Consider the following 461,373-nt stretch of genomic DNA (forward strand, 5'->3'; position numbering starts at 1 on the left):
CGAGGGCGGCCGAGACCCGGGCGGTCAGCGCCTCGCGCAGCATGTCCGCGGCGTGCTCCGAGGTCGTCGCCGACCGCACCAGCGCGAGCAGCACCGGGCGCGTCGCCGGGTCCTCCCACAGCCCCAGGTAGGTGGCGGCCACCCGGGCGCCCGTCGTCGCCGGGTCCCCCGGGACCGCCGCGGCGAGCTGCTCGACGAGCGTCGTGCGGCTCGCGACCGCCGTGGCGAACAGCGCCTCCTTGTCGCCGTAGAAGTGCCGGACGAGCGCGGGGTCGACGCCCGCCGCACCGGCGATCGCGCGCACCGACGCGCCGTCGTACCCGCGCTCCGCGAACAGCCGCAGCGCCGCGTCCAGGATCGCATCCCGCGTGCCGCTGTCCCCCGCCCGGCGTCCGGTCGGCCGCGCCCGCCTCGTCGTCTCGTCCACGGGTGCAGCGTATTCCACACTTGCGGATTTCCTCATACGAGGAGTTGACTCGTGCCATGAGCGACGACGCCGTGGTGGAGATCCAGGGGCTCACCAAGTCCTTCGGCCGGTTCCGCGCGCTGCGCGGCCTCGACCTGACCGTCGACCGCGGCCAGGTGCACGGGTTCCTCGGTCCGAACGGCGCCGGCAAGTCCACGACGATCCGCGTCCTGCTGGGACTGCTCCGGGCGGACGGCGGGACGGTCCGCCTGCTCGGCGGGGACCCGTGGCGCGACGTCGTCGCGCTGCACCGGCGGCTCGCCTACGTGCCGGGTGACGTGTCGCTCTGGCCCGGCATGACGGGCGGCGAGGCCATCGACCTGCTGGGTGCGCTGCGCGGCGGGCTCGACGAGCGGCGCCGCGCGGAGCTGGTCGAGCGGTTCGACCTGGACCCGACCAAGCGCGGCCGGCAGTACTCCACGGGCAACCGGCAGAAGGTCGCCCTCGTCGCCGCGCTCGCCTCCGACGCCGAGCTGCTGGTGCTCGACGAGCCGACCAGCGGGCTGGACCCCGTGATGGAGAACGTGTTCCAGGAGGTGGTCGGCGACGCCCGGGCGCGCGGGGCGAGCGTGCTGCTGTCGAGCCACGTCATGGCCGAGGTCGAGACGCTGGCCGACCGGGTCAGCATCATCCGGGACGGCGCGGTCGTGCGGAGCGGGACCCTGGCGGACCTGCGGGGGCGGACCCGGACGACGGTCCGCGCCACGCTCGGGCGGGCGCCCGACCGCCGCGAGCTCGCCCTGTTCCACGACGCCCGCGTCGACGGCACCGCGTTCGCCGCCTCGGTCGACCCCGCGCGGGTCGGTGAGGCGGTCGCCGCGCTGGCCCCGTGCGGCATCGCGTCGCTGACGGTGGCGCCGCCGTCGCTCGAGACCCTCTTCCTGCGCCTGTACGACGGCGAGCCGTCGCCCGCGGGCGAGGTGACCCGGTGAGCGCGGTGAGCGCAGTGACCCTCGCCCTCACGGGCACCCGTCCCCTGCTGCGCGCGTCCCTGCACCACGACGGACGCCGCTTCGCCCCCTGGGTGGCGATCGCCACCCTGCTGTCGGCGTCGTCGGTCGTGGTCTACCCCTGGGTCTTCCCCGGCCAGGCGGAGCGGCAGGCGCTGGCGGCGGCGATCGGGGCGAACCCGGCGCTCGGGCTGGTCTTCGGTCCGGCGCACGACCTGACCACCGTCGACGGGTTCACCGCCTGGCGGAGCCTGGCGCTCGGCGGCTTCTTCGTGGCTCTCGGAGCGGTCGTGACCGTCGTCCGCACCACCCGCGGCCAGGAGGACTCGGGTCAGGCCGAGCTGCTCGCCTCCGGGGTCGTGGGACGGGCGGCCCGGCTCGCGTCCGGGACCGCGCTGGCGCTGGTCGGTTCGCTCGCCGCCGGCGTCGTCGCCGGCCTGGTCACGGTGCTGTGCGGCGGCGACCCCGGGTCCTCGGTGCTGCTCGGCGCCACGTTCACCGCCTCGGGGTGGATGTTCGCCGGCGTCGCGGCGGTCACCGCGCAGCTGGGCTCGGACGCCCGGACCGCGAGCTCGATGGCCGTGGGTGCGCTCGGGGCGCTCTTCCTGCTGCGCGGGTTCTGCACCTCGGTGGGCGCCCCGGCCTGGACGACCTGGGCGAACCCGCTCGGCTGGACGCTCGAGGCCCGGCCGGCCTCCGGTGACCGCTGGGCACCCCTGCTGCCAGCGCTCGCGCTGACGGCCGGCACCGTGCTGCTCGCGTTCGCCCTGCAGAGCCGGCGCGACTTCGGCCAGGGGTCGGTCGCCCCGCGCCCGGGGCCGGCACGCGGGTCCGTCCGCTCCACGTGGCGGCTCGCGGTGCGGCTGAACACCGGGTCGGTCGTGACCTGGACGATCGCCTTCGCCCTGCTCGGCGTCGTCTTCGGGTCGTTCGCGACCTCCGTCTCCGACCTGCTGGGCGGCGACTCCGGGGTGCAGCAGCTGCTCGCCGCGGGCGCCACCGGCGCGGACGCCCTCACGGGGGCCTTCGTCCGGACGATCCTCGCCCTGATCGGCATCGTCGCCGCGATCCCGGGCGTGCACGTCGTACTGCGCCTGCGGGCGGAGGAGCGGGACGACCGCGTCGAGCCGGTGGTCGCCGGCGCGGTCGCCCGCCCCCGCCTGCTCGGCAGCACGGTGCTGCTCGCCCTGACCACCACGACCGGCTACGTCCTCCTCGCCGGGACGCTCGTCGCGCTGCTCGCCTCCCGCGCGGACATCGGCACCGGCTTCGGCGAGGTGCTCGCCCAGGCCGTCGCGACGCTCCCCGCCGTGTGGACCGTCGTCGCGGTGTCCGTGGCCGTGGTCGGCGCCCGGCCGGCGCTCGGCCTGCTCGCGTGGGCGGGCGTGCTGGTGTCCTTCGTGCTGACCTTGCTGGGGCCGACGTTCGGGCTGGACGACCGGGTGCTGGCCGTCAGCCCGTTCTGGCACGTGCCCGCCGTGACCGCCGACCCGGACGGGACCGGGCTGCTGGGGATCACGGCGGTCACGCTGCTGCTCTCCGCCATCGGGTTCGCGGGGTTCCGCCGTCGGGACCTCGCGCGCTGACGCAGATCCCGACGGGCCGTGTCACGCCCGGTCGTGCACCGTCACGGCGGACCCGTCGGGGTCCGTGACGGACCGCGGTCGCGCACCTGTCCCCCGCCGCCCGCCCGCGTCACGCCGGCGTGCCGAGCTCCCCGCGCAGGATGCTGTCCCCGGAGTGCGCCGGGTCGCCGTCGAACGGCTCGGCCGAGACGTCCACCACGGCGAAGTCGTCCAGGTCCAGGCCCACCGGGATGGTGAACCGCCCCTCGTCGCCGTCCAGCACGCCGAGCCCGACCAGCCGCGTCGCGTCCCGGTCCAGCAGCCACACCTCGCGGAACCCGTCGGCCTCGGCGTCGGAGAGCCGCACGACCAGCGTGCGCCGGCCGTCCGCCGCCTCCTCCACGACGGCGTCGCCCGTCGCGGACCAGCCCGGCAGGGCCTCGAGCTGCGCCTCGGCCAGCACCACGTCGTCGCCGTCCCCGAGCGCGGCGGCCGCGACCAGGCCTCCCCCGACCCCGCCGACCACCAGGCCGGCGGCGGCGGCGAGCCACCACCGGGACCGCTGCCGCCCGGACGAGGAGTCGGGCAGGCGGGTCACAGCAGGCGCGGCCGGCACGACGGGCGCAGCAGGCGCAGCAGGTGCCGCCGCAGGTCCGGGCGCGACGGCCGGGTCCGGGGCGGGGGCGGCCGGCACGAGGTCGGGCGCGAGGCCCAGCTCGCCCCGCACGCGCTCCCAGACGGCGTCCGGGGGCGCGACGAGCTGCTCCCCCGCACCCGCGCGGCCGACCGCCACCGTGGCCGCGAGCGAGGCGACCTCGCGCGCGCAGTCCGCGCACGCGGTCAGGTGCGCGCGGTCGGTCGCGTCGAGCGGCTCGCCGAGCGCGGCCAGCGCGACGGCGTCAGGGTCGATGTGCCGCACCGTCCACCTCCAACCGGTCGCGCAGCCGCAGCAGGCTACGCCGGATGTGGCTCTTCACGGTGCCCAGCGGCAGCTCGAGCCTGCGTGCGATCTCGTCGTGCGTCAGGTCGCCGTAGAACGCCAGCGCCAGGATGGTCCGCTGCGGCTCGCCGAGCCGGTCGAGCTCGTCGGCCACCAGGACCCGGTCCGCGACCCGGGCCACGTCCGGCTCGGGCTCGCGGTCCACCCGCGAGGCGACCGCCTGCAGGCCCCGCACGTCGCGACTGCGCCGGCCCAGGGCGTCCGCGACGGCGTTCCGGGTGATCCCCGTCAGCCACGCCGTCAGCGGCCCGCGCTCGGCCCGGTACCCGGTCCGGCCCCGCCACGCGGAGACGAACACCTGCTGGGTCACGTCCTCGGCGTCCGCGGCCGAGCCCAGCGCCCGCAGCGCGAGGGTGTGCACGAACGGCGCCCAGCGGCGGTACGCCTCGGCAAGCGCGGGCTCGTCGCCGCCCGCGAACGCGCGCGCGAGGGCGTCGTCGTCCCACTCGGGCGGCGGTCGCAGGTGCGCGACGGGACTGGGCAGGGCGCGCCTCCTCGCGTGCCGGACCTCGCCGCGGGATGCGGGGGTGCGGTTCATCATGCGCCGACCGGGGTCGCGATGACCAGCACGTTGTCGCGGTAGTGCCGTGTCCCGGTGTCGAAGGTGCCGCCGCACGTCACCAGCGCGAGCCGCGCGGGGCCATCCCGGGTGAACACGTCGGGCCAGCGGGCCTGCGACTTCGGGAACTCCTCCACCCGCTCGACCGCGTACGTCCGCGTGCTCCCGTCTGCCAGGGCGACCTCGACGGTGTCCCCGGGGCGCACGTCCGCCAGCCGCACGAACGGGCCGGTGCCGCCCGACGCCACCGAGTCGACGTGCGCCGCGACCACCGTCGTCCCCGCCGCGTCGCCCGGGTCCGCGCCGAACCGGTACCAGCCCCCGCGCTCGGCCAGCGGCGGGATCTCCATCTGCCCGTCCGCCGCCACGCCGACCGGGTCGACGGGGACGTCGATGCCCTGCGCCGGGACCACGACCCGCACCGGCGCGGTGGGCGACGCCGCGGGCGGCGGAGGGGGCGTCGCCGGCGCGACCGGCACGGCGGGAGCGGCTTCCGCGGGCGACGAGGCGGGCGCCGGGGCTGCCGGGGTCGTGACCGGCGGCGGCGTCGACGCGGCGGTCGACGCCCCGACACGCACCGACCCGTCCTCCATCCCGACGAGGGCGCCGACCACGCCGACGACCCCGACGCCGAGCAGCGTCAGGGCGACGGCGAGCCCGGCCACGGCGCGGGGGCTGCGACGTGGCCGGGGGTCGGTGGGGGGCACGGGGACTCCAGGCACGAGGGGGGACGGGCTGGGGACACGGGCACGGGGCGCGGGCGGGCGGGACGACCCGGCCCGCGCCCCGGCCCCCTCAGCGGCGCTGCGTCGCCGCCGACCGGCGGGTGGTCAGCAGCACGGCGCCGAGCGCGGCGACCAGAGCAGCACCGCCGAGCCACAGGGCCCCGGACGGGCCGTCGGCCGCGAGGCCGAGCTCGCCGGACGGCACGCCGCCGGGGGCCGAGTGCAGGCCGTCGATGGTCTGCACCGCGAGCTGGAGGTTGCCTGCCTCCAGCGAGCCCCACGCGTAGACGATCGTGCTGACGCCCTCGGCGACGTCCAGGTCGGCCGGGCCGATCACCGGGTCGGTGGTCCCGGTCGCGGCGACGACCGCCGACACCGTGCCCGCCGGGACGGTGAGCGACTGCTCGTCCGGGTTGGACAGGTTGGTGACCACGGGCGCGCCGCCCGCCAGCACGTCGACCGCCGGGGCGGCCGCGGTGTGCCGGACCGTGAGGCGGCCCTGCCCCGCGGGGACGGCGGCCAGGTCGTTGGTGAACAGCGTGGCCGTCGGCTCGCCCGCGGGGTCCAGGTGGGCCACGGCGGTGTAGCTCGCCCCGGCGTCCAGGGTCACGTCGACGGGGCCGATGGCCGGTGCGCTCGCGTCGGCGGCGTCGGCGGCGGTGATCGCGATCGAGTGCGCGCCGGCCGGCAGGTCCAGCGGGCCCGCCAGCGTGCCGGGCGTGAAGTCGTCGAGCGCGCGGGTGCCGTCGACGTAGACGTCGACCGTCAGGTCGGGCACGCCGTGCAGGACGGCGATCGATGCGGTGCCGCCGGCGGCAGCGGACGCGGGCAGCGCGCTCGCGGCGACGACGAGGGCGGCGGCGAGACCAGCGGTCCCGGTGACGAACGGACGATGACGCATGGGGTGCTCCTCGGTCCGTGCCCCCGGTTCCCGGGGGCGTGGTTGTGCTGACACCCCCTCTACGGCGCGGGACCCGTCCGTGGATGCACCCGAGGTCACATTCGGGACACCGCCCAGTCCGCGACCGCCCGGTAGGCCGGGTCGACCGGCCCGCCCCGCAGCAGGTCCGCCGTCATCCGGAACACCACCGCGCGCGCCACCGGCTCCGGGAGCCCCGGCACGTCGTCCACCGCGTCGAGCACGGGGACCGGCACGCCATCGAACGCGACGACGTCCACGGCCAGGACGGCGACCGACCACCCGACGGGCCGGGCGTACAGGCTGAGGTCCAGCACGGCGGGCGGCGCGGACGGGTGCTCCAGGACGTTCCCGGCCAGGTCGCCGTGCACCACGCCGGGCCGGGACCGGGCCGCCGGGTCGGGCGGACCGAGCCGCGCCGGCGCCGCGCCCACCGGGTGCGGGAGGGCGGGACCCGGCTCCTCGCCCCAGGCGACGCGGTCCGCCACCGCCCACGGGTCGGTGCGGTGCGGCAGCGTCCGGGCGTCGACCCGGGCGAACGCGGCGGCGAACCGGTGGGCCACCTCCGCCCGTGCGCGCCAGTCCCCCGTCGCGTGCGTACCGGCGCACCACGGCGTCGCGGTCCACCCGTCGACGACGACGCGGCCGCCCGGCGTCGCCCGCGGGAGCGCGATCCGCAGCGGGCCGGGGTCGACGTCGGGCGCGACGTCGTGCAGCCACCGCACCGTGCGCTCGTCCTCGGCGGACGCGACCGGCTTGAGCACGACGTCGCCCGCGCGCCACGACGTGCCCTGCCCGCCCGGCAGCGGGACGGCGGGGCCGCGCCCCCCGAACGCCCGGACGACAGCCGCCGCGGGACCCTGCTCGCGCTGCCGCTCCGTCGCCACCCGCCGATCATCGCGCAGGTCCGCACGACGACGCCCCCGCTGCCGGGCGCGGTGCGCGTCGGCGACGGGGGCGTCGGTGCGCGACGTCAGGCCAGCGTCGCGGTGTCGATGACGAACCGGTAGCGCACGTCGGAGGCGAGCACCCGCTCCCAGGCCTCGTTGACCCGGTCGGCGGAGATGACCTCGATCTCCGCGCCGAACCCGTGCTCGGCGCAGAAGTCCAGCATCTCCTGGGTCTCGGCGATGGAGCCGATCGAGGACCCGGCGAACGACCGGCGCGCCGGGATCAGCGAGAAGACCTGCACCGGCAGCGGCTGCGGCGGGGCGCCGACGTTGACCATCGTGCCGTCGACGGCGAGCAGCGAGAGGTAGGCGTTCAGGTCCAGCTCGGCGCTGACCGTGTTGATGATCAGGTCGAAGCTCGAGGCGAGCTCGGTGAACGTGTCCGGGTCGCTGGTCGCGAAGTACCGGTCGGCGCCGAGGCGCAGGCCGTCCTCCTGCTTCTTGAGCGACTGGGACAGGACGGTCACGTCCGCGCCCATCGCGTGCGCGAGCTTGACGGCCATGTGGCCGAGCCCGCCCATGCCGACGACCGCGACCTTCGTGCCGGGCCCGGCGCCCCAGTGCCGCAGCGGCGAGTACGTCGTGATGCCGGCGCAGAGCAGCGGCGCGGCGACGTCGAGCTCCAGGCCGTCGGGGATCCGCACGACGAAGCTCTCCACGACCACGACCTGCTGGGAGTACCCGCCCTGGGTCACGGACCCGTCCCGGTCGACGGCGGCGTAGGTGCCGGTGTTGCCGCGCAGGCAGTACTGCTCCAGGCCCTTCGCACACTGGGCGCACTCGCCGCAGGAGTTGACCATGCAGCCGACGCCGACGCGGTCGCCCACGGCGAACTTCGTGACCTCGGAGCCGACCTCGGCGACGACGCCGGCGATCTCGTGCCCGACGACCAGCGGGTAGGGCACCGGGCCCCACTCGCCGCGGGCCGTGTGGATGTCGGAGTGGCAGATGCCGGCGAACTTGATGTCGATGCGGACGTCGTGCGGGCCGACGTCGCGGCGCTCGATGGTGGTGCGCTCGAGCGGCTGGTCGGCGGCGGTCGCGGCGTACGCGTTCACGGTGGTGGGCATCCGCCTATGGTGCGGCTGCGCGGCCGCGGCCGCCACCTCGCTGCGGGGGTCCTGACGCACCCCTGCCTGCCGCCGTGGGTCGTGCCTACGCTCGACCCATGGACCCCCGGGACGAGCTGCGCGACTTCCTGCGGACCCGGCGCGCCCGGATCACGCCCGAGCACGCGGGCATCGCGTCGTCCGGTGCCCGCCGGGTCCCCGGTCTGCGCCGCGAGGAGGTCGCCGTGCTCGCCGGCGTGTCGACCGACTACTACACCCGGCTGGAGAAGGGGAAGGTCGCCAACCCCTCGGACTCCGTGCTGGAGGCGGTGTCCCGGGTGCTCGAGCTGGACCAGGCCGAGCACACCCACCTGCTCGACCTGGTGCGCGCCGGCGCCCGTCCCTCCGGGCCGATGTCCCGCCCGCGCCCCGGCGGGCCGGCCCCGCGGCCGAGCCTGCAGTGGATGGTCGACGCGATGTCCGACGCCGCGGCGATGGTCGTCGGCCCGTTCCTCGACGTCGTCGTCATGAACCACCTGGCGCGGGCGCTCTACGCGCCGATGCTCGACGGGGCGGGGTCCGGGGCCGGCGACGGCCGACGCAACTTCGCGCGGTTCGCGTTCCTCGACCCCGCGGCGGGAGACCTGTACCCCGACCGGGACGGCGCCAGGCGGGTGGCCGTCGCGCAGCTGCGGCTCGCCGCCGGCAGGCACCCGCGCAGCCGCGCCCTGGCGGCGCTGGTGGGCGAGCTGTCGACGCAGAGCGCGGAGTTCCGCACCCTCTGGGCCGCGCACGAGGTGCGGCTGCACTTCGCGGGGACCAAGCACTTCCGGCACCCGGCCGTCGGCCTCCTGGAGCTGAGCTACCACTCCGTCGAGCTGCCGAGCGACCCTGGGCACACCCTGACCATCTACAACGCCGTCCCGGCCACGCCGTCGGCCGACGCGCTGCGGCTGCTGTCGGCCTGGGGCGCGACGCGCGAGCCCCGCGCACCCGAGGTCGCGCGGCAGCAGACCACCTGACGTCAGGGCGTGCCCGACGCCGCCTGCCACAGGTGCATCGCCGCGTAGGACCGCCACGGCGCCCACGTCGAGGCCCGGTCGGCCAGCACGCGGTGCGCCGCCGCGGTCGGGAGGTCCTGGTCGAGCGCGCCGGTGGCCCGCGCGCCCGCGACCAGCGCGACGTCCCCGCTGAGCCAGGCGTCCGGGTCCCCCAGCACCCGCATGGCGACGTACGCCGCGGTCCAGGGCCCGATCCGCGGCCGGGCGACGAGGTCCGCCCGCAGCTGCTCCGGGTCCGCGCCGACGTGCACCGCGAGCGTCCCGTCGGCCAGCGCCCGGCAGGTGTCCAGCACCGCGCGGACGGCCTGCCGCGGCAGCCGCAGCGGCCGGTCCGGGTCGAGCGGCCCGTCGGTGACAGGCTCCCGGACGCCCGCGACCACCTGGGCCGGCGTGGGGAACAGCCGGTCGAGCCCATCGATCCCGGAGGCGTACGGCGAGCCGGTCCGTGCCGCGAGCCGCCCGAGGTGGGTCCGGGCCGCGGCCACGGAGATCTGCTGCCCCACGAGCGCCCGGACCACGAGCTCGTGCGGGTCGACCGCGCCCGGTACCCGGATCCCCGGGGTGGCCGCGACCAGCGGGGCCAGCACCGGGTCGGCCGCCAGCGCGGCGTCGACCGCCACCGGGTCGGCGTCCAGGTCCAGCATCCGGCGCACCCGGGCCACCGCCGGCGGGACGTCGGCGAGCGACGCGAGCTCCAGCCGCACCCGGACGCGCCAGCCCCCGGGCGGCGTCGCGGTGGCCACGACGTCGACCGCCGCCGGGCCGTGCGGCAGGGCGAGCGTCCGGGCGTAGCGCAGGCGGTCCGGCGCCAGGTCGGCGACCTCGACCCCGGCGACGGCGCGCACGGCCAGGAACCGGAAGACCCCGGGTGCGTCGAACGGCTGCCGGACCGGCAGGTCCACGTCGAGGCGCGCGGCGGCGGGACCAGCACCCGCGGGGTGGCCGGCCACCGGCGGCGCACCCGCGCGGCGGCTCCGTGCCCGCAGGTCCCGCGGCGGCGCGTCGAACACCTCCTGGACCGTGTCGTTGAACTGCCGGACCGACCCGAACCCCGCCGCGAACGCGACGTCCGCCAGCGGCAGGTCGCTGCCCACGATCAGGGCGCGGGCCGTCTGCGCCCGGCGCGCGCGGGCGAGCGCCAGCGGTCCGGCGCCCAGCTCCGCGACAAGCAGCCGGTGCACGTGCCGGGCCGTGTACCCGAGCCGCTCGGCGAGCCCGTCGACGCCGTCCCGGTCCACCACGCCGTCGGTGATCAGCCGCATCGCCCGGCCGGCCAGGTCGCGCCGCAGGTCCCACTCCGGGGTCCCCGGCGCCGCCTCCGGCAGGCAGCGCTTGCAGGCGCGGAACCCGGCCTCGTGCGCGGCCGCCGACGTCAGGTAGAACGTGACGTTCTGCGGCTTCGGGGTCCGCGCGGGGCACGACGGCCGGCAGTAGATGCCCGTCGACGACACGGCGGTGAAGAACTGCCCGTCGAACCGGGTGTCCCGGGCGTCGATGGCCCGGTAGCGCTCGGCGAACAGGTCGTCCCCCTCGGCGCAGCGCGCGCCGCCGCGGGGTCGCGTCCCGGTCGTGGCGGGGGTGGTGGTGGCGGTCACCCTCCCAGTCAAGCCACCCCGGGGCCGGAGGTCTAGCGGGTTCCGGACATCAGACCAGACCGGCGGCGCGGGCCCACGCGACCGCGTCCGCCCGGGTGGAGACGCCGGTCTTGCGGTAGATCGACCGCACCTGCGTCTTGATGGTGTTCCGGGAGACCCACAGCCGCTGCGCGATCTGCTCCAGCGAGAGGTCGCGCTGGAGCTCGGCGAGCACCACCCGCTCGCGCTCGGAGAGCGGCTCCCCCGGGGCGGGGAGGGCGGGGGTCGGCGCGGTGTCCGGCAAGAGCGTGGTCATGGGGGCGTCCTTCGGGCTCGGCGGGGTGGTGCACGCCGCTGGGTCCGCGGCACGCACCTGGTTCGTCGCGGCGGCGCGCACGGATGGGACGGGTCCCGTTTTTCACCCGGTTGCTTGACCGTGCCCCGGGGGCATGGTCTCGACTGGTACCCGCGGTCCCCCGGATCCGCCCGAGCCGCCCGGACGAGACGCAGGAGGACGCCGATGGCCTGGAGCACCCGACAGCTCGCCGACCTGGCCGGCACGACCGTGAAGGCCGTCCGGCACTACCACGCGACGGGTCTGCTGGAGGACCCCGTGCGGACCGCCAACGGGTACAAGCAGTACGAGGTCGCCCACCTGGTCCGGCTGCTGCAGATCCGCCGCCTGATCGACCTCGGTCTGCCCCTGGCGCAGATCGCGACGATGGGCCGTGCGGACGAGGACCCCGACGAGGCGATCCGGGTGCTGGACACGGAGCTGGAGGTCACGATCGAGCGGCTGCAGCGGGTCCGTGCCGAGCTGGCGATCATCCTGCGGCACCGCGCGTCCGTCGGCCTGCCCGAGGGGTTCGGGCCCGTGGCCGGCGAGGTCAGCGCGGCCGACCGCGGGATGCTGCTCATCTACTCGCGCATCCTCGACGACGAGGCGATGGCCGAGCTCCGGGCCGTGATGCAGGTGCGGGACCCCGTCGACGACGCCTTCGACGCGCTCGACGCGGACGCCGACGAGCGGACGATCCAGCAGCTCGCCGAGCAGATGGCGCCGGGCATCCGCCGGCTGCAGGCCGAGTACCCCGCGATGCGGGACATCGGCGCGTACACCACCGGCAGCGAGCAGCGCGCCCGCGACATCGTCCTGCAGGCCGTCACCGAGCTCTACAACGCCGCCCAGATCGAGGCGCTGCGCCGCGCGACCCTGATCCTGCGGTCCGACGAGGAGGACGCGTGATCCCCCGCACCCTGGCCGAGGACCTGCTGCTCGTGCTGGTCGACCCGCGGCACGGCAGCGTCACCGGCGAGGGGACGCCCCTGTTCCACGTGCTCGCCGGGGCCGTCCTGGTCGACCTCGCGCTGCAGGGGCGGGTGACGGTCGACGACCGCGGCACCTGGCGCGGCCGGCAGGTGCGCACGGCCGGGAGCGCGCCGCCCGCCGACCCGCTGCTCCGGGACACCTGGGACCGCGCCGCCCACCGCCCCGTGGACGTGCACCAGCTGATCGCGGTGACCGGGCCCCGGCTCCGCGGACCGGTGCTGGACCGCCTGGTCGAGCGCGGCGACCTCGTGCGCGAGCGGCGCCGGCTGCTGGGCCTGCTGCCCACCAGCACGCTCCGCCCCGGCCCGACCGGCCGGCGCGACGCGGTGCTGGCGCCGGTGCGAGCCGCCCTCGTGGACGGCACCGTCCCGGACACCCGCACGGCGGCGCTCGCGGGACTGCTGTCGGCGAGCGGCACCCTGCCGCAGCTGCACGGGGAGATCCCCTGGTCGGGAGCCGTGCACGACCGCGGCCGGCTGCTCGAGCGCGGCGAGTGGGGCGCCGAGGCCGCGGCCGAGGCGGTGCGGCGGACGGTGGCCGCGCTCGTGGCGAGCACGGTCGTCACCGGGACCGTGGTGGCGACCCTGCCCTGAGGCCCGGGGCTAGGACGACAGGCGACGCAGCGCCGACCCCTTGTGGGCCGCGCGGGCGTCGGTCTTCTCCGACTCGACGAGGTACGCCGGCTCGTCGTCCGACGCGCGGAACTGCTGGCCGTCGTGCTGGAAGTCGGCGGTCCTGCGCTCGACGACCGTGCCCTGCGTGCGGCCCTGGGACGTGTTCCAGGACACGCGGTCCCCGGTGCTGAAGTCGGACATCGGACGCGCTCCTCCTCGTGCGGGTGCGGCGGACGAGGACCAGTCGACCACGGACCCGCGGCAGCCGCGCGGCGGCTCGGCACGCGCGGAGCGGCACCTCGGGCCAGCATGGGGGCATGCACCCTGACCTGCAGCCCGACTCGCAGCCCGACCTGCGGACCCGTGGCCGGTGGCTCGTCGCCGCGACGGAGTACGCCGGCCTGACGGAGTACACCGGCGGCATCGGCAGCCACTACGCCTCCCTCCTGCCGGCGCTGGTCCGGCACGGCGCCGAGGTCGACCTGCTCCTGCTCGCCGACGGACCGGTCCGGCCCGACGCGGACCTCGGCGGCGTGCACCTGCTCGACGTCGTCCGCATGCCGCCCGGCACGTCGCGCCCGGCCGCGCTGCTGCGCCGGGCCGCCGCCGTGCGCCGGACGTACCTGGCCGGCCACCACGACCGGGTCTTCACCCCGGAGTGGGGTGCCCTCGGTGTCGCGCTGCCGGCGGGTGCGCCGCTGCTGACCAACCTCGCGACGAGCACCCGGCTGACCAACGCGGTCTCGGGCTTCTCCGCGCGCTCCTACGGCCTGCGGGGCGGCGCGGTGAACGCCCTGCAGAGCCGGCTCGAGGACCGGCAGGTGCGCCGCTCCGCCGGGCTGGTCGCGATCTCCGAGGCGATGCTGCGCTGGAACCGCGCGACCTTCCCGCGGCTGCCCGCCGCGCGGGTGGTGCGCAACTGCATCGACGTCGAGCGCGTCCGAGCGGCGGCCGAGACCGGTGCGCTGCCCGCCGGGTGGCCCGCACCCGACGGTCCGGTGGTGCTGTTCCTCGGCCGGCTCGAGCGGCGCAAGGGCGTGACCGACGCGTTCGCCGCCTTCGCCGAGGTCGCACGGCGGCACCCGGCCGCCCGGCTGGTGCTGGCCGGGTCCAGCGGCGACCGCCGGTTCGAGCCCGACCGCACGGAGCTGCTCGGTCTGCTCCCCGAGTCGGTCCGGGACCGGGTGACCTGGCTCGGGCACGTCGCGGGCGACGACCTCCACCGCGGCGTGCGGGCGGCGGCGGTGACGATCTGCCCCTCCCGCTGGGAGGGGTTCGGCAACGCCGCGCTCGAGGTCAAGGCGATCGGCGGGGCGCTGGTGGTGACGACCGGGAGCGGCTACGACGACTTCTGCACCGACGGCGAGGACAGCCTGATGGTGCCGCCCGGCGACCCCGCCGCCCTGGCGGCCGCCGTCGACCGGCTGCTCGGCGACCCGGCGCTCGCGGCGCGGCTGGGACGGCGCGCCCGCGCGGGTGCCGACCGGTACGCGCCGGACGCCGTGGCGGTCGACGTGCTGGCGGCGGCCGACGACCTGCTCGGGACGGTCCCCGCCGACCGCGTGCTCGCCTGACCTCTCAGGTGCGGCGCCAGCCCGCACCGTCGCGCCGCACCGCGCCGGCCTCCTCGAAGGCGCGCAGCCAGCCCTCCATCGGCCACCGGCCCCACCGGTCGGCGAACAGCGCCCCGTTGCGCAGGACGTCGTCCAGGTGCTGCCACGGCGGCGAGCTCGTCGGGTGGTGCTGGTGGTACGCGTGCGCACCCCCGACCCAGGCCATCGACACCCCGGCGGCGCGGAGCGCGAACGCGTAGTCCGTGTCCTCCCCGCCGTACCCGGCGTACCGCTCGTCGAACCGGGGTCCGCCCGCCCACCGCGCGGCCGTCAGCGCGAAGGACAGCGACCAGAACAGCGGGTACTCGTCATCGGTGGCGCGCACGACGTCCCCGTCCGGCGGTGCGGGACGCCCGGGGTGCGGGGCGGTGAACGCCACCAGCGCGGCCGGGTCGTCCGCCGGCGCGCCCGGGGGCAGGTACGTCACCGGACCGCACAGCACCGCGTCCGGGTGCGCCCGCGCCGCCGCCGCGTACCGGTCCAGGGTGCCCGGGCCGGGGACGCAGTCGGCGTCCAGGAGCACGAGCAGCTCGGCACCCAGCGCGACCGCGTGGTCCGCCCCCGCGTTGCGGGCCGCGGCCAGCCGCAGCCCGTCCGGTCCGGGCGGGACCCGCAGGACGGCGTCGGCGTCCAGGTCGGGCGGGTCGTCCGCACCGATCCACACCACCACGGCGGTGGTGCGCGGCTCGGGTCGCAGGGCGGCCAGCTGGCGCCGGAGGTGGTCCACCCGCGGCGCCGAGCACAGCGACACCACGGCACGCGTGCCGGTCACGAGGCCCTCGCACCGCGGGCGACGTCCTCGATCGCCTCCGCCGCCCGGGCGGCCGCGCCCGCCGTGCGCCAGCGCGACCAGTCCGGGTCGAGCGCGTCCACCCGCTCCAGCACCTCCGGCCAGCGCTCCGCCGACGGCCACACCGGCTCCACGACCGCCAGACCGGCCCGGGCCAGGGCCCGTCCGGTCACCACCTGCTCGTCGAACGGCCGCGGCTGCGGCACCACCACCGCGCGCGCTCCGGCGACGGCCAGGTCCGCGACCGAGTTCTGGCCGGCCCACGCGACGACCGTCTCCGCGCGGGTGAGCTCCGCCCACGGGTCGTCGGTCCACGCGGCCTCGCCCCCGCCTGGGGCGCCCAGCAGCGTCCACCGCCGGTCCCCGGTGGCGCGGGCCGCCGCCTCCACCTGCGCCGGGTCGACGTGCGTGCCACCCCGGCCGCTGAGCAGCAGCACGCCGGACCGCGGGGCGCCCGCGGGCTCGCGGCCCTCGAACCGGCTGATGCCGCCGGTGAACACCGTCCGGTCCCGCACGGGGTCCAGGTGCGGCGCCGGGACCAGGTCGGCCGGCCAGGGCGCGATCACCCGCTCCGCGGCCCGCAGCCCGAGCGCGTGCGGCGCGTCGTCGCGCTCGCCGGGCTGCGCGACCAGCACCGTCGGGATGCCGAGCAGCCGCGCCAGCAGCGTCACCTCGACCGACACGTCCACCACGAACGCCGTCACGCCGCGGGCGTGCGCCTCGGCCGCGATCCGGACCAGCCGGTCGCGGTGCCCGCCGTGCCGCAGCGGCGCCCAGTGCAGCAGCCCGTGCGCCGTCGGCTCGCTCGCGGAGGGCTCGGGCCGTCCGGGCTCGGCCGCGTCGTCGCGCTCCAGCCGCACCCACGTGCAGTGCACCGGCAGGTCGGGCGGCTCCGGCAGCGAGCTGAAGCAGACCACGTCCGCGTCCAGCTGCGGCGCGATCGCGCGCAGCCGGCCCAGGTGCCCCTGGCCGTGGTGGTGCACGTACCAGGCGATCGACGGTCGGCTCACGCGGTCAGCCCCACCGGCGCGCGCCGCTCGGCGACCATCGCGGCGAACAGCCGCTCGAGCGCGTCGACCCGCGCGGCCAGCGAGAAGCGCTGCTGCGCCGTCGCCCGCACCCGCGCCCGCAGGTCCGGCTCGGCGGTGGTGCGCGCCACCAGCGCCTCGGCCGCCGCGGCCAGCGCGTCGACGTCGCCCGCCGGCACCGTGCTCATCCCGGTGGCGACCCGGGCGATCTCGGTGACGCCGCCGACCGCGAACGCCGCGACCGGCGTGCCGCACATGAGCGCCTCCGGCCCGACCAGACCGAACGGCTCGTCCCACGCCGGCGTGACCAGCGCGCAGGCGCTGCTCCCGAGCAGCTCCGCCAGCTCCGGCTGCGCCAGCAGGCCCACGTGCCGCACGCCGTCGCCGAGGTGCGGCCGCACGAACCGGTCCGCGTAGTCCTGGTCGCCGATCCGGCCCGCGAGCGTCAGCGGGCGGCCGAGCGCCCGGGCCGCGGCGATCGCCAGGTGCGGCGCCTTCTCGGGCACCAGCCGCCCGAACCAGACCAGGCCGTCGCCGCCCGCCCCGCGCGGCCAGGCGTCCGCGTCGATGCCGTTGGCCAGCACCGTCGACGTGATGCCGGCGCGCGCCCACTCCGCGCGGGTGTGCTCGCTGACCGCGACGAACCGGCTGCGCTCCCCCGGGCACGCGGCGTCCGCGGCCACCAGGTCGTCGTCCACCGGCGTGTGCAGCGTCGACAGCATCGGGATGCCGAGCTCCCCCGCCCGCTGCAACGGCAGGCCGTGGAGGCAGTGGTTCGACACGACGTCCCACCGGTGCGGGGTGCGGGCCACCACGTCCAGCGCCCGGTCCAGCGCCGGCACCGACCGGTCCAGGTAGTCCGGCGGGTAGTGCGAGTCGGTCGAGCGGGCACCCGCCGGCCAGGCGAGCGTCGGCATCGCGAACTCGGCGGGACCGCCGTCCAGGAAGTCCGAGCCCTCGACCGCGATCAGCGTCACCTCGTGCCCGCGGGCGCGCAGCGTGTGCACCTCGTTCCACACCGCCGACTCCAGGCCGCCGGCGTGCGGCTGCCGGATCGGGAACCGCAACGGGGCGACGACCAGGACGCGCAGGCGCCCGCTCACCGAACCCGCTCCGCGAGCAGGCGGCGGTACAGGTCCGCGTGCGCCGCGCGCACCGCGGCGTCGGTCCGCTCCCGGTCCGCGCGCCGGGCGCGGACCTGCGCCGCGCGCCCCGGCGACCCGGAACGCGTGGTCGTGGGCGCCGCGGCCAGATCGCGCAGGGCGGCGGCCAGGCCGTCGTCCCCGAACCCGGCGACCGAGCCGTCCCGGTGCTGGTCGGCGTAGTGGCCGACCGCCGGCGCCGCCACCGGCACCCCGAGGTCCCAGCACAGCTCCAGCCAGCCCGAGTGCGTCCCGTGCGCGTACGGCAGCACGCAGACGTCCAACCGGGACAGGGCGAGCGCGAGCGCCTCGTCGTCGAGCCGGTCGTGCTCGACCAGCACCACGTCCGCGGCCCCCGCGCACAGGGCACGGACCGCGTCGCGGGCACCGGCGTCCCGGACCTGCCGGTGCACGCGCACCTCGGCGCGGACCCGCCATCCCGTCGCGTTCAGGGCCTCGACGGCCTCGACCAGCCGCCGGGTGGCGCCGACCGCGTCGACGTTGGGGCGGATGTCCTTCAGGTGCAGGCCGGCCAGCAGCTCGTCCGTCCCGCGCTCGCGCGGGACGTCGGCCGGCACGTGCGCGCCGAGCAGGCGCGGGTGCGGCAGGACCAGCGCCTCGCGACCCCAGCGCCGCCGGACCTCGTCCGCCGCACCCGCCGTCAGCGTGACGAGGGCGTCGACGCGGGGCACCAGCGTGTCCAGCTGCGCGGCGTACGGCGCCTGGTCCACCAGCTGCGGGTGCTCCAGGTCGTGCACCGTGAGCACCACGGGCCACCCGGCCGCGTGCGCCGCGTCCAGCGTTTCCGCGAGGTGCTGCGGCGAGAACGACTCCGTGCCGAAGTGCACGTGCAGCAGGTCCGCCTCCGCCGCGTGCTCCCGGACCCACCGCGGGTCCAGCACCACCGGCGGCCACCACCGGCCCGGTGCCGCACCCGCCGGCGTCGGGTCGGGCAGCACCTCGACGCCGGGGCCCGCCACGGCGGCGGCGACGTAGGGGTGGCCCGCGGGGACGGAGGCGACACGGACGGCTGCGGGCGGCGTGGACGACCCGGTACCGGGCCCCTCGCCCCGAGCCGGTGCAAGCAGGTGCGTCATCCTCCTCCTTCGTGTCTGTCGCCTCGGCGCCCCCCGGCTCGCGAGCCGCGACCGGGCATCGCGGCGGTGCGGTGGTCGCAGTGTCGCGCGGTTGCCGACCCTCCGCGACTCCACGACGATGCGGCGGTGACCTGGACCGATGTACCCGCGCTCCTCCTGACGGGCCCGCCGCGGCACGGCGTCGTCCGCTACGGGCGCGACGTGGCGGCGCACGTGGCGCGGCTCGCCCCGGGTGCTGCGGTGGTCGACGTCGCGGATCCGCGCGACCTCGTCGCCGCGGCCGCGACGCACGGGCGCGTGCACCTGCACGTGACCGACCGCGTCCTCGGGCGGGGTCCGGAGGAGGCCGCCGACCTCGTCGAGCGGGTCGCCGCCGTGACGCACCTCACCGTCACGCTGCACGACGTGCCGCAGCCCTCCGACGGCGTCGTCAACCTGCCGCGGCGCGTCTCCGGGTACGCCCGGATCGCCGCCGCCGCGGCGGGCGTCGTCGTCAACAGCAGGCACGAGGCGCTGCTGCTGGCCGAGCACGACGTCGTCCCGTCCGGCCGCGTACCGGCCGTGGTGCCGCTGGGATCCGCGCCCGACCCGCAGGGGGCCCCGGCGCCGGCTCCCGGTCCCCGCGGCACGTCGCTCGTCGCGCTGGTCGCGGGCTACGTCTACCCCGGCAAGGGCCACGACGACGTCGTCCGCGGCGTCGCCACCGCCGCCGCCCGGCTGCGCGCGGCCGGACTCGACCTGACCGAGGTGGCCGTGGTCGCGATCGGCGGGCCGTCGGCGGGCCACGAGGACGAGGTCGACCGGCTGCGGGCGACGGCCGACGCCCTCGGCGTGGAGCTGCGCGTCACCGGCAGCCTGGCCGACGACGCGTTCCGCGCCGGACTGCGGGGTCCCGGGATCCCGGTCGCCGCGCACCAGCACCTGTCCGCCTCGCGCACGCTGCTCGACTGGGGCGAGCAGGGGCGCCGGCCGCTGGTCGTCGACTCGCGGTACGCCCGTGAGATGGCTGCGCTCCGGCCCGGCACCCTCGCGCTGTACGAGCCCGCCGCGCTCGGCGCCGAGCTCGAGCGCGCGTGGCTCGACCCGGCGTCGACCGCGCTGCCGCCGGGCACCGGCCTCGCGCCGACCCTCGCCGACGTCGCCGCCGCGTACCTCGCGTGGTGGTCCGCGTGACCGGCTCGGTCGCGTCGTCCGGGTGGGCAGGGTCGTCCGGGTGGGCAGGGTCGGTCGGGGGCACCGCGCTGCCCGGCAACCGGTGGGACCTGCTGGACGGCCGGGAGCCCGCGACCCCGCCGTCGGTGTCGGTCGTCGTCGTGCACTACGACCAGCAGGCCGAGCTCGACCGCACCCTGCGCGGCCTGGCCCGGCAGGACCACCCCGCCGACCGGACCGAGGTGATCGTCGTCGACGACGGCTCGCCCGAGCCGCCGCGCGTGCCCGACGGCGTGCGGCTGGTCCGGCAGGAGGACCGCGGGTTCCGCGCGGCCGCGGCCCGCAACCTCGGGGCGTCGCTCGCGACCGGCGACGTGCTGGTCTTCCTCGACGCCGACACCACCCCCGAGCCGGGGTACCTGCGTGCGATCAGCCGGCTGCCCGCCCTCGCGCCCGACTGCGTCGTCGCCGGCCGGCGGCGGCACGCCGACCTCGCGGGCGTCCCCGTCGACACCCCCGTCGAGCAGGCCGGCCCCGCGCACGAGCTGACCGAGCCCGCCTGGCTGGTGGAGGCCTACCGCCGCACCCACGACCTGCTCGACGTCGACGACCGGAGCTACCGGTACCTGATCGGTGCCGTGATGGCCTGCAGCCGCGCGTTCTTCGCCGCGACCGGCGGGTTCGACGAGGGCTTCGACGCCTACGGCGGCGAGGACTGGGAGTGGACCTACCGGGCGTGGCTCGCCGGTGCCGTCCTCGCCCACGTCCGGTCCGCCGTCGCGTGGCACGACGGCCCGGACTGGTCCGGGCGGGACGCGGCGTCGCAGGAGAAGAAGAACGCCGAGGCCCTGCGGCTCGCCGACCTGGTCCCCGTCCCCGGCTCGCGCGGGCACGGCCTGCCGACCGCGCACGCCGACGTGGTCGTGCGGGGGCCCGAGGGAGCGTCGCCCGCCCAGAGGTTCGTCAGCGTCGACTCCGTGCTCGCCGGGCTGCGCGGGGCTGTCGCCCTGCCGCCCGACGCGACCGACGCACCGCCGTTCGACCGCGTCCGCGTCGAGGTCCTGGTCGAGCACCCGGTCCGGGCCGACGGCGACGCGGTCGCCACGGCCGTCGACCGCGTCGCCGCCGAGGCGCTCGGCGAGCTCGCCCTGCGCGACCCCGACGGCCGGCTGCTGCTGCGCGTGCGGTCCTGGCGCGCGCTGGCGCGGGAGGGACGCTGGGGCGGCACCCCGCTGTTCCCGCGCGCCGAGGTCGTGACGCGCGACGTCGTCGCCCTGACCGGCGAGCCGGACGTCGAGCGGTACGTCGGGGGCTGGTGAGGTCTGTCCCGTGCCGGTCCGCCGGAGCATGATCGGGCCATGACGCGCATCGCGATCGACGCCCGCACCGCCGTCCGGCTCGTCGAGGAGCAGGTCGCCGTGCCGGCCCGCCACCAGCTGGTCGCGCCGACCCTGCTCCGCTCGCAGGTCCTGCAGCTGCTCTACCGCGACGCGCGCACCGGCGCCCGCACCGAGGCCGACGCGCGGGCGCTGCTCGACGGGGTCACGGGGCTGCGGATCCGCCTGCTCGGCGACCGCGTCTCGCGGGCCGTCGCCTGGCGCATCGCGACGCAGCTCGGCTGGGCGGACACCGCCGACGCCGAGTACGTCGCCGTCGCCCAGCTGCAGGCGGACGTCCTCGTCACCGCCGACCCCGAGCTCGCCCGGCAGGTCGCCGGCCTCGTCGAGACGGCGCCCTTCAGCCTGCTGACCGGGGGCGAGGGCGCGTGACGCGCCGGCTGCACGTCGACGGCGAGGTGTTCGAGGTGGTGGAGCAGCAGGACGAGCCCGGCGCGTACCACCTGCGGTGGATCTCGGGTCCGGTGCCGGGCTACGGGTTCCACACCGCCCGCAACGACCGGGCGCGGCAGGGCGACGCGGAGCTGTCCGCAGCGATCCGGGGCTTCCTCCGGCAGGTCGACCCCGACACCGGTCGGATCGCCTGAGACGGCCCCTCGCCTCTTCCAAGGTATAGAGCACGGGGGGTCTTGCGGCAAGGCCCCCGTGCGGGCCCAGACTTCCCGGGCACCAGCCCGTGCCCGACCCGGGAGACCACCCACGTGACCCCTCGCACCACCTCGGCGTTCGCCCTGCCCGACCGGCTCGCCGCCAAGGCCGACCCCGCCCTGATCGGCGACGACGAGGAGCACCTCGCCGCGATCGCCACGACCCTCGAGCAGACCGTCGCCGACCTCACGGCGCGCCTCGACGCCGCCCGCCGCGCGCCGGGCCGGTCGGGGCAGGCCGCGCTCGACCGCGACCAGGAGGTGCACCGGCTCACCGCGCGCCTGCGCGTCCTGCGCCGGTTCACGCTCGACCTCTGCCTCGGCCGGATGGTCCCCGCCGACGGGTCCTCGCCCGTGTACGTCGGACGGCTGGGCCTCACCGACGCCGCCGACCGCCGGCTGCTCGTCGACTGGCGCTCCCCCGCCGCCGAGCCGTTCTTCGGCGCGACCCGCGCCGACCCGAAGGGCCTCGTCAGCCGACGCCGCTACCGCTGGGCCGCGGGCCGGGTCAGCGACTACTGGGACGAGGTCCTCACCGCGGACGGCGCGACCGCGAGCCCCGCCCTCGACGCCGACTCCGCGTTCGTCGCGAGCCTCGGCAGCAGCAGGTCCGACCGGATGCGTGACGTGCTCGGCACCCTGCAGGCCGACCAGGACGCCATCATCCGTGCCGGGTCCCGCGGGCCGCTCGTGGTCGACGGCGGCCCGGGCACCGGCAAGACCGTGGTGGCGCTGCACCGGGCCGCGTACCTGCTGTACGCCGATCCTGCCGTCGGACGCCGGCACGGCGGGGTCCTCGTCGTCGGCCCGCACGAGCCCTACCTCGCGTACGTCGGCGACGTGCTCCCGCGGCTGGGTGAGGAGGGCGTGCGGACGTGCACCCTGCGCGACCTCGTCCCCGAGGGTGCCGCGGCCCTGCCGGAGCCGGACCCGGAGGTCGCGCGGTTGAAGTCGTCCGCCGCGATGGTGGCCGCGATCGAGCCCGCCGTGCGGTTCTCCGAGCGTCCCCCGTCCGAGGGCCTGCTCGTCGAGACGGCGTGGGCCGACCTGTGGCTGAGTGCCACCGACTGGGCCGAGGCCTTCGACGCCCCCGACCCGGGCACCCCGCACAACGAGGCACGCGACGTCGTCCGGGAGGCGCTGCTCGACGTCCTGGTGGACCAGGTCGACGAGGACGACGTGCCCGCGGACCAGCTGCGACGTTCCCTGGAGCGGCACCCCGGGCTCGCCCGCGCCCTCGACCGGTCCTGGCCCGTGATCGAGGCCGCCGACCTGGTCGCCGACCTGTGGTCCGTGCCCGCCTACCTGCGGCTGTGCGCGCCGTGGCTCGCGCCGGACGAGGTGCGCCTGCTGCAGCGGCGCGAGCCCCGCGCGTGGACCGTGCCCGACCTGCCGCTGCTCGACGCCGCCCGCCACCGGCTCGGCGACCCGGGCGCCTCCGCCCGACGGCGCCGCACCGAGGCCGCCGGCGCGGCGCAGCGGGTCACCATGGACCGGGTCGTCGAGGAGCTCGTCGCGGCCGACGACTCGGAGATGGGCGTGATGTCCATGCTGCGCGTCGGCGACCTGCAGGCGGCGCTCGTCGACGACGCCGCTTCGCCGACCTCGGACCCGGACGTGCTCGCCGGCCCCTTCGCGCACGTCGTCGTCGACGAGGCCCAGGAGCTCACCGACGCCGAGTGGCAGATGCTGCTGCGGCGGTGCCCGTCCCGCGGTCTCACCGTCGTCGGCGATCGCGCCCAGGCCCGGCACGGCTTCGCCGGGTCCTGGCAGGAGCGGCTGGCACGGGTCGGGGCCGCCGACGCGCGCGTGGCCCACCTGAGCATCAACTACCGCACGCCGTCCGAGGTCATGGCCGAGGCCGAACCCGTGATCCGCGCCGCGCTGCCCGACGCCAACGTGCCGACGTCCGTGCGCACCAGCGGCGTCCCCGTCGCCCGCGGCGCGGCGGCCGACCTCGATGCGGTCGTGGCCGGCTGGCTCGCGGCGCACCCCGAGGGCACCGCGTGCGTGGTCGGGGCACGCCCGGCCGTGGAGCACCCGCGGGTCCGGGCCCTGACCCCGGTCGAGGCGAAGGGGCTCGAGTTCGACCTCGTCGTCCTGGTCGACCCCGAGTCCCTCGGACCCGACGTCACGGGCGCCGTCGACCGGTACGTGGCGATGACCCGCGCCACCCGGCAGCTGGTGGTGCTGACCGCGCCGGGGACCCGCGTCGGTCCCGTCGATCCGCTCCCCGGCACGGGATACTGACGCCGTGACCCGCTCCCAGGACCACCCGCGCGCCGACGCCGCTGCCGGGCGTGCGTGGATCGACCCGGCGCAGCCCGCCGTGCTGCACCTCGCCGGCGAGGCCGACGTGGCCACCGTGGCGGGCTTCTGCGAGCAGCTCGGCGTCACGCAGCTCGCGCTCGGCCGCGCGCTGGCCGCGGCCGGCGTGCGGGAGATCGACCTGTCCCGGGCCTCGTTCATCGACTCGGCCGTCGTCGCGCTGATCGTGGGCATCGTCCCGCCGCTGCGGCCGGAGCGGCTGCGCGTGCGCGGGGCGAGCGGGTCCCCGCTCGCGACGCTCCAGCTCACCGGCGTGGCGGGCATGCTCGACCTCGTGTGACGTCGCGGTCGGCGCCCGCGGAGGTCGGGCCGTCACCAGGTGATGGTGAACCAGACGACCTTCCCGCCGGACCGCTGCGGTCGCCAGCCCCAGGCCGACGTCGACGCCTGGACGATGTGCAGGCCGTGACCGCCCGGCAACCCGGCACGGTCGCTCTGCGGCACCGGCGGACGGGGGTCGCCGTCGGCCACCTCCACCGTGAGGTCGCCGGCCCGCAGCCGGATCCGGATCTCGACCGTGCCCGTGCCGTCCGCGTGCCGGACCGCGTTCGTCACGACCTCGCTCGTCACCAGCTCCGTCGCGGCGAGCGCATCACGCGTCGCGCCGCCGCCCCGTGCCTGGTCCAGCACCCAGCGTCGTGATCGGGCGACCGATCCCGCGGTGGCGGGGACGACGACGCTGCGGTCGTCCGATCCTGTGCGCGCCACGCCCCCCACCGTAGGTGGCAGAGGGCTCCCGGGCACAACCGGGGCACCCCCGGCGGCGGGCGAAGTCGGTCGCCGGAGGCGGCGGCGGTCCGGTCACCGGGCGGGCACCGGGTGGGCGCCGGGTGGGCGCCGGGTGGTCCACAGGCGGCGACGCGCGCACCGTCCCCAGGGTGCGGCCCGACCGGGGCCCGGCTGGTGGTGCCGCTCCGTACGGTCGGGCCATGGCTGACGAGGCGCACGACCCCGCTGGAGGACCGTCCGACGACGGGCCCCACGACGCGCCCGGCGTCCTGCACGCGGAGCGGGTCGCGCGCGCCTGGGACCGGCTCCGCTCACCCGGTGTCCCCGAGCAGGTCGACGCACCGACCGCGCTCTCACGACGGCTGCACGACACCCCGTCCGGGCCGGACCTCGCGCGGCTCCTGCTCACCCTCGAGCTCGACGAGCTGGACGCGTACGACCGGGTGGAGGTCGTGGCAGCCGCCCGTCGCCTCGAGTCCTGGGCGCACGCCGTCACCGCGCAGGCCGCGGCAGCCGTCGACCGGCACCCGCGCATGCGCGCTCCCGTGCTGCCACCGCGAACCGGGCGCGCGCTCACGCACCAGCACATCTCCACCGCGACCCTCGCGATGCGGCTGCACGCGTCCCCGCGCGAGGTCGCCGGTCTCATCCAGACCGGGCTGGCCATCACGGGTGACCTCGCCGACACCGGCACGGCGCTCGCCGCGGGAGTCGTCGACGTCCCGCGCACCCGCGCCATCGTGCGCCGGCTGCACGACCAGGTGCCCGAGGTCGCGCTCGCCGTCGAGGCCGCCGTCCTGCCGCGGGCCGAGACCCGTACCGCCTACCAGGTCCGCAAGGACGTCGAGGCCGAGCTGCAGCGCGTCGACGGCGAGCACGCCGTCGAGCGCCACGCCCACGCCCGCGGTACGCGCTCCGTCTCCCGCCCCCGCGTGCTCGACGACGGCATGGCGGGCGTGTGGGCCGTGCTCCCCGCCGAGGACGCCGTCCGGATCGACGCAGCCCTCGAGGCCGCGGCCCGCACGGCCCGCGCTGCCGGGGACCCCCGCACGCTGGCGCAGCTGCGGGCCGACGGTCTGCGGGACCTCGTGCTGCACAGCGCCTGCGAGCCGCGCACGCCGCTGGGCCTGGCCGCCGACGGCGACGCGGTCGCGGCGGCGGATCCGGACGCGGGCAGCACACCGCCGGGACCGCCGGTCCCACCGCACCCCCGGACCCGCGTCCACGTCACGATCCCGCTCAGCACGCTCATGGGGATCGACGACGGACCGGCCGACCTGGCGGGGTACGGGCCGATCGACGCCGTCCAGGCGCGGGCCCTCGCGTGGGGCGGTACCTGGCGCCGGCTGGTCACCGACCCGGTCGAGCACACCGTGCTGAACCTGGGCCGCACCCGCTACCGGCCGACCGCCGCCCTCGCCGAGCACGTCCGCGCCCGGGACCGCGTGTGCGCGTGGCCCGGCTGCACCCTGTCTGCCGAGCTCGCTGACCTCGACCACTCGACCAGCGCGCACGCGCCGCCCGGCACCGTCGTCGCCCCCGCGGGGCTCGGGGAGACCAGCGACGCCAACCTCGAGCCGCTCTGCCGGCACCACCACCGACTGAAGACCGAGGCGGGCTTCGTCCTGCGCCACGTGCGCCCGGGCGTCTTCGAGTGGACCGCCCCCAGCGGGCACCGGTACCGCGTCCGGCCGGGGGTCGCGGACGAGACCATCCGGCTCCCGGCGACGGAGCCGCCGTTCTAGTGCGGCACCGTGCACCTGCCGTCGACGGGCCGGCGAGGGAAGATGGGCGCGAACCCGTCCGCCCGAACCCGCAGGAGACCACGCATGCCCACGCCCCCGCTGCCCGCCGACGCCGTCGAGATGCTCCAGCGCCCCAACCCCGCCGTCATGGCGACGCTCCGCAAGGACGGCTCCCCGGTCTCCGCGGCGACCTGGTACCTGTGGCTGGACGACGGCCGGGTGCTGCTGAACCTCGACGGCACCCGCGTGCGCCTCAAGCACCTGCAGCGCGACCCCCGGGTCACGCTGACCGCGATCGACTCCGAGGACTGGTACACCCACGTCACGCTGCTCGGCCGCGTCGTCGACCTGCGGCCCGACGAGGACCTCGCGGACATCGACCGGCTGTCGCGGCACTACACCGGCGGGAACTACCCCGACCGCACGAGCCCGCGCTGGTCCGCGATCGTCGAGGTCGAGCGCTGGCACGGCTGGGGCGCGCACAAGGACTGACCGGCTGGGCCGAACGAGTGGGCACCGGGCGTTGCGCCGAACGGGTGCGGTTCAGGTCACAGCGGACAGCGTTTGCCGGACGCTGACCAGCGCGGGAGTGGAGTTTCAGCGCGCCGTCAGCCTGCCGGTCGTATCCGTTCCCCGAGATAGATGACGGTTCAACTACCAAGGTGGACCCGCCCCGCCGATCCGGATGGGGACGGCCACCGCGTCCCGCGGTCGCCGGAACTCGATCTCGCCGAGCGGAGACCCGTCATGTCCACCCTGGAGCTCGCCCCCACCCCGTCCGCCGGCGTCCTCGGTGTGCCGCTGAGCGTGCGGGAGCGCGTCGTCCTCGCCGAGCTCGCCGAGGACGTCACCCTCGAGGACATCGCCCGCCGCCTGTTCGTCTCGCGCAACACCGTCAAGACCCAGGTCCGCTCCGTGTACCGCAAGATCGGCGTGTCCACCCGCGCCGAGGCAGTCGCCTGGGCCGAGGCCGCCGGCATCCGCTGACCGGCGCGCGCTCCCGCTCCACGACCGGCCGCAGCGCCTCTGCTCGACACGTCCCGTCGCAGCGTGCCTACCGTGGGCGCATGACGGACGACCTCATCGACGCGACGCGCCTCGACGAGGACCTCGTCCGCGGCCTGCTGGCCGAGCAGCACCCGCAGTGGCAGCACCTCCCGCTCCGGCCGGTGGCGCCGGGCGGCAACGACCACCGCATGTTCCGGCTCGGCGACGACCTCGCCGTGCGGCTGCCGAGCGCACCCGGGTACGTGCCGCAGGTCGCCAAGGAGCAGACGTGGCTCCCCCGCATCGCGCCGCACGTCCCGCTCCCCGTCCCCACGGTGCGCCGCGTCGGGCGGCCGTCCGCGCTCTTCCCGGCCCCGTGGTCGGTGTACGACTGGCTGCCCGGCACGCCCGCCGCCTCCGCGCGGGTCGACGACCCCGTCCGGTTCGCCTCCGACCTCGCCGGCTTCCTGGTCGCCCTGCGGGCCGTCGACACGAACGGCGGCCCGGGACCGGGACAGCACAGCGCGTTCCGCGGCGGACCCCTCCAGCACTGGGACGACGAGGTCGGCGACATCCTGCACCGGGTGCACGGGCGCGAGCGGGACCGAGCCGCGGGGATCTGGCGCGACGCGCTCGACGCCACGTTCACCGGGCCGCCGATCTGGTTCCACGGCGACGTGTCGACCCACAACCTCCTGGTCCGCGACGGCGTGCTGTCCGCGGTGCTCGACTTCGGCTGCGCGGGCGTCGGCGACCCCGCGTGCGACACGGTGATCGTCTGGACGCGGCTGTCCGGCCGGGCGCGCGAGGTGTTCCGTGCGGAGCTCGACGTCGACGACGCCACCTGGGCGCGGGGCCGGGGGTGGGCGGTGTGGAAGGCGCTGATCATGATCACCAACACCCCTCCCGGTCAGGCCGAGCTCGCGCGGCACGTGCTCGACGAGCTGGTCGCGGGGGTGTGATCGACCGCCGCGGCATCCGGTCCCAGGAAGACGGGTCCGACGACGAACAGGGCCGCGCACAGGCCGTGGCCAGCGGGGCGACGGCGACCTTCCTCACACCGTGCACATCCTGGAGGCGCGTACCGGGGCCGGGCCACCGCTCCGTGGACGGTGCGACGCCCGCGGTGACCTATGTTCTCCCCTGTGAGCAGCGCGCCCCCGGTTCCGGTCGACACCCAGGACGACGTCCCGGTGGTGCACCCCACGGCGCCCGACGGGGCGGTCCGCCTCGCCACGCTGCTCGCCCGCGTGGCCTCGGAGCTGGCGTCGACGATGAGCGCGGACGTCGCCGCGGCCCGGCTGGCGGAGCTGCTGGTGCCGGCGCTGGCGGACTGGTGCGTCGTGACGCTGGTCGACGACGACGAGTCCCGGGCGTCGCACCGGCACCTGCGCGACCTCGCGTCCTGGCACGCGGATCCCGAGCTGCGGCCCGTGGTCCGCGCGTACGCCGCGGCCCGCATCGCCGCCCTGTCCGAGAGCTCGTTCCTCGCGCGCTCGCTCACCAGCGGCGAGCTCGTCGAGATCCGCGCCCGCGCGACGGACGAGCTCAAGCAGGTCCTCGCAACGGGCGGCACGCACGAGATGCTGGACCGGCTGGCGCCCGAGTCCCTGGCCGTCATCCCGCTGCGCCGGGAGAACCGCACGATCGGCGCGCTGAGCCTGTTCGGCGACGCCGGCCGGCCGCCCCTGTCGCCGGCCGAGATCGACGCGCTGCGCCAGGTGACGGACGCCGCCGCGCTCGCCCTGGACAACGCACGCCGGTTCCGGCGGCAGCGCGACGTCGCGGAGACGCTGCAGCGGGTCCTGCTCACCGCGCCGGTGGAGCCGGACCACGTCCAGGTCGTGGTCCGCTACCGGCCCGCGGGCGAGGCGGCCCGCGTCGGCGGGGACTGGTACGACGCGTTCATGCAGCCCGACGGCGGCACGGTCCTGGTGATCGGCGACGTCGCCGGGCACGACATCGAGGCCGCCGCCGTGATGTCGCAGCTGCGCTCGATGCTGCGGGCGATCGCCGTCGTGACGGAGGAGGGCCCGGCGGCGATCCTGTCCCGCCTCGACGCCGCCATGCGCACGCTGCGCATCTCCACGATGGCGACGGTGGTCGTCGCCCGGCTCGAGCAGACGCCGGAGGAGCTCGATCGCGGTGTGACCCGGGTCCGCTGGTCGAACGCGGGTCACCTGCCGCCGGTGGTGGTGCACCCCGACGGCACGGTGGAGCCGCTCCGGTCCCCCGGTCCGGGCGCCCTGCTCGGCGTGCGGCCCGACAGCGAGCGGGTCGACCACGTGGTGACCCTGGAGCGCGGGTCCACGGTCGTGCTCTACACCGACGGCCTGGTCGAGAGCCGGACCCGCCCGCTGCGCGAGGGCCTCGCCGCGCTGCAGGAGATGCTCGGCCGCCGCGGGCTCGACGACCTGGACGCGCTGGCCGACGCGCTCGTGACCGACCTGCCGGCGGGACCGGGCGAGGACGACGTCGCGGTGCTGGCCGCACGCCTGCACCCGCAGGACCGGCCTCGGCCCGACGTCGCCGGCCCCCGACGCGAGGCGCCGGACGTCCCGGCGGACCCGGCCGCGCCGTGACCGCGCGGGCCGCCGGTGCGTCGGCCGGCCCGGGGGCCCTGCTGCTCACGGGCACGGTCGGCGTCGGCAAGTCCACGACGGCGGCGGCGGTCGGTGCCGTGCTGGCGACCTGGGGCGTCCCGCACGCGGTCGTCGACCTGGACGAGCTCCACCGCAGCTGGCCCGCACCGGCGGACGACCCGTTCCAGCAGGACCTGGAGCTGGCGAACCTGCGGGCCGTCTCGGCGGTCTACCGGCGCTGGGGCGCCGAGCGGCTGGTGCTGGCCGGCGTGCTGGAACGGGCGGAGGACCGCGCGCGCTACGCCGACGCCGTCGGTATGCCGCTGACGGTGTGCCGGCTCCGGCTCGACCTGCCGACGGTGCGCGCACGCCTCGCGCACCGGCACCGGGAGCACGAGGGCCAGCGCCGCTGGCACCTGGAGCGCGCCGCGGAGCTCGAGGCGGTGCTCGCGGCGGCCGGGGTCGAGGACCACCTCGTCGACGCCGGTGGCCTGGACGCCCCCGCCGTCGCCCGCGCGGTGCTGCGGGCGACGGGCTGGGACGTCACGTCCAGGTGACGGGTCACTGGAGGACACAGCCGCGTGCCGCGCTCCCCCAGGTCAGCGCCGCGGTCGGTCCTGCAGCGGGTCGTGGCCCCAGTTCATGAGCGAGTACCGCCACGGCGTGTCCGTCACGTCGCCGGACGGCCGCTGCGCCAGGTGCCGGTGGACGTACCCGACGACCTTCGTCATGTGCGCGTAGTCGTCGTCGGACAGGTCGGCCTTCTTCGTCCGCGCGATCTCGACGATCCGCCGGCCGGAGTGGTGCCCGACCGACTCGCCGCCGCCGTCCTTCTGCCCGACGGACCGCGACTCGTCCGTCTCGAGCCAGCGCTCGAGCTCCGCGGGGGTCATGTTCACCGCCTCGTCGTAGTCCTGGGACACCTGGCGGCGCTCGTCGTCGTCCATGCCGCGATGCTGCCATCGGTCCGCGGACGGCGCGCGGGGATCAAGCGGAGGTCGTCCAGTCCCGCACCGCTACCGTGCGCGGGTGACCGACGACCTGACGGCGCTGACCCGCGCGGGCTACGACGCCGTGGCCGAGGACTACGCCGCGCTGCTGCCCGACCTCGGCGCCGAGACGGCGCTCGACATCGCGATGATCGACGACTTCGCCGACCGCTGCCTGCGAGCCGGGTCCGACCCTGTGGCCGACGTCGGCTGCGGCACCGGGCGGGTCACCACGCACCTCGCGTCCCGGGGCCTGGCCGTCGCCGGGTACGACCTCTCGCCCGGCATGGTCGCCGTCGCCCGGCGCACGCACCCGGCGCTGCGGTTCGAGGTCGCAGCGATGCAGGAGCTCCCGCTGGCCGATGCCGCGCTCGGGGGCGTGCTCGCGTGGTACGCGCTGATCCACACGGCTCCGGCGGACCTCCTGCCGGTGGCCGCGGAGCTCCGGCGCGTCCTGCGCCCCGGCGGTCACCTCCTCACCGCGTTCCAGGCTGGCGACGGCGAGGTCGTGCACCGGCCCACGGCGTACGGGCGCGACGTGCCGCTGACCAGCGTCCGGCACGACCCGGACCACGTCGCCGGTGTGCTCGTGACCGCCGGCCTGGACGTGGTGGCGCGGCTGGACCGCGCCGCCGAGGGCCGGGAGCAGACGCCGCAGACGGTGCTGCTCGCCCGTACCGCCACGACCGCGTGACCCTTCCGGCAGTACACGTTTCGCTGTACCGTCGGCGCATGGAGACCGTCACCCTCACGCACACGGCTGCGCTGTCCCGGCTGGGTCACGCGCTGTCGGACGAGACGCGGACCCGCATCCTGCTGGCCCTCCGCGAGGCGCCCGCGTACCCGTCGGACCTCGCGGACGCCCTCGGCGTCTCCCGGCAGGTGATGTCGAACCAGCTCGCCTGCCTGCGCGGCTGCGGGCTCGTCGAGACGGTGCCGGACGGCCGTCGCACCTGGTACCGCCTCGCGGACACCCGCCTCGCGCCCGCCCTGGCCGACCTCCTCGCCCTCGTGCTCGCGGTCGACCCGGCGTGCTGCGGCCCGGGCTGCACCTGCGGGCGGGCAGCCGCGTGAGCACCGTGCCCGCGGACGCGCAGCCGCTCGGCGCCGAACGGCGCGTGGTGCTGCAGCGCCGAGTCCGGCTCGTCGTGCTCGGCACGATCGCCTACAACGTCGTCGAGGCGGTCGTGGCCATCACCGCCGGGCGCGCGGCGTCGTCGAGCGCCCTCGTCGGGTTCGGGCTGGACTCCGTCGTCGAGGTGCTGTCCGCCGCGGCGGTCGCCTGGCAGTTCGCCGCCCCGGACCCCGAGACCCGCGAGCGGGCCGCCATGCGGGCGATCGCGCTGTCCTTCTTCGCCCTGGCGGCGTTCGTGACCGTCGACGCGGCCCGCACCCTGCTCGGCGGCGCGGAGCCGGACCGCTCCACGGTCGGCATCGTGCTCGCGGCGGTCAGCCTCGCGGTGATGCCGGCGCTGTCGTGGTTCGAACGGCGCACCGGGCGCGAGCTGGGCTCGGCCTCGGCGGTCGCGGACTCCCGGCAGACGCTGCTGTGCTCGTACCTGTCCGCGGTGCTGCTGGCCGGGCTCCTGCTCAACGGCGCGCTCGGCTGGTGGTGGGCCGACCCGCTCGCCGCCGTGGTGATCGCCGGGTTCGCCGTGCGCGAGGGGGTCGAGGCGTGGCACGGCGACGCGTGCGGGACGCCCGTCGCCGAGATGGTCCGCGGCGACCGGTGACGGGCGCCGACGGCGAGGAGGTGCTGCCCGGCGGCAACCTCGGGGGTGCGGTCCGCGTCGGCGACACGGTCCGGCGCCCGGCCGGGCCCTGGACACCGACGGTGCAGCGCCTGCTCGGACACCTGCGCGACCACGGGCTGACGTGGGTACCCGAGCCCCTCGGCGTGGACGAGCAGGGGCGGGACGCCGTCGGCTTCCTGCCCGGGGTCGTGCCGCAGTACCCGATGCCCGACTGGGTCTGGACCGACCAGGTGCTCCGCGACGCGGGGCGGCTGCTCGCCGAGCTGCACGACGCCACGGCCGGGTTCGACACCGCGGGGGCCGTGTGGCGGCTGCCCCCGCGCGCCCCGGCGGAGGTGGTCGGCCACGGCGACTTCGCGCCGTACAACATGGTGTTCCGCGACGGCCGCCTGACCGGTGTCGTCGACTGGGACACCGCCGTGCCGGGGCCGCGGGTGTGGGACCTCGCGTACCTGGCGTACCGCCTGGTGCCGTTGACCGGTGCCGACGACGTGCTCGTCCCGGGCGACGGGGCGGTCCGCCGACGGACGCGGCTGCGGCTGCTGTGCGAGGCGTACGGTGCCGGCCCCGGGCCGGCCGACGTGCTCGCCGCCGTGGTCGGCCGGCTGCATGCGCTCGCCGACTTCACCGCCGCGCGCGCCGACGGGGACGAGGCCCTCCGCGGCCACGCGCAGCTGTACCGGTCGGACGCGGCCTGGGTCGCGGCGCACGCCGACCGGCTCGGGGGCGCCCGAGGACGCGCCTGATCGCGGTGCTGGCCGGCGGGGCACGGGGCGTGAGACGGTGGGGAGGTCGTCGGCTCCGAGCCCGCCGCCCGCCGGTGGGGCGTCGGAGCCGCGCAGCCCGCCACCCCCGACGTCCGGAGCGTCTCCTGCGCCCCACTCCCCGCACCTCCCCGACGACCGTGGCCGAGGCCCGGTCGACCTGCGGCACCGTGCAGGTGCGCGCGGCCGACGGCCCGCTCGACGTCCGGTTCACCGGCGAGCTCGACGCCGGCATGCGCGCGGCGTTCACCGACGTCGTCGACGCCGTGGCGGCCGGGCAGCGCCCGGCCGAGCTCGACTGCCGCGAGGTCACGTTCTGCGGGGCCGAGGGCGTGCGCATGCTGGTCCGGCTCCGCGACGCGGCCGGTCCGCACGGCGTCCGGGTCCGGGCCTCCCGGTGGGTCCGGCAGGCGCTTGCGCTGTGCGACGACCCGCTGCCCGTCCGAGCCGCGCGGCGAGCGGTCCCCGTGCGGACCCACGACCTGCTCGACGTGCCGGACCACCGCGGCTGACCGAGGACGCCGGTGCGTGTCGGAGGCTGGCGGGAGACTGGCGGGGACCCCGACGGAGGGAACCGCCATGACCACGCACCCGATCCCCGTGGACCCGGCGACGCTGCCGGCCAGCCCCGCGTTCGCGTGGGGGATGATCGCGCCGGCCGGCCCGACGCTCTACGTGGGCGGCCAGAACGGCACCGTCGCGGACGGCACCCTGCTCGAGGGCCTCGGCCCGCAGACGGAGCAGGCGCTGCGGAACGTCCTCGCGGTGCTCGACGCCGCTGGCACGGACGCCGACCACGTCGTGAAGCTGACCATCTACCTCGCCACGGGCGTCGACCCGACGGAGGCGTACGCCGCGACCGGCGCCGTGTGGGGACAGCGCCGCACGGCCGTCACGGTGCTGGCCGTCACCCCGGCCCGGGCGGGCGCCCTGGTCGAGGTCGAGGCCGTCGCGGCGGTGCCGCCGCGCTGAACCGGCGCTGAACCGGCGGCGACCCCACGCCGACACCTCACCGACCCCGCGCGCCGGGCACGGGGTCGGCGAGGCGGTCACCCGGGCGGTGCGTCGTCCGCCGCGTCGCGCTGCGCCTGGACGGCCTCGGCGAGCCGCCTGATCCGCCGCAGCCGGGCGTCCCAGGTCCGTCCGACGTCCTCGAGCTGGCCGACGGCCCGCGCGAGCTGGTCGTCGTCCACGCGGTAGCGCTTCTCGCGGCCCTCGGTGACGCCGTGCACGAGCCCCGCGCGGTCGAGCACGCCGAGGTGCTTGGCCACGGCCTGCCGCGTGACGGGCAGGTGCTCGCTGAGCGAGGTCGCGGTGCCGCCGCCCTCGGCGAGCAGCAGGTCGAGCAGGCGCCGCCGCGTCGGGTCGCCGACCGCCGACCACAGGGCGTCGTCGACGGCGACCACGGTCATCGGCGAGCCGCCGGGGAGCCGGCGTACGCCGCGAGCCGCGGCAGGAACCAGTCCCAGCCCTCGACGTGCTCGGCGTACCGCTGCTCCAGGAGGGCCACCTCCCAGCCCTGCTCGCGGAAGCCGGTCTCGGTCATCCGCACCCGCGTCCCGGTGCCGGCGGGCTCCAGCCGGAAGGTGACGAGCAGCGAGTTGCCCTCGTCCGGCGCGGAGCCGGCGGGGTGCGTCCAGCGGAACGCGAAGGTGCGGGGCGGCACCGCCTCGACGACGGTCAGCTGCTCGACGACGGCGTCGGGCCGCCCGCGGACCCCGAAGACGATCTCGCCGGTGGTCCCGGGCACCGCCGGCCCGAGCTCGGCGTCGTCCGGCCACCACTCCCGGAGGTGCTCGGGCCTGCTGAGCACCTCGTAGACCACGTCCGGCGTTGCGTCCACGTGCATCTCCCGCTCGATGCTGCCGACCTCGAGCACCGGGTTCTCCTGCGACATCGCGTCCTCCTCGTTGAGTGCAACCATCGGTTGCCCGTCACGCTATGCCCGCGCCGGGCCTGAGCGCAACCATCAGTTGCGCTACGTCCGCGGAAATGCCTCGCGTCCGGTCGGTGGCGATCCCTAGGTTGGCCCCATGCCCGTCGACGATGCCGCCGCCCACGCCGCCGCCCTGCACGAGCGCGCGCTCGCGACCGGGTTCAGCGGGGTCGTCCGCGTCGACGCCGGCGACGAGGTCGTGCTGGACCGGGCCTACGGCCTCGCGGACCGCGCGCACGGGGTTCCCGCCACGACGGACCACCGGTTCGGGGTCGCGAGCCTGTCCAAGGGGTTCACCGCGCTGGCGGTCGCCTCGCTGGTCGAGGAGGGCTCGCTCGGGTGGACGGACCCGGTCCGTCCGGTGCTGGGCGACGACCTGCCGCTGGTCGACGACGGGGTGACGGTCGAGCACCTGCTCACCCACACGTCGGGCATCGGCGACTACCTCGACGAGGGCGCCGGCGGCGCGATCACCGACTACGTGCTCACCCTCCCGACGCACCTGCTGGACGACACCGAGGCCTTCCTCCCGATGCTCGGCGGGCACCCGCAGGTGAGCCCGCCCGGCGCGGCGTTCGCCTACAACAACCAGGGCTACGTGCTCCTGGCGCTGGTCGCGCAGCGCGTGTCGGGCACGCCGTACCCGGACCTGGTGCGCGAGCGGGTGCTCGAGCCGGCGGGCATGACGCGGACGGCGTTCCTGCGGATGGACGAGCTGCCGGGCGACGTCGCCCGCGGGTACCTGCACGCGACCGGTCTGCGCACCAACGTGCTGCACCTGCCGGTGCGCGCGACGGGTGATGGCGGGGTGTTCACCACCACCGCCGACCTCGCCGCGTTCTGGCGCGCGCTGCTGGCGCACCGGATCGTCTCGGCGGCGACGCTCGCCACGATGACGACGCCGCGGCACGTCGTCGAGGACGAGGGGATGCGGTACGGCGCGGGCTTCTGGCTCGGCCTGGACTCGGCCGACCTGGTCCTCGAGGGCTACGACGCGGGCGTCTCCGCCCGCACCCGGCACGACCCGCGGTCGGGGGTCACCGAGTCGGTGCTGGCGAACTGGTCGGACGGGGCCTGGCCGGTGCTCCGGGAGTCCGGCCCGGTCGGCTGAGCCGCCGCCTCAGGCCCCCACGTAGGCCGCGAGGTGCTCGCCGGTCAGGGTCGACCGCGCGGCGACCAGGTCCGCCGGCGTGCCCTCGAACACCACCCGTCCGCCGTCGTGCCCGGCTCCGGGACCCAGGTCGATGATCCAGTCGGCGTGCGCCATCACCGCCTGGTGGTGCTCGATGACGATGACGGACTTGCCGGAGTCGACCAGCCGGTCCAGCAGACCGAGCAGCTGCTCGACGTCGGCCAGGTGCAGGCCGGTCGTGGGCTCGTCGAGGACGAGCACGCCGCCCTTCTCCCCCATGTGCGTCGCGAGCTTGAGCCGCTGCCGCTCGCCGCCGGACAGGGTGGTCAGCGGCTGCCCCAGGCTGAGGTACCCGAGGCCGACGTCGGCGAGCCGGTCGAGCACCGCGTGCGCGGCAGGCGTGCGCGCCTCCCCGGCCCCGAAGAACGCCTCGGCCTCGGTCACGGACATCGCGAGCACCTCCGCGATGTTCTTCCCGCCCAGCCGGTACTCCAGGACGGAGGCGAGGAACCGCCGGCCCTCGCACTCCTCGCAGGTGGTCGCGACGGACGCCATCGGGCCGAGGTCGGTGTAGATGACGCCGGCGCCGTTGCACGTCGGGCACGCGCCCGCGGAGTTGGCGCTGAACAGCGCCGGCTTGACGCCGTTGGCCTTGGCGAAGGCCTTGCGCACCGGCTCGAGCAGCCCGGTGTAGGTGGCGGGGTTGCTGCGCCGCGAGCCGCGGATCCCGCCCTGGTCGATCGAGACGACACCGTCCCGCTGCGCCACGGACCCGTGGATCAGCGAGCTCTTGCCCGACCCGGCGACGCCGGTGACGACGACCAGGACCCCGAGCGGCACGTCGACGTCGACGCCCTGCAGGTTGTGGGTGGCGGCGCCGCGCACCTCCAGCGCGCCGGTGGCGGAGCGCACCGACGGCTTGACGGCGGCGCGGTCGTCCAGGTGCCGGCCGGTCAGGGTGCCGCTGGCACGGAGGCCCTCGACGGTCCCCTCGAACACGATCTCGCCGCCGGCGGTCCCGGCGCGGGGTCCGAGGTCGACGACGTGGTCGGCGATCGCGATCGCCTCGGGCTTGTGCTCGACGACCAGCACGGTGTTGCCCTTGTCCCGCAGGCGCAGCAGCAGCTCGTTCATCCGCTGGATGTCGTGCGGGTGCAGCCCGATGGTCGGCTCGTCGAACACGTAGGTGACGTCGGTCAGCGACGACCCCAGGTGGCGGATCATCTTGGTGCGCTGCGCCTCGCCGCCGGACAGCGTGCCGGACGGGCGGTCGAGCGACAGGTAGCCCAGCCCGATCTCGACGAACGAGTCGAGGGTCTCCCCGAGCGACTCCAGGAGCGGTCCGACGGACGGCTCGTCCAGCCCCCGCACCCAGGCCGCCAGGTCGCTGATCTGCATGGCGCAGGCGTCGGCGATGCTGATGCCGGCGACCTTGGACGACCGCGCGCCCTCGTTGAGGCGCGTCCCGTCGCAGTCAGGGCAGGTGGTGAACGTGATCGCCCGCTCGACGAACGCGCGGATGTGCGGCTGCATCGCGTCGACGTCCTTGGCGAGCATCGACTTGGAGATCTTGGGGATCAGGCCCTCGTAGGTGAGGTTGATGCCCTCGACCTTGATCTTGGTCGGCTCCTTGTGCAGCAGGTCGTGCAGCTCGGCCTCGGTGAACTCCCGCACGGGCTTGTCCATGTCGAAGAAGCCGCTGCCGCCGAAGATCCGGCCGGACCAGCCGTCCATCGAGTAGCCGGGGACGGTGATCGCGCCCTCGGCCAGCGACCTGTCGGCGTCGTACAGCTGCGTGAGGTCGAAGTCCTGCACCGTGCCGCGGCCCTCGCACCGGGGGCACATGCCGCCGGTGATGCTGAACTCGCGCCGCTCCTTGGTGGTGGTGCCGCCCTTCTCGAACGTCACGGCGCCCGCGCCGCTGATGGACGCGACGTTGAACGAGAAGGCCTGCGGGGAGCCGACGTGCGGCTGCCCGAGCCGGCTGAACACGATCCGCAGCATCGCGTTGGCGTCGGTCACCGTGCCGACGGTGGACCGCGGGTTCGCGCCCATCCGCTCCTGGTCGACGATGATCGCCGTGGTGAGGCCGTCCAGGACGTCGACGTCGGGTCGCGCCAGGGTCGGCATGAACCCCTGCACGAACGCGCTGTACGTCTCGTTGATCATCCGCTGCGACTCGGCGGCGATGGTCGCGAACACCAGCGAGCTCTTGCCCGAGCCGGACACCCCGGTGAACACCGTCAGCCGGCGCTTCGGGATGTCCAGGCTGACGTCCTTGAGGTTGTTCTCGCGGGCGCCGCGGACCCGGATCAGGTCGTGGCTGTCGGCGACGTGCGTGGCACGTCCGTCGGTGCTCGTGGCCGTGGTCATGGGTGTCCCCTCGGTCGGGCGGCGAGCCGCTCCCCTGGTCGCGCGCGGGCTCCGGCGTCCGGCGCAGGACCACCGTAGTGGCGCTGTGCGACACCGCGGGACCCCCTTCCGGCCGCGTAGGTGCCCGCCCGCAGGACCGGGCCGTGCGGCGCGTCGTGCGCGGACCGGTCCGGGTCGGCCGTCGTCCGCACCTACTCTCGTGCCGCCGCGGACTGCACAGATCCGCGTCGAGCCGCGTCTCTAGGGGGCACGCCCCACCGACTCCCTGGAGGAACCCCGTGAACGCGACCCCCACCACCGGCTCCCGCCGGACGCCGCTCCGCCTCGTCGCCGTCGGCCTCGCGGCCACCACGCTCTGCGTCGCCGGCGCCGGACTCGCCGCCGCGGCCAACCCCGGGACGGGGTTCGCCCGTGCCGTGGAGGGCGCCGTGCAGGCGGTCGGCATCGACTGGTCGGCGATGCCGGAGAACTACTCGCAGGCGCAGTACGAGGCCTTCTGGGGCGCGGGCTACGGCGCGCAGGACGTCGCCGAGCTCAGCGCGCTGTGGGGCACCGCCGACACCGAGACCAAGGCGCGGGCGGGCCAGCTGCTGCTGGACGGCCAGCCCGTCCCGGTCGCGCCGAGCGGCACCGAGGAGCCGCCGGCGGTCGTGTCGCCCGAGCAGTCCGACGCGTTCTTCGGCGCCGGGTACGGCCCGGACGACGTCGACGAGCTGAGCGCGCTGTGGGGCACGGAGTTCCTCGAGACCAAGGCACGGGCGGGGCAGCTGCTCCTCGACGGCGAGCCGCTGCCGGTCGAGCCGGTCGGGACGCCGGCCGAGGTCGCGGGCTCCTGACACCACCGCCACCGCCGACGACCCGCCCGAGGAGGAGACGACCATCGACGCGCCCGTCCTGACCCTGCGCACCGGCTTCGAGATCGAGCTGCTGGCGCCCGCCGGATCCGACCGGCAGGTGCTGGCCGACGCGCTCGCGGCCCGGTGCGGCGGCCGGGTGCGCCGGTCGTTCCACACCGACAGCGAGCCGTCGGCGGTGGCCGGCGTGGGTGTGTTCCGGCACCTGTCCCCCGCCTTCGACGTCACCGACGCCGCCGGGCGCCCCGTCGCCCGCCTGGTGGACGACATCACGCTGGAGGCCGACCTCGCGGGCACCGGCACGGCGCCCGGCCACCGCGGCTGGTACCGCGTGCTGTGCGACGACGCGCGCCTGCTGCGGCTGGTGGACCGGCACGCGGACCCGGACGCGCCGCTGGCCGACGTGCTGCGCCCGGTGGCGCCGCTGTTCGGCGCGGAGGTCGAGCTGGTGGGCCGCGCTGCCCGGGTGAACGACCCGGCCGGGGCGACGATCGCCGTGGCGCTGCCGCTGCCGGCCGGACGGGAGCGGCCGTGCGAGGTCGTGACGCCGCCCCTGGTCGCGGACCACGCGCGCGAGCTGGAGCGGCTGCTGCTGCCCGCCCGCGAGCTCGGCTTCACCGTCCCCCGCGAGGCGGCGGTGCACCTGCACGTGGACGGCGCGCCGTTCCGCACGCCCGCCGCGTTCGCCAACCTGGTCCGGCTGTTCGGGCACTGGCGCGCGGAGCTCTGGGCGGTGCTCGGCACCAACCCCGCGTGCCGCCGCCTGGCACCGCTGCCGGACGCGCTGCTGGAGCTGGTCGAGCAGCCGTGGGCGGACGACGCGGCGGCCTGGCCGCGGCTGCGGGACGCGGCCCGCGCCGCCGGGCTCACCAAGTACGCGGACGTGAACCTCACGCAGCTGGTCGCCGAGCGGCCCGTCCGGGACACCGTCGAGGTGCGGATCCTCCCCGGCGAGGTCGACGCGCGGGCGGTCGTCCGGCGGGCCGCGCTGGTCGAGGCGCTGCTGCTGCGCTGCCTGGAGCCCCGGCCGCTGCCCCGCCCGGCGGAGGTCGCCGCCGGTGACCCGCTCGCGGCGCTCCGGGCGCTCGCGGGTCGCGCCGCCGTCGAGGGGGCACGTCGATGACCACGTGGCTCCCCGCCCCGGACAGCGTCCCGACCCCGGCGGTCGCGCCGCGGCGGGACGCCGTCGCACCGCCCGCCCGGGACCTCGACGACGTCGTGCGCGCGCACCTGCCGGGCCTGCTCCGCTACGCGAGCGTGCTCGTCGGGGACGAGCACACGGCCGCCGACCTGGTCCAGGAGGTCCTGCTCCGCGCGCACGTGCGGTGGCACCGGATCGCGCTGATGGACCGGCCGGACCTGTACCTGCGGCGGATGGTCACCAACGAGCACCTGTCCTGGCGCCGGCGGTGGCACGTGCGGACGATCCGGCCCGCGGCCGACGAGGTCCTCGCCGCGCACGCCGGGTCCCGCGCGGACCACGCGCACGGCGTCGTCGAGGAGGACGCCATGTGGCGGCACCTCGCGGCGCTGCCGCCGCGGCAGCGCACCGTGCTGGTGCTGCGGTACTACGAGGGCCTGCCCGACGTCGAGATCGCGAGCGTCCTGGGCACCTCCGCCGCCACCGTCCGCTCCCACGCATCCCGCGCGCTGGCCACGCTGCGCGCCGCCGACCTGCCGACCTCCGAGGAGCAGCCATGACCGAGCACCACCGTCCCGCCGGCGGCACCGGCGACCCGCTCGAGGACCTGGTCGCGCGGGCCCTGCGGTCCCGTGAGCCCGCGGCCGCGGACACCGCCGCGACGTCCGCGCGCGTCGCGGCTCGGCTCGCCGAGGCCGCCGCCGCACCCGCCGTCCCAGTACCGCTGCCCGTCCGCCGGGTGGCCAAGGTCGCCGCCGCGTCCGTCGCCGCCTCCGCGCTGGTCGTGGTCGGCGCCGGGGCCGCGGCGGCGAGCAACCCGTACACCGGGTTCGCGGTGGCCGTCGAGGACGTCGCCCGCGCGGTCGGCATCGACTGGTCGGCCCTGCCGGGCGACTACACCCGCGAGCAGTACCAGGCGTTCTGGGCCTCGGACCACGCCGACGACGTCGACCGGCTCGCCGAGCTGTGGGGCACGGACCCGACGGAGACGAAGGCGCGCGCGGGCCAGATGCTGCTGGACGGCGAGCCGATCCCCGCCCTGCCGCCGCTGGATCCCGCGGCGGCGACGGACGCGCAGCGGCAGGCCGCGTTCTGGGACGCCGGCTACACGTTCGAGGACGCGCAGCAGCTCGCGGACCTGTGGGACGTCGCGACCTCCGAGGCCAAGGCGCTGGCGGGCGCGGACCTGCTGGCCGGCCGGACGCTGCCCGTGCCGCCCTCCGACGAGCCGGACGCCGCGGGGGCGCTGGGCTAGCCGCCCTGCGGGGTCGGGCGGAACGGCCGGAAGAACTCCCGCAGCTCCGCCGCGTACAGCTCGGGCTCCTCGAACGCCGCGAAGTGCCCGCCGCGCGCCGGCTCGGTCAGGTGCACCAGGTTCGTGGTGCGCTCGAGCCACGCCCGCGGCGGGCGCAGGATGTCGCCCGGGAACAGCGCGAACCCCGACGGCACCTCGACCCGCCGGGCCAGCTGCTCGGGCGGGGTCGCGGCGTTGGCCGCGTACATCCGCATCGAGGAGCCGATGGTCCCGGTCAGCCAGTACTCGGTGACCAGGGTGAGGATCTCGTCCCGGGTGAAGCTGCGCTCGACGTCGCCGTCGCCGTCGCTCCACGCGCGGAGCTTCTCGACGATCCACGCGGCCAGCCCGGCCGGCGAGTCGGTCAGGCCGACCGCCAGGGTCTGCGGCTTCGTCCGGTGGACGGCCCCGTAGGCGCCCTCCGCCGCCAGCCAGGCCGCGCCGCGCGCGAGCCAGTCGCGCTCCTCCGGGGTGAGCTCGGCGGGGTCGCCCGCGTACCGCGGCATGCCGCCGTCCGTGCGGTGCACGGCCACGACCCGGTCCGGGTGGTCGAGCGCCAGGTACCGGCTGACGTGGCTGCCGATGTCCCCGCCCGCGGCGCCGAACCGCTCGTACCCGAGGACGCCCATCAGGTCGGCCCACAGGCCGGCGACGGCGACCGAGTCCAGCGGGGCGCCGTGCGGGGCGTCGGAGTACCCGTACCCGGGCATGTCCGGGACCACGACGTCGAAGGCGTCGGCCGGGTCCGCGCCGTGCGCGCCCGGGTCGGTCAGCAGGTCGACCACCTTCCGGTACCGCCAGGCCGAGTCCGGCCAGCCGTGGCAGAGCACGAGCGGCAGCACCGGCCCGGCCGGGGCGACGGCGCGGGCGTGCACGAAGTGGATGCCGAGGCCGCCCAGGGCGACCCGGAACTGCGGCAGCCGCGCCGCGGCCTCCTCCTGCGCCGCCCAGTCGAACCCGTCCGCCCAGTACGCCACGAGCTCCCGCAGGTAGCCGACGTCGGCACCGAGGTCCCAGCCCCCGCCCTGAGGCGCGTCGGGCCACCGGGTGGCACGCAGGCGTGCGCGCAGGTCGGCGAGGGCCGCGGGGTCGGCGCGCGGGGTGAACGGCTCGGGGCGGGGCACGGCGTCCGGCATGGGGCCACCCTAGGACCGGCACTCAGCGCAGCAGCACCCGGTCGGGCCAGATGCCGTACAGCGCGCCGTCCCAGACGCCGGCGTGCCCACCGGCCTCCTCCGGCAGCGGCGCGGTCCACAGCAGGGCACCGGAGGCGAGGGACCACGCCCGCAGCACCGCCCGGCTGCCGTCCCCCGGCGTCTCCGGCTCGACGAGCAGCAGCTGCCGCCCGTCGGTGACCGGCGCGGACCACGCCCCCGCGGAGGCGTCGCCCGCCACGTCCCCCGCCTCCGGGTCGCGCGGGGTGCGCCAGATCGAGGTGCCGTCCCGCGCGTCGAGCGCCCAGACGGCCGCCCCGTCGGCGCCGTAGAGCACGTCGTCGAGCAGGATCAGGGATCCCTCGGACGGCCCGACCAGGGTGTGCTCCCAGATCTGCTCGCCCGTGCGGGCGTCCACCGCGCGCAGCCGCCGGTTCCCGCCGTCGGTGTCCGCGAGCACGTCCCACCCCGGGACGCTGCCGTCGTCGACGTCGAACCAGACCGGGAAGCCGACCGCCGGCGCGTCACCGGACCCGTCGACCCCCCGCAGCCGGGTCATGCCGTCGTCGATGCTGTGGCTGATCAAGCGCTCGCCGCGGCCCACCCACACCTGGGCCGCGGCGACCTCGACCCGCCCGTCCCCGCGGTCGACCGCCCACGACCGCTGGCCGACCTGGACCACGACGTGCCGTTCGGTCAGCTGCACCATCGGCGACTGGTCCGGCACACCCGCGAGGACGCGCGCGTCCGCCGGCAGCGCTGCCGACCACCCCTGCTCGCCGGTCACGGCGTGCTGCACCGCGACCCGCACGCCGTTCCCGACCACCTCGGCGACGACGAGCTCGTCTCCCCTGACCGTCACCGAGGACCGCGGGGCGAGCTCGCGGTCCTCGGTCAGGGCACCCGTGCGGGGATCGATCCGCACCAGCCGCGCCCGGACCGGCGGCTCCAGCTCGTAGCCGCCGCCGTCGACCGCTGTCGTCGGCGTGTCCTGGACGAAGCAGACCGCCTGCTCGGCCGGGCTGCCCGCCGCCCAGCAGCCCGGCGGGTCGAGGGAACCGAGCTCCGCGGCGCGTGCCGCGTCCTCGAGCTCGGCTCGCCACACCTCGTCGCCCGACGCGACGTCCACGCCGCGCACCGCCCGCGGCGTGCCGGGCACCACCTCGGCCGGCTCGACCCGCAGGTCCCCCACCACGACGTCGAGCGAGGGCAGCGCGGCGGGGTCCGAACGGTGCGCGCGCACGCCGGGTCCGACGTCGTAGCCCACCACGCTTGGGTGCTCTCGCGCCGCGGCGACCCGCGCACGCTCGCGCGCGTCGAGCACGACCTCGCTGCCGACCACCGCCGCCACCGCGAGCAGACCGAGCGGCCACCACCGGAGCACCGCGCGGCGGCGGCGCCGGCGCCGGTCCGTGGCGTCGTCGGCGTCGGCGGTGGCGCCGGCGGTGGCCGGGCGGCGGGCCGGATCCGGCGAGCGGCTGCCCGCGCCGGGCTCCGCGAGCTCGGCGAGCTCGACCTCCTGCATCCCGTCCGCGCGGTCCATCCCCGCAACCTAGGGCGTGCGGTGCCACGCGCGTGCGGGTTTCGGGAGCGTCCGGTGCGTGCGCGCTCGGAAGCGGCCGGACCGATTGACTTTCGATAGATTCCGCGCGATTCTCGACCGCATGAGCATCGATCGTGGGGCGACAGCCCTCCTCCGCGTCTTCCTCGTCGTCCTGTTCGCCGTCCTCGTCCTGTTCCAGACCATGTCGCTGCCCGGCCAGTTCCGGTACATGGCCGAGCAGAACCCCGAGGAGGCCTACCTGCGCTGGCCGGCCACGATCATCACGATCTTCTGGGTGCTGTGCGTCCAGGTGGTCGTCGTCGCGACCTGGCGCCTGCTGACGCTGGTGAGCCGGGACCGCATCTTCACCGAGGCCTCGCTCGGCTGGGTGGACGCGATCGTGTGGTCGGTCGCCGCCGCGTGGGTGGTGCTGCTGGGCGTGCTCGGCTGGGTCGGGTTCCGCGCGGACGACCCCGGGATGCCGCTGCTGCTGTTCCTGGCCTCCGTCGTGGTCGCGGTGATCGGCCTGGTGCTCCTGGTGATGCGCGCGCTGCTGCGGCAGGCGACGACGCTGCGCACCGACCTGGACGCGGTGATCTGATGCCGATCGTCGTCCGGATCGACGTCGAGCTGGCCCGCCGCAAGATGAGCGTCGGCGAGTTCGCGGAGCGGGTCGGGCTCACCCCGGCCAACGTGGCGGTGCTGAAGAACGGCCGGGCCAAGGCGGTCCGGTTCAGCACCCTGGACGCGATGTGCCGCGTCCTCGGCTGCCAGCCGGGCGACCTGCTGGAGTGGGTCGAGGACGGCACCGGTGGCGAGGACGGCGACGCCGCGTTCTGATGGCGCCATGAGCACCGCCGAGCCGTTCATGCCGCACCCCGACCACGACGAGACGATCGCCGCCGCCGACCCCGGCCAGGGCGCCCCCGACACCGCGCCGGGCTTCGGCGTCGGCGGCGAGGACCCGGACGCCGCCGAGGACGCCGACGCGGCGGACCCGACGACGGCCGACGGCGACGCGACCCCGTTCCGCACGCCGGACGGGTCCTCGGTCGGCACCGAGCACCTGCGGGACGAGATCCGCTGACCGCCCTCAGCCCTCGGGACGGACCAGCCGGGCCACGCGCTCGGCGGTCCGCCCCGGCGGCTCGTCCCCGGTGACCACGACGTGCGTGGCGAGCGTGCGCACGGCCGGGTCCGCGACCCACCCCGCCAGGAAGTCGTGGCCGTCGCGGACCCAGTCCGTCCCCTTGTCCGCGAGCGACCGCGCCCGCAGGACCGCGAGGGCCTCCTCGGGCGCCTCGGCGGGGAGCAGCAGGACCACCGCACGCACCGGCGCGAGCGCCGCCCGCACCGCGGCGGCGTGCACCGCCGACGTGAAGTTGGTGTGCCCGGCGCCGAGCGCGACGACCGCGCCCGGGTGCTCGGCCACGACACGGGCCACCGCGTGCGCGCGCGCCGGCTCCCACTCGACCTCGGCCGCGAGCCGCCCCACCGCCGCGATCCGCGTGGTCAGCCGGGTCACCGACCAGCCGACCTCCGCGTACGCCGGCGCCGCGACGGCGTCGAGGTCGACGAACGGCACGCCGAGCCGGTCGGCCACCAGCGCCCCGACGGTGGACTTCCCCGCGGCGGCGGGGCCGATCAACACGAGCAGCGGGGCGGCGGTCACCGGGCCATCCTGCCGGTCACCAGGTGGTCAGGGGCTGGCCGGCCGCCTCGCCGCTCTGCCAGGGTGGCGGACGCCGCTCCACGCGCGACACCGGTCTCGTCCGGACGCCGGGCACGCCGCGAGCGATCGACAGGGGGGTCGATCGAGATGGACGCCTGGAACTACCTGCTCATCCTGGCTCTGGTCGTGTACGCGATCATCCGGCAGACGCAGCAGCACGAGGTGGTCGGGAGCACGCGGTTCAAGCTCGCCCTGATCTACGCCGGGGTCGGCGTCCTCATCGGCGGGTTCAACCTGCCGCGCACGTTCTGGCCGATCGTGTTCCTCGCGATCAGCCTGCTGCTGTCGGTGGTCGTCGGGATCGTCCGGGGACGGCACACCCGCGTCTGGCGCGACGCGGCGACCGGGACCGTCCGGGCGCAGGGGACGCCGCTGACGATCGGGTTGTTCGTCGGGCTGATCGTCGCGAAGGTCGCGCTGGGCACGATCGCCTACCTGCGGGACATCAGCGACGACGGCGGCGTCGGCGAGATCCTCGTGATGATCGCGCTGATGGTCGGCCTGCAGGCCGAGATCGTCTGGCGCCGGGCCCGGCCGCTCGGCGCGCGCGCGTCCTCGAAGGAACCCCGGGAGCCGGTCGCACCCTGAAGCGCGAGGCGGTCCGCTACCGTCGGCCCATGTCGTTCCAGGCGTACCTCGACGCGATCGAGGACAGGACCGGGCTCACCCCGCGCGCGCTCGTCGACCAGGCCGTGGCGAAAGGCTACGACGACCCCGCCGTCAAGGCGGGGACGATCGTCGCCTGGCTGGCCGAGGACTACGGCCTGGGCCGCGGGCACGCCATGGCGCTGGTGCACGTCATCAAGAAGGGCCCGACGATCAGCGAGAAGCACGTCGGGTCGGACGGGGTGCACCGCGACCAGTCGACGACGCTGTGGCTGGACGGGAAGGCGTCGAAGCCCGCATCGTGACCGCGCCGGCCGGGTGACGGGCCTGCTCAGCAGGACAGACGCGGGATCGGCCGCCAGACTGCCTCCGTGCGGACGATCGGTGTGGAAGAAGAGTTCCTGCTCGTGTCGGAGGACGGCTCGCCCCGCGCGGTGGCCGCAGCGGCGCTGCAGTACGCCTCCGCCCAGGACGGCGACGACGACCCGGACGAGCCGGGCGGCTCCCTGGAGAAGGAGTTCACCCAGGAGCAGATCGAGACCTCGACGCACCCGTGCGCCGACCTGCCGACGCTGCTGGAGGAGGTGCGCGCGGGCCGGTGGCGCGCCGACTCCTCGGCGCAGCACGCCGGCGCGCGGATCGCCGCGCTGGGCACGTCCCCGAAGGACGTCGAGCCGACGGTGGTGGTGAACCGCCGCGCGCAGGACATCGCGGAGACGTTCGCGCAGACCGCGCGCGACCAGCTGACGTGCGGCTGCCACGTGCACGTCGAGGTGGCGGACGACGACGAGGGCGTGCGCGTGGTGGACCACCTGCGGCGGTGGAACCCGGTGCTGCTCGCGCTGAGCGCCAACAGCCCGTACTGGCGCGACGACGACTCCGGCTACCAGAGCTTCCGGTCGCAGGTGTGGGGCCGCTGGCCCACCGCCGGCCCGACCGCGCCGTTCGGGGACGCCGAGACCTACCGGCGCACCGTCCGGTCGCTGGTCGAGAGCGGCACGATCCTCGACTCCGGGATGATCTACTTCGACGCCCGGCTGTCGGCGGTGTACCCGACGGTCGAGGTCCGGGTCGCCGACGTGTGCCTGGACCCGGAGGACGCCGTGCTGCTCGGTGCGCTGGTCCGCGGGCTCGCCGACACCGCGCTCACCGGGCCGGCCGACGCCCGGCCGCAGCCCCGCGCGGAGGAGATCCGCGTGGCCGGGTGGCGCGCCGCGCGCTCGGGCCTGACGGGCGAGCTGGTCAGCCCGGAGTCCGGACGGCCGGTCCCGGCCCGCACGGCCGTCGACGAGCTGGTGCGGCACGTCGCCCCGGCGCTGACCGCGGCGGGCGACCTGGACTGGGTCACCCAGCACCTCGCCCGGGTGCTGGAGCGCGGCAACGGCGCGCAGCAGCAGCGGGCGTGGCGGCACGAGGGCGCCGACGACGCCGAGCTGGTCCGCCGGGCGGTGCGCAGCACGCTGGGCTGAGCCGCGCTCGGCGCGCGTTCACCGGACCTTCACGAGACACTGGAACACAGCACCATCCCCGGACGTTGTGCCCACCGGTAAGCAACACGTTTGTACGTCAAGGCACGGAGGTCCCGCATGTCGAACCGGTCCCTGCGCGGTATGCGCATCGGGTCCCACAGCATGGAGACGGACGAGGGCGTCGACTTCGCCCCCCGTCTCCAGGCCTACTACGACTGCCCCAACGGGCACACGATCATCCTGCCGTTCTCGGTCGAGGCCGACGTGCCGGTGGTGTGGGAGTGCCGGTGCGGCGAGGAGGCGCTGCTGCGCGACGCGTCCAAGCCGGAGCCGAAGGCCACCAAGCCGCCCCGCACGCACTGGGACATGCTGCTCGAGCGCCGCACCATCAAGGAGCTCGAGGACCTGCTCGACGAGCGCCTGGACCTGCTGCGCGCCGGGAAGCTCCGCCGCAGCGCCTGACGGCTGATCCGCACGCACGGGCCCCGCACCGCACGGTGCGGGGCCCGTCGTCGTCCCGGGCGGCGTCAGCGGTGCAGGAGCGTGTCAGCGCCGCACGAGGGCGCGCAGCTGGCGCAGCCGCTCGTGCGCGCCCCACACGGTCACCCGGACCAGCGCCTCGACCACGATGCCGCGGCTCATCTTGGACCGGCCCTCGGCGCGCTCGACGAAGGTGATCGGCACCTCGACGACCCGGCCGCCCGCCTGGACCACCCGCCAGGCCATGTCGATCTGGAAGCAGTACCCCTGGGACGCGACGGTGCCGAGGGGCAGCTGCGCCAGCGCGCCGGCGCGGTAGGCGCGGAACCCGGCCGTGGCGTCCCGCACGTCCAGGCCCATGGCGAGCCAGGCGTACACGTTGGCGCCGCGGGACAGCAGCTGCCGGTGCCACGGCCAGTTGACCACCCGGCCGCCCCGCACCCACCGGGAGCCGATGACGAGCTCGGCGTCGGGCACGCGGGCCAGCAGCGCGGGCAGGTCCTCGGCGCGGTGCGAGCCGTCGGCGTCCATCTCCACGACCGTGTCGTAGCCGCGCTCGAGCGCCCAGCGGAAGCCCGCCACGTACGCGGTGCCGAGCCCCTGCTTGCCGGAGCGGTGCAGGACGTGGATGGCGGTCCGGCCCCGGCCGGCCGCGTCCGAGGTCGCGATCGCCTCGGCGATGTCGCCGGTGCCGTCGGGCGACGCGTCGTCGACGACCAGGACGTCGGCGTCCGGGACGTGCTGCCGCACGGCGGCGAGGGCGCGCGGCAGGCTCTCGCGCTCGTCGTAGGTGGGCACGACGACGAGGACGCGCCCCGCGGCGCGGAGGCTCGTCGTCACGCCGCCGGCTCCGGCCGGTCCGCGCGCCGGGTCCGCCGGGCGCCCGCGACGCCCGCCACGGTCATGACGACCGCCAGGGCCCCGACCACGCCGCTCGGCCAGGCGCCGAGCGCCGCCGCCGGGGTCAGCGACTGCCGCAGCGGGAGCCGGGCCACGAGCTGCTCGGCCGTGAACAGCGCGGTGTCCTGCGCCACCGTCCCGTTGGGCGAGATGACGGCGCTGACGCCGACCGTGCTCACCTGGACCGTGGCGCGGCCGAGCTCGACCGCCCGCAGCCGCGACATCGCGAGCTGCTGGGTGGACTCGGGCGAGAACCCGAACGAGGCGTTGTTGGTCTGCACGACCAGCACCTCGGCGCCCTCGCGGACGCTCTCCCGGACGATGCCGTCGTAGGCGACCTCGAAGCAGATGACGTCGCCGATCTGCACGGTGCGCCCCAGCCGCTCGGACTCCAGGGGGATCACGCCCGGCTCGGTGCCGGCGATCATGTCGTGCTGCACCAGGTCGACCGCCGAGGAGAACGGCCGCACGAGGTCGCGCAGCGGGATGTACTCCGCGAACGGCGCGGGACGCTGCTTCGAGTAGCTCGCCACCGGGCCCTCGCCGGGCTCCCAGAGCAGCGCGGTGTTGTACCGGCCGCCCGACTTCGGGTACTCGATCGTCCCGATCAGCAGCGGCGCGCCGACGGCCTGCGCCGCGGCCTCGATGTCCGCCGCGGCGTCGGTGTCGACCTGCGGGTCGATGTCCGTGCCGTTCTCGGGCCAGAGCACGACGTCGAGCTCGCCGGGCTGCACCTGGTCGAGCAGCAGGTGCGTGCCCTCCAGGTGGTTGTCCAGGACCTCGCGCCGCTGGTCGAAGGCGTGCAGGCCGGGCTCGGACACGTTGCCCTGCACCGCGCCGACCAGCAGCGTGCCGTCCTCGGCGCGGGTGTCCATCGGCACCAGCAGGCCGACGACGACCAGCCCGACCGCGACCGAGACCCGGCCGATCACCGGCAGCAGCGCGAACCGGCGGGCGGCGAGCCACGCGAGGGCCAGCGCCACGCCGGCGGCGGCCACGGCGGCGGACACCAGCGGCGCGCCGCCGAGCCTCGCGAGCGCCAGCACCGGGGAGTCGGCCTGCGAGAACGCGAGCCGGCCCCAGGGGAACCCGCCGAACGGCCACATCGACCGCAGCTCCTCGACCGCCACCCAGAGCACCACGAACACGACCAGCTGCAGCGACCCGCGCCGCCAGACCGCCTCGCCGCGACGGGCCCAGGACCAGGCGGCGCCGAACAGGGCGACGAACCCCGCCTCGGCGACCGACAGCGCGAGCCACGGGACCACGCCCACGGCGTCGTCGGCCCAGGTGAGCAGCGGCACGAAGAACGCCAGGCCCCAGAGCAGGCCGAGCAGGGCGTTCCACCGGGCGCTGTCGCGGCGCATCGCCAGGAACAGCAGGGCGATCCCGGGCGCGGCGGCGTACCACCAGCCGAGGTCGGGGAACGCGGACCAGGTCAGCAGCCCGCCGAGCACCGCCAGCAGCGCGCTCCACCAGCGGGAGGGGTCACGGGGCAGCACCGCGCCAGGGTACGGCACCCGGCTGACCGCCCGGTGCCGGCTCGTCGAGGTCCCGACCGGGTGAGGGGCCGACCGACCGGCCCGCGTGTCCTTCGTACCGCACGACACCACCGAGGGCGGTGCCCGTTCTCTACTGAACACGCGGGCCGAGTCGGAGCCCGACGTGGTCCGCGGCGACCGTCGTTCCCGCCGGCCCGCCGTCCGGCGTCTCCGCCCGACCACTGCGGAGAACCTACCGAAACGCCAGGGGGTGTCAAGGGTGCTCACGGGGCTCGGGCGGGCGTCGCCGCAGGTCGTGCACCGCACGGGCCCGTGCCGGAATCGTCCCGTTGGCGGGACCGCCCCGGCGTGTCGTACGGCGTGTCGATCGGGTGACGCCCAGGCGACCGGCGGGTGACGCGGCCGCGTGCCCGGACCAGCGGGTTCACCCGTCCGGGCGACCGCCGTCAGCCCAGGGCGTCATGCAGCACGACACCGGCGCGGACGGTGCGCAGGCACTCCGGCGCGGGCTCGTCCGGCCGCAGCGCGGGCACGCCCCGGCCGGCGGTGCGCCACACCGCCAGGTGTGCGGGTGCGCCCACCTCCAGCACCCCCGCGGTCCGGTCGTCCGCGGCGGCCCACCCCCCGCGGGTGTGCGCGGCGAGCGCGTCGGCGACGGGCACCCGCTGGTCCGGCGTGCGGTGCCGCACGGCCGCGGCGATCGCGCCCCAGGGGTCGAACGCGGTGACCGGGCTGTCCGAGCCGAACGCGAGCGGCACCCCCGCGGCCCGCAGGTCGGCCAGCGGGTGCAGGGACGCCGCGCGCCCGCGGCCGAGCCGCGCCGCGTACATCCCGGCGTCCCCGCCCCACGCCGCGTCGAACGCCGGCTGCACGGACGCCGTGATGCCCAGCAGGACCAGCGAGGCCAGCGCGGGCGCGTCGAGCATCGACGCGTGCTCCAGCCGGTGGCCGGCCCCGCGCACCGCCTCGACCCCCTCGACCTCCGCCGCGACCCGGAACCCGAGCAGCGCCTCGTCCATCGCGCGGTCGCCGATGACGTGGAACGCCGCCTGCAGACCGGCCCGCGTCACCGCCGCGACGTGGTTGCTCACCTGCTCGGCGGTCAGCGCGAGGGTCCCGGTGAGCGTCGTCGCACCGGCGGGCAGGTCGGCGTAGGGGGCGCGCAGGGCCGCGGTGCGGCTGCCGAGCGATCCGTCGACGTCGAGGTCGCCCCCGACCCCCACCAGGCCGGGCAGCGCCGCCGCGACCGCGCGGGCGTCGTCGGCGGTCTCGCACAGCTCGGCGCGGTAGCCGACCACCAGCGGCAGGGCGGACGCCGGGTCCGCGGTCAGCGCGAGGAGCCCCGCCAGCCCGGCCCGGGAGTCGGTCTGCGGGCTGCTCTGCTCGTGCACCGCCACGATCCCGGCCCGCGCGGCGGCCGCCAGCGCGGTGCGGTCCAGCTCCGCGCGCCGGGCGTCGCCGACGTCCCGCACCGCGGCGCGCGCGGCGGCGTGCGCCTCCCCCGTCACCCGCCCGTCCTCGTGCCAGCCCGGCAGCGTGGTGAGGCCGAGCACCTGGGCGAACGACGTGGACACCACCGCGGAGTGCAGGTCGACCCGGCCCAGGTAGACCGGCGCACCGCCCGCGGCGGCGTCCAGGTCCGCACGGCTCGGCGCGCCGCCGTCCGGCCAGCCGTGCTCGTCCCAGCCCCAGCCGGTGAGCGGACCGCCCTCGGCCGCGAGCCGGCGGCCGACCGGGCCGGCGACCGCCGCGCGGACCGCGGCCAGCACCTCGTCGCGGCTGGTGCAGGACGCCAGGTCCAGGCCGTCGAGCCGCAGCGCGGTGTCGAGCACGTGCGCGTGCGCGTCGACGAAGCCCGGCGTCACCATGGCGCCCTCCAGCCGCACCACCGCGTCCGCGGCGTCGGCGAGCCCGTCGGCCTCGTCCTCGCCGCCGAGCCAGGCGATCACGCCGTCGACGACGAGCAGGGCGGTGGGGCCGGGGACCGGCGCCGAGGTGCCGGCAGCGCGCAGGACGGCGGGGGTCAGGACCGCGCCGTCCCGGTACAGGGTGGTGCTCACGTGACGCACCCTAGCCAGGGACGGCGCGACCGGCCCGCGCGCGGGCGCGCCTCAGGTGCCGGCGTAGGCGACGACGCCGCGCCGCACCGCGCCGACGGCCTTGCGCGCCGTCTCGCGGACCTTCGCGTCCGGCGCGGCCTTGGCCACCTGGTCGAGCACGTCGACGACCTGCTTGCACCACCGGACGAAGTCGCCCGCCGCCAGGTCCGCGTCGCGCAGCACCGCGTCCAGCCCGCGACCGGCGGCCCACCGGTGCACCGGGCCGACCAGCCCGAGGTCCAGCGGCTGCGTCGACTCCAGGCGGTGCGCCACCTCCAGGTCGTCCAGCTCGGACCAGATCCGGGTGGTCGCCTCCAGGGCGACGCCGAGCCGGCCGGCCGGGCCGCCGGGCACGGTGGGGTTCCGGTCCCGGTCGTCCCGGCGCGCCGAGTAGACGACCGCCGACACCGCCGCCGCGAGCCCGGGCACGTCCAGGTCGTCCCACGCCCCGCGGCGCAGGCACTCGGCCAGCAGCAGGTCGTTCTCCGCGTAGATCCGGCGCAGCCAGCGGCCGTCCTCGGTCACCCGCAGGTCGCCGTCGTCGTCCTGCTCGAGGTACCCGAGCCGGCTCAGCACGTCGCAGATCCGGTCGAACACCACGGCGATGGAGCCGGTGCGGCCCTCGATGCGGCGCACCAGCGACCGGTGCTCCCCCTCCAGCCGCTGCCAGCGCTCCGCCCACCGGGCGTGCTCCTCGCGGTCCGGGCACTGGTGGCACGGGTGCGCGCGCAGCTCGCGTCGCAGCCGGGCGATCGCCTCGTCCTCGTCGGCCGCCACCACCGCACGTCCGCGGCGCCCGGGAGGCGTCGCGCCGTCGATCCGGCCGGACGAGATCTCGGTGCGCAGCGCCGCGGCGAGGTCGCGCCGCGAGGACGCGGCGCGCGCGGAGAACTCCTTGGGCACCCGCAGGTGGCCGAGCGTCTTGACGCCGTCGCCGACCTCCTGCACGGACAGGCGGCGGACCTCGCGCTCGGTGGTGAGCACCAGCGGCCGCGCGCCCTCGAACCCGCCGGCCGTGCCGGCGTCCACGACGACCGCGTGCGTCGCGCGCCGGCCGCTGGGCACCGCCACGACGTCACCGACCTGCAGACCCTGCAGGCTCCGCGCCGCGGCCTCCCGCCGGGCGGCCGTGCTCGCGCGGTGCACACCCCGCTCCCGGTCGCCGAGCTCCTTGCGCAGCGACCAGTACTCCCGGAAGTCGCCCAGGTGGCAGCTCATCGCCTCGGCGTAGCCCTCCAGCGCCTCGGCGTGGCCCTGGGCCTGCCGCGCCAGCCCGACGACGCCGCGGTCCGCCTGGAACTGGGCGAACGACGTCTCCAGCACCTCGCGCGCCCGCACCCGGCCGACCTGCGCCGTCAGGTTGACCGCCATGTTGTACGTCGGGCGGAACGCCGAGCGCAGCGGGTACAGCCGCTTGGACGCCAGCCCCGCCAGCGCCATCGGGTCCAGGTCGCCGCGGCCGACCACGACGGCGTGCCCCTCGGTGTCGATGCCGCGCCGGCCCGCGCGCCCGGTCAGCTGGGTGTACTCCCCCGGCGTCATGTCGACGTGCTGGGAGCCGTCCCACTTGACCAGCTTCTCCAGCACGACCGACCGGGCGGGCATGTTGATGCCCAGCGCCAGCGTCTCGGTCGCGAACACCACCTTGACCAGGCCGCGGGCGAAGGCCTCCTCGACCGTCTCCTTGAACGCGGGCAGCATCCCGGCGTGGTGCGCGGCGACGCCCCGCACCAGCGCCTCGACGAAGCCCCAGTACCCGACGACGTCCAGGTCCTCCTGCGGGATCGACGCGCAGCGGGTCTCCGCGATGTGCCGGATCTCCGCCTGCTCCGCGGGCGTGGTGAGCCGCAGACCGCCTGCCAGGCACTGCGACACGGCCGCGTCGCAGGCCGCGCGGCTGAAGATGAACACGATCGCCGGCAGCAGCCCGGCCTCGTCCAGCACGTCGACCATCACCGGGCGCGGGACCGGCCGCGGGCCACCGGCACCGGGCCCGCCCGGTCCGCCCGTGCCGCCCTGGCCGCCGCCGTCGCGGCGGCGCCCGCCGGGGCCCCGGAACCCGCGGTCGCCCGCGCCGCGCCGCCCCCGGTGCGGGCCGTCGGACCGGTCCGCGCGGCGCAGCAGGTGCGCGAGCTCGGGGTTGATCGGCGGGTTCTTGCCCGGCGCCGTCGGGTCGACGTGCCCGGCGTAGAGGTCCAGCAGGTCGTCGCGGACCAGCACGTGCTGCCCCAGCGGCACCGGGCGGTGCTCGCTCACCACGACGGCCGTGTCGCCGCGGACCGTGCGCAGCCAGTCGCCGAACTCCTCGGCGTTCGACACCGTGGCGGACAGCGACACCAGCTGCACGTCGTCGGGCAGGTGGATGATCACCTCCTCCCACACCGGGCCGCGGAACCGGTCGGCCAGGTAGTGCACCTCGTCCATCACCACGTAGCCGAGCCCGTCCAGCGTGCTGGACCCGGCGTACAGCATGTTGCGCAGCACCTCGGTGGTCATCACGACCACCGGCGCCTCGCCGTTCTGGGTGGTGTCGCCGGTGAGCAGCCCCACCTGGCCCGCGCCGTACCGGCGCACCAGGTCGGTGTACTTCTGGTTGGAGAGCGCCTTGATCGGCGTCGTGTAGAAGGCCTTGCGGCCCGTCGCGAGCGCGAGGTGCACCGCGAACTCGCCGACGACGGTCTTGCCCGCGCCGGTCGGTGCCGCGACCAGCACGCCGCTGCCCTGCTCCACCGCCTCGCAGGCCTCGACCTGGAAGTCGTCCAGCGGGAAGTCCATCAGCTTGCGGAACTGCGCGAGCTCGGTGCGTTCCGCCTGCGCCCGCTTCCGGGCCGCGGCGTACCGCTCGGCCGGGGAGAGCTCGGTGTCGTCGCCGGGACGGGAGGTGCGTGCCACGTCTCCCACCCTAGGTCGCGGGCGGCGCCAGCACCTGCAGAGCGCGGGGGTGCACCTCGGCGACCAGCGGCAGCGGGCCGATCCGCTCCCCGTCCGCGTGCGCCTCGGGCGGCGTGCCGCCCAGGTGCGGCGCCGGCTCCACCAGCACCGTCCTGCTGCGCAGCACCTGCACCTGCGGGTGCCGGACGTGCCGGCCGCGGTACATCCCGGGGAAGATCCGCACGACGCCGGACCGCGTGAACGGCCCCGCGACGACCACCTCGAGCAGGCCGTCGTCCAACCGGGCGCCCGGGGCGACGTGGATGCCGCCGCCGATCCACGGGCCGTTCGCCACCACGACCACGGTGCCCGCCGACTCCCAGACGCCGTCGTCCGTGGTCACCCGGTAGCCGTACGGCCGGAACGCCCGCAGCTCCGGGACCAGCGCCCGCACGTAGCGTGCGGAGCCCCGCGGCCAGGACAGCGCGTTGGCCCGGGCGTTCACCGCCGCGTCGATGCCGCAGGACAGCGCCCCGAGGTACCACTCGCGCGCCGCGTGCGCCGGCGAGCCGACCCGCACCGCGTCGACGGCCCGCGGCCCGGCCAGCAGCGCCCGCTCGACGGCGTCGACGGCCGCCCCGACGTCACCGCGCGGCAGGCCGAGCGCGCGCGCCACGTCGTTGCCGGTGCCCGCCGCGACGATGCCGAGCGGCAGGTCGGTGTCGGCCACCACGTTGGCCCCCAGGTGCACCAGCCCGTCGCCGCCCACCACGACCAGCGCGTCGAGGCCCGAGACGGCCGCGCGGCGGGCGTGCGCCGTCGCCTCCACCAGGTCGTGCGCGGTGAGGTCCTCGACGTGGTGCCCGCGCCGGCGCAGCGCGGCCAGGGCGGCGGCACCCGCGCCGCTGCCACGTCCGCTGCCGGCCACGGGGTTGACGAGCACCCCGAGCCGGCTCACCGGGCGAGCGTCCCGTCCGCCGGCTCCCCCGCCGCGCCGAGCCGCTTGTCCGCGCGCCGGTCGTGCAGCACGCAGACGCCCAGCGCCGCGAAGTACAGGGCGCAGATGGGCAGCGCCATCACGATCATCGTGATCGCGTCCGGGGTCGGCGTCATCACCGCCGCGAACACGAACGCCAGCAGCACGGCCCACCGCCAGCCCCGCGCCCAGGTGCTCGCGCGCACCAGGCCGACCAGGTTGATGCAGACCATGATCACCGGCAGCACGAACGCCAGGCCGAACGCCAGCACGAAGCGCATCACGAAGCTCAGGTACGACTGCGCGTCGATGAAGTTCGACGCCCCCTCCGGGGTGAAGTCCGTGAGGACCTTCACCGCCGTCGGCAGCGTCCACGCGGCCAGCGCCGACCCCGCCAGGAACAGCGGGACGGCGGCCACCAGGAAGCCGACCGCGGAGCGCTTCTCGCGCCGGGTCAGGCCCGGCGTGATGAACGCCCACAGCTGGTACAGCCACCACGGGCTCGTGACGAACACCGCGAGGAACAGCGACACCTTGATCTGCATGTCGAACGCGCTGGCCAGGCCGGCGAAGTTCACCGACACGCGGCCGTCGCGGCCGGCCGCCGAGTCCAGCAGCGGCTGCTGCAGCAGCTCGAACACGGGTTGGTAGAGGAACCAGCCGGCCACGGCGCCGACCGCCAGCCCCACCGCCGCGAGGAACAACCGCTTGCGGAGCTCGAGCAGGTGCTCCCGCAGCGGCATCCGACCGTCGGGGTCGGTCCGCCTGGTGCGTGCCACGGATCAGGCGGTGGGGGTGGAGCTGCCGCTCGCCGGGGGCTGCTGGCTGGTGCCGGGCGCGTCCAGCGGCGGTGCGGGAGACGCCGACGGCGTGGGGTTCACCACGGGGCCGGTCGCGAGCGGGGGTGCCGGCTGCGCCGTCGGCGGCGGGACCGGCGTGGTGCGGGGCTCGTCGTCGGCGAGGTCCTTGACCTCGCGCTTGAAGATGCGCAGGGACTCGCCGACGCTGCGGGCGAGGTCGGGGAGCCGGCGCGCCCCGAACAGCAGCAGGATCACGACAAGCAGGACGACGATGTGCCAGGGCTTGAGGGCGTTCATGACGATCCTGTCGAACGGAGAAGGATGACCTGGCCGATCCTATCCGGACGGCGGCGTCACCCGGTGGCACCCGGCGGTACGCACGTCAGCGCGTGTACGCCCGCCACTGCTCGCGGGTCCTGCGGTCGCGCTCGCGCCGGGCCTCGCGGCGCACGCGCGCCTCGGCGCGCAGGGCGGACCAGCGGTCGCGCGCCTCCTCCGGCTCCGGGAGCAGCACGGCCTCGCGCGCGGCGCGGGCGGCCCGCTCGGCCTCCTGCGCCTGCTCGGCGAGCGTCGACGCGTGCTCGGCCAGCCGGCCCAGCACCTCCGAGGCCTCGTGCAGCTCCGCGACCAGGGCCCGGAACCCGCGCCACAGGGAGCGGCCGAGCAGGAACGCGCCCACCAGGGTGCCGACGACCAGCACCGACCACACGACCCACCAGACCATCGCGCCAACCTATCCCGTCGCGAGCGCGCCGTACGCGGCGAGGGCGCCGCGGGCGCGCTCCGCCACGTCGCGCGCCGTCTCGGGCGGGCGCACGTCCAGCACGTCCTGCGCCGCCTGCAGCAGCAGGCTGCGCAGGAACGCCGGCTGGCCGACCCGGACGTCGACCTCGAACGAGCCGTCCGGGAGGTTGCGCACCTCCTCGACGGGCACGGTCTCCGCGACCCAGCGGCCGGTGCTGCGCAGGTGCAGCGTCGCGACCGCGCCGGTCGGGTCCGGGCGGAACTCGGCCGTCGCGCCGCGGCCCGCACCCGGGTGCGCGTCCGCCGGGACGTCGAGCACCTCGGCGGTCAGCACGCGGTCCAGCCGGAACAGGCGCTCGTCCCCCGCCCGCAGGCACCACGCCTGCAGGTAGGACCGCTCGTCGCTCGTGGTGAGCCGCAGCGGGTCCACGTCGCGCTCGCTCGTCACGTCGGAGGCGTTGACGTACCGGATCCGCAGCCGGCGCCCGCCGGCCAGCGCCGTGCGGACCGCCGCCACGACGTCCGGGCGGCCGTCGACCGCGAGCCGCACGTCGACCGCGTTCGCGGCCTCCCCCGTCGCCGCCGTCAGCTTGCCGAGCGTCGAGCGCAGCACCGCGGCGTGCTCCGGGTCCAGCGTCGGGCCCAGGTCCGCCACCATCGCGGTCAGCGCGGCCAGCAGCGTGACGGCCTCCCGGGTGCCGAGGCGCAGCGGCCGGGTCATCCCGCGCGCCTCGGTCAGCCGGATCTCGCCGCGGTCGTAGGAGTCGGCGTCGAAGTCGATCAGGTCGTGCGGGTAGTACCCCGGCGTGCCGCTCATCCAGAGCGTGTCGACGTCCGCCATCACCTGCGCGGGGGTGACCCCGAAGTGCGCCGCGAGCTGCTCGACGGACACGCCGTCGTTGCGGTCCAGGTAGCCGATCATCCCGAGCAGGCGCAGCAGCCGCTCGCTCGCGCGCTCAGCCATGGTGGTCCGTCCCCTCCGCGGTCGTGCCCGGGGTCGCGGTCGCGCCCGGGGCCGAGGTCGTGTCCAGCGCCGCGGCCACGCGCAGCAGGCCGAGGACGGCCTCCCGCAGCTGCGGCGGCTCCGCGACGAGCACGGCGTCGCCGTAGCCGGCGACCTCCTCCGCGAGCTCCCAGGTCGCGCGGTACGGCACCCGCACCAGGTCCCGGTCGGCGACCGCGGCCCGCAGCGCGGGGCTCGCGTCGTCCGGGAGCTCCGCGGGGACCCCGCGGGCGCGCAGGGCCTCGGCACGCTCCGCCCGCAGCGCCAGCACGGCGGTCCGCTCCTGGCCGGCGTCCCACGACCGCAGCGCCGCCTGCGTCTGCTCGGGCGTCGGCGCGTCGAAGGCCCCGTCGGGACCGACCGCCTTCACCCGGCCCTCGATCCGGCTGAGCCGGAACGACCGGGTGCCGCCGCGGTCGGTGTCGAAGCCCACCAGGAACCAGCCGCCCCGGCGCGCGACCAGGCGCCACGGCTCGACCTGGCGCTCGCGCACCTCGCCGGTGCTCGCCGCCCGGTACGTGAACCGGACCCGCCGCCGGGCCTGCACCGCGTCCAGCAGCGGCGGGAACGCGTCGCCGCCCGCCCGCACCCGCGGGGCCAGGCCGGCGGCCAGGTCGCTCGACCCGGCGCCCGCGCCCACCGCGCGCAGCTTGGTCAGCGCCCGCGAGGTGTCCGCGCGCACCGAGCGGTCCTGCCAGAACTCCGCCGCCAGCGACAGCGCGCCCAGCTCGGCGGACGTCAGCTCCAGCGGCGGCAGGGCGTACGCGTCCTGGTCGATCCGGTAGCCGATGTCGTCGCCGTGGCCGGCCGACGTGACCGTCGCCACCGGGATCCCGAGGTCCCGCAGGGTGTCCTTGTCGCGCTCGAACATCCGCTCGAAGGACTCGTCCGACGGGGCGTCGCCGTAGCCCGCGACGGTACGGCGGATCTGCTCCTTGGTCATGCGCCCGGGCGTGTGCACCAGGGCGATGACGAGGTTGAGCAGCCGCTCGGCGGGATGGATCTGTTCAGGCATCGGGACAACCGTAGTGGCCGGTAGCGTGGTCCGGTGATCACGTGGCGCTCGGGTGTGGTGGAGAAGGTCGGTCGGGGGTGGACCGGGGCGCTCGAGCTGACGGTCGCCGTCGCGGACGGCGTGCAGGGTCCGGGCCCGGTGAGCGTCCGGGCGCTGGCGTACCCGGAGCTGGTCGGGCGGCCCGCGGTGGGCGACACGGTGCTGCTCAACGTGTCCGCCCTCGCCCGCGGGCTCGGCACCGGCGGCTACGCCCTGGTCGTCGCGCCCGGCACGCTCCCCGCCGACCCCCCGCCCGGGCCGGGGCACCTCGTCAAGGCGCGCTACACCCCGCTGCAGGCGATGGTGCTCGGCGTCGACGACCAGGAGTCCCCGCACCACGAGGTGCTGCGCGACGCCGACGACCTGGCCGGGCTGCCCGTGGTCGTCGCCGACCTGCACTCCGCCCTGCCCGCCGTCGTCGCCGGCATCCGGTACGCCGACGCGCGGGCGTCGGCCGCCGGGTCCGGCGTCCCGCCGCTGCGGGTCGCCTACGTCATGACGGACGGCGGCGCGCTGCCCGCGTGGTTCTCCATGGCCGTCGCCGGGCTGCGCGAGGCCGGCTGGCTCGCGTCGTGCCTCACCGCCGGCCAGGCGTTCGGGGGCGACCACGAGGCCGTCACCGTGCACACCGCCCTGCTCGCCGCCCGGCACGTCGTCGGTGCGGACGTCGTCGTCGTCGCGCAGGGCCCCGGCAACCTCGGGACCGGCACCCGCTGGGGCTTCTCCGGCGTCGCGGCGGGCGAGGCAGTCAACGCCGCGGCGGTGCTCGGCGGGCGGCCCGTCGCGTCGCTGCGCGTCTCCGGCGCCGACCCGCGCGAGCGGCACCTGGGCATCTCGCACCACTCGCTGACGGCCTACGGCCGGGTGGCGCTCGCGCCCGCGGACGTGGTGGTGCCGGTGTTCGACCCCGCGGCGGCACCCGCGGTGGACGCCGCGCCGAGCACCGCCGGCCTCGGCGTGGCCGTGCCCGACGCCGAGGAGCACCCGGAGGCGCACCTCGCGGCCGTCGGCCGGCGCGTCGGGCAGCAGGTGCGGGCACTCGGCGCGCCGGTCGGGCGGCACCGCCTGGTCGACGTGCCCGCCGGGGCGGACCTGCTGGCGGCGCTCGGCGGCTCGCCCGTCCGGCTGTCCACGATGGGGCGCGGGCTGGCGCAGGACCCGGCGGCGTTCCTCGCCGCGGCCGCCGCCGGCGCGCACGCGGCGCGGCTGGCACGCGGGGTCTGAGGTACGCGGAGACCGAGGGCGGTCCGGGCCGCCTCGGTCCCTCCGTCGTCCTCCGTCGTCCCTCAGTCGTCGCGGGACGTGCGCTGGCGCACCGACACCAGCGTCGACAGCCGCCGGGCCTCGCGGCGCGCACGCTCGCCGTCCGAGCGCTGCACGCCCATCACGGCCAGCGTGTCGCCGTCGTCCAGGTCCAGCTGGACCCACGGCCGGCCCTCGCCGAAGCGCACCCAGACGATCTCCGCCCACGCCACGGTGCGGGTGGTGGCCAGGTTGCGCACCCGGAGGCCCTCGGGGGTGGGCGTCGCGGAGACCGTGGCCTGCCGCCAGCAGAACCAGACGATGGCGAGCCCCACCAGGGCGATCCCGGTGCGGTCGGCGATCGAGTACCCGACCAGGCCGACGCCCGGCAGCAGGACCAGCAGCAGCACGGTGGCCACCGCGACGACCACCGCGAGCACGCCCGTCACCAGGCGCGCCGCGCGCGGCCGGAACACCGCGTCGAGCGCGGGTCGCCGGCCGCCGTCGTCGCCCGTGCCCCGGGCCGGTCCGTCCGCCACGCCGCGTCCCGTCAGAGCCGGCACGCGTGGATCGAGGTGACCAGGATCGCGCGGGCGCCCACGTCGTACAGGGCGTCCATCACCCGGTTGGTCTCGGAGCGCCGCACCATGACGCGCACGGCGGCCCACTCGGAGTTGTGCAGCGGCGAGATGGTCGGCGACTCCAGGCCGGGCGTCACGGCGACGGCCCGGTCCACGAGCGCCAGCGGCACGTCGTAGTCCATCAGCACGTACTCCCGCGCGGTGAGCACGCCCTGGATGCGGCGGGTCAGCACGTCGAGCCCGGTGGGCTCCTCGACGTCGACGCGGCGCACGAGCACGGCCTCGGAGCGCAGGATCGGCTCCCCGAACACGTCGAGGCCCGCGGCGCGCAGGGTGGTGCCGGTCTCCACGACGTCCGCGATGACGTCCGCGACGCCCAGGCGGATCGCGGTCTCGACGGCGCCGTCCAGGCGGACGATCTCGGCGGCCTCGACGCCCTGCGCGCGCAGGTACTCGCCGACCAGCACCGGGTACGACGTGGCGACGCGGCGGCCGCCGACCTCGCGCACGTCGTTCATCTGGCCGGCCTGGGTGGCGAACCGGAAGGTCGACCGGGCGAAGCCGAGCTGCAGGTGCTCGGTCGCGGGCGACCCGGAGTCGAGCAGCAGGTCGCGGCCGGTGATGCCGACGTCGACGGTGCCGGTGCCGACGTACACGGCGATGTCGCGCGGACGCAGGAAGAAGAACTCGACCCCGTTGTCGGGGTCGGGCAGGACGAGCTCACGGGAGTCGCGGCGCTGGCGGTAGCCCGCCTCGCGCAGCATCTCGGCGGCGGGCTCGGCGAGCGAGCCCTTGTTCGGGACGGCGATCCTCAGCACGGGGGTGTCCTCAGGGGTTCAGATGTGACGGACGGCGGGGGCGGGTCAGAGGTGGGCGTACACGTCCTCGAGCGTGAGGCCCTTCGCCACCATGAGCACCTGCAGGTGGTAGAGCAGCTGGGAGATCTCCTCCGCGGTGCGCTCGTCGCCCTCGTGCTCGGCGGCCATCCAGACCTCGGCGGCCTCCTCGACGATCTTCTTGCCGATCGCATGGACCCCGGCGTCCAGCTCCTTGACCGTCCCGGACCCGGCGGGCCGGGTCGTCGCCTTGTCGGTGAGCTCTGCGAACAGCGAGTCGAACGTCTTCACGCCCGTCAGGGTAGACGCTCGCGCGGGTGAAGCCGGCACCGCGCTCAGCCCTCGACGCCGGCGGCCGCGGTGACCTGCTGGGGTTCGGCCGCGCGGCGGGCCCGCCACCACACGACGAACCCGGACACCACGACGCCCGCGTAGACCAGGTAGAGGAACGCGGACGGGTAGTACCCGGCGCTCAGCAGCAGCGGCACGCCGACCGCGTCGACGGCGATCCAGATCAGCCAGAACTCGATCCAGCCGCGCGCCATCCCGTACGTCGCCAGCAGCGAGCCGACGAAGATCCACGCGTCGGCCCACGGCCCGTAGGACCCGAGCTCGCGGAACACCAGCGCGCAGACGACGGTGCCGACCACGGCGACGACGCCGATCTGCACCCAGCCGGACGGCCCGGCCCACCGGGGCACCACGGCGGGTGCGTCGGGCTCGCCGTGCTCCCGGCCCGCGCGGCGGGTCTGCGACCACCGGACCCAGCCGTACACGGCGACGGCCACGAAGAACACCTGCCTGCCGGCTTGGCCGTACAGGTCGGTGGCCTGCGGGGTGTGGAACACGCCGCCGAGGAACACCGTGAACAGCAGGACGTTGCCGACGATGCCGACCGGCCACGCCCAGATCTGCCGCCGCAGCCCGCCGAGCGCGGACGCGAGCCCGAACAGGTTGCCGACGACCTCGCGCCACAGGACGGGGTGGCCGGCGACGACCAGCTGGGCGTCGAACAGCCAGGTCAGCAGGTTCACAGCCCGCGCAGCGCGACGACGGTCGCCACGGCGGCCTCCGCGGCCTCCGCCCCCTTGTCCTCGTGCGACCCGGGCAGCCCGGCGCGGTCGAGCGCCTGGGCCTCGTCGTCGCACGTGAGCACGCCGAAGCCGACGGGCACGCCGGTGCTGACCGCGACGTCGGTGAGCCCGAGGGTGGCGGCCTGGCAGACGTAGTCGAAGTGCGGGGTGCCGCCGCGGATGACGACCCCGAGCGCCACGACGGCGTCCACCTCGCCGCCGCGGGCCAGCCGGGCGGCGGCGACGGGCAGCTCGAAGGTGCCCGGGACGCGGATCTCGCGGACGTCCGTGACGCCGGCGGCGGCGAGCGCGCGCCGGGACCCGGCCAGCAGGCCGTCCATGACCTCGGTGTGCCAGCTCGCCGCGACGACGACGACCCGCAGGCCGCTGCCGTCCGTGGTGATGCTGGGTGCGCCGCTGCCGCTCATCGTGCGTCCTCCGTGGGGTGGGTGGTGTCGTGGTCCAGGCCGGGCAGCAGGTGCCCCATCGCCCGCGCCTTGGTGCGCAGGTAGGCCTCGTTGTGCGGGGTGCGCCCGACCTCGAGGCCCCGCACCGCGGTCACCTCGATGCCGTGGGCCGTCAGGCCGGCGACCTTCGCGGGGTTGTTGGTCAGCAGGGTGACCCGGCGGGCGCCGAGGTCCTCGAGGATCGCCGCCGCGGCGCCGTACTCGCGCCGGTCGGCGGGCCAGCCCAGGTCGAGGTTGGCCTCGACCGTGTCCCGACCCTGGTCCTGCAGCGCGTACGCGCCGATCTTGGCGAGCAGCCCGATCCCCCGGCCCTCGTGCCCGCGCAGGTAGACGACGGCACCGCCGTCGCGGGCGGCCAGCTCCAGCGCGGCGTCCAGCTGGGGGCCGCAGTCGCACCGGGCGGATCCGAAGGCGTCGCCCGTGAGGCACTCGGAGTGCACCCGCACCACGGGCACGTCGGCGAGCCCCCGGGCGGCGACCAGCGCCACGTGGTCGGCCCCGGTGCGCAGGTCTCGGTAGGCGTGCACCCGGAACTCGCCGTGCCGGGTCGGCAGCACGGCGGAGCTCGCGCGGTGCACGCGGCGCTCCGGTGCGGTGGCCGCGGCGTCGCCGGCCGTGGCGGGCTCCGTCGGCAGGTCGCCGTGCTCGGTGCGCCAGGCGATCAGGTCGGCGATGGTCAGCACGACCAGGCCGTGCTCGCGGGCGAGCGCCGCGGTGCCGTCGAGCCGCATCATCGTGCCGTCGTCGTTCACCAGCTCGGCGATGGCCGCGACGGGCGCGACCCCGGCCAGCCGGCACAGGTCGACGGCGGCCTCGGTGTGCCCGGCGCGGTGCAGGACGCCGCCGGGGACGGCCCGCAGCGGCAGCACGTGCCCCGGCCGGATCAGGTCCTCCACGCCGGAGGCGGGGTCGGCGAGCACGCGCAGGGTCCGGGTGCGGTCGGCGGCGGAGATGCCCGTCGTGACGCCCGTGGCCGCGTCGACGGTCACGGTGTAGGCGGTCCGGCGCGGGTCCTGGCTGGAGGGGACCATGAGCGGCAGGTCGAGGGCGTCGGCGCGCGCCCCGGTCATCGGGGCGCAGAGGTAGCCGGACGAGTGCCGGATGGTCCAGGCCACCCACTCGGCCGTGGCGAGCTCGGCGGCCAGGATGACGTCGGCCTCGTTCTCGCGGTCGGGCGAGTCGGCGACCAGCACCGGCCGCCCCGCGCGGAGCTCGGCGAGCGCCTGCTCGACGGTGCCGAGCGCGATCTCGGTGGTCACCGGGTCACCGCCAGCAGCCGCTCGACGTACTTGGCCAGGACGTCGACCTCGAGGTTCACCCGCGAGCCGACGGCGGCGCCGCCCAGCGTGGTCTCGGCGAGCGTCGTGGGGATCAGCGAGACGCCGAACCAGTCGTCGCCGACGGCCGTGACGGTCAGCGACACGCCGGCGACCGCGACCGACCCCTTCTCGGCCACGTACCGGGCCAGCGCGGGGTCCAGCGCGACCTCGACCTCGTCCCACCGGGGGCCGGGGTCCCGCCGCCGCACCGTGCCGACGCCGTCGACGTGGCCCTGGACGACGTGCCCGCCGAGCCGGGCGTCGGCCCGCACGGCGCGCTCCAGGTTGACCGGCGCGCCGGGTGCCAGGTCGCCGAGCGCGGTGCGCCGCAGGCTCTCGGGCATGACGTCGACGACGAACGTGCCGTCCCCGGGCAGCTCCGCCACGGTCAGGCAGACGCCGGACACGGCGATGGAGTCGCCGTGCCGGGCGTCCGAGGTGACCAGCGGGCCGCGCACGGTCATGCGTGCGTCCCCGTCGGGGCTGCCGTCCGGAGCCAGGTCGAGCGCCACGACGGTGCCGACCTCCTCCACGATGCCGGTGAACATCAGCGGTCCTCCTCCTGTGCGTCGGCGACGTCGGCCACGACGAGCACGTCGGGCCCCAGCTGCCGCACCTCGCGGGTCCGCAGCCGCAGCGCGTCCCCGATGGTCTCGATCCCCAGGTCCCCCACGGCGGCCCGGCCCGCGCCGAGCAGCACCGGGGCGACGTAGGCGTGCACCTCGTCGACGACGCCGGCGCGCACGAACGCGGCGGCGAGCGTCGGGCCGCCCTCCACGAGCACGCGGCGGGCCTCCCGGGCGTGCAGCGCGGCGAGCACCTCGCGCGGGTCGCGGGTGCGCAGGTGCAGCACCTCCCCGCCGGGGCCGGCCAGCCGCCCGCCGCCCGGCAGGTCCCGCTCGCCGACGACCACGCGCAGGGGCTGGTGCGCGGCGAGGTCGCCGTCGGCCGTCCGGGCCGTGAGCGCCGGGTCGTCGGCGAGCGCCGTCCCCGTCCCGACGACCAGGGCGTCGACCTCCGAGCGCAGGGCGTGCGCGTGGGCCCGCGCCTCAGGCGACGTGATCCACCGGCTCGAGCCGTCAGCCGCGGCGACGCGGCCGTCCAGGGTCGCGGCGGTCTTCAGCGTGACGAACGGGCGACCGCGGCCGACGGCGGTCAGCCAGGGCCGCAGCAGCAGCCGGCCGGCGGTCTCCTCGACGCCCACGACGACGTCCACGCCCGCGGCCCGGAGCCGGGCCGCTCCCCCGCCCGCGACGGGGTTCGGGTCGGGCACGGCCACGACGACCCGCGCGACGCCCGCCTCGAGGAGCGCGACCGAGCACGGGCCGGTGCGGCCGGTGTGGTCGCACGGCTCGAGGGTGACCACCGCGGTCGCGCCGCGGACGTCGTGGCCGCGGTCCCGGGCGTCGGCCAGCGCGGCGACCTCGGCGTGCGGGGTGCCGGCACCGCGGTGCCAGCCCTCGCCCAGGACGGTCCCGCTGGGACCCGCACCGGGGGCCGCGAGCAGCACGCAGCCGACGCGGGGGTTCGGTCCGTGCGCGGGGCCGCGTGCGGCCAGGTCGAGGGCGCGCGCCATCGCGTCCCGCTCGACCGCTGCCCGCCCGTCCATCCGCTCCCGCTCCTCGCCCGTCGGGCTCCGGGGTGCGGGCGGCGCGCAGGTGCACGACGACCACGGCGCACCTGGCTCACGCCGGGCGCACCGCCACGTCTCCTCCCATCCGGACTTTCACCGTCGGTCCTGGAGTTCCACCAGGTCAACCGCTCGCGCCGAGGCGCTTGCGGGTCGCGGACTGTCACCGCCGGCTCGGAATTGCACCGACCCCGGAGCACGTGTGTGTGTTCTGACCAACGATGATGCCACACGCGGCATTCCCGCCCGCGCCGGGCGCCGCGGACCGGACGTCCGGGCCGGGCGCGGGTCGGCGCCGGGTCGGCGTGGGTCAGCGGCGCTCAGCGCGCCGTGGTCGCCGCGTCCGCGAGCTCGCGCAGCGTGTCGATCTCGGCGCCGACGTCCGGCGCCCCGTACACGGCGGACCCGGCCACGAACACGTTCGCCCCGGCCTCGGCGACCCGGCCGATCGTCTCCCGGGACACCCCGCCGTCGACCTGGATCCAGGTGGCCGCGCCCTGCTCGGTGATCGCGGCCCGCAGCCGGCGGATCTTCGGCAGGGTGCCCTCGATGAACGACTGGCCGCCGAACCCGGGCTCGACCGTCATGACCAGCACCATGTCGAACTCGGGCAGCAGGTCCAGCAGCGGCTCGACGGGCGTCGCGGGGCGCAGCGCGATGCTGGCCCGCGCCCCGGCACCCCGGATCTCCCGGGCGAGCCGCACCGCGGCCTGCGCGGCCTCGGCGTGGAACGTGACGGAGGCGGCCCCGGCGCGGGCGTACTCGACGGCCCAGCGGTCCGCGTCCTCGATCATCAGGTGCACGTCCACCGGCACCGGCGACACCTCGATGATCCGCTTGACCACCGGCAGGCCCAGCGTGAGGTTGGGCACGAAGTGGTTGTCCATGACGTCGACGTGCGCGTAGTCGGCCCGGCCGATCGCGTGCAGGTCGCGCTCGAGGTTCGCGAAGTCGGCGGACAGGATGCTGGGGCTGATCAGAGCGGGCACCCGACCAGGGTATCCGCGGGCCCGCGACCTCGCGGGCCAGGCGGTGCGGGTGGTGCCGTGCGGGCCGTGCCTCCTGGGTCAGGCCGTGCGGCGCAGCAGCGTCAGGTGCATCGCGTCCGTGCCGTGGGCGTGCGGCCAGAGCTGGGCGTCCTCCCGCGCGGGCAGGTCCAGCCCCGGCGCGATGCCGTGCAGCACCGCCGGGGCGTCGAGCACCTCGACGGCCAGCCCGGCCTTCGTGGCGGCCCGGGTGGCGTCGAGCACGACCAGCCGCGTCTCGGCGAGGACCGGCGAGCACGTCACGTACGCGACGACGCCGCCGGGCCGGACGGCGCGCAGCGCCGAGCCGAGCAGCTCGCGCTGCAGCTGCGTGAGCTGCGCCAGGTCGGACGGCGTGCGGCGCCACCGGGACTCGGGCCGGCGGCGCAGAGCCCCCAGGCCGGTGCACGGGGCGTCGAGCAGGACCCGGTCGTACCCGCCGGGCTCGAGCTCGCCGACCTCGCGGCCGTCGCCGACGCGCACGTCCTCGACGGCACCGTCGGGCACCGCCGCGACGGCCTGGCGCACGAGCCGCGCGCGGTGCGGCTGGACCTCGTTCGCGACGAGCCGGGCGCCGCGCTCCCCCGCCAGCGCGGCGAGCAGGGCCGCCTTGCCGCCGGGTCCGGCGCACAGGTCCAGCCAGCGGGTGTCGGGTCCGTCGAGCGGCGCCTCGGCGAGCGCGAGCGCGACCAGCTGGCTGCCCTCGTCCTGGACACCGGCCCGGCCGGCGCGCACGTCGGCGAGACCCGCAGGGTCGCCACCGCCCGCGAGCGTGACGGCGGTCGGCGACCAGCGGCCCGGGGTGGCGTCCGGGCCGGCGGCGGCGAGCAACGCGTCGCGCTCCGTGAGGCCGGGACGCGCGACGAGCGACACCCGCGGCGCCTCGTTGTCCGCGGCGAGCAGGTCGCCGAGCTCGCCGGCGGTGCGGCCGTGGCCGACCAGCGCCTCGCGCAGCGCCCGGGTGACCCACGCCGGGTGGCTGTCGACCACGGAGCGGCGCGCGACCTCGTCGGACTCCGCGGGGTCGGCGGCGTCCCCGATCCGTGCCAGCCACACGTCGAGCGGCTCCCGCGACACGGCGCGCAGCACCGCGTTCGCGAACTGCGCGGGACCGGCACCGATCTGCTCGCGGACCAGGCCGACGGTCTCGGACACGGCGGCGTGCGGGGGCACGCGCATCCCGAGCAGCTGGTGCGCGCCGAGCCGCAACGCGTCGAGCACGGGCGGGTCGATCTGGTCGAGCGGCCGGCCGGCGCACTGCTCGACGATCGCGTCGTACCGGCCGCGCAGCCGCAGCGTGCCGTAGGCGAGCTCGGTGGCGAAGCCCGCGTCGCGGCCGCGGATGCCCCGCTCGCGCAGCAGGGGCGGCAGGACCAGGTTGGCGTAGGCGTCGGACTCGTCGACCGTGCGCAGCACCTCGAACGCCGCCGTGCGGGCGGGGTCGCCGCCACGGCGACGCTGGGCCGGCGCCGCGGCGGTGCGCTGCCGGGGACCGCGCCGGGCGCCGCCGCCCTGCGGCTGCTGCCCGCCCTGGCCGCCCTGCCCGCGCTGACCGCCCTGGCTCCCCCGACCGCCCTGGCCGCGCTGCTGCTCGCCGCTCACGCCGTCGCCCCCTCGGCCCCGACAACGGTGCCCTCGTCGAGGCGCGCGCCGCGCGCCCAGTCCGCGGCGGCCATGCCGCGCTTGCCGGCGGGCCGGACCTCGCCGAGCCGGACCGCGTGCGTGCCGGTGCCGACCAGCACCTCGCCGCGGCCGACGCGCACCTGGCCGGGCCGCAGGTCGGTGACCTCGGGCGCGAGCCGCACGGGGCCGAGCCCCAGGCGGGTGCCGTCGGGCAGGGTGGTCCACGCGCCGGGGGCCGGCGTGCAGCCGCGCACCCGCCGGTCGACGGCCATCGCGGGGTGCTGCCAGCGGACGCGGGCGTCCTCGGTGGTCAGCCGCGGCGCGAGGCTGACGCCGTCGGCGGGCTGCGGGACCGGCGTGAGGATGCCGTCCTCCAGCGCGTCGAGGGTCTTCACGAGCAGGTCGGACCCGGCTGCCGCGAGCCGGTCGAGCAGGTCGCCGGAGGTGTCGAGCGGCCGGATGGTCTCGGTCAGCATGCCGAGCACCGGGCCGGTGTCCAGCCCGGCCTCGAGGCGGAACGTGCTGGCACCGGTGACCTCGTCGCCGGCGATGATCGCGTGCTGCACGGGGGCGGCGCCGCGCCAGGCGGGCAGCACCGAGAAGTGCAGGTTCACCCAGCCGTGCCGCGGCAGGTCGAGCACCGCGGGCGGGACGAGGTTGCCGTACGCCACGACGGGTGCGGCGTCGGGTGCGATCTCGGCGAGCCGCGCCTGGACCTCGGGGTCCTTGAGCGTGGCCGGCGTCAGCACCTCCAGCCCCTCGTCCAGGGCGCGCTGCTTGACCGGGCTGGGCGTCAGCGTCCGGCCGCGGCCGGCGCGGGCGTCGGGCCGGGTGAGGACGGCGACGACCTCGTGACGGGAGGCGAGCAGGGCATCCAGCGAGGGCAGCGCCACCGCGGGCGTCCCGGCGAAGAGCAGGCGCATGGGCACCGATCCTAGTGCCGCTGCGTGCTCGGCCGGCCCTCAGCCCCCGAGGCCGCCGAACAGCAGCGAGACCATCATCGCCACGACCACCGAGTTGAACGTGAACGCGAGCAGCACGTGCGCCCGCACCACGCCCCACGCCTCGCGGGACCGGATCTGCGCGGACACGGTCGCCGCCATGGCGGACAGGAGGATCGCGAGGGTGAGGTAGTCGGTGAACCGCGGGTCGCCCTCGAGCTCCATCACGACGTGCCGGGTGCCGTCGGCGCGCCGGCCGCTGTCGAGCCGCAGGTACTGCAGCGCGAACGCGTACGCCATGAGGGCCCACGAGCACGCGACGCACAGCAGGCCGGCCCCGACGTACAGCCAGTCGCCGCGGAACGCCGGGTCCTGGGCGACGAGGACCGTCACGACGACCGCGACGACGGCCGCGGACAGGGTCCAGCTGGACGCGCCGCCGTAGTCGAGCAGCCGGGACCACCAGCGCCGCCCCCGCTCCGACTCGCGCCGGCTGGTCTGCACCAGGGCGCGGGGGCCGCGGCGCGCGTAGGTGAGGTGCGTCCACACCAGGTAGACCACGACGAACACCGGCCAGAACGCGAGGTAGGTCACCACGGCGACCGACGCGGCGTCCTCCGTCCCGCGGAGCAGGACGGCGCCGATGCCGGCGGCCAGGGCGACCAGGGAGCTCCAGTTGGCGCGGGCGGTGTCGCTGACGTAGCGCGTGCTGGCCATGGCGACGATCCAACCACGCACGTCCCGGCACGGGCCGGCAGGGGCGCGGGCCCGGGCGTGCAGGTCAGGCGGGCAGCGCGCCGCGCGCGACCAGCTCCGCCCGCAGCGCGGCGGCCGACGTGAACAGCACGGCCTGGTACCCCAGCGCGGCCGCGCCCTCGACGTTGGCGGGGCTGTCGTCGGTGAAGACGGTGCGCGCCGGGTCGAGGTGGTGCCGCTCGGCCAGCACCCGGAAGATCCGCGGGTCGGGCTTCACGACGCCCTCGTGGCCGGAGACGACGACGGCCTCGAGGCGGCCGATCACCGGGGCGGCGGGGACGGCGTGGTGGTAGGTCTCGGCGGACCAGTTGGTCAGGCCGAGCACCCGCACGCCCGCGGCCCGCAGGTCGTCGACGACCTCCGCGCTGCCCGGCACGGGGCCCGGCAGGGCGTGCGCGAACCGCTCGACGTACAGGTCGAGCAGCGGCGCGTGCTGGGGGTGGGTGCGCGCCACCTCGGCGCGCGCCTCGCGCCACGGCCGGCCGGCGTCCTGCCGGAGGTTGAGCGCCGGGAAGTCGACGTCGGCGAAGAACTGCTCGACCTCGGCGTCGGTGAGCCGGCCGTCGAACGCGCGGGCGGCCTCCCAGCGGACCAGGACGTTGCCCAGGTCGAACACGACGGCGTCGACGGGTGCGCGGGTCACAGCATCTCCTCGGGGTCGAGCCGGACGCGGACGGACCCGCCCTCGCGGCGCGCGCTGCGCACGGCGAGCGACGCCGCCAGCGACCGGGCCAGGGCCCGGCCGTGCGCGACCGGTACCCGCACCAGCGTGCGGACGGGCGGGTCGAGCGACTCCTGCACGGCGGTGGCGCCGTGCGCGAGCGGTTCGGGCAGCGGGACCGGGCCGAGCACGTCGGAGCCGGGCGGGAGCTCGACGCGCGCGAGCACCGCGGCGACGACCTCGCGGGTGCCGGTGAGCTCGGCGACCCGGACGACGGGCGGCAGCCGGACCTCGGCCCGCTCGGCCAGCTCGCGCTCGGCCAGGCCCACGGGGTCCCAGCGCACCAGCGCCTGCGTGGGCCGCTCGGCGCCGTCGCCGACCAGCAGCACGACGCCGCCGTCCCGCGCGGGCCGGACGAGCGCCGCGGCGGCGAGCCACGTGCGCAGGGCGTCCTCGGTCGCGCGCAGGGAGGTCGACCCGGTGGTCACGGCGGCGTCGAGCAGCACGGCGGCGGCGTACCCGCCCACGGCGACCGGCTCGGCACCGATCGTCGACACCACCAGCGCCGGCCGGTCGGGCACCTCCGCGAGGACGCCGCCCGCCGACCGGGCCCCGGACGTCCGCACGGTCGCGCCCGGGAACGCGCGGCCGAGCTCCTCGGCGGTGCGGTCGGACCCCACGGCCACGGAGCGGAAGGTGCCGTTGCCGCACGCCTCGCACCGCCACCCGATCGCGAGGCGGCCGCACCAGCGGCACTGCGCGGCACCGTCGCCCGACCCGATCTGCAGGGGGCCGTGGCAGTGCGCGCAGCGGGCGATCTCCCGGCACCGGGCGCAGGCCACGGCGGGCAGGTAGCCGGCGCGCGGGACCTGGACCAGCACGGGCCCGTCGGCCAGCCGCTCCCGGATGGTGCGCCACGCCTCGCCGGGCAGCCGTGCCGCGGCGGCGGCGCCCTCGCGGGCCAGCTCCAGGCTGGTCAGCGCGCGCACCCGCGGGGTGCGCGCCCGCACCACGTCGCGGTCGGCGGCGACCGGGCGGACCCAGCCGGACTCGACGAGGGCCTGCACCTCCGTGGACCGGGCGTGCGCGGCGAGCAGCAGCCCGCAGCCCTCCAGCTCGGCGCGCAGGCCCAGCACCTCGCGCACGTGCGGGTACGGGGCGCGCGGCTCGGCGTGCAGGTCGTCCCCGTCGTCCCAGCAGACCGCCAGGCCGAGGTCCCGCACCGGCGCGAACGCGGCGGCGCGGGTGCCGACGACCACCCGGGCGTGCCCGCGCAGCGCGGCGAGGTAGGCCCGGTACCGGCGGGACGGGCCGTCGTCGGCCATCAGCCGGACGTGGGAGGCGTCGGTGCCGTCCGGCGACCACGCGGGCACGCCGGCCGCCACGAGCGCGGCGCAGACGCGGTCGACGTCCCGGGCGTCGGGCACGACGACGAGCGCGCCGCGGCCGCTCGCGAGCGTGGCGGCGGCGGCCTGCGCCACGGCGTCGGGCCAGCGCTCCCCCGCGTCCCCGGGCAGCGCCGACCACGCGGCGCGCGGCGCGCCGCCGGCGGTGAGGTGCGCGAGGAACGCCGGGCCGCCGCGGTAGGGCGTCCACGCAGGCCCTGCGGGCACGGGCGTGGCGCCGGCGGCCGGGGTCGGGCGCGGGCGCGGGCCGTCTGCGGGCGGGTCGTCGGACGGCGGGGTGTCGGACGGGGTGGCGCCCGGCGGCACCTCCGCCTCGGTCCGGGCGTGCCGCGGCGGCACGGCGAGCCGGAGCACGTCGGCGAGCGTCCCGGCGTACCGGTCGGCGACGGCCCGTGCGAGCCGCGCGACGGCGGGCGTCAGCACGGGCTCGGCGGAGACCACCCGGCGCAGCGGCACGAGAGCCCCGTCGTGCTCGGGCTCGGCCGTGCGGTCGAGCACGAAGCCGTCGACGTCCTGGGCGCCGAACCGCACCTTGACCCGGGTGCCGGCCACGGCCGCGTCGGCGAGCGTGGCCGGCACCAGGTACTCGAACGGCCGGTCGAGGTGCGCGGGCGACAGCTCGACCGCGACCCGGGCGACGGGCAGGTCGGCGGCGGGCTCGACGTCGACGTCCCGCGCCCGCGCACGACGGCGCGGGCGCGGGGACGCCGGCGCGTCGAGCCCGCTGAGCGTGGGCTGCTCCGGGGTTCCGGTCGCCCCCGTCGTCATCGACCCACCGGCACCGGGGGCGCTCAGGCGAGCGCGGAGCGCAGCGCGTCCACGCGGTCCGTGCGCTCCCAGGTGAAGTCGGGCAGCTCGCGGCCGAAGTGCCCGTAGGCCGCGGTCTGCCGGTAGATGGGCCGCAGCAGGTCCAGGTCGCGGATGATCGCGGCCGGGCGCAGGTCGAACACCTCGCGGATGGCGGCGGTCAGGCGGTCCAGCGGCACGGTCTCGGTGCCGAAGGTCTCCACGTACAGGCCGACGGGGTGCGCCTTGCCGATGGCGTAGGCGACCTGCACCTCGCAGCGGCGGGCCAGGCCCGCGGCCACGACGTTCTTGGCGACCCACCGCATGGCGTAGGCGGCGGAGCGGTCGACCTTCGACGGGTCCTTGCCGGAGAACGCGCCGCCGCCGTGGCGCGCCATGCCGCCGTAGGTGTCGACGATGATCTTGCGACCGGTCAGGCCGGCGTCGCCCTGCGGACCGCCGACGACGAACTGCCCGGTCGGGTTGACCAGCAGCCGGTAGTCGCTCGTGTCCAGGTCCAGGCCCGCGGCCTCGAGCACCGGGTTGACGACGTGCTCGGCGATGGCCGGCGCGAGCTCGGCCTCGAGCTGCACCGACGGGCCGTGCTGGGTGGAGAGCACGACGGTGTCGAGGCGGACCGCCCGGTCGCCGTCGTAGCCGACGGTCACCTGGGTCTTGCCGTCGGGGCGCAGCTCGGGGACGACGCCCTCCTTGCGGACCAGCGCGAGGCGCTCGGCCAGCCGGTGCGACAGGTAGATCGGCAGCGGCAGCAGGCTGGCGGTGTCGTCGGAGGCGTAGCCGAACATGAGGCCCTGGTCGCCGGCACCCTGCAGGTCGAGCGGGTCGTGGTCCTCGGCGTCCTGGCGGGACTCCCACGCCTTGTCGACGCCCTGGGCGATGTCGGGCGACTGCTGGCCGATCGACACGGACACGCCGCACGAGTCGCCGTCGAAGCCGATGTCCGAGGAGGTGTAGCCGATGCCGCGCACGACCTGGCGGACGATCTGCGGGATCTCGACGTACGCGGACGTGGTGACCTCGCCGGCCACGTGCACGAGGCCCGTGGTCACCATGGTCTCGACGGCCACGCGCGCCGTCGGGTCCTGCTCCAGGATCGCGTCCAGGATCGCGTCCGAGATCTGGTCGCAGACCTTGTCCGGGTGCCCCTCGGTCACGGACTCGGACGTGAACAGGCGCGTGTCAGCTGTCGTCATGCCGGACAGGTTACTGGTCCGCGCCCGCTGCTTCCGGCAACGTCCCCAGCACCGCGTCCCAGATGCCGTCGGCGACCTCGTCCTTGCTGCCCTCGACGGACGCCACGCGCTCGCCCGCGGCGTCGAGCAGCGTCACCGCGTTGTGCTCGGTGCCGAAGCCGCGGCCCTCGCCGACGGCGTTCACCGCGAGCAGGTCGGCGCCCTTGCGGCGGGCCTTGGCCCGGCCGTGCTCCAGCACGTCGCCCTCGGCGTCGCCGGTCTCTGCCGCGAACCCGACGACGACCTGCCGGCCGGACGTGCGGGGCGGGTCGGTGACCAGCTCGGCCAGCACGTCGGGGTTCTGCACGAGCGCCAGCGGCGGGGCGGAGCCGTCCGCCTGCTTCTTGATCTTGTGCGCCGACCCGGACGCGGGCCGGAAGTCGGCGACGGCCGCGGCCATCACCACCACGTCGGCGCGCTCCGCGGCCGAGCGGACGGCGGTGCGCAGCTCGGCGGTGGTCTCGACCGGCACGACGTGCACGCCGGCGGGCGGGCGCACGGTGAGGTTGGCGGCGACGAGGGTGACCTCGGCGCCGCGGGCCAGCGCGGTCCGGGCCAGGGCCACGCCCTGACGGCCCGACGACCGGTTGCCGAGGAACCGCACGGGGTCCAGCGGCTCGCGGGTGCCCCCGGCGGACACGACGACCGTGCGGCCCAGCAGGTCGCGGGTGCGCGGCTTGCCCTCGGCGTCGACCAGCGCGAGCGCGGCCGCGGCGATGGCCTCGGGCTCCGGCAGGCGCCCGGGCCCGCTGTCGGCGCCGGTCAGCCGGCCGGAGTCCGGGTCGAGCACCTGGACGCCGCGCTCGCGCAGCGTCGCGACGTTGGCGCGCGTGGCCGGGTGCTGCCACATCTCCGTGTGCATGGCCGGGGCCATCAGCACGGGGCAGGTCGCCGTGAGCAGCGTCGCGGCGAGCAGGTCGTCCGCGCGTCCCGACGCGGCGCGGGCCAGCAGGTCCGCGGTGGCGGGGGCGACGACGACCAGGTCGGCCTGCCGGCCGAGCCGGACGTGGGCGACCTCGGGCACGTCGTCGAACACCTCGGACGTGACCGGGTGGCCCGACAGGGCCTCCCAGGTGGCACGACCGACGAACTCCAGGGCCGCCCGGGTGGGCACGACGCGCACGTCGTGCCCCGCCTCGGTCAGCAGCCGCAGGACGTGGGCGGCCTTGTAGGCGGCGATGCCGCCGGCCACGCCGAGGACGACGCGCACGTCAGGCCCGGTCTCAGGCCTCGTTCGCGGTGACCGTCAGCAGGCCCGCGTCGATCTCGCGCATCGCGATGGACAGCGGCTTCTCCTGCGGGCGGGTCTCCACCAGCGGGCCGACGTACTCGAGCAGGCCCTCGTTGAGCTGCGAGTAGTAGGCGTTGATCTGGCGGGCGCGCTTGGCGGAGTAGATGACCAGCGCGTACTTCGAGTCCGCGCGCTCCAGCAGGCGGTCGATCGGCGGGTCGGTGATGCCGATGGGCTCGGCGACGGTTCCGGACACGGTGGCTCCCGGTGCTCTGAGGGGGTGGCGGACGAAAGTCTGCCGGTCAGTCTACCGCGACCGGCAGCCCCATCAGGGCGACCAGCTCGTCGGTGGCGCGCCGCACCTCGTCGTTGACGATCACGTGGTCGAACTCGGGCTCGGCGGCCATCTCCACCTCCGCGGTGGCGAGGCGGCGCGCGCGCTCCTCCTCGTCCTCGGTGCCGCGCCCGACGAGCCGGCGCACCAGCTCGTCCATCGACGGCGGCGCCAGGAACACGAACTGCGCCTCGGGCATCGTGGTCCGCACCTGCCGCGCGCCCTGGAGGTCGATCTCCAGCAGCGCCGGCTCACCGGCGGCCAGCCGCTCCTCGACCGGCCGCCGCGGCGTGCCGTAGCGGTTCCTGCCGTGCACCACGGCCCACTCCAGCAGCTCGCCGTCCGCCGCCATCGCGTCGAACTGCTCGGGCGTGACGAAGTGGTAGTGCACCCCGTCCACCTCGCCCGGCCGGGGGGACCGGGTGGTGGCGGACACGGACAGCCAGACCTGGGGGTACCGGGCACGCAGGTCGGCGGACACGGTGCCCTTGCCGACGGCGGTCGGTCCGGCGAGAACGGTCAGCCGGGCGCGCGACGTCGTCATGCTTCTCGGGTGCTCCTGGAGTTGTGCGGCCCCTCGCGGGGCCGCAGGACGGGGGGTGCCGGCTCAGCCGAACCGGTCGACCAGCGCCTTCACCTGGTGCGGGCCGAGGCCACGCACGCGGCGCGTCTCCGAGATGCCGATCTCGGAGATGATCTGGCGTGCCTTGACCTTACCCACTCCCGGGAGGGACTCGAGCAGGGCGAGGACCTTGAGCTTGCCGATGGTCTCGTCCTTCTGGCCCTGGGCGATGACCTCGGAGAGCGTGCCCTGCGAGTACTTCAGCCGGTTCTTGACCTCCGCACGGGCCTGGCGGGCGGCGGCGGCCTTCTCCAGAGCCGCTGCACGCTGCTCGGGGGTGAGAGTCGGAAGTGCCACGTGAGTCACCTTCTCATCACAGTTCGGAGGCAGGGACATGGAACCACGGTGATCCGCTGCCCCCGGTGCTGCGTCGCGCCGGAGCCCGTGGACCCCATCTCCCGAGGATGGCACGCAATGGGCGAAGGGGCACGTTTGCACAGCGTGTCGGCGTCACCGGCTCGCCGGGCCCGTCCGCCACGGGGGCGCCACGGGACGCCACGGCTGCCGAGGTCGTCCCACACCGGCGAGGTCGTCACACGTACCTGACGACCTCGCCGCGTAGTGACGACCTCGGCGGGCGGCGGACCTCCGCGGGCCGGCGCAGGGCCGGCGCCGGGTCAGCGCAGGGCGGAGCCGGGTCAGCGCAGGGCGGCGCCCGCCGCGTCGGCGGCGGCCCGGGCGGCGTCGCGCAGGGCGCGCACGTCCGGGCCCGCGGCCAGCACGCCGCGCGAGGACGACGCCAGCACCGACGAGCGCGCCGCGCCGAACACCGCGGCCAGCTCGGCCGGGCCCGCGCCCTGCGCGCCGACGCCCGGGGCCAGCAGCGGCCCGCGCACGGCGGCGAGGTCCACGCCGAGCCGCGCGGCGGCGTCGCCGATGGTGGCGCCGACGACCAGCCCGATCGAGCCGAGGTCTCCCCCGGCACGCTCGAGCTCGGCCGCGTTCGCCGCCCCCGCCGCCCGGGCCACGCGGTCCGCCACGGCGACGCCCTCGGCGTCCCGGGCGTGCTGCACGGCGGCGCCCTCCGGGTTGGAGGTCAGCGCGAGCACGAACAGCCCGCGCCCGGTGGCCAGGGCGGCGTCGACGGCCGGGGCCAGCGAGCCGAACCCGAGGTACGGCGAGACGGTGAGCGCGTCGGCGGCCAGCGGCGAGCCGTCCCGCAGGTAGGCGTCGGCGTAGGCGCCCATCGTCGAGCCGATGTCGCCGCGCTTGGCGTCCATCACCACGAGCGTGCCGGTGTCGCGGCCCGCGGCCACGACCTCCTCCAGCACCGCGACGCCGGCGGAGCCGTGCCGCTCGAAGAACGCGGCCTGCGGCTTGACCGCCGCGACGGACCCGCCGACGGCCTCCAGCACCGTCAGCGCGAACCGGCGCAGCCCCTCGGCGCTGTCGGGCAGCCCCCAGGCGTCCAGCAGCGCGACGTGCGGGTCGATGCCGACGCACAGCGGGCCGTGCGCCGACATCGCCGCCGCGAGCCGCGCGCCGAACGGCCTCACGCGGTCACCCGGGCGGCCGCGGTCGCGGCGCGCCGCGCGGCGGTGGCCGCGTCGTGCTCCTGGAGGCTCGCCACGCCGAACGGCCCGGCCAGCGCCGCCTCGATGCCCTGCACCGCGGCGCCGAGCTGCTGCACGGTCGTGACGATGGCCTTGTCGGCCGCCGTCGTCGCCGCGCGGATCTCGTAGCCGTCGGCGCGGGCGCCCTGGCCCGAGGGGGTGTTCACGACGATGTCGACCTCGCCGGCGGAGATCAGGTCGACGATCGTCGGCTCGCCGTCCGGGCCCCGGCCGGTGGAGAACTTCCGCACCACCCGGGAGTCGATGCCGTTGCGCTTGAGCACCACGGCGGTGCCCTCGGTGGCGAGGATCTCGAAGCCGAGCTCCGCGAGCCGCTTCACCGGGAACACGATCGAGCGCTTGTCCCGGTCCGCGACCGAGATGAACGCCCGGCCCGACGTCGGCAGGCCGCCGAACGCCGCCGACTGCGACTTGGCGAACGCCGTCGGGAAGTCGGTGTCGAAGCCCATGACCTCACCGGTCGAGCGCATCTCCGGGCCGAGCACGGTGTCGACCACGGTGCCGTCGGCGGTGCGGAACCGCTTGAACGGCAGCACGGCCTCCTTGACGGCGATCGGCGCGTCCAGGTCGATGACGCTCGCGTCCTCGGCCGGCAGCACGCCGGACGCCCGCAGGTCGGCGATCGACCGGCCGGTCATCACCAGCGCCGCCGCCTTGGCCAGCGGCACGCCGGTGGCCTTGGACACGAACGGCACCGTGCGGGACGCCCGGGGGTTCGCCTCGAGGACGTAGAGCACGTCGGACACCAGCGCGAACTGGATGTTCAGCAGGCCGCGCACGCCGACCCCGGCCGCGATGGCCTCGGTCGACACCCGGATCCGCTGCAGCTCGGACTCGGACAGGCTGACGGGAGGCAGCACGCACGCCGAGTCGCCGGAGTGGATGCCGGCCTCCTCGATGTGCTCCATGACGCCGCCGAGGAACAGCTCGGTGCCGTCGTAGAGCGCGTCCACGTCGATCTCGATGGCGTCGTCCAGGAACCGGTCGATCAGCAGGGGCGGCAGGCTGCCGCCGCGCGCGGTCGCGTCGACCAGCGCCCGCTCCACGTACTCGGTCAGCTGCTCGTCGGAGTAGACGATCTCCATGCCGCGGCCGCCGAGCACGTAGGACGGGCGGACCAGCACGGGGTACCCGATCCGCGCGGCGGTCTCGCGGGCGACCGCGAGGGTCGTCGCGGTGCCGAAGGCCGGCGCGGGCAGCCCGGCGGCGGCGAGCACGGCGCCGAACGCCCCGCGGTCCTCGGCGGCGTCGATGGCGGCCGGCGGGGTGCCGAGGATCGGCAGACCGGCGTCCTGGAGCCGCTGCGCGAGCGACAGCGGGGTCTGCCCGCCGAGCTGCACGATGATGCCGGCGACCGGGCCGGCGGCCTTCTCGGCCTCGTACACCTCGAGCACGTCCTCGAACGTCAGCGGCTCGAAGTACAGGCGGTCGGCGGTGTCGTAGTCGGTCGACACGGTCTCGGGGTTGCAGTTGACCATGACGGTCTCGAACTCGCCCTTGAGCGCCAGCGTGGCGTGCACGCAGGAGTAGTCGAACTCGATGCCCTGGCCGATCCGGTTCGGGCCGGAGCCGAGGATCAGCACCGCCGGCCGGGTGCGCGGGGCGACCTCGGTCTCCTCGTCGTAGGACGAGTAGTGGTACGGCGTGCGGGCCGCGAACTCGGCCGCGCAGGTGTCGACCGTCTTGTAGACCGGGCGCACGCCGAGCGCGTGCCGGACGCCGCGCACGACGTCCTCGCTGTCCCCGCGCAGGGACGCGATCTGCACGTCCGACAGGCCGTGCCGCTTGGCCCGCGCCAGCACGGCCCGGCTCAGCTCGGGCGCGGCGGAGGTCGCCGCGGCGACCTCGTTGATCAGCTGCAGCTGGTCGAGGAACCACGGGTCGATGCCGGTGCGCGCGTAGACCTCGTCGACGGACACGCCGGCGCGCAGCACCTGCTGCACGTCGACCAGGCGGTGCTCGGTCGGCCGCGAGATGGTCGCCGTCAGGGCGTCGAGTGCCTCGCCGGTCAGCGGCTCGTCGTCCCAGTGGAACGTCGTGCCCTTGCGGTCGATCGAGCGCATCGCCTTGCCGAGCGCCTCGGTGAAGTTGCGGCCCATGGCCATGGCCTCGCCGACGGACTTCATCGTGGTGGTGAGCGTCGGGTCGGCGGCCGGGAACTTCTCGAACGCGAACCGCGGCACCTTGACCACGACGTAGTCGAGCGTGGGCTCGAACGACGCCGGGGTGGAGCCGGTGATGTCGTTGGGGATCTCGTCCAGCGTGTAGCCGACGGCCAGCCGCGCCGCGATCTTCGCGATCGGGAAGCCGGTGGCCTTCGACGCCAGCGCGGAGGACCGGGACACGCGCGGGTTCATCTCGATGACGATGATCCGGCCGGTGTCGGGGTGCACCGCGAACTGGATGTTGCAGCCGCCGGTGTCGACGCCGACCTCGCGGATGACCGCGATGCCGATGTCGCGCAGCCGCTGGTACTCCCGGTCCGTCAGCGTGAGGGCCGGGGCGACGGTGACGGAGTCACCGGTGTGCACGCCGACCGGGTCGACGTTCTCGATGGAGCAGACGACCACGACGTTGTCGTGCTTGTCGCGCATCAGCTCGAGCTCGTACTCCTTCCAGCCGAGGATGGACTCCTCGAGGAGCACCTCGGTGGTCGGCGAGTAGTGCAGGCCCTGCCCGACGATCCGGCGCAGGTCCGTCTCGTCGTAGGCGATGCCGGAGCCGAGGCCGCCCATGGTGAACGACGGCCGCACGACCACCGGGTAGCCGAGGTCCTGCACGGCCCCGAGCGCGTCGTCGAGCGTGTGCACGATGGCCGAGCGCGCGGACTCGCCGCCGCAGACCTCGACGACCTGCTTGAACTGCTCGCGGTCCTCGCCCTTCTGGATGGCGGGGATGTTGGCGCCGATCAGCTCGACGCCGTACTCGGCCAGCACGCCGGCCTCGTCCAGGGCGATCGCCGCGTTCAGCGCGGTCTGGCCACCCAGCGTCGGCAGGATCGCGTCGGGGCGCTCCTTGGCGATGATCGAGGTGAGCACCTCGGTGGTGATCGGCTCGACGTAGGTCGCGTCGGCGAACTCCGGGTCGGTCATGATCGTCGCCGGGTTCGAGTTCACCAGGACGACCCGCAGGCCCTCCTCCTTGAGCACGCGGCAGGCCTGGGTGCCGGAGTAGTCGAACTCCGCGGCCTGGCCGATGACGATCGGGCCGGAGCCGATGACGAGGACGGAGTGGATGTCGGTGCGGCGAGGCATCAGGCGCCCTTCGTGGTGGAGGTGACGTCGGTGGCCTGGCCGGCAGCAGCGGCACCCTTGTCGGGCTCGCGCATCAGGTCCAGGAACCGGTCGAACAGGTAGGCGGCGTCGTGCGGGCCCGCCGCGGCCTCGGGGTGGTACTGCACGGAGAAGGCCGGCAGGTCGAGGGCGGCCAGGCCCTCGACGACGTCGTCGTTGAGGTCGACGTGCGACACGGTCACGCGGCCGTACCGCCCGCCGTCGTGCGGGGCGACGGACACGTCGTCCAGCGGCGCGTCGACCGCGAAGCCGTGGTTGTGCGCGGTGATCTCGACCCGGCCGGTGGCGCGGTCGAGCACCGGCTGGTTCACGCCGCGGTGGCCGTAGCCGAGCTTGTAGGTGCCGTAGCCGAGCGCCCGGCCGAGCAGCTGGTTGCCGTAGCAGATGCCGAAGAACGGGATCCTCCGGTCCAGCACGTCGCGGAGCAGCTCGACCTCGTGCACCGCCGCCGACGGGTCGCCGGGGCCGTTGGAGAAGAACACGCCGTCGGGCCCGGTGGCGAGCACGTCCTCGATGGACGACTGCGCGGGCAGCACGTGCACCTCGATGCCGCGCTCCGCCATCCGGTGCGGGGTCATCGACTTGATGCCGAGGTCCACCGCGGCGACGCGCGCCACCGGCTCGGCCAGCTCCTGGCCGTCGGGACCGAGGGCCCTGACCACGTAGGCGGTGTCGGTGGAGACCTCGCCCGCCAGGTCGGCGCCGGCCATCTGCGGGCGCTCGCGCACCTCGGTGACCAGGTCCTCCACCGCGCGGGCCCGGCCCGCGGCGTCGCGCAGCGCGTCGCCGGACACGATGGCGGCGCGCATCACGCCGCGCTCGCGCAGGTGCCGGGTCAGGGCGCGGGTGTCGATGCCGGAGATGCCCACGACGCCCTGCGCCGCGAGCTCCTCGTCGAGGGACCGGGTGGAGCGCCAGTTCGACGCCCGGCGCGCGGGGTCGCGCACCACGTAGCCGGACACCCAGATCCGGCCCGACTCGGGGTCCTCGTCGTTGACGCCGGTGTTGCCGACGTGCGGCGCCGTCATCACGACGATCTGCTTGTGGTAGCTCGGGTCGGAGAGCGTCTCCTGGTACCCGGTCATCCCGGTGTTGAAGACGATCTCGCCCCAGGTCGTGCCGGTGGCCCCGTAGGCCTCGCCGGCGAACGTCCGCCCGTCCTCCAGGACCAGCAGTGCGTCCGTCATGAGTTCTCCTCATGCCCGCTCGTGGCGGGCGTCGATCCGATCAGTGTCTGTGCGGCCGCGCGCAGCTCGTCCCCCTGGCGGGGGTGCCGCAGGCGCAGGCCCGTGTCGAGGCCGCGGGGGTCGCGGGCGGCGTCGGGGGTCCAGGTCAGGACGACCAGCCCCTCGCCGCCGACGACCTTGCCGGCCATGCCGCCGGAGGTGCCGACCGCGCGCAGGGCGGCGCGCGGCACGAACACGTCCGGCGCGCCTCGTCGTCGGACCACCACGCCCGCGTCGTGCACCTGGACGGTGGCCACCGAGCGCACGCCCAGGGCGTGCTCGCCGACCCGGTCGAGCCAGTCCCCGGCCCGGGTGCTGGACACGTACACGGCGTCGAACGCCTCGGTGCGGGCCGCGCCCAGCGCGTCCGCGTCCGGGACGGCCGGCGGGGCGGGCATCGTGCCCGTGCCGCGCTGCAGCCGCCGCCAGCCGAGGGCCATGCCCGTCAGCAGCGCGAGGCCGAGCACGAACAGGATCGTGACGGAGAGCCAGGGCGGCATCAGGGCGTCACCCGCCCGGCGGCGAACCGCGGGTCCGCGGGGTCGTCCTGCGGCACGCCGTCCAGCACGGTGGCGCGGCCGCGCAGGAAGGTCGCGACGACCCGCCCCGGCAGCTCCCGGCCGCGCAGCGGGGTGTTCTCCGCGGCGGTGGCCTGCTCCGCCGGGACGACGACCCGGCGCGCGGCGGGGTCGACCAGCACGAGGTTGGCCGGCTCCCCCACCGCGAGCGGCCGGCCGTGGTCCTCGACCCGGCCGATCCGCGCGGGCGTCGTGGAGAGCACCCGGGCGACGTCGGCCCAGGTGAGCGCGCCGGTGTCGACCATCGTCTGCTGCACGACGGACAGCGCCGTCTCCAGCCCGGTCATGCCGAAGGCGGCCGCCGCCCACTCGCAGTCCTTGTCCTCGCGGGTGTGCGGGGCGTGGTCGGTCGCGACGATGTCGATCGTGCCGTCCGCCAGGCCCGCGCGGACCGCGTCGACGTCGGCCTGCGTGCGCAGCGGCGGGTTCACCTTGAACACCGGGTCGTAGCCGCGGGCCTCCTCGTCGGTGAGCACCAGGTGGTGCGGCGTCACCTCCGCGGTCACGTCGATGCCCCGGGACTTCGCCCAGCGGATGATCTCCACCGAGCCGGCCGTCGAGAGGTGGCAGACGTGCAGCCGGGCGCCGACGTGCTCGGCGAGCAGCACGTCGCGGGCGATGATCGCCTCCTCGGCCACCGCGGGCCAGCCCGCCAGGCCGATCTCCGCCGACACGACGCCCTCGTGCATCTGCGCGCCCTCGGTCAGCCGCGGCTCCTGCGCGTGCTGCGCGACCACGCCGTCGAACGCCTTGGTGTACTCCAGCGCGCGGCGCATCAGCACCGGGTCGTGCACGCACTTGCCGTCGTCGCTGAACACCCGCACCCGGGCCGCGGAGTCCGCCATCGCACCGAGCTCGGCGAGGTGCTCCCCCGCCAGCCCGACGCTGACCGCGCCGACCGGGTGCACGTCGACCCAGCCCGCCGCGGTGCCGAGCCGCCACACCTGCTCGACGACGCCCGCGGTGTCCTGGGTCGGCGTCGTGTTGGCCATCGCGTGCACCGCGGTGAACCCGCCGACCGCGGCGGCGCGGGTGCCGGACGCGATCGTCTCGGCGTCCTCCCGGCCGGGCTCGCGCAGGTGGGTGTGCAGGTCGACCAGGCCGGGCAGCAGCACCATCCCGGTCGCGTCGACGATGTGCAGGTCGTCCGGGGCGTTCTCCGCCGCGTCGCCCGCCTCGGCGCCCATCGCGGCGATCAGCCCGCCGGCGACCAGCACGTCGGTGGCGGCGCCGCCGAGCGGCGCCACGTCCTTGAGCAGGTACTGCGTCGTCATGCCGTCACTCCGGTCGCGCTCGTGCTGGGGCTGGTCAGGGTGTCGCCGTCGCCGGACAGCAGCAGGTACAGCACGGCCATCCGGACGGCCACGCCGTTCGCGACCTGCTCCACGATCACCGAGCGCGGCGAGTCCGCCGCGACGGCCGAGATCTCCAGGCCGCGGTTCATCGGGCCGGGGTGCAGCACGATCGCGTGGTCCGGCAGCGCCGCGAGCCGGCGCGCGTCCAGGCCGTACAGCCGGGTGTACTCCAGGGGGCTCGGGAAGAACCCGCCGCCCGCCGTCGACATCCGCTCGCGCTGCACGCGGAGCATCATCACCGCGTCCGGCCCCTGGGCGAGGACGTCGTCCAGCCGGTAGGACACCTCGGCCGGCCACGGTCCGACGCCGACGGGCAGCAGCGTCGGCGGCGCCACCAGCGTGACGCGGGCGCCGAGCGTGTGCAGCAGGTCGACGTTGGACCGCGCGACCCGGCTGTGCAGCACGTCGCCCACGACCGCCACGTGCAGCCCGGCGAGGTCGTCGCCGACGCCGTCGGGGTTGTCCGTGGTGCCGGTCAGGCGCCGGCGGATCGTGAACGCGTCCAGCAGCGCCTGCGTCGGGTGCTGGTGCATCCCGTCGCCCGCGTTCACCACGGCCGCGTCCGTCCAGCCGGCGTGCGCGAGCGTGTGCGGCGCGCCCGAGGCCTGGTGCCGGATCACGATCGCGTCGGCGCCCATCGCCTGCAGGGTCAGCGCGGTGTCCTTGAGCGACTCGCCCTTGGACACGCTCGACCCCTTGGCCGAGAAGTTGATGACGTCCGCGCTCAGCCGCTTGGCGGCCGTCTCGAACGAGATCCGGGTCCGGGTGGAGTCCTCGAAGAACAGGTTGACGACCGTGCGGCCGCGCAGCGTCGGCAGCTTCTTGATCTGCCGGCCCTGGGTCGCGGCCATCTGGCTCGCGGTGTCCAGGACCCGGATCGCCGCGGCCCGGTCCAGGTCGGCGGTCGACAGCAGGTGCCTCATCGCGCGTCCCCGCTCTCGATGACCACCGCGGTCCGGCCGTCGGTCTCCGCCAGCAGCACCCGCACCCGCTCGGCGGTCGAGGTCGGCAGGTTCTTCCCGACGAAGTCCGCGCGGATCGGCAGCTCGCGGTGCCCCCGGTCGACCAGCGCCGCGAGCTGCACCGCCCGCGGGCGGCCGAGGTCGTTCAGGGCGTCCAGCGCCGCGCGGATCGTGCGGCCGGAGTAGAGCACGTCGTCCACCAGCACGACGACCTTGCCGTCGATGCCGCCCGCCGGGACGCTCGTCGCGCCGATCGTGCGGGTGGGGTGCTGGGCCAGGTCGTCGCGGTACATCGTGACGTCCAGGCTGCCGACCAGGTGCTCGGCGACCAGGCCCGGCTCGACGGCGGCCAGCCGCTCCGCCAGCCGGCGCGCCAGCGGGACGCCGCGGGTCGGGATGCCGAGGACGACGAGGTCGTCGCCGCCCTTGTTGCGCTCGAGGATCTCGTGGGCGATGCGCGTCAGCGCGCGGGCCACGTCCTGCTCGCCCAGGACGACGGTGGCGCCGGTGGCGCTCACGTCGTCGGGCACGGGGGTACCGGAAGTCATCCGGGCCGTCTCCTTCCCCGCCTCACGGGACGGTGTTAAAGGAATGCCTGTCCCGGGCACCTTACACAGCACGGCCGGGCCGCGCCCCGCGCGTCCACCCTCGGCGCCCGTGACCCGTGCCACCTCCGCCGGGCACGCCCGCGCCTCACGCCAGGCAGGCACTCAGGTCGACCCGCAGCGCGGCGCGCTGGAACTCCATCGTGTCCAGCGAGCGGCCGGGCCTGATCCCGTGCGTAGCGAGGCACTCGCCGAGCTCGAGCTCCCAGCGCGACGTGTCGGCGTTCGCCAGCTGCCACGCGTCGTCGAGCGGCGCGAACTCGGAGTGGTAGCAGCGGTCGTCGTCCGCCGCGGCTTCCGCGCGGACGCGGTAGTCCAGCACGGGGCCGGTCTCGTCGACGACGACCACCGCGTGACCGGCATCGCGGAGGCACGAGGCGTACCGCTCGAACCCGGAGCGGTACGCCTCCTCGTCGACCGCCCCCGACCGGAGCGCGGCGAGCAGCGCGGGAGTGGGGGCGGTGCCCAGGTACCCGCCGATCACCTCGGCAGCGGTCGGGGACGGGCGTGCGTCCCCGGGACCGCAACCTCCGCAGGCGAGGAGCGCGCCGACCACCAACGCCGTCGGCCCCGCAGAATTCCTGCTCGACGACGTCATGCGCATGTCGCGACCTCTCCGCGTCAGCGCGCACCGGAGCGGTACGCAGCACGTCGTGGAGGCCGGTCGAGCGGCGGCTGCCCCTCGCCTCGCGCTCTCGCGGGGCGCTCGGGGCGTTCGTCGACCCTCACCTGGTGTCACCGACATTAGCGAGGGCAGCCCGTCACCGGCCATCCCCGTGAGACGCAGAACGGCCCCCGTCCCGGGCGGGACGGGGGCCGTGCAGCACGCGGCGACTCAGGCCAGCAGGGTCGGCTTGAGGTCGACCAGGCGGCCGAGCAGGCCGTTGACGAAGCCCGGGCTCTCGTCCGTCGACAGGCTGCGGGCCAGCTCGACGGCCTCGTCCACGGCGACCGCGTCCGGCACGTCGTCGTTGAAGAGGATCTCCCAGGTGCCGATCCGCAGCAGCTCGCGGTCGACCGCGGGCATCCGCTCGATCGTCCAGCCGTGGGAGTGCGTCGCGATGACCTCGTCGATCCGCGCGCGCTGCGCCTGGACGCCCTCGACCAGGTCGACCGAGTACTGCGGCAGGGCCGCCTCGGTGCCGGGCTGGGCGATCCGGTCGGCGAGCACGGTCAGCGGGTCGAGCCGGCGCTGCTCCGCCTCGAAGAGGACGTCGAGGGCCCGCTTGCGGGCCTTGGTGCGTGCACCCACGTCAGTCGTTCACGCGACCCAGGTAGCTGCCGTCGCGGGTGTCGACCTTCACCTTGGTGTCCGTCTCCAGGAACAGCGGGACCTGGATCTGGTAGCCGGTCTCCAGCGTGGCGGGCTTGGTGCCGGCGGAGGAGCGGTCGCCCTGCAGGCCCGGCTCGGTGTAGGTGACCATGAGCGTCACCGACGGCGGGAGCTCGACGTAGAGCGGCACGCCCTCGTTGGTCGCGACCATCGCGCTGGTGCTCTCGAGCATGAAGTTCGCGGCGTCGCCCACCGTGGCGGCCGGGACGGTGATCTGGTCGTACGTGTCCGTGTCCATGAACACGAAGTCGTCGCCGTCCTTGTACAGGTACTGCATGTCGCGCTTGTCGACGTTCGCGGTCTCGACCTTCAGGCCCGCGTTGAACGTCCGGTCGACGACCTTGCCGGACAGGACGTTCTTGAGCTTGGTGCGGACGAACGCGCCGCCCTTGCCGGGCTTCACGTGCTGGAACTCGATGACCGTCCAGAGCTGGCCGTCGATCTTCAGCACGGTGCCGTTCTTGAGGTCGTTCGTCGTCGCCACGTGTCGCTGCTTCCTGTCCTGGGGTGCGTCGGTCGGCCGCCACGCACGCCCGCGGGTCGCGGACGGGGCTGAGCCGCCGACCATCCTAGCGTGCGGGCGGCGGCACCGGATCAGCGGGTCAGCAGCCACCGGCCGAGCACGCCGACGCCCGCCGACCAGACGAGCGACGCGAGCGTGCCGATCACGAACCGCTCGGACACGGCGGGGTCGTCCCCGGCACGCAGCTCGGGGTACCGGCCGAGACCCTTGACCGCCACCACCACGGCGACTCCCCCGGGCTCGCCGGCCAGCAGCGTGCCGGTGACGGCGAGGCGCTCGAGCACGCCGATCCAGGTGCCGCCGCGCAGCTTCTGCCGGGCGCGCTCGCCGTCCGGGCCGTCGCCGGCCGACCGACCGGCGCCGCCGCCCTTGGCCGGCTTCCGGTTCGCGCGCCCCTTGCGGTACGCGGTGTCGTGCCGGTTGCCCGGCTCCACGCGCGCCGCCGGGACGGTGGTGGCGCGGGCCCGGCCCGCACGGCCGCCCCGGTCCGCCAGGCGCAGGACGCCCGCGGCCGCGACCCAGCCGAGTCCGCCGCTGACCACCAGCGCGGCCACGACGACCACGGCTCCCCACAGCGGCGTCATGCCTCCCCCTCGCGGTCGTCCGGCTGCCCATCGTGACCGGACCCGCCGGCCAGCCGGAGCAGGCGCGCCGCGGCCGGACGCGCGGCGGCCTCCTCGAACCACAGCGCCGACCGCAGGCGCGCGCTGACCGCCTGCTGGCTGATGCCGAGGTCGGCGGCGAGGTCCTCCTGCCGCACGCCGGACGCGCCCGACGCGCCCGTCAGCCGGTCGACGACGGCCCAGCCCGGCTCGGTGCGGCGGGCGACGACCGAACCCAGCAGGACGAGGACGCCCTCGGCCTCGGCCGCCAGGTCCGCCCGGTCACCGCGCACCGCCAGGGGCACGCTGCGCAGGCGGGACTTGGCCGCCTCGACCGCGTCGCGCGCGTGCACGAACGCGCTGCCGGAGCCCGCCCGGGACGACGGCGGCAACGGCGTGTCGACCACGCCGGCCCCGATGCCGATGCTCCACCCCCCGGTCCGCACCAGGTGCAGCGCCAGCGCGACCACCAGGTCGGGACTGGCCAGGACGGCCTGCACCTCGTCACCGACCGTCCGCTCGAACGGCAGGACGACCGCGCCCGGCACTTCGCCGACCAGCGGCGAGGCCTCCGCCAGCCCGGCCAGGAGCGCCTCGACCCGGTCGCCGACCCGGCGGCTCCCCTCCTGGTCGACCGTCATCGTCCACATGGGACGAGGTTAGGACCTGGTAACCGAGGACACAAGCCTTGGGGCTTGTAAGCGGTGGTACAAACTCAGCGGCTTGTGGGCTCAGCCGAGGGAGAGCCCACGGGGCGCCGCCGCGCCCTCGGCGATCTCGGCGTACGCCGCCACCAGCAGCGTCGGGTCCGGCCCCTCGAGCCGCGTCGGCCGGGCGACGTCCTCCAGCACCACGAACCGCAGCAGGTCGCCGCGGGTCTTCTTGTCGCGGCGCATCGCGGCGTGCAGCTGGTCCCAGCGGTCCCCGCGGTAGGTCGTCGGCAGTCCCAGGCTGGTGAGGATCGCCCGGTGCCGGGCGACGACGGACTCGTCCAGCCGGCCTGCGAGCCGCGCGAGCTCGGCGACGTAGACCATGCCGACGGACACGGCCGCGCCGTGCCGCCAGGAGTAGCGCTCGACGTGCTCGATCGCGTGGCCGAGGGTGTGCCCGTAGTTGAGGATCTCCCGCAGCCCGGCCTCGCGGAGGTCCTCCCCCACGACGCGCGCCTTCACGGCCACCGCGCGCTCGACCAGCTCGGCCACGACCTCCGACCCCGCGGCGGCCACGGGGTCCGTGATCTCGGCGGCGTGCGCCTCGACCAGCTCGAGGATCCGCGGGTCGGCGATGAACCCGCACTTGACCACCTCGGCCAGGCCGGCCACGTAGTCGTGCCTCGGCATGCTCTCCAGCGCGGCGAGGTCGCACAGCACCCCGGCGGGCGCGTGGAACGTGCCGACCAGGTTCTTGCCCTCGACCGTGTTGATCCCGGTCTTGCCGCCGACCGCGGCGTCGACCATCGCCAGCAGCGTCGTCGGCACGTGCACGACCTTCACGCCGCGCAGCCACGTCGAGGCGACGAAGCCCGCCAGGTCCGTCGTCGCGCCGCCGCCCAGCCCGATGATCGCGTCGCTGCGCGTGAAGTCGGCCTGGCCGAGCACCTGCCAGCAGAACGCCGCGACCTGCGCCGACTTGGCCGGCTCCGCGTCCGGCACCTCGGCGAGCAGCGCCTCGTAGCCGTGCGCCGTCAGGTCCTCGCGCACCGCGTCCGCCGTCGTCGCCAGCGCGGCCGGGTGGATGACCAGCACCTTGCGGACGCCGTCGCCCAGCAGCCGCGGCAGCTCGCCCAGCAGGTTGCGGCCGATGACGACCTCGTAGGGCGACTCGCCCCGCACCTCGACCGTGCGCGTCCCGCTCATCGTCCCGCCTCGTCGTCGTCCCTGCGCTGGTCCGCCAGCGCCTCCTCGATCCGTCCCGCGACCTCCGCGGGGGTGATGCCGTCCGTCGACACGACGACGGTGGCCACCGCCTCGTACACCGGCCGGCGCTCCGTCATCAGCTGCTGCCAGCGCGCCCGCGGGTTGCCCAGCAGCAGCGGCCGCGACTGGTTGAACCCGACGCGCGGCGCGGCGTGCCGCAGGCTGACGTCCAGGAACACCACGACGCCGCCGGCCGCGCGGTACTCCGCCAGCGCCGCCTGGGTCTCCGGGTGCAGCACCGCGCCGCCGCCGAGCGCGAGCACGCCGTCGTGCTCGACCAGGGCCACCCGGACCGCGTCGCGCTCGAGCTCGCGGAACCGCGGTTCGCCGTCCTCCACGAACAGGTCGGACACCGACTTGCCGGCGACGCGCTCGACGTCGCCGTCGGTGTCCCGGGGGGTCAGGTGCCAGCGACGCGCGAGCGCGAGGGCGACCGTCGACTTGCCCGAGCCCGGCGGGCCGACCAGCACGACGCGGGGGCGCAGGATCATCGGGCGCTCACCGGAGCAGGTCGGGGATCGCCGCGACGTATGCGTCCAGGTTCCGCCGCACCTCGCCCACGGAGTCACCGCCGGTCTTCTCCAGCAGCGCGTCCGCGACGACCAGCGCCACCATCGCCTCGGCGACCACCGCCGCCGGCGGCACCGCGCAGACGTCCGAGCGCTGGTGCTGGGCCTTGGCGGGCTCCGCGCTCGACGTGTCCACGGTGTCCAGCGCGCGCGGCACCGTCGAGATCGGCTTCATGGCCGCGCGCACGCGCAGGATCTCGCCGTTGGTCATGCCGCCCTCGATGCCGCCGGCGCGGTTGCTGCGGCGGCGGATCACGCCGTCGGCGTCCCGCTCCATCTCGTCGTGCGCCTGCGAGCCGCGGCGGGTGGCGGTGCGGAAGCCGTCGCCGACCTCCACACCCTTGATCGCCTGGATGCCCATCAGCGCGCCGGCGAGCCGCGCGTCCAGCCGGCGGTCGGCGTGCACGTACGAGCCGAGCCCGGACGGCAGGCCGTAGACCAGCACTTCGACGACACCGCCCAGGGTGTCGCCGTCCTTGTGGCACTGGTCGATCTCCGCGACCATCGCCGCCGACGTCGACGCGTCGAAGCAGCGCACCGGGTCGGCGTCCAGCGCCGCCGTGTCGTCCGGGGTGGGCAGCGCGGCGTCGTCGGGGGCCGCGACCGGGCCGATGCCGACCACGTGCGAGACGAGCCGGATGCCGGCGGCCTGCTCGAGGAACCGGGCGGCGACGGTGCCGAGCGCGACGCGGGCCGCCGTCTCGCGCGCCGACGCACGCTCGAGCACCGGACGGGCGTCGTCGAACGCGTACTTGCGCATCCCGACCAGGTCCGCGTGGCCCGGGCGGGGCCGCGTCAGCGGGGCGTTGCGGGCGCGGTTCAGCTTCTCCGGGTCGTCGACCGGGTCCGACGACATGACGTCGACCCACTTCGGCCACTCGGTGTTGCCGATCTCGATCGCGACCGGGCCGCCCTGGGACTCGCCCAGGCGCACGCCGCCGAGCACGCGGACCTCGTCCTGCTCGAACTTCATCCGCGCGCCGCGGCCGTAGCCGAGCCGGCGGCGGGCCAGGGCCTCGCGGATGTGGGAGGAGTCCACCTCGACCCCCGCGGGGAGGCCCTCCAGCACGCCCACCAGGGCGGGGCCGTGCGACTCACCGGACGTCAACCAACGGAGCATGGTGCGGAGTCTTTCACGTCACGGGGACGCGACCGCGCCCCGGTCCACGTCGTGGGCCGGGGCGCGGGTGGTGCGGTACTGCGGTGGCCGGGTCAGCGCCCCGGGGCGAACGGGTTCGCCTCGCCGCCGGGGACGGGGACCGACTCCTCCGGGACCTGGGTCGGGTCCACGGGCTGCGCCGCACCGTCCACGAGGACGAACGCGTACCCGGTCATGACGAGCTCGATGTCACCGGGCGAGGTCGCCGGACGACCACCGTTCGCGCCGGCCGCCTCCTGCGTGGTGGCCTGGATGGACGACACCAGGTAGAGCCGGCTCGCGTCCTCCTGCACCGAGCGCAGGAACGCCACCGAGGCGTCGTACGTGCCGAGCGACGTCAGCGTGATCGGCACCGAGTAGAACCCCGGAACCGTGCCGTCCGTGACCGGGGCGGCCGAGTCGGAGATCGCCGCGTCCTCGCTCGTCGCGGCACCTTCCACTCCGGCTTCCTCGGTCGGCTCGGCCGCAGCCGCCGGCACCGACGAGACGAAGGGCGTCGGCACGCTCGGAGCCACGTTGAGGATCGTCACGCCGGCCGTGTCCGCCAGGCTCTGGAGCTCGCGGCTGATGCTCGCTCCGTCACCGGTCACCGGCATCTGGAGCCGCAGCGCCTCGAGCTCGGCCTGGTACTCGGCCAGGTGCGTGAACTGCTCCTCCAGGCGTGCGATCTCCATCTCGAGCAGGTCGTTCTGGTCCCGCTGCGCCGCGGCGGAGGCGGTGTCGTCCGCCGCCCGCGCGACCACGGGGTCGACGAGCAGGAACCACGCCGCCGCGAGCAGCAGCACGGACAGGAACGCGGTGCCCCCGATCCAGACCTTGGCACTCGCCTGGCGCATCACTGGTCGACCTCCGGCTCGAACCGGCCCGAGAGGGCCGACGGGAGGAGGTCCACGGTGGCCTCCACCTGGTAGTAGATGACACCGTCGGCCTCGGTCAGCGAAGCCGACGAGAACCACGGGTCGCTCATGCCCTTGACACCCTCGATCGCCTCGATCCACGACGCCGTGTCCGGCAGGGTCGTCGACCGGGCGGTGAAGGACACCTGCCCGATCGTGTCGAGCGCCGCGAGAGGATTCGTGCTCCCCGTGTACGCCTGGCCGGGGGTGCCGACGGTGACGACCATCGAGTCGTAGGAGACACCGGTGGGCGTCACCGCGCGGAGCGCCTCGAGGTAGTCCGGCCAGAGGATCTCCGAGGACATGCCCTGCTGGCGCGCGGACTCGCCCTGGCTGATGGCACCGAGCACCACGGGGACCTCGGCGTACTGCTCCTTCTCGCTCTGCAGCCGCGCGGTCTCCGCCTGCGCGGCCTCCAGCTCTGCTGCGGCCGAGTTGGCGAGCCACAGGGCGCCGGCGTATGCGAGGGTCGCGATCAGGACCACGACCAGCAGCGCCGCGAGCAGCAGCCTCTTGATGGACTTGAGCCGACGACCCTGGGTGACCTCCCCGGGCAGCAGGTTGACCTGCGGCCAGGAGCTCACGGGAACCGCCTCGGGACGCCGCGTGGGGCTGACGACGCTCATGCCGCCACCCCCATCGCCAGGCCGAGCGGGACCACGTAGGTCGCGGGGTCGGCGCCGAGCGACCGGGGGTCCACGCCCTTGGCCAGCGGCATGAAGGCCAGGGGCTCACCGACCACGACCTGCACACGAGCGGCGCTCGCCAGGTACTGCCCGAGGCCGGGGAGGAACGCGCCTCCGCCGGACAGGACGATCTGCTGCACGGCTCCTCCGGGGTTGCTGCTCGCGTAGTAGACGAGGGTGTTGCGGATGGAGTCGACCAGGCCGGTCGTCACCTCGGCGACGATCTGCTTCGCGGTGAGGTCCTCCTGGGCGGACGCCAGGCCGATGCCGACCTCGCGCTTGAGGCGCTCGGCGTCCTGCTGCGGGATGTCGAGGGTGCTCGACAGCGCCTCGGTGACGTCGTGGCCGCCGGAGGGCAGGATGCGGACGAACCGCGGGTGGCCGTCGACGACGATCGACAGGTTGGTGACGCGGGCGCCGATGTCGACGAACGCGATGACGCCGCTGCCGAAGCCCGACCGGGCCTGGATCCGGGCGACCGCGAAAGCGTTGAGGTCCACCATCGTCGGGACGAGACCGGCCATCTCGACGGCCCGGGTGTTCGCGACCACCGTCTCGGCGGTGGCAGCGACCAGCAGGCCGTGCAGCTGCGGCCCGTCGGCGCCGTCGCTCGTGCTGATCGGGAAGAAGTCGAGGAGCGCGTCGCTCGCGGCCACCGGGATCAGGCCCTCCACCTGGAAGGGCAGCGCCGCGCGCAGCTGGGCCGGGGGCAGCGCCGGCATGTCGAGCTCGCGGACGAGCACCCGCTGGTTGCCGACGCCGATCACGACCTCCTTCGTCGTGAACTTGGCCTCGGCCCACAGCCGCTTCAGCGCGGATGCCACCGTCGCCGGCTCGGCGACCTCGCCGTCGTGCACCGCGCCCCACGGCAGCGGCACGAAGCCCGCACGCAGCACACGTCCCGGCGCCCCCTTGGCGGGACCGCCGTTGTCGAACTCCACCTCGACCGCCCGGACACCCGTGGTGCCGATGTCGAGCCCGATCACCCGGGTCTTTGCCACGTGGCCGTCTCCTGTCAGGTCGTGCTGGACGCGCCGCTGGGCACGCTGTTGATGTCATCGGCCCGGGACGCGGGATCTTGAGCCGCCGTGCGGGTGGCTCTCAGGCGAAGAAGCCCAGGTAGGCGCTCCAGAGCTGTTCTCCCGCTGCGATGCCCACGGCCGCGCCGAGCAGCATCCAGGGGCCGAACGGGATGCCCGTGCCCTTCCGCGCGCGGCCCAGCAGCAGCAGCGCCACCGCGAAGAGCCCACCGAGGAGGAAGGTCGCGAACCAGCCCACCAGGACCGCTCCCCAGCCGACCCACCCGAGGTAGAGCCCGAGGACGCCCGCGAGCTTGACGTCGCCGAACCCCATGCCGGCCGGGTAGACCACCAGGACCAGGGCGTAGAAGGACAGGAACGCCACGCCGGCGATCACCGCCCGCAGCAGCGCACCCCAGTCCGGCTCGCCGCCGGGCGCCCAGCTCGCCAGCGCCAGCAGCGCCAGGGAGACCGGGTACGAAGGCAGGACGATCGCGTCCGGAAGCCGGTGGACGTCCAGGTCGATCAGTGCCAGGGCAATCGACACCGCAGCAAGGTAGGCGAGCGCGGGCAGCAGCCACGGCACGTCCTGCGCCCAGCACCACCAGGCGGCGAGCGCGAAGAGCACGCCTGTCGCTGCCTCCACGAGGGGGTACCGCACCGCGATGGGCTCGCCGCAGTCCCGGCACCGGCCGCGAAGCACGAGCCAGGACAGCACGGGTACGTTGTCCCGGCTGCGGATCGCGTGCCCGCACCGCGGGCACGCGCTGGCGGGACTCACCACCGACTGGTCCCGGGGCACGCGCCAGACGACCACGTTGAGGAACGAGCCGACGGCGACACCCACCAACGTCGCGAGGACGACGACGAGAGGGAGCACGGCTAGCCCCGCACGTTCGCGGGCGTGCTGATCTCGCCGCTGTACCGCAGGGACCACTGCGAGTTCGCCCAGGTGGGGAAGTAGGGCGGGCGGTCCAGCTGCAGACGGGTGTCGTACTGGTAGAGCTTGCTGTACCCGGTCATCCCGGGTCCGGACCCGGTGCCGACCGCGCCACGCCAGCGCTGGGCGATCGAGCCGCGCACCTGGAGGATCCCGTTGCCGCCGCTCGCCGCGTACTTCTGCACCAGGAACGAGTGCTGCAGCGTCTGGATCGAACCCTGGATCTGGATACCGCTCGGGGGCTCGATCGACGTCGCGGTCGGTGCCTTGTACCGGACCGGCCAGCCGGAGACCGCGTCCTCGCCTTCCGGTGCCTTCCACTTCCACGGGCCGTAGGAGCTGCAGTACTGGTTCCAACCCGAGCCCGAGGTCTTCAGGCACTCGCGGTCGGAGCTGACGGTGGCGATCCGCGGGCGGAACACCTCGACCGAGTTCGTCGCGACCAGGCCGATCATGTCGGTGGACCCCGTCGCCAGGTTCGACGCGGTGAGCAGGTCGCCCGTCACGACGATGGACTGCTCGGCCGAGAGGGTGACCCGACCCTTGAGGATGCCCTCCGCGTACAGGTTGCCCTGCCCGCAGTACTTGGTCGTCTCGCGCATGTTCACGTCGTACGTGTACTGCTGCCCGCTGCCGCTCGGCGAGGCCGGAGTCGCCTCCGAGTAGGTCCCGAGGGGCAGCCGAGCACCGGACTTGCCGCCGATCTCCTCGGCGTAGCACTGGCGGTTCGCGGTCCCGGAGCCTGCGGCGTAGATCACCATCTCGGTCGGCACGTTCAACGTGGCGCCGCTGGCCTGGTCGAGCTGGTCCAGGGTGCCGCACGCCGGCGCCGTGCCGCCCGGTGGCGCGATCGCGACCGGGGCGCGGTTGCCGTTGACCGACTTCTTGTTCCAGACCGTCATCTTGCCGTCGGCGCTGAAGATGACCCGGGTCGAGCCGTAGTAGTGGCAGCCGGGGTTGGTCGCGAACGCCGCCGAGTTGTCGTCGAGGTACTTCGGCGCCGCGTACTGGGGCTTGATCGAGTTGAAGTTGGCCGTGCTGCCCGTGCGCAGGCAGTACTGGTTCCAGGAGCTGGCGCCGGTGCCGGCGTTCTTGCAGTTCGGGTTCGCCGTCTCGACACCCGCCTTGAACGTCGCCCCGGAGCTCAGGATCGAGTCGTTGGTGAAGACGGCCCCGTCCAGCACGTCGCTGTTGATGAAGGTGATCTCCGTGCAATCGGTACGGCCCTGCCAGAAGTACTTGGCGTTGGAGTAGCCGCCAGCGCCGCACTGCGTCCTCGTGGCCCCGCTGGGTGAGTACGCCTGCACGTTGGAGGGGTCCGCGGACTCGAAGTCCGTGTAGTAGACGTAGTCGGTCGAGCCACCCTTGCCGACGGTCGTCTGGATGGTCCGGTAGACGTCCCCGACCCGACCGGTGGCCGTGAGGAAGACCGAACCCTTGGACCGCTTGAGGGACGCGTCCACGGAGTAGTGGAAGTACGCGTCCTTCGCCCCGCTCGCGCCGGGCTCGACCGGGAGCCACCCCGCGGGCGTCGTCGTCGTCCACCCGCACGGGTTGGCGCCGGACGTGGAGCCGCGCCACGCCTCGTTCGTGCAGTCGAGGGCGTCACCGTAGAGGGGGTCGCGGTCCATCCTGCTGATGAAGTCGTCGACGCCCGCCTGCGCCGCAGCCATGGCCGCGGAGTAGTCCTGGTCGTAGCGCGCGAACTTCTGGCTGTTCAGCGTGTAGGCGAGCGCCGTCATCGCCAGCATCGCGAGGACCAGCATGGAGCCCACGACCACCACGAGCGCCGCGCCCTCGTCGTCCGCGCCGCGCACCCTCCGCAGCACTCCCGTCCACCGCTCGCTGGTCATGGTGTGGTGTCCTCCTCGGCCTGGACGGCCGCCAGGGCGTTGGGCAGCGTGATCCGCTGGATGTAGGTGGTCGGGCGCGGCGCGGTCGGGCTGCTGCTCCGCACCGTGAGGGTCACCTCGACGGCCTGGACCTGCTCCAGCTTGTCGGCGGGCAGTCCGGAGGCCAGCGGGATCAACGGGTCGCCCGCCATGTCGAAGTAGCTGAACAGCGCCCCGGTGGTCTGCACGCCCGACGCCACCCGGCGCACCGTCAGCCGGGACCTGCAGTCGGCTGTGGCACCCGCCGCCTCGGCGTTGCAGTACACGTAGCCGGACGTACCGGGCACGTTCGTGTTCGGGCGCTGGACCTTCTCGATCAGCACACCCTTGTCCGCGCCGGAGGTCCCGACCGTGTAGGTGATCCGGCTGGGGCCGTAGGTGTTTCCCGGGTTGTCGAGGTTCGCGTAGAACTGCATCCCGGTCGCCGTGCCCTGCAGGAACGCGTTGAGCTCCGCGCACGCGTCGACGCAGTCGGCGCTCAGCTGACCGGGACGGACTGCCGTCCGCACCGTCTTGCTCAGGCGCTCGACACCGACCCGGGCCGCGTCGACCTGGTCCTGGCGGGCGATCGTCTGGCCCGTGGTCCGGCTCATCGTGATCGTCAGCGACACGGTCGCCGCGATGACGATGCCCATGATGAGCATCACGACGAGCATCTCGGTCAGAGTCATGCCGGCGTCCCGACGCTCGAGCGCCCGGTCGATCCGCGCGCGCATCAGCGCACCGTCAGAGGGTTGGAGGTGCTGAGGGGCAGGGTGTAGGGAGTCCCTGCACCGCTCACGACGACCGTGCCCGCGAACGTGCAGGTGCCCTTCTCGCTGTCCCGGACGAAGAACCGCCAGGTCCCCGCGCCGAACGAGCCTGTGGCCGTCGTGGCCGTGTTGGCCGTCTTGGTCAGCTGGGTGACGCCGGCGGGCAGGCTCCGCGTGCAGGTCATCTGCTGCGCACCCGTCCAGGCGACGACCGTGTACTGGCTGCCGGACGCGAGCTTGCTGGCGGTCACCGTGGACGGAACCGGAGGGTTCGTCCAGGTCAGCACGTTCTCCGTGTCGTAGTTCAGGACCTTCGAGTACTGCCCGAACGGGGTTCCCACGCAACCGCCGCCGGCCGCGCCGTTCGTCGCGTAGACGAACCAGTCGCCCGCGGCGATCGGGACGGCGCCGGCGCGCGCGCCGTCGACGTTCACCGCCGTGGCCGCCGCTGTGCCGGTGGGGCAGGCGGTGAGGTTGCCGCTCCTGGTCCGGTTCACGGCCCACAGCACGCCCGCCGGGGCGTTGTTGACGCGCAGCGTCGTCTGCCCCCACATCTCCTCGCCGTTGTCGCCGGACGCGAGCACGATCCCCGTGGGACCGGTGGAGCAGTCGAAGGACGGTCCGCTGGCGAAGAAGCTCCAGGTGCCGGGGAGGAGGGACACAGCGGCGGGGTCGACCGGCTGGACGCCGGGACCGGTGCAGCTCGCGGTGCCCACCGGCCCGGCGTACACCGACGTGGTACCCGTCGGCAGCGCAGTCAGCACCCACCGGGCAGCGGCGTAGGTGACGTCGATCGTCACCGTCGCGCCGGGGGTGAGCTGGTGGAAGGGGAAACCGGCGGCGGGCGCGGTGGTGCCGAAGTAGGCGCCGTACCGGGTCGGCCACAGCCCGGTCACCGTCGTGACCGGTCCCGTCGCCGTCACCGTGCGCTGGTTGGTCGTGCCCGAGGACTCCGACGCCACCAGGGTGATCTGCGCACCCGCCGCCGAGGCCGCCAGCGGCGCTCCGGACTCGTCCACGAGCCGCAGCGCCACCGACCCGGCCTTGTCGACCTGGAACGTGACGTTGTTGTTGAGCTGTCCCTGCCCGACGAGGCCCACGACCTTGGCCGGGTTGGCGGTGCCGGCGATGTCGACGTAGCCGGAGTCGGTGACCTTGGCGCTGTAGTCGGTACCGAGACCCGCGGCGGGGCTGACCTGGACGACGGCGCAGCCCTGCGCGTCCGTGGTCCCCGAGCGAGTGGCACCGCCGCCCGTCACGGAGACCCCGCGGCCCGGGTTGGCGGCACCCACCGCGTCGGTCACCTTCACGGCGACGAAGGAATCGGTGTCGGGGATGCCCGTCCCCTTCTCGGGGGCGAGCGACGTGCTGCTGACGACGGGCTGGATCGCGCCCATGTTCGGCCAGGTCACGGTGACGGTCACGCCGAGCGTCGGGTAGATGACGAGCGCGCCGCCGTCGCAGGCGGACTCGCCGCCGCCGGTGATGTTCCACTGGGCGGACGTGGTGACCGTGTAGGGAGTGCCGTCGACGACCAGCGGCTGACCCGCGGCAGCGCTGCCGAGCGGGCGTCTGTTGACCGTGGTGCCGGCGGCGGCGATCGCGAGCGGTGCCCCGGAGGTCTCCCGGAACTCCGCGCGCACCATGTCGATCTCGCGGGCCGCCAGGTTCGCAGCGGCGATCCGGTTGCGGTTGTTCACCCCGGCGGACTGGGTCTGGAGCACCACCGCCAGGACGGCGGCGGAGAGGATGCCGAGCAGGACGCAGGCGATGACCACCTCGATGAGGCTCGCGCCGCGGTCGCGTTCGCGTGCTTCGAGCAGGCGCTGGCTCCAGGTCACCGCTTGTCCTCCGGGGATCGTGCTGGGTGTAGGTGGTGCTGGGACGCGAACGGGGCGGGGGCTCACGCCCCCGCCCCGTCAGTCAGGCGATCAGCAGTCGCCGGCCTCGAGGCCGCCCTGCGCGGAGTACTGCCAGTCCTTGGTCTGGCCGTCCGGGTTCGTCAGCGCGACGCACCAGTTGGTCGCGATCGGCGGCGTGGTGCCGGTACCGATGTTCTTGACGTTGGTCTTCAGTGCCGTGCCGGACGAGAGCGCGATCGTGGCGGTGTAGGTGCTCGCGGCACCCGTCTCCGTGATGGTGAGGTCGCCGCCGGAGACCGACGCCGTGAGGGTGCCGGTGCCGTCCACGTAGTACGTGGCGATCTCCTTGCCGACGGTCGACACGTCGGCCTTCGTCGAGGTGTCGCGGGCCTTGGCGCGCTGGTTGAGGAACACCGGGATGGCCACGGCGGCCAGGATGCCGATGATGATCATGACGACGAGGAGCTCGACGAGGGTGAAACCCTTGTCCTTCTCGTCCATGGACTTACGAATGCGAGCGAGCACGTCAGGCTCCCCTTCAGCGGTACGGACCGGGAATTGTTCAGCTTCATTTCCAGTGCGGCTCCCGAAGGACCCGCGGGTGTCACTGCACTGCTTTCATCGGTGAGCCCCCCGCACTACTTGAGGACCCCGGCGTGATTCACCCGCCCGCCGTAGGACAAAACGGACCGGCCACCCGTACGAGTGGCCGGTCCGCCGGACGTCACTGGATGACGTTGTAGATGCTGAAGATCGGCATGTACAGCGCGACGATCATGCCGCCGACGATCGAGCCGATGCCGACGATCATGATCGGCTCGATGAGGGACGTGAGCTGCTCCGTGGTCGACTCGACCTCCTGGTCGTAGAAGTCGGCCACCTTGTCCAGCATGGTGTCGAGCGCCCCCGTGTCCTCGCCGACCGCCATCATCTGCACAACCATGGGCGGGAACACCTTGTGCTGCGCCAGCGGGCCGGTCAGCGACTGACCGGTGCGGACGGAGTCACGGACGTCCTTGACCGCGTGGGTGATGACGACGTTGCCGCTCGTGTCCCCCACGATGTCGAGCGCCTGCAGCAGCGGGACGCCGGCACGGATCATCGTGCCGAAGTTGCGGGTGAACCGCGAGATCGCGACCTTCTGGAACAATGCGCCGAACACCGGGATCTTCAGCTTGATCGGGTCCGTCCGCTCGCGCACGGCCTGGTCGTTCTTGTGCTTGCCCCACCAGAAGGCGAACACCGCCACGGCGATGGCCAGCGGAATGGCGGACCACTTCATCACGTTCGAGAGCCAGACGAGGACCTTGGTCGCCATCGGGAGCTCGGCGCCCATGTCGGTGAACATCGCCGTGAACACGGGGACGATGAAGATGAGCATCCCGACCACGGCGAGGATCGCGATGATGAACACGACGACCGGGTAGGTCATCGCCGAGGTGATCTTGGCCTTCAGCGCGACCTCGGCCTCGAAGTTGTTGGCGACCGACACCAGCACCTCCTCGAGGAAGCCGCCGACCTCGCCCGCCTTGACCATGTTGAGCATCAGCGGCGGGAAGACGTCGGCGTGCTTCTCCATCGCGGCCGAGAGCGACAGGCCGGTCTCGACGTCGCCCCGGACCTGCCCGAGGATCTTGGCCAGGGCCTTGTTCTCGGTCTGGTCGGCGAGGATCGACAGCGCCCGCAGCAGGCTCAGGCCGGCGGACACCATGGTGGCGAGCTGCCGCGCCATGATGGCCAGGTCCTTCGTCTTGACCCCGGACCCGCCGCCGAGCTTGATCTCCATGTTGAGACCGCTGGTCGACACCTCGTTGATCGCGACCGGCGCGATGCCCATGGTCTTGAGCCGGCCGGCGACGGCGCCCTGGTGCGGCGCCTCGATCCGGCCCTTGAGGATCTTCCCGCCGGTGTCGAGCGCCTGGTACTCGAAGGTGCGCAGCTCTGTCGCGGCCATGTCAGCGCGGTCCCGTCTGGCCGTAGCCCTGCGTGGTCGGCGTGCCGCCCTGCAGGGACGCGGCGCCCTGGTTGATGGAGGTGGTCCGGCCGGTCAGCCGGTTGTAGTCCTCGGAGTTGTGGCACTTCTCGAGCCCGACCTCGTACGTGATCTTGTGCGCGCGCACGAGGTCGGCGAGGTGCTGGTCGAGCGTGTGCATGCCCTGCTGGGCGCCCGCCTGCATCGCGGAGTAGATCTGGTGCGTCTTGCCCTCGCGGATCAGGTTCCGGATGGCCGGGGTGGCGACCATGACCTCGGTGGCGACGATGCGCCCGGTGCCGTGCGACCGCTTGCAGAGCGTCTGGCACACGACCCCCTGGAGGGCCGAGGCGAGCTGGGTACGCACCTGCTGCTGCTGGTACGACGGGAACACGTCGATGATGCGGTCGATCGTCTGCGCTGCGTCCTGGGTGTGCAGGGTGGCGAAGACGAGGTGACCGGTCTCGGCGGCGGTCAGCGCGACGGACATGGTCTCGAGGTCGCGGAGCTCGCCGACCAGGATGATGTCGGGGTCCTGGCGCAGCACGTGCTTGAGGGCGGCGGCGAACGAGTGGGTGTCCGCGCCGACCTCGCGCTGGTTGATGATCGACTTCTTGTGCCGGTGCAGGAACTCGATGGGGTCCTCGACCGTCATGATGTGGTCGGACCGGGTCCGGTTCGCCAGGTCGACCATGGACGCGAGGGTCGTGGACTTGCCCGATCCGGTCGGTCCGGTGACCAGGACCAGCCCGCGGGGCAGGCCGGCGAACGAGCCCACGACGGGTGGCACGCCGAGCTCCTCGAGCGGCTTGATCTCGTAAGGGATCACGCGGAACGCGGCACCCACCGACTCGCGCTGCTGGTAGAGGTTCACCCGGAACCGGGCGTGCCCGCGCAGGGCGTACGCGAAGTCGAGCTCGAGCTCGGACTCGAACTGCTCCCGCTGCTTCTGGGTGAGGATCGCGAAGAGGGTGCGGCGCAGCGGCTCGCCGGACAGCACGGGGAAGCCCTCGAGCGGGACGAGCGCACCCGACGCGCGCACCATCGGCGGCGCACCGCTGGTCAGGTGCAGGTCCGAGGCACCGAGCTCGACCATGCGGGCGAGGACCTCGTCGAGGCGCAGGTCGTTCTCCTGAGCGGCCTGGCCCATGCCGGAGCGGGCGTTGGGCCCGGCGCCGGCCGGAGGACCGGCGACGGGCCCCGGAGCCGCAGCGGCGGCGGACCGCATGGAGGCGCGGGTCGGCGGTGCGCCGGCGGCAGCCGGCTGCGGCGCACGGGCCGGCTGACCGTAGCCGGACGGCGCCGGCGGCGCAGCGACCGGACCGCCGTAGCCGGTGGGCAGGCCCGCGGCGGGCGGCGGGACGGCTGCTGCCGGGGCCACCGCCGGCACCGGCGCGGCGGCGGCCGGGACGCCGGGGCCGGTGTAGGGCGGCAACCCGTACCCGGCCGGAGCGCCGTAGGCCTGGGGGGCACCGGCCGGCGGGGTTCCGGGGTGGGGGGACACCGGGTTCGGGACCACGGGCGGCAGGGCGCGCGTCCGGTCCTCCCCCGCGCCGGGATACGCCTCGGTCACCGTGCCACCTCCGTGTTCTGGCCCGGGCGGCTGCCCGGGGTGTGCTTCCCCACCATCGGCCGCAGCGGCCGGTTCCTTGAGGACACCGGGCCGCCGACGTGCCGCCTCGGGCTCACGCGACGACCCGCAGGATCTCCTCGATGGAGGTCTGGCCGAGGGCCACCTTCTGCCAGCCGTCGTCGCGGAGCGAGATCATGCCCTGCTGCCGGGCCGTGGTGGCGATGTCTGCGGCGGACGACCGGGCCACGGCGTGACGCTCGATCTCCTCCGTGACCCGCATGACCTCGTGCAGCGCGACGCGACCGCGGTACCCGGTGCGCGAGCAGGTGACGCAGCCGACGGGCCGGAACAGCTCGGGCAGCGGCTCGCCCGGCACCCACGGGAACCGGGCACCGATGAGCTCGGTCTCGGTGGGCGTGTACGGCTCGCAGCACTTGCTGCAGAGCTTGCGCGCGAGTCGCTGGGCGACCACCGCGTCGAGCGCCGACCCGACGAGGAACGGCTCGATGCCCATCTCGACGAGCCGGGTGATGGCCGAGGGCGCGTCGTTGGTGTGCAGCGTCGACAGCACGAGGTGGCCCGTGAGGGCGGCCTCGATGGCGATCTGCGCGGTCTCGTGGTCGCGGATCTCACCCAGCAGGACGACGTCCGGGTCGGACCGCAGGATGGACCGCAGCGCGCCGGCGAACGTCAGGCCGGCCTTCGGGTTGACCTGCACCTGGTTGATGCCCGCGAGGCGGTACTCGACCGGGTCCTCGACGGTGATGACGTTGATCTCCGGCTTGGAGACCGCGTTCAGCGTCGCGTAGAGCGTCGTCGACTTGCCGGAACCCGTGGGGCCGGTGACCAGGATCATCCCGTAGGGCTTCGTGTAGGAGTCGCGGTACGTCTCGTAGTTGTGCTCGAGGAACGCGAGGTCACGCAGGTCCAGGCTCGCGGTCGAGTTGTCGAGGATACGCATGACGATCTTCTCGCCCCAGACGGTGGGCAGCGTCGCCACGCGGAGGTCGATCTTGCGTCCGTTGTGCGTGACCGACATGCGACCGTCCTGCGGCTTGCGCCGCTCGGCGATGTCGATGTCCGACATGATCTTCACGCGGGAGATGACGCCGCCCTGGATCTGCTTGGGCGAGCGCTGCATCTCGTGCAGGACGCCGTCGATCCGGTACCGGACGCGCAGGTCGTGCTCGGACGGCTCGATGTGGATGTCGGACGCGCGGTCGGAGATCGCCTGCGTCACGAGCAGGTTGACGTAGCGGACGATCGGAGCGTCGTCCTCGACGACGTCGCCGACCTGGCTCAGGTCGACCTCGACCCTCGCCTCCTCCTGGAACGCCGAGGACAGGTCCTCCATCTCGCCGTCGGCGCGGCAGAACCGCTCGATCGCGCGGCTGAGGTTCTCGTACGTCGCGACGATCGGCAGCACCGTCATCCCCGACACGGTGCGGACGTCGTCGACCGCGACCACGTTGCCCGGGTCGGCGGTGGCGAGCACGAGCGCGCCGTCCTGGAACCCCACCGGCAGGACGGTGTACCGGCGGCAGAGCGCCGCGGGCACCATCGAGACGGCCGCCCGGTCCACCTGGTACTCGTCCAGGTCGACGAACGACATGCCGACCTGCCGCGCCAGCGCGGCGACCAGCTGCCCCTCCGTGAGGATCCCGATCTCGACCAGCGTCCGGCCGAGCGACTGCCCCCGTGCCATCTGCTCGTCCAGCGCCGCCATCAGCTGCGCCTCGCTGACCAGGCCCTCGTCCAGCAGGATCTCGCCGAGCTGCTTCACGCCCCGTGCCTCCGTTCCGGGGCAGGTCGGTGCAACCTGTCCCGAGGGGACCATCGGCAGGACCGCGGGGTGAGATGAGGTTCCCGGGTCCCCCGAGTGGCCGAACGGGTCGTGACAGGGGGTGAACTGGCCCGGTGACCGCGTCAGACGGGCGCGGCGGTCCCGTCGAGCGCGGCGCCCAGGGCGGCGTCCATCGCGGCGAGGGGGCCGGGACGTCCGGTCATGAGCCGGACCTGCTCCGCGGCCTGGTGCAGCAGCATCCGCTCCCCCGGCACGGCGACGCCGCCGCGAGTCTGCCAGGCGGACTGCAGCGCGGTGGGCCGCGGGTCGTACGCCACGTCGAGCAGCACGGCGCCCGGACGCGGCCCGGCGTCGGCGGACGCGGCGAGCGCGGCGGCGAGGTCGTCGCCGGCGCGCGGCGGCAGCGTGGAGACGACGAGGTCCGCGCGCGCCACCGCCGGCAGGGCCTCGGCGAGCGGGCGGAAGACCGGCTCGACGCCCATGCGGTGCGCGGCCCGCGCGAGAGCCCCCGTGCGGCCGAGGGACCGGACGTGCACGACGGGGGTGGTGCAGCCGAGCTGCGCCAGTGCGGCGAGCGTGGAGGCGGCGGTGGCCCCGGCGCCGAGCACGACCGCGCTGCGCGCGACCCCGGCCCCGGGCTCCCCCGCGGCGGCGAGTCCCTCGGACAGCGCCGCGACGAGTCCGTGCACGTCGGTGTTGGCCCCGGTGAGCACCGGGTGCCGACCACCGGGCTGCACGAGCAGCGTGTTGACCGCGCCGACCACCTCGGCGAGCGGCTCGACGTGGTCGAGCAACGGGATGACGGTCTGCTTGAGCGGCATGGTCAGGCTGAGCCCGGCCCAGGTGCCGTCGAGGGCCGCCACGAACGCCGGCAGCTGCTCCTCGGTGACGTCGACGGCCTCGTAGGACCACCCGGTCAGGCCGAGCTCGCGGTACGCGGCGCGGTGCAGCACCGGCGAGAGCGAGTGGGCGACCGGGTGGCCGAGCACGGCCGCCCGGCGCCCCGCCGCCACTACTGGTTCGCCGCCTGCCACGCGCGCAGCTCGTCGACGTTCTCCTGGTGCTCCGGGAACGTCTCGGCGAACTTCGTCTCGCCGGTGTCCAGGTTGACCGTGACCCAGTACAGCCAGGGCCCGTCCGCCGGGTTCAGCACCGCGTCGATCGACACCTCGCCGGGCGACGCGATCGGCGTCGGCGGCAGGCCGGGGATCTTGTACGAGTTGTACGGGTTGTACGGCGGCTGCGCGTTGCCGGTGTCCGCGTTGGTGAGCTCGGTGCCGGGGATGCCGAGGCCGTACGCGTTGATCGCGTCGATCTGCAGGTTCATCGGCATGGCCAGCCGGTTCTCGATGGCGCGGGCGATCTTGGCCCGGTCCTCGTCCAGCTTGCCCTCGCGCTCGACGATGGACGCCTTGTTGAGCACCGTCTCCCACTGGTCCTGCGGGACGCCCTTCTCGGTGAGCAGCGCGGTGGTCCGCCCCACCATCTGCGCGAGCACGCTCGTCGCCGTGGCACCGGGCTCGACCTCGTAGGTCGCGGGGAACAGCCAGCCCTCGACGTTGCCGCCCGCCACCGCGGGCAGGCCGATGCCGGCGGCGTCGCCGGCGGCGGCCTCGAAGTCCTCGACGGGGATCGTCGTGACCTCGTAGAGGCGCTCGTAGATCTGCGACGCCGTGTAGCCCTCGGGGATGGTGACGCGCGACGAGGCGCGGTTCGCGGGGTCGAGCAGGGCGTTGACCGCGTCGCTCGCCCGCATCTCCTGCAGCAGGTTGTACGTGCCCGGCTGGATGCCGGTGGCCGCGGGGTTGGCGGCGTACGCGCTCGTGAACGCGCCGGCGGTGGCGACCACGTTGGCCTCGGCCAGGGTCGCGCCGATGGCTCCGCCGGTGTCGCCGGCCGCGACGGTCACCTGGACCTCGCCGCTGCCCGGGCCCGGGTAGTCCTCCACGCCGGCCTCGGTGCCGCCGTCGCCGGAGAACAGGCCGCCGACGACGCTCCACATGACGAACACGGCGCCGCCGACCAGGGCGAGCGCGAGCAGCAGCACGACGAACGTGCGGCGGCGCTTGTGCTTGCGGCGCCGGGCCTTCTGCTCGTGCGTGTCCCGGCGCGAGCGTCGCGAGGGCGGGGGCGCCTCGTGGTGCTCCTGCTGCGGAGCCCCGAGGAAGAGGTCGCTCACTCGGTCGTCCCTTCCGTGTGTCCTGCCTGCTCAGCGTCCTGCGGACCCCCCGGGCGCCCGGCGGGAGCGTCGTCCGGGCGGGTCGCCGTGACCCGCTCGCCGGGCCGGCGGCCCGAGGAACGCTCCGCGTCGAGCGCGGTCTGCAGGATCACCACGGCGGCTGCCTGGTCGACGACCGCGCGGTGACGACGTCCGGACCGGCCGGACGCGTGCAGCGCCTGATGGGCGGACACCGTGCTCATCCGCTCGTCGACCAGACGCACCGGGACCGGTGCGACAGCCTGCGCCAGCGTCCCAGCGTACGCGCGTGCGGACTCGGCCGCAGCGCCTTCGGTCCCGGAGAGGTGCTTCGGCAGGCCCACGTAGACCGCCGCGGCGCTCCGTCCGGCGACCTCGGCGACGATCTGCGCGACGTCCTGGGGCAGCTGACCAGCGGCGGCGGGCCGGGTGTCGCGGGCGAGCGTCGCCACCGGGGTGGCGACCAGGCCGTCCGGGTCGCTGGCCGCGAGGCCGACCCGGACGGACCCCACGTCGACCGCGAGCCGGGACCCGCGCACCACGGCGTCGGGGTCCGGGGCGCCCGCGTCGGACGGCCCCGGACCCGTGCCGGGGATCAGGCGCCCGCCCCGATCGCGTCGCGGATGCCGGCGAGGGCCTCCGGCAGGCGGGTCGCGTCGGCGCCGCCGCCCTGCGCGAGGTCGTCCTTGCCGCCGCCACCGCCGCCGAGCACGCCGGACGCGGTCTTGACCAGCGCACCGGCGCGGACGCCGGCGGCACGGGCCGCGGCGTTGGTCGCGACCACCACGACCGGCCGGCCCTTGGCGACGCCGCCGATCGCGACCACGGCGGGCGCGGACTCGCCGAGCCGGCCGCGGACGTCCAGCACGAGGGTGCGCAGGTCGTCCGCCGCGACCTCGCCGGCGTCGTGCGTGACGACGCGCGTGCCGGCGACGTCGACCGCCCCGGCCGCGAGCGAGCCCGCCGCAGCGAGCACCTGCGCGGCGCGCACGGCCGCGAGCTCCTTCTCGGAGTCCTTGAGCCGGGCCATCAGGGACGCGACCCGGTCGGACAGCTCGTCCGGGCGCGCGCCGAGCAGACCGGACAGCTGGCCCACCAGCGCGTGCTCCTTGGCGTGGAACCCGTAGGCGCCGTCGCCGACCAGGGCGTCCACGCGCCGGACGCCGGATCCGATCGAGGACTCGCCGAGCAGCGTGACGAGGCCGAGCTCGCCGGAGCGGCGCACGTGCGTGCCGCCGCAGAGCTCGCGCGACCAGTCGCCGCCGATGGACACGACGCGGACCTGGTCGCCGTACTTCTCGCCGAACAGCGCCATCGCGCCGAGCGCGCGGGCCTCGGCGATCGGCATGGTCGCGTCCGTGACGTCGAGGTTCTCCTGGAGCCGGGTGTTGACCCGCTCCTCGACCTCGGACAGCACGCCCGCGGGCACGGCCTGGCCGGACCGGAAGTCGAACCGGACGCGGCTGGGCGCGTTCTCGGAGCCCGCCTGCGTGGCGGTGTCGCCCAACGCCTCCTGGACGGCCTTGTGGACCATGTGCGTCGCGGTGTGCGCGCGGCTGATCGCGAGGCGGCGGGTGGTGTCGATGGTCGCGACGCCCGGCTCGTCCAGGGTCACGGTGCCGTCGACCAGCCGGCCGCGGTGCACGGGCAGGCCCTTGACGGGCGCCTGCACGTCGTCCACCTCGATGGTCGCGCCGCCGTCCAGCACGATCGTGCCGTGGTCGGCCAGCTGGCCACCCATCTCGGCGTAGAACGGCGTGACGTCCAGGACGACCTCGACGTCCGCGGGCGCGGTCGCGGCGGGCGCGGGCACGCCGTCGACCAGCAGGCCGACCACGCGCGAGCGGGCGGTGGCCTGCTCGTAGCCCACGAACTCGACGGGCTTGGCACCCGAGCCGCTGAGCGTCGCGTGCAGGTCCTGGTACGCGGCGGTGTCCGTGCGACCGGCCCGCTTGGCCAGCGCGTCGGCGCGGGCGCGGTCGCGCTGCGCCTGCATGAGCGTGCGGAACGCCTTCTCGTCGACCGAGACGCCCTGCTCGGCGGCCATCTCGAGCGTGAGGTCGATCGGGAAGCCGTACGTGTCGTGCAGCTGGAACGCCTTGTCGCCGGTCAGCAGCGGCTTCGGGCCGGTGGTGGTCTGCTTGGCCTCGTTGACCGCCAGGTCGAGGATCGACGTGCCCGCGACGAGGGTGCGCAGGAACGACTCCTCCTCGGCGTACGCCACCTTGGCGATCCGGTCGAAGTCGCGCGCGAGCTCGGGGTAGGACGGGGACATCGCGTCGCGGGACACCGGCAGCAGCGTCGGCAGCGCGGGCGTCTCGACGCCCAGCAGGCGCATCGCGCGCACGGCGCGGCGCAGCAGCCGGCGCAGCACGTAGCCGCGGCCCTCGTTGGACGGGACGACGCCGTCGCCCATCAGCATCAGGCCGGAGCGGACGTGGTCGGCGACGACGCGCATCCGGACGTCGTCCTCGTGGTCCGCGCCGTACCGGCGGCCGGACAGCTCCTGCGCGGCCTCGATGACCGGGAAGACCTCGTCGATCTCGTACATGTTGTCGACGCCCTGCAGCAGGAACGCGACGCGCTCCAGGCCCATGCCGGTGTCGATGTTCTTCTGGTTGAGCTCGCCGAGGATCGGGAAGTCCTCCTTGCCGCCCCCGTCGCCGCGCTCGTACTGCATGAAGACGAGGTTCCAGATCTCGATGTACCGGTCCTCGTCCACGACGGGGCCGCCCTCGGCGCCGTACTCGGGGCCGCGGTCGACGTAGATCTCCGAGCAGGGGCCCGCGGGGCCGCGCGCACCGGTGGACCAGTAGTTGTCCTTCATGCCACGGCGCTGGATGCGCTCGTCCGGCAGGCCGGCGATCTTCTTCCAGAGGTCCGCGGCCTCGTCGTCGGTCTCGTAGACCGTGACCCAGATCTTCTCCTTCGGGAAGCCGTAGCCGCCCTGGTCCTGCGGAGTGGTGATCAGCTCCCACGCGTGGGTGATCGCCCCCTCCTTGAAGTAGTCGCCGAAGGAGAAGTTGCCGTTCATCTGGAAGAACGTGCCGTGCCGCGTGGTCTTGCCGACCTCCTCGATGTCGAGGGTGCGCACGCACTTCTGCACGCTGGTGGCGCGGGGCCACGGCGCGGTCTGCTCGCCGAGCATGTACGGGATGAACGGGACCATGCCCGCGATCACGAACAGCGTGGACGGGTCGGGCGAGATCAGCGGGGCCGAGGGCACCACGGCGTGACCGCGGGCCTCGAAGAAGTCGAGCCAACGCTGGCGGATCTCGGCGGTGCGCATGGTGTCCTCGTCATCTCGCGGGCGGGGGTTCCCCCCGCCGTCCTCGTGCTCAGCGTCGCGCCGGGCGGGGGTGTTCCCGCTCGCGCGACCGGGGTGCAGCCTAGGCGGCCGCTCGTGGTCTGGTTCAGAAGGCGTACGGCAGGTCGCCGTCGCCGTCGCCCGGGTCCTCGGTCGGCTCGTCGGCCCAGCCGCGGCGCGACCGCGCCTGGCGGGCCTCCGTCCGCGCCGCGGGGTCGCGGTGCCAGGCGGGCGGGACGGTGCCGGACCCGTCGGCCTCGTCCGCCGTGCCCGCGGCGTGGGCAGCGGCCCGGTGGGCGGCGCGCTCGGTGCGGATCGCGTCCACGTCCACGTCGCCGACCAGGTCGTGCCGCAGCTGCGCCTCGCGCTCGGCCATGCCGGTCACGAACTCGCGGCGCGCGTCCGACAGATTCCGGACGGCGCCGGCGGTGGTCGCACCGGCCCGGAACGCCGTGCGCGCGGCACGGGCGGCCGTCGACGCGGCGCCGGCTGCGCCCGCGCTGTGCGCGCCGTGCGGGCCGTCGGCCGCGCCGGTCACCGTGTCCAGCAGCCCGAGCCGCTTGGCGCCGGCGACCGCGGCCGCGGCGCCCACGCCGACCCAGAGCAGACGGCTCATCGCCCGGACCGCCCGCGGCCGCCCAGCCCGGCGAGCGCGCGGCGCACCCCGTAGGAGAACGCGGCGACCTTGATCATCGGGCCGCCGACGGTCGCCGCGAACAGCGACGTCAGGGCCGAGGCGTTCTGCGTGATCTGCGCGGCCGACGTCGTGATGGCGTCGACCCGCTCGAGCTGCGTGTTGGTGGACGACACGGTCGTCGCGGCCTCGTCGAGGATCGGCACGGTGTGCTCGGTGATCTCGCGCACCGAGGTGCGGGTCTCGTCGAGCACCCGGCCCAGCTTCACCAGCGGCACGGCGAGCGCACCCACCAGCAGCACGAAGGCGATGGCCGCGATGAGCCCCGCGATGTCTCCCAGCATGGCCAGCCCTTCGGTCGTCGACGCCGGAGGCGGCGTCGGGTGAACCCTACCGGCGCATCGCGCCGCAGGTGGTGCCCCACAACGCCGCGACGCCCCGGCTCCGGCCCGTGAGGGCGGTGCGGGGGCGTCGCGGAGGTGCAGCAGGTGCGATCAGCGGGCGTAGTACTCGACGACCAGCTGGACCTCGCACGTGATGGGGACCTCGGCGCGCTTCGGGCGGCGCACCAGGACGGCGCTCAGCTTCTCGAGCTGGACGTCCAGGTAGCCCGGCAGGGCCGGCAGCACGTCGCGGTGGGCGCCGGCGGCGGCGACCTGGAACGGCACGGTCGTCTGCGACTTCGGCTTGATCTGGAGGGTCTGGCCCTCCTTCACGCGGAAGGACGGACGGTCCACGATCTTGCCGTCGACCAGCACGTGACGGTGCACGACCGTCTGGCGGGCCTGCAGGATCGTGCGGGCGAAGCCGGCGCGGAGCACCAGCGCGTCCAGACGCGTCTCCAGGTCCTCGACCATGGCCTCACCGGTCAGGCCCGGGGCCTTGCGGGCGTCCTCGTACGCACGGGCCATCTGCTTCTCGCGGAGGGCGTACTGCGCGCGCAGGCGCTGCTTCTCGCGCAGACGCACGGCGTAGTCCGACTCGGTCCGGCGACGGGCGCGGCCGTGCTCACCGGGCGGGTAGGGGCGCTTCTCGAAGTGCTTGACGGCCTTGGGCGTCAGCGCGAGGCCGAGGGCGCGGGAGAGGCGCACCTGGCGACGCGCACGGGTCACGTTGCTCATGGATCTTCCTGTCGTTCGTACGGCACACCCGGCCGCGGTGACTCCGCGGGTGGGCGTGGGGCCGACCATTGCGTCCGGCGGACGCGGGCTAGGACCCCAGGCGGCCGTCCGGCTGACCCGCGGGCCCCGACGAGCGGGACCCGGGTGCGGACGACCGTGCAACTCTACCGGGTCGTCGGCCGTGGGCCTAACCGCGGCCTGCTCGGCGCGCGCCGAGCAGCACGCGCGCTCAGCGGGCCTCGGGCGGCGGGGCCTGGTCGAGCACGGACCGGATCCGGCCCAGCCGCTCGCCGACCTGGCGCTCGTAGCCGTTGTCGGTGGGCGTGTAGTAGCGGCTGCCGACCAGGTCGTCCGGCAGGTACTGCTGCGCGGCGATGCCGTGCGGGTGGTCGTGCGCGTACAGGTAGCCCTTGCCGTGGCCGAGGGCCTTGGCGCCGGCGTAGTGCGCGTCGCGCAGGTGGCTGGGAACAGAGCCCATCCGGCCGGCCTGCACGTCGGCCAGGGCGGCGTTGATCCCGTTGTAGGCCGCGTTCGACTTGGGGGCGGTGGCCAGGTGCACGACGGCCTCGGCCAGGATGATCCGCGCCTCCGGCATGCCGATCAGCGCTACGGCCTGCGCGGCGGCGACCGCGGTCTGCAGCGCGCTCGGGTCCGCCATGCCGACGTCCTCGGCGGCCGAGATGACGATCCGGCGGGCGATGAACCGCGGGTCCTCCCCCGCGGCGATCATCCGGGCCAGGTAGTGCAGGGACGCGTCGACGTCGGAGCCGCGCACCGACTTGATGAACGCGCTGATCACGTCGTAGTGCTGGTCGCCGTCCCGGTCGTACCGCACGGCGGCGACGTCGATCGCGCGCTCGGTGGTGGCCAGGTCGACCACGGCGGGCTCGTCGGCGGCGTCCCCGAGGTCGGCGTCCGGGTCGGCGAGCCGCGCCTCGCGGTCGGCCAGCGCGGCACCCGCGGCGGCCTCGAGGATGGTCAGCGCCTTGCGCGCGTCGCCGCCGGCCAGGCGCAGCAGGTGGTCCTCGGCGTCCTCGGTCAGCCGGACGGCGCCGCCCAGCCCGCGCTCGTCGTCGACCGCGCGCCGGACCAGGGCCCGCACGTCGTCGGTCTCCAGCGGGCGCAGGGTGAGCAGCAGCGACCGGGACAGCAGCGGGGAGTTCACCGAGAAGCTCGGGTTCTCCGTGGTGGCGGCGACCAGCGTCACCCAGCGGTTCTCCACGCTCGGGAGCAGGGCGTCCTGCTGCGCCTTGGTGAACCGGTGCACCTCGTCGATGAACAGCACGGTCTCCGAGCCGTCCGACGCCAGCCGGCGCCGGGCGTCCTCGACCACCTGGCGCACGTCCTTGACGCCGGCGGTGACGGCGGACAGCTCGACGAACCGGCGGCCCGACGTGGTGGCGACCAGGTAGGCCAGCGTCGTCTTGCCCGTGCCGGGCGGGCCCCAGAGCACGACCGACGACGGCGCCGCGCGCCGCGCGGTCGCGTCCCCCGGCTCCACCAGGCGGCGCAGCGGGGAGCCCGGCACGAGCAGGTGCTCCTGCCCGGCGACCTCCGCGAGGCTGCTCGGCCGCATCCGCACGGCGAGGGGGGAGCCGGCCGACGTCGTCGGGGTCCCCTGCGCCGTCGAGGTGACCGAGTCGAACAGATCCATGCCCGCGAGCCTACGGGCGCCGTCCCACACGGCGCGCCACCGCCGGCGCGCACCCGGCGGGGAGCGGGTCCGTGGTGCGCGCGCCCCCTCGGGCCTGCGATGCTGACCCGCGTGTTCGAGAGCCTCGGCCGACTGGTCGCCCGCCACCCCCGCCTGACGGTCCTGGTCTGGGCCGTCGTCGCCGTGGCCTGCTTCCTGCTCGCCCTGGTGGGCGTCGGCGGGCAGAACCTGTTCGACCGGCTCAGCACCGGCGAGCCGGTCGTGCCGGGCTCGGACAGCGCCCGTGCCGCCGAGCTGCTGACGTCGAGCGACGAGTCCGGGGCATCGCTCAGCCTGCTGGTGCAGGACGTGGACCCGGCGACCGAGGGGCTCGCGGAGGCGCTGGCGCCCGCGCGCGAGGAGGTCGCGGCGGTCGCCGGAGTGGTCGCGGTCATCGACCCGTTCGTGCTGCCCGAGGGCGTGGCGAACCCGGCCGCGGCGCCGCTGCTCGCGCAGGACGGGTCCGGGTTCCTCATGGTCGCCGAGCTGGACCCGGAGCTGTCCGGCGACGCGACGTCGGCCGCCCTGGACGACCTGGAGCAGGCGCTCGACGCGGTGGCGCCCGCGCTCACCGACGTGGCGCCCGACGCGACCGGGCTCGTGGGCGGCGGCTCGTTGATCGTCTCCGCGATCACCGACCAGGTCGAGGAGGACCTGACCACGGGCGAGGCCATCGCCCTGCCGGTGGCGCTGCTGATCATGGTCCTCGTGTTCGGCGGGTTCCTCGCCGCGGCGATGCCGATGGTCGGTGCGATCGCGTCCATCGCCGGTGGTCTGGGCACGCTGGTCGGGCTGTCGTACCTGATGGACGACCTGGAGTCGTCGGTCGTCAACGTCGTCACCGTGCTCGGCCTGGGCCTGTCCATCGACTACGGGCTGCTCGTCGTGTCGCGGTTCCGTGAGGAGCTCGGCCGGACGCTCGGTGACGACGAGGGCCGCTCGGCCCGCCGGCGGCGGGGCGACGGCGCGGTGGTGTCCGCCCTGCTGCGCACGATGGCGACCGCCGGCCGCACCGTCGCGTTCTCGGCGCTCACCGTCGCCATCTCCATCGCCGGCCTGCTGGTGTTCCGCCAGGACATCCTGCGCGCGTTCGGCGCGGGCTCGGTCGCCGTGATCGTGTTCGCGGTCGCGACCGCGCTGACGCTGGTGCCCGCGCTGCTGGTGCTGACGGGCCGCCGCCTGGCCGGGCCGAGCCGGCTGTCGCGGGTGCCCGGGCTGCGCGCCGTGCTGGCGCGCACCGCCGACGTGCAGACGGAGGAGGGCGTGTTCTCCCGCCTGGCGGCACGCGTGCAGCGGCGGCCGTGGTGGGTCATGGGCGGCACGCTGGCGGTGCTGCTGGTGCTCGCGAGCCCGCTGCTGCACCTGGAGCTGCGCAACTCCACGACCGAGCTGCTGCCCGCGTCCAGCCCGCAGCGCGAGTTCGTGGCGGAGCTCGCCGAGCAGTACCCCGCGTCGTCCTCCCCCGCGGTGTACCTGGTGGCGCAGACGAGCGTCGCCGAGGTGCAGGCCGCCGTCCCGGACCTCGAGGCGCTCGACGGCGTCGCGTCCGTGGACGCCCCCGCCGCCCGCGACTCGGTCGTGGTGGTGGGCGTGCGACCCGACGGCACCGACCCCGGCGGGGCCGAGGCCCAGGCCGTCGTGCACGCCCTGCGCGACCTCGACCTGCCGTTCGACGCCTACGTCGGCGGCCAGGCGGCGAACCAGATCGACTTCACCGACGCGCTGCTCGACCGGGCGCCGTGGGCGCTCGGCATCGTGGCCGTCGCGACGCTCGTCCTGCTGTTCCTGATGACCGGGTCGGTGGTGGTGCCGGTGAAGGCGCTGCTGACCAACGCGGTGTCGCTGTGCGCCTCGCTCGGCGTGCTGGTCTGGGTGTTCCAGGACGGCCACCTGTCGGGCGTCCTGGGCTTCGAGCCGACCGGCGGCATCGAGACCTACGTCGTGGCGCTGGTCATCGCCTTCGCGTTCGGGCTGGCGATGGACTACGAGGTGTTCCTGCTGTCCCGGATCAAGGAGCTGCACGACGCGGGGGTCCCCAACGACGAGGCGGTCCGGCTGGGCCTGCAGCGCTCGGGCCGGGTCATCACGTCGGCCGCGGCGATCATCATCGCGGTGTTCGCCGGGTTCGTCGCCGGCGAGCTGCTGGTGATCAAGGAGGTCGGCTTCTCGCTCGCGGTGGCGGTGCTGATCGACGCGACGCTGGTCCGGCTGCTGCTGGTGCCGGCGACGATGACGGTGCTGGGCTCGGCGAACTGGTGGGCGCCGGCCCCGCTGCGCCGGCTGCACGAGCGCCTCGCGATCACGCACTGACCCGCGGCCGCTCGCCCACCGGCGCGGGACAGCGGGGGGTCAGGGGCGGCGCAGCGTCGTGAGCCGGTGCCGGGTGCGCAGCCCCAGGCGGTGGTAGATCCGGCGGGCGCCGTCGTTGTCGTCCCACATCCCGAGGGATACCCAGTCCGACCCGTCCGCCAGCAGGGCGCGCACGGCGGCGGCGGTCAGGGCCGCGCCGAGGCCGCGCCCGCGCTCCCCCGGGCGCACGCCCAGCCCGTGCAGGTGCGCGGAGCCGGCGCCGCCGGGGCGCCCGGCGCGGGGGCTCGCGCCGATGACGCCGCCCAGCCGGTCGCCGGGCCCGCCGTCCGACGCCACGACGCCCCACCAGCGCTCGCCCGCGCCCTCCGGGTCGGCGTCGGTGCTGGGGTTGGCCTCGGCGAGGCACGCGCGGACCGCGTCCGCGTCGGCCCGGGGGTCGAGCTCGCGCACGTGCGCCTCGGCGGCGACGGCGGGCGGCGCGGTCGCGGTCGCCATCCACTCCCAGCCGGTGCGCGCGGGCACCAGCCCGAACCGCGCGACCTCGTCCGTGCGCAGCAGGTCGAGCGCGGCGGTCTCGACCCAGGCGAACCGGTGACCGGGCTCGTCGTGCGTGCGCAGCAGGCCGGCGACCGGTGCGGCCGGCCCGACCGCCATCAGCATGGTGGCGTCCGCCGAGGTGGAGCGCTGCACCAGCAGCATCGCGTCGCCGTCGGTGCGCACCCGCGCGGGCCGCCACCAGCGCCGCTCGTCGAGCAGGAACGGGTCGTCCGCCCACCGCGCGGGCAGCGCGGGGGCGGACGACGTCGTCCCGGCGGCCGCCTCGTCGGCGACCGGGGTCACTGCTGGGCGGGTGCCGCCGCGTCCGCGACGGGGGTCTCGGCCGTGGCGCCCTGGGGGGCGACCGCGGCCTTGCCGTCGCCGGCGGCCTTGGCCTTGGCGTCCACGCCGGCCTCGCGGCGCTGCTGCGCCGTGATCGGGGCCGGGGCACCGGTCAGCGGGTCGAAGCCGCCGCCGGACTTGGGGAACGCGATGACGTCGCGGATCGACTCCGAGCCGGTCAGCAGCGCGACGATGCGGTCCCAGCCGAACGCGATGCCGCCGTGCGGCGGGGCGCCGAACTGGAACGCGTCGAGCAGGAAGCCGAACTTCTCCTGCGCCTCGGCCTCGTCGATGCCCATGACCGCGAACACGCGCTCCTGGACGTCGCGGCGGTGGATACGGATCGACCCGCCGCCGATCTCGTTGCCGTTGCACACGATGTCGTAGGCGTAGGCCAGCGCCTCGCCCGGGTCCTCCTCGAAGCGGTCGATCCACTCCGGGGTCGGGGAGGTGAACGCGTGGTGCACGGCCGTCCAGGCGCCCTCGCCGACGGCGACGTCGTCGTCCTCGCCCGTCGGCTTGAACAGCGGCGCGTCGACGACCCACACGAAGGCCCACGCGGACTCGTCGATCAGACCGCCGCGGCGGCCGACCTCGAGGCGGGCGGCACCGAGCAGGGCACGGGCCTCGGCCGGCTTGCCCGCGGCGAAGAACACCGCGTCACCCGGCTGGGCACCGACGGCGGCCACCAGGCCCTCGCGCTCGGCCTCGGAGATGTTCTTGGCGACCGGGCCGCCGAGCGTGCCGTCCTCGGCCACGGTGACGTAGGCCAGGCCCTTGGCGCCGCGCTGCTTGGCCCACTCCTGCCAGGCGTCGAAGCCGCGGCGCGGGGTCGAGGCGCCGCCCGGCTGGACGACCGCACCGACGTAGGGCGCCTGGAACACGCGGAACGGCGTGTCGGCGAAGAACGACGTCAGCTCGACCAGCTCCAGGCCGAACCGCAGGTCGGGCTTGTCGGTGCCGAACCGGGCCATGGCGTCGGCGTAGGTCATCCGCGGGATCGGCGTCGTGATCTCGTAGCCGATCAGGTCCCACAGGGCGCGCAGGATCTGCTCGCCCAGCGCGATGACGTCCTCCTGGTCCACGAACGACATCTCGACGTCCAGCTGCGTGAACTCCGGCTGCCGGTCGGCACGGAAGTCCTCGTCGCGGTAGCAGCGGGCGATCTGGTAGTAGCGCTCCAGGCCGCCGACCATCAGCAGCTGCTTGAACAGCTGCGGCGACTGCGGCAGGGCGTACCAGGACCCCGGCGCGAGGCGGGCCGGCACGACGAAGTCGCGGGCGCCCTCCGGCGTCGAGCGGGTCAGGGTCGGGGTCTCGACCTCGACGAAGTCCTGGGCGTCGAGCACGCGGCGCGCGGCCTGGTTGGCCTTGGCCCGCAGGCGCATCGCCTTGGCGGGCTCGGGCCGGCGCAGGTCCAGGTAGCGGTGGCGCAGACGCGCCTCCTCGCCCACCGGCTCGTCCAGCGAGGACGACACCTGGAACGGCAGCGGCGCGGACTCGTTGAGCACGACGACCTGGTCCGCGACCAGCTCGACCTCGCCCGTGGCCAGGTGCGCGTTCTCGTTGCCCTCGGGCCGGCGACCGACCTGGCCGGTCACCTGCAGCACGTACTCGGCGCGCAGGCCGTGCGCGACGGCCTCGTCCCGGACGACGACCTGGGCGATGCCCGAGGCGTCCCGCAGGTCGACGAACGCCACCCCACCGTGATCGCGCCGGCGATCCACCCACCCGGTCAGGGTGACGGTGGTGCCGATGTGCTCGGCCCGCAGCGAGCCGGCGGTGTGGGTGCGCAGCACGGAGAGTCCTCTCAGGTGGTGGGGCGCTGCATCGCGCAGCCCGGCGAGTCTACTGCGGCCCCGCGCGCCGGCGGCGCCCGTCAGAACAGCGCGGGCTGCACGGCGCCGGACGCGACGCCCGGGACCAGGCTCTCCGGCAGGTCGCGGGACCACCCCGGCCGGAACCGCCACGGCGACGGCTGGGGGCGGCCGCCGGGGTCCACCGCGTCGGCCAGGGCGGGCGGCGCGTCGAGGCCGTGCCGGCGCCGCAGCGGCCGCACCCGCTCGGTGAGCCAGCGCCGGTACTCCTCCGGGACGTACGCCCCGTCGCCGTACAGCCGCCGGTACTTCGCGACCAGGGCCGGGTGCTGGTCGGCGAGCCACCGGAGCATCAGCGGCCGCACCGGCCCGCGCAGGTGCAGCGGGATCACCGTCACCCCGGTCGCGCCCGCGGCGGCGAGCTCGCGGAACAGGCCGTCCAGGTGCGCCGTGCCGTCGGTCAGCCACGGCAGGACAGGGGCGACCATCACGGTGCAGTCGAAGCCCGCGTCCCGGATCGCGCGGATCATGGCCAGCCGGGCGCGCGGCGTCGGGGTGCCGGGCTCGACGGCCTGCTGCAGCGCCTCGTCGCCGATGGCCAGGGACACGGCGATGCTGACCGGCACGTCCCGCGCCGCCTCGGTCAGCAGCGGCAGGTCGCGGCGCAGCAGCGTGCCCTTGGTGAGCACGGAGATCGGCGTCCCCGCGTGCGCCAGGGCGCCGATGATCCCCGGCATCAGCGCGTAGCGGCCCTCGGCCCGCTGGTACGGGTCGGTGTTGGTGCCCAGCGCGACGTGCTCGCGCCGCCAGGACGGCCGGCGCAGCTCCGCGGCGAGCACCTCGACGACGTTGGTCTTGACGACGATCTGGGTGTCGAAGTCCGCGCCGGCGTCCATCCCGAGGTACTCGTGGGTCGGTCGCGCGAAGCAGTACGTGCAGGCGTGCGAGCAGCCGCGCATCGGGTTCACGGTCCACCGGAACGGCATGGCCGACGCCTCGGGGACCTTGTTGAGCGCCGACTTCGCGTGCACCTCGTGGAACGTGACCCCCGCGAACTCGGGGGTGCGCACCGACCGCTGCAGGCCCGCCAGCGTCAGCCCGGGCAGCGCCGCGTCCGTCGCCTCGGTCAGCTTCTGCCCGTCCCACCGCATGGCTCGATTCGAACACGCGTTCGACCCGGTGGCAAGCGGCCTGGTCACGTTGCGCTCCGCTCGCAGGTGCTCAGCATGCTGGCGTCCGGGTTGCCGGTCCCGCCCGGACCGTCGACCGTGGAGGTATGACCACCGCGAACCCGGCGTCGTCCGCCCGTCCCGATCCCGCCCGCGCCCGCACCGGCCGCACCCGCCCGGTCACCCCCGAGGCCCGCGGCGTCCGGTCCTGGCTGGTCCTCGCCGGCCTGCTCCTGCTCAACGTGCTGGTGGCGGGCGGCGGCAGCATCGCCTCGTCGTCCGGGGTCGACGGCTGGTACGCCGACGCCGCGAAGCCGTCGTGGGTGCCGCCGAACTGGGTGTTCGCCCCGGTGTGGACCGTGCTGTACGTGATGATGGCGGTGGCCGCGTGGCTGATCTGGCGGCGGCACGGCTTCCGTGCCGCCCGCACCGCGCTGGTCCTGTACGGCGTGCAGCTGGCGCTGAACGCGGCGTGGACCCCGGTGTTCTTCGGCGCCGAGCAGCTCGGCTGGGGCCTCGTGGTCATCCTCCTGCTGGAGGTGGCGCTGGTCGCGACGATCGTCGCGTTCCACCACCTGACGCCCTGGGTCGCGTGGCTGCTCGGCCCCTACCTGGCGTGGGCGCTGTACGCCACCACCCTGAACGCGGGCGTCGCGGCCCTGGCCTGACGCCCGCGCCCCGAGGTCACTCCCCCGCCGGCACCACCCGGGGGAACAGGTCCTCGGCCGGAGGCGCCCAGACGGCCGCGTCGGCGTCGACCTGCTCGCCCGAGCGGATGTCCTTGACCTGGTCGGCGGCGCCGTCCTCGCCCGCGGGGAACCACACGTACGGGATGCCGCGCCGGTCGGCGTGCTTGATCTGCTTGCCGAACTTGGCGGCGGTCGGTGCGACCTCGACCGGCACGCCGCGGGCGCGCAGGGCTGTCGCGACGGCGTCCGAGACGGGGCGGGTCTGCTCGTCCGTGACGGCGACCAGCACGGCCGCGGGGACGCCGCGGGTCGCGCGCACCAACCCGCCGGACAGCAGCCGGGACACCAGCCGGGAGACGCCGATCGACAGCCCGACGCCGGGGTAGGTCTGCTTGCCGTCCGAGGCGAGGGTGTCGTAGCGCCCGCCCGAGCAGATGGAGCCGAGCTGCTCGTGGCCCACCAGCACCGTCTCGTAGACCGAGCCGGTGTAGTAGTCCAGGCCACGCGCGATCTTGAGGTCGGCGACGACGACGCCGGGGGCGCGCACCGCGGCGGCCTCGACCAGCTGCCGGAGCTCGTCCAGGCCCTGCTCCATCAGCTCGGACCGCACGCCGTGCGCGGCCGCGAGCTCCCGCACCCGGTCCACCACGCCGGCGTCGCCGCCGCTGATCGCGGCCAGCGCCAGGCAGGCCTGCGCCTGCTCGGGCGTGGCGCCCGCCTCGGCGACGAGCTGGCCGGCGACCTTGTCCGGCCCGATCTTGTCCAGCTTGTCGATGCTGCGCAGCACGCCGTCGACGTCGGTGAGCCCGAGCCCGCGGTAGAAGCCCTCGGCGACGCGCCGGTTGTTCACCAGGATCCGGACCGGCGGCACGCCGATGTCCCGCAGGGCGCCGAGCGCCTCCGCCATGACCAGCGGCAGGTCCACCTCGTAGTGGTACGGCAGGTCGCCGGAACCGACGACGTCGATGTCCGCCTGCACGAACTCGCGGAACCGGCCGTCCTGGGGCCGCTCGCCGCGCCACACCTTCTGGATCTGGTAGCGCTGGAACGGGAACGCGAGGTGGCCCGCGTTCTCCAGCACGTACCGCGCGAACGGGACCGTGAGGTCGAAGTGCAGGCCCAGCTGGCCGGACCGGTCGGCGTCGGAGCCGTCCACCTCCTCCTGCAGCCGGCGCAGGACGTACACCTCCTTGGAGGTCTCCCCCTTGCGCAGCAGCTGGTCGAGCGGCTCGACCGCGCGGGTCTCGATGCCGGCGAAGCCGTGCAGCTCGAAGGTGCGCCGCAGCGTGTCGAGGACGTGCTGCTCGACCACGCGGCCGTCGGGGAGCCACTCGGGGAAACCGGACAGAGGAGTCGGACGTGCCATGCGCGTCATCCTGCCAGGTACGGGTTGGTCCTCAGCTCCACGTCCACGCGGGTGGCGGGGCCGTGGCCGGGCAGGACGTGCGTGCCCGGGGGCAGCACCGCCACGACCTCGCGGAGCGTCGTGGCCATGACGGCGGCGTCACCGCCCGGCAGGTCGGTGCGCCCGACGGTGCCGGCGAACAGCACGTCGCCCGTGAACGCGACCTGGTCCGCGCCCGCGTCCACCAGATACAGCGTCGACCCCTCGGTGTGCCCGGGCGCGTGCCGGGCGACCAGCCGCACGCCGCCGAGCACGAGCTCGGCGTCCGCCGTGCGCGCCCCGTCGTCGCCGGCGCCGAACGGCTCGACGGCGCCCGCCTCGAAGCCCTCGGCGTCGGCGCCCGCGGCGACGAGGGCCGCACGCAGGGCGTCCCGGACGCCGAGCGCGTCGGGTGCCGCGCCCCCTGCGCCTCCTGCACCCAGGGTGCCGAGCGGGTCGGCCAGCCGGTACGCGTCGCGCGCGTGCAGCCGGACCGGGACGCCCGCCTCGGTCGCGAGCCGGCCCGCGTCCCACACGTGGTCGGCGTGCCCGTGGGTCACGACCACCCCGGTGATCCGCAGCCCCTGCTCCGCCACGACGCCCCGCACGGCGTCGGCGACACCCACCCCGGGGTCCACGACGACGCAGGTCCCGTCGTCCGCCGCCACCACGTAGCAGGCGGCGGCGAACACGGGCGAGGTGACTCCGACGATGCGCACCCGGCCACGCTAGCGGTGGCGTCGGCACCGCTCCGCCCGGGCCCGCGACGGCTGCGCGGCAGGTCGGCGCGACGCCCGCGGCGCGGGGGGCGTCCGAGTCCCGCCCCGGCTGCCTAGACTGTCGGGCGGGCGCGGGTGCTCCGTGTCCACCAGGGGGACCCGCCCGCAGGTCGAGATCGAGGAGTGTGCGTGCCGTCCAGCAAGCGCGAGCGCGAGTACGAGCGCCGCCGGTACGAGAAGTGGCAGGAGCGCCAGACCGCCCGGCGGGCCAGGCGGCGTCGCCAGCAGATCGTCGCCGTCGGTGTCGTCGGCGTGCTGGTGCTGGGCGTCGGCGTGACCGCCGGCATCCTGCTGTCGGGATCGGGCGACGGCGGCGCGGACGCCGCGAGCGACCCCGGTGCCACGACCGCGGCGACCACCCCGGCGGAGCGCGTCGGCAACGGCGGCGTCGTCCCCGAGGCCGCGCTCGCCGAGGGCCGCACCTGGACCGGCACGATCACGACCAGCCAGGGCGAGATCGGCGTCGAGCTCGACGGGGCCGCCGCGCCGCAGGCGGTGGCGAACTTCGTCACCCTCGGCCAGGAGGGCTACTTCGACGGCACCGACTGCCACCGGCTGACCACCGAGGGCATCTACGTGCTGCAGTGCGGTGACCCGACGGGCACCGGCACCGGCAGCCCGGGCTACTCGTTCGGCCCGATCGAGAACGCGCCCGCGGACGACGTCTACCCGGCGGGGACCCTCGCCATGGCGCGTCAGGGCGGCAACGGCGAGTCGATGGGGAGCCAGTTCTTCCTCGTCTACGAGGACTCGACCATCCCGGCGGACGACGCCGGCGGCTACACCGTGTTCGGCCGCATCACGTCGGGCCTCGACGTCGTGCAGGCAGTCGCTGACGCGGGCGTGAGCGGAGGTGCCTCCGACGGCACCCCCTCCACCCCCGTCACCATCGAGGGAGTGGAGACCCAGTGACCGAGACGCCCGACGAGCAGCAGCGCTCGCACGACGACGAGGCCGCCGTGGCCACGACGGCGCCGGACCAGCAGGTCGAGGAGACCGCGCCCGAGGAGACCGCGCCCGAGGAGGTCGCGCCCGAGGAGGCCGCCGCCGAGGACGTCGCTCCCGAGGAGACCACGCCCGCGGAGACCGCCCCCGAGGAGACCACTCCCGAGGAGGTCGCCCCCGTGGAGGCCGCCGCCGCCGAGGAGACTGCTGCCGAGGAGACCACGTCCGAGGTGACCGCCTCGGAGGTCGCTCCCGAGGACGCCCCCGCCGGGGGGACCGCTCCCGAGCAGACCACCTCCGAGGTGCCCGCCGCGGAGCCCGCCGCCGAAGAGGTGGCACCGGAGACGGGCGCCGCAGCCGAGGAGAGCACGCCGGCGGAGGCCGCTCCCGAGGCGCCCACCGCCGCGCCCGCGGCCCCGGCCGCCGCCCCCGGCCCGGTCCCCCGCCCGCCGCTGCCGAGCGCCATGCGCCCCCGGCCGCGCCCGGCCCCGGGCCAGTCCCCCGTCGCGGCCGCGACCACCCCGGTGGCGCCCGCCGCCCCGGTGACCGTCCCGGACGACTCGGCGGAGGCGGCCGCGGCGACGGCGTTCGGCCGCGTGGACGAGGACGGCACGGTGTACGTCCGCGAGGCCGCCGGCGAGCGTGCCGTGGGCCAGTTCCCCGGCGCCACCGCGGACGAGGCCCTCGCCCTGTACGTGCGCCGGTTCCTGGACCTCCAGGCCAAGGTCGTGCTGTTCGAGGCGCGCCTCACCGCGACGGACCTCGCGGTCAAGGAGATCGACCAGACGCTCACGCGCCTGACCGAGGAGACCGCCGAGCCCGCCGCCGTCGGTGACCTGGACGGGCTGCGTGCCCGCCTGGACGCGCTGCGCGCGACCGCGGCCGAGCGGCGCGCCGCGGTGGAGGCCGAGCGGGCCGCCGCCCGGCAGGAGGCGCTGGCCGCCCGCACGCAGATCGTCGAGCGCGCGGAGAAGATCGCCGGCACCGACCCGGCCCGGATGCAGTGGCGCCCGGCGGGCGAGCAGCTGCGCAGCCTGCTGGAGGAGTGGAAGGAGGCGCAGCGCTCCGGCCCGCGCGTCGACCGCACCTCGGAGGAGGCGCTCTGGAAGCGGTTCAGCCACGCGCGCACCACGTTCGACCGGGAGCGGCGGCACTACTTCGCCGAGCTCGAGTCCCGCAACGCCGGGGCCAAGGCCACCAAGGAGGAGATCGTCCGCGAGGCCGAGCGCCTGCAGACGAGCACCGACTGGGGCGCGACGGCCGGCCAGTACCGCGACCTCATGGCCCGGTGGAAGGCCGCCGGGCGGGCCAGCCGCGCGGACGACGACGCGCTCTGGGCCCGGTTCCGTGCCGCCCAGGACACGTTCTTCCACGCCCGGGACGAGCTGAACGCCGCGACCGACCGCGAGTACGGCGCCAACCTGGAGGTCAAGGAGGCGCTGCTCGCCGAGGCCGAGGCGATCGACGTGTCGAAGGGCCTCGGGCAGGCCAAGGCCGCGCTCCGGTCGATCCAGGACCGCTGGGAGGCGGCGGGCAAGGTGCCCCGCGGCGACATCCAGCGCGTCGAGGCGCGCCTGCGCGCGGTCGAGAGCACGATCCGGGACGCCGACCAGGCGGAGTGGCGCCGCACCAACCCGGAGACCCGCGCGCGGGCCGAGGGTGCGCTCGCCCAGCTCGAGAACGCCATCGCGCAGCTCGAGGCCGACCTGGCGAAGGCCCAGGCCGGCGGCGACAGCCGCAAGGTCGCCGACGCGCAGGCCGCGCTCGACGCGCGGCGTGCCTGGCTCGAGCAGGTCCAGCGGGCCGCGCAGGACTCGCGCGGCTGACCCGCCGCGCCGGTTGACCGCCGCCCGGCGGCACGCCGGGAGCCGTCCACAGGGATGCCGGTCGCCCCTCGCCCAGTGCGGGGGTCGACCGGCATCCTGCTGCGGTGAGCGTGCCCGACCTGCCCGACCTGCCCCACCTGCCTGATCCGCCACACCCGCCCGAGCGCACGGGCTCCCCCGCGCCCGCCCGTGCCCGGGCGGCCGTCGTCCGCCGCGCGGACCTCGGCGACGTCGCCTGGCAGGTGCTGCTCCGGGACGGTGACCTGGTCCCGCTGCGGGACGACGCCGCGCTGCCCGCCGGCGTCCCGGAGACCGCCGTGCTCCGTGCGGCCGCGCTGGCGCCCCGGGTCCCGGCGCGGTGCGCGGTCGCGCGGGCGGCGGCGGTGTGGGTGCACCTCGGCGGCCCGCCGCCGGACCGGCTGCACGTGGTGGCACCGCGCCGCGTCCGGGCCCCCGACCCGGCGCCCGGACGTGCGGCGTCCGTCGCCGACCTGCCCGACCGCGACGTGACCACCGTGGGCGGGGTCCGGGTCACGACCCCGCGGCGCACGGCCGTGGACCTGCTCAGCCACGACCCGCCCGAGCTGGCGCTGACGCTGGTCGCCCGGCTCGCGGCGGCGGGCCTGGACCTCACCCGGCTGCGCGCGGACGTGGCGGCTGCCGCGGGCCGCCGCGGCATCCGCGCGGCCGCCGCCCTGCTCCCCCGCGCCGCCCCGGCCGCGGCGACAGCGCGCCCAGCACCGCCGGCGCCACCAGCACCACCGGCGCCATCAGCACCACCGCCACCTGCCGTGCCGGACGGTCGTCAGGCGTCGACGACCGGCTGGTCCGCCTTCGCGCCCGTGATCCGGTAGACGTCGAACACGCCCTCGACCTTGCGCACCGCCGACAGCACGGACGTGAGGTGGGACGGCTCCGCCATCTCGAAGACGAACCGGGACATCGCCACCCGGTCGCGCGAGGTCGACACCGACGCGGACAGGATGTTCACGTGGTGGTCGGACAGCACGCGGGTCACGTCCGACAGCAGCCGGCTGCGGTCCAGCGCCTCCACCTGGATCTGCACCAGGAACAGCGCGGTGCTGCTCTGGCTCCAGGCGACGTCGACCATGCGCTCGGGCTGCTCGCGCAGCGAGGAGACGTTGATGCAGTCCGACCGGTGCACGCTGACGCCCTGACCGCGGGTCACGAAGCCGACGATGTCGTCGCCCGGCACCGGGGTGCAGCACTTGGCGAGCTTGACCCAGATGTCGTCGACGCCCTTGACCACGACGCCGGGGTCGCCGGTCCGCACGCGCCGGGCGGTCTGCCCGGGCCGCGCGACCTCGGCCATGTCCTCCTCGGCGCCGGGCTCGCCGCCCATCGCGTGCACGAGGCGCTGCACGACGGTCGCCGCGGACACCTGGCCCTCGCCGATGGCGGCGTACAGGGCCGAGACGTCGGCGTACCGCATCTCGTTGGCGAGCGCGACCAGCGACTCGTGGGACAGCAGGCGCTGGATCGGCAGGTTCTGCTTACGCATCGCCTTGGCGATGGCGTCCTTGCCGTGCTCGATCGCCTCCTCGCGCCGCTCCTTGGTGAACCACTGGCGGATCTTGTTGCGCGCGCGGGGGCTGGTGACGAACCCGAGCCAGTCGCGCGACGGGCCCGCGGTCTCGGACTTCGAGGTGAACACCTCGACGACGTCGCCGTTCTCCAGGGTCGAGTCGAGCGGCACGAGCCGGCCGTTGACCCGGGCGCCCATCGTGCGGTGGCCGACCTCGGTGTGCACGGCGTAGGCGAAGTCCACCGGGGTGGCGCCGGCGGGCAGCGCCATGACGTCGCCCTTGGGCGTGAAGACGTAGACCTCGCCGTCGGCGATCTCGAACCGCAGGGAGTCGAGGAACTCCGAGGGGTCGGCGGTCTCCTTCTGCCAGTCGACCAGCTGGCGCAGCCACGCCATGTCGTTGCCGTCGGTGTCGGCACCGGCGCCCTTGGCGTTCTCCTTGTACTTCCAGTGCGCGGCGACGCCGTACTCGGCGCGGCGGTGCATGTCGTGCGTGCGGATCTGGATCTCGACGGGCTTGCCGCCGGGGCCGATCACCGTCGTGTGCAGCGACTGGTAGAGGTTGAACTTGGGCATCGCGATGTAGTCCTTGAACCGGCCGGGGACCGGGTTCCACCGCGCGTGCAGGGCGCCGAGCGCCGCGTAGCAGTCGCGCACCGTGTCGACCAGGACACGCACGCCCACCAGGTCGTAGATGTCGGCGAAGTCGCGGCCGCGGACGATCATCTTCTGGTAGATCGAGTAGTAGTGCTTGGGCCGGCCGGTGACGGTCGCCTTGATCTTGGACGTGCGCAGGTCGGCGCCGACCTGGTCGCGCACGACGGCGAGGTACTCCTCGCGGGCCGGGGCGCGCTCGGCGACCAGGTGCACGATCTCGTCGTAGACCTTCGGGTACAGCGTCGAGAACGACAGGTCCTCGAGCTCCCACTTGATGGTGTTCATGCCCAGCCGGTGCGCGAGCGGGGCGTAGATCTCCAGCGTCTCGCGCGCCTTCTTCTCCGCCGAGGCGGCGGGGACGAACTTCCAGGTGCGCGCGTTGTGCAGCCGGTCCGCCAGCTTGATGACCAGCACGCGGATGTCACGGGACATCGCGACGACCATCTTGCGCACGGTCTCGGCCTGCGCGGCGTCGCCGTAGGTCACCTTGTCGAGCTTGGTGACGCCGTCGACGAGCATGGCGATCTCGGGTCCGTACTCCGCCCGCAGCTGCTCCAGGGAGTACGAGGTGTCCTCGACCGTGTCGTGCAGCAGCGCGGCGGCGAGCGTCGGCGGGGTCATGCCGAGCTCCGCCAGGATCGTCGCCACGGCGACGGGGTGCGTGATGTACGGGTCACCGCTCTTGCGGAGCTGCCCCCGGTGCGCGCGCTCCGCCGTGACGTACGCGCGCTCCAGCAGGCTGAGGTCGGCCCGCGGGTGGTTGGTCCGGACGGCCTGCAGCAGCGGCTCGATGACCGGCGACTGCTGCGGCCGGCTCCCCTGCCCGAACCGGGCCAGGCGCGAGCGCACCCGGCTGGTGCTGCCGGTGGTCGCGGCGGCCTCGGGCGTGTCGGGAGACGTCCGTACCTGGTCCGCCATGCGAGCCTCCCGTCGTGCCGGAACCGCCCGGCTGTCCGATGCGTCGTGATCCGGGCCGGCCGGTCGCGACGCCGATCCGGACGATTCTACGGCTTCCGGGCCGCGGGACCTCCTCAGCCGACGGCGAGCAGCGCGTCGACGTGGTGCCCCTCGAGCCGGGACCGGCCCGGGAGGAACGTCAGGTCCATCAGGAACGACAGGCCGACCACCTCCGCGCCGCACTCCTCGAGCAGCTCGATCGTCGCCTTCGCGGTGCCGCCGGTGGCGAGCACGTCGTCGACCACGAGCACGCGGGAGCCGGCCGGGACGGTGAACGGGTGCAGCTCGACCGACGCCGCGCCGTACTCGAGCTCGTAGTCCCGGCGGGCGGTCGGCCCGGGCAGCTTGCCTGCCTTGCGCACCGGCAGGAAGCCGGCGCCCAGGGCCAGGGCGACCGGTGCGGCGAGGATGAACCCGCGCGCCTCCATGCCGGCGACCAGGTCGACGGGGCCCGGGACGCGGGCGGCCATCTCCTGCACCACCGCGTGGAAGGCCGGTCCGTCCGCGAGCAGCGGCGTGATGTCCTTGAACACCACGCCCGCCGTCGGGTAGTCGGGCACGTCGCGGACGAGCTCGTCGATCCGGGCCACGAGGGCCTCGCCGGTGAGCGGGGCGCTCGTCCGGTCCTGCTGCGCGTGGCTCATCGCCGACCCTTCTTCTTCCGCGGCTGCGCCGCGACTCCCTGGTGGCCGCCGGGGCGGACCTGACCGGTGTACCGGCCGACCGCGACCGGGTCGCCGGCCGCGTCGTCCCCGCGGGCCTCGGTGCCGTCGCCGGCGCCCGTCGCGGTGCGGGCCCTCAGGGCCAGCACCTTGGCGGTGTGCTCCCGGATGGGCTGCTCGCGCTCGCGCAGGGCGACCTCGAGGGGCGTGGCGAGGAAGATCGACGAGAACGCGCCGACCAGCATGCCGACGAACAGCGCGAGCGCGATGTCCCGCAGCGTGCCCGCGCCGAGCACGAACGCGCCGATGAACAGGATGGCGGCGACCGGCAGCAGGGCCACCACGGACGTGTTGATCGAGCGGACCAGGGTCTGGTTGACCGCGAGGTTCGCGCGCTCCTCGTAGGTGGAGCGGGTCTGGTCGGTGATGCCGACGGTGTTCTCGCGCACCTTGTCGAACACCACGACCGTGTCGTAGATCGAGTAGCCGAGGATCGTCAGGAAGCCGATCACCGTCGCCGGCGTGACCTCCCAGCCGATCGCGGCGTAGACGCCCGCCGTGATGACGATGTCGTGCACCAGCGCGACGATCGCCGCGAGGGCCATCCGCCAGTTCCGGAAGTAGATCGTCATGACGATGCTGACCAGCACCAGGAACACGACGAGGCTGGTCGCGGCCTTCTGGGACACGTCCTTGCCCCAGGTCGGGCCGATGAACGAGCTCGCGACGTCGTCCTCGGAGACGCCGTACGCCTCCTCGAGCGACGCGCGGACCTGGCTCACCTGGTCGTTGGTCAGCTCGGCGGTCTGGATCCGCAGCGAGGAGGAGCCGACGTTCGTGACGCGCGGCACCTCCTCGGGGGCGATGTCCGTGACCGCGTCGATGGCGGGCTGCTGGTCCGTGGTCGACACGTTCGACACGGTGAACTGCGAGCCGCCGCGGAACTCGATGCCCGCGTGCAGACCCGGCGTGAACAGCAGGGCCGCGGAGATCAGGACCAGGACGCCGGAGATGGAGAACCAGAGCCTGCGGCGGCCGACGATGTCGTACGACCGGCGGCCCGTGTAGAGGTCGTTGCCCCACTGGGCGAAGTTGACGGCCATCAGGACTCGTTCCCCTCGGTGCGTCGTGCGGTGTCCTCCGGGGTCGCGGGACCGTCGTCGGCCGGCGCGCCGTCGGCGGGCGCGGCGTCCGCCGGGACGGTGCCGGCCTGCGCGGCGCGGGCAGCGGCCCGGCGCTCGGCGATGGTGCCGCCGGCCCCGGCCGGGGCGGCCACGAGCGTCGACGTCGGGACGTCGAGCCCGCGCGGGGCGTCGGCGGGCGCCGGGGCGTCGGCCGACGTGCCGGCGTCGGTGCGCGGCCCGCGCACGACGCGCCCGCGGCCCACGTACCGGGTGGCGTCCGGGGCGCCGAGGCGCCGCGGGTCCAGGCCGGAGAGCGGGTGGCCGGAGCCGAAGAACTTCGTCCGCGCGATCAGCCGCATCACCGGGTGGGTGAAGGTGAACACGACGAGCAGGTCGATCAGCGTGGTCAGGCCGAGCGTGAACGCGAAGCCGCGGACCGAGCCGACGGCCAGGAAGTACAGGACGATCGCGGCGAGGAAGTTCACCGCGTCGGAGGCGAGGATCGTGCGGCGCGCGCGCTCCCAGGCGCGGTCGACGGCGGCGACCAGGGTCCGGCCCTCGCGCAGCTCGTCGCGGATGCGCTCGAAGTACACGATGAACGAGTCCGCGGTGATGCCGATGGCCACGATCAGGCCGGCGACGCCGGGCAGGGACAGCCGGTAGCCCTGGGTCCAGGACAGCAGCGTGACCACGCCGTACGTCAGCACGCCCGCGATCACGAGGGACGCCACGGTCACGAGGCCGAGCGCGCGGTACTGGAACAGCGAGTACACGACGACCAGCAGCAGCCCGATCAGGCCCGCGATCAGGCCCTTCTCCAGCTGCTCGGAGCCGAGCGTCGCGGAGATCTGCTCCTCGCTCTGCACCTCGAAGCTGAGCGGCAGGGAGCCGAACTTCAGCTGGTTGGCGAGCGTGGTCGCGGTCTCGCGGGTGAACGAGCCGGAGATCTCCGGCTTGCCGTCCGAGATGATCACGCCGGGGTCGAGCGACGGCGCGGAGATCACCAGGCCGTCCAGGACGATCGCGAACTGGTTCTGCGGCGCCTGCTGGCCCTGCAGCCGCTCGGTCACCTCGGCGAAGGTGCGGGTGCCCTCGCGGTCGAACTCGATGTTGACGGCCCACGTGTTCGTCACGGCGCCGGACTGGCTGACCTGCAGGCCCGAGCTCGCGTTCGCGATGCGGGACCCCTCGACCTCGACCGGGCCGAGCACGTACTTGATCGTGCCGGTGGGGTCGCAGGTGACCAGGGCCTCGTCCGCGGGGGCGGACTGGCCACCGGTCAGGTTGGCCTGGTCCGTGCAGTCGAGGGCGTCGTACCGGGCCTGCACGGCCGGGGTGATGTAGTACTCGGCGTCGCTGGCCGAGTCCGGCGCGGCCTTGGTCGGCTCGTCCGAGGGCTCCTCGGCGGCCGCCGTCGCACCGTCCGTCGGCGTCGGCGTCGCGGCCGGCGTGGGCTCGGGCGCGCCGTACGTCAGGACCGGGCGGAACTCCATCTGCGCGGACGTCCGGACCAGGTCCAGCGTCTCCTCGCTCGGGCGGCCCGGCAGGGCCACGACGATGTTGGACCCGCCCTGGCTGGTGATCTCGGCCTCGGCGACGCCGGAGGAGTCGACGCGCTGCCGGATGACCTCGATCGCCTGGGCGATGGTCTCCGACGAGACGCTGGACTCGTCCTCGGCGACCGGCGCGAGGATCAGCTGCGTGCCGCCCTCCAGGTCGAGCGCGAGCTTCGGGGTCCACGACGCGTCGGACCACCGCGTCCCGGCGAAGATCGCCCCGAAGACGGCGACCGTCAGGACGGCGAGCGTGAGGAGCGTGCGCGCCGGGTGGCGGCGACGGGTGGGTGGGGCCAACGGATCGTCTTCTCTCGTGCGCGCACCGCCCGCTGGGTCCAGCGGGCGGTGCGGATGGGGTACGACTACTGCTGCGGCTTCTTGGGGCCGTCGGGGCCCTCGTCGTCACGCGGGGGCTGCAGCGACGACAGGTCGTCCGGCACGTCGATGCGGCCCGGCGGGACTGCACCCGGCTCGTCGCGCCACTCCGCGTCGTCGGCCAGCGCGTCGTCGTCCTCGACGACCTCCTCGACCGGCGGGTCGACGAGGCGCGCGATGGCGGCCTTGATCCAGACGCTCTGCGTCCCCGGGGTCGACTCGAGGGTGACCTCGTCGCCGTCCACCTCGACCACGGTCCCGTACATGCCGGACCCGGTCATGACCCGCTGGCCCGGCTGCAGGTTGTCCCGGAAGCTGAGCTGCTCCCGCTGCGCCTTCCGCTGCCGGCTGGACAGCAGGAACATCGCCCCGATGCCGATGACGAGGATGATGAGGAAGGTGGGGTCCAAGACGAGCTCCTGATCGCGTATGACGTCGGCCGCAGTCTAGGCGCCACGGCTCCGGGCTCCTAACGACCGCGCACGCGCGTCGGTTCCCATCCTCCCGCGGCGGCCCGGGCGCGTCGAGGTCGTGCGGCGAGCGTGCTCAGCCGAACAGCGTGCCCGTGGGCACCGGCGCGGTGAGCCCGAGGTGCGCCCACGCCTCGGCGGTGGCGACCCGCCCGCGCGCGGTGCGGCCGATCAGCCCCTCGCGCACCAGGAACGGCTCCGCGACCGTCTCGACGGTCTCCGGCTCCTCGCCGACCGCCACGGCCAGCGTGGTCAGCCCGACCGGTCCCCCGCCGAACCGCGTGCACAGCGCCGTGAGCACGGCGCGGTCCAGCCGGTCCAGGCCGAGGCGGTCGACCTCGTACACCTCGAGCGCCGCCCGGGCCGCGTCGAGCGACAGCGTGCCGTCGCCGCGCACCTGCGCCCAGTCCCGCACCCGGCGCAGCAGCCGGTTGGCGATGCGCGGGGTGCCGCGGGACCGGGACGCGATCTCCGCGGCGGCCTCGTGCGCGAGCGGCACGTCGAGCAGCCCGGCGGAGCGCAGCAGCACCCGCTCGAGCTCGTCGTCGGCGTAGAAGTCGAGGTGCCCGGTGAACCCGAACCGGTCCCGGAGCGGCGCCGGCAGCAGCCCGGCACGGGTCGTGGCGCCGACCACCGTGAACGGCGGCAGGGCCAGCGGGATCGCGCTGGCGCCCGCGCCCTTGCCCACCACCACGTCGACGCGGAAGTCCTCCATCGCGACGTACAGCAGCTCCTCGGCGGGCCGCGCGAGGCGGTGGATCTCGTCGATGAACAGGACCTCGTTCTCCTCCAGGGAGGAGAGGATCGCGGCCAGGTCGCCCGCGTGCTGGATCGCCGGCCCGCTGGTGACGCGCAGGGAGGTGCCGAGCTCGGCGGCGATGATCATGGCCAGCGTCGTCTTGCCGAGCCCGGGCGGGCCGGACAGCAGCACGTGGTCCGGGGCGCGGCCGCGGCCCAGCGCGGCCTGCAGCACCAGGGACAGCTGCTCGCGCACCACCTTCTGGCCGACGAACTCGTCCAGGTGCCGGGGGCGCAGCGCGGCCTCGGCCGCGCGCTCCAGCTCGTCCGCGCCGGGCCGGACCAGCGAGCCCTCGCCGTCCTCCGGGACGTCGTCAGCCACGGCCGCCGCCCAGCGTCCGCAGGGCCGCGCGCAGCACGCCCGCGACCTCCGCCTCCCCGACCGGCTCCTCGCTGCCGTCCAGCACGGACGTGACCGCGTCCTGCGCCGCCTTGGCGTTCCAGCCGAGGCCGACCAGCGCCTCGACCACCTGGTCACGGCGGTCCGCGGGGCTCGCCGCGACCGGGGCACCGCCGCCGGCGACCAGTTCGCGCGGCACGCCGAGCCGGTCCGCCAGCTCCAGGACGATCCGCTGCGCGCCCTTGTGGCCGATCCCGGGCACCCGCTTCAGCGCGGCCAGGTCCTCGGCGGCCACCGCGCGCCGCAGGCCGTCCGGCGTGTGCACCGCGAGCATCGCCAGCGCGAGCCGGGGCCCGACGCCGCTGACGGTCTGCAGCACCTCGAACACCTCGCGCTCGTCGGCGTCCGCGAACCCGAACAGCGTGAGCGAGTCCTCGCGCACCACCAGCTGGGTGTGCAGCAGCGCCGTCTGCCCGACCCGCAGGCCCGCCAGCGTCGCCGGGGTCGCCTGCACCAGCATGCCGACCCCGCCGACCTCCACCACCGCGGCGTCCAGCCGCACGGCCAGCACCGTCCCGTGCACCGAGGCGATCACACCGGCTCCTTCCCGTCGGACGTCGGCGAGCAGTCTGCCACGGGTGCGAACACCTGTACGAACGACACGCCCCGCACCGGTGCGCCGCCGTCAGGCGCGGACGCGGCGGCTGGCCTGCTCGGCCTGGGCCCAGGCGCGCTGAGCGGCCGTCATCGAACCCGGCGCGCGCTGCGGGGCGCCGACCGCCCCGGCCGGGCGCCACAGGTGGCAGATCGCCAGGGCGAGCGCGTCCGCGGCGTCGGCCGGCTTCGGCAGCGCGTCCAGCTGCAGCAGCCGCGCGACCATCGTCTGCACCTGCAGCTTCTCGGCCCGGCCGCTGCCCGTGACGGCGGCCTTGACCTCGGACGGCGTGTGCATCGCGACCGGGATCTTGCGCCGGGCCGCCGCGAGCATCGCGATGCCGGCCACCTGCGCGGTGCCCATCACCGTGCTCACGTTGTGCTGGGCGAACACCCGCTCCACGGCGAGCGCGTCGGGTGCGTGCTCCTCGAGCCAGTCGTCGATGTGCGCGGCGATGGTGAGCAGCCGCTGGTCGATGTCCGCCGACGGCGCCGACTCGGCCACGCCGACGGCCACCATCCGGACCCGGCGGCCCGGCAGGCCGTCGACCACGCCGAGCCCGCACCGCGTCAGGCCGGGGTCCACACCGAGTACGCGCACGGCCCCATCCTCCCAGCCCGGACCCCCGGACCGGCCCGGACGCGCCGACGCCCCGCGCGGCGGAGGGCCGGGCGGGGCGTCGGGCGGGGCTGCGGGCGGGCTCAGTCGTCCTCGAGCTCCGCCATGACCTCGTCGGAGGCGTCGAAGTTCGCGTAGACGTTCTGCACGTCGTCCGAGTCCTCGAGCGCGTCGATCAGCCGGAAGATCTTGCGGGCGCCCTCGGCGTCGACCTCGATCTGCGTGGCCGGGTGGAACACGACGTCCGCGGAGTCGTACTCGATGCCGGCGTCCTGCAGCGCGGTGCGGACGGCCACCAGGTCGGTCGCCTCGGACAGCACCTCGTAGGCCTCGCCCGCGTCGTTGACCTCCTCGGCGCCCGCCTCGAGCACCGACATCATCACGTCGTCCTCGGTGGTCCCGTCCTTGGGCACCATGACGACGCCCTTGCGGGAGAACAGGTAGGCCACCGAGCCGGGGTCGGCCAGCTGGCCGCCGCTGCGCGTGAAGGCGACGCGGACGTCGGCCGCGGCGCGGTTGCGGTTGTCGGTGAGGCACTCCACCAGGAACGCGACGCCGCCGGGGCCGTAGCCCTCGTAGAGGATCGTCTGGTAGTCCGCGCCACCGGCCTCGGCGCCGGAGCCGCGCTTGACCGCGCGCTCGATGTTGTCGTTGGGGACCGACGTCTTCTTCGCCTTCTGGATGGCGTCGAACAGCGTCGGGTTGCCCGCGGGGTCACCGCCGCCCGTGCGGGCGGCCACCTCGATGTTCTTGATGAGCTTCGCGAAGAGCTTGCCCCGCTTCGCGTCGATCGCGGCCTTCTTGTGCTTCGTGGTGGCCCACTTGGAGTGACCCGACATCGCTTCGTACCCTCTCGTTCTAGCGCCTCGACCTGCTGCCCGGCGGACCGGCGGGACGGCACCGCCCGGCCTCGGGCGGCGCCCCCGCGCTCACAGGGCGTCGCGGACGATCTCGACGAACAGCCGGTGGACCCGCGTGTCCCCCGTCACCTCCGGGTGGAAGGACGTGGCGAGCAGCGAGCCCTGGCGTACCGCGACGATCCTACCGGCGGCGGGGCCGGACTCGACGCGGGCCAGCGCGGTGGCGGCGGGTCCGACCTCGTCGACCCACGGCGCACGGATGAACACGGCGTGCACGGGGTCCGCCTCCGTGTCCGGGACACCGTCGATCCGCAGGTCCGACTCGAACGAGTCGACCTGCCGGCCGAACGCGTTCCGGCGCACCGTCACGTCCAGCCCGCCGAGGGTGCGCTGGCCGTCGATGCCGCCGACGATCCGGTCCGCGAGCAGGATCATCCCGGCGCAGGACCCGTAGGCCGGCATGCCGCCCGCGAGCCGCTCGCGCACCGGCCCGTCCAGCTCGAACGCGCGCAGCAGCTTGTCGATGGTCGTGGACTCGCCGCCCGGCAGGACCAGGGCGTCGACGGCGTCGAGCTCGCTGGTGCGGCGAACCGGGACGGCGGTCGCCCCGCTCGCCTCGAGGGCGGCGACGTGCTCGCGCACGTCGCCCTGCAGGGCCAGGACACCGATCGTGGGGGAAGCGCTCACGCCTCTCATCCTACGAATCCGCGGGCACCGCGCCGTCCAGAGCGCGCTCGGCCGCGGCAGCGGCGACGGCCGGCACCTCCACCGTGCCCCAGTCGCCGACGAGGTCGGCGAGCCGGCCGAGGCCCTCGAGCAGGGCGGCGCGGTCGCTGGCCAGCGACACCCGGACCATGCCCTCGCCCGCCGCGCCGAACGCGCTGCCCGGGGACACCGACACGTGCCGCTCGTCCAGCAGCCGCAGCGCGAACGCCTCGGAGTCGGTCGTCGCGGCCGACACGTCGACCATCAGGTAGAACGCACCCGCGGGCGGCACCGACGGCACGCCGCGGGCGTCGAGCAGGGCCACCGCCGCGTCGCGCCGCTCCCGGTAGGAGGCGACCGCCGCGACCACGTCGTCCTGCGGGCCGGTCAGCGCGGCGAGGGCCGCGCGCTGGCTGACCGAGGACGGGCAGGCGACCGTGGCCTCCGCGACCTGGCCGAGCAGGTCGACGACGCCCGGGTCGCGCGACACGACGTAGCCGAGCCGCCAGCCCGTCATGGCGTACGTCTTGGAGAACGAGAAGAACGTGAGCACCCGGCCGTCGGTGTCGAACGCGGCGGGGCTGACGTGCGGGGCGTCGAACGTGATGGCCTCGTAGCACTCGTCCGAGAGCACCCAGAGGTCCCGCTCGCGCGCCAGCTCGACGATCCCCGCCAGCAGCTCGGCCGGGTACATCGCCCCGGTCGGGTTGTTGGGCGAGCACACCACGATCGCCCTGGTCGCCGGCGTGACCGCCGCGGCGATGTCCGCCAGTGTCGGAACGAAGCCGTTCGCCGCGTGCGCCGGGTAGGTCGCGACGTCGACCCCGGTGGCCACCGCGGCCATCCGCCAGTTGGGGAACTCGGGGTCGGGCAGCAGGATCTCGTCGCCCGGTCCGGCCAGCGCGTTGATCGCCATGGCGAGGCCGTGCATGGCGCCGTGGGTGACGACGACGTCGGACGCGGTGACGTCGAGCCCGTTGACCCGGCGGACCTTCTCCGCCAGCGCGGCGCGCAGCTCGGGCGTCCCGGTGCTCGACGTGTACGCGGTGTGACCCGCGGCGGCGTCCCGGCCGGCCGCCTCGACCACGTGCGCCGGGGTCGGGACGTCGGGCTCGCCGATCTCCAGCCGGATCGCCTCGGGGTCGCGCATGGCGAGCTCCATGAGGGTGCGGATGCCGCTGCGGTGGATGCGGGTGGCGGGCGACGTGGAGAGGGGCACCGGCGCACGGTACCGGAGAACCGGGCGCGGACGTTACTCCCCGGTACGTAAAACGGTTCGCCAGCGCTTTCCCGCACCACCAGCGGGTGGATCGGCCGGCGAGGCGAGAATCCGCCGGCGACGCGGGCCGGGACCGGGGTCTGGGGTCAGCGGTCGTGCTGGGGGCCGAGGTGCCGGGTGACGCCGTCCCAGCCGCGCAGCAGGGGGCGCACCAGGTCGGGCAGGCCCTCGGGGAACACCTCGCGGTCCTCGGCGGCCAGGTCGTCCAGGTGCCACCAGCGCAGCTCGTCCAGCAGGTCCAGCTCGACCTCGGTCCAGCCGTCCCGGCCGATCGCGTCGGTGTCGAGCGCCGCGTCGACCCGGGCCAGGTAGAACTCCTCGTCCTGCCGGCAGCGCTCCGCGAAGAAGTCGAAGATCCCGGTGCGGGTCAGCACCGGCCCGACGAGCGCCCCGGGGTCGAGCACCAGCCCCGTCTCCTCGCGCACCTCGCGCACCGCGGCGTCCAGCGACGACTCCCCCGGGTCGATCCCGCCGCCGACCGTGAACCACCACGAGCGCTCGGGCTGGTCGGCGTCGTGGCCGCGGACCAGCAGCAGCCGGTCGTCGGCGTCGAGCAGCAGCACCCGCGCGGCGCGGCGGAACCGCAGCCCGTCGGCACCCAGCACCCAGTCCGGGCCGAGCGCGGTCGCTGTGCCGGTGCTCGGGGGCGCGGACGGCGACGGCCCGCCGTCCCCCGGGAGGGACGACGGGCCGTCGGTCGGCACGGACCGGGTCACCAGCCGCGCTCGGCGAGCCGGTGCGGCACCGGCACGTCGTCGACGTTGATGCCGACCATGGCCTCGCCGAGGCCGCGGGACACCTTGGCGATGACGTCCGGGTCGTCGTAGAACGTGGTCGCCTTGACGATGGCGGCGGCGCGCTCGGCCGGGTTGCCGGACTTGAAGATGCCCGAGCCGACGAACACGCCCTCGGCGCCGAGCTGGCGCATCATCGCCGCGTCGGCCGGGGTCGCGATGCCGCCGGCGGTGAACAGCACGACCGGCAGCTTGCCGGCGCGGGCGACCTCGACCACCAGGTCGTAGGGCGCCTGCAGCTCCTTGGCGGCGAGGAACAGCTCGTCCTCGGGCAGCGAGGACAGCCGGCGGATCTCGTCGCGGATGGTGCGCATGTGCGTGGTGGCGTTGGAGACGTCGCCGGTGCCGGCCTCGCCCTTGGACCGGATCATCGCCGCGCCCTCGGTGATGCGGCGCAGCGCCTCGCCCAGGTTGGTCGCGCCGCAGACGAACGGCACCGTGAACTGCCACTTGTCGATGTGGTGCGCGTAGTCGGCCGGGGTGAGCACCTCGGACTCGTCGACGTAGTCCACGCCGAGGCTCTGCAGCACCTGCGCCTCGACGAAGTGGCCGATGCGCGCCTTGGCCATCACCGGGATGGACACGGTGCTGATGATGCCGTCGATCAGGTCGGGGTCGCTCATCCGCGCGACGCCGCCCTGGGCCCGGATGTCGGCGGGCACCCGCTCGAGCGCCATGACGGCGACCGCGCCGGCGTCCTCGGCGATCTTGGCCTGCTCGGCGGTGACGACGTCCATGATCACGCCGCCCTTGAGCATCTCCGCCATGCCGCGCTTGACGCGCGCGGTGCCCACCGCGGGGGCGTCGGCGGCGGTGACGGGCTGGCTGGTCTCGCTGGTCACTGAGGGCCTCACATCTCGGGGGGAGGGGGGTGGCAGGGTTCCGCCACCCATCGTAGTCGCGCCGCGCCGGGCGACGGCGGTGCCGTCCACGGGCGTCGCGGCGGCGCCGTCCACGGGTCAGGCGGCGGCGGGCGGGCGGCCCGGGCGGCCCAGCGCGGGCGGCCAGGCGTCGTCCAGCTCCAGCGTCTGCGGCATCGGCGCACGGCCCGCGAGCCGCAGGGTGCGCACCGCCCAGCCGCGCCGCATGCGCTGCGCCTGCGCCACGGCCTCGTTGTGGAACCGGCGCGCGAGCTGCACGCGGTACCAGGCGTCCGCCAGGGCGTCGAGCAGCTCGTCGGCGCCCGGCTCCTCCCGCAGCGCGGCGACCTCGTCCGGGTCGGCCAGGGCCTCGCGGAGCGTCGAGGACAGCTCGCTCTCGACCAGCCCCCGGTCCGCGGTCGTCGTCCCGGGCCGGTCCGGTGCGGCGAGCTCCGCGGGCAGCCGGGCCATGCCCTGCGTGTGCGGCCGGCTGGCGGCGATCGACGCCCAGGACGCCTCCCCGATCAGCACCGAGCTGACCGGGTCCAGCACGCCGGACGCCGCCAGGGTGGAAGCCGCGGACGCGCGGCGCAGCAGCTGGGTGTCCACCACGGCGCCCGACGCGGCGACCTTGCGGTGCAGCCGGTCGATGCGGGACGCGGCCACCCACGACCACCACAGCACCAGCACGACGACGGCGACGACGACCACCGCGATCTCGGACCAGGTCATGCGTCGTCACCCCGCAGGCGGCGCAGGGCGGTGCGCGCGCCGCGCCGGGACGTCGGGTCCTCGCCGACGGGCGCCTCGCTGCCCTCGACCGCCATCTCGTACACGGTCAGCACCTCGTGCGTCACGGACGACCAGTCGTACCGGGCGACGGCGGACTCCCCCGCCGCCGCGACCCGGGCCCGGCGGTCGCCGTCGGCGAGCAGCTCGACGAGCGTCCGCGCCAGGTCGTCGGAGTCGCCGGTGCGGAACAGCACCCCGGCGTCGCCGTCGGCGAGCACCCGGCGGAACGCGCCCAGGTCCGACGCCACGACCGCGGTGCCCGCGCTCATGGCCTCCACCAGCACGATGCCGAACGACTCGCCGCCGGTCTGCGGCGCGCAGTACACGTCCGCGGACGCCAGCAGGCGGGCCTTCTCCTCGTCGCTGATGCCGCCGAGGAACTCGACCGCGTCGGCGTCGTCGCCCAGCAGCTCGCGCACGTCGTCGGGGCCCGTCTCGCCGCGGCCCGCCACCAGGATCCGCACCCCGGGCACCGCGCGGCGCACCGCGGGGACCGCGCCGAGCAGCACGGGCAGCCCCTTGCGGGACTCGTCCAGCCGGCCGAGGAACACCACGGTCGGCCGTTCCGGCGTGCCCACCCAGCGCGGGTCGGTGCCGGCGCGCGCGAACGCGTCGACGTAGACGCCGTTGGGGATCACCACGGCGTCACCGCCCAGGTGCTCGACGAGGGTCCGCCGGGCGTCCTCGGAGACCGCGATCCGGGCGCTGATCTTCTCCAGCGACTGCCGCACGAGCGGGTACGCGATCTGCAGCGGGCGGGACCGCACCAGCGCGGTGTGGAACGTCGCGACGACGGGTCCGTCGGCGACCCACAGCGCCAGCATGCTCAGCGACGGGGTGACCGGCTCGTGCAGGTGCAGCACGTCGAACTGCCCGGCCTCCAGCCAGCGCCGCACCCGGGCCGCCGTGACCGGACCGAACGTGAGGCGCGCGACGGCGCCGTTGTACCGGACCGGCACCGCGCGGCCCGCGGACGTCATGTACTCCGGGATCGGGGTGTCCTCGTCAGCGGGCGCCAGGACGGACACCGTGTGGCCGCGCGCGATCAGCGCCTCGGCCAGGTCGCGCACGTGGAACTGCACGCCGCCGGGGACGTCGAAGGAGTACGGGCAGACGATGCCGACCCGCAGCGGCCGCGCGGGGGCCGGCGTCATGCCGCGCCCTCCGCCGCGAGGGTCCTCGCGTACCGCTCGGGGTCGAGGTCCGCGACGAACACCTTCTGCAGCATGTGCCAGTCCTGGGGGGCGCGGTCGATCCCGGCGGCCAGGTCGTCCACCCAGAGCTGGGTGAGCACGCGGACCCGGTCGGCGCGCGGCACGTCCTCGGGCACCGACAGCTCCCGGCCGAACTCGATGACGATCCCCCACGGGGAGCCGGCGGCCCGGCGGCGCGCGCCGGTGAGGCGCTCGTACGTGATCGAGGCGGCGTACAGCGGCGCGCCCGTCGCGACGGCCAGCGCCGCGGGCCCGGCCGCGACGCGCGCCCGCTCGCCGAAGAGCTCGACCTCGACGCCGCGGGCGGTGAGGTCGCGGTCCGCCAGCAGCGGCACCAGCCCGCCGGTCGGCTGCTTCACGGCGCGGACCAGCTCGCGGAACACCCCGCCGCCGGCCCCGGACAGCGCGATGATCTCCAGCCCGAGGCCCTCGCGGAACGCGAGGAACTCCTGGAACAGCGCCTCCGGCTTCAACCGCTCGGCCACGGTGACCGTCCTGCCGAGGTTCCGCGTGGCCCAGGCGCCCGCGAGGTCCCAGTTGCCCAGGTGCCCGAGCGCCATCACCGACATCCGGCCGATGGCGATCTGCTGCCGCACCTCCCCGGCGTCCACGAGCCGGACCCGGGCGTCGACCTGCTCCGGCGTCATGCCGACCAGCGCGAACGACTCGCCGTAGTAGCGCATGTAGGAGCGCATGCCCAGGAGCGTCAGCCGGCGGAGCTCCTCGGGGCGCGCGTGCGGGCGCACCCGCCGCAGGTTCGCCTCGAGCTGCCGGACGCCCGAGCCGCGCAGCAGCCACAGCACGTCCGCGACCAGCCGGAACGCGCCCCGCACCACCGGGTCGGGGACCTTGCCGACGACGCGCCACGCGAACGCGAACAGCTTCGCCATGTCGATGCTCACGCCGCGTCCACCGCCTGCCGCCGGACGGTCGCCATCCGCTGCACGATCGTCACCAGCGAGGCGAGCGCGAGCAGCGCCAGCACGACGACCAGCACGACCTGCGGCAGCCCCAGGCCGACCAGCAGCGCCGCGACCAGCACCGCCGCGAGCCGGTCGGCGCGCTCGGCGATGCCGACCTGGGCGGTCATGCCGAGACCCTCGGCGCGGGCCCGGGCGTACGGGACGATCGAGCCGAGCACCAGGCAGGCCAGCGCCGTGCCGACGCCCCAGGCGGAGTCGCCCTCGCCGACGAACCACAGCACCATGCCGGTGAAGATCGCGGCGTCGCCGAACCGGTCCAGCGTGGAGTCGAGGAACGCCCCCCACGGCCCCGCCCGGCCCGCACGGCGCGCCATGACGCCGTCCAGGCTGTCGGTCAGCACGAACAGCCCGATCACCAGGCTGCCCGCGAGGAAGTGCCCGGTCGGGAACAGCCAGAGCGCCGCGGCGACGACCGCCACGGTGCCGGCGATCGTCACCGCGTCCGGCGAGACGCCGCGCTTGAGCAGCGCGTCCGCCACCGGCGTGAAGAGCCGCGTCATGGCCCCTCGGAGTCGGTTCAGCACGTGCGGGTCATCCCTTCTGGTCGCCGGCGGCGACGTCGGGCCGCGCCGGCCACGCGGCCGCGAGCCGGGCCCGCGTGTCGTGCAGCAGCTCGGGCAGCGCCCGGGTGCGGCCGACGATCGGCAGGAAGTTGGCGTCCCCGGACCACCGGGGCACGACGTGCTGGTGCAGGTGCGCGGCGATGCCGGCACCCGCGACGTCGCCCTGGTTCATCCCCAGGTTGAAGCCGTGCGGGCCGCTGACCTCGCGCAGCACGCGCATGGCGGTGCGGGTCAGCTCCGCGACCTCGGCCACCTCGGCGTCGGTCAGGTCGGTGTAGTCGGCGACGTGCCGGTACGGCACCACCAGGACGTGGCCGCCGTTGTACGGGTACAGGTTGAGCACGACGTACGCGACGGTGCCGCGCGCGACGACCAGGCCGTCCTCGTCGGACAGCCCGGGGATCCGGCAGAACGGGCAGCCGTCACCCGCGCCGGACCCCGACGGCTTGTTCTCGCCGCCGATGTACGCCATCCGGTGCGGGGTCCACAGCCGGCCGAAGCCGTCGGGGACGCCCGCGAGGGCGGCCGCGTCCTCCGCCGCCGCCCCCGACGGGACGTCCTGCTCCGTCACGTGCTCAGACCTGCGCGTGCTCGCGCACCGCCGTGACGACGCGCTGCACCGCCTCGGCCACCGGCACGCCGTTCTCCTGCCGGCCGTCGCGGTACCGGAACGACACGGCGCCGGCCTCGGCGTCCTCGCCGCCCGCGATCAGCACGAACGGGATCTTCTGGGTGCTGGCGTTGCGGATCTTCTTGCCGAACCGGTCGCTCGACCGGTCCAGCTCGGCACGGATCCCCTGGGCGCGCAGCTGGGCGACGACGTCCTCGAGGTACGGCTCGAACGGCTCCGCGACCGGGACCGCGAGTACCTGGACAGGTGCCAGCCAGGCCGGGAACGCGCCCGCGTAGTGCTCGGTCAGCACCGCGAAGAACCGCTCGATCGACCCGAACAGCGCGCGGTGGATCATCACGGGACGCTGGCGGGTGCCGTCGGCGCCGGTGTACTCGAGGTCGAACCGCTCGGGCAGGTTGAAGTCGAGCTGGATGGTCGACATCTGCCAGGTGCGGCCGATGGCGTCCTTGGCCTGCACCGAGATCTTCGGGCCGTAGAACGCGGCGCCGCCCGGGTCCGGGACCAGCTCGAGGCCGGACTCGGTGGCGACCTGCCGGAGCGTCTCGGTCGCCTCCTCCCAGGCCGCGTCCTCGCCCACCGACTTGTCGGGGTTGCGGGTCGACAGCTCCAGGTAGAAGTCGTCGAGCCCGTAGTCCTTGAGCAGGTCCAGCACGAAGGTGAGCAGGCTGGTCAGCTCGCCCTTCATCTGCTCGCGGGTGCAGTAGATGTGCGCGTCGTCCTGGGTGAAGCCGCGGGCGCGGGTCAGGCCGTGCACGACGCCGGACTTCTCGTACCGGTACACCGTGCCGAACTCGAACAGCCGCAGCGGCAGCTCGCGGTACGAGCGCCCCCGGGAGTCGAAGATCAGGTTGTGCATCGGGCAGTTCATCGGCTTGAGGTAGTAGTTCTGCCCCGCGCGCTTGATGTTGCCGTCGGCGTCGCGCTCCTCGTCCAGCTGCATGGGCGGGTACATGCCGTCCGCGTACCAGTCGAGGTGGCCGGAGATCTCGAACAGCTGCTGCTTGGTGATGTGCGGGGAGTTGACGAACGAGTAGCCCGCCTCGACGTGCTTGCGCCGCGAGTACTCCTCCATCTCCATCCGGATGATGCCGCCCTTGGGGTGGAACACCGCCAGGCCGGAGCCGATCTCGTCCGGGAACGAGAACAGGTCCAGCTCGGTGCCGAGCCGGCGGTGGTCGCGGCGCTCGGCCTCAGCGAGCCGCTCCAGGTACGCCTTGAGCTCGTCCTTGGTCGGCCACGCCGTGCCGTAGACGCGCTGCAGCTGCGGGTTCTTCTCGGACCCGCGCCAGTACGCGGCGGCCGTCCGGGTCAGCTGGAAGCCGTTGCCGAGCACCTTGGTGCTGGGCACGTGCGGGCCGCGGCACAGGTCCTGCCACACGACGGTCTCGGACTCCCGGCCCGCGCCGCGCACGTTCTGGTAGTAGGTCAGGCCGCCGGCGCCGACCTCGACGGACGCGCCCTCGCCCGCGGTGTCGGCGGTCGACTTCAGGCCGATCAGCTCGAGCTTGTACGGCTCGTCGGCCGCGAGCTCGCGCGCCTGGTCGTCGGAGACCTCGACCCGGCGGAAGGTCTGGTTCTCCTTGACGATCCGGGACATCACCTTCTCGAGGGCCTTGAGGTCCTCGGGGGTGAACGGGGTCTCGACGTCGAAGTCGTAGTAGAAGCCGTCGGTCACCGGCGGTCCGATGCCGAGCCTCGCCTTCGGGTTGACCTCCTGCACCGCCTGCGCCAGCACGTGCGCGGCGGAGTGCCGCAGGACCGCCAGGCCGTCCGGGGAGTCGATGGTGACGGCCTCGACGACCGCGCCGTCGGGCAGCGGGCGGGACAGGTCCCGCAGCTCGCCGTCGACGCGCACGACCACGACGTCGCGGCGCGCGGAGAACAGGTCCGTGCCCGTCGTCCCCGCCTCGGCCGTGGTGCTGCTGCCGTCGACGGTGAGGGTGATGAGCTCGGGCACGTGCATGGTCTCCTCGGGTCGGGCCCGCACCTCACGCGCGGGATCCTCAGGCGATGCTACCGACCCGTCACGCGCACCGGCGCCGCCGTCACGTCGCGGCGCGCGCCCTGCGTCGCTCGCGGTACGCCGCGGCCTTGACCCGGTTGCCGCACTCCTCCATGCCGCACCACGCCCGGCGGTGCCCGCGGGAGCGATCCAGGTAGACCCGGGTGCACGCGGGTCTGCCGCACTCCTTGAGCTCGGCGGGGTCCGCGCTCGCGACGACCTCGATCACCGCGCGGGCGATCGAGGAGAGCGCCTGCGCCGCCGTGCCCGAGGCCGCGCGCTCGCCGTCGACGAGCATCGTCGTGGCCGGCGGGTCCGCCGCCGCCCGGTTCACCGCCGCGACGTCCTCCGCCCGGGCGGCGCGGCCCTGCAGGGCAGCGACCACGAGGCCGTAGGCGGACTCGCGCAGCGCGCGTGCGGCGTGCAGGTCCGCTGCCGAGCTCCCCGGCGGGCTGGTCACCGTCCCGCTCCCGACGAACCACGCGTCGAGCGCGCCGGGGTCGACCAGCAGCTCCTCCGGCTCGGCGCTGCGCCGCCACTTGAGCGTCCCGACGAAGTCGAGGGCGGGATCACCGCTGACGAAGACGAACACGTCACCATCTTGACCGGTGACGCACGGGTGCGCAACCGTGTCACCTGTCAGACCGGTGACGACGCACCGGTACGCACCAGCAGAGGCGGCACGCATGATCACGACCGAGGAGTACTGCTACTTCGCCGACCGCGCGCTCGACGGCATGGCCGGGATCGTGGCGGCCCTGGGCGACGGGCTGAGCAGCCGGCGCCCTGCGCTGCCCGGCGCCAACTCGCCCTACGGCCTGCTGACCCACTGCCTCGGCGTCGTCGAGGCGTGGGCCGGGCAGCTCGTGGACGGACGTCGCGTCGAACGCGACCGGGACGGCGAGTTCGAGGCGACGGGACCGGTCGCGCCGCTGCTCGCCCGGACGGCGGCGGTGCGTGCGCAGCTGGCGCTGGACGTGGCGGCGGCCGACCCCGGTGCGCCGCTGCGTTCGTCGCCGCCGGCCGCGTTCGAGGGTCCCGACCGCGAGCTGACCCAGGGCGCCGCCCTCATGCACGTCTACGAGGAGCTGGCCCAGCACCACGGTCAGATGCAGCAGATCCGGGACCTGCTCGTCTCCGGGACCGGGGTGCGGGCGTGATCGGCGACGACACGGCCTTCGAGGTCGACAGCGCGCGGCTGCGGGCCGGAACCGGGGTCAAGTGGGGGGCCGTGGACGACGACGCGCTGCCCGCGTGGGTGGCCGACATGGACTTCGCCGCACCGCAGGTCGTGCGGGACCGGGTCGCCGACGCGGTCGCCCGCAGCGACCTGGGCTACCCGTTCTGGCCGGAGGGCGACCCCGTGGTGCTCGCCTTCGAGGAGCGGATGCGCAGCCGCTACGGCTGGTCCCCCGAACCCGGCCGGACCCGCGTCCTCACCGACGTGCTGCAGGTCCTGCAGGTGGTCGTGGAGCAGGCGACCGAGCCCGGCGACGGCGTCGCGGTCCTGGTCCCGAGCTACCCCCCGTTCCTGGCCTCCATCGAGCGCGCCGGCCGGCGGATCGTCCCCGTGCCGATGGTGGACGACGGCACGGGCTGGTCGTTCCAGGCGGACGGCCTCACCACCCGGCTCGGCGACGCGGGTGTCCGGCTCCTCGTCCTGGTCAACCCGCACAACCCGACGGGACGCGTGCTCACCCGAACGGAGCTGCGGACCCTGGCCGGCGTGGCCGACGAGCTCGACCTGGTCGTGCTGTCCGACGAGATCCACGCCGACCTCACCTACGACCGGCACGAGCACGTGCCGTTCGCGTCGCTCGGCCCCGGTGCCGCGGCCCGGACGATCACGACCACGTCGGCGACCAAGTCGTTCAACATCGCGGGGCTGCGGTGCGCCGTGGTGCACGTCGGTCACCCCGGCGTCCGCGCCCGGCTCGACGCGGAGCCCCTCGACATCTTCGGCACGCCGAGCACCCTGGGACGGATCGCGACGGTCGCGGCCTGGCGGGAGTCGCAGGACTGGCTCGACCGCCTGCGGGTCGTCCTGCACGGCAACCGGGCCCGGATCGTCGAGTGGGCGGCCGCGCGCCCCGGGATCGGGTTCCACGCCCCGGAGGCGACGTACCTGGCGTGGCTCGACCTGTCCCGCACCGCGTTGCGCACCGACGACCCGGCGGACGACGTCCTGCGGCTCGGGCGGGCGCGGCTGAGCGCGGGCGCGGAGTTCGGGCAGCACACCGACGTGGACACCCGGGCGTTCGCGCGGCTGAACTTCGCCACCAGCCCGACGCAGCTCGCCGCGCTGCTGGACCGGGTCGACCGTGCGGTCACCGCGGCGGCACGCGGGGAGTGACACGACGAAGGCCCCCCGCCTGCTGCGCAGGTGAGGGGCCTTCGGCTCGGGTGGGCGATACTGGGTTCGAACCAGTGACCTCTTCGGTGTGAACGAAGCGCGCTACCACTGCGCCAATCGCCCGGCAGGGGAAGACATTACCCGAACCGGGCGGCAACCCAGAAATCGGCATCCCCGACCGGGGTGCCGGCAGGCCGACGGCCGCTCCACCAGCGGGATCGGCGGGCCAGGCGGCCGCGCGCGGCACCGCTGTCGGCACCGCCGGCGCCGGCGTGAGGGGTCCTACCGGGTGAAAGTCGGCGCGGGACCTCGGCCCCTGGGACTTCGGCTGTCATGATGTTCCTCTCGCGTGATGTGTGTGAAGGAGGATGCAGTGGCCCAGCGCTCGTACGACGTCGTCGAGTCCGTCGCCATGCAGCTCATCAGCTCCGACGCCAGCGTCCTGCCGGTGACCGCGGAGCTGTCGTACCGCGTGAGTGACCCCTACACGGTGCGAGCCGTGTTCACCAGCCCCCAGTCCACGTCGGTGTGGCTGCTCGGCCGCGAGCTCCTGCTGCAGGGCATGCTCGCGGACGCGGAGGACCCCGCCGGCTGCGGGGACGTCCAGGTGTGGCGGGACGAGGACCCCCTGTTCACCCTGATCTCGCTGACCGGGATCGAGGGCAGCGCGCTGCTCGCCTCGCCGTCGGAGCCGCTCGAGCGGTTCCTCACGGCCACGGAGCAGCTCGTCGCGCTCGGCACCGAGAGCGACCGCATGGAGGGCGAGATCGCGGCGCTCATCGCCGCGCTGCTCACCGCCTGACGACCCGGACCTCGGCGGCCCGCGGCCCTCACGGGTCGGGGTCGGCTCCCGCGCGCTCGGTGAACAGGCGCGCCACCTCCGCCGTGAGCGGCCCCGGCGCCACGGGAGCGCCGTCCAGCGCGTGCACCGCCGCGACCCCGCGCAGCGACCCGGTGAGGGCGAGGTGCGCGGTCCCCGCGGCGACCTCGTCCAGCACCGCGAACGGCAGCGTGGCCTCGTGCACGGGGAGCCCCGCCTCCGCCGCCCACTCCAGCACCAGGGCGCGGGTCACCCCGGGCAGGCAGCCCGAGGCCAGGTCCGGGGTCAGCAGCACGCCGTCCCGCTCGACCAGCACGTTGGACCCCGTGCCCTCGCAGAGGTCGCCGCGCGTGTTGGCGAGCACCGCCTCGTTGCCGCCGGCCCGGGTGGCGGCCGCCAGGGCCAGCACGTCCGCCGCGTAGGACGTCGACTTGTGCCCCGCGAGCGGGGACCGCTCGTTGCGCACCCAGACCGACCGGACCACGTGCACCGGGCCGCGCACGGGCGCCGGACCGGCGGTCACCAGCAGCACCGGGGCGCCGTCGTCCGGCGCCCCGGGCGTGACCGTGATCCGGACCCGCCCGGCCCCGGGACCCTCGGCGGAGACGACCGCGGCCGCGGCGGTGCGGACCTCGTCGAGGTCGACGGGCGGCAGTCCCAGCGCCCGCGACGACGCGGCGAGCCGGTCCAGGTGCCGGGTCAGCGCGAAAGCGCGCCCGCCGACCACCCCGCACGTCTCGAACAGGCCGGACCCGGTCGTGAGCCCCGGGTCCACCGCGGTGACGACCGGCTCACGGGCGTCACGCAGCCGGCCTCCGGCCCACACGGTCGTCACGGGCGCCAGTCTCCCACCGGGACGCCGGACGCCAGCGCGACCAGGCGGCGCGCCTTGAGCTCGGTCTCGCGCCACTCCGCGGCAGCGTCGCTCCCCCACGTGATGCCCGCTCCGGTGCCGAACCGCAGGACGCCGTCCCGCCACGCGAACGTCCGGATCCCGACGGCGAGCTCGGCACGCACGCCGCCGTCGTCGTCGACCTCGACCCAGCCGACCGCGCCGCAGTACGGCCCGCGCGGCACCGGCTCGAGCCGGGCGATCAGGTCCAGCGCCGACGACTTCGGCGCGCCCGACACCGACCCGGGCGGGTAGGTCGCGGCGAGCAGCCGGCCCCACAGGTCCGCGCCGTCCCGGACGCCGGCGGCCAGCCGGCCCCGGACGGTGGAGACCAGGTGCGCGAGCCCCGGGTGCTCCTCCACGCCGAGCAGCGTGGTCACCTCCACCGTGCCGGGGTCGCAGACCCGCTGCAGGTCGTTGCGGACCAGGTCGGTGATCATCACGTTCTCGGCGCGGTCCTTGTCGGACAGCCCGGCGGCGCTCGTGGCGGTGCCCTTGATCGGGGCCGAGGTCACCCAGCCGTCCTCGACGCGCAGGTACAGCTCGGGCGACGCCGTGACGACCCACACCCCGGGGACCGCTCCCCCGGCCGGGACGTGCACGCCGCCGGCGTACGGGGCCGGGTTGTCCGCCGCCAGCGCCGCACCGAGGGCGCGGGCGTCGGGCTCGCGCCCCTGCAGCTCCGGCAGCGGCGCCTCGAGCACCCGGCAGAGGTTGGCCTGGTAGACGGTGCCCTCGCGCACGGCGGCACGCAGCTCCTCGACGCCGCGCACGTACGCGGACTCGTCCACCGACGACACCCAGGACGCCGGGTCCGGGCCGTGCCAGCTCCCGGCGGCCTCGGAGCGCGTCGGGTCGGCGTCTGCACGCGCGAACCGCCACGCCCGCACCGGCCCGTCGAAGTCGCCCACGACCACCCAGTGCCCCGGCTCGCGCAGGCGCCACGGCTCGCGCGCCACGTCCGGCACGTGCTCGACCGGGTCCCGGAGCACCCGTCCGGCGAACCACGCGACGCCGCCGGCAGGGCTCGCCGCACCGCGGGCCGGGGGCGGCGGCGCGGACGGGTCGGTGGGGTCGCTCGGCACCCCGTCACCGTAGTCAGCAGACGCCCTCACCAGGGACGCCATAGCCCAAGATCCGCGTGATCGCGCGGGTCCTCCGACCTGCGCGGAGCCGATTGGACGCCCGCGCCGGGCGTCGGCTAATGTTCTCAACGCACCGCGGAACGCCGGGTAACAACCGGCTGAACGAGGCGTGCGGACGTGGCTCAGTGGTAGAGCATCACCTTGCCAAGGTGAGGGTCGCGGGTTCGAATCCCGTCGTCCGCTCGGAGGCAGACACTCCCGGCCGACCTTCATCGGTCGCTGAGGACGAAGGTCTCAGGGTGGAGTGGCCGAGAGGCGAGGCAGCGGCCTGCAAAGCCGTATACGTGGGTTCGAATCCCATCTCCACCTCGTAGTACCCGGGCGATTGGCGCAGCGGTAGCGCGCTTCCCTGACACGGAAGAGGTCACTGGTTCGATCCCAGTATCGCCCACCAGCAAGGCCCCAGGTCATCGACCTGGGGCCTTCGTCGTACCCCCCGCGAAGCGACCCGGCGCCGCGCTCACCCCACGCGGGTGAGCCGGTCGGCGCCCCGGCGGCGGGACAGTGGCGTCCCGGCACCCGCACGGAAGGACGACGACGATGACGACGTTCGCCGCATGGAAGTTCGAGACCCCCGAGGGGGCCGAGAAGGCGCTCGGCGCGCTCAAGGCCGCCGCGGCCGACGGCCTCGTGACGGTGGTGGACTCCGCCGTCGTGTCGTGGCCGCCCGGTGCGAAGCGCCCGGACCTGCACCACCGGCACGAGGCGGGCAAGCGGTCCGCGGGCTGGGGCGCGCTGTGGGGGTTCCTGGTCGGCGGGCTGTTCTTCGTGCCGCTGCTCGGTGCCGCCGCGGGTGCGGGCATCGCGGCGGTCGCGAAGTCGGTGGAGGGCGTCGGCATCGACGAGAAGGACCTGGTCAAGCTGCGCGACGAGACGACCGAGGGCACCTCCCTGCTGCTCACCGTCACGCAGGACGGCGACCTGGACCGGCTCGGCGAGCGGTTCCACGGGCTGGGCTCGCGGCTGGTCAGCACCAACCTGACCGACGCGGAGCGCGACCTGCTGCTCGAGACCTTCGGCTGAGGCGTGCCGGCGGAGCCCGGCGCCGCGCAGACCGCCCGGCAGACCCAGCCCCGGGCGGTCCGGCGGCGCGCCTCCCACCTGTACGGCCTGGTCGTCGCCGGGTCGGTGCTGGCCGCCGCGCCGGAGCAGCTCGGGCTCGGCCGGCTCGCGCTGGTGCTCGCCGGGACGCTGGTCGTGTACTGGGCGGCGGAGTCGTACGCGCACTGGATCGCGTTGCGGACGCACGAACGCCGGCGGCTGCGTCCCGACGAGCGCCGCGAGGTGCTCGCGGACGGCCTGCCGATGGTCGCGGCCTGCCTGGTGCCGGCAGCGGTCCTGCTGGTGGAGGCGCTGCTGGACGTGCCGACCGGCACCGGGGTGCGCGTCGCGCTGGTCGCCAACGTGGTCCTGCTGGTCCTGGTCGGCTGGCGGATGGGCACCGCCGGGGGCCTGCGCGGCGTCCCGCGGCTGGTGGCGGCCGCCGCCACCGGCGCGCTGGGCGTGGCGATGGCCGTGCTCAAGTACACGCTGCTGCACTGAGGCGGTGGCGCGGCCCGGTACTCAGGGCAGCAGGCCCAGCTCCCGCCCGCGCGCCACGGCGGCGCGGCGCGTCGCGACCCCGAGCTTGCGGTAGAGCGACTTGAGGTGCGCCTTCACGGTGTTGACCGACACGACCAGCTCGTCGGCGATCTCCGCGTTGCTGGCCATGGTCGGCAGCGCGGCGAGCACGCTGAGCTCGCGGCCGGTGAGGGCGCTCGGCAGCGGGTCGGGCTCCGGCACGGGCACGGGTGCGCGCAGGTGGCCGGCGACCTCGGCGGCGAGCGGGTCGACGCGGCCGGGCAGCACCCGGGCCAGCGCCGCGCGGGTGCCCGGCCCGGTCCCGACGACGAACGGCCGGACCAGCCGCTCCGGGCCGGCGACGGCCAGGGCGTGCCGGACCAGGTCCTCGGCGGACCGGGCGCCGTGCCGCTGCTCGGCGGCCTCGGCGAGCAGCAGCCGGGCCTCGGTCTCGGTCAGCGGGTCGCGCACGTCCTCGGCCCACCCCGCCGCCGCGCGGGCGTGCCGACGTGCGGACCCGAGGTCGCCGCGGGCCAGCGAGAGCCGCCCGGCGACCAGGGCGTCCAGCGGGGAGGCGATCCGTGCCGCGCCGAGCGCCGGCGCCCCGCCGGGCGCGACCTCCAGCTCCACCTGACCGCGCAGCCGCAGGGCGGCGACGAGCGCCGGCGGGGGCTCGTGGGCGCGGCCCGCCTCGGACGCCGCCTGGGCGGCGCGCACCCGGCCGCGGGACAGCGCCACGAGCACCTGCACGGCGTGCAGCGCCGCGAGGCTCACGGGGTCGGCCCCGGCGTCCGACGCCGCGAACCCGTACGCGACCGCGCGGTCGGCCTCGGTCCACCGGCCCCGCAGCAGCGCCACCCACGCGAGCGCGGCGTAGGCCGGGCGCACGTAGGAGTACGACGTCCAGCCCGAGCCGGCGGCGAGGTCGACGGCGGCCCGGGCCTCGCGCTCGGCCGCGTCCAGCTGTCCCAGGGCGGCGTGAGCGAGGCCGAGCCCGGCGCGGGCGCTCAGCGAGGTGAGGTCGACGACCCCGGGCTCGGCTGCGACGGAGGCGGTCAGCTCGCGGCGCGCCCCGGCCAGGTCGCCCTGCCAGAGCAGGGCGTGCCCGCGCAGCTCGTGCGCGCTGCGGAGGTAGCCGCCGAACGCCGGGAACGGCCACGCGACCCGGCCGAGCGCCTCGACGGCCGCGGTCGCGGCGCGCTCCTGGGCCGGGACGTCGCCCGTCCCGCGGGCCGACGCGGCGTCGAGCAGGTCGGTGAGCACGTCGGCGGCGCTGGGCGCGGCCGCGTCGTCGGTCGCCGTGGCCCCGGGCCACGGCCCGGCCGCCAGGAGCACCCGCAGCCGCCGCAGGTGCGCCCGGCACGCCGGGTAGGCGCGGTCGACGTGCGCGAGCGCCGCCGCGCAGAGCTCGGACCACGCACCGGGCGGCAGCTCCTCGTACGGCAGCCGCACCAGGGCCTCGCGGACGGCCTCGCGCCCCGGGCCGACCAGCAGCGGGGCCGCGGACTCGGCGAGCACCCGGCCCAGCAGGTCCCACTCCTCCGCCTCGGTGGCGTGGTCGAGCGCGGCGACGGGGTCCCCGTGCCGCAGGAGCCACCGTGCCGCGCAGGCGTGGGCGTCCTGGTGCCCGTCGGGGTCGCGCAGCCGCAGCGTCGCGTGCAGGATCTCGCGCAGCAGCGGGTGGTAGCGCAGCGCCGCGCCGTCGGCCCGCACCGGCGCGACGAAGTCGTGGGCCGCCGCGAGGGCGTCGTGCAGCCGCGCGGGCGGCGCGCTCGGGCTCAGGGCGCGCGCCAGCTCCGGGCTGAAGGTCGGCACCACGCTCGAGCGCAGCAGGAACGACCGGACGGCGGGCGGCTGCCGGTCGACCACCTCGGCCACCAGGTAGGCGGCGACCGCGCGGTCGTCCGCGAGCGCCTCCTCCGGCCCGGGGTCGTCGTGCCCGCGCCGGGCGAGCCGGGCGATCGCGATCCGCACGCCGGTGGGCCAGCCGCGGGTGCGCGCGAGGATGTGCCGGGCCTGCTCCGGTGAGATGTCGGCGCCCTCGAGGTCCGCGAGCGCCCGCACGTCCGCCGCGGTGAACGCGAGGTCCTCCGCCGCCACCCGGGTGGTCCCCCGGTGGTCGAGCGGCGGGTCGGCGCGGCTGAGCAGCACCAGGCGCAGCGGCACGTCGGCGGCGAGCAGGTCCTGCACCGAGCCGACCACGGTGCGGTGCCGGACGACGTCGAGGTCGTCCAGGACCAGGGTGGCGGGGACCGGCAGGGAGGCGAGCCCGCGCACCCACCGGGTGACGAACCCGGGCGTGCTGGTGGGCGGCACGCGCAGGCGGGCGAGGTCGTGGTCCGGCGGGACGGCGCCGCTCCCCCGCAGGGCCTCCAGGATCCGGCTGGCGAGGGCCTGCGGGACGACGTCGCGGGGCTCGAGGGCGATCCAGGCGACCGGGCCGGGTTGCTCGGCGGCCCAGGACGCCACGGCGGTCGTCTTGCCCCACCCGGCACCCGCGGCCACCACGGTGAGCCGGTCGTCCGCGTCGGCGTCGAGCAGCCGGTCGACCGCCGGCCGGTGCACCGTCCGCGCGGGCGGCGGCCGCAGCAGGCGGTGCTCCGTGGTCGGTGTCCCCATGCGGGCAACGTATACCCGGGCCTCGTCACCCTCCCCGGTGCCCACCACCCGCGGGGGGTGATGCCCCGGCCGGCCGCGCGCAGCACCGTGGAGTCGGGACGCACGGGGCGTCCCCGGCCCGTCGGCGGGCCGCGGGACGGCGAGGGGGCGGGCGTGGACACCACGACGGACGAGCTGGAGATCCAGGAGATGGGGCCCGTCGACTACCTGGTCGTCGAGTTCCCCGACAACCGCCTGGACGGGACCGCGTTCCCGCTGCTGCTGGACCTGGTGGAGCGCGGCATCGTGCGGGTGCTCGACCTGGCCTTCGTGACCAAGGCCGAGGACGGCACGGTCACCGGCCTCGAGCTGCGGGACCTGGACGCGACGGGCGACTTCGACCTGACGCTGCTGGAGGGGGCCTCCTCCGGGCTGCTCGGCGACGACGACCTGGCCGAGGCCGCCGCCGCGCTGGCACCCGGGGCGGCTGCCGGCGTCCTCGTCTACGAGAACACCTGGGCGGCGCCGTTCGCCACGGCGCTGCGGCGCGGCGGCGGGCAGCTCGTCGCGAGCGGGCGCATCCCCGTGCAGGCGCTGCTGGCCGCGCTGGACGCGGTCGACGCGGTCGACGCGGGCTGACCCCGCACACCCACGAGACCTGAGGAGGACCGACATGCCCGGACTGCTGCGAGGAGTCGCGAGGACCGCCGTCGTCGCCGGGACCGCCACGGCGGTGTCCGGCCGGGTGCAACGCCGCCAGCAGGGGCGGTGGGCCCAGCAGGAGGCGCAGCAGGAGATGGCGTACGCGCCGGCTCCCGTCGCGCAGCCCGCACCGGCGGGCGGAGCCGTCGACGTGCGCCTGGACCAGCTGCGCCAGCTGGCCGAGCTGAAGGACCAGGGCGTGCTGACGCCCGCCGAGTTCGAGTCCCAGAAGGCGCGGATCCTGGCGTCCTGACCCGTGGCCACGTCGGCCCGCGTCCGCCGCACGGCGTGCGCGGGCCGTGCCGTGCGCGGGCCGTGCCGTGCGCGGGCCCGCGCGAGACGCCGCAGCGCGTCAGCCCGGTGCGGCGGCCCGGCGCATCCGCAGGACGTTCGCCACGCCCAGCAGCCCGGCGACCAGCGGGACGAGCAGCGCCGCCTGCAGGGCGCGCGGCCGGACCTCGTCGTTGATCCGCACGACCTCGGCGGCGGCCGCCGGCGGCTCGTCGGCCAGCAGGGCCGTGAGCGCGGAGGTGCTCATGAGCTCGGCGTCCTCGTCCAGGGCGCGGGCCACCCGCTCCTGGTCCGCGGGGCTCAGCACGTCGCTGTCCCGGGCCTGCGCGGTGAACCCCGTGCTGAGGGTCGCCAGCAGCACCGCGCCGGCGACCGCGAGGCCGAAGGACAGCCCGAACGACCCCGCCGCGGAGTTGACGCCCGCGGCCTCGCTGACCCGCTCCTGGGACACCGGGGACAGGGTGTAGTCGTTCAGCTGCGACACCAGCAGGCCCAGCCCGCAGCCCGCCACCAGCAGGGGCGGTGCGAGCGCCCAGCCGGACCCCGCGCGGGGTACCACGGGCAGCAGGACCGCGATCCCGACGACCAGCAGGCCGAACCCGGCGAGCACGACCCGGTGCACCGGCCACCGCCCGGGCCGCCGGCTCATCGCGAGCGCCGTGGCGAACATGGACAGCGACAGCGGCGCGAGGGACAGGCCGGCGGCCATCGCGTCGTACTCGAGCACCATCTGCAGGTAGATGGGCAGCGCGATCATCGCGCCGCCCAGGGCGACCTGCTGCAGCAGCTGCTGGGAGACGCCGACCCGGAACGGCGGGGACCGGAACAGGTCCGGGTCGAGCAGCACGGCCCGGCCGCGCCGCTGCCGCCGCACCAGCCACCCGCCCAGGGCGACCAGCGCCAGCACGCCGACGCCGACCAGCAGGCCGACGCGCTCGCCGCCCTCCTGCCAGGCGAGCACGCCGAGCACGATGCCGCCCATCCCGGTCGCCGACAGCACGGCGCCCACCCCGTCCACGCGCCGCGCACCCGTGTAGGGCACGTCGTGCACCAGGCGGATGCCCGACAGCACGACGGCGATCACCACCACCTCGAGCGCGAACGCCACCCGCCACGACAGGTAGGTGGTGATGAACCCGCCGAGCAGCGGCCCCACGGCGGCGGCCACCGCGGCGGCGGCGCCGACCAGGGCATACACCTGCTTCTGCGCGGCGCCGGCGAAGTTGCCGTGCACCAGGGACTGCATCGCCGGCAGCAGCAGCGACGCGCCGAGCCCGCCGACCACGGCCCACAGCACGATCACGGCGGTGAGGCCCTGCGCGAAGGTCATCGCGGTCGCGCCGACCGCGTAGCCGAGCAGCCCCGCGACGTACGCCTTCTTCCGGCCGACCAGGTCGCCGACCTTGCTGCCGACGAGGATGAACGCGGCCGAGACCAGCGCCTCGAGCGCGATCGCCGACTGCACCCCGCTCACCGTCGTGCCCAGGTCGTGCACCACGGCCGAGATGGACACGTTCATCAGGGACGTGTCCACCACGAGCACGAACATCGCCAGGGCGAGCAGCACGGCGAGCCGGCGCTCGGTGCGCCCGAGCGTCTCCGGCGGGCCCGGGGAGCCCGGCGCGGAGCCGGCGGGGGTCGTCATGCCCGCGACCGGTCGACCGCCCTGGCAATGGCGCGCACGACCTCGCTGCACACCAGGTAGCCCACCGCGCCCAGCAGGCACGCACCCCACTGCCCGGGGGTCAGGTCGGTGGTGCCGAACAGGCGCTGCAGGATCGGCAGCGACGTCACCAGGACGGTCAGCCCCAGCACGACCAGGACCAGGGTGACGAACCGGCCGTTCGCGACCGTCTCGTGGCTGACGACGCTGCGCCGCCGGTCCCGCCACGTCGCCGCCGCGACCACGTGCGTGAGCGCGGCGGTGGTCAGCCCCATCGTCGTGGCGACGAGCAGGCCGTACCGGGGCTCGGCCCACGCGACCACCAGCAGGGTGGCGACCGCGATCAGCAGCCCGTCCAGCCCCAGGTGCGCGCCCAGCGCCCGGCCCAGCACCGGGGCGTCGGGCGACCGCGGGCGCCGGCGCATGAGGCCCTCGCCGGCGGCGTCGAACCCGAGGCCGATCGCCAGCACCACGTCGATCGCGAAGTTGACCCAGAGGATCTGCAGCGGCGACAGCGGCACCCCGTCGGCGATCGTGAACACGCCCGCGCCGACGAACGTGAGGATGAACCCGACCAGCACGACCATCTGGAACCGCACGTACTTCATCAGGTTGTCGTAGAGCCCGCGGCCGCGCTCCACCGCCGTGACGATGGTGGCGAAGTTGTCGTCGGTCAGGATCATCTCCGCGGCGTCCTTGGTCACCTCCGTGCCGGTGATGCCCATCGCGACGCCGATGTCCGCCCGGGTGAGGGCCGGCGCGTCGTTCACGCCGTCACCGGTCATGGCCACGACCTCGCCACGGCGCTTCAGCACGTCGACCAGGCGCACCTTGTCCTCGGGCGCGACCCGCGCGACGACGCCGATGCTGTCGATCTCCGCCTCCAGCCGCTCGTCGGGCATCGCGGCGAACTCGGCGCCGGTGAGCGCGCGACCCTCGATGCCGAGCTGCGCGGCGATGGCGGCGGCCGTGGTCGCGTGGTCCCCCGTGATCATCCGGACCCGGATGCCGGCCTGGCGGCACGCGGCGATCGCCTCACCCGCCTCCCGGCGGGGCGGGTCCACGATGCCCACGAGGGCCAGCAGCTCCAGCCCGGTGACCAGCTCGAGCAGGTCGCCGCGCTCGAGGTCCGCGGGTTCGACGTCCCGCTGGGCCAGGGCGAGCACGCGCATGCCCTCGCCGGCGAGCGCGTCGTTCTCGGCGACCACCCGGGACCGGCCGTCGTCGAGCGGTCTCGCCGAGCCGTCCACGTCCCGGTACCGGTCCGACCGCGCGAGCAGCACGTCCGGCGCGCCCTTGACGAAGCACCGGACCACGACGCGGCCGTCGACCTGCACCCGGTGGAACGTCGCCATCAGCTTGTACGCGGCGTCGAACGGCACCTCCGCCACGCGCGGGAACGCCAGGCGCGTCTCGTCGACGTCCAGCCCGCCCTTGGCGGCGAGCACGACCAGCGCGCCCTCCGTCGGGTCCCCCACGCACGCCCCGTCCCGGATCACGGCGTCGCTGGCCAGGGCCATCGGCAGCAGGAACGGCTCCAGCCGCACGTCCGGACCGCCGCCGGTCGCGAGGATCCGGCCGGTCGTCGCGTACCCCTCGCCGTCCACGCCGTACCGGCGGCCCGCGAGCACCAGCCGGCGCGCGGTCATCTGGTTCAGCGTCAGGGTGCCGGTCTTGTCCGAGCAGATGGCCGACGTCGCACCGAGCGTCTCCACCGAGCGCAGCCGCTTGACGATCGCGCCCGCGTCCGCGAGCTCCCGCGTGCCCAGCGACAGCAGCATCGTCACGACGGCGGGCAGCCCGGTCGGGATCGCGGCGATCGCCAGGCTGATCCCGACCAGGAAGAGCGTGTCGAAGTCCTCGCCGCGCGCCAGGCCGAGCAGCACGATCGCCACCAGGGCCACCGCCGCCATGAGCGTGATGATGACGGTCAGCCGGTCCAGCTGCCGGGTGAGCGGGGTCTCGTCCTGCTCGACGCCGCTCAGCATCCCGGAGATGTGCCCGACCTCGGTCCCCATCCCCGTCCCGGTCACGATCATCTCGCCACGCCCGCGGGTGACCTGGGAGTTCATGTACGCGACGCAGACGCGGTCGCCGAGCGCCACGTCGGTACCGGGCACCGGGTGCACGGACTTCGGCACCGGCGTGCTCTCCCCCGTCAGGCCGGCCTCCTCGATCTCCAGCGACGCCGCGACGACCAGCCGGCCGTCCGCCGGCACCTTGTCCCCCGCCTCGAAGCCGACGACGTCGCCCGGCACCAGCTCCTCCGCCGGCACCTGCAGCAGCACGCCGTCGCGCCGGACCCGGGCCGTCATCACCAGCATCTTGCGCAGGGCGGCGACGCTCTGCGCGGCCTTGCCCTCCTGGTGCAGCCCCATCAGCGCGTTCAGCACCGTCAGGCCGAGCACCACGAGGCCGGTCGACAGGTCCCGCAGGGCGACGACGCTCACCACCGCCGCACCCACCAGCACCAGCTGCATCAGGTCGGCGTACTGCCGGGCGAACGCGCGCCACGCGGGCTCCGGCCGCTCGGCCGCCAGCGCGTTGGGGCCGTAGGCGGCCAGCCGCTGCGCCGCCTCGTGCGCGGTCAGCCCGCGCGCCGGGTCCACGGCGAACGCCTCGCTCACCTGGGCCACCGTGGCCGCGTACCACTCCCGTGCCGGAGCCTGCGTGGTCGTCATCCCGCTCACCCGCCCTCGTGCGCACGGCACCGCTGCTGCCCGCACGCGCCGCTCGCCCGTCGCGCCCGTCGCGCCGGGTCCCGCGTCCACCGTCGCGTCCGCCCGCGGCGGGTGACGCCACCCGCCGCGGGTGAGCCGGGAGGTGCGTACCTGGTCACGGCGCGCTCTCACCCCCCGCGGGTGAGGGTGCGGGGGGCCGGGGCGAGGAACGTGAGGACCGTCGGCGAGCGCGCCGGCCACGACGCGGAGGTGGAGCCGTGGACTCGTTCTGGGACTGGTTCGGACTGATGATCTGGTGGTTCGTGTTCCTCACCTACCTGGTGCTGCTGTGGCACGTCTGCGGCGACCTGTTCCGCGACCGGAGCCTGGGCGGGTGGGGCAAGGCGCTGTGGATCATCGCGCTGATCGTGCTGCCCTACCTCTCGCTGCTCGTGTACGTCATCGCCCGGGGTCGGGGCATGGGGCAGCGGCAGATCGCGGCGCAGATCCAGGCGCGCGAGGAGGCCGAGGAGTACATCCGCACGACCGCCGGGCGCTCGCCCGCCGACGAGATCGCCAGCGCCAAGCAGCTGCTCGACTCCGGCGCGATCAGCACCGAGGAGTTCGCCGGCCTCAAGCAGCGCGCGCTGGCGGGATGACCGACCCGGGCACGCCCACCCGGGCGGAGCGCGCCGCCGCGGGCCGGGCGGCGCGCTCCGCCCTGCCCCGGGGCGCGCTGGCCGACCCCGGCGACCGCGCCGACGACGCCGACCCGGTGGCGCTGCTGGTCGCGCAGGGGCAGACCCGGGTGGCCGAGCTGCTGCCGCTGCGGTACGGCCGGATGTCGGCGTCCCCGTTCGGTTTCTACCGCGGCAGCGCGCTGATCATGGCGCAGGACCTCGCGGCGCACCCGGGCAGCGGGCTGCAGGTGCAGCTGTGCGGTGACGCGCACCTGGCCAACTTCGGCCTCTACGCCAGCCCCGAACGGCACCTGCTGTTCGACGTCAACGACTTCGACGAGACCGCGCCCGGACCGTTCGAGTGGGACGTGCAGCGGCTGGTCGCGAGCGTGGAACTCGCCGCGCGCCACACCGGCGTGCGCAGCCGGGCGCGGCAGGCGCTGGTCACCGGCACCGCCCGGGCCTACCGCGAGACGGTCCGCGACCTGGCCGGCCGGCGCACCCTCGAGGTCTGGTACGCGCACCCCGACGTCGACCGGCTGGTCGAGGAGTACGCCCGGCCGGTCGGCAGGCGTGCCGAGCGCCAGGTGCAGGGCGTCGTCGGCAAGGCGATGCGCCGCGACCACCTGAGCGCGCTGACCCGGCTCACCACCGTCCGGGACGGCGTGCGCCGGTTCGTCTCCGACCCGCCGCTGCTGGTGACGGTCGACGACCTGCTCAGCGACGCCGACGGTGCCACCTTCACCGCCGGGATGCGCGGGCTGCTGCGGTCGTACCGGCGCACCCTGCCGTCGGACCGCCGCCGGCTGCTGGACCGGTACCGGCTGGTCGACGTCGCGCGCAAGGTCGTCGGCGTGGGCAGCGTCGGCACCCGGGCGTTCGTGCTCCTGATGCAGGGCGACGACGCGGACGACGCGCTGGTGCTGCAGGCCAAGGAGGCGCAGCCGTCGGTGGTGGACACCGCGCTCGGCCGGACCCGTCGCGGCCAGCACGGCCGGCGCGTCGTCGAGGGCCAGCGGCTCATGCAGTCGGCCTCGGACGTGCTGCTGGGCTGGCAGCGCACCGCCGGCCCGGACGGCGTGGCCCGCGACTACTACGTCCGCCAGCTCCGCGACTGGAAGGGCTCCGTCACCGTCGACGCGATGCGGCCCGAGGGGCTCGCCGCCTACGCCCGGGCGTGCGCCTGGACGCTGGCCCGCGCGCACGCGCGGTCCGGGGACCGGGTCGCCATCGCCGCCTACCTCGGCAGCGGCGAGCGGGCGGACGGGGCGTTCGCGGACTTCGCGACGGCGTACGCGGACCGCGCGGAGGCGGACCACGCCAGGCTGGTCGCCGCGATCGGGACCGGGCGGTTGCCGGCCGAGACCGGGTGAGGGTCCGCCCTACGCACCGGTGGGCTCGTCCTCGTCGAGCGGCTCCCGGGTGGGGGCCTCACCCGTGTGGTCGTCGGGCACCGGGTCCGGGTCGACGCCGAGCGTCGGCAGGTCGGGCTGGCGGGCGTCGAAGCTGTCGGGCACGTTCTCGCTCATGCCCTCCACGGTGGCACCACGCAGCCCCGCGCGCACGCGGTGCGGACGGCGGCTAGCCGAGCAGCCCCGCCAGCACGCGGAGCGCGTCCGAGTCCGCCGGGACGGGCAGGTCGATCGCGGTATCGCCGCTGCGCAGCGTCACCACCGCGACGTCGTGGTAGACCGGGTGCGTGCGCGTGGCCACGTCGGTGAGCCGGTCCAGCGGCAGCACCAGGCGCGACTCGGAGTGCACCGGCGTCCGGCCGCGGACCAGCCAGTCCCGCCGGCCGAACACCTGCAGCTCGCGGCCCTCGGAGGCCACGACCGCGGCCTGGACCGTCATGGGGTGCAGCAGGTGCAGCAGCCGCGCCGGCCCTCCGGCGGACGGCGCCACGGTGCGACGCGGGTGCGAGGCCAGGGCCTTGAGGCCCGGCTCGCGGTCGGCGACCTCGCGGTAGGCGGACACCAGCCCGATCTCCTTCTCCCCCAGCGCCCGCCGGTCCAGCCGCGCCGTCCCCGGCGTGCGCACCGTCGGGTCCCGCGGGGCGGGGTCGCCCGTCGTCGGGACGGGCCAGGCGAGCAGCCGCAGCAGGTCGACCAGCTGCTCCACCACGTCGGCCGAGGAGCCGTTGAACCGGATCCGCACGGGAGCGCCCGTGACGGCGTGCACGGTGAGCCGGCCGTCCAGCAGGTCGACGCTGGTCTGCACGGCGGCGACCCGGTCGTACGCGATCTCGCGGACGTCGTAGCGGCGGCCGCCCGCGGGCGCGGCGGCCGCGCGCCGTGCCGCCGGCGTGCTGATCCGGCTGAGCGCCGTGAACCGGTCGGGGCCCAGCACGAGCAGGTGGTCGTACAGGTCCATGTCCGGCGTCGCGTCCCGCCGGGCGATGTCGCGCGGCACCTTGAGCACGAGGCGGCTCGCCGCCAGGTCGACCGGGTGGTCCCGGTACAGCGGCGGCACCTCCTCGGCCGAGCGCACCGGGTCCACCCAGGGACCGAACGCGTCGTACTCCGGCGTCGAGGGCGCGTCACCGGACCCGGTGCCGCCGCGTCCCCCGTCGGCCCCTCGCCGCACCGCCGCCTCGTCCATCGCCGCACCTCCGCACCGTGGACCGCTCACCCGCGAGGATCCGCCCACCCCCAGCATGCACCCCGATCGGGTGCGGACCCAGAGCGGGCGCCCGGTCCGGGCTCAGCGCTCGACGACCCAGCCGGGCCGCCGCGGGTCGTCCACCCGGACCACGACGTCCGCGACGTCCTCGGGCTCGACCTCCGCGCGGTACCGCTGCTCGGCGGGCAGCCGCCACGCCTGGTCCGGCGGGGTCAGCCGCGCGAGGGTCTCCGGCCGGACGGCGAGGTGCACCGCGAGGTCCACCGGCAGCCACCGGCCCAGCAGGAACGTGCCGTCCAGCAGCAGCACGGCGCCGGGAGGGGCCTGCACCCGGCCGGCGCGGGCGGACCGCTCGCGCACGGCGTCCCAGAGCGCCGGCAGGTAGCGGCCGTCGCCGTCCGGGCCCAGGGGGTCGAGCACCTCGCGGATCAGCGCGCCGGTGTCCAGCGCGTCGTCCAGCAGCGCGTCGGGGTCCTCGCGGCCGTGCTCGAACCGGACCCCCGCCGGACGCAGGAAGTCGCCCGCCGACACCCGCACCGCCGCGTGCCCGCGGGCGCGCAGCGGCTCGACCAGGGCGTCCGCGAGCCGCTCCGGGCGGGTGGGCGGCGCACCGTCGAGCAGCACCAGCCAGCGCCGGTCCCGCTCGGGCGCCGCCGTCAGGCCGTCGAGCACCCGGTCCACCAGCCGCTCCACCACGACCTCGGGGCTGACGGGCTGCACACGCACCCGACCAGTCTGCCCCGGGCTCAGGCCTGCGACGTCACGACGCCCTTGATGAAGGCCGCCTGCCCCGCGTGCTCCAGCACGTCACCCAGCACGCTCACCAGCCGCACCCCGACGGTCACCGGCGGGTCCCAGCCCTCGTCGACCACCCGGGCCAGGTCCTCGTCCTCCAGCCGTGCGAGGTAGGCGTCGGTGGCCGCCCGCGTCGCGTCCAGGTACGCGCCCAGCAGCGCGGCGTCGGCCCGCACCTGCGCCACCTCGTCCGGGCTCTGGCCGTAGCCCGTCGCGTCCGCGTCGAACGGCAGGCCGAACCGCTCCACGAAGCCCTGGGCGGTCCAGACCTGCTCGGTCCCGGCGACGTCGGCCACCTGCGCGTCCTCCACCCGGGCCAGGTGCCACACCAGCCAGGCGATCGTGTTCGCCTCCGGCCCGAGGCGCGTGGTGAGCTCGCGCTCCCCGGCCCCCTCCAGCACGCCGTGCACCAGGTCCCCGACCCGGCCGTACCCGTCCTGCAGCACCTCGACGCCGTCCACACCCGCTCCTCACCCGTCGTCCGTCCCGGTCGCCTCGCACCGTATGCCGAGGCGCCGGCGCGCGCGCGACGAGCGTGGTCGCGGGGACCGGCAGCAGTCAGCGGGCAGCCCGCACCCGGCGACGGTCGATCGCGGCCCCCTGCGCACCGAGCAGCGACCCGGTCGCGACGACGACCAGGCCGGAGACGACGGCCGTCGCGACCTGGCTCGCCCGCGACGCCTCGGCGAGGAACGGCAGGACGACGAGGATCACCCCGACCAGCGTGACGATCCACCCGAAGTACGACACCGGCCGCGGGACCGCGACCAGGAGCAGGTGCAGCACACCGGTGAGCAGCACCGCCAGCACCGCGGCGCCCGCGGCGTAGGTGGCGGTTCCCGACCACCCGAGGCCGAGCGGGTCCGCCGAGAGCAGCGCGGTGTCCAGCACGGCCCGCGCCACCGTGGCGCCGGCGAGCGCGATGAGGGCCGCGACGGCGGCCGTCGCGAGCCCGGCCGCCCAGAGCCGTGCGGCGAACCGGGGTGGGGCCGGGTGCGGGTCGTACGGGCTGCTCGGCTCGGTCACGGCTGCTCCTCCGTCGGGTGGTCCGGCGACCCGGCGCCGGTCAGAGCGGCGCTCCCGTGCGCCGCCGGGCGACGCCGTCGAGCGTCGCGTCGAGGGTGATCGCCGCGTCGATCAGCGCCAGGTGGGTGAAGGCCTGCGGGAAGTTGCCCAGCTGCTCGCCGGTGAGCCCGATCTCCTCGGAGTACAGGCCGACGTGGTTGGCGTAGGTGAGCATCTTGTCGAACACCATCCGGGCCTCGTCGGGCATCCCCGCGCGGGCGAGCGCGTCGACGTAGTTGAAGGTGCACAGCGAGAACGTGCCCTCGTCGCCGACGAGGCCGTCCGGCGACGCCGCCGGGTCGTAGCGGTACACCAGGCTGTCGGTGACGAGCTCGGTGGCCATCGCCGCCAGCGTGGACCGCCACGCCGGGTCCCGCGGGTCGATGAACCCGACGGTCGCCATCCGCAGCAGCGACGAGTCCAGCACCTCGGTCCGGTAGTGCTGCACGAACGCGCCGCGGCGGGCGTTCCAGCCCCGCTTCCAGACCTGGTCGTACACCGCGTCGCGCCCGGCGGTCCACCGGGCCAGGTCCGCCGGCCGCCCGTGGTCCGTCGCCAGCCGGATGCCGCGGTCCAGCGCGGTCCAGCTCATCACGCGGCCGTACGTGAAGTCCTGCCGGCCGCCCCGCGTCTCCCAGATGCCCTCGTCCGGCTGGTCCCAGTGCTCGCAGAGCCAGTCGAGCATGTCGCGCAGCGCGACCCAGCCGCGGTGCCCCATGGCGAGCCCGTGCTGGTCGGCGAAGTAGACGCTGCCGAGGGCCTCGCCGTAGATGTCGAGCTGGAGCTGGTCCTGCGCGGCGTTGCCGATGCGCACCGGGCTGGAGCCGCGGTAGCCCTCCCAGTGCGGCAGCGACTCCTCCACCAGGTCGGAGGAGCCGTCGACGCGGTACATGATCCGCAGCGGGCCGCTGCCCCCGACCACCCCCTCCTCGATCCGGTCCCGCAGCCACGCGCCGAAGTCGGCGGCCTCGTCCACGAACCCGAGGCCCAGCAGGGAGTAGATGGAGAACGACGCGTCCCGGACCCAGGTGTACCGGTAGTCCCAGTTCCGCTCGCCGCCGACCTGCTCGGGCAGCCCGGCGGTCGGTGCCGCCACGAGCGCGCCCGACGGGGCGTACGTCATCAGCTTGAGCGCGATGGCCGAGCGCTGCAGGGCCTCGCGCCACCGGCCGGCGTACGTGGAGCGGGCCAGCCAGCCGCGCCAGAAGGACGCGGTGCCGTCCAGCAGCTCCCGCAGGTCGCCGGCGCGGATCTCCCGCGGCGGGCCGTCGGCCGCCGACTCGAGCACCAGCCCGGTGCGCTCCCCCGCGACCAGCTCGTACACCACCCGGACGTCCCCGTCGGCGTCGACCTCCAGGCGCTCCCGGCTCCGGTCGTCCTCGGTGCGCACGGTGTGCAGGGTCAGGGTCAGGTCGGCGCTCGCGAACACGGCCCCGTGCTCGGTCACCGTCGTCTCGTGCGGCGCGCGGCCGTAGTCGAACCGCGGCGCGACGTGCGCCTCGAACCGGACCCGCCCCCGGACGCACCGCATCACCCGCACGAGCCGGTGCTGCGGCGTGACGGTCCGGCCGGTGGGCGGCATGAAGTCGATCACCTCGCCCACCCCCTCCTCCGTGAGGAAGCGCGTGACCAGCACCGCGGTGTCCGGCAGGTACAGCTGCTTGACGACGTGGTCGTCGCCCAGCGGCGCGATGCGGAACCGGCCGCCACGTCGCGCGTCGAGCAGGGACCCGAACACGCTGGGCGAGTCGAACCGGGGGACGCAGTACCAGTCGACCGCGCCGTCGGTCGACACCAGGGCGGCGGTCTGCAGGTCGCCGATCAGCCCGTGGTCCGCGATCAGGGGGTAGGTCGCCATCGTGCGGTCCTCCTGGACACCCGGGTGCGTGCGGGACACCCCCACGATCCCCCGGCGGGTCACCCGGCACGTCGCCCGGCGCGGGTGAGGTCCGGCCGGGACGCGCAGGGCCCCGCAGCCGGACGGCTGCGGGGCCCTGCGCGGACGTGCGGTGCGTCAGGCGACGCGACCCGAGGCGTCGTCGCCGATCTTGTGCACGATGATCGAGTTGGTCGACCCGACGACGCCGACCGGCGTGCCGGCCACGACGACGACGTAGTCGCCGACCTCGGCGAGGCCCTGCGCGCGCAGCGTGGACTCGACCTGCTGGACCATCGCGTCGGTGTGCTCGACCTGCGGCACCTCGTACGTCTGCGTGCCCCAGCTCAGCGACAGCGTGTTGCGGACCGAGGGGGTCGGCGTGAACGCCAGCAGCGGGATGGAGGAGCGCAGGCGGGACATGCGGCGCGCGGAGTCGCCGGACTGCGTGAAGGTCACGAGGTACTTCACACCCAGCGTCTCGCCGATCTCGGCGGCCGCGCGGGTGATGGCGCCACCGCGGGTGTGCGGGGTGGAGCCGAGGGGCGCGATGCGCTCGCGACCCATCTCCTCGGTGGCCTCGATGATCCGCGCCATCGTGCGGACGGTCTCGATCGGGTACTCGCCGACCGAGGTCTCGCCGGACAGCATGACCGCGTCGGCGCCGTCGAGCACCGCGTTCGCGCAGTCGGACGTCTCGGCGCGCGTCGGGCGCGGGTTGTTGGTCATCGACTCGAGCACCTGGGTGGCGACGATGACCGGCTTGGCGTTGCGGCGGGCCAGCTCGACGGCGCGCTTCTGGACGAGCGGCACCTGCTCCAGCGGCAGCTCCACGCCCAGGTCGCCGCGGGCGACCATGATGCCGTCGAACGCGTCGACGATCTCGGCGAGGTTCTCGACGGCCTGCGGCTTCTCGATCTTGGCGATGACCGGGACGACCCGGCCCTCCTCCTCCATGATCCGGCGCACGTCGTCGTAGTCGGCGGCGTTGCGGACGAAGGACAGCGCGATGATGTCGGCGCCGGTGCGCAGCGCCCAGCGCAGGTCCTCCTCGTCCTTGTCGCTCATGGCCGGGACGGACACGGCGACGCCGGGCAGGTTGATGCCCTTGTTGTTCGAGACCGGGCCGCCGACCTCGACGCGGGTGACCACGCGCGGGCCCTCGACGGCGGTGACGCGCACGAGCACGCGGCCGTCGTCGATCAGCAGCGGGTCGCCGACGCGGGCGTCGTCCGCCAGGCCCTTGTGGGTCGTGGAGACGAGCTCCTTGGTGCCGGGGACGTCCTCGGTGGTGATGGTGAACGTGTCACCCTCGGCCAGGACGTGCTTGCCCTCGGTGAAGCGACCCAGGCGGATCTTGGGGCCCTGCAGGTCGACCAGGACGGCGACCGAGCGGCCCGAGGCCTTCGCGGCGGCGCGCACGTTGTCGTACACCCGCTTGTGCACCTCGGTCTCGCCGTGGCTGCGGTTCAGCCGCGCCACGTCCATGCCGGCGTCGACAAGGGCCTGGATCTGCTCGGCGGACTCCGTGGCGGGGCCGATGGTGCAGACGATCTTCGCTCTACGCATGGGGGAAAGCCTAGGCCTTTCGTGACAGACGGTTCGGACCGAACGTCCTGGTCGGCTCGGGGCTGCCCGTGACGAGGAGGACGCGCGCGGTTGATGGTCGACGGCGCAGCGCCACCGTGCCCGCACCCGGTCGGGGCGGGCAGCCGCGGCGCGGTACTGCCAGACGGGCACGAGTCTACGGCCGCCGGGCGGTCCCGCCCGACCCGGGACGCGCCCGAGGACCCCGGGCACCCGTCCCGGTGGTACGCGGACGGGCGGCCGAACGGGCGGACCCGGGACCGAGGTCCCAGAGTTCGCCGGACGTTCGACCGCCCGTCACGTGTCGTGCGCCGTGCTCAGGCCCGCATCGCCACCGTGCCCGCGCTCACCGGGGCGGGCAGCTCGGTCGACCCGCCGAGGTACGTGTCGACCGCGGCGGCCGCGGCGCGGCCCTCGGCGATGGCCCACACGATCAGCGACTGGCCGCGGCCCGCGTCGCCGGCGACGAACACGCCGGGCACGGAGGTCGCGAAGTCGTCCGACCGGGCGACCAGGCCGCGCGCGGTCAGGTCGACGCCGGCCTGCGCGACCAGGTCCTCGGTCTCGGGACCGGTGAAGCCCATCGCGATCAGCACGAGGTCCGCCGGGATGTCCCGCTCGGTGCCCGCTGCGGGCACGCGGCGGCCGTCCGGCTGGTACTCGGTGGTGGCGAGGCGCAGGTGCGTGACCTGGCCGTCCTCGCCGCCGAGGAACGCCACGGTGGAGGCGAGGAACGCGCGGTCGCCGCCCTCCTCGTGCGACGAGGAGACCTCGAACAGCACCGGGTCGGTCGGCCACGGCTGGTTCGCCGGTCGCTCCACGGGCGGCTGCTTGCCGATCGCGAGCGTGGTGACGGACGCGGCCCCCTGGCGCAGCGCGGTGCCGACGCAGTCCGATCCGGTGTCGCCGCCGCCGATGACCACGACGTGCTTGCCCGCGGCGTCGATCGGGTCGGCGACGACCTTGCCCGCCACCAGCGCGTTGGACCCGTGCAGGTAGTCCATCGCCGGGTGGATGCCGGCCAGCTCGCGGCCGGGCAGCGGCAGGTCGCGCGGCACGGTGGACCCGGTGGCGACGACGACGGCGTCGTACCGGGACCGCAGCTGCGCCCACGTGATGTCGCGGCCGATCTCGACGTTCGGCCGGAACCGCGTGCCCTCGGCCTCCATCTGCGCGAGGCGGCGGTCGATGTGCCGCTTCTCGAGCTTGAAGTCCGGCACGCCGTAGCGCAGCAGACCGCCGATGGCGTCGTCCCGCTCGTAGACGGCGACGGTGTGCCCGGCGCGGGTCAGCTGCTGCGCGGCGGCGAGCCCGGCGGGGCCGGAGCCGACGACGGCCACGGTGTGCCCGGACAGGCGCTGCGGCACCTGCGGGTGCACCAGGCCGCGGTCGAAGGCCTCGTCGATGATCGAGACCTCGACGTTCTTGATCGTCACGGCCGGCTGGTTGATGCCGAGCACGCACGCGGACTCGCACGGCGCCGGGCAGATGCGGCCGGTGAACTCCGGGAAGTTGTTCGTGGCGTGCAGCCGCTCGATGGCGTCACCCCACTGGCCGCGCCACACCAGGTCGTTCCACTCGGGGATCAGGTTCCCCAGCGGGCAGCCGTTGTGGCAGAACGGCACGCCGCAGTCCATGCAGCGGCCGGCCTGCTGGGTGATGAGCGTGGCGGCCTGCGGGTCGTCCTGCACGCTGCGGTGCTCGTGCACCTCGCGCCAGTCCATCAGGCGCAGGGCCACGGGGCGGTTGGCGGGCAGCTCGCGCTCCCGCACCTTCATGAAGCCGCGGGGGTCAGCCACGAGCCACCTCCAGGATGCCCTCCCACACGCCGGGCGTGCTCGGGTCGAGGCCGTCGGCCTCCGCCTTCGCCAGCGCCGCGCGGACGCGGGAGTACTCGGTCGGCCGCACCCGGGTGAACCGGGCGCGGGTCGCGTCGGTCAGGACGCCGTCGGCGAGCAGCTCGGCGGCGACCCGCGAGCCCGTCTCGTCGGCGTGCCGCCGCAGCAGGTCCAGCACCAGGGCCGCGTCCTCGTCGTCGAGCGGGTCGAGACCCAGCTCGCCGACGGCGACCGCCTGGACGTTGACACGCTCGGGCTTGAGGTCGAGCACGTAGGCCGTGCCGCCGGACATGCCCGCGGCGAAGTTCCGGCCGGTGCGGCCGAGCACGAGCACGGTGCCGCCGGTCATGTACTCGCAGCCGTGGTCGCCCACGCCCTCGACCACCAGGGTCGCGCCGGAGTTGCGCACGCCGAACCGCTCGCCGACGACGCCGCGCAGGAACATCTCGCCGGACGTCGCGCCGTAGCCGATCACGTTGCCCGCGATCACGTTGTGCTCGCCGCTCAGCGCGGTGTTGCGGTCGGGGCGCACGATCACGCGCCCGCCGGACAGGCCCTTGCCGACGTAGTCGTTCGCGTCGCCCTCGAGCCGCAGGGTGATGCCCTTCGGGACGAACGCGGCGAACGACTGGCCGGCGGACCCGGTCAGCCGGACCTCGATGGTGTCGTCCGGCAGGCCGGCGCCGCCGTAGCGACGGGTCACCTCGTGGCCGAGCATCGTGCCGACGGTGCGGTTGACGTTGCGCACCGGCAGCTCGATCCGCACGGGGCGGGCGTCCTCGAGGGCGTCCGCCGCCATCGCGATGAACTGGTTGTCCAGCGCGCGCTCGAGCCCGTGGTCCTGGGCATGCACGTGGTGCAGCGCGGAGCCGGGGACCGGCTCCGGCAGCGCGAGCACGGGCGCCAGGTCCAGGCCCTGCGCCTTCCAGTGGTCGACGGCCGCGCGGGTGTCGAGCATCTCGACGTGGCCGACGGCCTCGAGGATGCTGCGGAACCCGAGCTCGGCGAGCAGCTCGCGGACCTCCTGGGCGATGAACTCGAAGAACGTCACGACGAACTCCGGCTTGCCCGTGAACCGGGACCGCAGGTCGGGGTTCTGCGTCGCGACGCCCACGGGGCAGGTGTCGAGGTGGCAGACGCGCATCATGATGCAGCCCGAGACCACCAGCGGCGCCGTCGCGAAGCCGAACTCCTCGGCACCCAGCAGCGCGCCGACGATCACGTCGCGCCCGGTCTTGAGCTGGCCGTCGACCTGCACCACGACGCGGTCGCGCAGGTTGTTCAGCACGAGCGTCTGCTGGGTCTCGGCCAGGCCGATCTCCCACGGGGTGCCCGCGTGCTTGAGGCTGGTCAGCGGCGAGGCGCCCGTGCCGCCGTCGTGGCCGGAGATGAGCACGACGTCGGAGTGCGCCTTGGCCACGCCGGCCGCGACGGTGCCCACGCCGAACTCGCTGACGAGCTTGGTGTGGATCCGCGCGGACGGGTTCGCGTTCTTGGCGTCGTGGATCAGCTGCGCCAGGTCCTCGATGGAGTAGATGTCGTGGTGCGGCGGCGGGGAGATCAGGCCCACGCCCGGCGTGGAGTGCCGGGTCTTGGCGACCCACGGGTAGACCTTCGGCCCGGGCAGCTGACCGCCCTCGCCGGGCTTGGCGCCCTGGGCGAGCTTGATCTGGATGTCGTCCGCGAACGTCAGGTACTCGGACGTGACGCCGAAACGCCCCGACGCGATCTGCTTGATCGCGGAGCGGCGCTCCGGGTCGTGCAGCCGCTCCGGGTCCTCGCCGCCCTCGCCGGTGTTCGACTTGGCGCCGAGCCGGTTCATGGCGATCGCGAGCGTCTCGTGCGCCTCCGCCGAGATGGAGCCGTAGGACATCGCGCCGGTGCTGAACCGCTTGACGATCTCGCTGACCGGCTCGACCTCGTCGATCGGCACCGGCGGGCGCGCGCCGACCTTGAGGTCGAGCAGGCCGCGCAGGGTCATCAGGCGGGACGACTGCTCGTTGACCCGGTGCGTGTAGTCGCGGAACACGTCCATCTGCCGCGTGCGGGTGGAGTGCTGCAGCCGGAACACGGTCTCGGGGTCGAACAGGTGGTCCTCGCCGTCGCGACGCCACTGGTACTCGCCACCCGTGGCGAGGCGGCGGTGCGCGAGGCGGTTGCCGTTGGGCGGGTAGGCGTCGTTGTGCCGGGCCGCGACCTCGGCGGCGATGACGTCCAGCCCGATGCCGCCGAGCCGGCTGGTGGTGCCGGTGAAGTACCGCTCCACCAGCGCCTGGGACAGCCCGATGGCCTCGAAGACCTGGGCGCCGCGGTAGGACGCGATGGTCGAGATGCCCATCTTGGACATGACCTTGAGGACGCCCTTGCCGAGCGCCTTGATCAGGTTCTTGACGGCCTGCTCCGGCGCGACGCCCGGCAGGTAGCCGTTGGTCGCGAGGTCCTCGACGGTCTCCATCGCCAGGTACGGGTTCACCGCGGCGGCGCCGTACCCGATCAGCAGCGCGACGTGGTGCACCTCGCGGACGTCACCGGCCTCGACGACCAGCGACACCTGGGTGCGGGTGTGCCGGCGCAGCAGGTGGTGGTGCACGGCGGACAGCAGCAGCAGCGACGGGATCGGCGCGCGGTCGGCGTCGGAGTCCCGGTCGGACAGCACCAGGAAGCTCACGCCGTCGGCGATCGCCCGGTCGCACTCGGCGAAGATCTCCTCGAGGCGCCGCTCCAGGGCCGCTCCCCCGCCGTCGACCTTGTACAGGCCGCGGACGATGGTGGTGCGGAAGATGCCGGCCATCGCCGGGTCCTTGTGGATCTTGACGATCTTGGCCAGGCCGTCGTTGTCCAGCACCGGGAACGGCAGCACGAGCTTGCGCGCGTGCAGCGGCGTGTCCTCCAGCAGGTTCGGCTCCGGGCCGATCGCCCCGCCGATGGACGTGACGAGCTCCTCGCGGATCGCGTCCAGCGGCGGGTTGGTCACCTGCGCGAACATCTGCGTGAAGTAGTCGAACAGCATCCGCGGCCGCTGCGAGAGCACCGCGATCGGGGTGTCCGAGCCCATGGCGCCGAGCGGCTCCGCGCCCGCGGCGCCCATGGGCGTCAGGAGGATCTTCAGCTCCTCCTCGGTGTACCCGAACGCCCGCTGGCGACGGCGCACCGAGGCGGACGAGTGCTGCACGTGCTCGCGCTCGGGGAGCTGCTCCAGGTAGACGGAGTTCTCCCGCACCCAGTCCGCGTACGGGCGCTGGGCGGCGAGCTGGGCCTTGATCTCGTCGTCCTCGATGATCCGGCCCTGGCCGGTGTCGACCAGGAACATCCGGCCCGGCTCGAGCCGGCCCTTGCGGACGACGGTCGCCGGGTCCAGGTCGAGCACGCCCGCCTCGGACGCCATGACGACCAGGCCGTCCTCGGTCACCCAGAACCGGCCGGGGCGCAGGCCGTTGCGGTCCTGCACCGACCCGATCAGCGTGCCGTCGGTGAACGTCATCGCCGCGGGGCCGTCCCAGGGCTCCATCAGGCTGGAGTGGTACTCGTAGAACGCGCGGCGCGCCGGGTCCATCTGGGCGTGGTTCTCCCAGGCCTCCGGGATCATCATCATGATCGCGTGCGGCAGGGAGCGGCCGCCCAGGTGCAGCAGCTCGAGCACCTCGTCGAACGACCCGGAGTCCGAGCCGCCCGGGGTGCAGACCGGCAGCAGCGGGGCGAGGTCGCCCAGCACGTCCGAGCGCAGCGTGCCCTCGCGGGCGGCGACCCAGTTGCGGTTGCCCCGCACCGTGTTGATCTCGCCGTTGTGCGCGATCAGCCGGAACGGCTGCGCCAGCGGCCAGGACGGGAAGGTGTTGGTCGAGAACCGGGAGTGCACGAGCGCGAGCTCGGAGGCGTACCGCGGGTCCGACAGGTCGGCGAAGAACGGCTCCAGCTGGCCCGGCGTGAGCATGCCCTTGTAGGACAGGGTGCGGGCGGACAGCGACGCGAAGTACACGCCGAGCTCGCGCTCGGCGCGCTTGCGCAGCCGGTACGCCCGGCGGTCCAGGTCGACCCCCGCGAGCTCGCGGGACGGGTCGGCCACGACGAGCTGGCGGAACACCGGCATCGAGGACCGGGCCGTGGGGCCGACCAGGTCGGCGGTGACGGCGACGTCGCGCCAGGCGAGCACGTCGAGCTTCTCCTCGGCGGCGATCGCCTCGACCGCGCGCACCGCGACCGTGCGCTCCTCGTCGTCCTGCGGCAGGAACGCCATGCCGATCGCGTAGTGGCCGGCCGGGGGCAGCTCGGCGTCCACGACGTCGCGCAGGAACGCGTCGGGGATCTGGGTCAGGATGCCGGCGCCGTCGCCGCTGTTCTCCTCCGCACCGACCGCGCCGCGGTGGTCGAGGTTGAGCAGGGCGGTCAGCCCGGCGTCGACGATGTCGCGGCCGGGCGTGCCGCGCAGCGTCGCGACGAACGCGAAACCGCAGGCGTCGTGCTCGGCAGCCGGGTCGTACAGACCGACCTGCTGCGGCACGGCGGGGGAAGCACCGAGACGCTGTGGCGACGCGGGCATCAGCACCGTCCTCACGGACCCGCTGGGGGCCTGGTAGAGCTCTGGGGGGAGAGGGACGTCATCGGCCCGGGTGACAAGTGTGGCGACGATACCTGCCGGAAACACAGGCGCTCACATCGCGAGAAGTGAGGTGGGTCACACGGGCGGGCTCGCGGTCAGCGTGCGGGGCCGTGCTCCGCCACCTCGTCGTCCTGGCCTGCGGGTCCGCTGGATGCGGCGGGCTCGTCGGTCTCGGCAGGTGCGGTGGGTCCGGCCAGGAGAGGTGTGGTCTCGCGTCCAGGATGACGACGTCCGACGACGATGAACGCTACCAGCGCGCCGAGCCCCACGATGATCGACGTCCACACGTTGAGCCGGAACGGGCCGACCATCTCGGCGGGGTCGATCCGGAGCAGCTCGATCCAGAGCCGGCCCGTCGTGTAGACGACGACGTACAGCCAGAAAACCCGCCCGTGGCCCAGGCGGAACCGGCGGTCCAGCCAGATGAGCAGCGCGGCGCCGGCCAGGTTCCACAGCAGCTCGTACAGGAACGTCGGGTGGAACAGCGTGCCGGACTCGAACCCGGCGGGCAGGTGCGCGTCGTCGATCCGCAGACCCCACGGCAGGGTGGTCGGACCGCCGAACAGCTCCTGGTTGAACCAGTTGCCGAGCCGGCCGATCGCCTGCGCGATCAGCAGCCCCGGTGCGAGGGCGTCCGCGAACACCGGGAAGCTGACCCCGGCGCGGCGGCAGCCGATGTACGCGCCCACGGCGCCGAGCGCGACGGCGCCCCAGATGCCGAGGCCGCCCTCCCAGATGTAGAGCGCCTTGACCGGGTCGCCGCCCGCGCCGAAGTACGCGTCCGGCGAGCTCACCACGTGGTAGAGCCGGCCGCCGACGATGCCGAACGGCACGGCCCAGAACGCGATGTCCAGGACCTGCTCGGGGTCGCCGCCGCGGTCCTTCCACCGGCGCTGCGTCAGCAGCACGGCGACGACGATGCCGGCGAGGATCGCCAGGGCGTAGGCACGCAGCGGCACCGGGCCGAGGTACCAGACGGCCTCGGAGGGGCTCGGGATGGCGGCGGGGATCATCACACGGGCACCTTATGCGACGGCGGCGCAGGCCCCGACGGGGGTCCACGCCCGGGAAGCGGGCCCACGGTGACCCGCGCCGTGCCCCGAGCCGGCGGGATCCGGCGAGGTCGTCACATCGCGCCGAGGTCGTCAGGTGCAGATGACGACCTCGCGCGGAGGTGACGACCTCGAGCCGGCCGAGCGCGGGCCGGTCGGGTCGGCGCGCGCCGTGCCGGCCGAGCGCAGAGGGTCAGCGCGAGCGGCGCAGGCCCTCCGCCAGGCCGGCGGCGACAGCAGCGACGCCGTCGATGCCCGCGGCCGCCGTCTCGGCGGCTGCGAGGGCGCGCACGAAGGCGGAGCCGACGATGACGCCGTCCGCGTACCGGCCGATGTCCTGTGCCTGCTCCGGGCGGGACACGCCCAGCCCGACGCAGACGCGCTCGGCACCGGCCGCGCGGGTGTCGGCGACCAGCTGCTCGGCGCGGGCGCCGACGGTGGTCCGCTCCCCCGTCACGCCCATGGTGGACGCCGCGTACACGAACCCGCGGGACGCCGCGGCGGTCATGGCGAGCCGCTCGGGCGTCGAGGACGGCGCGACCAGGAACACCTTGTCCAGGTCGTGCGCGTCGGCGGCGGCGATCCAGTCGGCGCCCTCGTCGGGGATGAGGTCGGGCGTGATCAGCCCCGCGCCGCCCGCGGCCGCGAGGTCGCGTGCGAAGGCCTCGGGGCCGTAGCGCAGCACCGGGTTCCAGTAGGTCATCACCAGCACCGGCGCGCCGGTGGCGGCGATCTGCTCGACCGCGCCGAACACGTCGCGCACGCGGGTGCCGCCGGTCAGGGCGTGGTCGACGGCGTCCTGGATGACCGGGCCGTCCATGACGGGGTCGGAGTACGGCAGCCCGATCTCGATGACGTCGACGCCCGCCTCGACCATCGCCACGGCGGCGCGGGCCGATCCGGCGACGTCGGGGTAGCCCAGCGGCAGGTACCCGACCAGCGCGGCCCGGCCCTCGCCCTTGAGCCGGTCCAGGGCCGCGGCCGTCCGGGAGCCCACCTGCACGTCGCTCACAGCTGCTCCCCCTCGTCGGCCTGCACGACCGGCTTGTCCTCGATCAGGTCGAACCACGCGGCCGCGGTGGCCACGTCCTTGTCGCCGCGGCCCGACAGGTTCACCAGGACGACCGGCGCGCGGCCGTCCGGCGTCTCCCACGTGGCGGCCTCGCGCCCGAGCTGCAGGGCCCCGGCCAGGGCGTGCGCCGACTCGATGGCCGGGATGATGCCCTCGGTGCGGCACAGCAGCTGGAACGCGTCCATCGCCTCGACGTCCGTCACCGGCCGGTACTCGGCGCGGCCGATGTCGTGCAGCCACGCGTGCTCCGGCCCGACGCTCGGGTAGTCGAGCCCGGCGGACACCGAGTGGCTGGGCAGGGTCTGGCCGTCCTCGTCCTGCAGCAGGTACGACTTGGTGCCCTGCAGCACGCCCGGCGAGCCGCCGCTGAACCGGGAGGCGTGCCGCCCGGAGTCGATGCCCTCGCCGCCGGCCTCGAAGCCGAACAGCCGCACCGACGGGTCGTCCAGGAACGCGTTGAAGATGCCCATCGCGTTGGAGCCGCCGCCCACGCAGGCCACGACGGCGTCGGGCAGGGCGCCGATCTCCTCCGCGAGCTGCGCCTTCGCCTCCTCGCCGATGATCTTGTGGAAGTCGCGGACCATCTCGGGGAACGGGTGCGGGCCCGTCACCGTGCCGAGCAGGTAGTGCGTGGTGTCGACGTTGGCGACCCAGTCGCGCAGCGCCTCGTTGATCGCGTCCTTCAGCGTGCGGGAGCCGATCGTCACGGGGACGACCGTGGCGCCCAGCAGCCGCATCCGGGCGACGTTGAGCGCCTGGCGCTGCGTGTCCTCCTCGCCCATGTACACGACGCACTCGAGGTCCAGCAGCGCGGCCGCGGTCGCGGTCGCCACGCCGTGCTGGCCCGCGCCGGTCTCGGCGATGACCCGGGTCTTGCCCATCCGCTTGACCAGCAGGGCCTGGCCCAGCACGTTGTTGATCTTGTGCGAGCCGGTGTGGTTGAGGTCCTCGCGCTTGAGGAACACGCGCACGCCCTCGCCCACGTGCTCGGCGAACCGCTTGACCTCCGTCAGCGGGCTCGGCCGGCCGGTGTAGGTGCGGTGCAGCCGCGCGAGCTCGGCCCCGAAGGTCGGGTCGGCCAGCGCCTTGTGGAACTCGGTGTCGAGCTCGTCGAGCGCGGCGATCAGGGCCTCCGGCACGTACCGCCCGCCGAAGTCGCCGAAGTAGGGGCCCGCGTGCGTGGCCAGCGGGCCGCCGGGCGTGCTCGTCACCTGCGGACCCGTACGTCCCGTCGTCACCGTGGTGCTCCTCGTCCGTTCGTGCTGCGTGGCTGTGGGGGCGTCGGCTACTGCCGGACCGCGCGCAGCGACGGGTGCGCACCCGCCGCCACCAGGTCCGCGACCGACTGCCGCGGCGCGTCGTCGGTCACCAGGGCCTCGCCCACCAGGACGGCGTCGGCGCCGGCCCGGGCGTAGTCCATGACGTCGTGCGGACCGCGGACGCCGGACTCGGCGATCTTCACGACGTCCGTGGGGATGGCCGGGGCGACCCGCGCGAACGTGCCGCGGTCCACCTCCAGCGTCTTGAGGTTCCGGGCGTTCACGCCGATCACCCGGGCGCCCGCGTCGACGGCCCGCATGACCTCCTCGGAGTCGTGCACCTCGACCAGGGCGGTCATGCCCAGGGAGTGCACCCGCTCCACCAGCGAGGTCAGCACCGTCTGCTCCAGCGCGGCGACGATGAGCAGCACCAGGTCCGCGCCGTGCGCCCGCGCCTCCCAGACCTGGTACGGCGTGACGACGAAGTCCTTGCGCAGCACCGGGATGTCGACCGCGGCCCGGACGCTGTCCAGGTCGGCCAGGCTGCCGTTGAACTTGCGCTGCTCGGTGAGCACCGAGATGACGGTCGCGCCGCCCTTCTCGTACTCGGCGGCGAGCGCGGCGGGGTCGGTGATCGTCGCGAGCGCACCCTTGCTGGGGCTCGAGCGCTTGACCTCGGCGATCACGGTGACCGCGTCCTCGACCCGGAGCCGGGCCACGCAGTCGATGGCGCCCGGCACGCGCGCCGCCCGCTCCTTGAGCTCGGCCAGCGGCGTCGCCGCCTCGCGCACCGCGAGGTCCTCGCGCACGCCCGCCACGATGTCGTCCAGCACGGTGCCCATCGGCGTCTCTTCTCCCCCGAGGTCGGCGGCGGCGCACCTCACGGCACGGGAGCCGGCTCGGCTCCTCGCGGACGCTCCCGCCCCGACCGGGCGTGGCGCGACCTGACGACCACCTCCGCCATCGTACGGGCGACGGGCGACGCCCCCGACCACGCAGCCAGGGGGTGGGACGGGACGTCAGTAGGACGAGTAGTCGTACCCGGAGCTGAAGCCGTCGACGAAGGCGCCCGCGAACCCGAAGACGAACGACACGACCCAGATGGCGCTGCCGACCGACCCGAGGATGATCCCGGCCAGCGCGAGGCCACCGTTGTTCGCCTCGCCGCGGGCCGCCGCCTTGCGACCCAGCACGCCGGTGATGATCGCGGGGATGCCGGCGAACGGGCCGAAGCAGACCAGGCCGACGATGCCCAGCACCAGCGACCAGACGCCGAGGCCGTTCTTCGGGTAGCCGTAGACGGGCACGTACGGCGGGGCGCCCCAGCCCGCGGCGGGGCCGGCGCCCGGGTAGCCGCCGGGCTGCTGCGCGAACGCGGGGTGCTGGTCGTACGCGGGCTGCTGGCCGTAGGCGGGCTGGCCGTAGGTCGGCTGCTGGCCGTAGGGCTGCTGGCCGTACGCGTCGGGGGCGGGCTGGCCGTACGACGGCGCCTGGCCGTAGGGCTGCTGGCCGTACGGGTCCGGGGCCGGCTGGCCGTACGACGGCGCCTGGCCGTAGGGCTGCTGGCCGTACGCGTCCGGGGCGGGCTGGCCGGAGGCCGGCTGCTGGCCGTACGGCTCGACGGGCTGCTGCTCCCAGGCGGCACCGGAGGCTCCGGTGCCGTCGGTCGACGGCGTCGACGGGTCCGGCCGGTACGGGTCCGTCGGCTGGTCGGGCGTGGTCACGGTGCCTCCTGGGGCGGTGCTGGGCGCGGGCGCGCCGACCCGCATCCTAGGGAAGCCGGGACCGCTCACGGACCCGGCCGACCGGATCCGGTGGGTGGATTCACCCGTCCGCGGCGACGCCGGTCACGGCGCGAGCACGCCGGCCCACGCGGGGACGTTCCGGGCGACGCTGTACAGCACGACCACGGCGCCGATGCCGAGCGCCACCGCCGCGGGCGGTGCCGCCGCCCGGCGACCCGTCCCCAGGGCGCGGACCAGCCACCGCACCCAGAGCCCGACCAGCACCGGGACGACGACCACCCAGAGCGGGTTGGCGCCCCAGGCGCCGGCGAGGTCGCCGACCAGGAGGTCGTGCGTGGCCCGCAGCCCGCCGCAGCCGGCGCAGTAGGTGCCGGTCAGTGCGTAGAGCGGGCAGACGCCCCAGGAGCCCTGCTGGTGCGGGTCGCGGAGCACGAGGCCCAGCGCGAGCACGGCCGCCCCGCCGGCGACCAGCAGCGGTGCCCGCGCGGCCCGGAGCCGGGTGCGGGTCGCCAGGGTCGCGGGCGGGGCGGCCGGGGCCACGTCAGTACTGGTACGTGTCGAACGTCGTCGCCAGCGCGCCGGTGGCGGCGAGGATGATGAGCAGGATGATCCCGAGCACCTGGAGTGCCGTGACGATCCACGACGTGATGTAGCCGGCGTTGGCCAGCGACCCGTTGTTGGCCTCGCCGCGGGCGACCGCCTGCTTGGCCTTCGAGCCGACGATGATGCCGGGGATGCTGGTGAAGATCGAGCACACGAAGAAGCCGATGATGGCGAGCACCAGCGACCACACCGCGAGGTTGTTCTTGGGGTAGACGCCGCCGTAGCCCGGCGCGCCGCCCGGGTACGGCTGCTGGCCGTAGCCGCCCTGCCCGTAGGCGGGCTGGCCGTAGCCGCCCTGCGGCGCGCCCGACTGGTCGCCGCCCGCGTACTGGCCGTACTGCGGGACGCCGCCCTGCGGCTGCCCGGAGCTGTCGCCCGCAGGCGAGGTGCCCGGGTACGGCGGCACCGAGCCCGACTGGTCGCCGGAGCCCTGCCCGTCGGGGGCGGAGTACGGGTCCTGCGGCTGGTTCGGGGTCGACATGATCGGCTCCTGTCACTCGGAAGATGCGGCACGGGCATCCGCCCTGGTCGGACGGGTGCCAAGGCCCTAGGTCTACCGGAGCGGAGTCGGCGCGTCCACCTGGGCCGGGACCCCGGCGCGCCTGGGGAGCGGCTCAGTGACCGCCGGTGCGGCGCGCCTTCTCGAGGGTGTGCTTGCCGCCCTGGCCGTACCCGAGCTTGCGCAGCACGATCCCGATCACGACGCCGAGCAGGGCCACGGCGAGACCGGCCCAGAAGAGCCACATCAGGGCGAAGATCAGCCCGAGCGCACCGGCGACGGACCCGATCAGCACGACGACCGTGGTGGTCCACGCGGCGGTGGTGTGCCCGTGGTTCGTCGGCGGGGCCGTCGGGGGCAGCCGCAGCGTCTCCGTGCGGGGCGTCTGCTGAGCCGCTCCCGTCACGACGCCGTGGGAACGGACCGACTGCTCGACCATCGCGCAACACCTTTCTGACTGTGTGTCGTCACCCTACTGGACGGTTCACGTCGGGTCGTCCCCACGCGACAGCGCGTCCCACGTCCCGCGCTCGTCCGCGGGCTCCGAGGCGTCGCCGGCGGGGGCCGTGCCGGCGGTGGCCGAGCCGCTCGCCGCAGGCCCGGACGGGTTGTCGGCCGAGGTGCCCGCCGCGGGGACGCGCGCGGGACCGGACGCTGCGCGCTCGTGCCGGTCGGAGGTCGCCGACCAGCCGCCCGACGCGCGGGCGATCCCGACCGCCGCGGCCAGGACGAGCACACCGAGCAGGGCCGCCGGCCACGGCCACAGGGCGACCTGCACGGTCCCGGTGAGGCTGGACACGCCGGTCGCCTCCGCGACGGCCCGGGTGGCCGTGGCCTCCGCGCCGGACCGCGCCCCGAGGGCCGAGGCCAGCACCAGGGCGCCCGCGGCCGCGACGACGACCACCACGACCCAGCGACCCACCCGGCCCACCAGGCCGAGCGCCCCGGCGGCGGCGAGCAGCACGAGCGCGGCCGCGACCAGGCCGGGCGCTGCGACGGTCCCCCGCACGCCCACGGTCACGTCGCCGGTCACCGGGCTGGTGCCGGTGGCGGTGATCCAGGTGGGCAGGGCGGTCAGCGCCACCAGGCCCGAGAGCAGCAGCAGGGTGAGGACCCAGCGCCCGCGCCCTCCCCCGCGCCGGGCGCCGGCCGCGCCGGGCTCCGCCGCCGTCACGCCGGACCCGCCGGGCGCAGCCGGGCGGCGATCTGCACGGCGCGCACGGCGGCGGCCGCCTTGTCCCGCGACTCCTGGTACTCGGTGGCGGGCACGGAGTCCGCCACGATGCCCGCGCCGGCCTGCACGCTGGCGCGCCCGTCCCGGATGAGGGCGGTGCGGATGGCGATGGCCATGTCCATGTCGCCGGCCAGGTCGAAGTACCCGACCGTCCCGCCGTAGATCCCGCGGCGCGCGGGCTCGATCTGGTCGATCAGCGCGATCGCCCGCGGCTTGGGTGCCCCGGACAGCGTGCCGGCGGGGAAGGTGGCGGTCAGCGCGGCGAGCGCGGTGGCGCCCGCCCGCATCCGGCCGACGACCGTCGAGCAGATGTGCATGATGTGGCTGAACCGCCGCACGGCCATGAACTCGACGACCTCGACGGTCGCGGGCTCGCAGACCTTGACCAGGTCGTTGCGGGCCAGGTCCACCAGCATCAGGTGCTCGGCGCGCTCCTTGGGGTCCGCGATCAGCTCGTCGTGCAGGGCGCGGTCCTCCTCGGGCGTGCCACCGCGCGGCCGGGACCCGGCGATCGGGAACGTCGTGACGTGCCCCTCGCTGACCTTGACCAGCGTCTCGGGGCTGGAGCCGACCACCGCGAAGTCGTGGCCGTCCGCGTCCTGCAGCTGCAGGTAGTACATGTACGGGCTCGGGTTGATCGTCCGCAGCACCCGGTAGACGTCGAGCGGCGCGGCCGGGCAGTCCAGGTCGAGACGCTGGGACAGGACGACCTGGAACACCTCGCCGTCCACGATCGCCTCCTTGCCGGTGGCGACGGCCCGCTCGTAGTCGGCCTGCGAGGTCCGGAACTCGAGCTCGGGCACGAGGGCGTCCGTGAGCACGGCGGCGGCGGGTGCGGCGGGGCGCAGCAGGGCGTCCTGCATCGCGTCCAGCCGGGCGACGGCGTCGGCGTGCGCCTCGTCCACGCGCGCGTCGGTGCCGTCGAAGTTGATCGCGTTGGCGACCAGCCACACGGATCCGTCCCGGTGGTCGGTGACCGCGAGGTCGCTGGCGAGGCACAGCGTCATCTCCGGCACGCCGAGCTCGTCCGGCGCCGCGGCGGGCAGGGTGGGCTCCCAGTGCCGCACCACGTCCCAGCCGAGCGCGCCGACCAGGCCGCCGGTCAGCGGCGGCAGGCCCGGCACGGCGGGCGTGCGGAGCACCTCGAGCGTCTCGCCCAGCACCTGGATCGGGTCTCCGTCGACCGGCACGCCCGCGGGGACGTCGCCGGTCCAGACGGCACGGCCGTCGCGCACCGTGAGCGTGGCACGCGACCGCACGCCGACGAACGACCAGCGCGACCAGCTGCCGTCCTGCTCGGCGGACTCGAGGATGAATGTCCCGGGCCGGCCGGCGGCGAGCGTCCGGTACAGCCCGACGGGCGTGGTGTCGTCGGCGAGCAGCCGGCGCACCACGGGGATCACCCGGCGGTCGGCCGCCAGGGCGCGGAACTCCCCGAGCGCGGGCCAGGTGGTGCCCCACGGCACGTCGACCGCGACCGGCGCGGGCGCGGTCGTGGCGGCGGCGGGCGGCGTCGCGGCGGTCATCCGTGCTGCTCCGCGGAGGCCGGGCGCTCCCCCACGACGGCGCCGAGCGAGCCGCCGGCCTCGAAGCAGGTGCGGGTGCCCGTGTGGCAGGCGGCACCGACCTGGTCCACCCGGACCAGCAGCGCGTCGCCGTCGCAGTCCAGGGCCACGGACTTCACGTACTGGGCGTGCCCGGAGGTGTCGCCCTTGCGCCAGTACTCCTGACGGGACCGGCTCCAGAACGTCACGCGGCCGCTGGTCAGGGTGCGGTGCACGGCCTCGTCGTCCATCCAGCCGAGCATGAGCACCTCGCCGGTGTCGTGCTGCTGCACGATCGCCGCGACGAGGCCGGCGTCGTCCCGGCGCAGGCGCACCGCGACCTCCGGGTCGAGGGCGCTCGGCGGCGTGGTGGGCTCGGAGGTCTGCTGCTCGGTCACGCCCCCGATCCTCCCACGGCGCGCGCGCCCGCCCGGGCTCAGCGGGTCTGGGACACCCACGCCCGGTGCATCGACGCGTACACGCCGTCCTGCGCGACCAGGTCCTCGTGCGGCCCGTGCTCGACGACGCGCCCGGCGTCCACGACGACCACCAGGTCGGCGGCCTCGGCGGTCGACAGCCGGTGCGCGATCGTGATGGTGCTGCGGCCCGACGTCAGGGAGTCGAGCGCGCGGGCGATCCGCACCTCGGTGGCGGGGTCCACGGCCGAGGTGGCCTCGTCCAGCACCAGCAGGTCGGCGTCGGCGAGGTAGGCACGGGTCAGCGCGACCAGCTGCCGCTCCCCCGCCGACAGCGCCTCGCCGCGCTGGCCGACCTGCGTGGCGAGCCCGGCGGGGAGCTCGGCGAGCCAGTCCGACAGCCCGAGCTCCGCCAGGGCCGCACGCAGCAGCGGCTCCGCCTCGGCCGGGGCGGGAGCGCTCGTGCCGTCCTCGGTGCGCAGGCCGTAGACCAGGTTCTCCGCGAGCGTGGCGTCGAACAGGAACCCCTCCTGGGGCACCATCACGACCCGGCGGCGCAGGTCCTGCGGCCGCACCGTGCGCAGGTCCGTGCCGTCCAGCAGCACCGCGCCGTGCGTCGGGTCCATGAGGCGGGTGACCAGCTTGGCGATCGTGGTCTTGCCCGACCCCGTGGCGCCGACCACCGCGACCGAGCGGCCCGCGGGCAGGTGCAGGTCCACCCCGTGCAGGACGGGCGGCCCCTCCGGGTACGCGAAACCGACCCCGCGCAGCTCGACGGCGGCCGGACCTCGGGGCGACGGCACGCCGCGGGGACCGGGGTCGGCGACCTGGACCGGGGTGTCGATGATGCCGAGCACGCGGCGCCAGCCGGCCACGGCGTTCTGCAGCTCGTTGAGCACCTCGGTGGCCTGCTGCACCGGGCCGGTGAACAGCTGCACCAGGAACAGGAACGCCAGCAGCCGGCCGACGGTCAGGTCCCCGGCGATGCCGAGCGCCGTTCCCGCGACGACCACGACGGCGAGCACGAGGTTGGCCACCAGGACGCCGGACGAGAACACCAGCGACACGGTGTTCTGCGCGGTCACCATCGCGTCCCGGGTGCCCTGGATCCGGGCGTCGACCTTGCGCTGCACGCGGGCCTGCACGCCGTAGGCGCGGATGGTCTCGGCGCCGACGACGGCCTCGGAGACAGCGCCGAGCATCGCGCCGACGCGCTCCCGCACGCGGGTGTACGCCACGTTGACCCGGCGCTGCAGCGGGCGCAGCGCGAGCACCAGCGGGCCGAAGCACAGCCACACCAGGATCGTGAGCTGCCAGGAGTAGACCGCCATCAGCACCGTCGCGACGGCCACCTGCAGGATCGAGACGAGCAGCATGATGCCGCCCCACTGCACGAACATCGAGATGGTGTCGACGTCCGACGTCACGCGGGACACCAGCGAGCCGCGCCGCTCGGTGTTCTGGGTCAGCACGGACAGGTCGTGCACGTGCCGGAACGCCCGGACACGCAGCTCCGCCAGGCCGGCCTCGCTCGCCCGGAACAGCCGCACGTTGACCAGCGCGGAGCAGAAGCCGCCCGCGAGCAGCGCCAGCGCCGCCGCGAGCACCAGGGTGACCACGCGCCGCGTGTCCGGCCCGCCGTCGGCGAGGATCCCGGTGTCCATGACCTGCTGCACCGCGACCGGCACGACGACCTTGCCCGCGGCCGCGAGCGTGGCCAGCAGCAGCGTGACGCCGATGCCCTGCACCAGCTGCGGCGACACCTGCACGCCGCGGCGCAGGGTCGCGAGCACGCCGCGCTCGGTGCCGCCCAGGCCGGACCGCTCCTCGGCGCTCATCGGGCCCCCTCCTCGTCCAGCGTCTCCAGCTCGTCCCCGGCGTCCAGGGCGTCCAGCGCGTCCAGCTCCGCGAGCTCGGCCCTGCGCGCGGCGCGCCGCTCGGTCTCCTGCTCGTAGGCCGTGGCCAGCGCCCGGTAGCCCGGGTCCCGGGCCAGCAGCTCGGCGTGCGTCCCCTGGTCGACCACGCGGCCGCCCTCGACGTGCACCACCTCGTCCGCCAGCAGCACCGACGACATCCGGTAGGCCACCAGCAGCACCGTCGGGCCGCCGCCGCCCCCGCCGCCGGTCTGCTCGCGCAGGCCGGTCAGGATGCCCTGCTCGACGCGGGGGTCCACCGCGGAGGTCGCGTCGTCCAGCACCAGCAGCCGCGGCCGGCGCACCAGCGCCCGGGCGATCGCGAGCCGCTGCCGCTGGCCGCCCGACAGGTTGGAGCCGCGCTCCCCCAGCGGGGCGTCGAGCCCGCCCGGCAGGTCGCGGACGACGCCGTCGACCCGCGCCAGCCGCAGCGCGTCCCAGACCTCGTCGTCGGACGGGGCACCCGGGTCGTCCGGGTCGCAGAGGGTCACGTTGCCGCGGACGGTGTCCTCGAACACGAACGTCTGCTGGCCCACGAGCACCACCTGGTCGGTCAGGTCGCCCGGGACCAGGTCCCGCACGTCGGTGCCGTCCACGGCGACGGTGCCCGTGGTCGGGTCGGTCAGGCGCGGCACCAGCGAGACGAGCGTGGTCTTGCCGGCACCCGTCGGGCCGACCACGGCGACCACGCGGCCGGGCGCGACGTCCAGGTCCACGTCGCGCAGCAGCTCGACCGGGCCCTCGGGCCCGTCGACGGACACCCCGACGCCGGAGACGTGCAGCGACGCACCCTGCGGCCCGCGGACCAGCGGCTGCGTGCCGGGCACCAGCTCGCCCTCGGAGTCGACGACGCGCGCCACGCGCTCGTGGCCGACCAGCGCGCGCGGCAGCTCCCCGAGCACCCAGCCGAAGGCGCGCACCGGCACGGCCATCAGCGTGAGCAGGTAGGCGGCGGACACGATGTCGCCGGTGCCGACCGCCCCGGCCTCCACACGCTGCACGCCGACCAGCAGCACCAGCAGGGTGCCCAGGCTCGGCAGCATGTCGATCACCGGGTCGAAGTACGCGCGCACCACGCCCACCCGGACGTTCGCGTCCTTGAGCTGCCCGGCGCGCTCGGCGAACCGGCGCTCCTCGCGCTCCTCCGTGCCCAGGGACTTGACCAGCAGGGCGGCCTCGAAGCTCTCGTGCGCGATGTCCGCGACCTCGGCGCGCAGCCGCTGCGCGCGGGTGGCGGCCGGCGACATCCGCCGCTGGAACACCAGGTTCGCGACCACGGCCGCGGGCAGCACGACGAGCGCCGCCAGCGCGAGCCACACGTCGGTGCTGAGCAGGGCGACGGCGGCGACGCCGATCATCACCACGACGCCCAGCGCGAACGGCAGCGGGTTGAAGACGTTGGTCGCGGCCTCGACGTCCGCGGACGCGTTCGACAGCAGCTGGCCGGTCGGGTGCCGGCGGTGCCAGCTCATCGGCAGCCGCAGGTACTGGCGCGTCACCGAGCGGCGGTGCATCGCCTGCTGGTCCGCGACGCCCATCCCCGCGAAGATCCGGCGGCCGGCCACGGCGGCGGCCAGGCAGACGGCGACCAGCGCGAGCACGCCGCCGGCGAGCCAGATGCTCGGCCGCGTGTCGCCGCCCAGCGCCGGCACGACGACGTCGTCGGTGGCCCAGCCCAGCACCCGGCTGATCGCGACCGTCAGGGCGCCGTAGGCGGCGGAGGTGCCGATGGCCAGCACGTACGTGCGCGGCTGGGACGCGATGCCCCGGCCCATGAGCAGCAGGGAGCGCCGCAGCACCGACCCGGTGAGCATCGCCGGACGGGGCGTGGTGGAGCGGGCAGGCACAGCGGGGCCTTTCGCGGGAGGAGGGGGCGGCGCCGTCGATACTCTCACGCGGCGGCGGGCCCGCCAGGCGGACGGACCCGGGTGCCGGGACGCCGACGGGCCGGCCACCCGGAGGTGGCCGGCCCGTCGGACCGGCGGCCGGGCTGCTGCCCGGCCGGTCGGCTCAGTTGCCGGTGAGCTTCTCGCGCAGTGCGGCGAGCGCCTCGTCGGACGCCAGCGTGCCGGTCGCCTCCTGGGCCGGGGCCGAGGAGTACGAGGACGCGGTGGAGGACGACGAGCTCGAGGAGCTGGACGAGGACGAGGACGTCGAGGCGCCCTCGCCGTTCGCGGCCTCCGCGTCGGCCTGGACGGCGTCCAGGACCTGCTTGCGGTGCGCCTCCCAGCGCTCGTGCGCCTTGGCGTACTGGCCCTCCCAGACCTCACGCTGCGCCTCGAAGCCCTCGAGCCACTCGTTGGTGGTCGGGTCGAAGCCCTCGGGGTACTTGTAGTTCCCCTCCTCGTCGTACTCGGCCGCCATGCCGTACAGCGCGGGGTCGAAGTCCTCGGAGGTCGGGTCGAAGCCCTCGTTCGCCTGCTTGAGCGACAGCGAGATGCGGCGGCGCTCCAGGTCGATGTCGATGACCTTGACGAAGACGTCGTCGCCCACCTGGACGACCTGCTCCGGGATCTCGACGTGGCGCACGGCCAGCTCCGAGATGTGCACGAGGCCCTCGATGCCGTCCTCGACGCGCACGAACGCACCGAACGGGACGAGCTTGGTGACCTTGCCGGGGACGACCTGGCCGATGGCGTGCGTCCGGGCGAAGGCCTGCCACGGGTCCTCCTGCGTCGCCTTCAGCGACAGGGAGACGCGCTCGCGGTCGAAGTCGACGTCCAGGACCTCGACCGTGACCTCCTGGCCGACCTCGACGACCTCGGACGGGTGGTCGATGTGCTTCCAGGACAGCTCGGAGACGTGCACGAGGCCGTCCACGCCGCCCAGGTCGACGAACGCACCGAAGTTGACGATCGAGGACACGACACCGGGGCGGACCTGGCCCTTCTGCAGGGTCTGCAGGAAGGTGGAGCGGACCTCGGACTGCGTCTGCTCGAGCCAGGCACGGCGGGACAGGACCACGTTGTTGCGGTTCTTGTCGAGCTCGATGATCTTGGCCTCGATCTCCTTGCCGACGTACGGCTGGAGGTCGCGGACACGACGCATCTCCACGAGGGAGGCCGGGAGGAAGCCACGCAGGCCGATGTCGAGGATGAGGCCACCCTTGACCACCTCGATGACGGTGCCGGTGACGACGCCGTCCTCCTCCTTGATCTTCTCGATCGTGCCCCAGGCGCGCTCGTACTGGGCGCGCTTCTTGGACAGGATCAGACGACCCTCCTTGTCCTCCTTCTGGAGGACGAGGGCCTCGACCTCGTCACCGACCTTGACGACCTCGCCCGGGTCCACGTCGTGCTTGATGGACAGCTCCCGGGACGGGATGACGCCCTCGGTCTTGTAGCCGATGTCGAGCAGGACCTCGTCGCGGTCGACCTTGACGATGGTGCCCTCGACGATGTCGCCGTCGTTGAAGTACTTGATCGTGGCGTCGACGGCGGCGAGGAAGTCCTCGGCCGAGCCGATGTCGTTGATCGCGACCTGCGGGGTGCCGGGCTTGGCGGGGGTGGAGATGCTCATGTAGGGATGGGCTCCGATGCGGACATGAAGTAGAGGACTGGGATGCGGTCGGCGCGCCTGATGACACGCCGCACCGCCGAATACCTTACCGGCCGCGACGACAGCGGGTCAAAGCCGTCAGGTGGCGACGCAGCGGCCGTCACGCCAGCGCGCGCGCCACCTGCAGCAGCCCGGCCGGGACCCGCTTCACCTTGCCCGCGATCTCGGGCAGCGGGACCAGCACGACCTCCTCGCCGCGCAGCGCCGTCATGACGTCCGTCTCGCCGCGGCTGACCGCGTCGATGGCCGCCACGCCGAACCGGCTGCCCAGGATCCGGTCGGCCGGGACCGGGCTGCCGCCGCGCTGCACGTGGCCGAGCACGGTCACGCGGGTGTCGAACCCGGTGCGCTGCTCGATCTCCGCCTTGACCCGCTCGCTGATCGCGCCGGCGACGATCTCGCCGAACTGGCCGACCGGCGCCTCGTACGACATCGAGGTGCCCTCGGCGGGCACCGCGCCCTCGGCGACCACGACGATCGAGAAGTTGGCGTGCGCGCGGTGCCGGTGCTTGAGGAACCTGACGATCTTGTCCATGTCGAACGGCTCCTCGGGCGCGAGCACCACCTCGGCCCCGCCGGCGATGCCCGCGGTCACCGCGATCCACCCGGCGCTGCGGCCCATCACCTCGACGATCATCACGCGGTTGTGCGACTCGGCCGTCGTGTGCACCCGGTCGATCGCCTCGGTCGCGATCTCGACCGCCGTGTCGAAGCCGATGGACCGGTCGGTGCCCCAGACGTCGTTGTCGATGGTCTTGGGGATCGCGACGATCTTCACGCCGGCCTCGGCCACCTTGGACGCGGCGTGCAGCGTGCCGTCGCCGCCGATGCAGATCAGCGCCTCGATCCGCTCCGCCTCGAGCGTGGCGAGCACGGCGTCCATGCCGCCGTCCGACGAGTGCGGGTGGAACCGCGCCGTGCCCAGCAGCGTGCCGCCGACCGGCAGCACGTTGCGGATGTGGCTGCGGCTCAGGGGGACGATGTCGCCGTCCACGACCCCGCGCCAGCCGTTGCGGAAGCCGATGATCGAGTGGCCGTACTCCCCCTCGCCGCGCTTGACCACGGCCCGGATCGCCGCGTTCAGCCCGGGGACGTCGCCTCCGCCGGTGAGCAGTCCGACTCGCACGCTGGGGTCTCCTTCGCAGGGTGGGGGGTGCCGCAGCGGCGTCGCGCGGCGTGACCAGGCTATCCGTGCCGCGGGGGCGCCGGTGAGCCGGAGGTCCCGGGCGGGCCGCGCCCGGGCCTGCGGCTACCGTCGTGCGGGTGACCCCCGACGACAGCGACCGGCTCGCCGCGGCCGGCTACCTCGACGTCCCGGCCGCCGCGACCGAGGGCGCCGGCCGGCGCTGGTGGGACGCCAACGCCCGCGAGTACCTGGACGAGCACGGTGCCTTCCTCGGCGACGACGACTTCCTGTGGTGCCCCGAGGGGCTGCGCGAGGCCGAGGCGCGCCTGCTCGGCGACGTCGTGGGCCGGCGCGTGCTCGAGGTCGGTGCCGGCGCGGCGCAGTGCTCGCGGTGGCTGGCCGCGCACGGCGCGCTGGCGGTGGCGACGGACGTCTCGGCGGGGATGCTCGCCGCGGCGGCCGAGGTCGACAGCGCCGCCCTGCCCGGTCCGGGGCCGACGGACCGGCGGGGCGCCGCGGGCTCGGGTGACGCCGGTCCGCTCGGCGGGCGCCCCGCGGCCGTGCCGCTGGTGCAGGCCGACGCGCGGGCGCTGCCGTTCCCCGACGCCGCGTTCGACGTCGTGTTCACGGCGTACGGCGCGATCCCGTTCGTTCCGGACGCCGCCCGCGTGCACGCCGAGGCCGCGCGGGTGCTGCGCCCGGGCGGCCGCTGGGTCTGCTCGGTGACGCACCCGGTCCGCTGGGCGTTCCCCGACGACCCGGGCGAGCGCGGCCTCACCGCGGACCGGTCCTACTTCGACCGGCGGCCCTACGTCGAGACCGACGACCGCGGCCGGGTGCTGTACGCCGAGTACCACCGCACGATCGGGGACCACGTGGCGGACCTGGTCGCCGCGGGGCTCGTCATCGACCGGGTGGTCGAGCCGGAGTGGCCCGCCGACAACGACCGCACGTGGGGCGGCTGGAGCCCGCTGCGCGGCGAGCGGCTCCCGGGCACGGCGATCTTCGTCGCGCACCGCCCGGCGTAGTCCGCGGCCCCGGCCGGGCGGCGCCCGAGGCACCTCCCGGCGTGACGCCCGGCCCCGCGACGGCCGGGTCCGGCCGCGGGTCGAGGACCTCCAGCCCTTCCCAGCGAGGTGAGGTCGTCAGAACGCGCCGAGGTCGTCACTCGCGACTGACGACCTCGTCGTGATGTGACGACCTCGGCGCGGCGTGGCGGATCCGGTCGGGCCCGGAGCGGGTCGGCCGCCCGTCAGTGGCCGGCGGCGTGCCAGCTCTCGCCGACGCCGACCGAGACGTCCAGCGGCACCGAGAGGTCGTACGCCGCACCCATCTGCTCCCGGACGAGCGCCTCGACGGCGTCCCGCTCCCCCGGCGCGACCTCGAGCACCAGCTCGTCGTGCACCTGCAGCAGCAGCCGGCTGGCGAGGCCCTGGGCGTCGAGCTCGCGCTGCACGCCCAGCATCGCGAGCTTGATGATGTCGGCGGCCGACCCCTGGATCGGCGCGTTGAGCGCCATGCGCTCGGCGGCCTCACGGCGGATCCGGTTGTCGCTGGTCAGGTCGGGCAGGTACCGCCGGCGGCCGAGGATGGTCGCGGTGTACCCGGTGGCGCGCGCCTCGTCGGCGACGCCCGTCAGGTAGTCGCGCACGCCGCCGAACCGGTGGAAGTAGTCCTGCATCAGCGCGGCCGCCTCGGCCACGTCGATCTTCAGCTGCTGGGACAGGCCGTACGAGGACAGCCCGTACGCGAGGCCGTAGGACATCGCCTTGATCTTGGACCGCTGCGCGGCGGTGACCTCGTGGGTCGCCACGCCGAAGACGCGAGAGCCGACGTACGAGTGCAGGTCCTCCCCCGCGGTGAACGCCTCGATCAGCCCGGCGTCGCCGGACAGGTGCGCCATGATCCGCATCTCGATCTGCGAGTAGTCGGCGGTCAGCAGCGTCTCGTAGCCCGGGCCGACCACGAACGCGCGGCGGATCTGCCGGCCGGCCTCGGTGCGGATGGGGATGTTCTGCAGGTTCGGGTCGGTCGACGACAGCCGGCCGGTCGCCGCGATGGTCTGCTGGAACGTCGTGTGGATGCGTCCGTCCGGCGCGACCGAGCGCAGCAGGCCCTCGACGGTCTGCCGCAGGCGGATCGCGTCCCGGTGCGCCAGCAGGTGCTCGAGGAACGGGTGCCCGGTGCGGGCGAACAGGTCCGCCAGCGCGTTGGCGTCGGTGGTGTACCCGGTCTTCGTCTTCTTGGTCTTGGGCATGTCCAGCTGGTCGAACAGGACCTCCTGGAGCTGTTTGGGCGACCCGAGGTTCACCTCCCGCCCGATCGCGTCGTACGCCTCGCCCGCCGCGCGCTGCACCGCGGAGTCGTACTCCTTCTCGAGCGCGGACAGGTACGCGGCGTCCGCGGCGATGCCGACGTGCTCCACGCGCTCCAGCACGCCCTCCAGCGGCAGCTCCACGTCGCGCAGCAGGTGGTCGGCACCCCGCTCGGCCAGCTGCTCGCCGAGCACGTCGACCAGGTCCAGCACGGCCGCGGCGCGCACGGCACCGCGCGCACCCTCCTGCGGGCCCTCCAGGTCGAGGTCCAGCGCACCCTGGCCGCCCTCGTCGGCGACCGCACCGAGCTCGCGGCGCAGGTAGCCGATCGCGAGGTCGGACAGGTCGTAGCCCCGCCGGTCCGGCTGCAGCAGGTACGCGCCGAGCTCGGTGTCGAACTCCACGCCGGCCAGGGTCAGGCCGCGGCCCGTGAGGGCGTGCCAGGCCTCCTTCGCGGCGTGCAGCACCTTCGGCTGCGCCGGGTCGGCGAGCCAGGCGGCCAGCGCCGTCTCGTCCGCGGGGGCGATCTGGCCGAGGTCGTAGGCCACGGCCTCGTCGCCGACGACCAGCGCGATGCCCCAGGCGTCCCCGCCGGCCGGCGAGGCGGAGCCCTGCACGTCCACGCCGGTGCGCAGACCCGCGTGCCGCTCCAGCCAGGCGGCGAGCCCGCCGTCGACCGGCGTCACCAGCGCGGGCCCCTCGGACGGGCCGGCGACCTCCTCCGGTCCCCCGTCCTCGGACGGCAGCATCGCGAACAGCCGGTCGCGCAGGGTGCGGAACTCGAGCTCGTCGAGGATGGTGTGCAGCGCCTCGCGGTCCCACGGGCGCGCCGCGAGGTCCTCCGGCCCGAGCGGCAGGTCCAGGTCGTCCAGCAGCCGGTTGAGCTGCCGGTTGAGCAGCACCTGGTCGAGGTTCGCGCGCAGCGACTCCCCCGCCTTGCCGGTGATCTTGTCGACGTTCGCCACGACGCCCTGCAGGCCGTCGTAGGTGGCGATCCACTTCGCGGCGGTCTTCGGGCCGACGCCCGGGACGCCCGGCAGGTTGTCGGACGACTCGCCGACCAGCGCGGCGATGTCCGGGTACCGCTCCGGCGGCACCGCGTACTTGGCCTCGACGGCCTCCGGGGTCATCCGCGCGAGCTCGGAGACCCCCTTGACCGGGTAGAGCACGGTGACGCGGTCGTTCACCAGCTGCAGCGAGTCGCGGTCGCCGGAGCAGATCAGCACGTCCATCTGCTCCGCGGCGCCCTGCCGGGCCAGGGTCGCGAGGATGTCGTCCGCCTCGAAGCCCGGCTTGTCCAGCGTCGGGATGTGCATGGTGGCCAGCACCTGCTTGATGACCTCGACCTGGCCGCGGAACGGCTCCGGGGAGGCCGAGCGGTTGGCCTTGTACTCCTCGTACTGCTCGGTGCGGAACGTGGTCCGGCCGGCGTCGAAGGCCACGGCGACGTGCGTCGGCGCCTCGTCGCGGAGCAGGTTGGCGAGCATCGACACGAAGCCGAACACGGCGTTGGTCGGCTGACCGGTCGAGGTGGCGAACTTGTCCACGGGGAGCGCGAAGAACGCGCGGTAGGCCATCGAGTGCCCGTCCACCAGGAGGAGCCGTGCGGCGGGTGCCGCTCCGCCGTCGGGCAGGGGTCGCGTCGCGTCAGTCACGGGTGCCAACCTATCGGGCATGACCGACACCGACGCGCCCGGCCCCGCCCCCGCCCTCCCCGCCCCGCTCGGCACGCACGTGCCGCCCGGGACCCTGATGGAGCGCATGGGCATCGAGATCCTCGAGGTCGGCCCCGACCGCGCCGTCGGCACCATGCCGGTCGCGGGCAACGTGCAGCCCTACGGCCTGCTGCACGGCGGCGCCTCGGCCGTCCTGGCCGAGACGCTGGGCTCCTACGCCGCCAACGCGCACGCCGGACCGGGCCGGCAGGCGGTCGGCATCGAGCTGAGCTGCACGCACCACCGGTCGGCGACCGAGGGCGTGGTCACGGGCACGGCGACCGCCGTGCACCGGGGCGCGAAGGTCGCGACCTACGACGTGGTGGTCGAGGACCCGCGGGGCCGGCGGGTGTGCTCCGCCCGGCTGACCTGCATGCTGATCGACGCCCGCCCGGCCTGAGCCGCCTCGGTCGTCCCCGGCACCGCGCGCGCCGCACGGGCCCGCCGCCGCCGGGCGATCAGGTCGTCCAGCCCGACGCGGCCGGACGCGCGGCGCCCCGCCGCGGGGGCGTCGGCGACCAGCTTGCGCTGCAGCGCCTCGGTGCTGACCACGCGGTGCGCGGCGGCCGGGGCGAACCCGAGGCGCGCCAGGAACCGGAGCATGCCGCGCGCACCGGGCAGCGGCACGGCCAGGACGTCCGTGGCGCCGACCCGCTGCGCCTCCTCGACGACGCCGCCGAGCAGCGCGTGCCCGACACCGCGGCGCCGGGCGCCCTCGGCGACGTACACGACCTCGATCGAGACGGTGACGTCCTCGGTGAAGATGCTCGGCCCGACGATCCGCGCCAGCACCAGCCCGCACACCTCGTCGTCCAGCAGACCGACCAGGCCGCAGGCGCCGGGCTCGCCGACGAGGGCGCCGATCTGGTGCCGGAGGCGGTCGGCGTCGTCGGTGCACAGCTGGGAGCCGACCTGCGACTCCTGGCGCGCGGCGAGGCTGAGCGCGACGAGGACGTCCAGGTCCTCGGGGCGAGCGGGACGGACGGCGACGGGCGTACGCACGGTTCGACGACCTCCATGAGCTTCCTCGGACGGCGTGGCGACACCGGTGTCGTCACGTATGTGCTGCGCCCCCCGCGGCATCGACCGATCATGGCGCACTCCCGGCCCCGTGCCTAGTCGCGTTCAACGACTTCCGGCACCCTCCGGCGCTGAGCACCTGGTCAGCGCCGCGTGATGTGGCCCTTCTCACCTGTCTGGGTGAATCCGTCCGCCGAACGGGCGAGTCGTCCCCGTCCGACGTGACGTAGGTCATGATCCTGTCCCGGGCGGAGCCGGGCCGACGCGCCGGTCGCAGACGCGACCGCAGCGAACACGCCCGTAATCGACCGGACACAAATGCTGCCTACTCTCGCGGCGAACTCGTGGCAGCACCGACGCTGATCCACCGCGAGCCCGCAGCCGACGGCCGACCAGGGGGTCGGCCACGACCGGACGGAGGACCAGGTGCGCCGAGCCGCTACCAGGGACCGTTCCACCGCCGGGGCGATCCTCGCCCTCGGCGTGCTCCTCCTCGCACTCCTGTTCACCGTCGCGGTGCCCGCCACCGCGCACGCAGCCCCACCCGTACCCACGGCAGCAGCCGGGTGCGTCGCCGACGCGGCCACCGGCTGCGTCAACGGCACCATCCGCACCGCGGACCAGCAGCCCGCCGTCGGCGTCGTCATCGACGTCGAGGGCCCGGGCGGCACCGTCCAGGCCACGACCGACGCCGAGGGCCGGTGGACCGCAGCGGTCACCGAGGCCGGCGAGTACACGGTCACGGTCGACACCAGAACGCTCCCCGCGGGCGAGACCCTGCGGGACCCGGCGAGCAACCCGCGCACCGTGACGGTCGCGCTCGGGTCCTCGGCCGGCGCGCTGTTCCCGCTCGGCGCGCCGAGCGACGCCGGAGGGTCCGGCTCCGACGGCGGGTCCACCGCCGAGCCCGGCGACGACGGCACCGCGCCCGCCGCCGACGGCGAGGTCGGCGCACCGGTCGGCAGCTCCGACAGCGGCAGCTTCTCCTGGGGCCGGCTGGCCCAGCAGGCGACCAGCGGCCTCGTGTTCGGCGTGCTGCTCGCGCTCGCCGCGGTCGGCCTCTCGCTGATCTACGGCACCACCGGGCTGTCCAACTTCGCACACGGCGAGCAGGTCACGCTCGGCGCGATCATCGCCTACCTCGCGGTGCAGTCCTGGGGCATGCCGCTGATCGTCGCCGGCGTGGTCGCCGTGCTGGTCGGCGCGGCGTCGGGCTGGGTGCAGGACGCGGGGATCTGGAACCCGCTGCGCCGGCGCCGGGTGGGCACGACGCAGCAGATGATCGTCACGATCGGCCTGTCGATGGCCCTGCAGTACACGTACCAGTTCTTCTTCGGCGGAGGCGCCCTGCGCATCGTCACGACGAACCCGACGATGGTGACGTTCGGCCCGGTGCGGATCAGCACCACCTCGCTGTGGTCGCTCGTGATCGCCTCGGTCGTGCTGGCGGGCGTCGCGTACTTCCTGCTGCGCACCCGCGTCGGCCGGGCCACCCGGGCGGTGTCGGACAACCCGGCGCTCGCCGCGGCGTCGGGCATCACCGTCAGCCGGATCGTCCGGATCGTCTGGGTGCTCGGCGCGGCGCTGGCCGCCCTGGGCGGCGTGCTGATGGGCCTGTACCTGAACGCCACCTCCTGGAACATGGGCGGCGCCCTGCTGCTGCTGATGTTCGCCGCGGTGACGCTCGGCGGGCTCGGGCAGGCGTTCGGCGCCCTCGCCGGCTCGATCGTCATCGGCCTGGTCGTCGAGATGTCGAACCTCGTCATCCCGAGCGACATGCGCTACGCCGGCGCCCTGCTCATCCTCATCCTGGTCCTGCTGCTGCGGCCCCAGGGCATCCTCGGTCGCGCCGAGCGGATCGGTTAAGGAGTCGTCATGGAGTGGTCCCGCATCCTCGTCAACGTGGCGGGCGAGATCTTCGCCCCGACGACAGCCGCGTACGCCCTGGCCGCCATCGGCCTCAACGTGCACTTCGGCCTCACCGGCCTGCTGAACATGGGCCAGGCCGGCTTCATGCTCATCGGCGCCTACGGCTTCGCCATCTCGACCATCGCCGGCTGGCCCCTGTGGGCGGCCGTGCTGGTCGCGATCGCGTGCGCCGCCGTGTTCGGGCTGCTGCTCGGCATCCCGACCCTCAAGCTCCGCGGCGACTACCTGGCGATCGTCACGATCGCCGCCGCCGAGATCGTCCGGCTGATCGGCCGGTCCACCGCGCTCACGGAGATCACCGGCGCCTCGTCCGGCCTGCGCGGCAACTCGTACAAGGACACGTTCCAGGACGCGTCGCCGCTGCCGGACGGGTCGTTCGCGCTCGGTCCGTTCGAGTACTCGATGAACGCGTCGAACTCGTGGTGGGTGCGCATCGTCGGCTGGGCCGTCGTCGCGCTGGCCTGCCTGCTCGTCTGGCTGCTCATGCGCAGCCCCTGGGGCCGCGTGCTGAAGGGCATCCGGGAGGACGAGGACGCCGTGCGCTCGCTCGGCAAGAACGTCTACTCGTACAAGATGCAGTCGCTGGTGCTGGGCGGGGTGATCGGCGCCGTGGCGGGCATCATCTACGTCCTGCCACGCGCCGTGCAGCCCGACTCCATGGGCCGGCCCATGACGTTCTTCGTCTGGACGATCCTGCTGCTCGGCGGAGCCGCGACCGTGTTCGGCCCGGTGCTCGGGTCGATCATCTTCTGGGTGTCGCTCATGCTCATCAAGTCCGTCATGCGGGCCGGGGTGCCCGAGTCGGTCATGCGCAGCGAGCAGATCGAGCAGTTCGGCTGGATCATCGTCGGCGTCACGCTGATGCTGCTGGTGATCTTCAGACCACAAGGCATCCTCGGCGACAAGAAGGAGCTGGCGATCGATGTCCGCTGAGTCCCCGAGGGGCCACGTCCCCGCGCACGTCCCGCACGCGACCACGGCCACCGGCCGCGACCGCGTGGTCGCGGACCTGGCGCACGTCGCGCACACGCCCGGCGTGCCCAAGCCCGACGCGATCGTCGTCGCCGACGGCGTCACCCGGCACTTCGGCGGCATGACCGCCGTCGACGTCGGTCACCTGGAGGTCCAGCGCGGCGCCATCACGGCGCTGATCGGGCCGAACGGCGCCGGCAAGACCACCCTGTTCAACCTGCTGACGGGTTTCGACAAGCCGTCGACCGGCACCTGGTCGTTCGAGGGCCGGTCGCTGTCCGGGGTGTCCGCCGCGCGGGTCGCCCGGTCCGGCATGGTCCGCACGTTCCAGCTCACCAAGGCGCTGTCGCGCATGACGGTGATCGAGAACATGAAGCTGGGGGCCACGAGGCAGTCCGGGGAGAACCTGTTCACGGCCCTGGTCCCGCCGCTGTGGAAGGCGCGGGAGCGGGAGATCACCGAGCAGGCCGAGGAGCTGCTGGTCCGGTTCAAGCTCGACGCCAAGCGCGACGACTACGCCGGCTCGCTGTCCGGCGGCCAGCGCAAGCTGCTGGAGATGGCCCGGGCGCTCATGAGCAACCCGACCATGGTCATGCTCGACGAGCCGATGGCCGGCGTGAACCCCGCGCTGACCCAGTCGCTGCTCGGGCACATCCAGGCGCTGCGCGAGGACGGCACCACGGTGCTGTTCGTCGAGCACGACATGCACATGGTCCGGCACATCTCGGACTGGGTGGTCGTGATGGCCGAGGGCAAGATCGTGGCCGAGGGCCCGCCCGAGGACGTGATGGCCGACCAGGCCGTCATCGACGCCTACCTGGGCGCGCACCACGACACCGACCTGGGCGACGACGCGCTGCTGGACGACGGCAGCATCGAGCAGCTCGAGGCCGAGGAGCAGGCCAACCGGGCGGCCGCGGCCGCCGCCGACCAGGAGGGCACCCGATGAGCAGCACCGCCGTGCAGGGGTCCGACCCCTCGACCGTCCACCGCGGGGCCCCCGCCGGGGAGCCGCTGCTCGCGGCGACCGACCTGGTGGCCGGCTACGTCCCGGGCGTGAACATCCTCAACGACTGCAACCTGGTCGTGCACCCGGGCGAGCTGGTCGGCATCATCGGCCCGAACGGCGCCGGCAAGTCCACCCTCCTGAAGGCGCTGTTCGGCCTCGTGACCATCCGGTCCGGTTCCGTGGTGCTGAAGGGCGAGGACATCACCAACCACCGGGCCGACTCGCTGGTCCGGCGGGGCGTCGGGTTCGTGCCGCAGACCAACAACGTGTTCCCGTCGCTGTCCATCCAGGAGAACCTCGAGATGGGGCTGTTCCAGGCCCCCAAGCGGTTCGCGGAGCGGTTCGACTTCATCGTCGACCTCTTTCCCGTGCTCGGGGAGCGGCGCAAGCAGCGCGCCGGGTCGCTGTCCGGCGGCGAGCGGCAGATGGTCGCCATGGCGCGGGCGCTGATGATGGACCCGTCGGTGCTGCTGCTGGACGAGCCGTCCGCCGGCCTGTCCCCCGTGCGGCAGGACGAGACGTTCCTGCGGACCCGGAAGATCAACAAGGCCGGGGTCTCCGTGGTCATCGTCGAGCAGAACGCCCGGCGCTGCCTGCAGATCTGCGACCGGGCGTACGTGCTGGACCAGGGGTCGAACGCCTACTCCGGGCCGGGCCGCGAGCTCATGCACGACCCGAAGGTGATCGAGCTCTACCTCGGCACCCTGGCGACCGACGTCGAGGCCGCGACGGACAAGCCAGCCCCCCCGGCGGTCTGACACCCAGGACGGTCTGCGCGCTCGACGAGGTCGAGGGTTCGTCGCGAGGTCGAGGGTTCCCGGTCGGTCACGGCCGACGGACCCTCGACCTCGCGGCGCGTCGGGACGCGCTCAGTCCAGGCAGAACTCGTTGCCCTCGGGGTCCTGCAGGACGACGTGGCCGGCGCCGAGCGGAGGCTCCGGGTCGAAGCGCGCCAGCCGCGTGGCACCGAGCGCGACCAGGCGGTCGCACTCGGCCTCCAGGGCGGCCATGCGGGCGTCGCCCTGCAGCCCGGGCGCCGCGCGGACGTCGAGGTGCACGCGGTTCTTGGCGACCTTGCCCTCCGGCACCCGCTGGAAGAACACCCGCGGGCCGTCCCCGTCCGGGTCCTCGATCGCGGAGTGGTCGTTGCGCCGGTCCTCCGGGACGCCCATCCCGGCGAGCACCTCGTCCCACACCGCGAGCGGGTCGGTGCCCTCGGGGACCGGCACGCCGGGCGGCCCGGGGTGCACGTAGCCGAGCGCGTCGCGCCAGAACGTCGAGAGCGCGCGCGGGTCGTGCGCGTCGAAGGTGACCTGGAACCGGCGGCTCATCGACCCGGGTCCCGTCTCACGCGTGCACGTGCTCGTGCGGGTGCACGTGCTCGTGGTCGTGGTCGTGCGGGTGGTCGTGGTCGTGCGCGTGGTCGTCGGGCTCGTCCAGGCCGAGGCGGGCGCGCACCGCGGGCCGGCGCAGCGGCGGCACGGTGGCCGGCGGCCGGCGGCGCTCGGGGAGCTCGCCGAGCAGCCGGGTCACGATCGCGGCGATCTCCGCGACCGCGCTCTCGACGGGTCCCTCGGTGGCCGCGCTCGTGGCCTGCACGCCGCTGACCTTGCGCACGAACTGCCGCGCGGCCGCCTCGATCTCGTCCTCGGTGGCGGCGGGCTCCAGCCCCCGCAGCGTCGTGATGTTCCGGCACATCAGCCCTGCTCCTGTCCCGCGGCGACGATCTGCTGCACGGCCCAGCGGTTGCCGTCCGGGTCCGCGAAGAACAGGAACCGCCCCCAGGGGAAGTCCTGCACGTCGCCGACGTCGAGGCCGCGGCCGGTCAGCTCGGTGCGCGCCGCGTCGATGTCGGCGACGACCAGCTGCAGGCCCTCGACCGATCCCGGCGGCATCGTCGTCAGCCCGGTCCCGATCGCGATCGACGCGCCCGAGCCGGGCGGCGTCAGCTGCACGAACCGGATGCCCCCGCCGACCTCGTGGTCGTGGTCGAGCACGAAGCCGGCGCGCTGCGTGTAGAAGTCCTTGGCACGGTCCACGTCCGAGACCGGCACCTGCACGAGCTCCAGTCGGAAGTCCATGCCCCCGGACGGTACGCCGGACCCCCGGCGCGCCGGAAGGGCCCGGGACGCGTCGTGCGTCCCGGGCCCTCCCGGTGGTGCTGCGGTCGTGCCTTCGGATCAGGTCAGTCGACGGAGCCCTCGACGGCCTCGATCCAGGTGTTCTTGTTGTCGGCCCCGTACTGGTAGACGCCGATGAACGCGGACGACGGGTCGTTGTCCTCGTTGAACGGGCCGATGCCGGCCTGCCCCACGTACTGGATGTCCTCACCGGCGTCGATCAGCTCGACGCAGTCGGCGAACGACGTGCACTCCTCGCCGCCGTCGGCACCGGACACCGCGGGCAGGTTGGCCTGGATGGTCGGGCCGTCGGTCGCGCCGCCCTTGACCGCCGCGAGGGCGGCCAGGATGGTCGCGTCGTACGACTCGGGACCGTAGGCGAAGTCCTGCAGGTCCGGGTTGACGCCCTTCAGGCGCTCCTGGAACTCGTCGCTGGGGAACGCGCCGGGGATCGTGCCCTGGGCGCCCTCGAGCGTGCCCGGCTGGAAGTCGGCCGAGTAGTCCGCCGTGTTGCCGTCGACCATGTAGATCGACGCCGGGTCGGCGCCCGCCGCGATCAGCTCGGGGAGGATCTGCTTGGTCTGCTCGAACGCGAGCACGACGATCGCGTCGGGGTTCGTGGCCATGAGGGCGGTCACGTCGGTCGCGAAGCTGCTCGCGGCCGGGTCGAACTCCTCGCCCTCGTTGCCGTAGACCACCGTGGCGCCGGCCTCCTCGACCGTCGTCTTCACGACGTCGCGCAGCGAGGTCCCGTAGTCGTCGTTGAAGACGAGGAAGCCGACGTTCGCGTGACCGTCGCTCGCGATGAGGTTGCCGAGCGCCGCGCCCTGCACCGTGTCCGGCGGGGCGGTGCGGAAGTAGAAGTCGGAGTAGCCCGACAGCGACGTGGCCGTGTTGGCCGGCGAGATCTGGACGATCTCGGAGCCGGTGATGTCGTCGATCACGTTGAGCGTCACCGAGGACGCCGCCGCACCGATGATGACCTGCACACCCTGCGAGATCAGCTCGGTGACCGACTGGGTCGCGACCTCGGCGTGCTCGGCGTCCGAGGAGTCGGCGTGCTCGACCTGGACGTCCTCCCCCAGGACGCCGCCGGCCTCGTTGATCTCCTCGACCGCGAGGTCGACGCCCGCGATCTCCGGCGGGCCGAGGTAGGCCAGGGTGCCGGTCTGCGGCAGCAGGGTGCCGACGATCAGCGGACCGCTGGCGCCCTCGCCCGAGGTCTCACCGCCGCTGGAACCGCCGTCGTCGCTGCCGCACGCGGTCAGCACGAGTGCGACGGCGCCGGCGAGAGCGGCCGCCTGGACGGCCTGTGTCGTACGAGTCATTGCGTGGTACCCCTGTCGATGAGTACTGCCGGCCGGGAACCCCCGGCCGGATGCCGGCGTGCTGCCCGTCACACCGGCGATTGCGCGGAAACGTATGCGGCCTGTGTGTCCACCGTGTGACATTCGCGTCTCAGATCGAGGTTGTTGCCGATTTGTGACCTGGCCCACCCTCCGGTGTCGATGATGCGGCTGCCGCCGCCGGGCCGCGACAGCACGAGGCCCGGCCCACCCGCGGGGGTGGACCGGGCCTCGAGGAGCCGCGCGACTGCCTGGCGTCAGGCGGCGCCGCCGACCTGGTCGATCACGGCGTCCGCGACCTCGCGCATGGTGAGGCGGCGGTCCATCGACGTCTTCTGGATCCAGCGGAACGACTCCGGCTCCGACAGGCCCATCTTGGTCATGAGCAGACCCTTGGCGCGGTCGACGCGCTTGCGCGTCTCGAACCGCTCGGCGAGGTCGGCGACCTCGGACTCCAGCGCCGCGATCTGCGCGTAGCGGGAGATCGCGATCTCCACGGCCGGCAGCAGGTCCGAGGGGCTGAACGGCTTGACGACGTACGCCATCGCACCGGCGTCACGGGCCCGCTCCACCAGCTCGGTCTGCGAGAACGCGGTGAGCAGCACGACCGGGGCCAGGTGGGCCTTCGCGATGCGCTCGGCGGCGGAGATGCCGTCCAGGACGGGCATCTTGACGTCCATCACGACGACGTCCGGCTTCAGCTCGGTGGCCAGGGCCACCGCCTGCTCGCCGTCCCCGGCCTCGCCGACCACGTCGAAGCCCGCCTCGCGCAGCGTCTCCACGACGTCCATGCGGATCAGGGCCTCGTCCTCCGCGACCACCGCGCGCCGGGCCGGCTTGGCAGCCGTCTCCGGGGCCTTCTCGGCCGCGCGGGCCTGCGGGATCTCGAGGTCGAGGGGGGTGTCGGCAGTCTGCGCCTCGTCGCTCGGCGTCGCGTCCTGGGTGCTCACGAGGAGTGATTCTAGGACCACGACCGGCCCGGCGGCGGATACGTCGCCTGTGAACCTCAGCACCCTGACCGGTCGGTCGGGTTTCAGGGTCGTCCCCCGCGCCATCCGGACGCGCGGATCAGCCCACCGGGACCCGTCCGCCCCGGTCCCGCGCGGCGAGCCAGCCGCGGAACTCCGCCGCCGGCACGGGGCGCCCGTGCAGGTACCCCTGCACCCGGTCGCAGCCGAGCTCGCGCAGCAGCGCGTGCGTCCGGGCGTCCTCCACCCCCTCCGCGATCAGCCGCAGGCCGAGGTGGTGGGCCAGGTCGATCGTCCCCGACACGATGGCGCGGGTGCGGTCGTCCGCGAGCACGCGTGCCGTGAACGACCGGTCCAGCTTGAGCTCGGCCGCGGGGAGGTCGTTGAGGTAGGCCAGGGACGAGTAGCCGGTGCCGTAGTCGTCGATGCTGATGCCGATCCCCCGGTCGGCGAGCCGCCGGGTCACGTCGACCGCGAGCTCCGGGTCGTGCATCAGGCTGGTCTCGGTGATCTCGACGACGAGGCGCTCGGGCGGCAGCCCGGCCCGGCGCAGGGCGGCGTCCACGAGGTCGGGCAGCGCGGGGTCCTCCAGGCACGACGTGGACAGGTTCACCGCCACGGGCAGCGCGTGCCCGTCGCGGTCCCACGCGGCCGCCTCCCGGGTGGCCAGGTCGAGCACCTGGCGGGTCAGCGGCGTCATCAGCCCGTGCTCCTCGGCGAGGTCGAGGAACTCCCCCGGCGGGAGCAGCCCGCGCTCCGGGTGCTCCCAGCGCACCAGCGCCTCGGCGCCGACCACCTGCCCGTCCGCGAGGTCGACCTGGGGCTGCAGGTGCACCACCACCCGGCCGCACCGGTCGCCGCCGTCGGGGTCGAGCGCGACCGCGAGCGCGTCCCGCAGCTCCCGCTCGGCGTGCGCCCGCGCGTGCGCCTCCTCGTCGTACAGGCGGACGCCGCCGCCTGCCTGCTTGGCGTCGTACATCGCCGCGTCGGCGCGCCGCATGAGCTCGCCCGGTGCACGGGCGCCGAGCGCCGTGCTGGCGACGCCGACGCTGGCCTCGAGCCGGAACTCGTGCCCTTCCGCGCGCACCGGGCGCTCGACCGCGGCGAGCAGCCGGTGGGCCAGCGCCACGGCGTCGTCGGGGTGCGCGTCGTCGACGACGGCCGCGAACTCGTCCCCGCCGAGCCGCGCCAGCAGCCCGTGCGGTTCCAGCGCCTCGGCCAGCCGGCCGGCCACCGTGCGGATGACGCGGTCCCCGACGGCGTGGCCGTACCGGTCGTTGACCTCCTTGAACCGGTCGAGGTCGACGACCAGCAGCGCGCCGCGCGGGGAGGTGGAGACGGCGTCGACCCGCTCCACCAGGGCCCGGCGGTTCGCGACGCCGGTGAGCGGGTCGGTGCGCGCCTCCTGCCGCACGGACGCCAGCTGCGCGAGCTCGGCCACCATCCGCACCACCCGGAACCCGCCGCCGACGGCCGCGACGGCGGCGAGCAGCGACGACACGGGCTGGTCCCCCGGCCGCACGGCGTCGCCCACGAGGATCCCCACGCCCGCCACCATCACGACGACGGCGCCGACGGTCGTGGTCTGCGACGACGCGTCCTGAGGGGGCAGGGCCCCGGGCCGGCTGAACCGGAGCGCGGCGATCAGCAGCACCAGGGCCGCCCACGACGCCGGCACCACCGCCCGCGGCGCCGCCGTGGCGGGCAGCAGCAGGGCCGCGCCCTCGACCGCCGCGACCGCGGCGACGCCGGCCGCGAGCGCCCAGGCGCGCCGGTCCCGCCGCAGGCCCGCGATGGTCAGCACCGTCCCCGCCGTGCCGAGCGCCACGAGCAGCACCGCCAGGCGCAGCAGACCGAGCTGCACGGACCACCACGCCGCGGTGCCCGCCTCGTCGCGCACCAGCAGGTTGCCGAGCGCCAGGATCGCGGCCGAGGCGCTGACGCCGTTGAGCCAGTCCCCCGGGTCCGAGATCGCCGTCCGGATCCGGTTCCAGTGCACCAGGCCGTGGTAGAGCGCCGCGGCGGCGACGCACGCGCCCGCCGTGAACGCCGCACCGCGCGGGCCGCCGCCGGCCGCGAGCGCCGCCTCCGCCGCCAGGCCGACGGCGAGCGCGGACGCCGCCGTCCCGGCCCAGCGCCACGTCACCCGGTCGTCCTGGTCCGGCCGGCCGGACCCGCTGGACCGGCGCAGCAGCCGCCCCGCGAGCGCGCTCGCCACGGCGGCCAGGGTCACGGCCCAGGTGGCGACCGCCCCGCGGGCCGCGAGCGCCAGCACGAGCACGCCCGCCGCACCGGCCAGCAGGGCGGGGACGACGGGGGCACGGCGGCCGGCCGTGGGACGCGGGGTGGGGCTGGTCGGCATCCGCTCTTCCTGGCCGTCGGGTCGACGGCGCACGCACGCCCCCGGTCTCCGGGCGGTCGGTGCCCGGGCGCACCGCTACCTGATGCGACGTCCATCCTGCGGCGTGCCGCGGGGCGACGTCGTCGGCGAACCGGGTGATTTCCCTGCTGACCGGGGTGAACCGGTGCGAACCGGACGGCGGCGCGCCGAGGTGGAGAGCGCCCGCGGCGTCCCGGTCCGGCCGGACCTCTTCCGTGGTGTCGATCCGGCGGCGCATCGTTCGTGCAGAGGGTGAGCACCGGCCACCGGGGTCGGCGCCAGCACCACGGAGGTGTGCCATGCAGCAGTACGTCCTCAACCTGTGGGAGCCCGTCGGTCCCCCGCCCCCGCCCGAGCTCCTGCAGCCGGTGATGGAGCGCGTCGGCGCGCTCGACCAGGAGATGCGCGCCGCCGGGGTCTGGCTGTTCGCCGGCGGCCTGCACCAGCCCACCGCGTCCACGGTCCTGCGTCCGCAGGGCGAGCAGGTGCTCTTGACCGACGGGCCGTACCTGGAGGGCAAGGAGCACCTGGGCGGGTTCACGGTCATCCAGAGCGACGACCTCGACGGCGCCCTGGACTGGGGCCGCCGGCTCGCCGAGGCCGTGGGCCTGCCGGTCGAGGTCCGGCCGTTCCGGCACGACGGCCAGGGCTGAGCCGGCGTGGGGGGAGCCTCGCCCGCCGAGGTCGACGCGGTGTTCCGTGCCGTGCACGGGCGCGCCGTCGCTACCCTGGCCCGCGCCTACGGCGACCTCGACCTCGCCGAGGAGGCGGTGCAGGACGCGTTCGTCGACGCGCTGCGGCGCTGGCCGGCGGACGGGCTCCCCCCGGACCCGGCGGGCTGGATCGTCACGACCGCCCGCCGCCGGGCGCTCGACCGCCTCCGGCGCGAGGCGGTCGGGCGCGGCCGGCACCGCGAGGCCGCGCTGCTGCGCGAGCCGTCCCCTCAGGAGGTGGACGCCGTCGCCACCGCCGACGCCGTGCAGGACGACCGGCTGCGCCTGCTCTTCACCTGCTGCCACCCGGCACTGGCCCCGTCCGCCCAGGTGGCGCTGACGCTGCGCCTGCTCGGCGGGCTGACCACCGCCGAGATCGCTCGCGCGTTCCTCGTCCCGGAGGCGACGATGGCGCAGCGCCTGGTGCGCGCCAAGGGCAAGATCCGCGACGCGCGCATCCCGTACCGGGTGCCGGACGGCGCCGAGCTGCCGGACCGGGTCCGCGCGGTGCTCGCCGTCGTCTACCTGGTGTTCTCCGAGGGGTACACCGCGTCCGGCGGCGACGGCCTCGGGCGCGACGACCTGTGCGCCGAGGCGGTCCGGCTGGGTCGGGTGCTGCTGGAGCTGATGCCCGACGAGCCCGAGGTCCGGGGTCTGCTGGCCCTCATGCTGCTCACGCAGGCGCGCCGCCCCGCCCGGACGACCCCGAGCGGGGACCTGGTGCCGCTCGACGAGCAGGACCGCTCGCTGTGGGACGTCGCGCTGGCCGACGAGGGCCGGGCGCTCGTGCGCGACTGCCTCCGCCGTGACCGGCCCGGGCCGTACCAGCTGCAGGCCGCCGTCGCGGCGGTGCACAGCACGGCCGCCCACGCCCGGGACACGGACTGGGCGCAGGTGCTGGCCCTCTACGACCACCTGCTGGCGGTCGCCCCCTCCCCCGTCGTCGCGCTCAACCGCGCGGTGGCGCTCGCGGAGGTGGAGGGCCCCGCCGCGGCGCTGCCGGTCGTGGACGCGCTCGACCTGGACCGGCTGCACGTGCTGCACGCCGTCCGGGCGGACCTGCTGCGCCGGCTCGGACGGGACGCGGAGGCGGCGGCGGCGTACACCGCGGCCGCCGAGCGCACGGGGAACGCCGCGGAGCGGGCGTTCCTGCTCGGGCGGCGGGACCGGCTGAGCGCTTCTTGACAGCGCCCCCGTGCGGGGCGGGATCGTGGGGGCGACCCGATCGAGGCCGACGAGGGACGGAGCCGCGATGCCCAGCAGCCGCGCCCCGCAGCACCCGGCGCAACGGGTGCTCGTCGATCGCATCCTGACGGCGCTCCCCGCCGGGTCGGTCGTCCGGGAGGTCGCGATGTTCGGCGGCCGCGCGGTGATGCTGGACGGGTCGATGCTCGTGTCCGCCGGCCGGGACGGCGACCTGCTGGTGCGGATCGACCCGGCCGAGCGGGAGTCGCTGCTGGCACGGCGCGGAGCCGAGCCCGCGTCCATGGGCGGCGTCGGCCGTCCGATGGGGGCACGGTGGCTCACGGTCGCGCCCGACGGCCTCGCCACGGACGACGAGCTGGCGGGCTGGCTGGAGGTCGCGCTCCGGCGGCACGGTACCGGCTCGCGCACCTGACAAGTCGGCTGGGTCTGGGTGCCCCGGGTGGGATTCGAACCCACACTGGATCGGGTTTGAGCCGATTGCCTCTGCCGTTGGGCTACCGGGGCGGCGCGGACCAGGTTACCGGCCCGGACCTGCCCCGCCGTGCGGCCCACCTGAGACCCGTGCGTGGACACTCGACCTGTACGGCCCGCCGACGGCACCTCGTCCGCCGGCGGTGTGCGGTCTGTCCTCGGGAGGTGCCAGGTGCTGTGGCAGAGTCCCGGCCTCGGCCGGATCACGTCACCCTTCGGCCCGCGCGTCCTCGAGGGCGCGGTGGGCAACTTCCACGCGGGAGCCGACCTCGGGACCCGACGCACCATGGTCTTCGCCGCCCAGGACGGCGTGGTCCGCAAGATCTGGCAGACGGAACGCGGGGCGTGGGTGCTCGACATCCGCCACGCGGACGAAGACGGTCGGCAGGTGCGCACGCGGTACATCCACATGTTCCGCGAGGAGATGGCGGTCGAGGTCGGTCAGCACGTGCTGGTCGGGCAGTGCGTCGGCCACTCCGGCGCGTCGGGGACCACCGCGGCGCACCTGCACTTCGAGATCCTCGTCGACGGCGTGAACGTCGACCCCGCGCCCTTCCTGGGTGCACGCGGCGCCGAGCTCGGCGCCCCGACCGCCGGTCCCGGCACGGGCTCCGGCCCATCCACCCCCACGGAGGAGGACGACATGTTCACCGACGACGACCGCGCCCAGATGAGGGAGACGCTCGCCCTGCTGAAGGAGCAGCAGATCCGCAACCAGCGGACGCTCCGGCCGCTGTGGCGAGCCGACGTGCTCGAGCAGGCCAACAAGGCCGCCAAGCCGCTGCTGCAGCTGCTCCAGCGGCTCGTCACGAAGGACGGCGCCTGACGTCGACGGTCCGGCACCCGGCACCGGTCAGGCCTGCTGCACCAGCGCCCCGTACCAACCCAGCCCCTCGTACGTCTCGTACCCCGGTGTCGCCGCGAACCCGACGGTGCGGTCCTCGTCGACGTACGACCCGGTCGCCTGGTCCCCCGTGCGCAGCGCGACCCGCTCGGTGAGCACGCCGGTGCGGTCGGACGCGGCGAGCACCAGGCCCGCCCGGTCGAGGACCAGCACCCGGGTCCGCTCGCGCTCGGCGGGCTCCAGCCGCACGCCGTCGACGATGGCCTGCGCCTGCCGCTCCCAGTCGAAGAACACGCCGAGCGCGCCGACCGGCCGCCCGTCGGGCCGGCCGCCCTCGCGCACCGCGGTGGCGTAGGTCGCGGTCGGCGCACCGAGCAGCGGGTCCCGGGCGACGTCGAGCGCGGCGTAGTCGTCACCGGTGCGGGTGGCCATCGCCGCGCGGAACCAGGGCTGGTCCCGCACGTCCGCGCCGACCACGGCCGCACCGCCGCGGCCCGACGCCGCCCGGGCGACGACCCGGCCGTCGGCGTCGGCCAGCCACAGGTCCAGGTACACGGTGTAGCTGCGCAGGATCGTCGCGAGCCGGCCCCCGGCGTGCTGCACGGCCGCCGCGTCGCCCGCGGTCAGCGCGTCGACCAGCGCGGCGTCGGTCGCCCACCACCGGACGTCGCAGGACCGCTCGTACAGGTTGCGGTCCATCAGCTCGATCACGTTCAGCGCCAGGTCCGCCAGGCGCTGGCCGCGCACGCGCCCCACCAGCTGGTGACCGAGCTCGGTCAGCTCGGCGATCCGCGGCTGCAGCTCGGAGGACAGCTCCTCCGACAGGCCCCGCGCGCGGTCGGCGATCTCGCCCACCTCGCGGGCCACGACCGCGAAGCCGGCACCGGCGTCCCCGACGCGCGCCGACTCGATCAGCGCGTTCAGCGCGAGCATCTTGGTGCTGCGGGCGACCTGCTCGATGCCCTGCAGCTTCTCGCCCGTGACGCGCCCGACCTCCTCGGCCAGTCGCACGACCCGTTCCGGCACGGCGGGCTTCCCCTCTCCGGTGGCGTTTCCCCTGCGCTCACCCGCCCTATCGACGGCCGGGACGCTCCTGTGAGCGACGCGGCGGCGTAGATTCCGGGCCGTGCCCGTCGTCCTGGACCCCGCCGCCCTCGCCGCGCTCGTCTGCCGGCTGCGAGCCGCCGGCTGCGTGTTCGCCGAGGACGAGGCCGCGCTGCTCGCCGCCGAGGCGTCCGACCCGGCGTCGCTGGCCGCGATGGCGGAGCGCCGGGTGGCCGGGGAGCCGCTGGAGCAGGTGGTCGGCTGGGCGCAGTTCGGCGGGCTGCGGGTCGCCGTCGAGCCGGGGGTGTTCGTTCCCCGGGCCCGCACCGGGCTGCTCGTGCAGGAGGCGCTCGCGGTGCTGCCCGCGGGCGGGACGGTCGTCGACCTGTGCTGCGGCACCGGGGCGGTCGGCCTGGCGCTGGTGACCGAGCGGCCCGGCACCGCGCTCTGGGCGGTGGACGTCGAGCCCGCCGCGGTGGCCTGCGCCCGGCGCAACGTCGGCGCGCTGGGCACGGTGCTGCGGGGCGACCTGGACGCGCCGCTGCCGGCGGGGCTGGCGGGCCGGGTCGACGTGCTGGTGGCGAACGCGCCCTACGTGCCGACCGCCGAGATCGCGCACATGCCCACCGAGGCGCGCGACCACGAGCCGCGGTCCGCGCTCGACGGCGGCGCGGACGGGGTGGACCTGCACCGGCGGGTCGCGGCGGCCGCACCCCGCTGGCTGGCACCCGGCGGTCACCTGCTGATCGAGACCAGCGTGCGGCAGGCGGGAGCCACCGCCGCGGCGTGCGAGGGGCAGGGCCTGGTGGTCCGCGTGGTGCACGACGACGACCTGGACGGGACCGCGGTGGTCGCGCACCGTCCCGCCTGAGCCCCGCGGTTCGTAGAGTGGGCCTGGTCGGGCCGCACGGTGCGCGCCCGCGGGAGGAGCCGACGGTGGGCCGGGCGCTGGTCGTGGTGGACGTGCAGAACGACTTCTGCGAGGGCGGCGCGCTGGCCGTCGCGGGCGGCGCGGCGGTGGCGGCGCAGGTGTCCGAGCTGATCGCCCGCGCGGGCGACGCCTACGACGTGGTCGTGGCGACCGCGGACTGGCACGAGCCGCTCCCGCACGACAACGCGGGGCACTTCGCGGTCGGGGCGGAGCCGGACTACGTGCGCACCTGGCCCGAGCACTGCGTCCGGGACACCGCCGGCGCGGCGTACCACCCGGCCCTGCGGCTGCCCGCGGGCACCGTGCACGTGCGCAAGGGGCAGGGGCGCCAGGACTACTCCGGGTTCGCAGGCCAGGTGACGCCGGCGGAGACCGGGGCGCAGGCCGACGCGGCGCCTGCGGGGCTGGCCGACGCCCTGCGCGCGCGGCACGTGGACGGCGTCGACGTCGTGGGCCTGGCGACCGACCACTGCGTGACGGCGACCGCGCTCGACGCGCTCGAGGCCGGGTTCGACGTGCGGGTGCTGACGGACCTGACCGCCGGCGTCGGCGTGCGCACCACCATCGACGCCCTGACCCGGCTGGCCGCGCGGGGCGTGCTGCTGACCACGTCGGACGTCCGGTAGCGGCTCAGCCCTGGTCCGCCCGCAGCACCCCGCCCTCGCGGAAGGTGTCGGCGATCTGCTGGGCCTGCGCCGAGACGAGCCGGCGGTAGACGTCGTAGGCGGCGTCGACGCGCGTCGGCAGCTCGCCGCGGGTCCGGGCGAGCTGCCAGTCGCGCTTCGCTGCCGCGATGTCCGCGTTGGTGATGACCACCCGCGCCTCGTCCTCGTCCGCCATACCTGGAAGCATGCGTCCGTTTTGCCCGTTATGCGATAGTCCGGCTGGGTGAACGGGGCCCCTGCGGCGGGTGAACTACACCGGTGGCATCCCCCCGCACCACCCGGACGGCCCTGGTGGGAGACCGGGTGCGACGCGGGTCACCGGCCGCAGCCGTCCGTTCGTCAGGCGGACCTGGGGGTACCCCTGGCACGCTGTGCGCAGGGACGTACCGCGTCCCTGCACCCCCCACCCGGTCACCGACCGTTCCCGGAGGACTGACGCGCATGAGGATCTGGCCCGGACGCCCCTACCCCCTGGGTGCCACCTACGACGGCAGCGGCACGAACTTCGCGCTGTTCTCGGGTGTCGCCGAGCGGGTGGAGCTCTGCCTGTTCGACGAGGCGGGCAACGAGACGCGGGTCGACCTGCCCGAGATGGACGCGTTCGTCTGGCACGGCTACCTGCCGGGCATGCAGCCCGGCCAGCGCTACGGCTTCCGCGTCCACGGGCCGTACGACCCCGAGCAGGGGCACCGCTGCGACCCGTCCAAGCTGCTGCTGGACCCGTACGCCAAGGCCATCGACGGGCAGATCGACAACGACCCGTCGCTGTACTCGTACACCTTCGGCGCCGAGGACGAGCGCAACACCGAGGACTCGGCCGGCCACACCATGACCTCCGTCGTGGTGAACCCGTACTTCGACTGGGGCCACGACCGCCCGCCGCAGCGCGAGTACCACGACTCGGTCATCTACGAGGCGCACGTCCGCGGCCTCACCCGGCTGCACCCCGCCGTCCCGGAGGAGCAGCGCGGCACCTACGCGGCCCTCGCGCACCCTGCGGTCATCGAGCACCTCACCAGCCTGGGCGTCACCGCCGTCGAGCTGATGCCCGTGCACCAGTTCGTCAACGACCCGTCGCTGCAGGACCGCGGGCTGTCCAACTACTGGGGCTACAACACGATCGGCTTCTTCGCGCCGCACAACGCCTACGCCGCCTACGGCACCACCGGCCAGCAGGTGCAGGAGTTCAAGGGCATGGTCAAGGCCCTGCACGCCGCCGACATCGAGGTCATCCTCGACGTGGTCTACAACCACACCGCCGAGGGCAACCACCTGGGCCCGACGCTGAGCTTCCGCGGCATCGACAACGCCTCGTACTACCGGCTGGTCGACGACGACAAGGCGCACTACTTCGACACCACCGGCACGGGCAACTCGCTGCTCATGCGCTCGCCGCACGTGCTGCAGCTGATCATGGACTCGCTGCGGTACTGGGTGCAGGACATGCACGTCGACGGCTTCCGGTTCGACCTCGCGGCCACCCTGGCCCGCCAGTTCCACGAGGTCGACCGGCTGTCGGCGTTCTTCGACCTGGTGCAGCAGGACCCGATCATCAGCCAGGTCAAGCTCATCGCCGAGCCCTGGGACCTGGGCGACGGCGGCTACCAGGTCGGCGGGTTCCCGCCCCTGTGGTCGGAGTGGAACGGCCAGTACCGCGACACCGTGCGCGACTTCTGGCGCGGCGAGCCCTCCACGCTCGCCGAGTTCGCGTCCCGCCTGTCGGGCTCCTCCGACCTGTACGAGCACAGCGGGCGCCGGCCGATCGCGAGCGTCAACTTCGTGACCGCGCACGACGGCTTCACGCTGGCCGACCTCGTGTCGTACAACGAGAAGCACAACGAGGCGAACGGCGAGGGCAACCGGGACGGCGAGAGCCACAACCGGTCCTGGAACTCCGGCGTCGAGGGCCCGACGGACGACCCGGAGATCCGCGACCTGCGAGGCCGCCAGCAGCGGAACTTCCTCACCACCCTGCTGCTCTCGCAGGGCGTGCCGATGATCGCGCACGGCGACGAGCTCGGCCGCACCCAGCAGGGCAACAACAACGTGTACTGCCAGGACGACGAGCTGTCCTGGGTGGACTGGGAGCTGGACGACGAGCGCACCGGGCTGCTCGACTTCGCCCGCCGCGTCGTGCACCTGCGGCGGGACCACCCCGTGTTCCGCCGGCGCCGGTTCTTCGCCGGGGCACCCGAGCGCGGCGGCGAGTCGGACCTGCGGGACATCGCCTGGCTGACCCCCGACGGCGCGCACATGTCCGACGCCCAGTGGCAGGAGGAGTTCGCGCGCGCGGTCATGGTGTTCCTCAACGGCGACGCGATCGCGGAGCCGGACCTGCGCGGCGAGGAGATCGTCGACGACTCGTTCCTCGTGCTGTTCAACGCCCAGCCCGAGCCGACGACGTTCACGCTGCCGGACGCCGAGTACGGCGAGACCTGGACCGTCGCGCTGGACACCGACCACCAGTTCGACGTCGGCGACCAGCTGAAGCACGGCGCGCAGGTCCCCCTGGAGCACCGGTCCACCGTCGTCCTCATGCGCCCGCCGGCACAGCCGATCGACCCGGTCACGCAGGCGCCCGCGGACCCGGAGCGGCAGGCTGCGCCGAACCCGGAGCGCGAGGGCTCGACCCTGGGCTCCTCCCCCGTCCCCGAGCCCCGGTCCGGCCGGTGAGCGTGGACCGCGGCCAGGAGGCACGGACCCCGACCCGGCGGCTGCCCGCGCCCGGCCGCCCCGTGCCGACCTCGACCTACCGGGTGCAGCTCGGTGCGGACCTGACGCTCGACGACGTCGCGGAGCGGGTGCCCTACCTGGCGTCGCTCGGGGTCACGCACGTGTACCTGTCGCCGATCCTCACCGCCGCGCCGGGCTCCACGCACGGCTACGACGTCGTGGACCACGACGAGGTCTCCCCCGTGCTCGGCGGCGAGCCGGCGCTGCGCCGGCTGGCCGATGCGGCGCACGCCGCCGGCCTCGGCCTGGTGCTCGACATCGTGCCGAACCACATGGCCGTGCCGACGCCCGCCTGGCACAACAAGGCGCTGTGGTCGGTGCTGGCCGAGGGCCCGGAGTCGCCGTACGCGTCCTGGTTCGACGTCGACTGGTCCGCCGGTGCGGGCGACGTGCTCATGCCCGTGCTGGGGGACCGCATCGGCTCCGTGCTCGCGTCCGGCGAGCTGCACCTGGAGCACGAGGTCGTCCCCGGGCAGGGCGACGAGCCGCAGCCCGTGCTGCGGTACTACGACCACGCGTTCCCGGTCCGGCCGGGCACCGAGGCGCTGCCGCTGGCCGAGCTGCTGGAGCGCCAGCACTACCGGCTCGCGTACTGGCGGGTGGCGGACGAGGAGCTGAACTACCGGCGGTTCTTCGACGTCGGCACGCTCGCGGCCATCAGGGTCGAGGACCCGGAGGTGTTCGACGCCACGCACGCCCTGGTGCTGCGCCTGCTGCACGAGGGCGTGCTGGACGGCCTGCGGATCGACCACCCGGACGGCCTCGCCGACCCCGGCGGCTACCTGGAGCGGCTGCGGGAGCAGTCCGACGGGGCCTGGGTCGTGGTGGAGAAGATCCTGCAGGGCGACGAGGAGCTGCCCGCCGACTGGGACACCGCCGGCACCACGGGCTACGAGGCGCTGTGGCGGATCCAGCAGACGTTCGTCGACCCCGGCGGCAGCGCCCGGCTCGGCGCGCTCATGCACCGGCTGACCGGCGAGTCGTCCGACGCGCTGCCCGAGCTGGTCGACACCGCCAAGCGCGAGATCGTCGACCGGGCGCTGTACGCCGAGGTGTACCGCCTCACGCAGCTCGCCGCCGAGGTGTGCCGCGACGACCTCCGGCTGCGCGACCACACCTGGCGGTCGCTGCACGACTGCCTCGTCGAGCTGCTGGTGGCGATGGACCGGTACCGGGCCTACGTGGTGCCGGGCGAGACGCCGCACCCGGCGGACATCGAGGTGCTCGAGCACGCCGCCCGGATCGCGCGGGAGCGGCTGACGCCCGAGCGCGCCGAGACGATGGACGTGCTGGTGGACCTGCTGCTCGGGCGCGAGGTCGGCAGCGCCGGCCGCACCCGCGACGCCCGGCGCGACGAGCTGGTCGTCCGGTTCCAGCAGACCTGCGGCGCCGTGATGGCCAAGGGCGTCGAGGACACCGCGTTCTACCGGTGGACGCACCTGGTGAGCCTGACGGAGGTCGGCGGCGAGCCCGAGCGGTTCGCCCTGTCCCCCACCGAGCTGCTGGCGTGGGCGGTCCGCGCGCAGCAGCAGACGCCGCTGGGCATGACCACGCTCTCGACGCACGACACCAAGCGCAGCGAGGACGTCCGGGCCCGGCTCGGCGTGCTGTCCGAGCTGCCGGTCGAGTGGGCGGACCTCGTGGAGCGGCTGCGCGCGGCGTCCGCGCCGTACCGCAGCAGCCTGCTGGACGGCCGCGCCGAGAACCTGGTGTGGCAGACCCTCGCGGGCACCTGGACCGCGGACGGGCCGATCGCGGCCGAGCGGCTCACCGAGTACCTGACCAAGGCGGTGCGCGAGGCCAAGGCCCGCACGTCGTGGACCGCGCCGGACGAGGCGTACGAGCGGGCCGTGCTCGACTTCGCCACGCAGGCACTGGCCTCCGAGCGCGTCGGCGAGCTGTTCGCCGACTGGGAGCACCGGACCCGGCACGCCGTGCGCGCCGCGACGCTCGGGCAGAAGCTCGTGCAGCTGACGCTGCCGGGCATCGCCGACGTGTACCAGGGCACCGAGGTGCCCGCGGTCGCGCTGGTGGACCCGGACAACCGGCGCCCGGTCGACACCGCGGCGCTCGCCGCCCGGCTCGACCGCCTGGACGAGGGCGCCGGCCCGCGCGACCTCGCCGACGAGAAGCTGCTGGTCACCTCGCGGGCGCTGCGGCTGCGCCGGGACCTGCCCGAGGCCTTCGTCGGCACCGGTGCGGGCGTCGTGGCGCTGCCGCACTCGTCCGGGCACGTGCTCACCTACGCCCGCAGCAGCGACGGCGAGCCGCGCGTGGTCGTGGTGGCCACCCGGCTCGCGGCGATGGTCGACCGGCTCGGCGGCTGGGGCGACCACACCGTGGCGCTGCCCGAGGGCGAGTGGCACGACGTGCTCGCCGACCGCCGGGTCGACGGCGGCGTGCAGCCCCTCGCCGGTCTGCTGGACCGGCTGCCCGTGGCCCTGCTCGTGAAGAGGACGGACGCATGATCACCCCCGGCTCGGTCTGGGCGCCGCGCGCCCAGGCGGTGACCCTGCACCTGCCCGCCGCGGACGACGCCGGCTCGGCCGCGGTCGCGCTGCGGCCCGCCGGCGACGGCTGGTGGGCGCCGGACCAGGACCTGCCGCACGGCACGGACTACGCGTTCGCGCTGGACGGCGGGGACCCGCGGCCCGACCCCCGCAGCCCGTGGCAGCCCGCGGGCGTGCACGGGGCCAGCCGGGTGTTCGACGCCTCGCGGTTCGGCTGGACCGACGCGGGCTGGGCGGGCCGGGACGTGCGCGGCGCGGTCGTCTACGAGCTGCACGTCGGCACGTTCACGCCGGCCGGCACCCTCGACGCCGCGACCGGGCGGCTGGACCACCTGGCCGCGCTCGGCGTGGAGGTGGTCGAGCTGCTGCCGCTCGCGCCGTTCAACGGCGAGCACGGCTGGGGGTACGACGGCGTCAGCCTGTACGGGGTGCACGAGCCCTACGGCGGCCCGGGCGCCCTGCAGCGGTTCGTCGACGCGGCGCACGCCGCCGGGCTGGCCGTCTGCCTCGACGTGGTGCACAACCACCTCGGGCCGTCCGGCAACTACCTGGGCGAGTTCGGCCCGTACTTCACCGACGCCCACCACACCCCGTGGGGCGCGGCCATCAACCTGGACGGCCCCGGGTCGGACGAGGTGCGCCGGTGGATCGTCGACAGCGCGCTGCGCTGGCTGCGCGACTTCCACGTGGACGCGCTGCGCCTGGACGCCGTGCACGCCCTGGTCGACGACTCGCCGCGGCACGTGCTGGCGCAGCTGTCCGACGAGGTGGCGGCGCTGTCCGCCGAGGTCGGCCGGCCGCTGTCGCTCATCGCCGAGGTCGACCTGAACGACCCGGTCTCCGTCACGCCGACCGCCGACGGCGGCTGGGGCATGACCGCGCAGTGGGCCGACGACGTGCACCACGCCCTGCACGCCCTGCTGACCGGCGAGCGGCACGGGTACTACGTCGACTTCGGCGCCCCGTCGACGCTCCGCAAGGCGATGCGCGACGTCTTCGTGCACGACGGCGGGTACTCCACCTTCCGCGACGAGGACTGGGGCGCCCCGGTCCCGCCGGAGGTCGACGGGCACCGGTTCGTCGTGTTCGGCCAGGACCACGACCAGGTGGGCAACCGCGCGCTCGGCGACCGCCCGTCCGCGGCGCTGGACGACGGCGCGCTGGCCGCCGAGGCCGCGCTCGTGCTGCTGTCGCCGTTCACGCCGATGCTGTTCATGGGCGAGGAGTGGGCCGCCCGCACCCCGTGGATGTACGTCACGGACCACCCGGAGCCCGAGCTGGCGCAGGCGGTCCGCGAGGGCCGGGCGCGTGAGTTCGGCGGGCACGGCTGGGCGGCGATGTACGGGGCGGACGAGGACACCTTCGTCGTGCCGGACCCGCAGGACCCGGCGACGTTCGAGGCCAGCCGGCTGGACTGGGCCGAGGCCGAGCAGCCCGGGCCCGCGCGGATGCTCGACTGGTACCGGACGCTGACCGCGCTGCGCCGCGAGGTGCCGGCGCTCGCGTCGGGCGACCGCACGGCGACCGACCTGACGTGGGCGCCCGACGCGCCGGCCGAGGGCCCGTGGGCGGACTGGCTCGTGCTGCACCGCGGCCCGGCGCGGGTCGCGGTCAACCTGGCCGACGCCGAGCGCACGGTGCCCCTGGGCACGGACGCCGCGGGCCTGACGGTGCGCGCGGCGTGGACGACCGCCGAGTTCCGCCCGGCCGACCCCGGCGCCGAGGCGCACCTCGTCCTCCCGCCCCGCTCGGTCGCGATCCTCGCCTGACCGCACGGGCGGCGAGCCCGGTCTCCGTCCCGCCGAGATAGGCCCCCGCGCCGAGGTAGGGCGTACGCGGGCCCTATCTCGGCGCGGTCGCCCTATCTCGGCGGCGGGCCGGGGCGGGTCAGCGGGCGGTGGCCTCGGCGCGGCCGCGCTCGGCGAGCGCGCCGAGGCGGCTCAGGGCGCGGAAGTACTTCTTGCGGTAGCCGCCGGACAGCATCTGCTCCGTGAACAGCCCCGACTCCCCCGCGCCGCCCAGCAGCACCGGCACGTCGCGGTCGTACAGCCGGTCCACCAGCACGACCAGCCGCAGCGCGACGTCCTGGTCCGGCACCGGGCCGACGCCGGTCAGGCCGACCAGGTCGACGCCGTCCAGCAGCGCGCCGTACCGGGACGGGTGCACGGTGGCCAGGTGCTGCAGCAGCCCGCCGAAGTCGTCGAGCGTGGCACCGTCGACCCCGGACACCGCCGCCCGCACGGCGTCGTCGTCCAGCCCGGGGGCGTCGGTGACCGCCTCGCGGCGGCGGTAGTCCTGGCCGTCGATGCGCAGCACCTCGAACCGGCCGGACAGGTCCTGGATCTCGCGCAGGAAGTCGTCGGCGGCGAACCGGCCCTCGCCCAGGGACTCGGGCAGCGTGTTGGACGTGGCCGCGAGCGCCACGCCGCGCTCGGTGAGCTCGCGCAGCAGGCGCGACATCAGGACGGTGTCGCCGGGGTCGTCCAGCTCGAATTCGTCGATGCAGACCAGCCGGCGCGTCGCGAGGGCGTCGACCGTCGGCCGGAACCCGAGGGCGCCGACCAGGTTGGTGTACTCGACGAAGGTGCCGTACGCCGACGCCTCGGGTCCGAGCGCCGTCGCCAGCGACGCGAGCAGGTGGGTCTTGCCGACGCCGAAGCCGCCGTCCAGGTACACGGCCGGCACGGGGGCCGGCTTGCGGCGGAACCAGCGCAGCCCGCCGCCCGAGCCCGGCCGCGCCAGCTCCGCGGCGACCTCGCGCAGGCGGGCGACCGCGGCGGCCTGGCTCGGGTACTGCGGGTCGGGGCGGTAGGTGTCGAACGACTCGTCCGCGAAGTGCCGCGGCGGGACGCGCTCGGCGAGCAGCCGGTCGGGGGCCACCTCGGGGCGTCGGGTGGTGAGGCTGGCCGTCGTCGGCGTGGCGGGGCTCGGGGTCACGGCCGAACAGCCTAGGCCGGGCGGCGCGCGAGGGCGAGGCGTGTCCGCCGGTGGGCCTCCCGCCCCGGGTGGCGTGCCCGTGGCCCGCACGACCCGGGGCGTGGTCGGGCGACTAGCCTGACCGGCATGCCCCGCGAGCTCCCGCCCCTGGACGTGCTGCTGCCCCTCGACCGCGCAGGGGTCACCCTGGCCACCGAGCCCGGCGAGCCCGTCCTGCACGACCTGTACGCCCACCCGGCGCCGCCTGCCGGCCGCACCAGCGTGGTGCGCGCGAACATGATCGCCACGCTGGACGGTGCCGCCCAGGGTCCGGACGGCCGGTCGCGCAGCATCAACGGGCCCGCGGACTGGCGGGTGTTCCGGGTCATGCGGGCCGTCGCCGACGTGGTGCTGGTGGGCGCGGGCACGGCGCGGGCCGAGGGGTACACGCCGCTGACCGTCCCCGCCGACCTGCGCGCCGCCCGCGCCGCCCGGGGCCAGGCGCCCGACCTGGAGCTCGCGCTGGTCACGGTGTCGGGCGAGCTGCCGCCCGGCCTGCAGGGCACCGACCACCCGCCGTACGTGGTGACGTCCAGCGCCTCGCCGCGGCTGGCGGAGCTGCGCGCCGAGCTCGGCGAGGACCGCGTGGTCGTGGCCGGCGGCGCGACCGTCGACCTGCCCGCCGCGCTGGCCGCCCTGGCGGAGCGCGGGCTGACCCGCGTACTGGCCGAGGGCGGGCCGCGGCTGCTCACGGACCTCGTGCAGGCCGACCTGGTCGACGAGCTCTGCCTGACCACCAGCCCGCTGGTCGTCGGCGGTCCCGCGCTGCGCGCCGTCCAGGGCGCGGGGTGGATCGGACCGGTGCCCGCGCGCGCCGCCCACCTGCTGCACCACGACGGCATGCTGCTCGGCCGGTGGCAGCTGCCCCACCGCGTGAGCAGCGCCGACGCCCGCTAGGGTCGGTCCGTGACCGACACGATCCTGGTCCTCACGGAGGACACCCTGGCCGCGGCCGACGTCGCCCACATCGTCGCCCTGCACGCCGACGAGACGCTGCGCTACCGCGTGCTCGTCCCCGCCGACACCGAGCGCAACGTGCTCGTGTCGCTGGTCGACCAGCTCAGCCTGGGTGAGCTGCGCGAGGCGCTCGACACGGTGCTGGGCCGCGAGCCCGGGCCGTCCGAGGCCACGGCCGACGCGGCCGAGCAGCTCGCCGAGAGCCTGGCCGCGTTCGCGGACGCCGGCGTCGACGCGAGCGGCACCGTGGTGGACGACGACCCGCTGCCCGCCCTGCGCGCCGCGGTGGCCTCGGAGGGCGCCCGCGAGGTCGTCGTCGTCACGTACCCGCACGCGCTGGAGGACACGTTCCACCGCGACTGGGCGTCCCGCGCCCGTGACGACCTCCAGGTCCCGGTCCTGCACCTCTACTCGGGCACCTCCGAGCTGGGCTGAGCGCTCCCCGCCGCACGAGAACGGCCGCCCCTCCCGCAGCGGGAGGAGCGGCCGTTCGCGCGTCCGACGTCCGTTGAAAGCGCATCAACCTGACCGGTATGACCCGGTTCGGGGTCGCGGTTGTCCGCTTCCAACGGACGAGTCGCGCTCAGAAACCCGTGGTCGTGGGGTTGGGGTAGTAGCGGCGGAACTTGCGGACCTGGTTGACCGAGGCCGCCAGCGCGTACCAGCGACGGCGCGGGCCCGAGTCCCGCCGGTACCGCAGGGGGTGCGCGACGCGCCGGCTGCGGATGAGGCCCCGCACCCTCGCCGCCAGCGCCGGGTCGAGCACGTACCGCAGCAGCAGGCGGTGCGGGAGGATCGAGTACAGGACCTCGGTGTCGACCACGACGGGCTCGACTGCGCGGTCCAGCACCCGGTCCTCGACGAGGAACCGGGTGACGTTGGCCCCCGCCGCGGTGACGTAGTAGTTGTTCCGGCCGATGCGCGGGTTCACCTCGAAGAACCGGTACGACCCGTCGCGCGGGTCCACCTTGACGTCGAAGTTCGCGAACCCGACGTAGCCGACGCCCCGCAGGAACGTCCGCGCCTGCTCCAGCATCGGCTCCTCGCGCGTCACCACCATCGCGGCCGGGTTGCCCAGGCCGGACGGCGTGTGCTCCTCCAGCAGCACGTGCGCCGAGCACAGCAGCGTGATCTCGCCGCGGCTGTCGACGTACGCGGTGATGGACCGCATCTGGGTGTCGTCCCCCGGGATCAGCTCCTGCACCACGAACCGGCCGCGGTAGCCGGCGGCCCGCAGCGAGCCCCACAGGGCGTCGAGCTCGTCGGCGGAGCCGATCTCGAAGACCTTCTGCTTCCCCGGGAACGAGACCTCCTGGTAGTCGGCGCTGCTGGCCGCCTTCGCGATCAGCGGGTAGCCGACGTCCACCGGCACCGGCGACCACGCCGGGTCGTCGGCGAGCGCGAAGTCCTGGACGATCGTCCGCGGCACCGCGATCCCGAGCTCGGTCGCGATCTCCGAGAACGTGGCCTTGTCCGACAGCCGGTCCATCAGCTCCTCGTCGAGGAACGGGACCACGTAGTGCGGCTCCAGCTCGGCGCGGTGCTGCACGACGACCCGGACCAGCCAGTCCGAGTTGGCCATGAGGACGAGCCGCCTGCCCGCCTGCTCGCGGGCCACCCGCAGCAGCCCGTCGACCAGCTGGCGCGGGTCGTGCCCGTCGGCCACCAGCACGTGGTCGATGATCGCCGAGTGCGCCACGGGTCCGAGGGCCGCACCGCTGACCACGACCGACCGGACGCCGTACTGCTCGTGGAACGCCCGCGCGAGGGCGTACACGCCGATGTCCGCGCCGAGGATCACGGGCTGCAGGCCCGAGACCTCCTGCGCCGCCTGCGCGGCGCTCACGCGGGGAGCTCGGCGCGGTCGCCGGACCAGTCCGTGTGGAACGTGCCCTCGCGGTCGGTGCGGCGGTAGGTGTGCGCGCCGAAGAAGTCGCGCTGCGCCTGGATCAGGGCGGCGGGCAGCCGCTCGGCGCGGACGCCGTCGTAGTACGCCAGCGAGGACGAGAACGCCGGGGTGGGCACGCCGGCCAGCGCGGCCTGGGCCACGACCCGGCGCCACGCCTGGACGCCGTTGCCGACGGCGCCGGTGAAGTACTCGTCGGCCAGCAGCAGCGGCAGGTCGGCGTCGCGCTCGTAGGCCTCGGTGATCCGGTTGAGGAACCGCGCGCGGATGATGCAGCCGCCGCGCCAGATGCGGGCCATCGCGCCGCGGTCGATGTCCCAGCCGTTCTCCGCGGACGCGGCCGCGATCTGGTCGAAGCCCTGCGAGTACGCCACGACCTTGGACGCGTACAGCGCCAGCCGGACGTCCTCGATGAACGCGTCCCGGTCGGTGACGTCGAACGCCTGCGCGTGCGCGGGCAGCGTGCCGAGCGCGGCGGTGCGCTGCGGGACCGACCCGGACAGCGCGCGGGCGAACGTGGCCTCCGCGATGCCCGTGATCGGCACGCCCAGGTCGAGCGCGTTCTGCACCGTCCAGCGGCCGGTGCCCTTCTGCTCCGCCTGGTCCAGCACGATGTCGACGAACGCCGAGCCGGTCTCCGCGTCCACCTGGGACAGCACGTCCGCGGTGATCTCGATCAGGAACGACTCGAGGTCGCCCTCGTTCCAGGTGCGGAAGATGTCCGCGATCTCCGCCGCGCTCGCGCCCAGGCCCTGCTTGAGCAGGTCGTACGCCTCCGCGATCAGCTGCATGTCGGCGTACTCGATGCCGTTGTGCACCATCTTGACGAAGTGCCCGGCGCCGTCGGGGCCCACGTAGGTGCAGCACGGCACGCCGTCGACCTTGGCCGAGATGTCCTCGAGGATCGGGCCGAGCACCGCGTAGGACTCCCGCGAGCCGCCGGGCATGATCGACGGGCCGTTGAGCGCGCCCTCCTCGCCGCCGGACACGCCCGTGCCGACGAAGTGCAGGCCCTTCGCCCGGAGCGCGGCCTCGCGGCGGCGGGTGTCGGGGAAGTGCGCGTTGCCCGCGTCGATGACGATGTCGCCCTCGTCCAGCAGCGGGACCAGCTCGTCGATCACGGCGTCCGTCGGGGCGCCGGCCTTGACCATGACGATGATCGTGCGGGGCTGCACCAGCGACGCCACGAACTCCTCGGTGGAGGCGGACGGCACGAAGGTGCCCTCGTCGCCGTGGTCGGCGATCAGGGACTCGGTGCGCGAGTTCGAGCGGTTGTGCACCGCGACGGTGTACCCGTGCCGGGCCAGGTTGCGGGCCAGGTTCCGGCCCATGACGGCGAGGCCGGTCACGCCGATCTGTGCGGTGGGTGCGGACATGCGCGGGTGCTCCTTCGAAGGCGGTGCCAGGGCGTGTTCACCCTAGTCCGAGCGGTCGGCGCCCGGCGTGCCGCGCCCACGTCCCGGGCACCGCACCCCTACGCTCGGCCTCGTGACCACCGGCCCCCGTGACGCGCCACCGGAGTTCCTGCGCGCCCTGCGGTCGCTGCGCGGGGTCACCCTGCGGCCCGAGGTCTCCCTCGAGGAGGCCCCCGGCCCCACCCGGATCGCCCCGTACACCGCGGCGCTGGTCGCCGAGGTGCGCAGCAGCCGCCGGGACCCGGACGCCGACGAGCTCGCGTCCGGCCGGTTCGTGGTCCTGCACGACCCCGCCGGCCAGGAGGCCTGGGACGGGTCGTTCCGCCTCGTGACGCTGGTGCGCGCCACGCTGGAGCCCGAGGTCGGCCAGGACCCGCTGCTCGCCGAGGTCGCGTGGAGCTGGTTCTCCGACGCGCTCGCGACCGCGGACGTCGACGTGGCGGCCGCGGGCGGCACGGTGACCCGGGTGCTGTCCCAGTCCTTCGGGGCGCTGGACGAGCGCCCGGAGCTCTGCGAGCTGGAGCTGCGCGCCTCCTGGACGGCGCGTGACGAGGACCTGGCACCGCACCTGCGGGCCTGGGGCGTGCTGCTGTGCACCGTCGCAGGTCTGCCGCCGCTGCCCGACGGGGTCGTCGCGCTCGGACCCCGGTACTAGCACCCGTGACTCCTGGATCACGGCGGGGTCACGATGTCACCCGATGTGCTCAAGACAACAGGGTGACGGGCCGATAGAGGGGTCAAGATCGTGGACCGTCAAGGGGGCACCGCAGTGAGCATCGAGCCGATCAGGCGAGGCACCGGCCTCGCGCCACGCACCGCGGCCGGGGCCCCGGCCGGCGCCCGTGCCACCGCCCTCGCCCCCCAGGCCCGCCGCCCCCTCGCCGCGGGCAGCGCCGGCACCGCCACCGACCCGCGGCGCCGCCCCCTCGGTCAGATGTGCGTCGTCGTGACCGAGCTCGCCGAGGGCGACGGCCAGACCCTGGTCCGCAACCTGCGCCGCCGCGGCTCGGGCCGCGTCATCCTGCTCGCCCGCCGGGCCGGCCGCCGCGACCTGGTCGGCCTGCTCACCGGTGGCCTGCGCGGCGCCGTCGCGACCGAGCCGAACGCCACCGTCGGCCCGCCCGGGTCCGCCCCCGGTGCCGTGCCCTCGCCGTTCACCCGCGCCCGCCCGGACCTCACGTCCCGCGAGCTCAGCGTCCTGCGCCTGGTGGCCGACGGCTGCAGCAACCGCGCCATCGGCGAGGAGCTGGGGCTGTCCGCGCTCACGGTGAAGAGCCACCTGGCGCGGATCTCCCGCAAGCTCGGCACGGGCGACCGCGCCGCGCTGGTGGCCATCTCCATCCGCACGGGCCTGCTGGCCTGAGCGCGCCGGACCGGCGCGGTCCCGCCGACGGCCTACGGTTGTCCCCATGCAGTCCGTCCCGCACCCGGCCGGCACCCCGGCCGACGACGACCCCGCCCTGGCCGGCGCCGACCTCACCGCCCCGGCCGACGGGGTCGAGCCCCCGTCCGACGCCCCCGCGGTCGTCCCGCTGACCGAGCCCGCCGAGGGCGTCCCCGCCGTCGTCGACACCCCCGAGGCGTTCGCCCGGGTCGTCGAGGCGTTCGGCGCCGGCACCGGCCCCGTGGCCGTGGACGCCGAGCGCGCCTCCGGCTACCGCTACGGCCAGCACAACTACCTGGTGCAGGTCCGTCGCGAGGGCGCGGGCACCGCCCTGATCGACCCCGCCGCGCTGCCCGACCTCTCGGCGCTGTCGGACGCGCTCGTCGGCGTGGAGTGGGTGCTGCACGCCGCCTCGCAGGACCTGCCCGCCCTCGCCGAGCAGGGCATGCGACCCAGCCGGGTGTTCGACACCGAGCTCGGCGCCCGGCTGCTCGGCCTGGAGCGGGTCGGCCTGGCGGCGGTCGTCGCCGAGCTGCTCGGCCTGGGCCTGGCCAAGGAGCACTCCGCCGTCGACTGGTCCACGCGGCCGCTGCCCGAGCAGTGGCTGCGGTACGCCGCGCTGGACGTCGAGGTGCTGGTCGAGCTGCGCGAGGTCCTCGCCGAGCGCCTGGCGCTGGCCGGCAAGGCCCAGTGGGCAGCCGAGGAGTTCGAGGCCGTGCGCCTCGCGCCGCCGCCCGCCCCGCGGGTCGAGGCCTGGCGCCGGGTGTCCGGCGTGCACGCCATCCGCGACCCCCGCCGGCTCGCCGTCGTGCGCTCGCTGTGGGAGACCCGCGACGAGAACGCGCGCCAGCGCGACATCTCGCCGGGCCGGGTGCTGCCCGACGCCGCGATCGTCGCCGCCGCGCAGGCGCTCCCCCGGTCCGTGCCGGCGCTGGTCGCGCTGCCGCCGTTCTCCGGCAAGGGCACGCGCCGCCGCGCCGCGCTCTGGCAGCGCGCGATCGACGACGCGCTCCAGCTGCCCGAGGACCAGCTGCCCAGCAGCCGCGGCCCGCGCTCCGACGGCCCGCCGCCCCCGCGCGCCTGGGCCGACCGCGACCCGGCCGCCAACGAGCGGCTGCTCGCGGCCCGCGCCGTGGTCGCCGAGCTCTCCGAGACGCACCACGTGCCCGCCGAGAACCTGCTGCAGCCGGACCTGCTGCGCCGGGTCTGCTGGCAGCCCCCGGTCCCGGCCGACGAGCCGCACCTGGCCGAGCGGCTCGCCGCCGGCGGCGCGCGCCCGTGGCAGATCGCCCTGATCGCGCCGCGGCTGGCGGAGGCGTTCGCCGCCCAGGGCGCACCGGCCTGATCCGGGGCGGGTACGCCGCGCGAACGGCTGACCTGCGGCGCGCCGCCCCCGCGTCTCCGCGACACGGTGGGCGCCGCGCCGTTAGGGTCGCGGTGTTCTGTCGGACACCGCAGTCCCAGGAGAGCGCATGCGCCACGTCGGCACCACCGACCCGTCCCCGTCGTCCGCCCTGCCCGCCGAGGCGGACGACCACGTGCTGCGCGTCACCGCGCGCGACGTCGACCTGCCGGACGGCGCGGGGGTGCTCGCGCTCCTGACGCTCACCGCGACCGACCCGGCGCGGCCGACGACGCTCGGCCCCCGGGGCCTGACGGTGCTGCGCGAGGCGCTGCTGGCCGTCCGCGCGCGGGCGGAGGCGGGCGAGGTCGCCGCGGTCGCGGTGACCGGCCGCCCCGGCTGCTTCGTCGCGGGGGCCGACCTCACCGTCGCCCGCGGCCTGCGCTCCCTGGCGGAGACCACCGCCCTGGCCGAGGCCGGCCACGCCGCGCTCCGGCTGCTGGGCGAGCTGCCGGTGCCGACGTTCGCGTGGGTCACCGGGCACGCGCTCGGCGGCGGGCTCGAGCTCGCGCTGCACTGCGACCACCGGGTCGCGGCCGCGGGCATCCGCTCGATCGGGCTGCCCGAGGCCTCGCTCGGGATCGTGCCCGGGTGGGGCGGCTGCTGGCTGCTCCCCCGCCTCGTCGGCCTGCCCGCCGCCGTCGACCTCGCCGCGCTGCGCCCCCTGGCCGGCAACCGGCTGACCACCGCCGAGCAGGCCCTGGACCTCGGCCTCGTGGACGCGGTGCTGCCCGTCGACGGGTTCGAGCAGGCGGCGCTGGCGTGGACCGCGGGCCTGCTGCGCGCGGGGTCACCGACCCGGCGCGACGCCCCGGTGCCCGCGTCGGGCGAGGACGACCCGGGCCCCGTCGCCCGTGCCGCCGCGACGCTGGACGCCCGGCTGCACGGCGCGGCGCCCGCGTACGCGCACGTGCTCGACCTGCTGGCCCGTGCGGGGTCGCGCGACCGCGAGGCCGGGTTCCGCGCCGAGGACGTGGCGCTGGCCGAGCTGCTGATGTCCGACGAGGCCCGCGCCGCGCTGTACGCCGCCGAGCTGACCGGCCGCGGCGCGCGCCGGGCCGCCCGGTCGGGCGCGGACGCGACGGAGCCGCGGCCGGTGCGCCGGGTCGGCATCGTCGGGGCGGGGCTGATGGCCGCGCAGCTGGCGGTGCTGCTCGGCTCGCGGCTCGGGGTCCCGGTCGCCCTGCGCGAGGTCGACGAGGACCGTGCCGCCGCGGGCCGGGACCGGGTGCGGACCCTGGTCGAGCAGGCGGTCTCCCGCGGGAGGCTGGCCGAGGACGCCGGACGCCGGCTGCTGGACCACGTGCAGGTCGGCACCGACCTGGCCGCCCTCGCCGACGCCGACCTGGTCGTCGAGGCCGTCACCGAGGTGCTGGACGTCAAGCGCGCGGTGTTCGCCGAGCTCGAGCAGCTGGTCCGGCCGGACTGCGTGCTGGCCACCAACACCTCCGCGCTGTCGGTGACGGCGATGGCCGAGGGCCTCGCGCACCCAGAGCGGGTGGTGGGGCTGCACTTCTTCAACCCCGTGGCCCAGATGCCGCTGGTCGAGGTGGTCGCGACGCCGACGTCCGACGCCGCCGCGCTCGCGACCGCGGTGGACGTGGCCCGCCGCGCCGGCAAGACGGTGGTGCGCACCACCGACCGGCCCGGGTTCGTGGTCAACCGGGTGCTGCTGCGGATGCTGGCCGACGTGCTCGGTGCCGTGGAGGACGGCACGCCGGTCACCGTCGCGGACACCGCGCTCCGGCCGCTCGGCCTGCCGATGAGCCCCTTCGCGCTGCTGCAGCTGGTCGGGCTCCCCGTGGCCCGGCACGTGCTGGTCACGCTGCACGACGAGCTCGGCGACCGGTACCCGCGGTCCGCCGGGCTGGACCGGCTCGTCGAGGACGGGCGGACCGTCGCGCAGCCGGGGCCGTCGGGCCTCGCGGAGGTCGACCCGGCGATCCAGGACGTGTTCGGGGCGCCCACCGCGGGCGGCTCGCGGGCGGAGCAGGAGGCCGCGGTGCGGGAGCGCGTCGCGCGCGGGCTCGCCGAGGAGATCGGGCTGCTGCTGGACGAGGGCGTCGTCCCGTCGGCGGAGCAGGTCGACCTGGCGATGCTGCTCGGCGCGGGCTGGCCGGCACACCTGGGCGGCATCTGCCCGTACCTGGACCGCGAGGGCTGGTCGGAGCGCGTGCTCGGCCGCCGGCTGCTCGCCCCGGGCGTCGCGGACGCGGCAGCCTAGAATACCGTCAGCCCGCGGTCGCGGAACTGCTGCCGCACCCGGGCGACGAGCTCGGGGCTCGGGGGCTGCGTGTCGGCCAGCGCGTACGGCATGCCGAGCGCCTGCCACTTGTCCTGCCCCATCTGGTGGAACGGCAGCACCTCGACGCGGCTGACGGTCGGCAGCGTGGCGACGTAGTCGGCGACCGCGTCGACGTTCTCGGGCGCGTCCGTCAGGCCGGGGACGAGCACGAACCGGATCCAGATCTCGGTGCCGCTCGCGGCGACCCGCCGGCCGAAGTCCAGCGTCGGCTGCAGGTCGCGGCCGGTGGTCTCCTGGTACGTCTCCGGGATGCCGGACTTCACGTCCAGCAGCACCAGGTCGACGTCGTCGAGCATCGCGTCGGTGCAGTGCGCGCCCAGGTAGCCCGAGGTGTCGATCGCCGTGTGCACGCCGAGCTCCTGGGCGCCCCGCAGGAGCCGCGCCACGAACGCCGGCTGCATGAGCGGCTCGCCGCCGGAGACGGTCAGCCCGCCGCCGGTCGCGGCGAACACGCCGCGGTACCGCTCGACCCGGCGCAGCAGCTCGGTGACCAGCACCGGCTCGCCGCGGCGCATCTCCATCGTGTCGGGGTTGTGGCAGTACAGGCAGCGCAGCGGGCAGCCCGACAGGAAGGTGGTCAGCCGGGTGCCGGGGCCGTCGACGGCGGTGACGAGCTCCCAGGAGTGCAGGGACCCGAGCTCGCCGGCCCGCATCTGCGCGAACCGCTCGCTGCGCTCGGCGTCGCTGACCTCGAGGCCCGCGGTGCCGGCCGTCGACCGGTGGTGCGAGCCGCCGGTCACCGGGATGCCCAGCTCGATCACCGGGGCGCCGGCACCCTCCTGCTCGACGGTGCTGGTCATCGGGGCCTCCTCCGGGGTGCTGCCGGGTGCTGCGGGCTGGTGCTGCGTGGTGCGGGGCGGGTGCCCGCCGGGGCTGCTCCCCCGGCGGGCACCCACGGGGATCAGACCCCGCCGTGGAACGTCCGGGACAGCACGTCGAGCTGCTGCTCGCGCGTGAGCCGGACGAAGTTCACGGCGTAGCCGGACACCCGGATGGTCAGCTGCGGGTACTTCTCGGGGTGCTCCATGGCGTCCTCGAGGGTGTCCCGGTTCAGCACGTTGACGTTGAGGTGGTAGCCGGACGACACGTTGTACGCGTCCATCAGGCCGACCAGGTTCCCGATCTGCTCCTCCTTGGTGCGACCGAGGCCCGAGGGCACGACCGTCGAGGTGAGCGAGATGCCGTCCATCGCCTCCGAGTACGGCAGCTTCGCCACCGACATCGCCGAGGCGAGCATGCCGTGCGAGTCCCGCCCGTTCATCGGGTTGGCACCCGGGGCGAACGGCTCGCCGGCCCGGCGGCCGTCGGGGGTGTTCCCCGTGGCCTTGCCGTAGACGACGTTCGAGGTGATGGTCAGCACCGACTGCGTGTGCAGCGCGTCGCGGTACGTCTTGTGCCGGCGGATCTTCGCCATGAAGGACTTCACGATCCCCACCGCGATGTCGTCCGCGCGGTCGTCGTCGTTGCCGTAGGCCGGGAAGTCGCCCTCGATCACGTAGTCCGTCACGAGCCCGTCCTCGTCGCGCACCGGGTGCACCGTGGCGTACTTGATCGCGGACAGGGAGTCGGCGACGACGGACAGGCCGGCGATGCCGCACGCCATGGTCCGCAGGATGGTGCGGTCGTGCAGCGCCATCTCGAGCCGCTCGTACGCGTACTTGTCGTGCATGTAGTGCACGCAGTTGAGGGCGTCGACGTAGGTCTCGGCCAGCCAGTCGAGCAGCGTGTCGTACTTCGCCGCGACGTCCTCGTAGTCGAGCACGTCGCCCTCGACGGGCGCGCTGACCGGGGCGACCTGCTTGCCGGTGATCTCGTCGCGGCCGCCGTTGATCGCGTACAGCAGGGCCTTGGCGATGTTCACGCGGGCACCGAAGAACTGCATCTGCTTGCCGACCCGCATCGGGGACACGCAGCACGCGATGGCCGCGTCGTCGCCCCAGGAGGTGCGGATCAGGTCGTCGGACTCGTACTGGATCGCCGAGGTGTCGATCGACACCTGCGCGCAGAACCGCTTGAAGCCCTCGGGCAGCCGGTTGCTCCACAGCACGGTCAGGTTCGGCTCCGGGGCCGGGCCGACGTTGTACAGGGTCTGCAGGAACCGGAACGACGTCTTGGACACCAGCGGGCGGCCGTCCTCGCCGATGCCGCCGATCGACTCGGTGACCCACGTCGGGTCGCCCGAGAACAGGTTGTCGTACTCCGTGGTGCGCAGGAACCGCACGATGCGCAGCTTGATCACGAAGTCGTCGATGAGCTCCTGCGCGAACCGCTCGTCGATCGCACCCGAGGCGAGGTCGCGCTGGATGAACACGTCGAGGAACGTCGAGGTGCGGCCCAGCGACATCGCCGCGCCGTTCTGCTCCTTGACCGCGCCGAGGAACGCGAAGTACAGCCACTGGACCGCCTCGTGGGCGGTGGTCGCCGGCCGGGAGATGTCGACGCCGTACGAGGCGGCCATCCGCTTGAGCTCCTGCAGGGCGCGGATCTGCTCCGCGTTCTCCTCGCGGTCCCGGATGACGTCCTCGACCGACGGCTCCATGTCGAGCTCGTGGCGCTCCAGGCGCTTGGCCTCGATCAGGGCGTCGACGCCGTACAGCGCGACGCGGCGGTAGTCGCCGATGATCCGCCCGCGGCCGTAGGCGTCCGGCAGGCCGGTGATGATGTGGGACGAGCGCGCGGCGCGCACGTTCGGGGGGTACACGTCGAAGACGCCGTCGTTGTGCGTCTTGCGGTAGGTCGTGAAGGTCTTCGCGACCTCGGGGTCGACGTCGTAGCCGTAGGTCTCGAGCGACTTCTCGACCATGCGCCAGCCGCCGTTGGGGAACATGGCGCGCTTGAGGGGGGCGTCGGTCTGCAGGCCGACGATCAGCTCGTTGGCCTGGTCGATGTAGCCGGCGCCGTGCGAGACGATCGTCGACGGGGTGTGGTTGTCGATGTCGTAGACGCCCTTGGCGCGCTCCTCCGGGAACATCGCGCTGAGCTTCGCCCAGATGCCCGTGGTCCGCTCCGTGGGTCCCGCGAGGAACCCGGCGTCGCCGGTGTACGGCGTGTAGTTGCGCTGGATGAAGTCGCGGACGTCGATGCCGTCGCACCAGGGCCCGGTGACGAAGCCGTCCCAGGCACCCGCGGTGGCGTCGGTGCCGGTCTGAGGTACTGCGGTGGTGGACATGTGTGGGGCTCCCTCGCTGAGTGCGTCGTACTCGTGACGCTATTCACGAGGTCATGGGATGTCTTGGGACCTCCGTCCTGGGCCTTCGCTGACCAGCCCCGACGCGACGGTGACGCCGCTCACGTCGCCCGCCGGCAGCCCGATCTCCGGGCGGTCCGCGAGGTCGTCACACGTCGGTGAGGTCGTCACACGTGCGTGACGACCTCGCCGCTGGCTGACGACCTCGCGGCGGGGTACGGACGGGCCCGGACCGGGCGGGAGCGCAGCCCGCGGCCGGGTCAGGCGCGGGGGTTCAGGGCCGCGAGGACGTCGGCGGCGATGTCCTGGGGCGTGAGCCGCAGGGTGCTGAGGAGCTCGTCGCGGGTGGCGTGCTCGAGGAAGCCGCGCGGCACGCCGAACGCCTGCACCGGGGTGCCGATGCCGGCGTCCCGGGCGCGCAGGGCGACGGCCGAGCCGAGGCCGCCCTCGCGGACGCCGTCCTCGATCGTGACGACGTGGTCGTGCTCCCCCGCCAGCTTGACCAGGGCGGCGGGCACGGGCAGCACCCAGCGCGGGTCGACGACGGTGACCCGCAGGCCGTGCGCCGCGAGCAGCTCGCCCAGCGCGAGGCCGGTGCGGGCCATCGAGCCGAACCCGCAGACCAGCAGCGCGGGCCGGTCGTCCGCGCCGTGCCGGGCCAGGACGTCCACGCCGTCGACGTCGTCCACGGCGGGCAGCGGCTCGGTCAGCGCGCCCTTGGGGTAGCGGACCACCGTCGGGGCGTCGTCGACGTCGACCGCGGAGCGCAGCGCGGACCGGAGCGTGTCCTCGTCGCGGGGCGCCGCGAGCCGCAGGCCCGGCACGAGCCCCAGCATCGCGAGGTCCCACATGCCGTTGTGGCTCGCGCCGTCGTCGCCGGTGAGCCCGGCGCGGTCCAGCACGAAGGTCACCCCGGCGCGGTGCAGGCCGACGTCCATCAGCACCTGGTCGAACGCCCGGTTGAGGAACGTCGCGTAGACCGCGACCACGGGGTGCAGGCCGGCGAACGCCATGCCCGCCGCGGTGGTGACGGCGTGCTGCTCGGCGATGCCGACGTCGAAGGTCCGGTCCGGGAACTCCTGGGCGAACGGCGCGAGCCCGACGGGGTTGAGCATGGCCGCGGTCAGGGCCACGACGTCCGGGCGGCGACGGCCGATGCGGACGATCTCGTCGGCGAACACCCCGGTCCAGCCGAACCGCGACGGCGCGACGGGCAGGCCGGTCTCGGGGTGGATCTGCCCGACGGCGTGGAACCGGTCGGCGACGTCCTGCTCGGCCGGGCTGTACCCGCGGCCCTTCTCGGTGATGACGTGCACGATCACCGGGCCGCCGAACGCCCGGGCCCGCTGCAGCGCGAACTCGACGGCGGCGGCGTCGTGGCCGTCGACGGGGCCGACGTACTTCAGGCCGAGGTCCTCGAACATGCCCTGCGGCGCGACGACGTCCTTGATGCCCTTCTTGATCCCGTGCAGCGCGTCGTACGCGGCCCGTCCGGGCGGGCCCGAGCGCTTGAGCGCCTGCTTGCCCCAGGACAGCACGGTCTCGTAGCCCCGGGTGGTGCGCAGGGCGTCGAGGTGCAGCGCGAGCCCGCCGATGGTCGGCGCGTACGACCGGCCGTTGTCGTTCACCACGACGACCAGGCGCCGGTCCGCGCCGTCGGCGATGTTGTTCAGCGCCTCCCAGGCCATGCCGCCGGTGAGGGCGCCGTCGCCGACCACGGCCACGACGTGCCGGTCGGAGCGGCCCGCCAGGGCGTTGGCCCGCGCGATGCCGTCGGCCCAGGACAGGGCGGTGGACGCGTGCGAGTTCTCCACGACGTCGTGCTCGGACTCCGCGCGGCTCGGGTAGCCGGACAGCCCGCCGCGGCGGCGCAGCCGGGCGAAGTCCTGCCGCCCGGTCAGCAGCTTGTGCACGTACGCCTGGTGCCCGGTGTCGAAGACGAGGCTGTCGCGCGGCGAGTCGAACACCCGGTGCAGCGCCAGGGTGAGCTCGACGACGCCGAGGTTCGGGCCGAGGTGCCCACCCGTCCGCGACACGCGGTCGACCAGGTAGGCGCGGATCTCCCCCGCCAGCGCGCGCACCTGCCGGGGCGAGAGCGCCCGGACGTCCCGGGGAGAGCCGATGGTCTCCAGCAGCCCCATGTCCTCACCGCCCGTCGCCCTCGTGCGCGCGGCTCGCGTACGAAGCCCCCACCCTACGGGGCGGCCTCGCCGCGGGCCTGCGCGCACGAGGGAGGCCCGCGGGATCACCCCGGGAGGTGCACCGCCACGTCGGCGGCCGCGCTCACCGAGGCGCTGCCGTCGGCGGCCACCCGCACCTCGAGCGGCAGCCCGGCGAGCCGCAGCCCCCGCACGCGGACCGCACCCAGCGGCGCGGGCGCGGGGGGCGCGACGTCCAGCCGGCCGCCCGGGACGTCGGGACGCAGCCCGAGCGCGGCGCCGAGCACGGACACCGCCGCCGCCGCGGACCACGCCTGCGGGCGGCACGCCGCCGGGTACGGCACCACGCGCGGCACGGAGCCGCGCGGGTCGCCGCCGTACAGCTCGGGCAGCCGGTCGTCGAGGTCCTGCGCCGCCGCGAGCAGGCCCTCGGCCAGCGCCGCGGCCTCGCGGGCGTGCCCGGCGCGCGCCAGGCCCTGCACCACGATGGCGGTGTCGTGCGGCCAGACCGCGCCGCCGTGGTAGCGCAGCGGCCAGTAGCCGGCGGACTCCGTCGACATGGTCCGCAGCCCGTAGCCGGAGTCCATGTCGGGCCCGACCAGGCGCGCGGCGACGACGGCCTCCTCCTCGGCCGACAGGATGCCGGTGCCGAGAAGGTGGCCCATGTTCGACGTCACGGTGTCGACCACGCGCTTGTCGGCGTCCAGGGCGATGCCGGGGTAGGCGCCGCGCTCGTCCGACGTCCAGAACGCGGCCCGGAACCGCTCGGCCAGCGCCGCGGCCCACGCCCGCCACCCGTCGCCGCCCGGGCGGCCGAACGCGTCGAGCAGCGCGGCGCCCGCGACGGCGGCCTCGTGGGCGTAGCCCTGCACCTCGGCGAGGGCGATCGGTCCGGTGGCGAGCCCCCCGGTCCGCCACTGCACGGAGTCGCCGGAGTCCTTCCAGCCCTGGTTGGCCAGCCCGGTGCCGGACTCGTCCGCGTACTCGAGGAACCCGTCGCCGTCGGAGTCGCCGTGGTCGGACATCCAGGCGAGCGCGCGCTCCATCGCGGGCAGCAGCGCCTCGACCTCGGCGGCGGGCATCCCCCAGCGCCAGGCGTCGTGCAGCAGGCAGACCCACAGCGGCGTCGCGTCGACGGTGCCGTAGTAGACCGGGGGCAGCACGGTGCCCTCGCCCGGCATCGACAGCTCGGCACGCCGGACCTCGTGCAGGATCTTGCCGGGCTGCTCGGCGGTCGCCGGGTCCGTCGTGCTGCCCTGCAGCGCGGCGAGGGTGCGCAGCGTGCCGGCGGCGAGCCCGGTGCCGAGCGGCAGCAGCATCCGCGCGGCCCAGATCGAGTCCCGGCCGAACAGCGTGAAGAACCACGGCGCCCCGGCGGCCAGGAACACCTCGTCCGGCGCGAACCGCGCGGACAGCCGCAGGGTGCCGAGGTCGGCCAGCGCCTGGTCCAGCAGGGCGGGCAGCCGGCGGTCGGCCGCCTCGACCTCCGGTGCGGACCACTCGGGCTCGGCGCGCCGCGGCGCGGTGACCACCCCGCCCGCGTCGGTGACGGTCAGGGTCCAGCCGCGCGTCTGCGGCGACCCGGTCGCGGCGGACACGTCCCACGCGAGGCGGACCGTGCCGTCGGCGTCGACCGCGACGTCGGCCCCGGGTGCCTCCAGGTGGGCGGAGACGTCGGCGTCGGCGTCCCAGCGTGCGCCGCCGGCCACCGCGACGGGGACGGGCGCGGCCTCGACCGCGGCCCCGGACTTGATCCGGTCCATCGGGGTGCCGTCGGGCCGCAGGGCGACCTCGAGCCGCGCGGTGACCGGCTCCGCCGTGGCGCAGGACAGCGTGAGCGTCTCGGCGACGGACCCGGGCGCCACGGTGCGCAGCCGTTCCAGGCGGGCGGTCGGGTCGGCACCGGGGCCGTCGACCGACCGCGCGAGCAGCACCGCACGCGCCCGGCCCGGTCCGTCGGCGCCCGAGGCGACCGCCTCCGGCAGCACGCCGCCGACCGTGAGCACCGCGCCGGCGAGCACCCGGACGTCGCCGTGGTAGACGCCCTGGGCGCCGCGGCCGCCGGTCAGCGCGATCTGGCCGTCCCGGTCGGACCACGCCTGGGTGGGGGCGTGCACCGCGACCAGCAGGTCGTGCAGCAGGGGCTGGAGCTCCATGGGGTACCTCGTCGTCTGTCCGTGGTGCGGGCGGGCGGTCGTGCAGCAGTCGTCGGGACCGGGTCGGTGGACCCGGCCGAACCTGTACCGGCCTGTGCCGGCCTGTCCCCGGCTTGACAGCCGGGGAGCCGCTGGCAACTCTAGGGCTCAGGGTTTGAGCGTTCCAATCAGGACTTGGAACGATCATATGTCCGACGGAGCCGACGAGGGAGCACGCATGGACACCACCGCCAGGCCCACGCTCGAGAGCGTCGCCCAGCGCGCCGGCGTGTCGCGGCAGACCGTGTCGAACGTGCTCAACGCCCCGCACCTGGTGCGCGCCGAGACCACGGACCGGGTGCGCAGCGCGATCGAGGAGCTCGGCTACCGCCCGTCCGCGGCCGCCCGCCAGCTGCGCACCGGCCGCTCCCGCGTCCTCGGGCTGCGCCTGGAGCCCGTGCACGACGGGATCAACGGCGCGGTGCTCGACCGGTTCCTGCACGCGCTGACCGAGACGGCCCAGGCCCGCGGCTACCGCGTGATGCTGTTCACCGCCCCCGACGACGAGCGCGAGATCGCCCAGTACAGCGAGCTCCTGGACACCGCCGACCTGGACGCGTTCGTCCTCACCAGCACGCACCGCGACGACGCCCGTGCCGCCTGGCTCGCCGGGCGCGACGTGCCGTTCGTGACGTTCGGCCGGCCGTGGGGCTCCCCGGAGGAGGCCCGCGACGGGCACCCGTGGGTCGACGTCGACGGCGCGGCCGGTACGCGGGCGGCCGTCGAGCACCTGCGGCGGCTCGGCCACGAGCGGATCGCCTACCTCGGCTGGCCGGACGGGTCGGACGTCGGGGCGGACCGCGCCTCCGGCTGGGCGGCCGGGATGGTCGACGCCGGACACGACGGCGGGCTGCTCCGCCGCCTGCACGCCCGGGTGCCGGACGGGGTCGCCGCGGGCGCGCAGGCCACCGAGCGGGTGCTCGCCGACGCCGCGCCGACGGCCGTGGTGTGCGCCTCGGACTCGCTCGCGCTCGGCGCCCTCACCGTCGCCCGCACCCACGGCACGCACCTGGCGGTCGTCGGGTTCGACGACACCCCGGTCGCCGCCGCCGTCGGGCTCACCTCCGTCGCCCAGCCGCTGACCGAAGCCGCCCACCGCGCCCTGGACCTGCTGCTCGACCAGCTCGACGGCACCGGCGGCACCCGCAGCCGCCAGGTGCTGCTCGCGCCGCACCTGGTCGAGCGCACGTCCAGCCGGACTCCCTGACCAGCCCCCAGCCCGACCCCGCACCACCCTCGAAGGAGAGACCCCCGATGCACACCATCCCCACCCGAGGGCGGCGCCTGCTGGCGTCCACCGCCGTCGGCGCCGCCGGCCTCCTCGCCCTGACCGCCTGCGGCGGGTCCGGCTTCGACGACGAGGGCGGGGACTCCGCCACCTCGGACGGAGGCGGCTCGCTGAGCGTGCTGATCGGCTCGTCCGGCGACGCCGAGACCGACGCGGTCACGGCCGCCGTCGCGGCCTGGTCGGAGGAGTCCGGCGTGGACGCGACGGTCCAGGTGGCCTCCGACCTGAACCAGGAGCTCAGCCAGGGCTTCGCGTCCGGCGAGCCGGCCGACGTGTTCTACGTGAGCGCCGACCAGTTCCAGACGTACGCGTCCAACGGGTCGCTGCACCCGTACGGGTCCGAGCTGGCGAACGCCGGCGACTTCTACCCCAGCCTGGTCGAGCAGTTCACCTACGACGACGAGCTGGTGTGCGCGCCGAAGGACTTCTCGACGCTCGGCCTGGTCATCAACACCGCCGCGTGGGAGGCCGCCGGCCTGACGGACGCCGACGTGCCCACGACGTGGGAGCAGCTCGCCGACGTCGCCGGCCGGCTCACCACGGACACGCAGACCGGTCTCGGGTTCTCCGGCGAGTACGCCCGCGTGGGCGCGTTCCTCGCGCAGGCCGGCGGCTCGCTGGTGAGCGCCGACGGCACGGAGGCGACCGCGGACTCGGCCGAGAACGTCGAGGGGCTGACGTACGTGCAGCAGCTGCTGCAGTCCGGCAGCGCGGCGTACGCGGCCGACCTCGGCACCGGGTGGGGCGGCGAGGCCTTCGGCACCGGTGCCGCCGCGATGACCATCGAGGGCAACTGGATCACCGGCGCCATGGAGAACGACTACCCGGACGTCGGCTACCGGGTCGTCCCGCTGCCCGCCGGCCCGGCCGGCCAGGGCACGCTGCAGTTCACCAACTGCTGGGGCGTCGCCGCCGACTCGCCCAGCCGGTCCGACGCCGTCGACCTCGTGCAGCACCTGACCGACACCACCCAGCAGCTCGCGTTCGCCGAGGCGTTCGGCGTGATGCCGTCCGTGCAGTCGGCCGCCGACGGCTGGAAGGAGCTGTACCCGGAGATGACCGCGTTCATCGACTCGGCGGACTTCGCGCAGAACGTGGTCAACGCCCGCGGCGCCGCGGACGTCATCACCGACTTCAACGCCCAGCTCGAGGGCCTCGAGACCGGCGACCCGGCCGCGGTCCTCGGCTCCGTGCAGACCAACCTGCAGGCCGTGCTCGACGAGAACGCCTCCTGATCCGGTGACCAGTCAGGCCGCGCCGGTGGCGCCGCCCCGGCGCAGGTCGCGCGGCCCCGGGTCCGCCCGGGGCCGCGAGGCCCTGTCGGGGTGGCTGTTCCTCACCCCGATGCTCGTGATCCTCGGGCTGTTCCTGGTCGTGCCCGTGCTGATGGCGCTCTGGGTCAGCCTGTCGGACTGGAACGGGCGCGGCAGCCCGCTCGCGTCCGACGTCGGCTTCGTCGGGCTCGAGAACTACGACTCCCTGCTGCTCGGCGGCGGCCTGGCCACCCAGGACTTCGGCACGGCGCTGCGGAACAACACGTACTACGTCCTGCTGGTGGTCCCGCTGCAGACGGCGCTCGCGCTGTTCCTCGCCACCCTGGTGAACCGCAGGGCGCTGCGCGGCAAGGGGTTCTTCCGGACGGCCTTCTACTTCCCGTCCGTCACGTCGTCGGTCGCGATCACGGTGCTGTGGCTGTTCCTGTTCTCGGCCTCCGGCACGATCAACAGCATCCTGGCGCGGCTGTCGATCACCGGGCCGAACTGGTTCAACACCCCGGCCGGCGTCCTGCACCTCGTCCTGGAGAAGGTGGGCGTGGACCAGGCGCCGGCGTTCCTCGCGCAGCACGGGTTCCTCGGCATCCCGCTGTGGGAGTGGGCCGCCGGGCCGAGCGTCGCGATGACCGCGTTCATCCTGATGGCGATCTTCACCACCTCCGGCACGTTCATGCTGCTGTTCCTCGCGGCGCTGCAGGCCGTCTCGGCCGAGGTCGAGGAGGCCGCGGTGATGGACGGCGCCAACGGCCGGCAGCGGTTCTTCCGGGTCACCCTGCCGATGCTCCGGCCGACCGTCTTCACGGTCGTGACGCTGGGGCTGATCGGCACCTGGCAGGTGTTCGACCAGATCTACACCGGTACCCAGGGCGGTCCCGCCAAGACGACCCTGACCCCGGCGTACCTGTCGTACACCGCGGCGTTCCAGAACAACGAGTGGGGCCGCGGCGCCGCGATCGCGTTCGTGCTGTTCGCCATCATCGTGCTGATGACCGTGCTGCAGCGCCTCGTGCTGCGGGAGCGCGGCGTGCCGCGCCGCAAGCGGTTCCACCGGACGCCGCCCGCTGCCCCGGCGGCGCCGGCCGCGACCGCCACCACCACCGGCGGCCCGGGCGCCACCACCACCCGACCCGACGCCGACGGGCCCCACGACCGGAGCGACCGATGACCGCCGCGACCGCCACCCGCACCCCGGCCGGACCCGGCACCGGCCGCACCGCGCCCCGGCGCGCCGGCCGCAGCAACCGCCGGCTGGCCGCGACGTCGCTGACCTACGCGCTGCTCGCCGTCCTGGCGCTGATGTACGTGTTCCCGTTCCTGATCCAGGTCGCGACCTCGTTCAAGACCGACGCGGACGCGGCGCAGAACGCGGTGTCGCTGATCCCGCAGACCTGGACCACCGCCGCGTACGAGCGGCTGTTCCTGCGCTCGGACTTCCCGCTGTGGTTCCGGAACTCGGTCGTGGTCACCGTCGTGGTGACCGTGGGACGGGTGTTCATCAACTCGCTGGCGGGGTACGCGCTCGCCCGGCTGCGGTTCCGTGGCCGCGGGCTCGTGTTCGCCGGGCTGGTGGCGGTGATGGCCGTGCCCAACGTGGTGCTGCTCATCCCGAAGTTCCTGGTCATCAAGCAGGTCGGCATCTACAACTCGTTCGCGGGCCTGATCATCCCGCTGCTGGCGGACGCCGCCGGCATCTTCATCATGAAGAACTTCTTCGAGTCGATCCCGCCCTCGGTCGAGGAGGCCGCCCGGATGGACGGCGCGGGGACGTTCCGCGTGTTCTGGTCGGTCGTGCTGCCGATGGCGCGCCCGGCGCTGGTGACCATCGTCATCCTGTCGTTCCAGGGGTCGTGGAACGAGCTGTCGCACTTCATCGTGGCGTCGCAGGACCCCCAGCTGGTCACGCTGACCAAGGGCGTCGCCCAGCTGGCGTCCGGGCAGCTGTCGCAGGGCACCCAGTACCCGCTGAAGCTCGCGGCCGCCGCCATCATGACGATCCCGGTGGCGGTGCTGTTCTTCGTGTTCCAGCGCCGGATCATGAACCAGAGCGCCGGCGCTGTGAAGGAGTAGTGCAGGCCTGCCCGGGGCCCGGGGGCCGCCGCCGGCCCCGGGTAGCATCTGGTGGAAAGGGGAACACACCTATGCGCTTCCTGCCCGGGCACGAGCCCACCTCCGACCTCACCTACGGCGACGTCTTCCTCGTCCCGTCGCGTTCCGAGGTCGCGTCCCGCTTCGACGTGGACCTGTCCGCGCCCGACGGCACCGGCACGACCATCCCGGTGGTGGTGGCCAACATGACGGCCGTCGCCGGCCGCCGGATGGCCGAGACCGTCGCCCGCCGCGGCGGCATCGCGGTGCTGCCGCAGGACGTGCCGACCGAGGTCGTCGCCGACGTGGTCGCGTCCGTCAAGGCCAAGCACACGGTCGTGGAGAGCGCCGTCGTGGTGTCCCCGCAGGACACCGTGCACACCGCGCTGACCCTGATCGGCAAGCGGTCGCACGGCGCGGCCGTCGTGGTCGTGGACGACCGCCCCGTCGGCGTCGTCACCCCCGCCGACTGCGAGGGCGTCGACCGGTTCACCCAGATCGCCGACGTGATGTCGCCGGAGCCCACCACGGTGGAGCTGTCGGTGGTCGAGTCCGGCGGCGTGCGCGGGCTGGAGGCGGCGTTCGAGCGCCTGCACGCGTCGCGCCGCAAGTTCTCCCCCGTCGTCCGCGACGGGCGGCTGGTCGGCGTGCTGACCCAGGTCGGTGCCCTGCGGTCGTCGGTCTACACCCCGGCGGTCGACGCGCAGGGCCGGCTGCGGGTCGCCGCGGCGGTCGGCGTGAACGGCGACGTCAAGGGCAAGGCCGCGGCGCTGCTCGACGCCGGGGTGGACGTGCTCGTGGTCGACACGGCGCACGGGCACCAGCGCAAGATGCTGGATGCCCTGGAGGCCGTGCGCGCGCTGGACCCGCAGGTCCCGGTGGTCGCCGGCAACGTGGTCACCGCCGAGGGCACGCGCGACCTGATCGCCGCGGGCGCGGACATCGTCAAGGTCGGCGTCGGCCCGGGCGCGATGTGCACCACCCGCATGATGACCGCGGTCGGCCGCCCGCAGTTCTCCGCGGTGCTGGAGTGCGCCGCGGCCGCGCGCGAGCTCGGCAAGCACGTGTGGGCCGACGGCGGCGTGCGGCACCCGCGCGACGTCGCGCTCGCCCTGGCGGCCGGCGCGTCGCAGGTGATGGTCGGGTCCTGGTTCGCCGGCACGCACGAGTCGCCCGGCGACCTGCACGCCGACGGCGACGGGCGGCTCTACAAGGAGTCGTTCGGCATGGCGTCGGCGCGCGCGGTCGCCGCCCGCACCCGCGGCGGCTCCGCGTTCGACCGGGCCCGCAAGGCGCTCTACGAGGAGGGCATCTCGTCCTCGCGGATGTACCTGGACCCGCAGCGCCCCGGCGTCGAGGACCTGCTGGACCGGATCACCTCCGGCGTCCGCTCGTCCTGCACCTACGTCGGCGCCACCTCGCTGACCGAGTTCGCGGACCGCGCGACGGTCGGCGTGCAGTCCGCCGCCGGCTACGACGAGGGCCGGCCGCTGCCCGACGGCTGGTGACCAGCGGCTATCGTCGGCCCGTGACCTCGCAGCGCCCCGTCCTCGTCCTCACGCACGTCGCGCACGAGGGGCCCGGGCTGATCGCCCGCGCGCTGGACGGGCTGCCGCTCACTACCCGCACGGTCCTGGACGACGCCAGCCCCCGGCTGCCGGCCGTCCAGGACCTCGCGGGCCTGGTCGTGATGGGCGGACCGCAGGACGCGGACGACGACGCCGGGCACCCCGGGCTCGCGGCGGAGCGGCGGCTCCTGGCCGAGGCGGTCGACGCCGGGGTGCCCACGCTCGGCGTCTGCCTCGGCATGCAGCTGCTCGCGCTCGCGCTCGGCGCCACGCTGCACCGGCGGCACGGCACGGAGATCGGGTTCGCCCCGGTGGACGTCGTCGCGCACGACCCGCTGCTGGCGGGCGCCGGCCGGCGCCCGACGGTGCTGCACTGGCACTCCGACGCCGTGGACCTGCCGTCCGGGGCGACGCTGCTCGCATCGACCGACGTGACCCCCGTGCAGGCGTTCCGGGCCGGCAGCGCCGTCGGCACGCAGTTCCACCTCGAGGTCGACGCCGGCGTGCTCGACCTGTGGCTGGGCACCCCGCAGATGACGGCGGACCTGGAGCAGGCCGACGTCGACACGATCCGGCTCGGGTCGCGCCAGCACCTCGCGGCGCTGCGGCCGGGCGCCGACCTGGGGCTGGCCGCGTTCGCCCGGTCGGTGCGGGACCGCGCGTGAGCAGCACCCCGGCCGGCACGGCGCTGGCCGACCTGCTGGCGCTGTGCGACGCGCGGCCGGTGTGGTCGCCGGACCCGGTGCGGGCCTTCGGTCCCACGGACCGCCCGGTGCGGCAGTCGGCGGTGCTGGTGCTGTTCGGGGCGCTGGACGCCGCCGCGGCGCACACCGACCACCCCGCCGTCGCCGCCGACCTCGACGTGCTGCTGACCCGGCGCTCGCCCACCCTCCGGCACCACCCCGGGCAGGTGTCGTTCCCGGGCGGCGGCATCGACCCGCAGGACGCCGGTCCGGAGGGCGCGGCGCTGCGCGAGGCCCAGGAGGAGACCGGGCTGGACCCGGGCGGCGTGCGGGTGCTCGGCACGCTGCCCCCGCTGCCGGTCACCGCCAGCCGCAACCTGGTCACGCCCGTCCTGGCCTGGTGGGACCGGCCGTCCGCGGTCGCGGCGGCGGACCCGGCCGAGACGGTCGACGTGTTCCGGGTGCCCGTCGCCGACCTGGTCGACCCGGCGCACCGGGTGACCGCCGTGGTCGCGCACGCCGGGCACGAGTACCGCGGGCCGGCGTTCGACGCGGACGGCGTGCTCGTCTGGGGGTTCACGGCGTACGTGCTGGACCGGCTGCTCGACGCGCTGGGCTGGGCGGTGCCCTGGGACGCGTCCCGGACGGTGCCGGCGCCCGTCTGAGTGGTGCGGATCACCCGGGAAAACCCTGCAGGTCGGGCCGGGTCGTAACGATACGATCGGCAGGGCGCGATCGTCGGCGTCCCTCCCCGCTCGGCCCCCACCTCCCCCCGCACCCTGCCCCGGAGCATCCTCGTCATGGCCAAGGTCCTGACCGCCGGCAGTCCCTGGCGCGTCATCCTGCTGTTCGCCGTCCCCCTGCTGGTCGGCAACGTCGTCCAGCAGCTCTACCACTTCGCCGACGCCGTGGTCGTCGGCCGGCACCTCGGTGTCGACTCGCTCGCCGCGGTCGGCGCCACCGGCAGCCTGCTGTTCCTGCTGCTCGGGTTCGCCTGGGGCATGACGTCCGGCTTCGCCATCCCGACCGCGCAGGCGTACGGCGCGCGCGACCACGCCGCCGTGCGCCGCTCCGTGGCGGCCGGCACCGTGCTGACCGCTGCGTTCAGCGTGGTGCTCACCGCCGGGGCGCCGCTGCTGGCCGGGCCGGTGCTGGAGCTGCTGCGCACGCCGGACGTGCTGATGGCCGAGGCCACCACGTTCGCCCAGGTGAGCTTCCTCGGCGCGAGCGCGGTGATGTTCTTCAACTTCCTCGGCGCGATCATCCGGGCGATCGGCGACTCCCGGACGCCGCTGGTGTTCCTGACCATCGCCTGCGCGCTGAACGTGCTGCTCGTCGTCGTGATGGTCGGTCCCATGGGCCTGGGCGTCGCCGGCGCCGCCCTCGCGACGGTCGTCTCGCAGGCGCTGTCCGTGGTGCTGTGCCTGGAGTACGTCCGCCGCCGGATCCCGGTGCTGCACGTGCGGCGCGCGGACTGGCGCGTCTCGCGCGCCGACCTGACCGAGCACCTGCGCCTGGGTCTGCCCATGGGCTTCCAGGCCTCGATCATCGCGATCGGCACGCTCGCCGTGCAGGTGCGCCTGAACGAGCTCGGCCCCGACGCCGTGGCGGCCTACACCACCGCGTCCCGCGTCGACGGCCTGGCCGTGGCCCTGCTGCAGTCGCTCGGCCTCGCGGTGTCCATGTTCGTCGCGCAGAACCTCGGCGGCGGGCGGCCGGACCGCATCCGGCAGGGCGTCGTCCAGGCGACCTGGCTCGCCGTCGCCGGGTCCGTGGCCGTCGGCGCGGTCGTCGTGGTGTCGGGCTCGGCGCTGGTCCGGCTGTTCGTCGGGCACGGCACCAGCTCGGACACCGTCGTCGACCTCGCGACGCAGTTCCTGCACATCAACGGGGCGCTGTACACGGCGCTCGGCGTGCTGTTCGTGCTGCGCGGGGCGCTGCAGGGGCTGGGGCACACCGGCGTCCCGACGCTGACCGGGGTCGTCGAGCTGGTGATGCGCGTCGGTGCCGCGATCGCCCTCGGCGCGGCGTTCGGCTACGTCGGCGTCGTCTGGGGCAACCCGCTCGCGTGGCTCGGCGCGGTCGTCCTGCTGGTGCCCGCGTACCTGCGGGCGCACCGGCAGCTCGCGACGATGCCGATCGCCCCGCTGTCCCAGGTCGAGGCCACGCCCGAGCCCGTGCCGGTCGAGGGGCCGCACGACGGCTCGATGGTCGTGGACGCGGTCGTGCCGCAGCCCCGGCTGGAGCCCGGTGCCGACCAGCGCGGTGCCGACCGGTCCGGTGCCGACCGGTCCGCCGAGGCCGTCCGCACGCGCGAGTCCACGCCCGCGACCTAGGCTGCCGCCATGCAGGAGTTCCTCGACGGCGCACGGCTGCTCGGGCACGGCTGGGGCATGTGGCGCCGCCGGCCGGCCACGATGGCGCGCGGGCTGATCCCCGCCGCCCTGGTCGGCCTGCTGGTCGTGATCGCGATCGGCACGCTGGTGCTCAACCTCGGCCCGATCGGCGAGTGGCTCACGCCGTTCGCCGACGACTGGACGCCGTTCTGGGAGCGCACCGCCGCGTTCGCGGCGCAGGCGATGGTGCTGGTCGCCTCGGTGGTCCTGGTCGTCGTGACCTTCACCGCGCTGACGCTCACCGTCGGCGAGCCGTTCTACGAGCGGATCTGGCGCGCGGTCGAGCAGGAGTCCACCGGGACCGTGCCCGAGGGGTCGACCGGGTTCTGGCGCGGGGCCGTCGACGGCTTCGCGCTGGTGACCCGGGGCCTGCTCGCCGCGGCGGTCGCCGGTCTGGTCGGCCTGGTGCCGCTGGTCGGGTCCGTGCTCGGCTGGGTGGTCGGCGTGCTGCTGACCGGCTGGGTGCTGGCGCACGAGCTGTCGTCCCGGGCGCTCGTCGCGCGCGGGATCGGCAGGCGGGAGCGGAACGCGCTGCTGCGCGGGCACCGGGCGCGGGCGCTCGGGTTCGGGGTGGCGACGCAGCTCTGCTTCCTGGTGCCGGGCGGCGCCGTCGCGACGATGCCCGCCGCGGTGGCGGGCTCGACGCTGCTGGCGCAGTCGCTGCTGGTCCCGGGTGCCCGCCCCGTGGCGGTGCCGGACGGCGCGACCCCGGTGCCTCCCGCCCTCGGTGAGGGTCGTACCCGGTAGGACGCCGACGTCGCCGGGCACGGGTGTAGCGTCGGGCGCTTCCCGCCGCACCGTCCCCGGAGGTCGTCCGCCGTGCCCGCCAAGCCGCCCGCCGACGTCGAGCTGACCCCGGGCCTCGTGCACGGGTTGCTCGCGGCGCAGCACCCCGACCTGGCCGGGCTGCCGCTGCGGCTGGTCGCGCACGGCTGGGACAACGCGACGTTCCGGCTCGGCGACGACCTCGCCGTCCGGCTCCCCCGGCGCGCCGTCGCGGCGCGGCTGGTCGAGCACGAGCAGCAGTGGCTGCCGCTGCTGGCGCGCCTCTGCCCGGTGCCGGTCCCCGCGCCGGTCCGGACCGGGGTGCCGGCCCCCACCTACCCCTGGGCGTGGAGCGTGGTGCCGTGGTTCGCCGGCCGGCACGCGGCCGACGAGCCGCTCGCCGCGCGCACCCCGTGGGCGCCCGCCCTGGCCGAGGCGCTCGCCGCGTTGCACGTCCGCGCCCCCGCGGGCGCCCCGGTGAACCCCGTGCGCGGCGGCGCGCTGGCCGGGCGCAGCACCGCCCTGCGGGAGCGGCTCGCGGCCGGGCACCTGGACCACCTGGTCCCGGACGCCCGGGCGCGTGCCGAGGTGCTGTGGGAGGACGCGCTCGCCGCACCCGCCTGGCCCGGGCCGCCGGTGTGGGCGCACGGCGACCCGCACCCGGCCAACCTGGTCACCCGGGACGGCACGCTCGCTGCGCTGCTCGACTTCGGCGACGTGACCGCGGGCGACCCCGCGTGCGACCTGGCGACGGCGTGGCTGACGTTCGACGCCACCGGGCGCGCCGCGTTCCGGGCGCGCAGCGACGCGCTCGCCGACCGGACCTGGGCCGACACCGGCCGCTGGCGGCGGGCCGCGGGCTGGGCCCTGGTGATGGCGTCGGCGATGGTCGTGCACGGCGACGACGACCCCGTCATCGGCGGCATCGGCGCGCACGCCGTCCGGGAGCTGCTCGCGGCCTGAGCCGCGCGACCACGACCGGCATCATGGGCACCATGGCGGACGCACCGAAGACCCTGCCCACGGACGCCGACCCGCGTGCCTTCGTCGCGGCCGCCGCACCCGCGCGCCGGCGGCGCGACGCCGAGCGCGTGCTCGACCTGATGGCCGCCGTCACCGGCGAGCCACCCGTGATGTGGGGGCCGTCGATCGTCGGGTTCGGATCCGTCCGCTACACCTACGCGAGCGGCCGGTCCGGCGACTGGCCGCCGGTCGGCTTCTCCCCGCGCAAGGCGGCGCTGACCGTGTACCTCATGGACGGGGTCGAGGCGCACGCGGACGACCTCGCGCAGCTCGGGGAGCACACGGTCGGCCAGGGCTGCCTCTACCTCAAGGACCTGGACCGGGTGGACCTGCCCGTGCTCGAGCGGATCGTGCGGGACGCCTGGGACGCGCGGGGCCGGAACCCGCGCGACTGAGCGCTCAGCCGCGCAGCGTCGGCCGCGGGTCGGTCGCCAGCACGCCCATCAGCACCGAGTCGGTCCACTCCCCGTCCCAGAGCAGCGTGTCCCGCTGGCGCCCCTCGAGGACGAAGCCGGCCTTCTCGTAGGACCGCTGCGCCCGCGGGTTGAACGCGAACACGTCCAGGCCGACCCGGTGCAGCCCGACCGCGTCGAAGGCGTGGTCCAGCACGGCGGTCATCGCCTCCGTCCCGTACCCGCGGCCCGGCTCCCCCGGCGCCAGCGCGATCCGGACGTTCATCGCCCGGTCGTCGGCCTCCAGGTCGTTCAGCACGACCTCGCCGAGGTAGCGGCCGTCGTCGGCGTGCGTGATCGCCCAGTCGCCGCGCTCGTCGTCGAGGACCACCCGCTCCAGGTGGGCGAGCACCTGCTCGCGGGTGAAGGCCGCCCGGGTGCCCGTGAGCCGCATGTGCTCGGCGTCCTGCAGCGCCTCCCAGGTGGGGTCGAGGTGCTCGGGGCCGAGCGGGACCAGCCGCAGGCGCGGCGTGACGAGGGTCGGGACGGGGGCGAGGGCGGCGAGGTCGATCACGGCGGTGACGGTAGCGCCCGGCACGCGGCCGGCGCACCGCCAATACGGCGCCGGCGGACGCACCGCACCCCCGGACCGTGCGGTCCGGGGGTGCGGTGGTCGAGCCGGGTGCGTCAGGCCGCGACGAGCGAGCGCAGCACGTACTGCAGGATGCCGCCGTTGCGGTAGTAGTCCGCCTCGCCCGGGGTGTCGATGCGGACGACCGCGTCGAACTCCACGACCGAGCCGTCGCCCTTGGTGGCCGTGACGTGCACGGTCCGCGGGGTGCTGCCCTCGTTCAGCGCGGTGACGCCCGCGATGTCGAAGGTCTCCGTGCCGTCCAGCCCGAGCGAGTCGGCCGACTCCCCGGCGGGGAACTGCAGCGGCAGCACGCCCATGCCGATCAGGTTGGACCGGTGGATCCGCTCGAACGACTCGGTGATGACGGCCTTGACGCCGAGCAGCGCCGTGCCCTTGGCGGCCCAGTCGCGGGACGACCCGGAGCCGTACTCCTTGCCACCCAGGATGACCAGGGGCACGTCGGCCGCGGCGTAGGCCTGGGCCGCGTCGTAGATCGAGGTCTGCTCGCCGGTCAGGTGGTTGACCGTGAAGCCGCCCTCGACGCCGGGCACCAGCTGGTTGCGCAGCCGGATGTTGGCGAACGTGCCGCGGATCATGACCTCGTGGTTCCCGCGGCGCGAGCCGTAGGAGTTGAAGTCGCGGCGCTCCACGCCGTGCTCGGCCAGGTACTGGCCGGCCGGGCTGTCCGCCTTGATCGAGCCCGCCGGGCTGATGTGGTCGGTGGTCACCGAGTCACCCAGCTTGGCGAGGACGCGGGCGCCCGTGACGTCGACGACCGGGGACGGCTCGGCGCCCATGCCCTCGAAGTACGGGGGCTTGCGCACGTAGGTCGACTCGGTGTCCCAGGCGAACGTGTCGCCCTCGGGCGTCTGCAGCGCGCGCCACCGGTCGTCCCCGGCGAACACGTCGGCGTAGTCGGCCTCGAACATCTGCCGGTCGATCGACGCGTCGATGGTCGCCTGGACCTCCTCGGGCGCCGGCCAGATGTCGGCCAGGAACACGTCCGCACCGGACTCGTCCTGCCCGAGGGGCTGGTTCTCGAAGTCGAAGTCCATCGTCCCGGCGAGCGCGTACGCGATGACCAGCGGCGGCGAGGCCAGGTAGTTCATCTTGACGTCGGGGTTGATCCGGCCCTCGAAGTTCCGGTTGCCGGACAGCACCGAGACGACGGACAGGTCGTGCTCGTTGACGACCGCCGAGACCTCCTCGGGCAGCGGGCCCGAGTTGCCGATGCAGGTGGCGCAGCCGTAGCCGACCAGGTGGAAGCCGAGCTTCTCCAGGTACGGCCAGAGCCCGGCCTTCTCGTAGTAGTTCGTGACGACCTGGGAGCCCGGCGCCATCGACGTCTTGACCCACGGCTTGGCCGAGAGCCCGCGCTCGACGGCCTTGCGGGCCAGGAGCGCGGCGGCCAGCATCACCGACGGGTTCGAGGTGTTGGTGCACGAGGTGATCGAGGCGATCACGACGGCGCCGTGGTCGAGCTCGGTCTGCGTGCCGTCGGCCAGCGTGACCGGGACCCGCTTGTGCGGGCGCCGCGCGCTGTCCCCGCCGGCCACGTGCGCCGGGGCGTCGCTGCTGTCGGTGTGCTCGCCGGCGGCGATCGGGTCGGAGGCCGGGAACGTCTCGTCGACCGACTCGTCCAGGCCGGTGAACTCGCGGGCGGCACCCGTGAACGGCGCGGCCTCGTCGGCGTCGACGTAGTCGAGGATCGACGTGGCGAACGACTCCTTGGCGGCCGTGAGCTCGATGCGGTCCTGCGGGCGCTTCGGGCCGGCGATGGACGGCACCACGGTGGACAGGTCCAGCTCGAGGTACTCGGAGTAGACCGCGTCCGCGACGCCCGCGGCCGGGTCCAGCCACATGCCCTGCTCCTTGGCGTACGCCTCGACGAGGGCGAGCTGCTGCTCGGAGCGGCCGGTCAGGCGCAGGTAGTCGATCGTCACCTGGTCGATCGGGAAGATGGCGCAGGTGGAGCCGAACTCCGGGCTCATGTTGCCGATGGTCGCGCGGTTGGCCAGCGGCACCGCCGCGACGCCGTCGCCGTAGAACTCGACGAACTTGCCGACCACGCCGTGCGCGCGCAGCTGCTCGGTGATGGTCAGCACGACGTCGGTCGCGGTGACGCCGGACGGGATCTGCCCGGTGAGCTTGAAGCCGACGACGCGCGGGATGAGCATCGACACGGGCTGGCCGAGCATGGCGGCCTCGGCCTCGATGCCGCCGACGCCCCAGCCGAGCACGCCCAGGCCGTTGACCATCGTGGTGTGCGAGTCGGTGCCGACGCAGGTGTCGGGGTACGCCCGCAGCACGCCGTCGACCTCACGGGTCATGACGCCGCGCGCGAGGTACTCGATGTTGACCTGGTGCACGATGCCGGTGCCGGGCGGGACGACCTTGAAGTCGTCGAACGCCGTCTGGCCCCAGCGCAGGAACTGGTAGCGCTCGTGGTTGCGCTGGTACTCGAGCTCGACGTTGCGCTCGAAGGCGTCGCGGCGGCCGGCCACGTCGATCTGCACCGAGTGGTCGATGACCAGCTCGGCGGGGGCCAGCGGGTTGATCCGGGCCGGGTCGCCGCCGAGCTCGGCGACGGCCTCACGCATGGTGGCCAGGTCGACGACGCAGGGCACGCCGGTGAAGTCCTGCATGATCACGCGGGCCGGCGTGAACTGGATCTCGGTGTCCGGCTCCGCGGCCGGGTCCCACTCGGCGAGCGCGCGGACGTGGTCGGCCGTGATGTTGGCGCCGTCCTCGGTCCGCAGCAGGTTCTCGGCGAGGACCTTGAGGCTGTAGGGCAGCTTCTCGGTGCCGGGGACGGCGTCGAGCCGGAAGATCTCGTAGGTGTCGTCGGCGACCTGCAGCCGGGACTTCGACCCGAAGCTGTCGACGGTGCTCACAGGTGGGCTCCTTCGTTGGGCGAGTGCGGCCGGGCTGGGGGTCGGCCACCTGAACAAGTATCTTGACGTCAAGATACATCCTACCCCGACGCGGCCCCGGCGGCGACGCGCGCGCGGACGCGCCGACGTCGCCGCCCAGGCCGCGGCGGGGACGGCTCCGCCGGGCTACGGCCGGTCGGCGGACCCGGCGGCGTCGGCGGCACGGCGCTCGCGCTCGACCGCCTTCTGGTGCTGGCGGAGGTCGTAGTCGGGCGTGCCCTGCTTGTGCAGCTCGGCGGACGCGCGGCGGCTGGCCTCGGCCACCCGGCGCGTCGCCTCCGCCGCGCTCTCGCGGCCGTCGCCCTCGTGCGTGGACGTCATCGTCGACTCCTTCCGTTCCCGGACGCCGCGGGCCCGCGGCGCCCGCCCCTCACGCTAGGACGCGCGCGTGCCGGAAGCGAGCGCGACGTCCCGCCGACCGCGACGCCCGCCGATTCTCGCGTCGCCACCCGCGAAACCCGTCGGTGGAGCGAGAAAGGGTGGGCGACGCGGCGCGGCCTCGCCGTCAGACCCCGGCCTCCGCACGGGACGCGCGGGCCAGGCGCTCCACGAGGTCGTCCGGGACCGGCCTGCCGGGCGCGAAGGTGATGCCGGTCTTCGTCGCCTTCAGGCCGGCCGCCGCGATCTCCTCCGCGTGCGCGGCGATCGCCCCGGGCAGGACGTACAGCCCGCACTGCCGGCTGAACGCCGCGTAGCTGGCGACCACCGCCCCGTCGACCCGGAACCCCGGCATGTCGTAGGCGACGATCTCCTCCGCCTCCGGCAGGGTCCGGGCGAGCAGCGCGCGCAGCGCCGTCAGCGCGGGCCGGAACCGCTCGGGCGCCGCCGCGATGTACGCGTCGTGGCCCGCCGCCGTCGTCACGCCGGGGCCGGTCCCGAGCGCTCGAGCACCGCCACGGCCTCGACGTGGTGCGTCATCGGGAACAGGTCGTAGCCGGTGACCGCGGTCAGGTCGTAGCCCTCCTCGGCCAGGTACGCGACGTCCCGCGCGAGCGCCGCCGGGTCGCACGCGACGTACACGACGCGCTGCGGGGCCAGCCCGGCGACGGCCCGCACGACGTCCCGGCCGGCGCCGACCCGCGGCGGGTCGAGGACGACGGCGTCGGCGCCGGCGCCCACGGCCCCGGAGCCGAGCAGCGCGGCGACGTCCCCGGCGTGCAGGGCCACCTGCGGGCGGTCGTGCAGGTTGCGCCGCGCGTCCTTGACGGCGCGCGCGTCGCCCTCCACCGCCACGACGGAGCCCTGCTCCCCCACGGCGTCCGCGAGCGGCAGCGTGAACAGGCCCGCCCCGGAGTAGAGGTCGACCACGCGGCCGCCGTCGACGTCGCCGAGCGCGGCCAGCACGGCGCCGGTCAGCGCGGCGGGCGCCTCCCGGTGCACCTGCCAGAACCCGGCGGCGGCCACGCGGTAGGTCCACGACCGGTCCCCCACCTGCACGCGCTCGCGCACGGCGTTCCGCGCGTTCGGCCGGTGGTCCACCTTGCCGCGGCGCAGGTCGAACGGCAGGTCGTCCACCAGCACCAGCGGGGTGTCGCCGTCGGCGGGCGCGACCGCCTCGATCCGCACGCCGCGGTCCCAGCGGCGCCCGAGCAGGTCGAGCTCCGCCAGCGCCTCGCTCATCAGCGGCATCCGGTCGACCGGCACGACGTCGTGCGACCGGAACCGGCGCATGCCGGCGCGGCCGTCGCGGTCGGCCAGGAAGCCGACGCGGGTGCGCCAGCCGAGGCCGCCGCGCTCGTCGTCGCCGGGCAGCGCGTGCACGGGCACGTCCCGCTCGATCCTCGCGAGCCGCCGCAGCTGCTCGGCGAGCACCGCGGACTTCCAGGCGCGCTGGGCGTCGAGGCGGACGTGGGCGAGCTCGCCGCCGCCCACCCCGCCCGGGCCCGCCTCGGGCCACGCGGACTCCACGCGGTCCGGCGAGGCCTGCAGGACCTCGACCGCGTCGGCCCGCCAGAACTTCGCCTTCGACCCGGCGTCGGTGAACCGGGCGCGGACGCGCTCGCCGGGCAGCGCGTGCCGCACGAACACGACGCGCCCGGGACCGTCAGCGCCCTCGGCGCCCGGCTCGCGCCACCGCGCCACGCAGTGCCCGCCGTGGGCGACCGGGCCGATCTCGAGCTCGGCGACGTCGCCGGGCGACGGCTGGGCCGGCCGGGTCGCCCGCGCCTCAGAGGCCACGGGACGTCGTCCTGCGCACGTGCTCTTCCATACCGGTCTGTCCTTCCGTCGAGGCCAGCTGCCACGGGACCGACGCCACGACGACGCCCGGGGTGAACAGCAGCCGGCCCTTGAGCCGCAGCGCGCTCTGGTTGTGGAGCAGCTGCTCCCACCAGTGCCCCACCACGTACTCGGGGATGTAGACGACCACCAGGTCCCGCGGGCTCTCCCGCCGGATCGAGCGGACGTAGGCGATGATCGGGCGGGTGATCTCGCGGAAGGGCGAGTCCAGGATCCGCAGCGGCACCGGCAGGTCCATCTTCTCCCACTGGTCGCGCAGCCGCTGCGCCTCCTCGGGGTCGACGCCGACCGTGACGGCCTCGAGCACCTGCGGCCGCGACGCCCGGGCGTAGGCCACGGCCCGCATCGTCGGCCGGTGCAGGTGCGACACCAGCACGATCGCGTGCACGCGGCTCGGCAGCGCGCGCGACGACGTCACGTCGTCCCCGAGCGCGAGCTCGCCCGCCACGGTGTCGTAGTGCCGGCGGATGCCCTGCATCCCGATGAACACCACGATCATCGCGAGGATGGCGATCCACGCGCCGAGCATGAACTTGGTGATCAGCACGATGACCAGGACCGTCGCGGTCATGCCGAACCCGATGGCGTTGATCACGCGCGAGCGGAGCATCTGGCTGCGGCGCGCGGGGTCCGGCTGGGTGCGCAGCTCACGGGTCCAGTGCCGGATCATCCCCAGCTGGGACAGCGTGAACGACACGAACACGCCCACGATGTAGAGCTGGATCAGCCGGGTGACCTGCGCGTCGAAGGCGATGATCAGGGCGATCGCCCCGGCGGCCAGCGCGATGATGCCGTTGGAGAACGCCAGCCGGTCGCCGCGGGTGTGCAGCTGGCGCGGCAGGTAGCCGTCCTTGGCCAGGATCGAGCCGAGGACCGGGAAGCCGTTGAACGCCGTGTTGGCGGCGAGCACCAGGATCAGGCCGGTGACGATCGAGACGGCGTAGAAGGCGGGCGGGAACGCGGCGAAGATCGTCTGCGCGAGCTGGCCGATGACCGGGTCCTGCACGTAGTCCTCGCCCACGGGCACGCCGTCCCGCAGCAGCTGCGTCGCCGGGTCCTCGACGTAGTGGACGCCCGTGAGGTTCGCCAGCGTGAGGATCGACATGATGAGGAACACCGACAGCGTGCCGAGCAGCAGCAGCGTGGTGGCCGCGTTGCGCGACTTCGGCTTCTTGAACGAGGGCACGCCGTTGCTGATCGCCTCGACGCCCGTCAGCGCGGCGGACCCGGACGCGAACGCCCGCAGCACCAGGAACGCCCCGGCGGCGCCGGTCAGGCCCTGCTCGAGCCCCTCGGCGGGGACGATCGTCAGGTCGTGGGTGGCCGCCTGCTGCAGGTCGCCCATCAGGTACTGCACGAAGCCGACGACCGCCACGGACCCGACGGCGATCATGAACAGGTACACCGGCACCGCGAAGGCGCGGCCCGACTCCCGGACGCCGCGCAGGTTGGCCAGGGTCAGCAGCACGACCACCGTCACGGCGAACGCCGTCTCGTGCCCGCGCAGCACCGGCAGCGCGGACGCCGCGTACTGCGCGCCCGAGGACACCGACACGGCCACCGTGAGCACGTAGTCCACCAGCAGCGCGCTGGCCACGGTGACGCCGGCCCGCGGGCCGAGGTTGACCGTCGCGACCTCGTAGTCGCCGCCGCCGGAGGGGTAGGCGTGCACGTTCTGCCGGTAGGACGCGATGACGGTCGCCATCACCACCACGACCGCCAGGCCGACCCACGGCGAGATCATCGTCGCGCCCACGCCCGCCAGCGCGAGGGTCAGCAGCACCTCGTCGGGGGCGTACGCGACGGACGACAGCGCGTCGGAGGCGAAGATCGGGAGCGCGATGCGCTTGGGGAGGAGGGTGTGCCCCAGGTTCTCGCTGCGGACCGGTCGGCCCAGCAGCAAGCGTTTGGCGGCATCCGCGAGGTCCGGCACGAGTGACCATGCTAGGCGCAGGGCGACGGATCAGCGCAACGCCGCCCTGCGGGTATAGCGTTCCGCGTTGTGCACTTCGTCATCATGGGTTGCGGCCGCGCCGGAGCCACGCTCGCGCAGTCGCTGGAGGCCCACGGGCACTCCGTCGCGGTGATCGACCAGAACCCCGACTCCTTCCGCCGGCTCGACCCGGCGTACCAGGGCAGCAAGGTGACCGGCCTCGGCTTCGACCGGGACACCCTGCGCCAGGCGGGGGTCGACGACGCCTTCGGGTTCGCGGCGGTCTCGGACGGCGACAACTCGAACATCCTGGCGGCCCGCGTGGTCCGCGAGACGTTCGGGGTGGAGAACGTCGTGGCGCGGATCTACGACCCGCACCGCGCGGAGATCTACCAGCGGCTCGGCATCCCGACGGTCGCCACCGTGCGCTGGACCGCCGACCAGGTGCTGCGCCGGCTGCTGCCCATGGGCGCCACCAGCGAGTTCACCGACGCCTCGGGGCAGATCAGCCTGTCCGAGGTCGACGTGCACGAGGGCTGGGTCGGCAAGCCGCTGCGCCAGCTGGAGGAGGCCGCCGGCGCCCGCGTCGCCTACCTCACCCGCTACGGCGACGGGTTCCTGCCCGACGCCGGCACCGTCCTGCAGGAGAACGACATCGTGCACCTGCTGCTGCGGACCGAGGAGTCGGCCACCGTGGAGCGCATCGTCACCGCCGCACCGGAGGTCCGGGCATGAGGGTCGTCATCGCCGGCGCCGGGTCGGTCGGCCGGTCCATCGCGCGCGAGCTGCTGGCCAACGGGCACGAGATCACGCTGATCGACCGGCAGCCGTCCGCCATGCGCGTGGCCCAGGTCGCCGACGCCGACTGGCTGCTCGCCGATGCGTGCGAGCTGCCCACGCTGACCCAGGCGCGCACCGACGAGTGCGACGTCGTCGTGGCCGCCACCGGCGACGACAAGGCCAACCTGGTCATCTCGCTGCTGGCCAAGACCGAGTACGGCGTGCCGCGCACGGTCGCCCGGGTGAACAACCCGAAGAACGAGTGGATGTTCGACGAGGCGTGGGGCGTCGACGTCGCCGTCTCCACGCCGCGGATCATGACGGCGATGATCGAGGAGGCCGTCTCCGTCGGCGACCTGGTCCGGATCTTCACGTTCCACCAGTCCGGCGCGGACATCCTCGAGCTCACGCTGCCCGAGGACTCGCCGCTCGCCGGGTCGCTGGTCGGTCAGATCGCGTGGCCCGCCGACACCGTGCTCGCCGCGATCGTCCGGGACGACCGCCCGTTCCAGCCGTCGGCGGACGACACGCTGGAGGGCCGCGACGAGCTGCTGTTCGTCACCGGCCGGGAGGCGTCGGAGTCGGAGCTGGCCGCGCTGCTGTCGAGCCGCGTACCAGGATCCAGCTCGCCCACAGCACCAGCGCGGTGAGCGGCAGGCCCATCACCAGCTTCGCGGTGCCGAGCCAGGCGACCTGGTCGGCGTAGTACAGCGGCACCTGCACGAGCAGGCGCAGCGCGAACATGCCGGCCCAGAGCCAGGTGACCAGGGCGTACCGGCGCAGCAGCGCCGGGTCCCGCCGCCAGGCGACGGCACCGGCCCACGAGCCGTGCTCGGACATCGGGCCGTCGCCGCGGAACAGGCCGAGCACCAGGCCGACCAGCGGCCAGCGCACCAGCACCGAGACCACGAAGGCCAGCAGGTACGCGACGTTGGTCAGCAGGCCCCACGCGAAGTAGTCGCTCGCGTCGCCGGTGCGCCAGGCCCAGAAGACGCCGATGCCGACGCCCAGCACGCCCGACAGCGCCTGGGTGAGCGGGCTGCGCTGCACGAGCCGCGCGACGACGGCGACGAGGGCGGCCGCGACGGCCGCGACCAGGGCGGGCCGCAGCTGCTGCCCGCCGGCCACGTAGACCACGACGAACAGCAGGCCGGGCGCGACCGACTCGATCGCGCCGCGCACGCCGCCGACCGAGTCGGCGATCGAGAACTGCTCCGCCTCGATCGCCCGCACCCCGCGCGCGGGCACCGCGTCCTCGGGCGCGGCGACCGGGGGCACCGGCGTCCGGTCGCCCGCCGGCTGGTCACTCACCGGGCCGGGACCGCAGCTCGTAGCGGGGGTTGAACATGGAGCGCCGGCCCTCGCGGGTGCAGACCAGGCCCTCGACCTTGAGCCGGCGACCGGGCTCGATGCCGGCGATCTCCCGCCGGCCCAGCCAGACCAGCACCAGGTTGCCGCTGCCGTCGTAGAGCTCGGCCTCGAGGGCGGGCACGCCCTGGCGCGGCCGGAGCACGACGGAGCGGATCACGCCGGACACCTTCACGCGGCGGCGGTCGGAGGTCTGCGCGACGGCCGTGCAGCCGGTCGCGCGGACCGCGTCCTCGCGCTCCTCGTCGGCCTCGATCTCGTCCTGGGAGGCGACGGCCTTGCGCAGGCTCTCGCGCAGCGACACCGGGGACATGGTCAGCGGATCTCCGTGATCTCCGGCCCGCGCTTCAGCGGGTCGAACGTCGGGGTGGCCGGCGTGGTGGGCGCCGGCCCGGGGGTGACGCCGTCGGCCTGGCCGGGCAGCGTCAGGGCGAGCAGGTCGCGCGGCGCGCGGGCCTCGGTGCCGCGCACGACGACGGTGCGGCGGAACAGGTCCTCGAGCTTCGCGCCGGCCTCCTCGTCGACCGCCGCACGGCCGGTGATGACGCCGCGCAGGAACCAGCGGGGGCCGTCGACGCCGACGAACCGCGCGGGGCGGTGCCCGGTGCGGCCCTCGGGGGTGCGGACCGGGAGCCGGGCGAGCAGCTCGCGGCCGAACGGGCCGGGCACGTCGTCGACGGCCCCGCCCTGCTTCTTCACGGACTCGCCGATCTCCTCGCGGATCTCGTCCCAGATGCCGTCGGTGCGCGGGGCGGCGAACGCCTGCATCTGCAGCGTCGACCCGTCCAGCGTGACGCCCACGGCCGTGACGGTGCCCGACTTCTTGTCGATCTCCATCCGCAGCTCCATGCCGTGCACGCCGGGCAGCCGCAGCGCCCCGAGGTCCACGCGCGGACCGGGCGGGACCTGCTCCGTGGAGTCCCAGGGGCCGCTCGAGCGGTCGGCGGGGCCGCCGGACGGGGCCGACGGCACGGGTGCCGCCGCGGCCGGCGCGTCCTCGGCGGGCGCGGGCTCCTCGGGAGCGTCGACGCCGCCAGCGGTCTGGTCCTCGGCGGTGCGGTCCTTCGCACCACGCCGGAATAGCGCCACCCTCAGTCCCTTCCCCGGGTCGCCCGCGTCGCGAGCGCTGTCACCTTCACAGTAGCCCGCTCGCTGCGGAGCACCTAGCGGGCCGGGTCCGTGTCCGCCGCGGGCGCAGCGGACGCGTCCGCCGGCGTGCCGCCCCAGCCGCCGGACGACCCGAAGCCGCCGGCGCCGCGCACGGAGTCCGGCAGCACGTCCGCCTCGACGAACCGCGCCCGCTCGACGCGCTGGATCACCAGCTGCGCGACCCGGTCGCCGCGGTGCAGCACCACCGGCTCGCGCGCGTCGGTGTTGAGCAGGGTGACGGCGATCTCGCCGCGGTAGCCGGCGTCGACGGTCCCGGGCGCGTTGACGATCGTCAGCCCGTGCTTCGCGGCCAGGCCGGACCGCGGGTGCACGAACGCGGCGTAGCCCTCGGGCAGCGCGATCGCGATGCCGGTCGGGACGGTGACCCGCTCCCCCGGCGCGATCGTCGCGTCCACCCGCGTGACCAGGTCCGCGCCCGCGTCGCCCGGGTGCGCGTAGTGCGGCACCGGCACGCCGTCGTCGAGGCGGCGCAGCTGGATGGTCAGGGTCCCGTCGGCAGTCACGGGCCCCGACCCTACACAGCGCGGGTGGGACGATGGGGGCGTGCAGACCCCTACCCCCGTGTCGTCGCCCGCGTTCGACGAGCGCCTGTGGCCCTCCGTCTCCGGCTGGATCGCCGTGCCCGCCTTCGCCGCCATGCTGGGCATCGCCCTCCTGCCGGTCGCCGTGCCCGCGGGCGTCGCCGCCGCGGTCGTCGGGCTGGTCCTCGCGGCCCTGATCGCGGTGTGGGCGGCGACCCGCGTGCGCGTCGCCGACGGGGAGCTGCGCGCGGGGGCCGCGCACATCCCGCTCGGGCTGCTGCGCGACCCGCGCGCGCTCGACGCGGACGAGACCCGGCACGAGCTCGGCCCCGGCCTGGACGCCCGCGCGCACCTCGCCCACCGCGGCTGGGTCCGCACGGCCGTCCGGGTGGAGCTGGACGACCCGGCCGACCCGACGCCCTACTGGATCATCTCGACGCGGCGCCCGGAGGCGCTGGTCGCGGCGCTGGCCGGGGACGACGACGCCGGCCGGACCACGGGGGTCCGGCCGGCGTGACGGCGGGGCGGGCGCGCGCGGCGTGCGCGCCCGGTGGCAGCCTCAGGCCGCGCACTCCGAGCAGACGGGCATGCCGTCCTTCTCGTACGCGAGCTGGCTGCGGTGATGGACCAGGAAGCACTTGGAGCAGGTGAACTCGTCGGCCTGGCGCGGCAGCACCCGCACCGAGAGCTCCTCGCCGGAGAGGTCCGCGCCCGGGAGCTCGAACCCTTCGGCGGCTTCGGTCTCGTCCTCGTCCACCACGCCCGAGTTCTTGTCGGAGCGCCGGGCCTGGAGCTCCTGCAGCGAGTCCTCGCTGAGGTCCTCCTCGGTCTTGCGCGGGGCGTCGTAGTCGGTTGCCATGAGGTGGGGTCACGCTCCGTGTGGTCGTAGATCTGGCGTACGCGGGATCAAGCCATCGCCAGGCGAGTTTGTTCCCGATCAGGCGCTGCGGATTGTGCCTTATTTCGGCGCCCGGCGCACCCCGCTGGCACCCGGCGCGTCAGGCGTCGGAGTCGGCCCCGAGCGCCGCGAGCCGCTCGGCCAGCTCGACCACCGTCGCGGCCGGGCCGACCACCGACATGTCCGCGCTCGCCGCCCGGCCGCGCAGCCCGCTGACCTGCGCACCCGCCTCGATGGCGATCACCTGGCCGGCGGCGAGGTCCCACGGGTTGAGGCCGCGCTCGTAGTGCGCGTCCAGCGTGCCCTCCGCGACCCGGCACAGGTCCAGCGCGGCCGACCCGATGCGCCGGATGTCGCGGACCTGCGGCAGCAGCTCCGCCAGGACGCGGCCCTGCACCCGGCGCCGGTCGGCGCGGTACCCGAAGCCGGTGCCGACCAGGGAGGTCGCCAGCGGCCTCGCGGCGTTGGCCGTGATCCGGGCGCCGTCGCGGAACGCGCCCTGCCCGCGGCCACCGGTGTAGGTGCGGCCGTCGACCACGGCGTGCACGCAGCCCGCCACCGGCGTCCAGCGCTCCGGGTCCGGCTCCCCGGCGACCACGGCGACCGACACGGCGTACGCCGGGATGCCGTAGAGGTAGTTCACGGTGCCGTCGATCGGGTCGAGCACCCAGGTCAGCCCGGAGGTGCCGGGCTCCCAGCCGTGCTCCTCCCCCAGCACGCCGTCGTCGGGGCGGTGCTGCGCGATCAGCGCGCGCAGGTGGGTCTCGGAGGCCAGGTCCATCGCCGTGACCGGGTCCACGTCGGAGGACTTGGTGGCGGCCACCTCCACCTGCGCGGGCCGGCCGGTGCGGATCAGGTCGCCGGCGGAGCGGGCCAGGCGCTCGGCCAGGTCCATCAGGGCGCGCACCTCGGCGGGGTCGCGGGTCGGGACGGCTGCGGGCTGGGCGGTGGGCTGCGGGTCGCTCGTCACGGCCCCATCCTGCCGGACGCCGGCGGCGGACGGACCGGCGCTCAGGTCCGCCGGCGGCGGCGCAGCCGCGCCACCCACCGCAGCAGCGGCGCCGGCTGCTCCGCGGGCCGTCGACGCGACACCCGCGTCCGGCCGGACCGCCCGGCGCGCACGGCGGCGGGGTCCCACGGCCCGGGGGCCTGCAGGCGGAACCGGAGGGCCAGCAGCCGGGTGCCGAGCACGACCACCACCGCCAGCACCTCGGTCGGCACCGTCAGCGCGTCCTGGTGCCACAGCACGGCGACGAGCACGGCGCCGAGCACCGACGGGATGGCGTACAGCTGCCGCTGGTGCAGCACCACGGGCACCTCGCCGGTCAGCAGGTCCCGCAGCACGCCGCCGCCGACGCCCGTGATCACGCCGGCGCACACCGCCGCCGTCGCGCCGGTGCCGTACTCGAGCGCCTTCACGGTGCCGACCACCGTGAACAGCGCGAGCGCACCGGCGTCGAGCACCAGCACCGAGCGCCGCAGCCGGCCGAGCCCGGGGTGCGCGGCCCAGGTCACCAGGCCGGCGGCGCAGGCCGTCGCGACGAACTGCCACTGCGCGATGCCGACCGGCGGCACGGCGCCGATCAGCACGTCGCGCAGGATGCCGCCGCCCAGGCCCGCGACCCAGGCCAGGACGACGATGCCGAAGATGTCGAACCGCTTGCGGACGGCGGCCAGCCCACCGGACAGGGCACCCACGAAGACGCCCAGCAGCTCCAGGACGGGCTGCAGCGGGAGGTCGGGAGGCACAGGGGAGATCATGGCAGCCGGGCAGGGGCGACCGAGTGCGCGGCGCACCGCCGCGCCTCCCCGCGAAGGTGCCCGCGCGATGGCACGCTCGTGGCCGGATGATGGGAGATGTGATGGCTGAGCTGGAGCTGATCGGGCTGCACGAGGACGGGGAGGACCTCGTCCTCGCCGCGGCCGACGGGCAGCGCTACCGCCTGCACATCGACGAGTCGCTGCGGGCCGCGGTGCGCCGCGACCGCGCGCAGCTGGAGCAGGTGCGCGCCGAGCAGTCGGGGCGCCCGAGCCCCAAGGAGATCCAGGCGCGCGTCCGCGCCGGGCAGTCCGCGGAGCAGATCGCCGACGAGACCGGCGTCGCCGTCGAGCACGTGCGCCGGTTCGAGGGCCCCGTGCTGGCCGAGCGCGAGTTCGTCGCCGAGCAGGCCCGCGGCACCCGCGTCGGCCGCGACGTCGGCGCGCCGGTGCTGGGCGACCTGGTGGTCGACCGCCTGGCCGCGCGCGGCGTCGACCCGGCCGCGGTCGTGTGGGACGCCTACCGGGAGGCCGGCGGCGGCTGGACGGTCGTGGCCCGGTTCCAGGTCGAGGACGACGCCCGCGAGGCGCGCTGGACCTACGACGCCTCCGCCCGCGCCGTGCACGCGGAGGAGGACGAGGCGCGCTGGCTCTCGGAGACCGAGATCAGCGACGGCCCGGTCCCCCGCCGGCACCTGTCCGCCGTGCGCGACCTCGGGTTCGACGTGGACGCCGACGTGCGCCCCGTGCTCGCCGCCGTGGACGGCCCCGCGGCCCACGGGCAGCATCGCCAGGAGGCGGACCAGGTCGACGACCCGGCCGACGACCTGCGCGCCACGCACGAGCTGCTGGACGACCTGCGCGCCCGTCGCGGCGTGCGCCAGGCGCTCGACCTGGAGGACGAGGCGGACGACGAGGCGTTCCCGGGCTTCGGGCCGCAGCACGCCTTCGACTTCGGCCAGCTGGACGAGCCCGAGGCCCCCGGCGCGCACCCCGCGGACGCGGACCCGGCCGCCGAGGCCCGGATCTACCCGGCGCCCGCGCGGGTCCGTCCCGCCGAGCCGGAGCCCGAGACGCCCGTGGCGCTGGAGCCGGGCGAGCCGCTGCCGGGCGAGGCGCCCGCGGCCAAGCCGGCCGAGGACCGGGAGACCCGCCCGCGGTCCGCGCGCCGCGGCCGGCCGAAGGTGCCGAGCTGGGACGAGATCGTGTTCGGGGCCAAGCCGGAGTAGCCCGGGCCCGTCCCCGCGGCGCTCAGTCCCCGAGCACGCCGAGGGTCTGCGGCGACAGCGAGGCCGCGCGGGACGAGCGCGCGGTCATCTGCTGCCGGTGGTGCATCCGGCACAGCACCTCGTAGCCGACGGCGTCGTCCGCCTCGTCGGTCTCGTCGGACTCGGCCACCGCCACGTCGCCCACGACGACCTGGGCGCCCTCGACCACCATGACCCCGTGCACGGTGCGGGCGTTCTGGGTGGCGCGGGCCCCGCACCAGCACAGCGCCTGCACCTGCAGGGTCTCGACCCGGTCGGCGAGCTCCAGCAGCCGCGCGGAGCCCGCGAACAGCCGGGTCCGGAAGTCGGTCGTGATGCCGAACGCGAAGACGTCCACGTGCAGCTCGTCGACCACGCGGCCCAGCTGCTCGACCTGCGCGGCCGAGTAGAACTGCGCCTCGTCGCAGATCAGGAAGTCCACGGACCCGCCGCGGGTGCGCCGGTCGACCACCTCGGCCCAGAAGTCGGTGGTGTCGGCGACCTCCTCCGCGGGCACGGACAGGCCGAGCCGGGACGACAGCCGGTGCTCCCCCGCCCGGTCGTTGCGGGTGAACAGCACGCCGCCGCGACCGCGGGCCGTGTGGTTGTGGTGCATCTGCAACGCCAGCGTGGACTTGCCGCAGTCCATCGTGCCGCAGAAGAAGACCAGCTCTGCCACGCTCTCCTCGTTCCGTGCTGGGTGGTCGTCGATCAGGGGGTGCGCCGGCGCGTCAGGTGTGCACCGCGAGCAGCGGCACCCGGACCTCGGTGGACGTGAGCGAGCCGTGCACGCCGACCAGCGTCAGGGACGCGGGCGTCTGGGTGCGCGAGTCGACCACGGTGGCCCGGCCGGTCGTCGCGACCACCAGGTCGCCGAGCAGCGGCCGCACGTGGTCGGCCACCGGCCCGAACAGCCCGGCGGCGACCGCGTCGTCCCGGCGGAGCACCACCGCGGCGCCGCCGAGCACGTCGGACCAGCGGTCGTGCGCGGCGTCGGCGTCGGCGCCGTCGGTCAGGTGCACGTGCAGGGCGCGCGGCTCGCCGGCCACGAGCTCGACGTCGGTCGCCAGCGCCGGGGTGGCGCCGACGTCCCAGCGCTGCGCCAGGTCGACGTCCACCATGCCGTGGTCGGCCGTGACCACCACGGACGCGCCGCGCGGCAGCGAGCGCACCAGCCGGCGCAGCTCGCCGTCGAGCGCCTCGAGCGCCTCGCCCCACTGCCAGGACCCGACGCCCTCGTGGTGGCCGGTCTTGTCGACGTCGCCCCAGTACAGGTAGACCAGGCCCGGCTCGCGCAGCAGCCGCAGCGCGGCGTCCACCCGGTCGCCCAGCGACTCGGCGGCGCGGTAGCCGCCGCCGCGCAGGGCGGCCTCGGTCAGGCCGGAGCCGTGGAACTTCTTGGGCCCGACGGTGGTGACGGTGACGCCGTGCGCGACGAGCCGCTCGAACACCGTGGGCTCGCGCTGCCACTCCCGCGCCGGGCCGAGGCCGTCCCACGACACCATGTTGGCGAGCCGGCCGTCACGCGGGTTCCGCACCGAGTAGCCCACCAGGCCGGTGCGCCCGGGGCTGGTCCCGGTGCCGAACGAGCCCATCGACGCGGCCGTCGTCGACGGGTAGCCGGCGGACAGCGGCGTCACCGCGTCCAGCTGCGACCGCAGGAACGGGGCGTGCCCGGCGCGCTCCACGAGGTTCTCGAAGCCGAGCCCGTCCACCAGGACGACGCACACCCGGTGCGTGGTCGGCAGCCCGAGCTGGGCGCGACGCGCGGCGCCGTCGGGCACGGGGACGCCCAGCGCGTCGGCGACGGCGGGCAGCAGCCCCGACAGCGAGGGCCCCTCGTAGTCCGGCAGCACCAGGCCCGCGTCCGCGAGCCGGGCCGGCACGGTCGTGGACGCGGCGGCGGTCATCGTCAGCGCGCGCTCGCCGCGGACAGCCGCCGCGCGAACGCCACGGCGTCGCGCACCGCACCGGCGCCCTCGGCGACCGCGCTGACCCGGACCACCACGTCGTCGGGGGTCAGGGTGCCGGTCAGCCCGTGGTCCGCCTCGCAGGCGGGGTCCGCGCAGGTGGCCGGCTCCAGGTCGACGCGGGACACCGCGCCCCACCCGATGGCGAGCGTGAGCTCGGTGGCCGGGGTCCCGGGCGCGTGCTGCTCGGGCGAGCCGATGACGTGCGTCAGCGCCACGGAGCGCAGCTCGGACAGCGGCACGGCCTCGGTGGTCGCGGCGGCGCTGGCCGACGGGTGCTCGCTGTCGGCCGGGTGGTCGTCGACGTGCGCGACCACCAGCCGGGTCGGGGTCAGCGCCAGGACGGTGACGTGCCGGCGGACCTCGGACGCGTCGAAGGTGGTCTCCGGGTGCACGAGGTGCGCCTCGACGGGCTCGTCCGCGAGGGCCACGTCGAGGACGTCGGCCACCAGGTCCGGGTAGTACCCGGCGCGGTGCAGATCACGGAGGAGGTCGGTGGACGGTGCAGGCACCCGGACATCCTCCCACCGCCGGGCGGGTGCGTCACAACCCGCCTCCGGCCCGTGCCGCGATCAGACCGGCAGGGCCCGCCGGGGTCCGTCCGCCCGGGCCGCCGCGGCACCCACCCGGGCCGTCGCGCCGAGGACGTGCGCCCCCTGCACCGCGACCGCTACGGGGTTGACCTCCAGGTGCAGCAGCTCGGGCAGCTGGTCCGCCAGCACGGACACCCGCGCCAGCACGTCCTCGAGCGCCGAGACGTCCAGCGGCGGCACCCCGCGGTAGCCGAACAGCCGGGGCGCGGACCGCGGCGCGCGCACCATGTCGGCGACGTCCACGTCGGTCAGCGGCGGCACGGCGAACGCGACGTCCCCGAGCAGGTCGGTCGTGTCGCCGCCGAGGCCGAACTCCACCACCGGCCCGAACAGCGGGTCCTCCGAGGTCCGGATCACGCAGGCGACGCCGTGCGGTGCCATCGCCTGCACCTCCAGCGGCGCGCGCCCGACCTCCGGCGCGTGCCCGGCGGCGAGCGCCAGCACCTGCGCGACGTCGGCGCGCAGCTCGGCCTCGTCGTGCACGTCCAGCCGGACGCCGCCCAGGTCGGACCGGTGCCGCAGCGCCGGCACGGTCGACTTGAGCGCGACGGGCCAGCCGAGCCGCCCGGCCGCGGCGACGGCCTCGTCGGCGTCGTGCACCCCGACGGACGGGAACACGTGCACGCCCGCCAGCGCGAGCAGCTCCGCGGTCCGCGCGGGTCCGAGGTCGAGGGACGCCGGGCGGCCCGCCTCGTCCAGCCACGCGTCGACGAGCTTGCGGGCCGTGCGGGCGTGGATGCCCTCGGGGTGCACCAGCCGGCCGCGGTCCGCGGCGCGCCAGGCGGCGTACCGGACGGCGTGGCCGAGCGCGAGCACCGCGTCCTCGGGCGTCGTGTACGCGGGGATGGTGCGCAGCTGCCCGTCGGCGTCCGGCGCGGTCAGCTCCGGCGTCGCGCCGTGCAGGCCCAGCAGGCACGCCACGGACGTGCGCCCGGAGCCCGCCGCGTGCCGCGCGAAGGCCTGGGCGACCCGCTCGTCCCGCGGTCCCACGGTCGGCACGTGCATCGTGATGACCACGTCGACACCCGGGTCGGCGAACACCTCGGCGAACACCCGGTCGACGCGCGCGTCGTCGGCGTCCTCGGGCAGGATCTTCGGCGGCTGCGGCACCATCAGGTCCGCGGCGAGCGCGGCCTCCGTGACCAGCGCGGCAGCGGCGGACGACGAGGCGACGACCGCGGCGCGCCGGCCCGGCGGCAGCGGCTGCAGGGCGAACAGCTGCGCCATCTCCAGCATCTGGTGCACGTTGTCGACCAGCACCACGCCGGACCGGCGCATCACCTCCTCCAGCGTGTGCCGGGAGGTCTGGGTCGGCCGGACGGCGTGCCCCGGCGGGACCACGTGCCCCGAGCGGCCGGCGGTCACCACGACGACCGGCTTGGCCGTGGCCAGGCGCCGGGCCACCCGGGAGAACTTGCGCGGGTTGCCGATCGACTCCAGGTACAGGGCGACCACGTCGGTGGTGTCGTCGTCCTGCCAGAACTGCATGAGGTCGTTGCCGGACACGTCGGCGCGGTTGCCGGCCGAGACCAGGTGCGCGAGGCCGAGGTGCCGGCGGCGCACCGAGCCCAGGATCGACACGGCCGTCGACGCCGACTGGCAGAACAGGCCGATCCGGCCGGCCGGCGGCGGGTCCTCGGTCAGCGACGCGTTGAGCAGCCCGCCCGCGGCGTGGGACAGGAAGCCGTAGGACCGCGGGCCGACGACGCGCATGCCGGCGGCGTGCGCCGTGCGGAGCAGCGCGCGCTGCAGCGCCAGGCCGGTCGGACCCTGCTCGGCGAACCCCCCGGACAGCACCACCACGCCGCGCACGCCCAGGCGGCCCAGCGCGCGGACGGCCAGCACGGCCTCGGCGGCCGGCAGCGCGAGCACCGCGAGGTCGACCGGCCCCGGCACGTCGTCCAGCGAGTCCCAGTACCGGGCGGTGCCCGCGTCGTCCGCCGGCGCCGCGCGCCCCACCACGTGCACCTGCACCGCCCGGTCGTCCCCGCCCGCCGGGTGCACCGCGCCGGTGCGGTCCGCGGCGTCGGTGCCCAGCCCGCCGCCCGCCACCAGGTCGGCCAGCGCGCGGGCGGCCCGGCGGTCGTCGAGCGAGCCCGGCTCCGCCGAGGGCGAGGACAGCACGACGACCGACCGGGCCGTCAGCAGGCTCTGCACGCTGCGCGCCTCGGCCGAGTGCTCCCGCGCCATCATCACGGCGAGCGACCGGTCCGTCGGGTCGATGTCGAACGACACGGAGACCACGCCGTCCTCGAGCTGCTGGCGCAGCGAGTACCCGGCCTCCCGGAACACGGCGATCATCCGGCCGTTCTGCGGCAGCACCTCGGCGATGAACCGGCGGATCCCGCGCTCGCGCGCCGCGGCGGCCAGGTGCTCCAGCAGCACCGACCCGAGCCCGCGGCCGTGGTGCGCGTCGGCGATGTTGAACGCGACCTCGGCCTCGTCCGGCGCCACCTTGTCGTACCGGGCGACGCCGATGATCGCGTCGTCGCCGGTCACGGCGACCAGCGCCACCCGGTCCCGGTGGTCGACCGTGGTGAACCGCGCGAGGTCCCGGTCGGGCAGCCGCTCGAGCGCGGCGAAGAACCGCAGGAACGTCGACGCCTCCGACTGCCCGACGTGGAACGCCTGCAGGGCGTCCGCGTCCTCGGGGCGGATCGGGCGCACGTGCGTGGTCGTGCCGTCCCGCAGCACGACGTCGGCCTCCCAGTCCGCCGGGTAGTCCGCGTCGTCCTGCGGACGGGTCTCCCCCGTGACCTCGGCCATGCCCCCGAGCCTATCCACCCCGCCCGCCGCGCGTCGTGGTGGCCCGCAGGGGCGATCAGCGGGGACAATGAGCCGCCCACACCGACGACCCCGGGAGCCCGAGTCCGCATGGCGCGCCGCAGCAGCACCCCCGACGTCCCGCCCGAGGACGTCGCCGAGCGCATCGTCGACATCGACGTGACGACGGAGATGGAGGGCTCGTTCCTCGAGTACGCCTACTCCGTCATCTACTCGCGCGCCCTGCCCGACGCCCGCGACGGCCTCAAGCCCGTGCAGCGCCGCATCCTGTTCCAGATGCACGACATGGGCCTGCGCCCGGACCGCCCGTACGTGAAGTCGGCGCGCGTCGTCGGGGAGGTGATGGGCAAGCTGCACCCGCACGGCGACAGCGCGATCTACGACGCCATGGTCCGGATGGCGCAGCCGTTCTCGCTGCGCCTGCCCCTGGTCGACGGGCACGGCAACTTCGGCTCGCTCGACGACGGCCCCGCCGCGTCCCGGTACACCGAGGCGCGCATGGCGCCGTCCGCGCTCGCGATGACCGCCGGCCTGGACGAGGACGTCGTCGACTTCGTCCCGAACTACGACAACAAGCTGACCCAGCCCGGCGTGCTGCCGTCCGCCATCCCGAACCTGCTGGTCAACGGCGCCTCGGGCATCGCGGTCGGCATGGCCACCAACATGGCGCCGCACAACCTGGTCGAGGTCGTCGCCGCCGCCCGGCACCTCGTGCTGCACCCGGAGGCCACCCTCGACGAGCTCATGCGGTTCGTCCCCGGGCCCGACCTGCCCAGCGGCGGCAAGATCATCGGCCTGGACGGCGTGCGGGACGCGTACCGCACCGGCCGCGGCGCGTTCCGGACCCGCGCCACCGCGCGGGTCGAGAACGTCACCCCGCGCCGCAAGGGCATCGTCATCACCGAGCTGCCCTACACGGTCGGCCCCGAGAAGGTCATCGAGAAGATCAAGGAGGGCGTGCAGTCCAAGAAGCTCTCCGGCATCGCGGACGCCCTCGACCTGACCGACCGGCAGCACGGCCTGCGCATGGTCATCGAGGTCAAGACCGGGTTCAACCCCGACGCCGTGCTCGAGCAGCTGTACCGGTACACGCCGCTCGAGGACTCGTTCTCCATCAACAACGTGGCGCTGGTCGACGGCCAGCCGCGCACCCTCGGGCTGCGCGACCTGCTGCAGGTCTGGGTCGACCACCGGATCTCCGTGGTGCGGCGCCGCAGCCAGTTCCGCCTGCGCAAGAAGCAGGACCGCCTGCACCTGGTCGAGGGCCTGCTGGTCGCCATCCTCGACATCGACGAGGTCATCCAGGTCATCCGCTCCTCGGACGACGCCGACACCGCGCGCACCCGCCTGCGCCAGGTGTTCGACCTGTCCGAGCCGCAGGCCGAGTACATCCTCGAGCTGCGCCTGCGCCGCCTGACCAGGTTCTCCCGCGTCGAGCTGGAGGCCGAGCGGGACGAGCTCGTCGAGCAGATCGCCGCCCTGCAGGCCCTGCTCGCCGACGAGGCGCTGCTGCGCGGCGCCGTCTCCGACGAGATGGCCGAGGTCGCCGCCACCTACGGCACGCCGCGCCGGACCATCCTGCTGGAGTCCGCCGGCGGCACCGTGACCGCCGCCGAGGGCGCCCCCGCGCCCCGCCGCGGCGCGGCCCCGGCGCTGTCGCTCGAGATCGAGGACACCCCCTGCTACGCGCTGCTGTCCGCCACCGGGCTGGTCGCGCGGACCGGCAGCGCCGACGTCGGGCTGCGCCCCGCCCCGGGCGCCGGGCGGTCCCGGCACGACGTGCTGGCCGGCACCGTCGCCACCAGCACCCGCGGCGACGTCGGCGTGCTCACCTCGCGCGGCGTGGTCCGCCGCGTGTCGGTCCTGGACCTGCCCGGCCTGCCGCCGACCGACGGCGCCCCCAACCTGTCCGGCGGCCTGCCGCTGACCGAGCTGCTCGCGCTGGAGAAGGGCGAGCGCGTCGTCGGCCTGGTGTCCGTCGCGGCCGACGCCCCGACGCTCGCCCTGGGCACCGCGCAGGGCGTGGTCAAGCGCGTCACCTCCGGCGAGCCGCCCGCCAACCGCGACTCGTGGGAGGTCATCGCGCTCAAGGACGGCGACGAGGTGGTCGGCTGCGCCGCGGTCGCCGAGGACGACGAGCTGGTGCTGGTGGCCTCCGACGCCGCGCTGCTGCACTTCCCGGCGTCCGCCGTCCGCCCGCAGGGCCGGCCCGCGGGCGGCATGGCCGGCATCAAGCTCGGCGCCGGGCAGAAGGTCGTGCACTTCGGTGCCCTGCCGGCCCAGGCCCTCGCGGCCGGTGCCGGCGAGGACGACGAGCCGGTCGTGGTGACCGTGTCCGGGTCGTCGACCGCGCTGCCGGGCACGCAGCCCGGGTCCGCCAAGGTGACGCCGTTCTCCCGCTACCCCGGCAAGGGCCGGGCCACCGGCGGCGTCCGGGCGCACCGGTTCCTCAAGGGCGAGGACACGCTGATCCTCGCCTGGGTCGGACCCGCGCCCGCGCGGGCCACCGGCTCCGCGGGGCAGCCGGTCGACCTGCCGGAGCCGGACGAGCGGCGCGACGGCTCGGGGCAGCTGCTCACGGCACCGGTGCTCGCGGTCGGCTGACCGCGCCGGCCGGCGCCGGCATGGGGTGCGCACGCCCACGCGCCCGCGGGTGGGCGTGCGCGGGCACGCGCCGCGTGCGCGGGCCGAGGTCGTGGCGCCGAGATAGGGCCTCCGCGTCGAGGTAGGACCTCCGCGGGCCCTATCTCGGCGGAATGGACCTATCTCGGGGTACGAGCCGCCGTCGACGGGGCGCGCGTGCGCCCGCGGGTGGGTCAGCGGCCGGTGCCGGCCTCGGCGATGCGGGCGCGGACGAGCGACGACACCTCGACGAGCGAGCGCACCTGGTCCTCGTCGAGCGGCGCCAGCAGCAGCGTGCGCACGATCTCCCGCCGGGTCCGCTGGGCGTCGCGCGCGGCGGAGACGCCCTTCTCGGTCAGGCACACGACCGTGCCGCGCGCGTCCTGCCGGTCGCGGGTGCGGGTCACGAGACCGCGCTGCTCCATCCGCCGCAGCTGGTGCGACACCCGGCTGTCCTGCCACTCCGCCGCGGCGGCGAGGTCCTTCGCGCGCAGCCCGGAGGGACCGGCGGCGAGCAGCGGCTCGAGCAGCTCGAGGTCGGCGACGGACACGTCCGCCTCCGCCCCGAGCCCGCGCTCGAGCGCCGTGAACATCTCCCGGGAGAGACCCAGGTACATCCGCCAGGTCGAGTCCTCGTCGACCTGCGCGCGCCCGTCAGCTGGAGCCATGGGCACAGCGTAGGGCCCGGTCACACCTCGATGGTGGTCATCACGGAACCGTGCGTGACCTCGTAGCCCAGGCTCGCGTACAGGCCGTGCGCGCCGGACGGGTTCTCGGTGTCGACGTCGAGCTCGGCGTACTGCATCCCGTCCTCCCGGAACGACCGCATCGCCGCGGTCAGCAGCGCGGGCGCCAGGCCCCGGCCGCGCCACGCGCGCCGCACGCCGAGCAGCTCGGTGTAGCCCGACGTGAAGCCGGCCAGGGCCCAGTCGTGCTCGTACCGGCCGGACAGGGTGTAGCCCGCGACCTCGCCCGTCGCCTCGTCCAGCGCGACGTGGCTCCACTGCGGCGCGAACATCGCCCGGCCGACCTGCCAGGACTCCGGGGTGCGCGGCTCGCTGCCCCAGTGGTCCGCGAACGCCTCGTTGTGCGCGACCCGCACGGCGTCGTCCAGCTCGGCCGACCACGGCACGATCCGCACGCCCTCCAGGGGCCGGGGCTCGGGCAGCGGCTGCGCGAGGTCCCGGCGCATGTCCGTGAAGTACCGGGCGGGCGCGAACCCGGCCGCGGCGTGCAGGGCCAGGGCGTCGGTCCGGTGGTCCTCGATGAACGCGGCGATCCGGCCCGGAGCGTCCTTCCCGGACTCCGCGAGCTTCTGCCGGGCGCGCGCGACCCCCCAGGTCAGCATCGCGCGGCCGATCCCGCGCCGGCGCCAGGCCGGGTCGACCCCGCCGCCGACGTAGACCCGGATCACCCGCACGTCGCCGGGCGGGGCCTCCAGCGTCAGCCAGGCGCGCGGCACGCCGTCCGCGTCGAGCCCGACCCGGGAGTCGCGCACCGGGTCCTTCCAGTCGCCGTCGAAGGCCTCGGCGACCTCGACCTCGCTGGTCCGGAACGGCTGGGCGTCCGCGTCCTCGACGCGCGCCATCAGGGCGAACAGCGCCGGGACGTCGTCACGGCCGAGCGGTCGCCAGGTGAGCCCGGTGGTGGCGGGGTCGGGCTCCGGCAGGGTCGCGGGGGGCGCGGCGCGCTCCGCCAGCGGCAGCGAGGTGGTGGTCGTGTCGGGCATGCGGACCACGGTGCACGACGAGGTGGCGTCGTGTCACGCGGAATCGCGACTGCTCAGGCGTCGATCTGCGAGGCGTCCAGCGTCGAGGCCCCGGCGACGATGAAGTCCTTGCGCGGAGCGACGTCGGAGCCCATGAGCAGCTCGAACGTCTCCTCCGCGCTGCGCACCAGTGCGTCGGCGTGCTCCGCCGCGGGCAGGGTCACCCGGCGCAGCGTGCGGTGCCGCGGGTCCATCGTCGTCTCCGCCAGCTGGTCGGCGTCCATCTCGCCGAGGCCCTTGTAGCGCTGGATGTCGTCCTTGTACCGCTTGCCGGCCCGGTCGAGCTTCTTCAGCGTCGCCGCGAGCTCCGCCTCCGAGTACGTGTAGATGTACTCGTTCTTCCTGCTGCCGGCACCGATGACCTCGATGCGGTGCAGCGGCGGGACCGCGGCGTACACGCGACCGGCCTCGACCAGCGGCCGCATGTACCGGAAGAACAGCGTCAGCAGCAGGGTGCGGATGTGCGCACCGTCCACGTCGGCGTCGGTCATCAGGACGACCTTGCCGTACCGGCGGGCGTCCAGGTCGAACGTGCGGCCGGAGCCGGCGCCGAGCACCTGGATGATCGCCGCGCACTCCGCGTTGCGGAGCATGTCGGAGATCGACGCCTTCTGGACGTTGAGGATCTTGCCGCGGATCGGCAGCAGCGCCTGGTAGTCCGAGGAGCGCGCGAGCTTGGCGGTGCCGAGCGCGCTGTCGCCCTCGACGATGAACAGCTCGGTGCGCTCGACGTCGTCGCTGCGGCAGTCCGCGAGCTTCGCGGGCAGCGACGAGGTCTCCAGCGCGGTCTTGCGGCGCGAGATCTCCTTCTGCTTGCGGGCCGACACGCGCGCGCGCATCTCCCCCACGACCTTGTCGAGCAGCGCGGCGGACTGCGCCTTGTGCTCGCGCTTCGCGGAGGTCAGCAGGCCGGTCAGCTCGGTGTCGACGACCTTCGCGACGATCGCCCGGACCGGGGCGGTGCCGAGCACCTCCTTGGTCTGGCCCTCGAACTGCGGCTCGGCCAGGCGCACGGTGACCACGGCGGTGAGGCCGGCGAGCACGTCGTCCTTCTCGATCTTCTCGCCGCCGTCCTTGGCGGAGATCTTCAGCCGGCGGGCGTTCGCCTCGACCTGCTTGCGCACGGTGCGGAGCAGCGCCGTCTCGAACCCGGCCAGGTGAGAGCCACCCTTGGGCGTCGCGATGATGTTGACGAAGGTGCGGACCTCGGTCTCGTAGCCCGTGCCCCAGCGCAGCGCCACGTCGACCTCGCAGTCGCGCGTCACCTCCTGCGGCGTCATGTGGCCGCGGGCGTCCAGCACCGGCACGGTCTCGGTGAACGAGCCCGAGCCGGTCAGCTGCCACGTGTCCGTGACCGGGGCGTCGGGCGCGAGGAAGTCGGCGAAGTCCACCGTGCCGCCGTCGTGCCGGAACACCTCCTCGTGCGGGCCCTCGGCGCCCGGGGTGCCCGGCAGCCCGCGCTCGTCCCGGACCGTGATGGTGAGGCCCGGCACCAGGAAGCTGGTCTGCCGCGCGCGGGTCACGAGCTCGTCGTAGGAGAACACCGCGGTGCTCGGGAAGATGTTCCGGTCCGCCCAGTACCGGATGCGCGTGCCCGTGCGGCCCTTGGCCACCTTGCCGACCACGTCCAGCTGCGAGCGCGCCACGAACGGCTCGAACGGCGACGACGGACCCCGGCCCGCCTTGTCGTCGAACACGCCCGGCTCGCCGCGGTGGAACGTCATGCGGTGCGTCTTGCCGCCGCGGTCGACCTCGACGTCGAGGCGCTCGGACAGCGCGTTGACCACCGAGGCGCCCACGCCGTGCAGACCGCCCGAGGCCCCGTAGGAGCCGCCGCCGAACTTGCCGCCGGCGTGCAGCTTGGTCAGCACGACCTCGACGCCGGTCAGGCCGGTCTTCGGCTCGACGTCCACCGGGATGCCACGACCCGTGTCGCGGACCTCCACCGAGGAGTCGGCGTGCAGCACGATGTCGATCCGCTCGCCGTGCCCGGCCAGCGCCTCGTCGACGGAGTTGTCGATGACCTCCCAGAGGCAGTGCATGAGGCCCCGGGAGTCGGTGGAGCCGATGTACATGCCCGGTCGCTTGCGGACGGCCTCGAGGCCCTCGAGCACGGAGAGGTGGCGGGCGGTGTAGCTGGACTCGGCGGATGCGGTCGACACGACGCCGAGGGTAGTCGCTCGCGCCCACACACCCGTGCTGCCCCGCCGCACGGGGGCGCGGACCTCTGCGTCGTGTGCGCGAGATGTGTCGGGCAGGTGACATCCGCTTCGCGGTGAGCGAACCACCCGCTCCCGACGGGAAGGATCCGGCCCGGAGATGGTTGTATGACAACGTGACGGAGACGATCGAGACCACGAACCCGCTGACCGCAGCCGACCGCTGCGACCGGTGCGGCGCTCAGGCCTACGTCCGCGTGCAGCTGCCCGTGGGCGAGCTCCTGTTCTGCGCCCACCACGCTCGCGAGCACGCGCCGAAGTACTCGGCGCTCGCGACGCACGTCCAGGACGAGACCGACAAGCTCCTCGCCGAGCACGGCGCGGGAGCGGGCGCCGCTCGCTGAGCGCACGACCCAGGCGGCGCACCCGGACCGGGTGACGTCGCCGCGAGACCTTCGGACGGGCCCGTCCGGCAAGAGCCGGGCGGGCCCGTTCGCATGCCCGGCCCCGTTCGCGCTGCGGAACCCGTCCGCGCGCCCCGGCGGCGCCCGCGTGCTCTCTCGTGCCCGGCGAGCCCGCGACCGCCCCTCCCCCGGGCGCTCGTCACGCCGCGGCCCAGGTGGAGCGCCTGCGCCGAGGTAGAGCCACCTCGCCGAGGTGGAGCGACGTGCCGCTCGACCTCGACCACATCGCTCTACCTCGACGCCGGGTCGCGTCGACCGGCAGGCGGGCGGACACCGGCCTCAGGGAGGCCGGGGCGGACCACAGAGGCCCGGGTACGCGGAAGGCCCGCCTCCCTCGCGGGGGGCGGGCCTTCTGCGGTGCGGCTCAGTCGAGGTAGTCGCGCAGGACCTGCGAGCGGCTGGGGTGCCGGAGCTTCGACATGGTCTTCGACTCGATCTGCCGGATGCGCTCGCGCGTCACGCCGTAGACCTTGCCGATCTCGTCGAGCGTCTTCGGCTGGCCGTCGGTCAGGCCGAACCGCATGGACACGACCCCGGCCTCGCGCTCGGACAGGGTGTCGAGCACCTGGTGCAGCTGCTCCTGCAGCAGCGTGAAGCTCACGGCGTCCGCGGGCACCACGGCCTCGGAGTCCTCGATGAGGTCACCGAACTCGCTGTCGCCGTCCTCGCCGAGCGGGGTGTGCAGCGAGATGGGCTCGCGACCGTACTTCTGGACCTCGACGACCTTCTCGGGGGTCATGTCGAGCTCCTTGGCGAGCTCCTCCGGCGTGGGCTCGCGGCCCAGGTCCTGGAGCATCTGCCGCTGGACGCGGGCGAGCTTGTTGATGACCTCGACCATGTGCACCGGGATGCGGATGGTGCGGGCCTGGTCGGCCATGGCGCGGGTGATCGCCTGCCGGATCCACCAGGTGGCGTACGTCGAGAACTTGTAGCCCTTGGTGTAGTCGAACTTCTCGACCGCGCGGATCAGACCGAGGTTGCCCTCCTGGATCAGGTCCAGGAACAGCATGCCGCGGCCGGTGTAGCGCTTGGCGAGCGAGACGACCAGACGGAGGTTGGCCTCGAGCAGGTGGTTCTTCGCGCGGCGGCCGTCGCCGGCGATCCACTGCAGCTCGCGGCGCGCCTTCGGCTCGAGCTCCTCGCCGATCGCGGCGAGACGCTCCTCGGCGAACAGGCCGGCCTCGATGCGCTTGGCGAGCTCGACCTCCTGCTCGGCGTTCAGCAGCGCGACCTTGCCGATCTGCTTCAGGTAGTCCTTGACCGGGTCCGCGGTGGCTCCGGCGGTGACGACCTGCTGCGCCGGCGCGTCGTCCTCGTCGCGGTCGGACACGACGAAGCCGGTGTCCTCCTGCTCGGGGGTCTTCGCGGCCGCGGGAGCCGCCTCGGTGGTCTCGGAGTCCTCGGCGGTCTCCTCGACCTCGGCGACCTCGACCTCGACGTCCTCGATCTCGACGTCCTCGATCTCGTCGACGTCGGGCTCGTCGTCGTCCTTGGCCTTCGTGGCCTTGGTCGCCTTCACGGGCTTCGCGGTGGCGGCCTTGCCGGTGGTCGCCTTCTTCGCGGCCGGCTTGGCGGCGGCGGCACGGGTGCGCTTGGCGGCGGGCTTGGCCGGCTCCTCGCCGTCCTCGGCCGCGACGGTGGCGCGGGTCGACGGGCGGGCCTTCGCGGTGGTCGCGGCGGCGACGCGCGGCGCCGCGGCCGTCGGCTCCGAGACCGTGATGCCGGCGTTGGCCAGACCGCGCACGACGGCCTTCAGCCGCTTGGCGTCCTCCACCTGGGCGGCCTCGCACGCCGAGCGCAGGGCAGCGGCGTCGACGCTCCCGTTGGTGCGCCCGACGCGGACGAGGTCCTGCAGGGCGGGGTGCTCGAACTCGCGCGGGAGGGTGGGGGTGGAAGTCTGGGGCGTCACGAATGACCTTTCGGCAGCAAGGGACCCGGTTCGGCGCATCGGGTACCTCGATATTGTACCGGCCCGCGCCCACGCAGGGGCGCCGCCGTCCGGGCGGCGAGGCCCGTTCCGGCAGACCGGATGACCTGTCAGATCTGCTCAACGCACGGGCGCCGTGAAGGATTCCCCGCGGAGCCACCCGGGCGTGTCACCTGGACGCCCGGCGCCGGTCGCGACGGGCCGCGCCGCACCCGGCCGCCCCGGTCGCGTCGGCGACCGGCGGCCGGGGCCGCCGGCCTCAGCTCGGGTCGGGCTTGACCGCGAGGACGGGGCACGGCGAGTCGAGCAGGATCCGCTGCGCGTTGGCCCCGAGGATCAGCTTGCCGACCGGGCTGCGGCGGCGCAGGCCGATCACGATGAGGGACGCGTCGGTCTCCTCCGCCGTGCCGATCAGCGACTCCGCGACGTCGCGGCCGCCGGAGATCACCCGCACGTCGTGCGGGACGTCCCGCGCCCCCAGGGACCGCCGCACCTCGTCCAGGGCGGTCGTCAGCTCGGCCTTCTGCTCGTCGGACTCGTCGCCGCGCTCGCTCACCACCACGACCAGCGTCTCGGCCCGCCGGACCGCCTCGCCCGTCGCGGCGGTGAGGGCTGCCTGGCCCTCGACCGTCGCCAGGTACCCGACCACGATGCTCATGGGTGCTCCTCGCACATTGCTCCACGTCCCGGGCCGGGCACCGGAGCGCCCTCGCGCGGGTGCGGCCGTGGACCGTGCTCCGACGGTACCGGACTGTCTCGCCCGGCACGACCGACGCCGACGCGCTCAGCAGCGACGACGCAGCCACCCCGGCGGCAGGCCGTACCCGAGCGCCCGGTCGAGCAGCTCGGCGAGCCGGTGCCCCGGGTCCTGGTCGAGCGCCCGCTCCACCAGGACGGACGCCCGCACGGCGTCGCCGCCCCACCAGGCGAGCAGCGCCAGCAGGGTGAGAGCGGGCGCCTGGCGGTCGCGCCGGCCGTGCGCGACGACGCGCTCCAGGACGGCACGCGCGGCGTCCACGAGCTCGTCGTCGGGCTCGCGGCCCCCGACCGGGTCGACCATGAGGTCGAGCGCGTCCCGCACGCGCCGGGAGACGGCCCGCGCTCCGTCGGAGCCGGGACCGCCCGCGGCACCGCCCGCCCGCCGGCCGTCCGGGTGGTGCTGGTCCTCCGGGGCGCGCGGGGCGTCCGGGTCGTCGTCCTCGGCCGCACCGTCGTCGTCGTGGCCGTCGACGTCGTCGTGGCCGTCGACGTCGTCGTGGCCGTCGAGGCCGTCGGGGTCCTCCGGGTCGTCCGGATCGCCCGGCTCTCCCGGGTCGCCCTGACCCGTCGCCCGCGCGACTCCGAGCCCGTCCGGCGCCGCGCGCACGAGCGCGTCCGGCAGGCCGGCGTCCCCGCCGACCAGGGTGAGCACCACCGCGTCGCGGACGACGGGGTCCAGCAGCCCCGCCTCGACGCGGCCGAGCACCGCGGCGCGGACCGGGGCGCCCGGGTCCGCGCGGGTGGCCGAGAGCGCCCCGCGCCAGCCGTCCAGCGAGCGCTGCCGCCACCGGAGCACGGCCGCCGCGTCGTCCGACCGCAGCAGGGTGTCGAGACAGCGCGACCGTGCGGCGGCGGCGCTCCGCCTCGGCCCGGGCGGCGCGGGCCGGATCACGCCCACGTCGTCGCGGCTGGGTGCCACCGTGCCCCTGCCCACGAGCCGGCCCGCGAGCTCGCCCCCGCGGAGGTCGTCCAGCGGGCGCCCGCCGGGCGGGCAGCAGCCGCGGTCGCGGCAGTCGAGGCCGAGGTACCGGTCGCCGGTGACGTACCAGACGGACACGGGTCCCAGCTGGGCGGCGGCGTGCCGGGCCTCCTCCGCGGCGCGCACCACGTCGGCGCCGGGGGCCGGACGCAGGCCGCGGGCGGCGTCGCGGGGGTCCGCCTCGTCGCCGTAGACGACGACCACCACCTCGCGGGCGCCGTCGGCGTCCAGGTGCGCGACCGCGCCGGCGACCAGGACGGCGCCGTCCGGCGCCAGCACGTCGGCCACGTCCAGCCGTGCCACGAGCCCGACGGTGCGGCCCGGCGGGCGCAGCGCCACCAGCACGACCGAGCCCTGCGGACGGAACCCCAGCTGGTGCGGCACGAGGGTGAGCAGCTCGCGGGTGTGCTCGAGCCGCAGCGCGGTGCGCCCGAGCGCCGCGGAGCGGGCGGGGCGCCCGGACCGGGCGGTCGAGGTGGTCGGGTCGGCGTGGTCGCGGTCGGTCGTCGGCGGCGTCGGCCGCGGCGTCGTGGTGGTCATGCGCCCACCCGACCCGATCCGCCCCGGCTCCGACGGTCGCGCCGGCCCAGGCCTGGGGACGACGCGCGCACCGGCGGGCTGTGGAGGACTCGGCGCCCGCTCGTGGAGCGGCGCTACTGTGGCGCCGTGCTCCCCCGTCCTGCCGCCGTCGTCCTCGTCGCGCTCGCGACCCTCACCACGGCGGCCTGCACGGGCACGACCGGGTCGCCGGCGCCGACGGCCTCGACGTCCGCGGACCCGGCACCGTCGCCCGGCGAGTCGCTGCTGCCCAGCCCGACCGCGACCGGTTCCGCCGTCGGGGACCTGGCACCCGGGTTCCCCGCGGACCTGGTCACCCCGCCGGACGGCAGCGAGATCCTGGTGTCCACCGCGGCGACCGACGACGCGACCGGCCTGACGACGATCAGCCTGAACCTGCGCAGCCCCCTGGAGACCGCGGCCCTCGTGCAGGGGGTCCGCGACCAGCTGGCCGCGGGCGGGTTCACGGAGACGGTGGTCGACCCCGGGTCGACCGGGCTGGCCGCCACGTCGACCTTCACGCGGGGCACGGACGGCGTCGAGCTGCTCACCCTCGGCGTGCTGGACCGGGACGGGGTCCGGACGCTCACCCTGGGCGGGTCCGTCCGGCTGTGAGGCCCTAGGCTCGCCGCGTGAGCCCCCGCACCGCCCCCGTCGACGCCGAGGACCTCCGCTCCCGGGTCGACGCCCTGCTCGTCGAGCACGTCGAGGAGCTGCTGCCCGAGCTCGTGGCCTCCGGTGCCGGCGCGGCCGAGCTGGCCGAGGCGCTCGGCGTCATGCTCACGGGCGGCAAGCGGCTGCGCGCGGCGTTCTGCTACTGGTCCTGGCGTGCGCACGGCGGCGACCCGGACTCCCCGGACGCCGAGGTCGTGCGCCGGGTCGGCGCCGCGCTCGAGCTGTTCCAGGCGGCGGCGCTGTTCCACGACGACGTGATGGACGACTCCGACACCCGCCGCGGCCTGCCGGCGGCGCACCGGCGGTTCGCCGCGATGCACGCCGAGCGCGGGTGGTCCGGGGACCCGCGCCGGTTCGGGGAGTCGGCCGCGATCCTGCTGGGCGACCTCGCCCTGGTGGCGAGCGAGCGCGAGTTCGTCCGCGCCGTCGCCGGCTGCGCACCGGAGCGCCGGGAGGCCGCGCACGCGGTGTTCGAGCGGATGCGCACCGAGGTGACCGTCGGCCAGTACCTGGACCTGCTGGCCCAGGTGCTGCCGTGGGGCGAGGACCCCGCGGCCGACGAGGAGCGCGCCCGCGAGGTCGTGATCGCGAAGGCCGCGCGCTACAGCGTCGAGCACCCGCTGCTGCTCGGCGCGGTGCTGGCCGGCGCCGACGACGCGGCGCTGGCGACGACCAGCGCGTTCGGCCTGCCGCTCGGCGAGGCGTTCCAGCTCCGCGACGACCTGCTGGGGGTGTTCGGCGACCCCGCGGCCACCGGGAAGCCCGCAGGCGACGACCTGCGCGAGGGCAAGCGCACCGTGCTGGTCGCACGGGCGATGGCGCACGCCCGCGCCGCGGGTGACACCGGGCTGGCCGCCGCGCTGCACGCGGGCCTCGGCGACCGGGACCTGGACGACACGGCCTGCGGTGCGCTGGCGGACCGGATCGCCGCGAGCGGCGCGGTCGACGACGTCGAGGCGCTGATCGCGGAACTCGGCGGGCGCGCGTTCGCCGCGCTGGCCACGGCGCCCCTGGGCGAGGACGGCCGCGCCATGCTCGTCGAGCTCGGGCACGCGGCGGTCGACCGCCGCGCCTGACGGGACGCACCCGGCCCCGCGGCCGGGTCGGCCGCTGCGGCCCCGGCGTCGAGGACCGCGGCGGCCGGGCGTCAGAGCGCCTGGGCCCGACGGCGGATCTCGGTCTTGTGCCCCGCGCGCAGCGCGTCCACCGGGCGACCCGGCAGGGACTCGTCGGGCGTGAACAGCCAGGCGATCGCCTCGGCGTCCGTCAGGCCGACGTCGCCGAGCACGCTCAGCGTGCCCTGCAGCGAGGCGAGCACGGTGGCCCGGGCCACGGGGGCGTCGTCCTCGTCGTCCTCGTGCGCGTCGCGCGCCGTGGGGTTCGCCGCGTCGACCGGCACGACGAACGCGGCCGGGATGCTGAGCACGGGCGGGCTGCCGCGCCGGATGCCGACCAGGCGGCGCTCCTTGAGCAGGCGGCGGACCTTGCCGGCGTCGAGACCGAGCTCGTCCGCCACGTCGGGCACGGTCAGCCAGGAGTCGACCAGGTCATCGGGGTGGGGCTCTGCAGTCACGCGGACCAGGGTATCGACACCCGCGCGGTGACACGTCCGGACGCACCCGTTCCCCCGTGCGGCGCAGGCCGCTCGCCCGGGGGTGTGAGGAATGCAGGAAAGAGCCGCTGGTCAAACGGACAAAAGCCCACGCCGACTTCCCAGCCCCCGGAGCGTGCACTACCGTCGCACTAGTCACACGAGTCACACGCGCCTCACAGGCCACGTGCACCACACCGGCACCACGTTCTCTCAGCACAGGGGTTCCCACCATGACGCAGCCCGCCCTCGCCCTCGCGGACCAGGTCGCTCGCACCCGCGAGGACGGCTCGCCGACCCGCGGAGCCGGTCGCCGGGCCCGCCGGCTCGCCACGGGGACCGGTGCCATCGCGATCGCCGCGGTCGCGGTCACCGCCACGGGCGGGGTCGCCCACGCGGACGAGGAGTACACCGTCCGCAGCGGCGACACCGTGAGCCACATCGCCGCGAAGCACGGCACCTCGGTGCAGGCGGTCCGCAGCGCCAACGGGCTCGACGCGCGGGCGTCCATCCAGGCCGGCCAGCGGCTCACCGTCCCGACCGGCTCCCCGGCACCCGCCGCGCGCCCGGCGGCCGCGCCGTCCGCGAGCACGCACACGGTCGCGTCCGGCGAGACCGTCTCCGCGATCGCGCAGCGCTACGGCACCACCGTCGCCGCGATCGTGTCCGCCAACGGCCTGGACTCCCGCGCCTTCATCCGCGTCGGCCAGACGCTCACCGTCTCCGGCGCCGGGGCCCCGGCGGCGAGCACCCCGGCCGCACCGGCCGCCGCCGGCACGCACACGGTCGCCTCCGGCGAGACCGTCTCCGCGATCGCCCAGCGCTACGGCACCACGGTCGCGTCGATCGTGTCCGCCAACGGCCTGGACTCGCGCGCGTTCATCCGCGTCGGCCAGACGCTGCGGGTCTCCGGCGCCGCGGCCGCGAGCCCCGCTCCCGCCGCGCCCGCCGCGGCGCGCGGTGCGCACACGGTCGCCTCCGGCGAGACCGTGTCGTCGATCGCGCAGCGCTACGGCACCACCGTCGCCGCGATCGTGTCCGCCAACGGCCTCGACTCCCGGGCGTTCATCCGCGTCGGCCAGTCGCTCACCGTCCCCGGTGCCGGGCAGGCCGCCCCGGCCGCCGCCGCACCCGCAGCCGGCACCACGCTGGTCGGCAACACGTTCCTCGGCCGCACGTACGCGCCGACGGTCGTCGCCTCGGCCAACGCCAACAAGGCGACCCTGCTCGCGATGGGCGTGCCGTCCAAGGCCGAGATGCAGGCGAAGGTCGCCGCCACCGCGCGGTCGATGGGCGTCGACCCGAGGCTGGCGCAGGCGATCGCGTTCCAGGAGTCGGGGTTCAACCACACGTCGGTGTCGCCGGCCAACGCCATCGGCACGATGCAGGTCATCCCGAGCTCCGGCGAGTGGGCCGAGCAGCTGACGGGCCGCGAGATCAACCTGCTGGACCCGGACGACAACGTCGTCGCGGGCGTGGCGATCCTGCGCCAGCTGGTGACGACCTCCCCCGACCTGTCCACGGCCATCGCGTCGTACTACCAGGGCGCGTCCTCGGTGAAGCGGAACGGCATGTTCAGCGACACCCGGCGGTACGTCGCCAACATCCAGACGCACATGGCGCGGTTCTAGCGGGCCCCGCCTGCGGGGCCTGACCCGGACGCGCCCGTAGACTTCGGCCCGTGGGAGCAACCGTCACCGATCCGCTCGTCGGCCAGCTGGTCGACGGGCGCTACGAGGTCGTGTCACGCATCGCGCGCGGCGGCATGGCCACGGTGTACCTCGCGGTGGACCGCCGGCTGGACCGGGACGTCGCGCTCAAGGTCATGCACCCGCACCTCGCCGAGGGCGGTGCCGGCTCGGACTTCGTCGCCCGGTTCCGCCGCGAGGCACGGGCCGCCGCGCGCCTGACGCACCCCGGCCTGGTCGGCGTCTACGACCAGGGCGTGGACGGCGGCACGTCCTACCTGACCATGGAGTACGTCGACGGCGTGAACCTGCGCCGGTACCTGTCGGAGCGCGGCTCGCTGACCGTCGGCGCGGCGCTGGACGTCACCGAGCAGGTGCTCGACGCCCTGGCCGCCGCGCACCGCGCCGGCCTCGTGCACCGCGACGTCAAGCCCGAGAACGTGCTGATGGCGTCCGACGGCCGGATCAAGGTCGCCGACTTCGGCCTGGCCCGTGCGGTCACCGAGGTCACCTCCACGACGACCGGGACGGTGTTCGGCACCGTCGCCTACCTGGCGCCCGAGCTCGTCGTCCGCGGCGCCAGCGACGCCCGCACCGACGTCTACGCGACGGGCGTCCTGCTCTACGAGATGCTCACCGGCGCGCAGCCGTTCACCGGCGAGACGCCGATCCAGATCGCGTTCCAGCACGTGAACTCCGACGTGCCCGCGCCGTCCGACGCCACCGACGCCGGCTGGCTGCCCGTCGAGGTCGACGAGCTGGTCGGGGCGCTCGCCGCGCGCGAGCCCGACGACCGGCCCGCCGACGCCGGCGCCGCGCTCGCGCTGCTGCGCCGCACCCGGACCGCCCTCGACGCCGCGACGCTGGACCGCCGGGTGGACGTCGCCCCGGTGGTCGCCCTGCCCCAGGCGACCGACCCGGAGCAGGACGACACGGGTGCGACGCGCTCCGGCGCCACCCCGGTCCCGGGCGGGGCCGCCGACGACGCCCGGGGCGACACCACCCGGATCGACGCACCCGGCCGCACGGTCGCGCTGCCCATCGGCGCGGTGTCGGTCTCCGGGACCGCCGCCGACGCGGTCGACCGACCCCGTCCCGGCCGCCGGAGGGTGTGGGCCTGGGTGGTCGCCGCCGTGCTGCTGCTGGCCGCCGTCGGCGGCGGGACGTGGTGGTACGTCGCCGTCGGACCCGGTGCCTACACGACCGTCCCGGCCCTCGCGGAGCTGACCGAGGACCAGGCCCTCGACGCGCTCGACGCCGAGGGCCTGCGCAGCGACGTCGTGCAGGCCTTCGACGACGAGGTGCCCGCGGGCTCCGTCGTCTCGACCGACCCCGGCGACGGCGAGCGGGTCCGCAAGGACGGGACGGTGACGGTCACCGTCTCGCGCGGTGTGGACCTGGTGACGGTGCCCGAGGGCGTCGTCGGCGTGCCGCAGGCCGATGCCGAGGCGGTGCTCACCGGGGCGGACCTCGCCACCGACTACGTCGAGGGCGACCACTGGGACGACGCCGCCGCGCTCGGCCAGGTGCTGAAGGCCACGGACGCCGATGGTGCCGACCTGGTCCCCGGCACCCAGGTCAAGCGCGGCTCGACGGTCCTGCTCACCGTCTCCGACGGTCCCGCCCCCGTGACGATCGTCAACGTGGTGGGCGCGTCGGTGGACCAGGCGACGTCGCAGCTGGAGAGCATCGGCCTGAAGGTCGCCGCCGAGGAGGTGTTCAGCGACACCGTGCCCGCCGGCGACGTCGTCGCGCAGGACCCGGCGGGCAGCACCGAGGCGCACCGGATGGACACCGTGACCCTGCAGGTGTCGAAGGGCCCGGAGACGGTCGCCATGCCGAACCTGACCGGCAAGCAGTACGAGGAGGCCGCCGCGGCGCTCGAGGCGCTGGGGCTGAAGGCGCAGCGCCAGAACGTCCTGGGCGGGCTGTTCGGCACGGTCCGCGACCAGAGCGTCGCGGAGAACCAGCAGGTCCCCAAGGGCAGCACCATCACGCTCACGGTGGTCTGACCCGGCACGAGGAGGCACGCGTGACCCTGGACGACCTCGTCCGGCTGCGCCGGGCGCGGGACCGGATGGACCGCGACTACGCCCAGCCCCTCGACGTCCCGACGCTGGCGCGCGACGCGCTGATGTCCGCGGGCCACTTCTCCCGCAGCTTCCGGGCCGCCTACGGCGAGACGCCGTACGCGTACCTGATGACCCGCCGCATCGAACGCGCCAAGGCGCTGCTCCGCCGCGGCGACCTCAGCGTGACGGAGGTGTGCATGGCCGTCGGCTGCACCTCGCTCGGCTCGTTCAGCACCCGGTTCACGGAGCTGGTCGGGGTGAGCCCGAGCGCCTACCGGGCCCGCTCGCACGACGCGGGCGCGGCGATCCCGGCGTGCGTCGCGAAGATCCGCACGCGACCGGTCAGGAACGAAGAAGCCACGCCGCGACCCGCGGCCCTAGCGTGACGGGCATGGACCTCACCCTCTCGCAGTGCTTCATCGCCGTCGACGACCACGAGGCGGCCATCGCGTTCTACCGGGACGTCCTCGGCCTGGAGGTACGCAACGACGTCGGCTTCGAGGGGATGCGGTGGGTCACCGTCGGCTCCCCCGCCCAGCCGGACGTGCACATCGTGCTGGAGCCGCCGCTGGCGGACCCCGGCGCCTCGGCGGCCGACAAGCAGGCGATGGCCGAGCTGCTGGCCAAGGGCCTGCTGCGCGGCGTCATCTTCGCCACCGACGACTGCGACGCCACGTTCGAGCGGATCCGGTCCGCCGGCGGCGAGGTGCTGCAGGAGCCGATCGACCAGCCGTACGGGGTGCGGGACTGCGCGTTCCGCGACCCGTCGGGCAACCAGCTCCGGTTCAGCCAGCGCAAGACCGCCTGACCCCGGCGTCCGCCGGTACGACGACGCCCGCGCCACCGCCGCCCCGTGGGGCCGGTGACGCGGGCGTCGTCGTGCGCCGGGACGTCAGGAGCGCCGGAGCAGCTCCACGACCTGGAACGCGAGCTCCAGCGACTGCTGGTGGTTCAGCCGCGGGTCGACCAGCGTCTCGTACCGCCGCGCGAGGCCGGCGTCGTCGATCTCTTCGGCACCACCGAGGACCTCGGTGACGTCGTCGCCCGTGAGCTCCATGTGCAGCCCGCCCGGGACCGTGCCCAGGGCGCGGTGCACCTCGAAGAACCCGGCGACCTCGTCCATCACGTCGGAGAACCGGCGGGTCTTGTAGCCGGAGGCCGAGGTGATGCCGTTGCCGTGCATCGGGTCGCAGACCCAGGTGACCGGGCGGCCGTCGGCCGTGACCTTCTCCACCAGGCTCGGCAGCAGGTCCCGGATCTTGCTCGCGCCCATGCGGGTGATGAACGTGATCCGGCCCGGCTCCGCGCTCGGGTTGAGCTTGTCGATCAGGCGCAGCGCGTCGTCCGCGGTGGACGTGGGCCCGAGCTTGATGCCGAGCGGGTTGTGCACGCGGCTGAAGTAGTCGACGTGCGCGCCGTCCAGCTGCCGGGTGCGCTCCCCGATCCACAGGAAGTGCGCCGAGCAGTCGTACGGCAGCCCGGTCCGCGAGTCGATCCGGGTGAGCGGCCGCTCGTAGTCGAGCAGCAGCCCCTCGTGGCTCGAGTAGAAGTCCACGGTGCGCAGGGCGTCGAAGTCGGCGCCGCACGCGGCCATGAACCGGATCGCGCGGTCGATCTCGGCGGCGATCTCCTCGTACCGGGCGTAGGCCGGGTTGGCGGTGAACCCGCGGTTCCACTCGTGCACCCGCAGCAGGGACGCGAAGCCCCCGGTGGTGAAGGCGCGGATGAGGTTCAGCGTCGACGCGGACGTGTGGTACGCGTCGAGCAGCCGCTCCGGGTCCGGCGTGCGCGCCTCGGGCGTGAACTCGAAGCCGTTGATGATGTCGCCCCGGAACGCGGGCAGCGTGACGCCGTCGCGGGTCTCGGAGTCGGACGAGCGCGGCTTGGCGTACTGCCCGGCCATCCGGCCCATCTTGATGACGGGCAGGCTGGCGCCGTAGGTGAGCACGACGGCCATCTGCAGCACCGTCATGATCTTGCCGCGGATGTTGTCGGCCGTGGCCTCCGCGAAGGTCTCGGCGCAGTCACCGCCCTGCAGGAGGAACGCCTCGCCCCGGCCGGCGGCCGCGAGCTGCCCGCGCAGCGCGTCGGCCTCCCCCGCGAACACCAGCGGCGGCAGGCCCGCGAGCCGGTCGGTGACCCGCGTCAGCGCGTCCCGGTCCGGCCACGCCGGCTGCTGCGTGACCGGCAGGTCCCGCCAGGCGTCGAGCCCGGCGAGCACCTGCGGATCGGCCTCGACGCTCATCAGTGCGCCGCTGCGGGCACCAGGGACTGCCCGATGCCCTCCAGGAGCTCGCCGAACCACGCCTGCTGGACGTCGAACGCCTTGCCGCCGGCGATCCGCGGGAACGCGATCGCCTTGAGGCGGTCGCCGTCCTCCTCGTCGTGGCCGATGACGCCGGCCTCGCCGCGCAGGGCGCACTCGACGGCCAGGTCGGTCATCGACTTGATCAGGCGCAGGTCGTCCGCGTTCGCGGCCGCGGCGCGCGAGTAGTAGCCGGACTTCTGGACCATGACCTTCTCGGCGCCGAGCTTCTCCGCGAACTGCTTCGCGAACCACTGGCCCGGGTTGATCGTGTCGAGCTTGACGTGGCCGAACGGGTCGCGCGGCACCTCGGCGCCGGAGGCCTCGAGCTGCTCGACGATCTCGTGCATGCCCGCACCCTCGGACAGGAAGATGTTGACGTTGCCCTGCTCGTCCATGATCGCCTTGAGGCGCGCGGCCTCGGCGTCGATGTCGAGCGCCAGCTCGGGCAGGAACACGGCGTGGATGTCCCAGCGCTCACGCGTCAGGCCCAGGGCCGGGGCCCACTCCTGGCGGTCGAGCCACTTGCGGTACTCGGCGGCGGACGCGGCGGTCAGCCAGCCGCAGTGCCGGCCCATGACCTCGTGCACGATCAGCATGCGCGGGCCGGAGCGGTGCTCGCCGATGACGTTCGCGGCGAAGCCGGCGGCCTCCTCGGCGGCGGTCCACGCGCCGAGCGACTGCTTGATCGGCACCACGTCGTTGTCGATGGTCTTCGGCAGGCCCACGACGGTCAGGCCGTAGTCGTTGTCCGCCAGGTACGCGGCGAGGTCCGCGGCGGTGGTGTTGGTGTCGTCGCCGCCGATGGTGTGCAGGACGTCGACGCCGTCGGCCTTCAGCCGCTCGGCCGCGACCTGCAGCGGGTCCTCGCCCTCGGCGACCAGGCCGCGCTTGACGCAGTCGGCCGCGTTGGTGAGCTTCACCCGCGAGTTGCCGATCGGCGAGCCGCCGAACTTGTGCAGCAGGTGCGCCTGCGCGCGGCCCTCGGCGTCGATGACGATCTTGTCGCCGCGCAGGAGCCCGTAGTAGCCGTGCTGGTAGGCGATGATCTCGACCTCGGGGGCGATCTCGGTGTACCGCTCGATGAGACCACCGACGGCCGAGGACAGGCACGGAGCGAAGCCACCCGCGGTCAGGAGCGCGACGCGACGAACCGACATGAGACACACCTCTCGTTGAACTGCACAGCTGGGCGTTTCCCGGCCGCGCGGCCACTCAAGGCGACGCGTGCGGCCTGGACCCGGGACCGAGGTCCTGGGACGTCCGGCGCCGACGGGCGCGGACGGACGGGCTCATCCTACTGAGCCGGGGCGTCGTCCTCCGGCGGGACCGGAACCTGGACATCGGGCACGGCGCGGCCGCCGGGGGCGGTCGGCTCGGGCGCGGCCTGGCCGGTCGCGGCGGGGTGCCCGGTGGCGATCCGGGCCTTCTGGGTGGCCGCGTAGATGTCGACGTACTCCTGGCCCGACAGGGCCATGAGCGCGTACATGATCTCGTCGGTGACCGAGCGCAGGATGAACCGGTCGTTCTCCATGCCGCGGTACCGGCTGAAGTCGAGGGGCTCGCCGATGACGACGCCGATCCGGCGCGGGCGCGGCAGGCGCTGGCCGAGCGGCTGCGCCTTGTCCGTGTCGATCATCGCGACGGGGATGACCGGGGCGCCGGACTCGAGGGCCATGCGCGCCACGCCGGTCTTGCCGCGGTAGAGCCGGCCGTCGGGGCTGCGGGTCCCCTCGGGGTAGATCCCGAAGAGCTTGCCCTCCCCCAGGCGGTTCAGCCCGGTGCGCAGCGCCGCCTCGGACGCCTTGCCGCCGCTGCGGTCCACGGGGATGGTGCCGACGCCGCGCATGAAGCCGGCGGTCAGCCGGCCCTTGAGGCCCCGCCCGGTGAAGTACTCGTTCTTGCCGATGAACACGATCTCGCGGTCCAGCACGAGCGGCAGGAAGAACGAGTCGACGACGGCCAGGTGGTTGCTCGCGAGGATCGCGGCACCGCTGCTCGGCACGTGCTCCGCGCCCCGTACCCAGGGACGGAACAGCAGGTGCAGCAGCGGGCCGACGAGGACCCGCTTCATGAACCAGTAGAACAACCTGCCACCTCTCGCCCTTCGTGACCGCGGGACACCCGCGCCCCTCGGTCCGACCGACTCTAGAGTGCTGCCATGGCTCCGCGTCCCGATCGTCCCGACCCGTCCCCCGAGGGCGACGAGCCCGACGGCGCCCGTGATGCCCACGGCGACCGTCCGGACGACGCCGGGGACCGGGTCACCGACGAGCAGTGGGCCGCGATCGTCGCCGACCTGCGTGGCGACGACGGCCCGAGCGGTGCGGCGGAGCCGCCGACCGCCGCCGCCGCAGGCCAGGACGACCCGCGGACGTCGTCCGGTCCCGCCGTAACCTACCCCGTCGCACCCTGGGTCACCGACCGGCGCGTCGTGCGACCCGCCCGTCCGGACGACGCCGCGGCGCCCTCGGCGCCCGCATCCCCCGGCGCGCCCGCCGGCGACGACGCCGCGGGGCCCCCGTCGTCCGGGCGCGACTGGGACGCCACCGGGCAGATGGACGACGCCGAGCGCCGGGTCGACGAGGCGGAGCACTTCCGGCCGCCGGACCCCGGCCCGGTGCTGGGCGGGGACCCGCTGCTCACCATGGCGTGGTTCGCCGTCGCCGGGATGCCGGTGGTGTGGCTCGTGGTGCTGATCGCGTGGCGCGACGCGCCCGCCGTGATCATGCAGGCGTCGGTCGTGGTGTTCGTGCTCGGCCTGGTCGTGCTGATCTGGCGGATGCCGCACCGGCGCGAGGACCGGCACGACGACTCGGACGGCGCCGTCGTCTGACGCGCCGCCCGGGGTCGTGCCGGCCGGTCCGCGGGTCAGCGGCGCGCGAGGTCCGCCGCGCCGACGATGCCCGCGTCGTTGCCCATCGACGCCAGCGCGAAGGTGGCCTCCGGGCGGTGGCCGCGGGCGGACAGCTGGTCCAGGAACGCGCGGCGGGCCGGCGCGAGCAGCAGGTCGCCGGCCGCGCTCACGCCGCCGCCGATCACGACGATCGAGGGGTCCAGCAGCGCCGCGACGGACGCGGAGCCCTCGCCGATCCAGCGGCCGAGCTCGGCGAGCAGCTCGACGGCCAGCGGGTCGCCCTCCTGGGCGGCCGAGGTGACGTGCGGGCCGGTCAGCGCGTCGGCGTCGCCGCCCGCCAGCTCCAGCAGCCGGGCGCCGCGCTCGGGCTCCTTGATCAGGGCGGACTGGGCGTCCCGCACCAGGGCGCTGCCGGAGGCGTACTGCTCCCAGCAGCCCTCGTGCCCGCAGCCGCAGTAGTGCCCGCCGGGCACGACGCGCATGTGGCCGACCTCGGCCGCGACGCCCCAGGCGCCCAGCACGAGCTCGCCGTTGACGACGATCGCGCCGCCCAGCCCCGTGCCGATGGTGAGCAGCAGCATGTCCTGCTCCTCGCGCGCGGCACCGAACCGGAACTCGGCCCAGCCGGCGGCGTTGGCGTCGTTCGCGACGACGATCTTGACGTCCTCGCCGATCTCCTTGGCGACGATGTCCCGCAGGGGGTGCTCGCGCCAGGGCAGGTTCGGGGTGAACAGCACGGTGGCCTGGTCGGTGCCGATGAAGCCGGGGGCCGCGAGGCCGATGGCGCCGATCTCGTGCTGCTCGGCCAGCTCCTGGCACGCCTCGATCACGCCGCGGTCGACGCTCGCGGAGTCGCGCGGGTCGGTCTCGCGCCGGGTCTTCGCGATGATCCGGCCGTCCTCGTCGACCACACCGGCGGCGATCTTCGTCCCGCCGATGTCCACACCGATGGCGTGCATGCTGTCCTGCTTCCGCGTCGAGCTCTGGGCCTGGGGCACGCGAGCGGCCCGTCGCGACCGGGACGCTGCAGCACCGGTGCGACGACGGCGGCACTGCGCGCGTGCGCCCCCACGCTAGCGTGCAAACCGGGCGACGCCGCACGCGCCCGGCGGCCTCCGCTCCGGTCCGCGGCCGACCACCCGGACGGACGACGGCGCGGACGCCACCTTCTAGGACCGAAGTCCCTTATGCTGCGGACACCTTCCGACCTCTGACGATGGAGCCAGACTCATGGAGGAGTACAGCAGCCCCCTGCTCGTCGACGTCGGTCCGCGGGAGAACCTCGTGGACCTGCTCGCGGCGCGCGTCGCCGCCACCGGCGACGGCCCGCTCATCGAGTACAAGACCCCGGGCACCGGGACGACCTGGCAGACCGTCGGCGCGCACGAGTTCGACCGGCGCGTGCGCGCCGTGGCCCGCGGGTTCGTCGCGCGCGGGGTGTCCCCCGGCGACCGCGTCGGCATCATGTCCCGGACCCGGTACGAGTGGACGCTGCTCGACTGGGCCCTGTGGACCGCCGGCGCCGTGCCCGTCCCCGTCTACGAGACCTCGTCGGCGGAGCAGGTGCACTGGATCCTCACGGACGCCGCGGTGACGCTGCTCGTGGTGGAGTCCGCCGCGCACGCCGCCACCGTCGCCGAGGTCCGCCCGGAGACCCCGCTGCTGCAGGACGTGCTCGTCCTGGACGACGGCGCGGTCGCCGACCTCGAGGCCGCCGGCGCGGACGTGCCGGACGCGGAGATGGAGCGCCGGCGCCGGGTCGCCGGCCGGGACGACCTCGCCACGCTGATCTACACGTCCGGCACCACCGGGCGGCCGAAGGGCGTCGCCCTCACGCACGGCAACTTCGCCGTGCTGGCGCGCAACGCCGTCGAGGGCCTGCACGAGGTCGTCGCCACCCCGGGCGCGCGCACGCTGCTGTTCATGCCGCTGGCGCACGTGTTCGCGCGGTTCGTCGAGGTGCTCTGCGTGCCCGCCGGCGCCGTGCTCGGCCACACGCCCGACACCAAGCAGCTCCTGACCGACCTGCAGGAGTTCCGGCCGACGTTCATCCTGTCGGTGCCCCGCGTGTTCGAGAAGGTCTACAACTCGGCGGAGCAGAAGGCCGCGGCCGGCGGGAAGCTGAAGATCTTCCAGTGGGCCGCGCGCACCGCGATCGCCTACTCCCGGGCGCTGGACGCCGGCCGGCCGGGTCTCGCGCTGCGGGCGCAGCACGCCCTGGCGGACCGGCTGGTGTTCCACAAGCTCCGCGACGCCATGGGCGGGCGGGTCGAGTGGGCGATCTCCGGCGGCGCGCCGCTGGGCGAGCGGCTCGGGCACTTCTTCCGCGGCATCGGCATCAAGGTGCTGGAGGGGTACGGCCTCACCGAGACCACCGCTCCCGCCACGGTCAACATGCCGGGGCGCACCCGGATCGGCAGCGTCGGGCTGCCGCTGCCCGGCACCTCCGTCCGGATCGCCGCCGACGGGGAGGTCGAGGTCCGCGGGCACCAGGTGTTCGGGCACTACCACCAGAACCCCACCGCGACGGCCGAGGTGTTCGACGACGGCTGGTTCCGCACCGGCGACCTCGGGTCCCTGGACGACGAGGGCTACCTGCGGATCACGGGACGCAAGAAGGAGATCATCGTGACCGCGGGCGGCAAGAACGTCGCGCCCGCCGTGCTCGAGGACCGGCTGCGCGCGCACCCCCTGATCAGCCAGGTGGTGGTGGTCGGGGACGGTCGGCCGTTCATCGGGGCGCTCGTGACGCTGGACCCCGAGGGCCTGCCCGGCTGGTGCGCGGCCCAGGGCCGGCCCGAGCTGACGGTCGCGGAGGCCGCGCGGGACGCCGGCGTGCGCGCGTCCATCGACGAGGGGGTCGAGCGGGCCAACCGGGCGGTGTCCCGCGCGGAGTCGATCCGCAAGTACCGGATCCTCGACCACGACCTGACGATCGCGAGCGGGCACCTGACGCCCAAGCTGAGCGTCCGGCGCACCCACGTGCTCAAGGACTTCGCCACGGACGTCGAGGCGATCTACCGCGAGGACACCACGGGCTGAGGGCGGTTCAGACCCGGCCCAGGCGGGCCAGGAGCGTCGGCGACGGGAGCACCCGCGCGCCGGCGGCCTCCGCGTCCGCGCCGAGCGCGCGGTCGCTGGTGACGACGAGCACCACGCGGCCCGCGGGCTCGGCGCGGACCAGGCGGCGGATCAGGTCGTCGGCGATCTCCCCCTGCGAGAACAGCACCCGCACGCCCCGCGGTCCTGCGGGGCCGCGGGTGCCCGGCTCGGCCTCCTGCCCGTCGAAGCAGCACGTCACCTCGGCTCCCGTGCGCCCCGCGAGGTTCGCCAGCCGCTCGGTCAGGCGACGGCGCTGCTCGGCGAGCGGCTGGTCCGGCCACGCGAGCTTCGACACGTTGTAGCCGTCGACGACCAGGTGGGCCCGCGGCATCCGGAGCAGGTCGTCCAGCAGCGCGGGGTCGTCGGCGCCCCGGCCGCGGGACGTGGGCCGCGGGCCGGGCGCGGCGTCGGCCGGCGCCGGGGCCACCAGGTCGGCGGGCATCCGGGACGCCGGCGGCAGCGCCAGCTCCGTGCGCAGCGCGGCGCCGGCCTCGACGACCGTGTCCAGCAGCAGCCGCACGCGCACCTCGGCGAGCTCGCGCAGCGCCGAGGCGTCCTGGCGTGCGGTGCGGGCGAGGTCGTCGGCGCGGCGCCGGTCGTCGTCCGCGCGGGCACGGACCCGCGCGGTCTCCGCGTGCACCCGCTCGGCCGCGGCGGCGACCTCGGCCGCGTGCTCGGCGGACCGGCGCGCCTCGGCACGGGCCCGGTCCGCGTCGGCGCGCAGCCGGCGGGCGTCCTTGCGCAGCGCCGCCAGCTCGGCCTCGGCGGCGTCGGCGCGCTCGGTCTCCGCGGCCAGCCTCGCGGCGAGCCGGCGGACCTCGGCCTCGGCACGGTTCGCGCGGTGGGTGTCGTCCGGCGCCGGGGGCAGGTCGACCGGGGCGTCGGCGGTCACGGGGTCGCCGTCGGGCGCCGCCTCCCGCGGGTCCAGCGCCGAGACCCGCGCCGCCCAGCCGTCGGGCCGCAGCAGCACCGCCCCGACCGCCAGCGCGAGCCGGTCCTCCGGCGCGGCCGGTCCCGGGGGGTCGGCGAGCAGGTCGGCGGCGAGGCCGGGGTGGGCGTGCGACCACGCCCGGGCCACGCGGGCACGGAACGCGTCGTCCCGGTCGACGGCGAGCCACAGCGGCCCCGCGCCCGCCGCCGCCCGCCGGCGCGGCGCGAACCGGCGCACCGCCGCCAGCGACGCCGGGACCGCGGCGGCGTCCAGCGTGCCGAGCACCTCGGCGGCCAGCGGCAGCACGGCGGCGCGCACGGCGTCCGGGACGGCGTCTGGGGTGGGCTCGGACATGCGGCACACCCTACGGCCGCGCAGGTCGCGGGGGCCGGGGCCCGGCCGGGAGCCCGCCGGAGCCCGGCCAGGGGCCCGCCGGGGCCTGCGGGCGTGTCGGAGGCGGCGGTTAGCGTCCACTCCCATGGTCCACCGGTCCCCCGTCCCCCCGCGCGCCGAGCTGGCGCAGCCGCTCGTCGGGCGACCCGTCCAGGTCACGCTGGACGACATCGGGACCCCGCTGCACGACGTCACGTTCGTCGTCGTCGACCTCGAGACCACCGGCGCCGCGCCGGGCCAGTCCGCCATCACCGAGATCGGCGCCGTCAAGGTGCGCGGCGGCGAGGTGCTGGGCGAGTTCCAGACGCTCGTCGACCCGGGCGGGCCCGTGCCCGCGCAGATCCAGGTGCTCACCGGGATCACCACGGCGATGGTGATCGGCGCGCCGCGGATCGCCGAGGTGCTGCCGTCGTTCCTCGAGTTCGCCCGCGGCTCGGTGCTGGTCGCGCACAACGCCCCGTTCGACGTCGGGTTCCTCAAGGCCGCGGCCGCCGAGACGGGGCACGCGTGGCCCGGGTTCCCGGTCGTGGACACGGTGCGGCTCGCGCGGCGGGTCGTCACGCGCGACGAGGCGCCGAACCACAAGCTCAGCACCCTGGCGGCGCTGTTCCGGGCGACCGTCGTGCCGGAGCACCGCGCGCTCGCCGACGCGCAGGCCACGGTGGACGTGCTGCACGCGCTGCTCAGCCGGCTGGCGCCCCTGGGCATCACGCACCTGGAGGACCTGGCCACCGCGGCCGACGCGGTGCCGGCGGACGTCCGGCGCAAGCGCACCCTCGCCGACGGGCTGCCCGACGCCCCGGGCGTGTACCTGTTCCGCGGCCCGAACGACGAGGTGCTGTACGTCGGCACGTCGACCTCGCTGCGCAAGCGGGTGCGCAGCTACTTCACCGCGGCGGAGAAGCGCTCCCGGATGCGGGAGATGGTCCGGATCGCGCACGCCGTCACGCCGGTGGTGTGCGCGACACCGCTGGAAGCGTCCGTCCGCGAGCTGCGCCTCATCGCCGAGCACACCCCCCGGTACAACCGCCGGTCCCGCTCCCCCGAGCGCATGCCGTGGCTGCGCCTGACGGCCGAGGCCTACCCGCGGCTGTCGATCGTGCGCGACGTCCGGGACGACGCGACGCACATCGGGCCCTTCGCGTCGCAGGGCGCCGCCCAGTCCGCGCTCGAGGCGCTGCACGACGCGTTCGCGATCCGGCGGTGCACCGCCCGGCTGCCCCTGGTGCCGGCGCCGGGTGCCACGGCGTGCCACCTCGCCGAGATCGGTCGCTGCCCCGCGCCCTGCGTCCGGCCCGAGGCCGCCGCGGAGTACGCGCGCACCGTCGAGGACGTCCGCACCTCGATGCTCACGGACCCCGCCGCCGTCGTGGACGCGCACGCCGACCGGATCCGGGCGCTCGCCGGCCAGGAGCGCTACGAGGAGGCCGCCGGCGTGCGGGACCGGCTCGCCGCGTTCCTGCGCGGGTCGGCGCGGTCGCAGCGCCTGGCCCCGCTCGCCGCGTGCGCCGAGCTGGTCGCCGCCCGGCGCACCGACGACGGGGGCTGGGAGGTCGTCCTGGTCCGGTACGGCCGGCTCGCGGGCACCGCCCTGGTCCCGCCCCGCACCGACCCGGTGCCCGCGATCGACTCGCTCCGGGTGACCGGGGAGCACGTGCCACCGCCCGTGCCCCCGGCGCCGGCCGGCCACCCGGAAGAGGCCGACCTCGTGCTCGCCTGGCTCGGGCGCCCCGGGGTCCGGATCGTCAGCGTCAGCACGCCGTGGGCCTACCCCGTCCGGTCGGCGCAGGCGCGCACGGACCCGGCGGACGCGGTGGCCGCGGGCCGGGTGGCGTCGGACCTGGCGGCGCTCGACGAGGAGCCGGGCGGGACGACCTCGGCGGAGGCGGCCCTGGCCGCCGCGCTCGCCGCCACCGGGGCGCAGGGCCCGACCGGGGCGCAGGGCCTGACCGGGTCGCAGGGCCTGACCGGGACGCCGGACCCGACCGGGACACGAGGCCCGACCAGGACGCAGGGCCCCGACGCGGAGGCGCCCGGCGCGGCATGATGGCGTCATGCTGACCGCCATCGTGCACATCGACACCGACGCCGCCCGCATCCCCGAGGCCGCCGCCGCCATCGCCGAGATCCCGGGCGTGAGCGAGGTCTACTCCGTCACCGGCGGCGTCGACCTGATCGCCATGGTCCGCGTGCGGCAGCACGAGGAGCTCGCGGACATCATCGCGGACCGGGTCAGCAAGGTGCCGGGCGTCGTGCGCACCCAGACGTTCATCGCGTTCCGGACCTACTCCCAGCACGACCTCGACCAGGCGTTCGCCCTCGGCATCGAGGACTGACCGGCCCGGGACCGCACGAGGTCGAGGGTTCGTCGCCACGAACGGCACGGAGACCCTCGACCTCGCCGGGAACCCTCGACCTCACGGTCCGGGTCAGGCGGAGGCGGCCGCCCAGCGGGTGAGGACGTCGGCGGCCGCGCCGGAGTCGACGGCGCGGGCCGCGTGCTCCAGGCCGGCGCGCAGGCGCGGGACCAGGTCGCCCCCGGACGCGCCCGTCCCCGGCAGGCTGCCGTCCGCCACCAGGGCCGCGGCGGCGTTGAGCAGCACCGTCTCGCGGGACGGCACCGCCTCGCCCGCCAGCACGGCCCGCGCCACGCCGGCGTTGAACGCCGCGTCGGCGCCGCGCAGGTCCGCGACCGTCAGCCGCGCCAGCCCCAGGTCGGCGACCGGGTCCAGCACGTGCTCGGTCACCGCGCCGCCCTCGACGTGCCACACGTGCGACGTGCCCGTCGGCGCGAGCTCGTCGAGCCCGTCGTCGCCGCGGAACACCAGGGCGTCGGTCCCCCGCCGCCCGAGCACGCCGGCGACCAGGCCGGCCATGCGCGCGTCCGCCACGCCGATCGCCGCGGCCGCGGGCTGCGCCGGGTTGGTCAGCGGCCCGAGGAAGTTGAACACCGTCCGGATGCCCAGCTCGCGCCGGGCGACGGCGACGTGCCGCATCGCCGGGTGGAAGGTCAGGGCGAAGCAGAACGTGATGCCGACCTCGCCCGCCAGCTGCGCGACGCGCTCGGGCGTCTGGTCCAGCCGGATGCCGAGCGCCTCCAGCACGTCCGCCGAGCCGGAGGACGACGACGCGGCGCGGTTGCCGTGCTTGACCACCCGCACCCCGGTGCCGGCGACGACGACGGACGCCATCGTCGAGATGTTGACGGTGTGCGCGCGGTCGCCGCCGGTGCCGACGATGTCGACGGCGCGCCCGGGCACCTCGAACCGCAGGGCGTGCGCCAGCATCGTGTCGGCCAGCGCGGTCAGCTCCGTGACCGTCTCGCCCTTGGACCGGAGCGCGACGAGGAAGCCGGCGACCCGCGCCGGCGAGGCCTCACCGGCCATGATCTGGTCCATCGCCCACGCGGTCTGGGCCTCCCCGAGGTCCTGCCCGTCGACGAGCGTCGTGAGCAGGTCGGACCAGGTGACGGGCTCGGTCATGCGGCGGGGGTCCGCGACAGCAGGCCGGCGACGGCGGCGTGCAGCTCGACCGGGTCGAGCGGCTGGGACACGACGGCGTCGGCGTCGGCCCAGGCGGCGAGCCACGCGTCCTGCGGGCGCCCGGTCAGGACGAGCACCGGCGGGCAGCGGAACACCTCGTCCTTGACCTGGCGCGCCAGGGCCATGCCGCCGACCTTGGCGGCCTCCCCGTCGAACACGAACAGGTCGTACTGGCCGGTCCCGGCCTGCTCCAGCGCGGCGTGCGGGGTGGCGACCTCGCTCCACCGCAGGTCCGGCGCACCGCGGCCCAGCCGGCGCCCGACGCCGAGGCGCACCTGCGCGCGCGTGTCGGCGTCGTCGCTGTAGAGCAGGATGCGCGGGCCCGGCTCGGCCGCGGCGGCGGTCTCGTCGTGGGCGCGGTCAGCAGCCATGGTGGTCCTTCGCTCGTGCGGGGACGCGGCGCGCGCGTCCGGTGCCTGCATCTTGGCACGCCACCACCGGCCCGGTCCCGGGACCCGGCGGGTGGTCGCGCGGACCCGCGCGAACACGCGGAACGAGGTGACGATGTGACAGAAACCTCGGCGACGCCCTGGGACTTGTGACCCATGTCGGCGCGTTATCGGCCATACTGACGTGCGTGACGACCGCAACGGCTGCCCCCGCCTCCGCTCCCCATGTGAGCGTCAACCGACCGAACCCCGTGTCGGTCGGGACGATCGTGTGGCTGGCCTCGGAGCTCATGTTCTTCGCGGGCCTCTTCGCCATGTACTTCACCCTCCGGTCGACGGTGCCCGAGGAGTGGGCCGTCCAGACCGAGAAGCTCAACATCACCTTCGCGCTGATCAACACGACGGTGCTGGTGCTCTCCTCCGTGACGTGCCAGATGGGCGTCTGGGCCGCCGAGCGGTTCCAGCCCGTGCGCTCCGGCAGCCTGCTGAACGTCAAGGGCTGGGGCATGAACGAGTGGATGACCCTGACCTACGTCATGGGTGCCTTCTTCATCGGCGGCCAGATCTTCGAGTACGCGGAGCTGGTCCACGAGGGCCTGACCATCTCGTCCAGCCCCTACGGCTCCGTCTTCTACCTGACGACCGGCTTCCACGGCCTGCACGTGGTCGGCGGCCTCATCGCCTTCCTGTTCCTGCTCGGGCGCTCGTTCACGTCCAAGCGGTTCGGGCACCACGAGGCCACCACCGCCATCGTCACGTCCTACTACTGGCACTTCGTCGACGTGGTCTGGATCGCGCTGTTCGCGACGATCTACCTGATCAAGTGACGCAGCACCACCAGCACCCCCGCACCACCGACGCCCCCCGCACGCCCGAGACGAGGATCCATCCGTGAAGGCACTCGCCGCCCGCAGGCACCACCGGTCCGCACCGGTGGTGCTGCTCCTGCTGGCGCTGCTGCTCACCGGAGCGGTGTACGCCATCGCCCAGCCCGCCAGCGCCGACGCGGCGCAGGCTGCGGCCAGCGAGAGCGACATCGCCGCCGGTCAGAAGCTGTTCCAGGCCAACTGCGCCACCTGCCACGGCCCGACGGCCGAGGGCCGTGAGGCGGTCGACGGCGGCGCCGGCGGCCCCTCCCTCATCGGCGTCGGCGCCGCCGCGGTCGACTTCCAGGTCGGCACCGGCCGCATGCCCGCCCAGATGAACGGCGCGCAGATCCAGGCCAAGCCCGTGCAGTTCGACGACGAGCAGATCGCCCAGCTCGCGGCCTACGTGGCCTCGCTCGGCGCCGGCCCGTCGATCCCCACGGAGGAGCAGGTCGACCCGGCCCTCGGCGACGTCGCCACCGGTGGCGCGCTGTTCCGCACCAACTGCGCCATGTGCCACGGCGTCACCGGCGCCGGCGGCGCCCTGTCGCAGGGCAAGTGGGCGCCCGCGCTGGACGACACCACCCCCGCGCACCTGTACGAGGCGATGCTGACCGGCCCGCAGTCCATGCCGGTCTTCAACGACGCCAACATCACCCCGGACGAGAAGCGCGACATCATCGCCTACCTCGACACGCAGCGGGAGGGCTCGCCCGGTGGCCTGACCCTCGGCTCGGTCGGCCCCGTCAGCGAGGGCCTGTGGGCCTGGGTCGTCGGTATCGGCCTGCTGATCGCCGCCTCGGTCTGGATCGGAGCCAAGTCCTCGTGAACGCGCACCACGACCCCTCGACCGACCTCACCACCCGGGACGGCGACGCGCTGCCCGAGCGGTTCGAGGACCCGGGCATGCACGAGCACCACGAGCGGCTCGGCGACACGGACCCGAAGGCCAACAAGCGCGCCGAGCGCCAGGTCGTCGTCCTGTTCGCCCTGTCGATCCTGGGCACCATCGGCGCGATCGTCGCCTACGCCCTGGTCCCCCCGGGCGAGACCGTGCAGAGCATGCGCGCGTCCAACCTCGCGCTCGGCCTGACGCTGTTCCTCAGCCTGGCGGGCATCGGCTTCGCCGCCGTGCACTGGGCCAAGGCGCTCATGAACGACCGCGAGCAGTCCGAGGACCGCCACGCGATCCGCAGCTCCGACGAGACCCGCACCGGGGCCGTCGAGGCCCTGCGCGCCGGCGCCAAGGACTCGGCCATCGGCCGCCGCGGCGTGCTCAAGGGCGCCATGGTCACCTCGCTCGCGCTCTTCCCGCTCGCCATCGCCGTGCCGCTCATCGGCAACATCGGCGGCGACTGGGACGTCTCGCGCTCCAAGCGCACGCTCTGGAAGCGCGGCACCCGTCTGGTCCTGGACCCGACGGCGCGCCCGATCAAGGCCGCCGACGTCACGATCGGCTCGGCCTTCCACGTCATCCCCGAGGGCCTCGAGGAGACGGACCACCCGCTGAACGAGAAGGCCAAGTCCGTCGTGCTGATGGTCCGCATGGACCCGCGCGACATCAAGTCCGAGCAGGGCGAGGGCTGGAGCTACGACGGCATCGTCGCGTTCTCCAAGATCTGCACCCACGTCGGGTGCCCGGTCGCCCTGTACGAGCAGCAGACGCACCACATCCTGTGCCCGTGCCACCAGTCGACCTTCGACGCCGCGGACGGCGCCAAGGTGGTCTTCGGCCCGGCCAAGCGCCCGCTGCCCCAGCTGCCGATCACTGTCGACGACGAGGGCTACCTCGTCGCGCAGCACGGCTTCGATCAGCCTATCGGCCCGTCCTTCTGGGAGCGCCTCACGTGAGCACCGTCGACTCCCCCAGCGCACCGCTCTCGCGGAGCGCACGCGCGGCGGGTGGGACCGCCGACTACCTCGACCAGCGGACCGGTGTCGGCGCCGCGGTCAAGGAGTTCGCGCGCAAGATCTTCCCCGACCACTGGTCGTTCCTCCTGGGCGAGATCGCGCTGTACTCGTTCGTGGTGCTGCTCATCTCGGGCGTCTTCCTCACCATGTTCTTCGTGCCCTCGATGACCGAGGTGCACTACCACGGCCCCTGGGCCGCGATGGACGGCGTGCAGATGTCCGAGGCGTTCGCCTCCACGCTGCGGCTGTCGTTCGAGGTCCGTGGCGGTCTGCTCATGCGGCAGATCCACCACTGGGCCGCGCTGATCTTCATGGCGTCGATCGTCACGCACATGATGCGCGTGTTCTTCACCGGCGCGTTCCGCAAGCCCCGCGAGCTCAACTGGGTCGTCGGCTTCACCCTGATGATCCTGGGCCTGCTGGCCGGCTTCTCCGGCTACTCGCTCCCCGACGACGTGCTCTCCGGCAACGGCCTGCGCATCGCCGACGGCGTCGCCCGCGCGATCCCGATCGCCGGCTCCTACATCTCGTTCGCGCTGTTCGGCGGCGAGTTCCCGGGGACCGAGCTGATCCCGCGCCTGTTCACGCTGCACATCCTGCTGATCCCGGCGCTGATCCTCGCACTGATCGGCCTGCACCTGCTGATGGTCGTGCTGCACAAGCACACCCAGTACCCGGGCTCGGGCCGGACCGACAAGAACGTCGTCGGCTACCCGCTGTTCCCCGTGTACGTGGCCAAGGCCGGCGGCTTCTTCTTCGTGGTGTTCGCCGTCATCGCGCTGATGGCCGCGACCATGACGATCAACCCGGTGTGGAACTACGGGCCGTTCGACCCGTCGATCGTCGGCGCCGGCGCCCAGCCGGACTGGTACATGCTGTTCCTCGAGGGCGGCCTGCGCCTGATGCCGGGCGGCGCCGAGTTCGTGATCGGCGAGTACACGATCTCGCTGAACATCCTGGTCCCGGGCGTGATCATCCCCGGCATCCTGTTCACGACGCTCGCGCTCTGGCCGTTCATCGAGGCGTTCGCGACCGGCGACAAGTCCGAGCACCACGTGCTGGACCGCCCGCGCAACGCGCCGTTCCGCACCGCGGCCGGCGTCTCGATCCTCACCGCGTTCATGGTGCTGATCCTGGCCGGGTCCAACGACCTGCTGGCCACGCACTTCCACCTGTCGATCAACGACATCACGTGGGCGTTCCGGGTGCTGTTCTTCGTCGGCCCGGTCATCGCGTTCTGGATCACCAAGCGCATCTGCCTCTCGCTGCAGCGCAAGGACCGCGAGCTGGTCCTGCACGGCCACGAGACCGGCCGCATCGTGCGGTTCGCCTCCGGCGAGTACATCGAGGTGCACAAGCCCCTCGACGCGCACGAGCGCTGGCTGCGCGTCCAGCACGGCCCGCGCCGCCCGATCGAGATCGAGCCCGCCGAGGACGCCCGCGGCGTGCGCCGCAAGGGCTACCGGATCGACGCGATGCGCAAGCGCCTGTCGCACGTGTTCTACGAGGACCGGGTCGAGCCCGTCACCCCCGCCGAGCTCCGCGCGGCGCAGTCGCACGGCGGGCACGACGCCCTCCCGGCGGCGCACGACGGGCACGAGGGTGCGCGCGAGGAGCTCACGGCGGGCGCCGGCAGCGGCACCCGGCACCTCGCTCCCGAGCAGGAGGACACCGAGGGCACGCAGCACCCGTGATCAGATGCTGAACAGGCTCTGACCTGGGGAATCATCCGCACCGACCGGTCGTTCGACCTGGTAGGCGCGGATCGTCCCCACCGACCACGCCCGGGCACCAGCCGGCCACCAGCGCCGGCGGGGTTCGGGCGTCGTCGTCGGCGGGGACGGACCGGCCGCACGTCCTGGCGGGGTCCTCGGGCACCGCCCGCACGGACGTGGTACGACTACAGGAGGTGCGCCTGCGCGGCGCACCGACTGCGACGACTCACGTCGCGGCGTCAGAGCCGCGACCCGAGCAGAAGAGGCACTGATGGCTGACTACACCCTTCCGGACCTGCCCTACGACTACGCGGCGCTGGAGCCGCACATCTCCGGTCGCATCATGGAGCTGCACCACGACAAGCACCACGCGACGTACGTGGCCGGCGCCAACACGGCGCTGGAGAAGCTCGCGGCGGCCCGGGAGTCCGGCGACTTCGGCGCCGTGGCCGGTCTCGAGAAGACGCTCGCGTTCAACCTCGGCGGGCACGTGAACCACTCGGTGTTCTGGGAGAACCTCTCCCCCGACGGCGGAGACAAGCCGGTCGGCGAGCTCGCCGCGGCGATCGACGAGTTCTTCGGCTCGTTCGACAAGTTCCAGGCGCACTTCACCGCCAACGCCACGACGATCATGGGCTCCGGCTGGTCCATCCTCGCGTGGGACTCCATCGGCCAGAAGCTCGTCATCGTGCAGCTGTACGACCAGCAGGGCAACATCCCGCTGGGGCTCGTGCCGATCGTCGTGCTGGACATGTGGGAGCACGCCTTCTACCTCGACTACGTCAACGTCAAGGCGGACTACGTCAAGGCGTGGTGGAACATCGTGAACTGGGCCGACGCCGGCGAGCGCTTCACCCGCGCCCGCACCCAGACCGCCGGGCTGATCGTCCCGTCGCTCTGAGCGCCGTCTGAGCACCGCCTGAACGCCGCGGAGGCCGGTCGCACCCCTACGGGAGCGACCGGCCTCTGCCGTGCCCGCATGGGGCCCGGCACGGCGCCTCCGCCGCGCGCGTCGCTCCCCTCCCCCGGTCCGCGCCCGGTCCCCGCCCGTCCCGGGGCGCAGACCGGACCTGGTCACGCGGCGGCGAGGGCCGTAGCGTCGGGCACGCCGGGGTCGGTCCCGGCCAGCGGTGCACGGGCGGGCGCGGCAGACGTCCGGCCGGCAGAGGGAGGGACTGCGGTGGGCAGCGTGGTGATGTACGGCGCGGTGTCGGTGGACGGCTTCGTCGCGGACGAGGACGACCAGCCGGGACCGCTGTTCGACTGGTTGCTGGGGGGCGACGTGCCCCTGGACGACGGCGGTGCGCTGCGGGTGTCGCAGGCGTCCTACGACTACACCCGGCCGTACTGGGACCGGATCGGCGTCACGGTCGTCGGCCGCCGCGTCTTCGACCTGACCGACGGCTGGGAGGGGACGCCGCCGAGCGGGGTCGACCACGTGGTGGTGGTGACGCACCGCCCGCCGCCGGAGGGCTGGGACCCCGGGGCGCCGTTCCACTTCGTCGACGGGGTCGAGGCGGCCGTGGCCCGGGCGCAGGAGCTGGCGGGCGACCGCGTCGTCGAGGTCGCGGCCGGCGACGTCGGCGGCCAGGCGCTCGCCGCGGGCCTCGTGGACGAGGTGCGGATGGACGTCGTCCCCGTGGTGCTCGGCTCCGGCAGGCGCTACTTCGGGGCGGTCGACGGGCAGCACCTGCTGGAGGACGCCGAGGACGTGGTCCCCGCGGAGCGCGTGCTGCACCTGCGCTACCGGGTGCGCCGTCCGGTCTGAGCCGGAACCGCGGCCGCCTGCGACGACGACGGGCCGGTCACCTCCCTGCGGAGGTGACCGGCCCGTGCGGCGTCCGGCGTCAGTGCGCGTGCTGGCCGCGGGAGAACTCGAAGATCCAGCCGACCAGACCGATGATCCCGAGCGCCACGCCGATGTACAGCAGCCACCAGCCGATGGCCATGCCGAGGAACGCGAGGGCCCCGGCGAAGGCGATCGTGATGGGCCACCAGCTCCACGGGCTGAACACGCCCTGGTCGCCGGCGCCCTCGGCGATGAGCGCCTCCGGGTCGTCCTCCGGACGCGCGTCGATCCGGCGGGCGAGCAGCGCGAGGTAGCCGCCGATCATGCCGACCAGGCCGCCGACCAGCGGGATGCCGACGGTGCCGACGGCCTCGCCGCCGCTCCACCAGGCGTAGACCAGCCCGATCGGGATGAAGAACAGCACGCCGCCGAGGAACAGGTACGGCTCGACCTTCATGGCGTGCCGCGGGCGGGTGCTCGCGTCGCCGTGCACCGACGGGCGGGCGCCGGGCTCGTTGAGGCTGCTCACTTGCGGCCCTCCTCGTCGGTGTCGCTCGGGCGGTCGTCCACGATGGTGGCGCTCGACTGCTCGGGCTCGCCGCCGCCGTGCTCCATGCGGTCGCGGGCCACGCCCTGCTCGCCGGTGCGCTCGGACTCCCAGTCGAAGAACCCGGGGTCGGGCTCGACGTGGTCCATGGCGGCGACCTCGGGGTGGTGCAGGTCGAACGCCGGGCGCTCCGAGCGGATGCGCGGCAGCGACGTGAAGTTGTGCCGCGGCGGCGGGCAGGAGGTGGCCCACTCGAGCGACTGGCCGTAGCCCCACGGGTCGTCGACCGTGACCTTGGGCGCCTTGCGCCAGGTGACGTAGACGTTCCAGAGGAACGGCAGCGTCGAGATCGCGAGGATCATCGAGCCGACGGTGGAGAGCTGGTTCATCCAGGTGAACCCGTCCTCCGGCGAGTAGTCGGCGTACCGGCGGGGCATGCCGATCGCACCCAGCCAGTGCTGGATGAGGAACGTCATGTGGAAGCCCACGAACAGCAGCCAGAAGTGGATCTTGCCGAGGCGCTCGTTGAGCATGCGCCCGGTGAACTTCGGCCACCAGTAGTACATGCCGCCGAACATCATGAACACGACGGTGCCGAACACCACGTAGTGGAAGTGCGCGACGACGAAGTACGTGTCCGAGACGTGGAAGTCGAGGGCCGGGCTGGACAGGATGATGCCCGTCAGGCCACCGAACAGGAAGGTGGTGAGGAAGCCGATCGTCCACAGCATCGGCGTCTCGAACGTGAGCTTGCCGCGCCACATCGTGCCGATCCAGTTGAAGAACTTCACGCCCGTCGGGACGGCGATGAGCATCGTCATCAGCGCGAAGAACGGCAGCAGGACGGCGCCGGTGACGTACATGTGGTGCGCCCACACGGTGACCGACAGGGCGGCGATCGCGATGGTCGCGTACACCAGGCCCTTGTAGCCGAACACGGGCTTGCGGCTGAACACCGGAAGGATCTCGGTCGCGATGCCGAAGAACGGCAGGGCGATGATGTAGACCTCGGGGTGGCCGAAGAACCAGAACAGGTGCTGCCAGAGGATGGCGCCGCCGTTCTCCGGGTTGAACACCTGCGCACCGAGCCGGCGGTCGGCGCCCAGCGCGAACAGCGCGGCGGCCAGCGGCGGGAAGGCCATCAGCACCAGCAGGCTCGTGATGAGCGTGTTCCAGGTGAAGATCGGCATCCGGAACATCGTCATGCCGGGGGCGCGCATGGTGACGATCGTGGTGATGAAGTTGACCGCACCCAAAATCGTGCCGAAACCGGTCAGCGCGAGGCCGAAGACCCAGAGGTCACCACCGGCCCCCGGTGAGTAGACGGAGTTCGACAGCGGTGCGTAGGCGAACCAGCCGAACGACGCCGCGCCCTGCGGGGTGAGGAACCCGGCCGCGGCGATCAGGCCGCCGAACAGGTACAGCCAGAACGAGAAGGCGTTGAGCCGCGGGAACGCGACGTCGGGGGCGCCGATCTGCAGCGGCATGATGATGTTGGCGAACGCGGAGAACAGCGGCGTCGCGAACAGCAGCAGCATGATCGTGCCGTGCATCGTGAAGAGCTGGTTGTACTGCTCCTTGCTCTGCACGATCTGGATGCCGGGCTCGAACAGCTCGGCGCGGATCAGCAGGGCCATCAGGCCGCCGACGGCGAACCAGACGAACGCGGCGATCAGGTACATGTAGCCGATCGTCTTGTGGTCGGTCGACGTGACCCACTTGACGATCGTGCGGCCCAGGGTCTGGCGGCGGGGCGCGAGCCCCGGCACGACCTCGACGGTGGCGGCCATCAGTTCGCTCCCTCTTCGCCCTCGGCGTCCTCGGAACCGTCACCGGTCACGCGGACGTCCTGCAGGCGGTTGTACTCGAGACCCAGCTGACCGTCCTGGCCGGCGTCCCGCAGCTCCTCGACGTGCGCGTCGTACTCGTCGCGCGACACGACCTTCACGTTGAACAGCATCGACGAGTGCTCCTCGCCGCAGAGCTCGGCGCACTTGCCCACGTACTCGCCCTCGACCTGCGGGACGACCTGGAACGTGTTGGTGCGGCCCGGCAGCATGTCCTGCTTGTACAGGAAGGCCGGCACCCAGAACGAGTGGATGACGTCGCGGGAGTCGAGCACGAACTCGACCCGCTCGCCCACGGGCAGGTACAGCGTCGGCTGGTCGGCGAGCACGCCGGTCGCGCCGACCTCCTGCGCGTGCTGGCCGGTGTCGTACACGTCGTCGTCGACGTAGTTGAAGTCCCAGCTCCACTGCTTGCCGATCACCTGGACCGTGAGGTCCGGCTCGGCGCTGCGGTCCTGGATCTCCGACATGTCCCGCGCCGTGTAGTAGAACAGCACGCCCACCATGATGATCGGCAGGATCACGTACATGATCTCGAGCGGCACGTGGTACCGGAGCTGCACGGGGAGCTGGTCGTCGTCCTTGCGCTTCCGGTAGACGGCGACGCACCAGAGGATCAGGCCCCAGACGAGGATGCCCACGAGGAGCGCCGCGATCCAGGAGCCGACCCACAGGTTCGTGATGCGGCCGGTCTGGTTGGTGATCTCGTTGTCCGAGTCACCGGGGAGCCAGCCGCGCTGGACGTCGGGCGAGCAACCGGCGAGCGCGAACGCGACGACGGACGTGAGTCCCGCGACGGCCAGTCGGGTCCGCCTCGGGCGGCGGGGGGTCTGCGAGCGCACCGGGGGCCTTCCACTTCGGTCCCCGTCGCCCTCGACGCCACCGGGCGTTGTCCGACGGGGAAGTCACCTAGGACCAATGTCCTCGATCCCGAGCAGCGTAGCGCGCTGGTCGCGGTGAGGTGGTCCGAGACCCGCGTTTCGGACCCACGAGATGACGCAGTGTCATCTGAATCACGCCGCGGGACGTCGGGCGGATCCGCTGGTACCGGCACGGGTGCGCGCGCACGAGGACGCTAGCGTGCCGGGGTGACCACCTCCCCCGGCCCCGCCGCCGCAGCCGCCCCCGCGCCCGGACGGCGCGTCGTGCTCGACGCCGGCGGCCGCGCACCGGTGCTCCCCGCCGCGCGGCAGGCGTTCCTCGCGGCGCTGGACGAGGGCTGGTCGGACCCGCGGCGGCTGCACACCGAGGGCCGCCGGGCCCGGGCGCTGCTGGACGGCGCCCGTGAGGCCGTCGCGGCGCTGGTCGGCGCCCGCACGGAGGAGGTCGACCTGGCCCCGTCGCTGACGGCGGCGCTGCACGGGGCCGTGCTGACGGTCGCCCGCGGTCGGCGGCGCACGGGCGGCACGGTGGTCGCCTCGGCGGTGGAGCGGATGGCGGTGCTCGACGCGGCGGACCTGGTCGCGGCCACGACGGACGGCGGCGCGCGCGTCACCGTGCCGGCCGACCGCACCGGACGGGTCGACGTCGCGGCCCTCGCCGACGCCGTGGCCCGGCCCGGGGTCGCCCTGCTCGCGGTGCAGCACGCCAACGGCGAGGTCGGCACGCTGCAGCCCCTGGACCAGGTGCACGGGCTCGCGCGGGACGCCGGCGTGCCGCTGCTGGTGGACGCGGGGTCGTCGTTCGGCCACGTCCCCGTCGGGCCGGACTGGGACGTGCTCGCGCTGGACCCCGGCGACGTCGGCGCGGTCCCCGGGGTGGCGGTGCTCGTGACCCGGTCCGGGGTGCGGCGCTCCCCCGTCGCCCCGCGCGACGAGGACCGGTGGTTCCCCGGCGGGGTGTCCGTGCCCGCCGCCCTGGCCGCCGCCGTGGCGCTGCAGTCCGCCGCCGCCCGCGTGCGCTCCGGTGCCGACCCCCGGGCCGCCCTGGTCGACCGGATCCGCGCGCGGGTCGCCGCCGAGGTCCCGGAGGTGGACGTCGCCGGACCCGCCGCGGGGCGGCTGCCGCACGTGCTGACGTTCTCCTGCCTCTACGTCGACGGCGAGGCCGTGGTCACCGCGCTGGACCGCGCCGGGTTCGCCGTCGCCTCGGGGTCGGCGTGCACGTCGGCCACCGACGAGCCGAGCCACGTGCTGGCCGCGATGGGAGCGCTGACCCAGGGCAACGTCCGGCTGTCGCTCCCGGCCGGCACCACCACCGCCGACGTCGAGCGGTTCTGCGACGTGCTGCCGGGCGTCGTCGCCGGCATCCGCCGGGACGCGGGGCTCACCGGGCTCTGAGCCGCACGGACGGCCCGGACGCACGGGAGCCCCGGACCGTGGCGGTCCGGGGCTCCCGTCGGGCGGGGGTGCGGGTCAGGCGAACGAGCCGCCGCACGCGCAGCTGCTGCCGGCGTTCGGGTTGTCGATCGTGAAGCCCTGCTTCTCGATGGTGTCGGCGAAGTCGATCGTGGCGCCCTCGAGGTAGGGGACGCTCATCCGGTCGACGACGACCTCGACGCCGCCGAAGTCCACCAGCGCGTCGCCGTCGAGCACCCGCTCGTCGAAGTACAGCTGGTAGATCAGGCCCGAGCAGCCACCGGGCTGCACCGCGATGCGCAGGCGCAGGTCGTCGCGCCCCTCCTGCTCGAGCAGGCTGCGCACCTTGTCGGCCGCGAAGTCGGTGAGCTGGACGCCGTGCGTCGCGGTCTCGGTGGTCTCGCTCATGGTGTCTCCAGTACGGGTCTCGGCAGCGGTCACCGGCGCACGCTCGCGCACGGGCCGAGGGACGGTCACGACGAGCACAACCGCGCCCCCGCGTGATCTGTTCCCCAATGTACGCCCGCAGCGGGCCGTGACCACGGGACGCGCACGGGACCCGCCCACGGTCCGCCCCCCGCACCGACCCGTGCACCGGTCGGTGCACGGGTCGGTGCAGCCGGTCAGTGCGACCAGGTGCGGGCGATCCGCGGCAGCCGGGCCCGCAGCGCGGCCACCGGGTCCCGGCGCCAGCGCTCGTCGTCGCCCGGGTGCTCCAGCACGGCGAACCCCGCGGCCAGCCCGGCGGCGCCCCAGTCCCGGCGCCCGGTCGCCAGCTGCGCGGCCACGGCGACCGCGGGTACCCCCAGCGGGAGCGCCGCGCGGGCGGCCGCCGCGACCACGCCGTGCTCCAGCGACGCGCCGTCCAGCACGCCGGTCCCGGTCAGCACGAGGTCGGCGGCGGCGGCACGCCCGGCCAGGTCCACCGCGTCGGCCACCCAGGCCGCGCCCTCGACCAGCCGGGCGCCCAGCAGCCCCAGCGCGAACGCCGCGCCGCCCCCCGCGCCGGAGCCCGGGGCGAGCGCCGCGCGGGACGCCGCGGCCCGTGCCGCACCCCGCGGACCGGGCGCCCCCGGCCCGCCGCCGAGCAGGTCCCGCCCCGCCAGGTCCGCGCGGGCCCCGGCGTCGGCCGCGGCACCGGCGGCGTGCACGAACGCCCCGACCGCGCGCTCGGCCGCCTGCGCGGTGGCGGCGTCGGCCCGGCGCGCCTCCGCCAGGTCCGCCGAGACCCCGCCCAGCCCGAGCAGCGGCAGGTCGTGCGCGTGCAGCGCGACCAGGTCCCGGCCGCGCAGCGCGGCCCGCAGCTCGACGATCGCCCCGAGGTCTGCCGCCGTGAGCCCGCTCGCGGCGTCCAGCCCCCGGGCGGCGGTCGCGGGCGCCGCGCCGAGCGCGGCCAGCAGCCCGGCGCCGGCGTCGTGCGCGACGGTCCGCCGGCCGCCGAGCCCGACGACGACCCGGCCCGCACCCGTGTCCAGCGCCGCGGCGAGCAGCGCGCCGAACCCCGCCGACGTGCCGGCGGCCACCGGCAGCGCGGCCGGGTCGGCGGCCCCGAGCGCCAGCGCGCCGTCGACGTACGCGGTCCGCGCCCCCGACGGCTCGGCGACGACCAGCACCGCGCCCGGCACGACCTCGCCGTGCGCGTCGGTCGTGGTGACGGACAGCAGCTCGCCCCCGCGTGCGGCCCGGATCGCGTCGAGCAGCCCGGGGCCGCCGTCCGACAGCGGGAGCGGCTCCAGGACATCGCCCGGCACCGCGTCGCGCCACCCGTCGACGATCGCGGCCACGGCCTCGGCGGCGGTGAGCACGGGCCAGGGGTCCGCGCGCACCGTCCGCCCCGCGGCTCCGCGCGGCACGGGCGGGCCCTCCTCGGGCCGCGCGTCGAACCGTCCGGGGGCGACGAGCACGTGCACGGCGCGATCCTCGCACGCCGCGCCCGCGCCGGGTGGCCGCCGGTCCTGGTCACCGCGCCGGGAGGCTGTGGGATGATCCTGCGCGTGACTCTGCTCGCCCCCGAGGCCGCCTTCGCCGAGCCCGCGCCGTCCGCCCTGCTGCTGCTGGGCCAGGGCGCCGACCTCGCCTCCGAGCGCGGCGTCGAGTGCGTCGGCGGCCTGCCCGCCGCGTCCGACCCCGACCTGGTCGACCGGGCGCGCGCCGCCCGTGCCGCGCTGGGCGACCGCGCGTTCGTGCTCGGGCACCACTACCAGCGCGACGAGGTCATCGACTTCGCCGACGTCACGGGCGACTCCTTCAAGCTCGCGCGCGAGGCCGCCGCCCGGCCCGACGCCGAGTTCATCCTGTTCTGCGGCGTGCACTTCATGGCCGAGTCGGCGGACATCCTCACGTCCGACCGCCAGCAGGTGGTGCTGCCCGACATGGCCGCCGGCTGCTCGATGGCCGACATGGCCGCGATCGACCAGGTCGAGGACGCCTGGGACGTGCTGGTCGAGGCGGGGATCGCCGAGGACACGGTCCCCGTCACCTACATGAACTCGACGGCCGCCATCAAGGCGTTCACCGGCCGGCACGGCGGCACCGTCTGCACCTCCTCCAACGCGCACGTCGCGCTGCGCTGGGCGTTCGACCAGGTCGGCGGCGTCGACGGCACGGGCAAGGTGCTGTTCATGCCCGACCAGCACCTCGGCCGGAACACCGCGGTGCTCGCGCTCGGCATCCCGCTCGAGGCGTGCGTCGTGTTCGACCCGCGCAAGCCGAACGGCGGCCTCACCACCCAGCAGCTCCGCGACGCGCGGATGATCCTCTGGCGCGGCCACTGCTCCGTGCACGGCCGGTTCTCCGCGCAGAACCTGGTCGACGTCCGCGCGGCCGTCCCGGACGTCACCGTGCTGGTGCACCCGGAGTGCAAGCACGAGGTCGTCACGGGCGCGGACATGGTCGGGTCGACGGAGTACATCATCCAGGCGCTGGACGCGGCCCCGGCCGGGTCGTCGTGGGCCATCGGCACCGAGCTCAACCTGGTCCGCCGGCTCGCCGCCGCGCACCCGGACAAGCAGATCTCCTACCTCGACTCCACGGTCTGCTTCTGCTCGACGATGAACCGGATCGACCTGCCGCACCTCGTGTGGGCGATGGAGTCGCTGCGCGACGGGCGCGTCCCGAACCGGATCGTGGTCGACGCCGACGTCGCGCACTGGGCCCGGGTCGCGCTCGACCAGATGCTGGCCCTGCCGGGGTACTGAGCCGACCGCACGCACCGAGGAGCCGACGACGACGTCGGAGCGAGGGGGACGCACATGAGCACCGGGCACCCGCTGCGCGTGGGGATCGTCGTGTTCGACGACGCGGAGGAGCTGGACGTCGTCGGGCCGTACGACGTGCTCGCGGCCTGGGCGCAGGAGTCGGCGCTGCGGCCCGAGGTGGTGACCTTCTCCGCGGACGGCAACGGCGTGCGCTGCGCCAAGGGCCTGCGGCTCGTGCCGGACGCGGGGCGCGACGACGTCGGCCCGCTGCACGTCCTGGTGCACCCGGGCGGTCGCGGCACCCGTCCGCTGACCCGGGACGCCGAGCACCTGGCCTGGGTCCGCGCGCTCCGGCAGGACACCCCGCTGATGACCTCCGTGTGCACCGGGGCGCTGGTGTACGCCGCCGCCGGCCTGCTCGCGGGCCGGCCGGCGACCACCCACCGCGACGCGTTCGACGAGCTCGCGCTGCTGGACCCCAGCGTGCTGGTCGACACCGAGGCGCGGTTCGTCGACGACGGCGACGTGGTGACGTCGGCGGGCGTGTCCGCGGGGATCGACATGGCGCTGCACCTCGTGGCGCGCCTGGAGTCCGCCGACGCCGCCCGGGCCGTCCGGCACGCGATCCAGTACGACCCCGCTCCCCCGGTCTGACCCGCACCCGCACCCGCACCCGCACCGAGTGTCCACGAACCCGGGCCAGATGTCCGAGATGTCCGGGAATTTGTGGACACTCGACGACACGACCCGGGCGCGGGAACGGGCAGCGCGGTGCAGGTGGGCCCGGGGGGCGCGGGCGTCGGCCCGCGCCCCCCGGGACCCGGGGTCAGGCCAGGCGCGTCAGGAGCAGCGCCTCGGCCAGCACGACCTTCTCCAGCTCGCCGAGGTGCACCGACTCGTTCGCGCCGTGCGCCCGCGAGTCGGGGTCCTCGACGCCGGTGACGAGGATGGCCGCGTCCGGGTAGACCTCGAGCAGGTCGGCGATGAACGGGATCGAGCCGCCGATGCCGATGTCGACCGGCTCGGTGCCCCAGGCGTCGGCGAACGCGGCGCGCGCGGCCCGCATCGCCGGGTTGTCGGCGGGCGCCTGGAACGGCTTGCCCAGCTCGCCGTCGCGCACGGTGACGCGGGCGCCGAACGGGGCGTGCGCCTCCAGGTGCGCGCGCAGCGCGGCGAGCCCGGCGGCCGGGTCCTGCCCGGGGGCGATCCGCATGGACAGCTTGGCGGTCGCCTTCGGGGTGATCGTGTTCGACGCCGTCGCGACCCGCGGGGCGTCCAGGCCGATGACCGCGATGGTCGGGCGGGTCCACAGCCGCGCGGTGAGCGGGCCGGTGCCGGCGAGGGTCACGCCGTCCAGCACGCTCGCGTCGGCGCGGAACGCGGCCTCGTCGTAGTCGACGGCCGGGTCGGGCGCCGTGACCAGGCCCTCGACCGCGACGTCGCCCGCGTCGTCGTGCAGCGTCGCGATCAGGCGGGACAGCAGCGTCACGGCGTCGAGCACCGGGCCGCCGAACATGCCGGAGTGCACGGCGTGGTCGAGCACCGCGACCTCGACCTCCAGGTCGACCAGGCCGCGCAGCGACGTGGTCAGGCCGGGGACGCCGACCTTCCAGTTGGACGAGTCCGCGACCACGATGACGTCGGCGGCCAGCAGGTCGGAGTACGTGTGCAGGAACCGGGTGAAGGACGGCGAGCCGACCTCCTCCTCGCCCTCGACGAACACCGTGACGCCCACGCCGAGCTCGTCACCGAGCACGCGCAGCGCGCCGAGGTGCGCCACGACGCCGGCCTTGTCGTCCGCGGCGCCGCGGCCGAACAGCCGGCCGTCGCGCTCGGTGGGCTCGAACGGGTCGGTGTCCCAGTCGTCCGCCGAGCCGGGCGGCTGCACGTCGTGGTGCGCGTAGAGCAGCACCGTCGGGGCGCCGGCGGGCGCGGGCCGGCGGGCGACGACGGCGGGCGCACCGGGCGTGCCGTCGGGCCGCTCGACGGACAGGATCTGCACCTCGGGCAGGCCGGCCTCGCCGAGCAGCCGGGCGACGTGCTCGGCGCTGGCGGCGACGTGCGCCTGGTCGAAGTCGGCGTTGGAGACGCTCGGCACCCGGACGAGGGCCTCGAGGTCGGCGCGGACGCCGGCGAACGCAGCAGCCACGCGGGCGCGCAGGTCCTCGACCTGCGGCGCGGCGGACGGGGACGGGGTGGCGGTGGGCTCTGTCACGGACCGCCACGCTACTCGACTACCCTGGAGGGGTGTTCGGACGCAGCAAGGACAGCACGGTCCCGACGGACTCGGTGGAGCAGGTGCCCCTGACCCAGGAGACGCCCGGGACCATCGAGGGACCCGGCGGCAAGGGCCGCCCCACCCCCAAGCGGAAGGTCGCCGAGGCGGCCAACCGCCGCCCGCTCGTGCCCCAGGACCGCAAGGCCGCGGCCAAGGAGGCGAAGGCGGCGCAGCGCGTCGAGCGCGACCGGCAGTACGCCGCGATGCAGACGGGCGACGAGCGCTACCTGCCCGCCAAGGACAAGGGCCCGGTGCGCCGGTACGTCCGGCAGTACGTCGACGCCCGCTGGAGCCTGGGCGAGCTGTTCCTGCCGGTGGCCATCGTCATGCTGCTGCTCAACATGCTGCTGACGTCGGTCAGCCCGGAGCTCGCGTTCCTCGGGCTCGTGGTGCTGTACCTGTTCATCGTCGGCATGGTCGTGGACGTCGCCATCATGTGGCGCCGGCTGCGCAAGAAGCTCGTCGCCAAGTTCGGCGACGACGCGATCCAGCGCGGCCTGATGATGTACGCGATCACCCGCGTGTTCCAGATCCGCCGCGCGCGGCTGCCCAAGCCGCAGGTCAAGCACGGCGAGTACCCGGAGTAGCACTCCCGCGACACCGGCCTAGGGTGGTGGCATGGTCAACTACCGCCACCTGGGCCGCTCCGGCCTCAAGATCTCCGAGATCACCTACGGCAACTGGCTCACGCACGGCTCGCAGGTCGAGAACGACGCCGCGACCGCCTGCGTCCGGGCCGCCCTCGACAACGGCATCACCACCTTCGACACCGCGGACGCCTACGCGAACACGGTCGCCGAGGAGGTGCTGGGCGAGGCCCTCAAGGGCGAGCGCCGGCAGTCGCTCGAGATCTTCACGAAGGTCTACTGGCCGACCGGCCCCAAGGGCCCGAACGACTCCGGCCTCTCCCGCAAGCACATCATGGAGTCGATCGACGGCTCCCTGCAGCGCCTGCAGACCGACTACGTCGACCTGTACCAGGCGCACCGCTACGACCACGCGACGCCGCTCGAGGAGACGATGCAGGCGTTCGCCGACGTCGTCCGCTCCGGCAAGGCGCTGTACATCGGCGTGAGCGAGTGGACCGCGGACCAGATCCGCGCCGGCCACGCGCTGTCGCAGGAGCTCGGCTTCCAGCTGATCTCGAACCAGCCGCAGTACTCCGCGCTCTGGCGCGTCATCGAGGGCCAGGTCGTCCCGACGTCCGAGGAGCTCGGGCTGTCGCAGATCGTCTGGTCCCCCGTCGCCCAGGGCGTGCTCACCGGCAAGTACAAGCCGGGCCAGCCGCTGCCCGAGGGCTCGCGCGCCACGGACGAGAAGGGCGGCGCGAACACGATCAAGCGCTTCCTGGACCAGCCGAACGTGCTGCAGCGGGTGCAGGACCTGACCCCGGTCGCCCAGGAGCTCGGGCTGTCGCTCGCGCAGCTGGCGGTGGCCTGGGTGCTGCAGAACCAGAACGTCGCCGCGGCGATCATCGGGGCCTCGCGCCCGGAGCAGGTCGTCGAGAACGTCAAGGCGTCCGGGGTGGAGATCCCCGCCGAGCTGATGACGCGGATCGACGAGATCCTCGGCGACGCCGTGATCTCGGACCCGGCGGAGACGGCGAAGAGCTCGCCCGCCGCGCGCTGACGTCAGAACGCCCAGCACCGGGCCCCGTCGCTCCCCCGGAGCGGCGGGGCCCGTGCCGTGCGCCCTAGCGGCCCTCGCCCGGCTCGGCCGGCTCCTGCGCCGCGACGGCCGGCGGCACCGGCACCGTCAGGCGGGGCAGCAGCACGTGGATCAGCGGGCCGATGCCCAGCGCGTACGCCACCGTCGCGAGCCCGACGGTGCCACCGAGCAGCCAGCCGACCGCGACCACGGTGACCTCGATCGCGATCCGGACCGGGCCGACCGGCCACCCGGTGCGCGCGACCAGGCCGGTCATCAGCCCGTCCCGCGGGCCGGGGCCGAGCCGTGCGCCGATGTACAGGGAGCTGGCCACGCCGTTCAGCAGGATGCCGGCGACGACCAGCCCGATCCGCCCGGGCAGCGGCAGCGGGTCCGGGAGCAGGTCCAGCAGCGCCAGCACCGGGTCGATCAGCACGCCGATCACCAGCACGTTGGCGACCGTGCCGATGCCGGGCTTCTGCCGCAGCGGCCACCAGCAGACCAGGATCAGCACGCTGAGCACGACCGTCACGGTGCCGAGCGACCAGCCGATCTGCCGGGAGACGCCCTGGCTCAGCACGTCCCAGGGCATGTTGCCGAGGCCGGAGTGCACGAGCAGCCCGATCGACACGGCGTAGAGCACGAGCCCGACGACGAGCTGCACCCCGCGCCGGACGGCCCGGGACCGCACCGGGGTGCGCGGGGTGGTGGAGGCGGAGGTCTGCGGCGTCATGGCCTCATCCTGTGGCACGACCGGCCTTCCCTTCGATAGCCACTTGCGCAAGAGTGGCCTCATGTCCACGCTCCTCGTCTCCGACCGCCGGATCGGCGGCACGGGCCTGGCCCAGGTCGTCGGCCGGTGGCGCCGCCCCGGACCGGCGTACGCCGCGCTCGCCGACGCCGTGCGCCGCGCCGTGCTGGCCGGCGACCTGCCGCTCGCCACCCGCGTGCCCGGCGAGCGGGAGCTGGCGGCCGCGCTCGGCGTCTCCCGCACCACGACCTCGGGAGCGTACGGGCTGCTGCGCGACGAGGGGTACCTGGTGAGCCGGCAGGGCTCGGGCACGGTGACCGCGCTGCCGCCCGGGGCCCCGGCCGCGCAGGGCGGTCACCGTACCCGTCCCGCGCTCCCGGTGCACCGGCCCCTGGACCCCGCGGGCGTGGTCGACCTGACCATCGCGGCCTGCGCCCCGCCGCGGGACCTGCACGGCGCCGCCCGCCGTGCCGTCGACCGGCTGCCCGCGCACGCCGGGCACGGCTACGCGCCGCTCGGGCTGGACGTGCTGCGCGAGGCGGTCGCCGACCGCTACACGGCCCGCGGTGTGCCGACCTCCCCGGGCCAGGTGCTGATCACGACCGGGGCGCAGCACGCCATCGCCCTGCTGATGGCGACGCACGCCGGCCCGGGCGACCGCGTCGTGGTGGAGCAGCCGACGTACCCGCACGCCATCGAGGCCGTGCGGGCCGCCGGTGCGCGCCCGGTGCCGGTCCCGACCGGCGTGGACGGCGTCGACCTGGACCTGCTGGAGTCGACGGTGCGGCAGGTGGCGCCGCGCCTGGTGTACCTGGTCCCCGACCACCACAACCCGACCGGCGGCACCCTCGACGAGGCCGGCCGCGCGCGCGTCCGCGACCTCGCCCGGCGGACCGGCACGGTCGTCGCCGGGGACGAGGTGCTGACCGACCTGACGCTCGACGGGCCGGCTCCCGCGCCGTGGGCCGGCGACGGGACCGGCAGCCGCGTGGTCGCGATCGGGTCGATGTCCAAGAGCCACTGGGGCGGGCTCCGGGTCGGCTGGCTCCGCGGCCCGGCGAACCTGGTGACCCGGCTCGCGCTCGCGCGGCGCAGCGCCGACCTGGGGACGGCGGTGCTGGACCAGCTGGTCGCCGTCGAGCTGCTCCGGCTGGGCGACGGTCCGCTCGAGGAGCGGCGCGCGCACCTGCGGGCCGGTCGGGACCTGCTGTCCGGGCTGCTGGCCGATCGGCTGCCCGGGTGGCGGTTCTCGGTGCCGGCCGGCGGCCAGTCCCTCTGGGTGGACCTCGGGGCACCCGTCTCGTCCGCGCTCAGCGCCCTCGCGCTGGCGCACGGCGTCCGGGTCGCGCCCGGGCCGTCGTTCGGCGTCGACGGCGGGCTGGAGGACCGGATCCGGCTGCCGTTCACCGCGGGGCCGGAGGCGCTGCGCACCGCGGTGGACGGGCTGGCCCTCGCCTGGGCGGCCCTGGGCGCGCCGGGGCGGGGCGAGCCGGGTGCGGCGATCGCGCCGAGCGCGTTCGTCTGATGCGCGCGAGGCCCGGGTCCCCAACGCCCCCGACGAGTCCGGCGGCCGCGGTCAGTCCCGGGGGCGCACCGTCATCTGCTCGGGCACCGCGGTCAGGTCGTGGGCGGGCGGCACGGCGGTCCCGTCGTTGCGCAGCAGCGCGGTGCGGACGCCCTGGTCGCGCAGCGCCCGCCACTGGGCGCCGAGCCACTCCTCGGCGTCGTAGCGGGTGGTGAACACCGGCGACAGCGGCCGGTCCAGCGGCCCGTCGGGGCCTGCCAGCTCCCACGCCCACTGCGGGTGCAGCACCATCACGCCGCACCCCCGGCGAGCCCGCGGCCGATCCGCCGGGGCCAGAACGGGCCCTCGTAGATGAACCCCGTGTACCCCTGCACCAGGTCGGCACCCGCGGCCAGGTACGCGCGGGCGTCGGCCGGCGTGGTGATGCCGCCGACGCCGATCACCACGGGCCCCTGGCCCAGGCGGTGCCGCAGGCGCGCGACGACCACCAGGCCGCGCTCGAGCAGCGGCGGCCCGGACAGGCCGCCCTCCCCCAGGTCGTGCGCGATCGTCGTGTTCACCGCCACCACGCCGTCCAGGCCGAGCTCGGTCACCAGGTCCGCCACGGCGTCGACGTCGGCGTCCGCGAGGTCGGGGGCGATCTTGACCAGCAGCGGGACGCGCGGGCGGCCGGCGTCGGCCGCCGCCTCGTCCGCGGCGACGCGCGCCGCCTGCAGGATCGGGCGCAGCGCGTCCACGGACTGCAGGTCGCGCAGCCCCGGCGTGTTCGGCGAGGACACGTTGACCACCAGGTAGTCCGCGTACGGCGCGAGGTGCCCGGCGCTGGTCGCGTAGTCGTCGGCGGCGTCCTCGGGTGCGGTGACCTTGGTCTTGCCGATGTTCACGCCGACCACGTACGACCGGCCCCGCGGCGTGGAGCGCAGCTGCCGCAGGCGCTTCGCCACGGCGACCGCGCCCTCGTTGTTGAAGCCCATCCGGTTGCGCAGCCCCCGGCGGTCCAGCACGCGCCACAGCCGCGGCGCCTCGTTGCCCGGCTGCGGCCACGCTGTGACCGTGCCGACCTCGACGAAGCCGAACCCCAGCATCGTCAGCCCCGGGACGCCGACGGCGTTCTTGTCGAAGCCCGCGGCCACCCCGAACGGCGACGGGAACGTCCGGCCCAGGACCTGGACGGCTCCCGCCGGCGGCGTCGCGAACACGGAGCGCAGCGCCCCGCTGACGACGGGGACGCGTGCGGCGGCGCGGATGGCGCCGAAGGCGAGGTGGTGCGCCTGCTCGGGGTCGATGCGGGAGAAGACCTGGCGGAAGAGGAGCCCGTACACGTCGCCCAACCTACTGGTCCCCGGCCGGGGACGGTCCGGACCTCGGGCCCGCGACCGCCGCGCGCGGGCGGGTGTGCCACAGCCACGCGAGGCCGAGGAACGGCAGCACGAGCGGCACGAAGCCGTAGCCCTCGCCGTACACGGACCACACCGTCTCGTCCGGGAAGTCCCCGGTGTCGAGCACCGAGAGCGTGCCGACGGCCAGCACCCCCACCAGCTCGACGCCGACCGCGAGCCACGCGACGCGGCGCCAGTCCCGCGCGAGCGCGACCGTCGCCAGGACGTAGACCAGCGCGGCGAGCGCGGAGAGCAGGTAGGCCAGCGGCGCCTCGTCGAACTTCTGCGCGATCTGGAACCCCGCGCGGGCGGACGCCGCGAGGGCGAACACGCCGTAGACCGCGACGAGCACCCGGCCGGGCCCGCTGGCGGTGCCGGTGGTCGGAGCCGGGGTGGTCGTCGCCATCAGGCCGCCCAGGTCTGCTCGAGGCGCAGCTGCAGGAACGCCACCGCGAGGGCGGCGACCAGCAGCACGACCGACGACCACCGGGTGCGCTCGGCGAACGCCCACAGCGCCGCGGCGGGCAGCAGGATCAGCTGGGTGACCACGTAGCCCCAGAACACGATCGGCTCGGCGGGCACGGCCCCGGTCGCCTGCTGCACGCCCGCGACCACGGCCTGGACCAGCATCAGCCCCTCGACGACCGCCGCGCCCCACAGCTGGCGGAGCACCACCGCACGGTCCCGGATCGCGAACCAGCCGGCCCATCCGGCGAGCAGCAGCGCCGCCGCGGCCACGGCGTAGAGCAGGGGTGGAGTCACGGAGCCCCACGGTACCCGGCGACACCGATAGCATCGGCGGGTGCCCCGAGTGACGCTGACCTCCGCGAACCCCACCCGCCAGACCGCCGACGCCCTCGTCGTCGCGGTCGCGAGCAGCCCCGACGGCCCCCGCCTGGTGGGTGCCGACTGGCTGCCGTCCGAGACCGCGACCCAGGTCGCGGACCTGGCCGGCGTGCTCGGCATCACCGGCGCGCCGGACGAGGTCCGCCGCCTGCCGGCCGCGGGCAAGCTCGCCGCCAAGGTGGTCGTGCTGACCGGCGTCGGCCCGCTCGACGCCGGCGCCACGCCCGGGGCCGAGACGCTGCGTCGCGCCGCCGGTGCCGCGCTGCGCGAGCTGACCGGCGCGGCCTCGGTCGCCGTCGCCCTGCCGGCGGAGGACCTGGAGCAGGTCACCGCCGTGGCCGAGGGCGCGCTGCTCGGCGCCTACGCCTACACCCGGTACCGCACGGCCGACGCCGAGGCCGCCGTCACCGAGATCGCCCTGCTGACGCCGCGCGCCCGCGACAAGTCGGCCGCGAAGGCGCTGGCCCGCGCCGAGGTGCTCGCCGCCGCCGTGCACGGCGTGCGCGACCTGGTGAACGCCGCGCCGAACGACCTGTTCCCCGCCGCGTTCGCCGACGTCGCCAAGGCGGCGGTCAAGGACGCCGGCACCCGCAACCTCAAGATCACCGTGCTGGACGAGAAGGCCCTCGCGGCCGGCGGCTACGGCGGCATCCTCGGCGTCGGCCAGGGCTCGGCCCGCCCGCCGCGCCTGGTCAAGGTGTCCTACACCCCGTCCCGGCCCGCCGCGAAGGTCGCGCTGGTCGGCAAGGGCATCACGTTCGACTCCGGCGGCATCTCCATCAAGCCCGCCGCCGGCATGGACGCGATGAAGTCCGACATGGCCGGCGCCGCCGCCGTGCTGCACACCGTCGTCGCCGCCGCCCGGCTCGAGCTGCCCGTGGCCGTCACCGGCTGGCTCTGCCTGGCCGAGAACATGCCGTCCGGCACCGCGCAGCGCCCGTCCGACGTGCTCACCATCCGCGGCGGCAAGACCGTCGAGGTGCTGAACACCGACGCCGAGGGCCGGCTGGTCATGGCCGACGGCCTGGTCGCCGCGGTCGAGGAGAAGCCCGACCTGGTGCTCGACATCGCCACCCTCACGGGCGCGCAGCTGGTCGCGCTCGGCCCGCGCGTCTCCGCCGTCATGGGGACCGACGCCGTCCGCACCGAGGTGGTCGACTCCGCCGAGGCCGCCGGCGAGGCGTTCTGGCCGATGCCGCTGCCCGCCGACCTGCGCGCCGGCCTGAAGTCCAAGGTCGCGGACATCGCGAACATCGGCGACCGGTTCGGCGGCATGCTGACCGCCGGCCTGTTCCTGCAGGAGTTCGTCGGGTCGACCCCGTGGGCGCACCTGGACATCGCCGGCCCGGCGTTCAACGAGAAGTCGGCGTTCGGCTACACGCCCGTCGGTGGCACCGGCGTCGGCGTCCGCACGATGCTCGCGCTGATCGAGGCCCGCGCCCAGCGCTGACCCGCACGCACGCCCGACGACGCCCCGGCACCCGCGAGGGTCCCGGGGCGTCGCCGTGCCCGGCCGCCGAGAGAGGGTGTCCGCGCCGAGAGAGGGCGTCCCCGCCGAGATAGGGCTCTCCCGGGTCCTACCTCGGCGCGCGGGTCCTGTCTCGGCGGCCTCGGAGAGAGGCGTGGGCCGCTCCAGGAGCGCGGCGGGAGGGCGGCCCGACGGGCCGGGTCAGCGGGGGTCGGCGGCGCGGCGGGCGGCGCGCTCGCGCTGCGCCCGCTGGCGCTCGATGCGCTGCCGGCTGTTCCAGTCCCGCATGCGCTGCGGGTAGCCGGTGCGCTGCACGTCGTACACCGGCACCTCGAGCGACCGCGCCAGCGCCCAGCCGGACTTGGCGTCGGGCACGCGGCGGCGGGTCCACTCGCCGTCGGTCGCCACGAGCATGAGGGTCGTCTGCGTGACGTTGGTGGCCGGCTCCAGGTAGGCCTCGACCCCGACGCGGGTGCGGATGAACTCGCGCAGGTGCTCGACGGTCTCCTCGCGCGCGGCGCGGCCGGTCGGCTCGGCGTCCGGGGTGGCCGCAGCGGCCGGTCGGCGGAGACGGGAGAACAGGCCCATGCGGCGAGCCTAACGGCGGTGGCTGGACGTCCGCTGGGATTCACCCAGGAGGCGCACCGGGCCGCCCCGGGCGCGAGGCGCCGCCCGAGACATGGGATGACTGTTCCGAGAATCACAGCGGGGCCCCGGTGATCTGGGTCGTCGGGCCTATGCGGAGATGACAAGATGGGCGAGGAACAACCGCGTTCCCCCTATGTCTGCGCCGGAGGAGTCTTCACGTGTCCGACACGACCGGATCCGCTTTCGACATCGTCGTCCTGGGCGGAGGGAGTGGCGGCTACGCGGCTGCGCTCCGCGGTGCCCAGCTCGGCCTGAGCGTCGCCCTGATCGAGGGCGACAAGGTCGGCGGCACCTGCCTGCACAACGGCTGCATCCCCACCAAGGCCCTGCTGCACGCCGCCGAGCTCGCCGACAACGCCCGCGACGGCGCGCACTTCGGTGTGCAGACGCAGCTCACGGGCATCGACATGAACGGCGTCAACGAGTACAAGGACTCCGTGATCGGCCGGCTCTACAAGGGCCTGCAGGGCCTGATCAAGTCCCGCAAGATCACCGTGTTCGAGGGCTACGGCAAGCTCGTCGCCCAGGACACCGTCGAGGTCAACGGCGAGCGCGTCACCGGCCGCCACGTCATCCTCGGCACCGGGTCGTACGCCCGGTCGCTGCCCGGCCTGGAGATCGCCGGCCGCGTCATCACCTCGGACCAGGCGCTGAAGCTCGACTTCGTGCCCAAGTCCGCGATCATCCTCGGCGGCGGCGTCATCGGCTCCGAGTTCGCGAGCGTCTGGAAGTCGTTCGGCGCGGACGTCACGATCATCGAGGCGCTCCCCCACCTGGTCCCCAACGAGGACGAGGCGCTGTCCAAGGCGTTCGAGCGCCAGTTCCGCAAGCGCGGCATCAACTTCAACCTGGGCGTCCGGTTCTCCGGCGTGACCCAGGACGACGACGGCGTGCACGTCTCGCTCGAGGACGGCAAGACGTTCGACGCGGACCTCATGCTGGTCGCCGTCGGCCGCGGCCCCCGCACCGCCGACCTGGGCTACGAGCAGCAGGGCATCACGCTGGACCGCGGCTTCGTCATCACGAACGAGCGCCTGCACACCGGCGTCGGCAACATCTACGCCGTCGGCGACATCGTCCCGGGCCTGCAGCTCGCGCACCGCGGCTTCGCCCAGGGCATCTTCGTCGCCGAGGAGATCGCCGGTCTGAACCCGCAGCCGATCGTCGAGTCGGGCATCCCCCGCGTCACGTACTCCGACCCGGAGGTCGCGTCCGTCGGCCTGACCGAGGCCAAGGCCAAGGAGGTGCACGGGGCCGACGCGATCGAGACCCTCGAGTACAACCTGGGCGGCAACGGCAAGAGCCAGATCCTCGCGACGCAGGGCTTCATCAAGCTGGTGCGCCAGAAGGACGGCCCCGTCGTCGGCGTCCACATGATCGGCGCCCGCGTCGGCGAGCTCATCGGCGAGGGCCAGCTGATCGTGAACTGGGAGGCGTACCCCGAGGACGTCGCGGCGCTCGTGCACGCCCACCCCACGCAGAACGAGGCTCTCGGGGAGGCGCACCTCGCGCTCGCCGGCAAGCCGCTGCACGCCCACAACTGACCACAGGAACTTCGAAGGAGACACGAGCGGTCATGTCCGACAACGTGCAGCTTCCCGCCCTCGGCGAGTCCGTCACCGAGGGCACCGTCACCCGCTGGCTCAAGAACGTGGGTGACCGCGTCGAGGTCGACGAGCCCCTGCTCGAGATCTCGACCGACAAGGTCGACACCGAGGTCCCGTCGCCGTTCGCCGGCGTGCTGGAGCAGATCCTGGTGCAGGAGGACGACACCGCCGAGGTCGGCGCCGTCCTCGCGGTGATCGGCGACGGCTCCGGTGCCGGCGGCGACGCCCCGGCCCAGGACGCCCCGGCGCAGCAGGAGCAGGCCCCGGCCGAGCCCCAGCAGCAGACCGGCGCGACGACGCAGGGCGAGGGCTACGGCTCGCCGTCCCCGGAGGCCGAGACCGCCTCCCCCGCCACCGAGCAGCCCGCCCCCGCGCCGGCCGCCGAGGCGCAGGACTCCGGCGACAGCCAGCAGGTCACCCTGCCGGCGCTCGGCGAGTCCGTCACCGAGGGCACCGTCACCCGCTGGCTGAAGCAGGTGGGCGACCGCGTCGAGGTCGACGAGCCGCTGCTCGAGATCTCGACCGACAAGGTCGACACCGAGGTCCCGTCGCCGTTCGCCGGCACGCTGCAGGAGATCCTGGTCGCCGAGGACGAGACCGCCGAGGTCGGCGCCGCGCTCGCCGTCATCGGCTCGGGCTCCGGCTCCGGCTCGGGCACCGCCCAGGCGGCGGCCCCGGCCGCCACCGAGGCCGCTCCGCAGGTCGCCGCGCCGGAGGAGGCCCCCGCGCCCACCCCGACGCCCGCCCCGGTCCCGGCCCCGACGCAGCAGGCCGCCAGCCCGGCGCCGGCTCCCGCTGCGCCGGCCCAGCCGGCCCAGCCGGCCCAGCCGGCCCAGCCCGCGCAGCCGCAGGCCGCCGGGTCGTACCTGACGCCGCTCGTCCGCAAGCTGGCCGCCGAGAAGGGCGTCGACACGTCGACCCTGACCGGCACCGGCGTCGGCGGGCGCATCCGCAAGGAGGACGTCCTCGAGGCGGCCGCCAAGGCGGAGGAGGCTGCGAAGGCCGCCGCCCCGGCCCCGTCGGCCCCGGCCGCCGCTGCTCCGGCCGCCGCACCGAAGTCGCTGGAGCCGTCGCCGCTGCGCGGCACCACCGAGAAGGCCAGCCGCCTGCGGCAGGTCATCGCCGAGCGCATGGTCGACGCCCTGCACAGCCAGGCGCAGCTGACCTCCGTGGTCGAGGTGGACGTCACCAAGGTCGCGAAGCTGCGGGCGAAGGCGAAGGACTCCTTCAAGGCGCGCGAGGGCGTCAACCTCACGTTCCTGCCGTTCTTCGTGCAGGCGGCGGTCGAGGCGCTCAAGGTGCACCCGAAGATCAACGGCGTGCTCGAGGGCAAGGAGATCACCTACCACGGCTCCGAGAACATCGGCATCGCGGTGGACACCGAGCGCGGCCTGGTCGTGCCGGTCATCCGCGACGCGGGTGACCTCAACCTGGCGGGCATCGGCCGCAAGATCGCCGACCTGGCCGGCCGCACCCGCGCCAACAAGGTCACCCCGGACGAGCTGTCCGGCGCGACCTTCACGGTGACCAACACGGGCTCCGGCGGTGCGCTGTTCGACACCCCGATCGTCCCCGGCGGCACCTCCGCGATCCTCGGCACCGGCGCGATCGTCAAGCGCCCCGTCGTCGTCAAGGGCGCGGACGGCGAGGAGGTCATCGCGATCCGGTCGATGTGCTACCTGGCCCTGTCGTACGACCACCGCCTGGTCGACGGCGCCGACGCGTCGCGGTACCTCATGACCGTGAAGCAGCGGATCGAGGAGGGCGCGTTCGAGGCCGAGGTCGGCCTGTGACCGTGCGCTGACGCGCGTCCTCGACGCCCCGGTGACCCTCGTGGTCACCGGGGCGTCGTCGTGCCGGGACCGCCCCGCACCCGTTGACCGGCCCACCGGGCGCCGGTAGCGTGCTGGCGCTCTTTCGACAACGGGTGTCGAAATTTCGGCGCCCCGGACCACGAGGACGTGCCCGATGCGAGAAGCACCCCGCGCCGCCGACCGGCGCCCCACCGACTCCCCCGCCCCGTCGTCCCGGCGGCGCCGACCGCGACGGGGCCGTGCGCTCGCCGCGGCGGGCCTCGCCCTGCTGCTGGCCGGTGCCGGGGCGGCCGGTGCCGCGGCGGCCCCGCTCCCCGCCGGCGGCGGGCACGGCCAGGGCGGCGGGCACGGGCACGGCGGTGGCCACGGGCACGGCGGCGACGAGCGCCGGCTCCGCACCTGGCTCGCCGACACGTACACCTCGCTCGAGGCGATGACCGACCCCGGCACCGGCCTGGTGGCCGACAACATCACCGGCGACCTCGACCCGGAGGGCGCGAGCGCCTACACCTCGCCGACCAATATCGGCGGCTACCTGTGGTCGACGGTCGTCGCCCGCGACCTGGGCCTGATCAGCCGGCACGACGCCCGCGAGCGGATGGCGACCACGCTCGGCACGCTGGAGCGGATGGATCGGCACGACGAGTCCGGGATGTTCTACAACTGGTACGACCCGGCCACCGGCGACCGCGTCGACACCTGGCCCGACGACGGCGCGGTCGTCGAGCACTTCCTGTCCTCGGTCGACAACGGCTGGCTCGCCGCGTCGCTGCGCGCGGTGGCCGAGGCCGAGCCGCGGCTGGCCGACGAGGCGACCGCGCTCTACGACTCGATGCACTTCGGCGTCTACTACAACCCCGACGGCCGGCCGGACCTCGGCGTCGGGCTGATCCGGGGCGGGTTCTGGGACTCCGAGCCGGCGGGCTGCTCGGTGCCCGGCAACTACCAGGGCGGCACGACCGTCTACTACACCTGCCACCACTACGACACGACGGTCTCCGAGACGCGCATCGCGATGTACCTGGGGATCGCGGACGGCGAGATCCCGCCGGAGGCTTACTGGGGCACCTACCGGACGTTCCCGTCGACCTGCGACTGGGCGTGGCAGGAGCAGCGCCCGAGCGGCGTGACCCGCACCTACGACGGCGTGGACGTCTACGAGGGTGTCTACCACTACCGCGGCATGGCGCTCGTGCCGGGCTGGGGCGGCTCGATGTTCGAGGCGCTGATGCCCGACATGCTGGTGCCGGAGTCGGAGTGGGCGCCGCGGTCCTGGGGCGTGAACCACCCGCTGGTGGTCGAGGCGCAGAAGCAGCACGGGCTGGACGAGGCCGCGTACGGCTACTGGGGCTTCTCCCCCGCGAGCGACCCGCACGGCGGCTACGCCGAGTACGGCGTGGACGTGCTGGGCCTGCGGTCGGACGGCTACCTGTCCGACGGCAGCACCGACGTCGACCTCGGGTTCCACGGCTGCCGGGAGGAGACCAACCCCGACCCGGAGTTCGGCGACGGCGTCGTGACCCCGCACGCCGCGTTCCTCGGGCTCGAGTACGACCCGCGCGGCGTGGTGGAGAACCTGAGGAACATCGCCGACGACTTCGACGCCTACGGCCCCGGCGGGTTCTACGACGCCGTCGCGGTGCGCTCCGGCACGGTCGCGGAGCGCTACCTGTCGCTGGACCAGTCGATGATCGTGGCGGCGATCGGCAACTACCTCGGTGACGGGCTGCTGCGCGACTACGTGGTCGGCCGGGACATGGAGGAGCGGCTGCGCCCGGTGCTGGCGTCCGAGGTGTTCTCCTCCGCGGCCGAGGCCGTCGCACCCGCGCTGACCGAGCCCGCACCGGGGTCGACGGTCGAGCGCGTCGACCGGCTGGCCGGCACCGGCGAGCCCGGGGCGCACCTCACGGCGACCGGGCCCGGCGGGGCCACCTGCACGGCCGACGTCGGCGCGGACGGGGCGTGGGCGTGCGAGCTGCCGGCCGTGACGACGCCCGGCGAGGTGACCGTCGGGCTGTCGACGACGAACGACGCCGGGTTCACCACGGACGGCGCACCGGTGACGCTGACGGTCGCCGCCCCGGCGGCGGAGCCCGGTGAGCCGGAGCCCGGCGTGGTCGAGCCCGGTGCCCCCGACCCGGGCGCGACCGGGACGCCCGGGACGGGTGAGGCGTCGGCCTCCGGCCCGGCGGCGGCGGACCTGGCGACGACGGGCGCGCACCCGGCGCCGGCCCTGCTGCTGGCGCTGACCGCGCTCGGCACCGGGACCGCGCTGGTGCTCGTGCGTCGCGGACGGGCGGCCCCGGTCGGCTGACCGGAGGCGTGCGACCGTGCCCGTGCCCGTGCCCCGTGCCCCTGGCGGTGCGGGGCACGGTCGCGACCGGGACGGGACGCCGCGGCCGGCGCGGGACCTGCCGTCAGCGCGGCGGCGCCGTCGAGCCGCGCAGCACCAGGCGCGTCGCCAGCTCCAGGTGCGTGGACCCGGGAGCGCCGTCCCGCGCCCGGTGCGCGAGCGTCACCGCGGCGTCGCCCATCTCGTCCAGCGGCTGCCGGACCGTGGTGAGCGCCGGGTCCAGCCAGGCGGCCACGGGCTGGTCGTCGAACCCGACGACCGAGAGGTCCTCGGGCACCCGCACGCCGTGCTCGCGCGCGGCCCGGAGCACCCCGATCGCCGTGTCGTCGCTGGTGGCGAACACCGCCGTCGGCGGGTCGTCCAGCCGGAGCAGCAGGCTGGCGGCGCGGAACCCGGCGTCGACCCCGTAGTCGCCGCCCCGCACGAGCTCGTCGTCGACGGCCAGGCCGCCCCGGATCAGCGCGGTCCGGTAGCCGGCGAGCCGCGCGACGGCGTTGTCCTGGTCCTGCGGCCCCGTGATCGTCGCGATCCGCCGGTGCCCGAGAGCCACCAGGTGCGCGGTCGCGTCGAGCCCGCCCCGGAAGTTGGTGGCGGCGACCGCCAGCAGGTCGGCGTCCGGCCGGGTGCGCGGGTCGACCACGACCACCGGCACGGCGGCGCGTGCCAGGTCGGCGCGCGCGGCCTCGTCCGGGACCGCGACCACGCTGACCAGGGCGTCGGTCCCCCGGCGCAGCGCGTGCCGCACCCAGGGCCCGCACGACTCGGTGCCGGGCTCGACGGTCACCACGAGGTCGGCGCCGAGCCGCGCCGCCGCCCGGGCCGCGCCCCGCACCACGGCCTCGGCCCAGGTGCTGTCGAGGTCGACGACACGCAGGTCGACGAAGCCCGTCCGCCGGCTGCCCGACGGCCGGACCGCGTAGCCGTGCCGGGCGAGCACCTCGGTGACCCGCGTCCGGGTCGCCGCGGCCACGTCCGGGCGGGAGTTGAGCACCTTGGACACGGTGGGCACGGACACGCCGGCCTCGGCGGCGACGACCGCGAGGGGCGGCGGGGTGGCCGGGTGCGCGGCGTCCATGGCGCCCCACCCTAGGGGCACCTGCACGCCGCACCCGCGCAGGTGGCGGCGGCGTCCGCCGGGCCGACCGGCGCCGCCGACCGTAGGGTCGGCGCATGGTCGTGGTGCTGGCGGGGTCGAGCGGGTTGATCGGGACGGCGCTGGCCGAGCGCCTGCGCGCGGAGGGCCGCACGGTGCGGCGGCTGGTCCGCCGGACGGCGCGCGGCCCGGAGGAGCACACCTGGGACCCGGACGCGGGCGTGCTGGACCCGGCCGTGCTGGCCGGGGCGGACGCCGTGGTGAACCTGGCCGGCGCGGGGGTCGGCGACAAGCGGCTCACCGCGGCCCGCAAGCGCGTCGTGCTGGAGTCCCGCACGCGCACGACCGGCCTGATCGCCCGGACGATCGCCGGCATGGACGCCCCGCCGCGCGTGCTGCTGCAGGGATCGGCGACGGGCGCCTACGGGTACCGGGGCGACGTGGAGGTCACCGAGGCCGAGCCGTACGGCGACTCGTACCTCGCCGGGGTCGTGCGCCGGTGGGAGGCCGCCGCCGCGCCCGCCGTGGAGCGGGACGACGTGCGGGTGGCGTTCCTGCGCACCGGCATCGTGCTGGCACGCTCGGGCGGCGCGGCGGGGCGGCTGCTGCCGCTGATCCGGCTGGGGCTCGGCGGGCCGCTCGGGTCGGGGCGGCAGTACTGGAGCTGGATCAGCCTCGAGGACGAGGTCCGCGCGATCCTGCACCTGCTGGACGCGCCGGTCAGCGGCCCCGTGAACCTGGTGGCCGAGCCCGTGACCGAGATCGAGATCGTGCGGGCGCTCGCCGAGGCCGTGCACCGTCCCGCGGTGCTGCCGGTGCCGGGGTTCGCCCTGAAGCTCGCGCTGGGCCAGTTCTCGGACGAGATCCTGGGCTCGCTCCGGGTCGTCCCGAAGGCGCTGACCGCGTCGGGCTTCGTGCACCGGCACCCCACACCGCAGCAGGCCGCCCGCGCGCTGCTCGCCTGAGCCCGCCGCCGCTGCCCCGAGCGGGCAGCAGATGTCCCCTGGCCGCACGCGGAAGGGACGTCTGCTGCCCGCTCGGGGGCGCGACGCGCGCGGCGGTCAGGGCGCGAGCGTGACCGTGCGGTGCTCGCGGGCGGAGAGGCGGGCCGCGTCGAGGACGCGCGCCGTGACGACCGCGTCCGCCGGGTCGACCGGGACCGGGCCCGTGCCGCGCACCCAGGACTCGACCGCCCGGTAGAAGTCGGGGTGCCCGCCGGGGGCGCGCCGGACGGGCACGCGGTCGTCGCCGTGCACCAGCCAGCCCTCGTGCTCGTCGCCGGCGGCCTCGTCGAGCACGCCGAACGCGGACGCCTCGCCCTCGAAGCTGGTCACCAGGTAGGCGCCGCGGTCGCCGAGCACGCGGGTGCGCGGGCCGGGCGCACCGACCAGCCCGCCGGCCTGCAGGTGGCTGATCACGGCGGACCCGTCGGCGCGCGCGACGTGCGTCAGCGCCAGGAACACGTCGTCCTCGGCCGGGGTGGTCAGGCTGCGCAGCTCCGCGTGCACCCGCTCCACCGGGCCGAACAGCTGCACGGCGGAGTCGACCAGGTGCGCCCCGAGGTCCAGCAGCAGGCCGCCGGCCCGGGTGTCGTTCTCCTTCCACCGGTCCTGCGGCACGGGGCGCCAGCGCTCCCAGCGGCGCTCGAACCGGTGCACCCGGCCCAGGTCGCCGGCCTCGAGCAGGGCGCGCAGCGTGAGCTGCTCCGGGTCCCAGCGGCGGTTCTGGAACACGGTCAGCCGGCCGCCGGCCTCGGCGCCGAGCCGGGCCAGGTCGGCGGCCTCCTCGGCGGTGGTGGCCAGCGGCTTGTCGACGACCACCGGCAGGCCGGAGGCCAGCGCGAGGCCGACGTGCTCGACGTGCTCGCCGGTCGGGCTGGCGATCACCACGACGTCCAGGTCGGCGGCGTGCCCGAGCAGGGCCTGCACGTCCGGGTCGACGGCGACGTCGGCCCAGTCCTCCGCCGCCGCGGCGGCGCGCTCGGGGCTGCGGGTGACCACCCGCACCACCCGGGCGCCGACCTCGCGGAGCAGCCGGGCGTGGATGCCCCGCCCCGCCGAGCCGTAGCCGACCAGTCCCATCCGCAGCGCGTCCGTCATGCCCGCCACCCTAGGCCGCGGGTGCGCCGTCCTCCTCCCGCGCCAGCCGGCTGGGCCACCAGGTGCGCGGCCCGAGGTCGTGCACCAGCGCGGGCACCAGCAGGCTGCGCACCACCAGGGTGTCGAGCAGCACGCCGAACGCGACGATGAACGCCAGCTGCGCGAGGAACAGCAGCGGGATGACGCCCAGCGCGGCGAACGTCACGGCGAGCACCACGCCCGCCGAGGTGATGACGCCACCGGTGACGGCCAGGCCGCGCAGCACGCCGTCGCGCGTCCCGGACCGGGCGCTCTCCTCCCGGACCCGCGTCATCAGGAAGATCGAGTAGTCGACCCCCAGCGCGACGAGGAACGTGAACGCGTACAGCGGCACGGCCGGGTCGGCCCCGGGGAACTGGAACACGTGCTCGAACACCAGCGCGGCGACCCCGAGAGCCGCCGCGAACGACAGCACGTTGGCGATCATCAGCAGCACGGCCGCGACCACGGACCGCAGCAGCACCATGAGGATCAGCAGGATCACGACCAGCACGACCGGCACGATCACCCGCAGGTCGCGGGTGCCGGCGTCCTGCGCGTCGAGGGTCTCGGCAGCGGCGCCGCCGACCAGGGCGTCGGGCGCGACCTCGTGCACGGCCTCGCGGAGCCGCTCGACGGTGTCGACGCCCTCGGTGGTGTCGGCCGCGGCCTCGGTGGCGACGTCGACCCGGACCCGGCCGTCGACGACCACCGGCTCCGCCTCGTCGGCGGCGGGGGCACCCGTCGGGGCGCCGGAGGTGGCGCCGGTGTACGGGGTGGCGGACACCACGCCGTCGACGTCGAGCGCCGCCCGGGCGACCGCGTCGGCCTCGTCCTGCGCGACGATCACGGTGGCCGGCTGCACGGTGCCGGCCGGGAAGTGCGCGGCCAGCACCTCCTCGCCCGCGACCGCGTCGACGTCGGTCAGGAACACGTCCGCCTGGCCGGTGCCGGAGGCCTTGAAGGTCGGCAGGAACGCGGCGAAGGCGAGCAGCACGACGGCGGTGCCGATCCAGACGGCCCGGTCCCGCCGGCCGACGCCGCGGGCCAGGCGGCCCCAGAGCCCCGCGGCGGGCGCGGGGTCGACGTCCGACCCGGGTGCGACGTGCGCGCCGTGGTGCGGGGCCTGCGCCGCGGCGGGCTCCGCCGCGGCCGGGCCGGCGGCGTGCGCGCCGAGCTCGGCGTGCGGGATCCGCGGCCAGAACAGCACCCGGGACCGGCGGCCCGCCACCAGCAGCAGCAGCGGCAGCAGCGTGAACGCCGCGAGGTACGCCGAGGCGATGCCGATCGCGCCGACCGGTCCGAGCGAGCGGTTGGAGGCCAGGTCGGACAGCAGCAGGCAGAGCAGACCGGCGACGACGGTGCCGGCGCTGGCGGTGATCGGCTCGACGCTGCGGCGCAGCGCGCGCTTCATGGCGGCCGCCGGCGATCCGACGCCGCGCAGCTCCTCGCGGTAGCGGGCGACGATCAGCAGCGCGTAGTCCACGGACGCCCCGACCACGAGGATCGACAGGATGCCCTGCGCCTGGCCGTTCAGCGTCAGGGTCCCGGCGTCGGCCAGGTGGTAGACCGCCAGCGCGGCCGCGCACAGCGCGAACACGGCGGTGAGGATGACGGCGAGCGGCAGGAACGGCGACCGGTAGACCAGCACGAGGATCACCAGCACGGCGCCGAGCGCGACCAGCAGCAGCACGCCGTCGATCCCGCCGAACGCGTTGGTCAGGTCCGCGACGAACCCGCCGGGGCCGGTGACCCACGCCAGCAGCCCGGCCTCGCCGGCGTTGTCGGCGGTGGCGCCGAGGTCCTCGGCGAGGGTGTCCCGCACGGCCTGCACGACGGCGCCGACCACGCTCTCGTCGTCGGCGAGCGAGGCGTCCGCCTGCTCGGCGTCCAGGGACAGCGGGACCAGCAGGGCCTCGCCGTCCTCGGACGGGACGACGACCGGGTCGCCGGTGAGCACGTCGCCGAGCGTGGCGGGGTCGCCGGCCGCCGGGTCCGCGCCGGGCACCGCGACGTCGGGCAGCGACTCGACCACCGGCTGGACCGCCGCGACCGCGCCCGCGTCGAGCGGTCCCCCGCCCTCGGCCTCCAGCACCACCAGCACGGGCAGCGACTCCGACTCGATGAACTCCGCGGACAGCTCGGCGGCGCGCGTGGACTCCGCCGACGACGGCAGGAACGCCGCCGAGTCGTTGGTCTGCACCTGGGACAGCTGCCCCTGCGCCATCCCCCCGAACGCCGCCACCGCGAGCCACCCGGCCGCGACCGCGAGCACCACCAGTCCCCGCCCGATCCCCCGGACCCCGTTCCTCAGCATGCTGAGCACTATGCGCGACGCGCCCGATTCCGGCAACATGAGCGCGGGGCAACTGCCCGACAGGAGGAAGCACGTGGTGGAGCGGCACGCGGAGGACGGCGCCGACCGGCACCCGCGGTGGACGGCGATGGCCGCGCGCGAGCCGGCCGGCTGGCCCGTCGGACGGCTGCTGTCCGCGGCAGCGCGCCGCGTGGAGCGGGACTGGAACGCGCACCTCGCGTCCTGGGACCTCAACCACGCGAGCCAGCCCGTGCTGGTGATCCTGCTGCGCGGCCCGCGCACGCAGGCCGAGCTCGCGGCGCTGTGCGACGTGACCGAGCAGACGATGAGCCGGGTGCTCGCACGCGTCGAGCGCACCGGCTACGTCACCCGTTCGGCCCACGCCACCGACCGCCGCAAGCAGGAGATCCGCATCACGGACGCCGGCCGCGCCGCCGTGCTCGCCGCGTCCGACCCGGAGGCCGCCGAGGCGATGGTCACGGACGGGCTGACGCCGGAGCAGGTGGAGCAGCTGCGGGCGCTGCTGCTGATCGTCGCGCGCCGCGGGCCGGTCGACGAGGTCGCCGACCCCGAGCCGCGCGCGGGCTGACCCGCCCGGCCACGCTCAGCGCCGGCCGGCCCGCTCGGTCCACGCCAGCCCGGCCGCCACCGACGCCGCCCACGCCTCCACCTCCGCGAAGTCGCGGAAGTCCCCCGGCTGCGCGTCGATCATGGCCACCAGCGCGCGCTCGGCGAGCCCCAGCTCCGCGCGCTCGAGCCGCCCCGCGAAGCACGCGACGTCGCGCGCACGGACCCGGCGCGCGACCACGCCGACGTCGTCGGGCTCGGACGGCGGCAGCGGCGGGTCCCCGACGGGCCCGGACCAGAACAGCCACACCGGGCGCGCCGCCAGCTGCGCGTGCAGCCGGTCCACCAGCTCCCGCAGCGCCGCGGCCAGCCGCCCGACGTACACCGCGGAGCCGAGCACCACCGCGTCGTAGCCGTCGAGCGCGTCGACCTCGTCCGGGTCGACCTCCGCCACGTCGTGGCCCGCCGCACGCAGCACGTCCGCGACCGTCGTACCGATCTCGCGCGTGCCGCCGTGCCGCGACGCCACCGTCACCAGGACCCGCATGGTCGCCTCCTGCAGCCGGTGCCGCGGCCCCGGTGCCGCGACGACGTCCCTCCAGGCTCGCCCCGGCGGCACCACCGGCACCAGGGACCTCCGTCCCGGTGTCGCTCCGGCGGACGGAGGGCCCCCGCGCGCCGGTAGACTCCCGGGTCATGGCCCGTGACAAGAACGCCGCGTCCGGGGCGCCGAAGCCCCCGAAGGTGAAGAAGACCCGCTGGTACCACCAGGTGTGGCAGGCGTACCAGATGACCCGCCAGCAGGACCCGGCGGTCACCTGGCTGATCCTCGCGGTGTTCTTCGGCATCATCGCCGTGGGCCTCATCATCGGCCTGCTCTGGGGCCCGTGGGTCTACATGCTGCTGCTGAGCATCCCGTTCGCGCTGCTCGGCGCCATGTTCACCCTGACCCGCCGCGCCGAGCGCGCCGCGTACTCCCGCATCGAGGGCCAGCCCGGCGCCGCGATGTCCGCCCTCGGCACCATCCGCCGCGGCTGGACGTTCACCCAGGAGCCCGTCGCCGTGGCCCCGCGCACGCAGGACCTGGTGTTCCGCGGCGTCGGCCGGCCCGGCATCGTGCTGATCGGCGAGGGCCCCGCGCACCGGATCGGCAAGCTGCTCGAGTCCGAGCGCAAGCGCACCGCCCGCGTCCTGCCGGGCGTCCCGATCACGCTGATCGAGGTCGGCCGCGAGGAGGACCAGACCCCGCTGCCGCAGCTCGCCCGCAAGGTCCAGCGCCTCAAGCCGCAGCTGACCAAGCAGGAGACCGGCGAGGTGCTCAAGCGCCTCACCGCGCTCGGCGCCGTGAAGATGCCGGTGCCGAAGGGCGTCGACCCGATGCGCGCCCGCCCCGACCGCAAGGGCATGCGCGGCCGCTGACCGCCCGCACGCCACGACGCGCCCGGCCCCCACGTGGGACCGGGCGCGTCGTGCTTGACGGCGCCGGCGTCGTGCTCCGCGGCCGGGCGGCGTCCGGTCGCGTACCGCGGACGGTGCGCGAGGTCGTCACTCGTCGGCGAGGTCGTCATGCACGAGTGACGACCTCGCCCAGGAGTGAGGACCTCGGGCGCTCCGCGTGGGGCCGCGGCAGCGTCCCCGGTCGGCGGCAGCCCCGCCGGTCAGCGGCGGACGATGGCGGTGCCGGCCGAGCGGTCGTGCAGGCCGCGGCCGTCGGCGTCCCAGACCACGGCCGGGATCACCAGGCAGAGCAGCACCGTGCGCACCAGCGCGAGCAGCAGGCTCGGCGGCACGTCCGGTCCCGGGTCGGCGGCGGGAGCGCCCGGGTGCGGCACCAGCCGCGGGGCGACGACCCGGCGGACCCGGAGGCCGAGCAGCCGGTGCCCCAGCGTGCCGCCGACCGTCCCGACCAGCAGCACGTTCTCCAGCGCGAAGATCGCGAGCGTCGCACCCGCCTGCACGTCGGCCGGCAGGAACGCGAGCGCGATCAGCTGGCACGCGAACCAGTCGATGATCAGCGCGACCAGCCGGCGGCCGAGCGGCGCGAGCGAGCCGCGGCCCTCGGCCGGCAGCCCCAGGCGCGCGCCGTGCGCGGTGCCCGGCTCCCCCGTGGGGGGTCCCTCGAGCCACGAACCGACGTCCTCGCGATCGACCATGCGTCAACGGTAACCGGCCCGTGCGCCGCGCCCCGACCGGTGACGACACGTCCCGGCAACACGGGTCGGGGGTCGCGTAACACCGACGAAACAATCGGTACACCCGGGGGAAACTGCGCCCGCCTAGCCTCGACGGCAGCCCGGCAGGTACGGGCACGTCAACCCGAGGAGCAGCGGATGTTCAGCACGCCAGAGGAAGTCCTGGCCTTCATCAAGAACGAGGACGTCAAGTTCGTCGACGTCCGGTTCTGCGACCTGCCCGGCGTGATGCAGCACTTCAACGTGCCCGCCGCGACCGTGGACGAGAACTTCTTCGTCGAGGGCCAGATGTTCGACGGGTCCTCGATCCGCGGCTTCCAGGCGATCAACGAGTCGGACATGAAGCTGCTCCCGGACGTGACGACGGCGTTCGTCGACCCGTTCCGCGCGGAGAAGACGCTCTGCCTGAACTTCCACATCGTCGACCCGTACACCGACGAGCCCTACACGCGCGACCCCCGCCAGGTCGCCGCGAAGGCCGAGGCGTACCTGCGGTCCACCGGCATCGCGGACACCGCGTTCTTCGCGCCCGAGGCCGAGTTCTACATCTTCGACGACGTGCGCTTCGAGACGAAGCAGAACTCGTCGTTCTACTCCATCGACTCCATCGAGGCCGCCTGGAACACGGGCCGCGTCGAGGAGGGTGGCAACCTCGGCCACAAGACGCCCTACAAGGGTGGCTACTTCCCCGTGCCGCCGGTCGACCACTTCGCCGACCTGCGCGACAAGATCTCGCTGCAGCTGGACGCCCTCGACTTCCAGGTCGAGCGCGCCCACCACGAGGTCGGCACCGCCGGCCAGGCCGAGATCAACTACCGCTTCGACACGCTCGCCAAGTCGGCCGACAAGGTGCAGCTGTTCAAGTACGTCGTGAAGAACGTGGCGCACGCCGACGGCCGCACCGCGACCTTCATGCCGAAGCCGCTGTTCGGCGACAACGGCTCGGGCATGCACGTGCACCAGTCCCTGTGGAAGGACGGCAAGCCGCTGTTCTTCGACGAGAAGGGCTACGGCGGCCTGTCCGACGTCGCGCGCTGGTACATCGGCGGCCTGCTCAAGCACGCCCCGGCGCTGCTCGCGTTCACCAACCCGACGGTGAACTCCTACCACCGCCTGGTCCCCGGCTTCGAGGCCCCGGTCAACCTGGTCTACTCGGCGCGCAACCGCTCCGCGTGCATCCGCATCCCGGTGACCGGCTCGAACCCGAAGGCCAAGCGCATCGAGTTCCGCGTGCCGGACCCGTCGTCCAACCCGTACCTGTGCTTCGCGGCCATGCTGATGGCGGGCCTGGACGGCATCCAGAACCGCATCGAGCCGCCGGAGCCGGTCGACAAGGACCTGTACGAGCTGCCCCCGGAGGAGCACGCGCTCATCCAGCAGGTCCCGGGCTCGCTCGGCGAGGTGCTCGACAACCTCGAGGCCGACCACGACTGGCTGACCGCCGGCAACGTGTTCACCCCGGACCTCATCCAGACCTGGATCGACTTCAAGCGGTCCGCGGAGATCGACCCGATCCGGCTGCGCCCGCACCCGCACGAGTTCGAGCTCTACTACGACGTGTAAGTCCGCGTGTTCAAGGCTGCTCCCTTGAGCGCCTGACCTGCACGAACGGCAACCCCGTCACCCTCGTGGTGGCGGGGTTGCCACATTTTCTGCCACAACCGCGTGCAGGGATTGCCGCGATGCCGGGCCTCCCGACGGTCCCCGGCATGCACACGCGCACCACTCCCCTGTCCCCGGTCGACCTGGCCGACCCGATCTGGACGATCGAGCACGTCGCCGCCGCGTTCCGCCTCGGGGTCCGCGCCACCCGCTCGCTGATCGCCCGCCCCGACTTCCCGGCCGCGTTCCGACTCTCGGACGCCCGCACCGCGCGGCTGTACTGGCGCCGGGAGCAAGTGCTCGACTTCGTCGCCGGTGGCGCCACGACCGGCGCGACGCAGACGACGTCGGCGCCCCTGGCGCCCCGATCGACGGTGGCCGCCGGTAAGCCGGCCCGCGCCACCACCGGGCCAGTCGACGCCGAGAGCCCGCGATACGTCGGGACCGACGACGACGCCCTGGCCGCGATGGCCGCGCTGCGCGCCGCGCAGGCGGTGGCGGCGTGAGCGCCCGGGCCACCGGCCTGCAGGTCGGTACCAGCGGGCGGGTCACCCTGTACGGGCCGACCGCGTCGCGGCCGACCTACCGGATCACGGTGATCGACGAGCAGGGAGCCCGGCAGCACCGGTCCGCGGGGCAGTCTCCCCGAAAGGCTTGGAACCGGGCCCAGGAGCTGGATGCCGAGCTCTCGGGTCGCCACGACCCGCAGACCCGCACCCTCGGGGACCTGGTGGCCGACTACGTCAGCACCCCGGCAGGGCGCAAGTGCGACAAGCGTGGTCGCGCGCTCGGCACGAGCTGGTCGACCAGCCACCACCGGACGGTCACCCAGGACCTCACCCGGGCCGTGGCCGAGGTCGCGACGGTGCCCGCCCACGCGCTGGACCGCGCCGTGGTCGACCGGATGCGCACGGCCTGCGGCACGCACGGCATGGTCAAGCAGATGACCCGGCACGTGCGCGGCTTCCTGAACTGGGCCTGCCGGCAGGGCGCGCTGACCGACGCCCAGGCGGCGCTGCTCCCGGAGCAGTACGCGCCGCTGCTGGACCCCCGGTTCCCGCAGCCGGAGGCACGGCCGTCGCGGCGCCAGTCCGCCCCCATGGTCGGGCAGTCCGAGGACTACGTGGGGCCGGAGGACTGCCCGCTGCACGAGGCCGTGCGCGCGTTCGCCGACGAGCTGCAGCGGCGGGTGCGCTGGGGCGCGCTCGCCGTGCACCTCGCGGCCGGAACCGGGCTGCGCGCCGGCGAGCAGTTCCAGCTGCGCGCCGACGACGTCGTCACGCACGACGGCCACCTGGTGGTGCGGGTCGACTGGCAGTGGTCCACCGGCGGCACCCGGAGGGCGCGACCCAAGACCGGCAAGCGCCGTCGGGTCCCGGTACCCCCGGTCACCCGGGACGGAATCGGCCTCGAGCAGATGCTCCGCGACCGGGTCCTCGAGGCGAAGGCCGAGCAGGCGGCCGGCACGAACCCGGAGGCGCTGCTGTTCCCCGCGCCCGAGGGCGGCATGTGGTGGTCGTCCAACCTCACCGAGCTGCTGGTCGCGGCCCAGAAGGCCGCGGGGTGGGCGTTCGTGATGGTCGCCGAGCGGCGCAAGCTCCGCAACGGTGCGACCAAGGAGGTGATGGTCACCCAGATGCAGCACCCGTGGCACTCGCTGCGGCACCGGTTCGCCCGGGACATGATCGACTGGCTCCGGCTCACCTCGGCACAGCTGATGGTGATCGGCGGTTGGTCCAACCCGATGGTGATCGGCTCGCGGTACTACATCGCCGGAAGCGAGCACTGGGCAGCGGCCACCGCCGCCGTGCACCGCGCCGACGGCGAAGTGGTGCCGGACCCGTGGGACGAGGCCGCGGAGGCCGTGCACGGCTCCGGTGCGGTGCCGTCCCGGCAGGCCGGCGTTCGCTCGCCGGGCCGGCGCGCCGACGTTCCGAGCGGGGCCGGGCACCTGGCTCCTGTGGCGGGCCCGGGGCACGCACCGCACCTGGCGCAGCGAACACCACCCCGCCGCGATTGACTGCAGCGTCGTCACGCGAGTGGTCGTCCTCCCGGTCGGAGGCGGCCCGGCACCCCCCGAGGTCCGCCGAGCAGCTGCGTCGCAGGTGCCACCAACCGGGGACGTCATCGTCGGACGACATGGCGGCCTCGGCCTCGGTCGCGCGACCGGTTCAGTGCGGCCGGCAGGCCTCCCACCCGCTCCAGACGGCCAGCGGCCGGCCGGCGTGGAGCCCGGCCTGGCCGCCGGTCCGGGCGAGAAACTCCGCCAGCGGCGCGGTCGGCCGGCCGCTCGTCCCCGCCGGCGCTCTCGGTTCTCCGATCCCCGGTGATGCGCCGGTGGACGTCGAACGCGAGCGTGCCGGCGTCGACCTGACCGCGGTTGCCGCTCGTGGCGTGCGACGGGAAGTGGAGGCCCGGGGGGTGGAGCTGCTGGACCACGACGCCAAGACCACCAGGGGCTACTCGCGACTGACCAACAAGCGGCTGCGGGACCAGTTCCTCGCCGCAGCCCGCCTCGACGCGGACGGGCTTGTTCGGCTAACTCCCCGACCAGGGGGTACGTATCAGCAGTTCAGGGGCTGTGTACAGGCTGGGAGTGTCGTCGTGTACAGGCACCTAGCCTCGGAGTGCGGTGAAGGCGAGAGGGATGAACAAGATCAGCGCCACGACCACGATGCCGAGGTAGACCCTTGACCGCTGCCAGTGGACGTTGGTTCGCCGCTCCGGCGGTAGCCGCCGCCAAACCAAGATGCTCACCGCGACGGCGACGGCTCCGACAACCGCCAGAGGTACAACCAGAGCAACGACGTCAGACATGGCTCCCTCTCAGCTGAACACGGTGTCTCGAGCGTAGATCGTTCCCCATGTCCCGACGGCAGGCCCAATGACCGCACGTCCAACGGCTACTGCGGGCTCCCGCTGCAGCAGGACTGCGAGACCCCAGAACGCATGCTCGGACTGCAAGCCGTACTTCGTGACGACACCGGAGTTTCTCCCTGCGCATGAGGCGCACCGCCAGCGCACCGCCGAGACAGTCGAAGCCGCTGGAGCCGCCGGGCACACCCGCATGGTCGAGAACTCGACATCCCGTTCGAGGAAACGGCACGACGCCATGAGACGCGACCTCAGGCAACGGAGTTCAGCGTTCAGGACATGGCGGAGTGGTGGTCCCCCGACGATCGCCTCGGCGTACCAGGGGAGGTCATCATCGGCCCTCACGAGCAGCCCGGGACGGTCGTGGCGACGATGCTTGCGCTGGTGCGACCCGCGGCAATGAGACGCCGTCGATCCCGCGGCGAGATCACGTCGTCACGCTCGCCTGATGGCTCCCGCGAGGGATTCGCTGTCTGGCAACATCCGACGCATGAGTGAACCAACGGCGCCACTTGAGCCCGAGTGCATCTTCTGCGCCATCGCGGCCGGTAGGGCGGAAGCGAGCCTCGTTCACCAAGACGAGACCGTGGTCGTCTTCATGGCGCTGCACCCCGTCGTCCCCGGCCATCTGCTGGTCGTGCCGCGCAAGCACGCGGTGGGCCTCGAGGACCTTGATCCAGTCACGAGCGCCCATGTCTGGTCGGTCGGGCACGACATGGCGCGAACTCTGCGACGCTCCGGCATCCCCTGTGAGGGGATCAACGTCTTTCTCTGCGACGGCGAGGTCGCCTTCCAGACGGTCTTCCACTTCCACCTGCACGTGATCCCGCGCTACGCAGGCGACGGCTGGAAGATCATGCCGGACGAGGTGGAACGCGACAGGTCTCTTCTCGACGCCGACGCTCGAACGATCAGAGACGCGCTGCCGACGGCGCGTCACCGAGGTGAGTGAGCGCCGCGCGTCTACTCAGTGGACATGCCCATCAAGTACACGCACAAGTCAGGACGCCTGAGCGAGCGATCGCCTGCAGATAACCCCGACGCGGTCGAGCACGCCTTCGTACACGAGTGCGTCGCTCTCCTACGGACGGAAGGCAAGCGCCCGGTTCTGAGCCGCGGACGGCCGTGGCGGCGCAGGGACGCGCCCACCGCTGGCATGCGCGCCGACGCGCGCTCGCGCAGGACGGCGTGCGCCGGCCAACGAGATCGCTGCATCTGCCGTCCGTTGTGGGTCGGAGGGAGCGAGCGGGTGGTGCGCCACACCCGCGCTGCCGCCTCTTCCTCGCGATCGGGGAAGCATGTCAGAGGCCGGGTCCACCCTGAGACATGGACTGCAACGAGCTGCCGACGCGGGAGTCGCTGGAGATGAGCACCGCGCGCGGGATGTGGCGAATCGCTCCCTCGTCCGCCACTGTCTACTTCCTGAACCTCGCTGTGCAGGCCGTCCTGCGAGCACCGGGTCTCGGAACGGTCCGCTTCCCGCTGGACGACGAATCGGCGCTCCTTGTCGACGTCATCTGCTGTGACCCCATCACCGGCGCGCCAGAGCGTGCCGTCGTCGGGCTGAACGGACGACCGCGCTACCGGTTCGACCCCGGGCCGGACCGGCCCGACGTCGAGCGGCGACTCCAGCGCAACGTGACCTCGATCGAACCCGTCCAAGCGGCGGCTACGGCCGGCCTGCGCGCTTCAATCGTTCCAGCTCTGCGGTAGCGACCCGAGGAGGTCCACATGGCAGACGCGAAGGAAGCCTCCGGACGAACGGAGCCCGACCACCAACACGCGTACGACGCCCTGATCGGTCCGTTCTACACCGCCGCCGCCGTCCGACACCTGCTCGGCGACGTGTCCGGAGAGGCACTCCGGTCTCGCGTGCGCCGCGGTTCCACCCTCGAAGTTCGCACCGCCGACGGGGTACGGCTGTACCCGCAGTTCCAGTTCTCCGGTCGCCGCATCGACCCCGCTATCGGCGAGGTGCTCAGCGCGTTTCGCGACACCCCGGTGGACGGATGGGCCATCACGACATGGCTCTCCTTGCCGCAGGATGAACTCGACCACCAGTCTCCGCGCGAGTGGCTGAGCCGACCGAGCGCCGACCTGCAGGTCGTGCTTCGCCTCGCCCGCCAGACCGCTCACCGCTGGACGGCCCCGTGAACGCACAGACGGACCACGCCCGCGGACCAGCCAGCGCATCGACGGCCGGTCACCGTTCGGCCGACCGCCGGGCCGTCGCCGAGTCGACACGATCCAGCACGCGAGCAGCCACGTCGGCCGGCAGGTCGACGAACCGTTTCCCCAACGGGTCCGCGGCGTCCACCAACGCGGCGAGCAACGTCGCGACATCGGCTTCGCGTCTCATCGGGGGCGGTCGATGTGCCGAATCGCCGCAGAGGAAACAAGCACCACGCCTGTACCGCGGGCCAGGGTGTCGACCATGGCGGTGAGCACGGCCCGGGCCTCCGAATTCTCGTCCAGCAGCTCCAGGGCGGCACGCACGACTTCGAGATCGGACGGGTCAGCACGGTCGACCGTGAGGATCGTCCGCACGCAATTCTCCTCTCGTACCGGCAAGGGACTCCCACGCCCCGAGACGGGTGCGCTGGACCGCCGCGCCTCCGCTCGACCCGAGGGCGTCGCCAGGCGCCGAGTGGCGCGGCCCGGTCACCTCGCCCCACGTTTCTCGATCAGAAGTCTGGCACCGACCGCCGACACCGCCGGGGGTCCCACGGACACGGCCCTACAGCTTCGCTGCCCCAACTCTCCCGCCTGTTGGACGCCTGAGCAGCACTCGTGGGGTTGTCGCACAACTGTGCGACAACGTCGCCGGTTGGCCCGAGCGCCCCCGAGGCCCGGGAGGTGTCGGTGGTTCGTTCTACAGTCCCCTCGCAGATCCAGGACGCGATCAAGGGAACCGACATGCCGCTGCCCGGTACGACAGGAAGTGCGCTCCGAGCGGGTCGAACGACTCGTCGCTCTGGCTCATCGACTGCCCCTTCTGCTCCGGTCACGGGTTCGGCCCGAAGGCTACCGACGTGGTCAGACACCCGATCGCGGGGACTTCCGGGGGCCTGCGCGGCCGAGGGCTGTTGTCGCGACCGAGGCGGATGTCTGCGCCGTCGTCGATCCGACCACGATGGACGGCGCCCAGCAACGCCCGGCAACCCTGCCAATCGCTAAGGCACGCACCGCGGTACATTCGTCCAGACAGCGTCTGGACGCGTGCGGGCGAGCTGCACCAGGTCTGCGGGTAGCCTCGCCGCGCTGCTCGAAGTCTCGATCAGGAGGAGCCGTGATGCCGAGCGAGTTCCGTGCCGTCCGCCTTCCCCGACGGACCCTCACTCCTCAGCAGGCCGCGAAGTTCGCGGCTCTTCGTCGGGAGATCGAGACCGAGCTGGCCTCGCGCGCGGACCAAGCGCGGCACCACCGACGGTGGGCCTGGACACGAGGCCGGTCGTCTGGGACGGCCCGCTGAGTCGGATCGGAGCACTCTGCACGGTTCCGTCTCGCGGATGCCGGCTCGCACCAGAACCGCGCACGGCGGAGGCGTGTCGGAGGCCGGTGCAAACCTGGACCGCATGGACGCGATGGAGCACGCCGGTCCGAGCACCGTCGAGGTGCTGCACGTGGCCAACGAGCGAGGGATGTGGCGGATCGGCTCTGCCGGCACCACGTACTACCTCCTGGACTTGGAGCGCGTGACTGTGGTGAGAGTTCGAGGCACGGGATCCGGGCGATTCCCCTTCGACGACCGATGGAACCGACTCCTGGACGTCACCTCGTGGAACCTCGGGACCGGAGTTCCGGAGGCTGGTGTCATCCGGGTGGGCGGGAGGCCGCGGTACACGTTCGATCCGGACCCGACATGGCCCTCGGAGGAGTGGCGGTGGCAGCGGATCGTGACATCGATCCGACGGATCCCGCGGGAGGAGGCCGGTCGGCACCGGAGGGCGTTCACTGCGACCGGATGAGCTCTCGTGCAGGCCCTACCGGCGGTTGACGGCCCTGATCCACACCCAAGTATGGTCGAGATGGCCGAATCGTCGACGAATCGGACCCGTACGGCGCCCCGGGTCCACGCGACCGCGTCGCCGTCCACCTCGACGTCCTCGCCGCTGACGGTGAGCACCCACGCCCGCACCGGGATCGTGCGCTCCGCGCGCACCCCTCCGGCGCCGCGGCATCAACGATCTTGCTCGCTCGGGAAAGGCGTGTTTCCGATGGGGCGACTCACGAGCACTTCGTACTGACGTTGGATGAAAGCAAGCAGCGCGCGGGTGATCCACCATCGCACCGGACGCCGTTGAGGCGAGGCCTAGCCGACCACCTCGTCATCGCGGACGAGAGCGACCCGGAGATCACTGTGCGAGATACGGGAGAATCCAGTGCGTCCGTCTGGCGAGCCGAGGAGGGGAGCACCATGGAGAACCACACCCGGCGGGGAGTTGACCTCGAAATCGACTTCCACAACGAGGACGCCACCGGCTTCGTCTGGCAGTGGCTCAGCGAGGCACGCGACCCCTCGGTCGTCGTGCCGAACGCGATCATCGTCGTCGGAGACGACGACTGTCGCGCGATCGCGCGAGTCGTCGACCAAGTGTCGACCGACACTGGTGACTACGTGCACCTCCAGGTCCTACCGGGCACCATCGAGGACTATCGCCAGGCCGTTCAGCGAGCATCCACGCCCGTCGCGTCACCACCACGGCACCTGCACCCGCCCGAGCGCGAGCCCGGTCAGCGCCGATCGGTTCCTTGAAGTCGACGGGTAGTCGCAACCTGAGGCACCCTCGGCTCCACCCGCAGGTCCGCGTGTCGGGAGCACATCCCGATCGGATCGCGATCAGCGACAGCGACAGCGACAGCGACCAGACCGTGACCGATCGCCGATCGCCATCTCCGATCCGCGTGCGGCGGCCTGCGGTGGTCGGCTCGACCCGGATCGCGATCTGCGATCCGGGTCGAGTTCGTGCCCGATCACCTACCCGACCCCGATCGGGCAGGGTCAGCTGCCGGGCAGCAGATCGTCGTCTGGGCGACCGCCCCGCGGCCCGATCACGACGCTCACAGCGCTCACACGTGTGCCCGACTGCGCGGTCGTTCGCTCTTCAGACGATCACCACCGGCCCCCACCGGCGGCCCGTCGCCCGTGCGACGCCGATACTTCGAGAGAGACGCACATGCTTCCCCGCCCCCTGACGATCCAGACCGCCGACAAGCTGGCTGTCGAGAAGCTGCCGCCGGTGACCATGGTGATCGGTGACATCTGGCCTGCGGGCCTGTATCTGCTGGCCGGTGATCCGAAGTGCGGGAAGTCCCTTCTCGTCCAGGATCTGGCTCTGGCGATCGCGACCGGATCACTCGCCTGGGGCGCATTTCCGGTCGCGCCGGGCGACTGCCTGTACCTCGCCTGGGAGGGCGGCCGGCGATCGTTCCGTGATCGGATCCTGAAGATGTTGAACGGCGCGCCGGCCCCCGCCCGCCTCTCGATCGCGTACGAGAGCGCCCCGCTGCTCAGCGGGCTCGAGGAGCAGATCGAGCAATGGCTGCACCAGCAGCGCGCTCCCCGGCTGGTCGTGATCGACACGTATGCCGCGGTCGCGCCAGAGGCCCGTGGCGTCGACCGGAGGCAGGACGACTACAAGGCGCTCGCCGGGATGCGCGACCTCGCCGCCCGGTGGTCCGACACGCTGTTCATCGTGGTGCACCACACTCGCAAGAGCGTCGCGGGTGAACGCGAGGACCCGATGCAGCGGATTAGTGGCAGCACGGGACTGACTGCCGTCACGGACGGCAACGCCGTGTTGTCGCGCGCGGTCGGGTCTGCGCACTGCACGCTCGACCTCCGACCGCGCAACTCCGAGGAGGTCCATCTGGTACTCGGTCGCGACGAGCGTCTGCGCTGGCGCCCTGCCGGGTCCGACGAGCGGGCCCTGCTGTCGCAGCGCCGGCAGGAGATCCTCGCGTGGTTGGACGAGCACGAGGGCGGCACGCCCGCGGAGATCGCCGAGTCGCTCAAGGCCGATCCGGCCGCGGTCCGCCAGGCCCTCGGCTCGATGCTCGCAGACCACCAGATCGAGAAGCCGCGGCGGGGCTGCTACACGCGAGTGAACCCGCTCGCGGCGGCTTGAACAGGGATGCTGCGGCCCTTGTGGTGCCGGGCCGGGCGCCGACGGTCCGGCCCAGCGGCTCACCTCGAGCCGCGAAGGGCACGGGAAGAGCTATTCCCGTTCCCTTCCGGACCGCCGGGCTCGGCCCGGCCGGAGGCACCTACAGTGAACGACATGCACCCCGCGGGCCCGCCCGCACCCGGGCACCCCACAGCCCACGGCGAAACGCCGCGAGCCCAGACCGGCCCGGCCCGGGACCCGCTCGCCGACTTCCTCACTCGCGCCCAGGACGCCCGCGCCCGGCACCGGACCACCGCGGCGGCGACCGCCGGCGGTCGCCCGCAGGACTGGGCCGACCCGGACTCGGTCGCTCACCTCGCGCTGCCCGACGGGCACCGCCCGTTGGACCGGGCGCTGCTGAGGTCCAAGGAGGGCAAGACCCGAGACAACTTCCTCAGCGCGATGCGCGTGGTCTACGCGATGCTGACCGGGGTCCAGCAGCGGACTGTCACCCTCGAGCAGCTTCAGTCGTTCCCCTGGCACCAGATCAGCGTCGATGACGCCACGGACTTCCGGCGCGCGGTCTACCGGCGATACACGCCGCAGTCGAGCCGCAACGACAAGGTCTGCACGCTTCGCCGCGTCCTGGACGAATGCTATCGGCGCGGCCTGCTCTCCGCGCTGCGCCACGACCTTCTCGGAGACGCCCTGTACACCCTGGCGGTCAGCTCCGAGTCGGCACGGCGACGGCGGCTCTCCGACGCTGAGGTGACAGCCCTCATGCAGGCTGCGGCCGACGACAGCAATCCGCGGGCAGCAGCACGGGACTGCGCGGTGATCGCGTTGTTCCGTACCACCGGCATGCGCCGCGGCGAGCTCGTGCGAGCCACGCTCGCTGACTACGACCCCGCCCAGCGGACGCTGCTCTTGCGGGAGACGAAGAACGGCAACCCTCACCTGGTCTTCTTGAACCCGCAGGCCCAGGAGTACTTGCACGGGTGGCTGGCACATCGCGGATCCGGCCCCGGCGCGTTGTTCACCGCCCTGAACCGCCACGACATGACTCACCTGAATCCCGTGACGGCATGGGCGATCCTGCGCCGCCGGGCTCGGCAGGCCGGCGTCGCACCGTTCAGCACCCACGACTTCCGGCGCACGTTCGCCAGTGACCTGCTCGGCGAGTTCGACCCCTCGCTGGTGTCCAAGCTGTTGAACCACCGCAAGCTCGACAGCACCATGGGCTACGACCTGCGCGGCGACGACCTGAAGCGCGAAGCGGTGGCCTCGCTCCGGCTCCCGACGGTGCCGCCGCCCACCCCCGTTCGGCCGGTCGCTGGGACGAAGCCGACACCCGAGGGGTGCGTCTCATGAGCGACCGCCACGGCCTGCACCTGGTCACCCCGGAGGAGAACGAGACCGCCGCGCTCCGGGCTGCGGCGATGGACCGGTTCGAGGCACGGTACAGGCACAACGCGGAGAGCCGGCGCGCCATGCGCGGCGCGCTGGACCGGATGGCGCGGACGTTCACCGAGGGCCGGCAGGACGCCCGCACGTTCGCCTGGGAGCTGCTGGTCGACGAAGTGCTCGCCGGTGAGGTCTGGGGCACCGCCGAGCGTGGCTACGCCCGCGCCACGGCAGTTCGGGACGCCTCGGCGCTGCGGGTGATGCTGGAGTGCTGCGAGCGGGTCGGGCTGATCACCTACGAGGAGTACCGGCACGCGTGCTCGTTCGAGACCAAGGGCGTCGGCACGGTCCGGGAGCCGGCCGGTACCTTCCTCACGCCCGAGGACGTCGTGCGGATCGTGCGCGCGTGCCTGGACGGGCCGGGGACCGAACTCACCCGGATCCGGGACGCCGCTCTGGTGCTGACCATGGCTGGGTGCGGGGCCCGACGTCTGGAGATCGGCGGTGTCCGCCTCCAGGATGCCCACCTAACCGACGCCCGGCTCTGGCTCGGTCAAACCAAGGGCGGCCGGCCTAGGGACGCCTACCTGCACCCGACAGCCGTCGACGCCTTGACCCGGTGGATCGGAGCCCGGGGCACCGAGCCCGGTCCGCTGTTCGTGCCGCTGTCGCGCTCACGGGCGCTGGTTGAGCGCGGCGCCTTGAGCGAGCACCAGATGTGGAAGATCCTCACCCGACGCGCGCAGCAGGCCGGTCTCGGCCGGGTCACGCCGCACGACATGCGTCGGTTCCTCATCTCGAATCTGCTGGAGACGGTGGATGTCACGCTCGTGGCCCGGATCGTCGGGCACAAGCGCCCGAGCACCACCGCGCAGTATGACCGCCGACCCGCGGCAAGACAGCGGGACGCCGTGGCGACACTCAGCCTCCCGCGAATCGACCTTTCGCTCCTCGAAGGGTCGTGACGCGGACCACACTAAGGTGCCACCACCACACACATGCCCGCCGCGCAGCGGCGCTGCGGGGCCCGGCGTGGGGTCCGCCACACCACCTTCGTCAGGCCCGTGGCGACTCATGGCGTGTCGATCAACGCCGTTGGGGTGGTATCGGGCCAACGTTGCGCCGTCCGCGCGTCGAATGACGCCGTGCTTGCTTGCCGACCTGGCAGGATGCATGCGGCACCGAGACGCACGGAAGCCGCGTCTAGATCACCCGATCGAACAGTTGAGGCACACGTACATGGACCGGCAGTCGAGCCAGTGGCGCTCGCTCGGCGAGCCTGCGGGCCCCGGCGAGGAGGAGGCACTCGCAGCCCTTCGCGCGTTGCTCCCTGACGACGCCGTGACGCAGGCATGGGCGAACGTGTCGTTCGTCGATCTGCAGGGCCGAACGGCCGAGGTCGACCTCCTTCTGATCAGCCGGGTCGGGTTCTTCCTGATCGAGCTCAAGGGCTGGCACGGAATCATCGCCGGGGACCAGCAGTCGTGGCGACTCACCGCCCCGACCGGCTCCGTCCGGCACGAGCGGAACCCTCTCTACGCCACGGACGCCAAAGCCAAGCGGCTCCGCAGCCTGCTGCAGCAGCGCGCGAGTCGGGGTCAGCAGGTTCCCTGGATCGAGCCGCTGGTCGTGATGCACGGGCGCCGATCGCGGGTGACGCTCCCCGAGGAGCTCGACGAGAAGGTCGTCGCGTTGGACGGATTCGACGTCCGAGGGCTGGCCAGCACGCTGCGCACGGTGCTGGACACGCCGCCCAGTTCGAACAGCCACCGCAGCATCATCGACGGCCCGTCCGCGACCAGAATCCGCCAACTGCTGCAGCAGGCGGGCTTCGCACCGACGCCGCGCAACCGCATGGTCGGGCACTACTCGTTGGCGTCGGCCGACGCGCTCGATGAAGGGCCTGGGTGGTCCGACGTGCTCGCCACCCACCCCACCCTGTCCGGCGTGCGGCGACGCGTGCGGCTGTTCAGCACCCCACAGGGCGCGTCGCAGCAGCAGCGCGAGGAGATCGCGCGTGGTGCGCGCCGCGAGTTCCTCTTCACCCAGGGCATCGCCCACCCCGGCATCGCGGCGCCTCTCGAGTTCGTCCCGGAGTCCGACCTAGGGCCAGCATTGCTGTTCGACTACGACGAGCACGACGTCCCAATCGACGTGTTCTTGACCGAGCACAGCAGCGAACTTGGCCTCGACGAACGGCTGAGCCTGGTCCGTCAGCTGGCGGAGGCACTGAGGTACGCCCACCAGCGCAAACTCGTGCACCGGGCCCTGACACCCCGGCAGGTCTACGTCCGACCCAGCGACTCGCCGACCGTGATTGTGCGGGACTGGCAGTCGGGGCGGCGCACCAAGACGACGGCCGCGCCGACCGTGACGTCGTTCGGGACTCTGGACGTCCGAACCGCGGTCGACGCGGAAACCTGGGTGTACCTAGCACCCGAGGTTCACGCTGGCGGTGACGTCCCGGCGATTCCGCTGGATGTCTACGGGCTCGGCGCGCTGTCGTACCTCGTCCTGAGCGGAAAGGCGCCGGCGGCTTCGCTCGCGGAGCTCGAGGAGCGGCTGTCCTCCGACGGCGCGCTCGACCTGCACCGGGCCGATCCCGACACGCCTGAGGCTCTCGCGGATCTGCTGATGCTGGCGACGGCGCGCGTCGAGTCGGACCGGCTCCCGGGCGTCGATGCGTTCCTCGCCGAACTTGACGAGGCCGTCGAGCGCATCACTGCTCCGGACCGGTCCGCATCGATCGACACACGTGAGCAGGCCCTCGACCCGCTGTCGGCTGCTGTCGGCGAGTCGCTCGACGACCGGTTCATCGTGCGCGGCACGCGCGGATCGGGTTCGACGGGCACGGCTCTGCTGGTCGACGAAGTCACCGCCGACACGGCCCGCGAGGGCGTAATCCTCAAGGTCGCGCGCGATGACGCCGCCGCTGCGCGTCTGGACGACGAGGCCGCTGTTCTGGAGGTCGTCGGCCGTCACCCTCACGTCGTCTCGCTCCTCGACGGGCCGCTCACGATCGGCGGGCGCCGCGCGCTGCTGCTGTCGGACGCCGGCCCGCAGACTTTGGCGGGGTGGCTCGAGGCGAAGGGCCGTTCTCCGCTCGACGAGTTGCAACGGTTCGGTGGTCATCTGCTGGACGCGGTCATTCATCTGGAAGCAGCTGGCGTCTTCCACCGGGACATCAAGCCGGCGAACCTTGGTGTCGGTGCCGATCCCGGCACGCGCCGCCCGCGCGTTGTCCTGTTCGACCTCTCACTCGCGCGGGAACCGCTCGAGCACACGTCGTCAGGCACCCGCGGATACCTCGACCCGTACCTCGCGCGCCGTGACGCCAAGGGGACCGCACGTCGGCCCCGATTCGACCGCGCCGCGGAACTGTACGCCGTCGCGGTGACCTTGTTTGAGATGGCCACCACCAGCACCCCGTGGTGGGCAGATGGAGAGCTTGGTCCGACGGGTGCCAACGAGGCCGCGGTGGTCGACGAGCAGATGTTTGAGGCGCCGGTGGCCGGCCCGATGGCCGACTTCTTCCGACGTGCGCTCGCGCCCACGGCAGCCGATCGCTTCCCGGACGCAACCACGATGGCCCAGGCGTGGTCGTCTATTTTCACCGCACTGGACACACCTCGCGGTGACGACGACGACGCGACGCGCGACGCCGCAGCCGAGGCAGCCACGCTCGACACGCCACTCGACCAAGCGGGCCTGACGGCACGCGCCGTCTCCGCGGTCAGCAGGCTGGAGACCACGACCGTCGGCGAACTGCTGAGGACCTCTCCGATGCGCGTCAACGGGCTACCCGGCATGGGCGAACAGCTCCGCAAGGAGGTTCAAGCACGCGTCCGCTCTTGGCGCAAGCGGCTGCTGGCGTCGGCTGCTTCCACGACCGACCACGTCGCCCCCATCGCCACCGACCGAGGTGTCGAGTCCACGCTCATCGCCCTCTCTCGCACGCGCGACGAGAAGCACGCCGCCATTCTGCGGACCGCACTCGGCCTCGAGGGCGACGCCTGGTGGCCGGACGTCGCTCACATTTCCCGAGCCACGAACGCGACGCGCGACGAGGTGGCCCGCACGCTCGACACCGCGGCGAGCAAGTGGCGCCGATCGCCGCTGCTCACCGAGCTCACGGACGAGGTCGGTGCGATCCTGACCGCCGAGCAGCACGTGGCCACCCTTGCGGAAGTAGCGCATGCCCTGCTACTGCGGCACGGTTCCACGGTCGAGGGCGAGGCGCGGATAGCGCACGCCGCCGGGCTGGTGCGAGCCGTCGTCTCCGCCGACGATCCCGACACGCCGCGCTTCGAAGTTCGCCGCACGGGCGACCTCGTGCTGATCGCCGCAGCTGGCCGGCCCGGCTTGCTTGACGAGGCCGCATCGCTGCGTCGCGCCGTGCATCACCTCCTGGCCGATCAGGACGTGCTCCCCGCCGCGACCGCGCGGACCGAGCTGCGTGCCAATGCCGGCCGGCTGCTCGGCGACCGGCACGTCGTCGGCGACGACCGCTTGCTGCGCCTCGCGGCCGCCGTCGGCGACGCGAACCTGTCAAGCGTGCATGAGCTGTATCGCGGCTCGTTGTCGCACACGCGGGCCTCAGAAATCGCGCTGCGCACGGTGACGACAGCGTCGATCACCGTCGCCGGTGTTCATAGGCGCGTCGCGGCCCGCTTTCCCGCCCTCGCTCCGCTGCCTGGGCGCCCCGAGCTCGACGCGATCGTGCACTCCGCCCTCCCGACGGTTCACTGGACGGGCACTGAGTACGCGCGGCCCACCCAACGCTCCACCGCCTCTTCCACAACCGGTCGTGCCGCCGGACCGCAGTCACCTGACGCAGTCGAGCAGACACTGCGAAGATCATTGGCCTCGTCGTCAGCGCTCACGCTCTGCACGACGCCGGGCAGCCACGACCGGGCAGTGACCGCACTTGCGACCACATACGGCGTCGCGGTCGTCGATGTCGCCGCAGCGTTGCTCGCCGCGGTGCACCAGCTCGCGGACCGCGACGGCGCCGACTGGTCGGTGGTGGTCGGCACGGATGCACGCACCGACCACCCCGACTGGCCGGTGCTTTGCGCTCTCGTTTCCGACGCCATGACAGGACCGTGGTCGGCTCTCGTCGCCGACGAGCGACCGCTGCTGCTCGTGCGCGCCGCGCCGCTCGCACGGTACGGCCTCACGCCCTGGATCTCGACCATGCTCGATCAGGCGACTCCGCGCCCAGCCGCACGCTGGCTGCTCGTACCGCGCCGCGCGTCGCAGCGCCTTCCTGCGCTGGACGGTCATCCCGTACCGCTCGGCGCGGACGGCTGGCTTGACCTGCCCATCGACCTCACACCCGCCGCACTGGGAGCACCCGCGTGACCACGACCACCGACGCCCGCCGCGCCGACCACAGGACCCTCCTGCCGTCACTGCGCCGACGCGTCATGCTGCTGGAGAAGGATCTGCGCGAGCGCTCCGATGACCCGGAGATCGACTGGTCAGCGGACCTGCGACGCGAGTACGACCGCGCTGTCGAGCGGGAGCGGACCGCTCTGACGTGGTCATCGTGGCGCGATGGCGAAATCGCGCAAGCGGCGGTCGCCTGGGTTCTCGCCTGCACATTCCTGCGGTTCTGCGAGGACAACCACCTGTTGGACGGGCATCCAACGGCGGGAGACGCGCCTGTGTGGATCGCCGGGCCGGACGGACGTACCCGCGAGGCCATCGAGAACGAGCAGGCGCACTACGAGCGCCGCCCCACCGACCTGTCGATCGATTGGCTGCACGTCGCGTTCGACGCCCTCGCCTCCCTTGCCGCCGGCGAGGCGCTGCTCGACCGAGAGCACAACCCCATCTACCGACTCACGATCTCCGAGCCGGCCGCCAAGGAGTTGCTCGAATTCTGGCGCAGCATGGACGCGACCGGCACCATCGAGCACGACTTCACGGATCCCGAATTGGACACCCGCTTTCTCGGCGACCTGTACCAGGAGCTGTCGGACCACGCGAAGAAGACGTACGCACTGCTGCAGACCCCTGAGTTTATCGAGGAGTTCATCCTCGACCGCACGCTCACTCCAGCGATCGCCGAGTTCGGCATCAGCGAGCTGCGGCTGATCGACCCCACATGCGGGTCCGGCCACTTTCTACTGGGTGCCTTCCACCGCATAACCGCCGAACTCGAGGTCCGCGAACCCAACCTTCCCGCACGCCAGCGTGTTCAACGCGCTCTCGCCTGTGTGCACGGCGTCGATCTCAACTCGTTCGCCGTAGCAATCGCCCGATTTCGGCTGACGATTGCCGCCCTACGTGCGGCCGGCGACACCCGGCTGACCGCAGTGCCCGACTACCACCTCAACCTCGCGATCGGTGACTCCCTGCTCGGCGCACACGGGCGACAGGGCATGCTCGACTATGACGGCACGGGAGACGAGTCCTTCAGCTACTCGAGCGAGGACATTTACCGGTTCCACGACCTGCTCGAGTTCGGGCGCTACCACGTAGTGGTGGGCAATCCGCCGTACATCGCCGTCAAGGATAAGGCCCGCAATCAGCGGTACCGTGAGCTCTTCCCCGATGCATGCACTGGCAAGTACGCCCTGTCGGCGCCCTTCGCGGAGGTCTTCTTCCGCCTCGCCAAGGAGAGCGATACCGCGGGCGGCGCGGGATTTGTCGGACAGATCACCTCCAACTCATTCATGAAGCGCGAATTCGGCAAGAAGTTGATCGAAAAGGTCCTTTCCGGCAAGAGCCTCCGTACGCGGGTCGACCTGACGGACGTCATCGACACCTCACGCGCCCACATCCCTGGGCACGGCACGCCGACGGTCATTCTCGTCGGCCGCCGCCGCGCGCCCGACCCGCGCGCACCGATCCGCGCCGTGCTCGGCGTGCGCGGTGAGCCCGGGGAGCCACGTGACCCGGCGCGAGGTCTCGTATGGCGAGAGATCACCACGCACATCGACGCCGCACCGCACGACGGCACCTACGTGACGATCGCCGATGTCCCCCGCGACTCCTTCGGCTCGCACCCCTGGTCACTCGCCGGTGGCGGCGCCGGCGAGCTGAAGGACCATCTAGACGCAGCCGGGACGTCAACGCCGCCGGACCACGCCTTCCGCATCGGTGTGTTCGGCATCATGGGCTCCGACGACGCCTTCATGACTACTCCCTCCGACGCTCGACGCAAAGCAACCGACGGCTGGCGCGACCTCGTTGTGGGCGACCAGGTGCGCGACTTCGCGGTTCAGTCCGCCCACCCGGCGTTTTTCCCGTACACGAGCGGGCATGAACTGCGTGACTTGAGCGACTTTCCTCCGGTCGAGCAGCGCCTCTGGGCCATGCGCACCGAGCTCGGGAATCGTGCGACGTTCGCGAGGTTGACCTACTTCCAGGAGGGCCGCCCCTGGTACGAGTGGCACCAGCTGCCCAAGGACGACGGCGCGCACCCGTGGGCTATCACGTTCGCGTTTGTGGCGACGCACAACCACTTTGTGCTCGATCGCGGCGGCAAGGTGTTCAACCGGTCGGCGCCGGTGATCAAGCTGCCGCGTGGCGCCGGTGAAGACGAGCACCTCGCGCTGCTCGCCGTCCTCAACTCGAGCACCGCCTGTTTCTGGCTCAAGCAGGTCAGCCAGAACAAGGGCAACGGCGGGATCGGCGGCGGCATCGGGGACGAGTCCTGGGAACCGCGGTACGAGTTCACGGGCACCAAGCTGGAGCAGTACCCGCTCCTGGCACACCGGGCGACCGAGTTCGGGCGCGCCCTGGACGCGCTTGCCCAGGCAGCGGCGAGCACCACACCCAGTGCTGCCGTCCGCACACCAGGCGCACCGATCGGGGACTCGCTCGCGACCGCAGCCACGACATGGGCAACCGCACGCGCACGTCTCATCTTCGAGCAGGAGGAGCTCGACTGGGACACGTACTACCGCTACGGCCTGACGACTGAGCGACTGACGTCCGGGGAGCCGTCGGCAGAGATGGCAGCCGAGGCGCGTCGCCTAGCCCTCGGTGAGCGGGCGTTCGAGATCGCGCTCGCCCGGCGGATCGCCGACCGCACAGAGGAGTCCGCGTGGTTCGACCGCCACGGCTCGACGCCGCGCACTGACCTACCCGGATCCTGGGGAGCTGGGTACCGCACGCTCGTCGAGCGCCGGCTCGCGGAAATCGAGAAGAACCCGCACATCCAGCTGCTCGAGCGGCCGGAGTACAAGCGGCGCTGGGCTGCGTTGCCGTGGGAGTCCCAGGTCACCGCGGCGCTCACGTCGCTCGCGCTCGACCGGCTGGAAAGGGCGGACCTATGGCGCGACGGTCGTGGCGCCAGCACGCTGTCGGTCGCCCAGCTCGCGGACAGAGTCCGCGGCGACGAGGTGCTGGGTCAGGCGCTCGCGCTGCTCGCCGGCTCGACGCAGTACGACGCCGTAGCCACTCTGACCGCACTGTTGAAGGACGAGGCGGTGCCGTTCGCCGCGGCGTACCGGCTTACCGACGCAGGCATGCGGAAGTTCCGAGACTGGCAGCAGGTTTGGGCGCTGCAGCGGCGTGAGGACGCAGGCGAGGCCGTGACGATCCCCGTGCCGCCGAAGTACGCGCAGGCCGACTTCCGATCGACCGCGGCGTGGCGTGCGCGTGGCAAGCTCGACGTGCCGAAAGAGCGTTTCACCGCCTACCCGGGCGTGACGCGCGCCGGTGACACCTCGCCCGTCATCGGGTGGACCGGGTGGGACCACGCCGATCAGGCGCTCGCCCTCGCCCGCGCCCTCGGCGACCTGCAGGCGCAGGGTGCCACGACGCAGGCTCTCACGCCGCTGCTCGTCGGACTCGCCGAACAAGAGCCGTGGTTGCACCAGTGGCATGCCGACTATGATCCAGCGCGCGGAGGCAGCCCGGCGCAGTCGATCACCGGCCTGCTCGACCATACGCTCGCCGGTCTCGGCCTGACCCGACTCGATCTTGATGCCTGGCGCCCGCCAGCGGCGGCGCGCGCTCGTCGTCCTCGTTCCACTGCTGCGGAGGCCTGACCATGTCGACCCTGCTGCGCGACGTCTTCACTATCCCGGAGAAGGTCGACGCGTCCGACTTCGTGCTTCAACTGGTCAAGGGCGTTCAAGCATCCGATCGGACGCTGCGCGAGTACGTCGTGACCGATGCTCTTGCTAAGGCGTTCGATGACGCACTGGGCCTGGTGGAGCGGACGCTCGCCGGCCAGACCTCCAAGGGCGCGTTCGTGCACGGCTCTTTCGGGTCCGGCAAGAGCCACTTCATGGCCGTACTGCACCTGCTGCTGTCCGGGAACACGTCCGCCCGAGCGCTGGGCGGGCTGCAGGCGGTCGTCGCAGGACGTAGCGACGCGCTAAACGCCCGGTTGCTCACCCTGGACTACCACCTTCTCGGACGGGAGAGCTTCGAGTCGGCATTGTTCGACGGCTACCTCTCGACCGTCGCGCGGCTGCACCCCGACGTCGCGCCACCGGTGCTGCATCAGACCGATAAGTTGCTAACGGACGCCGTGCACATGCGTGAGGTGGCGGGCGACGAGAGCTTCTTCGCCCCGCTGAACAGCGCAGCTGGCACCTCCGCCGGATGGGGCGCTCGTGCCGCCACGTGGACCGCCGAGTCGTTCGCTGCCGCGATCGAGGCGCCCCTCGGTGATCCCCGACGCAGTGCGCTCGTAAGCGCGCTTGTCGCGACGCACTTCACCGGCTACACATCTGCCGGGGCGTGGCTCGAGACGTCGGACGGCCTGCGGGCGATGACCACGCACGCCAAGACACTCGGATACGAGGGGATCGTCCTCTTCCTCGACGAGCTGGTGCTGTGGCTCGCGCAGCACCTAGGCGATTCGGCGTTCATCCAGAACGAGGCGTCCAAAGTCGCGCTGCTCGTCGAAGCGGGAAACCTCTCGCTGCCGATCGTGTCTTTCGTCGCTCGGCAGCGCGATCTCAAGGGATTCCTCGGGGGCTCCATGCCTGGAGCCGAGCAGGAGGCCGTCGGCGACTCGTTCAGGTGGTGGGAGGAGCGGTTCGAGCGCATCGACCTCGCCGCCGCTGACCTGCCCCAGATCGTGCACCGTCGCCTCCTCACTCCGACGTCCAACGGAGGCGCCGACGAGGTCCGCCGCGCCGTCGCCCGCGTGCAGAGCGACTCGGCCGCGTGGAACGTGCTGCTCACCGACGAGCTGAACTCCAGCGGCGCGGACTTTGCATTGACGTACCCGTTCTCACCCGCGCTCGTCGACGCGATGGTCGCCCTCTCGGCACTCATGCAACGCGAGCGCACCGCGCTCCGGCTCATGGGTGAACTGCTCTCCGCAGGCCGTGATGAGCTCACGGTCGAGCACCTGATCCCCGTCGGCGACCTATTCGACGTCGTGGTACTCGGCGGCTCGCAGCCACTGACTCCCGACATGAAGGCGCGCTTTCGCAACGCCGAACAGTTCTACACGGACAAAATGCGGCCCTATCTGCTCGGCGTGCATGGCTTGACCGACCAGCGGGCACGCGCGTTGCCGCGCGACCACCCGTTCCGCACAGAGGACCGTCTCGCCAAGACGCTCTTGGTTGCTTTCCTAGCTCCTGGTACACCGTCGCTACGAAACCTGACGTACGCCAAACTCGCCGCACTGAACTACGGCACGGTCGCTTCGTTCGTGCCTGGACAGGAAGCCATCGCCGTCATGGGGATGGTCAAGCGGTGGGCCGCTGAATTCGGCGAGGTCCACGTGGGCGAGGGCGACAACCCTGCCGTCTCCGTCACGCTGACAGGCGTCGACTACGACACTCTCATCGAAGCGGTGCAGAGCGAAGACCGTACGGAGACACGTCGCGATCTGCTGCGTCGCACCCTAATGTCCGAGCTCGACGTGCGCCAGCAGCCGGGTCTAGAGACGCAATGGACCACCACGGTCCTGTGGCGAGGCAGCTTGCGGCCAGTGGACGTCGTGTTCGGGAACGTGCGCGACTCGGGTGAGCTGTCGGACGATGCGCTGCGTGCGGTGCCGGGCCGGTGGAAGGTCGTGATCGACTTTCCGTTCGATTCCGGTGATCACACCGCAATCGAGGACCTCAACAGAGTGCACGCCGTGCGTGAACGCGGCGAGGCCAGCGCCACGCTGGTATGGCTGCCGCACTTCCTGTCCCCGGCGCGTATGGACGACGTGGGCCGCCTGGTGCTCTTGGAGTACCTGCTCACGGGCGACAGGTTCGACTTGCACGCCGCGCGCCTCGCAGTCGGTGACCGCGAGCCGGCGCGCATGCAGCTGGAGAATCAGCGCCGCAACCTGCGCGCGCGGCTCAGCGAGGTGCTACGCCAGGCGTACGGCGTGACGAGCGCGACGGCTGAGAACGTCGACGTGCACATCGCCGAGAGCCAGGTGTACTCGACGCTTCTGCCAGGTGTGACGATCGCGCCGCCAGTCGCGGCAACGCTCCGTACCGCGCTCGAGGCCGCGCTGCGTCAGGGACTCGATTCGCAATACCCTAAGCACCCGCAGTTCGAGACCCCCGATGTCGAGGTGAAGACCGCGGATCTGCGCACCGTGCTTGAGCACGCGCGCCTGGCACTCGACGCCGGTGGACGCATCGACGGCATCGAGCGCTCGCGCGCCTCCGTCCTGCGCCGCGTGGGCATGCCGCTCGGTTGCGGCATCGCCAGGGAGACGGTCTACGCGCTCGGCCCGGACTCGTTCCGGTGGCTCGACGACTTCACGCGCTGGAACGCCGAGGCGGATCCGTCCGGTGTACTCGTCCGTGACCTGCGCGTCCGGCTCGAACCGTTCGGTCTGGTCAGCGAGGTGCAGGATCTGCTGATCGCGGTCTGGGCCGCCCTCGAGGATCGCGAGTGGGTACGGGCAGGAACGCCGGTGTCTCCACCCGGGGTCGGGCAGCTCGCCGCGGACATGGTGCTGCGCCCAGCGCGACTGCCGAGCGAGGACGAGTGGGCGCGAGCCAAGCGCGCCGCGCAGGCGCTGTTCGGAACTGGTGCCCCACCGCGCCGGTCCGCCGCGGGTGTCACCAACCTGGCGCGTGACGTGCGCCAGAGGGTCGGCGCGCTGCGAGGGCCAGCCGCTGAGCTCGTTCTGTCCCTACGGGACCGTGCCGACCTCCTGTCTCTGCGAGCCGACCACGCTCGGCTCCAGGCCGCCGAGGCCGGAGACCACCTCACGGCCCGCCTCGCACGTGAGAGTGACGACACCGTTCTGTTGCAGGTGCTCGCATCGTTCGACCTGCCCAGCGAGCCGCAGCCGCTGGCGCGCTCGCTTGCCTCAGCCGGATCCGTGACCGGTGCTCTGCATTCGACTGACTGGGACCTGCTCACCAGGGCGCTTGGCACTGCAGGCGGCCGTGAAATCCTCGACCAGCTCGCAACGGTCGCGGGCAGCGCCGAGTTGCATGCGCCGCTGGAACCGGCGCTGCAGTCGGCTGTCCGGGCGGCTCGGGACTTGCTGCTGCCGCCTATGAAGCCCGGTCGTGTTCCCGCACCGACCCCGGAGCCCAAGCCCGGGCTTGGTCCCGCGGTGCAGATTCCCAGGGACACTGTCGACTCGATCGTGCTCGACTTCGAGCACGGGGACACCGTCGAGTCCGCCCTGGCCGAACTCCGCGCCGCCGAGCACCAGGCGCGCGCCGCGGGCCACAGGCTCGAGGTCACTTGGCGGTTCCTGTGAGGCCCGCGTGAGCGACCGCATCCCGCAGGCTTCCGAAGCACTCGTTGCGGCCCGCGCCCGCCGGCTCGTGTCCGGCGGGGGCGCGCGCGTCCTGGTGCTGCGCGCCCGCCCTCAGTGGTCGGGCCGGGACTCACTGCTCGTCGACGGTTCGACGGTGCGGGTGCGGCCGGCACCGTCGCAACTTGCCGCGCTGGACGAACTCGCTGCCCTGGGGCCTGAAGAGTTCCTGGTCATGCTCACCGACCGTGGCGAGCACGACCTCGGCGACGCTGTGCTAGTGCGCGCCGACAGGCAGCGCATCGAGCCCGTCGATGAGTGGGACGCGGTCGCAGGGCTGTTCCACGCACAGCGCCTCGACCCCGCCCTCGCAAGCTACGGCCCCTGGGTCGCCACCGCCCTGCTCGATCACCAGCCACCTACCGGCTGGCCCGCGATAGCCACCGGGGTCGTCACGTCCGACCACGCGCTCGGGAATCTCCTCGCGCATCTCCTGGGGATGTCGTTGCCTGCTTCGGTCGACGACGTCACTCTGCTCACGGCCCTCGACGAGCCACCCGCGCGGCAGGCGTGGCACACACTGCCCGAGGTGGTGCGCAACGGCCTGACGCGGTGGGCGCACGACGCACTGGGCACCACCGCAGGTCTTGCGCTGACCGCCGCCGCCCGCAGCCGCACCTCGATCGTCGCGATCGGCCTGGCGCTCGACGTGCTGTGGGCGCCGGGCGCCGCGACGTCTACACCGGCACAAGGTGAGGCGCGCGGCAGGATCCAGAGCGTGCACTTCGGGACGGCACGAATCACTTCGCTGCAGGCGCGGGCGTTCGCGACGGTCGCCCGCACCATCGCGCTGCGCGCTGCGGCGACCGACTCGACCGCCTTGGCCGGAGTGTTCGCCCAGGCGACCGTTCTCCTGGAGCATGACCTCGCCTGGCCTGACGGCGTCGCCCGCTCCGACGTACTACCCGGAGGCCTGCAGGCACGCCTGCACGACCTGGCAGCGCTGCTCGCGCATGCGGATGTCGAGACGCTCCCGGGCATGCTCCACCGCATAGAAGGAGCGTTGGGCGACGTTCTCGCCCATGAGGGCGCGCACGCCCAGCACAGCGAGGTCCAGGCCGCACGTATGGCCGTCCGTATTGCGCGGCGTCTAGCCGTGCAGGAGTCGCTTAACCTGCCCTCGACCCTCGGCGCCGCTTTGCACTGGTACGTGAATGATGGTGCCTGGATCGATCGGGCGGCCGCCGTGCTGTGGGACGGTGCCAGCGACGACGCCGTGGCGGCTGCGTACGGTTCGCTATTGGCGATGGTGCGCCGAGACCGCGACGCCTATGACAAGGTGGCCGCCACCCTGCTCGCCCAGCGAGACCCCAGCCTCGAGGACGTCGTGTTGATCGAGAACGTGCTGCGCGACGTAGTCTCACCGCTGGCTCCCATGCGCCCGCTCGTCGTCGTCCTGGACGGCATGTCCGTCCCCGTCGCGCTCGAGCTGGTCGAAGCGGCCGCCTCCGAAGGCTGGCTCGAGCTCCTTGCGGGAAACGCACGGACCCCGGTCCTATCCGCCCTGCCGTCCCTGACACGCTGGTCGCGTACCGCACTGCTGACAGGCGCTCCAGGTGTGGGCAGCCAGGCGGCGGAGGCCGCGAGTATCCGTGAACGCGGAGGCGCGCTCTTCCACAAGGACGACCTCCGCTCCGCCGGTGGCGAGAGCCTCGCAGCAGCCGTCCGTGAGGCGATCGACGACCCCGGGCGCAGATTCGTTGCCGTGGTTCTGAATACGATCGACGACGCCCTCGACAAACAGGACCCCGGCGGTACCCGCTGGAGGCTCGACGACGTGCAGCACCTGCGCGCGCTGCTCAATGCAGCCGCCCTCGCAGGCCGCGCGGTCGTCCTGACCTCGGACCACGGCCACGTTGTCGAACGAGGCAGCGAGGCGCGCTCGCACCCGAGCGCTCAGACGCGCTGGCGACCGGCCACCGGCGCGACACCTGATGCAGACGAAGTGCTCGTCACCGGACCTCGGGTGAAGGATGGCTCCGCGATCCTGCCGTGGCGCGAGAGCGTGCGGTACGGCACCTTGCACTCCGGGTACCACGGTGGAGCGAGCCTGGCGGAGATTGCCGTCCCGCTCGTCGTGCTGACCCGAACCGCTGGGGTTCTCCCCGCTGGGTGGCGGGTGGCCACCCCGCAGGCACCCGTGTGGTGGAACGAGTCACGACTGCCCGAACCTGCACCCGCGACTCGTCGCGCACACCGACGACTCGGCGGAGCGGTCGTCGACTTCGTCCCGGCCCCCACCCCGCCGGCGCCCCGCCCTGCTGCCGCACGCAAGGCAGAAGAAGCCGGGCAGGGCACGCTTGGTTTCGACGTGGAAGACCACCCGTCGGCAGCAACCGGCCTCGATCCCGTTGCGCAACTCGTCGCCGCGTACGAGGCCAGCCCGGTCGCCGCCGAGCAACGGCAGCGAGCCGGCCGGCGCGCAGTCGGTCCCGGCGAGACCGCTGCGGCGCTACGGGCGCTGCTCGCCGGCGGTGGACGGGCACACCGGGACACGATCGCGAGTGCGCTGGACGTACCGTCGTCGTCGTTCGCCCCGTCGTTCGCCGCGTTGGGGCGCCTGCTGAACGTCGAGGGCTATCCGGTGGTGTTCATGGACACGGACGGCGTCACCGCCTGCCTGGACGAGTCCCTGCTGCGCGAGCAGTTCGGGCTGGGCCGGCGGTAGGCATGTCGGAGATCAGCGCACGCCGCCGCCGTGACGTCATCGACGCCGTGCGCCGCGGCACCGTTCCGCAGCACGGGCTTGACGTGATGGCCGTCGGCCTGACTAGGTTCGAGGCTGCGCTCGACGACGAGCTCGCCTCGGTCGAGTCCGGTGGCGCGGGGTTCAAGGCCGTTCGCGGAGAGTATGGATCGGGCAAGACGTTCGTGGCCCGCTGGCTCATCGAGCGCGCGAAGCGCCGTGGCTTCGCGACGAGCGAAGTGCAGGTCTCCGAGACCGAGACGCCGCTGCACCGCCTGGAGACGGTGTATCGCCGCATTGTCGAGAACCTGTCGACGGCCGAGGCGCCGCCGAGCGCGCTGCGTGACATCGTGGACGGGTGGTTCCACGTACTCGAGCAGGACGCCGTCGCCGCCGGTGCCAACCGTCTCTCGGAGGCCGAGGTCCAGGCGGCGGCGGACGGCCTGCTCGAGCGGAGGCTGCAGGCCGTTAGTCGTACCGCGCCGGCGTTCGCGACCGCGCTGCGCGGGTATCGGCGCGCGACTCTCGACGGAGACGTCGACCGCTCCGAAGGGCTGCTGGCTTGGCTGGGCGGTCAGCCGCACGTGGCCGCGTCAGTCCGGCGCCAGGCCGGGGTGCGCGGGGAACTCGACCACTTTGGTGCGCTCGGGTTCCTGCAGGGCCTCCTGACCGTGCTGCGAGACTCCGATTACAGCGGTCTCGTCGTCGTGCTGGACGAGGTGGAGACCCTTCAGCGGGTGCGGTCCGACGTCCGCGAGAAGTCACTCAACGCTCTACGGCAGCTTGCCGACGAGATTGACGCCGGCCGGTTTCCCGGCCTCTACCTCGTCATCACCGGAACGCCGGCGTTCTATGACGGCCCACAGGGCATGCAGCGGCTGCCTCCTCTCGCGCAGCGGCTCGCGGTCGACTTCACCACCGACGCCAGATTCGACAACCCTCGCGCACCGCAGATTAGGCTTCCGGGCTTTTCGCTCGACTCACTCGAGGAGCTCGGGTCCCGCGTTCGGGACATCTACGCCTCCGGTGCGGCCGCCCCGGACCGCGTCGAGGCGCTGGTGTCTGACGCGTACATCGCCGACCTGGCCCGCGGCGTTGCCGGACGCCTCGGCGACAAGGTGGGCATCGCACCCCGTCTCTTCCTCAAGAAGCTTGTCGGCGACGTGCTGGACCGGGTGGACCAGTTCCCCGACTTCGACCCACACCGCGACTACGCGCTGACGGTCACACCCACGGAGCTGACCAGCTCCGAGCGTGAGGCAGCCCATCTGGGAGCCCTGCCCGGGCGGTCCTCCAACTCGGTCGACGACATCGACCTCGACCTGCCGTGACAGGCCTGAACGACGCCGTTGCCCATCACGTCGTCAACACCCTCGGCTGGCCCGATCTGCGTCCCCTGCAGCGCAACGCGATCGCGCCCGTCACCGCCGGCGACGACTGTCTCCTGATTGCACCGACGGCTGGCGGCAAGACCGAAGCGGCGTTCTTCCCGCTGCTGTCACGCATGACCGACGAAGGCTGGCGTGGCCTCTCAGTGCTGTACGTCACGCCCCTACGCGCGCTGTTGAACAACCTGCACCCGCGCCTCGAGTCCTACGGTGCGTGGCTCGGCCGGCGCGTGGGTCTCTGGCACGGGGACGTGCCAGACGGCGAACGCCGCAGGATGCTCTCGGACGTTCCGGACGTGATCCTCACCACCCCGGAGTCGCTCGAGGCGATGCTCGTCTCGCGGCGGGTCGACCACCACGCGCTGTTCTCACAGGTGCGTGCGGTGGTAGTCGACGAGTTGCACGCGTTCGCCGGCGACGACCGTGGATGGCACCTGCTCGCGGTTCTGGAACGCGTCCAACGCTTGGCGGGCCGCCCGGTGCAGCGCATTGGACTGTCGGCGACGGTCGGGAACCCCGTCGAGATGCTGACTTGGCTCCAGGGCTCCCAGCACGGGCGTGCGTCCACCGTGGTCAGTGAACCGACAACCGACGTTCAGATGGACGTGACGCTCGATTACGTCGGATCCGTCGAGAACGCAGCTCACGTCATCTCTCAACTGCACCTCGGGGATAAGCGCCTGGTCTTCTGTGAGTCCCGTCGGCAGGCAGAGGAACTGGCGTTCGCGCTGCGTGAACGGTCCGTGACGACTTACGTCTCCCACTCGTCCCTGTCGGCCGACGAGCGACGTACCAGCGAACGGGCCTTCGCCGACGCTCGGGACTGCGTCATCGTCGCGACGTCCACGCTCGAGCTCGGTGTCGACATCGGTGATCTCGACCGCGTGATCCAGCTCGATGCGCCACGAACCGTTGCCTCGTTTCTGCAGCGGCTCGGGCGCACCGGTCGCCGCCCCGGAAGCGTGCGGAACATGCTGTTCCTGGCTACCGACTCGCCGTCGTTCCTGCGCGCCGCGGCCGTGCTCATTCTGTGGGGGCGCGGATTCGTCGAGCCGGTGGTCCCGCCACCGTCACCGCGCCACATCGCCGCCCAACAACTGCTCGCGCTTGCCCTGCAAGAGGGCCACTTCGGAGCCTCAACGTGGCGACGGTGGTGGGGCGACCTGGACGTGATGGCGGACGGTGACTCGATCCTCAGATACCTGCGTGAGCGGGGCTTTCTTGCCGAGGACGACGGCTTGCTCTTCGTCGGCCCCGCCACCGAACGCGAGTTCGGCCGGCGGTACTTCATGGACCTGCTGTCCTCGTTCACCAGCGCGTTCGAGATGCGCGTCGTCGCCGGGCGACGACAGATCGGCACCGTCTCACCGCTCGCAATCTCCGGAGGGCGCCAGCAGGAGGCGCGGCGGATTCTACTCGCCGGCCACGCGTGGCTCGTAGAGTCCGTCGACTGGGAGAGACACGAGATCCTCGTCAGCGAACAGCCCGAGCGTGCCCAGGTGCAGTGGCCGTCTGAACCGGTGCCCGAGTCGTTCGAGCTGTGCCGTGCGCAGCGGGACGTCCTGCTAGGAGCGACGCCAGACGTGCAGCTCTCCCGACGTGCGACCGACCGACTCGCGGCCGTTCGTGAGTCGATGGCACACGCTGTCGACCAGGACGCGCTCGTCGTTGAGCGCGCGCCGGCGGAGACTCGACTGTGGACCTGGGCGGGGTGGCGAGGCAACGCCACGCTGATCGCTGCGCTCGGGGGGTTCGACGCAACGTGTGACAACACCGTCATACGTCTGCCCGCGGCCGCGGATCCGGCGGCGATCCGCAAGGCGTCCGTCGAGGATGCGGTACCGCTCGTCGCGCAGGCCGCTGTTGAGGGGCTCAAGTTCTCGGCAGCGTTGCCGCTGAGCGTCGCGACTGCGACGCTCGCGGAGCGCCAGACGGACCGGGTCGGCGCGCATCTGGTCGTGGCGAGCCCGCTCGTGGTCCACCAGGCGCCGTCGTGAGCCATGGCGAACGGGCACAGCGCCGCTGCGCCTATCGGGTGAGATCAGCCCAGATGTCGCTGCTTCTCAGTACTGTTCCGCCATGGCCCAGCCGTCGAGGTACGAGCGAGCAGCTTGGGACGCCCTGCAGCGTCCGCGACCGCGCGTAGGAACCCGCGCCCTGCACGCGATCGGTGACACCGCAGTGCGCGGGGCGCAGGCGTTTGCGGCACGCGTCAACGACGCCGCGTCGGGAAACCCCGCTGTGGCCCGCGCGGCTAGCGCGGCCGGTCGCACGGCCCGCCGCGCGGCTAGCGCTGTACCCTACGGCGCCGCCCAGACGGTCAACCACTGGGGCGCGAGCGCCGTCGAGTCCGCTGAGAAGGCGCTCGCTGCCGCAGCCAGAGCCGGCCTCACCCCTGAGCGCGTCGTTGCCAAGCACCGACGCCAAGGACACCCTGTCGAGCTGCTCCTGGACGTGCGAGACCTCGATCTGCAGCAGGTCGACCTGGTGAAGGGCCGTGCGTTCAAGACGTACTACCCCGCGGTCGCAGCAACTACGGGTGCTGTCAGCAGCTTCGTGATTACCGGCAGCGAGCTCGCAGTACCGGTCTCCGCCGGTGCCGCGGTCGCTCCGGCCGGCGCCGTGATCGCGGGAGCCGTCGCCGCGGACGTCGCGGCGGTACTGGTGCTCGCCTCGCGAGCCGTGGGCCAGGTCGCGCTCGCGTACGGATACGACGCTTCCGATCCGACCGAGAAGGTCTTCGTTCTCTCGGTGGTCAACGCCGGCACCGCGATGTCCTCGTCGGCGAAGCTGGCCGCGGTCGCGGAACTGTCGGTACTGACCCAACACCTCTATCGCGGCGCCACGTGGAAGGTCATGGACTCCACGGTCACAAGGCTCTATACGCAGTTCGCGGCTCGTTTCGGTGTCCGGTACACGAAACAGGGGCTCGGGAAGCTCGTCCCCGGCCTGGGGATCGCGATCGGGGCGAGCTTCAACTGGACGACGCTCGAGGGCATCGTCGACGCGGCCGACCTGGCCTACCGGCGGCGCTTTCTGGTCGACAAGTACCCGTTCCTCGCCGATGACGCCGGCGAGCCTGCTTCGCCGGAGACGGATGTGGCGGACGCGCCGGATGTCGAGATCAGTGTGCTCGAAGAGCTCGCGCAGGCGGGTGGCCCCGACCTGCGCGAGCCGGAGATGGATCCGTCGCCGCGCTGACGGTCTGTTGAGCGGCGCACGCGCCAAGCCGCCAGCAGCGTTGCGCCCACCGGGTGGGTCGCGCGGGATCTCACCTCTCCGGAACGAGCCGGCTGCAACACTCCTTCGGTGACCTCCGACGAAGCATCGCTGCTGCTCCGCGGCATGGACCGGCTCCTCACCCGTGAGACGAACGTCAGCGACCTGCTGCAGTTGCTCACCGACAGCGATCCGCTGCCCTGGGCGGAAATCGTGGGTTGGGTGCCGGTCTCGTCGACGCGTGAGCAAAGGCTGGCCCGCGGCCCGGTGGCCGACCTGGTCCTCGAGGCCGACAACGGCGCACAGGCCGTGTTGGAACTGAAGATCGGGCACGTGCTGTCCAATACACAGCGCACCGCCTACGAGAACTACCGGGACGCCAGACCTGAGAAGCGGCATCTGGTGCTCCTGGCCCTGGCGACGGACGGTTCGGAGGTGGCGGGTGCCGACGGCTGGACCGTGCTGAGACTCTCCCAAGTCGCCGCTGCCTGGAGCATGTCGCTGAACTCTGCGGCGCGGGAGGTGGCCGCGCTCATGGCATCGACCCTCGGTGCGTGGGACACGATGCTCGAGGCGGTTCTCCTCCCCGGCAGCGACCCCCGCTCCGAACCTCTCGATGCACTGCGGTCGAAGTTTCTGGCGCGGGTCGTGTCCCGAGAGGTCGCGCGTCGCCTGCTCGGAGGCGCCTCGACCGTCGTGGATCTCTCGGAGTCTGGTGTCACCAGCGGGGGCGGCCTCGCTCTCGTGCAGGCATGGACCGAGCTCCAGGGTGACCCCCACCGGTGCCTTCTCGCCGAGGTGCGTTGGAAGCAGTTGGGTCAGCGCCTCGGTGTCGAGCTCCGGTTCGGCGTGGACTTCGGGGACGAGGAGCGCGAGACGCGGGAGAGCCGCGAGGCCGCGTGGCGCATGGCCAGGGCCATGTCCGACGCGATCACCGCCGACGCACTCCGCTCGCACCTCGCTTCGCACCTCCCCGAGCAGGTCGCCGCACTCCCCCCGGGGCGCTCCTCGCGCGGCGAGCCCGCCACGGGTTGGAACGACGTCGTCGAGCGAGGCTTCGCGTCGCCGAAGAACCCCGGCGGAGTTCCCGGGAACCGTCGATCGTTCCGCTGCGGTTTCGTGGGCGACGGAACGCGCAGATTCGAAGAGGCGGTCGCGCTCGACACATCGACCGTGACCGCCGGCGATCTTGTGGACCTGATTCGAGCGACCCTGGACCATCTCGTAGCGCACCTCCCCGAGGACTACGAGGAGCTCATCTGGGAGCCCAGAACGGTCACCGCTTGAATGGACCGATGCCCTAGGACGGCACGTCGCCTGGCGGGTCCGACTGAAGGACAGGACCCGGCCGGCGGCCGCGGCTGAAACAGCCCACGCGATGCCCGACGCCACCTCGTCGGCATTCGGAGCGGTTCCCTTGCGCAGCCCTACGCGAGAATCGCTGACTCGGCACGCCGACTACGTCAGGAGCGCGTCGAAGGCGGCTCCCACGACAGGGGCGAGCCGCCCTGCCTGTCGGTACCCAGCCATCAGGTCGACCGGATCGCGCCCGACTCGGAACACGCGGGCGTCGTCGAGGAGCGCTGCTACCGGTTCACCGCGACGCAAGATCAGCCACGTGCGCGACCAGGGTTCGCCGAACCATCCCGCAGCGGGCAACTCGCCCGCGGCTCGCCTGGCACCTTCAAAGAGCGCCAACCAGGCTTGCCGGTCGCGTCCCGAGCCATCGTCGTCACCAGCGCTGTCCAGGTGAGCTGAGCGCACCTCCCAGCGGTGCCGGTCGTCCAAGGTCGCGCGAAGCAGTTGTGCTATGGAGCGGTAGGTGAGCGCGCGTCGCGTCGTGACCGGCTGTGGGGACGGAGTCAGGTGCGCAAGTCGCTCAAGGCGCTTGACCATCTCGTGCGGGTCATCCTGCGCCATCACGTCCGCCCACGTGCCTGCCCCACAAGGCGCGGGCTGATGGACGTGCAAGGACCCAGTCCGGTTGAGGTCGATCACCGCGCCGCGTTCCGGGTGCCTGCCGTCCACGACCCCGAGGCAGTCGTACTGACCACCACCGGGGCGGTGCTCGTACAGGAAGAGCTGAGAGGAGCGCCTCACCAACTCGCTCCCCAGCCACCACGATTGCGCCTGAACGAACCGGTCAGCGATCGGGCGCTGCTCCGCGCTCATCGAACTCCCTCCTTTCGTCCTCCCAGACCGTACCGACCGACGAAGCCATCGTGCTGCGTACCGCCTGATGAGCTCGCCGTGCATGGGCGCCGTCGTCACGGTCTGCTGGACGGACAAGACTGCGGTCCCTGCTCCTGGGCGTCGCACATGTCGCGTGATCGCGCCTTGATCCTGCGCCGCTGCGAGGAGACGATTGCCACTGGCCGTGCCACAGGAGGGGTCGCGATGACGCATCTTCCCTGCACATCACATGCACATACTCGTGCAAAGACGCAGTTCAGCAGCCCGCTGACCAGGGACTACACCCAAGTCCCGACCAGCGATCAGGCTCTACTACGACGTGTGATCGTCAGGTGTCACGGCTGCTCCCGTAGCGCCTGACCCGCACGACCGGCGCCCCCGTCACCCTCGTGGTGGCGGGGGCGCCGCTTGTCCGCGACGACCGCGTGCGGACACCGCCGCCGGGCCGGCCCTTCGCGCGGGGCGTGCTCCGAGGCCGACCCCGTGGGGGCCCGCGCACGCCCGTCGCCGGACCGCCGGACTCGTGCTGCCCCGGGGCACCGGCGGGTCCGGCTGCTCCCCCGCCGTCGACCTCGGCCCGGCTCAGGCCGGCAGGGGCGGGTGGCTGGCGAGGACCTTGCCGAGGAGACGGATGAGGTCCTCGCGCTCCTCGGCGGACAGGGCGGCGAGCAGTTCGGCCTGGACCGCGTCGGCGTGGTCCTGGATCTCGCCGAGCGTCTCCCGGCCCGCCGGCGTGATGGTGACGACGTTCCGCCGCCGGTCCCCGGGGTCGGGCTCCCGGCTCACGGATCCGTGACCCTCGAGCCGGACGACGATGCCGTTGACGTTGTTCCGGTCCAGTCCGAGGACACGCCCGATCTCCGCCTGGCTCAGCGGCCCGTTCTCGTCGAGCGCGGACAGGACCGCGAAGTCGGACCGCACCTCGAGCGGCATCCGGGAGGCGGTCAGGCGCGTCCCGATCGTGGCGAGGCGACCCGCCTGCCAGCTCACGAGGGTCCGCAGTGCCCGGGGCGGTCTCGGCTCGTCGCGCATGCCTCGAGCATAGCGGTTGGCCGAACCAACGATCCACCGCTATCGTTGGTGGCACCAACATCATCGCACCGAGGAGCCGACCATGATCCAGAACCCGTCCGTGCACGACCTGTCCGGTCGACGCGTCCTCGTGCCCGGTGGCACCGGCGGCGTCGGGGAGGGCGTCGTCCGCGCGTACCTCGAGGCGGGCGCCGACGTCGTCGTGCCCACCCGTTCGGATGCCCGGGGGGCCGATCTCCGGACCGCTCTCGGCGCCGTCGGCACGTCCCCGCTGCTGCACCTCCCCACGCACGACTACACGTCCTTCGCCGGCGCGGAGGAGCTCGGCCGCCAGATGACCGAGCGGCTCGGCGGCATCGACGACGTCGTCGTCCCCGTCGGCGGGTGGTGGCAGGGAGGGCGGCTGAAGGACGTCGACGAGGACGACTGGGCGAGCGCCTTCACCGAGCTCGCCACGGCGCACATGGCCTTGGCGCGGGCGATCGTCCCCCGGCTCAGCGGCGCCGGGGCGTACACCGTGGTGGTCGGGCAGTCCGCCGGCCTCCCGGTGCCCGGCAGCGGGCTGGTCAGCATGGAGCAGGCCGCGGTGCTCATGATGCAGCGGGTCCTCGCCGCGGAGTCACCGGACCGGCGCATCCACGCCCTCGTGCTCGGGCCCGTCCGGACGCGCTTCGTCGACGGCGACCCGGCGTGGGTGTCATCGGCCCAGATCGGGGCCACGGCCGTCGCGCTGTCCGTCGCCACCGACGGGAGCAGCCGCTCCGTCTCCCTGGGGTCCGCCGCGGAGGCACGGGTGGCCCTCCGCGACCTCGTCCCGGCGGCCTGACACCGAGGGGCGTCTCCCACCCGGGAGGCGCCCCTGGCCGCGCCGGACGCGAGCCCGCTGCGGTGGCCGTGTCCCCGCGGTGCGGCAGAGTGGTCCGGTGAGCAGCGAGGTGACGGCCCCCCGGATGCGTCCGGAGCCGAGCATCGCGCACCTGGACGCCGACGCGTTCTTCGCGTCGGTCGAGCAGGCGCAGCGCCCCTCGCTGCGCGGGCGGCCCGTCCTGGTGGGCGGCACGGGACCGCGCGGCGTCGTCGCGGCCGCCTCCTACGAGGCCCGCGCGATGGGCGTGCGGTCGGCGATGTCGATGGAGAGCGCCCGGCGGGCCTGCCCGCGGGCGACGGTCGTGGTCCCCCGGTTCGACGCGTACAGCGCGTTCTCGGAGCGGATCATGTCCGCGCTGCGCGAGCTCACCGACGCGGTCGAGCCGCTGAGCATCGACGAGGCGTTCGCCGACCTCGGGGCGCTGCGGCCGGGTCCCGGCGGCTGGCCCGAGGTCGCCCGCGCGCTGCGGGAGCACGCCGTCGAGCTGGCCGGCGTGCCGGTCTCGGTCGGGATGGGCCGGTCCAAGCTGGTCGCGAAGCTCGCGTCGGCCGCGGCGAAGCCCGCCGGGGTCGTGGTCGTCGCTCCCGGGGACGAGGACGCGTTCCTGCTGCCGATGCCGGTGCGGTCGCTGTGGGGCGTGGGGCCGGTGTCCGCGGAGCGGCTGGAGAAGATCGGCGTCCGGACGGTCGAGGACCTGCGGGGCCAGCCGCTGGACACCCTGACGATGGTGCTGGGCGAGGCCGCCGGGACCAACCTGTTCCGGGTCGCGCGCGGGTGGGACGACCGGCCCGTGGCCGAGACCCGCGAGCGGAAGTCGGCCGGCGCCGAGCACACGTTCGAGCGGAACCTGCACGGCCGGGCCGAGGTCGCGGCGCAGCTGCCGGCCGTCGTCGACCAGGCGTTCGCGCGTCTGGAGCGGCACGGCGGCGCAGCGCGGACGGTCACCGTCAAGGTGCGGTTCGCCGGGTTCAGCACGGTGTCCCGGTCCGTGACGCTGCCGTCGCCGACCGCGGACCGCGCGGCCCTGGCGGAGGCGGCGGGCCGGGCGCTCGAGCTGGTCGACCTGGTCGAGCCCGTGCGGCTGCTCGGTACGTCGTTCCACGGGCTGTCCGAGCACGCGCAGCTGATGCTGGACCTCGCCGCACCCCCGACCCCCGAGGACGGACGGGACGACGCGGCACCGGACGACGCGGCACCGGACGACGCGGCGGCGGGCGACGGCGCGACGCTCCGCCCGGTCGCCCGGCGCCGGCGCGGCCGGCTGCGGCACGCGGATGCCGTGCCCGGCCTCGACGTGCGGCACCCCGAGCACGGCCGCGGCTGGGTGGTGAAGGCGCGCGACGACGGCCGGGTCGCGATCCGGTTCGAGACCGCCGCCACGGGCCCGGGCCGGCAGCGCGTGCTCGACCCCGGGGTCGAGGAGATCGAGCTGGTCGGGGCCCTCGGGCCGGACGGCGTCGAGCTGCCCGAGCAGTAGCCGCCCCTCGACCGGGCGCGTCCCGGCCTGGTACGACTGCGGGCACCGCACCGGCACGACCGCCGCCGGCAGAGGAGGAGCGATGAGGTTCGACGTCAAGAAGGACCGCGCGGACCTGTACCGGCCGGGGACGGCGGACTTCGTCGAGGTGGACGTCCCTCCCACGACGTACCTGGCGGCCGACGGGCACGGCGACCCGAACACGGCGCCCGCGTACGCCGCGGCCGTCGGGGCGCTGTACGCCGCCGGGTACGCGACGCGGGCGGCGCTGCGGGCCCGGACCGGTGACGACTTCGTGGTCGGCCCGCTGGAGGGGTTGTGGACCAGCGAGGACCCAACCGCGTTCACCGCACGGGCGAAGGCCGAGTGGGACTGGACGATGCTGATCCCGCTCCCGGAGGCGGTGGACGCGACGGACGTCGCGGACGGGCTGTCCGCCGCGGCCGCGGCGAAGCCCGACCTGCCCGTGGGCGAGGTGCGGCTGCTCCGGCTGCACGAGGGGCGGTCGCTGCAGGTCCTGCACGTCGGCCCGTACGACGACGAGGGCCCGACGCTCGCCCGGCTGCACCACGAGGTCATGCCGGCCCGCGGGCTCACCTGGAACGGCCCGCACCACGAGATCTACCTGGGCGACCCGCGCCGGGCGGCGCCGGCCGCGCTGCGCACGGTGCTGCGGCAGCCGGTGCGGCCCAGCTGAGCCCGGTCGCCCGGAGCGGGTGATGCCGCCCGGGACCGGCGGCTCCTAGCGTCGGACCACCGGGCGGACCGCGGCGGCCCCGGGCGGGACGCCGCCGGCCGCGACGTGCGAGGAGAGGGAGTCGATCCGCATGACCCAGACCCGCGTGGGCGAGACCCGCAGCACGGTGGCGGTGGGATTCACCGTGTTCGCCGGCACCATGATGATCGTCATCGGCATCCTGCACGCGATCCAGGGCATCGTCGCCCTGGCGAACGACACCTTCTACGTCGTGGGCCAGGAGTGGACGTTCTCCCTCGACGTCACGACGTGGGGCTGGGCGCACCTGATCCTCGGCGTGCTCGTCGCCTTCGCCGGGTTCTTCGTGTTCCAGGGCGCCGTCTGGGCGCGCGCGATCGGCGTGGTCGTCGCGGCGGTCAGCGCGATCGTGAACTTCGCCTGGCTTCCGTACTACCCGGTGTGGGGCATCATCGTGATCGTGCTCGACGTCTTCGTCATCTGGGCGCTGACGGCGCACGGCCGGGACGTCGTGGCCTGAGCCGGAGCACGCGCCGCCGGAGAGGACCCGCATGCCCGTGCTCGTCGAGACCGCCCGTCCCGACGAGGCGGTCGCCTGCGCGCAGGTCCTCACCGAGGCGCTGGGCGACGACCCGGTGATCCGCGCCATGGTGCCGGTCACGCGGGACCGCGCCGCCCGCCTCACCGCGCTGCACGCGGCCCAGCTGCGGTCCGGTCCCCTGCTCGACGGCACCGTCGACGTCGCCCGGGCCGAGCCGGGCGGCCCGGTCCTGGGCGTGGCGATGTGGGAGGCGCCGGGCCGGGGCGCGCACCGGCGGGCCCGGCTCCGGCAGCTGCTGCCGACGGTGCGCGCGGTGGGCCTGCGCCACCTGCCCCGGACCGTCGCGCAGCTCGCGCGGTACGAGCGGCACCGACCCCGCCGCCCGCACTGGTACCTGGCCGACGTGGCGGTGTCCGCGAGCGCCCGCGGGCTGGGCGTGGGCTCGGCGCTGCTGGCGCACCGGCTGGCCGAGGTGGACCGGTCGGGGCTGCCCGCGTACCTGGAGGCGACCACGGACGGCTCCCGCCGGCTCTACGAGCGGTTCGGCTTCCGGCCTCTCGGTCCGGTGCCGGTGCGCGGACCCCGGCCGACGGCGATGCTCCGCGAGCCGCCGGCGTGACGCCCACCTGGTCCCCGGCCGAGCTGGCCGCCCTGGACGCCGCGGTCGAGCTCGAGATCGCCGTGCGCGGCGCCGACGGCGTCCTCGGGCCCTGGACGCCGGTCTGGGTGGTCCGGGTCGGGACCGGCGCGTACGTGCGGAGCTGGCACCGCCGGGAGAGCGGGTGGTTCGGTCGGGCCGTCCGCCTGCGCCGGGCGCGGGTCCGCGTCCCGGGGCTCGTCGCGGACGTGACCGTCGACGACGTCGGTGGCGATGACCCCGGCCTGCGTGCGGCGGTGGACGCGGCGTACCGGGTGGCGTACGGGGACCAGGCCGCCGCGTCGATGGTGACCGCCGGCGCCGCGGCGACGACGCTGCGGCTGGACCCGGACCGGTGACAGGGCCGCGGGCCGGTCAGCGGCCGATCCGCACGTGCTCCCGCGCGGCCAGGTGGCGGGCGAGGGCGTCGGCGCTCGTGGCGGTCGCGAGGTAGCCCAGGTACCCGTCGGGGCGGACCAGGGCGGTGCCGTCGTGCCCGATGCCGTACCGCTCGGCGACCACCCCGCCGGGGTCGACCAGCACCGGGCCGCGGGCGCCGTCCGGCGCAGAGGGCGCAGGGGGCGTAGACGGCGTAGGGGGTTCCGGGAGGACCGGCACCACGGTCCCGAGGTCGCCGACGGCGCGGCGCAGCCGCTCGTGCGCCCCGCGGTCCAGGCACGTGGTCAGCACCAGGTGCCCGGGCCGGCGCAGCAGGTCGCCGACCCAGGCCGCGGACCCGTCGGGGTGCCGCAGGCCGGGCACGTCGGGTGCGTGGTCGCCCGGCGCGACCTGCCGCGTGCCGCCGTCGCTGCCGACGGCCGGGCTCCCCCGGTACCGCACGCGCACCTCGGCCAGGGTCGTCGCGACCGCCCCACCCACGCCGGGCACCTGCCCGATGAGCAGCAGGGCCAGGTCGCGCAGGTGCCCCCGGACGCCGTCGGTGGCCAGGAGGTGCGTGAGGCGGGTGGTCTGCCGCACCACCGCGGAGCCGACGGGGTACCGCTCCGCGTGGTAACTGTCCAGCAGCGCCGCACCGGCGCGGCCGGTGCTGACCAGGGCCAGCTTCCACGCGAGGTTCACCGCGTCCTGCATGCCGGTGTTCATCCCCTGCCCGCCGGCGGGGCTGTGCACGTGCGCCGCGTCGCCGGCCAGCAGCACCCGGCCGTGCCGGTACCGGGCGACCTGCCCGTGGCGCACCTCGAACCACACGAGCCACCGCGGGTCGTCCAGGTCCCAGCCCGCTCCCATCCGCTCGGCGACCAGGCGCCGCGTCTGCTCCAGCGTCGGGGTGTCCCCCGGGCCCGGAGCGGGGACCTGGACCAGGAACCGGGTGCGGCCCTCCGGCATCGGGAACGCCCCGGCCACGCCGTCGCGCCCCGCGTACATCCGGATGGTGTCGGGGGTCGGCGCCGCGTGCGTGGCGACGTCGGCGAACAGGAAGTGCTCACCGTGGAACACGCCCTCGATCCGGTCGCCCACCGCGGCACGCACCCGGCTGTGCCCGCCGTCGGCACCGACCAGCCAGGCGAACCGCTCGCGCGCGAGCCCCGACGCGGAGGCGAGCGTCACGGTGACCCCGTCCTCGTCCTGCTCCAGGTCCGCGAGCTCCACCCCGCGCTCGACGAGCACGCCGAGCCGGGCGGCCAGGTCCGCGAGCACCTGCTCGGTGCGTGGCTGCGGGACGTCGAGCGCCCGCGGGTACCGGGAGTCGATGCCGAGGGTCGGGGCGCGCAGGCGGACGGTGCCCTCGTCGCCGGAGCGCACCTCGACGCCGGTGATCGGCACCGCCTGGGCGGCGAGCTCGTCGAGCACGCCCATCGCGGCCAGGTGCTCCTGCGTGCGGGCGTGCACGACGACGGCCCGCGACTGGGTGGTCGGCTCGGGCAGCGCGTCGACCACCCGCACCCGGGCGCCCTGGCGCACCAGCTCGCACGCCGCCGTCAGGCCCACGGGCCCGGCACCGACGACGAGCACGCCCGGTCGCGCCACGTCCCCTCCTCGCGGTCGGGCCGCGGTGGTCCGCGAGCGCCCCGACCACCGTGGCCGCCCCGCCCCGGAGCGGTCCTCATCCTCGGCGGGTGACCCCCCGGCGGCCGGGTGCGGGAGCAGGATGGGCGGGTCGGTGCCGACACCCCTCCAGGAGGTCACCATGGGCTTCAGCGACGTCCGTGGCTCGCGCGGCGCGCGCCAGCCGTCCGGCCCGGTCCTGCGCCTGGTCAACCGGATGTCCGTCGGGCGGCTCCGCCGTCGTCGCGACGGGCGGATGATGGGCATGGACGCCCTGGTGCTGACCACCGTCGGCCGGACGTCGGGCGAGCCGCGCTCCACCCCGGTGGCGTGGTTCGCGGACGGCGACGCGTGGGTGGTGGTGGCCTCGGCGGCGGGCGCGCCGGCCAACCCCGCCTGGTACCGGAACCTCGCGGCGCACCCGGACCGCGTGACGATCGAGGTGGGCGGCGAGACGATCCCGGTGACGGCGCAGGAGCTGCACGGCGCCGAGCGGGACGCGACGTGGCAGCGGGTCGTCGCGACGGCGCCCCGGTTCGCGGGGTACGAGACGAAGACGGACCGGGTGCTGCCGGTCGTGCGGCTCACGCGCCGGAGCTGACGGCGGACCGGGCCGGGGCGGGCCGGGGCGCGCCGGACCGGGCAGGGCCGCGTGCACCGGGAGGGCGCGACGCACCCGGTGCACACTGACCGGCGTGGAAGGCGCCCGCCGACCCGCGCCGGGGCTCGGGCTCGGCGTCGAGCTGAGCCAGCACGGTGCGCTGACGCCCGTCGCCCGGCAGCTGCTCGACGTCCTCGCCGCCACGCAGGCCGACGTGGACGGGCTGGTCGACGCCCGGGTGGCGGCGAACCCGCTGCTCGTCCGGGGTCCGCCCCGCCGGTGCCGGTGGTGCGCCTCCCCGCTGCGCGCCGGCCGGTGCCCGACGTGCAGCGGCTCCGGCACCGGCGCCGGCCCGCCGGCCCCCGACGACGCCGCCCCCGAGTCCGTGCGGGAGCGGGTGCGCCTGGACGCCCGGGCGCTCGTCCCGCCCGGCGCGGAGGCCGACGTGGACGCGGTGCTCGCGCTGCTGGACGACCGGGGGCTGCTGCCGGCCGACGTCCCGGTCCCCCGGACCGGCCGGTGGGCCGTCGCGCTCGACGCCGTGCGCGCCGCGGCCCCGGCGGGCACCGCGGAGCGGGGGCTGCCCGCCAGCCTCGTGGCGCAGGCGCGCTGGCAGGTCGCGCACGGCGCGCCGGACCTCGTGCTGGTGCTGGTCCGCGACCACCTGGACCGGATCGGGTCGCCGGACCTGGCCCGACGGGTCGGCGCACCCGCCGCCGAGGTCGACGCCGCCGTGCACCTGGTCCGGACGCGCCTCACGCCGGCGCCGCTGCCGACCGCCGGCCGCGACGAGCCGACGGTGCCGCCCGACGTCGTCGTCCGGGAGGTCGGCGGCCGGCTCGAGGTGGCGGCGCTCGGCCCGGAGGACCTCGGGCTCGCCGTCGACCCCGAGCTGGCGGCGCTCGCGCTCGACCCCGCGTCGCAGGCGTGGCGGGACGGCCACCTGGAGGAGGCGCGCCGGGTGCTGTACCTGCTGGGCCGGCGCGCGGACACCCTGCACCGGGTCGCCGCCGTCGCCGTCGAGGTCCAGGAGGAGTTCGTCCGGCGGGGCCGCGTCGCGCACCGGCCGCTGACCCGCGCGCAGGTCGCCGAGCGGCTCGGCGTGCACCCGTCGACGGTGTCCCGGGTCGTGCACGGGGCCGTCGTCGCGCTGCCGGGACGGCGAGTGCTGCCGCTGGCGGCGCTGTTCGGCACGGCGGAGAGCGCCCGCGAGCAGGTGGTCGCGCTGTTCGCCTCGGCCGACCCGCCGCGCACGGACGCCGAGGCCTGCCGGGTCCTCGCCGCGCGCGGACTGCACCTGGCCCGCCGGACGGTCGCGCACTACCGGGCGACGGACCCCGCCCGGGCCGCGGGACGGGCGGCGCGCTGACGAAGCCGCCTTCGCGCCCGGGCGGCCCGCGCGGAAGCGGGCTTCGGCCCCGGCGCCGGTGCGGCGGGTTCCCGCGGCCCGGCGGGCGTGGCACGGAACGTGCAGGTACCTCAGCACGCGAGTCCGCGAGTCCGCTGCGGTGGAAGGGGATGTGCCCATGCACGACATCGACCGGGCCCTGTTCGAGGTGGGCCAGGAGAGCGCCTGGGAGGGCGAGCAGGAGGAGGAGCTGATCGGCGAGACCGAGATGGGCCTGGCCACCGAGCTGCTCGAGGTGACCTCCGAGCAGGAGCTCGACCGGTTCCTCGGCGACGTGCTGCGCGGCGCGGTGCGCGCCGGCACGGCGTTCGCGTCGTCCGACGCCGGACGCGCCGTCGGCGGGCTGCTGAAGACCGCGGCGAAGCAGGCTCTGCCGCACGTGGGGCGGGCGCTCGGCGGCGCGGTGCCCTGGCTGGGGGCCGACGTCGGCGCCAAGGCCGGCGGCTTCCTGGCGAACCGGCTGGAGGCCGAGCTCGAGGGGCTGTCCCAGGAGGACCGCGAGCTCGAGGTGGGGCGGGCGTTCGTGCGGTTCGCCGACGAGACGGCGCGCACCGCGGCGGCGGCGCCGCCGGGCACGCCGCCCCAGGTGGCCGCGCAACGAGCGGCCCTGGTCGCCGCGCGCCGGAACCTGCCCCCGCTCGCCCCCGTGATCGCGGGCATGCGACCGCCGTCCTCGGCCGGGCCGACCCGTCCGGGCGGCCCCCGCCGCCGCAGCGGCCGCTGGGTGCGCCGCGGCCAGAACATCGTCCTGCTCGACGCGTGAGGAGAAGGTCATGAGCCACCAGACGGAGTGGGAGTCGCCCCTGCAGGAGTGGGAGCTGCCCGGTGAGGCCGAGTGGTCCGGCGAGCAGGAGGGCGAGCACGAGTACGCCGGCGAGTACGAGGGCGAGGGCCAGGACGAGGGCGAGGCGGAGGGTGAGGGCGAGAGCGAGGACGAGCTCGCGTACGAGCTGCTCGAGATCACCTCCGAGGAGGAGCTCGACCAGTTCCTCGGCAAGCTGGTCAAGGGCGCGGGGAAGTTCCTCGGCTCCGGCGTCGGGAAGGCCCTGACGGGCGCTCTCAAGAAGGTCGCGAAGGTCGCGCTGCCCGTGGTGGGCACCGCGATCGGCAGCTTCGTGGCGCCGGGGGTCGGGAGCGCGATCGGCGGCAAGCTCGGTTCGATGGCGTCCAGCCTGCTGGAGGCCGAGGAGCTCGAGGCGCTCGGCGAGGAGGAGGCGGAGCTCGAGGCGGCGCGGCGGTTCGTGCAGCTCGGCCGCGCGAGCGCGCGGTACGCGTCGAACGCGCCGCGCTCGGTCCCGCCGGACGTCGTCGCCCGCAGCGCGACCGTCGCCGCCGCACGGCGGTACGCCCCGTCCCTGGTGCGGTCCTCGACCCCCGGGTGGCGCGACCGCCGGTCCTCGCGCCTGGGGCGGCCGTCCGGGGGCCGCCCGCAGCGCGCGGCGTCGTCCGGGTACGGCACCCGCGGCCGCTCGTCCTCCGGCGGCGGCGCGCCGTACGGCAGCGGCGCACCGTACGGCGGGGGCGCGCAGCGTCGTCGTCCGCAGGGTGGCCGGCGGCGGCAGGCGCCCTGGTCGTGGCCCAGCACCCCCGCGTGGGGCGTGTGGGGCGGCGACGCGTGGCCCGTCGCGCCCGCCTGGGCCGGCCCCGCCGCGCCGTGGGACGACGACGGCGGCGCGCCGTGGGACGACGACGACGCCGGGACGGGGTTCGAGTTCGCATGAGCACCGCCCGCGCCGCCGCCGCCGCGATCCCGTCCGGCAGCCCGTCCGGCACCGCGTCCGGCACCGCGTTCGCCACCGCGCTCGTCACGCAGGAGGCCGAGGCGCTGCTGGTGCGCCTGGACCGGCTGCGGCCGTTCGTGATGACGGAGACGATGGTGCTCGCGGCGGCGCTGCCGTACCCGGCGCACCGGGCCGTCGAGCGGTTCCTGCACGTGGGCCGCACGGCGCTGCGCGGCGAGGTCGAGGGGTTCCTCGACTGGCTCGCCGGGCCCGGTGCGGCCGCGCCGGCGTGGGAGCAGCAGCGGCGGTTCGTCGCGATCCGGATGCACTTCAACGACGTCCTGTCGCAGCTCGACGTGTTCGCGGAGGTGGTCACGCAGCGCAGCGAGCAGGGCACCGGCGTCTGGCTGTCGGGCCTCGACCGGCTGGCGGCGGACGCCGTGCAGCTGCCGGGCTCCCCCGTCGAGCCGCCGCCGCTGGTCTGCTACCTGGCGCGCGGCGCGGGCGCGGCGATCCGCCGGGCGCGGACGCGGCTGCCCGGCGGGCGGCTGTCGCCGGTGGCGATCATCCGGGTGCCGCGCGAGCGGATGGTCGGGCACGGCGTGGCGTCGTCCCTGATCCACGAGGTCGGGCACCAGGTGGCCGCCCAGCTCGAGCTGGTGCCCTCGCTGCAGGACGCGGTGCGGCGGCGGCGGTCCCGGGCCGGCCCGCAGGAGCAGGCCGCCTGGGACGGCTGGCACCCGACGGTGTCGGAGTGCGTCGCGGACCTGTGGTCCGTCGGGAAGCTCGGCATCTCCTCGACGCTCGGCCTGCTGGCGGTCGTGAGCCTGCCGCGCGCCCTGACGTTCCGCCCGCCGCACGGCGACCCGCACCCCATGCCGTACGTGCGCGTGCTGCTGTCGGCGGCGATCGGCCGCGCGTTCTACCCGCACCCGCAGTGGGACGCCCTGGTCGAGGCGTGGAAGGCCTGCTACCCGGTGCGGGACGTCCCGCCGGCGCTGCGCGCCGACATCGCGCGGCTCGAGGGCACGGCGGACGCGTTCGCCGGCCTCATGGCGGAGCACCGGCCGCCGGCGCTCGGCGGGCGCGCGATCGCCGACGTCCTGCCGCTCGCGACGCGCACACCGCCGCGGCTGCTCGCGCTGCGGCACGCGTGGGGGGACGACCTGGGCCTGCTGGCCCGCCGGCCGCCCACCCTCGTGTTCGCCGTGATGGGCCAGGCCCGTGCCGCCGGGCTGGTCCCGGCGCACCAGGAGTCCGCCGTGCTCGCGGACGTGCTGGCCGCGTGGGCGGTCCGGTCGTCCATCGACGTCATGTCCCGCCCGCACCCCGATCCCCCGCGCCCCGCGGCACCCGTCGCGACCAGCGCCCAGCCCTGAAGGGAAGTCCGATGGTCAAGATCCAGACACCCCGGTTCGCGGACGGGAAGGTGGCGTTCGTCGTCACGGAGCTGACCCGCAGCCGCACCTACACGCTGCGGGTCACCGGCCCGGCGGAGTTCGGCACGGCCGAGCGGGAGTTCCGGGCCGACAACCGCGCCGCGGCGGCCCCCGCCGTCGACTTCGACGACCCGCCGGCAGGACGCTACGTCGCACGCGTCCTGGAGTCCCGGGACGACGTCGACACCGTCGTCGCCGAGCGCTCGTTCCACGCGGTCGGCCCGGCGGCCGACGACGACGACCGCGAGCCGCCGACCCGCGTCCAGCTGTCCCGGACCGCGACCGCCCGCACGCCCGACACCGTCCTGACCGACGAGATCATGCGCGTGACCCGGGCCCGCGAGTTCCGGGCCTACCAGGCGTTCGTGAACGACGCGCTGCTCCGCGAGACCGGCGGCGCGTTCTCGTCCCAGGCGTACGAGGTGATCATCCGGGCGACCCGCGAGTTCCTGGCGCAGGACACGACCTCGATCATCGACCCCACGGGCACCTACCTGCGCAACGGGAACCTGCCGTACCTGGAGAACGTGGCGTCCCGGTACCCCGACGCCCGCGGCGGGCAGCTGCCCGCGGACGTGGTCGCCGACATCGACGAGGAGCTGCTGGACCGGCCCGCCCCGGTCGAGCTGATCTGGACGTACTGGCTCGAGGAGTCCGGCTTCCACCAGGTCCTGAACCACGTGCTCGCCCGGTTCCAGAACCGCCGCCTTCCCCGCGGCTCGGACGCGCTCACCCGGTTCTCGCTGAGCTACCTGCGGCCGCTGCGCAACCTGCTCTACACGTGGGGCGACCACGAGATCGACCGGCTCACGGTCCGGCGGCGCGCCGCGGAGTACCAGTACGAGTACGGCCTGGACCTGATCGGCCGCGCCGTCCCGGGGTCGCTGCGGTACGTCGAGCGGCGCAGCCAGTTCCTCGAGTCGTTCCACACGCTGCTGCACGAGGCGCTGGTGTTCTACCGCCTGGACGACGACACGACCGTGGTCGCCGACGGGTTCCCGATGCTGAACGCCCTGCGGGACACGCACCGGGTGCTCGCCGAGGGCGCGGAGAACCAGTTCGACGGCGTGGCGCTGCAGTCCCGGGTGGAGGCGATGGCGATGCAGCTCGTGCTCGCCCAGCCGGAGATGCGGGAGTTCCTCGGCGGCCGCCCGATGGTGCCGTACGACGAGCCGTGGATGGACCGCGTCGACACCATGCGCACCCTGCTCGGCTGGGGCGACACCTCGGTCACGCACTTCCACGAGCTCGCGGTGCACGGCGAGCAGCTCGTGATGACGGTGCGCTGGGGCGACTGGTCCCAGGCCGGCCTCACGGCGGACTCCGCCGCGAACTGGGCGCGGCTGATGCGGGACGTCGTGCACCGGTACGTGCACGCCTACCGCACCGTGACCGGCGTCGACCTGCACCAGGGCGTCGACGCCACCATGCCGGCGGTGCTGCTGGCGCAGCGCAACCGGGCGCGGCAGCGGGCCTGAGGCGGTGCGGCGTGCTCGACCTGACGTCCTCCCTGTTCCTGGGCCTGCACCACCCCGCGCCGGGCGGTCCCGGCACCGGGGGGTGGACGTCGCTCACGACGGGCCGGGCGGCGGCGCTCGGCGAACCGGTCGCGGCCACCCGCGTCGCCGCCCGCGTCGCCGCCCTGCTCGGCTCCCCCGCCGGGGTCGTGCACCGGTCCGCCCTGCACGCGCTCGTGGACGTCGTGGACGTGCTCGCACCGACGACCGTCCTGGTCGACGACGCGGCCTACCCGCTGGTCCGCGTCGCCGCCGGGTCAGGGCCGGGACCGGTGCACGGGTTCCGGCACCACGACGTCCGCGACGCCGGGCGGCTGCTGGCGGGGGCCGGACCGCGGCCGCTCGTGGTGACGGACGGCTGGTGCGCCGGGTGCAACCGCCCGGCCCCGCTGGCCGCCCTGGAGCGGGTGGTGCGCGCGGCGGGCGGCACGCTCGTCGTCGACGACACCCAGGCGTTCGGGGTGCTCGGGCCCGGCGGGTCGGGCACGTGGCGGTGGTCCGGCGGCCGGCCCGCCGCCGCCGTGCAGGTGGTCTCGCTGGCCAAGGGGCTCGGCGCGCCGCTCACCGTGACGGCCGGGCCGCGGCCGGTGGTGGCCCGGCTGGCCTCGCACGGCACCCGGTGGCACGCGAGCCCGCCGACCGCGGCCGACCTGCGCGCCGCGGACCGCGCGACCGACCCGCGGGCGGTCCCGGCCGTCGACGCGCGCCGGCGGTGGTTGTGGTGGCTCGTCCGCCGGCTGCTGGCCGGGGTGCGCCGGCTCGGCCTGCAGGTCGCCGGGCTGCCCTTCCCCGTGGTGCACGTGGGCGGGTCGCACCTGGACCCCCTCGCCGCGGCGGGAGCCCTGCGGCGGCACGGCGTCCGTGCGCTCGTGCTGACGCCGGCGTGCCGGCCCGTGCCGACGCTGACGCTCGTGGTGACCGCGGACCGGACCCCCGCCGACCTCGACCGGGTGCTGCACGTCCTCGCGAGGAGCGACCGGTGATCGTCGACGCGCACTGCCACGCCGGGCTGGGCGACGTCATGCCCGACCCGCTCGGGGACGCACGGCCGGACGCCGCGCTGCGCCGGTACGCCCGCCGCGCCCGCGCGGCGGGGATCGGGCACACCCTGCTGATGGCACCGCCCTCGGACGACTACCCGGCCGCGAACCGGCGGGTCGCCCGCCTGGTCCGCGCCGCCCCGCGCCGGTGGACCGGCGTGGTGTTCGTCGGCACCCGGGCGGACGCCGGCCGGATCGGGGCGATGGTGGCCACCGCCGTGGACTCCTGGGGGTTCCGCGCGATCAAGGTGCACTGGCGCGACGGGCCGATGTCCGACGAGGTCGCCCGCGCCGCCCGGGCCCGCGCGCTGCCCGTCGTGCACGACCCCGGCGGGGACGTCGACCAGGTCGGGTACTTCGCGGCGCGGTACCCCGACGTCGCCTGGGTCGTCCCGCACCTGTCGTCGTTCGCGGACGACTGGCGGGCGCAGGTGCGGTTCGTGGACCTGCTCACCCGCCGGCCGAACGTGCTGACCGACACCTCCGGCGTCCGGTACGTCGACGTGCTGCTCGACGCCGTCCGGCGTGCGGGGGCCGACAAGGTGCTGTTCGGCAGCGACGGCCCCTACCTGCACCCCGGCGCCGAGCTGGCGAAGGTCCGCGGGCTCGGCCTGCCGCCCGAGGACTTCGCGCTCGTCACGTCGGGCAACGTGCGCCGGCTGCTCGCCGGCGTCCGCCGCACCGCACCCGTCCCCGCCTGACCGCGGCACCCGACCGCACCGATCGCACCGACCCGAGGAGCACTCATGGCCACCACGACGACGTCCCGCGACCGGGTGATGCTCCCGCCGCCCCCGCTCGCGACCAGCGGCGCACCCCGCTACGGCGGCGGCGTGCGCGGGTTCGCGGAGGTGAAGCCGCACAACATCGCCGGCATCCGGGACGGGCTGGCCGACATCCGCACCCGCCAGGCCCGCACGCCGTACCCGCAGGCGTTCCTGCTCACGTACCGGCACGAGCCGGGCGACCGCGCCCCGCGCACCGTCACCGCGTACCTGCTGGTGCCGCGCCCGGGCGCCGGGTCCGCGCCGCCGCCGATGCCGCCGGTCGGCGGCGAGGTGGCGTGGCTGGCGTCGCTGGGCCGGTGGTTCGCGCTGAGCCGGGCGCCGCTGGTCCTGCCCGCGCACGCGGAGCCGCGGTGGGCGGGCGACATCGGGCCGCAGGCGCGGGGGTCGGTGGTGGAGCCGCTGGTCCGGTACGCGTTCTTCCGGTTCGGCGACTACAAGCGCGCCCGGGACCTCACGCACGCCAAGCAGCCGCACCAGCGCGGTGCCGACGTGGCGTGGCGGGAGATCGCCGAGTTCTTCTACGAGCTCGCCTCGGAGCTGGGGCCGTCGCGCTGATCGCGGTCCAGCGCCGCCGACCGGTAGTCGAGCGCGCGGCGGCTCACGCCCAGCAGCCGCGCGGCCGCCGCCTTGTCGCCGCCGGGCTCGAGCGCGACGCGGGTCGCGACGTCCGCGGTGCGGGCCTTGAGCTCCTGCAGCCCGAGGCCCGCCCGCAGCGCGGCGCGCACGGCGACGTCCAGCTGCCGCTCCCACGTCGGGGCACCGGGTGCGGGGCCGGTCTCGACGGGGGCGGACGGTGCCGGCCGGTCCTCGGGCGGCAGGTCGCCGGGGGTCACCGGGCCGCCGCCCACGTGCCGCGCCGACACCCGCGCCGCCAGCTGCCGCAGCTCGCGGACGTTGCCGGGCCAGTCCCGGACCCGCAGCGCCTCGGCGACCTCGGGGGCGACCTCGGGCCCGTCGGGCACCTCGGCGCCGGGGCGCCGGGCACCGCGCCGGTCGTCGGCGCGCTGCTCGGCGAGGAAGTGCCGGAACAGCGGCAGGACGTCGTCCGGGCGCTCGCGCAGGGGCGGCACGCGCAGCGTCGTCGCGGCCAGCCGGTGGTACAGGTCCGTGCGGAACCCGCCGGCGCGCAGGTCCCGGTTGGTCGCGGCGACCAGGCGGAAGTCGGTGCGTCGGCGCCTGCTCCCGCCGACCGGCTGGTACGTCCCCTCCTGCACCACCCGGAGCAGCGCCGCCTGCAGCTCCGCGGGCAGCTCGCCGACCTCGTCCAGGAACAGCGTGCCCCCGTCGACCCGGGAGAACGCGCCCTCGTGCGCGGTGGTGGCGCCGGTGAAGGCGCCCCGCTCGTGCCCGAAGAACTCGCTGCCGGCGAGCGTCGGGACCACGGTCGTGCAGTCGAGCAGCACCAGCGCGTGCTCCCGCCGCCGCGGGTCCACCCGGTGCACGATGCCGGCGGCGACCTCCTTGCCCGCGCCCGTCTCGCCGACCAGCAGCACCGGCGCCGCCGACCAGCGCGCGACCTCCACCAGGTCCCGCAGGAACAGGCGCCAGCGGGCCGAGCCGCCCACGACGCCCGCCCGCGCCTGCTCGGCGCCGACCAGGGCGTCCACGTCGTCCCACCGGGCGAGCCGGTCCAGCACCGGCCGCAGGTCCTCCCCGTCGAGCCGGACGACGTCCGCCGCGCCGCACGCCAGCAGGACCCACGGGTCGACGGCCGCGCCGGGCGCGACGGCGACGAGCACCCGGCCCGGCGCCCCGACGAACCACGCCGGGTCGCACCCGCCCCCCGCGTCCCCGACCACGACGACGCCCGGCTCGCCGCCCGGGGGCGCACCGCCGGCGTCCCGCAGGCCCGCCGCGACCAGCCGTCCCCGCATCGTCGCGGAGCCCGGCGGCGCGAGCAGGAACCATGTCATGTCGCCCCCGTCCGCCCGCACCCGGCCGGACGTCCCGCCCACCGCGCGCGGCGGCTCGGTGCAGGACCCCCTGCACGGCGGGACGAGCCCGCCGTGCCCCGTTCGGCAGTCTGTTCCCGGGCCCCGGCGGGGGTCAAGGAGCCCCGTCCGCGCCACGGCCGGCGCACCCGCAGCGGGTGGTGCGCCCGGGCGGATGGCACGCTGGAGCGCGTGACCACCACTGCACCGCCCCGCAAGATCGTGTTCCTCGACGTCGACGGCACCTACGCCGACCGGGGCGTGGTCCCCCCGGGGCACGCCGCCGCGGTGCGGGCCGCCCGTGCCGCCGGGCACCGGGTCCTGCTGTGCACCGGCCGCCCGAAGGCGATGCTGCCCGAGCGGATCCTCGCCGCCGGCTTCGACGGCCTGGTGGCCTCGGCCGGCGGGTACGTCGAGCTGGACGGCGAGGTGCTGGTCGACCAGCGGTTCCCCGCCGACGTCGCCGCCCGCGCGATCGACGTGCTCGACGCCGCGGACGCCGCCTACGTGCTGGAGGCGCCCGGCTCCCTCTACGGGCGGCCGGGGGTCGACCGGCGGCTCACCGCCCTGCTGCGCGGCCACCTGCGGGCCGACGGCACCGACGTCGACCGGCCGCTGGACATCCTGGACCGGTTGCAGATGACCGACGACGTGGCCGGCTGCTCGTTCGCCAAGATCTCGTACTTCGGTGCGCGGGTGCCCTGGTGGGACGTCGCGGCGCAGATCGGCGACCGGGTCGGCGTGCTGCCCAGCTCCGTCGCGGCCCTCGGCGACGGCACCGGCGAGGTGTACCTGCGCGGCGTGCACAAGGCGCACGGCATCACCGCGGTCACCGAGCGCCTCGGGCTGCTGCGGGAGGACGTGATCGCGTTCGGCGACGGGCTCAACGACGTCGAGATGCTCGCGCACGCCGGGACGGGCGTCGCGATCGAGGGCGCGGACCCGCGGGTGCTGGAGGTCGCCGACCGCGTGGCCGCCGGGCCCGAGCAGGAGGGACTCGTCGCGGCGTTCGCCGAGCTCGGGCTGACGGCCTAGGTCACCGGTCCACGTCGAGCCGCAGCCAGCGCGCCATCGCGCGGAGCTGCTCGTCCACCGCCGCGCCGACCTCGTCGTCGAACGGCAGCTCCTCGTGCACGGCGTGCACCCGCAGCAGCCCGGCCCTCCGGTCCGCCTTCGCGTCCAGCCGGCCCACGAAGCGGTCGCCGTGCAGGACCGGCAGCGCGAAGTAGCCGAACCGCCGCTGCGCCGCGGGCTTGAACATCTCGACCACGTAGTCCATGCCGAACAGGTCGAGCAGCCGCGCCCGGTCGTGCACGAGCCGGTCGAACGGCGACAGCAGCGCCGTCCGGCCCGCGAAGCCACCGGCCCGGACCGCCTCGAGCACGCCCGCGTCGACGCGCCACTCGCCGTCCACCCCGTCGACCACCGCCGGCTCCCCCGGCAGGTCGAGGCGCCACGGCTCGCCCGAGGCGACCGTGAGGATCCGCGGCCGGGAGATGCCGAGGGACCGCATCCGGCGCCGGGCGCGCTCCGCCCGGGCCTCGTCGAGCGGCAGCGGGTCGGCGGCCGGGTACACCCGCTCGGCCAGGTCCCACAGCCGCTCCCGCCCCTCGCGCCCGGCGATCGCCACCAGGCCGCGCTCGCTCAGCAGCTCGAGCATGAGCGTCACGTTGCGGTTGCCCGTCCAGCCCGACGACTGCCAGGGCACCGCGGCGGTGTCCGGGACCTCGCGGGACAGCACCGGGCCCTCCGCCCGCAGCAGCGCGAGCACGTCGCGGCGGAACCCCGCGTTGGCCTCCACCCACTGCTGCCCGTGCCCCGCCTCGCCGGAGGGCCACGCCGCCATCTCCGCCAGGAACAGCGGGAGGTCGGCGGTCGCGCGCACCGTCCCCACCAGCTGGTAGAGCAGGCGGTCGGCGATCGCGCCGTCCACCGCGCCGGGCCAGACGGCGTCGCCGAGCCGGGACCAGACCACGTGGTCCACCGCCGGCGCGATCACCGTGGTCGGGTCGACCTGCAGGAGCGTCAGCCGCCGCACCACCTCGACGAGGCCCGCGGGCCGGTCGCCGCCCGCGTCCAGCAGCTGCGCGCGCACGGCGACCTGCCGGGCCTCGGGACGGCTGAGCCGGATCATGCGTCGAACGGTAGCGATCCGAACGCGCGCGCTGCTTCACCCGCTGAACCGCCCAAACCAGGACAAATGCCGCACTAGTGTCGCTCGGGACGACCCCGGCGCCCCGCCGCGGGCGCACCCCGGGAGACGACCGTGCAGATCCGGCTCCTCCGCCTCGCCGACGTGACGAGCACCGACGCCCAGGCGTGGCAGCGCCTGGCGGACGCCGCCCTGCTCCCCAACATGTGCCTGGACCCGCGGTTCCTGGTCCCCGCCCGGCACCGCGGGGCGGAGATGGACGAGATCCGCGTCCTGGTCGTCCAGGAGGGCGGCGAGTGGCTGGGCGCGCTCGCCCTGACGACCAAGCGCGTCGCGCCCCGCGTGCCGGTGCGAGCCCTGACCACCGGCGGCGCGTTCATGACCCGCGCGTGCGACCGGCACCACCCGCTGGTCCGGCGGGAGCGGGCGGCTGAGGCGCTGGACGCGCTGCTGCGCGGGACGACCACCGCGGGGCTGCCCGGCCTGGCGCTGCTGCGCCGGTTCCCCGCCGAGGGGCCGCTGGCCGACGTGCTGGTGGAGGTGACCGACCACCGGCGGATGCTGGTGCACGAGAAGGCCCGCGACGTCGGTGCGTGGGCGCCGCGCGAGGCGTTCGGGGTGCTGGACGTCCCGGTGGCGGCCGACGGCGTGCTGGTCGACCCGCCGCTGTCGACGGACCACCTGCGCGCCGACGACGCGCGCAACGTCCGGCGCGTGTGCCGCGGCCTGGCCCGCGAGCTGGGCGGGCCGCTCGAGCTGCACGACGAGTCGGCCGACCCGGCGGTCGTCGACCGGTTCGTCGCGCTGCAGGCCGCGGGCTGGAAGGGCGATGCTGCCCGCGGGGGTGCGGCGCTCGGCCTGGACCCGGTCGAGGAACGCTGGTTCCGCGAGTCCGTGGCGGCGTTCCGGCACGACGGCGACCTCGCCGTGCTGCGGCTCTCGGCGGGCGGCACGACGGTGTGGACCGGGTACCAGGTGCGGTCGGGCGGCGCGTGGTTCGGGATGCTCGACGCGTACGACGAGCGGTTCCGGCGGTTCAGCCCGGGCTCGGTCGGCCGGCTCGCGACCCTGACGTACCTGCTCGGCACCACGGACGCGCCGTTCGTCGACCCCGGGTTCAGCTCGCACTACGCGGTCGGCACGCGGATCTGGCCCGCCGCACGCCCGCAGGTGGACCTGCTGGTGTCGACCCGCGGGCTCGCCGCGCACACGGTGCTGCGGGCGGCGCCCCTGGCGCGGCGGTTCGGGCTGGTCGGCTGAGCCCCCGGCCGGCGGGTCACGCCGGCGTCAGACCTCGGTGGTCACCGCGGGCTCGGCCTCGGCCGCCCGGCGGTCGCGCCGCAGCCGCCGGACCCGCTGGACGACGAACCACAGCACCAGCACCGCGATCGCCACCAGCACGAGGTTGGACAGCACCCCGCTCCACTGCTCCAGCACCGGCTTGATCGCCGGCCCGAACGCGTACCCGAGCCCGATCCAGAGGCCGTTCCACACCGCGGACCCCACGGTCGTGTAGAGGGTGAACGACCAGAACGGCATCCGCTCGATGCCGGCGGGGATCGAGACGAAGCTCCGCACCAGCGGCACGCAGCGCCCGCCGAGCACGGCCAGCCGCCCCCAGCGCACGAAGAACCGCTCGGCCCGGTCGAAGTCGTCGGCGTCCAGCAGCGGGATCCGGGAGACCAGCCGGCGGGTCCGGTCCCGGCCGAGGGCCGCCCCGATCAGCCACCAGATCCACGCGCCCAGCACCGCGCCGGCCGTCGCCGCGACGATCGCCCACCAGAGGTTCATCCGGCCGTCGTAGGCGAGGAAGCCGGCGCCCGGCAGCACCGCCTCGGACGGGATCGGCGGCACGAACGTCTCGATGAACACGGCCGCTCCCACGCCGACCTCCCCGAGCGACTCCATCAGGCTGAGCACCCAGCCGATGAAGCCGGAGTACTCGGCGGCCGGGGCGGCCACCTCGGTGGTCAGGGCGGTGGCGTCGATGACGGCGCTCATGCGGAGGGGCTCCAGGTGGTCGGGGCGAGCATCCAGCCTGACACGGCGGGAGCCCGCCCGGTCCCGACGTCACAGAACGTGCACAACGTGCACGTGCCGGACGGACCGGCTGGGTGCGGACCCGGCACCTCGCGCGTACGTTCGGGTGGTCGTCCGACGGGGGGTGGTGCGCCGATGCCCGACCCGTCCGCCCGGACGCACCGCGGCCGCCGGCGGCTGCTCGCCGCGGCGCTCGTGGTCGTGGTGCTCGCCGTGGCGGGCGTCGCGATCTGGCTCGCGCGCGGCGACGGCGAGCCGGACGACGGCGCGACGACGGACCCCCTGCGCGCCGAGGTCTGGTCCACGACGGCCGACGGGACCCGCCGCCTGGAGCGGACCGCCGACGTCCCGGCCGCGCCGCCCGCCGGCGACCCGGCGCCGGACGGCATCACGGTGGACCCGGCCGACGTCGGCCAGGAGGTGCGCGGCTTCGGCGCCGCCCTGACGCAGTCGTCGGCCGCGCTGCTGCTGGCGATGCCGGAGGAGGCCCGCCGGGCGCTGCTCACCGAGCTGTTCGACCCGGCGGGTCCGGTGCGGCTGTCGGTGCTGCGGGTCCCGCTGGGCGGTTCGGACTTCGTGGTGGAGCCGGCCACCACCTACGACGACGTCCCGCCCGGGCAGACCGACTGGGACCTCGAGCGGTTCAGCACCGCGGGCGACGAGCCGGTGCGCTCGCTGCTGCGGGAGATCCGCGCGCTGGCCCCGGACCTGGTCGTCGTCGGGTCGCCGTGGAGCCCGCCCGCCTGGCTCAAGACGTCCGGGTCCCTGGAGGGCGGCCGGCTGCTGGACGACGACCGCGCGTTCGCCACGTACGCCGCGTACCTGGTGCGCACGGTGCAGGAGTACGCCGCCGCCGGGGTGCCGGTCGACGCGATGACCGTGCAGAACGAGCCGCAGGCCCGGCACCCCGACGGCTACCCCGGCACCGACATGCCGGTCGCCGACCAGGTCCGGCTGATCGACGCGCTCGGCCCGGCGCTGGCCGACGCCGGGCTGGGCACCAGGATCCTGGCGTTCGACCACAACTGGTCCCTGCACCCGGCCGACGAGGCCGCGACCCCGGCGGGCGCCGACCCCGAGGCCGACTACGCCGCCCAGGTGCTGCGCAGCGACGCGGCACCGTGGGTCGCCGGCGTCGCGTTCCACTGCTACTCCGGCGACGCGAGCGCGCAGGACGCGGTCCGCGCGGAGTTCCCGGGCGTGCCGGTCTGGGTCACCGAGTGCTCCGGGTCGCACGCACCGGGCACGCCGCCGGAGCAGGTGTTCGCGGACACGCTGACCTGGCAGGCGCGGAACCTGCTCGTCGCGTCGCTGCGGCACGGCGCCACGGCGGTGCTGACCTGGAACCTCGCGCTCGACCCCGACGGGGGCCCGCACGTCGGCGGCTGCACGACCTGCACCGGCGTGGTCACCGTCGACGGCGACGAGGTCACGCGGAACGCCGAGCTCGACGTGCTGGCCCACGCGGCCCGGTTCCTGCCGCGGGGCACGGTGCAGGTCGGGTCGACGGGCCCGGCGGACGGCGGCCTGACCCAGGTCGCCTTCCGGACGCCCGCGGGCGCGACGGTGGTCCTCGCGCAGCACGACGGCGACGCGGAACGGACGGTCGACGTCGTGCTCGGGGAGGACCGGTTCCCCGTCACGCTGCCGGCACGGTCGCTGACGACGGTCGTCGTGGACGGCGCCCGGGAGCCGACCCCGCCGTCGGGGGCGCTGCCCGAACCGGTCGGCCTGACGGGCGCCACCGCCACCGGGCCGCCGGAGGCGCCGGACGACCCCTGCTGCACCGGCGACGTCGCCGCGCACGCCGTCGACGGCGACCCGGGCACGCGCTGGTCCTCGGGCCGCGCCCAGCGGCCGGGTGACGCGCTGGTGGTCGACCTCGGTGCACCGGCCCGCGTGCGGTCGCTGGTGCTGGACGCGGGCGGCGGCGACTGGCCGCGCGGGTACGAGGTGCAGGTCAGTGCCGACGGCACGACCTGGTCCGACCCCGTGGCGGCGGGCTCCGGCGCGGGGGCCGTCACCGCCGTCGCGCTGGACGGGAGCCCGGTCCGGTACCTGCGCATCGGCCTCACCGCGGACGCGGACCCCTGGTGGAGCGTCGCGGAGCTGCGCGTGTTCACCTGACGTCACACCGACCGGTCGGAAGGTTTCGAGCACGTCGGGCGTTCGACCCCGACGTGAACCTCTTCTCCCCCGTCGCCCTGGGCGACCTCCAGCTGGCCAACCGCGTCGCCATGGCGCCCCTCACCCGCATGCGTGCCGCCGCCGACGGCGTCCCCGGCGACCTGGTCGCCGAGCACTACGCGCAGCGCGCGAGCACCGGCGTCATCGTCACCGAGGGCACCTTCCTGGACGCCGAGTCGCGGGCCTACCCCGGGCAGCCGGGCATCGCCACCGACGCGCAGGAGGCCGGCTGGGCCCGCGTCGCGGAGGCTGTGCACGCCCGCGGCGGGCGCCTGGTCATGCAGCTGATGCACGGCGGCCGGGTGTCGCACACCGCGATCACGGGCACGGACCGGATCGTCGCACCCAGCGCGCTCGCCATCGCGGGCCAGGTCTACCTGCCCGACGGCACCAAGGCCGACTTCCCGGTGCCGCACGCCCTGACCACCGACGAGGCCGCCGGCGTCGTCGGCACCTTCGTCGCCGCCGCGCGCCGTGCGGTCGACGCGGGCCTGGACGGCGTCGAGGTGCACGGCGCGAACGGCTACCTGCTGCACGAGTTCCTGTCCCCCGCGTCCAACGTGCGCGACGACCGGTTCGGCGGCTCGCCGGAGAACCGCGCGCGCCTGGTGGTCGAGGTCGTGCGCGCGGTCGCGGCCGAGGTCGGCGCGGGCCGCGTCGGCCTGCGCATCTCGCCGATGCACGGCATCCAGGACGCCCTGGAGCCCGACCTCGACGACGTCCGGGCCACCTACGGCACCCTGGTCGACGCGCTGCGCCCGCTCGGCCTGGCGTACCTCAGCGTGCTGCACGCCGAGCCCGCCGGCGCGCTGGTCCAGGAGCTGCGCGCCCGGTTCGGCGGGCCGCTGATGGCCAACTCCGGCTTCGCGGTCCCCACCACCCGGGACGAGGCGACCGCCCTGGTCGCCGACGGGCACGCCGAGGTGGTCGCCGTCGGCCGCGCGGTGCTGGCCAACCCGGACCTGGTCGAGCGCTGGGCCGGCGAGCACCCCGAGAACGAGCCGAACCCGGCGACGTTCTACGCCGCGGGCGCGACCGGGTACACCGACTACCCGTTCCGCGCCGACGCGGTCGCCGCCGGCGCCTGACCCGCGCGCGCCGCGAGGTCGTCGTCGCGCACGACGACCTCGCGGGCACCGGCCGTCGCCTATCCTCGGCCGGTGCCCGCCGACCCGACGCCCCAGCCCGCCGCCGCGGACGACTGGGCCGCGCTGACCGCCTGCTCGCTGTGCTCGGGCGAGACGCTGGACGGGACGGACACGTTCCCCGGCGGTCAGGCCGCCCGGCTGCGCGGGCTGGCGGAGCGGGGCTCGGCCCGGCTCACCTGGGTGGAGTGCCTCGACGCGTGCGAGCGCGGCGACGTCGTGGTGGCCCGGCCGGCCGCCGCACTCCGGCGTGCGGGCGCGCGACCCGTCTGGTTCGAGCGGCTCGCCGGGGACGGACCCACCCGGGACCTCGAGGACTGGCTGCTCCGGGGCGGGCCCGGCGCCGCGCCGGTCCCGGGCGCGCTCGAGGCCCGGACGATCGACCGCGCACCCGCCGCACCGGCCGCACCGACCGCACCGGGACCTGCGTGACGGGTCCCGCCGTGCCCAGGACCCCGGCTACGGCCGGGCCGCACGGGCTGGGACCGCGAGCGCCCCGGCCTTCCGCGCGAGCCGGTGCGACGGCCGTTCGACGAGGCGGAAGAACACCTCCGCGAGCCCGAGCGAGAGCGGCACGGTCAGCAGCAGCACCGCCGGCGAGGTCCACCCGGTCAGGTAGCCGACGGCCACCACGACCGGTTCGTGCACCAGGTAGAGGCTGAACGACCGCGTCCCCAGCCACTGCACGCCCGGCCGGCGCAGCGGCCGGTCGAGGCAGCCGAGCGCCGCGAGGACCAGCAGGCCCGCGCCGGCGACCTGGAGCACCCGGGTCAGGGCGACCACGGCGAGCGGGACGCCGGCGCGCGCACCGCCGAGGTCGAGCAGCCAGTAGCTGCTGCACAGCAGCGCGGCAGCGGTCAGCACCACGGCCCACGTCGCGGGCCGCCACGTCCGCACGCGGGCGGTGACCCGGTCCCGCTCGACCGCCAGCAGGCACCCCAGGCCGAACAGCGGCAGCTGGTAGAGCGCGCCCAGCGCGTACGGCTGGTCGACCGGCCCGAGCAGCGCCCCGGCGTACGCCACGGCCGCGAGCGCCACGAGCTTGCCGGCCAGCAGCCGCCGGAACCGGGTGGCCGCGACCACGAACAGCGGCAGCAGCAGGGAGAACACGACCTCCCACCGCAGGGACCAGAGCGCGGTCATGGTGGAGCCGACCGGACCCGCGAGCAGCACCAGGTCCGCCAGCACCCCGGCCCGCCCGACGTCGCCGTGGAACGTCAACCAGGGGCTCAGGCCGGTCGTGTCCCCGACCGGCACCGCCAGGCGCAGCGCCACCGCCAGCGCGACCGCCGCCCACACCGGCAGGTACAGGCGGAGCAGCCGCTGCGGGTAGTAGGACCCCCACCGGTGCGCGGTGCGGGTGGCCGCGAGCGTCAGGACGAACCCGCTGAGCACGAAGAACACCTGCACGGCGACCTCGCCGTCCCAGAGCAGGTGCAGCGGGGTCGCGCTGACCGCCTGCACCAGGGCGCCGCGCGGCGCCTCCGGGTCCTCGTGCACGCCCATGAGGGCCGGCGTCAGCAGCAGCGAGTGGTGGACCAGGACCACGAGCGCCGCGACGCCGCGCAGTCCGTCGAGCCCGGCGAGGCGACCGGGCTGCCTCGCCGCGGCGTCGTGGCCGCGCACGTCGTCGTGCACGATCTCGGGGACGGGCATCGGCACCTCCGCAGCGGGGCCCGCGGGCGCCGGCCGACGACCAGGGTGCGGGGGCCGGATGCCCCGGGCAACCCTCGTCCGTGGCACCCGCCGCCGCTTTTGTCCTTCTTCGCCCGATCGGCGTAGCGCCGCGGTGTCGCGGCCGTCAGTCCGCCGCCGCTCCCTCGAACCCCGTCATCCGGATCAGCCGGGCCGGCACGCCGCCGACGACCGCGTGCGCCGGGACGTCCTTCGTGACCACCGCCCCGGCCGCGACCACCGCCCCGTCCCCGATCGTCACCCCGGGCACCACGGTGACCGAGGCGCCGAGCCACACCCGGCGGCCGATCACCACGGGCGCCGGCGTCATGTCCGCGCGCCGGCTCGGGTCGAGGGCGTGGTTCAGGGTCGTCAGCGTGCAGCCGTGCCCGATCAACGAGTCCTCCCCGACGGTGATGCCACCCGTGTCCTGGAACCGGCACCCCTGGTTGACGAACACCCCCGCGCCGAGCACGAGGTTCCTGCCGAACTCGGAGTAGAACGGTGGGAACACGGTGACCGACTCCGGCACCGACCTCCCCGTCAGCCGGGACAGCAGCGCCCGGATCTCCGCGGGCTCGTGGTAGCCGGTGTTGAGCTCGGCGACGACGCGCAGCGCGGCCTGGCCCGCGGCGTGCATGAAGGCGTGCTGCGGCGAGCCGCCCTCGATCACCGCGCCGCGGCGCACGTGGTCCAGGAAGTCGTCGAGGTCCACGCGCTGCACCTCACGCCTCCGTAGCGGATCGGACGGCATCCGGCCCTCGTACTCGTCGTCGGTGATCTGCTCGCCCCGCCAGCTGGCCACGTCCGCGCCGTCGTCGGCCTCGAGGATCGCCAGGTGCTCCATGCAACACCCCCGGCGCGGCGGCGTGCCCGTGCTCCTCGCCCTGGGGCGTGTCGAGCGTCTGGCCGGCGCGCACCTCGGTGACGTCCCCCGCGCGGTCACGGAACCGGGCGACGCCGTCGGTGACGTGCAGGTACCGGCCCCGGGCGTGGGAGTGCCACGCGGTGCGGGCGCGGGGCTGGACCCCCTCGACGACCTCGTCCTCGGCACGGGTCACGACAACCGGGGCGCGGTCGCCCGGCATCCGCTGCACGGGCGTCTGGTCGCTGTCGGGCACGGTGGTCCTCCGCGGAGTACGAGGGCCCCGGATCGGCGGAGCCGGGTGCCCGTCCAGTAGACGTCCCGGCACGCGCGACAGCCAGGCCCTGCGAGAACCCCGGACGAGGACGCGGCCGGCCCAGCCGGACGACCCGGCACCACCGCTGCGAGTCCGCGCCGGGCACCCGTAGGCTCGCCGCGAGGCCGCTGACCAGCACCCGGACGGGGAGACGCATGACGACCGAGCACGACGAGCTGTTCCGGGAGTGGCTCGAGGCCATGCACCCGCGCCTCGCACGGTTCGAGGACGTCCTGATGCCCCGCGAGTGGCCGGCCGACCACAGCCGGGAGTCGCTCGCCGCGCTCGAGCAGCACCTGCTCGACCGTTGGCCGGACCGAGCGGCGTTCGCCCAGGAGCAGGACACCGACTTCGTGGACGGCGCCACCCGCTACATCGGCGAGACCTTCCTCCGGGTCGGCGGGGGCGGGTGGTCCGTCGGCCACGACCCGGAGCACCCGTCCTCGGGGCGGCCCCTCGTCCGGCTGGACACGCTGGACCGGACACCGATCTCCCCGCTGAACCTCATGACCGCGGCACTCGCCCGGCGGACCGGGCAGGTGCTCACCACGGTGTGGGACGGGCAGTCGGAGCGGATCACGGAGCGGCGCGCGGGCGAGCCCGCCGGTTGGCAGCCGCGCCGGGAGCCGGTCCCGGGCATCGTCACCGAGGCCCGGCCGGGCTCGCCCGAGCTCGACGGCTGGGTCGGGAGCGTCGCCGGGCGCATCGGCGAGCTGCGCGCACGGGCGGGCGCGTCGACGGCGGAGCGGCTCGACCTGAGCCCCGACTCCCTGGCCGTGCTCGAGGAGCTCGTCCTGGCGGACGGTGACGCGACGATCAAGCCCGCAGCGGTGGCGTACCTCGGCGAGGTCGCGCTGCGGGCGGCGGGCGGTGACTGGGTGTGGCTGCCGGGTCCGCCGGACCGCCTCAACCCGTTCGTCGGACGACCGTTCGTCGAGCGCCGGGACGCCGACGGCGAGTGGCGGCGGATGACGGTGGACTCCTTGATCGACCTGGTGGTCGAGCGGCGGAAGGTCGGCGTGCTCGCCCGCGTCCTGCGGGGTTACGCCGGCTGACCGTGCCCGCCCGGGCGGGCACCGACAGGTCGCCCGCGCCGCCCGCGCCGACGCGTCAGCCGACCTCGAGCCCCACGGCCCGCGAGCACGCGGCGACCTCGTCGTCCGACAGCACCAGGTCCGCCGCGGCGGCGGAGTCGGTGATCGAGGCGGGGCGCCGCGCACCGGGGATGGCGATCAGCGCGTCGCTCAGCGCCAGCTCCCACGCCAGCACGGCCTGCTGCGGGCTGACGCCGTGCCGCTCGCCGGTCTCCGCGAACACGGCGAACCGCTCGCCGACCCGCCGCGCCCCGCCGCCGGTGCCGCCGAGCGGGCTCCACGGCAGGAACGCGATGCCGTGCTGCTCGCAGTACCGGAGCTCGTCGTAGCTGCCGGGGTGCCGCGGGGAGAACTCGTTCTGGACGCTGACCAGGCCGCCCTCGCCGAGCACCTGCTGGGCGATCTGGATCTCCTCGACGCTGGCGTTGGAGATGCCGATCTCGCGGATCTTGCCCTCGCGCTTCAGCGTCGCGAGGTTCTCCATCACCTCGCCGTAGACCAGCCACCGGTCGGGCCGGTGGTACTGGTACAGGTCGATCGCCTCCGCGCCCAGCGCGCGCAGCGACGCCTCCACGGCGGAGCGCAGGTACGCCACGGAGCCGTCGCGGCCCCACTGCTCGCCCTCGCTGCGGGTGATGCCGCCCTTGGTCGTCACCAGCAGGCCGGAGGTGTCCCCGCCCCAGGTGCGGACCGCCTCGCCGACCAGCCGCTCGTTGTGCCCCATCTGGTCCCACGTCGGTGCGTAGATGTCGGCGGTGTCGATCAGCGTGACCCCGGCGTCGAGCGCGGCGTGGATCGTCGCGATCGCGTCGGCCGGGTCGGGGTACACCTTGTCGTTGTTCATCGACAGCGGCATGGCGCCGAGGCCGATCGCGGAGACGGTGTACGGGCCGAGGGTGCGCTGCTGCATGACGGGAGACCTCCGGGAGACGCGGTGCGGGCGCCGCTTCGCTGCGACGGCGGGTCCAGCATCGCGCGGGAACGCCGCGACGGCACCAGGACCACCCCCGGGCGATCTGCACGTGATCCTCACCCGGTCGGCCGGTGCCCGGTCCCGGGTGCCGACTACAATGGTGGGAGCCATGCGCCCCGACCCCGATGGTCGGGAGCTGCGTCCGGGGCCCCGCCCCGACACCTCCGGGTCACCGCGCTCCCCAGCGTGCGGTGGCAGGCGCGTGCGACACCCGCGGCGACACCGCCGCTCGGCACCGCCAGCCCGACGAGAGGACACCTTCGTCCGATGACCCAGGCCACGCTCCCCCCGCGCGACTCCACGACCCCCGCCCCGGCCGAGCCCGAGGTCGACTCGTACGTCATCGCGACCGACGAGGACGACGCACCCGCCGCCGTCATCACCTCCGCCGGCGCCACCGCCGACCCGGTCAAGGACTACCTGCGGGCCATCGGGCGCGTCCCGCTGCTGACCGCCCTCGAGGAGGTCGAGATCGCCCGCCGGATCGAGGCCGGCCAGATGGCGACGCACCTGCTGGAGACCGGCGCCGAGCACAAGGAGGCGACCCGCCGCGAGCTGCAGCTGATCGCCGCGGACGGCGAGCGCGCCAAGCACCACCTGATCGAGGCGAACCTGCGCCTGGTCGTGTCCATCGCCAAGAAGTACACCGGCCGCGGGATGCTGTTCCTGGACCTGATCCAGGAGGGCAACTCCGGGCTGATCCGCGCGGTCGAGAAGTTCGACTACGCGAAGGGCTTCAAGTTCTCCACGTACGCGACGTGGTGGATCCGGCAGGCGATCACCCGCGGCATGGCCGACCAGGCCCGCACCATCCGCATCCCGGTGCACATGGTCGAGGTCATCAACAAGGTCGCCCGGCTGCACCGCGAGCTGTACCAGAAGGAGGGCCGCGAGCCCACGCCGGAGGAGCTCGGCGCCGTCCTGGACATGACGCCGGAGAAGGTCGTCGAGGTCCAGGCCTACAGCCGCGAGCCCATCGCCCTGGAGACGCCGCTCGGCGCCGAGGGCGACAGCAGCTTCGGCGACCTGCTCGAGGACGGGGACGCCGTCGAGCCGATCGAGGCCGTGACGTTCAGCCTCATGCAGGAGCAGATCAAGGCGGTCCTCGACGGGCTGTCCGAGCGCGAGGGCGGCGTCATCACGATGCGGTTCGGCCTGACCAACGGCCAGCCGGCGACGCTCGACGAGATCGGCCGCGTGTACGGGGTCACCCGCGAGCGGATCCGGCAGATCGAGGCCAAGACGATGTCGAAGCTGCGGCACCCGTCCCGCGCCCAGGTGCTGCGCGACTACCTCGGCTGACACCCGGGCCGGCGGCCGGTGCCGCGCCCCGGTCCGTCAGGGCCGGAGGCGGTCCTCGGCCCGCTGCCAGGACCGGTCGGACCCCGCCGGGTGGTACCGGACGAGCGTCGCGGACGCGCGCACGACCTCGCGCACCGCGGTCAGTCCCCCGGACAGCTCCCCGAGGGCGAGCGCCTGGGTCAGCAGGTTGCCGATCGCCGTGGCCTCGACCGGGCCGGCGACGACGGGCAGGCCGGTGGCGTCGGCCGTGAGCCGGCACAGCAGCGCGTTGCGCGCGCCACCCCCGACGACGTGCACCACCTCGACCGGGCGCCCGGACAGCTCGACCGCCTGGCGCACGGCCCGGCGGTAGGCCAGCGCGAGGGAGTCGAGGACGCACCGGGTGACCGCGACCGGCCCCTCGGGCACCGGCTGGCCGGTCCGGCGCGCCGCGTCGGCGATCCGCGCGGGCATGTCCTCCGGCGGGGCGAAGGCCGGGTCGTCGACGTCCACCACCGTGCGCAGCGCCGGCGCCTCGGCCGCGGCCGCGAGAAGCGCGTCGAGGTCGGCCTCGTCGCCCCGCTCCCGCCAGGTGCGCAGGCACTCCTGCAGCAGCCACAGCCCGGCCACGTTCCGCAGGTACCGGACGGTGCCCGCGACGCCGAGCTCGTTGGTGAAGTTCGCGGCCCGGCTCGCCTCGCCGAGCACGGGTGCGTCCAGCTCGACGCCGACCAGCGACCACGTGCCGGACGAGATGTACGCGGCGGCGCCCGACATCGGGACGGCGGCGACGGCGGAGGCCGTGTCGTGCGAGCCGACCGTCACCACCTGCGCGCCCGTCAGGCCGAGGTCGCCGGCGATGCCGGGGAGCACCGGGCCCAGCACCGACGCCGGCGGGACGACGGGCGGCAGCAGCGCCCGGGCGTCGCAGCCCGACGCGGCGCGCAGCGCGGTCAGGACCGCCGGGCTCCAGTCCCCGGCGACGACGTCGAGCAGCCCGGTGGTGGAGGCGTTGGTCAGCTCCGTGGCCTGCACGCCCGACAGCCAGTGCGCCAGCAGGTCGGGCACCAGCAGCAGCCGCTCGGCCTGCCGCTGCTGGGCCTCGGCCGCACCCGCCGCCAGCTGGTAGACGGTGTTGAACGGCTGCACCTGGGTGCCGGTGACCGCGTAGTGCTCCGTCGGCGGCAGGTGCGCCGCGAGCCGGGCGGGCCACCCGTCGGTCCGGGCGTCGCGGTAGTGCACCGGGTTGCCGAGCAGCGCGCCGTCGCCGTCGAGCAGCCCGTGGTCCACCGCCCAGGAGTCGACGGCCACGCTCGCGACGCCGCCGGGCAGCGCCCCCGCGGCCCGGAGCCCGTCGGTGACCCCGGCCCAGAGGGACAGCACGTCCCAGTGCAGCCGGGCGGCACCACCCGGTCGCGGCACGGCGACCGGTCGGTTCGGGAACCGGGACAGCTCGGAGGTGACGAGGCGACCGCCCTCGAGGTGCCCGGCGAGCACGCGGCCGCTGGACGCCCCGAGGTCGACGGCGACGTGTACGCGCATCGGCTCAGGCGCCCCAGCCCGCCTGGGCGCCGCCGACCCGGTCGGCCGCGATGCGCTCGCCGTAGCCCGAGGCGCGGTACGCCGCCACCGGGTCGCGCGGCAGCCCGCGGGTCTCGCGCCAGTCGGCCAGGTCCGGCCGCACGTCCGTGTAGAACGCGTCCATGTAGATCGCGTTGGCGGTCAGCACGTCACCGGCGTCCTGCGCGGCGCGCAGCGCGGCCTGGTCGATCAGCAGCGCTCGCGCGGTCATCTCCTGGACGTTGAGCACCGAGCGGATCTGCCCGGGGATCTTGTCCTCGATGTTGTGGCACTGGTCGAGCATGAAGGCGACGTCGCTGCCCTCCTCCAGCCCGCCGCCGCGCACGACCTCGGCGATGATCCGGAACAGCTGGAACGGGTCCGCCGCCCCGACGATCAGGTCGTCGTCGGCGTAGAACCGCGAGTTGAAGTCGAACGACCCCAGCCGGCCCAGCCGCAGCAGCTGGGCGACGATGAACTCGATGTTGGTGCTCGGCGCGTGGTGGCCGGTGTCCAGGCAGACCATCGCCCGCTCCCCCAGCGCCGTCACGTGCGCGTACGACGTGCCCCAGTCCGGGACGTCCATCGTGTAGAAGTACGGCTCGAAGATCTTGTACTCCAGCACCAGCCGCTGGTGGTCCGCGAGCCGCGCGTAGATCTGCTGCAGGGAGTCCGCCAGGCGGTCCTGCCGGCCGCGGATGTCACCCTGGCCCGGGTAGTTCGTGCCGTCGGGCAGCCAGATCTTCAGGTCCTGCGACCCCGTGGCGTGCATGACGTCGATGCACGCGTAGTGGTGGTCGACCGCCTTCTGCCGGATCCGCGGGTCCGTGTGCGTCAGCGAGCCGAGCTTGTAGTCGTCGTCCTGGAACGTGTTCGAGTTGATCGTGCCCAGCCGCACCCCGAGGCCCTCGGCGTACCGGCCCAGCTCCGCGAAGTCGTCGACCTGGTCCCACGGGATGTGCAGCGCGACGCTCGGGGCCAGCCCGGTCAGCGCGTGCACCTGCGCGGCGTCGGCCAGCTTCTCCTGCACGGTGCGGGGGGTGCCGGGCGTGGTGAACACCTTGAACCGGGTGCCGGCGTTGCCGAACGCCCACGACGGCAGCTCGATCGCCTGGCGGGACAGCAGGTCGAGCGCGGCCTGGTCGATGGTCATGAGCATCCTCCCTTGGATGACCGGAGGCTGAATCGTTTCAGACGCGTGCGGCTCGGTCAAGCACGCACCGCGGCGGGGCGCCGGGCCGTGGCGGCGCCGCCCCGCTGAATCGATCTGCCGAGGCCCGCCCGCGCCGAGATGGCACTGCGCGCCTGCGGGCGGCCGCCGCCGCGCAGGCGCGCAGTGCCATCTCGGCGAGCGGGAACGCGGCGAAGCGTGCGCGGGCAGGTCGGCGCGGCGGGCGGGGCGGCGCGGCGGGCGTGGTCGGCGTGGCGGGCGGGGGCGGCGCGGCGGGCGGGGGCGGCGCGGCGGGCGGGGGCGGCGCGGCGGGCGGGGGCGGGCGCCGTCAGGCGGGGACGCTGGTGGAGCGGACGACCAGCTCGGGCTGGAACACCACGTGGTCGCGGACGCGGCCGCCGTCGGCGTCACGCGTCAGCAGCATGTCCGCCGCGCGCCAGCCCACGTCGTGCGCGGGCTGACGCACGGAGGTGAGCGGGGTGGCGAGCTCGGCGGCGACCTCGATGTCGTCGTACCCGACCAGGGCGATCCGGCCGAGCAGCTCCGGCCGGCGGCGGCGGATCTCCCGCTGCACGCCGATGGCGGCGAGGTCGTTCACGCAGAACACGGCGTGCGGCACGGGGTCCTCGTCCAGCAGCGGCGCGAACGCGGCCGCCGCGCCCCCGGCGTCCAGGCTCGGGATCCGGACCTCGCGGACGACGGCGTCCGGGTCGAGCCCGCGGCGCTCGACGGCGCGCTGCAGCCCCGCGAGCCGGTCGCGGCACTGCCGGATGGTGTGGGGGCCGTTGAGCATGAGGATCCGCCGGTGCCCGAGGTCCAGCAGGTGCTCGCCGGCCAGCCGCCCGCCGGCGACGTCGTCGACCGAGACGGAGGCCAGGGAGTCGGTCGGCGAGGCCAGGTCGAGCATCACCGTGTGGATGCCGCGCGCGGCCAGCGCGAGCAGCGGGTCGATGTCGCCGGTCGGCACCACCAGCAGGCCGGACACCCCGTGCTCCTCGAACAGCCGCAGGTAGCGCGCCTCGCGCTCGGGGTCGTCGTCGGAGCTGGCCAGCATCAGGGTGTGGTCCGCCGGGGTCAGCCGGTCCTCGATCCCCCGCGCCACCTCGGTGAAGAACGGGTTGCGGATGTCCAGCACGATGGCGCCCACGGTGGTGATCGTGCCGGCGCGCAGCTGCCGGGCCGAGGCGTTCGGCACGAACGACAGCCGCTCGATCGCCTCGAGCACGCGCTCGCGGGTGGCCGGCGCGACGCGCTCGGGACGATTCAGCACGTTGGAGACGGTGCCGACGGACACGCCGGCCAGGCGGGCGACGTCCCCGATCGAGCTGCGGCGGGCGGCGGAGGTCGACACGGGTGCTCCTCCGCGTTCGGGGCGTAGCCAGGCGGCGCGCGGGCTGCGACCGTCCCGCGGCAGCATAGCCGCGCGCGGGTCGACCGGCCCCGGACCCGCGCGGCACCGCCTTGACGCCGGACCGGCGCCCTGGCTACGTTGTGAATCGATTCAGCACCTCGACTGCTTGGAGACGACGATGTCGCAGCCCGCCGCCGACCTGATCGCGCGCTCGAACCGGCTCGGCGCCGACCCCCGGACGACCAACTACGCGGGCGGCAACACCTCGGCGAAGGGCACGGCGACCGACCCGGTGACCGGCACCGACGTCGAGCTGCTCTGGGTCAAGGGGTCCGGCGGCGACCTCGGCACGCTCACCGAGCAGGGCCTCGCGGTGCTCCGGCTGGACCGGGTCCGGGCGCTGGTCGACGTGTACCCCGGTGTCGACCGCGAGGACGAGATGGTGGCCGCGTTCGACTACTGCCTGCACGGCCGCGGCGGTGCGGCCCCGTCGATCGACACGGCGATGCACGGCCTGGTCGACGCCGCGCACGTGGACCACCTGCACCCGGACGCCGGGATCGCGCTGGCGACGTCGGCGGACGGCGAGGCGCTGACCGCGGAGATCTTCGGCGACGCGGTGGTCTGGGTGCCGTGGCGCCGGCCCGGGTTCCAGCTCGGTCTCGACGTCGCGGCGATCCAGCGGGCCCACCCGCAGGCGATCGGCTGCATCCTGGGCGGGCACGGCATCACCGCGTGGGGCGCGACCTCCGCCGAGGCCGAGGAGCGCTCGCTGCACATCATCCGCACGGCCGAGCAGTTCATCGAGGAGCGCACGGCCCGCCTCGGCCGGCACCCCTTCGGGCACACCCGGCCCGGCTTCACGGCGCTGCCGGACGCCGAGCGCCGCGCCCGCGCCGCCGCCCTGGCGCCCGTGATCCGCGGGCTCGCGTCGACCGACCGGCCGCAGGTGGGGCACTGGACCGACTCCGAGGTCGTGCTCGACTTCACCTCGCGCGAGGAGCTGGCCCGGCTGGCGGCGCTCGGCACGTCGTGCCCGGACCACTTCCTGCGGACCAAGGTCGCCCCGCTGGTGCTGGACCTGCCCGCCGACGCCCCGCTCGACGACGCCGTGGCGCGCCTGCGCGCGCTGCACGCCGCGTACCGCGAGGACTACCGCGCGTACTACGAGCGGCACGCGACGCCGGACTCCCCCGCGATGCGCGGCGCGGACCCCGCGATCGTCCTGGTGCCGGGCGTCGGGATGTTCTCGTTCGGCAAGGACAAGCAGACCGCCCGGGTCGCCGGCGAGTTCTACGTCAACGCCATCAACGTGATGCGCGGCGCCGAGGCGATCAGCAGCTACGCGCCGATCGAGGAGTCGGAGAAGTTCCGCATCGAGTACTGGGCGCTCGAGGAGGCCAAGCTCGCGCGGATGCCCGAGCCGAAGCCTCTCGCGACCCGGGTGGCGCTGGTCACCGGCGCGGGCTCCGGCATCGGGAGGGCGATCGCCGAGCGGCTGGCCGCCGAGGGGGCGTGCGTCGTGGTCGCGGACGTGAACCTGGAGGGCGCGCAGCAGGTCGCGGCGTCCCTCGGCGGGCCGGACGTCGCGGTCGCCGTGCACGCCGACGTGACCGACGAGGACGCCGTCGCGCGCCTGGTGCAGGAGTCGGTGCTGGCGTTCGGCGGGGTGGACCTGGTGGTGAACAACGCGGGGCTGTCCATCTCCAAGCCGCTGCTGGAGACCACCGCGCGCGACTGGGACCTGCAGCACGACGTCATGGCCCGCGGGTCGTTCCTGGTCTCCCGCGAGGCGGCGCGGGCGATGATCGCCCAGGGCATGGGCGGCGACATCGTCTACATCGCCTCCAAGAACTCGCTGTTCGCCGGCCCCAACAACGTCGCGTACTCGGCCACCAAGGCCGACCAGGCGCACCAGGTGCGGCTGCTCGCGGCCGAGCTGGGCGAGCACGGCATCCGGGTCAACGGGGTCAACCCCGACGGCGTCGTGCGCGGGTCCGGCATCTTCGCCGGCGGCTGGGGTGCCCAGCGCGCGGCCACCTACGGCGTGCCGGAGTCCGAGCTCGGCGCCTACTACGCGCAGCGCACCCTGCTGAAGCGCGAGGTGCTGCCCGAGCACGTGGCGGCCGCGGTCGTCGCCCTCACCGGCCCCGACCTGGTGCAGACGACCGGACTGCACGTGCCCGTCGACTCCGGCGTCGCCGCCGCGTTCCTGCGCTGACCCGCCGGAGCGAGAGAGGATCGTCCGATGACCCAGCGCCAGATCCCGAGGTGGTCCGAGCTCAAGCCGCTGCTGCGCGCCAAGCCGCTCCGGCTGGACCCCACCGAGCGCCGCCTCGCCGACGCCCTGACCATCGGCGACCTGCGGAAGGTAGCCCGCCGCCGCACGCCGCGGTCGGTGTTCGACTACACCGACGGCGCCGCGGAGGCGGAGATCAGCCTGCGCCGCGCCCGGTCGCTGTTCCGCAACGTGGAGTTCCAGCCGTCGATCCTGCAGGACGTGTCCGCGATCGACACCACGACCGACATGCTCGGCAAGCCCGCGGCCGTGCCGTTCTCGTTCGCCCCGACCGGGTTCACGCGGATGATGCACCACGAGGGCGAGCGCGCCGTGGTGCGGGTCGCCGAGCGCCGCGGCATCCCCTACGCGCTGTCGACGATGGGCACGACGTCCATCGAGGACGTCGCCGCCGAGGCGCCGGACGCCCGCAAGTGGTTCCAGCTGTACGTGTGGAAGGACCGGTCCGCGGGCGAGGACCTGATGGCCCGCGCCCGGGCCGCCGGCTTCGAGGCGCTGCAGCTGACGGTCGACGTGCCGGTGGCGGGCGCGCGGCTACGGGACACGCGCAACGGGTTCTCCATCCCGCCGGCGCTGTCGGTCAAGACGGTGCTCGACGCCGGCACCCACCCCGCCTGGTGGATCAACCTGCTGACCACCGCTCCGCTGACGTTCGCCTCGCTGCAGACCTGGGACGGCACCGTCGCCGAGCTGCTGGACAAGCTGTTCGACCCGACGATGACCATCGCGGACCTGGAGTGGCTGCGCGCCTCGTGGGACGGGCCGCTGATCATCAAGGGCATCCAGACCGTCGAGGACGCGCGCCGCGTGGTCGACGCCGGCGCCGACGCGGTCGTGCTGTCCAACCACGGCGGCCGCCAGCTGGACCGCGCGCCCGTGCCGCTGCGGCTGCTCCCGGACGTGGCGGAGGCCGTCGGCGACCGGGCCGAGGTCTGGGTCGACACCGGCATCCTGTCCGGCGCCGACGTCGTGGCGGCGCTGGCGCTCGGTGCGGACGCCACCATGGTCGGGCGCGCGTACCTGTACGGGCTCATGGCCGGCGGCGAGCGCGGGGTCGACCGCGCCGCGGAGATCCTCACCCGCGAGGTGCGCCGCACGATGGCCCTGCTCGGCGTCCGGACCGTGGCGGAGCTCGGCCCGCAGCACGTCCGGCTGCCGTAGCCCCGCGGGGCCGGCGCGTCGCCCCCCGGTTCTCGCGTCGCCCCCCGATATCGCGGTGGGCGGAGCGAGAACCGGTGGGCGTCGCGGGCACGCGCGTCCGACCTGCGGGGGATGCCGGGTCCACCTCGTACCGCGTGCGGCGTAGCGGAAGATGCGCTCACCGGCGGATCCGCATCCCGGGCGCGCGGGGCAGGCTGGACGCGTCGCCGCCGCCCGGGCCGCGACCCAGGACGAGGAGACGCCGTGCCCGCACCCCTGAAGATCGTGTCCACGCTCGCACTCGCCGGGGCGCTGGTCGCCGGCGTCCGCAGCTACCTCCGCCACCGGGCGACCGCGTGACCGCGGCCCTGGCGCTGCCCGCGCACCCCGCGGTGCGCGAGCCCTGGTACGCCGCGGTGGACCTGGTCGCGGACGACACCGCCCCGGTGCTCGCCCGCGACTGGGTCGACGCGTGCGCGACCGCGGCCGGCGTCGCCCCGCAGCACCGGCCCGCCGTGCGCCGGGTGGCGACGGAGCTCGCTCGCGAGGCCGCGCTGCGCGCCGGGACCGGTGACCTGGTGCGCGTCGAGATCGACGTCGTCGGACCGGTCGTCCGGCTGTCCGCCCGCGGGCCTGCCGGCACGCAGCGGCTGGGCTCGCGCGCGGTGGAGGCGCTGCGCGCGGCGGTCGAGTGGGGCGTCCAGCGGGCCCCGGGGAGCACGCGCGTCGTCTGGTGCCACGTCGAGGTCGCCTGAGACCGCGACGTCCCCGGGTGCGTCAGCCGATGCGGGACAGCTGGTTGCCGAGCTGCCCGAACAACCGCCCGTCCAGGACCAGCAGCGCGTCGACCTGCTCCGGCAGCGGCGCCCCCCACGTCCGCGCACCGTCCGCGAGCGCGTACGCCGCCAGCACCTGGTCGCCGGTCGCCATGTCGACCTCCACCCGTATCAGGTGCACCCCGTCGGAGACGAGCCGCGCGCCCACGTCCGGTCCGCCCGTGCTCGCCCACCGCGCCGCACCGGTCCTCGCGTCCAGCGCCCGCACCGTCGGGCCGTCCGAGACGTAGAGGACGCCGCCGAGCAGGACCGCCGGCGACACGAGGTCCCGGTCCAGCGCCGCCTCCCACACCGGCGCCCCGGTCCCGGCCTCCACCGCCCGGAGGGTGCCGCCCGCAGCCCCGTCGTACTCCCGGAGCACCAGCAGCCCGGGCGCGCTGCCGTCGTCGGGATCCACCCCGAGCGGGGTGCCGCCGATCGTCGCCGCCGGCGCTCCGTCCGCGCCGAACAGCCGGGTCGCGCTGCTGCCCGGCGCGTCGACCAGCCCCCCGTCCCGCAGCACCTGCAGGTCCAGGCCCGAGGCGCGCACCCGGCCGTCCGCCGGGTCGAGCGCCCACATCGTGGCCGGGCCGTGCACCAGCACGTACCCGTCGCGCCACCGGACCGCCGGCGCGCCCGCACCGGCGGGGAACGCACCCGCGACCTCGGCGCGCCACCGCGGACCGCCGGTGGACAGGTCGGTCGCGGTGACGACGATCGAGCCCGCGCCGCCCGTCGTGCCCGGCCGGTTCTCCGCCGCCACCAGCAGGTCGCCCGCCACCGCCGCCGAGGAGCCGGGCGGCAGGTCCCGCACGGGCTCGACCGTGCGGGCCACGAGGTCGACGTGCACCAGCCGGCTGGCGACGGCGAGCTCGCCCGGCCCCGGGTCGTACCGCTCGGTCTGCACGAGGCAGGCCAGGGTCCGGGCGGGACGGCCGTCCCCCTCGCACGCGACGAAGGCACCGGTGGCGGCACGGGGCTCCGGCTCGGTCACGGCGGCCCGCCAGAGCTCGTCGCCGTCCTCGGCGTCGAGCACGACGACGTCCCAGCCGCCGGTGGGCGCCAGCACGGGCCCCGCCAGGGTGCCGTCCTCGCCCCGGACCGGGTCCGCCAGGACCGCCAGCGCCCCCGCGCCGCCCCACGGGGTCGCGGTGAGCGGCGGCGCCACGGTCGTGCCCACCACGCCGGGCGTCGCCCGCAGCGCCTGCGTGGCCGCCCGGTCCTGCCGCTCCGCCAGCAGCTGCCAGCCGACGACCCCCGCGAGCACCACGACCAGGAGCGGCCACCAGCGCCGCAGCACCCGCGCGATCGTGGCCCGGCGCGCGGCGGTGCGGTCCGCGGCGGGCGGCGGGAGGGCGCCACCCGGCTCCTCCACCAGCTCGACGTCCAGGCTGCGCCACCCCATCGCCCCACGGTAGGCCGACCCGGGGCGGCGCGGTGCCGGACGGGCGCCGGCGATGATGCGGGCGGAGCACGACACCCGGTGCCGCGACCGCCCTGCCGGCCGCCGGCCTCGCGGCCGTGCGGCTGCGCACCCGCCGCCCGCCGCCCCGCCGCCGATGTGCCCGTGTCGCCCACCGATTCTCGCCTCGCCCACCGAGCTCGAGGGGGGCGACGCGAGAATCCGTGGGCGGGGCGACCCACGTGCGGGTGCGGCGGGGCGTGGCGGGACCGGGCGGGCGGGCGGGCGGTCCGGGTGGGGTCCGGGCGTAGGAGGCGGGCGACGTGGCCGCGCTGACCGCCGGGGTGTCGACGCCGCTGCCGTCCACCGCGGCCGAGAGCGCCGCCGGGCACTGCCGGCCGCCGGCCCGGGCCCTGACCGAGCCGCGGGTCGACGACCGGCCGGACGGGTTCTTCTCGGACTGAGCCGTCCGGGTGGTGGTCCTCGGCCGCCGGCCCGCGGTGACCTAGCCTGGCGCGGAACCCCAGGCCACGGCACCCGACCGGGTCCACCTGCCGACCCGAACGAAGGGCCCGCGCGATGCGTCGCAGCCCTGCCGTCGTCACCCTGACGCTCGCCCTCGTGGCGGCGCCGCTGCTGCCGGCGGCCTCGCCCGCGCTGGCCGCGAGCCCGACGTCGGCGACCACCACGTCCAGCGCGAGCCTGCGCGCCGGCGACACCGCGACCGTGACCTTCACGTTCTCGGAGCCGGTCCGCGACTTCGACGGGCAGGACGTCGTCGTCTCCGGCGGGACCCTCTCCGCGCCGGCGGGCGGCGGCACCACGTACACCGCCGTGTTCACCCCGACACCGGGACTCGAGGGCACGGCCACCGTCACCGTGGGCAACGCGGGCGTCACGGACGACGACGGCGTCCCCGGCTCCGGCACGTCCTCGGCGACGATGGCGGTGGACACCGAGCCGCCCACCGTGACCTCGCTCGTCGTGACCGACACGATGCTCACCGCCGGCGAGACCGCGGTCCTCAGCATCACCTTCTCCGAGGCCGTCAGCGGGTTCACCACCGCCGACCTGTCCGTCCCGAACGCCACGGCCGGCGCGCTCGCCAGCAGCGACGGCGGCATCACGTGGACCGCCACCCTGACCCCCGAAGCCGGCGTCAGCGACGGCACGAACGTCGTCACGGTGGACCTGTCGGGCGTCGTCGACGCCTTCGGGAACGCGGGGACCGGGACGGTCGGGTCCACCAGCTACGTGGTCGACACGAGCCGGCCCACCGGCACCCTCGTCGTGGCGGACACCGAGCTCCGCGCCGGCGAGTCCACCACCGTGACGATCACCTTCTCCGAGCCGGTCGTCGCCTTCACGCTCGCGGACCTCACGGTGCAGAACGGCACGCTCAGCGGCCTCGCCAGCGCGGACGGCGGCATCACGTGGACCGCCACGCTGACACCCGTCGCCGGCACCACCGCACCGTCCAACCAGGTCACGCTGAACGCGGGTTCCGTCGCCGACCTGGCGGGCAACGTCAACGTCGGCACGGCGCTGTCCAACGCCTACGCCGTCCGGACCGGCGCGCCCACGGCCACGGTCGACGTGTCCGAGCCGACGCTCCGGATCGGCGGCACCGCCGTCGTCACCCTCACGTTCTCCGAGCCGGTCGTCGGGCTGGACCTGGCCGACCTCCGGGTCGAGAACGGCACGCTGGGCGCCCTGACCGGGTCCGACGGCGGCCGCACCTGGACGGCCGTGCTGACGCCGGCCGCCGACGTCGAGGACGACACCAACCAGGTCACGCTGGACGCCTCCGGCGTGCGCGGCGCCGTCAGCGGGCTGACGGGCGCCGGGACCACGAGCTCGGACCCCTACGCGGTCGACACCCGGCGCCCCACCGCGACGGTCGACGTCGCGCCGACGGTGCTCGGGATCGGCGGGACCGCGGCCGTCACGCTCACCTTCTCCGAGCCCGTCACCGGCGTCACCCCCGCGGCGGTCCCGACCACCGGCGGCACGCTGACCGGGCTCGCGACGGCGGACGGCGGCGTCACCTGGACCGCCACCTTCGTGCCCGCCACCGGCACGGAGACCACGGCGGCGTCGGTGCAGGTCGACACCGCCGCGGTCGTGGACGCCGCCGGGAACGCCGGCGCCGGCGTCGTGTCCTCGGTCCCGCTGGTCGTCGACACCGTGGCCCCGACCGCCGCGCTCCGGCTCGCCACCACCCGGGTCACCGGGCCGACGACGTTGACGGTGACGTTCTCCGAGCCGGTCACGACGCTGACCCTCGCGCACCTCGTCGCCACCCGCGGCACCCTGTCGGCGCTCGCCACGGCGGACGGCGGGCGCACCTGGACGGCGACGTTCACGCCGGACGCGGGCGTGCGGTCGGAGGCGCTCACGATCCGGCTGGACCTGCCCGGGGTGACCGACCTCGCAGGCAACGCGGGCGCGGCCGCGGCGCTGTCGGCGGCGTTCGCGGTCGAGACCGGTCCCGCGACTCCGGCCGCGCCCGTCGCGCCGGTCGCGCCCGTGGTGCCGGTCACGCCCGTCCCGGCAGCCCCGGTGCCCACGACGCCCGGCGCAGCCCCGGTCGCCGCCGCGGCGCCCCGCGCGGCCCGCGCGGCGCTGGCCAGCACCGGCGCGGACGCCCTGGCCCTGCTCGGCACCGCGACGGCGCTGCTGGCCACCGGCCTCGCGGCCCTCCGCCTGCGCACCCGCCGCCGCACCACGGCCGGCTGACCCGCGCGGCGGCGCCCGCCCCCGCCCTGTCGCCAGCCACGTCCCCAGCCGATTCTCGCGTCGTCCACCACGATCCCGGTGGGGAACGCGAGAATCCGCGGGCGACGCGGTACCGCGCCGGTGCGGGCGCGACGCGGCGGGATGTCAGCCGCGGCGCGGTGCGGCGGCGCTGCCGCGGCGGACCAGCCACGGCAGGTCCGAGGACAGCGTCGGCTGGCGGTCACCCGCGAGCTGGGCGGCCAGCAGCCCGAACGCCCGCTCCCCGAGCGCCTGGAAGTCCTGGTGCACGGTGGTGAGCCCCGGTCGCCACACCGCCGCCAGCGGGTGGTCGTCGAACCCGGCCACGCTGACGTCGTCCGGCACCCGGCGTCCGGCCTCCTCGAGGCCGCGGATGACCCCCATCGCGACCTCGTCGTTGCCGCAGAACACCGCCGTCACCTCGGGGTCCGCGCCGAGCTCCCGCCCGAGCACGACGCCCGAGCGCGCGTCGAACGAGTCGGCGAGCCGCACCGGCGGCACCGGCAGGCCGGCGGCCTCCAGGGTGCGGCGCCAGCCGGTGGTGCGCCCGTCCTCGGCGCGGGACGGCGGCACGGCCACGTGGTGCACCGTCCGGTGGCCGAGGTCCAGCAGGTACCGGGTCAGCTCCGCCGCGGCGGACTCCTCGTCCAGCACCACCTGCGGGTGCGTGCCGTCGGCCTCGCCGGACACCGCGACCACCGGGACGTCACCGGGCAGCGCGTCCAGCACGGCGACGCCCACCGCGTCGAACTTCAGCACGACCACACCGGCCAGCGGCAGCTGCAGCACCACCTGGACGGCACGGTCGATCTCGTCGGGGTCGGTGCTCTCGACCACGGAGATGACGACCGGGTGCCCGGCGGCGCGCGCCGCGGTCTCGACGCCCTTGATGGTGGTCGAGTACCCGTGCACCGCCGTCTCCGAGGTCATCACCGCGACCTGGTCCCGGCGCCCGGTCACCAGGGCCCGGGCCGTGGCGCTCGGGCGGTACCGGAGCACCTCGATCGCGTCGAGCACCCGCTGGCGCCGCTCGGGACTCACCCGGGCAGCACCGGTCAGCACCCGCGACACGGTCGGCACCGAGACGCCGGCCTCGCGGGCGACGTCGCTGATGCTGGCCGGCTTGCTCATCACCCCATCGTGGCCGGTCACCGGCCTGCTCCTCCAGCACCGGCGTCGGGCGCGTCGCCCGGGACGGACCACCGCCGGAGCGTCACGGAGGCGAGCGCGGCGCCCGGGCCCGGCCGCACGTCGGCGCCCGCGACCACCAGCGGCCCGCCGTCGACGTCCAGCCGCACGACCGCCGTGACCTCGTCGGTCGACGCCGCGTGCACGGTGTGGTGCACCGGCACGAGCACCTCGCGGCCCGCCTGGCCGACGCGCACGTGCTGCACCACCGCGTCGGTGTTGTACTCGTGCCCCGACAACCGGTGGGCGTTGGCGGCGGCGAGCGTCACGGCGTACTCCCCCGCCGGCAGGCCCGCGACGTCGACCCGCACGGACCCGGCCGGGGTCAGCCCGACGACGACGCCGTCGGCCAGGTGCGCGTCACCGGCGGGCGTCAGGTCCCGGGCGCCGACGTGCAGCGCGACGACGTCCGCGACCGCCTCGACCTCGACCGCCGCCACGCGGACCGGGCCGTCGACGGCCCGGACCCCGACCTGGACGACGCCCGCGGGGAGCGCGACCAGGTCGCCGGTGCCCAGCACCCGGCCGTCGACGCGCAGCTCGGCCGCGCCGTCCCCGACCACCCGGACGGCGTAGGTGCCGGCCTGGGGCGCGACGACGAAGAACGTCAGCCCGGCGCCCGCGGGCACGGCCACCTCCCAGGCGCCCGAGGCCGTGACGCCCGGCGTGCGGCGGGCGAGCACGGCGTCGTACCGGGCCGGCCCGCGCACGACGGCCCGGACCCGGACGTGGTCGACGGCGAGCGGCACGTCGGCGCCGGACACCTCGACGGTGTGCGACCCGGCGGTCAGCCGGACCGGGACGTCGACGCGTGCCGTGTACCGCGGCTCGAGCGTCGCGGGCAGGTGCAGCGCGTGCGCCGCGCCGCCGTCCACGCGCAGCCGCGCGGACGCGGGCACCCCGGCCGTGCCGTAGCCGACGCCGACCGCGTACTCGCCGTCGGCCGGCACGGTGACGTCGAAGGCCACGGAGCCCTGGCCGGGGGCGAGGGCGAGCACCGAGACCGGCCCGGTGCCGTGGTAGTGCTGCGGGTCGTCGCCGTGCCGGACCAGCTCGCCGGACGCGACGCGCGCGGGGTCGACGCCGACGGTGGTGAGCCACGGCCCGGGCCCGTCCCCGGACCCGGCCGCCGCACCCGCCGGCAGCAGGTCGACCCGGTGGACCGCGGTCGGGTCGCCCCCGGCCAGCCGCACGACGGCCACGCCGTCCGGCCCCGCGGTGACCAGGCCGTCGCCGACCACCGACGGCGCCTCCAGCACGCCCTGGTACCCGCTCCACGTCACGACCGCCGTGCGCTGCCGGTACCGCGCGCCCGGTGCCAGCCCGGACACGGTGAGCTCGACGTCGTCCGCGGTGCCGCCGACCAGCGCGGTGGCCGCACCGTCGTCGTCGACCGCGGCGAGCACCCGCAGCGAGTCCCGGACCCCCGGGTGCGGCACGGTCGTCGCGACGGTCGAGCCGCGCAGCGACGCGTACCAGTGCAGCAGCCACCAGCCCGCGTTCGGCCGGGCGGCCCCCACCGCGTGGTCGTCGAGGTTGCCCGCGAGCGTCCAGTACGCGAGGTCCGCGTCCACCTGCGTGGTCTCGAACGCCTCGGCCCACAGCAGCAGCTGCGCGGGCACCGACATGTCGCGGCGGTTGCCGTACTCGTCGATGTTGACCGGAGCCGGGTCCAGGCCCAGCTCCGCCTCGAGCGCACGCAGGTGCGCGTGGTGCGCGCGGTAGGTCTCCATCGTGCGCGGCTGGAGCTCGTGCCAGGCGATCACGTCCGGCAGCGTGCCGTGCCGCTGCGCGTGGGTCAGGAGGTCCCGGACCCGCCGCGGGTGGTAGTCCGCCTCGTTCGGCCCCGCGATCCGGCCACCCGGGTGCTCGGCCCGGATCACGGCGACCGCCGCGTCCCAGTCGGCGAGGAACCGGTCCCGTCCCGCGGGCGACCAGTCGGCGTACCAGATCCAGTCCGGCTCGTTGAACGGCACCCACACCAGCCGGTCCCGCTCGGGGTGGCCGGCGGTGGCGCGCACCGCGTCGCGCAGCACCTGCAGGTACGCCCCGATCCCGACCTCCTCGTACGGCCACCGGGTCAACGCGTCCTGCACGTAGACGTAGACGTCCTCGCCGCCGGCGGCGACGAACCCGTCGAGCAGCTCCAGGGCGTCGCCACCGGGGTGCTGCAGCCCACCGGGCGACTTCTGCGCGACGGTCCGGGGGCGCACGCCGGCCAGCAGCGCCGCGCCCGGGACCCCGGGCTCGACCAGGCCGTAGAGCATCCCGGTCGCGCCGCCGTGCACGGGCGCCGTGCGCGCGGCCAGGTCGGCGGACGCCCGCTGCGTGGGCGCGCCGCGGGTCAGGCGCAGGGTCCGGGCCGCGGGCTCGTCCCCGACCGCGTCGACGGTGAGCACGCCGCGCGCCGCGTCCCACGCGGTCGACCAGGCGGTCAGCCGGGTCGGGAACGTGGTGGTGACGACCAGGTCGTGCCCGCGGTGCTGCGGCAGCGGCACCTCGACGGTCCCGTCCGCACCGGGCCGCCGCCACAGCGTCAGGTGCGTGGCGTCCGCGGCGTCGACCGCCGCGGCGACCCAGGGCCGGTCCCACTGCGCCACGCCGAGCGGCCAGCGCGGCAGACCCGCCGCCACGTCGGCGCGCAGCCGCTTGTGCGCCGCGACCGCCTCGGCGACCAGCGAGCGCTGCGGCACGGTCATCCCGTCCAGGCGCCCCGACAGGTACAGCCGGCCGAGCATGCCGGTGCACATCGTGAACGCGATCTGCTCGTCGGACATCTCCGGCTGCGGGTACGCCCAGCTGCCGGCCACCTCGGGCAGCATCGCTAGCGGTGCCGACGCCGCGATCGGCGGGTACGCAAGCGGGTCCTGCTGGTCCGAGGTCGACTGCAGCGTGACCAGCCGCAGCAGCTCCGGGTCGGCACGCATGGCGCCCGAGGAGCAGTTCTCCACGATCAGGTCCGGGTGCCGGTCCAGGACGCCCGTCAGCCAGTCGCGGTGCGCGGCCGCGTGCCCGACCAGGCCCTCCGCGGGGCTGTCCGCGCCGACGTCGGTGCCCGCGACCGGGTTGATGTTGTAGTCGAGCTTGAAGAACCCGACACCCATGCCCACCAGCCGGTCGACGGCCTCGTCGACGTGCGCGCGCGCCGCGGGGTGCCGCAGGTCGAGGTGGTACCGGCCGTGCTCGACCAGCCGCTGCCCGTGGCGCTGCAGGAACGCGTCGTCGGGCAGCCGGTCCGCGACGGGGCTGCTGACCCCGACCACCTCGGGCTCGAGCCAGAGGCCGGCGACGAGCCCGCGGTCGCGGATCCGGTCGATCAGCTCGGCGAGGCCGCCCGGGAACCGGGTCGTGGACGGCTGCCACTCGCCGACGCTCCACCACCAGCCGTCGGTGTCGTCGTACCAGCCGCAGTCGATGCAGAACACCTCGGCGCCCGCGTCCGCCGCGGCGTCCACCAGCGGCAGCACCTTCGCGGTCGTCGGGTCGCCCATCAGCGTGTTCATGTAGTCGTTGAACACCACCCGCAGCCCGGTGACGTCCGGGTGCGGCCGGCGCACGGCCCGCCGCACCCCGGTCAGCCCGGCCACGGCGGCCTCCAGGTCCGCGCCGACGGACACCGCGACCGCGGGCGAGACGTGCTGCTCCCCCGGTCCCAGCCGCAGGCTCCACCCGTGGTCCACGTCCGTCGGACCCGCCAGCGCGAGGTAGGCGCCCGTGGCGTGCTCGCCGACCTCCCACCGCCAGCCCGCGGTGCTCTCGACCTGCCACGCCCACGCGGGGCGCTCCCCGTCCGCGGCGGTCGACGTCAGCACACCGACGGGCTGGCTGTCGCCCGTGGACCACAGCCCCCGCGACGTCCGCGACAGGCCACCGCGCGCACCGGTGCCGCCGTGCGCCGCGAGCCGCAGGTCCGGCAGCCCCGCCGTGCGCAGCGGCTGGGTGCGCCACCGGCTCTCGCCGATCCACTGGTTCTCGGCCAGGCTCACCGCGAGCGCGTCCGGGTCGCCGGTGCCGCCGACGCCGACCGCGAGCGCCAGCGGCGTGACGGCGAGCAGCTGCCGCGGCCCGTCGGCGTCGTCGGCGACCGACGTGGTGGCGCGGGCTCGCACGGCGGCGACCCCGTCCCACAGCTCCAGGCGCAGCGTGACGCGCAGCGAACCGCCGTCCTCCGCCTGCTCGACGACGAGCACCTGGCGGGCGCCGTCGCGCTCCAGCCGGTGACCGGTGTGCCGCAGCCGGGCGGACACCGTCCCGCCGGCGAGCCGGTCGGACGCCGGGGTCCGGCCGCCGTCGACGGTGACCAGCTCGACGACCGGCTGCGTCCCGGGCAGCTCGTGCCCGGCACCGGGCGCGCCGAGCCGGAGGACCCGCACCGGGCTGCCGGCGTCGTGGGCGAGGACCAGCTCGAGCACGTCGTTCACCAGGGCGACCGTCCCGGTGGCGGTCGTGACGTCGGCGCTCACTTGACGGCTCCCGAGGTGACGCCGGAGATGATCCGGCGCTGGGCCACGGCGAACACGATGATCATGGGCAGGCTCATGAGGACCACATAGGTGAAGATCAGGTTCCAGTTGTTGACGTACTGGGCCGCGCTGGCGACCTGGTACAGGTTGAGCGGCAGCGTGGTGGTGTCCCCGCCGCCGAGCACGAAGAACGTGTAGAAGACCTCGTTCCAGATGGACAGCGTGGTCAGGATCGCCGCGGTCGCGATGACCGGGCGGAGCATCGGCAGCACGATCCGGGTGAACAGCTGGAACGGGGTGGTCCCGTCCAGGCGGGCCGCCTCCTCCAGCTCGACCGGCAGGTTCCGCACGAACCCGGTGACGAAGAAGATCACCGTGCCCATGAACATGCCGGTGTAGACGCCGACCATGCCCACCGCGGTGCCCTGCAGGCCGAGGCTGCGGACCGTCAGCACCGTGGTGATGACCGCGGGCGGCAGCACGATGCTGCTGATCCCGACCGTGTAGAGCACCGCGTTCAGCCGGCCCGTGCGGCGGGCGAGCACCCAGGACGCGGCCGAGCCGAGCACCAGCAGCAGCACGACGGCCGGCACGGTGACGAGCAGGCTGCCGCCGAGCGCGACCAGCACCTCCCCCTGGTCCATCACCTGGCGGACGTTGGCGCCGAGCGCCCACTCGGTGGGCAGGGACAGGTCGGGCCGCTGCGCCTCGCCGGTGGTCTTGCCGGCGGTGACCAGCACCAGCCAGAGCGGGACGCCGACCACGACGAGGGCGAGCAGCACGACGAACACGTCGTGGACCACGCGCACGGCGGTCCGGCGGTCGCCCGCGGGCGTGCGCCGGCGCGGGCGCCGGTCGGGCTGACGGGCCGCGGGGGCGGCCAGGGTGGCGGGCGTGGCGGTCACAGGACGTTCTCCCGACGGCGCAGGAACATGATCACGGGCAGGGCGATGACGACCACGGTCAGGAACAGCACCAGGCTCATCGTCGTGGCCTGGGCGTACAGCCCCTGGCCGAACGTGCGGAAGATGAAGATGTTCAGCACCTCGGTGCTGCGCGCCGGCCCGCCGAGGGTCAGCGCCTGCACGGTGTCGAACCCGTTCATCGACCCCAGCAGCGCGGTCGCCACGTTGAACGTGACCGCGGGGGCCAGCAGGGGGAACCGGACGCTCCACAGCGTGCGCCACCAGCTGGCGCCGTCGATCCGCGCCGCCTCCAGGACGTCGGTCGGCATGGTCTTGAGGCCGGCCATGAAGATCAGCATCGACAGGCCCATCCACTTCCAGGCCTGCACCACCGACACCACGACGATCGTCCACGTCGTGCTGCCGAGCCACGGGATCGCGACGTCCGACCCGGTGAGCGCGCCGAGCACGCCGTTGAGGGCGCCGTCCGGGCGCAGCAGCGCCTGGAACACGTAGCCCACGGCCAGCGGCGACAGCAGCACCGGGACGAAGAACGCGATGCGCGCGCCGCGGTTGACGCGCGAGTCGCGCTCCAGCAGCAGGGCCAGCAGGAAGCCGAACCCGTTCTGCATGACCGCCACCAGCACGGCCCAGATCAGCGTCACGCGCAGCGCCGAGAGCAGCGAGCCGTCGGCGAACAGCCGCGTGAAGTTGTCGGTCCCGATGAACGAGAACCCCTGCCGGAACGCCGACCAGTCGGTGAACGCGTAGACGAAGTTGAGCAGCGTCGGCACGAGGAAGAACACGAGCATCGCGGCGAACGCGGGCCAGAGCATCCAGGACGGGTAGCCGGTCGCCTTCCGGCGGCGTCGGGCGGCGGGGGTCGGGGGCCGGTCGGGCACCGCGGGTGCGGGGCGGGCCGGTGCGGGCGCGGAGGTGGTCATCGTCGGTCCCTCGCTGCGGGGTGGGTCGGGGGGGTGGGTCTGCCGGGCGGGGCGCCGGTGCGACGTGGGCACAGGCGCCCCGCGGCCGGGTCAGAAGCCCTCGGCGCCCTGGGCCTGGGCGAGCTGGGCGAACTGCTGCTGCGTCGCGTCGGCGACCTGCTCCGGCGTCATCTCGCCGTACAGCAGCGACGCCAGGTTGATGAACAGGTCGGGGTTGGCGATCGCCAGCGACTGCATCGACCCGACCGAGTTCTCCAGCGACGCGGCGATGTCCTGGGCGAGCTGCGGCACCGTGTCCGGGTTCGCCACGTCCGGCTCGATGGACACCAGGCCACCGTCCTCGATGAACGTCGGGTAGTAGTCGGTCATCAGGAACGTGAGGAACTGCTTGGCCGCGGCCTCGCGCTCGGCGTCGCCCGTCTTGAACACGACGATGCCGTTCTTGTTGTCCGGGATCGTCGTGGCGACCGTGCCCTCGCCGGAGATCGGGAACCAGCCGAGGTTCGCGTCGATCTCCGCCGCGTCGTGCTGGGTGAGCAGCTGCTCGAGCAGCGCGTTGACCTGCAGCACCATGGCACCCTGGCCGTCGAACAGCTGTGCGGCCTGGTCCTCGAACAGCGCGGTCTTCAGGTCGTCGTTGAACAGGCCCTCGGAGACCAGCGACTGGTACTCGGTGATCGCGTCGATGATCGGCGGGTCGGCGAACGTCGTGGCGTTCGTGTTGACGTCGTCCCACAGCCCGTCCTGCGCTGCCTCGGCCAGCTGCATCTGGACGGCCCACTGGGTCGGCCACTGCGCGCCGCCGGCCTCGATGAACGCCGTGTCGCCGCCCGCCGCGATCGTCCGTGCGACCTCGACCATCTCGTCCCAGCTCTGCGGCAGCTCCGTGATGCCGTGCTCCTCGAACAGCGCCTTGTTGTAGTAGACGCCCATCACCGACGGCGAGCTCGTGATCGCCGCGTACCGGGTGTCGCCGACGAACCCGGCGATGTCCCGCACGGCGGGGTCGAGGGAGTCGAGCCAGGGCGCGTCGTCCAGCGGCAGCAGGTTGTTCGGCGCCTGCAGCGAGGTCAGCATGCTGGTGGTCGGCTGCCAGGACGCGAGGTCCGGGACGTCGCCGGTGGCCACGCGGGTCTGCAGGTTCTGCTCGTAGGGGTCGGGGTAGGTGGTGCGCTCGACGGTGGCGCCGGTCTCCTCCTCGAACGCCGCGATGGCGCCGTCCAGGGGACCGCCGGCCGTCCCGCCGCCGAACGTGATGGTCACGCCGGTCAGGTCCGCGGTGGCGTCGTTCCACGCGGCCGCGTCGCCGCTGCCGCCGTCGTCGCTGCCGCCGTTGATGCTGCCGCCGGCACAGCTCGTGAGCAGCAGCGCGGCGCTTGCCGCAGCGGCCACCGCGAGGGTGCGGGTGCGGGTCCGGGCAGATCGGTTCGCGTGCACGTGGGGTCTCCGTCCATCGTCATCGTCGTCGAGGAGCTCGTGGCCCTGCGGTCCGTCGGTGGACCGTCAGGCCGGGCCGCGGGATGTCAGGGTTCGGGCATCGCTGCACGGTCTGAAATCGCTATCACGCGGCGTGATAACGCTATCAAGTGATCTGCGCCACGACAACCACCCTGCTCACGGCGCACCTGGAGCGGTGCGCCGCTGCCCGCGCCCGCGCCGCACCCCCGCCCCGGCTCGCGCCCACGCCCACGTCTTCTCGCGTCGCCTACCGAAAGATCGGTGGGCGACGCGAGAATCGGTGGGCGACGCGGCCGCGCGCAGCCCGGGCGGCGCGGGCGGCCCGGGCGGCGCGGGCGCAGCGCACGTCGGCGTCGGGGCGCCGGTCGCGCCGCGCCCGCCGGTGCGCGTGCGGCGCGGCGGGCGCGGTGCCAGGGTGCAGAGCATGGTCTCCTCCCCCGCAGCCGGTGCCGCGCGGCCCCGGGTCGTCGTGGTCGGCCAGGTGGGGCGGGACCTCGTGCTGACCGTCGACCACCTGCCCGGGGCCGGGGCGTCGGCCGACGTCTGCCGGCGGGTCGAGGTGCTCGGCGGCAAGGGGGCGAACCAGGCGCGCGCCTGCCGGCAGCTCGGTGCCGACGCAGCGCTGGTCGGCGTGGTGGGTGACGACGACGCCGGCCGCCGGGTCACCGACGAGGCCCGCGCCGCGGGGATCGACGTGTCCGCCGTCGTGACGCGCGCCGGCGCCCGGACCGCGCTGCTCGTCGACGTCGTCGGGCCGCCCGGCGAGCGCCGGCTGCTGGAGCACGTCGAGCCGCCCGTGCTGCTCACCGCCGACGACGTCCGGGCCGCGGGCCCGCTGCTGCGCGCCGCCGACGCGGTCCTGCTCCAGCTGCAGCAGCCCGCCGAGGCGGTGCGCGCCGCCCTGGCGGAGGTCGCCGGCCACGACGTGCTGGTCGTGGCGGACGGCGCACCGCCCGACGAGGGGCTGCGCGACGCCCTGCTCGCGGCCGGGGCGGTGCTGCGGGCCGACGACGCCGAGGCCGCCGCGCTGGTGGGACGGCCGGTCGAGGGCGCCGGCGACGCCACCGAGGCGGCTGCCGAGCTGGTCGGGCGCGGGGCGCGGGTGGCCGCGCTGGCGGCCGGCGCGGACGGCGACGTGGTCGCGTGGGCCGGCGGGCACGTGCGCACCCCGCTGCTCGGCGAGGACCCCGTCGACCCGACCGGTGCCGGCGACAGCACCGTGGCCGCGCTCGCCGTCGCGCTGCTGACCGGCCGGACGCCGGAGCAGGCCGCCTGGTGGGCCGCCGTCGCCGCGCGCCGCGCCGTCGGGCACGCGGGCGGGCGGCCGGATCTGGACCGGGACGCGGTCGCGGCGGAGGCGGCGCGCGCGGGGCGGCTACCGTACGGCGCGTGACCCGCACGTACTCGCACGTCGTCATCGGGGCCGGGGCCGTCGGCTCGGCCGCCGCCCACTGGCTCGCCCGCGCCGGGGCCGAGCGCGTCCTGGTGCTCGAGCAGTTCGACCTGGTCAACTCCCTGGGGTCGTCGGGCGACCACTCGCGCATCATCCGGCGCAGCTACCACCGGCCGGAGTACGTGCGGCTGACCGACGCGATGTTCGCCGCGTGGGAGCAGGTCCAGCGCGACTCCGGCCTGCAGGTGCTGGTCCGCACCGGCGGGCTGGACCTGGCGCCCCCGGCGGCCGACGGCAGCGACCGGCTGGCCGTGTTCCGCGACGCGATGGACGCGGGCGGCGCCGTGTACGAGGACCTGGGCACGGCGGAGCTGCGCGCGCGGTACCCGCAGTGGCGGGTGCCGGACGGCACGACGGCGCTGCTCCAGGCGGACGCGGGCCTGATCGACATCCGCCGCTCGGTGTCCGCGCACACCGCGCTCGCGCTCGCCGCGGGGGTCGAGTTCCGGCCGCGCACCCGCGTCACCGGCGTCGACGTCCGGGACGACGCCGTGACGGTGCGCACCTCCGACGGCGCGGTCGAGGCCGGTGCGCTGGTGGTCGCGGCGGCGTCCTGGCTGGGCGACCTGATGCCCGACCTGGGGCTGGACTACCGGCTGACGCTGTCCGAGGAGCAGGTCGACTACGTCGCCTCGGCGCGGCTGCCGGAGTTCACCCCCGAGCGGTTCCCGATCTGGGTCTGGCACGGCGACGAGGTCATGTACGGGTTCCCGGTCTACGGCGAGGCCGCCGTGAAGATCGCCCGGGACATGCGCGGGCACTTCGTCACCAGCGACGGCCGGACGCACCGGCCGGACCCCGCGACGACGGAGGCGTCCCGGCGGTTCCTCGCCGCGCACCTGCCCGGAGCGGCCGGGCCCGCCATGCGCAGCGCGGTGTGCGTGTACGACATGCCCGCGGACCGCGAGTTCGTGCTCGACACCGTGCCCGGCCACCCGCACGTCGCGGTGTTCAACGGCGCGGGGCACGGCGGCAAGTTCGCGAGCCTGGCGGGCTCCGTGCTGGCCGACCTGGTGACCACCGGGAGCACCGAGCACGACATCGCGGCGTTCTCGCTCACGCGGCCCGCCATCACCGACCCGGCGTACCCGGCGGAGTTCGGGCTGCACGCCTGACGGGCGTGCGGGGTCTCAGCCCCGCGCGACGCCGTAGCGGAGCCAGACCGTGCCGCTGCCGAACCGGTGCTCGTCGAGCAGCTCGAGGTCCAGGCGCAGGTCCGGGGGGTAGAACGGCTGCCCGCCGCCGAGGGCGACCGGGGCGACGTAGGGCTGCACCTCGTCGACGATCCCGGCCCGCAGCGCCACCGCCGCGAGCGTCGGCCCCTCGATCGTCACGTCGTGGTCCAGGGCGTCGACCCGGCGCCGGACCTCGGCCGGGTCGAAGTCCCGCTCGAGCGTCGTGCGCGCGGTGGTCACGTCGGCGAGCGTCCGGGAGTAGACGACCTTGTCCGCCGACTGCCAGACCCGGGCGAACTCCTGGGCGGACGGCGGCGCGTCGGGCGCGTCGAGGGCCGTCTCCCAGTACGACATCAGCTCGTGGATCCGCCGGCCGTACAGGTACGTCCCGACGTCGCGCATCCGCTCCGCGATGAAGGTGTGCAGCTCGGCGTCCGCGCCGCCCCAGTCGATGCTGCCGTCCGGCCCCGACGCGTAGCCGTCGAGCGAGGTGATCATCGAGTAGATCAGCCGGCCCATGGTCGCTCCCCCTCCGGGCCCCGACACCGGCGCCGCGCGACCGACCCTAGGGGCACGGGGCCGGTGCGCGGAAGGCCCGGCAGCGGCTCCGGCGGCGCGGGCCGGGTCGTCGACCCGGCCCGCGCGTCGGCGTCAGACGCGGGCCGTGCTGCCCTGCGTCGTCAGCGGGAAGAGGCGCTCCAGCACGTCCGCCAGCGTCACGACGCCCAGGGTGCGGCCGTCCTCGTGCACCAGGGCCAGGTGCTGGCGGCCCTCGCGCATCTGGGCCAGCGCGGCGGAGACCGGCGTGCCGGCGGCGAGCCGGAGCACCGGCCGCACCAGCGGCCCGACCGGCGCGGCGTCCGCGTGCGCGAGGGTGTCGCGCACGTGCACGACGCCGGTCAGCCGGCCGGGGTCGCCGACCAGCACCCGCAGGTGCCCGGACGTGCGGGTGACCTCGCGGACGTCGGCCATCGTCGCGTCCGCGCGCACCGCGCTGGGCGCCCCGGCCGAGGCCAGGTCCCGCACCGTGAGGTCCTGCAGCTCCAGCGCGCCGGTCAGCTGCGCCGAGTAGCCGGCGTCGAGCGCGCCGACGTTCGCGGAGTGCTCGACGAGGTGCCGCAGGTCGTCGGGGTTCTGGCCCGTCGCCACCTGCTCGGCCGGCTCGACGCCGACCTTGCGCAGGCACCAGTTGGCGGCCTCGTTCAGCACCCGCAGCAGCGGCCGGGTCAGCCACATGAACGCGCGCATCGGCGTCGCCAGCAGGATCGCCGACGTCTCCGGGTGCGCGATGGCCCAGGACTTCGGCGCCATCTCGCCGACCACCAGGTGCAGGAACGTCACGATGACCAGCGCGAGCACGAAGCCCGCGACGTCCGCGAGCCAGAGCGCGACGCCCCAGCCCTCGAACAGCGGCGTGAGCCAGTGGTGCACGGCCGGCTTGGTGACCGCGCCGAGCGCGAGCGTGCAGGCGGTGATGCCGAGCTGCGACCCGGCCAGCAGGACGGTCAGCTCGGTGGAGCTGCGCAGCGCGGCGCGTGCGGACCGGCTGCGCGGCGCCTCCTCCTCCAGGCGGTACCGCTTGGCCGCGAGCGCGGCGAACTCCACGGCGACGAAGAACGCGCTCAGCGCGATCAGCGCCACGGTCACGACGACGACCACGAGGGGGCTCATCGGTTCTCCTCCTGGTCGCGCCGGACGGCGTCGGCGCGCTCGTCGTCGGTCGGTGGCGGGTCGGCGGGCACGGTGACGCGCACCAGCGCCGGGACGTGCCGCTCGATCTCCAGCACGTCGACCCGCATCCAGACCGGGTCCGGCTCGCCCGCGTGCGCGAGCTCGCCGGGGTCGTCCGGCAGCAGCACGACGACGCTGGTGCCCGGGTCGGGCAGCGCGCCGTGCGCGGCGATGACCAGGCCGCCGATGGTCTCCCAGTCGCCGGCCGGCAGGTCGCGCCCGACGGCGCGCTCCACCTCGTCGACGTGCACGTCCCCGGCCATGGTCCAGGCGCCGTCGTCCAGCGCCAGGGTCGGGGCGTGCACGCCGGTGTCGTGCTCGTCGGTGATCTCCCCGACCAGCTCCTCCGCGAGGTCCTCGAACGTGAGGACGCCCGCGAAGCCGCCGTACTCGTCCAGCACGCACGCGAGCTGGTCCCGGCCCGCGGCGAGCCGGCGCAGCGCGTCGGGCAGCGCCATCGTGGTCGGCACCAGCGTGGGCGCGCGCATGAGCAGCCCGGCCGGCGCGCCGGGGTCGGTCGCGGCCAGCACGTCCTGCAGGTGCACCACGCCCACGACCTCGTCGGTCTCCGTCAGCACCGGGTACCGGGAGTGGCCGCGGCTCATGAGCTCGCGGACCTCGCCGACCGTGGCCCCGGAGCGGACGACGTCCACCCGCGAGCGCGGGATCATCGCGTGCTCCACGTCCTGGTCGGGGAAGTCGAGGATCCGGTCCAGCAGCATCGACAGCTCGCGCGGCAGGTCACCGCTCTCGGCGGACTCGGCCACGATGTGCTCGAGGTCGCGCGCCGTCGCCGAGTGCTCCACGTCGTGCACCGGCTCGATGCGCAGCAGCCGCAGCAGCGCGTTCGACGCGGAGTCGAACACCCGGATCAGCCAGCCGAACACCGTCAGGTACGCCGTGGTGGACGTCGACAGCCAGACCGCGACCGGCTCGGGGCGCGCGATCGCCAGGTTCTTGGGGAAGAGCTCGCCGAACAGCATCTGCACGAGCGTGGACAGCAGCAGCGCGAGCACCGTGCCGACCGCGACACCGACCGCGGTGGGCACGCCGACGCCACCGAGGGCCTGCCCGAGCGCGCCGCCGATCAGCGGCTCCGCGACGTACCCGACCAGCAGGCCGGTCACCGTGATGCCGAGCTGCGCGCCCGACAGCATGAACGACGTGCGCCGCGTGACCGTCAGGGCCCGGCGGGCACCGGCGTCGCCGTCGGCGGCCCGCGCGGTGAGGCGCGACCGGTCCACGGCCATGTACGCGAACTCCTGGGCCACGAAGTAGCCGGTCACGGCCGTGATCGCCAGCACGACGAGCACGCCTGCCAGCAGCGACAGCACCCACATCACCTCTCACCCCCCGTCGCTCGCTCGTGCGGGCACAGGGGGTTCGTACTGTCGCCGTCCATCTCTCTCCAGGTCGCCGGACACGATCGATCCCCCCAACGCGCGACCGCCGCGCCGAGTTCCCGGGATCCGGGACCGAGGTCCCGGTCCCTAGACCCAGTAGCCCGACGACGCCGAGTAGGCGCCGCGGTAGGTGCCCCGGGTGAGGTGGATCGCGTTGCGCTTCAGGTCGTAGGCGAGCAGCCGCCACTGCGGGACCGTCCACCGCCGCAGCACCGCGGCGAGCGCCCGGGCCCGGTCCGGGGCGGGGACCGGGGCGACGAGCGTCTCGGTGAGCATCCGCAGCGCGAGGTACCACTGCGGGAACGCCACGGGCCGGCGGAAGCCCGGGTCGTAGCTGCGCACCTGCACGATCGGGTCCGCACCGACGGCCTTGCTGTTCTGGTTGTCGTGCCGCCGGCACCGGAACAGCCGTTCCGGGACCACCACCCACTCGCCGCGCAGCGCCGACCGGATGCCCAGCACGATGTCACCGCCGAAGAACGTGGGGTGCCCGCCCATGGCCCGCAGGGCGTCGGTGCGCAGCACGCCGCCCCACGCGATCGCCTGCCACGACTGCCTGCGCAGCAGCTGGTCCACCCGCGCGCCGGGCGCCAGGCCGAGGTAGTCCAGGTCCTCGTCGTCCATGTACCCGACGACCTCGCCGGCCGCGTCCACCAGCGTGACCCGCGGGAACGCGATCGCCGCCTCCGGGTGGGCGAGCAGCGCGTCGCGGCAGCGCACCAGGTGCTGCGGCCGGACCACGTCGTCCGCCGCGTTCCACATGAACAGCGGCGCGCGCGCCAGCTCGAGCACCCGGTTGAAGTTCCACGGGATGCCGCGGTTGACCTCGGACCGCACGTACCGGAACCGCGGGTCGGCATCGGCGAACCGGCGGGCGATCTTCGCGGTCTCGTCGGTGGACCCGTTGTCCGAGATGATCACCTCGACGTCGGCCAGGTCCTGGTCGCGGAGCGCGGTCAGCGCCTCCTCCAGGTAGAGGTCGCCGTTGTACACGGGCACCCCGATGCTGACCTGGGGCACGCCGGACGGGCTGGACTGCGGCATGGACGGACCTCTCGGCGGAGCGTCGTGCCTCGCGCGGGCCACCGTGTTCGAGCCCGGAATGCGAAGTTCGTCCCGGATCGTACGCCCGGCGGGCGCCGCGCGGGAGGGTGTCAGCGCAGGTCGGCGGGGCCGTCGTCCTGCAGGCCCAGGTGCACGACGAGCAGCGCGATGTCGTCGTCGGGCTCGTCGGTCGTCCCGCTGCGCGCGAGCACCGCGTCCGCCAGGTACGTCGCGTCGAGCGTGACGCGGCCCGTGGCGCGCGCCTGGGCCTCCGGCACCAGCTGCGTGACGAGCTCCGCCAGCGCGTCGACGCCCTCCTGCAGGTGCTGGCCGCGGCGCTCGACGAGGCCGTCGGTGTACAGCACCAGGGTCGAGCCCCGCGGCACCTCCACCACGGTGTCCGTGCGCGCGCCGTCGGTGGTGATGCCGAGCACGAGCTCCGGCGCCGGGCCGTGCAGCTCGCGTACGACGCCCTCCGGCGAGACGAGCAGCGGCGGCAGGTGCCCGGCGTTGGTCCAGCGCAGGCGGGTGACGCCCGCCGCGCGCTCCTCGGGGGACTGCTCGACGCGCACCACCACCGCGCTGGCCATCGCCTCCACCTGCAGCGTCTCCAGCGCGCCGTCCAGGCCGCGGAGCACCTCGGCCGGCGTCCCGCCCGTCGTGGCCGCGATGCCGCGCAGCAGCGTGCGGACCTGGCTCATGGCGGCCGCCGCGTGCCGGTCGTGCCCCATGACGTCGCCGATCACCAGGACCGTCGCACCGTCCGGCTGCACGAACGAGTCGTACCAGTCGCCGCCGACCTGGGCCGCCTGCGCGGCGGGCAGGTACCGGACGACGACGTCCAGGTCGTCCTGCTGAGCCGGCGCGGACAGCAGCGCGCGCTGCAGCGTCTCGGCCATCCGGCGCTGCCCCTGGTAGAGCTGCGCGTTGTCCAGCGCGACGCCGGCCCGGTCGGCGACCTGGACCAGCAGCGCCAGGTCCTCGTCACCGAGGTCGGCGTGCCGCTCGTCCAGGAACAGGGTGATGAGACCGACGGTCCGCCCGCGGGCCCGCATCGGCACGGCGTACCCCGTGCGCGGCGCCAGGGCGCGGAACACGTCCCGGGCCTCCCCGGTGAGCAGCGCCGACACCGACTCGGTGGCGTCGGGGACGACCACGGTCTCGCCCGTCCGCATGGCCCGGTGCAGGAACGACTGCGACGACAGCGCGCCCAGCCGCAGCTGCGCGTACCGGGCGACCTTCGGGCGCAGCTGCGGCTCGGCGTGCCAGCCGGCGATGTCCCGCAGGTGCCGGTCCTCGTCCCACAGGCTGATGAGGCACCACGACCCGAACCCGCGGACCAGGTGCCGCGCGAGCCGGCCGACGGCGTACTCGGTGTCCAGGGTCGAGCTCAGGTCCTCGCTCACCGTCGCGAGCACGGCCAGCCGGTTCCGGGCCGACTCGGCGGCCTCGGTGGCGGCGCGCCGCTCGTCGTCGGCGCGGCGCCGGTCCGTGAGGTCGTGGAAGTACACGGACAGGCCGTCGGGCCCGGGGAACGCGCGCACCTCGTACCAGGCGTCGAGCGGCGGCGGGTAGTAGGCCTCGAACGACCGGGCCTCCCCGGACTCCGCGGCGCCCCGGTAGTGCTCCTCGAAGGTCGACCCGACCGACAGCGGGAACAGGTCCCAGATCACGCCGCCGATCATCTCGGCACGGGTCCGGCCCAGGACGCGCTCCGCCTCCGCGTTGACGTAGGTGAACCGCCAGTCGTCGTCGAGCAGGAAGAACGCCGTCGTGATGGTCTCGAGCACCCGGGAGATCCGGGCGTCCGCCTCGCGCTCGGCGGTGGTGTCGTACGCGGCGCCGAGGACGCGCGCCGCCGTGCCGTCGGGGCCGGGCAGCGCCATGCCGCGCGCCTTGACCCAGCGCGTGCGGCCGCCGGGCAGCAGCACCCGGTACTCCGCCGTGTACGACCCGCAGGTCGCGATCGCCTCGCCCAGCGCGTCGGACACCCGCTCGCGGTCGTCGGGGTGCAGGTGGGCGGAGAACGCCTCGATCGTGCCGCCGAACCGCCCCGGCTCGACGCCGAACAGCGCGTGCAGCTGGTCGTCCCAGGCGAGGTGGCCGGTGCGGAGGTCCCAGTCGAAGCTGCCGACCTCCCCCGCCGTGACCGCCAGCTGCCAGCGGACGCGGTCGGCCTCGTACTCGACCGACAGCGCGGACAGCTCCAGCTCGGCGACCGCGGACGCCGCGAGGTCGGTCAGCACCAGCACGTCGTCGGTGGACCAGGCGCGCACCTGGGCGTCGTACACGCACAGGGCGCCCACCACGTGCCCGTCCTTGCCGACCAGCGGCACGCCCAGGTAGGCCCGGACCCGGCCGTCGGTGACGGCGGCGAGGTGCCGCAGCCGGCCGTCCGCGCTCGCGTCGGCCACGACCAGCGGCGCTCCGAGCTGTGCGGTCACCGTGCACACGGCGTCCCGCAGCGGGGACCGCGACCCCGTCGCGCCCGTCACGCCCGCGGCCGCACCGACGGTCTGCACGTCGCTGAGCAGCGACACCTGCGACGACGGCGCCGCCAGCAGGCGGGACGCGAGCTGGGCGAGGCGCTCGAGCGCAGGGTTGCCGACGGAGGTCAGCAGCCGCTCGACGGCTGCGGCCCGCTCGGCGTCGCCGGACGACCGGGTCGTCCCGGGGCGGTCGGGCACCGGTGCTCCCTTCCGTCGCTGCCGTTGGGGGCAGCATAGGTGAGGAACGGACCCCGGCACCGCGCCGCCGCGGTGCCGGGGCCCGTCGGCTCAGGCGCCGACCGCTGCGGGTGCGGCCGGTGCCGCGGGCGGCGCGGGGGTCTCCGCCTCGCCGGGCGCGACCCGGGTGCGGTCGTCGCCCATCAGTACCCGCGCGATCACCGTGACCACCACGATCACGACCGCCATCACCACGTACGCGTTGGCGAACCCGATGCCCTCGTACGCCAGGCCGAACACCGAGGCGAAGATCGCGATGCCGATCTGCTTGGCGAAGTTGAAGCCCAGCATGTAGGCCGTCGCGGAGATCCGGACGTCGAACATGCGGGTGATGTACTTCATCACCGAGACCAGCAGGAACGGCATCTCGATGGCCGCGAGCAGCCGCCAGGCGATCAGCAGCCACTCGTGCGTGAAGAACGCCGAGCCGAGCACCCGCACCAGCAGCACGGCCGCGAACACCATGAGGCCCTTGCGGGCACCGATCTTGTTGACGATGAACGGCGCGGCGACCATGAACGCCGCCTCGGCGAAGATCTGCACGGCCACGACGCGGGAGAACAGCACCTCGGCGTCGCCGCTGGTGACGAACGTGGCGAAGTAGTTCGGGAACTGCTGGTCGAACACGTCGTACAGCGCGGCGGTGCCGAACATCAGCACGACGAAGCCCACGAAGTTCCGGTCCCGCAGCAGGCCCGTGATGGTGGCCTTGGTGATCTTCGTCCCGGCCTGCGGCTCGGCGCCGTCCGCGGCGTCGACGTCCGCGCCGGTGCTGGTGCGCGGCACGCGGGCGAGGAACAGCAGGGTGCCGAGCACGATCGCCGACACCGAGCCGGCCCACCAGATGCTGTCGGGGTTGGCGGCCCAGATGAACCCGCCCACCAGCGCCGCGGTGCCGCCGGCGAGCGACCCGAACAGCCGGGCGTGCCCGTACTCGTAGCCGTTCGCGCGGCTGGCCCGCTCGCTGAACGCCTCGACGACGCCGACGCCCGAGTTCAGGCACAGGCTGAGGAACACGCCGCCGACGACCGCCGCCAGGTACTCGTTGACGCCGATCAGCGGCTGGAACACGAACACGAAGAACGGGCCCATGAAAGCGCCGCAGACGACGACGAACGCGAACAGGTGCTTCTTGAACCCGAGCCGGTCCTGCAGGTAGCCGTACACCGGCTGCAGCACCAGGGCGGTGATCGCGGAGACCGTGCTCACGACGCCGATGGCGCCGGTGCCCATGCCCTCGCGCTTCAGCCAGAGCGGCAGGAACGTGAACGCCAGCTGCCAGATCGCGAAGTAGAAGAAGAACAGGCCGCCGTAGTTCCAGAACACGCCGCGCTTCAGGGACTCCAGCGCGTGCGGACGTGCCTCGGCGGGGGTGGTGCTCGTGCTCACTGCAGGTCTCCGGCGGGGGTGAGGACCTCGGTCGAGGTCGGGGTGGGACGGGTGTCGGGCACGGGCGTGCCCCAGACCGGGTTGCCGTCGCGGTCGAACGGCAGCACCTGGGCGCGGGCGTGCCGGTTCGGGTCCCACAGGGGGTCGCCGGTGATCTCCGTGTAGGTGCGGGCGTGGTAGACGAGCACCGGGGTGCCGTCGGGCAGCTCGGTGAACGAGTTGTGCCCCGGGCCGTACTGGCCGGCGGCCGGGTCGGACACGAACACCGGGTCGGGGCTCTTGGTCCACGACGCCGGGTCCAGCAGGTCGCTGCCGAGGTCGGCGGTCAGCACGCCCATCGCGTAGTCGATGCCCGTGGCGGCGCCCGAGTAGGTCAGGAAGACCCGGCCGTCGCGCACCAGGACCGACGGGCCCTCGTTGACCCAGAAGCCCTTGACCTCCCAGTCGTACTCGGGCTTCGTCAGCATCACGGCGGGGGTCTCGAGCGTCCACGGGTTCGCCATCCGCGCGATGTAGAGATTCGAGTGCCCGCGGACGTCGAACGCCTGCTGCGCCCACACGAGGTACTGCGCGCCGTCGACGACCACGCTGGTCGCGTCGAGGGCGAAGGACTCCCAGCCGGTGTCGACCTGGCCGCGCTCGACCCACTCCCCCGTGAACGGGTCGTCGGCGGTGTTCTCCAGCACGAACACGCGGTGGTTGAACGTCTCGGCGGTGCCGGGCACGTCGACGGTCCCGTGGTCGTTCGGCGCTGCCGCGAAGTAGATGTACCAGGCGCCGTCGACGCGGTGGATCTCGGGCGCCCAGATGAGGTGCGACATCGGGCCGTCGGCGTGCCGCTCCCAGATGGTCACCTCCTCGGCCGCCTGGAGGTCCTCGAGCCGCTCCGCGCGCCGCAGGACCACCCGGTCGTACAGCGGGTGCGAGCCCGTGAAGTAGTACTGCCCGTCGTGGCGCAGCACGCAGGGATCGGCCCGCTGCAGCACGATCGGGTTGACGCCGACGCTGTCCGTCACTGTCGTCTCCTCGTCGAGACCTCGGCGGGCCCGGGGCCCGGCGAGGCGATCTTCATCGTTGTATGTTAACGCTAACACAGCGCTCGTGACCGACCGGGGACCGAGGTCCCGGCCCGAGCACCGCATGGGGACCGCATCGCGCCGCGCCGATCGCGCACGCGCGCCCACGCCCCTGGCCCCGTCCCCGCTCGCGCCGCGCACCTGGCCCGCGCCTCGCGCCCCGCCTCGCCCCGCGCGGGCCGCACTCCGCACTCCGCACCCCGCACGCCTCGAATGTCCACAAGCCCGCACCGGATGTCCGCTTTGTCCGTCGGTTTCTGGACACTCGACGCCGCGCGCGAGCACGCGGACCGGTCGCCGCCCCCGGTGGCCGGGGCGCCGGTAGCCTGACCGGCGCACCCTCCCTCGGACGAGTCCCCCGACCAGCACCGGAGCCGCACGATGCCCGTCCCCGTCGCCCCCGACGAGCCCAGCTCCCGCACGGTCCCCGCCGGCCCGCCCCCGGGCCGCTGGTCGCCCGGTGCGCGGGACTCCCGCGTCCCGCCGCGCTGGCTGCCGCGCGCCCTGGTGATGGCGGTGGTCGCGGTGTTCGCCGGCATCCTGGTATGGCGGGCCGCGTCGATGCTCGGCACCGTCCTCACCATCGTCATCATCTCGTGGTTCGTCGCGCTGGCGATGGAGCCGATGATCCTGTGGCTGGTCCGGCACGGCGTGAAGCGGACGCTGGCCACCGGCATCACGATGCTCGGGTCGCTGGTGCTCGGCATCGGCGTGCTCACGCTCCTCGGCGGGCTGTTCGTGAACCAGCTGGTCGACCTGGTGCAGTCGATCCCCGGGTACTACGCCGACCTGCGCGAGTTCGCCGACGAGCGGTTCGACGTCGCGCTGCCCGCCACCGACGAGCTGCTCAGCAACGCCGGCGACTACGTCGGCGACATCGCGCCCGGCGTGATCGGCGTCGGCACCTCGATCCTGGGCGGCGTCTTCACCGCCACGGCGGTGCTGCTGGTCGTCTACTACATGGCCAGCGCCGGCCCGAAGTTCCGTGCCGCGGTGTGCCGGTACCTCGCCCCGCACCGGCAGCGCGAGGTGCTGCGCCTGTGGGAGGTGTCGCAGGACAAGGTCGCCGGGTTCATCACGTCGCGCATCGTGCTGGCGGCGATCTCGACCGCCTCGACCTGGTTGTTCCTGGTGGTGCTCGGGATCCCCTACGCGCTCCCGCTGGCCGTGTTCACCGGCCTGGTCTCGCAGTTCATCCCGACGGTCGGCACCTACATCGGCGGTGCGCTGCCGGTGCTGGTGGCGCTGACCGTCTCCCCGCTGCGGGCGCTGGCCGTGCTGGCGTTCATCATCGCGTACCAGCAGGTGGAGAACCTGTTCCTCACACCCAAGGTCTCCGAGCGCTCGCTGGCGCTGAACCCCGCAGTGGCGTTCCTGTCGGTCATCGCGTTCGGCGCGGTGTTCGGCCCGCTCGGCGCCTTCCTGTCCCTGCCCGTCGCGGCGACCATCCAGGCCGTGATGTCCACCTACCTGCGCCGGCACGAGCTGGTCGACTCGGCGCTGCTGCAGGAGGAGGGCACGGGCAGGCGCCGGAACGGCGACGAGGCGGGCGCGGCACCGGGCGCCGAGGGCTCCGGCCTGCCGGGCGAGGGCGAGCTGCGGCCCCCGGTCGCGCCGCCCGCCGACCACGCCTAGCGTCGGGCGGACCGGCGCCGGCCCCGGCGCCCCCGACCGCACGGAGGACGCATGACCGACGCGACCGACGACTGGATCCCCGACTCCCCCGGCGAGGACCCCGACGCCGTGGACGCCGAGCCCGAGCAGCGGCTCGGCGGCGTCGACCGCGGGGACGACGTGGCCCAGGACCTGCAGGAGAACCTGGAGGACGGCGCGCTCAGCACCGCCGAGCCGGACCCGGTCGAGCCCCCGGACTGACCGGCCCGGCGCCCGGGCGCGATCCCGCGCGCCCGAGGTCGTCATCACCGGACGAGGTCGTCACGTGCACGTGACGACCTCGTCGTCGTGTGACGACCTCTCGCCCGGCGACGGCGGCCTGGCGACGGATGACCCGCGACGACCGACCGGCGCGTCAGGCGTAGAAGACCTGCTCCACCACCGCGCGGGCGCGGCGCGACGCGCGCAGCCAGGCGTCCTCCAGGTCCTGGCCCGAGCCGGAGGGGTAGCCGACGGTCGCGGCGAGCCCGGCGACGACCTGCCGGTCGTGCGGCAGCACGTCGGCGTGCGCGCCGCCCGTCCGGCCGGTCCACAGCACCAGCGCGTCCCGCAGCCGGGACGCCAGGTCCCACGCCTCGACCAGCACGGCGGCGTCGTCCGCCGCCACGAGACCGGCCTCGGTCGCCGCGGCGAGCGCGTCCAGGGTCGAGGTGGTGCGCAGCCCCGGCACCGCGTGCGCGTGCTGCAGCTGCAGCAGCTGCGCCGTCCACTCGACGTCCGCGATCCCGCCGCGTCCGAGCTTGAGGTGCCTCGTGGGGTCGACCCCACGGGGCAGCCGCTCGGCCTCGACCCGGGCCTTGATCCGCCGCACCTCGCGCACCCCGGCGGGGTCGAGGCCCGCCGCCGGGTAGCGCAGCGGGTCGACCAGCGCGACGAACCGCTCGCCGAGCGCCGGGTCCCCGGCGACCGGCCGCGCGCGGAGCAGCGCCTGGCTCTCCCAGACCAGCGACCAGCGCGCGTAGTACTCGGCGTACGAGTCGAACGAGCGCGCGAGCGGGCCGTTGCGGCCCTCCGGCCGCAGGTCCGCGTCGACCTCGAGCGCCGGCTCCGGGCCGACGGACCCGAGCAGCGACCGCACCCGCGTGGCCACCCCCGTGGCGAACTCCTGGGCGAGCACCGGGTCGGCGCCGGGCACGGGGTCGTGCACGAAGAGCACGTCGGCGTCGGACGCGTACCCCATCTCCCGGCCGCCCAGCCGACCCATCGCGACCACCAGGAGCAGCGTCGGGTCCGCGTCCAGGTGCCGGGCCAGCCGCTCCTCCCACGCCGCGACGCGCAGCGCGCCGGCCAGCAGGACGTCGGCGGTCGCGGTGAGGCTGCGCGATGCGCGGGTGCCGGTCACGACGCCCAGCACGTCGGCGGCGGCGGTGCGCGCGAGCTCGCGGCGGCGCAGGGCGCGCAGCGCGGTGACGGCCGGCACGGGTTCGGTCGCGCGGGTCAGCAGCGCGTCGGCCTCGGCGGCCAGGCGGTCCTGGCTGCGGGGCTCGAGCTCGGCGTCGTCGTCCAGCCAGACCACCGACTCCGGGGACCGGGCCAGCGCGTCGGCGACGTACCGCGAGGTCGACAGCGCCCGGGCCAGGCGCTCGGCAGCCGTACCCGAGTCGCGGAGCAGCTTGAGGTACCAGTGCGTGCCGCCCAGCGCCTCGGACAGCCGCCGGAACGCCAGCAGCCCGCCGTCCGGGTCCGGCCCGTCGGCGAACCAGCCGAGCATCACCGGCAGCAGTTGCCGCTGGATCGACGCCCGCCGGGACACGCCCTCGGTCAGCGCCGCGATGTGCCGGACCGCGCCCGCCGGGTCGCGGTAGCCGATCGCCGCCAGCCGCTCGCGGGCCGACTCCGGCGCCAGACTCACCTCGGCCGCCGAGAGCTGCGCGGTCGCGGGCAGCAGCGGGCGGTAGAACAGCTCCTCGTGCAGCCGCCGCACGTCCCGGCGCACCTGGCGCCAGCGCTCCAGCAGGCCCTCGGCACCCTCGCTCCGCATCCCGACGGACCGGGCCAGCCGGCGCAGGTCCGCCTCGGCCGTCGGCATCAGGTGCGTGCGCCGCAGCCGGTACAGCTGCACCCGGTGCTCGATCGCCCGCAGGAACCGGTAGCAGACGGCCAGTTGGCCGGCGTGCTCGCGTCCCACGTACCCGCCCGCCGACAGCGCGGCCAGCGCGGTCAGGGTGTTGCCGCTGCGGATCTCCGGGTCGGCGCGCCCGTGCACGAGCTGCAGCAGCTGGACGGTGAACTCCACGTCCCGCAGGCCGCCGACCCCGAGCTTGATCTGCCGGTCGGCCTCCGCGGTGGGCAGGTGCCGCTCGACCCGGCGGCGCATCGCCTGCGAGTCCGCGACGAAGTTCTCCCGCCGCACCGCCTGCCACACCATCGGGTTGGTCAGCTCGACGTAGGCCTGCCCGAGCGCCCGGTCCCCCGCGAGCGGGCGCGCCTTGAGCAGCGCCTGGAACTCCCAGGTCTTGGCCCAGCGCTCGTAGTAGGACCGGTGCGAGTCGAGCGTGCGGACCAGCGGGCCGTCCTTGCCCTCCGGCCGCAGCGCGGCGTCGACCGGCCACAGCGCGGGCTCCCCCGAGGGCCCGCCGCACGCCCGGGCCAGCGCCGTCGCGAGCCGGGTGCCCGCGGCCAGCGCCGTCGCCTCGTCGGCGCCCTCGGCCGGCTCGGCCACGTAGACCACGTCGACGTCGCTGACGTAGTTCAGCTCGCGCCCGCCGGCCTTGCCCATGCCGATGACCGCGAACCGGACGCCGGCGCCGTGGTCGTCCAGCTCGGCGCGCGCCAGCGCGAGCCCCGCCTCCAGCGCGGCGGCGGCCAGGTCGGCGAGCGCGGCGGCGACGCCCGGCAGCCGGGTGAGCGGCTCTCCGCACGTGAGGTCCGTCGCCGCGATCCGCTGCAGCCGCCGCCGGTACGCCCGGCGCATCGCGTCGACGCCCGCCGGGCCCGCCACCGTGGCGACCGGCTCGGCGGCGTCGGGGTCGGCGCCCACGGCGGCCAGCAGCTCGGCGCGGACCACCGCGACCGGGACGCCGGTGCCCGGCTCGTCGTCCAGGACCACGTCCAGGTGCTCCGGGTGGGCGCACAGGTCGTCGCCCAGCGCGACGGACGCGCCGAGCACCGCCAGCAGCCGGTCGCGGCCTGCGCCGCCGGCGTGGAGCTCGGCGGCCAGCCGGCGACCGCGCGGCCCGTCCCCGGCGACCGAGCCCGCGATCTTGGCCAGCGACAGCAGCGCCTGGTCCGGGTCGGCGGTGGCGGCCAGCGCGGGCACCAGCGCCTCGACCGCGGGCGGCACGGGCAGGTCGGACGCCTCCGACGCAGCCTCGCCGGCGACCAGCGCGACCAGCCCGACCAACGCGGTGTCGGCGAGCAGCCGCTCCGCGCGCGTGGCGTCCTCGAAACCCGCGCGGGTCAGCCGACCCGCGAGCGTGCTGCCCCGACCGACCGACGTGCTCACGCCGCCACGGTACCCACCCGCGCACCCCGCACGCCCGCTCGGTCCACGCCCGGCTCCCGGCGCCCGGCGGACGCACGACCGCCGAGGTCGTGCGGTCGGTGCGAGACGGTGCGCGACGGCGCTCCACCTCGGCGGGACCGCTCGACCTCGGCGGAGGCGGAGGCGCGGGCGCGGGCCCGCGTCAGAGCATCGGGAGGAAGCGGCGCAGCTCGTAGGGCGTGACCTGCGCGCGGTACTCCTCCCACTCCTGCTTCTTGTTCTTCAGCACGAAGTCGAAGACGTGCTCGCCGAGCGTCTCGGCCACCAGCTCGGACTTCTCCATCACGCCGATCGCGGCCCCGAGCGACGTGGGCAGCGGCTCGATGCCCAGCGCGCGGCGCTCGGCCTCGGTCAGCTCCCAGACGTCGTCGTCGGCGCCCTCGGGCATCTCGTAGCCCTCCTCGACGCCCTTGAGGCCGGCGGCGAGCAGCACCGCGAACGCGAGGTACGGGTTGGTGGCGGAGTCCACGGCGCGGTACTCGATGCGCGCGGAGTTCGACTTGCCGGGCTTGTACATCGGCACCCGCACCAGCGCGGACCGGTTGTTGTGCCCCCAGCAGACGTACGACGGGGCCTCGGACCCGCCCCACAGCCGCTTGTACGAGTTGGTGAACTGGTTGGTGACCGCGGTGATCTCCGCGGCGTGCCGCAGCAGGCCGGCGATGAACGACCGCGCGGTCTTCGACAGGTCCAGCTGCGCGCCCGGCTCGTGGAAGGCGTTGCGGTCGCCCTCGAACAGCGACAGGTGCGTGTGCATGCCCGAGCCCGGCTGGTCGGCCAGCGGCTTCGGCATGAAGGAGGCGTACACGCCCTGCTCGAGCGCGACCTCCTTGACCACGGTGCGGAACGTCATGATGTTGTCCGCGGTGGTCAGCGCGTCGGCGTACCGCAGGTCGATCTCGTTCTGGCCGGGGCCCGCCTCGTGGTGGGAGAACTCCACCGAGATGCCCATCGACTCCAGCATCGTGATCGCGGCGCGCCGGAAGTCGTGCGCGGTGCCGCGCGGCACGTGGTCGAAGTAGCCGCCCTGGTCGACGGGCACCAGCGGCTGCGCCGGGTCGGCCGGCGCGTCGAACAGGTAGAACTCGACCTCGGGGTGCGTGTAGAAGGTGAACCCCTGGTCGCTCGCCCGCGACAGCGCGCGCTTGAGCACGTTGCGGGAGTCGGCCAGCGACGGCTCGCCGTCGGGCGTGAGGATGTCGCAGAACATCCGCGCCGTGCCGTGCCGCTCCCCGCGCCAGGGCAGCACCTGGAACGTGGTCGGGTCGGGCTTGGCGATCATGTCCGCCTCGTACACCCGCGTGAGGCCCTCGATCGAGGAGCCGTCGAAGCCGATGCCCTCGGCGAACGCGGACTCCAGCTCCGCCGGCGCGATGGCCACCGACTTGAGGGTCCCGAGCACGTCGGTGAACCAGAGCCGGATGAAACGGATGTCGCGCTCCTCCACCGTGCGGAGGACGAACTCCTGCTGCCTGTCCATGCGGTACATCCTGCCTGATGGTGCGAGGAGCCCGGCGCCGTACGCGCCGCTCGCCGCGCCCGTTCCACCCGAATAGGCTCGGCACCATGTCCGACCAGCCCGGCTCCTCCGCCGCCAGCACCCCGGAGGGCCGCCCGCTGCGGGTCGCCCTCGCCCAGATCGACACCTGCGTGGGCGACCTCGCGGGCAACACCGCCGCCGTCCTGGAGTGGGCGCGCCGGGCCGCCGAGGCGGGCGCCGACCTCGTGGCGTTCCCGGAGATGACCGTCACCGGCTACCCGATCGAGGACCTCGCGCTGCGCGCCTCGTTCCGCCGCGGCGCCGAGGACGCGCTGTCCGGCCTCGCGGCGGCGCTGGACGACGCCGGCCTCGGCGAGCTGACGGTCGTCGTCGGCAGCGTGGGCGAGCGCACCAGCCGCGAGCACGACGGCGCCCCCGCGCGGCCGACCAACCAGGCGGTGGTGCTGCGGCACGGGCTGGCGCAGCAGCGGTACGACAAGCACCACCTGCCCAACTACGGCGTGTTCGACGAGTTCCGGATCTTCGCCCCCGGCGGCGAACCGACCGCGGTCGACGTCGCCGGACGCCGCGTGGGCCTGCTGATCTGCGAAGACATCTGGCAGGACGGCCCGGTCGCCGAGCTGTCCGACGACGACCTGGACCTGCTGCTGGTCATCAACGGCTCGCCGTTCGAGGAGGGCAAGGGCCACATCCGCACCGAGCTGGCGGCCCGGCGCGCCGCCGAGGTCGCGGCGCCCGTCGCCTACGTCAACATGGTCGGCGGCCAGGACGACCTGGTCTTCGACGGCGGCTCGTTCGTCGTCGGCCCGGACGGCACCGTGCTCGCGTCGGCGCCGCAGTTCGTCGAGCACCTGCTGGTCTGGGACGTGCCCGCCCGCGGCACGGCGCCCGCGCGCGGTGAGCTCGCCCCGCCGCTGGACCCCGACGAGGAGATCTACCGCGCGCTGGTCACCGGGCTGGCCGGGTACGTGCGCAAGAACGGCTTCCGGTCCGTCGTGCTCGGCATGTCGGGCGGCATCGACTCCGCGCTCGTCGCGGCCGTCGCCGCCGACGCGATCGGCGGCAGCAACGTCGTCGGCGTCTCGATGCCGTCACGCTGGTCCTCGGACCACAGCAAGGACGACGCCCTGGACCTGGCGCAGCGGGTCGGCGCGGACTACCGCGTGCAGGCCATCAAGCCGATGGTCGACGCGTTCGAGGGCGAGATGGCCCTGGACGGCGTCGCCGCGGAGAACCTGCAGGCCCGCGTCCGCGGCGTGATCCTCATGGCGCTGTCCAACGCCGAGGGCCACCTGGTGCTGGCGACCGGGAACAAGACCGAGCTCGCGGTCGGCTACTCCACCATCTACGGCGACGCGGTCGGCGGGTACGCCCCGCTGAAGGACGTCGACAAGTCCCGCGTCTGGGCGCTGGCCCGGTGGCGCAACAACCACGCCGTCGACGCGGGGCTGGTGCCGCCGATCCCGGAGAACTCGATCACCAAGCCGCCGTCGGCCGAGCTGCGCCCGGGTCAGACGGACCAGGACTCGCTGCCGCCGTACGACCTGCTGGACCAGGTGCTCGACGCCTACGTCGAGCACGCCGAGGGCCGCGCCGAGCTGCTCGCGCGCGGGTTCGACCCCGAGATCGTCGACAAGGTCCTGTCGCTGGTCGACCGCGCGGAGTGGAAGCGCCGGCAGTACCCGCTCGGACCCAAGGTCACGGCCCTGGCGTTCGGCCGGGACCGTAGGCTGCCGATCACCACGCGCTGGCGCGAGCCCGTGGCCAGCACCGCGTCCGCGGAGGCCACGGAGCGCGCGCTCGGCACGACCCCGACCGGAGTGGAGCAGCACTGATGTCCGAGCAGCCGGCCCCGGCCGCCTCCCCCGCCGCCCCCGCGGCGGGCGCCCCCGTGCGTCGCGTCCGGGTGCACCACCTGGAGGAGGCCAAGCAGCGGGGCGAGAAGCTCACGATGCTCACCGCGTACGACTTCGTCACCGCGCGCATCTTCGACGAGGCGGGGATCGACCTGCTGCTGGTGGGCGACTCCATCGGCAACACCATGCTCGGCCACGCCTCGCCCATCCCGGTGACCGTCGACGAGATGATCCCGCCGACCCGGGCCGTCGTGCGGGCCACGCGGCGCGCGCTGGTCGTCGCGGACCTGCCCTTCGGGTCCTACGAGTCCGGTCCGGCGCAGGCGCTGGCCACCGCGACCCGGTACCTCAAGGAGGCCGGCGCGCACGCGGTGAAGTTCGAGGGCGGCGTCCGCGTCGCGCCCCAGGTCCGCGCGCTGACCGACGCCGGCATCCCGGTGGTCGGGCACCTCGGGTTCACCCCGCAGTCCGAGAACACCCTCGGCGGGCACCGCGTGCAGGGCCGGGGCGACGAGGCGGCCGAGCGGCTCGCCGAGGACGCCCTGGCGGTGCAGGAGGCGGGTGCGGTCGCCGTCGTGCTGGAGATGGTGCCCGCGCCCGTCGCCGCGCGCGTGACCGAGATCCTGCACATCCCCACCATCGGCATCGGCGCCGGCGCCGAGTGCGACGGCCAGGTGCTGGTCTGGACCGACATGGCCGGCATGGGCGACTGGTCACCCCGGTTCGCCAAGGTGTTCGCCCCCGTCGGGCAGCTGCTCGGCGAGGCCGCGCGCGCGTACGCCGCCGAGGTGCGCGGCGGGGCGTTCCCCGACGCCGACCACTCGTTCCTCAGCTGAGCCGGCCCGCGGACGCCGCGTCCGGCGGCCCGGTGGCGCACCGCCGGCCCGGGTGGCCGGGCCGGCTGCTCGCCGTGCTCGCGGTGGCCGCGACCGCCGCCGTGCTCGCGCTGCTGGTCGCGCCCGACCGGTTCGGGCTCGCGGCGACCACGCCGTGGGCCCAGCTGGTCGCGCTGCGCGGCCTGGTCGGCGTGCTGCTGGTCGGCGGTGCCCTCCTGCTGGTGGGCGCGCTCGCCGGGTGGAACCGGGTCGCGCAGCGCTCCGGGCTGCGCCCGCTGGGCCGGGCGCTGCCGCTGGCGCTGGCCGGCACGCTGGTGCTCGGCGCGGGCGCGCAGGGCGTCGTGCTGGCCGGCCGCGGGCTGGACGGGTCCGGGCCCGGGCCGGTGCAGGACGCCGACCTCGTGGTGCTGTCGTTCAACACCTTCGGCGTCGTCGGGCCCGAGGACCTCACCGGGCTGGTGCTCGCCCAGGACGCCGACCTCACCGTGCTGGCGGAGACGTCGGCCGCCACCGCGCGAGCGGTGGCCGACGCGCTCACCGACGCGGGCCGGCCGACCACCGTCCTGGCGGCCGACGCCGAGGGGACCCGGGTCGACGGCGTCGCGCTGCTGGTCCGGGACGAGCTGGGGTCGTACGCGCAGGAGGTGGCCGGGGTGCCCGCCACCGAGCTGGGCACGTTCGCCGCGGTCCCGGCCGACGCCGCCGCACCCGGCCCGGTCGTCGCCGCGCACACCCGCGCGCCGTCGGCCCGGCGCTCGATGCCCGACTGGCGCGCGCACGCCGAGGGCGTCGCCGCGCTCTGCCGGTCCACGCCCGGGGCGATCGTCGCGGGCGACCTCAACGCCACGCTCGACCACCCCGGGCTCGACGACCTCGGCCCGTGCGTCGACGCCGCCGCCGTGACCGGGGCCGCGGGCCTGGGCACCTGGCCGGCGGACGTCCCGCGCTGGCTCGCCGCCCCGATCGACCACGTGCTGGTGGACGGCCGGGCCTGGCGCGTGACGGGGTTCGCGGCGCTGCCGTCCGTCGGGTCGAGCGACCACCGCCCGGTGGTCGCGCACCTCGCCCGCCGCTGACGCCGCCGCACCCGCGACGCGAGCGGCGGGTTCGGCGGGTGCGGCGCCTGCGCGCCCTACGCTGTCGCCATGCGCCGCGCCCCTGCCGACGACCTGCCGCGCGCGGCCCACCCCGTCGCGCGACCGCCGGCCCGCCGCCCCGACCCGCGCGGCCCCCGGCTGCGGCTGACGACCCGCGGCGTGGTCGTCCTCGGCACCGCGGCCGCCGTCCTGGTCGCGCTCGTCGTGCTGCTGGTCGTCCTGGTGGTGCGGCTGCTCGCCCCGGCGCCGCAGGAGGAGGCGGTCGTGCAGGCGCCGCCGGTCCCGGCGTGCGAGCCCGACGCCACGCAGACCCAGAACTGCTGGCCGGCCTTCACCGACGGCGCCGACCCGGCGCTCGAGCAGTCCCCGTGGGTCACCGGGCGCCTGCTCGCGGGCGACGTCCGCACCGTGCTCGACCACGTCGCCGCGCGGTTCGACGCGGAGGTGGAGCCGGTCGACCGGGACAGCTCCTGGGGCTGGGGCTACCGCACGGTGCGGGGGGACTCCGACCTGTCCAACCACGCCTCCGGCACCTCGATCGACCTGAACGCCACCGAGCACCCGCTGGGCTCGACCGGCACCTTCTCCGACGACCAGGTCGCCGCGATCCGCGAGATCCTGGCCGAGGTCGCGCCGGTGGTCGCCTGGGGCGGCGACTTCGCCCGCGGGGACGAGATGCACTTCGAGATCGTCGGCGACCCGGCAGCCGTCGCCGAGGTCGCGGCCCGGCTCCGCGGCGAGCCGGCGCCCACGGGGTGAGCGGGCCGGCCGGGCGCGTCAGGCGTCGCGGCGGTCGGCCTCGTCCCACGCCTCGCTGCGGGCGCGCGCCTTCTCCAGCGCGTGCTGCGCGGCCTCCCGCGTCGGGTACGGCCCCATCAGGTGCGACCACGTGGACTGCTTGCCCTGCTCGACCTGCCGGGTCTCGGTGTTGTAGTAGAACTCGTCGGCCACGGTGCCCTCCCACGGGTGTCCTGGGCCGTCCGGTCCTCGTGGAGCGACCCGCTCTTCGTAGACTGCCAGGTATGACGTCCGTGCACGCGCCGAGGCCGGCGCTCGTCCCGGGGAGGGTCGGCCCGCGCCGGCCGGTCCCCGCAGCCATCCCCCGCCCCGAGTACGTCGACCGGCCGGCGCCGACCCCGTTCACCGGCAGCGACGTCGTGGCGCCCGACGTCGTCGACCGCATCCGCGTCGCGGCCCGGATCGCCGCGCAGGCGTTGGCGGAGGTCGGCCGGCACGTCACCCCCGGCGTCACCACGGACGAGCTGGACCGGATCGGGCACGAGTTCCTGCTCGACCACGGCGCCTACCCGTCGACCCTCGGCTACCGCGGGTTCCCGAAGTCGCTGTGCACGTCCGTCAACGAGGTGATCTGCCACGGCATCCCCGACTCGACGGTGCTCGAGGACGGCGACCTCGTCAACGTCGACATCACCGCGTACGTCGGCGGCGTGCACGGCGACAACAACGCGACGTTCGGCGTCGGCGAGCTCGACGAGGAGTCCCGCCTGCTGGTCGAGCGCACCCGGGAGGCCCTGGAGCGCGGCATCAAGGCGGTCCGCCCCGGCCGCGAGGTCAACGTGATCGGCCGGGTCATCGAGAAGTACGCGTCCCGGTTCGGCTACGGCGTGGTCCGCGACTACACCGGCCACGGCGTCGGCGAGGCGTTCCACTCCGGGCTGGTCATCCCGCACTACGACGCGGCCCCGCAGTACGACCGGATCATCGAGCCCGGGATGGTGTTCACCATCGAGCCGATGCTCAACCTCGGCACCGCCGACTGGACGACGTGGGACGACGGGTGGACCGTGGTCACCGCGGACCTGCGTCGTAGCGCGCAGTTCGAGCACACCCTGCTGGTCACCGACACCGGAGCGGAGATCCTCACACTCCCATGAACCACCACAAGAACACCACGACGGCGTTCGGCATCGACATCGGCGGATCGGGCATCAAGGGCGCCCCCGTCGACCTGGCGACCGGCGAGTTCCTCGCCGACCGCGTCCGCATCCCGACCCCGCAGCCCGCCACCCCCGCCGCCGTCGCCGAGACGGTGGTCGAGCTGGTCAAGCGGTTCGACCTGCCCGGGGACGCCGCCATCGGCGTCACGTTCCCGGCGGTCGTGCAGCACGGCGTCGCCCGGTCCGCCGCCAACGTCGACGGGTCCTGGATCGGCACCAACATCGAGCACGTGCTCGGCGACGCGCTCGGCCGCCCGGTGCTCGCCGTGAACGACGCGGACGCCGCCGGCTACGCCGAGACGCTGTACGGCGCCGCGCGGTCGACGTCCGGCGTGACGTTCATCTGCACGCTGGGCACCGGCATCGGCACCGCCATCGTCGCCGACGGCGTGCTCGTGCCGAACCTCGAGCTCGGGCACCTCGAGATCGACGGCCACGACGCGGAGACCCGCGCCGCGGACTCGGCCCGGGAGCGCGACGACCTGGACTTCCCGCAGTGGGCCGAGCGGCTGCAGCGCTACTTCGGCGTGATCGAGGACCTGTTCTGGCCCGACCTGATCGTGGTCGGCGGCGGCGTCAGCAAGCACCACGAGAAGTTCCTGCCGCTGCTGCACCTGCGTGCCCCGATCGTCCCGGCGCAGCTGCGGAACGCCGCGGGCATCGTCGGCGCGGCCGCGCTCGCCGCGCGTGCCGGCACCCCGGTCGCGGGCGTCCGCGGGGACTGACCGCCCCGCCCGCCGCGAGGCCCCGTCCGGATCCGTCTGGACGGGGCCTCGGTCGTCCCCTAGCGTCGCGGTGCATGGGCCTCGTGGTGAGTCAGCTGACGGTGGACGCGCGCGACCCGCTCGCGCTCGCGCGGTGGTGGGCGCAGGTGCTGGACTGGCGGGTCGTCGACGAGGACGTCGACGAGATCGCTCTGCTGCCGCCCGACGGCACCGCGACCGAGTGGCTGTTCTGCCGCGTGCCGGAGGCCAAGCAGGTCAAGAACCGCCTGCACGTCGACCTGCGGCCCCGCGACGGCTCGGACCAGGCGACGGAGCTCGACCGGTTGCTCGGGCTGGGCGCCGTACCGGTCGACGTCGGCCAGGGGCCCGACGTGACGTGGCACGTGCTCGCCGACCCGGAGGGCAACGAGTTCTGCCTGCTGCGCCGCACCCCCGCCGAGGTGGCCGCGGACGACGCCTGACCGGCGTTCACCCGGTCGCCCGGGTGCCGCCCGGATGCGGCCCCGGCGGGGCGGGCATAGCGTCGACGGTGACGCAGGAAACCGTCACGAGGAGGACACATGGGACTCGACGACAAGATCTCCAACGCCGCGGAGAAGCTCACCGGCAAGGGCAAGGAGGCCACGGGTCGCGCGACGGACGACGAGCGCCTCGAGGCCGAGGGTCGCGGCGACCAGTCCAAGGCGGACCTGAAGGACGCCGGCGAGAAGGTCAAGGACGCCTTCAAGCACTGACCTCCGCCACGGCTCCGACGCCCCGCTCCGGTTTTCCGGCGCGGGGCGTCGTGCTGTGCCGGGCGCCCGCCCGCCGGCCGGCCCGGTCAGCCCGGCGGCGGCAGCGGGCGCACGGGCGCGCGGAACCGCGGCTCCGGCCGGGCGGCGTCCGGAGGCAGCTCGGCCCAGTCCCCCTCCTGATGCAGGCCGACCACGTCCAGGTGCACCTGCGCGATGCCGCCGAGCGGCACCGGGAAGTCGGGCGACGTCGTGCGGCTCTCCGCGAGCGCCGCCCCGGCCTCGTCGAGCAGCGTCAGCGTCCAGGTGAGCGCCCCGGCTCCCGCACGGACCGGTGAGTGCACCTCGACGTGCCGGGCGCGTGCGGCCTCCGCGCCGCTCAGCGCGGCGATCCGCGGCAGGCGCCGCCGTGTCATCTCTCCCCCGGGCGTCGGACGTGCTGCGGGGCCGTCGGCTCCAGCCCCCTCCCCAGCGTGGCGCGCGCCCGGGCCGCCGACCAGGACCTCGGTCCCACGTGCGCGCCCGCCGCGGGCCTCAGAGGCGGCGCTCGAGCAGCAGCAGGTCCCGCCACCGCCCGGCGAGCGGGCCGTGCTGCATGCGGCCGATCCGCTCGCGCCTGCCCACCACCCGGAACCCGGCGGCCTCGTGCAGCGCGAGGCTGCGGGTGTTCTCCGGGAACACCGAGGACTGCACCGTCCACAGGCCGCCGGCCGCGGCGGAGGCCAGCAGGGCGTCGAGCAGCGCGCGGCCGACGCCCTGCCCGCGCGCGGCCGCGCCGACGTACAGGGACGCCTCCACGACGCCGCGGTACACGGCCCGCCGGGACACCGGGGCCACGGCGACCCAGCCGAGCACGGCGCCGTCCCCGGCCAGGGCCACGAACCGGTGGTCCGGCAGGTGGCTCGCGTCGAACGCCGCCCAGGTGGGCACGGCGTGCTCGAAGGTGGCGTGGCCGGTCGCGATCCCCTCCGCGAGCACGGCGAGCACCCCCTCGGCGTGGACGTCGGTCATGGGCACGAGCTGCACGGCACCATCGTCCACCGACGTCGGCGCCGCCCGTCACCCGGTCCGGCGGGCGGACGTCAGAGGGGGCGCGCAGACTGCCGCCGTGAACCTCGCGCAGACCGTCCCGGGCGGCATGTCCCGGCTGCGCGCCGCCGTCCCGCTGCTGAACGCGCGTCCCGTCCCGCCCGGCACCCACCACGACGTGGACCTCCCGCTCCCGGTGACCGTGGTCCTGCGCTGGGAGACCGGGACCGAGCGCCTGGACACGGTCGCGATGGAGTGGACGGCGGCGCTGGTGCGGGTGCGGATCGCCGACCTGCGCGTGATGACGGGCGCGGTGTGGCTGCCCGCCGCCGACGTGCGGCGGCGGGCCTGCGGGTGACGACCGCGGTCAGGCGATGCGCTCGAGCGTGACGGCGGCCCGGTGCCGGCGGGTGCCGCCCGGCCGCTGGACGCCCCACGACAGCACGCCGCGCGCGACCGCTCCGACGTCGGCGGGCACCGCGCCGTCGTAGTGCGCGCCCGGGTCGTTCGTCAGCTTCTCCGCGAGCTCGTGGACGCTGGGGCTGTCCGCCGCGACGTCCACCGCGATCCGGGTCATCTTGAACTTCGCTCTGGTCATGTCGGCTCCCTCGCCGGTCCTGCCCGGGGCCCCACCTCGTGATCACCAGCCTAGGGGCCCACCTCCACCCCGGGGACCCCTGGGTGGTGGTCAGGACCTCGGGCCGGCGGTGGGCCGGTACGCCACGCCGAGGCCGCCCGCGATCGCGCCGAGCAGCGACGACACGACGCCGCAGGTCGCGAGGATCCGCTGCATGTCGGTGGTCTCCAACCAGATCGGCGCGAGCCCGCTGACCAGCAGGACCGCCCAGGACGACAGCAGGAGCGTGACGTACGCGACGGTGCGCACCCGGGGCGGGATCGAGGGGCGCTCGACCGTCGTGGGCGGGGCGCCGGACGCGCCGGCACCACCCGGCACGGCCGCCGGTCCGGCTGCCGGCACCGGTTCGGCGACCACCGGCCCGGTGACCAGCAGCAGGTGCCGCGGGTGGCCGTCCAGCACCGCGGCGGCCGGGGCCCCGGGGGCGTGCGCGACGGTGTCGGTCACCGGTGCCACCTTCTTCGGTCGGAGACGTCCGGACCGCGGCTGTCCCACGGCCACCGGACCCGGCAGCCATCGTCGACCCGGCGCCTCGCAGGTCCGGTCCGCCGGACCGGTCGGGATACGGGCCCACCTGCCACGGCGCCGGGGCAGGAGCGTCTCCCCGCCGCACCCCGAGGTGCACGCCCCGGAACCGCCGCCTACGGTCGAGGAGAAGCGCAACCGAGCGGAGTCCAGGAGGAGTCCCATGACGAAGCGCCAGTGGATCACCAGCACCGCCGTCGCCGCCGGCCTGCTCGCCGGCGTCGCACCCGCCGCGTCGGCCGCGGCACCGCAGGCCGCGACGCCCGAGGGCGCACCAGCCCCGGCGGCGCTGTTCGCGCCGGTCGCGGCGGTCGCCGCACCCGACCTGGAGGCGGCCGAGCACGCGATCCTGCAGCGGACCAACGCCGTGCGGGCCGCGGCGGGCGGCGCCGCGCTGACCCGCGACACCGCGATCGACGCGGTCGCCGAGGCCTGGGCCGCGCACATGGCCACGACCGGCGACTTCCGGCACAACCCCGACTTCTTCCGGCAGATCCCGCCGGGTTGGCGGACGGCCGGGGAGAACATCGCGATGAACTCGTACGACCCCGTCGCGCTGGTCACCCAGTGGGAGAACTCCCCCGGGCACCGCGCGAACCTGGTGAACCCGGCGTTCGACCGGATCGGGATCGCGGTCGTGGAGCACGGCGGCCTCTCCTACGGCGTCCAGGTCTTCGGCGGATACTGACCACGCGCACGCGCAGCAACCCGTGCCCTCCGGCGCCTCACCGCCCGGGGGGCACGCCGGTGCTGGTCAGGCGGTAGTGCAGGCGGAGCACGGGCGGGGTGCGGGTTCGGCGCGCGTGGCCACCTAGAGTTCACGGGTGCTGATCCTGCTGCCGCCCTCCGAGGGGAAGACCGCGCCGGTGCGCGGCGACGCCCTCGACCTGCCCGCCCTGTCCCACCCCGCCCTGACGCCGTCCCGCACGGCCGTCCTGGACGCCCTGGTCGCCGCCAGCGCGCGGCCGGACGCGGTCGACGTGCTGGGCGTGGGCGCGGGCATCGCGGACGAGGTCGCGCGCAACGTGGACCTGCGCTCCGCACCCGCGGCCGAGGCGCGCCGGGTCTACACGGGGGTCCTGTACGCCGCCGCCAGGCTGGACCGGCTGACGCCCGCGGCCCGGCGCCGCGCGGCGGACGCCGTCCGCGTGGTCTCGGGGCTGTGGGGCCTGGTGGGTCCCGAGGACCGGATCCCGGCCTACCGGCTCTCGATGGGCGTGGACCTGCCCGGCGTCGGGCCGCTCGCCGCGCTGTGGCGCGAGCCGCTGCGCGCCGAGCTCGACGCACGCGCCACGGCCGGGGAGCTGCTGGTCGACTGCCGGTCGGCCACCTACCTCGCGGCGTGGAAGCCGCCGCGGGCGGCGCAGGGCACCTGGGTCCAGGTGCGGGTGCTGCGCGAGGTCGCCGGCCGGCGGTCGGTCGTCTCGCACCACGCCAAGCACACCCGCGGGGTGCTCACCCGGCACCTGGTGAGCCGCCGCGGCGCCGCACCGGGCAGTCCCCGCGACCTGGAGCGGGTCGCCCGCGAGCTGGTCGGCACCGAGCTGCTGGCCGTCGAGCTGGACGCGCCCGCGAACCGGCCGGCCACGCTCTCGCTCGTCGTCGCCTGAGGCGACGCCCGGGGCAGGACCGCCGAGACCCACCCAGCCGCGGCGGCTACCGTGGACGCCGCCCGCCCGCGCGGGCCCGCACACGTCGGGTCCCCCGGCGCGGCGACGTGCACGACCGACCTCGACCCGGCCCAGGGAGCAGCACGCATGCGACGGAACGACGCCGCCCGGCTCACGGCCGCGCTGCTGGTGCTGGTGCTCGTGCTGGCCGGGGTGCTCGGTGCCGTCGGCGCGGCGTCGGCCGCCGTGGACGACCCCGGGCCGGCCGTCGAGGCCCCGGTGCCGACGGCCGCGCCCTCGGCCGACCCGTCGACGGCGCCCACCCCGGTGCCGACCGCCAGCCCCCGGCCCGCCCCGACGACCACCGCCGTCCCCGTGCCGCCGGCGCCCAGCCCCGAGCCGACCCCGGTGCAGCCGGATCCGGGGCCCACCCCGACGCCGAGCAGCACCCCGACGCCCTCGGCCCCGGCGACCGGGCAGGACGACGAGGGCGGCACGTCCGACGAGCCGCGCCGGTTCTCGTCCCCGCCGGCGGTCACGACGTCCTCGACGCCCTGGGGGCAGCTGCTGGCCGCGCTCGCCGTGGTGGTGGCCGGGTCGGTCGCGGTGGTCGCGCTGAGCACGCGGCGGTCGCACGCCGCCGCGGCCGCCGCCCAGGCCGCGCCGACCGGCGGCGACGCGACCGACGAGGCCCCCGGGGACGCGGCGGCGGCCACCCCGGCCGAGGTGCTGCGCCTGCTGGTGGTCGCGGGCGAGGCGATGGTCGACGCCGGTCACACGGTGTCCTCCGTCGCGGACACGCTGGAGGAGATCGCCGTCGCCCACGGCGCCGCCGGGGCCGAGACCATCGTGCTGCCGACCGCCCTGCTCGTCTCCGTGCCGGACGGGGACGGCGTGGCGACCGCCGCGGTCTCCACCGGCCGCCGCCCGCTGCTGCTGCACCAGGTGGACGACCTCGCGGACACCCTGCGGGACGCCACCACGGGCGCGGTCCCGC

The 461,373-nt window shown here is 74.9% G+C and carries 418 protein-coding genes, 5 tRNA genes and 1 riboswitch (2 of these 424 running past the window's edge); of the genes, 184 read left to right on the forward strand and 239 right to left on the reverse strand.

Translation table 11 applies throughout. From position 1 onward, the window contains the following. A protein-coding gene (locus AC1050_RS02110; RefSeq protein WP_482385728.1) for a TetR/AcrR family transcriptional regulator crosses the window boundary here: on the reverse strand, positions 1-427 show its 5' portion. 179 nt of this gene lie to the left of the window's left edge; only the first 427 of its 606 coding nucleotides appear in the window; its start codon is at positions 425-427; its stop codon lies off the left edge, out of view. Positions 428-483: 56 nt separating this feature from the next. Here AC1050_RS02110 and AC1050_RS02115 point away from each other — a divergent pair, with 56 nt between their 5' ends. Both AC1050_RS02115 and AC1050_RS02120 read left to right on the forward strand, forming a co-directional pair. Beyond that, on the forward strand, positions 484-1,398 hold the full coding sequence (locus AC1050_RS02115; RefSeq protein WP_482385729.1) for an ABC transporter ATP-binding protein: 915 nt from the start codon (positions 484-486) through the stop codon (positions 1,396-1,398). 5 nt (positions 1,399-1,403) lie between these two features. Beyond that, positions 1,404-3,002, forward strand: a complete 1,599-nt coding sequence (locus tag AC1050_RS02120; RefSeq protein WP_482385730.1) for an ABC transporter permease — start codon at positions 1,404-1,406, stop codon at positions 3,000-3,002. A 109-nt stretch (positions 3,003-3,111) separates the two neighbouring features. On the opposite strand, the gene AC1050_RS02125 is transcribed toward AC1050_RS02120, so the two are convergent. The 6 genes from AC1050_RS02125 to AC1050_RS02150 form a co-directional block, all read right to left on the reverse strand. Beyond that, the gene (locus AC1050_RS02125) at positions 3,112-3,900 is read right to left on the reverse strand and encodes an anti-sigma factor (RefSeq protein WP_482385731.1); all 789 of its coding nucleotides are present in this window, start codon (positions 3,898-3,900) and stop codon (positions 3,112-3,114) included. Then, a complete protein-coding gene (locus AC1050_RS02130) occupies positions 3,881-4,522 on the reverse strand; it encodes an RNA polymerase sigma factor (RefSeq protein ID WP_482385732.1) in 642 nt (213 codons plus the stop codon). Before AC1050_RS02130 ends, AC1050_RS02125 begins: the two co-directional genes overlap by 20 nt. Next, positions 4,519-5,247, reverse strand: coding sequence for a class F sortase (locus AC1050_RS02135; protein ID WP_482385733.1), 729 nt, complete (start codon positions 5,245-5,247; stop codon positions 4,519-4,521). The genes AC1050_RS02130 and AC1050_RS02135 overlap by 4 nt, the downstream gene beginning before the upstream one ends. A gap of 88 nt (positions 5,248-5,335) precedes the next feature. Then, a complete protein-coding gene (locus tag AC1050_RS02140) occupies positions 5,336-6,166 on the reverse strand; it encodes a DUF4397 domain-containing protein (protein WP_482385734.1) in 831 nt (276 codons plus the stop codon). 95 nt (positions 6,167-6,261) lie between these two features. Continuing rightward, the gene (locus tag AC1050_RS02145; protein ID WP_482385735.1) at positions 6,262-7,071 is read right to left on the reverse strand and encodes a hypothetical protein; all 810 of its coding nucleotides are present in this window, start codon (positions 7,069-7,071) and stop codon (positions 6,262-6,264) included. A gap of 86 nt (positions 7,072-7,157) precedes the next feature. Beyond that, on the reverse strand, positions 7,158-8,204 hold the full coding sequence (locus tag AC1050_RS02150) for an NAD(P)-dependent alcohol dehydrogenase (protein ID WP_482385736.1): 1,047 nt from the start codon (positions 8,202-8,204) through the stop codon (positions 7,158-7,160). Between the two features lie 98 nt (positions 8,205-8,302). Between AC1050_RS02150 and AC1050_RS02155 the strand changes: the two genes are divergently transcribed. Continuing rightward, positions 8,303-9,205 (forward strand): helix-turn-helix domain-containing protein, encoded by a 903-nt coding sequence (locus AC1050_RS02155; protein WP_482385737.1) that lies wholly within the window; start codon positions 8,303-8,305, stop codon positions 9,203-9,205. Positions 9,206-9,207: 2 nt separating this feature from the next. On the opposite strand, the gene AC1050_RS02160 is transcribed toward AC1050_RS02155, so the two are convergent. Both AC1050_RS02160 and AC1050_RS02165 read right to left on the reverse strand, forming a co-directional pair. Continuing rightward, a complete protein-coding gene (locus tag AC1050_RS02160) occupies positions 9,208-10,764 on the reverse strand; it encodes an AlkA N-terminal domain-containing protein (RefSeq protein WP_482387223.1) in 1,557 nt (518 codons plus the stop codon). A 124-nt stretch (positions 10,765-10,888) separates the two neighbouring features. Continuing rightward, positions 10,889-11,134, reverse strand: a complete 246-nt coding sequence (locus AC1050_RS02165) for a LuxR C-terminal-related transcriptional regulator (RefSeq protein ID WP_482385738.1) — start codon at positions 11,132-11,134, stop codon at positions 10,889-10,891. Positions 11,135-11,338: 204 nt separating this feature from the next. Between AC1050_RS02165 and AC1050_RS02170 the strand changes: the two genes are divergently transcribed. Then, positions 11,339-12,064: a MerR family transcriptional regulator gene (locus AC1050_RS02170; RefSeq protein ID WP_482385739.1), complete on the forward strand. Its 726-nt coding sequence runs from the start codon at positions 11,339-11,341 to the stop codon at positions 12,062-12,064. Further along, positions 12,061-12,741 (forward strand): GOLPH3/VPS74 family protein, encoded by a 681-nt coding sequence (locus AC1050_RS02175; protein WP_482385740.1) that lies wholly within the window; start codon positions 12,061-12,063, stop codon positions 12,739-12,741. The genes AC1050_RS02170 and AC1050_RS02175 overlap by 4 nt, the downstream gene beginning before the upstream one ends. Positions 12,742-12,750: 9 nt before the next feature. Here AC1050_RS02175 and AC1050_RS02180 read toward each other — a convergent pair whose 3' ends face one another. Then, on the reverse strand, positions 12,751-12,963 hold the full coding sequence (locus AC1050_RS02180) for a hypervirulence associated TUDOR domain-containing protein (RefSeq protein ID WP_482385741.1): 213 nt from the start codon (positions 12,961-12,963) through the stop codon (positions 12,751-12,753). A gap of 116 nt (positions 12,964-13,079) precedes the next feature. Here AC1050_RS02180 and AC1050_RS02185 point away from each other — a divergent pair, with 116 nt between their 5' ends. Continuing rightward, positions 13,080-14,336, forward strand: coding sequence for a glycosyltransferase family 4 protein (locus AC1050_RS02185; RefSeq protein WP_482385742.1), 1,257 nt, complete (start codon positions 13,080-13,082; stop codon positions 14,334-14,336). A 4-nt stretch (positions 14,337-14,340) separates the two neighbouring features. Here AC1050_RS02185 and AC1050_RS02190 read toward each other — a convergent pair whose 3' ends face one another. Genes AC1050_RS02190 through AC1050_RS02205 form a run of 4 tightly spaced genes read right to left on the reverse strand, consistent with a single transcriptional unit; the run spans position 14,341 to position 18,432 of the window. Continuing rightward, positions 14,341-15,147, reverse strand: a complete 807-nt coding sequence (locus AC1050_RS02190) for a glycosyltransferase family 2 protein (RefSeq protein WP_482385743.1) — start codon at positions 15,145-15,147, stop codon at positions 14,341-14,343. After that, positions 15,144-16,175 carry a glycosyltransferase gene (locus tag AC1050_RS02195; protein WP_482385744.1) on the reverse strand — a complete coding sequence of 344 codons (1,032 nt, stop codon included), beginning with the start codon at positions 16,173-16,175 and terminating at the stop codon, positions 15,144-15,146. The genes AC1050_RS02190 and AC1050_RS02195 overlap by 4 nt, the downstream gene beginning before the upstream one ends. Continuing rightward, complete coding sequence (locus tag AC1050_RS02200) at positions 16,172-17,296, reverse strand: glycosyltransferase (RefSeq protein WP_482385745.1); 1,125 nt, start codon at positions 17,294-17,296, stop codon at positions 16,172-16,174. The genes AC1050_RS02195 and AC1050_RS02200 overlap by 4 nt, the downstream gene beginning before the upstream one ends. Next, positions 17,293-18,432, reverse strand: coding sequence for a glycosyltransferase (locus AC1050_RS02205; protein WP_482385746.1), 1,140 nt, complete (start codon positions 18,430-18,432; stop codon positions 17,293-17,295). The genes AC1050_RS02200 and AC1050_RS02205 overlap by 4 nt, the downstream gene beginning before the upstream one ends. 126 nt (positions 18,433-18,558) lie before the next feature. Between AC1050_RS02205 and AC1050_RS02210 the strand changes: the two genes are divergently transcribed. From AC1050_RS02210 to AC1050_RS02235, 6 genes are all read left to right on the forward strand, one after another. Then, positions 18,559-19,605 (forward strand): hypothetical protein, encoded by a 1,047-nt coding sequence (locus tag AC1050_RS02210; RefSeq protein WP_482385747.1) that lies wholly within the window; start codon positions 18,559-18,561, stop codon positions 19,603-19,605. Next, positions 19,602-20,903, forward strand: coding sequence for a glycosyltransferase family 2 protein (locus AC1050_RS02215; RefSeq protein ID WP_482385748.1), 1,302 nt, complete (start codon positions 19,602-19,604; stop codon positions 20,901-20,903). Before AC1050_RS02210 ends, AC1050_RS02215 begins: the two co-directional genes overlap by 4 nt. Before the next feature lie 39 nt (positions 20,904-20,942). Next, the gene (locus AC1050_RS02220) at positions 20,943-21,353 is read left to right on the forward strand and encodes a type II toxin-antitoxin system VapC family toxin (RefSeq protein WP_482385749.1); all 411 of its coding nucleotides are present in this window, start codon (positions 20,943-20,945) and stop codon (positions 21,351-21,353) included. Next, positions 21,350-21,568, forward strand: coding sequence for a hypothetical protein (locus tag AC1050_RS02225; RefSeq protein ID WP_482385750.1), 219 nt, complete (start codon positions 21,350-21,352; stop codon positions 21,566-21,568). Before AC1050_RS02220 ends, AC1050_RS02225 begins: the two co-directional genes overlap by 4 nt. Before the next feature lie 114 nt (positions 21,569-21,682). Continuing rightward, positions 21,683-23,878, forward strand: a complete 2,196-nt coding sequence (helR, locus tag AC1050_RS02230; RefSeq protein WP_482385751.1) for an RNA polymerase recycling motor ATPase HelR — start codon at positions 21,683-21,685, stop codon at positions 23,876-23,878. A 4-nt stretch (positions 23,879-23,882) separates the two neighbouring features. Then, the gene (locus AC1050_RS02235; protein WP_482385752.1) at positions 23,883-24,236 is read left to right on the forward strand and encodes a hypothetical protein; all 354 of its coding nucleotides are present in this window, start codon (positions 23,883-23,885) and stop codon (positions 24,234-24,236) included. Positions 24,237-24,268: 32 nt separating this feature from the next. Here the strand turns inward: AC1050_RS02235 and AC1050_RS02240 are convergent, their stop codons facing one another. Next, positions 24,269-24,664 carry an ATP-binding protein gene (locus AC1050_RS02240; RefSeq protein WP_482385753.1) on the reverse strand — a complete coding sequence of 132 codons (396 nt, stop codon included), beginning with the start codon at positions 24,662-24,664 and terminating at the stop codon, positions 24,269-24,271. A 221-nt stretch (positions 24,665-24,885) separates the two neighbouring features. On the opposite strand from AC1050_RS02240, the gene AC1050_RS02245 reads away from it, so the two are divergent. The 6 genes from AC1050_RS02245 (at position 24,886) to AC1050_RS02270 (ending at position 30,556) form a co-directional block, all read left to right on the forward strand. Beyond that, positions 24,886-26,430 (forward strand): HNH endonuclease signature motif containing protein, encoded by a 1,545-nt coding sequence (locus tag AC1050_RS02245; RefSeq protein ID WP_482385754.1) that lies wholly within the window; start codon positions 24,886-24,888, stop codon positions 26,428-26,430. A gap of 84 nt (positions 26,431-26,514) precedes the next feature. Then, positions 26,515-26,922, forward strand: coding sequence for a TIGR03618 family F420-dependent PPOX class oxidoreductase (locus AC1050_RS02250; protein ID WP_482385755.1), 408 nt, complete (start codon positions 26,515-26,517; stop codon positions 26,920-26,922). Between the two features lie 255 nt (positions 26,923-27,177). After that, on the forward strand, positions 27,178-27,417 hold the full coding sequence (locus AC1050_RS02255) for a LuxR C-terminal-related transcriptional regulator (protein ID WP_482385756.1): 240 nt from the start codon (positions 27,178-27,180) through the stop codon (positions 27,415-27,417). A gap of 80 nt (positions 27,418-27,497) precedes the next feature. Further along, positions 27,498-28,379, forward strand: coding sequence for an aminoglycoside phosphotransferase family protein (locus tag AC1050_RS02260; RefSeq protein WP_482385757.1), 882 nt, complete (start codon positions 27,498-27,500; stop codon positions 28,377-28,379). 183 nt (positions 28,380-28,562) lie between these two features. After that, a complete protein-coding gene (locus tag AC1050_RS02265) occupies positions 28,563-29,999 on the forward strand; it encodes a PP2C family protein-serine/threonine phosphatase (RefSeq protein WP_482385758.1) in 1,437 nt (478 codons plus the stop codon). Further along, positions 29,996-30,556: a hypothetical protein gene (locus tag AC1050_RS02270; protein ID WP_482385759.1), complete on the forward strand. Its 561-nt coding sequence runs from the start codon at positions 29,996-29,998 to the stop codon at positions 30,554-30,556. The genes AC1050_RS02265 and AC1050_RS02270 overlap by 4 nt, the downstream gene beginning before the upstream one ends. Positions 30,557-30,598: 42 nt before the next feature. Here AC1050_RS02270 and AC1050_RS02275 read toward each other — a convergent pair whose 3' ends face one another. Next, on the reverse strand, positions 30,599-30,946 hold the full coding sequence (locus AC1050_RS02275) for a DUF3140 domain-containing protein (protein ID WP_482385760.1): 348 nt from the start codon (positions 30,944-30,946) through the stop codon (positions 30,599-30,601). An 82-nt stretch (positions 30,947-31,028) separates the two neighbouring features. On the opposite strand from AC1050_RS02275, the gene AC1050_RS02280 reads away from it, so the two are divergent. From AC1050_RS02280 to AC1050_RS02305, 6 genes are all read left to right on the forward strand, one after another. Further along, positions 31,029-31,682 (forward strand): class I SAM-dependent DNA methyltransferase, encoded by a 654-nt coding sequence (locus AC1050_RS02280; RefSeq protein WP_482385761.1) that lies wholly within the window; start codon positions 31,029-31,031, stop codon positions 31,680-31,682. Between the two features lie 38 nt (positions 31,683-31,720). Then, positions 31,721-32,062 carry an ArsR/SmtB family transcription factor gene (locus AC1050_RS02285; RefSeq protein WP_482385762.1) on the forward strand — a complete coding sequence of 114 codons (342 nt, stop codon included), beginning with the start codon at positions 31,721-31,723 and terminating at the stop codon, positions 32,060-32,062. After that, positions 32,059-32,721, forward strand: a complete 663-nt coding sequence (locus AC1050_RS02290; RefSeq protein ID WP_482385763.1) for a cation efflux transmembrane domain-containing protein — start codon at positions 32,059-32,061, stop codon at positions 32,719-32,721. Before AC1050_RS02285 ends, AC1050_RS02290 begins: the two co-directional genes overlap by 4 nt. Further along, positions 32,718-33,488 carry a phosphotransferase enzyme family protein gene (locus tag AC1050_RS02295; protein ID WP_482385764.1) on the forward strand — a complete coding sequence of 257 codons (771 nt, stop codon included), beginning with the start codon at positions 32,718-32,720 and terminating at the stop codon, positions 33,486-33,488. The genes AC1050_RS02290 and AC1050_RS02295 overlap by 4 nt, the downstream gene beginning before the upstream one ends. Positions 33,489-33,646: 158 nt before the next feature. Next, on the forward strand, positions 33,647-34,018 hold the full coding sequence (locus AC1050_RS02300) for an STAS domain-containing protein (protein WP_482385765.1): 372 nt from the start codon (positions 33,647-33,649) through the stop codon (positions 34,016-34,018). Between the two features lie 67 nt (positions 34,019-34,085). Continuing rightward, on the forward strand, positions 34,086-34,478 hold the full coding sequence (locus tag AC1050_RS02305; protein ID WP_482385766.1) for a RidA family protein: 393 nt from the start codon (positions 34,086-34,088) through the stop codon (positions 34,476-34,478). Positions 34,479-34,555: 77 nt separating this feature from the next. Here AC1050_RS02305 and AC1050_RS02310 read toward each other — a convergent pair whose 3' ends face one another. After that, on the reverse strand, positions 34,556-34,918 hold the full coding sequence (locus AC1050_RS02310) for an ArsR/SmtB family transcription factor (RefSeq protein WP_482385767.1): 363 nt from the start codon (positions 34,916-34,918) through the stop codon (positions 34,556-34,558). Continuing rightward, a complete protein-coding gene (locus AC1050_RS02315) occupies positions 34,915-35,430 on the reverse strand; it encodes an SRPBCC family protein (RefSeq protein ID WP_482385768.1) in 516 nt (171 codons plus the stop codon). Before AC1050_RS02315 ends, AC1050_RS02310 begins: the two co-directional genes overlap by 4 nt. A gap of 109 nt (positions 35,431-35,539) precedes the next feature. Between AC1050_RS02315 and AC1050_RS02320 the strand changes: the two genes are divergently transcribed. Further along, the gene (locus tag AC1050_RS02320; RefSeq protein ID WP_482385769.1) at positions 35,540-36,553 is read left to right on the forward strand and encodes a serine hydrolase domain-containing protein; all 1,014 of its coding nucleotides are present in this window, start codon (positions 35,540-35,542) and stop codon (positions 36,551-36,553) included. 9 nt (positions 36,554-36,562) lie between these two features. On the opposite strand, the gene AC1050_RS02325 is transcribed toward AC1050_RS02320, so the two are convergent. Further along, on the reverse strand, positions 36,563-38,947 hold the full coding sequence (locus AC1050_RS02325; protein ID WP_482385770.1) for an ATP-binding cassette domain-containing protein: 2,385 nt from the start codon (positions 38,945-38,947) through the stop codon (positions 36,563-36,565). Positions 38,948-39,225: 278 nt separating this feature from the next. Here AC1050_RS02325 and AC1050_RS02330 point away from each other — a divergent pair, with 278 nt between their 5' ends. From AC1050_RS02330 to AC1050_RS02345, 4 genes are all read left to right on the forward strand, one after another. Next, on the forward strand, positions 39,226-39,783 hold the full coding sequence (locus tag AC1050_RS02330) for a hypothetical protein (RefSeq protein WP_482385771.1): 558 nt from the start codon (positions 39,226-39,228) through the stop codon (positions 39,781-39,783). Between the two features lie 64 nt (positions 39,784-39,847). After that, complete coding sequence (locus AC1050_RS02335) at positions 39,848-40,924, forward strand: amidoligase family protein (protein ID WP_482387224.1); 1,077 nt, start codon at positions 39,848-39,850, stop codon at positions 40,922-40,924. Next, entirely contained in the window at positions 40,921-41,502 is a 582-nt protein-coding gene (locus AC1050_RS02340; protein ID WP_482385772.1) for an RNA polymerase sigma factor, read from the forward strand. The genes AC1050_RS02335 and AC1050_RS02340 overlap by 4 nt, the downstream gene beginning before the upstream one ends. Further along, positions 41,499-42,197, forward strand: a complete 699-nt coding sequence (locus AC1050_RS02345; protein ID WP_482385773.1) for a hypothetical protein — start codon at positions 41,499-41,501, stop codon at positions 42,195-42,197. The genes AC1050_RS02340 and AC1050_RS02345 overlap by 4 nt, the downstream gene beginning before the upstream one ends. On the opposite strand, the gene AC1050_RS02350 is transcribed toward AC1050_RS02345, so the two are convergent. After that, on the reverse strand, positions 42,194-43,372 hold the full coding sequence (locus AC1050_RS02350; protein WP_482385774.1) for an epoxide hydrolase family protein: 1,179 nt from the start codon (positions 43,370-43,372) through the stop codon (positions 42,194-42,196). The two genes, AC1050_RS02345 and AC1050_RS02350, sit on opposite strands and share 4 nt — an antisense overlap. A gap of 22 nt (positions 43,373-43,394) precedes the next feature. Continuing rightward, positions 43,395-44,933, reverse strand: a complete 1,539-nt coding sequence (locus AC1050_RS02355; protein WP_482385775.1) for an outer membrane protein assembly factor BamB family protein — start codon at positions 44,931-44,933, stop codon at positions 43,395-43,397. Between the two features lie 121 nt (positions 44,934-45,054). On the opposite strand from AC1050_RS02355, the gene AC1050_RS02360 reads away from it, so the two are divergent. From AC1050_RS02360 to AC1050_RS02370, 3 genes are read left to right on the forward strand one after another with little or no spacing between them, the layout of a single operon-like run. Further along, positions 45,055-45,534, forward strand: a complete 480-nt coding sequence (locus AC1050_RS02360; protein ID WP_482385776.1) for a DUF2975 domain-containing protein — start codon at positions 45,055-45,057, stop codon at positions 45,532-45,534. Further along, positions 45,534-45,773: a helix-turn-helix domain-containing protein gene (locus tag AC1050_RS02365; RefSeq protein WP_482385777.1), complete on the forward strand. Its 240-nt coding sequence runs from the start codon at positions 45,534-45,536 to the stop codon at positions 45,771-45,773. Before AC1050_RS02360 ends, AC1050_RS02365 begins: the two co-directional genes overlap by 1 nt. Before the next feature lie 7 nt (positions 45,774-45,780). Further along, the gene (locus AC1050_RS02370; protein ID WP_482385778.1) at positions 45,781-46,020 is read left to right on the forward strand and encodes a hypothetical protein; all 240 of its coding nucleotides are present in this window, start codon (positions 45,781-45,783) and stop codon (positions 46,018-46,020) included. Between the two features lie 6 nt (positions 46,021-46,026). Here AC1050_RS02370 and AC1050_RS02375 read toward each other — a convergent pair whose 3' ends face one another. After that, on the reverse strand, positions 46,027-46,605 hold the full coding sequence (locus tag AC1050_RS02375; RefSeq protein ID WP_482385779.1) for a shikimate kinase: 579 nt from the start codon (positions 46,603-46,605) through the stop codon (positions 46,027-46,029). A gap of 147 nt (positions 46,606-46,752) precedes the next feature. On the opposite strand from AC1050_RS02375, the gene AC1050_RS02380 reads away from it, so the two are divergent. The 4 genes from AC1050_RS02380 to AC1050_RS02395 all read left to right on the forward strand — a co-directional run bounded on the left by AC1050_RS02380 (position 46,753) and on the right by AC1050_RS02395 (position 49,202). Continuing rightward, positions 46,753-47,253: a hypothetical protein gene (locus AC1050_RS02380; protein ID WP_482385780.1), complete on the forward strand. Its 501-nt coding sequence runs from the start codon at positions 46,753-46,755 to the stop codon at positions 47,251-47,253. Positions 47,254-47,282: 29 nt separating this feature from the next. Continuing rightward, a complete protein-coding gene (locus AC1050_RS02385) occupies positions 47,283-47,576 on the forward strand; it encodes a DUF4287 domain-containing protein (RefSeq protein ID WP_482385781.1) in 294 nt (97 codons plus the stop codon). 66 nt (positions 47,577-47,642) lie between these two features. Next, entirely contained in the window at positions 47,643-48,740 is a 1,098-nt protein-coding gene (locus tag AC1050_RS02390) for a carboxylate-amine ligase (protein WP_482385782.1), read from the forward strand. A gap of 117 nt (positions 48,741-48,857) precedes the next feature. Beyond that, on the forward strand, positions 48,858-49,202 hold the full coding sequence (locus tag AC1050_RS02395; RefSeq protein WP_454048758.1) for an RNA polymerase-binding protein RbpA: 345 nt from the start codon (positions 48,858-48,860) through the stop codon (positions 49,200-49,202). A gap of 84 nt (positions 49,203-49,286) precedes the next feature. Here AC1050_RS02395 and AC1050_RS02400 read toward each other — a convergent pair whose 3' ends face one another. From AC1050_RS02400 to AC1050_RS02445, 10 genes are all read right to left on the reverse strand, one after another. Next, positions 49,287-50,060 carry a polyprenol monophosphomannose synthase gene (locus AC1050_RS02400; protein WP_482385783.1) on the reverse strand — a complete coding sequence of 258 codons (774 nt, stop codon included), beginning with the start codon at positions 50,058-50,060 and terminating at the stop codon, positions 49,287-49,289. Beyond that, on the reverse strand, positions 50,057-51,622 hold the full coding sequence (gene lnt / locus AC1050_RS02405) for an apolipoprotein N-acyltransferase (protein ID WP_482385784.1): 1,566 nt from the start codon (positions 51,620-51,622) through the stop codon (positions 50,057-50,059). Before lnt ends, AC1050_RS02400 begins: the two co-directional genes overlap by 4 nt. 446 nt (positions 51,623-52,068) lie before the next feature. Further along, a complete protein-coding gene (locus AC1050_RS02410) occupies positions 52,069-53,682 on the reverse strand; it encodes an amidohydrolase (RefSeq protein ID WP_482385785.1) in 1,614 nt (537 codons plus the stop codon). Positions 53,683-53,733: 51 nt separating this feature from the next. Beyond that, the gene (locus AC1050_RS02415) at positions 53,734-56,613 is read right to left on the reverse strand and encodes a DEAD/DEAH box helicase (RefSeq protein ID WP_482385786.1); all 2,880 of its coding nucleotides are present in this window, start codon (positions 56,611-56,613) and stop codon (positions 53,734-53,736) included. A gap of 10 nt (positions 56,614-56,623) precedes the next feature. Next, positions 56,624-57,550 (reverse strand): diacylglycerol/lipid kinase family protein, encoded by a 927-nt coding sequence (locus AC1050_RS02420; protein ID WP_482385787.1) that lies wholly within the window; start codon positions 57,548-57,550, stop codon positions 56,624-56,626. Next, positions 57,547-58,311, reverse strand: a complete 765-nt coding sequence (tatC, locus tag AC1050_RS02425; RefSeq protein ID WP_482387225.1) for a twin-arginine translocase subunit TatC — start codon at positions 58,309-58,311, stop codon at positions 57,547-57,549. The genes AC1050_RS02420 and tatC overlap by 4 nt, the downstream gene beginning before the upstream one ends. 39 nt (positions 58,312-58,350) lie before the next feature. Next, positions 58,351-58,665 (reverse strand): Sec-independent protein translocase subunit TatA, encoded by a 315-nt coding sequence (tatA, locus tag AC1050_RS02430; RefSeq protein WP_482385788.1) that lies wholly within the window; start codon positions 58,663-58,665, stop codon positions 58,351-58,353. An 85-nt stretch (positions 58,666-58,750) separates the two neighbouring features. After that, positions 58,751-59,092 (reverse strand): hypothetical protein, encoded by a 342-nt coding sequence (locus AC1050_RS02435; protein WP_482385789.1) that lies wholly within the window; start codon positions 59,090-59,092, stop codon positions 58,751-58,753. A gap of 9 nt (positions 59,093-59,101) precedes the next feature. Beyond that, a complete protein-coding gene (locus AC1050_RS02440) occupies positions 59,102-60,076 on the reverse strand; it encodes a helix-turn-helix transcriptional regulator (protein ID WP_482385790.1) in 975 nt (324 codons plus the stop codon). Then, positions 60,069-61,130 carry a helix-turn-helix transcriptional regulator gene (locus tag AC1050_RS02445; protein ID WP_482385791.1) on the reverse strand — a complete coding sequence of 354 codons (1,062 nt, stop codon included), beginning with the start codon at positions 61,128-61,130 and terminating at the stop codon, positions 60,069-60,071. Before AC1050_RS02445 ends, AC1050_RS02440 begins: the two co-directional genes overlap by 8 nt. Before the next feature lie 33 nt (positions 61,131-61,163). On the opposite strand from AC1050_RS02445, the gene AC1050_RS02450 reads away from it, so the two are divergent. Next, positions 61,164-62,393, forward strand: a complete 1,230-nt coding sequence (locus tag AC1050_RS02450; RefSeq protein WP_482385792.1) for a DUF3866 family protein — start codon at positions 61,164-61,166, stop codon at positions 62,391-62,393. 62 nt (positions 62,394-62,455) lie between these two features. Here the strand turns inward: AC1050_RS02450 and AC1050_RS02455 are convergent, their stop codons facing one another. From AC1050_RS02455 to AC1050_RS02715, 53 genes are all read right to left on the reverse strand, one after another. After that, the gene (locus AC1050_RS02455; protein WP_482385793.1) at positions 62,456-62,950 is read right to left on the reverse strand and encodes a PH domain-containing protein; all 495 of its coding nucleotides are present in this window, start codon (positions 62,948-62,950) and stop codon (positions 62,456-62,458) included. A gap of 11 nt (positions 62,951-62,961) precedes the next feature. Beyond that, a complete protein-coding gene (gene hisG, locus AC1050_RS02460) occupies positions 62,962-63,810 on the reverse strand; it encodes an ATP phosphoribosyltransferase (RefSeq protein WP_482385794.1) in 849 nt (282 codons plus the stop codon). Positions 63,811-63,855: 45 nt separating this feature from the next. Further along, the gene (locus tag AC1050_RS02465; protein WP_482385795.1) at positions 63,856-64,119 is read right to left on the reverse strand and encodes a phosphoribosyl-ATP diphosphatase; all 264 of its coding nucleotides are present in this window, start codon (positions 64,117-64,119) and stop codon (positions 63,856-63,858) included. Positions 64,120-64,163: 44 nt separating this feature from the next. Further along, positions 64,164-64,862: a nicotinamide riboside transporter PnuC gene (pnuC, locus tag AC1050_RS02470; RefSeq protein ID WP_482385796.1), complete on the reverse strand. Its 699-nt coding sequence runs from the start codon at positions 64,860-64,862 to the stop codon at positions 64,164-64,166. Continuing rightward, positions 64,859-65,329, reverse strand: coding sequence for a 6,7-dimethyl-8-ribityllumazine synthase (gene ribH / locus AC1050_RS02475; RefSeq protein ID WP_482385797.1), 471 nt, complete (start codon positions 65,327-65,329; stop codon positions 64,859-64,861). Before ribH ends, pnuC begins: the two co-directional genes overlap by 4 nt. Beyond that, positions 65,326-66,627 carry a 3,4-dihydroxy-2-butanone-4-phosphate synthase gene (gene ribB, locus AC1050_RS02480; protein ID WP_482385798.1) on the reverse strand — a complete coding sequence of 434 codons (1,302 nt, stop codon included), beginning with the start codon at positions 66,625-66,627 and terminating at the stop codon, positions 65,326-65,328. Before ribB ends, ribH begins: the two co-directional genes overlap by 4 nt. After that, on the reverse strand, positions 66,624-67,235 hold the full coding sequence (locus tag AC1050_RS02485) for a riboflavin synthase (RefSeq protein WP_482385799.1): 612 nt from the start codon (positions 67,233-67,235) through the stop codon (positions 66,624-66,626). Before AC1050_RS02485 ends, ribB begins: the two co-directional genes overlap by 4 nt. Beyond that, positions 67,235-68,296, reverse strand: a complete 1,062-nt coding sequence (gene ribD / locus AC1050_RS02490) for a bifunctional diaminohydroxyphosphoribosylaminopyrimidine deaminase/5-amino-6-(5-phosphoribosylamino)uracil reductase RibD (protein ID WP_482385800.1) — start codon at positions 68,294-68,296, stop codon at positions 67,235-67,237. Before ribD ends, AC1050_RS02485 begins: the two co-directional genes overlap by 1 nt. A gap of 93 nt (positions 68,297-68,389) precedes the next feature. After that, positions 68,390-68,521: riboswitch (FMN riboswitch) on the reverse strand. 116 nt (positions 68,522-68,637) lie between these two features. Continuing rightward, entirely contained in the window at positions 68,638-69,306 is a 669-nt protein-coding gene (rpe, locus tag AC1050_RS02495) for a ribulose-phosphate 3-epimerase (RefSeq protein WP_482385801.1), read from the reverse strand. 78 nt (positions 69,307-69,384) lie between these two features. After that, entirely contained in the window at positions 69,385-70,944 is a 1,560-nt protein-coding gene (locus AC1050_RS02500; RefSeq protein ID WP_482385802.1) for an RsmB/NOP family class I SAM-dependent RNA methyltransferase, read from the reverse strand. After that, entirely contained in the window at positions 70,941-71,888 is a 948-nt protein-coding gene (fmt, locus tag AC1050_RS02505; protein WP_482385803.1) for a methionyl-tRNA formyltransferase, read from the reverse strand. The genes AC1050_RS02500 and fmt overlap by 4 nt, the downstream gene beginning before the upstream one ends. A gap of 39 nt (positions 71,889-71,927) precedes the next feature. Next, a complete protein-coding gene (locus AC1050_RS02510; protein WP_482385804.1) occupies positions 71,928-72,623 on the reverse strand; it encodes a DUF1345 domain-containing protein in 696 nt (231 codons plus the stop codon). A 64-nt stretch (positions 72,624-72,687) separates the two neighbouring features. Continuing rightward, positions 72,688-73,305 carry an HAD family hydrolase gene (locus tag AC1050_RS02515; RefSeq protein WP_482385805.1) on the reverse strand — a complete coding sequence of 206 codons (618 nt, stop codon included), beginning with the start codon at positions 73,303-73,305 and terminating at the stop codon, positions 72,688-72,690. Further along, the gene (locus AC1050_RS02520; protein WP_482385806.1) at positions 73,302-75,497 is read right to left on the reverse strand and encodes a primosomal protein N'; all 2,196 of its coding nucleotides are present in this window, start codon (positions 75,495-75,497) and stop codon (positions 73,302-73,304) included. Before AC1050_RS02520 ends, AC1050_RS02515 begins: the two co-directional genes overlap by 4 nt. Before the next feature lie 23 nt (positions 75,498-75,520). After that, positions 75,521-76,729 (reverse strand): methionine adenosyltransferase, encoded by a 1,209-nt coding sequence (metK, locus tag AC1050_RS02525; RefSeq protein ID WP_482385807.1) that lies wholly within the window; start codon positions 76,727-76,729, stop codon positions 75,521-75,523. 10 nt (positions 76,730-76,739) lie between these two features. Next, positions 76,740-77,978: a bifunctional phosphopantothenoylcysteine decarboxylase/phosphopantothenate--cysteine ligase CoaBC gene (coaBC, locus tag AC1050_RS02530; protein ID WP_482385808.1), complete on the reverse strand. Its 1,239-nt coding sequence runs from the start codon at positions 77,976-77,978 to the stop codon at positions 76,740-76,742. A gap of 13 nt (positions 77,979-77,991) precedes the next feature. Then, positions 77,992-78,255, reverse strand: coding sequence for a DNA-directed RNA polymerase subunit omega (gene rpoZ, locus AC1050_RS02535; RefSeq protein ID WP_203667121.1), 264 nt, complete (start codon positions 78,253-78,255; stop codon positions 77,992-77,994). A 46-nt stretch (positions 78,256-78,301) separates the two neighbouring features. Beyond that, positions 78,302-78,877 carry a guanylate kinase gene (gmk, locus tag AC1050_RS02540; RefSeq protein ID WP_482385809.1) on the reverse strand — a complete coding sequence of 192 codons (576 nt, stop codon included), beginning with the start codon at positions 78,875-78,877 and terminating at the stop codon, positions 78,302-78,304. 63 nt (positions 78,878-78,940) lie between these two features. Then, complete coding sequence (mihF, locus tag AC1050_RS02545; protein ID WP_324845308.1) at positions 78,941-79,252, reverse strand: integration host factor, actinobacterial type; 312 nt, start codon at positions 79,250-79,252, stop codon at positions 78,941-78,943. A 341-nt stretch (positions 79,253-79,593) separates the two neighbouring features. Next, the gene (gene pyrF / locus AC1050_RS02550) at positions 79,594-80,451 is read right to left on the reverse strand and encodes an orotidine-5'-phosphate decarboxylase (RefSeq protein ID WP_482385810.1); all 858 of its coding nucleotides are present in this window, start codon (positions 80,449-80,451) and stop codon (positions 79,594-79,596) included. Then, complete coding sequence (gene carB / locus AC1050_RS02555) at positions 80,448-83,783, reverse strand: carbamoyl-phosphate synthase large subunit (protein WP_482385811.1); 3,336 nt, start codon at positions 83,781-83,783, stop codon at positions 80,448-80,450. The genes pyrF and carB overlap by 4 nt, the downstream gene beginning before the upstream one ends. After that, positions 83,783-85,009, reverse strand: a complete 1,227-nt coding sequence (carA, locus tag AC1050_RS02560) for a glutamine-hydrolyzing carbamoyl-phosphate synthase small subunit (protein WP_482385812.1) — start codon at positions 85,007-85,009, stop codon at positions 83,783-83,785. The genes carB and carA overlap by 1 nt, the downstream gene beginning before the upstream one ends. Next, positions 85,006-85,548, reverse strand: coding sequence for a PH-like domain-containing protein (locus AC1050_RS02565; RefSeq protein WP_482385813.1), 543 nt, complete (start codon positions 85,546-85,548; stop codon positions 85,006-85,008). The genes carA and AC1050_RS02565 overlap by 4 nt, the downstream gene beginning before the upstream one ends. After that, positions 85,548-86,900, reverse strand: coding sequence for a dihydroorotase (locus tag AC1050_RS02570; protein WP_482385814.1), 1,353 nt, complete (start codon positions 86,898-86,900; stop codon positions 85,548-85,550). The genes AC1050_RS02565 and AC1050_RS02570 overlap by 1 nt, the downstream gene beginning before the upstream one ends. Then, positions 86,897-87,904: an aspartate carbamoyltransferase catalytic subunit gene (locus AC1050_RS02575; protein ID WP_482385815.1), complete on the reverse strand. Its 1,008-nt coding sequence runs from the start codon at positions 87,902-87,904 to the stop codon at positions 86,897-86,899. The genes AC1050_RS02570 and AC1050_RS02575 overlap by 4 nt, the downstream gene beginning before the upstream one ends. Next, positions 87,901-88,491: a bifunctional pyr operon transcriptional regulator/uracil phosphoribosyltransferase PyrR gene (gene pyrR, locus AC1050_RS02580; RefSeq protein WP_482385816.1), complete on the reverse strand. Its 591-nt coding sequence runs from the start codon at positions 88,489-88,491 to the stop codon at positions 87,901-87,903. Before pyrR ends, AC1050_RS02575 begins: the two co-directional genes overlap by 4 nt. A gap of 145 nt (positions 88,492-88,636) precedes the next feature. Continuing rightward, positions 88,637-89,032, reverse strand: coding sequence for a hypothetical protein (locus AC1050_RS02585; RefSeq protein WP_482385817.1), 396 nt, complete (start codon positions 89,030-89,032; stop codon positions 88,637-88,639). A 351-nt stretch (positions 89,033-89,383) separates the two neighbouring features. Continuing rightward, the gene (nusB, locus tag AC1050_RS02590) at positions 89,384-89,800 is read right to left on the reverse strand and encodes a transcription antitermination factor NusB (protein WP_482385818.1); all 417 of its coding nucleotides are present in this window, start codon (positions 89,798-89,800) and stop codon (positions 89,384-89,386) included. 1 nt (position 89,801) lies between these two features. Further along, entirely contained in the window at positions 89,802-90,365 is a 564-nt protein-coding gene (gene efp / locus AC1050_RS02595) for an elongation factor P (protein ID WP_482385819.1), read from the reverse strand. A gap of 110 nt (positions 90,366-90,475) precedes the next feature. Beyond that, positions 90,476-90,988, reverse strand: a complete 513-nt coding sequence (locus tag AC1050_RS02600; RefSeq protein ID WP_482385820.1) for a hypothetical protein — start codon at positions 90,986-90,988, stop codon at positions 90,476-90,478. Next, complete coding sequence (locus AC1050_RS02605; RefSeq protein ID WP_482385821.1) at positions 90,985-91,656, reverse strand: hypothetical protein; 672 nt, start codon at positions 91,654-91,656, stop codon at positions 90,985-90,987. Before AC1050_RS02605 ends, AC1050_RS02600 begins: the two co-directional genes overlap by 4 nt. A gap of 81 nt (positions 91,657-91,737) precedes the next feature. After that, positions 91,738-92,862 carry a 3-dehydroquinate synthase gene (aroB, locus tag AC1050_RS02610; protein WP_482385822.1) on the reverse strand — a complete coding sequence of 375 codons (1,125 nt, stop codon included), beginning with the start codon at positions 92,860-92,862 and terminating at the stop codon, positions 91,738-91,740. Beyond that, positions 92,859-93,413 (reverse strand): shikimate kinase, encoded by a 555-nt coding sequence (locus tag AC1050_RS02615; RefSeq protein ID WP_482385823.1) that lies wholly within the window; start codon positions 93,411-93,413, stop codon positions 92,859-92,861. The genes aroB and AC1050_RS02615 overlap by 4 nt, the downstream gene beginning before the upstream one ends. Positions 93,414-93,420: 7 nt before the next feature. Continuing rightward, positions 93,421-94,611 (reverse strand): chorismate synthase, encoded by a 1,191-nt coding sequence (gene aroC, locus AC1050_RS02620; RefSeq protein ID WP_482385824.1) that lies wholly within the window; start codon positions 94,609-94,611, stop codon positions 93,421-93,423. Positions 94,612-94,703: 92 nt separating this feature from the next. Next, the gene (locus AC1050_RS02625; protein ID WP_482385825.1) at positions 94,704-95,486 is read right to left on the reverse strand and encodes a hypothetical protein; all 783 of its coding nucleotides are present in this window, start codon (positions 95,484-95,486) and stop codon (positions 94,704-94,706) included. Continuing rightward, the gene (locus AC1050_RS02630; protein WP_482385826.1) at positions 95,486-96,130 is read right to left on the reverse strand and encodes a PilN domain-containing protein; all 645 of its coding nucleotides are present in this window, start codon (positions 96,128-96,130) and stop codon (positions 95,486-95,488) included. Before AC1050_RS02630 ends, AC1050_RS02625 begins: the two co-directional genes overlap by 1 nt. Positions 96,131-96,168: 38 nt before the next feature. Further along, positions 96,169-97,233: a type IV pilus assembly protein PilM gene (pilM, locus tag AC1050_RS02635; RefSeq protein WP_482385827.1), complete on the reverse strand. Its 1,065-nt coding sequence runs from the start codon at positions 97,231-97,233 to the stop codon at positions 96,169-96,171. 100 nt (positions 97,234-97,333) lie between these two features. Beyond that, complete coding sequence (locus AC1050_RS02640; RefSeq protein WP_482385828.1) at positions 97,334-98,131, reverse strand: prepilin peptidase; 798 nt, start codon at positions 98,129-98,131, stop codon at positions 97,334-97,336. A 2-nt stretch (positions 98,132-98,133) separates the two neighbouring features. Further along, positions 98,134-100,044, reverse strand: coding sequence for a hypothetical protein (locus AC1050_RS02645; protein WP_482385829.1), 1,911 nt, complete (start codon positions 100,042-100,044; stop codon positions 98,134-98,136). Beyond that, positions 100,041-100,799 (reverse strand): PulJ/GspJ family protein, encoded by a 759-nt coding sequence (locus AC1050_RS02650; protein ID WP_482385830.1) that lies wholly within the window; start codon positions 100,797-100,799, stop codon positions 100,041-100,043. Before AC1050_RS02650 ends, AC1050_RS02645 begins: the two co-directional genes overlap by 4 nt. Further along, entirely contained in the window at positions 100,799-102,676 is a 1,878-nt protein-coding gene (locus AC1050_RS02655) for a type IV pilus modification PilV family protein (protein ID WP_482385831.1), read from the reverse strand. The genes AC1050_RS02650 and AC1050_RS02655 overlap by 1 nt, the downstream gene beginning before the upstream one ends. 90 nt (positions 102,677-102,766) lie before the next feature. Then, the gene (locus AC1050_RS02660; protein WP_482385832.1) at positions 102,767-103,198 is read right to left on the reverse strand and encodes a type IV pilin protein; all 432 of its coding nucleotides are present in this window, start codon (positions 103,196-103,198) and stop codon (positions 102,767-102,769) included. 223 nt (positions 103,199-103,421) lie between these two features. Then, positions 103,422-104,651 (reverse strand): type II secretion system F family protein, encoded by a 1,230-nt coding sequence (locus tag AC1050_RS02665; RefSeq protein ID WP_482385833.1) that lies wholly within the window; start codon positions 104,649-104,651, stop codon positions 103,422-103,424. Position 104,652: 1 nt separating this feature from the next. After that, positions 104,653-106,242, reverse strand: coding sequence for a type IV pilus twitching motility protein PilT (locus tag AC1050_RS02670; protein ID WP_482385834.1), 1,590 nt, complete (start codon positions 106,240-106,242; stop codon positions 104,653-104,655). Positions 106,243-106,354: 112 nt separating this feature from the next. Then, positions 106,355-108,025, reverse strand: coding sequence for a GspE/PulE family protein (locus AC1050_RS02675; protein ID WP_482385835.1), 1,671 nt, complete (start codon positions 108,023-108,025; stop codon positions 106,355-106,357). A 143-nt stretch (positions 108,026-108,168) separates the two neighbouring features. After that, positions 108,169-109,080 carry a shikimate dehydrogenase gene (locus tag AC1050_RS02680; protein WP_482385836.1) on the reverse strand — a complete coding sequence of 304 codons (912 nt, stop codon included), beginning with the start codon at positions 109,078-109,080 and terminating at the stop codon, positions 108,169-108,171. Further along, positions 109,059-110,225: an endolytic transglycosylase MltG gene (gene mltG / locus AC1050_RS02685; RefSeq protein ID WP_482385837.1), complete on the reverse strand. Its 1,167-nt coding sequence runs from the start codon at positions 110,223-110,225 to the stop codon at positions 109,059-109,061. Before mltG ends, AC1050_RS02680 begins: the two co-directional genes overlap by 22 nt. Continuing rightward, positions 110,222-110,785 (reverse strand): Holliday junction resolvase RuvX, encoded by a 564-nt coding sequence (gene ruvX / locus AC1050_RS02690; RefSeq protein WP_482385838.1) that lies wholly within the window; start codon positions 110,783-110,785, stop codon positions 110,222-110,224. Before ruvX ends, mltG begins: the two co-directional genes overlap by 4 nt. Positions 110,786-110,838: 53 nt before the next feature. After that, positions 110,839-113,532, reverse strand: a complete 2,694-nt coding sequence (gene alaS, locus AC1050_RS02695) for an alanine--tRNA ligase (protein WP_482385839.1) — start codon at positions 113,530-113,532, stop codon at positions 110,839-110,841. 124 nt (positions 113,533-113,656) lie between these two features. Then, entirely contained in the window at positions 113,657-114,166 is a 510-nt protein-coding gene (locus AC1050_RS02700; protein ID WP_482385840.1) for a hypothetical protein, read from the reverse strand. Then, positions 114,163-114,528, reverse strand: coding sequence for a DUF948 domain-containing protein (locus AC1050_RS02705; RefSeq protein ID WP_482385841.1), 366 nt, complete (start codon positions 114,526-114,528; stop codon positions 114,163-114,165). The genes AC1050_RS02700 and AC1050_RS02705 overlap by 4 nt, the downstream gene beginning before the upstream one ends. A gap of 150 nt (positions 114,529-114,678) precedes the next feature. Continuing rightward, on the reverse strand, positions 114,679-115,305 hold the full coding sequence (gene rpsD, locus AC1050_RS02710; protein ID WP_482385842.1) for a 30S ribosomal protein S4: 627 nt from the start codon (positions 115,303-115,305) through the stop codon (positions 114,679-114,681). Between the two features lie 229 nt (positions 115,306-115,534). Beyond that, positions 115,535-116,959, reverse strand: a complete 1,425-nt coding sequence (locus tag AC1050_RS02715) for a replication-associated recombination protein A (RefSeq protein ID WP_482385843.1) — start codon at positions 116,957-116,959, stop codon at positions 115,535-115,537. A gap of 99 nt (positions 116,960-117,058) precedes the next feature. Here AC1050_RS02715 and AC1050_RS02720 point away from each other — a divergent pair, with 99 nt between their 5' ends. Then, positions 117,059-119,308 carry an MMPL family transporter gene (locus AC1050_RS02720; RefSeq protein WP_482385844.1) on the forward strand — a complete coding sequence of 750 codons (2,250 nt, stop codon included), beginning with the start codon at positions 117,059-117,061 and terminating at the stop codon, positions 119,306-119,308. Positions 119,309-119,347: 39 nt separating this feature from the next. Here AC1050_RS02720 and AC1050_RS02725 read toward each other — a convergent pair whose 3' ends face one another. The 3 genes from AC1050_RS02725 to AC1050_RS02735 all read right to left on the reverse strand — a co-directional run bounded on the left by AC1050_RS02725 (position 119,348) and on the right by AC1050_RS02735 (position 123,155). Further along, positions 119,348-120,148, reverse strand: coding sequence for a GNAT family N-acetyltransferase (locus AC1050_RS02725; RefSeq protein WP_482385845.1), 801 nt, complete (start codon positions 120,146-120,148; stop codon positions 119,348-119,350). Next, entirely contained in the window at positions 120,145-121,986 is a 1,842-nt protein-coding gene (gene aspS, locus AC1050_RS02730; RefSeq protein WP_482385846.1) for an aspartate--tRNA ligase, read from the reverse strand. Before aspS ends, AC1050_RS02725 begins: the two co-directional genes overlap by 4 nt. An 80-nt stretch (positions 121,987-122,066) precedes the next feature. Then, on the reverse strand, positions 122,067-123,155 hold the full coding sequence (locus AC1050_RS02735) for an Rv2578c family radical SAM protein (RefSeq protein WP_482385847.1): 1,089 nt from the start codon (positions 123,153-123,155) through the stop codon (positions 122,067-122,069). A gap of 125 nt (positions 123,156-123,280) precedes the next feature. Here AC1050_RS02735 and AC1050_RS02740 point away from each other — a divergent pair, with 125 nt between their 5' ends. Further along, the gene (locus AC1050_RS02740) at positions 123,281-123,841 is read left to right on the forward strand and encodes a TspO/MBR family protein (protein WP_482385848.1); all 561 of its coding nucleotides are present in this window, start codon (positions 123,281-123,283) and stop codon (positions 123,839-123,841) included. A gap of 16 nt (positions 123,842-123,857) precedes the next feature. Here the strand turns inward: AC1050_RS02740 and hisS are convergent, their stop codons facing one another. Together hisS and AC1050_RS02750 are read right to left on the reverse strand one after the other, a co-directional pair. Beyond that, on the reverse strand, positions 123,858-125,228 hold the full coding sequence (gene hisS, locus AC1050_RS02745) for a histidine--tRNA ligase (protein WP_482385849.1): 1,371 nt from the start codon (positions 125,226-125,228) through the stop codon (positions 123,858-123,860). Positions 125,229-125,233: 5 nt separating this feature from the next. Continuing rightward, positions 125,234-125,965, reverse strand: coding sequence for an MBL fold metallo-hydrolase (locus AC1050_RS02750; RefSeq protein WP_482385850.1), 732 nt, complete (start codon positions 125,963-125,965; stop codon positions 125,234-125,236). A gap of 189 nt (positions 125,966-126,154) precedes the next feature. Between AC1050_RS02750 and AC1050_RS02755 the strand changes: the two genes are divergently transcribed. From AC1050_RS02755 to AC1050_RS02765, 3 genes are all read left to right on the forward strand, one after another. Further along, positions 126,155-126,937 carry a peptidylprolyl isomerase gene (locus tag AC1050_RS02755; protein WP_482385851.1) on the forward strand — a complete coding sequence of 261 codons (783 nt, stop codon included), beginning with the start codon at positions 126,155-126,157 and terminating at the stop codon, positions 126,935-126,937. Beyond that, entirely contained in the window at positions 126,934-128,796 is a 1,863-nt protein-coding gene (locus tag AC1050_RS02760) for a DUF349 domain-containing protein (protein WP_482385852.1), read from the forward strand. The genes AC1050_RS02755 and AC1050_RS02760 overlap by 4 nt, the downstream gene beginning before the upstream one ends. A gap of 104 nt (positions 128,797-128,900) precedes the next feature. Then, positions 128,901-129,650, forward strand: coding sequence for a hypothetical protein (locus tag AC1050_RS02765; protein ID WP_482385853.1), 750 nt, complete (start codon positions 128,901-128,903; stop codon positions 129,648-129,650). Here the strand turns inward: AC1050_RS02765 and AC1050_RS02770 are convergent. From AC1050_RS02770 to AC1050_RS02865, 20 genes are all read right to left on the reverse strand, one after another. Beyond that, positions 129,602-131,917, reverse strand: coding sequence for a RelA/SpoT family protein (locus AC1050_RS02770; RefSeq protein ID WP_482385854.1), 2,316 nt, complete (start codon positions 131,915-131,917; stop codon positions 129,602-129,604). The two genes, AC1050_RS02765 and AC1050_RS02770, sit on opposite strands and share 49 nt — an antisense overlap. A gap of 113 nt (positions 131,918-132,030) precedes the next feature. Further along, on the reverse strand, positions 132,031-132,600 hold the full coding sequence (locus AC1050_RS02775; protein ID WP_482385855.1) for an adenine phosphoribosyltransferase: 570 nt from the start codon (positions 132,598-132,600) through the stop codon (positions 132,031-132,033). Next, a complete protein-coding gene (gene secF, locus AC1050_RS02780) occupies positions 132,597-133,721 on the reverse strand; it encodes a protein translocase subunit SecF (protein ID WP_482385856.1) in 1,125 nt (374 codons plus the stop codon). The genes AC1050_RS02775 and secF overlap by 4 nt, the downstream gene beginning before the upstream one ends. Further along, positions 133,721-135,595: a protein translocase subunit SecD gene (gene secD, locus AC1050_RS02785; protein ID WP_482385857.1), complete on the reverse strand. Its 1,875-nt coding sequence runs from the start codon at positions 135,593-135,595 to the stop codon at positions 133,721-133,723. The genes secF and secD overlap by 1 nt, the downstream gene beginning before the upstream one ends. A gap of 65 nt (positions 135,596-135,660) precedes the next feature. Then, entirely contained in the window at positions 135,661-136,083 is a 423-nt protein-coding gene (gene yajC / locus AC1050_RS02790; protein WP_482385858.1) for a preprotein translocase subunit YajC, read from the reverse strand. A 136-nt stretch (positions 136,084-136,219) separates the two neighbouring features. Beyond that, positions 136,220-137,263, reverse strand: a complete 1,044-nt coding sequence (gene ruvB, locus AC1050_RS02795) for a Holliday junction branch migration DNA helicase RuvB (RefSeq protein ID WP_482385859.1) — start codon at positions 137,261-137,263, stop codon at positions 136,220-136,222. Further along, entirely contained in the window at positions 137,256-137,876 is a 621-nt protein-coding gene (gene ruvA, locus AC1050_RS02800) for a Holliday junction branch migration protein RuvA (protein ID WP_482385860.1), read from the reverse strand. The genes ruvB and ruvA overlap by 8 nt, the downstream gene beginning before the upstream one ends. A 90-nt stretch (positions 137,877-137,966) precedes the next feature. Continuing rightward, positions 137,967-138,536, reverse strand: a complete 570-nt coding sequence (ruvC, locus tag AC1050_RS02805; RefSeq protein ID WP_482385861.1) for a crossover junction endodeoxyribonuclease RuvC — start codon at positions 138,534-138,536, stop codon at positions 137,967-137,969. A 101-nt stretch (positions 138,537-138,637) separates the two neighbouring features. Beyond that, on the reverse strand, positions 138,638-139,393 hold the full coding sequence (locus AC1050_RS02810) for a YebC/PmpR family DNA-binding transcriptional regulator (RefSeq protein WP_482385862.1): 756 nt from the start codon (positions 139,391-139,393) through the stop codon (positions 138,638-138,640). Positions 139,394-139,483: 90 nt separating this feature from the next. Then, entirely contained in the window at positions 139,484-140,101 is a 618-nt protein-coding gene (pdxT, locus tag AC1050_RS02815; RefSeq protein ID WP_482385863.1) for a pyridoxal 5'-phosphate synthase glutaminase subunit PdxT, read from the reverse strand. Positions 140,102-140,111: 10 nt separating this feature from the next. After that, positions 140,112-141,338: a pyridoxal phosphate-dependent aminotransferase gene (locus AC1050_RS02820; protein ID WP_482385864.1), complete on the reverse strand. Its 1,227-nt coding sequence runs from the start codon at positions 141,336-141,338 to the stop codon at positions 140,112-140,114. A 146-nt stretch (positions 141,339-141,484) separates the two neighbouring features. Beyond that, the gene (locus AC1050_RS02825; protein ID WP_482385865.1) at positions 141,485-142,114 is read right to left on the reverse strand and encodes an NUDIX hydrolase; all 630 of its coding nucleotides are present in this window, start codon (positions 142,112-142,114) and stop codon (positions 141,485-141,487) included. Continuing rightward, positions 142,111-143,034 carry a pyridoxal 5'-phosphate synthase lyase subunit PdxS gene (pdxS, locus tag AC1050_RS02830; RefSeq protein WP_482385866.1) on the reverse strand — a complete coding sequence of 308 codons (924 nt, stop codon included), beginning with the start codon at positions 143,032-143,034 and terminating at the stop codon, positions 142,111-142,113. Before pdxS ends, AC1050_RS02825 begins: the two co-directional genes overlap by 4 nt. A gap of 117 nt (positions 143,035-143,151) precedes the next feature. Next, positions 143,152-143,784 carry a hypothetical protein gene (locus AC1050_RS02835; RefSeq protein WP_482385867.1) on the reverse strand — a complete coding sequence of 211 codons (633 nt, stop codon included), beginning with the start codon at positions 143,782-143,784 and terminating at the stop codon, positions 143,152-143,154. Then, on the reverse strand, positions 143,781-144,974 hold the full coding sequence (locus AC1050_RS02840; protein ID WP_482387226.1) for a glycosyltransferase family 4 protein: 1,194 nt from the start codon (positions 144,972-144,974) through the stop codon (positions 143,781-143,783). Before AC1050_RS02840 ends, AC1050_RS02835 begins: the two co-directional genes overlap by 4 nt. A 20-nt stretch (positions 144,975-144,994) precedes the next feature. Then, a complete protein-coding gene (locus AC1050_RS02845; protein WP_482385868.1) occupies positions 144,995-145,960 on the reverse strand; it encodes a phosphatidylinositol mannoside acyltransferase in 966 nt (321 codons plus the stop codon). After that, positions 145,957-146,565, reverse strand: a complete 609-nt coding sequence (gene pgsA, locus AC1050_RS02850) for a phosphatidylinositol phosphate synthase (RefSeq protein ID WP_482385869.1) — start codon at positions 146,563-146,565, stop codon at positions 145,957-145,959. Before pgsA ends, AC1050_RS02845 begins: the two co-directional genes overlap by 4 nt. Before the next feature lie 7 nt (positions 146,566-146,572). Further along, positions 146,573-147,175, reverse strand: a complete 603-nt coding sequence (locus AC1050_RS02855; RefSeq protein WP_482385870.1) for an HIT family protein — start codon at positions 147,173-147,175, stop codon at positions 146,573-146,575. 4 nt (positions 147,176-147,179) lie between these two features. Beyond that, on the reverse strand, positions 147,180-149,195 hold the full coding sequence (gene thrS, locus AC1050_RS02860; protein ID WP_482385871.1) for a threonine--tRNA ligase: 2,016 nt from the start codon (positions 149,193-149,195) through the stop codon (positions 147,180-147,182). 88 nt (positions 149,196-149,283) lie between these two features. After that, positions 149,284-149,832, reverse strand: coding sequence for a CGNR zinc finger domain-containing protein (locus AC1050_RS02865; protein ID WP_482385872.1), 549 nt, complete (start codon positions 149,830-149,832; stop codon positions 149,284-149,286). A 94-nt stretch (positions 149,833-149,926) separates the two neighbouring features. Between AC1050_RS02865 and AC1050_RS02870 the strand changes: the two genes are divergently transcribed. Continuing rightward, positions 149,927-150,400 carry a mycothiol transferase gene (locus tag AC1050_RS02870; protein WP_482385873.1) on the forward strand — a complete coding sequence of 158 codons (474 nt, stop codon included), beginning with the start codon at positions 149,927-149,929 and terminating at the stop codon, positions 150,398-150,400. After that, complete coding sequence (locus AC1050_RS02875) at positions 150,397-151,593, forward strand: MalY/PatB family protein (protein WP_482385874.1); 1,197 nt, start codon at positions 150,397-150,399, stop codon at positions 151,591-151,593. The genes AC1050_RS02870 and AC1050_RS02875 overlap by 4 nt, the downstream gene beginning before the upstream one ends. A gap of 51 nt (positions 151,594-151,644) precedes the next feature. On the opposite strand, the gene AC1050_RS02880 is transcribed toward AC1050_RS02875, so the two are convergent. Continuing rightward, positions 151,645-151,716 (reverse strand) — tRNA-Val (locus AC1050_RS02880). A 250-nt stretch (positions 151,717-151,966) separates the two neighbouring features. On the opposite strand from AC1050_RS02880, the gene AC1050_RS02885 reads away from it, so the two are divergent. Then, complete coding sequence (locus AC1050_RS02885) at positions 151,967-152,395, forward strand: SsgA family sporulation/cell division regulator (protein WP_454048475.1); 429 nt, start codon at positions 151,967-151,969, stop codon at positions 152,393-152,395. A gap of 28 nt (positions 152,396-152,423) precedes the next feature. On the opposite strand, the gene AC1050_RS02890 is transcribed toward AC1050_RS02885, so the two are convergent. Continuing rightward, a complete protein-coding gene (locus tag AC1050_RS02890; protein WP_482385875.1) occupies positions 152,424-153,248 on the reverse strand; it encodes an aminotransferase class IV in 825 nt (274 codons plus the stop codon). Further along, positions 153,245-154,390, reverse strand: coding sequence for a chorismate-binding protein (locus tag AC1050_RS02895; protein ID WP_482385876.1), 1,146 nt, complete (start codon positions 154,388-154,390; stop codon positions 153,245-153,247). The genes AC1050_RS02890 and AC1050_RS02895 overlap by 4 nt, the downstream gene beginning before the upstream one ends. 171 nt (positions 154,391-154,561) lie before the next feature. Between AC1050_RS02895 and AC1050_RS02900 the strand changes: the two genes are divergently transcribed. From AC1050_RS02900 to AC1050_RS02920, 5 genes are all read left to right on the forward strand, one after another. Beyond that, positions 154,562-154,633, forward strand: a tRNA-Gly gene (locus tag AC1050_RS02900). 55 nt (positions 154,634-154,688) lie between these two features. After that, positions 154,689-154,759 (forward strand) — tRNA-Cys (locus AC1050_RS02905). A 10-nt stretch (positions 154,760-154,769) separates the two neighbouring features. Beyond that, positions 154,770-154,844, forward strand: a tRNA-Val gene (locus tag AC1050_RS02910). Positions 154,845-154,990: 146 nt separating this feature from the next. Further along, the gene (locus AC1050_RS02915; protein ID WP_482385877.1) at positions 154,991-155,473 is read left to right on the forward strand and encodes a DUF1269 domain-containing protein; all 483 of its coding nucleotides are present in this window, start codon (positions 154,991-154,993) and stop codon (positions 155,471-155,473) included. Positions 155,474-155,476: 3 nt separating this feature from the next. Further along, positions 155,477-155,992 (forward strand): hypothetical protein, encoded by a 516-nt coding sequence (locus AC1050_RS02920; RefSeq protein ID WP_482385878.1) that lies wholly within the window; start codon positions 155,477-155,479, stop codon positions 155,990-155,992. Between the two features lie 21 nt (positions 155,993-156,013). Here AC1050_RS02920 and AC1050_RS02925 read toward each other — a convergent pair whose 3' ends face one another. Continuing rightward, on the reverse strand, positions 156,014-158,629 hold the full coding sequence (locus AC1050_RS02925; protein ID WP_482385879.1) for a winged helix-turn-helix domain-containing protein: 2,616 nt from the start codon (positions 158,627-158,629) through the stop codon (positions 156,014-156,016). Positions 158,630-158,782: 153 nt separating this feature from the next. On the opposite strand from AC1050_RS02925, the gene AC1050_RS02930 reads away from it, so the two are divergent. Together AC1050_RS02930 and AC1050_RS02935 are read left to right on the forward strand one after the other, a co-directional pair. Beyond that, entirely contained in the window at positions 158,783-159,247 is a 465-nt protein-coding gene (locus AC1050_RS02930) for a DUF6325 family protein (RefSeq protein ID WP_482385880.1), read from the forward strand. 34 nt (positions 159,248-159,281) lie between these two features. After that, complete coding sequence (locus AC1050_RS02935; RefSeq protein ID WP_482385881.1) at positions 159,282-159,563, forward strand: SHOCT domain-containing protein; 282 nt, start codon at positions 159,282-159,284, stop codon at positions 159,561-159,563. Between the two features lie 99 nt (positions 159,564-159,662). On the opposite strand, the gene AC1050_RS02940 is transcribed toward AC1050_RS02935, so the two are convergent. Both AC1050_RS02940 and AC1050_RS02945 read right to left on the reverse strand, forming a co-directional pair. Further along, entirely contained in the window at positions 159,663-161,150 is a 1,488-nt protein-coding gene (locus AC1050_RS02940) for an MFS transporter (protein ID WP_482387227.1), read from the reverse strand. Positions 161,151-161,242: 92 nt separating this feature from the next. Further along, complete coding sequence (locus AC1050_RS02945) at positions 161,243-163,945, reverse strand: cation-translocating P-type ATPase (RefSeq protein ID WP_482385882.1); 2,703 nt, start codon at positions 163,943-163,945, stop codon at positions 161,243-161,245. 257 nt (positions 163,946-164,202) lie between these two features. Here AC1050_RS02945 and AC1050_RS02950 point away from each other — a divergent pair, with 257 nt between their 5' ends. Together AC1050_RS02950 and AC1050_RS02955 are read left to right on the forward strand one after the other, a co-directional pair. Then, positions 164,203-164,583: an SHOCT domain-containing protein gene (locus AC1050_RS02950; protein ID WP_482385883.1), complete on the forward strand. Its 381-nt coding sequence runs from the start codon at positions 164,203-164,205 to the stop codon at positions 164,581-164,583. Next, positions 164,580-165,977: a DUF2252 domain-containing protein gene (locus AC1050_RS02955; protein WP_482385884.1), complete on the forward strand. Its 1,398-nt coding sequence runs from the start codon at positions 164,580-164,582 to the stop codon at positions 165,975-165,977. Before AC1050_RS02950 ends, AC1050_RS02955 begins: the two co-directional genes overlap by 4 nt. 9 nt (positions 165,978-165,986) lie before the next feature. Here AC1050_RS02955 and AC1050_RS02960 read toward each other — a convergent pair whose 3' ends face one another. The 24 genes from AC1050_RS02960 to AC1050_RS03075 all read right to left on the reverse strand — a co-directional run bounded on the left by AC1050_RS02960 (position 165,987) and on the right by AC1050_RS03075 (position 195,002). Continuing rightward, positions 165,987-166,133 carry a chromosome partitioning protein gene (locus AC1050_RS02960; RefSeq protein WP_482385885.1) on the reverse strand — a complete coding sequence of 49 codons (147 nt, stop codon included), beginning with the start codon at positions 166,131-166,133 and terminating at the stop codon, positions 165,987-165,989. A gap of 52 nt (positions 166,134-166,185) precedes the next feature. After that, positions 166,186-167,202 carry a hypothetical protein gene (locus AC1050_RS02965; RefSeq protein ID WP_482385886.1) on the reverse strand — a complete coding sequence of 339 codons (1,017 nt, stop codon included), beginning with the start codon at positions 167,200-167,202 and terminating at the stop codon, positions 166,186-166,188. Positions 167,203-167,304: 102 nt separating this feature from the next. Then, entirely contained in the window at positions 167,305-167,949 is a 645-nt protein-coding gene (locus tag AC1050_RS02970; RefSeq protein ID WP_482385887.1) for a nucleoside/nucleotide kinase family protein, read from the reverse strand. 20 nt (positions 167,950-167,969) lie between these two features. Continuing rightward, on the reverse strand, positions 167,970-168,479 hold the full coding sequence (locus AC1050_RS02975; protein WP_482385888.1) for a mycothiol transferase: 510 nt from the start codon (positions 168,477-168,479) through the stop codon (positions 167,970-167,972). A 97-nt stretch (positions 168,480-168,576) separates the two neighbouring features. After that, entirely contained in the window at positions 168,577-169,044 is a 468-nt protein-coding gene (locus AC1050_RS02980) for a hypothetical protein (RefSeq protein ID WP_482385889.1), read from the reverse strand. 40 nt (positions 169,045-169,084) lie between these two features. Further along, entirely contained in the window at positions 169,085-170,941 is a 1,857-nt protein-coding gene (locus AC1050_RS02985) for a glycoside hydrolase family 15 protein (RefSeq protein ID WP_482385890.1), read from the reverse strand. A gap of 156 nt (positions 170,942-171,097) precedes the next feature. After that, entirely contained in the window at positions 171,098-172,528 is a 1,431-nt protein-coding gene (gene pyk / locus AC1050_RS02990) for a pyruvate kinase (RefSeq protein ID WP_482385891.1), read from the reverse strand. 335 nt (positions 172,529-172,863) lie between these two features. Further along, positions 172,864-174,345, reverse strand: coding sequence for a glutamate synthase subunit beta (locus AC1050_RS02995; RefSeq protein ID WP_482385892.1), 1,482 nt, complete (start codon positions 174,343-174,345; stop codon positions 172,864-172,866). Further along, complete coding sequence (gene gltB, locus AC1050_RS03000; RefSeq protein ID WP_482385893.1) at positions 174,338-178,921, reverse strand: glutamate synthase large subunit; 4,584 nt, start codon at positions 178,919-178,921, stop codon at positions 174,338-174,340. The genes AC1050_RS02995 and gltB overlap by 8 nt, the downstream gene beginning before the upstream one ends. A gap of 155 nt (positions 178,922-179,076) precedes the next feature. Then, positions 179,077-179,994: a prolipoprotein diacylglyceryl transferase gene (lgt, locus tag AC1050_RS03005; RefSeq protein ID WP_482385894.1), complete on the reverse strand. Its 918-nt coding sequence runs from the start codon at positions 179,992-179,994 to the stop codon at positions 179,077-179,079. A gap of 232 nt (positions 179,995-180,226) precedes the next feature. After that, entirely contained in the window at positions 180,227-181,045 is an 819-nt protein-coding gene (gene trpA, locus AC1050_RS03010; protein ID WP_482385895.1) for a tryptophan synthase subunit alpha, read from the reverse strand. After that, positions 181,042-182,343 (reverse strand): tryptophan synthase subunit beta, encoded by a 1,302-nt coding sequence (gene trpB / locus AC1050_RS03015; protein ID WP_482385896.1) that lies wholly within the window; start codon positions 182,341-182,343, stop codon positions 181,042-181,044. The genes trpA and trpB overlap by 4 nt, the downstream gene beginning before the upstream one ends. Before the next feature lie 47 nt (positions 182,344-182,390). After that, the gene (trpC, locus tag AC1050_RS03020) at positions 182,391-183,206 is read right to left on the reverse strand and encodes an indole-3-glycerol phosphate synthase TrpC (RefSeq protein ID WP_482385897.1); all 816 of its coding nucleotides are present in this window, start codon (positions 183,204-183,206) and stop codon (positions 182,391-182,393) included. A gap of 177 nt (positions 183,207-183,383) precedes the next feature. Next, complete coding sequence (locus AC1050_RS03025; protein ID WP_482385898.1) at positions 183,384-184,088, reverse strand: DUF4190 domain-containing protein; 705 nt, start codon at positions 184,086-184,088, stop codon at positions 183,384-183,386. Positions 184,089-184,211: 123 nt separating this feature from the next. Further along, complete coding sequence (locus AC1050_RS03030) at positions 184,212-184,649, reverse strand: DUF2752 domain-containing protein (RefSeq protein WP_482385899.1); 438 nt, start codon at positions 184,647-184,649, stop codon at positions 184,212-184,214. 1 nt (position 184,650) lies between these two features. After that, positions 184,651-185,193, reverse strand: a complete 543-nt coding sequence (locus tag AC1050_RS03035) for a DUF4190 domain-containing protein (protein ID WP_482385900.1) — start codon at positions 185,191-185,193, stop codon at positions 184,651-184,653. Positions 185,194-185,326: 133 nt separating this feature from the next. Beyond that, the gene (locus AC1050_RS03040) at positions 185,327-185,650 is read right to left on the reverse strand and encodes an HGxxPAAW family protein (RefSeq protein WP_482385901.1); all 324 of its coding nucleotides are present in this window, start codon (positions 185,648-185,650) and stop codon (positions 185,327-185,329) included. Positions 185,651-185,695: 45 nt separating this feature from the next. Then, positions 185,696-186,385 carry a Trp biosynthesis-associated membrane protein gene (locus tag AC1050_RS03045; RefSeq protein WP_482385902.1) on the reverse strand — a complete coding sequence of 230 codons (690 nt, stop codon included), beginning with the start codon at positions 186,383-186,385 and terminating at the stop codon, positions 185,696-185,698. Then, the gene (locus AC1050_RS03050; protein WP_482385903.1) at positions 186,382-187,971 is read right to left on the reverse strand and encodes an anthranilate synthase component I; all 1,590 of its coding nucleotides are present in this window, start codon (positions 187,969-187,971) and stop codon (positions 186,382-186,384) included. The genes AC1050_RS03045 and AC1050_RS03050 overlap by 4 nt, the downstream gene beginning before the upstream one ends. Then, complete coding sequence (gene hisI, locus AC1050_RS03055) at positions 187,968-188,387, reverse strand: phosphoribosyl-AMP cyclohydrolase (protein ID WP_482385904.1); 420 nt, start codon at positions 188,385-188,387, stop codon at positions 187,968-187,970. Before hisI ends, AC1050_RS03050 begins: the two co-directional genes overlap by 4 nt. 38 nt (positions 188,388-188,425) lie before the next feature. After that, entirely contained in the window at positions 188,426-190,243 is a 1,818-nt protein-coding gene (locus AC1050_RS03060) for an ABC transporter ATP-binding protein (RefSeq protein ID WP_482385905.1), read from the reverse strand. Then, positions 190,240-192,132 (reverse strand): ABC transporter ATP-binding protein, encoded by a 1,893-nt coding sequence (locus tag AC1050_RS03065; RefSeq protein ID WP_482387228.1) that lies wholly within the window; start codon positions 192,130-192,132, stop codon positions 190,240-190,242. Before AC1050_RS03065 ends, AC1050_RS03060 begins: the two co-directional genes overlap by 4 nt. Positions 192,133-192,328: 196 nt before the next feature. Beyond that, complete coding sequence (gene rpsA, locus AC1050_RS03070) at positions 192,329-193,837, reverse strand: 30S ribosomal protein S1 (RefSeq protein WP_482385906.1); 1,509 nt, start codon at positions 193,835-193,837, stop codon at positions 192,329-192,331. A gap of 139 nt (positions 193,838-193,976) precedes the next feature. Continuing rightward, positions 193,977-195,002, reverse strand: coding sequence for a 6-phosphofructokinase (locus tag AC1050_RS03075; protein WP_482385907.1), 1,026 nt, complete (start codon positions 195,000-195,002; stop codon positions 193,977-193,979). A 137-nt stretch (positions 195,003-195,139) separates the two neighbouring features. Here AC1050_RS03075 and AC1050_RS03080 point away from each other — a divergent pair, with 137 nt between their 5' ends. Next, complete coding sequence (locus tag AC1050_RS03080; protein ID WP_482385908.1) at positions 195,140-196,030, forward strand: class I SAM-dependent methyltransferase; 891 nt, start codon at positions 195,140-195,142, stop codon at positions 196,028-196,030. A gap of 224 nt (positions 196,031-196,254) precedes the next feature. On the opposite strand, the gene polA is transcribed toward AC1050_RS03080, so the two are convergent. Further along, complete coding sequence (gene polA / locus AC1050_RS03085) at positions 196,255-198,894, reverse strand: DNA polymerase I (RefSeq protein WP_482387229.1); 2,640 nt, start codon at positions 198,892-198,894, stop codon at positions 196,255-196,257. Positions 198,895-198,991: 97 nt separating this feature from the next. Between polA and AC1050_RS03090 the strand changes: the two genes are divergently transcribed. Next, complete coding sequence (locus tag AC1050_RS03090; RefSeq protein ID WP_482385909.1) at positions 198,992-199,432, forward strand: PaaI family thioesterase; 441 nt, start codon at positions 198,992-198,994, stop codon at positions 199,430-199,432. Here AC1050_RS03090 and AC1050_RS03095 read toward each other — a convergent pair. Further along, entirely contained in the window at positions 199,345-200,034 is a 690-nt protein-coding gene (locus AC1050_RS03095) for a GNAT family N-acetyltransferase (RefSeq protein ID WP_482385910.1), read from the reverse strand. The two genes, AC1050_RS03090 and AC1050_RS03095, sit on opposite strands and share 88 nt — an antisense overlap. A 501-nt stretch (positions 200,035-200,535) precedes the next feature. Here AC1050_RS03095 and AC1050_RS03100 point away from each other — a divergent pair. The 4 genes from AC1050_RS03100 to AC1050_RS03115 are packed head-to-tail and all read left to right on the forward strand — an operon-like array spanning position 200,536 to position 204,720. Beyond that, positions 200,536-201,918, forward strand: a complete 1,383-nt coding sequence (locus AC1050_RS03100; protein ID WP_482385911.1) for a branched-chain amino acid ABC transporter permease — start codon at positions 200,536-200,538, stop codon at positions 201,916-201,918. 9 nt (positions 201,919-201,927) lie between these two features. Further along, complete coding sequence (locus AC1050_RS03105; RefSeq protein ID WP_482385912.1) at positions 201,928-202,914, forward strand: branched-chain amino acid ABC transporter permease; 987 nt, start codon at positions 201,928-201,930, stop codon at positions 202,912-202,914. Then, positions 202,904-203,902: an ABC transporter ATP-binding protein gene (locus AC1050_RS03110; RefSeq protein ID WP_482385913.1), complete on the forward strand. Its 999-nt coding sequence runs from the start codon at positions 202,904-202,906 to the stop codon at positions 203,900-203,902. The genes AC1050_RS03105 and AC1050_RS03110 overlap by 11 nt, the downstream gene beginning before the upstream one ends. Then, complete coding sequence (locus AC1050_RS03115) at positions 203,899-204,720, forward strand: ABC transporter ATP-binding protein (RefSeq protein WP_482385914.1); 822 nt, start codon at positions 203,899-203,901, stop codon at positions 204,718-204,720. Before AC1050_RS03110 ends, AC1050_RS03115 begins: the two co-directional genes overlap by 4 nt. A 111-nt stretch (positions 204,721-204,831) precedes the next feature. Here AC1050_RS03115 and AC1050_RS03120 read toward each other — a convergent pair whose 3' ends face one another. The 6 genes from AC1050_RS03120 to AC1050_RS03145 form a co-directional block, all read right to left on the reverse strand. After that, positions 204,832-205,293 (reverse strand): VOC family protein, encoded by a 462-nt coding sequence (locus tag AC1050_RS03120; protein ID WP_482385915.1) that lies wholly within the window; start codon positions 205,291-205,293, stop codon positions 204,832-204,834. A 16-nt stretch (positions 205,294-205,309) separates the two neighbouring features. Beyond that, positions 205,310-205,660: a DUF2277 domain-containing protein gene (locus AC1050_RS03125; RefSeq protein ID WP_482385916.1), complete on the reverse strand. Its 351-nt coding sequence runs from the start codon at positions 205,658-205,660 to the stop codon at positions 205,310-205,312. Further along, positions 205,660-206,043, reverse strand: a complete 384-nt coding sequence (locus tag AC1050_RS03130; RefSeq protein WP_482385917.1) for a VOC family protein — start codon at positions 206,041-206,043, stop codon at positions 205,660-205,662. Before AC1050_RS03130 ends, AC1050_RS03125 begins: the two co-directional genes overlap by 1 nt. A 104-nt stretch (positions 206,044-206,147) precedes the next feature. Next, entirely contained in the window at positions 206,148-207,410 is a 1,263-nt protein-coding gene (locus AC1050_RS03135) for an ABC transporter substrate-binding protein (protein WP_482385918.1), read from the reverse strand. A gap of 275 nt (positions 207,411-207,685) precedes the next feature. Continuing rightward, a complete protein-coding gene (locus AC1050_RS03140) occupies positions 207,686-208,312 on the reverse strand; it encodes an ANTAR domain-containing response regulator (RefSeq protein WP_482387230.1) in 627 nt (208 codons plus the stop codon). 184 nt (positions 208,313-208,496) lie between these two features. Next, entirely contained in the window at positions 208,497-210,758 is a 2,262-nt protein-coding gene (locus AC1050_RS03145; RefSeq protein WP_482385919.1) for a putative bifunctional diguanylate cyclase/phosphodiesterase, read from the reverse strand. A 317-nt stretch (positions 210,759-211,075) separates the two neighbouring features. Between AC1050_RS03145 and AC1050_RS03150 the strand changes: the two genes are divergently transcribed. The 3 genes from AC1050_RS03150 to AC1050_RS03160 all read left to right on the forward strand — a co-directional run bounded on the left by AC1050_RS03150 (position 211,076) and on the right by AC1050_RS03160 (position 213,107). Further along, positions 211,076-211,429: a YciI family protein gene (locus tag AC1050_RS03150; RefSeq protein WP_482385920.1), complete on the forward strand. Its 354-nt coding sequence runs from the start codon at positions 211,076-211,078 to the stop codon at positions 211,427-211,429. Between the two features lie 6 nt (positions 211,430-211,435). Beyond that, on the forward strand, positions 211,436-212,674 hold the full coding sequence (locus tag AC1050_RS03155) for an RNA polymerase sigma factor (RefSeq protein WP_482385921.1): 1,239 nt from the start codon (positions 211,436-211,438) through the stop codon (positions 212,672-212,674). A gap of 67 nt (positions 212,675-212,741) precedes the next feature. Continuing rightward, positions 212,742-213,107, forward strand: coding sequence for a TfoX/Sxy family protein (locus AC1050_RS03160; RefSeq protein WP_482385922.1), 366 nt, complete (start codon positions 212,742-212,744; stop codon positions 213,105-213,107). A gap of 19 nt (positions 213,108-213,126) precedes the next feature. Here AC1050_RS03160 and AC1050_RS03165 read toward each other — a convergent pair. Beyond that, positions 213,127-213,199: transfer RNA gene (locus AC1050_RS03165), tRNA-Leu, on the reverse strand. A 139-nt stretch (positions 213,200-213,338) separates the two neighbouring features. Here AC1050_RS03165 and AC1050_RS03170 point away from each other — a divergent pair. Continuing rightward, on the forward strand, positions 213,339-213,992 hold the full coding sequence (locus AC1050_RS03170) for a M23 family metallopeptidase (protein ID WP_482385923.1): 654 nt from the start codon (positions 213,339-213,341) through the stop codon (positions 213,990-213,992). A gap of 27 nt (positions 213,993-214,019) precedes the next feature. Here the strand turns inward: AC1050_RS03170 and AC1050_RS03175 are convergent, their stop codons facing one another. After that, entirely contained in the window at positions 214,020-215,021 is a 1,002-nt protein-coding gene (locus AC1050_RS03175; protein ID WP_482385924.1) for a cache domain-containing protein, read from the reverse strand. A gap of 115 nt (positions 215,022-215,136) precedes the next feature. Between AC1050_RS03175 and AC1050_RS03180 the strand changes: the two genes are divergently transcribed. Together AC1050_RS03180 and AC1050_RS03185 are read left to right on the forward strand one after the other, a co-directional pair. Further along, positions 215,137-215,925 carry a putative protein N(5)-glutamine methyltransferase gene (locus AC1050_RS03180; RefSeq protein ID WP_482385925.1) on the forward strand — a complete coding sequence of 263 codons (789 nt, stop codon included), beginning with the start codon at positions 215,137-215,139 and terminating at the stop codon, positions 215,923-215,925. Positions 215,926-215,990: 65 nt separating this feature from the next. Further along, positions 215,991-216,611 (forward strand): isochorismatase family protein, encoded by a 621-nt coding sequence (locus AC1050_RS03185; protein WP_482385926.1) that lies wholly within the window; start codon positions 215,991-215,993, stop codon positions 216,609-216,611. A gap of 4 nt (positions 216,612-216,615) precedes the next feature. On the opposite strand, the gene AC1050_RS03190 is transcribed toward AC1050_RS03185, so the two are convergent. Beyond that, positions 216,616-216,825: a hypothetical protein gene (locus AC1050_RS03190; RefSeq protein ID WP_482385927.1), complete on the reverse strand. Its 210-nt coding sequence runs from the start codon at positions 216,823-216,825 to the stop codon at positions 216,616-216,618. A 266-nt stretch (positions 216,826-217,091) separates the two neighbouring features. On the opposite strand from AC1050_RS03190, the gene glgX reads away from it, so the two are divergent. Genes glgX through treZ form a run of 3 tightly spaced genes read left to right on the forward strand, consistent with a single transcriptional unit; the run spans position 217,092 to position 223,662 of the window. Beyond that, entirely contained in the window at positions 217,092-219,323 is a 2,232-nt protein-coding gene (glgX, locus tag AC1050_RS03195) for a glycogen debranching protein GlgX (protein WP_482385928.1), read from the forward strand. Then, positions 219,320-221,851 (forward strand): malto-oligosyltrehalose synthase, encoded by a 2,532-nt coding sequence (gene treY / locus AC1050_RS03200; protein WP_482385929.1) that lies wholly within the window; start codon positions 219,320-219,322, stop codon positions 221,849-221,851. Before glgX ends, treY begins: the two co-directional genes overlap by 4 nt. Continuing rightward, positions 221,848-223,662, forward strand: coding sequence for a malto-oligosyltrehalose trehalohydrolase (gene treZ, locus AC1050_RS03205; RefSeq protein ID WP_482385930.1), 1,815 nt, complete (start codon positions 221,848-221,850; stop codon positions 223,660-223,662). The genes treY and treZ overlap by 4 nt, the downstream gene beginning before the upstream one ends. 118 nt (positions 223,663-223,780) lie before the next feature. On the opposite strand, the gene zapE is transcribed toward treZ, so the two are convergent. Continuing rightward, positions 223,781-224,830 (reverse strand): cell division protein ZapE, encoded by a 1,050-nt coding sequence (gene zapE / locus AC1050_RS03210; RefSeq protein ID WP_482385931.1) that lies wholly within the window; start codon positions 224,828-224,830, stop codon positions 223,781-223,783. A gap of 126 nt (positions 224,831-224,956) precedes the next feature. On the opposite strand from zapE, the gene AC1050_RS03215 reads away from it, so the two are divergent. Together AC1050_RS03215 and AC1050_RS03220 are read left to right on the forward strand one after the other, a co-directional pair. Then, positions 224,957-225,766, forward strand: a complete 810-nt coding sequence (locus AC1050_RS03215) for a dihydrofolate reductase family protein (protein WP_482385932.1) — start codon at positions 224,957-224,959, stop codon at positions 225,764-225,766. A 9-nt stretch (positions 225,767-225,775) separates the two neighbouring features. Beyond that, positions 225,776-226,261 carry a hypothetical protein gene (locus AC1050_RS03220; RefSeq protein ID WP_482385933.1) on the forward strand — a complete coding sequence of 162 codons (486 nt, stop codon included), beginning with the start codon at positions 225,776-225,778 and terminating at the stop codon, positions 226,259-226,261. Positions 226,262-226,409: 148 nt separating this feature from the next. Here the strand turns inward: AC1050_RS03220 and AC1050_RS03225 are convergent, their stop codons facing one another. Beyond that, on the reverse strand, positions 226,410-227,672 hold the full coding sequence (locus tag AC1050_RS03225; RefSeq protein WP_482385934.1) for a carboxylate--amine ligase: 1,263 nt from the start codon (positions 227,670-227,672) through the stop codon (positions 226,410-226,412). Next, positions 227,669-229,108 (reverse strand): NADP-dependent phosphogluconate dehydrogenase, encoded by a 1,440-nt coding sequence (gene gndA, locus AC1050_RS03230; RefSeq protein WP_482385935.1) that lies wholly within the window; start codon positions 229,106-229,108, stop codon positions 227,669-227,671. The genes AC1050_RS03225 and gndA overlap by 4 nt, the downstream gene beginning before the upstream one ends. Before the next feature lie 112 nt (positions 229,109-229,220). Between gndA and AC1050_RS03235 the strand changes: the two genes are divergently transcribed. From AC1050_RS03235 to AC1050_RS03250, 4 genes are all read left to right on the forward strand, one after another. Further along, a complete protein-coding gene (locus AC1050_RS03235; protein ID WP_482385936.1) occupies positions 229,221-229,802 on the forward strand; it encodes a DUF3000 domain-containing protein in 582 nt (193 codons plus the stop codon). A gap of 114 nt (positions 229,803-229,916) precedes the next feature. Then, entirely contained in the window at positions 229,917-230,510 is a 594-nt protein-coding gene (locus tag AC1050_RS03240) for a helix-turn-helix transcriptional regulator (RefSeq protein WP_482385937.1), read from the forward strand. A gap of 46 nt (positions 230,511-230,556) precedes the next feature. Next, positions 230,557-231,876 carry an HRDC domain-containing protein gene (locus AC1050_RS03245; RefSeq protein WP_482385938.1) on the forward strand — a complete coding sequence of 440 codons (1,320 nt, stop codon included), beginning with the start codon at positions 230,557-230,559 and terminating at the stop codon, positions 231,874-231,876. Positions 231,877-232,003: 127 nt separating this feature from the next. After that, positions 232,004-234,157, forward strand: a complete 2,154-nt coding sequence (locus tag AC1050_RS03250) for a 3-hydroxyacyl-CoA dehydrogenase NAD-binding domain-containing protein (RefSeq protein WP_482385939.1) — start codon at positions 232,004-232,006, stop codon at positions 234,155-234,157. Here the strand turns inward: AC1050_RS03250 and pflA are convergent. The 4 genes from pflA to AC1050_RS03270 form a co-directional block, all read right to left on the reverse strand. Next, positions 234,154-235,038 (reverse strand): pyruvate formate-lyase-activating protein, encoded by an 885-nt coding sequence (pflA, locus tag AC1050_RS03255; RefSeq protein ID WP_482385940.1) that lies wholly within the window; start codon positions 235,036-235,038, stop codon positions 234,154-234,156. The two genes, AC1050_RS03250 and pflA, sit on opposite strands and share 4 nt — an antisense overlap. A gap of 101 nt (positions 235,039-235,139) precedes the next feature. Then, positions 235,140-237,407: a formate C-acetyltransferase gene (pflB, locus tag AC1050_RS03260; RefSeq protein WP_482385941.1), complete on the reverse strand. Its 2,268-nt coding sequence runs from the start codon at positions 237,405-237,407 to the stop codon at positions 235,140-235,142. Between the two features lie 278 nt (positions 237,408-237,685). Continuing rightward, positions 237,686-239,566 (reverse strand): 1-deoxy-D-xylulose-5-phosphate synthase, encoded by a 1,881-nt coding sequence (gene dxs / locus AC1050_RS03265; RefSeq protein WP_482385942.1) that lies wholly within the window; start codon positions 239,564-239,566, stop codon positions 237,686-237,688. 104 nt (positions 239,567-239,670) lie between these two features. Continuing rightward, positions 239,671-241,740, reverse strand: coding sequence for a glycogen debranching N-terminal domain-containing protein (locus tag AC1050_RS03270; protein WP_482385943.1), 2,070 nt, complete (start codon positions 241,738-241,740; stop codon positions 239,671-239,673). Positions 241,741-241,957: 217 nt separating this feature from the next. On the opposite strand from AC1050_RS03270, the gene AC1050_RS03275 reads away from it, so the two are divergent. The 11 genes from AC1050_RS03275 to AC1050_RS03325 all read left to right on the forward strand — a co-directional run bounded on the left by AC1050_RS03275 (position 241,958) and on the right by AC1050_RS03325 (position 253,256). Beyond that, positions 241,958-242,986, forward strand: a complete 1,029-nt coding sequence (locus AC1050_RS03275; protein ID WP_482385944.1) for a LacI family DNA-binding transcriptional regulator — start codon at positions 241,958-241,960, stop codon at positions 242,984-242,986. Positions 242,987-243,033: 47 nt separating this feature from the next. Further along, entirely contained in the window at positions 243,034-244,302 is a 1,269-nt protein-coding gene (locus AC1050_RS03280) for a sugar ABC transporter substrate-binding protein (protein ID WP_482385945.1), read from the forward strand. A gap of 4 nt (positions 244,303-244,306) precedes the next feature. Then, positions 244,307-245,506, forward strand: coding sequence for a carbohydrate ABC transporter permease (locus tag AC1050_RS03285; RefSeq protein ID WP_482385946.1), 1,200 nt, complete (start codon positions 244,307-244,309; stop codon positions 245,504-245,506). Beyond that, on the forward strand, positions 245,503-246,408 hold the full coding sequence (locus tag AC1050_RS03290; RefSeq protein WP_482385947.1) for a carbohydrate ABC transporter permease: 906 nt from the start codon (positions 245,503-245,505) through the stop codon (positions 246,406-246,408). Before AC1050_RS03285 ends, AC1050_RS03290 begins: the two co-directional genes overlap by 4 nt. A gap of 71 nt (positions 246,409-246,479) precedes the next feature. Next, entirely contained in the window at positions 246,480-247,934 is a 1,455-nt protein-coding gene (locus AC1050_RS03295; protein ID WP_482385948.1) for a GuaB1 family IMP dehydrogenase-related protein, read from the forward strand. A 20-nt stretch (positions 247,935-247,954) separates the two neighbouring features. Then, on the forward strand, positions 247,955-248,659 hold the full coding sequence (locus AC1050_RS03300) for a type 1 glutamine amidotransferase (protein ID WP_482385949.1): 705 nt from the start codon (positions 247,955-247,957) through the stop codon (positions 248,657-248,659). After that, positions 248,656-249,342, forward strand: coding sequence for an NUDIX hydrolase (locus tag AC1050_RS03305; protein WP_482385950.1), 687 nt, complete (start codon positions 248,656-248,658; stop codon positions 249,340-249,342). The genes AC1050_RS03300 and AC1050_RS03305 overlap by 4 nt, the downstream gene beginning before the upstream one ends. Positions 249,343-249,477: 135 nt before the next feature. Then, positions 249,478-251,013, forward strand: coding sequence for an MATE family efflux transporter (locus AC1050_RS03310; RefSeq protein WP_482385951.1), 1,536 nt, complete (start codon positions 249,478-249,480; stop codon positions 251,011-251,013). A gap of 9 nt (positions 251,014-251,022) precedes the next feature. Beyond that, positions 251,023-251,820, forward strand: a complete 798-nt coding sequence (locus AC1050_RS03315; RefSeq protein WP_482385952.1) for an EI24 domain-containing protein — start codon at positions 251,023-251,025, stop codon at positions 251,818-251,820. A gap of 72 nt (positions 251,821-251,892) precedes the next feature. After that, complete coding sequence (locus tag AC1050_RS03320; protein ID WP_482385953.1) at positions 251,893-252,801, forward strand: aminoglycoside phosphotransferase family protein; 909 nt, start codon at positions 251,893-251,895, stop codon at positions 252,799-252,801. Positions 252,802-252,833: 32 nt separating this feature from the next. Next, the gene (locus tag AC1050_RS03325; RefSeq protein WP_482385954.1) at positions 252,834-253,256 is read left to right on the forward strand and encodes a DUF1801 domain-containing protein; all 423 of its coding nucleotides are present in this window, start codon (positions 252,834-252,836) and stop codon (positions 253,254-253,256) included. 4 nt (positions 253,257-253,260) lie between these two features. Here AC1050_RS03325 and AC1050_RS03330 read toward each other — a convergent pair whose 3' ends face one another. The 6 genes from AC1050_RS03330 to AC1050_RS03355 form a co-directional block, all read right to left on the reverse strand. After that, positions 253,261-253,827 carry a GNAT family N-acetyltransferase gene (locus AC1050_RS03330; protein WP_482385955.1) on the reverse strand — a complete coding sequence of 189 codons (567 nt, stop codon included), beginning with the start codon at positions 253,825-253,827 and terminating at the stop codon, positions 253,261-253,263. A gap of 113 nt (positions 253,828-253,940) precedes the next feature. Beyond that, positions 253,941-256,781: an aconitate hydratase gene (locus AC1050_RS03335; protein ID WP_482385956.1), complete on the reverse strand. Its 2,841-nt coding sequence runs from the start codon at positions 256,779-256,781 to the stop codon at positions 253,941-253,943. Between the two features lie 165 nt (positions 256,782-256,946). Beyond that, positions 256,947-257,141 carry a translation initiation factor 2 gene (locus AC1050_RS03340; RefSeq protein ID WP_482385957.1) on the reverse strand — a complete coding sequence of 65 codons (195 nt, stop codon included), beginning with the start codon at positions 257,139-257,141 and terminating at the stop codon, positions 256,947-256,949. A gap of 184 nt (positions 257,142-257,325) precedes the next feature. Continuing rightward, positions 257,326-257,682 carry an iron chaperone gene (locus tag AC1050_RS03345; protein WP_482385958.1) on the reverse strand — a complete coding sequence of 119 codons (357 nt, stop codon included), beginning with the start codon at positions 257,680-257,682 and terminating at the stop codon, positions 257,326-257,328. Beyond that, positions 257,679-258,998, reverse strand: a complete 1,320-nt coding sequence (locus tag AC1050_RS03350) for a class I SAM-dependent RNA methyltransferase (RefSeq protein ID WP_482385959.1) — start codon at positions 258,996-258,998, stop codon at positions 257,679-257,681. The genes AC1050_RS03345 and AC1050_RS03350 overlap by 4 nt, the downstream gene beginning before the upstream one ends. Beyond that, on the reverse strand, positions 258,988-260,991 hold the full coding sequence (locus tag AC1050_RS03355) for an APC family permease (protein ID WP_482385960.1): 2,004 nt from the start codon (positions 260,989-260,991) through the stop codon (positions 258,988-258,990). The genes AC1050_RS03350 and AC1050_RS03355 overlap by 11 nt, the downstream gene beginning before the upstream one ends. Positions 260,992-261,075: 84 nt before the next feature. Here AC1050_RS03355 and AC1050_RS03360 point away from each other — a divergent pair, with 84 nt between their 5' ends. Beyond that, positions 261,076-261,726 (forward strand): potassium channel family protein, encoded by a 651-nt coding sequence (locus AC1050_RS03360; RefSeq protein ID WP_482387231.1) that lies wholly within the window; start codon positions 261,076-261,078, stop codon positions 261,724-261,726. Beyond that, positions 261,723-262,421: a potassium channel family protein gene (locus AC1050_RS03365; RefSeq protein WP_482385961.1), complete on the forward strand. Its 699-nt coding sequence runs from the start codon at positions 261,723-261,725 to the stop codon at positions 262,419-262,421. The genes AC1050_RS03360 and AC1050_RS03365 overlap by 4 nt, the downstream gene beginning before the upstream one ends. Here AC1050_RS03365 and AC1050_RS03370 read toward each other — a convergent pair. The 4 genes from AC1050_RS03370 to dut all read right to left on the reverse strand — a co-directional run bounded on the left by AC1050_RS03370 (position 262,330) and on the right by dut (position 264,812). Beyond that, positions 262,330-263,082 carry a DUF3159 domain-containing protein gene (locus tag AC1050_RS03370; protein ID WP_482385962.1) on the reverse strand — a complete coding sequence of 251 codons (753 nt, stop codon included), beginning with the start codon at positions 263,080-263,082 and terminating at the stop codon, positions 262,330-262,332. The genes AC1050_RS03365 and AC1050_RS03370 overlap by 92 nt on opposite strands. Beyond that, positions 263,075-263,443: an OB-fold nucleic acid binding domain-containing protein gene (locus AC1050_RS03375; protein WP_482385963.1), complete on the reverse strand. Its 369-nt coding sequence runs from the start codon at positions 263,441-263,443 to the stop codon at positions 263,075-263,077. Before AC1050_RS03375 ends, AC1050_RS03370 begins: the two co-directional genes overlap by 8 nt. Before the next feature lie 11 nt (positions 263,444-263,454). Then, positions 263,455-264,228: a DUF3710 domain-containing protein gene (locus AC1050_RS03380; protein ID WP_482385964.1), complete on the reverse strand. Its 774-nt coding sequence runs from the start codon at positions 264,226-264,228 to the stop codon at positions 263,455-263,457. A gap of 74 nt (positions 264,229-264,302) precedes the next feature. Beyond that, positions 264,303-264,812 carry a dUTP diphosphatase gene (dut, locus tag AC1050_RS03385; protein WP_482385965.1) on the reverse strand — a complete coding sequence of 170 codons (510 nt, stop codon included), beginning with the start codon at positions 264,810-264,812 and terminating at the stop codon, positions 264,303-264,305. Between the two features lie 40 nt (positions 264,813-264,852). Between dut and AC1050_RS03390 the strand changes: the two genes are divergently transcribed. Continuing rightward, on the forward strand, positions 264,853-265,347 hold the full coding sequence (locus AC1050_RS03390) for a DUF3093 domain-containing protein (protein WP_482385966.1): 495 nt from the start codon (positions 264,853-264,855) through the stop codon (positions 265,345-265,347). A 42-nt stretch (positions 265,348-265,389) separates the two neighbouring features. On the opposite strand, the gene AC1050_RS03395 is transcribed toward AC1050_RS03390, so the two are convergent. The 3 genes from AC1050_RS03395 to AC1050_RS03405 all read right to left on the reverse strand — a co-directional run bounded on the left by AC1050_RS03395 (position 265,390) and on the right by AC1050_RS03405 (position 267,477). Then, complete coding sequence (locus tag AC1050_RS03395; protein WP_146835284.1) at positions 265,390-265,689, reverse strand: DUF4193 domain-containing protein; 300 nt, start codon at positions 265,687-265,689, stop codon at positions 265,390-265,392. A 139-nt stretch (positions 265,690-265,828) separates the two neighbouring features. Next, on the reverse strand, positions 265,829-266,698 hold the full coding sequence (locus AC1050_RS03400; RefSeq protein ID WP_482385967.1) for an inositol monophosphatase family protein: 870 nt from the start codon (positions 266,696-266,698) through the stop codon (positions 265,829-265,831). Positions 266,699-266,739: 41 nt separating this feature from the next. Beyond that, positions 266,740-267,477: a trimeric intracellular cation channel family protein gene (locus tag AC1050_RS03405; RefSeq protein WP_482385968.1), complete on the reverse strand. Its 738-nt coding sequence runs from the start codon at positions 267,475-267,477 to the stop codon at positions 266,740-266,742. Between the two features lie 113 nt (positions 267,478-267,590). Between AC1050_RS03405 and sepH the strand changes: the two genes are divergently transcribed. Beyond that, entirely contained in the window at positions 267,591-268,715 is a 1,125-nt protein-coding gene (gene sepH / locus AC1050_RS03410) for a septation protein SepH (protein ID WP_482385969.1), read from the forward strand. Positions 268,716-268,737: 22 nt separating this feature from the next. Here the strand turns inward: sepH and AC1050_RS03415 are convergent, their stop codons facing one another. Genes AC1050_RS03415 through AC1050_RS03430 form a run of 4 tightly spaced genes read right to left on the reverse strand, consistent with a single transcriptional unit; the run spans position 268,738 to position 274,062 of the window. Continuing rightward, on the reverse strand, positions 268,738-269,412 hold the full coding sequence (locus AC1050_RS03415; protein ID WP_482385970.1) for a thymidine kinase: 675 nt from the start codon (positions 269,410-269,412) through the stop codon (positions 268,738-268,740). Positions 269,413-269,464: 52 nt separating this feature from the next. Beyond that, a complete protein-coding gene (locus tag AC1050_RS03420; protein WP_482385971.1) occupies positions 269,465-270,643 on the reverse strand; it encodes an alkaline phosphatase family protein in 1,179 nt (392 codons plus the stop codon). A 2-nt stretch (positions 270,644-270,645) separates the two neighbouring features. Next, a complete protein-coding gene (locus AC1050_RS03425) occupies positions 270,646-271,215 on the reverse strand; it encodes a DUF5998 family protein (RefSeq protein WP_482385972.1) in 570 nt (189 codons plus the stop codon). Between the two features lie 60 nt (positions 271,216-271,275). Continuing rightward, the gene (locus tag AC1050_RS03430; RefSeq protein WP_482385973.1) at positions 271,276-274,062 is read right to left on the reverse strand and encodes a bifunctional acetate--CoA ligase family protein/GNAT family N-acetyltransferase; all 2,787 of its coding nucleotides are present in this window, start codon (positions 274,060-274,062) and stop codon (positions 271,276-271,278) included. 108 nt (positions 274,063-274,170) lie between these two features. Here AC1050_RS03430 and AC1050_RS03435 point away from each other — a divergent pair, with 108 nt between their 5' ends. After that, the gene (locus tag AC1050_RS03435) at positions 274,171-276,684 is read left to right on the forward strand and encodes a DNA gyrase/topoisomerase IV subunit A (RefSeq protein ID WP_482385974.1); all 2,514 of its coding nucleotides are present in this window, start codon (positions 274,171-274,173) and stop codon (positions 276,682-276,684) included. A gap of 212 nt (positions 276,685-276,896) precedes the next feature. Here the strand turns inward: AC1050_RS03435 and AC1050_RS03440 are convergent, their stop codons facing one another. From AC1050_RS03440 to AC1050_RS03450, 3 genes are read right to left on the reverse strand one after another with little or no spacing between them, the layout of a single operon-like run. Then, a complete protein-coding gene (locus tag AC1050_RS03440) occupies positions 276,897-277,370 on the reverse strand; it encodes a MarR family winged helix-turn-helix transcriptional regulator (RefSeq protein WP_482385975.1) in 474 nt (157 codons plus the stop codon). 20 nt (positions 277,371-277,390) lie between these two features. Next, positions 277,391-278,431 (reverse strand): GNAT family N-acetyltransferase, encoded by a 1,041-nt coding sequence (locus AC1050_RS03445; protein WP_482385976.1) that lies wholly within the window; start codon positions 278,429-278,431, stop codon positions 277,391-277,393. A gap of 53 nt (positions 278,432-278,484) precedes the next feature. Next, the gene (locus tag AC1050_RS03450; RefSeq protein WP_482385977.1) at positions 278,485-280,632 is read right to left on the reverse strand and encodes a DNA gyrase/topoisomerase IV subunit B; all 2,148 of its coding nucleotides are present in this window, start codon (positions 280,630-280,632) and stop codon (positions 278,485-278,487) included. 173 nt (positions 280,633-280,805) lie between these two features. On the opposite strand from AC1050_RS03450, the gene AC1050_RS03455 reads away from it, so the two are divergent. Then, a complete protein-coding gene (locus tag AC1050_RS03455) occupies positions 280,806-281,033 on the forward strand; it encodes a DUF7455 domain-containing protein (RefSeq protein WP_482385978.1) in 228 nt (75 codons plus the stop codon). Positions 281,034-281,457: 424 nt separating this feature from the next. Here the strand turns inward: AC1050_RS03455 and AC1050_RS03460 are convergent, their stop codons facing one another. The 3 genes from AC1050_RS03460 to AC1050_RS03470 form a co-directional block, all read right to left on the reverse strand. After that, entirely contained in the window at positions 281,458-283,002 is a 1,545-nt protein-coding gene (locus tag AC1050_RS03460) for an RNA polymerase sigma factor (protein ID WP_482385979.1), read from the reverse strand. Positions 283,003-283,279: 277 nt separating this feature from the next. Continuing rightward, the gene (locus tag AC1050_RS03465; protein WP_482385980.1) at positions 283,280-283,678 is read right to left on the reverse strand and encodes a universal stress protein; all 399 of its coding nucleotides are present in this window, start codon (positions 283,676-283,678) and stop codon (positions 283,280-283,282) included. Between the two features lie 126 nt (positions 283,679-283,804). Beyond that, positions 283,805-285,298 (reverse strand): DUF4192 family protein, encoded by a 1,494-nt coding sequence (locus AC1050_RS03470; protein WP_482385981.1) that lies wholly within the window; start codon positions 285,296-285,298, stop codon positions 283,805-283,807. Positions 285,299-285,424: 126 nt separating this feature from the next. On the opposite strand from AC1050_RS03470, the gene AC1050_RS03475 reads away from it, so the two are divergent. After that, positions 285,425-285,931, forward strand: coding sequence for a hypothetical protein (locus AC1050_RS03475; protein WP_482385982.1), 507 nt, complete (start codon positions 285,425-285,427; stop codon positions 285,929-285,931). 17 nt (positions 285,932-285,948) lie between these two features. Then, entirely contained in the window at positions 285,949-287,067 is a 1,119-nt protein-coding gene (locus tag AC1050_RS03480) for a polyprenyl synthetase family protein (protein WP_482385983.1), read from the forward strand. 71 nt (positions 287,068-287,138) lie between these two features. Here AC1050_RS03480 and AC1050_RS03485 read toward each other — a convergent pair whose 3' ends face one another. Beyond that, the gene (locus AC1050_RS03485; protein WP_482385984.1) at positions 287,139-287,564 is read right to left on the reverse strand and encodes an Rv2175c family DNA-binding protein; all 426 of its coding nucleotides are present in this window, start codon (positions 287,562-287,564) and stop codon (positions 287,139-287,141) included. Positions 287,565-287,815: 251 nt separating this feature from the next. Here AC1050_RS03485 and AC1050_RS03490 point away from each other — a divergent pair, with 251 nt between their 5' ends. The 4 genes from AC1050_RS03490 to AC1050_RS03505 all read left to right on the forward strand — a co-directional run bounded on the left by AC1050_RS03490 (position 287,816) and on the right by AC1050_RS03505 (position 292,150). Further along, entirely contained in the window at positions 287,816-289,213 is a 1,398-nt protein-coding gene (locus AC1050_RS03490; RefSeq protein ID WP_482385985.1) for a LysM peptidoglycan-binding domain-containing protein, read from the forward strand. Between the two features lie 50 nt (positions 289,214-289,263). Then, positions 289,264-291,282 carry a Stk1 family PASTA domain-containing Ser/Thr kinase gene (pknB, locus tag AC1050_RS03495; RefSeq protein ID WP_482385986.1) on the forward strand — a complete coding sequence of 673 codons (2,019 nt, stop codon included), beginning with the start codon at positions 289,264-289,266 and terminating at the stop codon, positions 291,280-291,282. Positions 291,283-291,347: 65 nt separating this feature from the next. Continuing rightward, positions 291,348-291,728, forward strand: coding sequence for a helix-turn-helix transcriptional regulator (locus AC1050_RS03500; protein WP_482387232.1), 381 nt, complete (start codon positions 291,348-291,350; stop codon positions 291,726-291,728). A gap of 5 nt (positions 291,729-291,733) precedes the next feature. After that, positions 291,734-292,150: a VOC family protein gene (locus AC1050_RS03505; protein ID WP_482385987.1), complete on the forward strand. Its 417-nt coding sequence runs from the start codon at positions 291,734-291,736 to the stop codon at positions 292,148-292,150. Positions 292,151-292,234: 84 nt separating this feature from the next. Here AC1050_RS03505 and AC1050_RS03510 read toward each other — a convergent pair whose 3' ends face one another. From AC1050_RS03510 to AC1050_RS03520, 3 genes are all read right to left on the reverse strand, one after another. Further along, a complete protein-coding gene (locus AC1050_RS03510; RefSeq protein WP_482385988.1) occupies positions 292,235-293,587 on the reverse strand; it encodes a class II 3-deoxy-7-phosphoheptulonate synthase in 1,353 nt (450 codons plus the stop codon). Next, a complete protein-coding gene (locus tag AC1050_RS03515) occupies positions 293,587-294,807 on the reverse strand; it encodes a pyrophosphate--fructose-6-phosphate 1-phosphotransferase (protein ID WP_482385989.1) in 1,221 nt (406 codons plus the stop codon). Before AC1050_RS03515 ends, AC1050_RS03510 begins: the two co-directional genes overlap by 1 nt. A 137-nt stretch (positions 294,808-294,944) precedes the next feature. After that, positions 294,945-295,721 (reverse strand): lysophospholipid acyltransferase family protein, encoded by a 777-nt coding sequence (locus AC1050_RS03520; RefSeq protein ID WP_482385990.1) that lies wholly within the window; start codon positions 295,719-295,721, stop codon positions 294,945-294,947. Positions 295,722-295,808: 87 nt separating this feature from the next. On the opposite strand from AC1050_RS03520, the gene AC1050_RS03525 reads away from it, so the two are divergent. After that, the gene (locus tag AC1050_RS03525; protein ID WP_482385991.1) at positions 295,809-296,483 is read left to right on the forward strand and encodes a hypothetical protein; all 675 of its coding nucleotides are present in this window, start codon (positions 295,809-295,811) and stop codon (positions 296,481-296,483) included. A gap of 35 nt (positions 296,484-296,518) precedes the next feature. Here the strand turns inward: AC1050_RS03525 and AC1050_RS03530 are convergent, their stop codons facing one another. Then, entirely contained in the window at positions 296,519-297,463 is a 945-nt protein-coding gene (locus AC1050_RS03530) for an ROK family glucokinase (protein WP_482385992.1), read from the reverse strand. A 271-nt stretch (positions 297,464-297,734) separates the two neighbouring features. On the opposite strand from AC1050_RS03530, the gene AC1050_RS03535 reads away from it, so the two are divergent. Beyond that, positions 297,735-299,546, forward strand: a complete 1,812-nt coding sequence (locus AC1050_RS03535; RefSeq protein WP_482385993.1) for an AMP-dependent synthetase/ligase — start codon at positions 297,735-297,737, stop codon at positions 299,544-299,546. Between the two features lie 7 nt (positions 299,547-299,553). On the opposite strand, the gene AC1050_RS03540 is transcribed toward AC1050_RS03535, so the two are convergent. Further along, positions 299,554-300,891 (reverse strand): NYN domain-containing protein, encoded by a 1,338-nt coding sequence (locus AC1050_RS03540; protein WP_482385994.1) that lies wholly within the window; start codon positions 300,889-300,891, stop codon positions 299,554-299,556. A 124-nt stretch (positions 300,892-301,015) separates the two neighbouring features. Here AC1050_RS03540 and AC1050_RS03545 point away from each other — a divergent pair, with 124 nt between their 5' ends. Continuing rightward, entirely contained in the window at positions 301,016-302,977 is a 1,962-nt protein-coding gene (locus AC1050_RS03545; RefSeq protein ID WP_482385995.1) for a DEDD exonuclease domain-containing protein, read from the forward strand. A 7-nt stretch (positions 302,978-302,984) separates the two neighbouring features. Continuing rightward, the gene (locus AC1050_RS03550) at positions 302,985-303,266 is read left to right on the forward strand and encodes an Lrp/AsnC family transcriptional regulator (RefSeq protein WP_482385996.1); all 282 of its coding nucleotides are present in this window, start codon (positions 302,985-302,987) and stop codon (positions 303,264-303,266) included. Between the two features lie 93 nt (positions 303,267-303,359). On the opposite strand, the gene trpD is transcribed toward AC1050_RS03550, so the two are convergent. After that, positions 303,360-304,412: an anthranilate phosphoribosyltransferase gene (gene trpD, locus AC1050_RS03555; RefSeq protein WP_482385997.1), complete on the reverse strand. Its 1,053-nt coding sequence runs from the start codon at positions 304,410-304,412 to the stop codon at positions 303,360-303,362. Beyond that, positions 304,409-304,843, reverse strand: a complete 435-nt coding sequence (locus tag AC1050_RS03560; RefSeq protein WP_482385998.1) for a response regulator transcription factor — start codon at positions 304,841-304,843, stop codon at positions 304,409-304,411. Before AC1050_RS03560 ends, trpD begins: the two co-directional genes overlap by 4 nt. Positions 304,844-305,040: 197 nt before the next feature. Here AC1050_RS03560 and ctaE point away from each other — a divergent pair, with 197 nt between their 5' ends. The 6 genes from ctaE to AC1050_RS03590 all read left to right on the forward strand — a co-directional run bounded on the left by ctaE (position 305,041) and on the right by AC1050_RS03590 (position 311,121). Beyond that, the gene (gene ctaE, locus AC1050_RS03565; RefSeq protein ID WP_482387233.1) at positions 305,041-305,688 is read left to right on the forward strand and encodes an aa3-type cytochrome oxidase subunit III; all 648 of its coding nucleotides are present in this window, start codon (positions 305,041-305,043) and stop codon (positions 305,686-305,688) included. A gap of 64 nt (positions 305,689-305,752) precedes the next feature. Further along, on the forward strand, positions 305,753-306,556 hold the full coding sequence (gene qcrC, locus AC1050_RS03570) for a cytochrome bc1 complex diheme cytochrome c subunit (RefSeq protein ID WP_482385999.1): 804 nt from the start codon (positions 305,753-305,755) through the stop codon (positions 306,554-306,556). Then, on the forward strand, positions 306,553-307,578 hold the full coding sequence (gene qcrA / locus AC1050_RS03575; protein WP_482386000.1) for a cytochrome bc1 complex Rieske iron-sulfur subunit: 1,026 nt from the start codon (positions 306,553-306,555) through the stop codon (positions 307,576-307,578). Before qcrC ends, qcrA begins: the two co-directional genes overlap by 4 nt. Beyond that, positions 307,575-309,332, forward strand: a complete 1,758-nt coding sequence (gene qcrB, locus AC1050_RS03580) for a cytochrome bc1 complex cytochrome b subunit (RefSeq protein ID WP_482386001.1) — start codon at positions 307,575-307,577, stop codon at positions 309,330-309,332. The genes qcrA and qcrB overlap by 4 nt, the downstream gene beginning before the upstream one ends. Positions 309,333-309,624: 292 nt before the next feature. Then, positions 309,625-310,254 carry a superoxide dismutase gene (locus AC1050_RS03585; RefSeq protein ID WP_482386002.1) on the forward strand — a complete coding sequence of 210 codons (630 nt, stop codon included), beginning with the start codon at positions 309,625-309,627 and terminating at the stop codon, positions 310,252-310,254. Between the two features lie 279 nt (positions 310,255-310,533). Continuing rightward, positions 310,534-311,121 (forward strand): dihydrofolate reductase family protein, encoded by a 588-nt coding sequence (locus AC1050_RS03590; RefSeq protein ID WP_482386003.1) that lies wholly within the window; start codon positions 310,534-310,536, stop codon positions 311,119-311,121. Between the two features lie 79 nt (positions 311,122-311,200). On the opposite strand, the gene AC1050_RS03595 is transcribed toward AC1050_RS03590, so the two are convergent. From AC1050_RS03595 to ctaC, 3 genes are all read right to left on the reverse strand, one after another. After that, a complete protein-coding gene (locus AC1050_RS03595; RefSeq protein WP_482387234.1) occupies positions 311,201-311,599 on the reverse strand; it encodes a cytochrome c oxidase subunit 4 in 399 nt (132 codons plus the stop codon). 68 nt (positions 311,600-311,667) lie between these two features. Next, positions 311,668-313,479 (reverse strand): aa3-type cytochrome oxidase subunit I, encoded by a 1,812-nt coding sequence (gene ctaD, locus AC1050_RS03600; RefSeq protein ID WP_482386004.1) that lies wholly within the window; start codon positions 313,477-313,479, stop codon positions 311,668-311,670. Beyond that, positions 313,479-314,378, reverse strand: a complete 900-nt coding sequence (gene ctaC / locus AC1050_RS03605; RefSeq protein ID WP_482386005.1) for an aa3-type cytochrome oxidase subunit II — start codon at positions 314,376-314,378, stop codon at positions 313,479-313,481. The genes ctaD and ctaC overlap by 1 nt, the downstream gene beginning before the upstream one ends. A gap of 246 nt (positions 314,379-314,624) precedes the next feature. Here ctaC and AC1050_RS03610 point away from each other — a divergent pair, with 246 nt between their 5' ends. Next, entirely contained in the window at positions 314,625-315,815 is a 1,191-nt protein-coding gene (locus AC1050_RS03610) for a cysteine desulfurase family protein (protein WP_482386006.1), read from the forward strand. A gap of 75 nt (positions 315,816-315,890) precedes the next feature. On the opposite strand, the gene erpA is transcribed toward AC1050_RS03610, so the two are convergent. Next, complete coding sequence (erpA, locus tag AC1050_RS03615; protein WP_482386007.1) at positions 315,891-316,241, reverse strand: iron-sulfur cluster insertion protein ErpA; 351 nt, start codon at positions 316,239-316,241, stop codon at positions 315,891-315,893. A 215-nt stretch (positions 316,242-316,456) separates the two neighbouring features. After that, a complete protein-coding gene (locus AC1050_RS03620; protein ID WP_482386008.1) occupies positions 316,457-317,743 on the reverse strand; it encodes a glycerate kinase in 1,287 nt (428 codons plus the stop codon). 72 nt (positions 317,744-317,815) lie between these two features. On the opposite strand from AC1050_RS03620, the gene nadA reads away from it, so the two are divergent. Together nadA and AC1050_RS03630 are read left to right on the forward strand one after the other, a co-directional pair. Then, on the forward strand, positions 317,816-319,030 hold the full coding sequence (gene nadA, locus AC1050_RS03625) for a quinolinate synthase NadA (protein WP_482386009.1): 1,215 nt from the start codon (positions 317,816-317,818) through the stop codon (positions 319,028-319,030). A gap of 54 nt (positions 319,031-319,084) precedes the next feature. Beyond that, complete coding sequence (locus AC1050_RS03630) at positions 319,085-319,684, forward strand: DJ-1/PfpI family protein (RefSeq protein WP_482386010.1); 600 nt, start codon at positions 319,085-319,087, stop codon at positions 319,682-319,684. Positions 319,685-319,856: 172 nt separating this feature from the next. Here the strand turns inward: AC1050_RS03630 and AC1050_RS03635 are convergent, their stop codons facing one another. Then, a complete protein-coding gene (locus AC1050_RS03635) occupies positions 319,857-321,245 on the reverse strand; it encodes a M20/M25/M40 family metallo-hydrolase (protein WP_482386011.1) in 1,389 nt (462 codons plus the stop codon). Between the two features lie 32 nt (positions 321,246-321,277). Here AC1050_RS03635 and AC1050_RS03640 point away from each other — a divergent pair, with 32 nt between their 5' ends. Next, on the forward strand, positions 321,278-321,895 hold the full coding sequence (locus tag AC1050_RS03640) for a DUF3043 domain-containing protein (protein WP_482386012.1): 618 nt from the start codon (positions 321,278-321,280) through the stop codon (positions 321,893-321,895). Positions 321,896-321,926: 31 nt separating this feature from the next. Continuing rightward, entirely contained in the window at positions 321,927-322,937 is a 1,011-nt protein-coding gene (locus tag AC1050_RS03645) for an aldo/keto reductase family protein (RefSeq protein ID WP_482386013.1), read from the forward strand. A 64-nt stretch (positions 322,938-323,001) separates the two neighbouring features. On the opposite strand, the gene yczE is transcribed toward AC1050_RS03645, so the two are convergent. Continuing rightward, positions 323,002-323,688 (reverse strand): membrane protein YczE, encoded by a 687-nt coding sequence (gene yczE, locus AC1050_RS03650; RefSeq protein ID WP_482386014.1) that lies wholly within the window; start codon positions 323,686-323,688, stop codon positions 323,002-323,004. Positions 323,689-323,749: 61 nt separating this feature from the next. On the opposite strand from yczE, the gene yczR reads away from it, so the two are divergent. Beyond that, positions 323,750-325,231 carry a MocR-like transcription factor YczR gene (gene yczR / locus AC1050_RS03655; protein ID WP_482386015.1) on the forward strand — a complete coding sequence of 494 codons (1,482 nt, stop codon included), beginning with the start codon at positions 323,750-323,752 and terminating at the stop codon, positions 325,229-325,231. 51 nt (positions 325,232-325,282) lie between these two features. Here yczR and AC1050_RS03660 read toward each other — a convergent pair whose 3' ends face one another. The 4 genes from AC1050_RS03660 to AC1050_RS03675 are packed head-to-tail and all read right to left on the reverse strand — an operon-like array spanning position 325,283 to position 327,372. After that, positions 325,283-325,522, reverse strand: a complete 240-nt coding sequence (locus tag AC1050_RS03660; protein WP_482386016.1) for a hypothetical protein — start codon at positions 325,520-325,522, stop codon at positions 325,283-325,285. Beyond that, positions 325,522-326,553 (reverse strand): quinone-dependent dihydroorotate dehydrogenase, encoded by a 1,032-nt coding sequence (locus tag AC1050_RS03665; protein ID WP_482386017.1) that lies wholly within the window; start codon positions 326,551-326,553, stop codon positions 325,522-325,524. The genes AC1050_RS03660 and AC1050_RS03665 overlap by 1 nt, the downstream gene beginning before the upstream one ends. A gap of 10 nt (positions 326,554-326,563) precedes the next feature. After that, on the reverse strand, positions 326,564-327,016 hold the full coding sequence (locus AC1050_RS03670) for a hypothetical protein (protein ID WP_482386018.1): 453 nt from the start codon (positions 327,014-327,016) through the stop codon (positions 326,564-326,566). Beyond that, a complete protein-coding gene (locus AC1050_RS03675; protein WP_482386019.1) occupies positions 327,016-327,372 on the reverse strand; it encodes a hypothetical protein in 357 nt (118 codons plus the stop codon). The genes AC1050_RS03670 and AC1050_RS03675 overlap by 1 nt, the downstream gene beginning before the upstream one ends. Before the next feature lie 40 nt (positions 327,373-327,412). On the opposite strand from AC1050_RS03675, the gene AC1050_RS03680 reads away from it, so the two are divergent. Then, positions 327,413-328,906, forward strand: coding sequence for a leucyl aminopeptidase (locus tag AC1050_RS03680; protein WP_482386020.1), 1,494 nt, complete (start codon positions 327,413-327,415; stop codon positions 328,904-328,906). A 219-nt stretch (positions 328,907-329,125) separates the two neighbouring features. Here the strand turns inward: AC1050_RS03680 and AC1050_RS03685 are convergent, their stop codons facing one another. After that, positions 329,126-329,512: an oxidoreductase gene (locus tag AC1050_RS03685; RefSeq protein WP_482386021.1), complete on the reverse strand. Its 387-nt coding sequence runs from the start codon at positions 329,510-329,512 to the stop codon at positions 329,126-329,128. 218 nt (positions 329,513-329,730) lie between these two features. Between AC1050_RS03685 and lpdA the strand changes: the two genes are divergently transcribed. From lpdA to AC1050_RS03700, 3 genes are all read left to right on the forward strand, one after another. Continuing rightward, a complete protein-coding gene (lpdA, locus tag AC1050_RS03690) occupies positions 329,731-331,116 on the forward strand; it encodes a dihydrolipoyl dehydrogenase (protein WP_482386022.1) in 1,386 nt (461 codons plus the stop codon). Positions 331,117-331,148: 32 nt separating this feature from the next. Beyond that, positions 331,149-332,972, forward strand: a complete 1,824-nt coding sequence (gene sucB, locus AC1050_RS03695; protein WP_482386023.1) for a 2-oxoglutarate dehydrogenase, E2 component, dihydrolipoamide succinyltransferase — start codon at positions 331,149-331,151, stop codon at positions 332,970-332,972. Positions 332,973-333,147: 175 nt separating this feature from the next. Next, complete coding sequence (locus tag AC1050_RS03700; protein WP_482386024.1) at positions 333,148-335,307, forward strand: glucoamylase family protein; 2,160 nt, start codon at positions 333,148-333,150, stop codon at positions 335,305-335,307. A 103-nt stretch (positions 335,308-335,410) separates the two neighbouring features. Here the strand turns inward: AC1050_RS03700 and AC1050_RS03705 are convergent, their stop codons facing one another. Next, the gene (locus tag AC1050_RS03705) at positions 335,411-336,421 is read right to left on the reverse strand and encodes a LacI family DNA-binding transcriptional regulator (RefSeq protein ID WP_482386025.1); all 1,011 of its coding nucleotides are present in this window, start codon (positions 336,419-336,421) and stop codon (positions 335,411-335,413) included. A gap of 95 nt (positions 336,422-336,516) precedes the next feature. Here AC1050_RS03705 and AC1050_RS03710 point away from each other — a divergent pair, with 95 nt between their 5' ends. Next, positions 336,517-337,404, forward strand: coding sequence for a TIGR01777 family oxidoreductase (locus AC1050_RS03710; RefSeq protein WP_482386026.1), 888 nt, complete (start codon positions 336,517-336,519; stop codon positions 337,402-337,404). Positions 337,405-337,500: 96 nt separating this feature from the next. On the opposite strand, the gene AC1050_RS03715 is transcribed toward AC1050_RS03710, so the two are convergent. Further along, complete coding sequence (locus AC1050_RS03715) at positions 337,501-338,538, reverse strand: Gfo/Idh/MocA family oxidoreductase (protein WP_482386027.1); 1,038 nt, start codon at positions 338,536-338,538, stop codon at positions 337,501-337,503. Positions 338,539-338,548: 10 nt separating this feature from the next. Continuing rightward, positions 338,549-340,873, reverse strand: a complete 2,325-nt coding sequence (locus AC1050_RS03720; RefSeq protein ID WP_482386028.1) for an MMPL family transporter — start codon at positions 340,871-340,873, stop codon at positions 338,549-338,551. A gap of 73 nt (positions 340,874-340,946) precedes the next feature. Between AC1050_RS03720 and AC1050_RS03725 the strand changes: the two genes are divergently transcribed. After that, positions 340,947-341,462 carry a MarR family winged helix-turn-helix transcriptional regulator gene (locus AC1050_RS03725; protein ID WP_482386029.1) on the forward strand — a complete coding sequence of 172 codons (516 nt, stop codon included), beginning with the start codon at positions 340,947-340,949 and terminating at the stop codon, positions 341,460-341,462. A 15-nt stretch (positions 341,463-341,477) separates the two neighbouring features. On the opposite strand, the gene AC1050_RS03730 is transcribed toward AC1050_RS03725, so the two are convergent. Continuing rightward, on the reverse strand, positions 341,478-341,987 hold the full coding sequence (locus tag AC1050_RS03730; protein WP_482386030.1) for a flavodoxin domain-containing protein: 510 nt from the start codon (positions 341,985-341,987) through the stop codon (positions 341,478-341,480). 149 nt (positions 341,988-342,136) lie between these two features. On the opposite strand from AC1050_RS03730, the gene AC1050_RS03735 reads away from it, so the two are divergent. Beyond that, positions 342,137-342,859 (forward strand): DUF4191 domain-containing protein, encoded by a 723-nt coding sequence (locus AC1050_RS03735; RefSeq protein ID WP_482386031.1) that lies wholly within the window; start codon positions 342,137-342,139, stop codon positions 342,857-342,859. 239 nt (positions 342,860-343,098) lie between these two features. Here AC1050_RS03735 and AC1050_RS03740 read toward each other — a convergent pair whose 3' ends face one another. Further along, positions 343,099-343,593 carry an RDD family protein gene (locus tag AC1050_RS03740; protein ID WP_482386032.1) on the reverse strand — a complete coding sequence of 165 codons (495 nt, stop codon included), beginning with the start codon at positions 343,591-343,593 and terminating at the stop codon, positions 343,099-343,101. A gap of 177 nt (positions 343,594-343,770) precedes the next feature. Between AC1050_RS03740 and glnA the strand changes: the two genes are divergently transcribed. The 7 genes from glnA to AC1050_RS03775 all read left to right on the forward strand — a co-directional run bounded on the left by glnA (position 343,771) and on the right by AC1050_RS03775 (position 350,262). After that, positions 343,771-345,195 carry a type I glutamate--ammonia ligase gene (gene glnA / locus AC1050_RS03745; RefSeq protein ID WP_482386033.1) on the forward strand — a complete coding sequence of 475 codons (1,425 nt, stop codon included), beginning with the start codon at positions 343,771-343,773 and terminating at the stop codon, positions 345,193-345,195. 146 nt (positions 345,196-345,341) lie between these two features. Next, positions 345,342-345,740 carry a helix-turn-helix transcriptional regulator gene (locus AC1050_RS03750; RefSeq protein WP_482386034.1) on the forward strand — a complete coding sequence of 133 codons (399 nt, stop codon included), beginning with the start codon at positions 345,342-345,344 and terminating at the stop codon, positions 345,738-345,740. Further along, a complete protein-coding gene (locus AC1050_RS03755) occupies positions 345,737-347,254 on the forward strand; it encodes a tyrosine-type recombinase/integrase (RefSeq protein WP_482386035.1) in 1,518 nt (505 codons plus the stop codon). Before AC1050_RS03750 ends, AC1050_RS03755 begins: the two co-directional genes overlap by 4 nt. 317 nt (positions 347,255-347,571) lie before the next feature. Beyond that, positions 347,572-347,928 (forward strand): hypothetical protein, encoded by a 357-nt coding sequence (locus AC1050_RS03760; RefSeq protein ID WP_482386036.1) that lies wholly within the window; start codon positions 347,572-347,574, stop codon positions 347,926-347,928. Positions 347,929-348,598: 670 nt separating this feature from the next. Beyond that, complete coding sequence (locus AC1050_RS03765; RefSeq protein ID WP_482387235.1) at positions 348,599-349,060, forward strand: HIT family protein; 462 nt, start codon at positions 348,599-348,601, stop codon at positions 349,058-349,060. A 374-nt stretch (positions 349,061-349,434) separates the two neighbouring features. After that, positions 349,435-349,821, forward strand: a complete 387-nt coding sequence (locus AC1050_RS03770; RefSeq protein ID WP_482386037.1) for a hypothetical protein — start codon at positions 349,435-349,437, stop codon at positions 349,819-349,821. Positions 349,822-349,839: 18 nt separating this feature from the next. Beyond that, positions 349,840-350,262 (forward strand): hypothetical protein, encoded by a 423-nt coding sequence (locus tag AC1050_RS03775; RefSeq protein WP_482386038.1) that lies wholly within the window; start codon positions 349,840-349,842, stop codon positions 350,260-350,262. A 201-nt stretch (positions 350,263-350,463) separates the two neighbouring features. Here AC1050_RS03775 and AC1050_RS03780 read toward each other — a convergent pair whose 3' ends face one another. Then, positions 350,464-350,655, reverse strand: coding sequence for a hypothetical protein (locus AC1050_RS03780; RefSeq protein ID WP_482386039.1), 192 nt, complete (start codon positions 350,653-350,655; stop codon positions 350,464-350,466). Positions 350,656-351,683: 1,028 nt separating this feature from the next. Here AC1050_RS03780 and AC1050_RS03785 point away from each other — a divergent pair. From AC1050_RS03785 to AC1050_RS03845, 13 genes are all read left to right on the forward strand, one after another. Next, on the forward strand, positions 351,684-352,076 hold the full coding sequence (locus AC1050_RS03785) for a hypothetical protein (protein WP_482386040.1): 393 nt from the start codon (positions 351,684-351,686) through the stop codon (positions 352,074-352,076). A gap of 449 nt (positions 352,077-352,525) precedes the next feature. Continuing rightward, positions 352,526-352,864: a hypothetical protein gene (locus AC1050_RS03790; RefSeq protein ID WP_482386041.1), complete on the forward strand. Its 339-nt coding sequence runs from the start codon at positions 352,526-352,528 to the stop codon at positions 352,862-352,864. A gap of 421 nt (positions 352,865-353,285) precedes the next feature. Further along, positions 353,286-354,236, forward strand: coding sequence for an AAA family ATPase (locus AC1050_RS03795; protein ID WP_482386042.1), 951 nt, complete (start codon positions 353,286-353,288; stop codon positions 354,234-354,236). Between the two features lie 153 nt (positions 354,237-354,389). After that, a complete protein-coding gene (locus tag AC1050_RS03800; protein ID WP_482387236.1) occupies positions 354,390-355,586 on the forward strand; it encodes a tyrosine-type recombinase/integrase in 1,197 nt (398 codons plus the stop codon). After that, a complete protein-coding gene (locus AC1050_RS03805; protein ID WP_482386043.1) occupies positions 355,583-356,584 on the forward strand; it encodes a tyrosine-type recombinase/integrase in 1,002 nt (333 codons plus the stop codon). Before AC1050_RS03800 ends, AC1050_RS03805 begins: the two co-directional genes overlap by 4 nt. 274 nt (positions 356,585-356,858) lie before the next feature. Continuing rightward, on the forward strand, positions 356,859-360,983 hold the full coding sequence (pglW, locus tag AC1050_RS03810) for a BREX system serine/threonine kinase PglW (RefSeq protein ID WP_482386044.1): 4,125 nt from the start codon (positions 356,859-356,861) through the stop codon (positions 360,981-360,983). Then, entirely contained in the window at positions 360,980-364,627 is a 3,648-nt protein-coding gene (pglX, locus tag AC1050_RS03815; RefSeq protein ID WP_482386045.1) for a BREX-2 system adenine-specific DNA-methyltransferase PglX, read from the forward strand. The genes pglW and pglX overlap by 4 nt, the downstream gene beginning before the upstream one ends. 2 nt (positions 364,628-364,629) lie before the next feature. Continuing rightward, entirely contained in the window at positions 364,630-368,271 is a 3,642-nt protein-coding gene (locus AC1050_RS03820; protein WP_482386046.1) for a BREX-2 system ATPase PglY family protein, read from the forward strand. Between the two features lie 7 nt (positions 368,272-368,278). Next, positions 368,279-370,996 (forward strand): BREX-2 system phosphatase PglZ, encoded by a 2,718-nt coding sequence (gene pglZ / locus AC1050_RS03825; RefSeq protein ID WP_482386047.1) that lies wholly within the window; start codon positions 368,279-368,281, stop codon positions 370,994-370,996. 2 nt (positions 370,997-370,998) lie between these two features. Then, positions 370,999-372,345 carry a BREX system ATP-binding protein BrxD gene (gene brxD, locus AC1050_RS03830; protein WP_482386048.1) on the forward strand — a complete coding sequence of 449 codons (1,347 nt, stop codon included), beginning with the start codon at positions 370,999-371,001 and terminating at the stop codon, positions 372,343-372,345. Further along, a complete protein-coding gene (locus AC1050_RS03835; RefSeq protein WP_482386049.1) occupies positions 372,342-374,399 on the forward strand; it encodes a DEAD/DEAH box helicase in 2,058 nt (685 codons plus the stop codon). Before brxD ends, AC1050_RS03835 begins: the two co-directional genes overlap by 4 nt. An 82-nt stretch (positions 374,400-374,481) precedes the next feature. Then, complete coding sequence (locus AC1050_RS03840) at positions 374,482-375,603, forward strand: EcsC family protein (RefSeq protein ID WP_482386050.1); 1,122 nt, start codon at positions 374,482-374,484, stop codon at positions 375,601-375,603. A 108-nt stretch (positions 375,604-375,711) separates the two neighbouring features. Further along, positions 375,712-376,908: a hypothetical protein gene (locus AC1050_RS03845; RefSeq protein WP_482386051.1), complete on the forward strand. Its 1,197-nt coding sequence runs from the start codon at positions 375,712-375,714 to the stop codon at positions 376,906-376,908. A 171-nt stretch (positions 376,909-377,079) separates the two neighbouring features. On the opposite strand, the gene AC1050_RS03850 is transcribed toward AC1050_RS03845, so the two are convergent. Together AC1050_RS03850 and AC1050_RS03855 are read right to left on the reverse strand one after the other, a co-directional pair. Beyond that, positions 377,080-377,793 (reverse strand): TY-Chap2 family putative peptide chaperone, encoded by a 714-nt coding sequence (locus AC1050_RS03850; RefSeq protein WP_482386052.1) that lies wholly within the window; start codon positions 377,791-377,793, stop codon positions 377,080-377,082. Positions 377,794-378,396: 603 nt separating this feature from the next. Then, entirely contained in the window at positions 378,397-378,846 is a 450-nt protein-coding gene (locus AC1050_RS03855; protein WP_482386053.1) for a MarR family winged helix-turn-helix transcriptional regulator, read from the reverse strand. Between the two features lie 82 nt (positions 378,847-378,928). On the opposite strand from AC1050_RS03855, the gene AC1050_RS03860 reads away from it, so the two are divergent. The 6 genes from AC1050_RS03860 to AC1050_RS03885 all read left to right on the forward strand — a co-directional run bounded on the left by AC1050_RS03860 (position 378,929) and on the right by AC1050_RS03885 (position 383,443). Beyond that, on the forward strand, positions 378,929-379,672 hold the full coding sequence (locus tag AC1050_RS03860; protein ID WP_482386054.1) for an SDR family oxidoreductase: 744 nt from the start codon (positions 378,929-378,931) through the stop codon (positions 379,670-379,672). A gap of 97 nt (positions 379,673-379,769) precedes the next feature. Further along, positions 379,770-381,191, forward strand: coding sequence for a DNA polymerase IV (locus AC1050_RS03865; protein ID WP_482386055.1), 1,422 nt, complete (start codon positions 379,770-379,772; stop codon positions 381,189-381,191). 82 nt (positions 381,192-381,273) lie between these two features. Continuing rightward, the gene (locus AC1050_RS03870) at positions 381,274-381,888 is read left to right on the forward strand and encodes a GyrI-like domain-containing protein (RefSeq protein ID WP_482386056.1); all 615 of its coding nucleotides are present in this window, start codon (positions 381,274-381,276) and stop codon (positions 381,886-381,888) included. A 130-nt stretch (positions 381,889-382,018) separates the two neighbouring features. Further along, entirely contained in the window at positions 382,019-382,426 is a 408-nt protein-coding gene (locus AC1050_RS03875) for a DUF7144 family membrane protein (protein WP_482386057.1), read from the forward strand. Between the two features lie 31 nt (positions 382,427-382,457). Further along, positions 382,458-383,066, forward strand: coding sequence for a GNAT family N-acetyltransferase (locus AC1050_RS03880; RefSeq protein WP_482386058.1), 609 nt, complete (start codon positions 382,458-382,460; stop codon positions 383,064-383,066). Next, entirely contained in the window at positions 383,063-383,443 is a 381-nt protein-coding gene (locus AC1050_RS03885) for a DUF2255 family protein (RefSeq protein ID WP_482386059.1), read from the forward strand. Before AC1050_RS03880 ends, AC1050_RS03885 begins: the two co-directional genes overlap by 4 nt. A 16-nt stretch (positions 383,444-383,459) precedes the next feature. On the opposite strand, the gene AC1050_RS03890 is transcribed toward AC1050_RS03885, so the two are convergent. Next, positions 383,460-385,073, reverse strand: a complete 1,614-nt coding sequence (locus AC1050_RS03890; RefSeq protein ID WP_482386060.1) for an FAD-dependent monooxygenase — start codon at positions 385,071-385,073, stop codon at positions 383,460-383,462. Between the two features lie 133 nt (positions 385,074-385,206). Between AC1050_RS03890 and AC1050_RS03895 the strand changes: the two genes are divergently transcribed. From AC1050_RS03895 to AC1050_RS03935, 9 genes are all read left to right on the forward strand, one after another. Further along, on the forward strand, positions 385,207-385,692 hold the full coding sequence (locus AC1050_RS03895; RefSeq protein WP_482386061.1) for a nitroreductase/quinone reductase family protein: 486 nt from the start codon (positions 385,207-385,209) through the stop codon (positions 385,690-385,692). 94 nt (positions 385,693-385,786) lie between these two features. Beyond that, on the forward strand, positions 385,787-387,061 hold the full coding sequence (locus tag AC1050_RS03900; RefSeq protein ID WP_482386062.1) for an RNA polymerase factor sigma-54: 1,275 nt from the start codon (positions 385,787-385,789) through the stop codon (positions 387,059-387,061). Between the two features lie 157 nt (positions 387,062-387,218). Beyond that, positions 387,219-387,863, forward strand: a complete 645-nt coding sequence (locus AC1050_RS03905) for a hypothetical protein (protein WP_482386063.1) — start codon at positions 387,219-387,221, stop codon at positions 387,861-387,863. A 10-nt stretch (positions 387,864-387,873) separates the two neighbouring features. Next, entirely contained in the window at positions 387,874-388,821 is a 948-nt protein-coding gene (locus AC1050_RS03910) for a hypothetical protein (RefSeq protein WP_482386064.1), read from the forward strand. Beyond that, positions 388,818-390,200, forward strand: coding sequence for a hypothetical protein (locus AC1050_RS03915; protein ID WP_482386065.1), 1,383 nt, complete (start codon positions 388,818-388,820; stop codon positions 390,198-390,200). The genes AC1050_RS03910 and AC1050_RS03915 overlap by 4 nt, the downstream gene beginning before the upstream one ends. An 11-nt stretch (positions 390,201-390,211) precedes the next feature. After that, a complete protein-coding gene (locus tag AC1050_RS03920) occupies positions 390,212-391,738 on the forward strand; it encodes a hypothetical protein (RefSeq protein WP_482386066.1) in 1,527 nt (508 codons plus the stop codon). A gap of 11 nt (positions 391,739-391,749) precedes the next feature. After that, on the forward strand, positions 391,750-392,760 hold the full coding sequence (locus tag AC1050_RS03925; RefSeq protein WP_482386067.1) for an aminotransferase class I/II-fold pyridoxal phosphate-dependent enzyme: 1,011 nt from the start codon (positions 391,750-391,752) through the stop codon (positions 392,758-392,760). Next, entirely contained in the window at positions 392,757-393,518 is a 762-nt protein-coding gene (locus AC1050_RS03930) for an amidohydrolase family protein (protein WP_482386068.1), read from the forward strand. Before AC1050_RS03925 ends, AC1050_RS03930 begins: the two co-directional genes overlap by 4 nt. Before the next feature lie 45 nt (positions 393,519-393,563). Then, positions 393,564-394,160, forward strand: coding sequence for a hypothetical protein (locus AC1050_RS03935; protein ID WP_482386069.1), 597 nt, complete (start codon positions 393,564-393,566; stop codon positions 394,158-394,160). On the opposite strand, the gene AC1050_RS03940 is transcribed toward AC1050_RS03935, so the two are convergent. Next, the gene (locus AC1050_RS03940; RefSeq protein WP_482386070.1) at positions 394,124-395,518 is read right to left on the reverse strand and encodes a sigma 54-interacting transcriptional regulator; all 1,395 of its coding nucleotides are present in this window, start codon (positions 395,516-395,518) and stop codon (positions 394,124-394,126) included. The genes AC1050_RS03935 and AC1050_RS03940 overlap by 37 nt on opposite strands. Before the next feature lie 210 nt (positions 395,519-395,728). Between AC1050_RS03940 and AC1050_RS03945 the strand changes: the two genes are divergently transcribed. Further along, positions 395,729-396,571: an HAD hydrolase family protein gene (locus AC1050_RS03945; RefSeq protein WP_482386071.1), complete on the forward strand. Its 843-nt coding sequence runs from the start codon at positions 395,729-395,731 to the stop codon at positions 396,569-396,571. 1 nt (position 396,572) lies between these two features. On the opposite strand, the gene AC1050_RS03950 is transcribed toward AC1050_RS03945, so the two are convergent. Then, entirely contained in the window at positions 396,573-397,670 is a 1,098-nt protein-coding gene (locus AC1050_RS03950; RefSeq protein ID WP_482386072.1) for a DNA glycosylase AlkZ-like family protein, read from the reverse strand. A 132-nt stretch (positions 397,671-397,802) separates the two neighbouring features. Here AC1050_RS03950 and AC1050_RS03955 point away from each other — a divergent pair, with 132 nt between their 5' ends. After that, positions 397,803-398,948 (forward strand): GNAT family N-acetyltransferase, encoded by a 1,146-nt coding sequence (locus AC1050_RS03955; RefSeq protein WP_482386073.1) that lies wholly within the window; start codon positions 397,803-397,805, stop codon positions 398,946-398,948. A gap of 27 nt (positions 398,949-398,975) precedes the next feature. On the opposite strand, the gene AC1050_RS03960 is transcribed toward AC1050_RS03955, so the two are convergent. Further along, positions 398,976-399,689 carry a DedA family protein gene (locus tag AC1050_RS03960; protein WP_482386074.1) on the reverse strand — a complete coding sequence of 238 codons (714 nt, stop codon included), beginning with the start codon at positions 399,687-399,689 and terminating at the stop codon, positions 398,976-398,978. Positions 399,690-399,863: 174 nt separating this feature from the next. On the opposite strand from AC1050_RS03960, the gene AC1050_RS03965 reads away from it, so the two are divergent. From AC1050_RS03965 to AC1050_RS03975, 3 genes are all read left to right on the forward strand, one after another. Further along, positions 399,864-401,855, forward strand: a complete 1,992-nt coding sequence (locus AC1050_RS03965; RefSeq protein WP_482386075.1) for a discoidin domain-containing protein — start codon at positions 399,864-399,866, stop codon at positions 401,853-401,855. 53 nt (positions 401,856-401,908) lie between these two features. Beyond that, the gene (locus tag AC1050_RS03970; RefSeq protein ID WP_482386076.1) at positions 401,909-403,003 is read left to right on the forward strand and encodes an alkene reductase; all 1,095 of its coding nucleotides are present in this window, start codon (positions 401,909-401,911) and stop codon (positions 403,001-403,003) included. 72 nt (positions 403,004-403,075) lie between these two features. Further along, positions 403,076-403,492 (forward strand): hypothetical protein, encoded by a 417-nt coding sequence (locus tag AC1050_RS03975; protein WP_482386077.1) that lies wholly within the window; start codon positions 403,076-403,078, stop codon positions 403,490-403,492. A 27-nt stretch (positions 403,493-403,519) separates the two neighbouring features. Here the strand turns inward: AC1050_RS03975 and AC1050_RS03980 are convergent, their stop codons facing one another. Further along, on the reverse strand, positions 403,520-404,716 hold the full coding sequence (locus AC1050_RS03980) for an acyltransferase family protein (RefSeq protein ID WP_482386078.1): 1,197 nt from the start codon (positions 404,714-404,716) through the stop codon (positions 403,520-403,522). Between the two features lie 145 nt (positions 404,717-404,861). Next, a complete protein-coding gene (locus AC1050_RS03985) occupies positions 404,862-405,449 on the reverse strand; it encodes a DapH/DapD/GlmU-related protein (RefSeq protein WP_482387237.1) in 588 nt (195 codons plus the stop codon). Positions 405,450-406,070: 621 nt separating this feature from the next. Between AC1050_RS03985 and AC1050_RS03990 the strand changes: the two genes are divergently transcribed. After that, on the forward strand, positions 406,071-406,970 hold the full coding sequence (locus AC1050_RS03990; RefSeq protein ID WP_482386079.1) for a hypothetical protein: 900 nt from the start codon (positions 406,071-406,073) through the stop codon (positions 406,968-406,970). A 55-nt stretch (positions 406,971-407,025) separates the two neighbouring features. On the opposite strand, the gene AC1050_RS03995 is transcribed toward AC1050_RS03990, so the two are convergent. Next, positions 407,026-407,919 (reverse strand): aldo/keto reductase, encoded by an 894-nt coding sequence (locus AC1050_RS03995; RefSeq protein WP_482386080.1) that lies wholly within the window; start codon positions 407,917-407,919, stop codon positions 407,026-407,028. A 24-nt stretch (positions 407,920-407,943) separates the two neighbouring features. On the opposite strand from AC1050_RS03995, the gene AC1050_RS04000 reads away from it, so the two are divergent. Further along, positions 407,944-409,284, forward strand: coding sequence for an RNA polymerase sigma factor (locus AC1050_RS04000; protein ID WP_482386081.1), 1,341 nt, complete (start codon positions 407,944-407,946; stop codon positions 409,282-409,284). Between the two features lie 36 nt (positions 409,285-409,320). Here AC1050_RS04000 and AC1050_RS04005 read toward each other — a convergent pair whose 3' ends face one another. The 3 genes from AC1050_RS04005 to AC1050_RS04015 form a co-directional block, all read right to left on the reverse strand. Beyond that, positions 409,321-410,805 carry a rhamnulokinase gene (locus AC1050_RS04005; RefSeq protein ID WP_482386082.1) on the reverse strand — a complete coding sequence of 495 codons (1,485 nt, stop codon included), beginning with the start codon at positions 410,803-410,805 and terminating at the stop codon, positions 409,321-409,323. 4 nt (positions 410,806-410,809) lie between these two features. Next, positions 410,810-411,976, reverse strand: coding sequence for an L-rhamnose isomerase (gene rhaI / locus AC1050_RS04010; RefSeq protein ID WP_482386083.1), 1,167 nt, complete (start codon positions 411,974-411,976; stop codon positions 410,810-410,812). A gap of 346 nt (positions 411,977-412,322) precedes the next feature. Beyond that, positions 412,323-413,345, reverse strand: a complete 1,023-nt coding sequence (locus AC1050_RS04015) for a LacI family DNA-binding transcriptional regulator (RefSeq protein ID WP_482386084.1) — start codon at positions 413,343-413,345, stop codon at positions 412,323-412,325. Between the two features lie 178 nt (positions 413,346-413,523). On the opposite strand from AC1050_RS04015, the gene AC1050_RS04020 reads away from it, so the two are divergent. From AC1050_RS04020 to AC1050_RS04030, 3 genes are all read left to right on the forward strand, one after another. Beyond that, complete coding sequence (locus AC1050_RS04020; RefSeq protein WP_482386085.1) at positions 413,524-415,566, forward strand: bifunctional aldolase/short-chain dehydrogenase; 2,043 nt, start codon at positions 413,524-413,526, stop codon at positions 415,564-415,566. A 27-nt stretch (positions 415,567-415,593) separates the two neighbouring features. Continuing rightward, the gene (locus AC1050_RS04025; protein WP_482386086.1) at positions 415,594-416,805 is read left to right on the forward strand and encodes an alpha-hydroxy acid oxidase; all 1,212 of its coding nucleotides are present in this window, start codon (positions 415,594-415,596) and stop codon (positions 416,803-416,805) included. 335 nt (positions 416,806-417,140) lie between these two features. Beyond that, entirely contained in the window at positions 417,141-417,539 is a 399-nt protein-coding gene (locus tag AC1050_RS04030) for a hypothetical protein (protein WP_482386087.1), read from the forward strand. Between the two features lie 22 nt (positions 417,540-417,561). On the opposite strand, the gene AC1050_RS04035 is transcribed toward AC1050_RS04030, so the two are convergent. Further along, positions 417,562-419,004 carry an outer membrane protein assembly factor BamB family protein gene (locus AC1050_RS04035; RefSeq protein WP_482386088.1) on the reverse strand — a complete coding sequence of 481 codons (1,443 nt, stop codon included), beginning with the start codon at positions 419,002-419,004 and terminating at the stop codon, positions 417,562-417,564. A gap of 320 nt (positions 419,005-419,324) precedes the next feature. On the opposite strand from AC1050_RS04035, the gene AC1050_RS04040 reads away from it, so the two are divergent. Continuing rightward, entirely contained in the window at positions 419,325-419,465 is a 141-nt protein-coding gene (locus AC1050_RS04040) for a hypothetical protein (RefSeq protein ID WP_482386089.1), read from the forward strand. 115 nt (positions 419,466-419,580) lie between these two features. Next, positions 419,581-421,740, forward strand: a complete 2,160-nt coding sequence (locus tag AC1050_RS04045; RefSeq protein ID WP_482386090.1) for an Ig-like domain-containing protein — start codon at positions 419,581-419,583, stop codon at positions 421,738-421,740. 144 nt (positions 421,741-421,884) lie between these two features. Here AC1050_RS04045 and AC1050_RS04050 read toward each other — a convergent pair whose 3' ends face one another. The 5 genes from AC1050_RS04050 to AC1050_RS04070 form a co-directional block, all read right to left on the reverse strand. Next, complete coding sequence (locus AC1050_RS04050; protein ID WP_482386091.1) at positions 421,885-422,889, reverse strand: LacI family DNA-binding transcriptional regulator; 1,005 nt, start codon at positions 422,887-422,889, stop codon at positions 421,885-421,887. A 17-nt stretch (positions 422,890-422,906) separates the two neighbouring features. Beyond that, positions 422,907-427,409: an alpha-galactosidase gene (locus tag AC1050_RS04055; RefSeq protein WP_482386092.1), complete on the reverse strand. Its 4,503-nt coding sequence runs from the start codon at positions 427,407-427,409 to the stop codon at positions 422,907-422,909. Beyond that, positions 427,406-428,314 carry a carbohydrate ABC transporter permease gene (locus AC1050_RS04060; protein ID WP_482386093.1) on the reverse strand — a complete coding sequence of 303 codons (909 nt, stop codon included), beginning with the start codon at positions 428,312-428,314 and terminating at the stop codon, positions 427,406-427,408. The genes AC1050_RS04055 and AC1050_RS04060 overlap by 4 nt, the downstream gene beginning before the upstream one ends. After that, positions 428,311-429,258, reverse strand: coding sequence for a carbohydrate ABC transporter permease (locus tag AC1050_RS04065; RefSeq protein ID WP_482386094.1), 948 nt, complete (start codon positions 429,256-429,258; stop codon positions 428,311-428,313). Before AC1050_RS04065 ends, AC1050_RS04060 begins: the two co-directional genes overlap by 4 nt. Positions 429,259-429,348: 90 nt before the next feature. Then, positions 429,349-430,650, reverse strand: coding sequence for an ABC transporter substrate-binding protein (locus AC1050_RS04070; RefSeq protein ID WP_482386095.1), 1,302 nt, complete (start codon positions 430,648-430,650; stop codon positions 429,349-429,351). A gap of 490 nt (positions 430,651-431,140) precedes the next feature. On the opposite strand from AC1050_RS04070, the gene AC1050_RS04075 reads away from it, so the two are divergent. Both AC1050_RS04075 and solA read left to right on the forward strand, forming a co-directional pair. Further along, a complete protein-coding gene (locus tag AC1050_RS04075) occupies positions 431,141-432,109 on the forward strand; it encodes a PfkB family carbohydrate kinase (protein WP_482386096.1) in 969 nt (322 codons plus the stop codon). Beyond that, a complete protein-coding gene (gene solA, locus AC1050_RS04080) occupies positions 432,106-433,284 on the forward strand; it encodes an N-methyl-L-tryptophan oxidase (RefSeq protein WP_482386097.1) in 1,179 nt (392 codons plus the stop codon). The genes AC1050_RS04075 and solA overlap by 4 nt, the downstream gene beginning before the upstream one ends. Positions 433,285-433,299: 15 nt before the next feature. On the opposite strand, the gene AC1050_RS04085 is transcribed toward solA, so the two are convergent. From AC1050_RS04085 to AC1050_RS04115, 7 genes are all read right to left on the reverse strand, one after another. After that, positions 433,300-433,863 carry a dihydrofolate reductase family protein gene (locus AC1050_RS04085; protein ID WP_482386098.1) on the reverse strand — a complete coding sequence of 188 codons (564 nt, stop codon included), beginning with the start codon at positions 433,861-433,863 and terminating at the stop codon, positions 433,300-433,302. A 132-nt stretch (positions 433,864-433,995) separates the two neighbouring features. After that, entirely contained in the window at positions 433,996-435,015 is a 1,020-nt protein-coding gene (locus AC1050_RS04090; RefSeq protein WP_482386099.1) for a hemolysin family protein, read from the reverse strand. Then, positions 435,012-436,415: a hemolysin family protein gene (locus tag AC1050_RS04095; protein WP_482386100.1), complete on the reverse strand. Its 1,404-nt coding sequence runs from the start codon at positions 436,413-436,415 to the stop codon at positions 435,012-435,014. The genes AC1050_RS04090 and AC1050_RS04095 overlap by 4 nt, the downstream gene beginning before the upstream one ends. Before the next feature lie 150 nt (positions 436,416-436,565). After that, a complete protein-coding gene (locus AC1050_RS04100) occupies positions 436,566-437,522 on the reverse strand; it encodes a glycosyltransferase family 2 protein (RefSeq protein ID WP_482386101.1) in 957 nt (318 codons plus the stop codon). Positions 437,523-437,632: 110 nt separating this feature from the next. After that, the gene (locus AC1050_RS04105; RefSeq protein WP_482386102.1) at positions 437,633-440,209 is read right to left on the reverse strand and encodes a SpoIIE family protein phosphatase; all 2,577 of its coding nucleotides are present in this window, start codon (positions 440,207-440,209) and stop codon (positions 437,633-437,635) included. Positions 440,210-440,299: 90 nt separating this feature from the next. After that, the gene (locus AC1050_RS04110) at positions 440,300-441,637 is read right to left on the reverse strand and encodes an oligosaccharide MFS transporter (protein ID WP_482386103.1); all 1,338 of its coding nucleotides are present in this window, start codon (positions 441,635-441,637) and stop codon (positions 440,300-440,302) included. After that, on the reverse strand, positions 441,634-442,653 hold the full coding sequence (locus AC1050_RS04115; protein WP_482386104.1) for a glycoside hydrolase family 43 protein: 1,020 nt from the start codon (positions 442,651-442,653) through the stop codon (positions 441,634-441,636). The genes AC1050_RS04110 and AC1050_RS04115 overlap by 4 nt, the downstream gene beginning before the upstream one ends. A gap of 441 nt (positions 442,654-443,094) precedes the next feature. On the opposite strand from AC1050_RS04115, the gene AC1050_RS04120 reads away from it, so the two are divergent. Next, on the forward strand, positions 443,095-444,348 hold the full coding sequence (locus AC1050_RS04120) for an AI-2E family transporter (RefSeq protein ID WP_482386105.1): 1,254 nt from the start codon (positions 443,095-443,097) through the stop codon (positions 444,346-444,348). Positions 444,349-444,399: 51 nt separating this feature from the next. After that, positions 444,400-444,588, forward strand: coding sequence for a hypothetical protein (locus AC1050_RS04125; RefSeq protein WP_482386106.1), 189 nt, complete (start codon positions 444,400-444,402; stop codon positions 444,586-444,588). Between the two features lie 154 nt (positions 444,589-444,742). On the opposite strand, the gene AC1050_RS04130 is transcribed toward AC1050_RS04125, so the two are convergent. Both AC1050_RS04130 and AC1050_RS04135 read right to left on the reverse strand, forming a co-directional pair. After that, positions 444,743-447,832, reverse strand: a complete 3,090-nt coding sequence (locus AC1050_RS04130; protein ID WP_482386107.1) for a bifunctional [glutamine synthetase] adenylyltransferase/[glutamine synthetase]-adenylyl-L-tyrosine phosphorylase — start codon at positions 447,830-447,832, stop codon at positions 444,743-444,745. 181 nt (positions 447,833-448,013) lie between these two features. Continuing rightward, on the reverse strand, positions 448,014-449,351 hold the full coding sequence (locus AC1050_RS04135) for a glutamine synthetase family protein (protein WP_482386108.1): 1,338 nt from the start codon (positions 449,349-449,351) through the stop codon (positions 448,014-448,016). Between the two features lie 86 nt (positions 449,352-449,437). Between AC1050_RS04135 and AC1050_RS04140 the strand changes: the two genes are divergently transcribed. The 4 genes from AC1050_RS04140 (at position 449,438) to AC1050_RS04155 (ending at position 453,920) form a co-directional block, all read left to right on the forward strand. Continuing rightward, a complete protein-coding gene (locus AC1050_RS04140) occupies positions 449,438-451,207 on the forward strand; it encodes an NAD+ synthase (RefSeq protein WP_482386109.1) in 1,770 nt (589 codons plus the stop codon). Next, a complete protein-coding gene (panB, locus tag AC1050_RS04145; RefSeq protein WP_482386110.1) occupies positions 451,207-452,064 on the forward strand; it encodes a 3-methyl-2-oxobutanoate hydroxymethyltransferase in 858 nt (285 codons plus the stop codon). Before AC1050_RS04140 ends, panB begins: the two co-directional genes overlap by 1 nt. A gap of 32 nt (positions 452,065-452,096) precedes the next feature. Then, positions 452,097-453,140 carry an endonuclease/exonuclease/phosphatase family protein gene (locus AC1050_RS04150; RefSeq protein WP_482386111.1) on the forward strand — a complete coding sequence of 348 codons (1,044 nt, stop codon included), beginning with the start codon at positions 452,097-452,099 and terminating at the stop codon, positions 453,138-453,140. Positions 453,141-453,209: 69 nt separating this feature from the next. After that, entirely contained in the window at positions 453,210-453,920 is a 711-nt protein-coding gene (locus AC1050_RS04155; RefSeq protein ID WP_482386112.1) for a M15 family metallopeptidase, read from the forward strand. 18 nt (positions 453,921-453,938) lie between these two features. Here AC1050_RS04155 and AC1050_RS04160 read toward each other — a convergent pair whose 3' ends face one another. Next, positions 453,939-454,112, reverse strand: a complete 174-nt coding sequence (locus AC1050_RS04160; RefSeq protein ID WP_482386113.1) for an SPOR domain-containing protein — start codon at positions 454,110-454,112, stop codon at positions 453,939-453,941. Between the two features lie 71 nt (positions 454,113-454,183). On the opposite strand from AC1050_RS04160, the gene map reads away from it, so the two are divergent. From map to AC1050_RS04180, 4 genes are all read left to right on the forward strand, one after another. Then, positions 454,184-455,056: a type I methionyl aminopeptidase gene (gene map, locus AC1050_RS04165; protein ID WP_482386114.1), complete on the forward strand. Its 873-nt coding sequence runs from the start codon at positions 454,184-454,186 to the stop codon at positions 455,054-455,056. Next, positions 455,053-455,844 carry a polyphosphate--glucose phosphotransferase gene (ppgK, locus tag AC1050_RS04170; RefSeq protein WP_482386115.1) on the forward strand — a complete coding sequence of 264 codons (792 nt, stop codon included), beginning with the start codon at positions 455,053-455,055 and terminating at the stop codon, positions 455,842-455,844. Before map ends, ppgK begins: the two co-directional genes overlap by 4 nt. Before the next feature lie 74 nt (positions 455,845-455,918). Further along, positions 455,919-456,305, forward strand: coding sequence for a VOC family protein (locus tag AC1050_RS04175; protein ID WP_482386116.1), 387 nt, complete (start codon positions 455,919-455,921; stop codon positions 456,303-456,305). A 99-nt stretch (positions 456,306-456,404) separates the two neighbouring features. Beyond that, positions 456,405-456,578: a CsbD family protein gene (locus AC1050_RS04180; RefSeq protein WP_482386117.1), complete on the forward strand. Its 174-nt coding sequence runs from the start codon at positions 456,405-456,407 to the stop codon at positions 456,576-456,578. An 86-nt stretch (positions 456,579-456,664) separates the two neighbouring features. Here AC1050_RS04180 and AC1050_RS04185 read toward each other — a convergent pair whose 3' ends face one another. Then, positions 456,665-456,991, reverse strand: coding sequence for a hypothetical protein (locus AC1050_RS04185; RefSeq protein ID WP_482386118.1), 327 nt, complete (start codon positions 456,989-456,991; stop codon positions 456,665-456,667). A gap of 118 nt (positions 456,992-457,109) precedes the next feature. Beyond that, the gene (locus tag AC1050_RS04190; RefSeq protein WP_482387238.1) at positions 457,110-457,586 is read right to left on the reverse strand and encodes a GNAT family N-acetyltransferase; all 477 of its coding nucleotides are present in this window, start codon (positions 457,584-457,586) and stop codon (positions 457,110-457,112) included. Positions 457,587-457,683: 97 nt separating this feature from the next. On the opposite strand from AC1050_RS04190, the gene AC1050_RS04195 reads away from it, so the two are divergent. After that, positions 457,684-457,962 (forward strand): hypothetical protein, encoded by a 279-nt coding sequence (locus tag AC1050_RS04195; protein WP_482386119.1) that lies wholly within the window; start codon positions 457,684-457,686, stop codon positions 457,960-457,962. Between the two features lie 9 nt (positions 457,963-457,971). On the opposite strand, the gene AC1050_RS04200 is transcribed toward AC1050_RS04195, so the two are convergent. After that, a complete protein-coding gene (locus AC1050_RS04200; RefSeq protein ID WP_482386120.1) occupies positions 457,972-458,202 on the reverse strand; it encodes a hypothetical protein in 231 nt (76 codons plus the stop codon). A 90-nt stretch (positions 458,203-458,292) separates the two neighbouring features. Further along, positions 458,293-458,688: a hypothetical protein gene (locus AC1050_RS04205; RefSeq protein ID WP_482386121.1), complete on the reverse strand. Its 396-nt coding sequence runs from the start codon at positions 458,686-458,688 to the stop codon at positions 458,293-458,295. Positions 458,689-458,929: 241 nt separating this feature from the next. Between AC1050_RS04205 and AC1050_RS04210 the strand changes: the two genes are divergently transcribed. The 3 genes from AC1050_RS04210 to AC1050_RS04220 form a co-directional block, all read left to right on the forward strand. After that, positions 458,930-459,454 carry a CAP domain-containing protein gene (locus AC1050_RS04210; RefSeq protein WP_482386122.1) on the forward strand — a complete coding sequence of 175 codons (525 nt, stop codon included), beginning with the start codon at positions 458,930-458,932 and terminating at the stop codon, positions 459,452-459,454. 136 nt (positions 459,455-459,590) lie between these two features. Continuing rightward, positions 459,591-460,376 (forward strand): YaaA family protein, encoded by a 786-nt coding sequence (locus AC1050_RS04215; RefSeq protein ID WP_482386123.1) that lies wholly within the window; start codon positions 459,591-459,593, stop codon positions 460,374-460,376. A 147-nt stretch (positions 460,377-460,523) separates the two neighbouring features. After that, on the forward strand, positions 460,524-461,373 hold the 5' portion of the coding sequence (locus tag AC1050_RS04220; protein ID WP_482386124.1) for a threonine/serine exporter family protein. Its footprint extends 1,046 nt past the window's final position; the window shows 850 of its 1,896 coding nt (coding positions 1-850); the start codon lies at positions 460,524-460,526; the stop codon falls past the right edge of the window.

The organism is Cellulomonas sp. NEAU-ZC6 (genome assembly GCF_056844425.1).

Coding starts and splice junctions, on each gene's coding strand:
- AC1050_RS02115 (WP_482385729.1), top strand. CDS start 484: ATGAGCGACGACGCCGTGGTGGAGATCCAGGGGCTCACCAAGTCCTTC.
- AC1050_RS02130 (WP_482385732.1), bottom strand. CDS start 4,522: ATGATGAACCGCACCCCCGCATCCCGCGGCGAGGTCCGGCACGCGAGG.
- AC1050_RS02140 (WP_482385734.1), bottom strand. CDS start 6,166: ATGCGTCATCGTCCGTTCGTCACCGGGACCGCTGGTCTCGCCGCCGCC.
- AC1050_RS02150 (WP_482385736.1), bottom strand. CDS start 8,204: ATGCCCACCACCGTGAACGCGTACGCCGCGACCGCCGCCGACCAGCCG.
- AC1050_RS02155 (WP_482385737.1), top strand. CDS start 8,303: ATGGACCCCCGGGACGAGCTGCGCGACTTCCTGCGGACCCGGCGCGCC.
- AC1050_RS02165 (WP_482385738.1), bottom strand. CDS start 11,134: ATGACCACGCTCTTGCCGGACACCGCGCCGACCCCCGCCCTCCCCGCC.
- AC1050_RS02170 (WP_482385739.1), top strand. CDS start 11,339: ATGGCCTGGAGCACCCGACAGCTCGCCGACCTGGCCGGCACGACCGTG.
- AC1050_RS02180 (WP_482385741.1), bottom strand. CDS start 12,963: ATGTCCGACTTCAGCACCGGGGACCGCGTGTCCTGGAACACGTCCCAG.
- AC1050_RS02185 (WP_482385742.1), top strand. CDS start 13,080: ATGCACCCTGACCTGCAGCCCGACTCGCAGCCCGACCTGCGGACCCGT.
- AC1050_RS02205 (WP_482385746.1), bottom strand. CDS start 18,432: ATGACGCACCTGCTTGCACCGGCTCGGGGCGAGGGGCCCGGTACCGGG.
- AC1050_RS02220 (WP_482385749.1), top strand. CDS start 20,943: ATGACGCGCATCGCGATCGACGCCCGCACCGCCGTCCGGCTCGTCGAG.
- AC1050_RS02245 (WP_482385754.1), top strand. CDS start 24,886: ATGGCTGACGAGGCGCACGACCCCGCTGGAGGACCGTCCGACGACGGG.
- AC1050_RS02250 (WP_482385755.1), top strand. CDS start 26,515: ATGCCCACGCCCCCGCTGCCCGCCGACGCCGTCGAGATGCTCCAGCGC.
- AC1050_RS02255 (WP_482385756.1), top strand. CDS start 27,178: ATGTCCACCCTGGAGCTCGCCCCCACCCCGTCCGCCGGCGTCCTCGGT.
- AC1050_RS02260 (WP_482385757.1), top strand. CDS start 27,498: ATGACGGACGACCTCATCGACGCGACGCGCCTCGACGAGGACCTCGTC.
- AC1050_RS02275 (WP_482385760.1), bottom strand. CDS start 30,946: ATGGACGACGACGAGCGCCGCCAGGTGTCCCAGGACTACGACGAGGCG.
- AC1050_RS02285 (WP_482385762.1), top strand. CDS start 31,721: ATGGAGACCGTCACCCTCACGCACACGGCTGCGCTGTCCCGGCTGGGT.
- AC1050_RS02305 (WP_482385766.1), top strand. CDS start 34,086: ATGACCACGCACCCGATCCCCGTGGACCCGGCGACGCTGCCGGCCAGC.
- AC1050_RS02310 (WP_482385767.1), bottom strand. CDS start 34,918: ATGACCGTGGTCGCCGTCGACGACGCCCTGTGGTCGGCGGTCGGCGAC.
- AC1050_RS02315 (WP_482385768.1), bottom strand. CDS start 35,430: ATGGTTGCACTCAACGAGGAGGACGCGATGTCGCAGGAGAACCCGGTG.
- AC1050_RS02320 (WP_482385769.1), top strand. CDS start 35,540: ATGCCCGTCGACGATGCCGCCGCCCACGCCGCCGCCCTGCACGAGCGC.
- AC1050_RS02325 (WP_482385770.1), bottom strand. CDS start 38,947: ATGACCACGGCCACGAGCACCGACGGACGTGCCACGCACGTCGCCGAC.
- AC1050_RS02340 (WP_482385772.1), top strand. CDS start 40,921: ATGACCACGTGGCTCCCCGCCCCGGACAGCGTCCCGACCCCGGCGGTC.
- AC1050_RS02345 (WP_482385773.1), top strand. CDS start 41,499: ATGACCGAGCACCACCGTCCCGCCGGCGGCACCGGCGACCCGCTCGAG.
- AC1050_RS02350 (WP_482385774.1), bottom strand. CDS start 43,372: ATGCCGGACGCCGTGCCCCGCCCCGAGCCGTTCACCCCGCGCGCCGAC.
- AC1050_RS02355 (WP_482385775.1), bottom strand. CDS start 44,933: ATGGACCGCGCGGACGGGATGCAGGAGGTCGAGCTCGCCGAGCTCGCG.
- AC1050_RS02360 (WP_482385776.1), top strand. CDS start 45,055: ATGAGCATCGATCGTGGGGCGACAGCCCTCCTCCGCGTCTTCCTCGTC.
- AC1050_RS02365 (WP_482385777.1), top strand. CDS start 45,534: ATGCCGATCGTCGTCCGGATCGACGTCGAGCTGGCCCGCCGCAAGATG.
- AC1050_RS02370 (WP_482385778.1), top strand. CDS start 45,781: ATGAGCACCGCCGAGCCGTTCATGCCGCACCCCGACCACGACGAGACG.
- AC1050_RS02380 (WP_482385780.1), top strand. CDS start 46,753: ATGGACGCCTGGAACTACCTGCTCATCCTGGCTCTGGTCGTGTACGCG.
- AC1050_RS02385 (WP_482385781.1), top strand. CDS start 47,283: ATGTCGTTCCAGGCGTACCTCGACGCGATCGAGGACAGGACCGGGCTC.
- AC1050_RS02395 (WP_454048758.1), top strand. CDS start 48,858: ATGTCGAACCGGTCCCTGCGCGGTATGCGCATCGGGTCCCACAGCATG.
- tatC (WP_482387225.1), bottom strand. CDS start 58,311: ATGCCGCTGCGGGAGCACCTGCTCGAGCTCCGCAAGCGGTTGTTCCTC.
- tatA (WP_482385788.1), bottom strand. CDS start 58,665: ATGAACGCCCTCAAGCCCTGGCACATCGTCGTCCTGCTTGTCGTGATC.
- AC1050_RS02435 (WP_482385789.1), bottom strand. CDS start 59,092: ATGGTCTGGTGGGTCGTGTGGTCGGTGCTGGTCGTCGGCACCCTGGTG.
- AC1050_RS02440 (WP_482385790.1), bottom strand. CDS start 60,076: ATGGCTGAGCGCGCGAGCGAGCGGCTGCTGCGCCTGCTCGGGATGATC.
- AC1050_RS02445 (WP_482385791.1), bottom strand. CDS start 61,130: ATGCCTGAACAGATCCATCCCGCCGAGCGGCTGCTCAACCTCGTCATC.
- ribH (WP_482385797.1), bottom strand. CDS start 65,329: ATGAGCGGCAGCGGCGCACCCAGCATCACCACGGACGGCAGCGGCCTG.
- AC1050_RS02485 (WP_482385799.1), bottom strand. CDS start 67,235: ATGTTCACCGGCATCGTGGAGGAGGTCGGCACCGTCGTGGCGCTCGAC.
- ribD (WP_482385800.1), bottom strand. CDS start 68,296: ATGGACGGGCGGGCAGCGGTCGAGCGGGACGCGATGGCGCGCGCCCTC.
- fmt (WP_482385803.1), bottom strand. CDS start 71,888: ATGCGCCTGCTCTTCGCCGGGACGCCCGCGGTGGCGCTGCCCTCGCTG.
- AC1050_RS02510 (WP_482385804.1), bottom strand. CDS start 72,623: ATGGCCAGCACGCGCTACGTCAGCGACACCGCCCGCGCCAACTGGAGC.
- AC1050_RS02520 (WP_482385806.1), bottom strand. CDS start 75,497: ATGACGACGGGGGCGACCGGAACCCCGGAGCAGCCCACGCTCAGCGGG.
- metK (WP_482385807.1), bottom strand. CDS start 76,729: ATGACGACAGCTGACACGCGCCTGTTCACGTCCGAGTCCGTGACCGAG.
- gmk (WP_482385809.1), bottom strand. CDS start 78,877: ATGACGACGTCGCGCGCCCGGCTGACCGTTCTCGCCGGACCGACCGCC.
- carB (WP_482385811.1), bottom strand. CDS start 83,783: ATGCCTCGCCGCACCGACATCCACTCCGTCCTCGTCATCGGCTCCGGC.
- carA (WP_482385812.1), bottom strand. CDS start 85,009: ATGACGGACGCACTGCTGGTCCTGGAGGACGGGCGGACGTTCGCCGGC.
- AC1050_RS02565 (WP_482385813.1), bottom strand. CDS start 85,548: ATGCCGCCCTGGCTCTCCGTCACGATCCTGTTCGTGCTCGGCCTCGCG.
- AC1050_RS02570 (WP_482385814.1), bottom strand. CDS start 86,900: ATGACGACGCAGTACCTGCTCAAGGACGTGGCGCCGCTCGGCGGCGCC.
- AC1050_RS02575 (WP_482385815.1), bottom strand. CDS start 87,904: ATGAGGCACCTGCTGTCGACCGCCGACCTGGACCGGGCCGCGGCGATC.
- pyrR (WP_482385816.1), bottom strand. CDS start 88,491: ATGACTTCCGGTACCCCCGTGCCCGACGACGTGAGCGCCACCGGCGCC.
- AC1050_RS02600 (WP_482385820.1), bottom strand. CDS start 90,988: ATGACGCCGCTGTGGGGAGCCGTGGTCGTCGTGGCCGCGCTGGTGGTC.
- AC1050_RS02605 (WP_482385821.1), bottom strand. CDS start 91,656: ATGTGGACGATGACGGTCGACCAGGAGGGGAGCCGCCGGGTCGGCGAC.
- aroB (WP_482385822.1), bottom strand. CDS start 92,862: ATGAGCGGGACGCGCACGGTCGAGGTGCGGGGCGAGTCGCCCTACGAG.
- AC1050_RS02615 (WP_482385823.1), bottom strand. CDS start 93,413: ATGATCCTGCGCCCCCGCGTCGTGCTGGTCGGCCCGCCGGGCTCGGGC.
- aroC (WP_482385824.1), bottom strand. CDS start 94,611: ATGCTCCGTTGGTTGACGTCCGGTGAGTCGCACGGCCCCGCCCTGGTG.
- AC1050_RS02625 (WP_482385825.1), bottom strand. CDS start 95,486: ATGCGCCAGGCGAGTGCCAAGGTCTGGATCGGGGGCACCGCGTTCCTG.
- AC1050_RS02645 (WP_482385829.1), bottom strand. CDS start 100,044: ATGACCAGCGAGCGGTGGACGGGAGTGCTGCGGAGGGTGCGCGGCGCG.
- AC1050_RS02650 (WP_482385830.1), bottom strand. CDS start 100,799: ATGCGCGCGCGGATCGACCGGGCGCTCGAGCGTCGGGACGCCGGCATG.
- AC1050_RS02660 (WP_482385832.1), bottom strand. CDS start 103,198: ATGGACGAGAAGGACAAGGGTTTCACCCTCGTCGAGCTCCTCGTCGTC.
- AC1050_RS02665 (WP_482385833.1), bottom strand. CDS start 104,651: ATGGCCGCGACAGAGCTGCGCACCTTCGAGTACCAGGCGCTCGACACC.
- alaS (WP_482385839.1), bottom strand. CDS start 113,532: ATGCGCACCGCCGAGATCCGCCAGCGTTGGCTCGACTTCTTCGAGGCC.
- AC1050_RS02700 (WP_482385840.1), bottom strand. CDS start 114,166: ATGAGCCGTCTGCTCTGGGTCGGCGTGGGCGCCGCGGCCGCGGTCGCC.
- AC1050_RS02705 (WP_482385841.1), bottom strand. CDS start 114,528: ATGCTGGGAGACATCGCGGGGCTCATCGCGGCCATCGCCTTCGTGCTG.
- rpsD (WP_482385842.1), bottom strand. CDS start 115,305: ATGAGCAACGTGACCCGTGCGCGTCGCCAGGTGCGCCTCTCCCGCGCC.
- AC1050_RS02715 (WP_482385843.1), bottom strand. CDS start 116,959: ATGGATCTGTTCGACTCGGTCACCTCGACGGCGCAGGGGACCCCGACG.
- AC1050_RS02720 (WP_482385844.1), top strand. CDS start 117,059: ATGCTGACCCGCGTGTTCGAGAGCCTCGGCCGACTGGTCGCCCGCCAC.
- AC1050_RS02735 (WP_482385847.1), bottom strand. CDS start 123,155: ATGCGGTGGGACGGGCAGAAGCTGACCGAGGCGACGGACGCGGCGCTG.
- AC1050_RS02740 (WP_482385848.1), top strand. CDS start 123,281: ATGACCACCGCGAACCCGGCGTCGTCCGCCCGTCCCGATCCCGCCCGC.
- hisS (WP_482385849.1), bottom strand. CDS start 125,228: ATGGCACGTCCGACTCCTCTGTCCGGTTTCCCCGAGTGGCTCCCCGAC.
- AC1050_RS02770 (WP_482385854.1), bottom strand. CDS start 131,917: ATGGCGGACCAGGTACGGACGTCTCCCGACACGCCCGAGGCCGCCGCG.
- AC1050_RS02775 (WP_482385855.1), bottom strand. CDS start 132,600: ATGAGCCACGCGCAGCAGGACCGGACGAGCGCCCCGCTCACCGGCGAG.
- secF (WP_482385856.1), bottom strand. CDS start 133,721: ATGGCCGTCAACTTCGCCCAGTGGGGCAACGACCTCTACACGGGCCGC.
- AC1050_RS02810 (WP_482385862.1), bottom strand. CDS start 139,393: ATGTCGGGTCACTCCAAGTGGGCCACCACGAAGCACAAGAAGGCCGCG.
- AC1050_RS02835 (WP_482385867.1), bottom strand. CDS start 143,784: ATGACCTGGTCCGAGATCGCGGTGGTCGTCGTCGCCGTCGTCGTGCTG.
- AC1050_RS02870 (WP_482385873.1), top strand. CDS start 149,927: ATGATCACGACCGAGGAGTACTGCTACTTCGCCGACCGCGCGCTCGAC.
- AC1050_RS02915 (WP_482385877.1), top strand. CDS start 154,991: ATGACGACGTTCGCCGCATGGAAGTTCGAGACCCCCGAGGGGGCCGAG.
- AC1050_RS02925 (WP_482385879.1), bottom strand. CDS start 158,629: ATGGGGACACCGACCACGGAGCACCGCCTGCTGCGGCCGCCGCCCGCG.
- AC1050_RS02935 (WP_482385881.1), top strand. CDS start 159,282: ATGCCCGGACTGCTGCGAGGAGTCGCGAGGACCGCCGTCGTCGCCGGG.
- AC1050_RS02940 (WP_482387227.1), bottom strand. CDS start 161,150: ATGTTCGTGCTCGTGGTGGACACGTCCCTGATGAACGTGTCCATCTCG.
- AC1050_RS02945 (WP_482385882.1), bottom strand. CDS start 163,945: ATGACGACCACGCAGGCTCCGGCACGGGAGTGGTACGCGGCCACGGTG.
- AC1050_RS02955 (WP_482385884.1), top strand. CDS start 164,580: ATGACCGACCCGGGCACGCCCACCCGGGCGGAGCGCGCCGCCGCGGGC.
- AC1050_RS02960 (WP_482385885.1), bottom strand. CDS start 166,133: ATGAGCGAGAACGTGCCCGACAGCTTCGACGCCCGCCAGCCCGACCTG.
- AC1050_RS02965 (WP_482385886.1), bottom strand. CDS start 167,202: ATGGACGAGGCGGCGGTGCGGCGAGGGGCCGACGGGGGACGCGGCGGC.
- AC1050_RS02985 (WP_482385890.1), bottom strand. CDS start 170,941: ATGGCGACCTACCCCCTGATCGCGGACCACGGGCTGATCGGCGACCTG.
- pyk (WP_482385891.1), bottom strand. CDS start 172,528: ATGCGTAGAGCGAAGATCGTCTGCACCATCGGCCCCGCCACGGAGTCC.
- gltB (WP_482385893.1), bottom strand. CDS start 178,921: ATGCCCGCGTCGCCACAGCGTCTCGGTGCTTCCCCCGCCGTGCCGCAG.
- lgt (WP_482385894.1), bottom strand. CDS start 179,994: ATGATCCCCGCCGCCATCCCGAGCCCCTCCGAGGCCGTCTGGTACCTC.
- trpC (WP_482385897.1), bottom strand. CDS start 183,206: ATGGGCACCGTGCTGGACGACATCGTGGCGGGCGTGCGCGAGGACCTC.
- AC1050_RS03035 (WP_482385900.1), bottom strand. CDS start 185,193: ATGTCGACCCCGAACCAGCCGCAGGACCCGTACTCCGCCCCCGACGGG.
- AC1050_RS03040 (WP_482385901.1), bottom strand. CDS start 185,650: ATGGTCGAGCAGTCGGTCCGTTCCCACGGCGTCGTGACGGGAGCGGCT.
- AC1050_RS03050 (WP_482385903.1), bottom strand. CDS start 187,971: ATGACCGCCGCGACGCCGCCCGCCGCCGCCACGACCGCGCCCGCGCCG.
- AC1050_RS03060 (WP_482385905.1), bottom strand. CDS start 190,243: ATGAGCGCCGAGGAGCGGTCCGGCCTGGGCGGCACCGAGCGCGGCGTG.
- AC1050_RS03065 (WP_482387228.1), bottom strand. CDS start 192,132: ATGCTCACCGGGTCGGTGCTGCGGCGCTCCCTGCTGCTCATGGGCCGG.
- rpsA (WP_482385906.1), bottom strand. CDS start 193,837: ATGAGCATCTCCACCCCCGCCAAGCCCGGCACCCCGCAGGTCGCGATC.
- polA (WP_482387229.1), bottom strand. CDS start 198,894: ATGGCCTACCGCGCGTTCTTCGCGCTCCCCGTGGACAAGTTCGCCACC.
- AC1050_RS03090 (WP_482385909.1), top strand. CDS start 198,992: ATGACCGACACCGACGCGCCCGGCCCCGCCCCCGCCCTCCCCGCCCCG.
- AC1050_RS03105 (WP_482385912.1), top strand. CDS start 201,928: ATGGAGTGGTCCCGCATCCTCGTCAACGTGGCGGGCGAGATCTTCGCC.
- AC1050_RS03110 (WP_482385913.1), top strand. CDS start 202,904: ATGTCCGCTGAGTCCCCGAGGGGCCACGTCCCCGCGCACGTCCCGCAC.
- AC1050_RS03115 (WP_482385914.1), top strand. CDS start 203,899: ATGAGCAGCACCGCCGTGCAGGGGTCCGACCCCTCGACCGTCCACCGC.
- AC1050_RS03120 (WP_482385915.1), bottom strand. CDS start 205,293: ATGAGCCGCCGGTTCCAGGTCACCTTCGACGCGCACGACCCGCGCGCG.
- AC1050_RS03125 (WP_482385916.1), bottom strand. CDS start 205,660: ATGTGCCGGAACATCACGACGCTGCGGGGGCTGGAGCCCGCCGCCACC.
- AC1050_RS03130 (WP_482385917.1), bottom strand. CDS start 206,043: ATGGACTTCCGACTGGAGCTCGTGCAGGTGCCGGTCTCGGACGTGGAC.
- AC1050_RS03135 (WP_482385918.1), bottom strand. CDS start 207,410: ATGACTCGTACGACACAGGCCGTCCAGGCGGCCGCTCTCGCCGGCGCC.
- AC1050_RS03145 (WP_482385919.1), bottom strand. CDS start 210,758: ATGCCGACCAGCCCCACCCCGCGTCCCACGGCCGGCCGCCGTGCCCCC.
- AC1050_RS03150 (WP_482385920.1), top strand. CDS start 211,076: ATGCAGCAGTACGTCCTCAACCTGTGGGAGCCCGTCGGTCCCCCGCCC.
- AC1050_RS03160 (WP_482385922.1), top strand. CDS start 212,742: ATGCCCAGCAGCCGCGCCCCGCAGCACCCGGCGCAACGGGTGCTCGTC.
- AC1050_RS03190 (WP_482385927.1), bottom strand. CDS start 216,825: ATGGCGGACGAGGACGAGGCGCGGGTGGTCATCACCAACGCGGACATC.
- glgX (WP_482385928.1), top strand. CDS start 217,092: ATGAGGATCTGGCCCGGACGCCCCTACCCCCTGGGTGCCACCTACGAC.
- treZ (WP_482385930.1), top strand. CDS start 221,848: ATGATCACCCCCGGCTCGGTCTGGGCGCCGCGCGCCCAGGCGGTGACC.
- AC1050_RS03215 (WP_482385932.1), top strand. CDS start 224,957: ATGCCCCGCGAGCTCCCGCCCCTGGACGTGCTGCTGCCCCTCGACCGC.
- gndA (WP_482385935.1), bottom strand. CDS start 229,108: ATGTCCGCACCCACCGCACAGATCGGCGTGACCGGCCTCGCCGTCATG.
- AC1050_RS03245 (WP_482385938.1), top strand. CDS start 230,557: ATGCAGTCCGTCCCGCACCCGGCCGGCACCCCGGCCGACGACGACCCC.
- AC1050_RS03250 (WP_482385939.1), top strand. CDS start 232,004: ATGCGCCACGTCGGCACCACCGACCCGTCCCCGTCGTCCGCCCTGCCC.
- pflA (WP_482385940.1), bottom strand. CDS start 235,038: ATGACCAGCACCGTCGAGCAGGAGGGTGCCGGCGCCCCGGTGATCGAG.
- pflB (WP_482385941.1), bottom strand. CDS start 237,407: ATGTCCACCACCGCAGTACCTCAGACCGGCACCGACGCCACCGCGGGT.
- dxs (WP_482385942.1), bottom strand. CDS start 239,566: ATGGGGCTGCTGGAGACCATCGGCTCTCCCCGGGACGTCCGGGCGCTC.
- AC1050_RS03270 (WP_482385943.1), bottom strand. CDS start 241,740: ATGGAGCTCCAGCCCCTGCTGCACGACCTGCTGGTCGCGGTGCACGCC.
- AC1050_RS03275 (WP_482385944.1), top strand. CDS start 241,958: ATGGACACCACCGCCAGGCCCACGCTCGAGAGCGTCGCCCAGCGCGCC.
- AC1050_RS03280 (WP_482385945.1), top strand. CDS start 243,034: ATGCACACCATCCCCACCCGAGGGCGGCGCCTGCTGGCGTCCACCGCC.
- AC1050_RS03290 (WP_482385947.1), top strand. CDS start 245,503: ATGACCGCCGCGACCGCCACCCGCACCCCGGCCGGACCCGGCACCGGC.
- AC1050_RS03295 (WP_482385948.1), top strand. CDS start 246,480: ATGCGCTTCCTGCCCGGGCACGAGCCCACCTCCGACCTCACCTACGGC.
- AC1050_RS03310 (WP_482385951.1), top strand. CDS start 249,478: ATGGCCAAGGTCCTGACCGCCGGCAGTCCCTGGCGCGTCATCCTGCTG.
- AC1050_RS03315 (WP_482385952.1), top strand. CDS start 251,023: ATGCAGGAGTTCCTCGACGGCGCACGGCTGCTCGGGCACGGCTGGGGC.
- AC1050_RS03325 (WP_482385954.1), top strand. CDS start 252,834: ATGGCGGACGCACCGAAGACCCTGCCCACGGACGCCGACCCGCGTGCC.
- AC1050_RS03340 (WP_482385957.1), bottom strand. CDS start 257,141: ATGACGTCCACGCACGAGGGCGACGGCCGCGAGAGCGCGGCGGAGGCG.
- AC1050_RS03360 (WP_482387231.1), top strand. CDS start 261,076: ATGGGTTGCGGCCGCGCCGGAGCCACGCTCGCGCAGTCGCTGGAGGCC.
- AC1050_RS03365 (WP_482385961.1), top strand. CDS start 261,723: ATGAGGGTCGTCATCGCCGGCGCCGGGTCGGTCGGCCGGTCCATCGCG.
- AC1050_RS03395 (WP_146835284.1), bottom strand. CDS start 265,689: ATGGCAACCGACTACGACGCCCCGCGCAAGACCGAGGAGGACCTCAGC.
- sepH (WP_482385969.1), top strand. CDS start 267,591: ATGGCTGAGCTGGAGCTGATCGGGCTGCACGAGGACGGGGAGGACCTC.
- AC1050_RS03420 (WP_482385971.1), bottom strand. CDS start 270,643: ATGACCGCCGCCGCGTCCACGACCGTGCCGGCCCGGCTCGCGGACGCG.
- AC1050_RS03430 (WP_482385973.1), bottom strand. CDS start 274,062: ATGGCCGAGGTCACGGGGGAGACCCGTCCGCAGGACGACGCGGACTAC.
- AC1050_RS03435 (WP_482385974.1), top strand. CDS start 274,171: ATGGCGCGCCGCAGCAGCACCCCCGACGTCCCGCCCGAGGACGTCGCC.
- AC1050_RS03440 (WP_482385975.1), bottom strand. CDS start 277,370: ATGGCTCCAGCTGACGGGCGCGCGCAGGTCGACGAGGACTCGACCTGG.
- AC1050_RS03445 (WP_482385976.1), bottom strand. CDS start 278,431: ATGCCCGACACGACCACCACCTCGCTGCCGCTGGCGGAGCGCGCCGCG.
- AC1050_RS03465 (WP_482385980.1), bottom strand. CDS start 283,678: ATGAGCATCGTGGTCGGGTACCTGGCGACGGTCGAGGGCCAGGCAGCC.
- AC1050_RS03470 (WP_482385981.1), bottom strand. CDS start 285,298: ATGACCACCACGACGCCGCGGCCGACGCCGCCGACGACCGACCGCGAC.
- AC1050_RS03490 (WP_482385985.1), top strand. CDS start 287,816: ATGACGCAGCCCGCCCTCGCCCTCGCGGACCAGGTCGCTCGCACCCGC.
- AC1050_RS03500 (WP_482387232.1), top strand. CDS start 291,348: ATGGACCGCGACTACGCCCAGCCCCTCGACGTCCCGACGCTGGCGCGC.
- AC1050_RS03505 (WP_482385987.1), top strand. CDS start 291,734: ATGGACCTCACCCTCTCGCAGTGCTTCATCGCCGTCGACGACCACGAG.
- AC1050_RS03510 (WP_482385988.1), bottom strand. CDS start 293,587: ATGAGCGTCGAGGCCGATCCGCAGGTGCTCGCCGGGCTCGACGCCTGG.
- AC1050_RS03515 (WP_482385989.1), bottom strand. CDS start 294,807: ATGTCGGTTCGTCGCGTCGCGCTCCTGACCGCGGGTGGCTTCGCTCCG.
- AC1050_RS03520 (WP_482385990.1), bottom strand. CDS start 295,721: ATGAAGCGGGTCCTCGTCGGCCCGCTGCTGCACCTGCTGTTCCGTCCC.
- AC1050_RS03525 (WP_482385991.1), top strand. CDS start 295,809: ATGGCTCCGCGTCCCGATCGTCCCGACCCGTCCCCCGAGGGCGACGAG.
- AC1050_RS03530 (WP_482385992.1), bottom strand. CDS start 297,463: ATGCACGCCATCGGTGTGGACATCGGCGGGACGAAGATCGCCGCCGGT.
- AC1050_RS03535 (WP_482385993.1), top strand. CDS start 297,735: ATGGAGGAGTACAGCAGCCCCCTGCTCGTCGACGTCGGTCCGCGGGAG.
- AC1050_RS03540 (WP_482385994.1), bottom strand. CDS start 300,891: ATGTCCGAGCCCACCCCAGACGCCGTCCCGGACGCCGTGCGCGCCGCC.
- AC1050_RS03545 (WP_482385995.1), top strand. CDS start 301,016: ATGGTCCACCGGTCCCCCGTCCCCCCGCGCGCCGAGCTGGCGCAGCCG.
- AC1050_RS03550 (WP_482385996.1), top strand. CDS start 302,985: ATGCTGACCGCCATCGTGCACATCGACACCGACGCCGCCCGCATCCCC.
- trpD (WP_482385997.1), bottom strand. CDS start 304,412: ATGACCGAGCCCGTCACCTGGTCCGACCTGCTCACGACGCTCGTCGAC.
- AC1050_RS03560 (WP_482385998.1), bottom strand. CDS start 304,843: ATGGCTGCTGACCGCGCCCACGACGAGACCGCCGCCGCGGCCGAGCCG.
- AC1050_RS03585 (WP_482386002.1), top strand. CDS start 309,625: ATGGCTGACTACACCCTTCCGGACCTGCCCTACGACTACGCGGCGCTG.
- AC1050_RS03595 (WP_482387234.1), bottom strand. CDS start 311,599: ATGAAGGTCGAGCCGTACCTGTTCCTCGGCGGCGTGCTGTTCTTCATC.
- ctaD (WP_482386004.1), bottom strand. CDS start 313,479: ATGGCCGCCACCGTCGAGGTCGTGCCGGGGCTCGCGCCCCGCCGCCAG.
- erpA (WP_482386007.1), bottom strand. CDS start 316,241: ATGAGCGAGACCACCGAGACCGCGACGCACGGCGTCCAGCTCACCGAC.
- nadA (WP_482386009.1), top strand. CDS start 317,816: ATGATCCTGCGCGTGACTCTGCTCGCCCCCGAGGCCGCCTTCGCCGAG.
- AC1050_RS03630 (WP_482386010.1), top strand. CDS start 319,085: ATGAGCACCGGGCACCCGCTGCGCGTGGGGATCGTCGTGTTCGACGAC.
- AC1050_RS03645 (WP_482386013.1), top strand. CDS start 321,927: ATGGTCAACTACCGCCACCTGGGCCGCTCCGGCCTCAAGATCTCCGAG.
- yczE (WP_482386014.1), bottom strand. CDS start 323,688: ATGACGCCGCAGACCTCCGCCTCCACCACCCCGCGCACCCCGGTGCGG.
- yczR (WP_482386015.1), top strand. CDS start 323,750: ATGTCCACGCTCCTCGTCTCCGACCGCCGGATCGGCGGCACGGGCCTG.
- AC1050_RS03660 (WP_482386016.1), bottom strand. CDS start 325,522: ATGGTGCTGCACCCGCAGTGGGCGTGGGAGCTGGCAGGCCCCGACGGG.
- AC1050_RS03670 (WP_482386018.1), bottom strand. CDS start 327,016: ATGGCGACGACCACCCCGGCTCCGACCACCGGCACCGCCAGCGGGCCC.
- AC1050_RS03685 (WP_482386021.1), bottom strand. CDS start 329,512: ATGGGCCTGTTCTCCCGTCTCCGCCGACCGGCCGCTGCGGCCACCCCG.
- sucB (WP_482386023.1), top strand. CDS start 331,149: ATGTCCGACAACGTGCAGCTTCCCGCCCTCGGCGAGTCCGTCACCGAG.
- AC1050_RS03700 (WP_482386024.1), top strand. CDS start 333,148: ATGCGAGAAGCACCCCGCGCCGCCGACCGGCGCCCCACCGACTCCCCC.
- AC1050_RS03705 (WP_482386025.1), bottom strand. CDS start 336,421: ATGGACGCCGCGCACCCGGCCACCCCGCCGCCCCTCGCGGTCGTCGCC.
- AC1050_RS03710 (WP_482386026.1), top strand. CDS start 336,517: ATGGTCGTGGTGCTGGCGGGGTCGAGCGGGTTGATCGGGACGGCGCTG.
- AC1050_RS03715 (WP_482386027.1), bottom strand. CDS start 338,538: ATGACGGACGCGCTGCGGATGGGACTGGTCGGCTACGGCTCGGCGGGG.
- AC1050_RS03720 (WP_482386028.1), bottom strand. CDS start 340,873: ATGCTGAGGAACGGGGTCCGGGGGATCGGGCGGGGACTGGTGGTGCTC.
- AC1050_RS03730 (WP_482386030.1), bottom strand. CDS start 341,987: ATGCGGGTCCTGGTGACGGTGGCGTCGCGGCACGGCGGCACGCGCGAG.
- AC1050_RS03735 (WP_482386031.1), top strand. CDS start 342,137: ATGGCCCGTGACAAGAACGCCGCGTCCGGGGCGCCGAAGCCCCCGAAG.
- AC1050_RS03740 (WP_482386032.1), bottom strand. CDS start 343,593: ATGGTCGATCGCGAGGACGTCGGTTCGTGGCTCGAGGGACCCCCCACG.
- glnA (WP_482386033.1), top strand. CDS start 343,771: ATGTTCAGCACGCCAGAGGAAGTCCTGGCCTTCATCAAGAACGAGGAC.
- AC1050_RS03750 (WP_482386034.1), top strand. CDS start 345,342: ATGCACACGCGCACCACTCCCCTGTCCCCGGTCGACCTGGCCGACCCG.
- AC1050_RS03765 (WP_482387235.1), top strand. CDS start 348,599: ATGAGTGAACCAACGGCGCCACTTGAGCCCGAGTGCATCTTCTGCGCC.
- AC1050_RS03770 (WP_482386037.1), top strand. CDS start 349,435: ATGGACTGCAACGAGCTGCCGACGCGGGAGTCGCTGGAGATGAGCACC.
- AC1050_RS03775 (WP_482386038.1), top strand. CDS start 349,840: ATGGCAGACGCGAAGGAAGCCTCCGGACGAACGGAGCCCGACCACCAA.
- AC1050_RS03785 (WP_482386040.1), top strand. CDS start 351,684: ATGGACGCGATGGAGCACGCCGGTCCGAGCACCGTCGAGGTGCTGCAC.
- AC1050_RS03790 (WP_482386041.1), top strand. CDS start 352,526: ATGGAGAACCACACCCGGCGGGGAGTTGACCTCGAAATCGACTTCCAC.
- AC1050_RS03795 (WP_482386042.1), top strand. CDS start 353,286: ATGCTTCCCCGCCCCCTGACGATCCAGACCGCCGACAAGCTGGCTGTC.
- AC1050_RS03800 (WP_482387236.1), top strand. CDS start 354,390: ATGCACCCCGCGGGCCCGCCCGCACCCGGGCACCCCACAGCCCACGGC.
- AC1050_RS03805 (WP_482386043.1), top strand. CDS start 355,583: ATGAGCGACCGCCACGGCCTGCACCTGGTCACCCCGGAGGAGAACGAG.
- pglW (WP_482386044.1), top strand. CDS start 356,859: ATGGACCGGCAGTCGAGCCAGTGGCGCTCGCTCGGCGAGCCTGCGGGC.
- AC1050_RS03820 (WP_482386046.1), top strand. CDS start 364,630: ATGTCGACCCTGCTGCGCGACGTCTTCACTATCCCGGAGAAGGTCGAC.
- brxD (WP_482386048.1), top strand. CDS start 370,999: ATGTCGGAGATCAGCGCACGCCGCCGCCGTGACGTCATCGACGCCGTG.
- AC1050_RS03840 (WP_482386050.1), top strand. CDS start 374,482: ATGGCCCAGCCGTCGAGGTACGAGCGAGCAGCTTGGGACGCCCTGCAG.
- AC1050_RS03850 (WP_482386052.1), bottom strand. CDS start 377,793: ATGAGCGCGGAGCAGCGCCCGATCGCTGACCGGTTCGTTCAGGCGCAA.
- AC1050_RS03855 (WP_482386053.1), bottom strand. CDS start 378,846: ATGCGCGACGAGCCGAGACCGCCCCGGGCACTGCGGACCCTCGTGAGC.
- AC1050_RS03860 (WP_482386054.1), top strand. CDS start 378,929: ATGATCCAGAACCCGTCCGTGCACGACCTGTCCGGTCGACGCGTCCTC.
- AC1050_RS03870 (WP_482386056.1), top strand. CDS start 381,274: ATGAGGTTCGACGTCAAGAAGGACCGCGCGGACCTGTACCGGCCGGGG.
- AC1050_RS03875 (WP_482386057.1), top strand. CDS start 382,019: ATGACCCAGACCCGCGTGGGCGAGACCCGCAGCACGGTGGCGGTGGGA.
- AC1050_RS03880 (WP_482386058.1), top strand. CDS start 382,458: ATGCCCGTGCTCGTCGAGACCGCCCGTCCCGACGAGGCGGTCGCCTGC.
- AC1050_RS03905 (WP_482386063.1), top strand. CDS start 387,219: ATGCACGACATCGACCGGGCCCTGTTCGAGGTGGGCCAGGAGAGCGCC.
- AC1050_RS03910 (WP_482386064.1), top strand. CDS start 387,874: ATGAGCCACCAGACGGAGTGGGAGTCGCCCCTGCAGGAGTGGGAGCTG.
- AC1050_RS03915 (WP_482386065.1), top strand. CDS start 388,818: ATGAGCACCGCCCGCGCCGCCGCCGCCGCGATCCCGTCCGGCAGCCCG.
- AC1050_RS03920 (WP_482386066.1), top strand. CDS start 390,212: ATGGTCAAGATCCAGACACCCCGGTTCGCGGACGGGAAGGTGGCGTTC.
- AC1050_RS03935 (WP_482386069.1), top strand. CDS start 393,564: ATGGCCACCACGACGACGTCCCGCGACCGGGTGATGCTCCCGCCGCCC.
- AC1050_RS03940 (WP_482386070.1), bottom strand. CDS start 395,518: ATGACATGGTTCCTGCTCGCGCCGCCGGGCTCCGCGACGATGCGGGGA.
- AC1050_RS03950 (WP_482386072.1), bottom strand. CDS start 397,670: ATGATCCGGCTCAGCCGTCCCGAGGCCCGGCAGGTCGCCGTGCGCGCG.
- AC1050_RS03960 (WP_482386074.1), bottom strand. CDS start 399,689: ATGAGCGCCGTCATCGACGCCACCGCCCTGACCACCGAGGTGGCCGCC.
- AC1050_RS03965 (WP_482386075.1), top strand. CDS start 399,864: ATGCCCGACCCGTCCGCCCGGACGCACCGCGGCCGCCGGCGGCTGCTC.
- AC1050_RS03980 (WP_482386078.1), bottom strand. CDS start 404,716: ATGCCCGTCCCCGAGATCGTGCACGACGACGTGCGCGGCCACGACGCC.
- AC1050_RS03990 (WP_482386079.1), top strand. CDS start 406,071: ATGACGACCGAGCACGACGAGCTGTTCCGGGAGTGGCTCGAGGCCATG.
- AC1050_RS03995 (WP_482386080.1), bottom strand. CDS start 407,919: ATGCAGCAGCGCACCCTCGGCCCGTACACCGTCTCCGCGATCGGCCTC.
- AC1050_RS04005 (WP_482386082.1), bottom strand. CDS start 410,805: ATGCGCGTACACGTCGCCGTCGACCTCGGGGCGTCCAGCGGCCGCGTG.
- rhaI (WP_482386083.1), bottom strand. CDS start 411,976: ATGACCATCGACCAGGCCGCGCTCGACCTGCTGTCCCGCCAGGCGATC.
- AC1050_RS04020 (WP_482386085.1), top strand. CDS start 413,524: ATGTCGCAGCCCGCCGCCGACCTGATCGCGCGCTCGAACCGGCTCGGC.
- AC1050_RS04025 (WP_482386086.1), top strand. CDS start 415,594: ATGACCCAGCGCCAGATCCCGAGGTGGTCCGAGCTCAAGCCGCTGCTG.
- AC1050_RS04035 (WP_482386088.1), bottom strand. CDS start 419,004: ATGGGGTGGCGCAGCCTGGACGTCGAGCTGGTGGAGGAGCCGGGTGGC.
- AC1050_RS04045 (WP_482386090.1), top strand. CDS start 419,581: ATGCGTCGCAGCCCTGCCGTCGTCACCCTGACGCTCGCCCTCGTGGCG.
- AC1050_RS04050 (WP_482386091.1), bottom strand. CDS start 422,889: ATGAGCAAGCCGGCCAGCATCAGCGACGTCGCCCGCGAGGCCGGCGTC.
- AC1050_RS04065 (WP_482386094.1), bottom strand. CDS start 429,258: ATGACCACCTCCGCGCCCGCACCGGCCCGCCCCGCACCCGCGGTGCCC.
- AC1050_RS04075 (WP_482386096.1), top strand. CDS start 431,141: ATGGTCTCCTCCCCCGCAGCCGGTGCCGCGCGGCCCCGGGTCGTCGTG.
- AC1050_RS04085 (WP_482386098.1), bottom strand. CDS start 433,863: ATGGGCCGGCTGATCTACTCGATGATCACCTCGCTCGACGGCTACGCG.
- AC1050_RS04090 (WP_482386099.1), bottom strand. CDS start 435,015: ATGAGCCCCCTCGTGGTCGTCGTCGTGACCGTGGCGCTGATCGCGCTG.
- AC1050_RS04095 (WP_482386100.1), bottom strand. CDS start 436,415: ATGTGGGTGCTGTCGCTGCTGGCAGGCGTGCTCGTCGTGCTGGCGATC.
- AC1050_RS04100 (WP_482386101.1), bottom strand. CDS start 437,522: ATGCCGCAGTCCAGCCCGTCCGGCGTGCCCCAGGTCAGCATCGGGGTG.
- AC1050_RS04120 (WP_482386105.1), top strand. CDS start 443,095: ATGCCCGTCCCCGTCGCCCCCGACGAGCCCAGCTCCCGCACGGTCCCC.
- AC1050_RS04125 (WP_482386106.1), top strand. CDS start 444,400: ATGACCGACGCGACCGACGACTGGATCCCCGACTCCCCCGGCGAGGAC.
- AC1050_RS04135 (WP_482386108.1), bottom strand. CDS start 449,351: ATGGACAGGCAGCAGGAGTTCGTCCTCCGCACGGTGGAGGAGCGCGAC.
- AC1050_RS04140 (WP_482386109.1), top strand. CDS start 449,438: ATGTCCGACCAGCCCGGCTCCTCCGCCGCCAGCACCCCGGAGGGCCGC.
- panB (WP_482386110.1), top strand. CDS start 451,207: ATGTCCGAGCAGCCGGCCCCGGCCGCCTCCCCCGCCGCCCCCGCGGCG.
- AC1050_RS04155 (WP_482386112.1), top strand. CDS start 453,210: ATGCGCCGCGCCCCTGCCGACGACCTGCCGCGCGCGGCCCACCCCGTC.
- map (WP_482386114.1), top strand. CDS start 454,184: ATGACGTCCGTGCACGCGCCGAGGCCGGCGCTCGTCCCGGGGAGGGTC.
- ppgK (WP_482386115.1), top strand. CDS start 455,053: ATGAACCACCACAAGAACACCACGACGGCGTTCGGCATCGACATCGGC.
- AC1050_RS04175 (WP_482386116.1), top strand. CDS start 455,919: ATGGGCCTCGTGGTGAGTCAGCTGACGGTGGACGCGCGCGACCCGCTC.
- AC1050_RS04180 (WP_482386117.1), top strand. CDS start 456,405: ATGGGACTCGACGACAAGATCTCCAACGCCGCGGAGAAGCTCACCGGC.
- AC1050_RS04185 (WP_482386118.1), bottom strand. CDS start 456,991: ATGACACGGCGGCGCCTGCCGCGGATCGCCGCGCTGAGCGGCGCGGAG.
- AC1050_RS04190 (WP_482387238.1), bottom strand. CDS start 457,586: ATGACCGACGTCCACGCCGAGGGGGTGCTCGCCGTGCTCGCGGAGGGG.
- AC1050_RS04200 (WP_482386120.1), bottom strand. CDS start 458,202: ATGACCAGAGCGAAGTTCAAGATGACCCGGATCGCGGTGGACGTCGCG.
- AC1050_RS04210 (WP_482386122.1), top strand. CDS start 458,930: ATGACGAAGCGCCAGTGGATCACCAGCACCGCCGTCGCCGCCGGCCTG.